This is a genomic window from Heyndrickxia sp. FSL W8-0423 (assembly GCF_038009395.1).
In the GTDB taxonomy this organism is placed as follows: Bacteria; Bacillota; Bacilli; order Bacillales; family Bacillaceae_C; genus Heyndrickxia; species Heyndrickxia sporothermodurans.
Genome location: NZ_JBBPBE010000001.1, coordinates 3,398,670 through 3,860,042, shown reverse-complemented (window position 1 = coordinate 3,860,042; position 461,373 = coordinate 3,398,670). Strand labels below are relative to the sequence as shown.

454 protein-coding genes, 23 tRNA genes, 3 rRNA genes, 1 other RNA gene, 4 pseudogenes, 3 riboswitches and 9 other annotated features (2 of these 497 running past the window's edge) are annotated in these 461,373 nt (G+C 35.5%); of the genes and pseudogenes, 393 read left to right on the top strand and 92 right to left on the bottom strand.

Translation table 11 applies throughout. The annotated features are described in order from the left end of the window. The 5 genes from MKY81_RS19840 to MKY81_RS19820 all read left to right on the top strand — a co-directional run. A protein-coding gene (locus tag MKY81_RS19840; RefSeq protein ID WP_066229312.1) for a carbohydrate ABC transporter permease crosses the window boundary here: on the top strand, positions 1 to 663 show its 3' portion. 198 nt of this gene lie to the left of the window's left edge; only the last 663 of its 861 coding nucleotides appear in the window; its start codon lies off the left edge, out of view; it ends in the stop codon at positions 661 to 663. After that, complete coding sequence (locus MKY81_RS19835; RefSeq protein ID WP_108069943.1) at positions 663 to 1,484, top strand: carbohydrate ABC transporter permease; 822 nt, start codon at positions 663 to 665, stop codon at positions 1,482 to 1,484. Before MKY81_RS19840 ends, MKY81_RS19835 begins: the two co-directional genes overlap by 1 nt. A 68-nt stretch (positions 1,485 to 1,552) precedes the next feature. Further along, positions 1,553 to 2,590, top strand: a complete 1,038-nt coding sequence (locus MKY81_RS19830; RefSeq protein ID WP_108069941.1) for a LacI family DNA-binding transcriptional regulator — start codon at positions 1,553 to 1,555, stop codon at positions 2,588 to 2,590. Between the two features lie 16 nt (positions 2,591 to 2,606). Beyond that, complete coding sequence (locus tag MKY81_RS19825; protein WP_327991729.1) at positions 2,607 to 4,292, top strand: glycoside hydrolase family 13 protein; 1,686 nt, start codon at positions 2,607 to 2,609, stop codon at positions 4,290 to 4,292. A gap of 52 nt (positions 4,293 to 4,344) precedes the next feature. After that, positions 4,345 to 6,006, top strand: a complete 1,662-nt coding sequence (locus MKY81_RS19820; protein ID WP_341118604.1) for a glycoside hydrolase family 13 protein — start codon at positions 4,345 to 4,347, stop codon at positions 6,004 to 6,006. Between the two features lie 38 nt (positions 6,007 to 6,044). Here MKY81_RS19820 and speD (MKY81_RS19815) read toward each other — a convergent pair whose 3' ends face one another. Then, complete coding sequence (gene speD / locus MKY81_RS19815) at positions 6,045 to 6,863, bottom strand: adenosylmethionine decarboxylase (RefSeq protein WP_108069936.1); 819 nt, start codon at positions 6,861 to 6,863, stop codon at positions 6,045 to 6,047. Positions 6,864 to 7,195: 332 nt separating this feature from the next. Here speD (MKY81_RS19815) and helD point away from each other — a divergent pair, with 332 nt between their 5' ends. Both helD and MKY81_RS19805 read left to right on the top strand, forming a co-directional pair. Then, a complete protein-coding gene (helD, locus tag MKY81_RS19810) occupies positions 7,196 to 9,499 on the top strand; it encodes an RNA polymerase recycling motor HelD (protein ID WP_341118603.1) in 2,304 nt (767 codons plus the stop codon). 598 nt (positions 9,500 to 10,097) lie between these two features. Next, complete coding sequence (locus tag MKY81_RS19805; RefSeq protein WP_066229291.1) at positions 10,098 to 11,045, top strand: magnesium transporter CorA family protein; 948 nt, start codon at positions 10,098 to 10,100, stop codon at positions 11,043 to 11,045. Between the two features lie 68 nt (positions 11,046 to 11,113). Here the strand turns inward: MKY81_RS19805 and MKY81_RS19800 are convergent, their stop codons facing one another. Further along, positions 11,114 to 11,260 (bottom strand): lmo0937 family membrane protein, encoded by a 147-nt coding sequence (locus MKY81_RS19800; protein WP_107920058.1) that lies wholly within the window; start codon positions 11,258 to 11,260, stop codon positions 11,114 to 11,116. A 145-nt stretch (positions 11,261 to 11,405) separates the two neighbouring features. Between MKY81_RS19800 and MKY81_RS19795 the strand changes: the two genes are divergently transcribed. From MKY81_RS19795 to MKY81_RS19785, 3 genes are all read left to right on the top strand, one after another. Continuing rightward, positions 11,406 to 12,833: a phospholipase D family protein gene (locus tag MKY81_RS19795; protein ID WP_108069933.1), complete on the top strand. Its 1,428-nt coding sequence runs from the start codon at positions 11,406 to 11,408 to the stop codon at positions 12,831 to 12,833. 85 nt (positions 12,834 to 12,918) lie between these two features. Continuing rightward, positions 12,919 to 13,404 carry a spore coat protein gene (locus MKY81_RS19790; RefSeq protein WP_373454624.1) on the top strand — a complete coding sequence of 162 codons (486 nt, stop codon included), beginning with the start codon at positions 12,919 to 12,921 and terminating at the stop codon, positions 13,402 to 13,404. A gap of 185 nt (positions 13,405 to 13,589) precedes the next feature. Continuing rightward, the gene (locus MKY81_RS19785; protein ID WP_235598286.1) at positions 13,590 to 13,727 is read left to right on the top strand and encodes a YjcZ family sporulation protein; all 138 of its coding nucleotides are present in this window, start codon (positions 13,590 to 13,592) and stop codon (positions 13,725 to 13,727) included. 65 nt (positions 13,728 to 13,792) lie between these two features. Here the strand turns inward: MKY81_RS19785 and MKY81_RS19780 are convergent, their stop codons facing one another. Next, the gene (locus tag MKY81_RS19780) at positions 13,793 to 14,113 is read right to left on the bottom strand and encodes a thioredoxin family protein (protein ID WP_108069931.1); all 321 of its coding nucleotides are present in this window, start codon (positions 14,111 to 14,113) and stop codon (positions 13,793 to 13,795) included. A gap of 224 nt (positions 14,114 to 14,337) precedes the next feature. On the opposite strand from MKY81_RS19780, the gene MKY81_RS19775 reads away from it, so the two are divergent. Then, the gene (locus tag MKY81_RS19775; protein ID WP_108069929.1) at positions 14,338 to 15,510 is read left to right on the top strand and encodes an FtsW/RodA/SpoVE family cell cycle protein; all 1,173 of its coding nucleotides are present in this window, start codon (positions 14,338 to 14,340) and stop codon (positions 15,508 to 15,510) included. Between the two features lie 47 nt (positions 15,511 to 15,557). Here the strand turns inward: MKY81_RS19775 and MKY81_RS19770 are convergent, their stop codons facing one another. The 4 genes from MKY81_RS19770 to MKY81_RS19755 form a co-directional block, all read right to left on the bottom strand. Then, positions 15,558 to 16,646, bottom strand: coding sequence for a Ger(x)C family spore germination protein (locus tag MKY81_RS19770; RefSeq protein WP_108069927.1), 1,089 nt, complete (start codon positions 16,644 to 16,646; stop codon positions 15,558 to 15,560). Continuing rightward, a complete protein-coding gene (locus tag MKY81_RS19765; protein WP_341118600.1) occupies positions 16,613 to 17,701 on the bottom strand; it encodes a GerAB/ArcD/ProY family transporter in 1,089 nt (362 codons plus the stop codon). Before MKY81_RS19765 ends, MKY81_RS19770 begins: the two co-directional genes overlap by 34 nt. A 68-nt stretch (positions 17,702 to 17,769) precedes the next feature. After that, a complete protein-coding gene (locus MKY81_RS19760; protein ID WP_341118599.1) occupies positions 17,770 to 19,290 on the bottom strand; it encodes a spore germination protein in 1,521 nt (506 codons plus the stop codon). Positions 19,291 to 19,423: 133 nt separating this feature from the next. Next, positions 19,424 to 20,110 carry a hypothetical protein gene (locus tag MKY81_RS19755; protein WP_328007333.1) on the bottom strand — a complete coding sequence of 229 codons (687 nt, stop codon included), beginning with the start codon at positions 20,108 to 20,110 and terminating at the stop codon, positions 19,424 to 19,426. Positions 20,111 to 20,298: 188 nt separating this feature from the next. Here MKY81_RS19755 and MKY81_RS19750 point away from each other — a divergent pair, with 188 nt between their 5' ends. Genes MKY81_RS19750 through tatC form a run of 4 tightly spaced genes read left to right on the top strand, consistent with a single transcriptional unit; the run spans position 20,299 to position 23,780 of the window. Further along, positions 20,299 to 21,054, top strand: a complete 756-nt coding sequence (locus MKY81_RS19750; RefSeq protein WP_107921286.1) for a gluconate 2-dehydrogenase subunit 3 family protein — start codon at positions 20,299 to 20,301, stop codon at positions 21,052 to 21,054. 16 nt (positions 21,055 to 21,070) lie between these two features. Next, entirely contained in the window at positions 21,071 to 22,786 is a 1,716-nt protein-coding gene (locus MKY81_RS19745; protein ID WP_325947509.1) for a GMC family oxidoreductase, read from the top strand. 16 nt (positions 22,787 to 22,802) lie between these two features. Next, positions 22,803 to 23,000: a twin-arginine translocase TatA/TatE family subunit gene (gene tatA / locus MKY81_RS19740; protein ID WP_325947507.1), complete on the top strand. Its 198-nt coding sequence runs from the start codon at positions 22,803 to 22,805 to the stop codon at positions 22,998 to 23,000. 36 nt (positions 23,001 to 23,036) lie between these two features. Next, positions 23,037 to 23,780 (top strand): twin-arginine translocase subunit TatC, encoded by a 744-nt coding sequence (tatC, locus tag MKY81_RS19735; protein ID WP_235993089.1) that lies wholly within the window; start codon positions 23,037 to 23,039, stop codon positions 23,778 to 23,780. A gap of 37 nt (positions 23,781 to 23,817) precedes the next feature. On the opposite strand, the gene MKY81_RS19730 is transcribed toward tatC, so the two are convergent. Next, on the bottom strand, positions 23,818 to 24,789 hold the full coding sequence (locus tag MKY81_RS19730; RefSeq protein WP_108069910.1) for an ABC transporter substrate-binding protein: 972 nt from the start codon (positions 24,787 to 24,789) through the stop codon (positions 23,818 to 23,820). A 173-nt stretch (positions 24,790 to 24,962) separates the two neighbouring features. Here MKY81_RS19730 and MKY81_RS19725 point away from each other — a divergent pair, with 173 nt between their 5' ends. The 5 genes from MKY81_RS19725 to MKY81_RS19705 are packed head-to-tail and all read left to right on the top strand — an operon-like array spanning position 24,963 to position 28,868. Beyond that, the gene (locus MKY81_RS19725) at positions 24,963 to 25,967 is read left to right on the top strand and encodes a FecCD family ABC transporter permease (protein ID WP_108069908.1); all 1,005 of its coding nucleotides are present in this window, start codon (positions 24,963 to 24,965) and stop codon (positions 25,965 to 25,967) included. Next, the gene (locus MKY81_RS19720) at positions 25,964 to 27,019 is read left to right on the top strand and encodes a FecCD family ABC transporter permease (RefSeq protein WP_107921228.1); all 1,056 of its coding nucleotides are present in this window, start codon (positions 25,964 to 25,966) and stop codon (positions 27,017 to 27,019) included. The genes MKY81_RS19725 and MKY81_RS19720 overlap by 4 nt, the downstream gene beginning before the upstream one ends. 11 nt (positions 27,020 to 27,030) lie before the next feature. Further along, a complete protein-coding gene (locus tag MKY81_RS19715; RefSeq protein ID WP_373454653.1) occupies positions 27,031 to 27,855 on the top strand; it encodes an ABC transporter ATP-binding protein in 825 nt (274 codons plus the stop codon). After that, positions 27,845 to 28,600 (top strand): IucA/IucC family C-terminal-domain containing protein, encoded by a 756-nt coding sequence (locus MKY81_RS19710; RefSeq protein ID WP_107921230.1) that lies wholly within the window; start codon positions 27,845 to 27,847, stop codon positions 28,598 to 28,600. The genes MKY81_RS19715 and MKY81_RS19710 overlap by 11 nt, the downstream gene beginning before the upstream one ends. Before the next feature lie 19 nt (positions 28,601 to 28,619). Beyond that, a complete protein-coding gene (locus MKY81_RS19705) occupies positions 28,620 to 28,868 on the top strand; it encodes a DUF2573 family protein (RefSeq protein WP_108069906.1) in 249 nt (82 codons plus the stop codon). A 21-nt stretch (positions 28,869 to 28,889) separates the two neighbouring features. Here MKY81_RS19705 and MKY81_RS19700 read toward each other — a convergent pair whose 3' ends face one another. The 6 genes from MKY81_RS19700 to MKY81_RS19675 all read right to left on the bottom strand — a co-directional run bounded on the left by MKY81_RS19700 (position 28,890) and on the right by MKY81_RS19675 (position 34,103). Continuing rightward, a complete protein-coding gene (locus MKY81_RS19700; protein WP_108069904.1) occupies positions 28,890 to 30,215 on the bottom strand; it encodes a (Fe-S)-binding protein in 1,326 nt (441 codons plus the stop codon). Further along, a complete protein-coding gene (gene glcD, locus MKY81_RS19695; RefSeq protein WP_341118596.1) occupies positions 30,212 to 31,624 on the bottom strand; it encodes a glycolate oxidase subunit GlcD in 1,413 nt (470 codons plus the stop codon). The genes MKY81_RS19700 and glcD overlap by 4 nt, the downstream gene beginning before the upstream one ends. 99 nt (positions 31,625 to 31,723) lie before the next feature. Then, a complete protein-coding gene (locus MKY81_RS19690) occupies positions 31,724 to 32,833 on the bottom strand; it encodes a CdaR family transcriptional regulator (RefSeq protein WP_341118818.1) in 1,110 nt (369 codons plus the stop codon). A gap of 476 nt (positions 32,834 to 33,309) precedes the next feature. Beyond that, positions 33,310 to 33,645: a spore coat protein gene (locus MKY81_RS19685; protein ID WP_108069898.1), complete on the bottom strand. Its 336-nt coding sequence runs from the start codon at positions 33,643 to 33,645 to the stop codon at positions 33,310 to 33,312. Positions 33,646 to 33,659: 14 nt separating this feature from the next. Next, complete coding sequence (locus tag MKY81_RS19680) at positions 33,660 to 33,947, bottom strand: hypothetical protein (protein ID WP_066229248.1); 288 nt, start codon at positions 33,945 to 33,947, stop codon at positions 33,660 to 33,662. 24 nt (positions 33,948 to 33,971) lie between these two features. Continuing rightward, positions 33,972 to 34,103, bottom strand: coding sequence for a YuzL family protein (locus MKY81_RS19675; protein ID WP_084347510.1), 132 nt, complete (start codon positions 34,101 to 34,103; stop codon positions 33,972 to 33,974). Positions 34,104 to 34,337: 234 nt separating this feature from the next. On the opposite strand from MKY81_RS19675, the gene MKY81_RS19670 reads away from it, so the two are divergent. The 18 genes from MKY81_RS19670 (at position 34,338) to yunB (ending at position 52,611) form a co-directional block, all read left to right on the top strand. Further along, on the top strand, positions 34,338 to 36,722 hold the full coding sequence (locus MKY81_RS19670; RefSeq protein WP_108069896.1) for a 3-hydroxyacyl-CoA dehydrogenase/enoyl-CoA hydratase family protein: 2,385 nt from the start codon (positions 34,338 to 34,340) through the stop codon (positions 36,720 to 36,722). Between the two features lie 52 nt (positions 36,723 to 36,774). Then, complete coding sequence (locus MKY81_RS19665; RefSeq protein ID WP_108069894.1) at positions 36,775 to 37,950, top strand: acetyl-CoA C-acetyltransferase; 1,176 nt, start codon at positions 36,775 to 36,777, stop codon at positions 37,948 to 37,950. A gap of 30 nt (positions 37,951 to 37,980) precedes the next feature. After that, positions 37,981 to 39,756: an acyl-CoA dehydrogenase family protein gene (locus tag MKY81_RS19660; protein ID WP_107921123.1), complete on the top strand. Its 1,776-nt coding sequence runs from the start codon at positions 37,981 to 37,983 to the stop codon at positions 39,754 to 39,756. A gap of 111 nt (positions 39,757 to 39,867) precedes the next feature. Beyond that, a complete protein-coding gene (locus tag MKY81_RS19655) occupies positions 39,868 to 41,208 on the top strand; it encodes a glycosyltransferase family 2 protein (protein ID WP_341118595.1) in 1,341 nt (446 codons plus the stop codon). Positions 41,209 to 41,308: 100 nt separating this feature from the next. Further along, a complete protein-coding gene (locus tag MKY81_RS19650) occupies positions 41,309 to 41,665 on the top strand; it encodes an arsenate reductase family protein (protein ID WP_066229346.1) in 357 nt (118 codons plus the stop codon). A 78-nt stretch (positions 41,666 to 41,743) separates the two neighbouring features. Beyond that, entirely contained in the window at positions 41,744 to 42,127 is a 384-nt protein-coding gene (gene gcvH, locus MKY81_RS19645; protein ID WP_341118594.1) for a glycine cleavage system protein GcvH, read from the top strand. Between the two features lie 72 nt (positions 42,128 to 42,199). Next, on the top strand, positions 42,200 to 42,505 hold the full coding sequence (locus MKY81_RS19640) for a thioredoxin family protein (protein WP_108069888.1): 306 nt from the start codon (positions 42,200 to 42,202) through the stop codon (positions 42,503 to 42,505). Between the two features lie 163 nt (positions 42,506 to 42,668). After that, positions 42,669 to 43,007, top strand: coding sequence for an SCP2 sterol-binding domain-containing protein (locus MKY81_RS19635; RefSeq protein ID WP_341118593.1), 339 nt, complete (start codon positions 42,669 to 42,671; stop codon positions 43,005 to 43,007). A gap of 336 nt (positions 43,008 to 43,343) precedes the next feature. Then, a complete protein-coding gene (locus tag MKY81_RS19630; RefSeq protein ID WP_181294575.1) occupies positions 43,344 to 43,502 on the top strand; it encodes a hypothetical protein in 159 nt (52 codons plus the stop codon). Positions 43,503 to 43,763: 261 nt separating this feature from the next. Beyond that, a complete protein-coding gene (gene sufC / locus MKY81_RS19625) occupies positions 43,764 to 44,549 on the top strand; it encodes a Fe-S cluster assembly ATPase SufC (protein WP_107921121.1) in 786 nt (261 codons plus the stop codon). A gap of 17 nt (positions 44,550 to 44,566) precedes the next feature. Further along, on the top strand, positions 44,567 to 45,877 hold the full coding sequence (gene sufD, locus MKY81_RS19620; RefSeq protein WP_341118592.1) for a Fe-S cluster assembly protein SufD: 1,311 nt from the start codon (positions 44,567 to 44,569) through the stop codon (positions 45,875 to 45,877). Then, on the top strand, positions 45,877 to 47,106 hold the full coding sequence (locus MKY81_RS19615) for a cysteine desulfurase (RefSeq protein WP_341118590.1): 1,230 nt from the start codon (positions 45,877 to 45,879) through the stop codon (positions 47,104 to 47,106). The genes sufD and MKY81_RS19615 overlap by 1 nt, the downstream gene beginning before the upstream one ends. Further along, the gene (sufU, locus tag MKY81_RS19610; protein WP_066229213.1) at positions 47,096 to 47,527 is read left to right on the top strand and encodes a Fe-S cluster assembly sulfur transfer protein SufU; all 432 of its coding nucleotides are present in this window, start codon (positions 47,096 to 47,098) and stop codon (positions 47,525 to 47,527) included. Before MKY81_RS19615 ends, sufU begins: the two co-directional genes overlap by 11 nt. A gap of 86 nt (positions 47,528 to 47,613) precedes the next feature. After that, on the top strand, positions 47,614 to 49,011 hold the full coding sequence (gene sufB, locus MKY81_RS19605) for a Fe-S cluster assembly protein SufB (RefSeq protein WP_066229210.1): 1,398 nt from the start codon (positions 47,614 to 47,616) through the stop codon (positions 49,009 to 49,011). 123 nt (positions 49,012 to 49,134) lie between these two features. Further along, positions 49,135 to 49,992: a DUF72 domain-containing protein gene (locus MKY81_RS19600; RefSeq protein ID WP_341118817.1), complete on the top strand. Its 858-nt coding sequence runs from the start codon at positions 49,135 to 49,137 to the stop codon at positions 49,990 to 49,992. A gap of 20 nt (positions 49,993 to 50,012) precedes the next feature. Then, the gene (locus tag MKY81_RS19595; protein WP_341118589.1) at positions 50,013 to 51,389 is read left to right on the top strand and encodes a bifunctional metallophosphatase/5'-nucleotidase; all 1,377 of its coding nucleotides are present in this window, start codon (positions 50,013 to 50,015) and stop codon (positions 51,387 to 51,389) included. A 74-nt stretch (positions 51,390 to 51,463) separates the two neighbouring features. Next, on the top strand, positions 51,464 to 51,766 hold the full coding sequence (locus MKY81_RS19590; protein WP_341118588.1) for a YunC family protein: 303 nt from the start codon (positions 51,464 to 51,466) through the stop codon (positions 51,764 to 51,766). Between the two features lie 71 nt (positions 51,767 to 51,837). Beyond that, positions 51,838 to 52,611: a sporulation protein YunB gene (gene yunB, locus MKY81_RS19585; protein WP_341118587.1), complete on the top strand. Its 774-nt coding sequence runs from the start codon at positions 51,838 to 51,840 to the stop codon at positions 52,609 to 52,611. Between the two features lie 5 nt (positions 52,612 to 52,616). On the opposite strand, the gene MKY81_RS19580 is transcribed toward yunB, so the two are convergent. Both MKY81_RS19580 and MKY81_RS19575 read right to left on the bottom strand, forming a co-directional pair. Beyond that, entirely contained in the window at positions 52,617 to 53,609 is a 993-nt protein-coding gene (locus tag MKY81_RS19580; RefSeq protein ID WP_341118586.1) for a M23 family metallopeptidase, read from the bottom strand. 116 nt (positions 53,610 to 53,725) lie between these two features. Next, positions 53,726 to 54,424 (bottom strand): YhcN/YlaJ family sporulation lipoprotein, encoded by a 699-nt coding sequence (locus MKY81_RS19575; protein WP_341118585.1) that lies wholly within the window; start codon positions 54,422 to 54,424, stop codon positions 53,726 to 53,728. A 111-nt stretch (positions 54,425 to 54,535) separates the two neighbouring features. On the opposite strand from MKY81_RS19575, the gene MKY81_RS19570 reads away from it, so the two are divergent. Beyond that, on the top strand, positions 54,536 to 54,811 hold the full coding sequence (locus MKY81_RS19570) for a YutD family protein (protein ID WP_066235789.1): 276 nt from the start codon (positions 54,536 to 54,538) through the stop codon (positions 54,809 to 54,811). A 13-nt stretch (positions 54,812 to 54,824) separates the two neighbouring features. On the opposite strand, the gene MKY81_RS19565 is transcribed toward MKY81_RS19570, so the two are convergent. After that, on the bottom strand, positions 54,825 to 55,133 hold the full coding sequence (locus tag MKY81_RS19565) for a cytosolic protein (RefSeq protein WP_066235788.1): 309 nt from the start codon (positions 55,131 to 55,133) through the stop codon (positions 54,825 to 54,827). Positions 55,134 to 55,273: 140 nt separating this feature from the next. Between MKY81_RS19565 and MKY81_RS19560 the strand changes: the two genes are divergently transcribed. Together MKY81_RS19560 and MKY81_RS19555 are read left to right on the top strand one after the other, a co-directional pair. After that, positions 55,274 to 55,711 carry a DUF86 domain-containing protein gene (locus tag MKY81_RS19560; protein ID WP_108071744.1) on the top strand — a complete coding sequence of 146 codons (438 nt, stop codon included), beginning with the start codon at positions 55,274 to 55,276 and terminating at the stop codon, positions 55,709 to 55,711. Positions 55,712 to 55,761: 50 nt separating this feature from the next. Further along, positions 55,762 to 56,526: a TIGR01457 family HAD-type hydrolase gene (locus MKY81_RS19555; protein ID WP_325949567.1), complete on the top strand. Its 765-nt coding sequence runs from the start codon at positions 55,762 to 55,764 to the stop codon at positions 56,524 to 56,526. A 272-nt stretch (positions 56,527 to 56,798) separates the two neighbouring features. Here MKY81_RS19555 and MKY81_RS19550 read toward each other — a convergent pair whose 3' ends face one another. Beyond that, positions 56,799 to 57,299: a phosphatidylglycerophosphatase A family protein gene (locus MKY81_RS19550; protein WP_108071739.1), complete on the bottom strand. Its 501-nt coding sequence runs from the start codon at positions 57,297 to 57,299 to the stop codon at positions 56,799 to 56,801. Positions 57,300 to 57,407: 108 nt separating this feature from the next. Here MKY81_RS19550 and yutH point away from each other — a divergent pair, with 108 nt between their 5' ends. Beyond that, positions 57,408 to 58,412, top strand: coding sequence for a spore coat putative kinase YutH (gene yutH, locus MKY81_RS19545; protein WP_108071737.1), 1,005 nt, complete (start codon positions 57,408 to 57,410; stop codon positions 58,410 to 58,412). Positions 58,413 to 58,464: 52 nt separating this feature from the next. Here the strand turns inward: yutH and MKY81_RS19540 are convergent, their stop codons facing one another. Continuing rightward, the gene (locus tag MKY81_RS19540) at positions 58,465 to 58,758 is read right to left on the bottom strand and encodes a NifU family protein (RefSeq protein WP_181294645.1); all 294 of its coding nucleotides are present in this window, start codon (positions 58,756 to 58,758) and stop codon (positions 58,465 to 58,467) included. Positions 58,759 to 58,836: 78 nt separating this feature from the next. Here MKY81_RS19540 and MKY81_RS19535 point away from each other — a divergent pair, with 78 nt between their 5' ends. The 3 genes from MKY81_RS19535 to MKY81_RS19525 all read left to right on the top strand — a co-directional run bounded on the left by MKY81_RS19535 (position 58,837) and on the right by MKY81_RS19525 (position 59,993). Then, on the top strand, positions 58,837 to 59,172 hold the full coding sequence (locus MKY81_RS19535) for a YuzD family protein (RefSeq protein ID WP_341118582.1): 336 nt from the start codon (positions 58,837 to 58,839) through the stop codon (positions 59,170 to 59,172). Between the two features lie 58 nt (positions 59,173 to 59,230). Beyond that, positions 59,231 to 59,467: a YuzB family protein gene (locus MKY81_RS19530; protein WP_107921109.1), complete on the top strand. Its 237-nt coding sequence runs from the start codon at positions 59,231 to 59,233 to the stop codon at positions 59,465 to 59,467. 163 nt (positions 59,468 to 59,630) lie between these two features. Continuing rightward, on the top strand, positions 59,631 to 59,993 hold the full coding sequence (locus MKY81_RS19525) for a HesB/IscA family protein (protein ID WP_066231027.1): 363 nt from the start codon (positions 59,631 to 59,633) through the stop codon (positions 59,991 to 59,993). 33 nt (positions 59,994 to 60,026) lie between these two features. Here MKY81_RS19525 and MKY81_RS19520 read toward each other — a convergent pair whose 3' ends face one another. Beyond that, the gene (locus MKY81_RS19520) at positions 60,027 to 61,025 is read right to left on the bottom strand and encodes an NAD(P)/FAD-dependent oxidoreductase (protein WP_107921112.1); all 999 of its coding nucleotides are present in this window, start codon (positions 61,023 to 61,025) and stop codon (positions 60,027 to 60,029) included. A gap of 344 nt (positions 61,026 to 61,369) precedes the next feature. On the opposite strand from MKY81_RS19520, the gene MKY81_RS19515 reads away from it, so the two are divergent. From MKY81_RS19515 to MKY81_RS19490, 6 genes are all read left to right on the top strand, one after another. Continuing rightward, positions 61,370 to 62,587 (top strand): NAD(P)/FAD-dependent oxidoreductase, encoded by a 1,218-nt coding sequence (locus MKY81_RS19515; protein ID WP_107921110.1) that lies wholly within the window; start codon positions 61,370 to 61,372, stop codon positions 62,585 to 62,587. Between the two features lie 204 nt (positions 62,588 to 62,791). After that, complete coding sequence (locus tag MKY81_RS19510; RefSeq protein WP_165797671.1) at positions 62,792 to 62,914, top strand: YuiA family protein; 123 nt, start codon at positions 62,792 to 62,794, stop codon at positions 62,912 to 62,914. 180 nt (positions 62,915 to 63,094) lie between these two features. Continuing rightward, positions 63,095 to 63,418 (top strand): YuiB family protein, encoded by a 324-nt coding sequence (locus MKY81_RS19505; RefSeq protein ID WP_066231020.1) that lies wholly within the window; start codon positions 63,095 to 63,097, stop codon positions 63,416 to 63,418. 149 nt (positions 63,419 to 63,567) lie between these two features. Next, positions 63,568 to 64,278, top strand: a complete 711-nt coding sequence (locus MKY81_RS19500; protein WP_107921113.1) for a 3D domain-containing protein — start codon at positions 63,568 to 63,570, stop codon at positions 64,276 to 64,278. A 132-nt stretch (positions 64,279 to 64,410) separates the two neighbouring features. After that, a complete protein-coding gene (locus MKY81_RS19495) occupies positions 64,411 to 65,913 on the top strand; it encodes a leucyl aminopeptidase (protein ID WP_107921111.1) in 1,503 nt (500 codons plus the stop codon). A gap of 164 nt (positions 65,914 to 66,077) precedes the next feature. Beyond that, a complete protein-coding gene (locus MKY81_RS19490) occupies positions 66,078 to 66,320 on the top strand; it encodes a hypothetical protein (RefSeq protein WP_066231013.1) in 243 nt (80 codons plus the stop codon). A gap of 52 nt (positions 66,321 to 66,372) precedes the next feature. Here MKY81_RS19490 and MKY81_RS19485 read toward each other — a convergent pair whose 3' ends face one another. Next, positions 66,373 to 66,747, bottom strand: a complete 375-nt coding sequence (locus MKY81_RS19485; protein WP_084347602.1) for a hypothetical protein — start codon at positions 66,745 to 66,747, stop codon at positions 66,373 to 66,375. Between the two features lie 170 nt (positions 66,748 to 66,917). On the opposite strand from MKY81_RS19485, the gene MKY81_RS19480 reads away from it, so the two are divergent. Continuing rightward, positions 66,918 to 67,301, top strand: coding sequence for a hotdog fold thioesterase (locus MKY81_RS19480; protein ID WP_066231008.1), 384 nt, complete (start codon positions 66,918 to 66,920; stop codon positions 67,299 to 67,301). Between the two features lie 30 nt (positions 67,302 to 67,331). Here the strand turns inward: MKY81_RS19480 and MKY81_RS19475 are convergent, their stop codons facing one another. Both MKY81_RS19475 and MKY81_RS19470 read right to left on the bottom strand, forming a co-directional pair. Next, complete coding sequence (locus MKY81_RS19475) at positions 67,332 to 68,543, bottom strand: MFS transporter (protein WP_066231066.1); 1,212 nt, start codon at positions 68,541 to 68,543, stop codon at positions 67,332 to 67,334. A 412-nt stretch (positions 68,544 to 68,955) separates the two neighbouring features. After that, positions 68,956 to 69,351, bottom strand: coding sequence for a kinase-associated lipoprotein B (locus tag MKY81_RS19470; RefSeq protein ID WP_066231001.1), 396 nt, complete (start codon positions 69,349 to 69,351; stop codon positions 68,956 to 68,958). 159 nt (positions 69,352 to 69,510) lie between these two features. Between MKY81_RS19470 and MKY81_RS19465 the strand changes: the two genes are divergently transcribed. The 6 genes from MKY81_RS19465 to MKY81_RS19440 all read left to right on the top strand — a co-directional run bounded on the left by MKY81_RS19465 (position 69,511) and on the right by MKY81_RS19440 (position 74,056). Continuing rightward, the gene (locus MKY81_RS19465; protein ID WP_066230998.1) at positions 69,511 to 70,104 is read left to right on the top strand and encodes a peptidylprolyl isomerase; all 594 of its coding nucleotides are present in this window, start codon (positions 69,511 to 69,513) and stop codon (positions 70,102 to 70,104) included. Between the two features lie 433 nt (positions 70,105 to 70,537). Then, entirely contained in the window at positions 70,538 to 71,050 is a 513-nt protein-coding gene (locus tag MKY81_RS19460) for a superoxide dismutase family protein (protein ID WP_066230992.1), read from the top strand. A 421-nt stretch (positions 71,051 to 71,471) separates the two neighbouring features. Continuing rightward, positions 71,472 to 71,978 (top strand): hypothetical protein, encoded by a 507-nt coding sequence (locus tag MKY81_RS19455; RefSeq protein WP_066235396.1) that lies wholly within the window; start codon positions 71,472 to 71,474, stop codon positions 71,976 to 71,978. 202 nt (positions 71,979 to 72,180) lie between these two features. Beyond that, entirely contained in the window at positions 72,181 to 72,606 is a 426-nt protein-coding gene (locus tag MKY81_RS19450) for a hypothetical protein (RefSeq protein ID WP_066235398.1), read from the top strand. A 157-nt stretch (positions 72,607 to 72,763) separates the two neighbouring features. Continuing rightward, entirely contained in the window at positions 72,764 to 72,925 is a 162-nt protein-coding gene (locus tag MKY81_RS19445; protein ID WP_160331487.1) for a hypothetical protein, read from the top strand. Positions 72,926 to 73,024: 99 nt separating this feature from the next. After that, positions 73,025 to 74,056 carry a hypothetical protein gene (locus MKY81_RS19440; protein WP_107920221.1) on the top strand — a complete coding sequence of 344 codons (1,032 nt, stop codon included), beginning with the start codon at positions 73,025 to 73,027 and terminating at the stop codon, positions 74,054 to 74,056. Positions 74,057 to 74,223: 167 nt separating this feature from the next. Here MKY81_RS19440 and MKY81_RS19435 read toward each other — a convergent pair whose 3' ends face one another. Beyond that, entirely contained in the window at positions 74,224 to 75,048 is an 825-nt protein-coding gene (locus tag MKY81_RS19435; protein ID WP_107920222.1) for an alpha/beta fold hydrolase, read from the bottom strand. A 194-nt stretch (positions 75,049 to 75,242) separates the two neighbouring features. Continuing rightward, positions 75,243 to 75,428: pseudogene (locus MKY81_RS19430) on the bottom strand (helix-turn-helix domain-containing protein); the annotation flags it as partial. A 192-nt stretch (positions 75,429 to 75,620) separates the two neighbouring features. On the opposite strand from MKY81_RS19430, the gene yugI reads away from it, so the two are divergent. Further along, positions 75,621 to 75,998 (top strand): S1 domain-containing post-transcriptional regulator GSP13, encoded by a 378-nt coding sequence (gene yugI, locus MKY81_RS19425; protein WP_066234269.1) that lies wholly within the window; start codon positions 75,621 to 75,623, stop codon positions 75,996 to 75,998. Positions 75,999 to 76,037: 39 nt separating this feature from the next. Here yugI and MKY81_RS19420 read toward each other — a convergent pair whose 3' ends face one another. Then, a complete protein-coding gene (locus MKY81_RS19420) occupies positions 76,038 to 77,336 on the bottom strand; it encodes a sigma 54-interacting transcriptional regulator (protein WP_325949601.1) in 1,299 nt (432 codons plus the stop codon). Between the two features lie 190 nt (positions 77,337 to 77,526). Here MKY81_RS19420 and pruA point away from each other — a divergent pair, with 190 nt between their 5' ends. From pruA to MKY81_RS19400, 4 genes are all read left to right on the top strand, one after another. Next, positions 77,527 to 79,071, top strand: a complete 1,545-nt coding sequence (gene pruA, locus MKY81_RS19415; protein WP_066234266.1) for an L-glutamate gamma-semialdehyde dehydrogenase — start codon at positions 77,527 to 77,529, stop codon at positions 79,069 to 79,071. Between the two features lie 77 nt (positions 79,072 to 79,148). Continuing rightward, on the top strand, positions 79,149 to 80,342 hold the full coding sequence (locus MKY81_RS19410; protein WP_066234263.1) for an ornithine--oxo-acid transaminase: 1,194 nt from the start codon (positions 79,149 to 79,151) through the stop codon (positions 80,340 to 80,342). A gap of 55 nt (positions 80,343 to 80,397) precedes the next feature. Further along, positions 80,398 to 81,639, top strand: a complete 1,242-nt coding sequence (locus MKY81_RS19405) for a Glu/Leu/Phe/Val family dehydrogenase (protein ID WP_066234260.1) — start codon at positions 80,398 to 80,400, stop codon at positions 81,637 to 81,639. Positions 81,640 to 81,815: 176 nt separating this feature from the next. Beyond that, the gene (locus tag MKY81_RS19400; protein ID WP_341116784.1) at positions 81,816 to 83,390 is read left to right on the top strand and encodes an IS1182 family transposase; all 1,575 of its coding nucleotides are present in this window, start codon (positions 81,816 to 81,818) and stop codon (positions 83,388 to 83,390) included. 99 nt (positions 83,391 to 83,489) lie between these two features. Here the strand turns inward: MKY81_RS19400 and MKY81_RS19395 are convergent, their stop codons facing one another. Then, a complete protein-coding gene (locus MKY81_RS19395; protein ID WP_108071723.1) occupies positions 83,490 to 83,720 on the bottom strand; it encodes a DUF378 domain-containing protein in 231 nt (76 codons plus the stop codon). Between the two features lie 156 nt (positions 83,721 to 83,876). Here MKY81_RS19395 and MKY81_RS19390 point away from each other — a divergent pair, with 156 nt between their 5' ends. Further along, complete coding sequence (locus MKY81_RS19390) at positions 83,877 to 85,226, top strand: glucose-6-phosphate isomerase (protein ID WP_108071721.1); 1,350 nt, start codon at positions 83,877 to 83,879, stop codon at positions 85,224 to 85,226. A gap of 85 nt (positions 85,227 to 85,311) precedes the next feature. Then, positions 85,312 to 85,716 carry a YugN-like family protein gene (locus MKY81_RS19385; RefSeq protein ID WP_066234251.1) on the top strand — a complete coding sequence of 135 codons (405 nt, stop codon included), beginning with the start codon at positions 85,312 to 85,314 and terminating at the stop codon, positions 85,714 to 85,716. 6 nt (positions 85,717 to 85,722) lie between these two features. Here the strand turns inward: MKY81_RS19385 and MKY81_RS19380 are convergent, their stop codons facing one another. Next, positions 85,723 to 86,715, bottom strand: a complete 993-nt coding sequence (locus MKY81_RS19380; protein ID WP_108071719.1) for a potassium channel family protein — start codon at positions 86,713 to 86,715, stop codon at positions 85,723 to 85,725. Positions 86,716 to 86,834: 119 nt separating this feature from the next. On the opposite strand from MKY81_RS19380, the gene MKY81_RS19375 reads away from it, so the two are divergent. Both MKY81_RS19375 and MKY81_RS19370 read left to right on the top strand, forming a co-directional pair. Then, a tRNA-Ala gene (locus tag MKY81_RS19375) sits at positions 86,835 to 86,907 on the top strand. 156 nt (positions 86,908 to 87,063) lie between these two features. Continuing rightward, entirely contained in the window at positions 87,064 to 88,239 is a 1,176-nt protein-coding gene (locus MKY81_RS19370; RefSeq protein WP_445663940.1) for an MFS transporter, read from the top strand. Between the two features lie 65 nt (positions 88,240 to 88,304). Here MKY81_RS19370 and MKY81_RS19365 read toward each other — a convergent pair whose 3' ends face one another. After that, positions 88,305 to 88,994 (bottom strand): MgtC/SapB family protein, encoded by a 690-nt coding sequence (locus MKY81_RS19365; protein ID WP_108071717.1) that lies wholly within the window; start codon positions 88,992 to 88,994, stop codon positions 88,305 to 88,307. 115 nt (positions 88,995 to 89,109) lie between these two features. On the opposite strand from MKY81_RS19365, the gene MKY81_RS19360 reads away from it, so the two are divergent. The 31 genes from MKY81_RS19360 (at position 89,110) to menC (ending at position 105,669) form a co-directional block, all read left to right on the top strand. Next, the gene (locus MKY81_RS19360; protein ID WP_341118580.1) at positions 89,110 to 90,024 is read left to right on the top strand and encodes a DMT family transporter; all 915 of its coding nucleotides are present in this window, start codon (positions 89,110 to 89,112) and stop codon (positions 90,022 to 90,024) included. 504 nt (positions 90,025 to 90,528) lie between these two features. Further along, a 16S ribosomal RNA gene (locus MKY81_RS19355) occupies positions 90,529 to 92,082 on the top strand. 188 nt (positions 92,083 to 92,270) lie between these two features. Continuing rightward, positions 92,271 to 95,226 (top strand): 23S ribosomal RNA (locus tag MKY81_RS19350). A 73-nt stretch (positions 95,227 to 95,299) separates the two neighbouring features. Continuing rightward, positions 95,300 to 95,416, top strand: a 5S ribosomal RNA gene (gene rrf, locus MKY81_RS19345). The 16S, 23S and 5S rRNA genes sit together here with 21 tRNA genes alongside, the layout of an rRNA operon. 131 nt (positions 95,417 to 95,547) lie before the next feature. Beyond that, a tRNA-Val gene (locus MKY81_RS19340) sits at positions 95,548 to 95,623 on the top strand. A gap of 177 nt (positions 95,624 to 95,800) precedes the next feature. Then, positions 95,801 to 95,876: transfer RNA gene (locus MKY81_RS19335), tRNA-Thr, on the top strand. A gap of 15 nt (positions 95,877 to 95,891) precedes the next feature. Further along, positions 95,892 to 95,967, top strand: a tRNA-Lys gene (locus tag MKY81_RS19330). Positions 95,968 to 95,979: 12 nt separating this feature from the next. Then, positions 95,980 to 96,061: transfer RNA gene (locus MKY81_RS19325), tRNA-Leu, on the top strand. 17 nt (positions 96,062 to 96,078) lie between these two features. After that, positions 96,079 to 96,153 (top strand) — tRNA-Gly (locus tag MKY81_RS19320). A 10-nt stretch (positions 96,154 to 96,163) separates the two neighbouring features. Next, positions 96,164 to 96,252 (top strand) — tRNA-Leu (locus MKY81_RS19315). Between the two features lie 36 nt (positions 96,253 to 96,288). After that, a tRNA-Arg gene (locus MKY81_RS19310) sits at positions 96,289 to 96,365 on the top strand. Positions 96,366 to 96,472: 107 nt separating this feature from the next. Next, a tRNA-Pro gene (locus MKY81_RS19305) sits at positions 96,473 to 96,549 on the top strand. Positions 96,550 to 96,573: 24 nt separating this feature from the next. Continuing rightward, positions 96,574 to 96,649 (top strand) — tRNA-Ala (locus tag MKY81_RS19300). Positions 96,650 to 96,672: 23 nt separating this feature from the next. Then, positions 96,673 to 96,749, top strand: a tRNA-Met gene (locus MKY81_RS19295). 4 nt (positions 96,750 to 96,753) lie between these two features. After that, positions 96,754 to 96,830, top strand: a tRNA-Ile gene (locus tag MKY81_RS19290). Between the two features lie 9 nt (positions 96,831 to 96,839). Further along, positions 96,840 to 96,932: transfer RNA gene (locus MKY81_RS19285), tRNA-Ser, on the top strand. Between the two features lie 19 nt (positions 96,933 to 96,951). Continuing rightward, positions 96,952 to 97,025: transfer RNA gene (locus MKY81_RS19280), tRNA-Met, on the top strand. 35 nt (positions 97,026 to 97,060) lie between these two features. Then, positions 97,061 to 97,137: transfer RNA gene (locus MKY81_RS19275), tRNA-Asp, on the top strand. A gap of 168 nt (positions 97,138 to 97,305) precedes the next feature. After that, positions 97,306 to 97,381: transfer RNA gene (locus MKY81_RS19270), tRNA-Phe, on the top strand. Positions 97,382 to 97,416: 35 nt separating this feature from the next. Then, positions 97,417 to 97,492: transfer RNA gene (locus MKY81_RS19265), tRNA-His, on the top strand. A 6-nt stretch (positions 97,493 to 97,498) separates the two neighbouring features. Next, positions 97,499 to 97,572, top strand: a tRNA-Gly gene (locus tag MKY81_RS19260). Between the two features lie 12 nt (positions 97,573 to 97,584). Continuing rightward, positions 97,585 to 97,658: transfer RNA gene (locus tag MKY81_RS19255), tRNA-Ile, on the top strand. Positions 97,659 to 97,664: 6 nt separating this feature from the next. Next, positions 97,665 to 97,739: transfer RNA gene (locus MKY81_RS19250), tRNA-Asn, on the top strand. Between the two features lie 22 nt (positions 97,740 to 97,761). Next, positions 97,762 to 97,852 (top strand) — tRNA-Ser (locus tag MKY81_RS19245). Between the two features lie 3 nt (positions 97,853 to 97,855). Beyond that, positions 97,856 to 97,927, top strand: a tRNA-Glu gene (locus tag MKY81_RS19240). Between the two features lie 247 nt (positions 97,928 to 98,174). Next, positions 98,175 to 99,581 carry an isochorismate synthase gene (locus MKY81_RS19235; RefSeq protein ID WP_244913432.1) on the top strand — a complete coding sequence of 469 codons (1,407 nt, stop codon included), beginning with the start codon at positions 98,175 to 98,177 and terminating at the stop codon, positions 99,579 to 99,581. Beyond that, the gene (menD, locus tag MKY81_RS19230; protein ID WP_108070245.1) at positions 99,578 to 101,329 is read left to right on the top strand and encodes a 2-succinyl-5-enolpyruvyl-6-hydroxy-3-cyclohexene-1-carboxylic-acid synthase; all 1,752 of its coding nucleotides are present in this window, start codon (positions 99,578 to 99,580) and stop codon (positions 101,327 to 101,329) included. Before MKY81_RS19235 ends, menD begins: the two co-directional genes overlap by 4 nt. Then, a complete protein-coding gene (gene menH, locus MKY81_RS19225; protein ID WP_181294590.1) occupies positions 101,326 to 102,135 on the top strand; it encodes a 2-succinyl-6-hydroxy-2,4-cyclohexadiene-1-carboxylate synthase in 810 nt (269 codons plus the stop codon). Before menD ends, menH begins: the two co-directional genes overlap by 4 nt. 41 nt (positions 102,136 to 102,176) lie before the next feature. After that, a complete protein-coding gene (menB, locus tag MKY81_RS19220) occupies positions 102,177 to 102,995 on the top strand; it encodes a 1,4-dihydroxy-2-naphthoyl-CoA synthase (RefSeq protein WP_066235855.1) in 819 nt (272 codons plus the stop codon). An 81-nt stretch (positions 102,996 to 103,076) separates the two neighbouring features. Further along, on the top strand, positions 103,077 to 104,552 hold the full coding sequence (locus tag MKY81_RS19215; protein WP_108070247.1) for an o-succinylbenzoate--CoA ligase: 1,476 nt from the start codon (positions 103,077 to 103,079) through the stop codon (positions 104,550 to 104,552). Positions 104,553 to 104,556: 4 nt separating this feature from the next. Further along, positions 104,557 to 105,669 (top strand): o-succinylbenzoate synthase, encoded by a 1,113-nt coding sequence (gene menC / locus MKY81_RS19210; RefSeq protein WP_108070249.1) that lies wholly within the window; start codon positions 104,557 to 104,559, stop codon positions 105,667 to 105,669. Positions 105,670 to 105,690: 21 nt separating this feature from the next. On the opposite strand, the gene MKY81_RS19205 is transcribed toward menC, so the two are convergent. The 3 genes from MKY81_RS19205 to ytzI form a co-directional block, all read right to left on the bottom strand. Then, positions 105,691 to 105,852: a DUF1540 domain-containing protein gene (locus MKY81_RS19205; RefSeq protein ID WP_066235858.1), complete on the bottom strand. Its 162-nt coding sequence runs from the start codon at positions 105,850 to 105,852 to the stop codon at positions 105,691 to 105,693. A gap of 91 nt (positions 105,853 to 105,943) precedes the next feature. Further along, positions 105,944 to 106,183, bottom strand: a complete 240-nt coding sequence (yidD, locus tag MKY81_RS19200) for a membrane protein insertion efficiency factor YidD (RefSeq protein WP_066235859.1) — start codon at positions 106,181 to 106,183, stop codon at positions 105,944 to 105,946. 51 nt (positions 106,184 to 106,234) lie between these two features. Beyond that, positions 106,235 to 106,405: a YtzI protein gene (ytzI, locus tag MKY81_RS19195; RefSeq protein WP_084347963.1), complete on the bottom strand. Its 171-nt coding sequence runs from the start codon at positions 106,403 to 106,405 to the stop codon at positions 106,235 to 106,237. Between the two features lie 127 nt (positions 106,406 to 106,532). On the opposite strand from ytzI, the gene MKY81_RS19190 reads away from it, so the two are divergent. After that, positions 106,533 to 106,979, top strand: a complete 447-nt coding sequence (locus MKY81_RS19190) for a Dps family protein (protein ID WP_066235860.1) — start codon at positions 106,533 to 106,535, stop codon at positions 106,977 to 106,979. A gap of 38 nt (positions 106,980 to 107,017) precedes the next feature. On the opposite strand, the gene MKY81_RS19185 is transcribed toward MKY81_RS19190, so the two are convergent. Next, the gene (locus MKY81_RS19185) at positions 107,018 to 107,278 is read right to left on the bottom strand and encodes a DUF6154 family protein (protein WP_213087565.1); all 261 of its coding nucleotides are present in this window, start codon (positions 107,276 to 107,278) and stop codon (positions 107,018 to 107,020) included. An 89-nt stretch (positions 107,279 to 107,367) separates the two neighbouring features. Between MKY81_RS19185 and MKY81_RS19180 the strand changes: the two genes are divergently transcribed. After that, positions 107,368 to 107,697 carry a hydrolase gene (locus tag MKY81_RS19180; protein ID WP_107920720.1) on the top strand — a complete coding sequence of 110 codons (330 nt, stop codon included), beginning with the start codon at positions 107,368 to 107,370 and terminating at the stop codon, positions 107,695 to 107,697. A gap of 39 nt (positions 107,698 to 107,736) precedes the next feature. Here the strand turns inward: MKY81_RS19180 and MKY81_RS19175 are convergent, their stop codons facing one another. The 4 genes from MKY81_RS19175 to MKY81_RS19160 all read right to left on the bottom strand — a co-directional run bounded on the left by MKY81_RS19175 (position 107,737) and on the right by MKY81_RS19160 (position 111,282). Next, positions 107,737 to 108,594, bottom strand: a complete 858-nt coding sequence (locus tag MKY81_RS19175) for a DUF6612 family protein (RefSeq protein ID WP_341118579.1) — start codon at positions 108,592 to 108,594, stop codon at positions 107,737 to 107,739. A 99-nt stretch (positions 108,595 to 108,693) separates the two neighbouring features. Beyond that, the gene (locus MKY81_RS19170; protein ID WP_107920718.1) at positions 108,694 to 109,503 is read right to left on the bottom strand and encodes an ABC transporter permease; all 810 of its coding nucleotides are present in this window, start codon (positions 109,501 to 109,503) and stop codon (positions 108,694 to 108,696) included. Next, complete coding sequence (locus tag MKY81_RS19165; RefSeq protein ID WP_066235864.1) at positions 109,487 to 110,260, bottom strand: ABC transporter ATP-binding protein; 774 nt, start codon at positions 110,258 to 110,260, stop codon at positions 109,487 to 109,489. The genes MKY81_RS19170 and MKY81_RS19165 overlap by 17 nt, the downstream gene beginning before the upstream one ends. A 17-nt stretch (positions 110,261 to 110,277) precedes the next feature. Continuing rightward, positions 110,278 to 111,282: an ABC transporter substrate-binding protein gene (locus MKY81_RS19160; RefSeq protein ID WP_341118578.1), complete on the bottom strand. Its 1,005-nt coding sequence runs from the start codon at positions 111,280 to 111,282 to the stop codon at positions 110,278 to 110,280. Between the two features lie 117 nt (positions 111,283 to 111,399). On the opposite strand from MKY81_RS19160, the gene MKY81_RS19155 reads away from it, so the two are divergent. Then, positions 111,400 to 112,194: an alpha/beta hydrolase family protein gene (locus MKY81_RS19155; RefSeq protein ID WP_066235866.1), complete on the top strand. Its 795-nt coding sequence runs from the start codon at positions 111,400 to 111,402 to the stop codon at positions 112,192 to 112,194. Between the two features lie 49 nt (positions 112,195 to 112,243). After that, entirely contained in the window at positions 112,244 to 112,486 is a 243-nt protein-coding gene (locus MKY81_RS19150; RefSeq protein WP_066235867.1) for a DUF2584 domain-containing protein, read from the top strand. 72 nt (positions 112,487 to 112,558) lie between these two features. On the opposite strand, the gene pckA is transcribed toward MKY81_RS19150, so the two are convergent. Further along, complete coding sequence (gene pckA / locus MKY81_RS19145) at positions 112,559 to 114,148, bottom strand: phosphoenolpyruvate carboxykinase (ATP) (protein ID WP_066235868.1); 1,590 nt, start codon at positions 114,146 to 114,148, stop codon at positions 112,559 to 112,561. Between the two features lie 241 nt (positions 114,149 to 114,389). Then, a riboswitch (SAM riboswitch) is annotated at positions 114,390 to 114,573 on the top strand. Positions 114,574 to 114,777: 204 nt separating this feature from the next. Here pckA and metK point away from each other — a divergent pair. After that, entirely contained in the window at positions 114,778 to 115,980 is a 1,203-nt protein-coding gene (gene metK / locus MKY81_RS19140; RefSeq protein ID WP_107920714.1) for a methionine adenosyltransferase, read from the top strand. 250 nt (positions 115,981 to 116,230) lie between these two features. Continuing rightward, positions 116,231 to 118,129, top strand: coding sequence for an asparagine synthase (glutamine-hydrolyzing) (gene asnB, locus MKY81_RS19135; protein WP_328007221.1), 1,899 nt, complete (start codon positions 116,231 to 116,233; stop codon positions 118,127 to 118,129). 23 nt (positions 118,130 to 118,152) lie between these two features. Here the strand turns inward: asnB and MKY81_RS19130 are convergent, their stop codons facing one another. Then, complete coding sequence (locus MKY81_RS19130; RefSeq protein ID WP_066235871.1) at positions 118,153 to 118,911, bottom strand: C39 family peptidase; 759 nt, start codon at positions 118,909 to 118,911, stop codon at positions 118,153 to 118,155. Positions 118,912 to 119,119: 208 nt separating this feature from the next. Between MKY81_RS19130 and MKY81_RS19125 the strand changes: the two genes are divergently transcribed. Together MKY81_RS19125 and MKY81_RS19120 are read left to right on the top strand one after the other, a co-directional pair. Beyond that, on the top strand, positions 119,120 to 119,926 hold the full coding sequence (locus MKY81_RS19125; RefSeq protein ID WP_066235872.1) for an alpha/beta hydrolase: 807 nt from the start codon (positions 119,120 to 119,122) through the stop codon (positions 119,924 to 119,926). A 14-nt stretch (positions 119,927 to 119,940) separates the two neighbouring features. Beyond that, positions 119,941 to 121,062, top strand: coding sequence for a tetraprenyl-beta-curcumene synthase family protein (locus tag MKY81_RS19120; protein ID WP_108070258.1), 1,122 nt, complete (start codon positions 119,941 to 119,943; stop codon positions 121,060 to 121,062). Between the two features lie 60 nt (positions 121,063 to 121,122). Here MKY81_RS19120 and MKY81_RS19115 read toward each other — a convergent pair whose 3' ends face one another. After that, a complete protein-coding gene (locus MKY81_RS19115) occupies positions 121,123 to 121,695 on the bottom strand; it encodes a class I SAM-dependent methyltransferase (protein WP_066235874.1) in 573 nt (190 codons plus the stop codon). A gap of 151 nt (positions 121,696 to 121,846) precedes the next feature. On the opposite strand from MKY81_RS19115, the gene MKY81_RS19110 reads away from it, so the two are divergent. From MKY81_RS19110 to MKY81_RS19075, 8 genes are all read left to right on the top strand, one after another. Next, entirely contained in the window at positions 121,847 to 122,122 is a 276-nt protein-coding gene (locus MKY81_RS19110) for a YtzC family protein (RefSeq protein WP_066235875.1), read from the top strand. A gap of 22 nt (positions 122,123 to 122,144) precedes the next feature. Continuing rightward, positions 122,145 to 122,315 carry a glycogen biosynthesis protein GlgD gene (locus MKY81_RS19105; RefSeq protein WP_066235876.1) on the top strand — a complete coding sequence of 57 codons (171 nt, stop codon included), beginning with the start codon at positions 122,145 to 122,147 and terminating at the stop codon, positions 122,313 to 122,315. 211 nt (positions 122,316 to 122,526) lie between these two features. Continuing rightward, positions 122,527 to 123,714 carry an MDR family MFS transporter gene (locus tag MKY81_RS19100; protein ID WP_108070260.1) on the top strand — a complete coding sequence of 396 codons (1,188 nt, stop codon included), beginning with the start codon at positions 122,527 to 122,529 and terminating at the stop codon, positions 123,712 to 123,714. Positions 123,715 to 123,777: 63 nt separating this feature from the next. Beyond that, positions 123,778 to 124,008 (top strand) — a binding site (T-box leader). Between the two features lie 47 nt (positions 124,009 to 124,055). Continuing rightward, on the top strand, positions 124,056 to 126,470 hold the full coding sequence (gene leuS / locus MKY81_RS19095) for a leucine--tRNA ligase (RefSeq protein WP_066235881.1): 2,415 nt from the start codon (positions 124,056 to 124,058) through the stop codon (positions 126,468 to 126,470). Between the two features lie 222 nt (positions 126,471 to 126,692). After that, on the top strand, positions 126,693 to 127,832 hold the full coding sequence (locus MKY81_RS19090; RefSeq protein WP_066235883.1) for a processed acidic surface protein: 1,140 nt from the start codon (positions 126,693 to 126,695) through the stop codon (positions 127,830 to 127,832). Further along, entirely contained in the window at positions 127,829 to 128,407 is a 579-nt protein-coding gene (locus tag MKY81_RS19085; protein ID WP_066235885.1) for a class D sortase, read from the top strand. Before MKY81_RS19090 ends, MKY81_RS19085 begins: the two co-directional genes overlap by 4 nt. Before the next feature lie 83 nt (positions 128,408 to 128,490). Beyond that, positions 128,491 to 128,805 (top strand): rhodanese-like domain-containing protein, encoded by a 315-nt coding sequence (locus MKY81_RS19080; protein WP_066235886.1) that lies wholly within the window; start codon positions 128,491 to 128,493, stop codon positions 128,803 to 128,805. Between the two features lie 475 nt (positions 128,806 to 129,280). Continuing rightward, positions 129,281 to 129,463: a sporulation protein Cse60 gene (locus tag MKY81_RS19075; RefSeq protein ID WP_066235888.1), complete on the top strand. Its 183-nt coding sequence runs from the start codon at positions 129,281 to 129,283 to the stop codon at positions 129,461 to 129,463. A gap of 12 nt (positions 129,464 to 129,475) precedes the next feature. Here the strand turns inward: MKY81_RS19075 and MKY81_RS19070 are convergent, their stop codons facing one another. Further along, a complete protein-coding gene (locus MKY81_RS19070) occupies positions 129,476 to 130,747 on the bottom strand; it encodes a BaiN/RdsA family NAD(P)/FAD-dependent oxidoreductase (RefSeq protein ID WP_341118567.1) in 1,272 nt (423 codons plus the stop codon). Between the two features lie 128 nt (positions 130,748 to 130,875). On the opposite strand from MKY81_RS19070, the gene MKY81_RS19065 reads away from it, so the two are divergent. Both MKY81_RS19065 and MKY81_RS19060 read left to right on the top strand, forming a co-directional pair. Next, complete coding sequence (locus tag MKY81_RS19065; protein ID WP_341118565.1) at positions 130,876 to 132,495, top strand: putative polysaccharide biosynthesis protein; 1,620 nt, start codon at positions 130,876 to 130,878, stop codon at positions 132,493 to 132,495. Positions 132,496 to 132,549: 54 nt separating this feature from the next. Further along, positions 132,550 to 133,272, top strand: coding sequence for a pseudouridine synthase (locus tag MKY81_RS19060; protein ID WP_108070266.1), 723 nt, complete (start codon positions 132,550 to 132,552; stop codon positions 133,270 to 133,272). A gap of 57 nt (positions 133,273 to 133,329) precedes the next feature. On the opposite strand, the gene MKY81_RS19055 is transcribed toward MKY81_RS19060, so the two are convergent. After that, a complete protein-coding gene (locus MKY81_RS19055) occupies positions 133,330 to 133,551 on the bottom strand; it encodes a DeoR family transcriptional regulator (protein ID WP_066235897.1) in 222 nt (73 codons plus the stop codon). Between the two features lie 300 nt (positions 133,552 to 133,851). Here MKY81_RS19055 and MKY81_RS19050 point away from each other — a divergent pair, with 300 nt between their 5' ends. The 6 genes from MKY81_RS19050 to MKY81_RS19025 all read left to right on the top strand — a co-directional run bounded on the left by MKY81_RS19050 (position 133,852) and on the right by MKY81_RS19025 (position 139,119). Continuing rightward, on the top strand, positions 133,852 to 134,010 hold the full coding sequence (locus tag MKY81_RS19050; RefSeq protein WP_160331507.1) for a hypothetical protein: 159 nt from the start codon (positions 133,852 to 133,854) through the stop codon (positions 134,008 to 134,010). A gap of 71 nt (positions 134,011 to 134,081) precedes the next feature. Continuing rightward, entirely contained in the window at positions 134,082 to 135,494 is a 1,413-nt protein-coding gene (gene pepV / locus MKY81_RS19045; RefSeq protein WP_341118562.1) for a dipeptidase PepV, read from the top strand. 27 nt (positions 135,495 to 135,521) lie between these two features. After that, complete coding sequence (gene dat, locus MKY81_RS19040; protein ID WP_107919804.1) at positions 135,522 to 136,361, top strand: D-amino-acid transaminase; 840 nt, start codon at positions 135,522 to 135,524, stop codon at positions 136,359 to 136,361. 132 nt (positions 136,362 to 136,493) lie between these two features. Continuing rightward, the gene (thpR, locus tag MKY81_RS19035; protein ID WP_328018558.1) at positions 136,494 to 137,057 is read left to right on the top strand and encodes an RNA 2',3'-cyclic phosphodiesterase; all 564 of its coding nucleotides are present in this window, start codon (positions 136,494 to 136,496) and stop codon (positions 137,055 to 137,057) included. A gap of 17 nt (positions 137,058 to 137,074) precedes the next feature. Beyond that, positions 137,075 to 138,049 carry an NERD domain-containing protein gene (locus MKY81_RS19030; RefSeq protein ID WP_341118558.1) on the top strand — a complete coding sequence of 325 codons (975 nt, stop codon included), beginning with the start codon at positions 137,075 to 137,077 and terminating at the stop codon, positions 138,047 to 138,049. A gap of 296 nt (positions 138,050 to 138,345) precedes the next feature. Further along, entirely contained in the window at positions 138,346 to 139,119 is a 774-nt protein-coding gene (locus MKY81_RS19025; RefSeq protein WP_066227456.1) for a phosphotransferase family protein, read from the top strand. Here the strand turns inward: MKY81_RS19025 and MKY81_RS19020 are convergent. Further along, positions 139,116 to 139,394 carry a YtzH-like family protein gene (locus MKY81_RS19020; protein ID WP_066226801.1) on the bottom strand — a complete coding sequence of 93 codons (279 nt, stop codon included), beginning with the start codon at positions 139,392 to 139,394 and terminating at the stop codon, positions 139,116 to 139,118. The two genes, MKY81_RS19025 and MKY81_RS19020, sit on opposite strands and share 4 nt — an antisense overlap. 103 nt (positions 139,395 to 139,497) lie before the next feature. On the opposite strand from MKY81_RS19020, the gene trmB reads away from it, so the two are divergent. Continuing rightward, positions 139,498 to 140,157 carry a tRNA (guanosine(46)-N7)-methyltransferase TrmB gene (trmB, locus tag MKY81_RS19015; RefSeq protein WP_066226803.1) on the top strand — a complete coding sequence of 220 codons (660 nt, stop codon included), beginning with the start codon at positions 139,498 to 139,500 and terminating at the stop codon, positions 140,155 to 140,157. A gap of 258 nt (positions 140,158 to 140,415) precedes the next feature. Next, a complete protein-coding gene (locus MKY81_RS19010; RefSeq protein WP_341118554.1) occupies positions 140,416 to 141,255 on the top strand; it encodes a YtnP family quorum-quenching lactonase in 840 nt (279 codons plus the stop codon). Positions 141,256 to 141,303: 48 nt separating this feature from the next. Here the strand turns inward: MKY81_RS19010 and MKY81_RS19005 are convergent, their stop codons facing one another. Beyond that, complete coding sequence (locus MKY81_RS19005; RefSeq protein ID WP_341118552.1) at positions 141,304 to 141,618, bottom strand: PepSY domain-containing protein; 315 nt, start codon at positions 141,616 to 141,618, stop codon at positions 141,304 to 141,306. 116 nt (positions 141,619 to 141,734) lie between these two features. Here MKY81_RS19005 and MKY81_RS19000 point away from each other — a divergent pair, with 116 nt between their 5' ends. The 5 genes from MKY81_RS19000 (at position 141,735) to MKY81_RS18980 (ending at position 146,529) form a co-directional block, all read left to right on the top strand. After that, positions 141,735 to 143,618, top strand: a complete 1,884-nt coding sequence (locus tag MKY81_RS19000) for an LTA synthase family protein (protein WP_341118550.1) — start codon at positions 141,735 to 141,737, stop codon at positions 143,616 to 143,618. Between the two features lie 63 nt (positions 143,619 to 143,681). Further along, positions 143,682 to 144,752: a M42 family metallopeptidase gene (locus tag MKY81_RS18995; RefSeq protein WP_341118548.1), complete on the top strand. Its 1,071-nt coding sequence runs from the start codon at positions 143,682 to 143,684 to the stop codon at positions 144,750 to 144,752. 41 nt (positions 144,753 to 144,793) lie between these two features. Beyond that, the gene (locus MKY81_RS18990; protein ID WP_066226821.1) at positions 144,794 to 145,309 is read left to right on the top strand and encodes a DUF84 family protein; all 516 of its coding nucleotides are present in this window, start codon (positions 144,794 to 144,796) and stop codon (positions 145,307 to 145,309) included. A gap of 33 nt (positions 145,310 to 145,342) precedes the next feature. Beyond that, a complete protein-coding gene (locus tag MKY81_RS18985; RefSeq protein ID WP_066226824.1) occupies positions 145,343 to 145,654 on the top strand; it encodes a thioredoxin family protein in 312 nt (103 codons plus the stop codon). Between the two features lie 80 nt (positions 145,655 to 145,734). Continuing rightward, positions 145,735 to 146,529 carry a DUF1444 domain-containing protein gene (locus MKY81_RS18980; protein WP_066227459.1) on the top strand — a complete coding sequence of 265 codons (795 nt, stop codon included), beginning with the start codon at positions 145,735 to 145,737 and terminating at the stop codon, positions 146,527 to 146,529. 39 nt (positions 146,530 to 146,568) lie between these two features. Here MKY81_RS18980 and MKY81_RS18975 read toward each other — a convergent pair whose 3' ends face one another. Beyond that, complete coding sequence (locus MKY81_RS18975) at positions 146,569 to 147,126, bottom strand: YhcN/YlaJ family sporulation lipoprotein (RefSeq protein ID WP_108070280.1); 558 nt, start codon at positions 147,124 to 147,126, stop codon at positions 146,569 to 146,571. Positions 147,127 to 147,355: 229 nt separating this feature from the next. Between MKY81_RS18975 and MKY81_RS18970 the strand changes: the two genes are divergently transcribed. The 4 genes from MKY81_RS18970 (at position 147,356) to MKY81_RS18955 (ending at position 152,391) form a co-directional block, all read left to right on the top strand. Next, a complete protein-coding gene (locus MKY81_RS18970; RefSeq protein WP_445663934.1) occupies positions 147,356 to 149,695 on the top strand; it encodes a DNA translocase FtsK in 2,340 nt (779 codons plus the stop codon). 263 nt (positions 149,696 to 149,958) lie between these two features. Then, positions 149,959 to 151,263: a UDP-N-acetylmuramate--L-alanine ligase gene (gene murC, locus MKY81_RS18965; RefSeq protein WP_066226828.1), complete on the top strand. Its 1,305-nt coding sequence runs from the start codon at positions 149,959 to 149,961 to the stop codon at positions 151,261 to 151,263. 224 nt (positions 151,264 to 151,487) lie between these two features. Beyond that, entirely contained in the window at positions 151,488 to 151,979 is a 492-nt protein-coding gene (locus tag MKY81_RS18960; protein ID WP_066226831.1) for a DUF948 domain-containing protein, read from the top strand. Positions 151,980 to 152,001: 22 nt separating this feature from the next. After that, positions 152,002 to 152,391 (top strand): YtxH domain-containing protein, encoded by a 390-nt coding sequence (locus MKY81_RS18955; RefSeq protein ID WP_066226833.1) that lies wholly within the window; start codon positions 152,002 to 152,004, stop codon positions 152,389 to 152,391. 33 nt (positions 152,392 to 152,424) lie between these two features. On the opposite strand, the gene MKY81_RS18950 is transcribed toward MKY81_RS18955, so the two are convergent. Next, positions 152,425 to 154,581, bottom strand: coding sequence for a cell division protein FtsA (locus MKY81_RS18950; RefSeq protein WP_341118543.1), 2,157 nt, complete (start codon positions 154,579 to 154,581; stop codon positions 152,425 to 152,427). Positions 154,582 to 154,855: 274 nt separating this feature from the next. Here MKY81_RS18950 and MKY81_RS18945 point away from each other — a divergent pair, with 274 nt between their 5' ends. The 3 genes from MKY81_RS18945 (at position 154,856) to lepB (ending at position 157,900) form a co-directional block, all read left to right on the top strand. Continuing rightward, positions 154,856 to 155,938 carry a bifunctional 3-deoxy-7-phosphoheptulonate synthase/chorismate mutase gene (locus MKY81_RS18945; protein ID WP_108070286.1) on the top strand — a complete coding sequence of 361 codons (1,083 nt, stop codon included), beginning with the start codon at positions 154,856 to 154,858 and terminating at the stop codon, positions 155,936 to 155,938. A gap of 235 nt (positions 155,939 to 156,173) precedes the next feature. After that, a complete protein-coding gene (gene ccpA / locus MKY81_RS18940; protein WP_066226841.1) occupies positions 156,174 to 157,172 on the top strand; it encodes a catabolite control protein A in 999 nt (332 codons plus the stop codon). A gap of 179 nt (positions 157,173 to 157,351) precedes the next feature. Then, positions 157,352 to 157,900 (top strand): signal peptidase I, encoded by a 549-nt coding sequence (lepB, locus tag MKY81_RS18935; RefSeq protein WP_066226843.1) that lies wholly within the window; start codon positions 157,352 to 157,354, stop codon positions 157,898 to 157,900. A gap of 24 nt (positions 157,901 to 157,924) precedes the next feature. On the opposite strand, the gene MKY81_RS18930 is transcribed toward lepB, so the two are convergent. From MKY81_RS18930 to MKY81_RS18920, 3 genes are read right to left on the bottom strand one after another with little or no spacing between them, the layout of a single operon-like run. Further along, complete coding sequence (locus MKY81_RS18930; protein WP_341118539.1) at positions 157,925 to 159,103, bottom strand: acetoin utilization protein AcuC; 1,179 nt, start codon at positions 159,101 to 159,103, stop codon at positions 157,925 to 157,927. Then, on the bottom strand, positions 159,100 to 159,750 hold the full coding sequence (locus tag MKY81_RS18925; RefSeq protein WP_341118538.1) for an acetoin utilization AcuB family protein: 651 nt from the start codon (positions 159,748 to 159,750) through the stop codon (positions 159,100 to 159,102). The genes MKY81_RS18930 and MKY81_RS18925 overlap by 4 nt, the downstream gene beginning before the upstream one ends. 49 nt (positions 159,751 to 159,799) lie before the next feature. Continuing rightward, complete coding sequence (locus MKY81_RS18920; RefSeq protein ID WP_108070290.1) at positions 159,800 to 160,432, bottom strand: GNAT family N-acetyltransferase; 633 nt, start codon at positions 160,430 to 160,432, stop codon at positions 159,800 to 159,802. Between the two features lie 239 nt (positions 160,433 to 160,671). Here MKY81_RS18920 and acsA point away from each other — a divergent pair, with 239 nt between their 5' ends. Then, a complete protein-coding gene (gene acsA / locus MKY81_RS18915; protein ID WP_108070292.1) occupies positions 160,672 to 162,390 on the top strand; it encodes an acetate--CoA ligase in 1,719 nt (572 codons plus the stop codon). A gap of 100 nt (positions 162,391 to 162,490) precedes the next feature. Here the strand turns inward: acsA and MKY81_RS18910 are convergent, their stop codons facing one another. Further along, positions 162,491 to 165,331 (bottom strand): transglycosylase domain-containing protein, encoded by a 2,841-nt coding sequence (locus MKY81_RS18910; protein WP_202734918.1) that lies wholly within the window; start codon positions 165,329 to 165,331, stop codon positions 162,491 to 162,493. A gap of 140 nt (positions 165,332 to 165,471) precedes the next feature. After that, positions 165,472 to 165,688: a binding site (T-box leader), on the top strand. Between the two features lie 51 nt (positions 165,689 to 165,739). On the opposite strand from MKY81_RS18910, the gene tyrS reads away from it, so the two are divergent. Next, positions 165,740 to 166,999, top strand: coding sequence for a tyrosine--tRNA ligase (tyrS, locus tag MKY81_RS18905; RefSeq protein ID WP_107920606.1), 1,260 nt, complete (start codon positions 165,740 to 165,742; stop codon positions 166,997 to 166,999). Positions 167,000 to 167,086: 87 nt separating this feature from the next. On the opposite strand, the gene rpsD is transcribed toward tyrS, so the two are convergent. Then, positions 167,087 to 167,689: a 30S ribosomal protein S4 gene (gene rpsD / locus MKY81_RS18900; protein ID WP_066226862.1), complete on the bottom strand. Its 603-nt coding sequence runs from the start codon at positions 167,687 to 167,689 to the stop codon at positions 167,087 to 167,089. A 413-nt stretch (positions 167,690 to 168,102) separates the two neighbouring features. On the opposite strand from rpsD, the gene MKY81_RS18895 reads away from it, so the two are divergent. Beyond that, positions 168,103 to 169,968 (top strand): sensor domain-containing diguanylate cyclase, encoded by a 1,866-nt coding sequence (locus MKY81_RS18895; protein ID WP_107958379.1) that lies wholly within the window; start codon positions 168,103 to 168,105, stop codon positions 169,966 to 169,968. Between the two features lie 17 nt (positions 169,969 to 169,985). On the opposite strand, the gene MKY81_RS18890 is transcribed toward MKY81_RS18895, so the two are convergent. After that, complete coding sequence (locus MKY81_RS18890; protein WP_066226864.1) at positions 169,986 to 170,465, bottom strand: GAF domain-containing protein; 480 nt, start codon at positions 170,463 to 170,465, stop codon at positions 169,986 to 169,988. Between the two features lie 187 nt (positions 170,466 to 170,652). On the opposite strand from MKY81_RS18890, the gene refZ reads away from it, so the two are divergent. The 6 genes from refZ to mbcS all read left to right on the top strand — a co-directional run bounded on the left by refZ (position 170,653) and on the right by mbcS (position 177,669). Continuing rightward, positions 170,653 to 171,288 carry a forespore capture DNA-binding protein RefZ gene (gene refZ / locus MKY81_RS18885; RefSeq protein WP_066226866.1) on the top strand — a complete coding sequence of 212 codons (636 nt, stop codon included), beginning with the start codon at positions 170,653 to 170,655 and terminating at the stop codon, positions 171,286 to 171,288. A gap of 179 nt (positions 171,289 to 171,467) precedes the next feature. Beyond that, a complete protein-coding gene (gene ezrA / locus MKY81_RS18880) occupies positions 171,468 to 173,162 on the top strand; it encodes a septation ring formation regulator EzrA (RefSeq protein WP_066226869.1) in 1,695 nt (564 codons plus the stop codon). Between the two features lie 141 nt (positions 173,163 to 173,303). After that, positions 173,304 to 174,455: a cysteine desulfurase family protein gene (locus MKY81_RS18875; protein ID WP_066226872.1), complete on the top strand. Its 1,152-nt coding sequence runs from the start codon at positions 173,304 to 173,306 to the stop codon at positions 174,453 to 174,455. Continuing rightward, a complete protein-coding gene (gene thiI / locus MKY81_RS18870) occupies positions 174,452 to 175,660 on the top strand; it encodes a tRNA uracil 4-sulfurtransferase ThiI (RefSeq protein WP_066226873.1) in 1,209 nt (402 codons plus the stop codon). The genes MKY81_RS18875 and thiI overlap by 4 nt, the downstream gene beginning before the upstream one ends. A 103-nt stretch (positions 175,661 to 175,763) precedes the next feature. Further along, positions 175,764 to 175,961 (top strand): alpha/beta-type small acid-soluble spore protein, encoded by a 198-nt coding sequence (locus MKY81_RS18865; RefSeq protein ID WP_107920225.1) that lies wholly within the window; start codon positions 175,764 to 175,766, stop codon positions 175,959 to 175,961. A 127-nt stretch (positions 175,962 to 176,088) separates the two neighbouring features. Further along, positions 176,089 to 177,669 carry an acyl-CoA synthetase MbcS gene (gene mbcS / locus MKY81_RS18860; protein WP_107919895.1) on the top strand — a complete coding sequence of 527 codons (1,581 nt, stop codon included), beginning with the start codon at positions 176,089 to 176,091 and terminating at the stop codon, positions 177,667 to 177,669. 50 nt (positions 177,670 to 177,719) lie between these two features. Here mbcS and MKY81_RS18855 read toward each other — a convergent pair whose 3' ends face one another. Beyond that, positions 177,720 to 178,520: an NAD kinase gene (locus MKY81_RS18855; protein ID WP_066226884.1), complete on the bottom strand. Its 801-nt coding sequence runs from the start codon at positions 178,518 to 178,520 to the stop codon at positions 177,720 to 177,722. Between the two features lie 205 nt (positions 178,521 to 178,725). Between MKY81_RS18855 and sppA the strand changes: the two genes are divergently transcribed. The 10 genes from sppA (at position 178,726) to MKY81_RS18805 (ending at position 186,332) form a co-directional block, all read left to right on the top strand. After that, complete coding sequence (gene sppA, locus MKY81_RS18850; RefSeq protein ID WP_066226888.1) at positions 178,726 to 179,736, top strand: signal peptide peptidase SppA; 1,011 nt, start codon at positions 178,726 to 178,728, stop codon at positions 179,734 to 179,736. 14 nt (positions 179,737 to 179,750) lie between these two features. Further along, complete coding sequence (locus MKY81_RS18845; protein ID WP_108070298.1) at positions 179,751 to 180,269, top strand: RDD family protein; 519 nt, start codon at positions 179,751 to 179,753, stop codon at positions 180,267 to 180,269. Between the two features lie 49 nt (positions 180,270 to 180,318). Further along, positions 180,319 to 181,062 (top strand): DUF2953 domain-containing protein, encoded by a 744-nt coding sequence (locus tag MKY81_RS18840; RefSeq protein WP_084347394.1) that lies wholly within the window; start codon positions 180,319 to 180,321, stop codon positions 181,060 to 181,062. A 17-nt stretch (positions 181,063 to 181,079) separates the two neighbouring features. After that, positions 181,080 to 181,559 carry a GerW family sporulation protein gene (gene ytfJ / locus MKY81_RS18835; RefSeq protein WP_066226900.1) on the top strand — a complete coding sequence of 160 codons (480 nt, stop codon included), beginning with the start codon at positions 181,080 to 181,082 and terminating at the stop codon, positions 181,557 to 181,559. An 87-nt stretch (positions 181,560 to 181,646) separates the two neighbouring features. Next, positions 181,647 to 182,147, top strand: a complete 501-nt coding sequence (gene tpx, locus MKY81_RS18830) for a thiol peroxidase (RefSeq protein WP_066226902.1) — start codon at positions 181,647 to 181,649, stop codon at positions 182,145 to 182,147. 68 nt (positions 182,148 to 182,215) lie between these two features. Continuing rightward, complete coding sequence (locus tag MKY81_RS18825; protein WP_066226906.1) at positions 182,216 to 183,205, top strand: class I SAM-dependent methyltransferase; 990 nt, start codon at positions 182,216 to 182,218, stop codon at positions 183,203 to 183,205. A 245-nt stretch (positions 183,206 to 183,450) separates the two neighbouring features. After that, positions 183,451 to 184,641, top strand: coding sequence for an acetate kinase (locus MKY81_RS18820; RefSeq protein ID WP_066226909.1), 1,191 nt, complete (start codon positions 183,451 to 183,453; stop codon positions 184,639 to 184,641). 109 nt (positions 184,642 to 184,750) lie between these two features. Beyond that, the gene (locus tag MKY81_RS18815; protein WP_341118531.1) at positions 184,751 to 185,584 is read left to right on the top strand and encodes an EcsC family protein; all 834 of its coding nucleotides are present in this window, start codon (positions 184,751 to 184,753) and stop codon (positions 185,582 to 185,584) included. Further along, positions 185,581 to 186,096, top strand: coding sequence for a MogA/MoaB family molybdenum cofactor biosynthesis protein (locus MKY81_RS18810; RefSeq protein WP_108070302.1), 516 nt, complete (start codon positions 185,581 to 185,583; stop codon positions 186,094 to 186,096). Before MKY81_RS18815 ends, MKY81_RS18810 begins: the two co-directional genes overlap by 4 nt. Before the next feature lie 86 nt (positions 186,097 to 186,182). Further along, a complete protein-coding gene (locus tag MKY81_RS18805; RefSeq protein WP_160331406.1) occupies positions 186,183 to 186,332 on the top strand; it encodes a hypothetical protein in 150 nt (49 codons plus the stop codon). Between the two features lie 40 nt (positions 186,333 to 186,372). Here MKY81_RS18805 and MKY81_RS18800 read toward each other — a convergent pair whose 3' ends face one another. Then, positions 186,373 to 187,470: a M24 family metallopeptidase gene (locus tag MKY81_RS18800; protein ID WP_327990375.1), complete on the bottom strand. Its 1,098-nt coding sequence runs from the start codon at positions 187,468 to 187,470 to the stop codon at positions 186,373 to 186,375. Positions 187,471 to 187,666: 196 nt separating this feature from the next. On the opposite strand from MKY81_RS18800, the gene MKY81_RS18795 reads away from it, so the two are divergent. The 3 genes from MKY81_RS18795 (at position 187,667) to MKY81_RS18785 (ending at position 190,078) form a co-directional block, all read left to right on the top strand. Then, complete coding sequence (locus MKY81_RS18795; RefSeq protein WP_066226922.1) at positions 187,667 to 188,347, top strand: metal-dependent hydrolase; 681 nt, start codon at positions 187,667 to 187,669, stop codon at positions 188,345 to 188,347. Between the two features lie 98 nt (positions 188,348 to 188,445). After that, entirely contained in the window at positions 188,446 to 188,682 is a 237-nt protein-coding gene (locus MKY81_RS18790) for a hypothetical protein (RefSeq protein WP_066226925.1), read from the top strand. Positions 188,683 to 188,764: 82 nt separating this feature from the next. Then, positions 188,765 to 190,078 (top strand): CBS domain-containing protein, encoded by a 1,314-nt coding sequence (locus tag MKY81_RS18785; protein WP_108070306.1) that lies wholly within the window; start codon positions 188,765 to 188,767, stop codon positions 190,076 to 190,078. 29 nt (positions 190,079 to 190,107) lie between these two features. Here MKY81_RS18785 and MKY81_RS18780 read toward each other — a convergent pair whose 3' ends face one another. Further along, positions 190,108 to 190,413, bottom strand: coding sequence for a YtpI family protein (locus tag MKY81_RS18780; RefSeq protein ID WP_066226931.1), 306 nt, complete (start codon positions 190,411 to 190,413; stop codon positions 190,108 to 190,110). 103 nt (positions 190,414 to 190,516) lie between these two features. Between MKY81_RS18780 and MKY81_RS18775 the strand changes: the two genes are divergently transcribed. Next, complete coding sequence (locus MKY81_RS18775; protein WP_107919902.1) at positions 190,517 to 191,452, top strand: DHH family phosphoesterase; 936 nt, start codon at positions 190,517 to 190,519, stop codon at positions 191,450 to 191,452. A 17-nt stretch (positions 191,453 to 191,469) separates the two neighbouring features. Here MKY81_RS18775 and ytrI read toward each other — a convergent pair whose 3' ends face one another. Together ytrI and MKY81_RS18765 are read right to left on the bottom strand one after the other, a co-directional pair. Continuing rightward, on the bottom strand, positions 191,470 to 191,970 hold the full coding sequence (gene ytrI / locus MKY81_RS18770) for a sporulation membrane protein YtrI (RefSeq protein ID WP_066226936.1): 501 nt from the start codon (positions 191,968 to 191,970) through the stop codon (positions 191,470 to 191,472). Next, positions 191,967 to 192,302, bottom strand: a complete 336-nt coding sequence (locus MKY81_RS18765; RefSeq protein WP_066226942.1) for a YtrH family sporulation protein — start codon at positions 192,300 to 192,302, stop codon at positions 191,967 to 191,969. Before MKY81_RS18765 ends, ytrI begins: the two co-directional genes overlap by 4 nt. A gap of 170 nt (positions 192,303 to 192,472) precedes the next feature. On the opposite strand from MKY81_RS18765, the gene dnaE reads away from it, so the two are divergent. The 7 genes from dnaE (at position 192,473) to pyk (ending at position 202,812) form a co-directional block, all read left to right on the top strand. After that, positions 192,473 to 195,823 carry a DNA polymerase III subunit alpha gene (gene dnaE, locus MKY81_RS18760; protein ID WP_341118530.1) on the top strand — a complete coding sequence of 1,117 codons (3,351 nt, stop codon included), beginning with the start codon at positions 192,473 to 192,475 and terminating at the stop codon, positions 195,821 to 195,823. 148 nt (positions 195,824 to 195,971) lie between these two features. Beyond that, positions 195,972 to 197,210 (top strand): NAD(P)-dependent malic enzyme, encoded by a 1,239-nt coding sequence (locus tag MKY81_RS18755; RefSeq protein ID WP_066226948.1) that lies wholly within the window; start codon positions 195,972 to 195,974, stop codon positions 197,208 to 197,210. An 8-nt stretch (positions 197,211 to 197,218) separates the two neighbouring features. Next, positions 197,219 to 197,842 (top strand): FadR/GntR family transcriptional regulator, encoded by a 624-nt coding sequence (locus tag MKY81_RS18750; protein ID WP_066226950.1) that lies wholly within the window; start codon positions 197,219 to 197,221, stop codon positions 197,840 to 197,842. Between the two features lie 120 nt (positions 197,843 to 197,962). Continuing rightward, positions 197,963 to 198,832, top strand: a complete 870-nt coding sequence (gene accD / locus MKY81_RS18745; RefSeq protein ID WP_066226952.1) for an acetyl-CoA carboxylase, carboxyltransferase subunit beta — start codon at positions 197,963 to 197,965, stop codon at positions 198,830 to 198,832. Next, the gene (accA, locus tag MKY81_RS18740; protein WP_341118529.1) at positions 198,826 to 199,809 is read left to right on the top strand and encodes an acetyl-CoA carboxylase carboxyl transferase subunit alpha; all 984 of its coding nucleotides are present in this window, start codon (positions 198,826 to 198,828) and stop codon (positions 199,807 to 199,809) included. The genes accD and accA overlap by 7 nt, the downstream gene beginning before the upstream one ends. 213 nt (positions 199,810 to 200,022) lie before the next feature. Continuing rightward, positions 200,023 to 200,982 (top strand): 6-phosphofructokinase, encoded by a 960-nt coding sequence (gene pfkA / locus MKY81_RS18735; RefSeq protein WP_066226957.1) that lies wholly within the window; start codon positions 200,023 to 200,025, stop codon positions 200,980 to 200,982. A gap of 69 nt (positions 200,983 to 201,051) precedes the next feature. Then, entirely contained in the window at positions 201,052 to 202,812 is a 1,761-nt protein-coding gene (gene pyk / locus MKY81_RS18730; protein WP_108070313.1) for a pyruvate kinase, read from the top strand. A 49-nt stretch (positions 202,813 to 202,861) separates the two neighbouring features. Here the strand turns inward: pyk and ytvI are convergent, their stop codons facing one another. Next, entirely contained in the window at positions 202,862 to 203,989 is a 1,128-nt protein-coding gene (ytvI, locus tag MKY81_RS18725; protein ID WP_108070315.1) for a sporulation integral membrane protein YtvI, read from the bottom strand. Between the two features lie 110 nt (positions 203,990 to 204,099). On the opposite strand from ytvI, the gene MKY81_RS18720 reads away from it, so the two are divergent. The 20 genes from MKY81_RS18720 (at position 204,100) to MKY81_RS18625 (ending at position 224,407) form a co-directional block, all read left to right on the top strand. Next, positions 204,100 to 204,561, top strand: a complete 462-nt coding sequence (locus MKY81_RS18720) for a DUF441 domain-containing protein (RefSeq protein ID WP_066226967.1) — start codon at positions 204,100 to 204,102, stop codon at positions 204,559 to 204,561. A gap of 309 nt (positions 204,562 to 204,870) precedes the next feature. Next, on the top strand, positions 204,871 to 205,986 hold the full coding sequence (citZ, locus tag MKY81_RS18715) for a citrate synthase (RefSeq protein ID WP_066226970.1): 1,116 nt from the start codon (positions 204,871 to 204,873) through the stop codon (positions 205,984 to 205,986). A gap of 84 nt (positions 205,987 to 206,070) precedes the next feature. After that, positions 206,071 to 207,339 carry an NADP-dependent isocitrate dehydrogenase gene (gene icd / locus MKY81_RS18710; protein ID WP_066226973.1) on the top strand — a complete coding sequence of 423 codons (1,269 nt, stop codon included), beginning with the start codon at positions 206,071 to 206,073 and terminating at the stop codon, positions 207,337 to 207,339. A 124-nt stretch (positions 207,340 to 207,463) separates the two neighbouring features. Continuing rightward, positions 207,464 to 208,402: a malate dehydrogenase gene (mdh, locus tag MKY81_RS18705; protein ID WP_108070319.1), complete on the top strand. Its 939-nt coding sequence runs from the start codon at positions 207,464 to 207,466 to the stop codon at positions 208,400 to 208,402. Positions 208,403 to 208,524: 122 nt separating this feature from the next. Further along, positions 208,525 to 208,998, top strand: coding sequence for a MaoC/PaaZ C-terminal domain-containing protein (locus MKY81_RS18700; RefSeq protein ID WP_115943915.1), 474 nt, complete (start codon positions 208,525 to 208,527; stop codon positions 208,996 to 208,998). Between the two features lie 102 nt (positions 208,999 to 209,100). Then, positions 209,101 to 211,734 carry a DNA polymerase I gene (polA, locus tag MKY81_RS18695; protein WP_341118527.1) on the top strand — a complete coding sequence of 878 codons (2,634 nt, stop codon included), beginning with the start codon at positions 209,101 to 209,103 and terminating at the stop codon, positions 211,732 to 211,734. Positions 211,735 to 211,765: 31 nt separating this feature from the next. Further along, a complete protein-coding gene (mutM, locus tag MKY81_RS18690; RefSeq protein WP_066226987.1) occupies positions 211,766 to 212,599 on the top strand; it encodes a DNA-formamidopyrimidine glycosylase in 834 nt (277 codons plus the stop codon). A 71-nt stretch (positions 212,600 to 212,670) separates the two neighbouring features. Beyond that, entirely contained in the window at positions 212,671 to 213,303 is a 633-nt protein-coding gene (gene ytaF / locus MKY81_RS18685) for a sporulation membrane protein YtaF (RefSeq protein WP_066227465.1), read from the top strand. Positions 213,304 to 213,316: 13 nt separating this feature from the next. Continuing rightward, on the top strand, positions 213,317 to 213,919 hold the full coding sequence (gene coaE, locus MKY81_RS18680) for a dephospho-CoA kinase (protein ID WP_066226990.1): 603 nt from the start codon (positions 213,317 to 213,319) through the stop codon (positions 213,917 to 213,919). Between the two features lie 172 nt (positions 213,920 to 214,091). Continuing rightward, positions 214,092 to 215,123, top strand: coding sequence for a glyceraldehyde-3-phosphate dehydrogenase (locus MKY81_RS18675; protein WP_066226992.1), 1,032 nt, complete (start codon positions 214,092 to 214,094; stop codon positions 215,121 to 215,123). A gap of 257 nt (positions 215,124 to 215,380) precedes the next feature. Further along, positions 215,381 to 215,740 carry an adenosylmethionine decarboxylase gene (speD, locus tag MKY81_RS18670; protein ID WP_066226994.1) on the top strand — a complete coding sequence of 120 codons (360 nt, stop codon included), beginning with the start codon at positions 215,381 to 215,383 and terminating at the stop codon, positions 215,738 to 215,740. A 154-nt stretch (positions 215,741 to 215,894) separates the two neighbouring features. Beyond that, positions 215,895 to 216,350 (top strand): transcriptional regulator NrdR, encoded by a 456-nt coding sequence (nrdR, locus tag MKY81_RS18665; RefSeq protein WP_066227470.1) that lies wholly within the window; start codon positions 215,895 to 215,897, stop codon positions 216,348 to 216,350. A gap of 245 nt (positions 216,351 to 216,595) precedes the next feature. Beyond that, positions 216,596 to 217,978, top strand: a complete 1,383-nt coding sequence (locus MKY81_RS18660; RefSeq protein ID WP_066226997.1) for a replication initiation and membrane attachment family protein — start codon at positions 216,596 to 216,598, stop codon at positions 217,976 to 217,978. A gap of 12 nt (positions 217,979 to 217,990) precedes the next feature. Continuing rightward, entirely contained in the window at positions 217,991 to 218,932 is a 942-nt protein-coding gene (gene dnaI / locus MKY81_RS18655) for a primosomal protein DnaI (protein WP_066227001.1), read from the top strand. Between the two features lie 93 nt (positions 218,933 to 219,025). Beyond that, entirely contained in the window at positions 219,026 to 219,883 is an 858-nt protein-coding gene (locus MKY81_RS18650) for a putative sporulation protein YtxC (protein ID WP_066227007.1), read from the top strand. Positions 219,884 to 219,963: 80 nt separating this feature from the next. After that, positions 219,964 to 220,191, top strand: a binding site (T-box leader). Between the two features lie 53 nt (positions 220,192 to 220,244). After that, a complete protein-coding gene (thrS, locus tag MKY81_RS18645) occupies positions 220,245 to 222,170 on the top strand; it encodes a threonine--tRNA ligase (RefSeq protein ID WP_066227010.1) in 1,926 nt (641 codons plus the stop codon). Positions 222,171 to 222,309: 139 nt separating this feature from the next. Continuing rightward, positions 222,310 to 222,448 (top strand) — a sequence feature (ribosomal protein L20 leader region). 147 nt (positions 222,449 to 222,595) lie between these two features. Further along, on the top strand, positions 222,596 to 223,099 hold the full coding sequence (gene infC, locus MKY81_RS18640; RefSeq protein ID WP_084347396.1) for a translation initiation factor IF-3: 504 nt from the start codon (positions 222,596 to 222,598) through the stop codon (positions 223,097 to 223,099). A 22-nt stretch (positions 223,100 to 223,121) separates the two neighbouring features. Next, on the top strand, positions 223,122 to 223,322 hold the full coding sequence (rpmI, locus tag MKY81_RS18635; protein WP_066227015.1) for a 50S ribosomal protein L35: 201 nt from the start codon (positions 223,122 to 223,124) through the stop codon (positions 223,320 to 223,322). A gap of 28 nt (positions 223,323 to 223,350) precedes the next feature. Further along, positions 223,351 to 223,710, top strand: a complete 360-nt coding sequence (rplT, locus tag MKY81_RS18630) for a 50S ribosomal protein L20 (protein WP_066227020.1) — start codon at positions 223,351 to 223,353, stop codon at positions 223,708 to 223,710. A gap of 127 nt (positions 223,711 to 223,837) precedes the next feature. Next, positions 223,838 to 224,407: a TVP38/TMEM64 family protein gene (locus MKY81_RS18625; protein ID WP_066227023.1), complete on the top strand. Its 570-nt coding sequence runs from the start codon at positions 223,838 to 223,840 to the stop codon at positions 224,405 to 224,407. Positions 224,408 to 224,423: 16 nt separating this feature from the next. Here MKY81_RS18625 and MKY81_RS18620 read toward each other — a convergent pair whose 3' ends face one another. Then, entirely contained in the window at positions 224,424 to 224,819 is a 396-nt protein-coding gene (locus MKY81_RS18620; protein WP_341118525.1) for a sigma-w pathway protein ysdB, read from the bottom strand. A gap of 368 nt (positions 224,820 to 225,187) precedes the next feature. Here MKY81_RS18620 and MKY81_RS18615 point away from each other — a divergent pair, with 368 nt between their 5' ends. Then, a complete protein-coding gene (locus tag MKY81_RS18615) occupies positions 225,188 to 226,273 on the top strand; it encodes a M42 family metallopeptidase (protein WP_341118524.1) in 1,086 nt (361 codons plus the stop codon). 46 nt (positions 226,274 to 226,319) lie between these two features. Here MKY81_RS18615 and sspI read toward each other — a convergent pair whose 3' ends face one another. After that, a complete protein-coding gene (gene sspI, locus MKY81_RS18610) occupies positions 226,320 to 226,529 on the bottom strand; it encodes a small acid-soluble spore protein SspI (protein WP_066227033.1) in 210 nt (69 codons plus the stop codon). A 122-nt stretch (positions 226,530 to 226,651) separates the two neighbouring features. Between sspI and MKY81_RS18605 the strand changes: the two genes are divergently transcribed. The 3 genes from MKY81_RS18605 (at position 226,652) to pheT (ending at position 231,210) form a co-directional block, all read left to right on the top strand. Next, the gene (locus MKY81_RS18605) at positions 226,652 to 227,407 is read left to right on the top strand and encodes a TrmH family RNA methyltransferase (RefSeq protein ID WP_325946355.1); all 756 of its coding nucleotides are present in this window, start codon (positions 226,652 to 226,654) and stop codon (positions 227,405 to 227,407) included. A 51-nt stretch (positions 227,408 to 227,458) separates the two neighbouring features. After that, positions 227,459 to 227,692: a binding site (T-box leader), on the top strand. Between the two features lie 46 nt (positions 227,693 to 227,738). Then, positions 227,739 to 228,776, top strand: coding sequence for a phenylalanine--tRNA ligase subunit alpha (gene pheS / locus MKY81_RS18600; protein ID WP_108070331.1), 1,038 nt, complete (start codon positions 227,739 to 227,741; stop codon positions 228,774 to 228,776). Between the two features lie 19 nt (positions 228,777 to 228,795). Continuing rightward, positions 228,796 to 231,210 carry a phenylalanine--tRNA ligase subunit beta gene (pheT, locus tag MKY81_RS18595; protein ID WP_341118523.1) on the top strand — a complete coding sequence of 805 codons (2,415 nt, stop codon included), beginning with the start codon at positions 228,796 to 228,798 and terminating at the stop codon, positions 231,208 to 231,210. 28 nt (positions 231,211 to 231,238) lie between these two features. On the opposite strand, the gene rnhC is transcribed toward pheT, so the two are convergent. Continuing rightward, positions 231,239 to 232,159 (bottom strand): ribonuclease HIII, encoded by a 921-nt coding sequence (gene rnhC / locus MKY81_RS18590; protein ID WP_066227047.1) that lies wholly within the window; start codon positions 232,157 to 232,159, stop codon positions 231,239 to 231,241. A 143-nt stretch (positions 232,160 to 232,302) separates the two neighbouring features. On the opposite strand from rnhC, the gene zapA reads away from it, so the two are divergent. The 15 genes from zapA (at position 232,303) to MKY81_RS18515 (ending at position 250,536) form a co-directional block, all read left to right on the top strand. Then, positions 232,303 to 232,557, top strand: coding sequence for a cell division protein ZapA (zapA, locus tag MKY81_RS18585; RefSeq protein ID WP_066227050.1), 255 nt, complete (start codon positions 232,303 to 232,305; stop codon positions 232,555 to 232,557). A gap of 4 nt (positions 232,558 to 232,561) precedes the next feature. Further along, on the top strand, positions 232,562 to 233,101 hold the full coding sequence (locus tag MKY81_RS18580) for a CvpA family protein (RefSeq protein ID WP_066227053.1): 540 nt from the start codon (positions 232,562 to 232,564) through the stop codon (positions 233,099 to 233,101). Positions 233,102 to 233,222: 121 nt separating this feature from the next. Then, on the top strand, positions 233,223 to 234,932 hold the full coding sequence (gene polX / locus MKY81_RS18575) for a DNA polymerase/3'-5' exonuclease PolX (protein WP_066227056.1): 1,710 nt from the start codon (positions 233,223 to 233,225) through the stop codon (positions 234,930 to 234,932). A gap of 86 nt (positions 234,933 to 235,018) precedes the next feature. Continuing rightward, positions 235,019 to 237,373 (top strand): endonuclease MutS2, encoded by a 2,355-nt coding sequence (locus MKY81_RS18570; RefSeq protein ID WP_066227060.1) that lies wholly within the window; start codon positions 235,019 to 235,021, stop codon positions 237,371 to 237,373. Positions 237,374 to 237,427: 54 nt separating this feature from the next. Further along, positions 237,428 to 237,835, top strand: a complete 408-nt coding sequence (locus tag MKY81_RS18565; RefSeq protein WP_066227473.1) for a DUF350 domain-containing protein — start codon at positions 237,428 to 237,430, stop codon at positions 237,833 to 237,835. Positions 237,836 to 238,133: 298 nt separating this feature from the next. Beyond that, positions 238,134 to 239,831, top strand: a complete 1,698-nt coding sequence (locus MKY81_RS18560; protein ID WP_108070335.1) for an AMP-binding protein — start codon at positions 238,134 to 238,136, stop codon at positions 239,829 to 239,831. A 204-nt stretch (positions 239,832 to 240,035) separates the two neighbouring features. Beyond that, on the top strand, positions 240,036 to 240,617 hold the full coding sequence (locus tag MKY81_RS18555; RefSeq protein ID WP_066227065.1) for a TetR/AcrR family transcriptional regulator: 582 nt from the start codon (positions 240,036 to 240,038) through the stop codon (positions 240,615 to 240,617). Between the two features lie 70 nt (positions 240,618 to 240,687). After that, positions 240,688 to 241,461, top strand: coding sequence for an enoyl-CoA hydratase (locus MKY81_RS18550; protein WP_066227068.1), 774 nt, complete (start codon positions 240,688 to 240,690; stop codon positions 241,459 to 241,461). Positions 241,462 to 241,594: 133 nt separating this feature from the next. Next, complete coding sequence (locus tag MKY81_RS18545) at positions 241,595 to 242,368, top strand: electron transfer flavoprotein subunit beta/FixA family protein (RefSeq protein WP_341118517.1); 774 nt, start codon at positions 241,595 to 241,597, stop codon at positions 242,366 to 242,368. Positions 242,369 to 242,427: 59 nt separating this feature from the next. Further along, positions 242,428 to 243,408 (top strand): electron transfer flavoprotein subunit alpha/FixB family protein, encoded by a 981-nt coding sequence (locus MKY81_RS18540; protein ID WP_066227075.1) that lies wholly within the window; start codon positions 242,428 to 242,430, stop codon positions 243,406 to 243,408. A 138-nt stretch (positions 243,409 to 243,546) separates the two neighbouring features. Beyond that, on the top strand, positions 243,547 to 244,338 hold the full coding sequence (locus MKY81_RS18535) for a cytochrome c oxidase assembly protein (RefSeq protein ID WP_341118515.1): 792 nt from the start codon (positions 243,547 to 243,549) through the stop codon (positions 244,336 to 244,338). A 56-nt stretch (positions 244,339 to 244,394) separates the two neighbouring features. Continuing rightward, complete coding sequence (locus MKY81_RS18530) at positions 244,395 to 246,581, top strand: heavy metal translocating P-type ATPase (protein WP_341118514.1); 2,187 nt, start codon at positions 244,395 to 244,397, stop codon at positions 246,579 to 246,581. Positions 246,582 to 246,716: 135 nt separating this feature from the next. Beyond that, positions 246,717 to 247,031 (top strand): thioredoxin, encoded by a 315-nt coding sequence (gene trxA, locus MKY81_RS18525; protein ID WP_066227084.1) that lies wholly within the window; start codon positions 246,717 to 246,719, stop codon positions 247,029 to 247,031. A gap of 106 nt (positions 247,032 to 247,137) precedes the next feature. Beyond that, positions 247,138 to 248,913, top strand: coding sequence for an excinuclease ABC subunit UvrC (uvrC, locus tag MKY81_RS18520; RefSeq protein WP_066227086.1), 1,776 nt, complete (start codon positions 247,138 to 247,140; stop codon positions 248,911 to 248,913). An 84-nt stretch (positions 248,914 to 248,997) separates the two neighbouring features. Further along, a riboswitch (Lysine riboswitch) is annotated at positions 248,998 to 249,181 on the top strand. Positions 249,182 to 249,303: 122 nt separating this feature from the next. After that, positions 249,304 to 250,536, top strand: coding sequence for an aspartate kinase (locus MKY81_RS18515; RefSeq protein WP_066227091.1), 1,233 nt, complete (start codon positions 249,304 to 249,306; stop codon positions 250,534 to 250,536). Between the two features lie 34 nt (positions 250,537 to 250,570). Here MKY81_RS18515 and MKY81_RS18510 read toward each other — a convergent pair whose 3' ends face one another. Continuing rightward, the gene (locus tag MKY81_RS18510) at positions 250,571 to 251,023 is read right to left on the bottom strand and encodes a YslB family protein (RefSeq protein WP_066227094.1); all 453 of its coding nucleotides are present in this window, start codon (positions 251,021 to 251,023) and stop codon (positions 250,571 to 250,573) included. Between the two features lie 335 nt (positions 251,024 to 251,358). On the opposite strand from MKY81_RS18510, the gene MKY81_RS18505 reads away from it, so the two are divergent. The 18 genes from MKY81_RS18505 to yihA all read left to right on the top strand — a co-directional run bounded on the left by MKY81_RS18505 (position 251,359) and on the right by yihA (position 269,704). After that, the gene (locus MKY81_RS18505; protein ID WP_341118512.1) at positions 251,359 to 251,970 is read left to right on the top strand and encodes a succinate dehydrogenase cytochrome b558 subunit; all 612 of its coding nucleotides are present in this window, start codon (positions 251,359 to 251,361) and stop codon (positions 251,968 to 251,970) included. Positions 251,971 to 252,025: 55 nt separating this feature from the next. Next, a complete protein-coding gene (gene sdhA / locus MKY81_RS18500; RefSeq protein ID WP_108070345.1) occupies positions 252,026 to 253,777 on the top strand; it encodes a succinate dehydrogenase flavoprotein subunit in 1,752 nt (583 codons plus the stop codon). A 68-nt stretch (positions 253,778 to 253,845) separates the two neighbouring features. Further along, entirely contained in the window at positions 253,846 to 254,613 is a 768-nt protein-coding gene (sdhB, locus tag MKY81_RS18495) for a succinate dehydrogenase iron-sulfur subunit (RefSeq protein WP_066227103.1), read from the top strand. 129 nt (positions 254,614 to 254,742) lie between these two features. Continuing rightward, positions 254,743 to 255,195, top strand: a complete 453-nt coding sequence (locus tag MKY81_RS18490) for an acyl-CoA thioesterase (protein WP_066227106.1) — start codon at positions 254,743 to 254,745, stop codon at positions 255,193 to 255,195. 199 nt (positions 255,196 to 255,394) lie between these two features. Further along, positions 255,395 to 255,619, top strand: coding sequence for a helix-turn-helix domain-containing protein (locus tag MKY81_RS18485; RefSeq protein WP_055739090.1), 225 nt, complete (start codon positions 255,395 to 255,397; stop codon positions 255,617 to 255,619). 261 nt (positions 255,620 to 255,880) lie between these two features. Next, positions 255,881 to 256,339, top strand: a complete 459-nt coding sequence (locus MKY81_RS18480) for a MarR family winged helix-turn-helix transcriptional regulator (RefSeq protein ID WP_108070346.1) — start codon at positions 255,881 to 255,883, stop codon at positions 256,337 to 256,339. 10 nt (positions 256,340 to 256,349) lie between these two features. After that, a complete protein-coding gene (gene racE, locus MKY81_RS18475) occupies positions 256,350 to 257,153 on the top strand; it encodes a glutamate racemase (protein ID WP_108070348.1) in 804 nt (267 codons plus the stop codon). 100 nt (positions 257,154 to 257,253) lie between these two features. Further along, positions 257,254 to 258,318, top strand: coding sequence for a GerMN domain-containing protein (locus tag MKY81_RS18470; protein WP_066227122.1), 1,065 nt, complete (start codon positions 257,254 to 257,256; stop codon positions 258,316 to 258,318). Between the two features lie 99 nt (positions 258,319 to 258,417). Further along, complete coding sequence (rph, locus tag MKY81_RS18465; protein WP_341118508.1) at positions 258,418 to 259,173, top strand: ribonuclease PH; 756 nt, start codon at positions 258,418 to 258,420, stop codon at positions 259,171 to 259,173. A 4-nt stretch (positions 259,174 to 259,177) separates the two neighbouring features. Beyond that, positions 259,178 to 259,792, top strand: a complete 615-nt coding sequence (locus MKY81_RS18460) for an XTP/dITP diphosphatase (protein WP_108070352.1) — start codon at positions 259,178 to 259,180, stop codon at positions 259,790 to 259,792. Then, positions 259,789 to 260,298 (top strand): metallophosphoesterase, encoded by a 510-nt coding sequence (locus tag MKY81_RS18455; RefSeq protein ID WP_108070354.1) that lies wholly within the window; start codon positions 259,789 to 259,791, stop codon positions 260,296 to 260,298. Before MKY81_RS18460 ends, MKY81_RS18455 begins: the two co-directional genes overlap by 4 nt. 147 nt (positions 260,299 to 260,445) lie before the next feature. Next, a tRNA-Arg gene (locus MKY81_RS18450) sits at positions 260,446 to 260,519 on the top strand. A gap of 164 nt (positions 260,520 to 260,683) precedes the next feature. After that, positions 260,684 to 261,697 (top strand): tetratricopeptide repeat protein, encoded by a 1,014-nt coding sequence (locus MKY81_RS18445; protein ID WP_181294593.1) that lies wholly within the window; start codon positions 260,684 to 260,686, stop codon positions 261,695 to 261,697. Between the two features lie 146 nt (positions 261,698 to 261,843). Beyond that, on the top strand, positions 261,844 to 263,130 hold the full coding sequence (gene tig / locus MKY81_RS18440) for a trigger factor (RefSeq protein WP_341118506.1): 1,287 nt from the start codon (positions 261,844 to 261,846) through the stop codon (positions 263,128 to 263,130). A 419-nt stretch (positions 263,131 to 263,549) separates the two neighbouring features. Beyond that, positions 263,550 to 264,818, top strand: a complete 1,269-nt coding sequence (clpX, locus tag MKY81_RS18435; protein WP_066227138.1) for an ATP-dependent protease ATP-binding subunit ClpX — start codon at positions 263,550 to 263,552, stop codon at positions 264,816 to 264,818. A gap of 152 nt (positions 264,819 to 264,970) precedes the next feature. Next, entirely contained in the window at positions 264,971 to 266,638 is a 1,668-nt protein-coding gene (lonB, locus tag MKY81_RS18430) for an ATP-dependent protease LonB (protein ID WP_108070360.1), read from the top strand. 161 nt (positions 266,639 to 266,799) lie between these two features. Continuing rightward, the gene (lon, locus tag MKY81_RS18425; RefSeq protein ID WP_108070362.1) at positions 266,800 to 269,115 is read left to right on the top strand and encodes an endopeptidase La; all 2,316 of its coding nucleotides are present in this window, start codon (positions 266,800 to 266,802) and stop codon (positions 269,113 to 269,115) included. 7 nt (positions 269,116 to 269,122) lie between these two features. After that, positions 269,123 to 269,704, top strand: a complete 582-nt coding sequence (gene yihA / locus MKY81_RS18420; RefSeq protein ID WP_066227148.1) for a ribosome biogenesis GTP-binding protein YihA/YsxC — start codon at positions 269,123 to 269,125, stop codon at positions 269,702 to 269,704. A 43-nt stretch (positions 269,705 to 269,747) separates the two neighbouring features. Here the strand turns inward: yihA and MKY81_RS18415 are convergent, their stop codons facing one another. Beyond that, the gene (locus tag MKY81_RS18415) at positions 269,748 to 270,236 is read right to left on the bottom strand and encodes a LiaI-LiaF-like domain-containing protein (protein WP_066227151.1); all 489 of its coding nucleotides are present in this window, start codon (positions 270,234 to 270,236) and stop codon (positions 269,748 to 269,750) included. A gap of 223 nt (positions 270,237 to 270,459) precedes the next feature. Between MKY81_RS18415 and hemA the strand changes: the two genes are divergently transcribed. The 8 genes from hemA to ysxE all read left to right on the top strand — a co-directional run bounded on the left by hemA (position 270,460) and on the right by ysxE (position 279,369). Continuing rightward, complete coding sequence (gene hemA / locus MKY81_RS18410; protein WP_108070364.1) at positions 270,460 to 271,788, top strand: glutamyl-tRNA reductase; 1,329 nt, start codon at positions 270,460 to 270,462, stop codon at positions 271,786 to 271,788. Positions 271,789 to 271,880: 92 nt separating this feature from the next. Beyond that, a complete protein-coding gene (locus tag MKY81_RS18405) occupies positions 271,881 to 272,714 on the top strand; it encodes a cytochrome c biogenesis protein (RefSeq protein WP_108070366.1) in 834 nt (277 codons plus the stop codon). A 13-nt stretch (positions 272,715 to 272,727) separates the two neighbouring features. Next, positions 272,728 to 273,663, top strand: coding sequence for a hydroxymethylbilane synthase (gene hemC / locus MKY81_RS18400; protein WP_108070368.1), 936 nt, complete (start codon positions 272,728 to 272,730; stop codon positions 273,661 to 273,663). Then, a complete protein-coding gene (locus MKY81_RS18395) occupies positions 273,660 to 274,487 on the top strand; it encodes a uroporphyrinogen-III synthase (protein WP_108070370.1) in 828 nt (275 codons plus the stop codon). Before hemC ends, MKY81_RS18395 begins: the two co-directional genes overlap by 4 nt. Then, positions 274,484 to 275,461: a porphobilinogen synthase gene (gene hemB / locus MKY81_RS18390; protein ID WP_107920247.1), complete on the top strand. Its 978-nt coding sequence runs from the start codon at positions 274,484 to 274,486 to the stop codon at positions 275,459 to 275,461. Before MKY81_RS18395 ends, hemB begins: the two co-directional genes overlap by 4 nt. A 52-nt stretch (positions 275,462 to 275,513) precedes the next feature. Then, a complete protein-coding gene (hemL, locus tag MKY81_RS18385; RefSeq protein WP_066227168.1) occupies positions 275,514 to 276,803 on the top strand; it encodes a glutamate-1-semialdehyde 2,1-aminomutase in 1,290 nt (429 codons plus the stop codon). A gap of 250 nt (positions 276,804 to 277,053) precedes the next feature. Then, positions 277,054 to 278,244, top strand: a complete 1,191-nt coding sequence (gene spoVID / locus MKY81_RS18380; protein WP_181294594.1) for a stage VI sporulation protein D — start codon at positions 277,054 to 277,056, stop codon at positions 278,242 to 278,244. A gap of 93 nt (positions 278,245 to 278,337) precedes the next feature. Next, a complete protein-coding gene (gene ysxE / locus MKY81_RS18375; protein WP_108070374.1) occupies positions 278,338 to 279,369 on the top strand; it encodes a spore coat protein YsxE in 1,032 nt (343 codons plus the stop codon). Positions 279,370 to 279,397: 28 nt separating this feature from the next. On the opposite strand, the gene MKY81_RS18370 is transcribed toward ysxE, so the two are convergent. Continuing rightward, entirely contained in the window at positions 279,398 to 279,589 is a 192-nt protein-coding gene (locus MKY81_RS18370) for a hypothetical protein (RefSeq protein ID WP_066227182.1), read from the bottom strand. Positions 279,590 to 279,767: 178 nt separating this feature from the next. Then, positions 279,768 to 280,041 (top strand) — a binding site (T-box leader). A 66-nt stretch (positions 280,042 to 280,107) separates the two neighbouring features. Between MKY81_RS18370 and MKY81_RS18365 the strand changes: the two genes are divergently transcribed. From MKY81_RS18365 to pheA, 23 genes are all read left to right on the top strand, one after another. After that, a complete protein-coding gene (locus MKY81_RS18365) occupies positions 280,108 to 282,753 on the top strand; it encodes a valine--tRNA ligase (protein WP_341118811.1) in 2,646 nt (881 codons plus the stop codon). A gap of 64 nt (positions 282,754 to 282,817) precedes the next feature. After that, on the top strand, positions 282,818 to 284,104 hold the full coding sequence (locus MKY81_RS18360; protein WP_107958570.1) for a bifunctional folylpolyglutamate synthase/dihydrofolate synthase: 1,287 nt from the start codon (positions 282,818 to 282,820) through the stop codon (positions 284,102 to 284,104). Positions 284,105 to 284,218: 114 nt separating this feature from the next. Beyond that, positions 284,219 to 285,922 carry a sensor domain-containing diguanylate cyclase gene (locus tag MKY81_RS18355; RefSeq protein WP_108070376.1) on the top strand — a complete coding sequence of 568 codons (1,704 nt, stop codon included), beginning with the start codon at positions 284,219 to 284,221 and terminating at the stop codon, positions 285,920 to 285,922. Between the two features lie 474 nt (positions 285,923 to 286,396). Further along, a complete protein-coding gene (locus MKY81_RS18350; protein WP_341118809.1) occupies positions 286,397 to 287,149 on the top strand; it encodes a prepilin peptidase in 753 nt (250 codons plus the stop codon). Positions 287,150 to 287,162: 13 nt separating this feature from the next. Then, the gene (locus MKY81_RS18345; RefSeq protein WP_160331407.1) at positions 287,163 to 287,309 is read left to right on the top strand and encodes a hypothetical protein; all 147 of its coding nucleotides are present in this window, start codon (positions 287,163 to 287,165) and stop codon (positions 287,307 to 287,309) included. A gap of 346 nt (positions 287,310 to 287,655) precedes the next feature. Further along, entirely contained in the window at positions 287,656 to 288,645 is a 990-nt protein-coding gene (locus MKY81_RS18340) for a hypothetical protein (RefSeq protein ID WP_108070378.1), read from the top strand. A gap of 138 nt (positions 288,646 to 288,783) precedes the next feature. Next, complete coding sequence (locus MKY81_RS18335; RefSeq protein ID WP_341118497.1) at positions 288,784 to 289,350, top strand: Maf family protein; 567 nt, start codon at positions 288,784 to 288,786, stop codon at positions 289,348 to 289,350. 52 nt (positions 289,351 to 289,402) lie between these two features. Then, positions 289,403 to 290,086, top strand: coding sequence for a RadC family protein (gene radC / locus MKY81_RS18330; protein ID WP_066227194.1), 684 nt, complete (start codon positions 289,403 to 289,405; stop codon positions 290,084 to 290,086). 187 nt (positions 290,087 to 290,273) lie between these two features. Further along, positions 290,274 to 291,290: a rod shape-determining protein gene (locus tag MKY81_RS18325; protein WP_341118494.1), complete on the top strand. Its 1,017-nt coding sequence runs from the start codon at positions 290,274 to 290,276 to the stop codon at positions 291,288 to 291,290. Positions 291,291 to 291,415: 125 nt separating this feature from the next. Continuing rightward, positions 291,416 to 292,273 carry a rod shape-determining protein MreC gene (gene mreC / locus MKY81_RS18320; RefSeq protein ID WP_066227200.1) on the top strand — a complete coding sequence of 286 codons (858 nt, stop codon included), beginning with the start codon at positions 291,416 to 291,418 and terminating at the stop codon, positions 292,271 to 292,273. Beyond that, the gene (mreD, locus tag MKY81_RS18315; RefSeq protein WP_341118492.1) at positions 292,273 to 292,791 is read left to right on the top strand and encodes a rod shape-determining protein MreD; all 519 of its coding nucleotides are present in this window, start codon (positions 292,273 to 292,275) and stop codon (positions 292,789 to 292,791) included. Before mreC ends, mreD begins: the two co-directional genes overlap by 1 nt. Before the next feature lie 83 nt (positions 292,792 to 292,874). Next, complete coding sequence (minC, locus tag MKY81_RS18310) at positions 292,875 to 293,555, top strand: septum site-determining protein MinC (protein ID WP_341118490.1); 681 nt, start codon at positions 292,875 to 292,877, stop codon at positions 293,553 to 293,555. Between the two features lie 2 nt (positions 293,556 to 293,557). Continuing rightward, positions 293,558 to 294,364: a septum site-determining protein MinD gene (minD, locus tag MKY81_RS18305; RefSeq protein ID WP_066227208.1), complete on the top strand. Its 807-nt coding sequence runs from the start codon at positions 293,558 to 293,560 to the stop codon at positions 294,362 to 294,364. A gap of 125 nt (positions 294,365 to 294,489) precedes the next feature. Continuing rightward, on the top strand, positions 294,490 to 295,257 hold the full coding sequence (locus MKY81_RS18300) for a M23 family metallopeptidase (RefSeq protein WP_341118487.1): 768 nt from the start codon (positions 294,490 to 294,492) through the stop codon (positions 295,255 to 295,257). Then, the gene (locus tag MKY81_RS18295) at positions 295,250 to 296,116 is read left to right on the top strand and encodes a M50 family metallopeptidase (protein WP_341118485.1); all 867 of its coding nucleotides are present in this window, start codon (positions 295,250 to 295,252) and stop codon (positions 296,114 to 296,116) included. Before MKY81_RS18300 ends, MKY81_RS18295 begins: the two co-directional genes overlap by 8 nt. A gap of 100 nt (positions 296,117 to 296,216) precedes the next feature. Beyond that, positions 296,217 to 297,692 (top strand): ribonuclease E/G, encoded by a 1,476-nt coding sequence (locus tag MKY81_RS18290; protein ID WP_341118484.1) that lies wholly within the window; start codon positions 296,217 to 296,219, stop codon positions 297,690 to 297,692. 46 nt (positions 297,693 to 297,738) lie between these two features. Further along, positions 297,739 to 297,820: a sequence feature (ribosomal protein L21 leader region), on the top strand. Between the two features lie 13 nt (positions 297,821 to 297,833). Beyond that, entirely contained in the window at positions 297,834 to 298,142 is a 309-nt protein-coding gene (gene rplU, locus MKY81_RS18285) for a 50S ribosomal protein L21 (protein WP_066227221.1), read from the top strand. 12 nt (positions 298,143 to 298,154) lie between these two features. Continuing rightward, on the top strand, positions 298,155 to 298,484 hold the full coding sequence (locus tag MKY81_RS18280; RefSeq protein WP_325946432.1) for a ribosomal-processing cysteine protease Prp: 330 nt from the start codon (positions 298,155 to 298,157) through the stop codon (positions 298,482 to 298,484). A 12-nt stretch (positions 298,485 to 298,496) separates the two neighbouring features. Beyond that, positions 298,497 to 298,787: a 50S ribosomal protein L27 gene (rpmA, locus tag MKY81_RS18275; protein WP_058002044.1), complete on the top strand. Its 291-nt coding sequence runs from the start codon at positions 298,497 to 298,499 to the stop codon at positions 298,785 to 298,787. Positions 298,788 to 298,918: 131 nt separating this feature from the next. After that, the gene (locus MKY81_RS18270) at positions 298,919 to 299,452 is read left to right on the top strand and encodes a Spo0B C-terminal domain-containing protein (protein ID WP_066227226.1); all 534 of its coding nucleotides are present in this window, start codon (positions 298,919 to 298,921) and stop codon (positions 299,450 to 299,452) included. Positions 299,453 to 299,497: 45 nt separating this feature from the next. After that, entirely contained in the window at positions 299,498 to 300,790 is a 1,293-nt protein-coding gene (gene obgE / locus MKY81_RS18265) for a GTPase ObgE (protein ID WP_066227229.1), read from the top strand. 83 nt (positions 300,791 to 300,873) lie between these two features. After that, on the top strand, positions 300,874 to 301,329 hold the full coding sequence (locus MKY81_RS18260; RefSeq protein ID WP_341118479.1) for an ACT domain-containing protein: 456 nt from the start codon (positions 300,874 to 300,876) through the stop codon (positions 301,327 to 301,329). 28 nt (positions 301,330 to 301,357) lie between these two features. After that, positions 301,358 to 302,209, top strand: a complete 852-nt coding sequence (gene pheA, locus MKY81_RS18255) for a prephenate dehydratase (RefSeq protein WP_066227234.1) — start codon at positions 301,358 to 301,360, stop codon at positions 302,207 to 302,209. Positions 302,210 to 302,238: 29 nt separating this feature from the next. Here the strand turns inward: pheA and MKY81_RS18250 are convergent, their stop codons facing one another. After that, positions 302,239 to 302,784, bottom strand: coding sequence for a transcription repressor NadR (locus MKY81_RS18250; protein ID WP_066227237.1), 546 nt, complete (start codon positions 302,782 to 302,784; stop codon positions 302,239 to 302,241). Between the two features lie 259 nt (positions 302,785 to 303,043). Here MKY81_RS18250 and safA point away from each other — a divergent pair, with 259 nt between their 5' ends. The 9 genes from safA to yajC all read left to right on the top strand — a co-directional run bounded on the left by safA (position 303,044) and on the right by yajC (position 311,089). After that, positions 303,044 to 304,297: a SafA/ExsA family spore coat assembly protein gene (gene safA, locus MKY81_RS18245; RefSeq protein WP_341118477.1), complete on the top strand. Its 1,254-nt coding sequence runs from the start codon at positions 303,044 to 303,046 to the stop codon at positions 304,295 to 304,297. Next, positions 304,257 to 305,261: a phosphotransferase gene (locus tag MKY81_RS18240; RefSeq protein WP_341118474.1), complete on the top strand. Its 1,005-nt coding sequence runs from the start codon at positions 304,257 to 304,259 to the stop codon at positions 305,259 to 305,261. Before safA ends, MKY81_RS18240 begins: the two co-directional genes overlap by 41 nt. 110 nt (positions 305,262 to 305,371) lie before the next feature. Beyond that, entirely contained in the window at positions 305,372 to 306,085 is a 714-nt protein-coding gene (locus MKY81_RS18235) for a YhcN/YlaJ family sporulation lipoprotein (protein ID WP_341118473.1), read from the top strand. A gap of 153 nt (positions 306,086 to 306,238) precedes the next feature. Then, a complete protein-coding gene (locus MKY81_RS18230) occupies positions 306,239 to 306,805 on the top strand; it encodes a BofC C-terminal domain-containing protein (RefSeq protein WP_066227248.1) in 567 nt (188 codons plus the stop codon). 95 nt (positions 306,806 to 306,900) lie between these two features. After that, positions 306,901 to 307,509 (top strand): Holliday junction branch migration protein RuvA, encoded by a 609-nt coding sequence (gene ruvA / locus MKY81_RS18225; RefSeq protein WP_066227251.1) that lies wholly within the window; start codon positions 306,901 to 306,903, stop codon positions 307,507 to 307,509. A 42-nt stretch (positions 307,510 to 307,551) separates the two neighbouring features. Next, the gene (gene ruvB / locus MKY81_RS18220) at positions 307,552 to 308,565 is read left to right on the top strand and encodes a Holliday junction branch migration DNA helicase RuvB (protein ID WP_066227254.1); all 1,014 of its coding nucleotides are present in this window, start codon (positions 307,552 to 307,554) and stop codon (positions 308,563 to 308,565) included. A 16-nt stretch (positions 308,566 to 308,581) separates the two neighbouring features. Beyond that, positions 308,582 to 309,610, top strand: coding sequence for a tRNA preQ1(34) S-adenosylmethionine ribosyltransferase-isomerase QueA (gene queA / locus MKY81_RS18215; protein ID WP_066227257.1), 1,029 nt, complete (start codon positions 308,582 to 308,584; stop codon positions 309,608 to 309,610). A 37-nt stretch (positions 309,611 to 309,647) separates the two neighbouring features. Beyond that, entirely contained in the window at positions 309,648 to 310,787 is a 1,140-nt protein-coding gene (gene tgt / locus MKY81_RS18210) for a tRNA guanosine(34) transglycosylase Tgt (protein ID WP_108070395.1), read from the top strand. Positions 310,788 to 310,804: 17 nt separating this feature from the next. Then, positions 310,805 to 311,089 (top strand): preprotein translocase subunit YajC, encoded by a 285-nt coding sequence (gene yajC, locus MKY81_RS18205; RefSeq protein WP_107920079.1) that lies wholly within the window; start codon positions 310,805 to 310,807, stop codon positions 311,087 to 311,089. A 53-nt stretch (positions 311,090 to 311,142) separates the two neighbouring features. Here yajC and MKY81_RS18200 read toward each other — a convergent pair whose 3' ends face one another. Next, on the bottom strand, positions 311,143 to 311,505 hold the full coding sequence (locus MKY81_RS18200) for a TIGR04086 family membrane protein (RefSeq protein ID WP_308810739.1): 363 nt from the start codon (positions 311,503 to 311,505) through the stop codon (positions 311,143 to 311,145). Between the two features lie 212 nt (positions 311,506 to 311,717). On the opposite strand from MKY81_RS18200, the gene MKY81_RS18195 reads away from it, so the two are divergent. Then, positions 311,718 to 312,380 (top strand): DUF421 domain-containing protein, encoded by a 663-nt coding sequence (locus MKY81_RS18195; protein WP_425319816.1) that lies wholly within the window; start codon positions 311,718 to 311,720, stop codon positions 312,378 to 312,380. A gap of 42 nt (positions 312,381 to 312,422) precedes the next feature. On the opposite strand, the gene spoVB is transcribed toward MKY81_RS18195, so the two are convergent. Further along, positions 312,423 to 313,967, bottom strand: a complete 1,545-nt coding sequence (gene spoVB, locus MKY81_RS18190; RefSeq protein WP_341118465.1) for a stage V sporulation protein B — start codon at positions 313,965 to 313,967, stop codon at positions 312,423 to 312,425. 110 nt (positions 313,968 to 314,077) lie between these two features. Here spoVB and MKY81_RS18185 point away from each other — a divergent pair, with 110 nt between their 5' ends. From MKY81_RS18185 to dtd, 6 genes are all read left to right on the top strand, one after another. Further along, the gene (locus tag MKY81_RS18185) at positions 314,078 to 314,389 is read left to right on the top strand and encodes a post-transcriptional regulator (protein ID WP_066227482.1); all 312 of its coding nucleotides are present in this window, start codon (positions 314,078 to 314,080) and stop codon (positions 314,387 to 314,389) included. A 146-nt stretch (positions 314,390 to 314,535) separates the two neighbouring features. Further along, a complete protein-coding gene (gene secDF, locus MKY81_RS18180) occupies positions 314,536 to 316,797 on the top strand; it encodes a protein translocase subunit SecDF (protein ID WP_341118461.1) in 2,262 nt (753 codons plus the stop codon). 155 nt (positions 316,798 to 316,952) lie between these two features. Continuing rightward, the gene (gene recJ, locus MKY81_RS18175; RefSeq protein ID WP_108070405.1) at positions 316,953 to 319,322 is read left to right on the top strand and encodes a single-stranded-DNA-specific exonuclease RecJ; all 2,370 of its coding nucleotides are present in this window, start codon (positions 316,953 to 316,955) and stop codon (positions 319,320 to 319,322) included. Further along, positions 319,313 to 319,825 carry an adenine phosphoribosyltransferase gene (locus MKY81_RS18170; RefSeq protein WP_066227277.1) on the top strand — a complete coding sequence of 171 codons (513 nt, stop codon included), beginning with the start codon at positions 319,313 to 319,315 and terminating at the stop codon, positions 319,823 to 319,825. The genes recJ and MKY81_RS18170 overlap by 10 nt, the downstream gene beginning before the upstream one ends. Positions 319,826 to 320,063: 238 nt before the next feature. Further along, positions 320,064 to 322,253 (top strand): RelA/SpoT family protein, encoded by a 2,190-nt coding sequence (locus tag MKY81_RS18165; protein WP_066227280.1) that lies wholly within the window; start codon positions 320,064 to 320,066, stop codon positions 322,251 to 322,253. 16 nt (positions 322,254 to 322,269) lie between these two features. Next, positions 322,270 to 322,707, top strand: coding sequence for a D-aminoacyl-tRNA deacylase (gene dtd, locus MKY81_RS18160; RefSeq protein ID WP_066227286.1), 438 nt, complete (start codon positions 322,270 to 322,272; stop codon positions 322,705 to 322,707). 236 nt (positions 322,708 to 322,943) lie between these two features. Here dtd and MKY81_RS18155 read toward each other — a convergent pair whose 3' ends face one another. Then, complete coding sequence (locus tag MKY81_RS18155; protein ID WP_341118457.1) at positions 322,944 to 324,203, bottom strand: N-acetylmuramoyl-L-alanine amidase; 1,260 nt, start codon at positions 324,201 to 324,203, stop codon at positions 322,944 to 322,946. Positions 324,204 to 324,496: 293 nt separating this feature from the next. Here MKY81_RS18155 and MKY81_RS18150 point away from each other — a divergent pair, with 293 nt between their 5' ends. The 33 genes from MKY81_RS18150 to MKY81_RS17990 all read left to right on the top strand — a co-directional run bounded on the left by MKY81_RS18150 (position 324,497) and on the right by MKY81_RS17990 (position 356,797). Then, entirely contained in the window at positions 324,497 to 324,673 is a 177-nt protein-coding gene (locus MKY81_RS18150) for a hypothetical protein (protein WP_165797806.1), read from the top strand. A 73-nt stretch (positions 324,674 to 324,746) separates the two neighbouring features. After that, positions 324,747 to 324,975, top strand: a binding site (T-box leader). A 252-nt stretch (positions 324,976 to 325,227) separates the two neighbouring features. After that, a complete protein-coding gene (hisS, locus tag MKY81_RS18145) occupies positions 325,228 to 326,499 on the top strand; it encodes a histidine--tRNA ligase (protein ID WP_107920072.1) in 1,272 nt (423 codons plus the stop codon). A 14-nt stretch (positions 326,500 to 326,513) separates the two neighbouring features. Then, positions 326,514 to 328,286, top strand: coding sequence for an aspartate--tRNA ligase (gene aspS / locus MKY81_RS18140; RefSeq protein WP_107920071.1), 1,773 nt, complete (start codon positions 326,514 to 326,516; stop codon positions 328,284 to 328,286). 92 nt (positions 328,287 to 328,378) lie between these two features. Next, positions 328,379 to 328,564: non-coding RNA, 6S RNA (ssrS, locus tag MKY81_RS18135), on the top strand. Positions 328,565 to 328,699: 135 nt separating this feature from the next. Next, the gene (locus MKY81_RS18130) at positions 328,700 to 329,464 is read left to right on the top strand and encodes a tRNA threonylcarbamoyladenosine dehydratase (RefSeq protein ID WP_341118455.1); all 765 of its coding nucleotides are present in this window, start codon (positions 328,700 to 328,702) and stop codon (positions 329,462 to 329,464) included. Between the two features lie 232 nt (positions 329,465 to 329,696). Next, a complete protein-coding gene (locus tag MKY81_RS18125; RefSeq protein WP_066227299.1) occupies positions 329,697 to 330,605 on the top strand; it encodes an ABC transporter ATP-binding protein in 909 nt (302 codons plus the stop codon). Beyond that, on the top strand, positions 330,598 to 331,554 hold the full coding sequence (locus MKY81_RS18120) for an ABC transporter permease (protein WP_341118453.1): 957 nt from the start codon (positions 330,598 to 330,600) through the stop codon (positions 331,552 to 331,554). Before MKY81_RS18125 ends, MKY81_RS18120 begins: the two co-directional genes overlap by 8 nt. Before the next feature lie 126 nt (positions 331,555 to 331,680). Continuing rightward, positions 331,681 to 332,973 carry a replication-associated recombination protein A gene (locus tag MKY81_RS18115; RefSeq protein ID WP_341118452.1) on the top strand — a complete coding sequence of 431 codons (1,293 nt, stop codon included), beginning with the start codon at positions 331,681 to 331,683 and terminating at the stop codon, positions 332,971 to 332,973. 100 nt (positions 332,974 to 333,073) lie between these two features. After that, entirely contained in the window at positions 333,074 to 333,736 is a 663-nt protein-coding gene (locus MKY81_RS18110; RefSeq protein WP_213087490.1) for a YczE/YyaS/YitT family protein, read from the top strand. Beyond that, positions 333,733 to 334,152 (top strand): cysteine metabolism transcriptional regulator CymR, encoded by a 420-nt coding sequence (cymR, locus tag MKY81_RS18105; RefSeq protein ID WP_066227309.1) that lies wholly within the window; start codon positions 333,733 to 333,735, stop codon positions 334,150 to 334,152. The genes MKY81_RS18110 and cymR overlap by 4 nt, the downstream gene beginning before the upstream one ends. A 43-nt stretch (positions 334,153 to 334,195) precedes the next feature. After that, a complete protein-coding gene (locus MKY81_RS18100; RefSeq protein ID WP_108070413.1) occupies positions 334,196 to 335,353 on the top strand; it encodes a cysteine desulfurase family protein in 1,158 nt (385 codons plus the stop codon). Positions 335,354 to 335,361: 8 nt separating this feature from the next. Further along, entirely contained in the window at positions 335,362 to 336,477 is a 1,116-nt protein-coding gene (gene mnmA, locus MKY81_RS18095; RefSeq protein ID WP_066227314.1) for a tRNA 2-thiouridine(34) synthase MnmA, read from the top strand. Between the two features lie 116 nt (positions 336,478 to 336,593). Further along, the gene (locus MKY81_RS18090; RefSeq protein ID WP_066227318.1) at positions 336,594 to 337,262 is read left to right on the top strand and encodes a tetratricopeptide repeat protein; all 669 of its coding nucleotides are present in this window, start codon (positions 336,594 to 336,596) and stop codon (positions 337,260 to 337,262) included. A 24-nt stretch (positions 337,263 to 337,286) separates the two neighbouring features. Further along, positions 337,287 to 339,671, top strand: a complete 2,385-nt coding sequence (gene recD2 / locus MKY81_RS18085) for an SF1B family DNA helicase RecD2 (protein ID WP_066227321.1) — start codon at positions 337,287 to 337,289, stop codon at positions 339,669 to 339,671. Positions 339,672 to 339,713: 42 nt separating this feature from the next. After that, positions 339,714 to 340,232: a PRC-barrel domain-containing protein gene (locus MKY81_RS18080; protein ID WP_066227325.1), complete on the top strand. Its 519-nt coding sequence runs from the start codon at positions 339,714 to 339,716 to the stop codon at positions 340,230 to 340,232. Then, on the top strand, positions 340,204 to 340,392 hold the full coding sequence (locus tag MKY81_RS18075; protein ID WP_066227329.1) for a hypothetical protein: 189 nt from the start codon (positions 340,204 to 340,206) through the stop codon (positions 340,390 to 340,392). The genes MKY81_RS18080 and MKY81_RS18075 overlap by 29 nt, the downstream gene beginning before the upstream one ends. A gap of 19 nt (positions 340,393 to 340,411) precedes the next feature. Next, on the top strand, positions 340,412 to 340,546 hold the full coding sequence (locus MKY81_RS18070) for a YrzQ family protein (RefSeq protein ID WP_107920069.1): 135 nt from the start codon (positions 340,412 to 340,414) through the stop codon (positions 340,544 to 340,546). Positions 340,547 to 340,629: 83 nt separating this feature from the next. Beyond that, a complete protein-coding gene (locus MKY81_RS18065) occupies positions 340,630 to 341,706 on the top strand; it encodes an AI-2E family transporter (protein WP_341118802.1) in 1,077 nt (358 codons plus the stop codon). 559 nt (positions 341,707 to 342,265) lie between these two features. Further along, positions 342,266 to 344,899 carry an alanine--tRNA ligase gene (gene alaS, locus MKY81_RS18060; RefSeq protein ID WP_066227335.1) on the top strand — a complete coding sequence of 878 codons (2,634 nt, stop codon included), beginning with the start codon at positions 342,266 to 342,268 and terminating at the stop codon, positions 344,897 to 344,899. 266 nt (positions 344,900 to 345,165) lie between these two features. Beyond that, positions 345,166 to 345,435: an IreB family regulatory phosphoprotein gene (locus tag MKY81_RS18055; protein ID WP_066227338.1), complete on the top strand. Its 270-nt coding sequence runs from the start codon at positions 345,166 to 345,168 to the stop codon at positions 345,433 to 345,435. Position 345,436: 1 nt separating this feature from the next. Then, positions 345,437 to 345,853: a Holliday junction resolvase RuvX gene (gene ruvX, locus MKY81_RS18050; RefSeq protein ID WP_341118444.1), complete on the top strand. Its 417-nt coding sequence runs from the start codon at positions 345,437 to 345,439 to the stop codon at positions 345,851 to 345,853. A gap of 12 nt (positions 345,854 to 345,865) precedes the next feature. Then, complete coding sequence (locus MKY81_RS18045) at positions 345,866 to 346,153, top strand: DUF1292 domain-containing protein (protein WP_066227342.1); 288 nt, start codon at positions 345,866 to 345,868, stop codon at positions 346,151 to 346,153. A 177-nt stretch (positions 346,154 to 346,330) separates the two neighbouring features. Continuing rightward, positions 346,331 to 347,485, top strand: a complete 1,155-nt coding sequence (gene mltG, locus MKY81_RS18040) for an endolytic transglycosylase MltG (RefSeq protein ID WP_341118801.1) — start codon at positions 346,331 to 346,333, stop codon at positions 347,483 to 347,485. Between the two features lie 151 nt (positions 347,486 to 347,636). Further along, positions 347,637 to 348,275 (top strand): O-methyltransferase, encoded by a 639-nt coding sequence (locus MKY81_RS18035; protein ID WP_066227346.1) that lies wholly within the window; start codon positions 347,637 to 347,639, stop codon positions 348,273 to 348,275. 56 nt (positions 348,276 to 348,331) lie between these two features. Further along, a complete protein-coding gene (udk, locus tag MKY81_RS18030; protein WP_108070421.1) occupies positions 348,332 to 348,967 on the top strand; it encodes a uridine kinase in 636 nt (211 codons plus the stop codon). Between the two features lie 112 nt (positions 348,968 to 349,079). Continuing rightward, positions 349,080 to 349,556, top strand: a complete 477-nt coding sequence (greA, locus tag MKY81_RS18025; RefSeq protein WP_066227351.1) for a transcription elongation factor GreA — start codon at positions 349,080 to 349,082, stop codon at positions 349,554 to 349,556. Between the two features lie 125 nt (positions 349,557 to 349,681). Next, positions 349,682 to 351,445 (top strand): peptidoglycan D,D-transpeptidase FtsI family protein, encoded by a 1,764-nt coding sequence (locus tag MKY81_RS18020; protein ID WP_066227354.1) that lies wholly within the window; start codon positions 349,682 to 349,684, stop codon positions 351,443 to 351,445. A 138-nt stretch (positions 351,446 to 351,583) separates the two neighbouring features. Then, positions 351,584 to 352,261 (top strand): YrrS family protein, encoded by a 678-nt coding sequence (locus tag MKY81_RS18015; protein ID WP_066227357.1) that lies wholly within the window; start codon positions 351,584 to 351,586, stop codon positions 352,259 to 352,261. A gap of 113 nt (positions 352,262 to 352,374) precedes the next feature. Further along, complete coding sequence (gene mtnN, locus MKY81_RS18010) at positions 352,375 to 353,070, top strand: 5'-methylthioadenosine/S-adenosylhomocysteine nucleosidase (protein ID WP_108070423.1); 696 nt, start codon at positions 352,375 to 352,377, stop codon at positions 353,068 to 353,070. Between the two features lie 97 nt (positions 353,071 to 353,167). Then, on the top strand, positions 353,168 to 353,410 hold the full coding sequence (locus tag MKY81_RS18005) for a YrhC family protein (protein WP_066227366.1): 243 nt from the start codon (positions 353,168 to 353,170) through the stop codon (positions 353,408 to 353,410). A 324-nt stretch (positions 353,411 to 353,734) separates the two neighbouring features. Beyond that, a complete protein-coding gene (locus tag MKY81_RS18000) occupies positions 353,735 to 354,379 on the top strand; it encodes an efflux RND transporter periplasmic adaptor subunit (RefSeq protein ID WP_066227369.1) in 645 nt (214 codons plus the stop codon). An 8-nt stretch (positions 354,380 to 354,387) separates the two neighbouring features. Next, positions 354,388 to 356,286: a DHA2 family efflux MFS transporter permease subunit gene (locus tag MKY81_RS17995; RefSeq protein ID WP_341118441.1), complete on the top strand. Its 1,899-nt coding sequence runs from the start codon at positions 354,388 to 354,390 to the stop codon at positions 356,284 to 356,286. 367 nt (positions 356,287 to 356,653) lie between these two features. Continuing rightward, positions 356,654 to 356,797 (top strand): YrzI family small protein, encoded by a 144-nt coding sequence (locus tag MKY81_RS17990; protein ID WP_108070427.1) that lies wholly within the window; start codon positions 356,654 to 356,656, stop codon positions 356,795 to 356,797. A gap of 477 nt (positions 356,798 to 357,274) precedes the next feature. On the opposite strand, the gene gltX is transcribed toward MKY81_RS17990, so the two are convergent. Next, positions 357,275 to 358,933, bottom strand: coding sequence for a glutamate--tRNA ligase (gltX, locus tag MKY81_RS17985; protein ID WP_341118439.1), 1,659 nt, complete (start codon positions 358,931 to 358,933; stop codon positions 357,275 to 357,277). Positions 358,934 to 358,982: 49 nt separating this feature from the next. Then, positions 358,983 to 359,219 (bottom strand) — a binding site (T-box leader). Between the two features lie 531 nt (positions 359,220 to 359,750). On the opposite strand from gltX, the gene MKY81_RS17980 reads away from it, so the two are divergent. The 7 genes and pseudogenes from MKY81_RS17980 to MKY81_RS17950 form a co-directional block, all read left to right on the top strand. Further along, complete coding sequence (locus MKY81_RS17980) at positions 359,751 to 359,888, top strand: hypothetical protein (protein ID WP_341118438.1); 138 nt, start codon at positions 359,751 to 359,753, stop codon at positions 359,886 to 359,888. A 120-nt stretch (positions 359,889 to 360,008) separates the two neighbouring features. Next, positions 360,009 to 361,001: a SagB/ThcOx family dehydrogenase gene (locus MKY81_RS17975; RefSeq protein WP_341118436.1), complete on the top strand. Its 993-nt coding sequence runs from the start codon at positions 360,009 to 360,011 to the stop codon at positions 360,999 to 361,001. Further along, a complete protein-coding gene (locus MKY81_RS17970) occupies positions 361,002 to 361,988 on the top strand; it encodes a SagB/ThcOx family dehydrogenase (protein ID WP_341118435.1) in 987 nt (328 codons plus the stop codon). A 1-nt stretch (position 361,989) separates the two neighbouring features. Further along, on the top strand, positions 361,990 to 363,027 hold the full coding sequence (locus MKY81_RS17965; protein WP_341118433.1) for a HesA/MoeB/ThiF family protein: 1,038 nt from the start codon (positions 361,990 to 361,992) through the stop codon (positions 363,025 to 363,027). Between the two features lie 22 nt (positions 363,028 to 363,049). After that, complete coding sequence (locus MKY81_RS17960; protein ID WP_341118431.1) at positions 363,050 to 364,351, top strand: MATE family efflux transporter; 1,302 nt, start codon at positions 363,050 to 363,052, stop codon at positions 364,349 to 364,351. Beyond that, positions 364,338 to 365,660: a DUF885 family protein gene (locus MKY81_RS17955; protein WP_341118429.1), complete on the top strand. Its 1,323-nt coding sequence runs from the start codon at positions 364,338 to 364,340 to the stop codon at positions 365,658 to 365,660. The genes MKY81_RS17960 and MKY81_RS17955 overlap by 14 nt, the downstream gene beginning before the upstream one ends. 167 nt (positions 365,661 to 365,827) lie before the next feature. Continuing rightward, positions 365,828 to 366,098: pseudogene (locus tag MKY81_RS17950) on the top strand (glutamate--tRNA ligase family protein); the annotation flags it as partial. 55 nt (positions 366,099 to 366,153) lie between these two features. Here the strand turns inward: MKY81_RS17950 and MKY81_RS21160 are convergent. The 3 genes and pseudogenes from MKY81_RS21160 to MKY81_RS17940 all read right to left on the bottom strand — a co-directional run. Further along, positions 366,154 to 366,392 (bottom strand): annotated as a pseudogene (locus MKY81_RS21160) (ATP-binding protein); the annotation flags it as partial. A gap of 481 nt (positions 366,393 to 366,873) precedes the next feature. Further along, positions 366,874 to 367,596: an RNA polymerase sporulation sigma factor SigK gene (gene sigK, locus MKY81_RS17945; protein ID WP_341118428.1), complete on the bottom strand. Its 723-nt coding sequence runs from the start codon at positions 367,594 to 367,596 to the stop codon at positions 366,874 to 366,876. Positions 367,597 to 367,776: 180 nt separating this feature from the next. After that, entirely contained in the window at positions 367,777 to 367,932 is a 156-nt protein-coding gene (locus MKY81_RS17940) for a TetR/AcrR family transcriptional regulator (RefSeq protein ID WP_341118800.1), read from the bottom strand. Between the two features lie 329 nt (positions 367,933 to 368,261). Between MKY81_RS17940 and istA the strand changes: the two genes are divergently transcribed. The 3 genes and pseudogenes from istA to MKY81_RS17925 form a co-directional block, all read left to right on the top strand. Further along, positions 368,262 to 369,710 (top strand): IS21 family transposase, encoded by a 1,449-nt coding sequence (gene istA, locus MKY81_RS17935; protein ID WP_108073412.1) that lies wholly within the window; start codon positions 368,262 to 368,264, stop codon positions 369,708 to 369,710. Further along, entirely contained in the window at positions 369,707 to 370,432 is a 726-nt protein-coding gene (gene istB, locus MKY81_RS17930; protein WP_107958189.1) for an IS21-like element helper ATPase IstB, read from the top strand. Before istA ends, istB begins: the two co-directional genes overlap by 4 nt. 375 nt (positions 370,433 to 370,807) lie before the next feature. Further along, positions 370,808 to 372,430: pseudogene (locus MKY81_RS17925) on the top strand (M3 family oligoendopeptidase); the annotation flags it as partial. Positions 372,431 to 372,471: 41 nt separating this feature from the next. Here MKY81_RS17925 and pssA read toward each other — a convergent pair. After that, positions 372,472 to 373,011 carry a CDP-diacylglycerol--serine O-phosphatidyltransferase gene (gene pssA / locus MKY81_RS17920; RefSeq protein ID WP_066227381.1) on the bottom strand — a complete coding sequence of 180 codons (540 nt, stop codon included), beginning with the start codon at positions 373,009 to 373,011 and terminating at the stop codon, positions 372,472 to 372,474. 125 nt (positions 373,012 to 373,136) lie between these two features. On the opposite strand from pssA, the gene MKY81_RS17915 reads away from it, so the two are divergent. After that, the gene (locus MKY81_RS17915) at positions 373,137 to 373,919 is read left to right on the top strand and encodes a phosphatidylserine decarboxylase (RefSeq protein WP_341118426.1); all 783 of its coding nucleotides are present in this window, start codon (positions 373,137 to 373,139) and stop codon (positions 373,917 to 373,919) included. 55 nt (positions 373,920 to 373,974) lie between these two features. On the opposite strand, the gene MKY81_RS17910 is transcribed toward MKY81_RS17915, so the two are convergent. Then, on the bottom strand, positions 373,975 to 374,115 hold the full coding sequence (locus MKY81_RS17910; RefSeq protein ID WP_066227387.1) for a sporulation histidine kinase inhibitor Sda: 141 nt from the start codon (positions 374,113 to 374,115) through the stop codon (positions 373,975 to 373,977). A gap of 377 nt (positions 374,116 to 374,492) precedes the next feature. Here MKY81_RS17910 and MKY81_RS17905 point away from each other — a divergent pair, with 377 nt between their 5' ends. Genes MKY81_RS17905 through MKY81_RS17870 form a run of 8 tightly spaced genes read left to right on the top strand, consistent with a single transcriptional unit; the run spans position 374,493 to position 379,515 of the window. Then, the gene (locus MKY81_RS17905) at positions 374,493 to 375,011 is read left to right on the top strand and encodes a YqeG family HAD IIIA-type phosphatase (protein WP_066227390.1); all 519 of its coding nucleotides are present in this window, start codon (positions 374,493 to 374,495) and stop codon (positions 375,009 to 375,011) included. A gap of 2 nt (positions 375,012 to 375,013) precedes the next feature. Then, the gene (yqeH, locus tag MKY81_RS17900; RefSeq protein ID WP_341118424.1) at positions 375,014 to 376,114 is read left to right on the top strand and encodes a ribosome biogenesis GTPase YqeH; all 1,101 of its coding nucleotides are present in this window, start codon (positions 375,014 to 375,016) and stop codon (positions 376,112 to 376,114) included. Positions 376,115 to 376,145: 31 nt separating this feature from the next. After that, positions 376,146 to 376,997, top strand: a complete 852-nt coding sequence (gene aroE, locus MKY81_RS17895) for a shikimate dehydrogenase (RefSeq protein ID WP_341118423.1) — start codon at positions 376,146 to 376,148, stop codon at positions 376,995 to 376,997. Next, a complete protein-coding gene (gene yhbY, locus MKY81_RS17890; protein WP_325946516.1) occupies positions 376,984 to 377,274 on the top strand; it encodes a ribosome assembly RNA-binding protein YhbY in 291 nt (96 codons plus the stop codon). Before aroE ends, yhbY begins: the two co-directional genes overlap by 14 nt. Positions 377,275 to 377,282: 8 nt before the next feature. Continuing rightward, positions 377,283 to 377,858: a nicotinate-nucleotide adenylyltransferase gene (locus tag MKY81_RS17885; RefSeq protein WP_325946518.1), complete on the top strand. Its 576-nt coding sequence runs from the start codon at positions 377,283 to 377,285 to the stop codon at positions 377,856 to 377,858. After that, positions 377,845 to 378,429: a bis(5'-nucleosyl)-tetraphosphatase (symmetrical) YqeK gene (yqeK, locus tag MKY81_RS17880; protein WP_108070437.1), complete on the top strand. Its 585-nt coding sequence runs from the start codon at positions 377,845 to 377,847 to the stop codon at positions 378,427 to 378,429. The genes MKY81_RS17885 and yqeK overlap by 14 nt, the downstream gene beginning before the upstream one ends. Continuing rightward, positions 378,416 to 378,772, top strand: a complete 357-nt coding sequence (gene rsfS, locus MKY81_RS17875; RefSeq protein ID WP_108070439.1) for a ribosome silencing factor — start codon at positions 378,416 to 378,418, stop codon at positions 378,770 to 378,772. The genes yqeK and rsfS overlap by 14 nt, the downstream gene beginning before the upstream one ends. Before the next feature lie 35 nt (positions 378,773 to 378,807). Further along, positions 378,808 to 379,515 carry a class I SAM-dependent DNA methyltransferase gene (locus MKY81_RS17870; protein WP_341118421.1) on the top strand — a complete coding sequence of 236 codons (708 nt, stop codon included), beginning with the start codon at positions 378,808 to 378,810 and terminating at the stop codon, positions 379,513 to 379,515. 64 nt (positions 379,516 to 379,579) lie between these two features. Here MKY81_RS17870 and comER read toward each other — a convergent pair whose 3' ends face one another. Further along, positions 379,580 to 380,419 (bottom strand): late competence protein ComER, encoded by an 840-nt coding sequence (gene comER / locus MKY81_RS17865; protein WP_341118420.1) that lies wholly within the window; start codon positions 380,417 to 380,419, stop codon positions 379,580 to 379,582. 116 nt (positions 380,420 to 380,535) lie between these two features. Here comER and MKY81_RS17860 point away from each other — a divergent pair, with 116 nt between their 5' ends. From MKY81_RS17860 to MKY81_RS17850, 3 genes are all read left to right on the top strand, one after another. Continuing rightward, positions 380,536 to 381,153 carry a helix-hairpin-helix domain-containing protein gene (locus MKY81_RS17860; RefSeq protein ID WP_328018814.1) on the top strand — a complete coding sequence of 206 codons (618 nt, stop codon included), beginning with the start codon at positions 380,536 to 380,538 and terminating at the stop codon, positions 381,151 to 381,153. A gap of 103 nt (positions 381,154 to 381,256) precedes the next feature. After that, a complete protein-coding gene (locus MKY81_RS17855; RefSeq protein WP_341118419.1) occupies positions 381,257 to 381,715 on the top strand; it encodes a ComE operon protein 2 in 459 nt (152 codons plus the stop codon). A 29-nt stretch (positions 381,716 to 381,744) separates the two neighbouring features. Beyond that, the gene (locus MKY81_RS17850) at positions 381,745 to 384,033 is read left to right on the top strand and encodes a DNA internalization-related competence protein ComEC/Rec2 (RefSeq protein WP_341118418.1); all 2,289 of its coding nucleotides are present in this window, start codon (positions 381,745 to 381,747) and stop codon (positions 384,031 to 384,033) included. Between the two features lie 96 nt (positions 384,034 to 384,129). On the opposite strand, the gene MKY81_RS17845 is transcribed toward MKY81_RS17850, so the two are convergent. Next, entirely contained in the window at positions 384,130 to 384,264 is a 135-nt protein-coding gene (locus MKY81_RS17845) for a YqzM family protein (RefSeq protein WP_066227426.1), read from the bottom strand. Positions 384,265 to 384,699: 435 nt separating this feature from the next. On the opposite strand from MKY81_RS17845, the gene holA reads away from it, so the two are divergent. Continuing rightward, positions 384,700 to 385,719, top strand: coding sequence for a DNA polymerase III subunit delta (gene holA / locus MKY81_RS17840; RefSeq protein ID WP_325946527.1), 1,020 nt, complete (start codon positions 384,700 to 384,702; stop codon positions 385,717 to 385,719). 50 nt (positions 385,720 to 385,769) lie between these two features. Here holA and rpsT read toward each other — a convergent pair whose 3' ends face one another. Then, positions 385,770 to 386,033: a 30S ribosomal protein S20 gene (gene rpsT / locus MKY81_RS17835; RefSeq protein WP_066227432.1), complete on the bottom strand. Its 264-nt coding sequence runs from the start codon at positions 386,031 to 386,033 to the stop codon at positions 385,770 to 385,772. Positions 386,034 to 386,294: 261 nt separating this feature from the next. Between rpsT and gpr the strand changes: the two genes are divergently transcribed. The 13 genes from gpr to deoC all read left to right on the top strand — a co-directional run bounded on the left by gpr (position 386,295) and on the right by deoC (position 401,278). Next, complete coding sequence (gene gpr / locus MKY81_RS17830; protein WP_107920681.1) at positions 386,295 to 387,416, top strand: GPR endopeptidase; 1,122 nt, start codon at positions 386,295 to 386,297, stop codon at positions 387,414 to 387,416. A gap of 109 nt (positions 387,417 to 387,525) precedes the next feature. Next, entirely contained in the window at positions 387,526 to 388,725 is a 1,200-nt protein-coding gene (gene spoIIP / locus MKY81_RS17825; protein ID WP_107920680.1) for a stage II sporulation protein P, read from the top strand. 37 nt (positions 388,726 to 388,762) lie between these two features. Further along, positions 388,763 to 389,098 (top strand): YqxA family protein, encoded by a 336-nt coding sequence (locus MKY81_RS17820; protein WP_107920679.1) that lies wholly within the window; start codon positions 388,763 to 388,765, stop codon positions 389,096 to 389,098. Positions 389,099 to 389,238: 140 nt separating this feature from the next. Further along, positions 389,239 to 391,071 carry a translation elongation factor 4 gene (gene lepA / locus MKY81_RS17815; protein ID WP_108070449.1) on the top strand — a complete coding sequence of 611 codons (1,833 nt, stop codon included), beginning with the start codon at positions 389,239 to 389,241 and terminating at the stop codon, positions 391,069 to 391,071. An 86-nt stretch (positions 391,072 to 391,157) separates the two neighbouring features. Beyond that, positions 391,158 to 392,294 (top strand): radical SAM family heme chaperone HemW, encoded by a 1,137-nt coding sequence (gene hemW, locus MKY81_RS17810; protein ID WP_108070451.1) that lies wholly within the window; start codon positions 391,158 to 391,160, stop codon positions 392,292 to 392,294. A 177-nt stretch (positions 392,295 to 392,471) separates the two neighbouring features. Then, positions 392,472 to 393,500: a heat-inducible transcriptional repressor HrcA gene (hrcA, locus tag MKY81_RS17805; protein WP_107920676.1), complete on the top strand. Its 1,029-nt coding sequence runs from the start codon at positions 392,472 to 392,474 to the stop codon at positions 393,498 to 393,500. Positions 393,501 to 393,669: 169 nt separating this feature from the next. Next, entirely contained in the window at positions 393,670 to 394,236 is a 567-nt protein-coding gene (gene grpE / locus MKY81_RS17800; RefSeq protein WP_066226032.1) for a nucleotide exchange factor GrpE, read from the top strand. A gap of 70 nt (positions 394,237 to 394,306) precedes the next feature. Beyond that, positions 394,307 to 396,139 carry a molecular chaperone DnaK gene (gene dnaK / locus MKY81_RS17795; RefSeq protein ID WP_066226029.1) on the top strand — a complete coding sequence of 611 codons (1,833 nt, stop codon included), beginning with the start codon at positions 394,307 to 394,309 and terminating at the stop codon, positions 396,137 to 396,139. A gap of 158 nt (positions 396,140 to 396,297) precedes the next feature. Continuing rightward, positions 396,298 to 397,428, top strand: coding sequence for a molecular chaperone DnaJ (gene dnaJ / locus MKY81_RS17790; RefSeq protein WP_108070453.1), 1,131 nt, complete (start codon positions 396,298 to 396,300; stop codon positions 397,426 to 397,428). A gap of 22 nt (positions 397,429 to 397,450) precedes the next feature. Then, a complete protein-coding gene (gene prmA / locus MKY81_RS17785) occupies positions 397,451 to 398,389 on the top strand; it encodes a 50S ribosomal protein L11 methyltransferase (RefSeq protein ID WP_108070455.1) in 939 nt (312 codons plus the stop codon). Positions 398,390 to 398,395: 6 nt separating this feature from the next. Then, a complete protein-coding gene (locus MKY81_RS17780; protein WP_108070457.1) occupies positions 398,396 to 399,148 on the top strand; it encodes a 16S rRNA (uracil(1498)-N(3))-methyltransferase in 753 nt (250 codons plus the stop codon). A 5-nt stretch (positions 399,149 to 399,153) separates the two neighbouring features. After that, positions 399,154 to 400,506: a tRNA (N(6)-L-threonylcarbamoyladenosine(37)-C(2))-methylthiotransferase MtaB gene (gene mtaB, locus MKY81_RS17775; RefSeq protein WP_107920675.1), complete on the top strand. Its 1,353-nt coding sequence runs from the start codon at positions 399,154 to 399,156 to the stop codon at positions 400,504 to 400,506. A gap of 100 nt (positions 400,507 to 400,606) precedes the next feature. Further along, positions 400,607 to 401,278, top strand: coding sequence for a deoxyribose-phosphate aldolase (gene deoC / locus MKY81_RS17770; protein ID WP_107920674.1), 672 nt, complete (start codon positions 400,607 to 400,609; stop codon positions 401,276 to 401,278). A gap of 35 nt (positions 401,279 to 401,313) precedes the next feature. Here deoC and MKY81_RS17765 read toward each other — a convergent pair whose 3' ends face one another. After that, positions 401,314 to 402,243, bottom strand: coding sequence for a Na/Pi symporter (locus tag MKY81_RS17765; protein ID WP_107920673.1), 930 nt, complete (start codon positions 402,241 to 402,243; stop codon positions 401,314 to 401,316). A gap of 172 nt (positions 402,244 to 402,415) precedes the next feature. On the opposite strand from MKY81_RS17765, the gene rpsU reads away from it, so the two are divergent. From rpsU to MKY81_RS17640, 25 genes are all read left to right on the top strand, one after another. Beyond that, positions 402,416 to 402,589, top strand: a complete 174-nt coding sequence (gene rpsU, locus MKY81_RS17760; protein ID WP_039238310.1) for a 30S ribosomal protein S21 — start codon at positions 402,416 to 402,418, stop codon at positions 402,587 to 402,589. 14 nt (positions 402,590 to 402,603) lie between these two features. Next, positions 402,604 to 403,050, top strand: coding sequence for a GatB/YqeY domain-containing protein (locus tag MKY81_RS17755; protein ID WP_108070459.1), 447 nt, complete (start codon positions 402,604 to 402,606; stop codon positions 403,048 to 403,050). Positions 403,051 to 403,177: 127 nt separating this feature from the next. Continuing rightward, positions 403,178 to 404,488 carry an NfeD family protein gene (locus tag MKY81_RS17750; RefSeq protein ID WP_108070461.1) on the top strand — a complete coding sequence of 437 codons (1,311 nt, stop codon included), beginning with the start codon at positions 403,178 to 403,180 and terminating at the stop codon, positions 404,486 to 404,488. A 23-nt stretch (positions 404,489 to 404,511) separates the two neighbouring features. Continuing rightward, a complete protein-coding gene (gene floA / locus MKY81_RS17745; RefSeq protein WP_341118417.1) occupies positions 404,512 to 405,513 on the top strand; it encodes a flotillin-like protein FloA in 1,002 nt (333 codons plus the stop codon). A gap of 24 nt (positions 405,514 to 405,537) precedes the next feature. Beyond that, entirely contained in the window at positions 405,538 to 405,936 is a 399-nt protein-coding gene (locus MKY81_RS17740; protein ID WP_066225998.1) for a hypothetical protein, read from the top strand. Between the two features lie 108 nt (positions 405,937 to 406,044). Then, positions 406,045 to 406,335, top strand: a complete 291-nt coding sequence (gene yqfC / locus MKY81_RS17735; RefSeq protein WP_341118416.1) for a sporulation protein YqfC — start codon at positions 406,045 to 406,047, stop codon at positions 406,333 to 406,335. A 6-nt stretch (positions 406,336 to 406,341) separates the two neighbouring features. Next, positions 406,342 to 407,535 (top strand): sporulation protein YqfD, encoded by a 1,194-nt coding sequence (yqfD, locus tag MKY81_RS17730; protein WP_066225992.1) that lies wholly within the window; start codon positions 406,342 to 406,344, stop codon positions 407,533 to 407,535. Further along, entirely contained in the window at positions 407,532 to 408,494 is a 963-nt protein-coding gene (locus tag MKY81_RS17725) for a PhoH family protein (RefSeq protein ID WP_341118415.1), read from the top strand. The genes yqfD and MKY81_RS17725 overlap by 4 nt, the downstream gene beginning before the upstream one ends. 128 nt (positions 408,495 to 408,622) lie before the next feature. Next, positions 408,623 to 410,764: an HD family phosphohydrolase gene (locus tag MKY81_RS17720; protein WP_341118414.1), complete on the top strand. Its 2,142-nt coding sequence runs from the start codon at positions 408,623 to 408,625 to the stop codon at positions 410,762 to 410,764. 20 nt (positions 410,765 to 410,784) lie between these two features. Further along, entirely contained in the window at positions 410,785 to 411,252 is a 468-nt protein-coding gene (gene ybeY, locus MKY81_RS17715; protein WP_107920670.1) for an rRNA maturation RNase YbeY, read from the top strand. Then, positions 411,230 to 411,622 carry a diacylglycerol kinase family protein gene (locus tag MKY81_RS17710; RefSeq protein ID WP_066225981.1) on the top strand — a complete coding sequence of 131 codons (393 nt, stop codon included), beginning with the start codon at positions 411,230 to 411,232 and terminating at the stop codon, positions 411,620 to 411,622. The genes ybeY and MKY81_RS17710 overlap by 23 nt, the downstream gene beginning before the upstream one ends. Before the next feature lie 185 nt (positions 411,623 to 411,807). Continuing rightward, positions 411,808 to 412,206: a cytidine deaminase gene (locus MKY81_RS17705; protein ID WP_066225978.1), complete on the top strand. Its 399-nt coding sequence runs from the start codon at positions 411,808 to 411,810 to the stop codon at positions 412,204 to 412,206. Further along, positions 412,199 to 413,119: a GTPase Era gene (gene era / locus MKY81_RS17700; protein ID WP_066225975.1), complete on the top strand. Its 921-nt coding sequence runs from the start codon at positions 412,199 to 412,201 to the stop codon at positions 413,117 to 413,119. The genes MKY81_RS17705 and era overlap by 8 nt, the downstream gene beginning before the upstream one ends. A 148-nt stretch (positions 413,120 to 413,267) precedes the next feature. Next, positions 413,268 to 413,411 (top strand): YqzL family protein, encoded by a 144-nt coding sequence (locus MKY81_RS17695; protein ID WP_066225973.1) that lies wholly within the window; start codon positions 413,268 to 413,270, stop codon positions 413,409 to 413,411. A 51-nt stretch (positions 413,412 to 413,462) separates the two neighbouring features. Beyond that, complete coding sequence (gene recO / locus MKY81_RS17690; protein ID WP_066225970.1) at positions 413,463 to 414,215, top strand: DNA repair protein RecO; 753 nt, start codon at positions 413,463 to 413,465, stop codon at positions 414,213 to 414,215. Between the two features lie 134 nt (positions 414,216 to 414,349). Next, complete coding sequence (locus tag MKY81_RS17685) at positions 414,350 to 414,991, top strand: helix-turn-helix transcriptional regulator (RefSeq protein ID WP_066225966.1); 642 nt, start codon at positions 414,350 to 414,352, stop codon at positions 414,989 to 414,991. 20 nt (positions 414,992 to 415,011) lie between these two features. Then, the gene (locus tag MKY81_RS17680; protein ID WP_066225963.1) at positions 415,012 to 415,812 is read left to right on the top strand and encodes a pyruvate, water dikinase regulatory protein; all 801 of its coding nucleotides are present in this window, start codon (positions 415,012 to 415,014) and stop codon (positions 415,810 to 415,812) included. A gap of 315 nt (positions 415,813 to 416,127) precedes the next feature. Further along, positions 416,128 to 416,598, top strand: a complete 471-nt coding sequence (locus tag MKY81_RS17675; RefSeq protein WP_181294232.1) for a YaiI/YqxD family protein — start codon at positions 416,128 to 416,130, stop codon at positions 416,596 to 416,598. Between the two features lie 29 nt (positions 416,599 to 416,627). Further along, entirely contained in the window at positions 416,628 to 418,442 is a 1,815-nt protein-coding gene (gene dnaG / locus MKY81_RS17670) for a DNA primase (RefSeq protein WP_341118413.1), read from the top strand. 40 nt (positions 418,443 to 418,482) lie between these two features. Beyond that, positions 418,483 to 419,616, top strand: a complete 1,134-nt coding sequence (gene rpoD, locus MKY81_RS17665) for an RNA polymerase sigma factor RpoD (RefSeq protein ID WP_066225953.1) — start codon at positions 418,483 to 418,485, stop codon at positions 419,614 to 419,616. Between the two features lie 108 nt (positions 419,617 to 419,724). Next, positions 419,725 to 420,267: a hypothetical protein gene (locus MKY81_RS17660; RefSeq protein WP_341118412.1), complete on the top strand. Its 543-nt coding sequence runs from the start codon at positions 419,725 to 419,727 to the stop codon at positions 420,265 to 420,267. A gap of 91 nt (positions 420,268 to 420,358) precedes the next feature. Beyond that, the gene (locus MKY81_RS17655) at positions 420,359 to 421,501 is read left to right on the top strand and encodes an acyl-CoA dehydrogenase family protein (protein ID WP_341118411.1); all 1,143 of its coding nucleotides are present in this window, start codon (positions 420,359 to 420,361) and stop codon (positions 421,499 to 421,501) included. 232 nt (positions 421,502 to 421,733) lie between these two features. Further along, positions 421,734 to 422,099 carry a cytochrome c550 gene (gene cccA, locus MKY81_RS17650; protein WP_066225944.1) on the top strand — a complete coding sequence of 122 codons (366 nt, stop codon included), beginning with the start codon at positions 421,734 to 421,736 and terminating at the stop codon, positions 422,097 to 422,099. A 116-nt stretch (positions 422,100 to 422,215) separates the two neighbouring features. Continuing rightward, on the top strand, positions 422,216 to 422,920 hold the full coding sequence (locus MKY81_RS17645) for a tRNA (adenine(22)-N(1))-methyltransferase (protein WP_066225941.1): 705 nt from the start codon (positions 422,216 to 422,218) through the stop codon (positions 422,918 to 422,920). Then, on the top strand, positions 422,917 to 424,035 hold the full coding sequence (locus tag MKY81_RS17640; RefSeq protein ID WP_108070480.1) for a Nif3-like dinuclear metal center hexameric protein: 1,119 nt from the start codon (positions 422,917 to 422,919) through the stop codon (positions 424,033 to 424,035). The genes MKY81_RS17645 and MKY81_RS17640 overlap by 4 nt, the downstream gene beginning before the upstream one ends. 25 nt (positions 424,036 to 424,060) lie before the next feature. Here the strand turns inward: MKY81_RS17640 and MKY81_RS17635 are convergent, their stop codons facing one another. Beyond that, positions 424,061 to 425,011, bottom strand: coding sequence for a 4-hydroxy-3-methylbut-2-enyl diphosphate reductase (locus MKY81_RS17635; protein ID WP_066225936.1), 951 nt, complete (start codon positions 425,009 to 425,011; stop codon positions 424,061 to 424,063). A gap of 166 nt (positions 425,012 to 425,177) precedes the next feature. After that, positions 425,178 to 425,870, bottom strand: a complete 693-nt coding sequence (vrrA, locus tag MKY81_RS17630) for a VrrA/YqfQ family protein (RefSeq protein ID WP_066225934.1) — start codon at positions 425,868 to 425,870, stop codon at positions 425,178 to 425,180. 162 nt (positions 425,871 to 426,032) lie between these two features. Between vrrA and MKY81_RS17625 the strand changes: the two genes are divergently transcribed. Both MKY81_RS17625 and MKY81_RS17620 read left to right on the top strand, forming a co-directional pair. After that, positions 426,033 to 427,343: a DEAD/DEAH box helicase gene (locus tag MKY81_RS17625; protein WP_341118410.1), complete on the top strand. Its 1,311-nt coding sequence runs from the start codon at positions 426,033 to 426,035 to the stop codon at positions 427,341 to 427,343. 23 nt (positions 427,344 to 427,366) lie between these two features. Next, complete coding sequence (locus MKY81_RS17620; RefSeq protein WP_341118409.1) at positions 427,367 to 428,260, top strand: deoxyribonuclease IV; 894 nt, start codon at positions 427,367 to 427,369, stop codon at positions 428,258 to 428,260. Positions 428,261 to 428,311: 51 nt separating this feature from the next. Here MKY81_RS17620 and MKY81_RS17615 read toward each other — a convergent pair whose 3' ends face one another. Next, complete coding sequence (locus MKY81_RS17615; RefSeq protein WP_066225927.1) at positions 428,312 to 428,566, bottom strand: DUF2624 domain-containing protein; 255 nt, start codon at positions 428,564 to 428,566, stop codon at positions 428,312 to 428,314. Positions 428,567 to 428,944: 378 nt separating this feature from the next. Between MKY81_RS17615 and MKY81_RS17610 the strand changes: the two genes are divergently transcribed. After that, the gene (locus tag MKY81_RS17610; RefSeq protein ID WP_107920086.1) at positions 428,945 to 429,358 is read left to right on the top strand and encodes a Fur family transcriptional regulator; all 414 of its coding nucleotides are present in this window, start codon (positions 428,945 to 428,947) and stop codon (positions 429,356 to 429,358) included. 39 nt (positions 429,359 to 429,397) lie between these two features. Here MKY81_RS17610 and MKY81_RS17605 read toward each other — a convergent pair whose 3' ends face one another. Further along, positions 429,398 to 429,982: a hypothetical protein gene (locus MKY81_RS17605; RefSeq protein WP_066225919.1), complete on the bottom strand. Its 585-nt coding sequence runs from the start codon at positions 429,980 to 429,982 to the stop codon at positions 429,398 to 429,400. Between the two features lie 181 nt (positions 429,983 to 430,163). Between MKY81_RS17605 and MKY81_RS17600 the strand changes: the two genes are divergently transcribed. After that, positions 430,164 to 430,535, top strand: a complete 372-nt coding sequence (locus tag MKY81_RS17600) for a DUF4190 domain-containing protein (RefSeq protein ID WP_066225914.1) — start codon at positions 430,164 to 430,166, stop codon at positions 430,533 to 430,535. 76 nt (positions 430,536 to 430,611) lie between these two features. Here MKY81_RS17600 and ispG read toward each other — a convergent pair whose 3' ends face one another. From ispG to MKY81_RS17585, 3 genes are all read right to left on the bottom strand, one after another. Beyond that, positions 430,612 to 431,706: a flavodoxin-dependent (E)-4-hydroxy-3-methylbut-2-enyl-diphosphate synthase gene (gene ispG / locus MKY81_RS17595; RefSeq protein WP_181294207.1), complete on the bottom strand. Its 1,095-nt coding sequence runs from the start codon at positions 431,704 to 431,706 to the stop codon at positions 430,612 to 430,614. A gap of 117 nt (positions 431,707 to 431,823) precedes the next feature. Next, positions 431,824 to 432,144 (bottom strand): hypothetical protein, encoded by a 321-nt coding sequence (locus MKY81_RS17590; RefSeq protein WP_066225908.1) that lies wholly within the window; start codon positions 432,142 to 432,144, stop codon positions 431,824 to 431,826. Positions 432,145 to 432,237: 93 nt separating this feature from the next. After that, complete coding sequence (locus tag MKY81_RS17585) at positions 432,238 to 433,011, bottom strand: DUF1189 domain-containing protein (protein ID WP_181294598.1); 774 nt, start codon at positions 433,009 to 433,011, stop codon at positions 432,238 to 432,240. 142 nt (positions 433,012 to 433,153) lie between these two features. Here MKY81_RS17585 and MKY81_RS17580 point away from each other — a divergent pair, with 142 nt between their 5' ends. From MKY81_RS17580 to MKY81_RS17560, 5 genes are all read left to right on the top strand, one after another. Then, complete coding sequence (locus MKY81_RS17580; protein WP_325946616.1) at positions 433,154 to 433,639, top strand: DUF456 domain-containing protein; 486 nt, start codon at positions 433,154 to 433,156, stop codon at positions 433,637 to 433,639. 118 nt (positions 433,640 to 433,757) lie between these two features. Continuing rightward, entirely contained in the window at positions 433,758 to 434,366 is a 609-nt protein-coding gene (sodA, locus tag MKY81_RS17575; RefSeq protein ID WP_107920087.1) for a superoxide dismutase SodA, read from the top strand. Between the two features lie 120 nt (positions 434,367 to 434,486). Beyond that, a complete protein-coding gene (locus tag MKY81_RS17570) occupies positions 434,487 to 435,692 on the top strand; it encodes an MFS transporter (protein ID WP_341118408.1) in 1,206 nt (401 codons plus the stop codon). Between the two features lie 126 nt (positions 435,693 to 435,818). After that, entirely contained in the window at positions 435,819 to 438,005 is a 2,187-nt protein-coding gene (locus tag MKY81_RS17565) for a peptidoglycan D,D-transpeptidase FtsI family protein (RefSeq protein WP_341118407.1), read from the top strand. Between the two features lie 169 nt (positions 438,006 to 438,174). Continuing rightward, positions 438,175 to 440,361, top strand: coding sequence for a peptidoglycan D,D-transpeptidase FtsI family protein (locus MKY81_RS17560; RefSeq protein ID WP_341118406.1), 2,187 nt, complete (start codon positions 438,175 to 438,177; stop codon positions 440,359 to 440,361). A gap of 52 nt (positions 440,362 to 440,413) precedes the next feature. Here MKY81_RS17560 and MKY81_RS17555 read toward each other — a convergent pair whose 3' ends face one another. After that, positions 440,414 to 440,899, bottom strand: a complete 486-nt coding sequence (locus tag MKY81_RS17555; protein WP_341118405.1) for a hypothetical protein — start codon at positions 440,897 to 440,899, stop codon at positions 440,414 to 440,416. A 19-nt stretch (positions 440,900 to 440,918) separates the two neighbouring features. Further along, a complete protein-coding gene (locus MKY81_RS17550; protein WP_202780140.1) occupies positions 440,919 to 441,278 on the bottom strand; it encodes a hypothetical protein in 360 nt (119 codons plus the stop codon). Positions 441,279 to 441,507: 229 nt separating this feature from the next. On the opposite strand from MKY81_RS17550, the gene rpmG reads away from it, so the two are divergent. The 4 genes from rpmG to MKY81_RS17530 all read left to right on the top strand — a co-directional run bounded on the left by rpmG (position 441,508) and on the right by MKY81_RS17530 (position 444,166). Continuing rightward, the gene (rpmG, locus tag MKY81_RS17545; protein WP_341118404.1) at positions 441,508 to 441,657 is read left to right on the top strand and encodes a 50S ribosomal protein L33; all 150 of its coding nucleotides are present in this window, start codon (positions 441,508 to 441,510) and stop codon (positions 441,655 to 441,657) included. A 54-nt stretch (positions 441,658 to 441,711) separates the two neighbouring features. After that, positions 441,712 to 442,278, top strand: a complete 567-nt coding sequence (locus MKY81_RS17540) for a 5-formyltetrahydrofolate cyclo-ligase (RefSeq protein WP_341118403.1) — start codon at positions 441,712 to 441,714, stop codon at positions 442,276 to 442,278. Positions 442,279 to 442,356: 78 nt separating this feature from the next. Beyond that, on the top strand, positions 442,357 to 442,533 hold the full coding sequence (locus tag MKY81_RS17535; protein ID WP_213087486.1) for a hypothetical protein: 177 nt from the start codon (positions 442,357 to 442,359) through the stop codon (positions 442,531 to 442,533). Between the two features lie 118 nt (positions 442,534 to 442,651). Next, positions 442,652 to 444,166, top strand: a complete 1,515-nt coding sequence (locus MKY81_RS17530; RefSeq protein ID WP_107920863.1) for a rhomboid family protein — start codon at positions 442,652 to 442,654, stop codon at positions 444,164 to 444,166. Here the strand turns inward: MKY81_RS17530 and MKY81_RS17525 are convergent. Further along, positions 444,159 to 445,034 (bottom strand): hypothetical protein, encoded by an 876-nt coding sequence (locus tag MKY81_RS17525; protein WP_341118402.1) that lies wholly within the window; start codon positions 445,032 to 445,034, stop codon positions 444,159 to 444,161. The genes MKY81_RS17530 and MKY81_RS17525 overlap by 8 nt on opposite strands. A 161-nt stretch (positions 445,035 to 445,195) precedes the next feature. Between MKY81_RS17525 and MKY81_RS17520 the strand changes: the two genes are divergently transcribed. The 4 genes from MKY81_RS17520 (at position 445,196) to MKY81_RS17505 (ending at position 449,606) form a co-directional block, all read left to right on the top strand. Further along, positions 445,196 to 445,393, top strand: a complete 198-nt coding sequence (locus MKY81_RS17520; protein WP_341118401.1) for a YqgQ family protein — start codon at positions 445,196 to 445,198, stop codon at positions 445,391 to 445,393. 13 nt (positions 445,394 to 445,406) lie between these two features. Continuing rightward, a complete protein-coding gene (locus tag MKY81_RS17515) occupies positions 445,407 to 446,378 on the top strand; it encodes an ROK family glucokinase (RefSeq protein ID WP_341118400.1) in 972 nt (323 codons plus the stop codon). A 150-nt stretch (positions 446,379 to 446,528) separates the two neighbouring features. Continuing rightward, positions 446,529 to 448,403 carry an LTA synthase family protein gene (locus MKY81_RS17510; protein ID WP_341118399.1) on the top strand — a complete coding sequence of 625 codons (1,875 nt, stop codon included), beginning with the start codon at positions 446,529 to 446,531 and terminating at the stop codon, positions 448,401 to 448,403. Positions 448,404 to 448,448: 45 nt separating this feature from the next. After that, positions 448,449 to 449,606 (top strand): YqgU-like beta propeller domain-containing protein, encoded by a 1,158-nt coding sequence (locus MKY81_RS17505; protein WP_341118398.1) that lies wholly within the window; start codon positions 448,449 to 448,451, stop codon positions 449,604 to 449,606. Positions 449,607 to 449,634: 28 nt separating this feature from the next. Here MKY81_RS17505 and MKY81_RS17500 read toward each other — a convergent pair whose 3' ends face one another. Further along, positions 449,635 to 449,808, bottom strand: a complete 174-nt coding sequence (locus MKY81_RS17500) for a DUF2759 domain-containing protein (protein WP_066234376.1) — start codon at positions 449,806 to 449,808, stop codon at positions 449,635 to 449,637. 241 nt (positions 449,809 to 450,049) lie between these two features. On the opposite strand from MKY81_RS17500, the gene MKY81_RS17495 reads away from it, so the two are divergent. After that, on the top strand, positions 450,050 to 450,676 hold the full coding sequence (locus MKY81_RS17495; RefSeq protein ID WP_107920867.1) for an MBL fold metallo-hydrolase: 627 nt from the start codon (positions 450,050 to 450,052) through the stop codon (positions 450,674 to 450,676). A 52-nt stretch (positions 450,677 to 450,728) separates the two neighbouring features. Here the strand turns inward: MKY81_RS17495 and MKY81_RS17490 are convergent, their stop codons facing one another. Beyond that, the gene (locus MKY81_RS17490) at positions 450,729 to 450,971 is read right to left on the bottom strand and encodes a DUF2626 domain-containing protein (protein ID WP_066234381.1); all 243 of its coding nucleotides are present in this window, start codon (positions 450,969 to 450,971) and stop codon (positions 450,729 to 450,731) included. A 220-nt stretch (positions 450,972 to 451,191) separates the two neighbouring features. Here MKY81_RS17490 and comGA point away from each other — a divergent pair, with 220 nt between their 5' ends. From comGA to MKY81_RS17450, 8 genes are all read left to right on the top strand, one after another. Further along, a complete protein-coding gene (gene comGA / locus MKY81_RS17485; RefSeq protein ID WP_341118397.1) occupies positions 451,192 to 452,298 on the top strand; it encodes a competence type IV pilus ATPase ComGA in 1,107 nt (368 codons plus the stop codon). Further along, positions 452,291 to 453,277 (top strand): competence type IV pilus assembly protein ComGB, encoded by a 987-nt coding sequence (gene comGB / locus MKY81_RS17480; RefSeq protein WP_202299673.1) that lies wholly within the window; start codon positions 452,291 to 452,293, stop codon positions 453,275 to 453,277. Before comGA ends, comGB begins: the two co-directional genes overlap by 8 nt. A gap of 15 nt (positions 453,278 to 453,292) precedes the next feature. Next, a complete protein-coding gene (gene comGC / locus MKY81_RS17475; protein WP_066234385.1) occupies positions 453,293 to 453,607 on the top strand; it encodes a competence type IV pilus major pilin ComGC in 315 nt (104 codons plus the stop codon). Next, positions 453,607 to 454,044 carry a competence type IV pilus minor pilin ComGD gene (comGD, locus tag MKY81_RS17470; protein ID WP_341118396.1) on the top strand — a complete coding sequence of 146 codons (438 nt, stop codon included), beginning with the start codon at positions 453,607 to 453,609 and terminating at the stop codon, positions 454,042 to 454,044. Before comGC ends, comGD begins: the two co-directional genes overlap by 1 nt. Further along, complete coding sequence (locus MKY81_RS17465) at positions 454,034 to 454,372, top strand: hypothetical protein (protein WP_066234394.1); 339 nt, start codon at positions 454,034 to 454,036, stop codon at positions 454,370 to 454,372. Before comGD ends, MKY81_RS17465 begins: the two co-directional genes overlap by 11 nt. Then, the gene (gene comGF, locus MKY81_RS17460) at positions 454,344 to 454,772 is read left to right on the top strand and encodes a competence type IV pilus minor pilin ComGF (protein ID WP_066234397.1); all 429 of its coding nucleotides are present in this window, start codon (positions 454,344 to 454,346) and stop codon (positions 454,770 to 454,772) included. Before MKY81_RS17465 ends, comGF begins: the two co-directional genes overlap by 29 nt. A 3-nt stretch (positions 454,773 to 454,775) precedes the next feature. Beyond that, positions 454,776 to 455,156 carry a competence type IV pilus minor pilin ComGG gene (gene comGG / locus MKY81_RS17455; RefSeq protein ID WP_341118395.1) on the top strand — a complete coding sequence of 127 codons (381 nt, stop codon included), beginning with the start codon at positions 454,776 to 454,778 and terminating at the stop codon, positions 455,154 to 455,156. A gap of 71 nt (positions 455,157 to 455,227) precedes the next feature. Beyond that, the gene (locus tag MKY81_RS17450; RefSeq protein WP_066234403.1) at positions 455,228 to 455,404 is read left to right on the top strand and encodes a YqzE family protein; all 177 of its coding nucleotides are present in this window, start codon (positions 455,228 to 455,230) and stop codon (positions 455,402 to 455,404) included. Between the two features lie 31 nt (positions 455,405 to 455,435). Here MKY81_RS17450 and MKY81_RS17445 read toward each other — a convergent pair whose 3' ends face one another. Continuing rightward, a complete protein-coding gene (locus MKY81_RS17445) occupies positions 455,436 to 456,230 on the bottom strand; it encodes a YqhG family protein (RefSeq protein WP_341118394.1) in 795 nt (264 codons plus the stop codon). Then, entirely contained in the window at positions 456,199 to 457,905 is a 1,707-nt protein-coding gene (locus MKY81_RS17440) for a DEAD/DEAH box helicase (protein ID WP_341118393.1), read from the bottom strand. Before MKY81_RS17440 ends, MKY81_RS17445 begins: the two co-directional genes overlap by 32 nt. Before the next feature lie 282 nt (positions 457,906 to 458,187). Then, positions 458,188 to 458,282, top strand: a riboswitch (glycine riboswitch). Positions 458,283 to 458,469: 187 nt separating this feature from the next. On the opposite strand from MKY81_RS17440, the gene gcvT reads away from it, so the two are divergent. The 3 genes in view from gcvT to gcvPB are tightly spaced (at most 16 nt apart) and all read left to right on the top strand, a layout consistent with a single transcriptional unit that may run on beyond the window. Next, positions 458,470 to 459,573, top strand: a complete 1,104-nt coding sequence (gcvT, locus tag MKY81_RS17435; protein WP_107920869.1) for a glycine cleavage system aminomethyltransferase GcvT — start codon at positions 458,470 to 458,472, stop codon at positions 459,571 to 459,573. A gap of 16 nt (positions 459,574 to 459,589) precedes the next feature. Then, positions 459,590 to 460,939 (top strand): aminomethyl-transferring glycine dehydrogenase subunit GcvPA, encoded by a 1,350-nt coding sequence (gene gcvPA, locus MKY81_RS17430; protein ID WP_066234418.1) that lies wholly within the window; start codon positions 459,590 to 459,592, stop codon positions 460,937 to 460,939. Next, on the top strand, positions 460,932 to 461,373 hold the beginning of the coding sequence (gene gcvPB, locus MKY81_RS17425) for an aminomethyl-transferring glycine dehydrogenase subunit GcvPB (RefSeq protein ID WP_066234420.1). Its footprint extends 1,022 nt past the window's final position; only the first 442 of its 1,464 coding nucleotides appear in the window; its start codon is at positions 460,932 to 460,934; its stop codon lies off the right edge, out of view. Before gcvPA ends, gcvPB begins: the two co-directional genes overlap by 8 nt.

Sequence of the window (461,373 nt, the reverse complement as noted above, 5' to 3'; positions counted from 1 at the left end):
TTTACTGTGAAATTTACAGTTGTCTCTGTATTCTTGATTAACTTTTTTGGGCTTGCTCTAGCACTTATTGTTACGCAAAAAATGAAAACAAGTAATCTACTAAGAACTATTTTCTTTATGCCGAATCTTATTGGCGGACTAATCCTAGGTTTCATTTGGCAATTCATATTTCTTAAAGTTTTTTCTAGTATAGGTGATTTATTAGGGATTGAATCTTTGCAAGGCTGGCTTTCAACTTCAACAACCGGTTTTTGGGCATTGGCTATTCTAATGAGCTGGCAAATGGCCGGATATATTATGGTTATCTACATTTCCTACCTTGAAAGTGTTCCGCAAGAATTACTAGAGGCGGCAGAAATCGATGGTGCAAATAGTTTTCAACGCTTTATGCATATTACATTCCCGCTTGTTGCACCGGCATTTACAGTAAGTTTATTTTTAACGTTATCAAACTCATTTAAATTATATGATCAAAACCTATCATTAACTGGAGGAGGACCATTTCACTCCACGCAAATGGTGGCGATGGAAATTTACAAAACAGCATTTACAGAAAATGCGATGGCATATGCACAATCCAAGGCAGTTATTTTCTTTATTATCGTTGCCGCAATTTCACTAACACAAGTGTATGTCAATAAGAAACGGGAGGTCGAAATGTAGTGAGCAGGAAAAAGAAAAAGTCATTTATCATTGGTACGATAGGAATCATTTTAGCTCTCCTATGGCTTTCACCGTTTTACTTAATGATCGTAAACTCTTTTAAAACAAAACGGGAAATTTTCACTGATACATTGAAACTTCCTGAAAAATTTACCTTTGATAATTATATTGAGGCATTTAACCAGTTAGATTTTTTAAAAACCTTATTTAATTCGATTTTAATAAGCGTTGTTGCTGTCGTAATTATTGTTATTTTTTCATCAATGGCAGCGTATGCACTATCACGTAGAAAAAGCAAAATAAGCGGTTTAATCTTTTTACTTTTTGTTGCTGCGATGCTCATTCCGTTTCAATCCGTTATGATTCCGCTTGTTTCTATATTTGGAAAAATGGAAATGCTCAATCGAATTGGAATTATCATTATGTATTTAGGTTTTGGATCGAGTCTTTCAATCTTTTTATATCACGGTACATTATCGGGAATTTCAAAATCTCTTGATGAGGCAGCTACAATTGATGGTGCGAATCGCTTTCAAGTATTTTGGTATATTATCTTTCCGATGTTAAAACCAATTACGGTTACTGTTGCGATTTTAAATATTATTTGGATTTGGAATGACTATTTATTGCCATCACTCGTTATTAATAAAGAAGGGATGGAAACGATTCCTTTAAAAATGTTCTTCTTCTTTGGAGAATATACGAAACAATGGCATTTAGCATTGGCTGGTTTAACAATTGCAATTATTCCAGTTATTATTGTTTATTTCTTCTTGCAAAAGCAAATAATTAAAGGAATTTCAGAAGGTTCGGTAAAATAATCGTAATTATTAAACGCTTACCGTTTACAATAGAAGTACTTATATTTGATTAACGGGGGATATAAACAATGGCAGTAACAATAAAAGATGTAGCAAGAGTTGCTCAAGTGTCACCTTCTACGGTGTCAAGAGTCATTGCCGATAATCCGCGGATAAGTGAAGAAACAAAAAGGCGGGTACGTGAAGCAATGGACGAATTAGGATACCATCCGAATTTCCAAGCGAGAAGTTTAGTCGTGAAAAGTACGAAAACAATTGGAATCATTATGCCGAATTCAGCTACGCAAGTGTTAGAAAACCCTTTCTTCCCGGAAGTACTGAGGGGAATCAGTTTAATAGCACGTGAAAATCGCTTTGGAATCTATTTGTCCACAGGTGCTACTCAAGAAGAAATTTTTGAAGAAGTTATTCAAATGGTTCAAGGGCGTCGAGTTGATGGAATTATCCTTCTCTATTCGAAAACGGATGATAAAATCATGAAATATTTACTTGATGAAGATTTTCCGTTCACTGTTATTGGAAGACCGTTTCATAATGCAGAGCGGATTACGTATGTTGATAATGACAATATATATGCCACTAAGCAAGTGACAAAATACCTTATTGATAAAGGGCATAAAAAGATTGCATTTATTGGTGTAAATACAGAAGATGTTTTTACAATTGATCGGATGGAAGGGTATAAACAAGCGATGGAGGAAGCCGGAATCCCCATCAAGGAGGACTATGTCATCCATGAGAAATGGTTGAAGGAAAATGAAAAGGAAGCGATTATTGAATATTTTTTCAGCAAAGAACTTCCGACGGCCATTGTGTTAACGGATGATTTCCTTGCGATTAAATTAATGAGTATTGCAGAAGATTTATCGATACGTGTACCAGAAGATATTTCGCTTGTAAGCTTTAACAATATTATGCTTTGTCAGTATATGAGACCGCCATTATCATCCGTAGATATCAATATTTTTCAATTAGGATTAGAAGCCGCAAATTGTTTATTGGATAAAATAAATCATCCAGAAACTTTACCTAAGCGAATCACAATTCCGGCTAAAATGATTGAAAGAAAAACTTGTGCGAAAATTATAAAGGAACAAAACGAGTAAAGGTTGTGGGTAGCAAATGGAAAAAAGCTGGTGGAAAGAAAGTGTCGTTTATCAAATTTATCCGCGAAGCTTTAATGACTCGAATGGCGATGGAATCGGTGATCTAAAAGGGATAACAAATAAACTGGATTATTTAAAAGAATTAGGAATCGATGTCATCTGGCTTTCTCCTGTATATCAATCCCCTAACGATGACAATGGATATGATATTAGTGATTATCGAGCAATTATGGATGAATTTGGAACAATGGCTGATTTTGATGAATTACTGAGTGAAATGCATCAACGTGGAATGAAATTAATGATGGATTTAGTTGTTAATCATACGTCCGATGAACATGAATGGTTTAAACAAGCAAGAAGTTCTAAAGACAATCCATATCGAGATTATTATTATTGGAGACCGGGAAAAAACGGTCAAGAACCGAATAACTGGGAATCTGTCTTTAGTGGATCAGCGTGGGAGTATGACGAAAAAACAGAAGAATATTACCTTCATCTTTTTAGTAAAAAACAACCTGATTTAAATTGGGAAAACCGTAAAGTTCGTGAAGAAGTATATGAAACTATGAAATTTTGGCTAGCTAAAGGCATTGATGGATTTAGAATGGACGTTATCAACTTTATTTCAAAAGTACCCGGATTACCGAATGGTGAAAAAATACTAGGGAAGAAATATGTCTCAGGTGCTAATTTTTATATGAATGGACCGAAAATTCATGAATATTTACAGGAAATGAATCAGGAAGTCCTTGCAAAATATGACATAATGACAGTCGGTGAAATGCCTGGTGTAGATGTTGAGATGGCAAAACAATACACGGGGGAAAACCGTAATGAGTTAAATATGGTGTTTCAATTTGAACATGTCGACTTAGATTCGGGACCTAAAGGAAAATGGGATTTAAAAGATCTGAATTTCCACGATTTTAAAGCCTCATTTACTAAATGGCAAAAAGGTTTAGAAGGTGTTGGCTGGAATAGTCTTTATTTAAACAATCATGATCAACCAAGAATGGTATCAAGATTTGGTGATGATAAAGAGTATTGGAAAGAATCGGCAAAAATGCTTGCAACTTTTCTTCATTTTCTACAAGGGACGCCATATATTTATCAAGGTGAAGAGCTTGGAATGACGAATGTTCGCTTTGACTCCATTGATGACTATAAAGATATCGAGATTTTGAATATGTATAAAGAAAAAATAGGTGAAAGCGATAGTGATCATCAGCAGATTATGGAATCCATCTATGTGAAGGGGAGAGATAATGCAAGAACTCCTATGCAATGGAATGACGAGAATCATGGAGGGTTCACATCTGGAACACCATGGATAAAAGTAAATCCAAACTATAAGGAAATTAATGCAAAGCAGCAGCTAACGGATGAGGATTCGATTTTTCACTATTACAAAAAGCTTATTCAACTAAGAAAACAACATGACATCATCGTGTACGGTACATATGATTTAATCTTACCGGATCATAATGAAATCTTTGCCTATACCCGTACATTAGGTGAAGAAAAGTTGTTGATTATATTAAACTTTTCTAAAGAAAATAGTTTTTTTGAACTTCCTAAGGAAATTCAGTTTAGTAATAAAGAGCTACTAATCTCGAATTATGAAGTGAATCCTGCTGACTCAATAGAAAAAATTACATTATTACCTTTTGAAGCAAGAGTATATAAATTATTCATTTAAAAATGCTTCGGTTTACACCTTATGATGAAAAAAGAAAAGCGAGGAAATGGTTATGAAGCAAACATGGTGGAAAGAAGCAATTGCCTACCAGATATATCCAAGGAGTTTCAAAGACTCAAATGGCGATGGAATCGGTGACTTAAACGGGATTATTTCAAAATTAGATTATTTGAAGGAATTAGGAATTGATGTCATATGGATCTGTCCAATGTATAAATCACCGAATGATGATAATGGCTATGATATTAGTGATTATCAGGACATCATGGACGAGTTTGGGACCATGGCGGATTTTGACTTATTGTTAGAGGAAGTCCACAAACGTGACATGAAATTAATCATCGATTTAGTTATTAATCATACAAGCGACGAACATCCTTGGTTTATCGAATCAAGATCTTCACGAAATAACCCGAAGCGTGATTGGTATATTTGGCGTGATGGGAAGAACGGGAAAGAACCGAACAATTGGGAAAGTATTTTCGGAGGTTCTGCTTGGAAGTATGATGAGAAGACAGACCAATATTTTCTCCATATTTTTTCTACAAAACAGCCCGACTTAAATTGGGAAAATAAAGACGTGAGAAATGCACTTTATGAGATGATTAATTGGTGGTTAGATAAGGGAATTGACGGATTTCGGGTGGATGCGATTAGTCATATTAAAAAAGAAGAAGGTATTCAAGATATGCCTAATCCAAAAGGACTACAGTATGTTCCATCCTTTGATAAACATATGAATGTTAAGGGGATTCAACCGTTATTAGAAGAATTAAAAAGAGAAACCTTTTCCAAATATGATATTATGACCGTCGGAGAAGCGAATGGTGTTGGGATAGATGAAGCCGATGGATGGGTAGGGGAAGACAATGGGAAATTTAATATGGTCTTCCAATTTGAACACCTTGGTTTATGGGATGCTGAAAGTAAAACAGATATTGATATTGTAGAGTTAAAAAAGGTTTTAAGCAGATGGCAAAAGGGGCTTGAAAACAATGGCTGGAATGCATTGTTTATTGAAAACCATGATAAGGCACGTGTCGTCTCAACATGGGGGAACGACGGAAAGTATTGGTATGAAAGTGCGACAGCTTTAGGTGCCATGTACTTTCTAATGCAAGGCACACCATTTATTTATCAAGGACAGGAAATTGGTATGACAAATGTAAACTATGCAACGATTGATGAATATGATGATGTCGCCACGAAGAATTTGTATAAAATTCGATCCGAAGCGGGTATCCCCCATGAGAAAATCATGGAAGTCATTTGGGCATCTAGTCGAGATAATTCCAGGACGCCGATGCAATGGTCGGATGATATCCATGCCGGGTTTACAACAGGTACACCATGGATGGGAGTAAATCCAAATTATCGTGAAATAAATGTAGAAAAACAACAAAAGGATCCGCATTCTGTCTATCATTTTTATAAAAAAATGATTGCTTTAAAGAAAGAAAATAAAATTTTTACGTATGGTACTTATGATTTAATATTAGACAACGATCCGCAGATTTTTGCTTATACAAGGACATTAAGTAATAAAAGAGTGCTCGTATTGACTAATTTATCAGATCAGTCTGTAAAATATGTTCACGATAATATCTCATTAAAATATGACAATTTGATTTTAAATAACTATGAAGTAGAGAAACATGAAATAACAAATCAATGTTTATTAAAACCATATGAAGCAAGGGTTTATTGGATCTAACAAAACAATGGACTTTCCATAATTGGAAAGTCCATTGTTTACTTTTCACTTTCCGAAATATTCCTGCCATAAAATATTTCATCCATTTCCTTTTTCAATCTTTCGGTTATTTTCTCTTCTTCTCCTTCAGCAAGTTCATCCTTTGTATACCCGAATAGATAATTATTTAAATCGAATTTTTTGATCTTACATTTTGTGTGAAAAATATGCTCCGGATAAACGTTCACATCTATCATATCGTAATTTTTTTTGATGCTGTCTGGAATGTAATTTTGGATAGAGCTTATGTCATGATCAATAAATAATTTCTGTCCTTTTTTGTTTCTAGTAAATCCTCTTACGCGGTAATCTATAGTCATTATATCTGTATCAAAGGAATGTATAAGGTGATTGAGAGCTTTAAGCGGAGAAATTTCTCCACAGGTGGATACATCAATATCCGCACGAAACGTACTAATTCCTTCATCTGGGTGATATTCTGGGTACGTATGTACAGTAATATGGCTTTTATCTAATTGTAATACAACTGATCCTGGAAGTGGCCCGGGAGACTCACTATATGATTCAGTAGGAACTTCGACAACAGGTCCTTCAGAAACTAGTAAGGTTACACTTGCTCCTTGGGGGATAAAATCTTGTTTTGCTGTGTTTAATACATGGGCACCGATGATATCTGATACATCATTTAAAATCGTCGTTAATCTGTCCGCGTTATATTGTTCATCGATATACTCAATATATGTTTCTCGTTCTTCCTTCGTTTTTGTAAAGCAAATATCATACATGTTAAAGCTTAAGGATTTCGTAAGATTATTGAAACCATGTAGTTCAATCCGCTGTTCAGGTGTAAGTTTCATATAGAATTCGCCCCCTTCTTCCATTTGTTTACCCTATTTTTATTATTCCACGCAATTTTTAGATGATACTTATAAAGTAGGATAAATAAATGAAATAATAAAAGGATTTCGGTTAACAAGGGGTAAGGATAACAGTTATATAAAGATGAGGTGGGCATAAAGACTGGAGTATTTCGAATAAAAGGAGAAAGTGGTGGCTACCAAGCATAGAAAGTGCTATAATGAAAATTGATCGATTTGTATTTGTAGAATAAGTATAATTATCTATATTAACATTAACACAAATAAAGAGCGATGTCAACTATTTTAGATTTTTTTTCAGGAGGTTTCTTATGACAATTCAAGACAACGAATGGTTACAAGAACAACAAAGGGTAGATGACACAGTTAGAAAGGTGAAAGATAAGAAGAAATCTTTAGTATCCCAAGTGAAAACTGTGAAAGAGGAAGCGGATGAGATTAAGCAGAACTTTTGGGAAGATGTCACAGTTAACCTTGACGAACCGGATGATGTTATTGAAACCTTTACAAGTATAAAGCAACAGGCAGAACTACTATCAGAACGTGAACGAAGTTATCAACATGTAGAAGAAAATATTTCTATTCTTAATAAGCTTGAATACTCACCTTATTTTGCACGTGTGGATTTCAAAGAACAAGGTGAAGAAAAAGAAAATATTTATATTGGCATAGCATCTTTTCTTGATGGTGATGATTATCTCGTATATGATTGGCGGGCACCGATATCAAGTATTTATTATGATGGTAGCCCAGGACCTGTTACTTATGAAACTCCTGAAGGTACTCGTCAAGGTGAAATGTTATTAAAGAGACAATTTATCATAAAAGATGGACAGATCGAGTCATTATTTGATACCGGGGTAACGATTGGCGATGAAATGCTTCAAGAAGTGCTCGGAAATAGAGCGGATACGCATATGAAAAACATCGTTGCGACCATTCAAAAAGAGCAAAATAAAATAATCCGTGATATTAAAAGCCGCTTATTATTTGTCCAAGGTGCAGCAGGAAGTGGAAAAACGTCCGCGGCATTGCAAAGAATCGCCTATCTCCTATATCGTTTTCGTGATTCGCTTCATTCAGATCAAATTATCCTTTTTTCACCTAACCGTTTGTTTAATCAATATATTTCAAAGGTACTTCCAGAGCTTGGCGAAAATAATATGGAACAAACAACGTTTTTAGAATTTGCACAATCGAGAATTCCAGACCTAACAGTTGAAAGCTTATTCGAACAATTTGAAACAAGTTTAAACGTGGCAGATAATCACTATAGAACTAAGGCGATTCGATTAAAGAATGATTTGTCCTTTGTTCATGCGATCACTGATTATGTGGACAATTTAGCTACTTCTGGTTTGTTTTTTAAAGACATCAGCTTCCGTGGGAAGATACTCATATCAAAGGAGGAAATTTCCAATCTCTTTTATTCTTATGATCGTTCCTATTCCCTACCAAACCGTTTCCCGCTTATTCAGAAGGAATTATTAACAAGATTGAAAGAAATCGCTAGGGAGGAAGAAAAGAAACAGTGGGTAGAAGAGGAAATGGAGTTATTAGATAGGGAAGATTATTTAAAGGCATTTCAGCATTCTCAAAAAGGAAAAGATGACTTCAATTCTTTCGATCAAGAGAAGGAGTTTTTAGCTAAACAAATTGTAAATAATTATTTCAAAAAAATACGGGCGGGAATAAAAAGGAATCGTTTTTTTCACCGCAAAGCTCAGTATGTAGATTTTTTAAAAAAGGTTCCGGAATTACTTACTCTTAAAAATTATGATATCCATGCAAATGATTGGGCGGAAATTCAAAGAAGTACGATCAAATCACTAAATGAAAAAAATATTCAAATGGAAGATACTGTTCCTTACATGTATTTATACGATTTAATTGTCGGAAGAAAAAGTGAAACTTCAATGAAATATGTATTTATCGACGAGATTCAAGATTACACACCTGCACAACTTGCCTATATGAAATTTATGTTTCCGTATAGTAAATTCACGATGCTTGGTGACATCAATCAATCGATTTTCAATAACGGAAGTGATTCACCGATACAAACTTCGATGAAAATATTTGGTGAGGAAAAAGCTGAAATTATTCGTTTGACGAAAAGCTATCGATCAACAGCTGCGATTACTGCCTTCACTAAAGCGATTTTACCGGATGGGGAGGCAATTGAGCTATTTGAGAGGGAAGGTGAACTCCCAACTATTGTAATTGAGGGTACATTTGAAGACCTTATGGATCAAATTGCTAGGCAAGTTGAAAGATTAGCGTTGCAATCAAGCTCTATTGCCATTATCGGTAAGACGATGCAAGATTGTGAGCAAGCATATCATCAGTTAAAGGACAAAATAGACATCTCATTAATCGGCTTGAAAAATCAAGAATTAGCAGAAGGCCCGATCATTCTTCCATCCTACTTAGCAAAAGGATTGGAATTCGACAGTGTGATCGTCTTAAATGCATCAGACGATAAATACAACGACGAATCAGAACGTACCTTGCTCTACACAATTTGCACAAGAGCCATGCACCACCTCATCATCACCAGCCTATACCAACCATCACACCTTTTCGATAGGGTTCCTAAAAAATTATATAAATAAGAATATCAACTCAAGCATACACACGCGTATGCTTGAGTTTTTTACTTTTTAATCCATGTTAAAGTACAATCTTAGTCCTTACACAAAGTAGATTGGAGCGGAAGGGTGCGAGACTCCTGCGGGAAAAACGGTAAACGGGAGACCCCACAGCGAGGTACGAGCGAGGAGGCTCCCGAACCGCCCGCGGAAAGCGAGCACCCTGCAGCGGAAATCTACGTCCATGTCTAGCACAAAGTAACTAATTTTAGCATTATATATGAAAAGAATTCAGAAAAATAAAATGTTTCACGAATGGATTGTTCTTTCAGCCATTTGAGTTTAAGATTAGAAGGTACAAAAATTACTTTTTCGTCTAGCTACAGCGCCTAGCCCCTCGAGGTCAAATAACCTTCAGCAATAAAAGTCAAAGTGCGGACTTTTATTGCTGAAGAACATTTGCTTGTCGGGGCTGATCAAGGCGCTTACGCTTTTGATAAAGGGAGTTGATATATTTGGATAACCCAAATGGTCCTGAGCCAATAGAATATGAGGAAGTCAATATATCAACATTCTTGTTGAAGGTAAGATGACTTCCTCGTCACCAAGAGGAGGTTAGATGATGTTAGAAATCTACAAAACAAATGAAATGAACAAGCTAGAAGCAGTATCTGAAATCACAAAAGGATGCTGGATTAACTTAGTTTCACCAAATGAAGAAGAAATTCAATACGTGGCAAATCATGCTTATGTACCAGTCGATTTCATTAGGGATGCACTAGATGATGAAGAACGATCTCGGATTGAAAAAGAAGAAGGAGATGTCTTTATTATCATTGATTACCCGTATATTTTGAAAGACGAATCAGGATATTCCGTCTATGAAACTTTGCCACTTGGAATTATTTTAACAAACGAGTGTATCATCACGATTTCACTTAAAGATGCCCAAGTACTGATGGATTTTAAAAATAATAAAATTAAAGGCTTTTATACGTATAAAAAAACACGATTTGCCTTACAAATCCTATTTGTTATTTCATCCTATTATTTACGCTATTTAAAGCAAATCAACAAAAAAACCGACGATGTTGAACGGGAATTACATCAAACATCGATGAAAAACAAGGAATTGTATTCCTTACTTGCATTAGAAAAAAGTTTAGTTTATTTTACAACATCATTGAAATCAAATAAAATGGTGCTCGATAAAATTCTCCGTATTAATTATATAAAAATGTATGAAGAAGATAAGGACTTATTAGAAGATGTAATTATCGAGAATACACAGGCGATTGAAATGGCGGCAACGTACAGTTCAATTTTAAGCAGTATGATGAATGCTTTCGCTTCCATCATTTCAAATAATTTGAACGTAGTCATGAAATTTTTAACCTCGATTACAATTATTCTATCTTTTCCAACAATGGTTGCTAGTTTTTTAGGTATGAATGTCCATTTACCATTTCATTTAGAAGAATATCCACATGCGTTTTTAACAGCAATTATTTTTGCCATCTTTTTAGCAAGTTTAACTGCATTCATTTTTTGGAAAAAGAAATATTTTTGAAATAAAACAAGGCTGATCATGATGATCAGCCTTGTTTTTCTGTTCTTCAATTACCTTCTTTTTCTTTATTATGATTTTCCGGAGCGCGTAACTAGCTTGATGATTAAAATAATAACAGCTATAACTAGAAGTATATGAATGAGCCCACCGGCAACATGTCCGATTAATCCTAAAATCCATAGCACGATAAGAATTCCAATTATTGTCCAAAGCATATGTAGCTCACCTTTCATGTTTTTTTATTACTGTTAGAATACCCATCTTGTTTAATAGTAAACCAATAACCCTACTAGGGGACATGTTATAACCGTTTCATTTTCGGGAAAACTAAGGTAATGACCGAGGTGAGGAGGGCTACCGGTGACAAAGAAGAAAGTTCTTTTTTTTCTTTTATTCCTATTTTTTCTTGTTTACGTTAGCACCATTCTTTATCACGTATATAAACCTCTTCCGAAAGGAATTTCCTATGAAGGGCAAATACATCATGTTTCAGAAGATGATATTTCCTTTTTAACTGATTTAACCTACCAAAAAGAGGGGCATCTGCAAATAGAGCAAGAAATCTTCCCTCGAATCTTTGAAGTCATTGAGCAAGCTCAGCAATTTATTGTTTGCGATTTTTTCCTTTTTAATAGCTACTATGATCATGATTTGAATTTCCCACCTTTAAGCGAAAGCATGGCGCAAAGACTCATTCGTAAGAAAAGAGAAAAACCAAATATGCGAATCATCGTAATTACCGATGATATCAATACATACTATGGATCACATAAATCAAAGGAACTAGAAGAAATGAAACGAAATGGGATAGAGGTAGTGATGACGAATTTAGATCCTTTACGAGACTCAACTCCTCTATACTCCGCTGTTTGGAGAATGTTCATTCGCCCATTTGGTCAATCAGGGAAGGGGTGGATACCTAATGCGATGGCAGATACCGCACCGCATATGACCATCCGATCGTACTTGGAATTATTAAATATTAAGGCCAATCATCGAAAAACATTTGCGACAGAAAAATCCGCATTTATTTTATCAGGCAATCCCCATGATGCTAGTGCATATTTTTCTAATCATGCAATTGAAATCAAAGGACCGATAATTCAAGATTTACTACTATCCGAACAAGCAGCAGTCGAACTTTCAAACGGACCAAAGCTACCGACCTATTCATCAAAGGATGGAAAAAAAGGAGAATATGAAGTCCAACTATTAACAGAGGGAAAAGTATTTGAGCATATTTTAAAAGCTATCAATCAAACAAACCCAGGGGATGAATTATGGATGGGAATGTTCTATATTGCGGATCGAAAAATAATCCATTCCTTGCTCAAAGCCGCTGATAGAGGAGTAAATATTAAATTAATTTTGGATCCAAATGAAAATGCCTTTGGAAATAAAAAATCGGGCCTTCCGAATCGACCTGTTGCCAGGGAACTAAACAAGAAATCTAAAGGAAAGATTCATATTCGATGGTATAACACGGGTAAAGAACAGTATCATGCAAAGCTAATATATATAAAGAAACGAAAGCACGCCCAAATCTTTAGTGGCTCCACCAATCTCACTTTACGAAACTTGGCCGATTATAATCTTGAGACAGATGTGAAGATAACAGCACCGATTGAAGCAAAATTAGTTGGTAAAGTTGACCGCTATTTTCAGCGAATTTGGACAAATCGGGATGCCAAATATACATTGGAGTTATCTAAGTTTCAAGGCAAACTTATTTTTTTACAAAATGGTGTGTATCGTTTGCAAAAATTATTGCATTTGACAACGTATTGACTAGCGTTAAGCCCATTTTCCCAAGGATAACCTTCCACTTTCGCCTATTATGAATAAACTATAAGCGATTTGAAATAGGAGGGGAATACTGATGGCAAGACAATTAGCTTGGCATGAAACACTTGAATTGCATGAATTAATGGCCTTACAGGCAAACTGTTTAATGCATTTAAAAAAGTCAGTGAAAAAAGTGACAGATCCGGAACTTAATGATTTGTACGTATCATCCATTCGTTCGATTGAAAAAAACTTAAAAGAACTTGTTCCATTTGTGAAAAAAGCTCCTTCACCTAGAATGGACCTAATACGTCAAGATGAAACCGGATTCTTTGCCGGGAATTTATTAGGTGCTGCGAAAACATCAGTTAAAACATATGCCGCAGCAATTACAGAAACAGCTACACCTGAATTAAAAGCAATTTTTACTAAACATTTAAATAATAGTATTAAGTGGCATACGAGGGTATTTGAATATATGCATAGAAAAGGATTGTATCCTGCATACGATCTACACACATTATTGGAACATGATACAAATAATGTCCAAAAAGCGTTATCCATGAAATATTAATTAATCCGGGCCCATCTAATTCGATGGGTTTTTTGAAATATTTCTCCGAATAAAGTGGTATTTTAAATACTTCCAATCTCTCTTAGACTTATGCCTTTCCAACAAAAGTGTATGTACATATGATGGTAGTGACGTTGTTAGGAAAAAAATTTCTATTCAACGAAAATGGAAAGGAGGAGATAAAGATGGGTTTTGGTTTTGGAGGAGCTCCGTGGTGTCGACATCATGTGGTCCAGCCTGTTGCACGACCACCATTTAATTTTGCGTTAATCGTAGTCCTATTTATCCTGCTTATTATTGTAGGTGCAGCTGTTTGTATGTAATGAAATGATGGAGTAAAAAAGGGGGTTGTCTGATGCTTTGCTTTTCAGACAACCCCTTTTGCTCTTTAGTAGCCGGCACTATCTAGAAATTCTCTCACCTGCTCAGGGCTTTTCGCATTAGCACTATGAAGATGATGAGTTTTTTCTCCGTTTTGATAAATTAATAAACTTGGGATTCCCATAACATTATATTTTTCAGCTAGCTCAGGGAAGTTATCTCGATTAATTTCATACCATTTATATTGTCCATAATCATTGATAATGTCGTCAATGAACATATTTAGTCGTGTACAATCTGGACACCATCCAGCATAAAACTTAACGATGACTGGATTAGAGCCTGATATAGCTGCTTCAAAATCTTCAAGAGTCTTAATCTCTTCCATAAATATTACCTCCATATGACCATGTTTTTTGTACTATTAGTATTGTATAGATAGTTGCGATTTCATACAATGATTTAGCTTATGTTAGTTGGCTGGAAGCAGATTATAATATACAATAGTATTCTTGGAACAAATTGTTTCTTTGTCCCATTGACATGATTCAGTATAATGGTAGTATGTGTTTTTAATGACTTTTTTAGATTTACTTAGGAGACGAGGATAGTATGACTTCGCAAAAAGGAAAAACTTCAAAAATAGATTATGGCCTTGTGTTGACACTTATGCTAATGTGCTTAGTTAGTTTAATCTCTATCTACGGTGCACAAAAAGCTGGACAATTAAATGAAAATTACTTAGTAAAACAGGTCATCTGGTATGTAGTTGGCGTTTGTATTATTGCTGTGTCCATCCATTTTGATTCTGATCAACTAAAAAAGTTATCATGGTATCTTTACGCATTCGGAATTGTTTTGTTAGGATTTTTAATTATTGCTCCTGAAAGTATTGCCCATGTAACAAAGGGGCAAAAAAGTTGGTTTACCGTGCCGTTTATGGGAACCTTTCAGCCTTCGGAAGTCGTGAAAGTTTTCGTTATAATCGCATTAGCACGAACGATTGTTGATCATCATGATAAATTTCTTATTAAGACAGTCAAGACGGATTTTTGGTTGTTAATTAAACTAGGCTTAGTTGCCGGACTGCCACTGGCCTTAATTATGCAACAGCCTGATTTAGGAACAGCTTTAGTAGTTGTTTCGATTTTATTAGGAATCATCTTTGTATCAGGGATTACTTGGAAATTACTGCTACCGATTTTTGGTGGTGGTGGTTTAGTAGCCGGTATAATCCTTTATTTCGTTATTTGGATGCCCCAAGTTTTAGAAAAATATTTACATGTTAAACCTTATCAATTTAATCGTATTTATTCATGGCTTGACCCGTATAAATATAAAAGTGATTCAGGATATCAATTAATCAATTCGCTACTTGCCATAGGTTCTGGACAAACACTCGGCAAAGGATTTAACATTAGTGAAGTAGATATACCTGAGAGACAGACCGATTTTATATTTAGTATGATTGGTGAAAATTTTGGATTTATCGGTGCAAGTGTTGTTGTCAGCTTATTTTTTATGTTGATTTACCATATTACTAAAGCTAGTTTAGAAACTAAAAATAACTTTTATTCCTATATTTGTGCTGGGGTGATCGCAATGATTACTTTCCATGTGTTTGAAAATATCGGAATGACGATTGGACTACTGCCAATAACGGGTATTCCTTTACCATTTATTAGTTATGGGGGAAGTTCGTTAATGGGAAATATGCTTGCTATTGGTCTCATCTTTTCCATACGCTATCATTATAAAAAATATATGTTTGGTACAGAAAAGTAAAAAAGCTTCCGGAGAAAACTATTGTTTCTCCGGAAGCTTTTTTTAGACTATTGTACGGTTCCGCTTTCCAAAATGGTAACCTTTGGCTTGATCTTTATTTTCATTGTTTTATATTCATCTTCCCATTTATTGAAATTAAAGTTTCTTGTATTATTTTTAACACGAATTCCGAATCCAACAGGATCAATGCCATGTCTTTGGAAATCTTTTAACATATGGAGACATTCCTTTTTAATATCCTCTTCCATTTGCTTTTCTAACGTTTTTACAACTTTAGTTGTCACTTTTTTGCCGGAGTATTCTCGTACGATCGCATTTACTTTTATATATACAATCGCTTCAAGTGGGTTTTTCTTTATCTTTATTTTATTTTTAGAATGAATACTGCGTACGACAGCATTATATTTCCCAATTTTTACTGTTTTTGTTCCTTCACTATGCTTATCAACTAATAATTTAAAATGAAATAGATTTTTCTCATCTACTTTTTTTACTATTCTATTTCTTTTAAAAATCGCCATTCCGGATATATTTAAATCTGTATCATTCACTTTTTCGAGAACAGGTAAATAAGCATCCCGTCCCTTTTCGGCGTAAAAAGAGGCAAATAAATGGAGATTTACCTTTGGAATATCGCGATTTTTCATATTATGTGTAAGTAAATCGTGAATATACTCACTATTCCCTTCAAAACCATAATTCCCATTCAACATATCCTCTGCTTTTCCCTCTGCAATCGCTACAAATAGTCGTGAACCAATATTAGGATCACGTTGTAATGAATCAACAAGTTTGACAAATCCATGTTTAGCTAATTCCTCGCCGAATAAAACGACCCCGACCCCGCCGGTTACAAGCGGATCACTTGATCGTCTTTCTAAATTAGTAAGCACATCTTGACTCGTTTTTGCGGTGGCCGATAATGTTCGATTTTGCACCGTTTTGTCTGGCAAATATTTCACAAAAAGAAGAGTTCCTCTTAAGTGATTATTTTCCGCTAAATCATAGCCTTGTGCGGTTTCGATGTTCAACTTGTCAATTACTTGGTGCTCAACACAGCTGGTTAGTAGTGGAAAAACCAATAGAATGAATAAATATTTTTTCATATTTTCTTCTTCACCTTCTTCACCATCCATATAAGGATTAGCAATAATGGGAGGTAAATAAAATTAACAATGAATCCAAAATTACCTAATAGAGAATTTAATAAATCTATTTCTTGGCGTGTATCAAAAATTGGAATAATGCATACAGCAATAGCTCCCACAAGATAAACACCAATTCTTTGGGGGAGCCGGTACGTTTGTTTAAGCAATCGAGTGGCACACCATAAAGCGAGACAAGCATTTGGTAAAATGATTAAACACCAATTGGCAATTCCAACATATTCGAAGCGTTCTACAACGGGAAGATAAACAATTTTCCACGTTGTTAATGTTGCCCAAACGTCTTTTTGAAGTTGTCCCTCACTATAATACCCAAAAGAAATGAGAGTCGTATAAAGATAGAGGGCAGTTGTTCCTAACAATGCAGCATGTGCCCATTTTTTTGACTTTTGCTTGTCTTTGATAAAGGGATAATAAATAAGGAACGATTCATATCCCATATATGTAAGTGACATTTGTTTTGAGGCGATAATTAAGTCTTTTAATGAATGATCGAATATTGGCAAAAAGTGGTGAAAATCAGCATATGGAATCGTAAACCCAAATAAAATAATTAAATACGAAGGGAGTACAACACCAAAAAAAGCAATACCAACTACAGTTCGAAAGCCCCCTTTAACAACATAGATACAAAGCACGAGAAAAAATAATGCAAACATAAAGACATTCAGATCAGCAAACATCCAAACTTGAACAATTTCGATATAAGTACGAAGGACGATAATAATGAAAGAAGTAAAATACAAAATGAAAAACGTATTAAATATTCCCCCTATCCATTTTCCGAACACATATCGATGATTTTCCCCTAGGTCCTCTTTTCCTAGTTCTACGATCTTATACATAATCCACATAATCATATTTGTCGCTAGACCTGCGATTATGACGGAAATCCAAGCGTCATATCCGGCTGTTTTTGCAATAATTCTTTGAAAACCTAACGCACCTACACCTATTTGTACGGAGGAAATAGCGAAAAAGACGAGAGAGGGAGAAATTTTTCGGTTTTCAGGTACAGGCTGCATAGTTAAACCTCCGAAAGTAGTCTTTTTGGTGGTGTGCTTGTTGGGAAAAATAAATAAGTAATAATTATTTATTCATCGATATCTAATTTTCGTTTCGCGTCCTTTGGTGGAAAACGAACAGTGTCTTGTGTTCGTAAAAATTGAGGACGTTTCGCATTTTTATTAAAGCCTAAACGAATAATCGTATCTTTAATATCCTTTATCCTTGGTGGATAAAGCGGTTCGAAATAGGGCCTTCCTAAAGAAGTTAATCGAATTAAGTGTGTTAATAATATGCAAAAACAAAAGACGATTCCGAGTAATCCCCACATCTGTGCAAAAATTAAAAATGGAAAACGAATGAAACGAATCGTATTACCAATTTTATAAACAGGCGTCGTAAAGGAAGCCAGTGCAGCTAATGCAACAAAGATTAATAAAACATTACTTGTAAGACCAGCTTCAACGGAGGCAGTTCCAATAACGATCCCGCCCACGATACCGATTGTTTGGCCAATTTTCGTAGGTAGTCTTGCAGCTGCTTCCCGTAAAAGCTCGATTGTAATTTCCAGAACTAACGCTTCTAGTATTGGCGGCAACGGAACCCCTTGTCTGGAACTAATAAGGGTTGCCATTACAGCCCTTGGCACCATTTGATAATGATAGGTCAACGCTGCCACATATAAGGGGGTTACTAAAATCGAAAAGGTTACTGAAAAAACACGTAGTAATCTGAAAAAAGTGGCGATAATCCAGTTTAAATAATAATCCTCAAAGGATACAAAAAATTCCACAAACGTCGTTGGACCAATTAATGCATGGGGAGACCCGTCGACGATTAACACAACTTTACCTTGACCTAATACGCTTGCAGCACGGTCGGGTCGTTCTGTATCCAAAAATTGCGGAAAGGGTGATGAATGATTATCCGCTAAAAGCTGTTCTATGAATGAGCTATCGCTGATCATATCAAAATCTAGTACATCAATTCTCTGTTTAATTGTTTGAACATTTGTCATGTCAACAATTTGGTCAATATAAAGAATGGCAACTTTTGTTTTTGATAATTTTCCTACTGTTAGTTCCTCAATAATTAATTCCGGTATTGGAAGACGCTTTCTAATTAAGTTTAAATTTTGATCAATCGCTTCAACAAATGCCTCTTTCGGACCAATTACACTAAATTCGATTTCAGGCGCACTTAAAGCTCTTGTAATTTCTTTTTGCGCAGAAATAAACGCATATTTACCTTCGTCTGTTTCGATTTGTAATAAAACATAGCCGTTATATATTTTTTGATTTACTTTTGACATGTCTGTTGTTATTTCTACATCGGCAACAGGAAGGAGTTTTGAAATGTCTCCGATCGTTGCAAAATCGCCTTCTAGTAAATCTGGCAATATATCCTTTTGAATGATTTCTTCATCTATTACTGTCGAGACAAAAGTTAAGGAAAACTCCATTCCGGTTCGACTATTTATATATTTTGCTTCTTTTACATCTTGTGATTTAGGTTTTGGCGCTTCTTTTTGCTGAGCTTCTTTTTTTTGTCGCTCTTTTTCTTTTTTCCTTTGCTGTCTTAACGCATTCCTTTTTTTAAAGAAATCCATAATAATCCCCCGATTTGTAGGAAATTGATTTGATGGGATGTACCTACGTGACGTATTGTTACCAAATATCGGGTGAATATGTAAATTGGTGCAATAAATATATTAATAAAAGAAAAAAGCTGATAGTCATTAATCAGCTTTTTTCCTTCGTCATTTTAATAAGTGTATTTATATCAGTTGTTAATTGATTATATGATGGTGATTTTCCTTTTAAATTTGACTTTATTCTTTCAATTAATTTAGGGGCATTCGCATTTGTAACAGTTAATATTTGAACATGACCATCAAATGCATCGTTCATGATTCTTTTGGCATGTTCTAAATTATCATCTACATTATTGTCTATCTCTTTCCCGTTATTATTTTCAATTTTTCCGGATGACCCTTTTGTTCCACTTAATACTCGATTTTGCATATCATCATAGTGAATAGATGTATTTTCCTGTTTCGCTCTTGCTAAGATAACAGTGTCATCAAGAACAAAAACTTTAATACCTGGAATTCCTTCACCAGCTAAACGAGATTCTAAATGAGAAGAAATACCTCCGTCATGTAAACTCGAACTTCCTATTAAGCTATAGACATTGGATCCGGGACCACTTGTAATCTCTCCATGTTGATTGGTTGTTAACTTTTTTGAACGATCCGTACTTGGAATGACATTCATATCCCGGTCGTTATGCGTCGATACATTCATAGGGTGTTGAGTATTCCTTTTTCCTTGTTGTCTATCGTTAGCACCTTGTTGACTAGTACAAGCTGCTAAGACAAGAAGTACTCCGACAAAAGGAACCAACCATTTGCTTCGCGTTTTTTTCACTCTGTTTCCCTCCTAAATAGAAATTATTTCAAAAATAAGGTTCCCAAATTTTAATTATTTATGAGTAGTAGTTTTGTGTATATTTAAATATTTTTGGAACATATTAAAAAAAACCATGATAGTCATTAAAAATCTTTTTCGACTATTAAATAAATTTTTATCATGGATGAATTCAGGAGGTGGACCAGATGGTTGATGAAACAAAAAAGGAGATTCCAGAATCACAATCCCGACGTAAGTTTATTCGAAACACTGGTTATGTTGTTGGAGGTGTTGTAGTAGGAGGAGCAGTAGGAAGCCTATTACCATTTGGTAACAAAACGAAAGAAATCAATAATAATAAAATTTCTCCAACAAAGGCAGAAAATTTTAACCAAGCCCTAATGTACTTTACTCAAGAGCAATTTAATATTGTTCAAGCAGCGACGGAAAGGATATTTCCTGAGGATGAGAATGGACCGGGAGCAAAAGCTTTAGGAGTTGCCTTTTTTATCGATCACCAGCTCGCAGGCGATTGGGGATTTAATTCAAGAGATTATATGCAAGGCCCGTTTTATAAAGGTGAAAAAGTCCAGGGGTATCAAGGTAGATTAAAACGTAGAGAAATATTTGATATCGCATTACAAGAAATGCAAAACCACAGTATGGCTAAATATAAGAAAAAATTTACTGATCTTTCTGGGGATGAACAAGATGCAATCCTTAAAGATTTTGAAGGAGATAAGGTGAATATAACAACGATTTCACCGAGTGGGTTTTTTAATATTCTAAGAAGTAGCACGTTAGAAGGGGTATATAGTGACCCATTATATGGTGGAAATATGAATATGGCCGGTTGGAAAATGAAGAATTATCCTGGCAACCAAATGGCTTATTCCGAGATCATCGAAAAAGGTTACAAAAAAATAGCACCACAAAGTCTGCGAGACCATTTGGCGCATTAAAAAAGAGGTGATTAGTATGGTGAAAAAATTGCCAAAAGTAGATGTTGTGATTATAGGTGTTGGTTGGTCAGGTGGGATTATTGCATCTGAGCTTACTAAAAAGGGATTAAATGTCGTTGGTTTGGAAAGAGGAAAAGAAAGAAAAACGGAAGATTACTATATGGTTCATGATGAATTAAGGTATGCCTTAAGATATGAGTTAATGCAAGATCTATCAAAAGAAACGATTACATTTAGAGGGAATGAAAGAACGAGAGCCCTTCCCATGAGACAATATGGATCCTTTTTACTAGGTGATGGCTTAGGAGGAGCTGGAGTACATTGGAATGGACAAACGTTTCGATTTCTACCATATGATTTTGAAATCCGTAGTAAAACAATTGAAAAGTATGGAAAAAACAAAATACCAAAAGGTATGACAATTCAGGATTGGGGCATTACATATGATGAACTTGAACCTTACTATGATCGTTTTGAAAAAATAGCAGGTATTTCTGGCGAAGAGAATCCTTTAGGTGGAAAACGTTCAGCTAAATACCCAACAGCACCAATGAAAAAATCTCCGCAAATGAAGGATTTTGAAAATGCGGCAAAGAAATTAAAGCTTCATCCTTACGTGGTTCCTTCGGCAAACTTGTCGGAATCATATACAAATCCTGACGGTATTTCAAGAGCGGCTTGCCAATATTGTGGATATTGTGAACGATTTGGTTGTGAGTATGGAGCCAAAGCAGATCCAGTTGTAACAGTTATTCCAGTGGCGAAAAAAACAGGGAAATTTGAAATAAGAACCCATTCCAATGTTAGAAGAATTTTGCATAGTGGAAATAAAGCGACAGGAGTCATGTATACTGATGTCACCACTGGAGAAGACATTGAACAACCAGCAGATATAGTAGTCTTGACAGGTTTTGTATTTAATAATGTAAGATTATTGTTAATGTCAAATGTTGGGAGACCATATAATCCGAGTAATGGAACAGGAGTAATTGGCAAAAACTATGCCTATCAGGTAGCAAAGGGTGGAGCAGTTGGATTTTTTGATGATAAAGAATTTAATACCTTTGCAGGAGCGGGTGCTTTAGGTGTAACTTTAGATGATTATAATGGAGACAATTTTGATCATTCAAATTTGGACTTTATTCACGGTGGAATGATCCAATATAATCAGTCTGGCATGCGTCCTATTCAAAACAATGCTGTTCCATCAGGCACACCAACATGGGGAAAGGATTTCAAAAAAACATCGATAAAATATGCGAATAGATATTTATCAGTAGGTTCACAAGGTTCTTCCATGCCTTTTCAACATCATTTTCTCGATCTAGACCCAACCTATAAGGACGTATATGGAGATCCGTTAATTCGAATCACTTTTGACTTTGAAGAGCAGGATCAAAATCTAGCCAAATTTTTAGCGGGAAAATGTGGGGATATATTAAAGGAAATGGGGGCTAACCATGTTGATGTATTAAAGGAGTTAGGTCCATATGAAATAACAACCTACCAATCTACACATAATACCGGAGGTGTCATTATGGGGGCTGACCCTAATACATCTGCAGTAAATAATTATTTACAAATGTGGGATATGGAAAATTTATTTGTTGTCGGTGCCTCTGCTTTCGCTCATAACTCCGGCTATAACCCAACTGGAACAGTTGGTGCATTATCTTACAGAGCGGCAGAAGGAATCTTAAAATACCACAAAAAAGGTGGATCATTAGTTTAAGAAGGGAAGTGTTGAGATGTTATCAAATATTGGTATTCCGGGTCTAATCATTATTTTGGTCATTACATTAATTATATTTGGACCAAAGAAGCTGCCAGAAATCGGATCAGCCTTTGGGAAAACATTATCAGAATTTAAACGGACAGCGAATTCAATTATGAGTGATGAGGTAACAGAGGAAAAAACAACAAAGGAAACTCATCCTAAAGGATGAGTTTCCTACTAAATTTAGAAGAAGGAGATGATTGTATTGTCAGAGGATCTCCCAATTGAAGTGGAAAAAGAGGAAACGGCTTTGGACCATTTTACGGAACTAAGAAGGATTTTGCTTTGGTCTGCTTTTTTCTTTGCTATTATGTTTGTGACCTTTCTTGTTTTTATGCCTAAAGTTCTTCCTTTATTAGCTAATGGCTACAAGATTGTACTGATGGGGCCATTAGATGTGATTCGCTTTTACACGGGTGTTTCAGGTGCATTAGCATTGGGCCTAACAACTCCATTCCTCGGATACCAAATTTGGAGATTTGTAAAGCCTGGCTTAACCCCGACAGAAAGTAAAGTGACACTCACTTATGTGCCAGCTATCACGGCCAGTTTTTTGACGGGTATTGCCTTCGGCTACTTTATCGTTTTCCCTGTATTATTTAAGTTTCTCATGAATCTTGGAGAAAAATCGTTTGATGTTCTAATTACTGCAAGAGAATACTTTCTTTTTTTACTAACATCAACATTGTCTTTAGGATTTCTTTTTGAATTGCCGATTGTGATGGTCTTTTTAACATCTGTTGGCATGTTAACTCCGGTAAAATTAAAACAAGTTCGAAAATATGCGTATATCTTGCTTGCAGTCATTTCAGCACTGATCACACCACCGGACTTTATAAGTCAAATATTAGTGCTGACTCCATTAATGGCTCTATATGAACTTGGGATACTATTATCCGTTGTTTCATTTAAAAAGAGGCAGAAACGAGTTGAACCTGCAATCACATGACAAAACCCGCATATTTGCGGGTTTTGTCATGTAATATTTATTTTCCAAGAAAGATTTTCTCAATATCATCTAACATGAGATTAGCAGCAAGAACGCCACCGGCCGTATTCCATATATCATCGTTTACTTTATGAACATTTCCAGCTTTAGCAACTTTTAAGTTTTTAAATAGCGGATCATTGATCCATTCTTTTTCAACAGCAGCAACTTCACCATCACCTGCGGGCTCATATGTGAAGTAGAAAAGTATATCCCCATCCATTGCCGGAATGCGTTCTTTCGTTAGGTTTCTTTCGGCAAAGTCATTTTTGTTTTGGTCGCCAGGACGGGCAAATCCTAACTCATCCAAAATAACACCGGAGAATGTATCCTTATGATAAATACGGACATCACCAGGCATAAAACGAACCATTGAAACTTTCATTTTTAATTTATCGCCTAATTTTTCTTTTAAGTCAGCAATTCGTTGATCATATTGCTGAATAACTTCTTTTCCTTTTTCTTCTTTATTTAATGCTTTTGCATAAAGTTCAAAGTTTTCTTTCCAATCGCCGCGCAACGTTTCGGCAAATACAGTTGGAGCGATTGCACTTAGTTGATTATAGATTTTTTCTTGGCGCATTTTATTTCCAATAATAAGATCTGGATGTAGTTTTGCAATTGCCTCTACATTTACTTCACTTTCTGTACCCACGAATTCAACATCTTTCATTTGATCGCTGATATGTTTATACCATGGATCACCTGTCCATGATTGAACCGCACCAACAGGCGTTACCCCCATCGCTAAAAGAGCTTCAGTTCCTTCGTTTGTTAAAATAACCACACGTTTTGGTGTTCCTTTTATCGGTGTTTTTCCCATTGCATGTTCCACTGTATAACTGGATCCGCTATTTTTTTCTGTATCCTTATTTGTTTCTTTGCTAGCTTCATTTTTATTGCCGCACGCAGCAAGGGCGAATAGGGCCATTATCGCTACTAGCGAAACAAAAAAACGCATTTTTTTCATCGTATGTACCTCCACAGTTTATATGAATGATAATCGTTATCAATTACATACTAATCTTATCAGATGTTAGAAAGTTGTCAATAACTAAATGAAAATGATTTTCAAAGTCATTGACTAACTGAGAATCTTTCTCTACACTAAATAGTAGATATTATTGAAGAGGAACAGTGAAAATGGTTCTAAAGAAAAATTGGCAAAAATTATTTGCAATGATCATCGCTACTATTATTTTGTTGCTGTTAATTGGGATGAGTATTGTTTTTGGATATACGGGGATTTCTATAAAAACAGCAATTCAATCCTTTATGGATTTCAATGGTTCAAATGAGCATGTCATAATTACTTCGGTTCGGTTGCCAAGGGCACTGATTGCAGCAGCAGTAGGTGCATGCTTAGCAATGTCCGGGGTGATTATGCAAACATTAACAAAAAATCCGCTTGCTGCTCCAGAAATTCTCGGATTAAACGCGGGAGCAAGTTTTGCAGTTGTATTAGCTGTTACCTTGTTTCACTTTTCGAGTCTGCAAGCATTTGCATGGGCATCATTTACTGGTGCAGCGATTGCGACAATTGGTGTATTTCTTATTGGATCGGTTGGCAATGAGGGACTGACTCCGATGAAATTAACACTAGCCGGTGCAGCCATAGCTGCGCTATTTGCTTCATTTACCCAAGGGCTATTGTCTATAAATGAGGCTGCATTAGAGCAAGTTCTTTTTTGGCTTGCTGGATCTGTTGCAAATAGAAAATTAGACATTTTAACATCTGTTTTCCCTTATATGCTTATTGGATGGATAATCGCATTGGTTTTTGCAAAAAAAATGAATGTATTATCGATGGGGGAGGACGTTGCGAAAGGATTAGGTCTAAAGACGGGCTTAGTGAAGATTGGTTCAGGGGTAGTCGTTATTTTGTTAGCAGGGAGTGCAGTTGCTGTTGCTGGACCAATTGGATTTGTTGGAATTGTTATTCCGCATATTGCCAGAAAAATAATTGGCATTGATCATCGTTGGTTGCTTCCATTATCCGGAATTTTAGGTGGCGTATTATTAGTAGCGGCAGACATTGCATCAAGATATGTGATTATGCCTCAAGAGGTGCCAGTTGGTGTGATGACGGCCATCATTGGGGTTCCATTTTTTATTTATATTGCTAGAAGGGGGTTTAATGGACGATGAGTCAATTCAAAAATCTTCGTCTTTTTAAAGGGAAAATCTCCTTTTTAGTTGATCTTCGTGCAACTTGGACTATCTTGATTTTGTTTATCGTGACTTTACTTGCACTCGTTATAAGTACAGGTTTAGGGGATATGAATATTAATCCGATAAATGTTGTTAAAACATTTTTCGGAGGTGGTTCAAGCATTGAGCAGTTAGTTGTATTAAAGTTTCGGTTACCAAGAATTCTTGTTGCAATGTTTGTAGGTATTGCATTAGCAATGGCAGGGGGAATTTTACAAGGAATTATCCGGAATCCATTAGCATCACCGGATATTATCGGAATAACTGGTGGGGCAGGTGCAGCCGTTGTTTCCTTTCTAGCCATTTTTAGTAATAAAGATAATAGTTTGACAGTGAGTATAGGCTGGATGCCAATTGCAGCTTTCCTTGGGGCAACAATCGTGGCATTTCTGGTATATTTTTTAGCTTGGAAAGATGGCGTTTCTCCCATAAGATTAGTATTAATAGGAATTGGAATTTCCGCTGTGATGAAAGCTATCACTACATTATTAATGTTAGTTGGACCTATTTATCGGGCAAGTGAGGCGAATATTTGGTTAACAGGTACCGTAAACGGATCCAGCTGGGGGAATGTTAAAGTTATTGTCCCATGGGTGCTAATACTGACGTTAATTTCCTTTTTATCCGCCCGAAAAATCAATGTACAAGAGTTTGGTGATGAACTCGCGACTGGTGTTGGAAGTCACGTTCAACGCCAACGATTTTTTCTTTTACTATTAAGTACGGCTTTAGTTGGTGCCGCTGTTGCATTTGGTGGGGGAATTGGCTTTGTTGGTTTAATGGCTCCACATATTGCGAGAAGACTTGTCGGTTCTTCCTTTGGTGTTTTATTGCCTGCATCAGCCTGTATCGGCGGAATTTTGGTCATGGTGGCGGATTTAATCGGACGTACCGTATTTACGCCGCTTGAAGTGCCGGCTGGAGTGTTTACTGCCGCGATTGGGGCACCGTATTTTATCTATTTATTATTTAAATCAAAGTCTGCATAAAAGGAGTGGGCATGATGAATGAAACAATTCAAGCAAAATCATTAACATTAGGTTATGGTGATTCGATTATTATAGATGAGTTAAATTTGAGTATTCCTAAAGGGGAAATTACCGTTTTCATTGGTGGGAATGGCTGTGGAAAATCGACTTTATTACGATCAATGGCACGTTTATTAAAACCGGAATCAGGTTCCGTTTTATTAGCTGGGAAAGAGATTGCTAAGCTCCCGACAAAAGAGGTAGCGAAAAATTTATCAATTCTCCCGCAAACACCAATAGCCCCGGAAGGATTAACAGTGCTGCAACTTGTAAAACAAGGACGATTTCCATACCAGTCATGGCTTAAACAATGGTCGAATGAAGACGAAGAAATTGTCATGCGCGCTCTAAAAGCTACTCGTATGGTTGAATTTAAAGATCGACCTGTCGATGAACTATCGGGAGGACAGCGACAAAGAGCATGGATTGCCATGACACTTGCTCAAGATACGGAGGTTATTCTACTAGATGAACCGACAACCTATCTTGATATGACTCATCAAATTGAAATTCTTGATTTATTATTTGAATTAAATGAACAAGAAAACAGAACGATTGTTATGGTGCTGCATGATTTAAATTTAGCGTGCAGATATGCACATAATATTGTTGCGATTCGTGATAAGAAAGTATATGCCCAAGGAACGCCGGAATCCGTGATTAGTTGCCAAATGGTTCGAGATGTTTTCGATATGGATTGTCAAGTATCAATGGATCCACTTTTTGGTACACCATTATGTATTCCACACGGTAAAGGCCGTTGCATATTAAAAGGCGGGGAGATTAATGCCATCTAGTTTATCATCGGAGCTTTCAAACTATCGATATATTGATGAAATAAAGAGTACGCATTCGTTTATAAACGGTAAAGATTTTTTCGATAGTGAAAAGCTCCCTGCTCATTTAGTGAAAATTGGAGCGCAAATGGGGTCCCCGACAAATAAAATAACGGCTTCCATGATTGTGAAGCGAATGGCATTTTATGGGGTCATTCATTTATATGCGATGAGTGTATGGAATAAAAGGTTAGTTGTGGATATAGATGAACTGAAAGTAGTTGAAAATCCGGGAGATCCACTATGGTTACCGGAATTTTACTTTGGAGAATATACCTTTATAGATGTGGAAAATGTACGGACATTGTGGAGAGAAGAGGTCATAGCGGAAGTTTTTTCAGGATTTTTCCACCCTTTATTGGAAACATTAAGGAATGTAACACGCTTTTCAAATCTTGTTATGTGGGAGAATATCGCTATTTATATTTTTTGGTTATATGAAAGTCTTCTTAATAATGAAGAATATAATGCCCTTCATAACAGGCTTAGGGATGATTTCCATTTTATCGTCCATGAAGCGAGTCCCGCTTTATTTGGTCCTTATAAAAATAATCCACTTTCTCGCTTTGACAGTGAAAAAGTGATCCGTGAAAAGAATATCGAACCCATTCGCGTACGAAAAACATGTTGTTTTTCCAATCTTTTAGAAAAAAAGAAAAAAAGATGTTCAACCTGTCCAAATGGATGTAACATGCCTCCTATATAAAAAGAAAAGAGTGATCGTCATGGATCAGACATTTCGAGATCAGTTCGATGCATTATTAGAAAAATATACGGAGCTTTTACTTGGTGAATCGAATGATGAATTAATTGAAAAGATTAAAATGTGGGCACTTTATACATACATTGCAAAATCTATGCCTGACTTAGCAAAGCACTGGAATGCATTATATCCAAATGGAAAAGAGGAAATGAAAAAATTAATTTTTGAAATCAAGCATATGAATGATTTACATCGTGAAGCAAAAAAATAACCACTGGTATCAAACCAGTGGTTAATTCGTTACGGCTTCCATTAACAGGTCGACAATATGAACCGCTCGAACTTGTTCCGTCAACCCTTCCCGTTCTATTCCAAGTTTCATCTGCAATAAGCAGCCAGGATTTGCGGTCACAATGGTAGTTGCCTTCGTTGCCTTCGCATTCTTCATTTTTGAATCCAATATTTTCATAGACATTTCTGATTCAACGATATTATAAATTCCCGCCGATCCACAACAACGATCGGAGTCTTTCATTTCACGATAATCTGGACCAATAATTGATTGCAGTAATACTCTTGGTGCCTCAGATGTTTTCATAACATTCCTCAAATGACAAGAATCCTGATAGGTAATGATTTGTTCAGCTAATTTGAGTGAGTTATTTTTATGAAAATTCAACTCTACCAATATTTGAGTAATATCTTTTAATTTCTCCTTAAACGCCTTAGCACGTGGATACCATTCAGGATCGTTTTTTAATAAATGATCATAGTCAATAAGAAATGCGCCGCAACCACCTGCGTTTGTAATGATATAATCGGCATTCGTATGTTCAAATGCTTCAATATTGCGTTTAGCCAATTCTATTGATTTTTCCTTTTCACCGCTATGTCCATGTAACGCACCACAACAACCTTGCGTTTTCGGAATGATGATTTCACAACCTGCCTTTTGCAATAATTTAAGGGTTGCATTATTCGTTTCTAAAAACATCGTATCCATGAGACACCCAGTAAAGAAGGCAACCCTTTTTGCCTGAGTTTGCTCCGCAGGAAGGTACTCTGGACGATTCTTCATTTCTTTCATTGTCGGTACCTTTGGCAAAACTTTTTCCATTGTTGCTAAACTTTCGGGAAACAGCTTCATAAACCCAATTTTTCTCGTAACTTTTTGTAAACCGGATCGTTGATAAAAACCTAATAGGCCGGTTATCGATTGCATCCTGTTTTGATGAGGAAAAAGACCCTCAAATACCGTATTTCTAACGGCACGCACAATCGGTTTCTGCTTTTTATTTTGCTGGATAATATCTCTTGCCTCCTCTAGGAGATGGCCGTACTTTACACCAGATGGACAAACCGGCTCACATGCTCGGCAACCAAGGCAAAGACTTAAAGAACGTTCTACATCTTCATCGGGTTCAATCATCCCATCTTTTACTGCTTTCATTAGCGCAATTCGACCTCTTGGAGAGTGTATTTCCTGGAATCCTGATTCAATATAGGTTGGACAAGAAGGAAGACAAAAACCGCATCTCATACAATTTAATAATTCATCTTCATCCATTCTTTCCATGAAAACTTCTTGAATTTTCCGTTGTTCTTCTATAGTCGTCATCTCGTTACCACCACGCGTTTCCTGCTATCCTTGGCAAATACCTTTCCGGGATTCATAATATTTAATGGATCAAAACTAGCTTTAATCGCCTTCATCGCTGCAATTCCTTCTTTTCCTAGTTTCCATTCGAGATACGGTGCTTTCATCACTCCAACACCATGCTCACCTGTAATCGTTCCGCCAAGTTCGATTGCCTTTTCAAAAATCTCGGCAAATGCTTGTTCGACACGTTCAATTTCTTCTTTATTTCGTACATCAGTTAAACATGTAGGGTGTAAGTTACCATCCCCTGCATGCCCAAAGGTGCTAATATTTACACGATATTTTTCGGCAATTTCATTAATCGCACGCACCATTTTGGCAATTTCGGAACGTGGGACTGTCGCATCTTCTAAAATGGTTGTTGGTTTTAAACGCGCCAAAGCTGAAAGTGCAACCCTTCTTGCTGTTCTTAACGCATCTGCCTCTTCCTCCGAATTAGCAACTTGAACAGCCTCTGCATCTTCTTCCAAGCAAATCGCAGCCATTTTGTCCATATCCCGATTCACAACTTCAGGACTACCATCTTGCTCGATTAATAGGACTGCTTTCACATTTGTAGGTAAACCGATTTTTGCAAAATCCTCTACAGCGATTAATGTTGGCTGATCAAGAAATTCAAGTGTAGTCGGAATAATTTTGTTCGCGATAATTTTCGAGACGGAACGTGCAGCAGCTTCTAAATCTTGAAATAATGCTAGCATCGTTTTTTTCGTTTCTGGCATTGGGATTAATTTTAAGGTAGCTTCAGTAATAATTCCGAGTGTTCCTTCGGATCCAACGAAAAGCCTCGTTAAATCATATCCAGCGACATCCTTGGCTAATTTTCCACCAGTCCGGATAATATCTCCATTCGGGAGCACGATTTCTAAGGCAAGTACATAATCTCTCGTGACCCCATATTTTAACCCGCGCAACCCCCCGGAATTTTCATTTATATTTCCGCCGATCGAAGAAATTTTCATTGAACTTGGATCTGGTGGGTAGAAGAGCCCTTTTTCCTCAACGGCATGAATCATATCCAGCGTAATAATGCCAGGTTGAACGGTAATCGTTAAGTTTTCTTCATCAATTTCGATAATTTGGTTCATATGTTTAAATAATAATACAAGTCCACCTTCAGTCGGGCATGTACCAGCACAAAGGTTTGTTCCAGAACCTCTAGGAACAATGGGAACTTTACATTCACTACAAAGCTTAACAATATCGGCGACTTCCTTCGTGTTTCTAGGGGAAGCAATGATATCTGGCATTGATTGAAACTGTGGTGTAGCATCATAGGAATATACTAATCTCCCAGCCTTTGAATCATCCACATTTTCCTTGCCAACGATTTGATGAAGTCGTTCTTTGAAGGTTTGTGATAACATAATGATCCTCCTTGTGAAAAAACATCTTTATAATAGTATAAAAAAAGCGAGATGACCTCGCTATGTATTTTCAAACAAAGAAAACGTTTTAAATGTTTATTAATTTGTATATTGATCTAAAATTTGAATACTTAAATAGAGGATCGTTTGATCTTTTAACATTTTAGGATTCAACTTAGTAAGTTCCTCAATTTTTTTAATTCGATAATGCAATGTATTAATATGTATATGTAATTGTTCAGCCGTTTCTTTTAATGATTGATTATATTCGAATAATGTCCTTAACGTATGAAGTAATTCTGAATCATGGAGAAGTGGCGCAATCGTCCGTTGAATAAATTCTTTTTTCGTTTCTCTTCGAACATCTTCAATGATCATCTCGAGCGTGAGTTCATCATCAAAGGCAACCCACTGATCTCCGGTAATTGAATGAAGAGCACGTTCGGCTTTTAAAAATGACTTTTTCAATTCCTCCGGTTGAACAATTTGACCGATTCCGAAGGTTAATAAACAATTGGTGTTTTGTTCTAATTTAATTTTCCAATCATATAAGTTTTTTTTCAGTTTGTTTTTGTCCATATTGGCTGTAGCATCAAGAAGCAATAGCAAACGGTCATTTCCCCAATGAATGAATAAATCATTTTTCTTTTCGATAGTTAGCCATTTCGGAGTAAAGTTAATCATATTTGTTTGCGTTTTAACTTTTACCATAATCACTTGTCTAGGGACAGTTAAATTAATACCTAAAAGATCGGCACGATTGTGAAAGGATGAATCCCATTCCCTTAATTCTAACCAATCAAAAATAAACGCTTCTATAGCACGATTTTGGCGATTCATTTCTTCTTTATAGAAATTTTCTTGAATAAGGAGTTCAGTCATTTTTCGTAACAACTCCGCATATGGAAAAACTTTTTCGGGATTGCCCGTTATGCCAATGACACCGACTACATTTTGACCAAAGAAAATCGGTAAATTAATCCCAGCCTTTACACCTTTTAATTGGGTTTCATCTTCCTTTGTTATAATTAATCGATCTTTTTTATGAACGGTAAGAAAAGCTCCTTCATGAAAAAAGCCGATTCTCTTTTTATTGGTACTGGCAATAATGTAGCCATTCGTGTCCATAATCACAATTTCTTCATTAATTAATTTTCTTACTTCTTGAATAATTTTTTTTGCAAGATTGGCTTGTAACAAAGACACCACCCCCAAGTTCCTTCCTCTTTTTAGAATAAAGGAATTGATGTGGGAATTAAAGTAGTAACTGATACGTAGGGAAGGAATGAAGCCCAAGATGCGTTGAGAAAGTGAATCTTGGTCGTCAAAGCGAAGGAATGAAGCCGAAGATGCATGAAAAAAGTAAATCTTGGTCGCCGAAGAAAAGGAATGAAACCCAAGATGCACGAAGAAAGTGAATCTTGGTCGCCAAAGAGGAGGAATAAATCCCAAGATGCATGAAGAAAGTAAATCTTGGTCGTCAAAGAGAAGGAATGAAGCCGAAGATGCATGAAGAAAGTAAATCTTGGTCGCCAAAGAGGAGGAATGAAGCCCAAGATGCATAAAAAAAGTGAATCTTGGTCGTCAAAGAGAAGGAATGAAACCCAAGATAGATAAAGAAAAAAATTTTTGTCCCAAAAAACTCAAAACGAAGGGCACGAAAAAATCGTGCCCACATTCGATGTTTATTGCATTTGGTTTCCATAAGGAAATTGGTTTGAATACCCTTGGTGCTGTTGGAAGGATTGTTGAACTTTTTGTTGCTCAGCTGCTTCAAGTTTGTACCATCCGTTTTGAAACATTAAATTAAATAACTCACGTTGCTCGTTTTGTGTTTCGGTAAAGACGGATAGTAAATCTTGATATAATGCTTCATGACTTGCCTCATTCATCGCATTATTATAGGAAGCAGTCAAATATTTTTCCATTGATAATAGATCATTCACAAGATCGCGATCACTCATTCTTGGTGATTCCGGTACAGGTGTTTGCGGATTTTGGATTTTTTGCTGATTTGGCATCGTTAGTCCTCCTATTACATAAATTGCTGGTTTTGTTGACTTCCCGGCTGTGTTTGTAGATGAGCTTGTAAATGATTAAGTATTTTATTGTAATGATTTTGATGCATTTGGCCACATTTTTCGAGAGCATTTTTTACTGAAGCATCTTGGCAATGCATCGCTGCAAAGTGCGCCTTTTTCATCGCAAGTAAATTCCAGGAAAGCATATCATCGATATAAGACAGATCTTTTGTTGACAAAATATCAGGCGGCTGTGGCATTGACACCTGTTGATTTTGCTGATTATAAGGTTGCTGTTGCATACTTACATCATCCTCCAAACGGAATTATTTTTTATATTGATTATTTTGGCTATTCACTTTCCCGCCGCCATCTGCTTCCACCGTCGGCCCTGCATTTCCTTTTACACTAGCAGCACTCACACCAGCTTTCGAAGGATTTTTCTTACGTCGTGCCATTTTACTCACCTCCATAATAAGTATAGATTTTCCTATCTAAGACATATTATCCATTGTCATAAAAGAGGTGGAAACGTAATTGTTTTTAGAAAATTTATCATTTTTAGAGATTAGTAATTGATAGTTTTGAAAAAATCATTTATATTATAGATAGTAAACTCATTCATGAGATATTTTTTTAAAAGAAAAATGAATGAGTATTCATTCAAGAAGGCATTGAAGGAGGAAATAGCATTGAGTAAAAGCATTAAAAAAGCGGCCGTCTTAGGTTCCGGAGTTATGGGATCTGGAATTGCTGCACATTTAGCGAATATTGGGATTCCAACCTTGCTATTGGATATCGTGCCCAAAGAATTATCAGACGAGGAAAAAGCAAAAGGGCTAACATTAGAAGATAAAGTTGTTCGTAATCGTTTTAGTGATGTTGCATTAAAAAAATTACTTAAGCAAAAGCCAGCACCCTTAACAACAAAAGATAATCTTGCACTCATACAAGCTGGTAATTTAGAAGATGATCTAACGAAATTATCTGATGTTGATTGGATTATAGAAGTTGTTGTAGAGAAATTAGCAATAAAAAAGAATGTTTTTGAAAAAGTTGATCAACATCGTAAACAAGGAAGCATTGTCAGTTCAAACACATCCGGAATTTCTGTAGAAGCAATGGTAGAGGGACGTTCAGAGGATTTCAAAAAGCATTTCCTTGGCACCCATTTTTTCAATCCCCCAAGATATTTAAAGCTTCTTGAAATTATACCGACAAAACATACGGATCCGGAAGTTTTACAATTCATGAAAGTATTTGGTGAAGATGTTCTTGGAAAAGGCGTCGTTGTTGCAAAGGATACACCTAATTTCATCGGAAACCGTATCGGCACATACGGACTTTTAGTAACTGTTCAAGAAATGCTCAAAGGCGGGTATAGCGTTGGTGAGGTAGATTCTGTAACAGGCCCGCTAATCGGTCGTCCAAAAAGTGCTACCTTTAGAACGCTAGATGTCGTCGGATTAGATACATTCATTCATGTGGCCAACAATGTATATGAACAAGTAGAAGGAAAAGAAAAAGAAGTATTTGATGTACCTGAATTTATGAAGAAAATGTTCGAAAATGGTTGGTTAGGAAGTAAAAGCGGCCAAGGCTTTTATTTGAAAAAAGGAAAAGAGATTTTAGAACTTGATCCACACACACTTGAATACGGAGAACGAAAAAAATTAAAAGCACCTTCATTAGAAATGGTGAAGCAAATTAAAGGTTCAGCAAATAAAATGAAAGCGCTTGTTTATGCAGAGGATAAAGTAGGCTCACTACTTTGGAATATCTTCGCGCCTGTGCTCATTTACTCGGCCGAGTTAGTAAATGTGATTGCGGATGATATTGTCTCCATTGATAATGCGATGAAATGGGGATTTGGTTGGAAACAAGGTCCTTTTGAAGTTTGGGATACAATCGGGGTTGAAAAATCAGTAGCAAAAATGAAGCAAGAAGGAATTGAAATCCCAGCTTGGGTGGAGGAGATGTTAAATAAAGGGACTACAGCCTTCTATAAGGAAGAAAATGATGGAACCTACTTTTACCACGCTGGAGAATATAAAAAGATTGAACAAAATCCTAAAGTAATTAATTTAAAGCAATTAAAAAATCAAGGGAAACTTATTAAGAAAAATACAGGTGCAAGCTTAATTGATTTAGGAGATGGCGTCGCGCTATTAGAATTCCATTCACCAAATAATGCCATCGGTTTAGATATTATTCAAATGATTAATTTTTCCGTTGATGAAGTGGCGAAAAACTATAAAGGCTTAGTGATTGGGAACCAAGGGAAGAATTTCTGTGTCGGAGCAAACCTAGCATTGATGCTAATGGAAGCACAGGATGATAACTTCTTTGAACTGGATATGGTAATTAGGCAATTCCAAAATGCAATGATGAAAATCAAATATAGCCCTAAACCTGTTGTGACCGCACCTTTTGCAATGACATTAGGTGGAGGGGCTGAAGTATGTTTACCTTCCGCACACATCCAAGCAACAATGGAAACGTATATGGGACTAGTTGAGTGTGGTGTAGGATTGCTGCCGGGTGGCGGGGGAAATAAAGAACTTTATATTAAACACTTGAAAAACATTCCAAATGGTGTTGATTTTGACTTGCAAAAAGTGGCGAATAAAGTATTTGAAACGATTGCGATGGCGAAAGTATCTACATCAGGGGAAGAAGCAAGACTTAATAATTTCCTAAGTAATGCTGATGGCATAAGTGTGAATCCAGATCATCAATTATATGATGCAAAACAGGCAGTGCTTGCATTGGATGCAAAAGGGTATAAACCACCTGTCCGACAAAAAGTGCCAGTCGTAGGTGAAACCGGCTATGCGACATTATTATTAGGTGCAGAAGGAATGTATTTATCAGGTTATATTTCTGAGCATGATTTAAAAATTGCAAAGAAAATTGCCTATGTCATTGCCGGCGGAAAAGTGCCATACGGTTCAAAAGTAGATGAACAATACTTACTTGACTTAGAAAGAGAAGCTTTCCTAAGTTTAATTGCTGAACCGAAAACACAACAACGTATGCAACACATGCTTGTAAAAGGAAAACCATTAAGAAACTAAGCCTATCAATTAACGATTAGATACGAATTGCTAAATGAAAGAGGGGAATCAAATGCGTGAGGCAGTAATCGTAGCAGGTGCTAGAACACCGGTTGGTAAAGCTAGCAAAGGGACACTCGCAAATGTTAGACCAGACGATTTAGGTGCACTAGTTGTCAAAGAAACTTTGAAACGTGCGGGGAATTATGAAGGGAATATAGATGATTTAATTATTGGCTGTGCGATGCCGGAAGCAGAACAAGGATTAAATATGGCGCGTAATATTGGTGCATTGGCAGGCCTTCCAAATACGGTACCTGCGGTAACGGTTAACCGTTACTGTTCATCAGGTCTTCAATCAATCGCCTACGGTGCAGAAAGAATCATGCTTGGATCATCAGATACAGTACTAGCAGGTGGAGCGGAATCTATGAGTCTAGTACCAATGATGGGCCATGTTGTCCGCCCGAATGCTACTCTAGCAGAAACGGCACCCGAATATTATATGGGAATGGGGCATACAGCTGAACAAGTTGCGCAGAAGTTCGGCGTTTCACGTGAAGATCAAGATGCATTTGCAGTGAGAAGCCATCAAAAGGCCGCAAAAGCCATTGCTGAAGGGAAATTCGCCGATGAAATCGTACCGGTAGATGTCACACTTCGTTCTGTCGGTGCAGATAATAAATTGGTAGAGAAACATGTAGTATTCAGCGAGGATGAAGGGGTTCGTCCTGAGTCGAGTGTAGAAGTACTTGGAAAATTAAGACCGGCATTTAATCTTAAAGGATCCGTGACGGCAGGAAACTCTTCTCAAACGAGTGACGGGGCAGCCGCTGTGTTATTAATGGATCGTGAAAAAGCTGTGTCACATGGACTTACGCCAATGGCTAAATTCCGTTCATTTGCAGTAGCCGGTGTACCACCCGAAATTATGGGAATTGGGCCAGTTGAGGCGATTCCAAGAGCATTAAAAATTGCAGGACTAGAACTAGCTGATATTGGTTTATTCGAATTGAATGAGGCTTTTGCTTCTCAATCAATTCAAGTTATTCGCCAGTTAGGTTTGAATGAGGAAATTGTCAATGTAAACGGTGGCGCGATTGCCCTCGGACATCCACTAGGATGCACAGGGACAAAATTAACATTATCGTTGATTCATGAAATGAAAAGACGCAATGTGCAATTCGGTGTTGTGACTATGTGTATTGGCGGCGGCATGGGTGCTGCAGGTGTTTTTGAACTAATTTAGAAAAATAACATCGTTTAGGAGGAAGTAAAAATGGCTAATCAAACAGATAAATTAATTAAAGGTGGAAGCTTTTTAATTGAGGATATTTCTTATGAGCAAATGTTTACTCCAGAGGATTATTCCGACGAACAAAAAATGATCGCAAAAACAACTGAGGATTATGTAAATAATGAGGTTGTCCCACAAGTAGAATATTTGGAAAAGCATGAATTTGACCGCTCTGTTAAACTATTAAAATCTGCAGGTGATTTAGGGTTGTTAGGTGCAGATGTACCTGAAGAATATGGCGGTTTAGAATTAGATAAAGTAAGCTCAGCATTAATTTCTGAAAAAATGGCCAAAGTCGGCGGTTTCTCCATTTCCCATGGTGCACATGTAGGGATTGGATCCTTACCGATCGTGTTATTCGGTAATGAAGAACAAAAGAAAAAATATTTGCCACTGCTTGCAACAGGTGAAAAACTAGCTGCCTATGCATTAACAGAACCAAGCTCAGGCTCAGACGCGTTAGGTGCAAAAACAACTGCTAAATTAAATGAAGCAGGGACACATTATATTTTGAATGGTGAAAAACAATGGATTACCAATGCTGGATTTGCGGATGTATTTGTTGTATACGCAAAAATCGATGGGGATAAATTTTCAGCCTTTATCGTAGAACGCGAATACCCAGGAGTATCAACAGGTGCAGAAGAAAAGAAAATGGGAATTAAGAGCTCTTCGACACGTACATTAATTTTAGAAGATGCAGAAGTTCCTGTTGAAAATTTACTTGGTGAGGTTGGTAAAGGGCATAAAATCGCATTTAACATCTTAAATATTGGCCGCTACAAATTGGGAGTAGGTACAGTTGGCGGTTCAAAAAGCGCATTTGAAATTACTGTGAAATATGCAAATCAACGTAAACAATTTAAAACACCGATTTCAGCATTCAATTTAACAAAAGAAAAATTAGCAACAATGGCTTCGAAAATTTATGCTGCTGAAAGTTCTGTATACCGTACAGTAGGTCTTTTTGACGAAAGAATGAGCCATGTCGATGTAAAAGATGGTCAAGAGATTGCTAATTCTATTGCTGAATATGCAATTGAATGTTCATTAAACAAAGTATTTGGCTCAGAAGTTCTTGATTATGTAGTAGATGAAGGTGTCCAAATCCATGGTGGTTATGGATTTATGGATGAATATGAAATTTCACGAGCTTACCGCGATTCTCGTATTAACCGTATTTTTGAAGGAACAAATGAAATCAACCGCTTAATCGTACCTGGAACATTAATGAAAAAGGCAATGAAGGGCGAGTTACCACTACTTCAAAAAGTGCAAAGCTTACAGGAAGAACTTATGATGATGATGCCGGAAGAAATTGGAGATGGCGCATTAGATCAAGAAAAATATTTAACACGCAGTGCGAAAAAAGTGGCGCTTATGGTTGCTGGACTTGGCGCACAAAAATTCGGAACGAAACTTGAACAAGAGCAAGAAGTTCTTGTTAATGTGGCGGATATTATTTCTTTAGCCTATGCAATGGAATCTGTCGTTCTTCGTACAGAAAAAGCAATTGCTAAAGAAGGTGTTGAAAAGAGCCAGCAAAAAATTCTTTATACACAAATCTTCTGTCAGGAATCAATCAATGAAATTGAACAATTGGCAAAAGAATCAGTTGTTGCCATTGAAGATGGTGATACATTACGAATGATGCTATCTGCACTTCGAAAATTGACTCGCCATACACCAATTAATGTCATTGCTAAAAAACGTGAGGCATCTGTGAAGCTTATTGAAGCTGAACGTTTTGTCCTTTAATAAAATTCATGAAAATCCCTGATATCGCATCAGGGATTTTTTAAAATTAAATGTCACATGATAAAATTAATGACTGTATAAAGTTGTTGTTTACAATTTGGAGGCATTTAAATGCACAACTCGTGGAATCTTCTCAATAAACTCCAGCAAAAAATTTATATAACCGTCAAGTTTAAATTTTGGGTAAGCCATTTCATCGCTTTACTTTGGATGGCTTTTTCTGTAATTATTTCTTTTCCTTGGATTCATGATTTAGCAAAAATTGTTACTTATCCTATAGCAATAGCAATTATTTCCGGAATCTCTTATATTCCAGGATATTTAAATGCATTTCTAATTATCAGTTTATTGTTCGATAAACAACCCAAATTTAAAAATGAAAATCCAACAGAACCAGTTACTATTTTAATTGCAGCATTTAACGAAGAAAAAAGAATTTACAATACGTTAAAATACATTAAGAACCAAGATTATCATGGAAAGATTACTATCCTTGTAATCGATAATGCATCAAATGATCAAACAGTGGCTGAAGTAAATAGAGCGATAGATGAATTACAATTGAATATTAAATTGTTACATGAGAAAAGGCGCGGAAAATTTTATGCATTAAATTATGGATTACAGTGGGTAAAAAGCAACTATGTCATTACATTGGATGCGGACACCATCCTCCATTCATCTGCGGTAAGAAACCTTATCGCAAGAATAGAAAGTAGTCCAAATGATGTTGCCGCTGTTGCAGGTTCAGTACTCGTCCGAAACAGTCGTGATAATCTATGGACGAAAATTCAGGAATGGGATTATTTCTTAGGCATAGCTTCAATTAAAAGACTGCAAGGCTTATACCAAGGAACATTAGTAGCACAAGGTGCGTTTAGCATATATCGCATAAAGGATTTGAAAGAAATAGGTGGGTGGCCAAATGCCATTGGCGAAGACATTGTGGTCACTTGGAGATTACTCGAAAAAAAGAGAAAAGTTTATTTTGAACCCCTTGCAGTAGCTTTCACCGATGTTCCCACTTCTTTGCTGCAATTTATTCGCCAACGTTCAAGATGGGCAAGAGGAATGATTGAAGGATTACAAGCAATTAAACCTTGGGAGCAACCGCAACTATATACCAAATATTTAACGGGTGTAAATTTGATCATGCCTTTTATAGATATCACTTACACGCTTTTTTGGATACCTGGATTAATTCTAGCATTGTTTGGACATTATTGGATTGTCGGACCAATGACATTACTCGTTTTACCGTTAACTTTAATAAGCTTTGGAGTACTTTACCTATATCAAAAGCGCTTTGTGTTTCGTCCATTAAACTTAAAAATAAGAAACAATACAATTGGTTTTATTTGTTTTATTCTTTTCTACCAAATCATAATGTCCCCAGTTTCGACGTATGGGTATATACAAGAGTTTTTTAAAATGGAGAGGAAATGGAAATGATGAGGTACGGTTAAAATAATACCTTTGAATTTCAATAAATAAGAAGGTAAAATAAAATTAGTGTCGAATCATATATTTGATTAGTAGGTGGTGAATCATGATGGCATTAACATTTTATTGGTACCCAAAATGCGGGACATGTCGAAAAGCAAAAAAGTGGTTAGAAGAACATAATATTTCCTTTGAAGCCATACATATTTCTGAAAATCCACCGACTCAAAAAGAATTAGAAGAACTTTATAAAAAAAGTGGCCTGGAGTTGAAGAAGTTTTTTAACACATCAGGGCAAAAATATCGTGAACTTGGAATGAAGGATCGTATAAAAACGGCATCCGAAGATGAGCTGTTAGCCCTTCTTGCTTCAGATGGAATGCTCATTAAACGCCCCATTCTAACAGATCATGATAAAGTGACAGTCGGTTTTAATGAAGAGATGTATGAAAAGACATGGCTATAGTTTAGCACCAGTTAGCCTACTTGCGTTTGGAGTTATGTAACTATTTTTTTCAAAATAATCATTGGAGGTATTTCTACTATGAGTTTACCAAGTGAATTACGTTATTCTGAAGAACATGAATGGGTGAAAGAAGAAGGGCAAAGTTTGCGAATCGGAATTACTGATTTTGCTCAAGCTGAGCTTGGCGACATCGTTTTCGTTGAACTACCGGAAGTAGGGGACGAAGTGAAAGCTAACGAACCATTCGGCAGCGTCGAATCTGTAAAAACAGTTTCTGAATTATATGCACCGGTTAGCGGGAAAGTTGTTGCCGTAAATGAGGAATTAAGTGACAGCCCGGAATTTGTCAATGAATCACCATATGAAAAAGCATGGATGATTGTTGTTGAACCAAGTAATACGGCTGAATTAGACGAGTTAATGTCAGCTGAGCAATATGGAGAAATGATTAAAGAAGATTAATAAATATTAATAAATGAAAACACCTTGGGGTTAGATCCAAGGTGTTTGTTATATAAAGGATGAAATATTTTTATGAAAGAATGGACAAAGAAAGAAGTTATTCAAAATACAGAGAATGCCGATAATCTTGCGCTTTATTTTTACACTCCACTTTGCGGAACATGCCAGGTAGCAGGAAAAATGCTAGAGATAGTAGAAAAAATCGTTCCTGAATTTGAATATAGCAAAGCAGATTTAAATTATATGCCCGAAATTGCCGAACAGTATTCCATAGAAAGTGTTCCTTGCTTATTGATATTCCAAAATGGAGAATGTAAGGAAAAAATATATGCATTTCAATCGGTTACGAATTTATATGATGTGTTAAAGAAATTTTAATTGTTTCTCGACAAATTTCTTGGGAAATAACTAGATAGTGCCTTGTTTTGACAAGATAAGCTATCTATTTTTTTATTTTTAAAAACATTGTTGAACGATTGCTAAAGGATATATCGTTTGTTTCGTGAATTAATAATGTAAAAAGCATAGGGTGGGGATCTGTGTGGACACATTATTCAAACGGGTATTAGTTGAAATAAATAGAAGAAGTCATTTACAAACACTCCTTCCAAGTCATCAAATTTCAATATCGTTCAAATGTGAAGATAGAATATGGGCTATGAATCTTTCAAAGGTACAAAGCAATTATACATCAAATATAGATGAAAAAGTTGACTTAGAAATACATGTTTCTAAACAAGCATTACCATTACTTTTAAATGGAGATATTCGTCTATATCAATTGGTTAAATATGGTGAAGTTCAAGTGAAAGGATCATATCGGTATTCGTTGCTAGTAGAATCTTTATTATGGTTATGCAGAGAATACAAAATCGCATAAAAACTTTTTATTTGACGTTAAGGGGGCTATCCAATGCTCCTCCACTTTTGTTCTTGACGCATTTACCCTGTTTTAAATAAATAATCATTAAAAGAAGGCTTCGGTTTATCATACCGGAGCATTCTTTACTATAATGAAGGATTCGTAATGATTTTTAAGTATACGTAAAATAATTTTGCCATCAAGCTCTTAAAACGTTTGATGAAGTAAATAAACCTTTCATATGCCTTTTGTTTGTTTTATTGATGTTTGTTACGATTGTATTCGTAAGTTTTAAAGCAAATATGGAAGGGATGATTCGTTATTAACTCTCTTGAGTTACAGTACACAAATGACATGGAAAAGGCATTACAAGGTGCACATGGAGTTGGCTATGAGGTGTACAAAAGAAGGCATAAAGTGAGGATGCTCGTTGAAAGAAGAAGAGATAATGAGTATATTAAATCCCAAAGAATGGTAGCGGACCTTGGACGAAAGATGTTAAGTAATTTATAATATAAAAGTAGGAGAAACCAGTGTTGACTACACTGGTTTTTTCCTTCTATACAATGACCAAATACATAATCTTTTTAACGAATTAACAACTTGAATGAATTGCTATATAAAGGTAAAACTAAAGTGATTAAATACGGACTTTCAAAGAAAATCGAAGGGCGGACTTTCCTTATTGCTTATAGTTTTAATTTGTTATAAGATTATAATGAGAATAAATTGAGAATGAGTTTTGAAATTTTTATATACAACGGAGGTATAATCATGGCAGGTTCTACACTTATCATTAAAGATCTACATGTTGAGATCGAAGGTAAAGAGATTTTAAAAGGTGTTAACTTAGAGATTAAGGGCGGCGAATTTCACGCAATCATGGGTCCAAATGGTACTGGTAAGTCAACATTATCATCTGCTATTATGGGCCATCCTAAATATATCGTAACAAAAGGCAGCATCACACTTGATGGTAAAGATGTTTTAGAAATGGAAGTTGATGAAAGAGCACGCGCAGGTCTCTTTTTAGCGATGCAATATCCTAGTGAAATCAGCGGTGTAACAAATGCTGAATTTTTACGTTCTTCAATCAATTCACGTCGTGAAGAAGGCAATGAAATTTCCTTAATGAAATTCATCCGTGAGATGGATAAAAAAATGGAATTGCTTGAAATGGATCCAAATATGGCACAACGTTATCTTAATGAAGGCTTCTCCGGCGGAGAGAAAAAGCGTAATGAAATTCTTCAATTAATGATGATTGAACCAAAAATTGCAATTCTTGACGAAATCGATTCAGGTCTAGATATCGATGCACTTAAAGTTGTTTCAAAAGGAATCAATGAAATGCGTAGCAATGATTTTGGTTGCTTAATCATTACTCACTATCAACGTTTATTAAACTATATTACTCCTGACTATGTTCACGTAATGATGCAAGGTCGTGTTGTTAAATCCGGCGGTCCAGAATTGGCAGCTCGCTTGGAGTCTGAAGGATATGACTGGATTAAGCATGAACTTGGAATTGAAGACGAAACAGTAGGGCAAGAAGCATAAAGTTGGGAGGACTTAACATGACTGTAGAAACAAATCTTTCAGTGGATCAGGCTTATGTTCGCTCCTTCTCAGAAGGAAAGGGTGAACCTGAGTGGTTTACGGAGCTTCGTATTCAAGCATTAGCTAAATCGGAAGAGCTTCCAATGCCTAAGCCTGACAAAACTAGAATTACTAGATGGAATTTTACTCAATTTACACAGCATACGATCGAAAGTGATAAATATCAAACCTTAGATTCACTACCTGAAGCGGTAAAATCATTAATTGATTTAGAAAATGCGAATAAAAACTTATATATTCAACATAATCAAACCGCTGCATTTTTAACCTTATCAGATGAGCTAAAAGATAAAGGCGTTATTTTTACTGATATTTTAACTGCTGTAAAACAACACGCTGATCTTGTTCAAAAATATTTTATGAAAGATGCAGTAAAAGTTGATGAACATAAATTAACAGCATTACATGCGGCACTTATGAACGGTGGAGTATTCCTATACGTTCCTAAAAATGTAGAAGTTACTGAGCCAATCCAAACAATTTATGTACATGATCATACCGAGGCACCACTATTTAACCACGTACTTGTTGTTGCCGATGATAATAGTTCAGTAACATATGTTGAAAACTATATTTCAACAAATGAACAAGCTAAAGGTATTGCGAATATCATTACTGAAATCATTGCAAACGGCAATGCTAAAATTGAGTATGGTTCCGTTGATAATTTAGCGGAAGGTGTAACTACCTATGTAAACCGTCGCGGAGTTGCTTATCGTGATGCCAATATTGAATGGGCATTGGGGATGATGAACGATGGTGATACGATTTCTAATAATACGACGAATTTAATGGGAGACGGTTCTTCTTCCCACTCAAAAACTGTCGTTGTTGGCCGTGGTAGTCAAACACAAAACTTTACAACACAAATTACTCACTTTGGTAAAAACACCGAAGGCTTCATTTTAAAACATGGTGTTATGAAAGATGCCGCTTCATCTATTTTTAACGGAATCGGAAAAATCGAACATGGTGCTTCTAAATCAGATGCTGAACAAGAATCACGCGTTTTAATGTTAAGTGAAAAAGCACGTGGTGATGCCAACCCAATGCTTTTAATCGATGAAGATGATGTAATGGCTGGACATGCTGCATCTGTTGGCCGTGTTGATCCAGTACAGCTTTATTATTTAATGAGCCGTGGAATTTCGAAAAAAGAAGCAGAACGATTAATCATTCATGGATTCCTTGCTCCTGTAGTAAATCAATTGCCTATCGAAGGTGTTAAACGTGCACTTATAGAGGTAATTGAAAGGAAAGTTAAGTAATGAATGCGAAAGAGATTCGTAAATTATTTCCGATTCTTGACCAAGAAGTCAATGGACATCCACTTGTATACCTAGATAGTGCTGCGACATCTCAAAAGCCTTATTCTGTCATTGAAGCGATTGATAGTTATTATAAAGAAGATAATTCTAATGTTCACCGCGGTGTTCATACATTAGGTACAAGAGCCACGGATAAATATGAAGGTGCCCGAGAGAAGGTTCGCCGATTCATTAATGCTTCTTCGACAAGTGAAGTGATCTTTACACGCGGAACAACAACGTCAATAAATACCATTGCAAATAGCTTTGGCCGTGATAATGTTAAAGAGGGAGATGAAATAGTCATCTCCTATATGGAACATCATAGTAATTTAATCCCATGGCAACAACTTGCCAAACGCAAAGGGGCTACATTGAAATATATCCCGATGCAGGAAGATGGAACAATTACGCTTGAGGATGTACGTAAAACAGTAACCGCCCAAACAAAAATTGTTGCCATAATGTATGTGTCTAATGTTCTTGGTACAATTAATCCAATTAAAGAAATTACGAAAATTGCCCATGAAAATGGAGCATATATCGTTGTAGACGGTGCTCAAAGTACGCCACATATGAAGGTGGATGTTCAAGACCTTGATTGTGATTTCTATGCATTTTCAGGTCATAAGATGTGTGCACCTACTGGAATTGGCGTATTATATGGCAAACGTGAACTTCTTGAAAACATGGAGCCAGTTGAATTTGGTGGAGAAATGATTGACTTTGTCGACCTTTATGATTCTACTTGGAAAGAGCTTCCATGGAAGTTTGAAGGTGGTACACCGATTATTGCAGGTGCGATTGGGTTAGGTGCGGCAATCGATTTCCTTGAAGAAATTGGAATGGATAATATTTTAAATCATGAACACGCCTTAGCGGAATATGCTTTAAATAAGCTTTCTACTGTTGATGGCGTAACCATTTATGGACCGAAAGATGCAACGAAACGTGCAGGTGTGGTCACTTTTAATTTAGATGATGTCCACCCGCATGATGTCGCTACTGTACTTGATGCAGAAGGAATTGCCGTGAGGGCAGGACATCATTGTGCACAGCCACTAATGAAATGGTTAAAAGTTTCAGCTACTGCAAGAGCAAGCTTCTATCTGTACAATACAGAAGAAGATATTGACCGTTTTGTTGCTGGACTTTTAAAAACAAAGGAGTATTTCAGCGATGTCTTTTAACAATCTAGATACTCTCTATCGCCAAGTAATTATGGATCATTATAAAAACCCTCGAAATAAGGGGCATATTGATGAAAACAGTGTCATCATTGATATGAATAACCCAACTTGTGGAGATCGTATTCATTTAACGATGAAAGTAGAGGATGGAAAAGTTGTCGACGCGAAGTTTGATGGAGAAGGATGTTCGATCTCAATGGCCTCTGCGTCGATGATGACTCAGGCGATTATCGGAAAAGATGCAGAAACCGCAGTTAAACTTTCACATATTTTTTCCGATATGATCCAAGGCAAGGAATATGACGAAGACGAAGATTTAGGTGATATTGAAGCATTACAAGGAGTATCGAAATTCCCAGCTCGCATTAAATGTGCAACATTGGCATGGAAAGCGATGGAAAAGGGATTAGATTCCAAGTAATTCCTAAACACTAATAAATAGAATATCCTCTAGTCAATAACTGGATTTCATAAATGTAAAACGAATAGGATGGAGGAATGATTGATATGGCAAAAAAAATGCCTGAAATCGGAGATTATAAATATGGCTTCCATGATAAGGACGTCTCCGTTTTCCGTTCAAAAAGAGGTTTAACTCGAGAAATCGTCGAAGAAATCTCACGAATGAAAAATGAACCACAATGGATGTTAGATTTTCGACTTAAATCACTTGAGCATTTTTATAATAAGCCAATGCCTCAATGGGGCGGCGATTTGAATGGTTTAGATTTCGATGAAATCACTTATTATGTTAAACCTTCAGAAGCTCAAGGACGTTCTTGGGATGAGGTTCCAGAAGAAATCAAAAATACATTTGATAAACTTGGAATTCCTGAAGCAGAACAAAAATATTTAGCAGGGGTATCTGCACAGTATGAATCAGAAGTCGTTTATCACAATATGAAAGAAGATCTTGAAAAGTTAGGAATTGTATTTAAAGATACGGATTCCGCTTTAAGAGAAAATGAAGATATCTTCCGTGAACATTGGGCAACCGTTATCCCGCCAACAGATAATAAATTTGCTGCATTAAACTCAGCAGTTTGGTCAGGTGGATCATTCATTTATGTCCCACCGGGTGTAAAAGTAGATACACCACTTCAAGCATATTTCCGTATTAATTCGGAAAATATGGGACAATTTGAACGTACACTAATTATTGTTGACGAAGGTGCACATGTTCATTACGTTGAAGGATGTACAGCTCCTGTCTACACAACAAACTCACTTCATAGTGCGGTTGTAGAAATTATTATTAAAAAGAATGCTTATTGCCGTTATACAACAATTCAAAACTGGGCAAATAACGTATACAACTTAGTAACAAAACGTGCGGTATGTGAAGAAAATGCAACGATGGAATGGATTGATGGAAACATCGGGTCAAAATTGACAATGAAATACCCAGCTGTCTTTCTTAAAGGTGAAGGTGCCCGTGGTATGACATTATCCATTGCGATTGCCGGAAAAGGCCAACACCAAGATGCAGGTGCGAAAATGATGCATTTAGCACCGAACACTTCTTCCACAATCGTATCTAAGTCAATTTCAAAACACGGTGGGAAAGTAACATACCGTGGAATCGTTCACTTCGGCCGCAAAGCTGAAGGCGCACGTTCAAATATCGAATGTGACACATTAATTATGGATAATCAATCAACTTCTGATACAATTCCATATAATGAAATTTTAAACGACAATATTTCATTAGAACATGAAGCGAAAGTTTCGAAAGTATCTGAAGAACAATTATTCTATTTAATGAGCCGTGGTATTTCAGAAGAAGAAGCGACTGAAATGATCGTAATGGGCTTCATTGAACCATTTACGAAAGAATTACCAATGGAATACGCTGTAGAAATGAACCGCCTGATCAAGTTCGAAATGGAAGGTTCTATCGGTTAATAAACTTTACGAAAAAATCACTTGGAGCTGATCCAAGTGATTTTTTTCGAATAAAAGGGCTTACCTTTACATCTTCTTTATGAAATTATGATACGATATCATGAAGGAAAGTAGGTGAATCGATTGATATACATAGGTTTAGCTGGATGGGGAGATCATGATGCAATTTACCCGAATGGGTCTTCACAAAAAGATAAGCTCAAGGAGTATGCAGCACATTTTCCAATTGTAGAAGTAGATTCGACTTTTTATGCTGTACCACCTGAGAACAGTGTTCAAAAATGGATTAATGACACACCTGACACTTTTCAATTTGTTGTCAAAGCATACCAAGGAATGACAGGACATGGGCGTGGGAAAATCCCTTTTTCTTCTAGAGAAGAAATGTTCGATGCTTTCAAAAAATCGATTCATCTTTTCAAAGAAGCTGGTAAGTTGAGTATGGTATTATTTCAGTTTCCACCATGGTTTGATTGTACAAAAAGCCATGTGGACTATTTACGATATTGCAAAACAAAAATGAAAGACTTTCCGATCGCGCTGGAATTCAGACATCAATCATGGTATTACCCGCAATTTATTAAAAGCACTTTAGATTTTATGAAAAGTGAAGGCTGGATTCATAGTATTTGTGACGAACCACAGGCAGGGGTAGGCTCTATACCAATTATATTAGAAGCAACGAACACGTATAAATCACTTATTCGGTTCCATGGAAGAAATATTCATGGTTGGCGAAAACCAAATCAAGGCGATTGGAGAGAAGTTCGCTATTTGTATCGATACAACCAACAAGAACTTTTGGAGTGGAAAAAGTATATTATCGAGCTAAATAAGCAATCTAAGGACCTTTATGTAATATTTAATAATAACTCCGGCGGAGATGCTGCAGATAATGCGAAACAATTCATTGAGATGTTATCCATAGAATATCAAGGATTAGCACCAAGACAATTAGATTTATTTAGTGAAAACAGTTAGAACATTTAGGAGTGCAATATATGATTGAAACTATTCATATTTACCATACAAATGATATACATAGTCATTTTGAAAATTGGCCAAGGATAAGAGATTTTCTTTTACATCAAAAGAAAATTCACCAAGAAAATGGTGAAGAAGTCTTTTTATTTGATATAGGTGATCATGTTGACCGATGGCATCCTTTGACAGAGGCAACAGTTGGAAAGGAAAATATTCGATTACTAAATGAAGTGGGCTATAAAGCTGTAACTATTGGTAATAATGAGGGCATTACCCTTTCGTATAATGATTTGGACACTCTTTACACAGAAGCTGAGTTTGATGTCATTTTAGCTAATTTATATAATCAACAAAATGAACGACCATCTTGGACAATCCCTTATCAAATCTATCAGACAGAAAAGGGAATAAAAGTGGGAATCACAGGTGTAACCGCCAATTTTAAAAAATTGTATTCTATTCTCGGATGGGATTTAAAAGATCCGATTGAAGAAATACAGCGGCAAGTTGAACGATTGAAAAAAGAGTCGGATATCATCATATTGTTATCTCATTTAGGAATTCATGATGACGAGAAAATAGCGAAACTTTATCCTGAAATAGATATTATACTAGGTGGACATACCCATCATATTCTTGAAAACGGGAGATTAATAACAAATGCTCTCGGAACAACTTTATTGGGTGCTGCGGGGAAACATGGGAAGTTTGTTGGCCATGTACAGTTGAAAATAGATGTTGAAAAAAAGGAAATAAAAAATAAGAAAGCCCAATTATATAAGATAGAGAATTTACCCGCACCAATAAATGAAACGATTGAAATTGAAAAGTTTTATGAAGACGGCAGGAAATTGCTTTTTCAAGAAGTAGTCACAATACCCGAACCCCTTTCAGTGGAGTGGTTTCAAGATTCAATTCTTCCACATATTCTTTGTGAGGCGATTCAAGAATGGTGTAGTGCAGACTGTGCGATGATAAATGCCGGACTCTTACTCGATCATTTGGAGAAAGGGATTGTAACAAAATATGAAATCCATAAAATTCTTCCACATCCGATTAATCCATGTATGATAAAGCTAAGCGGGGCAGAGTTGAAAAGTGTTCTACAGCAATCATTTGATCCTAAATGGCCGCCATTAGAGTTAAAAGGATTAGGATTTCGGGGAACAATATTAGGAAATTTTATTTACAATAATATTTCTATTCGGGAAAATGACCTATATATTAATGGAATGATACTTGAGGAAGATAAAATGTATACATTAGGAACGGTTGATATGTATACATTTGGACACTTCTTTCCGGAATTTAATTCAGCAGAGAAGCAGTATTTTATGCCTGAATTTATCCGTGATGTGATGGAATGGAAGTTGAAAAAGTTATACAGTAATTAATCCGATATTGTAACCACTTTACGCCTATTCCATACACATAATAGTAGTTGGGATAAATGAAAGGAGCGAGGCGTTTGGTTACAATTGAACCAGTCGTAATTAATGGATATACATTTATTGCCACCACCGTAAATCTTCCAAAAACTACACTACTTACTGTGTCGAACGATAACGGGTATATTATGTGCGGTGCACTGGATGTTAGTTTGTTAAATGATAAATTAAAAGATCGAAAAATCATTGCAGGTAGAGCCGTTGGAGTCAAAACCATTGAACAATTACTTGAAGCTCCATTAGAATCAATTACCATTCAAGCGGAACAGATTGGCATTGAAAAAGGGATGATGGGTAAAGATGCGTTGTTAAAAATGATATAAAAACATTTGTAAATGTAATCCTAGATCCCCTCTTACAAGCATACATATAGCTTGTAAGGGGGGATTTTAACTTGGTAAAATTTCGTCCACATAAATCCCGGCGCGGACCGTTGCCGGTTCGTTATGTTCTTCTGTTAACGTTTGTTTTTTTTACATTCTCGACAGTTATTGGTATATTACTCGTTAATAAAGGGATTAAACCAACATTAATCAAGTATGCAGAGAGTCAAAACCAAAAAATTGCTGCGAATGCTGTAAGCTATGCGATTGATAAATTAAAAAATGATCAAGAAACTCTAAATAAAATTATTAGTACTAAGGAAAATAATAAAGGAAATATCTCATCTATATCCATATATCCGGGGATAGGGAATAAAATAGCTGCACAAATTCAACAAGATATACAATCTTATTTAGACGGAGCAGAAGAAGGAAATATCCAAGGATTTACTGATTTGAAAAAGGACTCTAATTCAGGGGAACTTGTTTATTCTGTTCCAATTGGAAGAGCAACTGATAATATCCTACTTGGAAATCTGGGTCCTAATATTCCGATTAGATTACATGTGATTGGTGATGCTGCTGTAGATTTAAAACATGAAATGGGTGAAACAGGAATAAATGGAACTGAAATTAAATTAAATATTGATGTGAAGGTTAATGTCCAAACAATTATTCCATTTGCAACAGATGTTAAGGAATATTCTCAAACTGTTTCACTACTTACAGGTGCTTATCATATGGATGTTCCACAGTATTATAATGGAAACGGAGAATCATCCCCACCATCAATTCAATTAGATGGTGAAGAAAAAAAAGAAAAAGAATCAACAAAGAAAAAATAAGAGCCTCATTTTTTTGAGGCTCTTATTCTGTCTAAGCGTTCCCATTGTTTTAAATATGGATATGGATCAAATGACCATTCTGTGCGCCCGTTGTCTTTATACATACCGTAGTGTAAATGCGGAGGGAATTTTCCAGATGTTCCTGGAGGGCCGTAACCCGTACTTCCTACACTTCCAATCAATGTTCCCGGTTTCACAATTTGTCCAATCTTTAATCCTTTCGCGAATCCATTTAAATGAGCAAAATAGTGATACGTATTATTAATATCGCGTATGCCTACTCGCCAGCCCCCAAATTTATTCCATCCTTTCATTTCAACAATACCGTAACTTGTGGATCGAACGGGGACGCCATATCCTGCGAAAATATCTGTACCCTCGTGTATTCTCCTGCCTCCCCAGCCCCTAGAATCTCCCCAAGTATTGTGATACGTATAATTATATCCTCTCGGTAAAGGAAATGTTTTATGATTTAAATCTAATCTGCCAAAATGTTTATAGAGCCTTGCTTTCTCCATGATGATACCAACGGTTTTATCCCTTTTATAATACTCCCATAAAGCAATTTTAAATTGATCTTCATCTATTCCGTAATTTAAAATATGATTGGCAAATGAAAATAGAATATCGACGTCATCATTTATGTTTGCCTTTCCATCGCCATTTCCATCGACACCTATTCCGTTAAAAAACTGAATAGATAACGGATGAACATCTTTCCTGTCAGGATTTAAAAGACCGCTCCATTGTTCGGGTTTAAAATAAATGCCTGTTATCCCTTTTGCTTTTGGCAAATCATTTCTAACTGAACGGATACTTCTTTCATAATGATCAACTGCAGCCATATAATACCAAGGAATATTTGTAACTGTTTCTACCCTTTTATATAATTCCATTCTTTTTTGAAAAATTTCTTCATCTGATAAAGTTTTGCTTGAAGCAAAACAAGTTGGCGAAATAAATGCAAGCAATAGAAGTGAAGATAGTAGGATACGCACATTCTTTGCCTCCTTGTAACTTAATGATTGCTATCAATTATTATTTGAACGAACGAATATTTCATAAGTATAAAATAATGGTAAAAAAACTGCGTCTATTACGACGCAGTTAATCACTATAAGTTCCCATTATCCATTCGTTCGCGGTATTCATCTTGATCTTCCGCTTTGTTTTTATGTTTATTAATAACTTCACCGTTTGGGTTTTCTCCATCATTTACTTTACGCCCTTGAGGTGAACGGCTTAACATTCTTTTAACGAGACCTTTAATGGTTTCTTCTTTATTTTGTGAATTTGAATCCATGTAGGCAATATTTTTAACATCTTGCCTTAATGATGTATCATCTGTAACATAAACATGAAACCATCTTGGAACCACTGACATGGCTGTTTTCTTCACTTGATCAGCTACTTCAAAGCGGTCTTTTTTGTCTTTAGCATCTGTTCGATAAGCAACCAATACCTCTTCGTCAGTAACAAGTACCGAAGCATCATGGACATTCGGAATGGTTACAAGCATATTGCTGATTGATTTAGCAACTTTTTCCCTGTTCATCGCGTTATTTTGATTGAAATTGACGTTTTTATTTGGTACTGGACTTTTTACTTGGCGAACAAAACCAAATTCTTTTTCTTTTTCAGATTGTGTATTCACTTTTTCCGGGTTGTACAAATCTTCGTCATTTTGTTTATTTATCGTATTTCCCGAGTGCTTATAAATTCCGGGACTTTCGGCAACATTTTTATTATTGGTACCACATGCAGTAAGAAGGGCTGTACCTAAAAGAGCAGCTGCAATTAATCGTTTTTGCAAAATAAAACACCTCCTATTTGTTATATTGCACTTGAATCAGTTTTTTTTTCTTAGTAATTGATGGGGATTAAGTTATAATTTTAATTAAGGGAAAATAAAAGAGGTGGTTAGATGATTAGTATTAATAATCAATCTTACGAGATTATTAAAGAATTTCGCAATGGTTTTAATGAAGAAGCATTCCGAAATCGGTTTAGTGACATATTATCAAGATATGATTATATAGTTGGTGATTGGGGTTATGGTCAATTAAGATTAAGGGGCTTCTTTGAAGATGAAAATCCTAAAGCAACGTTTGATACAAAAATTGGTACGTTGACCGAATACTTGTATGAATATTGTAATTTTGGCTGTGCCTATTTTGTAGCAAAAAAAATGCAAAACTAGCCCCGTTTAAGGGCTAGTTGCTTTCATCATATGGAGGTTCTTGATTAACCTCACCGTCATCATGTGTAGGATGAGCACCGGGGTATTCTCTTGGTAAATCTTGATGAAAGGACTTAAACTCATAATTAAATGCACTATATGGTCGTTGACCTTTTTTCCATGGAGTGGATTTTCCTTGGACAGGTTCATTCTCACCTCGAGGTGCTCCATACGAACCTTCGGGTAAATCCTCGGGTATGATAAAATTTTTTCTAGTCTCAACGGTTGATACATCTGTATAAGGAATATCTTCTTTATCTATATGTTCATATTTTTCATCCATATTGATACACTTCCTTTTTAGGAGTTAATCTTATTATGTGTTATTTACGTTTAAACAATCCTCAAGAAGGAGAAATCGTTTAATGGGTATGATAAAATAAATATTGTAGGAAACAAGGAAAATGGAAGGGTGCGAAAGCAGTGTACTTTGTAGATCGGGAAAAAATCGAAACAACTTTACATTATATGGAGAACCGGCTCCAGCTTTTAAATACAACTGAAAAATGGGAAACAGAACTTGAAAAATGCGCATTAGAAAGAATTGCCCATACAATAATTGAATCAATCCTCGATGTCGGCAACTCCATGATCGACGGTTTTATTATGAGAGATCCAGGCAGTTATGAGGATATAATTGACATCTTACTTGATGAGAAAGTAATTAACGAAGAAATGGCAAAAGGATTAATGGAAATCATCATGTACCGAAAAATCCTTGTACAGCAATATACATCTATCGATCATGAAGAAATGTGCAAAATATTTGTAAAGAATAAAGAACCACTTTCTAAATTTGCTCCAAGTGTAAGAAGCTATTTAGAAAATGAACTAGGACCAGTTTCCGCATTCAAAAATTAAAACGCTATCCATCTGGAAGCGTTTTTTTAAAATAGAAAGGAAAAAATAAAATGAAACAATATAAAGGATATTTAATTGATTTAGATGGAACGATGTATCGTGGCAGTGAAAAAATTGATGCTGCCGGCGATTTTATTCATCGACTAAAGGCAAAAGGAATTCCATATCTTTTTGTAACGAATAACTCATCAAGAACACCTGAACAGGTAGCAAAAAAATTATGTGATTTTGATATACCTGCACAAGCTAATCAAGTCTTTACAACTTCAATGGCTACTGCCGAATACATATATAAGCAAAAAAAAGACGGTACCGTTTATGCAATTGGAGAAGAAGGCTTAAAAACGGCATTAAAAAATAAAGGACTACAATTTAACGATACTAATCCCGATTTTGTCGTCGTTGGAATCGACCGTGAAATTAATTATGAAAAATTAGCATTAGCTTGTTTAGCAGTTCGAAATGGCGCTACATTTATTTCAACGAATGCAGATATCGCATTACCGACGGAACGAGGCTTCTTACCGGGGAATGGTTCAATAACATCAGTAATTACAGTATCTACCCAAACAGAACCAATCTTTATTGGAAAACCTGAATCCATTATCATGGACCAAGCATTAGCCTATTTAGGCACAAATAAAGAAGAGACAATCATGGTTGGTGATTTTTACGATACAGATATTCTAGCTGGAATGAGAGCGGGAATGGATACTCTCCTCGTTCATACAGGGGTTACAACGAAGGAAGCTCTATTGGAAAAAGACAAACAACCGACATATGCAGTTAATTCCCTAGATGAATGGGAATTGTAAGAATAAACCAATGAATAGTTCCTTTCCGCTACAGGCACCAGCTTTTTCGCAGTATCCTTTCGATTCAGATATCGTCCTTCCTCTATCCCATAAGAGTTAGGAGTTTGATGCCTTTTTGCTCCAATGGAAGAACAGTATTCAGGAAGATGAAGATGCAAAAGTCTGAATGAAGTTCCCGAAAGAACAGGATTCGGGAAGATAACGATGAGAAAAATAAATGAAATGCCAAAAAAAATGAGCGTACATTTATCCAAAAATGTACGCTTCTACTTTCAATCGTCATCAACTGCTCTATGTGCCAATCTACTTGACGCAGCAGCAGCTATGGCCCCTACAATATCATCCAGGAATGTATGACAATCTCCTGAGGAATGATCATTTAATTTTTGCAGAATACCTGGTTTTTGCTTATCGATGTATCCGTAATTAGTAAAACCAATCGATCCATACACATTCACGATGGAAAAGGCTAAAATTTCGTCCACTCCGTAAAGACTTTCATCTACTTCAATGATGGATTGTAATGGTTCATCAAGCAACTTTTTTTCCGCCAAAATATCCAATTGAATACCTGTTAATATGGCATTTTGTACTTCCCGCTTTGATAAAACACGATTAATATTTTCGATACAATCCTCTAGTTGTAAGTCAGGATGATATTTTTTCTGCAAAAACATAACCAATTCAGCAATATCTTCAATAGTAACTCCACGTTTATTTAGCCATTCTCTAGCCGTTTTTTCTGATAAGGTCATTTTTGGATTATTTGTCATAGCAATTCACCTTTTCTTTTTTATTTGATAAAAACAAAACAATGAGTTTAAATCCCTTATTTCATCATATATATTATTACTGGCAACTTTGATGAAAGGGGGAAGATCATGTCAGTTGATATTCTTAAAAAGTTTTTCAACGTCCAAGTCGAAAATTCATTCCTAGATGGGAAGTTCATTCGGTATATGGCAAATGATTCAATTTATACTCTCGTTCCTGTCACTAATGTTAAAGAGGACGTACTTGTCGAATTATACGAAATGTCTGAGCATATAGCAGGTATGGGTGACAAGTATACTTCAAGATTTGTTCTCTCAACCGAAAATAAATACCTTATTACTTCAAATGAAGAGGATTATGTGTTGCTTCAAAATAAATCATCATCATTGCCGCGTCATATAAATTATGGAAGAAAACTTGCCAAGTTTCACTTCCGAGGAAGATCAATTCAAACCAATTTTGAACATGTGAGTCGCGTAGGTCAGTGGAAATCATTTTGGGAAACCCGTCTAGATCAAATGGAAAAAGCATGGTATCGATTAGTACAAGAACATCCTGATCAGGAATTTGAGCATTTATTCGTTGATTCATTTCCTTATTATATGGGTGTATGTGAAAATGCAATTCAATATCTCGTCGATACTGAAATAGATGATTCACCAGTTCAAATTGATACCGGAACGGTTTGTCATGAACGTTTCAATAAAAATTCATGGGGAAAGAACCAATGGATTCGTAATCCATTTGACTGGGTTTTTGATCATCCTAGCAGAGATATTGCCGAATGGATTCGTGATCAATATTTTCGCAACAAACGAACATTTTTACCAGATGTTCAAGATTTTTTAAGAAGCTATCAATCCGTTACACCACTTTCACCCTTTTCCTGGAGGCTTTTATATGCTCGCTTATTATTTCCACTTCATTATTTTGAATGCATAGAAGAATATTTTATTACTAATTCTGAACAGCATCAAAAACATTTGGAGGAAAGATTAAGAAAGTATATGAGGGATTCAGTCGAATATGAAAAATTTTTAAGTGACTTTTTTCAGATAGCAGAAGTTTCGGGAAGGTTAAATGTTCCTGTAGTTGATTGGTTAATAAGTTAGAAGGTTTTTTTTACAAAAATAAAAAGCGATTCAACTTGAATCGCTCTTAATATTAAAAAACTTGTTCTACTTCTACTACACCAGGAACCTCTTCGAATAATGCACGTTCAATACCGGCTTTAAGTGTAATAGTTGAACTTGGGCAAGTACCGCATGCACCTAAAAGGCGAAGCTTAACAATCCCATCTTCAACATCAACTAACTCACAGTCGCCGCCATCACGTAATAAGAACGGGCGTAATTTATCTAATACTTCTTGAACTTTTTCAATGATAGTTGGTTCTGACATCGAATATCGACTCCTTTCCATACTCCTATTATAATCAGTAATTAAAAAAAAATCTATCTATCTAACTTCATTCGTTACCCCCTTTTCATTTTCCAAATGTTGTGTACAATAAAAGAAAGGGGAGAATTAAATAAGATGAAAAAACAAGTGGAACTTATTATATACGGTGCAGAAATCATTTGTGCAAGCTGTGTGAATTTACCGTCTTCAAAGGACACATTTGAATGGTTAGAAGCGGCCATTTCTCGAAAATATCCAAATCAACCAGTTACGATGCGTTTAATTGACATTTATAATCCACCTGAAGAAGAAAGTGTTAAGCGCTTTGCTGAGAAAGTAATTGAAGAGGATATGTTCTATCCTGTTGTTACATTGGAAGGTAAGATTGTTGGAGAAGGAAACCCACGATTAAAAACTATTTATGCCGAATTGGAAAAATACGGCTATTCGCCTGTGAACGAAGGTCTATAATAATTGACTGTTAGGATGAAAAAGGGTAGGATAAACCTTGGTAGTGAGGTGACTATCTTTGAATCCTATAATAGAGTTTTGTGCGAGCAATCTTGCAAGTGGAGCATTTAAGGCTCTTGAAATTCTAGAAGAAGATCCAAATCTGGATATTGTAGAATATAGCTGCTTAGACTATTGCGATCTTTGTGGAATGGCACCTTTTGCGCTTGTAAATGGAGAATATGTAAAAGGTGAAACTTCAGAAGAGCTCGTCGAAAATATATATAAATATTTAGAAGAAAATCCGATGTTTTAAAAGCGAAAAGGGGGCTATTTATAGCCTCTTTTTCGTTTAACATTTATCATCAGACTATCAAAAGCGTAAAGGTTGAGTACAGTGTTTATAGGGTATATAATATAAAATAAATATTCAAATAAGCATAGAATGGATAGATAACATTTATTATGGAGGTGGAAAAATGACAAATGTTGTAGTGATTACTGAAGCAGCAGCTCTTCAAATAAAAGATATGATGAAGCAAAACGAAGAAGAAGGGTCATTCCTACGCGTATCAGTCAATGGTGGCGGATGTACAGGACTATCTTACGGAATGGGCTTTGATCAAGAGAAAAAAGCGGAAGATATGGAAGATAGCCAACATGGAATAGCTATTCTTGTCGATAAAGAAAGTGCACCAATACTTCAAGGAACAAAAATTGATTATAAGCAATCTCTTATGGGCGGCGGCTTTACCATCGATAATCCGAATGCGATCGCATCTTGCGGTTGTGGATCATCGTTTAGAACAGCGAAGGTAGCTGGAACACCGGAGAATTGTTAAAAAGGAAACCTAGGAAAAAATCCTAGGTTTTTCTTATGACGGAAATAATGACGTACTGTGCATTGGCTGCAAGCGGGCTTTTGGATCTATGTAAGCTTTGGCGTTACTTACAGCGGTAGGGGCTTCACCAAAACCAGTTGCTATTAATTTTATTTTTCCTTCAAATGTACAAATATCTCCAGCTGCATAGATTCCTGGAATGTTCGTTTCCATTTTCGAGTTAACAACGATTGAATTTTTCTCAATTTCAATGCCCCAATCTTTAATTGGACCAAGAGAAGAAACGAATCCGTAATTGACGATTAGTGAGTCAAAATCAACTGTTTCTTTTTTGTCACCACGAACTTCTTCTAGGACTAGCTGTTTTGCTTGATTTTCATCGCCAACTAATTCTACTGGAACAAATGGAGTGACAATCTCAACTTTAGAATTACGCAATGTTTCAACACTGTGCTCATGAGCACGGAACTTATCGCGACGGTGAATTAAGGAAACTTTTTCAGCAATTGGTTCTAACATTAATGCCCAGTCAACAGCGGAGTCTCCACCACCTAATATCGCTACTTTTTGACCTGCAAAGCTTTGAAGATCCTCAACAAAATAGTGTAAATTCTTTCCTTCATATTGAGCAGCATTTTCCAATTCTAAACGACGTGGTTGGAATGCACCAACACCAGCAGTTATGATGATTGTTTTGGAGTAATGGATTTCTTTATCTGTCGTCAGTTTAAATACTTCATCCTCTTGTTTTTCAACATTTTCAACAGCTTGTTCAAGACATATAGTAGGTGAGAACATGGCAATTTGTTCTTTTAAATTATTAACTAAATCATGTGCTTTAATTTTTGGGAATCCGGCAACATCATAAATATATTTTTCCGGATATAATGCGGCAAGCTGTCCACCTAATTGAGGCAGACTTTCAATGATCTTCACACTTGCTTGACGCATACCTCCGTAAAATGCGGTGAACAATCCAGTAGGTCCTCCGCCAATAATCGTTATATCATAAATTTTTTGATCTTCCTTCAAAAAAATTCCCTCCACATCATATAATTTCAATTCCATAATATCACATCCAAAATCATATAATCTAATGTTAGCATTTTGGGTACCGTTTTTGGAATTTTTCTAAGTTTCATTTTTCCTAAATAGATATTGAAAAAGACCTGCAAAAGGAATATTATTAGGTGTGGATAATATTAATTTTTTATGACAATTTTTATATGGGGCTTAGTTAATAATGTAGTTAGTTTAACAAAGCCTTATTTTACTATGTATTCATTAGTGAAATATATCACAAATGTTTTTTTGCATATTTATGGTGGTAAGCTATAAATACCATCACTAAAAAATTAAAAGGTGGAATTGATACTGTGAGAAAGCCAAGAGTTGTTATTTTGGGTGCAGGTTATGGCGGATTAATGACTGTAACTCGTTTACAAAAATTATTAGGGACGAATGATGCTGAGATAATTTTAATCAATAAAAATAAATATCATTATGAAACGACATGGCTTCATGAGGCGTCAGCAGGTACTCTCCATCATGATCGAGTACGTTATGATATTAAAAATGTCATAAATCCGGCAAAAGTTGAATTTATTCAAGCTACAATTGAAAAAGTAAATCCGGAAGAAAAGAAAGTAATTCTTGCAAATGGTGAAGTGGAATATGATTATTTAGTCATTTCTCTTGGTTCTGATTCAGAAACATTTGGCATTAAAGGTTTAGACAAATATGCATTTGCAATCACAAATGTAAATGCAGCAAGACAAATTCGTGAACACATCGAATACCAATTCGCAACATACAACACGGAAGTAGAAAAAGATGAAAAACGATTATCAATTGTTGTCGGTGGGGCAGGATTTACAGGTATTGAATTTTTAGGTGAATTAACAAATCGTATCCCTGAACTATGTGAAGAATACGATATTGATGCTAAAAAAGTAAGAATAACTTGTATTGAAGCTTCCCCTATGGTATTGCCACAATTTGATCGTGATCTAGTCAACTATGCGATCGCATTACTTGAAAGTAAAGGTGTAGAATTCCATATCGGTAATTCAGTACAAGAAGTCACTTCTGAAGGTGTGTTCTTCGGTAAAAAAGGTGAAGAACCACAGGAGATAAAAGCTGGAACCGTTATTTGGTCAGCAGGGGTTCGCGGTAATTCCGTTATTGATAAATCGGGATTTGAAACGATGCGTGGCAGAGTTAAAGTTAACGATGACCTTCGTATTCCGGGTTATGAAGATATTTTTGTCATTGGTGATTGCTCGCTAATTATTAACGAAGAAATTAATCGTCCATATCCACCTACTGCCCAAATTGCTATGCAGCATGGGGAAGTTTGTGCGCGAAATGTGGCGAAGCTTGTCCAAGGTAAAAACGATCTCGAAAACTTTGTTTTTGATGACAAAGGTACTGTTTGTTCACTCGGTGAAGACGATGCAATCGGAGTGGTTTTTGGAAAGAAAATCAAAGGTACGAAGGCTTCGGTCATGAAAAAAGTGATTGATAACCGTGCATTATTTATGGTTGGTGGTCCTTCATTAGTGATGAAAAAGGGCAAATTTAAATTATTATAATATGCAATGAAAAGATGGATGTAACTTATCCATCTTTTTCGTATTTTTAAAAAATTCAGTATTCAGGAGATATAGAAAGAAAAATAAGAAAAGCCGTCGTTGTATGCGCTTTCTTCCCTCGATTCGCTTGTTTACCATTTTATGAAAAGGTGATATATTATCAGAAAATTAAGAAACAAAATTTTAGACGAGGAGTTGAGTAAAATGAAGATAGCTACAGCGGAGAATAAAAAATGCACATATTGTTCTGGAAAAGGTTACTTTCAACTCATTCTAGGCGGTTCTGAAACATGTCCGTGTTGTGACGGTACAGGTAAGAAAAAATAGAAAATTGTTAAATAGATGAAGGGCTTCCTGAATGGGGCCTTTTTATTTTTGAGTGAACCCTTTACACAAAATGTTCATTTCTTTACCTTTCACTTTTATTGACGGGTGCCAAAACATTAAGTACACTTGAATTTAGTGTATTTTTATGAGAGAAATGAATATTTGGAGGTACGTGTTCGAATGCATATGGCATTACCGGTTTTAATTATTTCGATGTTATTATTTTTTGTTCTTTTCTTTGGCATTGGTTTCATTTTAAATATGCTATTAAGAATGACATGGTTAATGGCAATTGTTTATCCAATTGTTGCTATTTTGATTATTGATAATGTTCGTTTCCTTGAATACTTCACGAATTCAAGTCATGCTTTTCATGAATTAGGAAAAAAGATAACGGCCTTATTAGCACCTGACATTATGATATTATTAAGTGGTTTCATAGGTGCAATCGTAGCAGGAGTGGTTATGAAAATTTTACGTAAAAAAGGTTATCGCATGTTTTAATATAGTTTCTTTAAGCCTCTTAAAGGCTTTTTTTTTATTGAAAATTTTATTCAAAATTGGTTGAATTTTAAGTTTTCTCTCCTCGCCATGAATATTTCAAATCGTTTTAGGAAAGGAATAGATTTGGGAGGAGTGGAAAAACTATGTATATGAAAAAAATATTAAGGCGTTTCCTTATGACAATTTTATTTATAGGTGCTGTTTTAACAACATTTCAATCAATTTCTGGAGTTAAGGCTGAAACATTCGATTCAGATATGGTCTATGGATCGGGTAGCAAAATATCAAATAGTAATCAAAAATTAGAACGCGATTTTAGTAGTAAATCAATTGGATTATCATTAAAATCATTGAAAAAATCAGTGGCGACAACTACAAAAATTTCATCAAGTGAATCTGTAAAAGGGACAATACCAAAATTAGAAGAAGCGATTAATTGGTCAAAATATCCTACTAAAAAAGTTTTGGCGACTGGCTATACAGCAGGTGTGGAATCAACTGGTAAAAATCCAAATGATCCACAATATGGTATTACATATTCAGGTGTTAAAGTAAAAAGGGATTTATATTCAACGATTGCAGCAGACACAAACGTATTTCCGATAGGTTCTATTCTTTTTATTCCAGGTTATGGATATGGAGTCGTGGCCGATACTGGATCTGCTATTAAAGGAAATAGGTTGGACCTATATTATGAAACAGTTAACGATGTTTATGAGCAATGGGGAAAGAAGAGTGTAGAAGTTTATATTGTCGAAGTAGGTAAAGGAAAATTAACCGAGAAAGAATTAACAAAACTAAATGAAGATAAGACAATGCAAGTGTTTAGGCAACAATATATAAAAACAAAATTAGAATAGAATGTAGTGGGCTGATTATGTCAGCCCACTTTATATTTTTCGGGACTTTTCAAAATTGAGTTAATTTTTGATATGTGAACAATGTTATTGTAAAAGTTTTTCGCTATAATAAACAATGGAGGTGTTTTTAGAATGTTTAATATTAGTAGTTCAAATCCTTTTAATGACAGTCAGGAATGTTTACTAATCGGTTTAAAGGATACTCCTGAAAAGTTTTCTGGAATTTTAACAGAGTTGGATGCAAAATTTGAAAACGGCTTGACTGAGCTTGTTAAATCAGGAGATTTATCAGCTAAATTAAAGGAAATATCAAAAGTACATACATTGGGAAAAATTGCTTCTAAACGTTTAGTATTTATCGGTTTAGGAAAAGAGAAAGACTTAAAATTTGACGAAATAAAAGAGGCGTTTGGAAAGGCATTTAAATTTGTCAATAAGAATCGATTACAATCAGCCGCTGTCGCCCTTGATACGTTTGTAACGGAATCGCTTTCCCATGATGATGTGGCAAATGCATTAAGTGAAGCTTTTGCATTAGCCACATACGAATTTGCCGGATATAAACAAAAATCGAATGAACCGGAGAAGAAAATAGAACAATTAAGTATTTTCACGGAAGCAGACAAAGATGAGATTGAGGCGGCATTGACAGTTGGATATGCATTCGGGAAAGCAACAAACTCCGCACGTACGCTAGTCAATCTTCCCGGTAATATGCTAACAGCTACAGAGCTAGCTCATTATGCTGAAGAAGTAGCAAAAAAATATGAATTTGAAGTAGAAATCCTTGAAAAAGAAGAAATGGAAAAATTGGGAATGGGTGCTTTTTTAGCTGTAAACCAAGGATCCACAGAGCCTCCAAAAATGATTGTGCTAAAATATCAAGGGAAAGAAGAATGGAAAGATGTTATCGGTCTCGTCGGCAAAGGAGTTACCTTTGATACTGGGGGATATTCATTAAAAACAAAAGCCGGTATCGTTGGGATGAAAACCGATATGGGCGGTGCCGCTGCTGTTCTAGGGGCAATGGAGATCATTGGCGAGCTAAGACCTGAGCAAAACGTTGTAGCGGTTATTCCTTCTACAGATAATATGATTAGTGGTTCAGCATTTAAGCCGGACGATGTCATTACATCTATGAGTGGAAAAACGATCGAAGTATTGAATACTGATGCAGAAGGTAGATTAGCATTAGCAGATGCTATTACTTATGCGAAACATCATGGGGCAAACTATTTAGTTGATGTCGCTACATTAACAGGTGGTGTTATTACTGCGCTTGGCCTTGATAAAACAGGTGCTTTAACTAATCATGAAGGATTTTTTGAACAAGTATTAGAAGCATCAAGTGAATCCGGCGAATTTATTTGGCGCCTGCCACTAACTGAAAATGATAAAAAACGGGTTCGCGGAAGCAAAATTGCGGACTTAAATAATTCCCCAGGCAGTGAGGGTCATGCAATTATGGGAGGTGCTTTTGTCGGAGAATTTGCAGAAGATACCCCATGGGTCCATTTAGATATTGCCGGAACAGCCGTTACTAGTAAAGAGTACGATTTGGGGCCTTCCGGTGCAACCGGAGTTATGGTTCGTACATTGGCCTTACTTGTGGAAAGATTTGAACCAATCAAATAATTCGAGTCAAAAAAAACCGTATGATTACGGTTTTTTTTAATATCCGTGACCTTTCACGTATATTTGGGCAGTTAAAAGCCTATCCAAAATCGCGTTTGCCCATGCCATTCGCCCTTAACTCGCATAAAAATATAAAGAGTGTCTCTAAAAAGGAGGTATACCTAATGTATTATTATCGACAGGCACCCATCCCTCAAAATTCGAGAATGTTTCCTTTTCTTTTTGGCGCCCCACTAGTAGGGGGATTTATTGGCGGGCTTATTGGTGGTGGATTAGGAAGTGCGATATTTAGACCACGTCCTTATCCACTACCATACCCGCAGCCGTATCCGTATCCACAACCATATCCATACCCGCAATATGGGGGTTACGGTGCGAATGCATTCCCATATGTACCATATAGATAATATTGCGGCTTAAAGCTCTTCAATTTCGAAGAGCTTTATTCGATTACTATTTTTACTGCCCCCAGCGAATTTTTAATTGAAGCAGACAACAATTTGGTTCGCTTTTGCTATTTGAAAAGTTCAAAACAAGACCGCTTGGGGTAAAGCGGATGATCGGTATTGTTTTTACTCCAATACTAGAGATCATTTTTTTTACCTCATTTAATTTTGACTGTTGAGCAAAAGTCATTAGCCTTTTTGAAAAATCCTCCGATTTAGATATTTTTTCAACTATTTTTTCAGCGTCTTTTAAAATAACTAACGTTTTGTTAGCGGATTGAATAAATAATGATGGGTTCACTGGCTGATACTGGCGAGAGTAAGAAAAAGGGTATGGCTGATAGGGATTGGGGGGATACATCGGATAATTTGGGTAATTGTGGTTCAAAGTAATCGTCCCCTCCTTAATAATCATGAAACGAGAGTAAATACCTTCCTTTTCACAATATGCTGAAAGAACTGTAGTATGTGTAGCTAAATTTATATTATGATAAAAAATACGGAAGAAGGAGTTTCGGGAATCCTTCTTGAATAATAAGTTTAAGGAGGAAAGATAAAATGGATTATAAAAACACATTAATCGGGGCGTTAGGAATTGAATTTGTAGAGATTGGCAAAGGAAAAGTAGTAGCTACGATGCCTGTGAATGAAAGAACGAAGCAACCATTCGGTTATTTGCACGGAGGGGCATCGGTTGCTCTTGCGGAAACAGTGGCTAGTGTTGGAGCCGCAGCCATCATTGATCAAGAAAATGAAATATGTTTTGGTTTAGAAATAAACGCAAATCATATTCGATCAAAACGGGATGGTGTAGTAACTGCTTTTGCCGATGCAGTTCATGTTGGAAAAAGTACTCATGTATGGGAAATCAAAATTAAAGATGAAGAAGACCGGCTTATCTGTACGTCACGATGTACAATGGCCGTTGTACCAAAAAAATAACCTACAAGTGATGACACTTGTAGGTTATTTTTAGTATCTCTCTTTTAGCTGATGCCGATCGTGCTTAATACTATAAAGCAGTATTCCGAACGCAATTAAAAATAGTGCACTAGTCACATAAAATACGGATGAGATCCCGCTAAATCCCGAAATTAGTCCACCTAATACAGGTCCGATTACATTACCTAGAAATCGAAAACTTTGATTATAACCAAGTACTTCCCCTTGCATTTCAAGCGGTGCTTCTCTGCGAATAAAGGCAGTGATACTCGGAAGCATTCCACCGATGGCCATTCCAAAGAGAAAACGGAAAATGACTAGTTCCCAAAGCTGGTTGGCAAGTGCTTGGGGAATGATAAAAATCGAAGCAAGTATGAGTAAACACATTAATACTTTTTCATGGCCGATTTTATCCCCGAGCTTACCCCATTGACGTGTCATTAATAGATTACCGAAACCAGTAGCTGAAAACGCCATACCAGCTAACAAAGCGACACTTCCTGCACTGCTTAATTGACTCACATAAAGGGCGAGTAGTGGTTGGATACTAAAGTTTGCTACTTGAATAAGTAGCGCTATGATCATTACAGTAATTAAAATACGATGATTAAAAATTCTTTTTAAAACATCTTTACGGCTGAATTCTTTTTGACCTAGTTTGGCGATTCTTTCTTTTCTGTTCTCGACAATACCAAATAGTACGCCGGTTGTAGCAATGATAATGGAAATAGAGGTAATAATAAATGTGTACTTAAAGCCGAATGAGTCTGCCATTGCACCGCCAATTAACGGTCCGAATAATGTTCCTGAAACGGTTCCCATTTGCAATGTGCCTAAAACTTTCCCCGCACTTTCTTTAGGGGTTTGGGATGAAATGAGGGCAATGGATGTCGGGATAAATCCTGTTACAATCCCCATCATAAATCTTAAGATGAATAGACCGATTACATGGTGCATCATTCCCATGAAAAAGATACTGACGGCAATCCCATATCCCGTAATTAATAGAATTGGTTTAAATCCATATCGATCGCCAAATCTTCCCCAAATCGGAGAAATGAAAAAAGCCACCAAAAAGGTCACTCCAAAAACAAATCCCGCCCATCTTTGTACATATTCATCACTATAGTTTCCGAATGATTCAATGTATAAAGAAAGGAAAGGCATGATCATTGTTGTGCTTGCACCGACTAAGAAGTTGCAAATCCACATAATCAATAAATTACGCTTTTCGTTACTAATCAAAAACACCTTCTTTTTTGGTTATTTTCGTAAAGGTTGTTGTTGTAGGAAATAATGAAATGAACCGTTCCTTTCCGCTATAGGCACTTGCTTTCCGCGGGGCTGGCGATGAGCCTCCTCGTCGCTTCGCTCCTGCGGGGTCTCATCTGTCCAGCTGATCCCGCAGGAGTCAAGTGCCTTCCGCTCCAATCCACTCTGTGCTTATAACAGCAACAATCTTTTAGAAAAGAGCCTTTTATTTTTAATAACTTTCGTTTTTCTAATATTTAGTTTACCTAAGTATTATATTGATATTTTCTAAAATTTCAACTATGAAAGAGCCCATTTCGTTTTGTGAAACCGCTTCAATTATTGTGCTAACAAGGGAAGTACAAGAATAAAAAAAGAGATGATTCGTCATCATCTCCATGCATTAATTATCCCATTTAATATTGTACATTAATTCATATTCCCGTTGGATGCTTTTTAAACTTTCTATACTTTTTATGTTAAATTCAGATTTCTTAGCTGTGAGATCATTTAGCATTTTCTCAACAGATTGTTTGAGGGAATCATTATAATTTGGGACATCTCCTTCATAAGGTTTGACCATTTTTAACGGTATATTTGATTGTTCTCTGTAAGCTAATGCTTTTCTTTCGTGAAAAAAGGCAACGTCGGTTTCTTTCGGATGATGCAAATCGCCTTGCATCGGGTGTTTTAAAACAGCCAGTGTTCTGACAACATAATGATCGGGATAAATGCCTGTAATTTCACCTATGTATTTTCCTGTTTTATTAAAAAAAGTCACTATTTGTTCGAGTTCCATAATAATCTACCTCCTTATGACTATTATGATGGACTACAAGCAAAATGAAAAGAAAAGAAGATGAAAGTTGCATCATGGGATATGAATTTAGTAAAGTAAGTGAAGGAAGATATGTATTATCATAATAAATTTTAAATTATACATAAAGGAGTATATCAAATGACATATCCACAGCTTACAAATGAAGTGTTAGAAAACGAAAAGGTCATTGAAATGCAAACAAATATGGGAAATATTAAAATTAAATTATTTCCGGAACTTGCACCTAAAACAGTTGAAAATTTTGTAAAGCATAGTCAAGATGGGTACTATGAGGGAGTAACTTTCCACCGTATCATTAACGGATTTATGATTCAAGGTGGAGACCCGCAAGGAAACGGTACAGGTGGAGAAAGTATTTATGGAGCTCCATTTGAAGACGAATTTTCTCAACAATTATTTAACTTCCGCGGAGCATTATCAATGGCAAATGCAGGTCCTAACACTAATGGCAGTCAATTCTTTATCGTCCAAAGTGTTGCCGTTGATCCAAGAATGAAAGGCCAAATGGAAAGAGCGGGTTACCCAGAAGAAGTAATTAATGCATATATGGAAAACGGGGGAACTCCACATTTAGATTTCCGCCACACAGTATTTGGTCATGTGATTGAAGGTATGGATGTTGTTGATAAAATCGCTGAAGTGAAAACAGATATGCAAGACCGTCCAGTTCAATTCGATGTTGTTATTGAAAAAATAAATGTATTGAAATAAGGGGAAGCTGTCCAATCGGGCAGCTTTTTGTAATAAATTTGTCAAATCAAGCAATTGGTTTTACAAGGTGATAATTGGTATACTAGTTAAGAAAAGTTTTATAAGAAAGGGAGTTTCTCATGTTAAACTCTTTAAATATTTTCATACTAAATTTGTTTCTTTATTTTCCGGAAGATAAGAGAGAATATATTCCCGCATTTATTTCGTTTTCGATCTTTTTAATTCTATGCATCTTAACGTTTATGTTTATTCTTAGAGTAAATAAAAAACAATTAAAAAAAGCAAAGGAATTTGAAGAAAAAATTAAACATCTAAAATAATAGATGAGCCAATTCAACTAATGGATTGGCTTTTTGTTTTTTAAACGAATAGACAGGCTTTGTTCTGGCTAGAATTGTGAATAGATAACTAACAAATTTTGGAGGAATACATAATGAAATGGGCTGCAATTCTCTTAACGACGATACTATTGAGCGGGTGTACTCAAGGGAATCCGAAAGATACGGATGTTGATATAAAAAACGCTACAGGTGATAGTCTCGGAAAGATAAATTTGAAAGAGCAAGCGAAGGGTGTCATGTTAAAGATTAATCTAACTGGACTTCCGCCGGGTGAGCATGCGATTCATTTTCACGAAAAGGGAAGTTGTAAAGCTCCCACTTTCACTTCCGCCGGTAACCATTTTAATCCCGAAAAGAAAGAACACGGACTATTAAATCCAAAAGGCTCTCATGCAGGAGATCTTCCTAACTTAATTGTAAAAGATGATGGAAAAGCAAAATTAGACATTCTCGCCCCACAAGTTACAATGGACAGTGGTAAAAATTCGTTATTTACAAAGGACGGTACCTCCATTGTCATCCATGAATCCAAAGATGACGGGATGACTCAACCTTCAGGTGATGCTGGAAACCGTATTGCATGTGGAGTAATAAAAAATAAATAACTAAAAGGACCGTTAAGAAGTTCTTTTTTTATTAAGAATGACTATTTCTCTCCAAATAAGGATTGCAAACCTATAAACCGGTCATAGCCGAGTATGAATTGGAAGTATCAAAAGAACTTTGAGACTTTTTATTAACTTATTAATAGTAAGGAATTTTTAAGGTAAGGGGTAGGTAGCCTCCACATTGCTTAAAAATAGATTAAAAGATTTTAAAGAAAAAATTCTCGACCTCCACCAATGATAAGAATTTGACAAATACAATACGGGGACATTTTTAGTTCTCATTGCCTTTCCCCTTTATCAACTATGAATAACCTTTTATAAATAACAAATACTAAAGCCTAGTAAAATCAATTAAAAAGTTTAATACATGTAAATGCAAATTGAATCCAATTGTAATTATATTTAAAGGAGTGTTTATATGAGATTTATTTCAGTATTTTTTATTGGGTTTATACTTCTATTCAATATTCAAGGTAATCAAGTAAATGCAAAAACTAATGATCCTATCCGCTCGTTTAAAATTACCTTAAAAAATGATGGCTATGTTTCATTAAACAAAGCAATATCTACTTACGAGAATAAAGAGAAAGTAAATGTACTAATACCGGATATTCCAATAAATTACAATTATAAGGTGGGAAAAGCATATAAAAATGAACTCAAATTAATATGGTATGATTTAAATTCAATTACTTCTAATAATTTCATTTTAAATATTAAACCAGCTAAGAAAAAAGAAGTAACATTTTTGCCATTAGATAAATCAGAAAAGGTAATTCTTAAGAACGGGATTGAAGGATATTTTTTTAAAGATAACTTTTATATGTTTGCCTTCATTAAGGACCAAGTGGAATATTGCTATACTTTAAAAAAATCAACTCTAACAAAAGAAGGATTCATTGAAATTGCCAATACATTTAATTGAAATTAATCTAAATGGATTTTTATCATTTTTTCAATTCTTCTTTAGGCAGTTACTCGTTAGTGTTTAAATAGTTAAGCCAATTAAACTATTTTTTTATTCCTTGGAAAAAAAGCGTAAAAACTTTAAAAAAATAAAGGATTATTTCTAAATAAAATAGAAATATACCATTAGTAAATATACGAAGAAAGGTTTGTGTTATCTAATGGTAAAAAAAATGATGATTGTTGCGGCTACATTTTTGGTTATTATGGGTACATCAATGTTCGGTACGACTAACACAGCTGGGGCGGCTATTATTTCTTGTTCCGGAAATTCAAGATGTGTTGATATTTCTATGAAGTATGGTGTAGCTCAATATTGGTCTACACCAAAAATATATTTTTCTAAAGGTGAAGAGTTTAAGTATGATTTTGGAACAACAAATAAAAGTCTTTTTCATGTGGCTTTTGCGGTTTTTCGATTAAGTGACGGAAAGCAAATAACACCTTGGAGTTATGCAGCAGGTAAAGGTGGAATTGACTATAGCTATGGTGATATTCCAAGCACAGGTTATTATTATATGATGGCCGCTTGTAAGGGTGGAGATGATACACGATGTGAAGGCGGAGGAACGCTTAAGAAGTGGTAATTACCAAAAGATAATCATTAAAAATACCCCTAAAAAGTTTTAGAACTTATTCTAAGGGGTATTTCTTTTTTAGAAAAACCTTGTTTTAGGGTGGAAGGCGCAGGATAGGGTTAATCGGCGATAGCAAAATGGAACTAGTCCCTTCTGTTAAAGTTAGATGCGGGGTGATTTCTCAGCCGACAGTAAAATTAGAACTACTGAATTCACCCATGGTGGAACATATTGGTCAAAACTCAGAACGTCTGTCTCTAGTAAAGGAATTGCTAGAGCAGTATATGAAGCAGACAACCAGTCAACCAATGCCGTTATGGTTTGGTAGTATTCTCTAGGTCGTGAGAGAACCTCACGACCTTTTATCTTTATTCACTCAAAAATTCGAGGATGACATAAGGTATTTTTTTAAGAAGGAGGAGTTGAAATGAAACGAAGAAAATTGTATTTATTAATAATTTTATTAGTACTAATAGTCATAGCTTTTTATGGAATTCGATTATTCCAATCAAAAAGTTCATCAGCAACAAACTCTAAATCGCTGCAAAAAACACAGATTTATGATAAAGATCTTAATGTGAATATTAATTTACCGTATAAAGAAATATCCTCTTATGACTCTTATGGAGACAATGTTTATTTGAGTGCTGCTGATAAAAGTCCTTCTGGAATGGCTAATAAAATCATTCAATATAACAGGAAAACAAAGAAAACTGTGCAGCTATTTACAACTAAATTTGATAGTTCTTCTGTACAAGGAGTAAAAGCTAATGGTCGATGGCTTACTTGGGTAGATAGTGATGATTTTGGGGATCAGAAAAATATATATATCATGAATACAAAAACAAAGGAAATTAAACCTGTTACAAAAGAAAATGATAAGTCAATCAAAAATGAATTCCCTGTTTTAGCTGATAATCATATAGCATGGATTTATTATGATCAAAAGAAAAATCAATCTTATGTAATGTTACGGGATCTTAATTCACATAGTAATAAAATAATTTTTAATTTAAAAACACATACACTTGAAAATGCGTTTTTATCTATACAAAAAGGAAAACTTCTCTTTACTGATATAAGAGGGGGAAAAGGCTACTGTTATATATACGATATTTCAAAACAAAAATTGGAAAGGTTTAAGAGTCCACATAAGAAAATTGGTTGGGGGGAATTATTAAATGATCACCAAATTGTTTACTTAGCTTTCTTTTCTAACTCTTTTGCGGATAACAAACTAGTTCTTTATGATACTCGAACGATGAAGGCTAAAGAATTTTCGAGTAAGTATATGGAGGTTAACAGACTTAGGGTAGATGCTAGTAATCATGTATTTGTTGGTATGGGTGGAGACAGGTATTTCCACAAGTTTCAAATTGATAATAATCTAATTAAGAAACAGGGAAAAATTAATGATAAAGATATTTTTGATATGACAGCTAATAATGGAGTTATTTAATGAAAGTTGAGGATAAGAATAAAGAAGAGAAACTGATAATTACAACTAAGTTACCTTAATAATTAATCGCTGTCATACTTCTAATGTGTATTACACAAAACCGGGAGATTAATTTCCCGGTTTTGTATTTAATGTCCAGCTCCAGGGACTGGTCAAGGCGCTTCCGCTTATTTTATAAACTCACAAATGTTTTGGTAAACTTCTTTAGCTTTTTCCTCCGGGATTAAATGCCCCGCTTCCTTTAAAACGACGAGTTTTGCATTCGGTATTTCCGTTGCTAATCGTTTTCCGATGTGAAGGGGAACGACTCGATCAAATTCCCCCCAAATTAATAGACAGGGAGTTGTGATAGTCTTTAATCTATCGGATGTTAAATCTCCTTCCCGATCTCTTACCATTCTTGACAAACCACGAAATATTTCATTATTTAAAAACGGCTGCTCGTAGCCTTTTAACATGTCATCGTCAATAATCATTTTATTATGTACGACATTTTCTACATTTTTCTGCACACCAGATTTTTCTAAGTATCGCTTTACAAAATAATGAAAAAACGGCAAGTAACTTAGTAGTTTTAATGATTGCTTAGAAGCTTCTAAATAGCCGGAACTGCAAAGAAGAATTCCTTTTTTTACTAAACTAGGATTTTGGAGCATTATATTCAAAGCGATTTGTCCGCCCATCGAATGGCCGATAAGATACACGCCCCGGTATCCAAGCTGATTGATTAAAGAAATAACGGTCGCAGCCAAATTATGATAAGAATATTGATAGTGTGCATGTTTTCCGCTTTGGCCAAATGGGGGTAAGTCAATGGTAATCACGTTGAATTTTTGCGTTAAATAAGGAATGAGTTTTCTAAAACTAAAAGATGATGAGAGAAAGCCGTGTAATAATACGAAGGTTTCTTTAGCGTTTTTATTGCGATGTATTTCAAAATATAAATCGATTCCTTTTATATTTTTTTTGTGTGTTGAAACAGAAATTGACATGATTTTCACTCCCGTAAGAGAAAATGGCAAAAAAAAGGACGAGCATTATATCTCGTCAAAAAAATAAAAAGGGGGAATACTAGTGTATAGTATGCTATAAAACTTAACAGTACTATACAGAAAGCCTTGTAATTATAGAATATCCACATTTGTACATTTTTAATCAAATTTATAAAAAATTATTTCGATGGAGTTAATTCGGAGGCCGGCACATCTAAAACCGTTGATAATTTTAAAATCGTTTGTGTATTAGGAACTTGCTCACCAGATTCGTATTTTTCAATCGTTTTCGTTCCCAATCTAGCTTTTAATGCTAATTCTTCTTGTGTTAGATTATGTTGTTCACGATGAAATTTTAGATTTTGTGCAAATGAAGTCATCAAAATCCCTCCAATAATCAGAATTCTTTTCTTTTATTGTATCATATAATCGTTTTTAGTCTTAAATATGCTTCTTGAATTTTTTGTGAGCGTTTTATATTATACGTATTTTTTGATTATCAATCTTGACTGTGGTATAATTTTTTATTGCGTATATATAGGAGAAAAATTTAGATAAATAGGAGTGTTTCGATGACGACAAAATACGAAATTGGAAGTGTGTTAACAGGTAAGGTAGCTGGTATTCAACCATATGGAGCTTTTATCGCACTTGATGAGGAAACTCAAGGATTAGTTCATATTTCAGAAATTAAACACGGTTATGTTAAAGATATTAATGATCATTTAAAAATTGGTGACGAAGTGAAAGTTAAAGTGCTTTCAGTTGACGAAGAAAATGGCAAGATCAGCTTGTCTATCCGTGCCACTGAAGAAGCGCCAAAACAAGAGAAAAAACAACCTCGTCGTCGTCAAGCAAGTGTTATTTCTGAAGAGCCAACAGAAGGATTTAATACTTTAAAAGACAAATTACAAGAATGGATTGATCAATCCGATTTAATCAAAAAATAATAATAAAAAATCCGCTCTAGGTTGGAGCGGATTTTTTATTTATGGTTTTTCAATTCCATATTTCCGAATGCGATATTGCAGATTTTGACGACTCATTTGAAGTGCCTGAGCCGTTTTTGTAATGTTATATTGATGGTATTGCAGTCCTTTTTGGATATAATATTTTTCCGCTTCTTGGATGTATTCATCAAACGGTTTAATTGGATTCTTTTGAATTAGCAATTGATGATCGTGTGAAATTCGGTGCCTAAAATTAGTTGGCAAATGATGAAACTGCAGCAATTCCTCATTATCAAGTATCTTCATTGAATTTTTAATGACATGTTCTAATTCCTTTATATTACCCGGCCAATCATAATCAGAAAAGCTTTCGAGACAATCGTTCGATATTTTTTTTACATTCAGATGATAACGTTCATTATATTTTTTTAAAAAGAATTTAATAATCGAAGGAAGTGTATTTATTCGTTCTCTTAATGGTGGAATAAATATTGTGAGTTCACTCAAATGATAATATAATGTTTTATTTAATTTTCCACTTCCTATTAAATCTATAGGATCCTTCCCTAGTGTACAAATAATTTTATACGTTCGTTCAGTAGAAATCATGTTAAGAAAATGCAACTGGCTAGCTGGTGGAAGATAATAAATATCCTCAATTACTAATGTGCCCCCTTTTTCATTTTCTAAAAGATTCATTGAATCGATTAGTACTTGCTCAATCATTGAGACAGGCAATGAGGCACAATTTTGAATGATTAAACGTTTTTCTGCCTGGTAATTCTCATGATGAATACATTCTGAAAGGATATGTTTGCCTGTACCTGATTCGCCAATGATTAATACTGTAGAGGAATTCTTTGCTGCTTGTTTTCCGGTATCGATCACCTTTTTCGGGAAAAAGGATCGGTCGGATATATTATCAAAGGTATGTGTAGAAAGTGTTTCTCTTTGCGTATTTTTTTTCATCATTCTTTCCAATTTGGTTACGTCGCGGACGATTTCCACTGCGCCAACTACCTTATTTTGATCAAAAATCGGATAAGTATTGTTCACTGTTTTTATTTCTTGCCCTTTATTATTAAAGTACATTTGTTGAACGTTAAGAATAGGCTCTTTCGTATGCAAAACCTTTAATAAAGTACTATCTTCCCCTTGATAAAACCGAAATACATCTAAAATATTTTTATCTAATACATCTTCAATATCTGTTCCTTCAATTTCAATCATTTTTTTATTGTACAAAATCGTTCTTCCATTCTCATCAATGACATGGACCCCTACATCGATGAGGTCAAGAACTGTTTTATAAATAGTCATTTCATTTTTAAGTTGCATAATATGCCAACCCCTCAAAAAATTCAAAAGAATAAATAAAAAATACTTGAAAAATGCAATATCTTTTTGCATTATTATATATGTAAGGGTTTTCTAGTGCAAATAATTTTTGCACTATTAGTGTCAGAAATGAAAGTTATGATACTGTAAAAAATTATACTAAAAGCTTTTGGAGGAGGAAGAAAGATTAATGATTCCTTATAAACATGAACCATTCACAGATTTCAGTAAACCGGAAAATCAACAAGCTTTTCAAGAAGGCTTGAAATTAGTAGAAAGCTATTTAGGACAAGATTACCCACTTGTAATTGGTGGCGAAAGAATAACTACTGAAGATAAAATTGTCTCTATTAACCCTGCAGATAAAAGTGAAGTAATTGGACGCGTGTCCAAAGCAAATAAAGAATTAGCTGAAAAAGCAATGACAACAGCATATGAAACATTTCAAACGTGGAAAAAAGTAAAACCGGAAGTACGCGCGGATATTTTATTTAAAGCAGCTGCAATCGTACGTCGTCGTAAGCATGAATTTTCCGCTTTATTAGTAAAAGAAGCGGGTAAACCATGGAATGAAGCAGATGCTGATACTGCTGAAGGTATTGACTTCATGGAATATTATGGTCGCCAAATGTTGAAATTAAAGGATGGCCTTCCTGTTGAAAGCCGTCCCGGTGAGTTTAATCGTTTTGGCTATATTCCTCTAGGAGTAGGTGTTGTTATTTCTCCATGGAACTTTGCCTTTGCAATTATGGCTGGTACAACAGTTGCGGCACTTGTAACTGGTAATACTGTACTATTAAAACCTGCATCTGCAACACCTATTATTGCAGCAAAATTTGTTGAAGTTCTTGAAGAAGCGGGACTACCTAAAGGGGTATTAAACTATGTACCAGGTAGCGGCTCCGAAGTGGGAGATTATTTAGTTGATCATCCAAAAACTCGTTTCATCAGCTTTACTGGATCACGTGATGTAGGTCTACGCATTTATGAACGTGCATCTAAATTAAACGAGGGTCAAATTTGGTTGAAACGTGTGATCGCTGAAATGGGCGGAAAAGATACGATTGTTGTTGATGCAGAGGCAGATCTTGAATTAGCAGCGCAATCGATCGTTGCATCTTCATTTGGCTTCTCAGGACAAAAATGTTCAGCATGCTCTCGTGCAGTTATTGTTGAGGATGTATATGATAAAGTTCTAAATCGCGCAGTAGAGTTAACAAAAGAATTAACTGTTGGAAATCCGGTTGATCGCGGTAATTATATGGGACCCGTTGTCGACCAAGCTGCATATGATAAAATTATGAGCTATATTGAAATCGGTAAATCAGAAGGTAAATTGATGACTGGTGGAGAAGGCGATGCTTCGAAAGGTTATTTTGTACAACCAACCATTTTTGCCGATGTTGATGAAAATGCACGTTTAATGAAAGAGGAAATTTTTGGACCTGTTGTTGCATTTTGTAAAGCGAAAGATTTTTCACACGCTATAGACATTGCAAATAACACAGAGTATGGCTTAACAGGTGCTGTTATCACAACGAATAGAGAACATATGGAACAAGCACGTGAAGATTTTCATGTAGGTAACCTATACTTCAATCGTGGCTGCACAGGTGCCATCGTTGGCTACCAACCATTTGGTGGATTTAATATGTCAGGAACTGACTCAAAAGCTGGTGGTCCTGATTACTTGGCACTTCATATGCAAGGAAAAACAACTTCTGAAATGTTGTAAGTGAAGTTTTGAATTTCATTTTTATAAGGGCCTTCTTTTTTGAGAAGGCTCTATTTTAAGATAGGGGGAAATTTTTTATGGTAACAAAGTCGGAGGCAATTATCGAGCAAACGGAAAACTATGGAGCTCATAACTATCATCCACTGCCAGTTGTTATATCTGAAGCTGAAGGCGTTTGGGTAAAGGATCCAGAGGGTAATAAATACATGGATATGTTAAGTGCTTACTCTGCTGTGAATCAAGGCCATCGTCATCCGAAAATAATTGAAGCGCTTAAACAACAAGCAGATCGTGTGACTTTAACTTCACGTGCTTTTCATAATGACCAACTTGGTCCATGGTTTGAAAAAGTATGTAAGTTAACGAATAAGGAAATGGCATTACCGATGAACACAGGTGCTGAGGCAGTTGAAACCGCCATTAAAGCGGCAAGACGATGGGCATATGATGTAAAAGGTGTAGCAGAGAACCAAGCTGAAATTATCGGATGTGAAGGTAATTTTCACGGGAGAACAATGACCGCCGTATCCCTATCTTCCGAGGAAGAGTATAAACGGGGATTTGGTCCAATGCTACCAGGTATTAAACTTGTCCCATATGGTGACTTAGAAGCTTTAAAAGCGGCCATAACACCAAATACAGCAGCGTTTATTATTGAGCCAATTCAAGGAGAGGCGGGAATTGTTATTCCACCGGAAGGTTTCTTAAAAGCTGCTTACCAATTATGTAAAGAAAATAATGTATTATTTATTGCAGATGAAATTCAATCAGGCTTAGCGCGTTCCGGAAAAATGTTTGCATGTGATTGGGAAGATGTCGACCCTGATGTTTATATTCTCGGAAAGGCTCTTGGCGGTGGTGTTTTCCCAATTTCCTGTGTCGTTGCTAATAAAGATATTTTAGGCGTTTTTAACCCAGGTTCTCACGGTTCTACCTTCGGAGGAAATCCGATGGCCTGTGCTGTTTCCATTGCAGCTCTAAATGTGCTTGTTGAAGAAAAATTAAGTGAAAAGTCTCTAGAGCTTGGAGAATATTTTATGGGGCAATTAAAAGAAATTCAGAACCCAATTATTAAAGAAGTGCGCGGTAAAGGATTATTTATTGGTGTTGTTTTAGGAGAGCCTGCAAGAAAATATTGTGAGGCATTAAAATTAGAGGGACTCCTATGTAAAGAAACACATGAGAATGTCATTCGTTTTGCGCCGCCACTTGTCATTACAAAAGAAGAACTTGATTGGGCCATTGGACGTATAAAAAAAGTTCTCTCTTAATATTTCTTGGAAGTTACAGTCTTTCACACGATCATATAGTAAAGAGGAGAATTCGATGGAAAATCTAAATTTATTTACATCTACTCAGGATGTTATTCAGGAAGCCCTTTCGAAATTGGGATTTAATAATGAGATGTATGAACTGTTAAAAGAACCATTACGAATTTTGACTGTCCGAATGCCAATTAGAATGGATGACGGAACGATTAAAGTCTTTACAGGGTATCGTTCTCAACATAATGATGCTGTTGGACCTACAAAAGGGGGAGTTCGCTTTCACCCTGAAGTAAATGAGGATGAAGTAAAGGCATTATCGATGTGGATGACAATTAAATGTGGAATTGTTGATCTTCCGTATGGCGGAGGAAAAGGCGGAATTGTTTGCGATCCACGAACAATGTCAATGGGAGAAATTGAACGATTAAGCCGTGGATATGTTCGTGCGATCAGTCAAATCGTCGGCCCGACAAAAGATATTCCTGCTCCGGATGTGTATACGAACTCACAAATTATGGCATGGATGATGGATGAGTATAGTAGTTTGCGTGAAAATGATTCTCCAGGTTTTATTACAGGGAAACCGATTGTACTTGGCGGGTCTGAAGGCCGGGATAAAGCAACAGCACAAGGTGTGACCATCTGCATTGAAGAGGCAGCTAAGAAAAAAGGATTTGATTTAAAGGGCGCGCGTGTTGTCATTCAAGGCTTCGGAAATGCAGGTAGCTTTCTAGCGAAGTTTCTCCATGATGAAGGTGCAAAGGTCATCGGAATTTCCGATGCATACGGTGCCCTGCACGATCCTAATGGTTTAGATATCGATTATTTACTTGATCGTCGTGATAGTTTTGGGACGGTAACGACATTATTTGAAAATACGATAACGAATAAAGAACTTTTAGAACTTGATTGTGATATTTTAGTTCCGGCTGCAATTTCAAATCAAATTACTTCGGAAAATGCTAGTAATATTAGAGCATCCATCGTTGTTGAGGCAGCCAATGGACCTACAACAGCAGAAGCTACAAAAATCCTAACAGAAAGAGGAATTCTACTAGTGCCGGATGTTCTTGCGAGCTCTGGTGGTGTAACGGTTTCTTACTTTGAATGGGTACAAAATAACCAAGGGTATTACTGGACAGAAGATGAAGTAAATGAAAAGTTACGAAAAAAACTTGTAGATGCCTTTAATAATGTATATACAACTGCAGAGACACGTAAACTTAATATGCGTTTAGCAGCGTATATGGTTGGATTAAGAAACGCTGCTGAAGCGTCCAAGTTTAGAGGTTGGATATAATCGATAATTGAATGAAAAAAGGGGCTGGGACATAACCCACCTCTGAGATGAAAAAGCCGGTGGAAATTTACGACAAGTAAATTTTCACCGGCTTTTGGTTTTTTTACAATAAAATAAGGACCACTTCTGATAAAATTAAGTTACCACACCAAATAAAATCAGAAAGAAGGATCCTTATGTTTAAAAATTATACCATGAATCAATTAGTTTTGCCTTTAGATTTAGAAGTAAAGTTACAAAAAAATGATATTGCCTTCCATGTTCATCATTTAGTTGAAAGTATCCCTCATGAAGCGTTCGAACCATTTCAGAGAAATGATGGCTGTCCTGCCTACCATCCACGCATGATGCTTAAAATTATCTTATGTGCCTACACGCAATCTGTTTTTTCAGGGCGAAAAATTGAAGCCCTATTAAAAGACAGTATCCGTATGATGTGGCTAGCTCAAGGGCATGAACCAAGCTACCGAACAATCAACCGATTCCGTGTTCAACCAGAAGTGAAAAATTTAATTCGCCAATGTTTCGTCCAATTCCGTTGCCAATTAATTGAAGAAAAACTGATCGATCAAGAAGCAATTTTTATCGATGGTACAAAGATTGAAGCGAATGCAAATAAATTTACGTTTGTCTGGAAGAAGTCGATTGAGAAGTATCATCAAAGTTTAATTGAAAAGTCAAACCAGCTATATGATGAGCTTCTTGAGAATGAAATCATACCTGAAATCGAACGTGAAAGCGATGAACAGTTATCATTGGAAGAGCTCGCTCAATTGGTTCAAAAAGTGGATGATGTCGTAAACGAGTATGATAAACAAATTGAAGCATCATCGGATGTTCCAGAACGAAAAGCTTTAAGAAATGAACGCAAATATCCGAAAAAAGTGCGTAAACAGTTGATTGATTTTATCGTACGAAAACAGAAATACCAACGAGACCTTGAAATCTTTGGTACACGTAATAGCTATTCTAAAACAGATCCAGATGCGACATTTATGCGAATGAAAGATGATTATATGAAAAATGGACAATTGAAGGCTGGTTATAATACACAAATCGCAACGGAAGGTCAATATGCGCTTGCCTATGGATTATTCTCAAACCCAACAGACACACGTACGTTAATTCCCTTTCTAGATGAGATTGAGCAGGATTATTTCGAGTTACCGGAACACATCGTCACAGATGCAAGTTATGGTAGTGAAGAAAATTATAATGATATCCTTTTGAACAGAAAACGTGAAGCACTTATTCCTTATACGCTGTATATGAAGGAAAAAAAGAAAACCTACAAACAAAACCTATTCAATCCAGACAACTGGCCGTACGATGAAGAAACAGATACCTATACATGTCCAAACCAGAAACATCTTACATTTCACGATTATTCTGTCCGTACTGATCGTACAGGATTCCAACGGAAGTTTAAAATCTATGAGTGCGAAGACTGTTTGGGCTGCCCGTTCCGCCCCTCCTGTACCAAAGCAAAAGAAGGCAACAATCGAAAACGAATGGTGAATGAAAAATGGGAACAACAAAAAGAATATGTAAGAGCGAAGCTTTCAGAAGAGAAAACGAGTGCCATCTATCGAAAACGCAAAATCGATGTGGAACCAGTTTTTGGATTCTTGAAGGCTAATTTGCGTTTCACACGATTTTCCGTACGAGGAAAATCAAAGGTAGAAAATGAAATGGGCTTTGCATTAATGGCAGTGAATTTAAGAAAATACACTGCCCAACAACTAAGATAATAGAAGAATTACACGCAAAAAAAGAAAAAGGTGAATTTGAGTACACTCAAATTCACCTTTTTCACTAATTGAAGCTAGTTATGTCCCAGCCTCTTTTTATTACCTATTAGTTCTCGCTTCCGGAGAGCGTTCAAACTCTTCATTCGGTTTAAATAATATACCTAAATTAATCAACCCGGCAATTCCTACTAGCCCATAAATAATACGAGTTAATATCGTTGTATTACCAAAAATAGAAGCAACTAAATTAAAATGAAAAAATCCGATGAGACCCCAATTGATCGCTCCGATAATTGTCAATACTAATGCAATTCGTTGAATGGCACCCATCTAATTCCTCCTTTCGAGCTTAGTTTGAATCATATACATAAAATTTATTCATTTGGTCATCATTAACCTTGAGTATAAGCTTAGTTTCTTGAAAAAATGAAGGGCATTCGATAAAGTGAATAAAGTAGTTGAAAATCTTTTATTGGAGGAATCTCTATGACACATATTCAATTTGATTATTCAAAAGCGTTATCCTTTTTTGGTGAGCATGAACTAACAAATTTAGAACCGGCGGTAAAGGCTGCCCACCAATCTTTACATAATAAAACTGGTGCAGGAAATGACTTTTTAGGTTGGATAGATCTTCCTGTAGAATATGATAAAGAAGAATTTCAACGGATATTAAATGCTTCGGAAAAAATTAAAAATGATTCGGATGTCCTATTAGTTATAGGAATTGGCGGTTCATATTTAGGGGCACGTGCGGCCATTGAAATGTTAAATCATAGTTTTTATAATACGCAATCAAAAGACAAACGAAAAACTCCGCAAATACTATTTGTAGGAAACAATATTAGTTCATCATATATGACTGATGTAATTGATCTTTTAGAAGGAAAAGATTTTTCAATTAATGTCATATCAAAATCAGGTACAACTACAGAACCTGCAATTGCATTCCGTATTTTTAGTAAGCTATTGAAGAAGAAATACGGTGAGGAAGGTGCGAAACATCGGATCTTTGCAACGACAGATAAAGCAAAAGGTGCATTAAAAACATTGGCTAATGAGGAAGGTTATGAAACATTTGTTATTCCTGATGATGTCGGTGGACGGTACTCCGTATTAACCGCTGTTGGCTTGCTTCCAATTGCCGTTAGTGGTGTGAATATTCAAGAGATGATGGATGGGGCAGCACAAGCAAGAAGTGATTTCAATAATGAAAATATAAAAGAAAATATTGCTTATCAATATGCGGCTGTTCGTAATGTTCTTTATAATAAAGGGAAAACGATTGAAATGTTGATTAATTATGAACCAGGATTACAATATTTTTCCGAATGGTGGAAGCAATTATTTGGAGAAAGTGAAGGGAAGGACCAAAAAGGAATTTTTCCTTCCTCTGCTAATTTTTCTACCGATTTGCATTCATTAGGTCAATACATTCAAGAAGGCCGTCGTGACTTATTTGAAACAGTCATTAAAGTGGCTAAAGCTAGACATGAGTTAGTGATTGAAGAAGAAGAACATGATTTAGACGGCCTTAATTATCTTGCAGGAAAAACCGTTGATTTCGTCAATAATAAAGCATTTGAAGGAACTCTTTTAGCACATACAGACGGAAATGTCCCTAATTTAGTCGTAGAAATTCCAGAAATGAATGCCTACACATTCGGATATTTAGTCTATTTCTTTGAAAAAGCTTGTGCAATAAGCGGATATCTTCTCGGTGTAAATCCATTCGATCAACCTGGGGTTGAGGCGTATAAAGTAAATATGTTTGCGCTTCTAGGAAAACCAGGATACGAAGCTAAAAAGGCTGAATTAGAAAATAGATTAAAATAAAAAATCCCCAATTGGGGATTTTTTTATTAAAGAATATGATTGTACTCTATGAGAGAAACTAAGAAAAAAAGGAGTGCGATCATCCATGTATAAAATTCCCTCAAAAATTGAAGGAAAGCAATTTCAGCTGTATAAGCTTGAGCAACTATTAAAACCAAAAGGTTATTCAATTGGTGGTGGTTGGGACTATGATCAAGGCTATTTTGATATGAAAATGGCGAATGATGATGGCTATCAATTTTTAAGAGTTCCATTCACTCCAGTCGATGGTCAGCTTGATACTAGAGGTGTAGTCGTTCAACTCGGGATCCCATTTATTTTGAATCATGTTTATCAAAATGACGTTGACGACGATGCGGGTGTAGGTTACGCCGCGGCAGCCTTTGATCAATTTGCTGAGCCGAAAGATGAAGATGGGAATATCCCTAAAAAATATATCGACTATGGAAAAGAATTAGTCCGTGAATTAGAACATATTCTATTTTCTTAGGTTCGATTATTTAGAAATAACAAGGAGCTCATCATCGTTCGTAATTTTACGGTTGAGGGGAGGATTAATCATCGTATCCTCTCCTGTTTTTAATCCAATGAGTAATTTTCGATCCTCTTGTAAAAGATTACTTAATGCTTGAAATGTTAAACCAACCCATTCTGGTTTGATAGGAATAAATGTTAAATGATTGTCATTTAAATGATCCATCATTGAGAGAATAGTTTCTGACATTCCGTGAGAGAGGATACTATTCATCATTACGTATGATGTCTGCATATTCGTTTGAACAACTTCATTTGCGCCTCCTCGTTTCGCGTTCATGAAGTTTTCGATCGTTAAAATTTCAACTGTACAATACACATCTGGATTAATACCTTTAACAGCAAGTAATGTCAAAATTGTCCCCATATCAGCATGTATTTCTGTTTTATGTTGATCAGAAGTAATTAGCACAAATTCCGCGTAGGCAATATTTGCTTTTTTCAAAACTTCATCAATATATGGTTTTCCTCTGATAAAGTGAACTTGGCGGTTTAGATATGGATTTTGGTCAAGTGTATCATCGATTAAAACGATAGGATGTTGATTATGCGTTTGTAATAATTGTTGAATTACACTTTTAGATCGCCCATTCCATCCGATGATAATGATATGATTTTTTCCGTTAAACATCGTTTTTCCTTTTATATGAGAATTTTGTAATCTGATTGTTGATGCAGCAAGTGATGCGAAATATGCGGATACTAAGCCCGCCCCGACAAACACAAGAAGGATTCCTAGAAGTCTTCCTTTAATCGTTACAGGATAGACATCTCCATACCCAACTGTTGCCGTTGTAATCACTGCCCACCAAATACCAACGAAAATGGAGGGAAACGATTTCGGTTCGATAAAATGGATAGCCGCTCCGAAAAAGATAATAACTGAGATAGCTAATAATAATACCCTCAAAATAACCGGCCAACGAAGAAATCGGTAATAGAATTGCTGAAACATTCTATCAGCTCCTTTAAACACTCATCCATTATCTCCATATGGTTACAAAACTATAACTCATTAGGATAAAATTCTCTTGCAGTTTTTATAAAATTGAATATAATAAAAGAATAGAAAAGGGGGCATTAGCTCAGCTGGGAGAGCGTTTGGCTGGCAGCCAAAAGGTCAGGGGTTCGAGCCCCCTATGCTCCATATTAAAAACACTATCCGGAATGGTTAGTGTTTTTTTATGTTCATCATTTTAAAAAATTAATTAGCAAACCGAAATGTTTTTTTGTACAATTAATGATGAGATTAAAAATGAAGGGGGATATTAAACTGAATTCGAATACAGAAGGCCTTCAGTTAATGAAAAGTACTGAAAAAATTTGGACAAGGGACTTTATATTAATTTGCTTAGCCAATTTTTTTATTTTTCTTGGTTTCCAAATGACATTACCGACAATCCCGTTGTTTGTCGAACATTTAGGTGGAAATGATCAACTAATTGGTTTAGTAGTGGGGATATTTACCTTTTCAGCACTACTTCTTCGACCATTTGCAGGCCATGCACTAGAATCAAAAGGCAGACGTTTTGTCTACTTATTTGGTTTGACAATTTTTGTACTATCAGTCGGCTCATTTGGATTCGCTATGAGTATTATGTTTTTATTTGCTCTACGAATTATTCAAGGGGTTGGATGGGGATTTTCAACGACTGCATCAGGAACGATAGCAACAGATTTAATTCCAGCTACAAGACGTGGAGAAGGTATGGGATACTACGGTTTATCGGGTAACCTAGCATTGGCCTTTGGACCATCACTTGGCCTCGCATTAGCAGGAGTACTTACCTTTAAGCAATTGTTTTTTATTTGTGCGGGATTAGGAATTGCGGCATTATTATTATCTTCTAAAATTCGATACAAAAAGGTAGAGAAATCTGAGTCGGCTTCGGTAACAGTTAAATGGGACTTTTATGAAAAAACAGCCCTCTCCCCATCCTTACTATTATTTTTTATCACCGTTACGTTTGGGGGAATTGCGTCCTTCTTACCGTTGTATACCGAACAAAAGGGGATTGCGGGTATTCAATGGTATTTCCTTATTTATGCATTGGCATTGATGTTGACAAGAACTTTTGCAGGGAAATTATATGATAAAAGAGGACATCAAGCAGTATTCATCCCAGGAGCCTTGTTAATCATTGTGGCGATGGTTTTATTAGCGTGGTTACCAAATAGCTCAATTCTATTTGTTGCAGCTTTTCTTTATGGATTTGGTTTTGGATCGGTTCAACCGGCATTGCAGGCGTGGTCCATTGAGAAGGCACCTAAAAATAGGAAGGGAATGGCGAACGCAACTTTCTTTTCATTTTTTGACTTAGGTGTTGGTGTGGGCGCAATGGCGTTCGGACAAATTGGACATTTATTTGGATACGGAAGTATTTACAAAACAGCTGCTATTTCTGTAATCATTTCAATCATTTTATATATAGTCATCCTGCGCAAAGAAAAAAGTTCAAGCTCTAGGATAAATGCATAGAAGGGGAACTGACATCGTTCAGCCCCTTTTTTAAAAAGCTAAGCAAGACGCTTCCGCTTTAGTAACTAACTTTCAATTTCAGTTCCTACAACTTCATTCAAGTTCGATACGAGGTGGAAGATTTCAGTTGTTGGTCTTCTATAACTTGTGACTGCTTTTAATACGACTAAAAAGCTATCGTTTTGAAGGTCTTTAATACGAACACCCTCAATTGTTATTTTGTTATCCTCAATTTGGGCGATTACTTTATCTATACTCATTTTATCCTTAACTGTAATTCGTAATTGGATATCTTTTTTTCTAAGTTGTTTAGGTCCGATTTTTGATAAGATAGATGGAATAATTTCAACACTAATCATAAGTAAAATAACACCGGCAGCTGCTTCAAAGTAAAAGCCGGCACCTACTGCGATCCCAATACCTCCAGCTCCCCATATCATAGCCGCGGTTGTTAAACCTGTAATATTATCATTTCCTTTTTTTAAAATAACACCAGCTCCAAGAAAACCAATGCCTGAAACAATTTGTGCTGCTAGTCTTAAAGGGTCCATTTGTATAGGAACTCCATTTGAGTGTGGAAAAAGGTATGCTGATTGAATGGATACGATTGTTAATAGGCAGCTAATTATAGAGATAACGAGACTCGTTTTCAATCCTAATGGTTTTCGTTTTAACTCTCTTTCTAATCCGATTATTAATCCTAGTACCGCTGATATACATAGTTTAAATAATATATTAACGTCTAATAACTCCATTGTAATCCCCTTTCGACGCTTAACTGTTGAAACGATGATAGAAAATAGGGTGAAAAGATTATAGAATAAGTGTATATATTTTATCATAATTTTCATACGGCATAAGGAGAGTTATATGAATAATCCAAAAGTTAATCCATACTTCGCCCTTGTTGTAGGGGTACTTACCGTTTCAACTTCAGCTATACTAGTGAAACTTTGTACATCAGGTGCAGGAGCAATTGCATTCTATCGTCTATTTTTCTCAGTTATTATTATGTTCCCGTTTTTTTTATCGAAGAATGTTAATGAATTAATGAAAATATCGAAAAAGGACTGGCTTTTTTCGGGCATATCTGGCGCCTGTTTAGCATTTCATTTTATCCTCTGGTTCGAATCTTTAAATTATACTTCCGTTGCTAGTTCTACTGTTTTGGTCACACTACAACCTTTATTTGCTTTTGCTGGAACCTTTTTATTTTTTAAAGAGTCCTTTACGCTAAAAGCAATAATCTGTGGTGTTTTTGCGATTATAGGGAGCGTTGTTATTAGTTGGGGAGATTTCTCGATTAGTGGAATGGCATTGTTTGGAGATTTATTAGCTTTTTTAGCATGCATGTTAGTTACTGCCTACTTATTGTTTGGCCAAAATGTTAGAAAACGCATGTCCCTAATGTCATACACATTTATCGTTTATACTATTAGTTCACTAATTCTTTTAATCTATATATTAGTAAGAGGTGAAGCATTGATCCCCACGGATAATATGGACTGGATTTACTTTTTACTTTTAGCTATTCTTCCAACATTATTAGGGCACACACTTTTCAATTGGACGATTAAATGGTTAAGCACATCGGTTATTTCAATGGCAATTTTATTCGAACCAATTGGTGCTTCAATTTTGGCTTATTTTATTTTAAAGGAAAATATTATCTGGACACAAATTATCGGTGGATTGATTATCCTTCTTAGTATAACCCTTTTCATTATTGATGAGAAAAAAGCTAAGTCCAAATCAATTGATACAAATACATATCAAGTACAATAAAAATCTTTCAGGATTTAAATAAATAGATAGGTCAATCCTGAAAAGACAAACGCCATAATTAAGGTGAAAATTAAAGTAGTATAATGTTGAAAGCTTATATTTTCAATCTTTATTTCAAAAATAAGTGTGTAAATAAATAAGTAAACTGCCATCGAAAATGATAGTACTAATGCGATAATAATTACTCATTACTCCTTCCCAAATAATATTAACTTTGATAATATATATTTAATGATTGTCCTAAGTATGATAATAGGGTTTAAAAGATTTTAAAAAAAAGTATTGCAACGCGAAAATATCCATGATATATTATTAAACGTCCGATACAGAAATTGTTATATTAATAACACTTAAATAAACATTTTGTTTAAAAAAGTGTTGACTGGCAATCGGAAAGGTGATAACATTAAAAAGTCGCCTCAAAAAGCGAAAAATTGATCTTTGAAAACTGAACAAAACGAAACGTCAATTAATTTATTTTTAACTAGAGCTATTTCAAACATCTTTTTGGAGAGTTTGATCCTGGCTCAGGACGAACGCTGGCGGCGTGCCTAATACATGCAAGTCGAGCGAATCTGATAGGAGCTTGCTCCTTCTCAGATTAGCGGCGGACGGGTGAGTAACACGTGGGTAACCTGCCTGTAAGACTGGGATAACTCCGGGAAACCGGGGCTAATACCGGATAACTTTTTCCTTCGCATGAAGGAGAATTGAAAGGTGGCACTAGCTACCACTTACAGATGGACCCGCGGCGCATTAGCTAGTTGGTGAGGTAACGGCTCACCAAGGCGACGATGCGTAGCCGACTTGAGAGGGTGATCGGCCACACTGGGACTGAGACACGGCCCAGACTCCTACGGGAGGCAGCAGTAGGGAATCTTCCGCAATGGACGAAAGTCTGACGGAGCAACGCCGCGTGAGTGATGAAGGTTTTCGGATCGTAAAACTCTGTTGTTAGGGAAGAACAAGTATCGTTCGAATAGGGCGGTACCTTGACGGTACCTAACCAGAAAGCCACGGCTAACTACGTGCCAGCAGCCGCGGTAATACGTAGGTGGCAAGCGTTGTCCGGAATTATTGGGCGTAAAGCGCGCGCAGGCGGTTTCTTAAGTCTGATGTGAAAGCCCACGGCTCAACCGTGGAGGGTCATTGGAAACTGGGAGACTTGAGTGCAGAAGAGAAGAGCGGAATTCCACGTGTAGCGGTGAAATGCGTAGAGATGTGGAGGAACACCAGTGGCGAAGGCGGCTCTTTGGTCTGTAACTGACGCTGAGGCGCGAAAGCGTGGGGAGCGAACAGGATTAGATACCCTGGTAGTCCACGCCGTAAACGATGAGTGCTAAGTGTTAGAGGGTTTCCGCCCTTTAGTGCTGCAGCTAACGCATTAAGCACTCCGCCTGGGGAGTACGGCCGCAAGGCTGAAACTCAAAGGAATTGACGGGGGCCCGCACAAGCGGTGGAGCATGTGGTTTAATTCGAAGCAACGCGAAGAACCTTACCAGGTCTTGACATCCTCTTGCCCTCCCTAGAGATAGGGATTTCCCTTCGGGGACAAGAGTGACAGGTGGTGCATGGTTGTCGTCAGCTCGTGTCGTGAGATGTTGGGTTAAGTCCCGCAACGAGCGCAACCCTTGACCTTAGTTGCCAGCATTCAGTTGGGCACTCTAAGGTGACTGCCGGTGACAAACCGGAGGAAGGTGGGGATGACGTCAAATCATCATGCCCCTTATGACCTGGGCTACACACGTGCTACAATGGATGGTACAAAGGGTTGCTAGACCGCGAGGTTACGCCAATCCCATAAAACCATTCTCAGTTCGGATTGTAGGCTGCAACTCGCCTACATGAAGCCGGAATCGCTAGTAATCGCGGATCAGCATGCCGCGGTGAATACGTTCCCGGGCCTTGTACACACCGCCCGTCACACCACGAGAGTTTGTAACACCCGAAGTCGGTGAGGTAACCTTTTGGAGCCAGCCGCCGAAGGTGGGACAGATGATTGGGGTGAAGTCGTAACAAGGTAGCCGTATCGGAAGGTGCGGCTGGATCACCTCCTTTCTAAGGATATAAGGAAAACCACTATCGTGGTTACAACGAAGACGTTCTCGTTTTGTTCAGTTTTGAGAGGTTAATTCCTTTCAAACTTGTTCTTTGAAAACTAGATAATATGAGAAATAACCAAGTAATAACCGAGAATCGCCACTTTATGGATGAATCCATTAAGTAAGTAATAAACAACCTTTTTAGGTTAAGTTAGTAAGGGCGCACGGTGAATGCCTTGGCACTAGGAGCCGATGAAGGACGGGACTAACACCGATATGCTTCGGGGAGCTGTAAGCAAGCTTTGATCCGGAGATTTCCGAATGGGGGAACCCACTGCCCGTAATGGGGTAGTATCCTTACTTGAATACATAGAGTAAGGAAGGCAGACCCGGGGAACTGAAACATCTAAGTACCCGGAGGAAGAGAAAGCAAACGCGATTTCCTGAGTAGCGGCGAGCGAAACGGAAGAAGCCCAAACCAAGAGGCTTGCCTCTTGGGGTTGTAGGACACTCTATACGGAGTTACAAAGGAACGGAGTAAATGAAGAGGTCTGGAAAGGCCCGTCAAAGAAGGTAACAACCCTGTAGTTGAAACTTCGTTCCCTCCAGAGTGGATCCTGAGTACGGCGGGACACGTGAAATCCCGTCGGAAGCAGGGAGGACCATCTCCCAAGGCTAAATACTCCCTAGTGACCGATAGTGAACCAGTACCGTGAGGGAAAGGTGAAAAGCACCCCGGGAGGGGAGTGAAAGAGAACCTGAAACCGTGTGCCTACAAGTAGTTAGAGCTCTGTGCGTATTTCCTTCGGAAAGACGCCGAGTGATAGCGTGCCTTTTGTAGAATGAACCGGCGAGTTACGATTTCAAGCAAGGTTAAGCTGAAGAGGCGGAGCCGCAGCGAAAGCGAGTCTTAATAGGGCGAATGAGTTTGAGGTCGTAGACCCGAAACCAGGTGATCTACCCATGTCCAGGGTGAAGGTAAGGTAACACTTACTGGAGGCCCGAACCCACGCACGTTGAAAAGTGCGGGGATGAGGTGTGGGTAGCGGAGAAATTCCAATCGAACTTGGAGATAGCTGGTTCTCTCCGAAATAGCTTTAGGGCTAGCCTTAAGGTAAGAGTCTTGGAGGTAGAGCACTGTTTGGACTAGGGGCCCTCATCGGGTTACCGAATTCAGACAAACTCCGAATGCCAATGACTTATCCTTAGGAGTCAGACTGCGAGTGATAAGATCCGTAGTCAAAAGGGAAACAGCCCAGACCACCAGCTAAGGTCCCAAAGTATACGTTAAGTGGAAAAGGATGTGGAGTTGCTTAGACAACCAGGATGTTGGCTTAGAAGCAGCCACCATTTAAAGAGTGCGTAATAGCTCACTGGTCGAGTGACTCTGCGCCGAAAATGTACCGGGGCTAAACGTATCACCGAAGCTGTGGATGGACACCGTTGGTGTCCGTGGTAGGAGAGCGTTCTAAGGGCTGAGAAGCTAGACCGTAAGGACTGGTGGAGCGCTTAGAAGTGAGAATGCCGGTATGAGTAGCGAAAGAAGGGTGAGAATCCCTTCCACCGAATGCCTAAGGTTTCCTGAGGAAGGCTCGTCCGCTCAGGGTTAGTCGGGACCTAAGCCGAGGCCGAAAGGCGTAGGCGATGGACAACAGGTTGATATTCCTGTACCACCTCTTCACCGTTTGAACGATGGGGGGACGCAGGAGGATAGGGTAAGCGCGCTGCTGGAATAGCGCGTCCAAGCAGTTAGAGGGGTGACGAGGCAAATCCCGTCACCATGTACCTTGAGCTGTGATGGCGAGGGAAATATAGTACCGAAGTTCCTGATTCCACACTGCCTAGAAAATCCTCTAGTGAGGTGAAAGGTGCCCGTACCGCAAACCGACACAGGTAGGCGAGGAGAGAATCCTAAGGTGAGCGAGAGAACTCTCGTTAAGGAACTCGGCAAAATGACCCCGTAACTTCGGGAGAAGGGGTGCTCTGTTAGGGTGCAAGCCCGAGAGAGCCGCAGTGAATAGGCCCAGGCGACTGTTTAGCAAAAACACAGGTCTCTGCGAAGCCGTAAGGCGAAGTATAGGGGCTGACGCCTGCCCGGTGCTGGAAGGTTAAGAGGAGAGGTTAGTGGCATCACGAAGCTTTGAATTGAAGCCCCAGTAAACGGCGGCCGTAACTATAACGGTCCTAAGGTAGCGAAATTCCTTGTCAGGTAAGTTCTGACCCGCACGAAAGGCGCAACGATCTGGGCACTGTCTCAACGAGAGACTCGGTGAAATTATAGTACCTGTGAAGATGCAGGTTACCCGCGACAGGACGGAAAGACCCCGTGGAGCTTTACTGCAGCCTGATATTGAATTTTGGTACAGCTTGTACAGGATAGGTAGGAGCCTTTGAAGCCGGAGCGCCAGCTTCGGTGGAGGCGTCGGTGGGATACTACCCTGGCTGTATTGAAATTCTAACCCGCACCCCTGAATCGGGGTGGGAGACAGTGTCAGGCAGGCAGTTTGACTGGGGCGGTCGCCTCCTAAAAGGTAACGGAGGCGCCCAAAGGTTCCCTCAGAATGGTTGGAAATCATTCGCAGAGTGTAAAGGCACAAGGGAGCTTGACTGCGAGACCTACAAGTCGAGCAGGGACGAAAGTCGGGCTTAGTGATCCGGTGGTTCCGCATGGAAGGGCCATCGCTCAACGGATAAAAGCTACCCCGGGGATAACAGGCTTATCTCCCCCAAGAGTCCACATCGACGGGGAGGTTTGGCACCTCGATGTCGGCTCATCGCATCCTGGGGCTGTAGTCGGTCCCAAGGGTTGGGCTGTTCGCCCATTAAAGCGGTACGCGAGCTGGGTTCAGAACGTCGTGAGACAGTTCGGTCCCTATCCGTCGTGGGCGTAGGAAATTTGAGAGGAGCTGTCCTTAGTACGAGAGGACCGGGATGGACGCACCGCTGGTGTACCAGTTGTCTTGCCAAAGGCATCGCTGGGTAGCTATGTGCGGAAGGGATAAGTGCTGAAAGCATCTAAGCATGAAGCCCCCCTCAAGATGAGATTTCCCTTAGTTTATCTAAATAAGACCCCTGAAAGATGATCAGGTTGATAGGTTCGAGGTGGAAGTGTGGCGACACATGGAGCTGACGAATACTAATCGGTCGAAGACTTAACCAACAATAGATTCAAGGTTATTATGAAGTGTTTCTCATCTATCTAGTTTTGAGGGAACAAACCCTTAAATAAATAGTCTGGTAACTATGGCGAGAAGGTCACACCCGTTCCCATCCCGAACACGGAAGTTAAGCTTCTCAGCGCCGATGGTAGTTGGGGGCTCTCCCCCTGCAAGAGTAGGACGTTGCCAGGCAAATAGAAAAGCGGAAGACGCTTGCTCATCGGCGAAACTCGCTGGAGGGCTGACGAGGAAGATTGTTTTTCAAAACTTCCACAGCAGCCTGAAGCGATGCAAGCCGATAGCGTCTGAAGCTAGACAATAATGGAGGATTAGCTCAGCTGGGAGAGCACCTGCCTTACAAGCAGGGGGTCGGCGGTTCGATCCCGTCATCCTCCACCATATTTATTTAATTTAAAAGATAATCGTATGCCGGCCTAGTTCAATTGGTAGAGCACGACCGAATAAGCTTCATTGAAATGCTTCAGCGTACAGCTTGAGCTGCTACTTGAATCAGCATTCTGAAAGCTGGACGACAGTTCAAATTTAAATTAAATTAAAGGAATACGATCATAATAAGCCGGCCTAGCTCAATTGGTAGAGCAACTGACTTGTAATCAGTAGGTTGGGGGTTCAAGTCCTCTGGCCGGCACCATCTTTCGAAGATATCGAGCCATTAGCTCAGTCGGTAGAGCATCTGACTTTTAATCAGAGGGTCGAAGGTTCGAGTCCTTCATGGCTCACCATTTAAATTATACGCGGGTGTGGCGGAATTGGCAGACGCACCAGACTTAGGATCTGGCGCCGCAAGGCGTGGGGGTTCGACTCCCTTCACCCGCATTATAAGTAATTAAGTCGCGGAAGTAGTTCAGTGGTAGAACACCACCTTGCCAAGGTGGGGGTCGCGGGTTCGAATCCCGTCTTCCGCTCCAGACAACCCTTGCCGGGGTGGCGGAACTGGCAGACGCACAGGACTTAAAATCCTGCGGTAGGTGACTACCGTACCGGTTCGATTCCGGTCCTCGGCACCATAATTTTTTTGCAAAGCAAAATAATTTTCTTAATATGCGCCCGTAGCTCAATTGGATAGAGCGTTTGACTACGGATCAAAAGGTTAGGGGTTCGACTCCTCTCGGGCGCGCCATTACTAGAAGTGAGAAGTTGGAAATTAGAAGTTAGAATGTAAGTTTTATCTTCGAAGCAACACTAGAGATACTCTAACCTCGATCATCCAATCTCTAACATCTAAATCGGGAAGTAGCTCAGCTTGGTAGAGCACATGGTTTGGGACCATGGGGTCGCAGGTTCGAATCCTGTCTTCCCGACCATTCAAAATATACAAATAGTATTATGGGGCCTTAGCTCAGCTGGGAGAGCGCCTGCTTTGCACGCAGGAGGTCAGCGGTTCGATCCCGCTAGGCTCCACCAAAAAATATTAAATATAACTATATGGCGGCGTAGCTCAGCTGGCTAGAGCGTACGGTTCATACCCGTGAGGTCGTGGGTTCGATCCCCTCCGCCGCTACCATATAGGACCTTTAGCTCAGCTGGTTAGAGCAGACGGCTCATAACCGTCCGGTCGTAGGTTCGAGTCCTACAAGGTCCACCATAGAATTTCGGAGGAATACCCAAGTCTGGCTGAAGGGATCGGTCTTGAAAACCGACAGGCGGGTTACACCGCGCGGGGGTTCGAATCCCTCTTCCTCCGCCATATAAACGTATAATATTGCCGCGGGGTGGAGCAGTCTGGTAGCTCGTCGGGCTCATAACCCGAAGGTCGCAGGTTCAAATCCTGCCTCCGCAATCATTTAAGTAAAATTTATACTTGATTAAAAAAATGGTCCGGTAGTTCAGCTGGTTAGAATGCCTGCCTGTCACGCAGGAGGTCGCGGGTTCGAGTCCCGTCCGGACCGCCATTTTACAACATACATTACATAATTGGCTCGGTAGCTCAGTCGGTAGAGCACGATCGAATAAGCTACAAAGCGACGCTTCAGCGTACCAATCGAGCTGCATCTTGTATAACTTCCCGAGATTGGGACGATGGCGAACTTCATGCTAGATAAGGAAAATAAATTAAAAATGGCTCGGTAGCTCAGTCGGTAGAGCAATGGACTGAAAATCCATGTGTCGGCGGTTCGATTCCGTCCCGAGCCACCATTTAAAGTAACTAAGAAACGTATTTAACAAATATGGCGGCTATGGCGAAGTGGTTAACGCATCGGATTGTGGTTCCGACATGCGTGGGTTCGATTCCCACTAGCCGCCCCATATATTGCGGGTGTAGTTTAGTGGTAAAACTACAGCCTTCCAAGCTGTTGTCGTGGGTTCGATTCCCATCACCCGCTCCATATTTTTTTTATGGGCCTATAGCTCAGCTGGTTAGAGCGCACGCCTGATAAGCGTGAGGTCGATGGTTCGAGTCCATTTAGGCCCATTTTATTCCGCAGTAGCTCAGTGGTAGAGCTATCGGCTGTTAACCGATCGGTCGTAGGTTCGAATCCTACCTGCGGAGCCATTTTATTTTTAAAAGAAATATTGGAGAAGTACTCAAGTGGCTGAAGAGGCGCCCCTGCTAAGGGTGTAGGTCGGGTAACCGGCGCGAGGGTTCAAATCCCTCCTTCTCCGCCAGTAGGCCCGTTGGTCAAGCGGTTAAGACACCGCCCTTTCACGGCGGTAACACGGGTTCGAATCCCGTACGGGTCATAATATATTCGATTTTATAAGTTAGGAGTTTAAAAGATATTTCTTTTAAACTCCTTTTTCTTTTTAAAAAATTTCCTAATCAAAAGATATAGGTCACCAATTCTATATTTAATATTTAACGTATAAAATGGGGAAGATAAGATGTGTTCATTGACTCTATTCTATTAGAGGTGTATCTTAAAGATTGGACATAAAAATTAAAAAAGATTCGTCATTTGCACGGTTGTTTTTAGGGGAGATAATTTTGATGAAAATGGAACAGATGGACATAGTAGATGAATACAAGATTGCTTTAACAAAAGCTAAAAACAAGAACAAAACACTATTATTTAGTTATACTGAACAATTAAATAATATTGACCCCCTATCATTTTATTCATCTGCAAAAGCGATATTTCAAGTAGAACGATTTTTCTGGAAGGTTCCAAATGATGAGATGATTATAGTCGGTTTAGGCAGTGCACATACCTTTCAAACGGAAGTGGGAGAAGGTCGATTTGAGTATATTGAACGAGAATGGAATCAATTCATACATGATGCTCATGTATATAATCCTTTTGATGTTCAAGGAACCGGTCCAGTTATATTTGGCGGTTTCTCATTCGATCCATTAAGTATGAAAGAGTCGGAGTGGACTCCGTTTTACAATGCATTATTTCATTTGCCAAAACTAATGCTTATTATAAATAAACAAGAGGTTTTTCTTACGACTAATATATTATGCCATTCAAATGATAATTTAGATAAACTAAATCATCATCTAAAACTAAAAAGGGAAATTTTTGAAGGCAAAGTTTCTAAGAGTATAGAAAATATCAATATAAAACAAGAACATGAATTGAATCAACAAGCTTGGATAGACTCGGTCGCAGAAGTGGTTGATCTTCTTAAAAAAGAAAAAAAATTAAATAAAGTCGTTATGGCGAGAAAAATGAATATTGAATTTAATGATAAAGTAGCCGCTGAAAAGGTACTAGAGAATTTATGGGAAGAGCAACATGAAAGCTATATTTTTGCGTTAGAGACCGAGAATAGCTGTTTTACAGGTGCATCGCCTGAAAGATTGGTTAAGAAGAATGGGAACACTATTGTATCCGCATGCCTTGCCGGATCAATAAAGCGAGGGAACTCGATAAGTGAGGATGAGGCGTTAGCTGAGGCACTATTTAATGATGAAAAAAATCGCCATGAACATCAGCTCGTCGTGTCAATGATCGCAGAGGTCATTCGTAAATATTGCTTAAATGTTGACATTCCAGAACTACCTTCAGTCATGAAAATGAGAGATATCCAGCATTTGTTTACACCAGTTAACGGAATAATTAAGGATGATCACATTTCTATTTTCCCATTAGTAAAAGATCTTCATCCAACACCTGCTATGGGGGGAGTTCCAACTATTGAAGCTTTACAAATCATTCGCGAAAAGGAAAAAATGGATCGTGGATTCTATGCATCTCCGATTGGTTGGGTCGATTACCGGGGAAATGGAGAGTTCGCTGTAGCTATTCGATCCGGATTAATTAAAGAGAATGAAGCATTTTTGTATGCTGGGTGTGGTGTAGTATCAGACTCAAACCCAGAGGATGAATATTTTGAAACAAAAATTAAATTTCGTCCGATGCTTCGTGCATTAGGAGGAAAAAAATTATGAATCATCAAGAAACACTAACAACATATTTAGCTAGTTTTATTCAGGAATTATCAAATTCAGGTGTTCGGGATGTTGTCATAAGTCCCGGCTCACGCTCAACACCTTTAGCTTTGTTAATTGCTGAGCATCCTACACTAAAATATCATATAAATATTGATGAGCGTTCAGCTGCTTTTTTTGCATTGGGGATTGCCAAACAAACGAGGAAGCCAGTTGCACTGTTATGTACTTCCGGAACTGCAGCTGCTAACTATTATCCTGCAATCGTAGAGGCAAAGCTTTCAAGAATTCCATTAATCGTATTAACAGCTGATCGCCCACATGAATTACGAGATATTGGGGCACCACAAGCAATCGATCAAATTCATTTATATGGAAAGCATGTAAAATGGTTTGTTGAAATGGCACTTCCTGAAATAGGAGAAGAGATGACATATTATGCGAGAACAACAGCTACAAGAGCAATTAGTACGTCTTTACAACAACCGGCAGGACCGGTACATTTAAATTTCCCCATTCGAGAGCCATTACTACCAAGATTGGACCCTTCTCCCTTTGAAGAATTGGAGAATCGACCGGCAATTACAGTAAAGCAAGGTGATACTCTTCTTGAATCGGGGGAAATGAAAAAGATTTCCGAACGACTGCAAAGGATCGAAAAGGGCGTTATTGTATGTGGGGTCATTGATTACCCACAATTTTCAACAGCGGTTTTAGCATTAGCTGATGCATTAGGCTATCCAATTATTGCAGATCCACTTTCACAGCTTCGAAGTGGGTCATTCTCAGAGGAATATATCATTGATAGTTATGATGCAATATTAAAAGAAATTGTTTCGGATGAAATGTTATATCCCGATGTTATTATACGATTTGGCGGCATGCCAGTATCCAAGCCTTTAACGAAATTTATGAAACGTCTAGCTGGAACGGAACAATATATAATTGAAGCAGGAAATAGCTGGCGTGATCCGATCAATGCTGCTACTCAAATGATCTATTGCGATGAAACATTATTTTGTGAGGGATTATTAAAACAATTAGATGAAAAAAGGCATTCAAATTGGTTGGAAATGTGGCAAAATTTGAATCGGATTGCTCGAAATACAATTATTAACGAAATAAGTGATATTACTGAATTAGATGAAGGAAAGCTTGTCTTAGAACTAGTAAAACGATTGCCGCAAAACAGCCATTTATTTGTAGGTAATAGTATGCCAATTCGTGATGTGGATACATTTTTCCATTTTAACCAACAAAATATACGGGTATTAGCGAATCGCGGTGCGAATGGTATTGACGGTGTCGTTTCAAGTGCATTAGGAGCAAGTTTATATGGAGAACCGTTATTTTTATTAATCGGCGATTTATCTTTTTTCCATGATTTAAATGGGTTATTAGCGGCAAAAATGCATCAATTAAATATCACGATTATCGTCATTAATAATAATGGGGGAGGAATTTTTTCTTTCTTGCCACAATCGAATGAACCAAAGCATTTCGAAGCACTTTTTGGTACGCCTACAGATATTGATTTTGAATATGCTGTAAAAATGTATAATGGCAGATACAGCAAAGTGCGTAATTGGGATGAATTTCATCATTCAATGAATGAAGCGATTACATTGAAAGGTTTAAATGTGATAGAAGTTCCTACTAATCGTAATGCGAATGTAGACATTCATCGTAAAATGTGGAAACGAGTTTCTGCGGAAATTGACCAATATGTTCATGGTGAAATGGAATGATGATTGAAGTAAATGATGTAAATTATCATGTGAATATTGTTGGAAAAGGTGAACCAATCGTCATGTTCCATGGTTTTACCGGTGATATGTCTAGTTGGGATGCGATTAATCCATATTTAGAGGAAGAATATCAATTAATACTGATTGATATTCTTGGGCATGGTAAGACAGAGATTCCACTAAATTATGAGCGATATCATATTGAAAAAGTTGCTAAAGATATTAGGGAAATACTCATTCATTTAAAAATAAAAAAGACGAATCTTTTAGGTTATTCAATGGGTGGAAGACTCGCTCTAACATTTACTATTTTATATCCTAACATGGTCAATAAGCTTATTTTAGAAAGTGCCTCTCCGGGTATAGAAACTGAAGAGGGAAGAAAATTACGGCGTGAAAATGATGAAAAATTGGCTAATAAAATCGTGAATGAAGGGGTAGAATCATTTGTTCAATATTGGACAAATATTCCCCTGTTTAAATCCCAAAAAAGACTTGATTATTCAATGCAAGAAAAAGTTAGACAGCAAAGATTACGAAATGATCCAATTGGACTTGCTAATAGTTTAAAAGGGATGGGAACAGGGAGCATGCCTTCATTATGGGGTAGGCTTCATGAACTGGAAATACCAGTGCTTATTTTGTCCGGTAGTTTAGATGAAAAGTATTGTGAGATCGGAAAAAAGATGGAAAATAACCTTTCACAGGCAATGCATTATATTATTGAAGACATCGGACATGCAATTCATGTGGAAGATTCTCAAAAGTTTGGTACAATAATAAAGGAGTTTTTGTCGAATAAATGATTGACTCGACATGAATTTAATTTTTAAAGGGAGGATATTACATGGCTGTAGAATGGCAAACAGAAAGAGAATATGATGAAATTCTTTATGAATCTTATAATGGAATTGCCAAAATAACAATTAATCGTCCACATGTACATAATGCATTTACCCCAAAAACAGTTAACGAAATGATTGATGCATTTTCTCGTGCACGTGATGATTCAAAGATAGGTGTTATTATCTTAACTGGTATGGGTGAGAAAGCTTTTTGCTCTGGAGGAGATCAAAAGGTTCGCGGTCACGGTGGATATGTAGGTGAAGACAATATTCCACGACTAAATGTTCTCGATTTACAAAGATTAATTCGTTTTACCCCAAAACCGGTCATTGCTATGGTAGCAGGTTATGCAATTGGTGGTGGTCATGTATTACATATTGTTTGTGATCTTACAATTGCTGCTGACAACGCTATTTTTGGACAAACTGGCCCTAAAGTAGGCAGCTTTGATGCCGGATATGGCGCAGGCTATTTAGCTCGTATCGTTGGACATAAGAAAGCAAGAGAAATTTGGTACCTATGCCGTCAATACAATGCACAGGAAGCATTAGACATGGGGCTTGTTAATACAGTTGTACCTCTTGAAAAACTTGAGGAAGAAACGATTAAATGGTGTGAAGAAATTCTTGAGAAGAGTTCAACTGCGCTTCGTTTCTTAAAAGCTTCGTTTAATGCTGATACAGATGGTTTAGCTGGCCTTCAGCAATTTGGTGGGGATGCTACATTATTGTATTATACAACCGACGAAGCAAAAGAAGGACGCGATGCATTTAAGGAAAAACGTAAGCCTGATTTCGGAAAATTTCCTCGTTTCCCTTGATTTAAATTGTAAAGTTTAAAAAAGCTTGATGGTATACTCCATCAAGCTTTTTTATAGAAATTCTACAAAAAGGTGATATGTATGAACAATATAATACCAAACTTTTTAAAGCAAAGAGCGTTTTTAACACCGAAACGAAAGGCCCTTCTATTTGACAATAAAGAGTGGAGCTTTTCAGAACTGTATAAAGAAGTTGAAGTATATGCAAAGAAAATTGCATCACTAGGTGTGAAAAGAAAAGATTCAGTTGCGCTTCTTTTGGCGAATCGTCCGCATACAGTAATAATTATTCATGCATTACAGCAATTAGGTATTACCACCGTATTCTTGAATCATCGACTAACCGCAAGTGAAATGGTTTTTCAATTAAAAGATAGTCAAACAGCTTTAGTAATTGGTGAAAAAGATTTAGAAAATAAACTAGCAGAAATCCATGACATATATCCAACTCTAGTAATAAAGACAGTTGAAGAAGTTAAAGAACAAAAGGAAGAAAACTATCCAATTGTTAATGAATATTTAATGGATGATGTATGTTCAATCATGTACACCTCAGGAACGACTGGCAACCCTAAAGGAGTACTTCAAACATACGGGAATCATTGGTGGAGTGCGATAGGCTCAGCCTTAAATCTTGGATTAGGGGAAGATGACGGTTGGCTATGTGCGGTCCCTTTGTTTCATATAAGCGGATTATCCATTTTAATGAGAAGTGTTATTTATGGAATGCCGGTTTATTTATATGAACAATTTAATGAGAAAATCATTAATGAGAGGTTGCAATCAGGCAGTGTAACGATTATGTCAGTAGTAAGTACAATGCTTCATCGATTGCTTGAAGATTTGAAAGAAAATCGTTACCATGAACGTTTCCGCTGCATGCTTTTAGGAGGCGGCCCTGCACCTAAATCATTGCTTGAGGCATGTTTAGAGAAAAATATTCCTGTCTTTCAATCGTACGGTATGACTGAAACTTCCTCTCAAATTGTCACTTTATCTCCCGAAGATAGTTTATTAAAGATTGGTTCAGCGGGTAAACCGTTATTCCCTTCACAGCTAAAAATAATGTTAGATGGAAAACAATTAGCTGCTCATCAACCGGGCGAAATCGTTGTGAAAGGCCCCAATATTACGATTGGATATTTAAATCGAATGGAAGCCAATCGTGAACATTTTAAAAACGGCTGGTTTTTCACGGGTGATATAGGTTATGTAGATGAAGAGGGGTATTTATTTGTTCTTGATCGACGTTCAGATTTAATTATTTCTGGCGGGGAGAATATTTATCCTGCTGAAATTGAAGATGTATTGTTATCACATCCAAACGTTGTGGAAGCGGGTATAACAGGTATCGACCATTCACTATGGGGCCAGGTTCCAATTGGGTTTGTTGTTTGTAAACAATTCATTGAGGAAGCTGAATTAATTACGTATTGTCAAAAAAGACTTGCTAAATATAAAATTCCGAGCAAAATTTATTTTGTCAATGAACTGCCTAGAAATGCATCGAATAAACTACTCCGTCGAAAATTAATAGAGTTAATTCCAAAAGGATGATCATATGCGAATTCACGAAGTAAATATTTTCATTATTAAAATGCCTTTAAAACAGCCGTTTACTACAGCATTAGAAACGGTCAACGAACGAGAAGGAATCATTTTGGAAGTAATTGATGAACAAGGGGAAAAAGGCTATGGAGAAGTTGTCGCATTTTCCACGCCATGGTACACAGAAGAAACGGTTAAAACTTGTTATCACATGTTAAAGGATCTTTTAATCCCATTAGTTTTGGATAAACAAATAAATCATCCAAATGATCTCCAAATGATTTTTAACCATATTAGAGGAAACCATATGGCAAAGGCGGGGCTTGAAACAGCTATATGGGACTTATATTCAAAACTTGTATCAAAACCGCTTTGGACAGTGGTTAATGGTGTTCGAGATGAAGTGCTTGCTGGAGTAGTTGTTGGAACAGCTAATATAAATGATGCGATTGAACAAATACACGTTTATTTAGAAGATGGATATGAACGAGTTAAAGTAAAAATTAAACCTGGGAAAGATTATCAGCTTATTAAAGAAATTCGCACATATTTCCCTGATCTCGCTTTAATGGCAGATGCTAATTCTTCTTACACATTAAATGATATAGATGTATTAAAATCGCTTGACGAGTTTAATTTGTTAATGATTGAGCAGCCATTAGCCGTTGATGATATTGTTGAACATTCGATTTTACAAAAAGAATTGAAAACTCCAATTTGCCTTGATGAAAGTATCATTACTTATCATGATGCCGAAAGTGCAATTCGGCTTAATAGTTGCGGTGTCATTAATATTAAAATTGGCCGTGTTGGCGGTTTACACAATGCAATTGCTATACATGATTTATGTCAAAAAAACAATATTCAAGTCTGGTGCGGAGGAATGATTGAGTTTGGAGTGTCCAGAGCACATAATATAGCTCTTTCTACAAAAGAGGGTTTTACCATTCCAGGAGATCTTTCTGCATCCAATCGCTTTTGGGAAGAGGATATCATATATCCTCAAGTAGAAGTAGCTAATGGAAAAGTAAAAGTTCCGAATCAGCCAGGAATTGGTTTTGATATAAATTTTAATCGGCTTCATCAAGTGACTACCTATCACGAAAATATAAACTGCAAGCACTAAAGTAGTACTTGCAGTTTTATATTACCAGTTACCTTCAGGTTTAAATGTTTTGCAATCAGTTTCTTCTGTATTTTTTGCTTGATCCCCTTTATGGCTAACTACGTATATTTCATCTGCAGAACAGCGATTTCCCTTTGCCCAATAATGACAATTATTCACTTCACATAATACATCTTTTGCCATTGTACCTCACCCCTTAAAAGGTTTTTATGATACAAAATTAGTTTCTGTATTAGTGGGAAGATCTATGATTGGAAAGTAACGCCATTGATTACTAATCATTTCGGGGATGTTTCTTTTTTTCAGGAACAGGATCAAAACCGCCCGGATGTAAGGGGTGGCATTTAAGTATTCTTTTAATGGTTAAAAAACCCCCATGAAATGCACCAAATCGTTTTACCGCCTCGAGTCCATATTGAGAACATGTCGGGTAAAAGCGACATGTTGGCGGCTTAAGTGGGGATATAACAATTTGATAAAATCGAATTATTTTAATAAAAATAAATTTTATCATAAGAAGTAGGACATCCTTGTAAAAAAATTATTTGTACAATTGAGGAAATAATTAAGAATCGCTCTTTTTGTTTATTTCATCATTATTTGTTTTGATATTAGGATTATTTTCAATAGGATCTATTGTATGCTTGTACGAATACGCTTTTGAAGTTGTTAGAGCGGATGCGAGAATAATCACGATAATAATTAAAATCGATACAATCATAATGAATGTGTACAATGGATTAAACCTCCTAATTAAATATCTAACCTATATTTTAGCATGTAAATTCATTTTTTGTGAAAGATATAACTATATGTTTAAACAAATTTGTGAAAGGGTATATACATTTTAGGAGGAGATACATATGGAAAAACAATTACAAGAAGTCCAAGAGGTATTAAATAAACAAGTAGCAAACTGGACAGTACTTTATACAAAGCTCCATCATTTTCATTGGTATGTAAAAGGTCATCATTTCTTTTCACTTCATGAAAAATTAGAGGAGTTATACAATAAAGCAGACTCCGTTATTGATGAATTCGCTGAAAGGTTACTTGCTATTAATGGCAAACCAGTATCCACGTTGAAAGGTTCATTGGAATTATCGAGTATAAAAGAAGCCGAAACCATTCCGGCAGCTGATGAAATGGTGAAAGAAGTTGTAAATGATTTTACCATCCTTATTGGTGAATTGAAGGAAGGAATTGCTTTAGCTAATGATGCAAAAGATGAAGTGACAGGAGATATGTTTATTTCGCTTCAAGGCGAATTAGAAAAACATGTTTGGATGTTAAAAGCATATTTAGGATAAAAAATAGAGGAAACTGTTATGGTGAACAGTTTCCTTCTTTAATGCAAAAATTTCGATTTCGTATGGTGGGTTACATCGGTAGTATGACCGGCAAATTTGTTTTTAAGGCTTTCAATTAAATAGAGACTAATAAAGTATTGGAATTCCTCGTCATTCATGTCTTCAACTATTTTCATTAAATCATTTCGATCCGATTCTTCAAGTACTGCATATGCAATGATATCAATATCCTCGTCGTCTCCAGTCAAACGATTTTGATAAAATTCAAATAGCTCATCGACAAGTCTCACACTAATCATCCTTTTTTCATGACTTAAGAATATTTTTGCTTAATTTGTGGGAAACGATACATATAGAATAAATTTATCTTTACGTGAGGAGTGCAGGAATGGATCAGCAAAAAAACACCTATTATATTAATGTCGGCAGTGGAGAAATATCGAGGAGCTCAACTGATTCTCCATGGAATTTTAAAATAGAAGCAACTGATGAGGAGATTACTCGTTTAAGGCAAATTTTTGATGCTAATTATGATGAGGAAATAGACGGATTTTGGCGGGCACATATTCCTTTTAGGGAGTATCATCATGATCGCTCGAATGATGAATATGATAAACACATGCTTAAAGTGTATCAAATGATTTATGAATTAGGGGATCAAGAGGCAAAGCAGCATATTGACAATATTGGTATTTTAAAGGATTTTACGTCGGAATAACGAAAATCCAGCAACTTTAGCAAGTTGCTGGATGATAAATTAATTAATTTTTTTGGCAGTATCTTTTACTTCTTTAGGAACTTTAATTTCATTTACTTTATTGTAATTTGAGTACGTTCCTTTCATTTCTTGCTTTAAATTTATTTTTTGGCCTTCCATAGCCATTTCCATTTCTTGCGTCATGTTTAATGAATTAACATTAAATGTCTTTTTATCAATAAATATTTCATAGTTAACATTTTTAAAGGTAATGTTATTAAGTGCATCGGCATTTTCTTTAAGACCATCTGGCATCATTTGTTTGGCATTTTCCTTTAAAAACTGATCAAACTTCTCTCCGGATGCTTTCAAATTCAAAATATATTGGTTATCATCTTGTTTGAATGAGAAATCATCAGTAAATTGTTGTAATTGTTTAAGTTGTTCAGCAGGGTTTGCTTGTTGTTCAGGCATTTGTAATATTTGCTTTGATAGCTCTTCAGGCATTTGCATCCATTGTTTTGATGCTGGATCATATAAAAAGAAACCTTCCTTCGTCAAATATGACTCCATATCCATATCTTGGTTTTGAGTGGCGTCATCCCCGCCTTCAACATTCATTTTCATTTTTTGGTACATCGCTAACGGATTCAACACCATATCAATAGACATATTTGAATTAATATTCATTGGTGTTGGTTGACTTGGTGCCGTCATTTCTTGCTTAAGATCCATATCCATATGCACACTTTTTAAATTTTTAGATGCGTCTGTCGTTTTTTCAAATACTTCCTTAAGAGTTAGACTATCCTTCTTCTGAGGTTTGACTTTTGAATCGACTGGATCGGCTGTCTCGCTACAAGCAGCTAAGCTGAATATAAACATAACTGAAACGAGACTAATTAATAATTTTTTCATAAAACGAATATCACTCCTTTTTGTTATCACTTATATGTACGATATCATCCGAAAAAGGTTTCATAAAAAATTCGCCGATTATAAAATATCGACGAATTTTCATGAATCTTTTTTCACTAATTTTTTTTCTAATATAGCAACTAATTGGTACATAATTGTAGCAATGACAGCAACAATCATTAATGAAAGCATAACTAAGGTGAAATTAAATACTTGGAAGCCGTAGATGATTAAATAACCAAGACCTTTTGATGCAACTAAATACTCACCGACAATAACACCAACCCAAGATAATCCAACATTTACTTTTAAGGTTGAGATAATAGTTGGAAAAGTTGCAGGAAGAATGGCCTCTTTAAACTTTTGTCCCCTCGAAGCACCAAATGTTTGTAATACTTTTATATAGTTTGGGTCGACATCACGAAATGCTGTATAGATAACGATGGTTGTTACGATAACTGAAATAATGATGCCCATCGCAATACTGGAATTTAAACCTGTTCCGAAAATAACAATTAACATTGGACCAAATGCAACTTTTGGCATCGCATTAAAAACAACGAGATAAGGGTCGAGAATTTTTGAGAGTTTTGGAGACCACCAAAGAATACCAGCTAATATAGCACCTAAAAGAGTTCCAAGTATGAATCCCAGCATCGTTTCATATACAGTCACCCCGGTATGCAAATACAAACTGCCATCTTGAAGTTTACTAATGAATAATTTCCATATTTTTGACGGTGAACTAAAGATAAGCGGGTTAATCCAATGGTAACGACTGGCTACTTCCCATAAAGCGAAAAATGCAAATAAGATGATAATTTGATATAGACGAACCAATCTTTTTTCTTTTCTCAAGTGATGAAGATATTGTTGATGAAGGAGTTCGGTATTATCCGTCATTTTCAAGTGACTCCAACTCCTTCCAAATTTCTTGAAATAATATTGAATACGCTTCTTTACTTCTTACATCAAATGGACGGAGATTGCGCAATTCCTCTGGAACGGAGAATACTTTGTGTAATCTTCCCGGCTTAGCATTAAATAATAATATTCGGTCACTCATCGAAATGGCTTCTCCAATGTCATGGGTGACAAGGACTGCTGTTTTTCGATAGGCTTTAAGCGTATCAAAGACTAAATCCTCTAATTTTAATTTTGTTTGGTAATCTAATGCAGAGAAAGGCTCATCTAAAAATAATATTTTCGGATTGATCGCAAGTGTTCGCACTAATGCGACCCTTTGTCTCATTCCACCTGAAAGCTGTTTAGGATATTGCATTTCAATTCCACTTAAACCGATTTCTTTAAGGAGTCCGAGCGTTTTCTCCTTTTTTTCCGCGGTTAGTTGATTTTGAAGTTTTAACCCTAGTAAAATATTTTCTTCGATTGTTTTCCACGGAAATAAATAATCTTGTTGGAGCATATATCCAATTGAAGTCGTTTGCGAATTAGGTAACCTGCCATCAATCAATACTTTTCCTTCCGTTGGTGAAATTAAACCAGACAGTATGGATAGCATTGTTGTTTTTCCGCAGCCACTAGGTCCTACTAAGGAAATAAACTCCCCTTCCTCTATGTCAAAACTTATATTTTGTAAGGCGTTTGTCACTGATTTCGGTGTGAAGTAACTATGGTGGACATTTTGGACGGTTAGGAAGCTCATAGTATAAGAAAACCTCCTTATTTATTTTGTAAAGCTTTTTCAGCGATGGAAGTATTGACTAGTGTTTTATAGTCGACTCTTTTTGGTAATTCACCAGCTTCTTCCAGGATATCTTGTAGGTGATTCCAGCCTTCTTCATTTAATATTAAATCTGTTCCAAATGAACCTTGCTTTTGATATCGTTCAATGGAAGAGGCTAAGATTTCAACATCAACATCTTCAAAGAATGGTTGAACGACTTCGGCCACTTCTTTAGGATCATTTTCTTCTACCCATTTAGCTGCCTTATAAATAGCACGAACAAATTTTTCAAGTGTATCTTTATTTTTTTTAAGAAAACTTTCTTTCGCCATGTAATCGGTGTAGGGCACACTACCGGATTCCTTACCGAAAGAGGCAACAATATGACCTTTCCCTTCTTTTTCAAAAACGGATGCCGTCGGCTCGAATAATTGAACATAGTCCCCGGTTCCGGAAGCAAAAGCGTTTGCGACATTAGCAAAATCAATGTTTTGAATTAATTTCAAATCTTTATGAGGTTCGATTCCCTTATCTTTTAGTACAAATTCGCCAACCATTTGCGGCATACCGCCTTTACGCTGACCGAGGAAAGTGGACCCTTTTAACTGATCCCATGAGAAGTCTTCCTTTTTTTCGCGAGAAACTAAGAAGGTTCCATCTGTTCTCGTTAGTTGGGCAAAATTAATGACCGGATCTTCAGCCCCTTGTGCATAAACGTAAATGGACGTTTCAGAACCAACTAATGCTACATCTGCTCCATCAGATAATAATGTAGTCATCGTTTTATCTCCACCAGCGGTTGTTTTTAAATCAATGTCCAGTCCTTCATCTTTAAAAAAACCTTTTTCAATTGCGACATATTGTGGTGTATAGAAAACCGAACGTGTAACTTCTGCCACTCGAACTTTCTTTAAGGATTCTGTTTTGGAACAGGCACCTAGGGAAAAAATAAGAATGGCGGTCATTAATAGTGAGAAGCTAATTTTAAGCCCTTTTTTCATGACCCATTATCCTCCTTTTTGTTACTAATTCTGATAAAGTATCGTATGATAAACATAAAAATGTGTGAATGCCTATTTTTTAGAGGTTAGAAGTAAAAGGTTGGAGGTTAAAATGTAATGCAAATTAGTATCAGTTCATACGTAATTGAGAAGCAGCCTTTTCCTTCTCCGAATCCAAACGTTCGAATGTGTATGATAACCTATATATCAGATGGGTTGAAGGTTAAGGGGTTATTAGCTGAACCACGAGATGATAAAGAATATGATGGTTTTCTCTATTTAAGAGGGGGAATTAAAAACGTCGGTATGGTAAGACCTGCTCGTATTGGGCAATTTGCAGCGGAGGGATTTATTGTATTTGCCCCTTTTTATCGAGGAAATCGCGGTGGGGAAGGGAATGAAGATTTTGGGGGAGAAGATCGAAAAGATGCATATACTGCTTTTGATCTTTTGAAGCAGTACCGAAGAGTAAAAAGTAATCGAATACATATTTTTGGATTTTCAAGAGGAGGGATAATGGCTCTTCATACTGCGATCAATCGAAATGATGCTAAATCGGTAGTGACATGGGGAGGTGTATCCGATATGTTCCTTACTTATTATGAAAGAAAAGATTTACGTAAAATGTTGAAACGAGTAATTGGAGGGACACCAAAAAAATATCCTGAACTTTATCAAGAGCGAACCCCTTTATATTCGATCGACAGACTTAATCAACCAGTATTAATTATTCACGGAGTAAAAGACAGGAATGTTTCAATTGAACATGCAATAAGATTGGAAGAAAGGTTAAAAGTTTATAAAAAAGAAGTTGAGACATGGTATTTTCCAAATTATACTCATTATTTTCCACCTGCAATAAACCGTCAAATTGTTACTGATTTATGCTCCTGGATGAAAAACAGGTCATAAACATGGTAAAATAAAAGGAATATTATGTTCGAAAGGGGAGGCTGTAACGATGGGGATGCCATTAGAATTAAATACAATGATCATAACTAAAGGAAATGAAAAAAGATTAGAAGAAAACTTATTCATATTGGAAAAGGAAGGATACCGTTTGTATCCAATTGATATTCCAATGGATATACGTAAAACGAAAGAAAGTGAAACAAGAGGAACTGCGGTAATTAGAAAGCTTGAGTGGGAAAGTGAAAAAACGAAAATCACATACCAACTAATTTCATTGAATTCAAGTAATTAATGATAATCGATATAAAGGAAAGGGACTGGAAGGAAAATGTTAGTCATTTTCTTCCAGTCCCTTTCCTTTATATTATTTTATAATTGGACCGCCATGCATTTCAATTTCTTGTGAAAGATGACCGAATTTCTTAAAGTTTTCTTTGAACTTTGTGGCAAGCTCTTGTGCTTTTTCATCATATGCCTGTTGGTTTTCCCATGTTTTATTAGGAATCAACACTTCATCAGGCACTCCGGGTACATGTAATGGAATGTGCAATCCGAAAATATCATCCTGTTTTGTTTCGACCGATTGAAGTTCTCCTTCTAATGCAGCCTGAACCATTGCTCTTGTATAACTTAATTTCATCCGGCTTCCTACCCCATATTCTCCGCCAGTCCAACCTGTATTGACTAAGAAGACTTGAACCCCATGCTCATCAATCTTTTTCCCTAGCATTTCAGCGTATACTGTAGCTGGCAAAGGTAAAAATGGTGAACCAAAACAAGTTGAGAAAGTGGCTTCTGGAGAAGTAACTCCACGTTCTGTTCCCGCTAGTTTGGAAGTATACCCACTTAGGAAATGATACATTGCTTGCTCTTTTGTTAATTTGCTGATTGGAGGTAATACCCCGAAAGCATCTGCTGTTAAAAAGACAATTGTTTGTGGGTGTCCAGCAATACTTGGTTCAACGATATTGTCAATTGCTTGGATTTGGTATGCAGCACGTGTATTTTCAGTTAATGTCGCATCATCATATAATGGTTCACGAGTCAATTCGTCGACCATTACATTTTCTAAAACTGCACCGAATCGAATTGCATCATAGATCTGTGGCTCTTTTTCGCGAGTAAGACCGATGCATTTTGCATAGCATCCACCTTCTATATTAAATACACCATTCGATGACCATCCATGTTCATCATCACCAATTAAGCGGCGATTTGGATCCGCAGATAACGTCGTTTTGCCCGTTCCGGATAATCCGAAGAATAAAGCGACATCTCCTTCAGCACCTACATTTGCGGAACAATGCATCGGTAGAATATCATTTTGAGGTAAAAGATAATTCATGATTGAAAAAATACTTTTCTTCATTTCACCGGCATACTCAGTACCGCCTATAAGAATAATCCGACGTTCAAACGAAACAACGACAAACGTTTCCGAATTAGTCCCATCTGTTAATGGATCCGCTTTCACATTGGGAGCAGATAAAATAGTAAATTGTGCTTCATGGGTTTTTAGTTCCTCTTCGGTTGGTCGAATAAATAATTGTTGCGCAAATAGATTATGCCAAGCATATTCATTTACCACTTGGATCGGTAATTGATTTCTTTTGTCAGCACCCGCAAATCCTTTAAAAACAAATACTTCTTCTTGCTCTTGTAAGTAATTAATCACCTTTGTATATAATTTATTAAATGATTCCTCGGAGATTGGTTGATTTACAGAACCCCAATCGATTGCATCTTTTGAAGAAGCTTCTTCAACAATATATTTATCTTTAGGGGAACGGCCAGTATATTTTCCAGTTTCAGCACGGACCGCACCTGTTGATGTTAAGATTCCTTCACCCCGTTCTAATACCTTTTCCACTAATTGAGGTACAGCTAATTGAGTAAGGACGTTTTTTCCGGCTAAAACATTTGTTAATGTATTTGAAAAAGTAGCTGATTTCATTTATACTAACCTTCCTTTATAAAAAATTTAAGTATCCTTTTATTCGTTAATTAGTATAACACAATTATATATATAGTCTATACTATATGTGCGCATTTTTTTAAAATATATGAAATTGTTAAATTAAAAGTTTTTTCAATTCCACAATATAATAAGGAAGTCAATTGTACAAGTTTAAAATAGAAAAATTATTTATTGACACCATCCAACAAATTGCGTAATATTTTACCTTGAACGGATACTCTTATCCCGAGCTGGTGGAGGGACAGGCCCAATGAAACCCGGCAACCGACATTCTATAGTTAGTGATTTGGAAGTTAGAAAGAGAAGCAGGTTTTGCTCCTCAAAATTCTAACATCTTACTTCTAACAGCTAGGACGCACGGTGCTAACCTGAGGCAAGGTAAAATCCTTGAACGATAAGAGTGAAAGGCATGGGTAATGAACCTTTCCTCACATAGTACATATGATGGGGAAGGGTTTTATTCATTTTTGATATTACCCACTTTCGAAACCTATGAACCCGGATTTTTATGTTTAGGATAAAATCTGTGGTTTATTTCATACTATTAGGGAATGAGTACCGTGAGGCGTAAAAATAGATAGTAATTGTATGAGGGAGGAATAAAAATGTCAAATAAGCGTCGTTTATTCACGTCTGAATCCGTGACTGAGGGACATCCAGATAAAATCTGTGACCAAATTTCAGATGCCATTTTAGATGCAATCTTAGAAAAAGATCCGAATGCCCGTGTAGCTTGTGAAACTTCAGTTACGACAGGTCTTGTGTTAGTAGCTGGAGAAATTACAACTAATACATATGTCGACATTCCAAAAATTGTTCGTGGAACAATTAAAGATATCGGATATACACGTGCAAAATATGGCTTTGATTCAGAAACATGTGCAGTCCTAACATCAATCGATGAACAATCAGCGGATATTGCTATGGGTGTCGATAAAGCATTGGAAGCACGCGAAGGTCAAATGTCTGATGATGAAATTGAAGCAATCGGTGCAGGTGACCAAGGCTTAATGTTTGGTTTTGCTTGCAATGAAACGAAAGAACTTATGCCGTTACCGATTTCTCTAGCACATAAATTAGCTCGTCGGATTGCAGAGGTGCGTAAGGAAGAAATATTGCCATATTTACGACCTGATGCAAAAACACAAGTAACAGTAGAATATGATGAAAATGATCGACCAATTCGTATTGATACAATCGTCGTTTCTACCCAACACCATCCTGAAATTAGCTTGGAACAAATTCAACGCAATATTAAAGAACACGTAATTAATCCAGTTGTTCCTAGTGAGTTAATTGACGAGGAAACGAAATACTTTATTAATCCTACAGGCCGTTTCGTTATTGGCGGACCTCAAGGTGATGCTGGGCTAACTGGCCGAAAAATCATTGTTGATACGTATGGCGGTTATGCGCGTCATGGCGGAGGAGCATTCTCCGGAAAAGATCCAACAAAAGTTGACCGCTCTGCTGCTTATGCGGCACGATATGTAGCTAAAAACATTGTTGCAGCGGGATTAGCTGATAAATGTGAAGTCCAACTTGCCTATGCAATTGGGGTTGCTCAACCGGTATCTATTTCCATTGATACATTTGGTACCGGAAAAGCATCTGAAGATGTATTAATTGATGCAGTACGTAAACATTTTGATTTACGCCCGGCAGGAATTATTAAAATGTTAGATTTACGTCGCCCAATTTATAAACAAACAGCTGCTTACGGTCATTTCGGACGTCATGATCTTGACCTTCCATGGGAAAGAACAGATAAAGCCGAAAACTTACGTAAAGAAACTTTAAATAAATAATACTTTTGCAAGTGGAGTTACAGTATTTGTAACTCCACTTACTTTTGTAAAAATAAGTATTCGCAGTTCTTACCAATAAATTATATATATTGTCTACTGCAAAAAGGAAAAAAAAATGATAGTATAGTATGGTGTGAAAAATGTTGAATACTTGCCCATTATGGCAGGTCATTGGAATCACGTATTCAATAAAATATAAAATAGTAATAAATAAGTATGTTAATTTGGAATGGAGTAGGTGACATACATAATGTGTGGATTTGTTGGTTGTATACATGACAACGAGGTTGGATTAAGAGAAACAGACAGACAACTATTTAAAAACATGAATGATATTATTACTCATCGTGGTCCTGATGATGAAGGATTTTTTGAAGATGAGCATATTCAATTTGGTTTCCGCAGATTGAGTATTATTGATATAGAAAGCGGACACCAGCCGCTAACATATGAAAATGAACGATATTGGATTATTTTTAATGGTGAAATTTATAACTATGTGGAATTACGAAATGAATTGATTGAAGCGGGGCTAACTTTTGAAACGGCTTCTGATACGGAAGTTATCATTGCACTGTACAGCTACTATAAAGAAGACGCAGTTTCTAAGCTTCGCGGCATGTTTGCTTTTACTATTTGGGATAAACAGGAGCAAACATTGATTGGTGCTCGCGATCCATTTGGTATTAAGCCATTCTTTTATAAAGAAGAAAAAGGACGTACATTCTTTGCTTCTGAAAAGAAAAGTATTCTGCTCGCAATGGAGCATGAAGAATTAAATTATGAAGCTGCTCAACATTATATGACATTTCAATTTGTGCCGGAACCGGAAACCATGACAGCAGGAATCAAAAAACTAGAACCAGGCCATTATTTTATTAAAAAATTAGGAAAACCAATGGAGATCAAACGCTATTGGAAAGCGTCCTTCCAGCCTGTACAAAAATCTGAAGATGAATTTATTAAGGAAATTAGAGACGTCTTATTTGATTCTGTCAACGTTCATATGAGAAGTGACGTACCAGTAGGTTCATTCTTATCTGGTGGGATTGATTCTTCGATTATTGCGTCCATTGCGAAGCAATATCATCCAAACATCAAAACATTCTCAGTCGGATTTGAACACAATGGCTTCAGTGAAATTGATGTAGCAAAAGAAACAGCGGATAAACTTGGTGTCGAAAATATTAGTTATATAATTACCCCGGATGAATATATGAAGGAATTGCCAAAAATTATTTGGCATTTAGATGATCCGTTAGCGGACCCTGCATGCGTTCCTTTGTATTTCGTGGCACGTGAAGCAAGAAAGCATGTAACAGTTGTTTTATCTGGTGAAGGTGCGGATGAATTATTTGGCGGTTATAATATTTATAGAGAACCGCAATCACTAGAAGTATTTAATAAAATTCCTGCCGTTGGTAAGTCTTTATTAAAAGCATTAGCGAAAATTTTACCTGAAGGTGTGAAAGGGAAAAGCTTTATTGAGCGTGGAGTAACACCGATGGAACAAAGATATATTGGAAATGCAAAGATGTACAGTGAATCCGAGAAAAAGGATCTGCTAGCACAATATCGGTCAGGATTAGAATATACAGACATTACAAAACAACTGTATGCTGAAACGAAAAATTACGATCCGGTTGATCGAATGCAGTACATTGATATTCATACATGGATGCGCGGTGATATTTTATTAAAAGCGGATAAAATGACGATGGCACATTCATTAGAATTAAGGGTTCCATTTTTAGATAAAGAAGTCTTTAAAATTGCTTCCAAAATACCGACAAGTTTAAAAACAGCAAATAATACAACGAAATACATCTTAAGAAAAGCGGCTGAAGGCGTCGTTCCGGATCATGTGTTAACTCGAAAGAAACTTGGCTTCCCGGTACCAATCCGTCATTGGCTAAAAGATGAAATGCATGATTGGGCAAAACAAATTATTCATGAAAGTGGCACCGATCACATCATTAATAAGCATTATGTTTTAAATCTTTTAGAGGAACATTGCCAAGGGAAAATGGATCATAGTCGTAAAATATGGACTGTCCTCATCTTTATGATATGGCATGCAGTATACTTAGAAGAAAAATATGATTTCCAAAAACAATATAAGCTCCAAACTGAAGGGGTTAATATTTAAAATAGCAGCCGCGGTTTACATACCTATTCGTGGTATGTAATCGCTTGGCTGCCCATCTGCACCCAGGCTTCTTTAAAGTCGTTAATGGGTGCTTTTTTATTTTTCTTACCAGTCAGTGGATCGTTGAAATAAATAAAGTTTTTATCGTAACCTGTAATTAATACTGAATGTTCTTTACTAGTAATGCGGATGGCACCTTTTTTTGTATGCCATGTTGTAAAATAGGAATCAGGGAGCTTTTTGTATTGTGTATTAATAATTACCCAGATTGGTTGCCCGTTTGATAAAGGTATTTTTAATTCATCAAATGAGCTTTTCGTTAGGTTAACTATTTTACCAGGCAAATATTTATTCGCTAATTCAATTATTGGTTGAACATAAACACCAAGTCCCGGTTTACTATACGTATATATATCGCCGACAAATCCGTCGTTTGGGTGCCCATAATAAATGTTGTTGTTAATTATTTTGCGTGGTGTCGGATCTTTTTTAATTTGTTTCGCAAGGGTCATTTTATCACTTTTGATTCCTGCTGAATTTAGTAACATAGACAAGCTAGTTACTTCGCATCCACGAGCTAATTCTGGAAATTGTGAAGTGACGGGAATATCTAAAAGAACCTTGTCCTTTATTTTCACAATCGAATATTGTTTTGAATTTTGGTTGTTTAAATCAATTGTTCGGTCCGCCATTTCACTGGCATGTTCAAAATTTTGATAGCCATAAATAAAAATAATAATAAAAAATAGAAATGCTGTAAAACCTGCTATAATAGATTTCATAAAATCACCTTTACATTATCCTTACTATATACATCGGCATTTTTCGTCAATATTAAAGTTTTTATTATAAAGTAAATAAAAAAGAGCGATCCATTTTATTTTTTCATTTATATAAATGGGTACAATATAAAAGGCTCTTTTCCTATTTTGCTTTTTTCTTTTATAATTAGGAAGAGATTACTATGCTTGAATTAAGGAGGTATCAGATATGTGGAAATGGGAAGCGGATCAAGGTCCAAAAGCTATTATCGTAATGGTCCATGGTGCGATGGAGCATCATGGGAGATATAGTTGGCTCATTGAAATGTGGCGTTCATCAGGCTACCATGTAATAATGGGAGATTTGCCAGGACAAGGAATGACAACAAGATCCCAAAGAGGTCATATCGATTCCTTTGATGAATATATTTTCGAAATAAAAGATTGGGTACAAACGGCCTATCAATTTGATGTACCAGTATTTCTATTTGGACATAGTATGGGAGGTTTGGCGGTCATTCGGACCCTTCAAGAAGAAAGATTAAATCTTGCGGGCGTAATTTTATCCGCGCCATGTTTAGATTTAGTTACCTATCCTTCAAAATTTTTAAGTTTTCTATCAGTATTAATGAATAAAGTTGCTCCGAAAGTGAAATTTTCCAGTGGCTTAACGATAGAGGATGTAACAAGAAATGAGGAAGCACGAGAGCTCGCTTTAAATGATTCTTTATATGTAACAAAAATTTCTGTCAGATGGTACAGAGAATTAGTACAGGCAATGAAACTGGCCTTCACAAATATGTCGAAAATACCAGATATTCCTTTTTTGGTTTTACAAGGTGGAAATGATAAAATTGTAAATAAACAAGCTGTAAACGATTGGTTTAATAAAGTAACACTTTCCGAGAAACAATATAAAGTTTGGCCAAATAGCTTTCATGAAATATTTAATGAACCGGAACGGGAAGAAGCTTTCCAATATGCAAAGAATTTTGTCGAAACAAGACTTCGCGCTTTAGGCTATATAATTAATTGAGGTGATTTTTAAAGATGTCCGTCCCTTCGAATCCATTTTCATTGATGAATCAGGTGTACAGGAAAGTATTTCCGACTGTTCATCGTGAATTAATGTACTGGAAAGAAAAAGCTGCATCAATCCCCAACCAAGAACTTAGAAACCAAGCATTAGCTAGTATTGAGCATAAAACTTTTCATTGTGAAGGTGGTTCCATTCTTGCATTATTAGCTCTTGATCGTAGGGATGAGGCAATAAAGTTTATTGTAGCGTATCAAACAATTAGTGATTACTTGGATAATCTTTGTGACAGAAGCACCTCTTTAGATCCCGCTGATTTTGAAGCGTTACACGAGTCGATGAGAGATTCGTTATCGATTCATGCAAAAACGAAAAATTATTATCGACTTCGGGATGATCAAGATGATGGCGGCTATTTAGAGGAATTGGTCTTAACATGCCAAAAAGTATTATCTTCGTTAACAAAATATGATCTAATAAGAGATTCTTTATTAGAATTATGCCAGTATTACTGTGATTTACAAGTACATAAGCATGTAAAAGTTGAGGAAAGAGAGCCTCGTTTACAATCATGGTTCAAAACATATCAATCATCCTTACCGCAAATGGGATGGCATGAATTTTCCGCATGCTCCGGTTCCACATTGGGAATATTTTGTCTCGTATCTTATTGTTTCCGAAAAGATTTTATTGAGGACCACGCAAAAAGCATTCGTGAAGGGTATTTTCCTTATATTCAAGGTTTGCACATCCTTCTTGATTATTTTATCGATCAGGATGAAGATCGAGAAGGTGGAGATTTAAACTTCTGTTTCTATTATGATAATAATGAAGAAATGTTTGAACGATTAACACACTTTTTAACAGAGGCAGATATACATACGGAAAAATTGCCTGATCAGAAATTCCATAAATTTATTAATCGAGGGCTTTTAGCTGTTTATTTATCTGATGATAAAGTGAGTAAACAAAAAGATGTTCAAAAAATAGCGAGAGAATTAATTAAACATGGGGGATCAATTAGCTACTTTTTTTATTGGAATGGACGAGCATACCGAAAAATAAAAAGTTTAATCCCAACAGGAGTTTTAAAAGCTTTGTTAAAAACGAAAAAAAGAAGTGCAGAGCTACACTAAGAAAAGCGGAAAGCTAGGCTACTTGCGCTGGACAGCAAAAAAAACGATAACCGATATTGGTTATCGTTTTTCAATAGCGATGATAAATGGCGGGTTATTTATTTGATTAATGAACTCGTATTTTAAAACATGGGCCTTTTTTTGATCGATACTTTTTACAAAATTCATCACTTCATCTTTTTCAATTGCACCTTCCGGATGACCGTGATAAATGACAACAACAATCATTGCTTCGGGACTCATTATTTCTAAAAGCTGTTCGACTGCTGCAATAGTTGTTGAGGAATGTGTAACAATTTGTTTATCCCCGCCAGGCAAGTACCCTAAATTAAAAATAGCGGCGGAAATTTTTCCAAAATGGTGTGAAGGAATGGTATCTTTAATCGTTTCGTGCCCTTTGTTAAAAAGAGTAATATTAGTTAACAGGTTTTCCTTGTCCAAATAGTCTCGCGCATGCATCAATGCCTCTTCCTGAATATCAAAGCCATATACATGCCCATTTTGTCCAACCAATTTTGCTAAAAACTCGGTATCATGCCCGTTGCCTACCGTAGCATCCACGACAATGTCATTGGGGGAAATTGCTTTTTTTAGTAACGTATGGGAAAAGTCTAAAATTTTTTGAAGTTTCACAATTACACCTCTAAATATTTGAATTTCTTTAATGATACAAGTCTAATTTATTTCCTCGAAATTGCCAACATAGTCCGTAAACAAATGAACAAAATAATGTTGAGGCATGCTATGCCTTAAAACTCCGTCATATAAAAGGAGGAGTCATAAATTGGCAACAAGACAATCTGTTAGCGAACATATTCAACGATGTGAAGAAGCGATTAGCTATGCAAAAGAACAGTTTATCGAAGGAAGCAGGCAGGAGCATTATTACGATAATGAATATCAATATGCAATGCAGCAGCTTGAAGGTTCATACAATGAATTAGCCCAGCTTGCAAATAGTGCTAATTCCCAACAAAGAGAACAATTACATCGAATGAGATTACAGATTCAACAGCTGCAAAATCAAATGACTCTATTAAATCATGACCGACCACAATAATTCTTTATTTACGGAGGATATTATGAAAAAACGATCAAAACAAAATAACCCGGAACAAAAAACAAAAAACGGTATAAATAATCAAGATATGGAAGTTGGGCAAGATTACGATCCAGTTAAAGAATTGAAGAAACAAAATTCCAAAAAGAGTCAGCCAATACGCTCTAAACAACATATCGAAAATCCTGATTAAACAAGTGAAAATAATAAAGGAGTGAGCGACAAGCTCGCTCTTTTTTACATTTTTGTCCTGCTCCAACTGCCTAGAAAGGCGCTCTCATCTTTTTAATGATTAACAGAATATTATGTGTATGCTTTTTTGAGATTTGCCACTTGAAGCAAGTTATAAAAAGAAATAAAATGATGTAGGAATGTAAATATTGGGGAGGAAGGGAGCGATTTTCATGCCTAGATCCTTATGGCTTTTAGTGATCGGTATGATGGTGAATGTTACTGGCTCTTCTTTTTTATGGCCGTTAAATGCTATTTATATTCATGATCACTTGGGGAAATCATTATCGGTTGCAGGAATTGTTTTAATGTTAAATTCGGCTGCAAGCGTAATAGGAAATTTAATTGGTGGAAACTTATACGATAAAATCGGCGGTTTTCGTTCGATTTTACTTGGAATAATGATTACAATCTTATCTTTAATCGGAATGACTTTTTGGCATGGATGGCCGCTATATCCAATCTTTTTAACAATTATTGGGCTTGGAGCGGGTATCATTGTACCGGCGATGTTTGCGATGGCAGGTGCAGTCTGGAAAGAAGGGGGAAGAAAAGCTTTTAATGCCGTTTATATTGCGCAAAATTTTGGTGTTGCAGTTGGTTCGGCACTTGGTGGTTTTGTTGCTTCTTTTTCTTTTGATTATATCTTTCTTGCTAACTTAATTATGTTTATTGTCTTTTTCTTGATTGCCTTTTTCGGTTATCGAAAAATTAACATTGATCGAGGAAACTATACTTCAGTCATTCAAGAGAAAAAAGTCGTGAAAAGCGGAACAAAATTAATCGCTCTGTTGATTTTGTGCAGCGGCTACTTATTATGTTGGGTCGGATATGTGCAATGGCAGTCTACGATTTCCACATACACGCAAGAAATAAATATTTCACTTGGACAATATAGTATGCTGTGGACGATTAATGGCGCATTAATTGTTTTGGGGCAGCCATTATTAAATCCAATCGTAAAACGTTTTGGAACCAATTTAAAAGCACCCATCATTACGGGAATTATTATTTTTATGATTTCGTTTGGTATTGCCGGTTATGCATCAAATTTCAAAGGATTTTTAGCTGCAATGATCATTTTAACCATTGGTGAGATGTTTGTATGGCCGACCGTTCCTACTATTGCCGATAGTTTAGCGCCAAAAGGAAAAGAAGGCTTCTTTCAAGGGATTGTTAATAGTACAGCGACTGGCGGACGAATGATTGGTCCATTATTGGGCGGTATTTTAGTCGATTTATATTCGATGTCCATATTATTTAAAGTATTGCTAATTCTATTGGTTATATCCATTGTTCTATCTTTAATCTATGACCGTCCTTTAAAATCAAAAGAGGAAAAACAGTCCATTTCGATGTGAGTGTTAAAAAGGGCTTGAAAGATTGAATAAAATTGGATAGAATGGTAAATACAATTATCAGATAGTTTAACGTTGATAAGGAATAGTAATGATGTCCCCTTGATTAAGAGAGTTGGCGGCCGGTGTAAGCCAACCAAGACCATCATGAACTCACCTTTGAGTTGCAAATGTGAACATCCATCTTTAGGATTAAGTAGTATTTGCCGTTTTCCGCGTTAAGGATGAATGAAGTGAGTGGTGTTTACACTAATTTGGGTGGTACCGCGGGAGAAAATTTTACCTCTCGTCCCTTTATTGGGATGAGGGGTTTTTTGTATGAAAAAATTAGGAGGTCGTGATTCATGAGCTTTAATCATCATGAAATTGAAGAAAAATGGCAAAAGTATTGGGAACAAAACAATACATTTCGAACAACTGAGGATGAGAATAAGAAAAATTTCTATGCACTAGACATGTTTCCTTATCCATCCGGGGCAGGCCTACATGTAGGACACCCTGAAGGCTATACAGCAACAGATATCGTTTCAAGAATGAAACGTATGCAAGGATATAATGTTCTTCATCCAATGGGATGGGATGCATTTGGTTTACCTGCTGAGCAATATGCGATTGATACAGGGAATGATCCTGCGGAATTCACAAAACACAATATTGAAACGTTTCGACGTCAAATAAAAGCACTTGGGTTCTCATATGATTGGGAACGTGAAGTGAATACGACCGATACCGATTATTATAAATGGACGCAATGGATTTTCCTAAAGCTGTATGAAAAAGGTCTTGCCTATATTGATGAAGTAGCAGTGAATTGGTGTCCTGCTCTTGGTACAGTACTGGCAAATGAGGAAGTTATTGATGGGAAAAGTGAACGCGGCGGCCATCCGGTAGAACGCCGTCCGATGAAACAATGGATGCTTAAAATTACTGCCTATGCTGATCGTTTACTAGATGATTTGGATGAGCTAGATTGGCCGGAAAACTTAAAAGAAATGCAAAGAAATTGGATTGGCCGTTCTGAAGGAGCAGAGGTTACTTTCAAAATTGAAAATACAGAAGAAACATTTACAGTATTTACAACGCGCCCGGATACTTTGTTTGGTGCAACATATGCTGTTCTTGCTCCAGAACATCCACTAGTTGAGGTAATTTCTACAGAAGCACAAAAATCAGCAATTGCTACATATTTGGAGCAAATTAAATCAAAAAGCGATCTTGAACGAACAGATTTAGCGAAAAATAAAACAGGTGTGTTTACTGGTGCATACGCAATTAATCCTGTGAATAATGAAAAAATGCCAATCTGGATCGCAGATTATGTGCTTATGAGCTATGGAACAGGAGCGATTATGGCGGTTCCTGCACATGATGAAAGGGATTATGAATTTGCAAAAAAATTCGGGCTTGAAATAAAAGCCGTTCTTTCCGGTGGTGACATCGAGAAGGAAGCATACACAGGTGATGGTGAACATATTAATTCAGAATTCCTCGATGGTCTTAACAAACAAGAAGCAATTGAAAAAATGATTGCGTGGCTTGAAGAAAAAAATGTGGGAACGAAGAAAGTAACCTATCGCCTTCGTGACTGGTTATTTAGCCGTCAACGTTATTGGGGGGAACCAATTCCTATTATTCATTGGGAAGATGGGACAATGACACCAGTGCCTGAAGATGAACTTCCGTTAACTCTTCCGGTAACAAAGGAAATTAAGCCATCTGGTACAGGGGAATCACCTTTAGCAAATATTGCCGACTGGGTAAATGTTGAAGATCCCGCTACCGGTAAGAAAGGTAGACGTGAAACGAATACGATGCCGCAATGGGCTGGAAGCAGCTGGTATTTCTTGCGCTATATTGATCCTAAAAATGATAAAGCAATTGCAGATTTTGATAAATTAAAAAAATGGTTGCCAGTAGATATTTATATAGGTGGTCAGGAACATGCAGTACTCCACCTATTGTATGCAAGATTTTGGCATAAATTTTTGTACGATATCGGTGTAGTCCCTACGAAAGAACCATTCCAAAAGCTATTTAACCAAGGAATGATTCTAGGCGAAAATAATGAAAAAATGAGTAAATCAAAAGGAAATGTCGTCAACCCTGATAAAATCATAGATAGTCATGGCGCAGATACGCTACGCCTTTATGAAATGTTTATGGGTCCATTAGATGCATCGATTGCCTGGTCGACAAATGGATTAGACGGTGCAAGAAGATTCCTTGACCGTATCTGGAGATTGTTAGTCGATGAAGATGGCCAAATCTCTAATAAAGTTCAAACCGGTAATAGTGAAGTTCTTGAAAAAGTATACCATCAAACCGTTAAGAAAGTTACAGAAGACTACGAAAACTTAGGTTTTAATACTGCTATTTCGCAAATGATGGTATTTATCAATGATGCATACAAAGTGGATGTTTTACCAAAAGCGTATATTGAAGGATTTGTTAAATTACTTTCACCGATCTGTCCACATATTTCAGAAGAACTTTGGAGTAAACTAGGTCATAGTGAAACAATTTCATACGAACCATGGCCAACATATGACGAATCAAAACTAGTTGATTCAGAGGTTGAAATCGTTATTCAGCTAAATGGAAAAGTTCGTTCAAAAATGATGGTTTCTCGTGAAATCACTCGTGAACAGCTAGAATCAGAAGTAATGAATGATGCTAAAGTAAAAGAATTAATTGAAGGGAAAACGGTCCGAAAAGTGATAGCCGTTCCCGGAAAGCTCGTAAATATTGTTGCGAACTAACTAAAATAGCGGATAAAGCGGTATATTTATCCAAATAAAAATTTTTATTCTTTGAAATTCTACATGCAGACCCTTATAAATGAAGGGTTCTGCATGTTTTTTTGTTTGCAAAAAATTCTGTATTATAATACAAAATTTTCTGTATGTCAATTCTATCTAAAAAATTATTTATCGGTTATTGTAAAAAAAGGTTCATAATTGACATTTAGGGGGAGCAAGAATTTGAAAAGAATTTTATTATTCATTGCAGCAATTTTTCTTTGTTTTACGGTTTTACCGAAAGTAAGTTTTGCAGCACCAAATAAAGCGGAGCTTCAAACATATTTAGAAAGTATCGGGATGACTGAAAAAGAGCTAAATGAGCATTTGGAGTATTTTTACAATACATCGATTAAATCTTTTTCAACTATAAACGATATTAAAAAACTAGTAGGTGAGCCGCTTACAGAAAATAATTTGCAAAAATTGATTAAGAAATATGAGTTTAAAGATGAAACGGATGTTAAGAACTTTTTAGTTAAAAATGGGGAAATGGGTAAAACCGACAATATTTATGATGTTTATCATTTTACCAATGCCCTTGATGATGCTGTTTCTTTCTATATTGGAACACCAATAACAGATAAAAACCTAAAAGAATTATTGAAAGAGTATGATATGACATACGATGAAATGGTCAATTTATTGAAGAGTAATGGTGATTCAATTGATAACTATGAATTCATTGAGGATCTTGAAGATGCACTTATCTCTTATTCAGATGATTCGATATCAGATATCTTTTCCGATATTTTTGATAAAGTTGGCCTTACTGATGAGGAAGTAGGGAATTTACTTAATCATTTTATGTCCCTTAAGTTGGATGAAAATGTAGAAAATAAGCTAAATAAATTATCGGAACGTATGATGGCCATTGGAGACTTTGAAAGTAAATCGGATTTATCGGAAAAGGAAATAAACGAAATCGTAAATGTTTATCAAGAAATGCTTAACATATTTAAATTAAATACTAAATTTTATTTAGTGAAAGGTTCCGATAAAAAGCCGATTTCATTGAATGAACTAGCTCAATTAACTTCAACAAATGGATATAATTTATTAATCGAAATTTATGATAATAATGGCAAATTATTAGCTGACTTAATTTTAACTCCTGATATGTTTGGTTCGGAACTAATTAAAGATACAGCTGAAAAGGTCAAAAAGGTTGAAAAAGCTATTACAACACCTATGAAAAAAACAGTTAGAGGCGGTAAGTTACCAAATACTGCTGGACATTATGGAGATTATTTATTAGGTGGACTATTATTATTGGCAATGGGCATATTTTTGTTCCGTAGGTGGCGATCAATAAATATATGAAAGTAACAAAAAAACGAGTATACTTCGCTTGTTGTATCGGAGTAATAGTCGCGGGATTATTGATGATAAGTATAAATGGCTATAAATTATTAAAACCCGAAGCTTCGGAGAAGAAATTTGTTGCGCAGAAAAAGCCCTTTCACTTGAAAACAGCTGAACCACTATACAAAAGGGCGCCTGTTAAAGGGGAAATAATCGGTCAATTAATCATTCCGAAAATCAATGCGGATTTACAAATATATGAAGGTGCAGACGAAGACGAACTGGAAAAAGGTGTTGGACATTTTTCTCAAAGTGTCTTGCCAGGTGAAAAAGATAATTCAGTACTATCAGGTCATCGGGATACCGTGTTTCGAAAGCTTGGGCAAATGGAAAAAAATGACCTATTAATTGTAAAAACAAACGCGGGACAATTTAAGTATAAAATTAAAAAAACGAGAATTGTTGATGCAGATGATCGCACTGTCATCGTACCAAAACCGAGGGCGACATTAACCGTGACCACCTGCTACCCATTTAACTTTATTGGCGATGCACCACAACGGTTTATTATAGAGGCTGTTTTAATACACTAAGTAAGCATCAAAAATATGTATTTCCTTTCTGTGATGATATAATGGGTGAAAGTATATTAACAGAAAAGAAAGGAAGGCAATCAATGAGTGATTTTCGTACAATTACACCGGATGAGTTAAAGGACAAGCTAAATAAAGGTGAAAAATTAAATCTAATTGATGTTCGTGAACATGAAGAGGTTGCTGAAGGAATGATTGAACAAGCTAAACATATCCCGATGGGCGAAATTCCTGATTCACTTGATCAATTAGACAAAAATAAAGAATATATAATGATATGCCGATCTGGTGGCCGAAGCGGCCGTGTATGCGAATATCTTCATCAAAATGGCTATAAAGTCATTAATATGGAAGGCGGCATGCTGAACTGGACAGGAGAAACAAAGCCGAAGCTATAAATTTAATGAGCCGACTAAACACATGTTTAGTTGGCTTTTTTTTTAAGGCCGAAGCGGTTTTGTGAATTTATTGTGTCCGATGTTCGGAAAGAAGAGAAGCGGTTCGATGTGGAAGGCAAATGTAAGTCTATGGGTCCGGAAAGAGGAGAAGCGGTCCGATGAGGAAGTGAAGCGTAAGTCTATGGGTCTGGAAAGAAGAGAAGCGGTCCGATGAGGAAGTCAAGTGTGAATCTATGGGTCCGGAAAGAAGAAAAGCGGTCCGATGAGGAAGTCAAGCGTAAGTCTATGGGTCCGAAAAGAAGAGAAGCCGTCCGATGGCTCCATAATCATTGCATCTAATCGTTATTTTTTGTATGTCACTATAAATTCAACACAGTTAGAACATGTAATTCCTATTTTTAATTTGTGCAGAATGTTTTGAAAATTAATCTTTCTGTCTAGAATAGTAGTAACTAGATGGAGAGGAAGATAAAAAATGATCCAAGTAAAATTGTTTGATTATGAGCATGAAAAAGATTTAGAAGCGGATGTTAATCTATTTCTAAAAGATATTGAGGAAAATAAATTATTAGATATTAAGTATCATGTCGCAGTTACTTCAGAGGATGAAGATGAACAAATTTATTGTTTCAGTGCGATGGTTTTATACAGAAAATAAAAGAACGGGGTCCTAATTGGACTCCGTTTCAATTCTTGCTGCGTTCATTCCTGCTAATCTTCCTGTTACTAATGCTGAGGTTATATTATATCCTCCCGTGTATCCGTAAATATCCAATACTTCCCCGCAGAAATAAAGACCTTGAACAAATTTTGAAGCCATTGTTTTTGGCTCGATTTCCTTGACCGAAACTCCTCCACCGGTGACAAACGCCTTTTCTAATGGAAGTGTTCCATTTACTTTAAATTGAAATTGTTTGCATGCCTCTGCAAAGTTTCTTAATTGATCCGTAGAAATAGTAGAGCCTTGTGAATCGGGAGAGATACCGTTTTGTTCCAATAAAAACAGTAAATATCGCTCAGGTACAATTCCTTTTAATGAATTTTTTATTGCCTTTTTTGGTTCGTCTTTTACTAACTTCACTACCTTTTGAAATAGTTCCTCTCCATTCATTGAAGGGATGGCATCAATATTCATAGTTACATGTTTCAAGTTCCATTTTTTCATTGCTTTCACAACAAACTGGCTGCATCTTAAAACAGCCGGACCGGAAATTCCAAAATGGGTAAAGATCATGTCCATTTGATGTGTAATTAATGGTTTCCCTTTAGGATTTAATACACTAACTGCAACATCTCTTAATGACAATCCTTGTAATGTCTTTGCTTTGATAAAGGGCTCTTCCGATGTTACGGGTACCTCTGTTGGAAAAAGCTCGGAAATGGTATGACCAGCCTTTTCGGCCCATGGAAAGCCGTCACCGGTCGAACCTGTATGGGGAACGGACTTACCTCCAACAGCAATGACAACTGAATGCGTCGTAAGCATACTCCCATCCATTAACTCAACACTTTCAACTGCTCCATTAGAAAAATGTAGATCTTTAACAGTCGTATTCGTCCGAATTTCTACATCTAATTCTGCTAAGCGTCTAAGTAATGCATCAACGACAGACTGTGCCTTATTAGATACCGGAAACATTCGTCCATGATCTTCTTCCTTTAGTTCAATGCCTAATTTTTCAAAAAAACGGATAATGTCTTCATTATTAAAAATGGAGAACGCACTATATAAAAATCTTCCGTTGCCAGGAATATGCTTAACGATTTCATCGATAGGCAGCCGATTCGTTACGTTGCATCTTCCACCGCCAGATATCGCAAGCTTGCGCCCTAGCTTATTTCCTTTATCAATTAATAAAACTTTTGCCTTTTTTTCACCTGCTGCAATGGAAGCCATTAATCCAGATGGCCCTCCACCGATAATAATTACATCGTACGTCATTACGAAACACCTTTTTCTGTCAAATTTCTGTATTAAAAAAAGAATTAACGAATAAATTGTCAATTTTTTAAGTAAGAGGTAAACTACATATTAGTGTGTAAATTAAATTTTATTGATTGAGGGATTATATGTCTTCAAAACTAATACGCGGTACGTTTATATTAACATTAGGAACGATTATATCAAAGATAATTGGATTGTTTTACGTTATTCCATTTCATGCTATTGTAGGAGGTTCCGAGCCGGAAGCACTATATCAATTTGGATATGTACCTTATACGTTGTTTATCAGTATTGCCACAGCGGGTGTCCCACTTGCTGTATCAAAATATATCGCTAAATATAATGCTTTAGAGGAGTATGCAATAGGACGAAAATTATTTAAATCAGGTATTTTATTAATGCTAATAACTGGGATTGTCAGTTTTTTAGTAATGTATGTATTTGCCCCTACATTCGCTGAGCTTAGCATGACGGGAGTAGAATCAAAAAAATTCTCAATCGAAGATGTAACAACGGTCATCCGTGCTGTAAGCTTTGCGTTAATTATTATTCCTGTAATGAGCTTAATAAGGGGATATTTTCAAGGTCATCAATCAATGGGCCCATCAGCAGTTTCACAGGTTATTGAACAATTAGTTCGAATCGTATTTCTATTATTAGGGGCATTTTTTGTCTTGCATGTTTTCCATGGAAAAATGGTTACTGCTATTAGTGTTGCAACATTTGCAGCATTTATTGGAGGCATTGCGAGTTTATTCGTGTTGTTTTGGTATTGGAGAAAAAGAAAATCTCATTTTGATGAATTATTAAACTATGATAAAGGTACGATGCATGTTTCTTTAAGGGAAATGTATAAAGAAATTTTTATCTATGCCCTGCCGTTTGTTTTTGTCGGTATTGCGAATTCACTTTATCAATATATTGATCAATTAACATTTAATCGAGGAATGGCTGCTATCGGAAAAGGAAAAGAGGCACTTGAAGCGATTGGAATTCTCAACTTCGATTCACATAAACTTGTCATCATCCCGGTATCACTTGCTACGTCATTTTCCTTAACACTTGTACCACTCATTACTGAATCATTTGCTAAAGGAAGACGTTCTGAATTGGTACGTCAAGTTGATCAAACCTTTCAAGTTTTGTTATTTTTAACGGTTCCTGCAGCAATCGGTTTATCGTTGCTTGCACATCCGATTTTTACTGTATTTTATGAACCAAATAAATTAGGTACAGACGTATTAGGGCATTATGCGCCGGTTGCCATTCTATTTGCTTTGTATTCTGTCACAGCGGCTATTTTACAAGGGATTAATGAACAAAGGTTTACTATATTAAGTCTATTAGTTGGTTTGTTGCTTAAATTAACTTTTAATATTCCATTAATCAAGCTTTTTGAAACTAACGGAGCGGTTTATGCAACAGTGCTAGGTTATTCAGCATCTATAATCATCAATCTTTTCGTCATAAAAGTGTTTGCACAGTATCCATTTAAAACGATTTTTAGAAGAGCTATTTTAATTTTATTGATGAATGCGATTATGGCTGGAATTGTCATTATTGTTTATAAACTTATCACGCTAGTATTAGTTCCTGATGCAAAGCTGCAAGCATTAATTATTACCATCATTTGTGGCGCAGTCGGTGCAATTGTTTATGGATATTTAGGATTAAGGTCGAAATTAGCTGAAAAATTATTTGGTTCTAGGATCAGTAGGATTAAATCAAGATTGCATATAGGATAGAAAAAGGAGGTCATGAGTGGCCTCCTTTAAAAATAGGGATAAAGAGGTGTTAAAATGAGAATGGATAAATTTCTAGCAAATGCGGGATTAGGTAGTAGAAAAGAAGTGAAACAGATTTTAAAGAAAAACATCGTTAAAGTAAATGGTGTAATTGTAAAGGATAGTAAAGCCCATATTGATCCTCAGCAAGACGAGGTGACCGTTAGAGGAGAGAAAGTCGACTATAAGGAATACATTTACTTAATGATGAATAAACCTGCTGGTGTAATTTCAGCAACAGAGGATAAACATGATGAAACAGTTATCGACCTTTTAGAAGTGAATGATACGATATTAAATCCCTTTCCAGTTGGACGCTTAGATAAAGATACGGAAGGACTATTATTGCTAACGAATGATGGACAGCTTTCACATCAGCTGCTTTCACCAAAGAAACATGTACCAAAAACCTATTTTGCAGTAATTAAAGGTGAAGTAACTGATCGAGATATTTCTGCGTTTCGTAAAGGCGTAATACTGGATGATGGCTACCATACGAAACCTGGAGAACTAGTTATTTTAAAATCCGGGATCCATTCTGATATTGAATTAACAATTATGGAAGGTAAATTTCATCAAGTGAAGCGGATGTTTGAAGCAGTTGGAAAAAAGGTCATCTATTTAAAAAGAATTTCGATGGGACCATTAGCTTTAGATGAAACACTTGAGTTAGGTGAGTATCGTGAGCTTACTGAAGAGGAAGTTTTATTATTAAAGGAATACGAACCAAAAGCATAGAAAGGAGCTGACAACTGAATGCAGCTCCTTTCTTGTATATTTTATTTAATTTTTTGCTTATGAAGACATCTTAACTCTCTTTTCTGTTGTTGTCCATTTCCCACGGTGTGGGCTTATGATTAAGTCATTGTATGCTAACACATTCAAATCTCTTTGAATGGTGCGAGGTGTGATGCCGAACTCTTCTACAATGTCCTGCGTTGTAACAGTCCCATTTTCTTTAATAAACATGTAGATAGATTTAATTCGGGTTAGCATGCGATTTGTTGAAGGTTTCAAAAAACCACTCCCTCATCTTTATTCCAAAGACCAAGTTACGGACGGCTTATTTAGTTGGATATTGGCCACAATACTTGTATGATTCATACAAATAGTGATAATGAAACTCCAATATCGCTAGAAAAGATGTAATATTATCCGGACAGACAGCTCCTTTTTTCTGAAGGCTGATTTCATTTCGAAAAAAGCCTTATTGATTTTTATCATCTAAGATGTCAGACAATTACATTGTACACCTTCCTTTTTAATTTATCTAGGGATAGGATTCAAAAATTTGTTTCATTCCCTTTAATAATATATATGAAAGAGTTGTTGAAATATTATAATCTTCAGATAACTGCTGTTGGAAATATTGTTGCTTTTAACAATATTAAACGCGCAGAGTGGATTGGAGCGGAAAGGAACGGTTTATTGTTTATTTCCAAAACAACAAGCTTTACAAAAACTACCTTTATTTAATGTTGGAAAAGGAGTAATATAAACTAAGGTATATTTCAGAATACATAAATTCCTTTTAAGGAGTGACAACAATGGAAAATATAAATTGGACAGAGGAAGTTCTAAAAAGAAAAGATCATTTAATTGACGATTTACAACAGTTGTTAAAAATAAGAAGTGTTTTAGATGAAGAAAATGCGACCGAAGATGAACCGCTAGGTAAAGGGGTTAAAGAGGCATTACAATATTTATTAGATTTAGGAGAAAAAGATGGCTTCACTGCTAAAAATGTCGGTAATTTGGCAGGCCATTTAGAAATGGGAAAAGGAAATGAATTAGTCGGTATCCTATGTCATGTCGATGTAGTTCCCGAAGGAGATGGCTGGAGTGTTGATCCATATGGCGGTGAGGTCATAGATGGCAAAATATATGCTAGAGGTGCAAGTGATGATAAAGGCCCAACAATGGCTGCCTATTATGCAATGAAAATTGTTAAAGACTTGGGACTTCCTATAGAAAAACGTGTACGAATGATCATTGGAACAGATGAAGAAAGCAATTGGCGTTGTGTGGAACATTATTTCCAACATGAAGAAATGCCGACAATGGGTTTTGCACCGGATGCAGATTTCCCTATCATTAATGCTGAAAAAGGACTCTCTGATTACGATATCGTTTTGCCGGCAAAAACGGATGATCAACAAATGAAAAATACTCTTATATCATTTAATTCGGGACGAAGATATAATATGGTACCCGATTTTGCAGAAGCTGTTATCACCTTTGATGGTGAACAAACGGATTTATTTCAAAAGTTTACAAGCTTTTTAGAAGAAAATGAGTTAAAAGGAAAGTACTTTGTTAAAAATGGGGATTTGCACTTCGAAGTGGAAGGTGTATCTGCTCATGGAATGGAACCGCGAAATGGGAAAAATGCGGGATTGTTTTTAACAAAGTTTTTATCTACATTAGAGCTAAATCAACATGCTAAGAAATTTGTAGATTTTGCTGTAAACGTATTGCTTGATCAGTCGCGTGGGGAAGGCTTAGGTGTTCAATTCAGCGATGATATTACAGGTGACTTGACAATTAATGTAGGAAAAATGAATTATGACCAAGAAAAAGGCGGAAGTTTCGGGATTAATATGCGCTATCCCGTAACGTTTAACATGGATAAAGGAAAAGAAACAATTACTGCAAAAGCATCAGAACACGGATTTTCAATTGAAAACTTTTCTGACTCCAAACCACATCATGTAGATGCAAACGATGAGCTAATCAAAACATTACAAAAGGTTTATGAAGAGCAAACAGGAGAAAAAGCTGAACTTCTATCCATTGGAGGAGGAACTTATGCACGTTCGTTAAAATCGGGTGTAGCATTTGGTGCACTTTTCCCCGGACGACCGGATGTTATGCATCAAAAGGATGAATACATGCCAGTCGATGATTTATTAAAAGCAACAGCAATTTATGCTCAAGCCATTTATGAATTAGCCAGATAATAATCAGAATTCAAAGGGGAGTTTCGTATGGAGAACATTATATTTAATGGGGAAATTATTGAACGTTCAAAGGTAAATATTGATATTGAGGACCGTGGATATCAGTTTGGTGACGGAGTCTATGAAGTCATTCGAGTGTATAATGGAAAACTTTTTACGAAGGAAGAACATATTAATCGTTTATATGAAAGTGCGGAGAAAATTTCGATTCAAATTCCTTATGAAAAATTGGAACTCATTCAAACATTAGAGGAATTAGTTCAAGTAAATCAGCTCGACACTGGAATTATATATTTACAACTAACTCGTGGAAGTTTTCCAAGACAACATGGGTTCCCTAAATCAGACGTACCGCCAGTTTATGTTGCATATACACGTGAAATGCCAATTCCGAAAGTTTCTATGGATGAAGGGGTCAAAGGATTATTAATAGAGGATATTCGTTGGTTAAGATGCGATATTAAAAGTTTAAACTTATTAGGCAATATTTTAGCTAAACAAAAAGCTGCGGAGTCCGGTTGCTTTGAGGCGATTCAACACAGAGGAGAAGAAGTTACAGAAGGTTCTTCATCAAATGTGTTTATTGTGAAAGATAATTGTTTAATTACACGACCAGTCTCAAATTTAATCTTAAATGGAATTACAAGACAAGTGATTATTAAATTATGCCAGGAAAATGGTATTTCTTTTAAGGAAGAAATATTTACAATTGATGATTTACTAGAAGCAGATGAAGTATTTATCTCAAGTACAACTTCAGAAGTTATGCCAATCATTCAAGTAAATGAAAAAGTGATATCAACAGGAAAACCCGGAAAAATAACAAGAAAACTTCAACAACTGTTTCAACAAAAAATTGGCATGTAATCGTCGTTATGTTTTCGGAAAAAATAAACCAGCATTGCTGGTTTATTTTATTTTTTTCATTTAGATTAATAATTTGTAGTATTACTGAAGAATTTTGATAAACTAAGAATATCAAAAAAAAGGGTGATGAAATTGTCGAATAAACATTATTTTTTTGCTGTTCCATTACCTCCTGATATTAAGGAATCCCTTTTCCAACTATGCGAAAATATAAAGATAGACCATCCATTTAAGCGTTGGGTACACAAAGAAGATTACCATATTACATTAGCTTTTTTAGGAGATGCGGATCATACTCAATTAATGGAAGCAATACATGTAATAAAAGAAAGTCTAGCTAGTTCTTCTTCGTTTAATATAAAAATAAACCATCTCGGCATTTTTGGAAGAGAAAAGGCTCCGCGGATTTTTTGGGCAGGATTACTTGAGTCTCCTGAGTTAAATATGCTTAGAGGAAAGGTTTATGAAAGTTGTTTAAAGGCGGGATTTCAATTAGATAAGAAACCTTTTAACCCACATATCACTTTAGCGAGAAAATGGGATGAAACGAAGCAAAATTTTACTTTAGAGAAACTTAAAGAGATCAATTTAAATGCACCGAGCTTTCCGGTAAATCAGGTTGTATTATATGAAACAAATATTGAAGCTACTCCAAAGTATCAAAAAAAGGCTGTCATGCATTTGGGTGACGACTAGTAAAGGAAGAAAAATATATGGGTCAGTTAATAAAACTTCAGGATTATATATCCCGTTATGAGATGGATCCGTTTCGGTATCCAGCACAGTATGTAAGATTAAAAAAACAACAATGGCAAAAATTAAAACTCGATTGGGAGAATCAATCAACTAGTACAAATGAAATACATGAAGTGGAAGAAGAAAATAATCCAAGGCCTTTAAACGTAATTAAAAGATTATTTCAGAAATCAACTAGTGAAAAAGATGAATGGATTCAAGAGAATACACAACCAACTGAACCGATGTTTCAATTTGCCCCAAAGTTAGCATATTATCCGGATTCGATAGATGAGTTAAAGCAAATGTTTCTTGATCAGTTATTTTCGTTTCAAATGAAATGGGCAAGCTCAACCATTATTGAAAAGTCTTTTATAGATAAAAGCTATTTTAGAAATGAAAAGCTAAAATATTTATTACAACGTTTTCCTGATACTTTTTTATTTTTATACGAACCGATTTTTTTATTGAAGAAGGCTCCGGTTGAAATGGAGGTTCTTTTAATCACGCCTACAGAAGTTTGGTGTATCGTTTTTCTAGAAGAAGAGAATGAAGCGGTATATTTAGGATCTAAGGAACGGTTTTGGATCAAAAGAGCAAATCGGAATGAAAGCAAGATTTTAAATCCGATGATTTCATTAAATCGGATGGCGAAAATTATTATGCAACTATTAAACTACCATCAAATAGACATACCAATGAAAAAGGCCATTATTAGTCGCAATGGGTATATTGATTACCCTAATGCACCTATTGACGTTGCTTTATTGGAAAAGAGAAAGTATCCAGAATGGTTTAAGCAACAAAGGAACCATCTTTCTCCTTTAAAACATATTCAATTAAAAACGGCAAAAGTTCTTTTAGATTATTGCCAAACGACAAGTGCGAAAAGACCTGAATGGAATAATAGGGGTGGAATAGAAGAAAATCCTTTTGATATTTTAAAGGATTAAACATTCGTTTCTAATAATTAGCTTGACGAAAAATGTCATAAAGAATAAAATTTATTAAAGATACTTTTCTATACTTATTAAAATAATATACTTTTGTTGAAATATTTTTTCAAATAATAGTAAACTTAATTTTGTCATTGAAAATTTAACATAATCGCAACAATTTTTTTGAAATCAGTTTATTAAAGTTGGCTATTGTTGTCTGCTAAATTTCAATAGCTATCTTTTTTTTTTGACTATGTAATGATATTTTGAGCGCCATAGTTGATGGGCGAATTAATTGAAGGTGAATGATGTTGGAACACATACTTGGTCAAGGTTGGGAAGTGATCCCGGCCGGAGGGGCAACTGGAGAAGCATTCTTTGCCAAACATCAAGATCAAAAATTATTTTTAAAAAGAAACTCATCTCCTTTTTTAGCTGTTTTGTCGGCAGAGGGTATTGTCCCGAAGCTTGTTTGGACCAAACGAACAGAAAATGGTGATGTCATAACAGCACAACAATGGCTGAGCGGGAGAGAATTAAAGCCAGATGAAATGAGCCAAGATCGTGTTGCCAAGCTTTTAAAAAAAATTCACGATTCAGCCCCTCTACTTTCTATGCTCTTAAGATTGGGGAAAACACCATTTGAACCAGAGATGATGCTTACTCAAATTGAAACGGAATTGGATGAGGAACTTTTGAACTTACCAATTATTGATTCATCTCTACGTTTTATCCAACAAGAAGTCGAAAATATAAAAACGGATAATTATGTTGTTTGTCATAATGATATAAATCATAACAACTGGCTGCTAACAGATGACAACCAGCTGTATTTAATTGATTGGGATGGCCAAATGATCGCTGATCCTGCACTAGATATCGGGATGCTTCTTTATTTATATATCGATTCTAAAAAATGGAATGAATGGTTCATACAATATGGAATACATGCGGATGAACAGCTTCTATTAAGAATGAAATGGTACTTTGTTGCTCAATCACTATTGTTTGTACAATGGCATAGAACTAAGGATCGATTAATGGAAATGGAACAGTGGATTAATAGGCTTCAAGCGATTATTTAAAAGTTTATATTTATCTGATCTACCCACTGGGATAAATTGTCTTGATTGGCTTCAATATGTGAATTCAAGTGTTGTGTATATTGGCCATGTTGACTATAATTGTAAACCTCTTGAAGAACTGGTTTCACGGAAGCATCTATATTTGGATCCACCAGTAGAGATTTGACAAGACGTTCCAATTGTTCACATTCTGAAACAGAACCACAGCAATCAACTTGGTGATTGTTTAATATATCTTTTAATAAAGTAATTTGGTCTAGATGGGATAGTGGCATACGAAACATCCTTTCAATTTTTGTAATATAAAAAAGGAATCCACAGTTATTTTGTGAATTCCTTTTATCTTTATTCATTAAAATCAAACTGAGGTGTAAATACATGCGTTTAAGACACAAACCGTGGGCGGCCGATAAATTAATGCAATACCCGCAATATGTGATACAAAACCCTGAACAGCATAAAGGTCAATGGAGTAAAGTTTTTGGAAATGATCATCCACTTCACATTGAAGTAGGGACAGGAAAAGGGCAATTTATTGTTGGAATGGCAAAGGCAAATCCGGAGATAAATTATATAGGAATTGAACTGCAAAATAGTGTAATTGTATCTGCTTTAGATCGAATCATTGAAGAAGAATTGCCAAATGTAAAGTTATTAAACGTAGATGGAGAGAAATTGCGAGAGTTTTTTGAAAAAGGGGATGTTAGCCGAGTTTATTTGAATTTTTCCGATCCTTGGCCAAAGAATCGCCATGAAAAGAGACGATTAACGTACAAAACGTTTTTAAAATTATATGAAGATGTATTGGTGGATGGCGGGGAAATCCATTTTAAAACAGATAACCAAGGTCTGTTTGAATATTCATTAACAAGCTTTTCAGAATATGGATTACTACTTAAATATGTAAGTTTAGATTTACACAATAGTGATTATCCGGATAATATTATGACGGAATATGAAGAGAAATTTTCTGCAAGAGGTCAACGGATTTATCGCTGTGAGGTAAAATATCCTACAAATAATCGAGAAGCTGAATAAAAGGGAAATATAAAACTTTTTGAGATTAATGTTCCTGAAAAAGTATCTGCTTTGTCTAGCTCCAGCGCCTATCGACTAGAAAACTTCAGGACTTTTCCCTACGATAAGTCAACATCGATTCGCCTTGCAGGCTCATCGTGTTTCCTTTATCTCACTCAAAGTCCTTCCAGTTTTTACGTCGATGAGCGAGGCGCTTCCGCTTTTCTTACTTCTAACGAATTATTCAAAATGTTACAATTAAAACGAGGAGGGATAAGCATGGAGAAATTAACGGTTGGGGATTTAACAATTTGGTGGTTAAACGGAGGAGTAACGTTTATGGATGGCGGGGCTATGTTTGGCGTCGTACCAAAACCATTGTGGTCAAAAAAATATCCGGTCAATGACAAAAACCAAATTGAATTACGGACAGATCCAATGTTTCTTCAATTGAATGGAAAAAATATATTAATCGAAGCCGGCATTGGAAAAGGAAAGCTTACGGAAAAACAAAAAAGAAATTATGGCGTTGTTGAGGAAACAGCTATTGAGGAATCATTACGGGAACTTGGTTTAACAACTGCCGATATCGATATTATTTGTATGACACATTTACATTTTGATCATGCGTGTGGATTAACTATATGGGAAAATGATCAATTAATTCCGGTGTTTCCGAATGCAACGATCTATACTTCGCAAGTGGAATGGGATGAAATGAGAAATCCGAATATTCGATCACGAAATACATATTGGCCGGAAAACTGGGAGCCTATTCAGCATCAGGTCAAAACATTTGAAAACATGATAATGATTGAAGATCGTATAAAAATGATTCATACAGGTGGTCATAGTGATGGACATTCGATCATTCAAATCGAAAGTAATGGGGAAAAACTGATTCATATGGCGGATTTAATGCCAACCCATGCACATAAAAATCCATTGTGGGTATTAGCATATGATGATTATCCAATGACATCTATTTTTGCAAAGGACAAATTCATTTCTGAAGCAATAAATGAAAACTCATGGTTTACTTTTTACCATGATGCCATTTACCGTGCAATAAAATGGGATAAAGAAGGAAATATTATTGCAGAACTAAAAAAACAATAAAATAGGAAAAAGGGTTCCTTTCGAAGGAGCCTTTTTCCAGCTGATAGACTATGATAATGGATAAACATCTACAACCGTCCCAGTATAAGCATCAGCAATGAATTCGTATTGCTTTCTTTCGTTCCCAATCCGGCAAGTAACGCCGCCACGATAAATTTTCGTTTTAATAGGAAATTTCTCATAATCTTCCTTCATAATTTGAATCCAAGATCCTTCAACGGTCGTCTCTTCTTTAAAAGCCTTTTTCACTTTCGATAAAACCGCATCACTTGAAATATAGGTTTTACTCTTTACTGCCTCATTAACTAAATATCCACTTACTGCACCAACAGCAATTCCCGTAACAAATGATTTCCACTTCATAAGCAATACCCTCCCATTTTTATTTAGTTTACCATATTCATTAGTGAAAAAAATTTATTTATCTTGTAAAAAGCTACCTTTTTTTCTTACAATGGAGAAAGGAAAGGATGGATTGAATGAAAAAATTAAATGGTTTTTCCTTATACTTATTAGCTGTACTATTATTATGGATTAAAACCCTCATTATTTACTTTTTTGAATTTGATTTAAGAACGGGCACAGTTTTAGATACATTGATATTATTGATAAATCCTATCGGTTCAATTGCGCTATTTCTTAGTATCGGTCTGTTTTTTGCAAAGAAAATGAGGAAAACAGCAATTTTTGTAATATATATACTCTTAACCGGTGTTTTATATGGAAATATTTTGTATTATCGTTTTTACATAGATTTTATCACTGTTCCTGTATTATTCCAATTTCAAAATGTAGGAGGTTTGAGCCAAAGTACATTAGAACTAATCAATTGGACAGATCCCCTTCTTTTTGTAGATGTTGTCATATTAATTTGGTTATTAGTGAAAAGAACGGATATCGGTTTACCTTTATTAAAAAGAAGAAAACTACAAATTGTCGGTACAAGCTTCGTTTTAATAACTGTAGTCATTGTTAGCGGGATTATTGAAAACCCCCGTATTTTGAAAAAGTCATATGATCGAGAAGCATTAGTAAAAACGCTTGGAAGCTATAATTACCATATATATGATATCATCTTTAATTCAAAAATGTTTGTTCAGCGAGCGCTTGCAGATAGTGCTGATATAAAAGAAGTAAAGAACTATTTAAAGAGTCGGAATAATCATGAAAATAGTCACTCTCCATTAAGCGGCAGTGGTAAAGGGAAAAATATTATTGTCATTTCATTGGAATCTACTCAGCAATTTGTAATTAATCGGAAAATAAATGGTGAAGAGATTACACCGTTTTTAAATTCGTTAATTAAAGATAGCTTATATTTTCCGAATGTCTATCATCAAACTGCGCAAGGAAAAACGTCTGATGCTGAGTTTATGATTGATAACGGTTTATATCCTTTATCGGGGGGATCTGTGTTTGTAAGACGACCGCGCAATGAGTTTTATTCATTACCACAGATTTTGAAAGAGAAGGGCTATTATAGTGCCGTTTTTCATAGTAATGATGAAACATTTTGGAACCGTGAAAATATGTATCACTCACTTGGATATAATAAGTTCTTTTCTAAAACTTCATATCATGTAAATGAGGAGAACAGCGTTAACTATGGTCTAAAAGATATCCCATTTTTTAAACAGTCCATTCCATTATTAGAAAAGTTGCCTCAGCCTTTTTATGCAAAGTTTTTGACGTTAACAAATCATTTTCCATTTTTGTTAAACGAAGAAGATCAATATTTGAATGACGAGGAAGAAAACCCTGATTTAGTTCATCGCTATTTTCGGACAGTTAGGTATGAAGATGAAGCGATCAAAACTTTTATAAATGGGCTTAAAAAAAGTGGTCTTTATGATCAATCGGTTATTGTCTTATACGGAGATCACTACGGGATTTCGAAGAGTTATCACAAACAATTAGAACCTGTTCTTGGAAAAGAAATTACACCCAATGAGCAAGTAGAGCTTCAAAAAGTTCCATTGATTATTCATATTCCAGGACAAAAAGCACAAGAAATTAAGTCGATTGGCGGTCAAACAGATATTAGACAAACGATTTTAGATATATTAGGTGTCAGGCCGCAGAAAAATGTCATTGATTTCGGTCAAAGCTTAATTTCTAACAAGGAAAAGGATTTTGTAATCTTTCGTGATGGAACGTTTGTAACGAATAAATACACATATACTGAAAATACATGCTTTAACAAAAGATCAGGCAAAAAAGTAAAAATGAACAAATGCACACCTTATTTTGACCGTGTTCAAAATGAACTAAACCTATCGGACAATGTCATCTTCGGAGACTTATTGCGTTTTAAAGATGAAGATAGAAAGTATAATAAAAAAGACGAACAATCAGAAAACTAGAAAGGCGTATGAAAGTTCTGTAAAATAAAAGCGTGAAAAAAATAATTTTTAAGGGGAATGCAGATGGAACGCGAAACACTAGAATTATTTAGAACATTGACCGAATTACCTGGTGCACCGGGAAACGAGCATGCAGTCAGAAACTTTATGAGATCCGAATTAGAAAAATATGCTGATGAAGTAGTCCAAGATCGTCTTGGAGGCATCTTTGGTGTTAAACGCGGAAAAACGGATGGTCCGACTATTATGGTAGCTGGACATATGGATGAAGTAGGATTCATGGTAACATCGGTAACAGAAAATGGAATGATTCGCTTTCAAACATTAGGCGGATGGTGGAGTCAAGTTCTTTTGGCACAAAGAGTTGAAATTATCACAGATAATGGACCTGTTATTGGTGTAATTGGATCCATTCCACCGCATTTATTAAGTGATAATCAACGAAATAAACCAATGGATATAAAAAATATGTTAATTGATATTGGTGCTGATAATCGTGAAGATGTAAAGCGTATTGGCGTTAAACCCGGCCAGCAAATTGTTCCTATTTGTCCATTTACACCAATGGCTAACGATAAGAAAATTTTGGCTAAAGCTTGGGATAATCGCTATGGCTGTGGACTTTCAATTGAATTGTTAAAAGAACTGCAGGGTGAAGATATTCCAAGCATCCTCTATTCAGGCGCCAATGTACAAGAAGAAGTTGGTTTGCGCGGTGCACAAGCATCTGCGAATATGATTAAACCTGATTTATTCTTTGCTTTAGATGCAAGCCCGGCAAATGACATGTCAGGGGACAAAAATGAGTTTGGCCAACTAGGAAAAGGGGCATTGCTGCGCATTATGGATAAATCAATGATCACACATAAAGGAATGCGTGAATTGATTTTAGATACAGCAGAAAGCAATAATATCCCTTATCAATATTTCGTTTCCCAAGGCGGAACGGATGCAGGACGAGTACATACATCCAATGAAGGCATCCCTAGTGCAGTAGTTGGTATTTGTTCGAGATACATTCATACCCATGCTTCAATCATTCATGTTGATGATTATGCAGCAGCGAAGGCATTATTAGTAAAATTAATTAAAACATGTGACCAATCGACAGTTAATACTATTCTTGCAAAATAGGGGGGCGATGGCCTCCCTTTCGTTAAAAAGGGGATTGAAACATGAAAATTGCAGTAGGATCTACTAACCCTGCGAAGATAAAAGCAGTAGAAACAGGATTTAAGCTAAGAGAAATAAACGTATCAGTTATCCCACTTAAAGTACCATCAGATGTTAGTGAACAGCCTTTCTCAGATGAAGAAACAATTAAAGGTGCTATAAACAGAGCGGAGAATTGTTTAAAAGGATTAGATGTACAAATTGGCATTGGACTTGAGGGTGGAGTGACTGAAACTCCATTTGGCTTATGTGTTTGTAATTGGGGAGCTCTTATAGAAAAAGGCCAGCCACCGATTATTGGTGGAGGTGCACGGTTTCTATTGCCTGAAGAGATTGCGGTAAGGCTGCGAAACGGAGAAGAGTTAGGGCCGGTCATGGATGACTTTTCACAAAAGAAAAATGTTCGAAAAAAAGAAGGAGCTATTGGCATTTTTACAAACGGAAATGTTACAAGAGATGAAATGTTTTTGCACGTTATGAAAATATTAATTGGTCAATATGAATACGGAAAGATTTAAGTTAAGTTATTGTCAGTGGAAAGGATGATACATGTGAATAAATTAACCTCGATTGAAGAATTTCAACAATTAAAAAGCAATGGGAAACATATTTTTATGTTTTCGGCAGATTGGTGTCCTGATTGTCGTGTGATTGAACCAGTTTTACCGGAAATAGAGGATAAGTTTAAGGAATTTACCTTTATTTATGTTGACCGAGACCAATTTATTGATTTATGTGCCGATCTTGGGATTTTTGGCATACCAAGCTTTGTTGCCTTCGCAGATGGGAAGGAACTTGGGAGGTTTGTAAGTAAGGATCGAAAAACAAAAGAAGAAATTGAAAACTTTATAAAAGGGCTATAATCCTTCATCTTTGTGATGGAGGTTTTTTTCATGTAATATAGTTACAGGCAATCCAACAAAAGGCGGGGAACCAAATGAAAATGGATACAATGAAAATGAAACGGGAACTGGAAAATAGACTCCGATCCGAAAAAAGAAGCTTGAAATATGATCGTGATAAAGAAACACTTAGAATAGAAAATGTGGAAACAGGTAAGGGAATAAATGTCTCATTACCTAATATCGTCTCTAAATGGCACGAAAAGAAAGAATCAGCAATCGATGAGGTAGTTTATTATGTTGAAGAAGCACTGGATGTTATGGGTGTACAACAATCAATGAGTGGCAAGGAAAATCTAATATTCCCAGTGATCCGATCCACTTCTTTTCCAATCGAATCTTCAGATGGAATTCCATTTTTTACAGAGAATCATACGGCGGAAACACGCATTTTCTATGCACTCGATTTAGGGAGTACATATCGTTTAATTGATGAAGTGATGCTGGAAAAGGAACAATGGGATAAAGAAGAAATTAAGCAAATGGCTCGATTCAATCTTCGCTCTCTTTCAACGGAAACAAAAGAAGATACTGTTGCGGGAAATAAATTTTATTTTTTAAATACGAATGATGGATATGATGCAAGTAGAATATTAAATGATAAATTTTTAAAGGAGATGTCTCTAAGAATAACGGGCGATATGACAGTCTCTGTTCCACATCAAGATGTACTTATCATCGGAGATATTCAAAATGAAACAGGCTACGATGTCCTGGCACAAATGACAATGAGCTTTTTTACTAATGGTCATGTTCCGATAACAGCCCTTTCATTCATCTATGAGGATGGTCAATTTGAACCGATTTTTATTATGGGGAAAAATAGAAAACAATAAAAGGTCAGCTTCCATGAAAGCTGACCTTTTAATAATTATTTATCTAGCATTAGGGAATATTCTTTGAACTGTTTGGTTGAATTGATCGAACAGTCCACTAATAGGATGGCCATTACGGAGTTCATTTCCGTAGTCAGTCATTCTATCGTAGAAATCCGGGTTAACCGAAACATAGACATTATCGATATCTTTGTCGGCTTTTCGAACTTCTTTAGCAATTTTATTTTCGACTGTTTTTGATAATTCATTACGTGAGCGATCGGTTAACATAACTGCTACATATGCATTATTATCAGTTACGATAACATTTGCACGATCCACTTCTTTTAATTTTGCAACCCTGTCAGCAGCTTCATCGGCAACTCTCATTTTATTGTTGACATTATCGTTGTCGTTTACGATATCATTCGTATTGTTATTATCAGTTAAATCATTGTTATAGTTAACATTACGAGGGTTAACGTTACGATCGTCATTGTTATAGCGGACAGGGCTCACATTGTTTCGTTTCGTTCCATTGTTATCATTATTTGTACCACATCCCATTAATAACCCTGAAACAACACCTACACAAATTATCGTTTTTGCTATTTTCAAGTTTGACTCCTCCTTTTTTTTAAAGTCATTACTAATTTTCCATGCGCGAGAAATTTTATGCTGACTAAATTAAGGATATTTGTCCAATTCGTAATGTAAATATCATCTAAAAATCCTCGAAAAAAAATATTTTACTTGTATAATGAAAGAAGCAGTTCTTTTAAATACGCTTTGTAATTAGAGAATTGCACCCTAATTTATTTTTTATTAATGAAAGAGTGATTTAATAGTGAGCTGGATAAAAAAATTAGTAAATCTTTTTACTGTAGAAGTAGAAGATGATGAAGACGTGAATATCGTTCAAAAAAAAGTAAATTCTAATCGAAATGATACATATAGAAATATTGAAACGCGGATGAAATATGAATATCCAAAAGGAAAATTTCGTTTTCCGGCTATTCCTGATGAGGTACGGGTTAATTCAAAGAAGGTCCAGGAGCGTTCCCAAAAGCAACATTCGATCATTCAGCCTAAAAACACAGAACGACCATTGAAAAAAACAGTGATTGAAAAACCAGTTCAACCGGTTAAACCAGTTATTACAAAGAAAATAGAACCAACCAATAAACGGCCATTTAAACCGACAGAAATCCCTTCTCCTGTATATGGATTTAAACGACCGCCTAAAAAAGAAGAGAAAGGGAATGATTTTGAATTTGAATTAACAAGTCTAACAAGTAACAATTCCTTAAATGAAGGTGATTTAGGGGGAAATATTCCTTCCGAAAAAAATACGGTAATCATCCAGGAAAAAAGATCAGAACCATTAATTCCAAAAGAGAAAGAAGAAGTTGGAATCCAAGAAATCAAAGAGGAATTTTTTGTTAATAACTTCATAATTGAAGAGTGTCAAAATGAGCTTGTTCAAGATGACGATCACGAATTTTTAAATGAAGAAGAAACAATTGAAATAGAAGATCAAGAAAAACTCGAAATAGAGGATGAAAGTGCGGTTGATGAAGAAGTTGAACAACCGGAGACGAAAATAAATGAAGAAACGGAAACAACTTCTAGATCACATATTCCTTTCAACGTCTTAATGTTAAAACAGGACCGACAAAAATGGGAGGAAAAAAATCGAAAAGAGGTTGATTCGAAAAAGGAAATAAAACAGGAAACAATCGATAATCATGAAATAAACGAATCATTTGTTTTTCCTTCCTATCAATTATTACTGCCGCCTGTAAAATCCGATATAGATGGTGAGTGGGTTAACAAACAGAGCGATATTTTAAATGAAACATTATTAAATTTTAATGTAAGAGCAAAAGTGGTAAATGTTAGTCAAGGTCCTTCGGTTACAAGATTTGAGATCCAACCTGAAAAGGGTGTTAAAGTAAATAAAATAACGAATTTGAGTGATGATCTAAAACTAAGCCTTGCTGCCAAAGATATAAGGATTGAAGCACCGATACCGGGAAAACATACGGTCGGAATTGAAATTCCTAATATGAATAGCAGACCTGTTATGATTAGTGAAATCATTCTAAATTCCGTTTTTAAAGAAAGTAAATCTCCGTTAACTGCGGCACTAGGGCTTGATATTTCCGGTAACCCAATCATTACTGATTTAAGAAAAATGCCGCATGGTTTAATTGCCGGGGCTACAGGTTCAGGAAAAAGTGTTTGCATTAACTCGATACTTGTTAGTTTATTATATAAAGCAACACCGAATGAGTTAAAACTATTACTAATTGACCCAAAAATGGTGGAGCTTGCACCATATAATCATATTCCTCATTTAGTTAGTCCTGTTATAACTAACGTTAAAGCGGCAACAGCAGCATTGAAATGGGCCGTTGAGGAAATGGAACGACGGTATGAGTTATTTGCCCATACAGGGGTTAGAGATATTCAACGCTTTAATGAATTAGCTGAAGCTCATCGACAATTCAATGATAAACTTCCTTATATAGTTATCGTCATTGATGAGTTGGCAGATTTAATGATGATGTCTCCGGCAGACGTCGAAGAAGCAATTTGCCGTATTGCTCAAAAAGCACGCGCATGTGGAATTCATTTAATTATCGCTACGCAAAGACCATCTGTAGACGTTATAACCGGCTTGATAAAAGCAAATGTGCCAACGAGAATTGCTTTCTCCGTATCTTCACAAGTTGATTCACGAACGATTATTGATATTAGTGGGGCTGAAAAACTTCTTGGAAGAGGGGATATGCTGTTTTTGGAAAATGGTTCTTCAAAACCAGTAAGACTTCAAGGGACATTTGTGTCGGATGAAGAGATCGATCGGGTTGTTCATCATGTACGACAAGAGGAAAAACCGAATTATCTATTTGAACAAGAAGAATTGCTGAAAAAGGCACAAATAGAGGATGAGGAAGATGAAATATTTTTCGAAGCTTGTGAATTTGTCGTTGATCAAGGCGGTGCTTCCACTTCATTACTGCAAAGAAATTTTCGAATCGGATATAATCGAGCGGCTCGATTAATTGAAATGATGGAACAACAAGGGATTATTTCAGAAGCGAAAGGAAGCAAACCGAGGGATGTCTTAATTTCTAGAACAGACTTAGAAGCGCTACATGAAGCACCTTCTAGTTATTAACAGTTTTAAAGGGCGGAGCTATTGCTCTGCTTTTTAGATTTATTTTATCTTTTATGAAAAAGTGATACTGTAATAAAGATGTTATACATATCATAGGCATGAAATATAAAAAGTGATATAATATTGGAATATGAACAATTTATTTAAAAAAATGTTCACATAAACTATTTTCGGCTAGGAATACACTATTTAGTTTTTCTTAGCAAATGATATACATATATCATATACTGTTTTTACATATAGACATTGTTGGAGGTTCTATTATGAATGTGTACCATTTCGTAGGTATTAAAGGATCCGGTATGAGTGCATTGGCGCAAATACTACACGATATGGGTTATGAAGTGCAAGGATCAGACGTTGAAAAGTATTTTTTTACTCAAAAAGGTTTGGAAGAATCGGGAATTAAAATATTGCCGTTTAGCCGTGAAAACATTAATCAGGGACTAACTGTTATTGCAGGAAATGCCTTTAGTGATACTCATGAAGAAATTGATGAAGCAATGAAAATGGGAATTCCAGTCATTAGATACCATAAATTTTTAGGGGAATTTATGCAAAAGTTCACAAGTATTGCTATTGCAGGTGCCCATGGAAAAACATCTACTACTGGGTTGCTTTCCCATGTAATTTCAGGATCTAAACCGACATCGTATTTAATCGGGGACGGTACAGGACATGGTGAAAAGGACGCACAATATTTTGTCTTCGAAGCATGTGAGTACAGGCGCCACTTTTTATCGTACTATCCTGACTATGCGATAATGACAAATATTGATTTTGATCATCCGGACTATTTTGCAAATATTGATGATGTCTTTTCTGCTTTTCAAGAGATGGCCATGCATGTAAAAAAAGGCATTTTTGCATATGGGGATGATGAGCAACTACAAAAGATTCAAGCAAAAGTACCAGTACTTTTCTACGGGTTCCAAGAGGAAAATGACTTTCAAGCAACAAATATCGAAAAGACGACATTCGGTACGAAATTTGATGTTTTTGTCCGTAATAATTTCTATGCAAGTTTTGAAATACCAACCTTTGGAAACCATAATGTGTTAAATGCATTATCCGTAATTGCACTATGTCATTATGAAGAAATTAATACTGAAACAACGAAAGAATACTTAAAAACATTCCAAGGTGTAAAACGTAGATTTACTGAAAAACAAGTGGGGTCGCAAATTATAATTGATGATTACGCACATCATCCAACTGAAATTAAAGCGACGATTGATTCTGCAAGACAAAAGTATCCGGATAAAGAAATCATTGCTGTGTTCCAGCCGCATACATTTACAAGAACACAGACATTTTTAATGGAATTTGCTCAAAGTCTTAGTGAAGCTGATCGTGTTTTTCTATGTGAAATATTTGGTTCAGCTAGAGAAATCCATGGACAGTTGACAGTCAATGATTTAAAAGACAAAATTAGCGGAGCACAAATTCTTCAAGAGGAAGATATGTCACCACTTCTTCAACTTAAAGATAGTGTTATTATCTTTATGGGTGCCGGCGATATCCAAAAATATCAACGGGCATATGAAGTACTTCTAGAAACCAACTAAAAAAACAGGCTTCGTAACGGAGCCTGTTTTTTTTATTAGGCTCCTCCCTGCGGAAAGCAAGCTCCTGCAGCGGAAAGGAACGGGCTATAGTTTAATCACATAAAAACATTTGGCGAAAATGATGGAATATGAGAAAATAAAGTAGAAAAATGATGTAAGCGTACATAATTTGGTTTGTATTTTTTTCATTTGGGTATTGTTTAAAAAAGGAGGGGTATTGTTTAATGATTATTATTCTGTATTTAAGCGTTGCATTAATTGCTATTGCCTTTCTAGTCCTAGTAATTAGTGTTTCGAAAACTTTAAATTCAGTAAAGGAAACATTAAATCAAGTATCAAAAACGATGGAAGGCATTGAAGGCCAAATGCAAGGAATCACCGGTGAAACAACGATGTTGTTGCATAAAACAAATGCACTGGCTGAAGACATTCAACAAAAATCCGAAAAGCTCAACACAGTTGTCTACGCTGTCCAAGATGTTGGTACGACGATTAAATCGCTTAATGAATCCATCAGAAGAGTAACTAATAATGTGACACATCAAGTAGAAAAGAACCAAGATAAAATTACACAAGTAATCCAGTGGAGCAATGTATTTAAAGAAATTAAGGACAAGTGGTCTGAGAAAAGAGAAAAGAAGCTAATCAAGCAATCAATTACTAATAACAATGAAAATGAACCCCAATTACGTGAAGTCAGAAGAGCGAGAGGCTAAAATTTCTGAGGAGGAATGTAACATGGCGAATAATGAAGTGAAACAATTAGAAGAACAATACGAAGGGAAATCAAAAGATTTTATAATCGGTGCAATCATTGGCGGAGCCGTTGGTGCTTTAACTGCTTTACTTTTAGCTCCTAAATCAGGTAAGGAATTACGCAATGATCTAGCAGATCAGGTCGAAACGATAAAAGGAAAGACAGACCATTTACGCATTGCTGTAACCCAAAAAGGAAATGACTTAGCAGCAGCAACAAAAGAAAAAACGATTCAACTAAAAGATTTAGCTGTTGATAAAGGAAGTCAACTCGTAGGAACAGTAAAGGATAAAGCTGAAAAGCTGCAAAATAAAGTTGAAAACGAAGAAAAGGAAGAAAAAGACGAAAGTTATGATGAAGAATTCATTTAAAAACTCGGAGGTTCATAACCTCCGGGTTTTTATTTAATAATATACAGAAGGCCAAATAATTTCCAACTGATCACCTTCAGAAATGGTATCATAAAAAGTGACAGATTCTTTATTATTTAAAAGTTCAAATTTTCCGTTGCTATTGTGAGGCATACTTATATCAACATATCGAAAAATATCTTGAAAAATAAATGGTTCTATTTTATAAAACTTTAACTCAATTTCATCCCCATAAAGAATATATTCATCCGATGACAATGGTTGACCCGATCTAATAATTTCGGTTAACGGCTTACTTATTTTTACTTTCTCACCATTAAAATAAACATGAATATAGTTTTCTAATTGCAAATTTTTAAGTTTGGCAAAATCTTTTACCGTTAGAGGATGTCTTCTTTCGATAGTGATACGATCCATATGATGAAATAGACTGGATAACTTAGCATCCTCAGAATTAATGGTGATTTTAGCTGATTGGAACGGAAAAAATGTTTCTTTGCCATTAACTTTCAGGCGGAATGGTTTTAATTCATGTAGTATATCAATCATGTTTAATGTATGAAGTAATTCTTCTATATTAGTCGGAAAGAATAATTCAATTGAATCCCCATCAGCAAGGATTTCCTCAAATGAAACGATGTCTCCATTTTTTTTAATCACTGTAGAAATGGTTACAGGCTTTTCGTTAATATATACTTGTTTACTTGGAATCTCATCAAGGAGATCTTTAATTTTTACATGCGGAGGCAGTCCATCTTTCCCTTTGATAATGTTAATTTGATCCCCATTATTTATGAATGTATCTAGTGTGGATAGTTCCCCATTTTTCATAATAATAGGTGGTTCCCCATGGTCACCCGGAATCGTAATCTGCCGCCCATTAAGTGTAACGACAATTCCCATACCAGGCTTTCCGTGGATTGAGTTAAGTTTAATTCCTGAACCTAATATACAATCCCCAATTGTTAATTCTCTTACCTCAAATAATCTAACTGGTTGTTCGTTTACATATGCAGTTACGTAGTGGACGGGTGAGGCTTGAGCCGCAATTGCAATGCCGATTGGAGTAATAAATTCCGGACCTTTCGGAATATCCGTTGCGATTGTCAGACTTTGAATGGCATCTGTCCCTCTGATGGCGACCCTATTCATAGGTAATTGCAAATGGTTTGAAATTCTACTACAAATTTCCGGAGTTTGACTTCCACCTCCGACGAGCATAACTGCTTTTGGTGCTTTCCCGTTATTGAGTAATAAAATTTCATCGGATATCGCCTTTGCTAGTTTGTCAATTGCAGGTGATATTTGCTCAATCATCTTTTCTTTCGTTATTTCTGATTCGAATCCTAGAATATCATTTATTCGAATCAAATCATTGTCGATTAATTGCCGTTTGGTTTTTTCTGCATCAGGGAAGTCTAGCAAAAATTGATCACTAATCGCCTCCGTAATTTCATCCCCGGCAATCGGCACCATTCCATAGGCAATAACTGTGCCAAAATCTGTTATTGCAATATCAGATGTTCCTGCACCAATATCTACAAGTGCAACATTCAGCCTTCTCATGGATGTAGGAACTAAAACATTAATCGCCGCAATTGGTTCGAGTGTTAATGCATCCATTTCTAAGTCGGCTCTTTGTAACGCTGCAATCAATGATTCTACTACGACTCTCGGGAGGAATGTAGCAATAATTTCAACCGCCGCTTCGTCCCCTTGCTGATCGATAAGGTTCCCAATCTCCTCTCCGTCTAAACGATATTGAAAAACCGAATAACCAACACAATAGTAAAATTGACTTTGTTGGGAAGAATACTTTTCTGCTGCTTGTGACTGTGCTTTTTGAACAGCACTTAGTTCTAGATGCAAAATATCTTGTTTTGTCATCATCGGCTTTCCTTTTATAGAAATGGAAACCTCCGCCTTTTCAGTTTTAAGCGCACGCCCTGCAGCTGCGACGCATACTTTGCTTAATGGCCCATGATGTTCTTCTAAATTTTCTTTTACTTCTTTAATAATATTTGAAACAGAAACAACATCATGAATTTGTCCATCAAGCATTGCTCTTTCTGAATGTTCCTTCACTAATACATCAGCAACATAATAGTGTTGATCTGCTTCTTCTAGAATAATTCCAACGACAGATCGTGTACCAATGTCCAATGCAAATATCTTCTTTTTATCTTGCAAATGATACACCTTCTTTAATATATTTCATAAAATACTTTATTACTTAAAAGCGTTTAATTATTAAAGTTATTATAGTGACATTTTGAATGCAATGAATTATAATTATGCCTAATAAATATTTTAAACTCTTTGGTGATATGACATAATCCTTTTTAAAATGTATCATAAAGGTGAATAAAATTAAACTTACTTTGTCATTTCATTAGTATGTTAACAACTTGAGCTTGAAAGTGTTCAGTAAGAGATGCTATTTATATGAGAGAGGATGAAAGGAATGGGAAATCAGGAGCTAGATCAATTACGTAAACAGATTGAGGATTTGAATTTACAGCTTTTAGAGTTAATTAACCAAAGAGCTGAATTAGTGCAGAAAATTGGACGAGTAAAAGAAACTGGAGGCGTAAATCGCTTTGATCCAGTTCGTGAAAGATCGATGCTCAACTTGATTAAGGAAAATAATCATGGACCATTCGAAAACTCTACGGTAGAACATATTTTTAAAGAAATTTTTAAAGCGAGTCTCGACCTTCAACAAGATGACCATCAAAAAGCACTTCTTGTTTCTCGGAAAAAGAAACCTGAAGATACGATCATAAATATTAAGGGTGCAACGATTGGTGATGGAAATCCTCATTTTGTATTTGGACCATGTGCAGTCGAGTCATATGAACAAGTTGCACAGGTAGCACAGTCTGTAAAAGAAAAGGGACTAACGCTATTAAGAGGTGGAGCATTTAAGCCGCGTACTTCACCATATGATTTTCAAGGATTAGGTTTTGAGGGGTTAAAAATTCTTAAACAGATTGCTGATGAATTTGGCCTAGCAGTGATTAGTGAAATCGTCTCACCGGAAGACATCGAAAAAGCGGTCGATTATTTAGATGTTATTCAAATTGGCGCTCGTAATATGCAGAACTTCGAATTACTAAAAGCGGCGGGTGCGGTAAAGAAACCGATATTATTAAAGCGGGGCATCGCTGCGACCATTGATGAATTTATCAATGCAGCTGAATATATTATGTCGCAGGGAAACGGTCAAATTATTCTTTGTGAACGTGGAATTCGAACATATGAAAGAGCCACTCGAAATACATTAGATATTACGGCAGTACCGATTTTAAAACAAGAAACACATTTACCGATATTTGTTGATGTGACACATTCAACAGGAAGAAGAGATTTATTATTACCAGCTGCTAAAGCTGCTTTAGCAATTGGTGCTGATGGGGTTATGGCTGAAGTCCATCCAGATCCAGCTGTAGCACTTTCCGACGCTGCACAACAAATGGACCTAAATCAATTTGACCAATTTTATAAACAATTACAAGCATCACGCGGTGCGGCAAAAGTCTTCTAATTTTTTAGAAGGCTTTTTTCATAGCTGTCCGGCTCAAGAGGCTAAACAAGAATCCTATCTAATACTTTTGAATATATTTAAAAATTGTCAAATTGGTGTTATTCATTGCATGATATATCAGTCTATCGTATGATTATAATAGATTTTTTCAATTCGTTTAAAATAAATGATTAGAATTATGATTACTGTTAAAAACTATCAATGTATAGTGTAAATATTGGAGCGTGAATATGGCATGAATATAACAATTTATGATGTAGCTCGGGAAGCTAATGTTTCTATGGCCACCGTGTCTAGGGTGGTAAATGGAAATCCAAATGTTAAACCTGCTACTAGAAAAAAAGTTGTAGAAGTAATAGAAAGACTAGGATACCGTCCAAATGCAGTTGCACGAGGTCTAGCTAGTAAGAAGACCACAACAGTTGGAGTAATTATTCCCGATATTTCAAATATTTTCTTTGCTGAGTTAGCTAGAGGAATTGAAGATATTGCAACGATGTATAAATACAATATTATTTTGAGCAACTCTGATCAAAATAAGGAAAAAGAATTACATTTATTAAATACGATGCTGGGAAAACAAGTGGATGGAATTGTGTTTATGAGTGGAAATATTTCAGAAGAGCATGTGACTGAATTTGAACGATCACCTGTTCCAATTGTTTTAGCGGGCTCAATCGAGCCATTCAATAAAATCCCTTCCGTTAATATCAATTATAAAGAGGCAGCTTTTGATGCGACAACTGAATTTATTGAAAAAGGACATAAGCATATAGCATTTGTTGTAGGTCCATTGCATAACCCTATTAATAAAGAACAAAAATTAGAAGGATATAAGGAAGCGCTTAGTAAAGCTGGAATTCCTTTTAATGAGGAATATGTGATTGAAGGCGACTACACATATGACTCTGGAATTGAAGCTTGGCAGAAATTAAATACGTTACCGGAAAGACCAACTGCAATATATGTTGGAAATGATGAAATGGCTTTGGGAGTTATCCACGGGGCACAAGATTCGGGTCTTATCATTCCTGAACAAGTGGAAATCATAACTTCAGATAATACAAAATTAGCACAAATGGTTCGTCCACAGCTGACTTCTGTTGTTCAGCCGCTTTACGACATAGGTGCAGTAGCCATGCGTCTGTTAACTAAATATATGAACAAAGAGAAGGTTTCTGAGAATATTGTGATTCTTCCACATCGAATCGAACATAGGGATTCTACTAAATAAATTTGAATATCAAAAAAATAACTGCTAATGGTTTATCAATTTGCAGTTATTTTTTTATTAGAATATGATTAAAAAAATCCAAATTGCCACCTTGATCTATTTCTGATAATCTTAATATAAAAAAGTGCAGTGAAATAGACAATCTCTTTTGTTTGATTTCAAGAAGGAAGTGACTAATTTTGGGGAATAAGGCGAAGAAAGAACTTTATTCATGGATTAAATCGATTTTACTTGCCGCAGTTATTGTGTTTATTGTCCGGTATTTTGTTTTTACACCATCTATTGTTGTAGGTCAATCGATGATGCCGAATTTACAAGATGGCAATCGAATTATCGTAAGTAAGCTTAGTGATATTAAAAGATTCGATGAAATTGTTTTTCAGGCGCCTGATGCAGATGAACATTATGTAAAAAGAGTCATCGGTCTACCAGGTGACCATATAGAAATGAAAAATGATGTTTTATATATTAATGGAAAAGCATATAAGGAACCGTATTTGAAAGCAAACAAAGAAGACTTACCAGCATCGCAAAAATTAACAGAGGACTTTACTTTAGAAGATCAGATTGGAAAAAAGGAAGTGCCTAAAGGCTATTTATATGTACTAGGTGATAATCGATTAGTTAGTAAAGATAGTCGGATATTTGGCGTCATCCCAATGGACTCTGTCGTAGGGAAAGTGAAGATGCGTTTTTGGCCGTTTAATGAAATAAAGTTTTTTAAATAATACGCAAAAAAATAGTCCTCCTTTTTATATTAGGGGACTATTTTTTTGCGTATTTTGTTGTTGTAAAAAATGAAGGACCCTTTCTGCTGTTTTGAAATTTTTTTCAGTTATTTCTTGTTTTCTTGGGATTGGCTTATAAAGATCTTGTGGATCTTCCCAAGTAGTGGCAATAGGAATAGGAGCCTTCGTTTTCCATTTGTTTATCCATGAATCGGGCAGTTTCCCTGAAAGTGGGGGATGATTAATCATTTCTAGCCAAATCATCGACCATGCTCGCGGGACGACCCGCCAAATATCATACCCGCCGCCTCCAACAGCTATCCATTTCCCGTCACAATATTGATGTGCAAGTTCATGAGCAATTTTTGGTATTTCACGATAAATATTAATTGAAGCAGATAAATGCGTCAATGGATCATAATAATGAGCATCCGCACCATTTTGCGTTAATATAACATCGGGTTTAAAATAAGCCGCTACTTCTTTAATTGTCGTTGTAAAGCATTGAAGCCATGACTCATCTTCTGTAAATGCATCAATGGGAATGTTAAATGAATACCCATAGCCTATTCCATTTCCCCACTCATTGACATTGCCTGTCCCAGGAAATAAATACCGACCTGTTTCATGAATGGAGAAAGTGCATACGTTATTATCATCATAAAATGACCATTGCACTCCATCACCGTGATGGGCATCTGTATCTATATAAAGAACTCTAGCATGATATTTTTCTTGTAAATATTTTATCGCAACGGAGCTATCATTATACACACAGAAGCCGGAAGCTTTGCCTCTAAATCCATGATGCAGCCCTCCGCCTAAATGTAATGAATGTGACGCCTGCCCCGTCATTACATAATCCACTGCGGTAAGTGTACCTCCAACTAACAGCGCACTTGCTTCATGCATCCCGGGGAACATCGGTGTATCTTCTGTTCCTAATCCATAATTTTCAGCTATATCTTCCGCCAAATGCCCTTCGCCCGCACTTTTTACAGCGGCAATATAGGCTGGATCGTGAATCAATTGAAGTTCCTCATCGGTTGCCATTCTAGGTTTAACAATATCATCATTATGAATAACGTTTAATTCTTTTAAAAGATCAAGTGTTAATGTAAGGCGAAATTGGTTAAATGGATGTTCTTTTGAAAAACGATAAGAAAGTAGTTCATCCGAATAAATAAAAACCGCATCTTTCATACTGACATCCCCGGCATATTCGGCCATAATACAATATGTCCTTTTTCTTTAAGATGCTGAATAACTCGAATAGGATTCATTGTTTGAATCCGAAATACTAATATTTTTGATTGTGGGTCTTTCTTATCCGGATAAACAAGAACACTATGAACATTTACATGCATTTCACTGAAAATGGCTGTTATTTCATGGAGAATTCCCGTGCGATTGGGAACTTTAATTTCAATTTGTGAACCGGGTTGGTTCACACCTGTCAATTCCACCATTGTTCGGAGCAAGTCAGTACTTGTTATAATCCCGACGATTTTTTTATTTTGAACGATTGGTAGACAACCAATTCTATGTTCATAAAAAATGCCTGCCACTTCTTCAACAAAATCTAATGGATGCCCCGTTATCACATCGGTTTTCATTATATCGCCGATGGGGAAATTCAGTTCTTTTTCGAGTTGATCTTTTTTGAATAAAGGTGATGGTGTCGCATCCTTGATGTCCCTTTCGGTAATTAGGCCGACTAATTGTTCATGTTCATCAACGATCGGAATATGGCGGATTTTCTGTTTTCTCATCAATAATAGAGCTGAATGAATAGTATCTTCAGCATGTAACGTGATAACATCTGTCTTCATTGCTTCTTCAATAATCACAGAACTCAACTCCTAATAAGTAACTAATCCCGACTGCGTAACTTTGAATCTAGTACATAAATCGATTCATGAATCGTAATTGGTCGAATTTTTGAATAGATTCATTATCCACTCTATTTCCTATTTTGACCATTAAACAGTTGGCTGGATGTGAACTGATTTCCGGATCATCTGTTGCAAACCATTTTAATCCTCCAGCTCCCATCATTTTTTCCATTACCTTTCGATATTCCCAAACATTTAAGCCTGTTCCTTTTAAATCCCAATGCCAATAATATTCAGTTGTTATTATAATATAATCCTCCATCGCATCATCCATCATCGATACTTTTAATAAACTTTTCCCAACTGAACAACCCCTAAATTTCGGAATAACTTCAATAGCACCAAGTTCAATTAAATTTTCCATTTTTCCTTGTGACCAGCGCTCCAAAGGATCCGGGTAGAGGAAAGTAACATATCCGACGATTGTATTGAATTCTCTTGCGATAATAATTCGTCCCTCTGGTAAGTCGGCAATTTCAATTAATGCTTTATGTTGTTGTGCGGGTGGACGAAAGGCAACTAAATCCTCATGGAATTCAAGACTTGCCAGCTGCTCAGAAGGTATAGGTCCTTCAATTATTAAGTTCCCTTTCGTTGTCTTTAACTCCATGGCATTATAAATTTTTTTATGCTCCATTTTGCCACTCCTATTACTTTTTTCTAAAGTAATTATACATAACTTTTCAAAAAGGGTGTTTGTGATGGATTTAAAAAGTTAGTTTTATATAGTCAAGCGCTTACAATCATTATACACGACAAAAACTAGTTTCTCTCTATTAATCAATAGGAATATATATAAAAATAAAAAATTTTTGTGAATTTTTTTATTTTGTACTATAATAATAGTGTGAATTTTTTTAATAAGGGGGACTTGTAATGGAATTGAGAACGCTGTCATCTGTGAATGGAAATTATAATCTACAAAGCTATGAGGATACATATAATAACTTCGATTGGAAGGAAGCAGAAAAGGCTTTTTCTTGGTATGAAACAGGAAAAGTGAATATGGCTTATGAAGCAATTGATAGACATGCAAATACTTTTCGAAAAAATAAAATAGCCCTCTACTTTCGAAATGAAACAAGAAATGAAAAATATACATTTAAAGAGTTAAAAGAGCTTTCAGATAAAGCAGGTAATGTATTTAAAGCAACTGGAAATGTTGAAAAGGGTGATAGAGTATTTATTTTTATGCCGCGTTCACCCGAGCTCTATATCGCTGCATTAGGAGCCATTAAAGTAGGAGCAATCGTTGGCCCTTTATTTGAAGCATTTATGGAAGGAGCAGTAAAAGATCGATTAGAAGATAGTGAAGCAAAAGTATTAGTAACAACTCCTGAACTTGTTGGACGTGTTCCTGTCGATCAGCTTCCTGCTTTAAAAACAATCTTTCTCGTAGGTACGGACGTAGAGGAAGATGACAAATATAAAGATTTTCTAAAACATTTAAGAACAGCTTCAAAGGACTTAGAGATCGAATGGATGGATCGCACAGATGGACTAATTCTTCATTACACCTCTGGCTCAACTGGCAAACCTAAAGGGGTATTACATGTTCATAATGCAATGATCCAACAATACCAAACATCTAAATGGGTCCTTGATTTAAAGGAGGAAGATGTATATTGGTGTACGGCTGATCCGGGCTGGGTTACTGGTACTTCTTATGGTATGTTTGGTCCTTGGTTAACAGGAACATCGAATGTTGTTGTAGGAGGCCGTTTTAAACCTGAAGATTGGTATAAAACAATTGAGGATTTTGGTGTAACTGTTTGGTATAGTGCACCAACCGCATTCCGTATGCTAATGGGTGCGGGTGATGAGATTATTAAGAAATTCAATTTAGATACTTTGCGTCACGTATTAAGTGTAGGAGAACCACTTAATCCCGAGGTTATTCGCTGGGGAATGAAAGTTTTTAATAAACGCATTCATGATACGTGGTGGATGACGGAAACGGGTGCACATTTAATTTGCAACTATCCAAGTATGGAAATCAAGCCTGGTTCAATGGGGAAACCAATTCCGGGAGTGGAAGCGGCTATCGTTGATGACCAAGGGAATGTATTACCTCCAAATCGCATGGGAAATTTAGCGATTAAAAAAGGTTGGCCGTCAATGATGTATGCGATTTGGAATAACCAGGCAAAATATGATTCCTATTTCTTACCTAATGACTGGTATGTGTCAGGTGATTCAGCTTACATGGATGAGGATGGTTATTTTTGGTTCCAAGGTCGTGTCGATGATGTCATTATGACTTCAGGAGAACGTGTCGGCCCATTCGAAGTGGAAAGTAAACTATTAGAACACCCGGCAATTGCTGAGGCAGGGGTAATTGGTAAACCTGACCCAGTTCGTGGGGAAATTATTAAAGCATTTGTTGCATTATTAGATGGGGTAGAAGAAACGGAGGAGTTGAAGGAAGATATTCGTCAGTTTGTGAAAAGAGGATTAGCTGCACATGCGGCACCGAGAGAAATTGAGTTCCGTGATAAACTTCCAAAAACGAGAAGTGGAAAAATTATGCGTAGAGTCTTAAAAGCATGGGAATTAGACTTACCGGCAGGCGATTTGTCAACAATGGAAGATTAAAACTAAGAAAAGAGAAAAGTACCTTATAATAAGCAAGATAAAGCCCGCATCGTGAATGCGGGCTTTTGTATTGCTTATTATATAGAAAATTTAAGGTTGATCAAGATTTCTTTTTGTTATTCTTGTCTTTCGTTCGATTTTTATCTTTTTCTTTTGCTTCTTTTGTATTTTCGTTTTTACTTTTATTTTTCTTCTCAACCTTGGATGTGTTGGCGCCAATTTTGACTTCGTTTGATGGACCTGATTGTTTACCGGCAATGTCCACTGCGACAACATAATAATTTCCATTTCCTACAGAGTAGGACAAATTGTTATCAGCTGGAATAGAGCCTACTTTTTTACCGCCACTATAAATCCGATAACCAATTACATCTGGGCTTTTTGATCCTTGCCAAACAAGCTTGTTACCCGAAGCATTCAGTTTTATAGATGCCGGTGCTTTACCGTCATCACTTATTTTATCTTGTGGTGCAAGAATCTTTTTCCATAGCGGATCATTTGGTGGTATCAATTGCCCGGGATCAATATTACCATTAGATAACTTTTTGACAAAATCAGGGTTTAAAATTAATCCTGATTGAGCAAACTCTGCTGGTGTAGAATTAAGTGCTAAATATTTTTTTCCATGTATGATAACATATTTTCCTTGAATTAAACTGTTATCCGTTTGTGTAGGCACATATTTACTATTAAATAAATCTGTTTTTACAAGCCCGGCATTGGCACATCCTTTTGATGGAAGCATTCCAGATATTGCGCAAAAGGATCGTTGAACAATCCCACTTGGCATTTTGAATCTATCGTCCGGATCAATTAGTTTCGGATTTACATCATAGGCAGTATTGATTAATTTACTCCAAATTCGATAGTTTCTAATATTATAATCTCCATAACCAACAGCTTCTAAGCTGCTTGGTGTATCATAACCAATCCAAGTTCCGAATGTGACCTTTGGATTCGATGCCACGATCCACGAATCCTTATAATCGTTACTTGTTCCTGTTTTTCCCGCCCAATCAGCAGAAAATTTAAGCATACTAGGAACACTTGCAGCGGTACCATATCTGAAAACATCGCGCATCATATCAAGCATAAGATAAGTAGTTTGACTGCTAAATACGTTCACAGGCTTTGTTTTATGCTTGTATATTACTTTGCCATTCTTGTCTGTAATTTTATCAATTAAATAAGCATCGACAAATTTTCCATCATTTGCAAAGGTTGTAAAAGCATTAACGTTTTCTTCAACAGTGACGCCATTAGTAAGCCCACCTAATGCGGTCGCCAAGTTTTCATAATCACCGGGAACTAAATCCGAAAAGCCCATTTTCTTAAGATATTTTGCCGGTTTTTGATTAATCGTTCTCTGATATACTTTGACAGCAGTGACGTTATGTGATTTCGCTAAAGCCTCCCGAGTCGTTACTAACCCGTAATATCTTCCCGAATAATTGGTCGGCCATGCTCTGCCACCGGACCTAATTCCTGTATCTGAATCAGCAATCACGGTTCCAGGTGCAGTTACACCCATTTCCATCGCAGGTGCGTAAACGAGAAGCGGCTTCATCGTTGAACCATTTGGCCTTCTTGCTTGCGTAGCGTGGTTTAATTGTTCTTTTTTAAAATCTCTGCCGCCGACAAAGCTTAATATTTTCCCCGTTTTATTTTCAATTAATATTCCGCCGATTTGGACGGGTTCTGTTACTGATTTTTCTTCCCCGGTTTTTGGATCTACTTTTGTTACTGTTTTATTTGGTCCATAACCATCAAATTCATCTTTTGCTTTTTGCATTTTATCATAGATTTTTTTATCGATTGTTGTGTGAATATTATAGCCATTTTGTCGAATGTTACGATCGGCAAGTGTTGTGTATTTATCATATAATTTTTTATTTTTATTTAACTCTTTTTCTTTATATCCATCTTTTTGAGCCAGCATAATGGCTACGATATTTCGAGCGCGGTCTTCGATTTCATACGTTAACCATGGGTATTTTTCCCGTGGACTTTTTTGTGGTTTGATAAAATCTTTAACGATATTGTAATTCATCGCATCTTTATATTGCTTTTCTGAAATATAACCATTGTCCAGCATTCGATTTAGGACTAGTTTCATCCGATTGATACCCGGCTCTAATCCGTCTTTACTTTTAAGCTTGCCTCCATTTGTAAATGGGGTGTACATAAACGGGCTTTGTGGCAATCCTGCTATAAAAGCGGCTTGAGCAAGATTTAACTTTTTTGCCGACACTCCAAATATCCCTTTTGCAGCTGATTCAACACCTGCAATATTTTGGCCGGATGAATTTCTGCCAAACGTGGAGACGTTTAAATAAGCTTCAAGTATTTCATCTTTTTTAAAAAACTTTTCTAAGCGGAGAGCTAATAATACTTCTTTAGCCTTTCGATCAAACGATACTTCATTTGTTAATACTTGATTTTTGATAATTTGTTGTGTGAGCGTGCTACCGCCAGTTTGCGTTGAGGAATTGGTTACCTCTTGAAAAACAGCACGAAATAGCGCTTTTGGGACAACACCGTTATGCTCATAAAAATATTTATCTTCGGTAGCAATTAATGCATCTTTTAAAAATTGCGAAACATCTTTGATTTTCACTTCTTCGCGATCTAAATCCGACTTTACTTTTCCTAAATAGACCTTATTAGCGAAATAGAGTTGTGATGTCTCTTCATAATTGTATATGTCCTTCTTCATTTCATTATAAGGACGAACGGGTTCGTCTTTAACTAAAGCTGCAAAATATCCTGCAGCAACACCGCCAGCAAAGAAACCACCTACGACAATCACAATGAATAATATTAATAATAGATTCCAAATAACCCCAATTGTAATTCTAGAGTTTTTTTGTACCTTTTTGTTTTGAAAAATCGCTAGTGATTCCTTTAAACGTTCTAATAATCTAGTCATTTTTTCACCCATCATATTCCCCCTCAAAATCACATACATTATAGCATAAATTTATTATAGAAATGTTAAAATCATTATTTTTCTGAAAGCAATTGACTTTCTTTAGGAGGTATGTTTAAAATAGATTAACTTTTATAAGTACAAATTCATATGAAGAAGCGTTGAAAGGATAAAGTAGTCTAACTATCCATGTTTTAGAGAGTCGACGGTTGCTGAAAGTCGATACAAATAGTTATGATGAATTACATCCTGGAGCATTTACTGTGAAATGATCTAGTAGCAGTAAACGGTAGATACCGTTATATTTTTGAGTGGAGAACAAATCTGTTTCTCAAGTTGGGTGGTACCGCGAGCATTATCGTCCCTTCGTTTTATAAACGAAGGGGCTTTTTTATTTTACACAGAATGGAGTGATGTGAAATGGGTTTATTAGAAGATTTGCAATGGAGAGGGATTATTTATCAACAAACAGATGAAGAAGGAATTAAAGAGGTTCTAGATAAGGAAAAAATTTCGTTATACTGTGGGGTTGACCCGACAGCTGACAGTATGCATATCGGTCATTTGCTTCCATATCTTACATTAAGAAGATTCCAACAGGAAGGACATCGTCCAATTGTACTTGTTGGTGGTGCAACGGGCTTAATTGGAGATCCTAGTGGAAAAAAAGAAGAAAGAAAGCTGCAAACTTTAGAAGCGGTTGACCATAATGTTCGTGGGATTAAAAAGCAGCTTGAGCACATTTTCGACTTTGAAGGAGAAAATGGTGCAATCATGGTGAACAACTATGATTGGAACGGTACGATGGACTTAGTTACGTTCTTACGTGATTATGGAAAATTCATTGGTGTCAATTACATGTTAGCGAAGGATACCATTGCTTCACGCTTAGAAACAGGTATTTCATTTACTGAATTCACGTATACAATTTTACAAGCCATAGACTTTTTCCATTTATACAAAAATCATAACTGTAGAATGCAAATTGGTGGTAGTGATCAATGGGGAAATATCACAACAGGCTTAGAGCTTATTCGTAAAATGAGTCCAGATACTGAAAAGGCGTTCGGCTTAACGATTCCATTAGTGACAAAAGCCGATGGAACAAAATTCGGAAAAACAGAAGGCGGGTCCATCTGGCTTGATCCGGAAAAGACATCACCATATGAATTCTATCAATTTTGGATTAACACTGCTGATGCTGATGTTATTAAATACCTCAAATACTTTACGTTCTTATCACGGGAAGAAATTGAAGAATTAGAAAAAGCGGTTGAAGAGGAACCACATTTACGAAAAGCGCAAAAAACATTAGCGGAAGAAATGACTCGCTTAATTCATGGCGAAGATGCTTTAGAGCAAGCAATGAAGATTACACAAGCCCTTTTCAGCGGCGAGGTAAAGAACTTAACTGCGGATGAAATTAAGCAAGGATTTAAAGACGTTCCATCATTTGATTTCAAAGGAAATGAAGAAATCGCTCTAGTTGACTTATTAGTAGAAGCGAAAATTTCACCATCTAAACGCCAAGCCCGCGAAGATATTCAAAATGGAGCGATATATATAAATGGAGAACGAAATACAGACGTCCAATATATATTATCAATGAACGATCGAATTGAAGAACAATTTACGATTATAAGAAGAGGGAAGAAGAAGTATTTCTTAATTCGCTATTAAAAAATAAAAGACGAACCAAATTGGTTCGTCTTTTATTTTTAATTCAAAAGAAAACCACTTGTATAAATACAAGTGGTTTTAGAAAAATTAACGAGAATAGAACTCAACGATGAATGATTCGTTAATTTCAGCTGGTAATTCAGAACGTTCTGGTAAACGAGTGAATGTACCTTCAAGTTTATCTGCATCAAAAGTAAGGTATTCAGGTACGAAGTTGTTTACTTCGATTGATTCTTTGATAGTAGATAAGTTAGTAGATTTTTCACGAACACCAATTGTTTGACCAGGTGATACGCGGTAAGATGGAATATCAACACGTTTTCCATCTACAAGAATATGTCCGTGGTTTACAAGTTGACGTGCTTGACGACGAGTACGAGCTAAACCAAGACGATATACAAGGTTATCTAAACGAGATTCAAGAAGAATCATGAAGTTTTCACCGTGTTTACCTTGCATTTTTCCAGCTTTTAGGTAAGTGTTATGGAATTGGCGTTCATTCACTCCATACATATGGCGAAGCTTTTGCTTCTCTTGTAATTGAAGACCATATTCAGAAAGTTTTTTACGTTGGTTAGGACCATGTTGTCCAGGTGCATAAGGACGTTTTTCTAATTCCTTACCAGTTCCGCTTAATGAAATGCCAAGACGACGAGATAATTTCCAACTTGGACCAGTATAACGAGCCATTTAAGACTCCTCCTTTATTGTTTTTATTTTGAGTAAAATAAAAACCAGGTGTGAATAATCATTAAGTGTATGATGTTTTCATGTACCATCGCCCTAGCAGCAGAGGGTTACGCGATACACCACATTTTTAGAAGGAATTCTAAAAATGGGAACAACATACGATCATAAAGCTGTTCACAAAGGCTGCAATTATTTTACACAAAGAACATTATATGTTCTCTTATAAATAAAGTCAAGGCAATACTTCATATTAATGTGATTCGCAACACCTTAATGGTAGATTTTTCTATACAAAAAAAGAATCATATAGTATAATAGTACTATGCTATTAGAACCATTTAAGCGTTTGTTCATAATTAATATGAGAAAAAATCCATGAATACTATGCTCTTATAATGACAGGTGATTATACTATGGAAATTTGTGCTCAAAGTTTTATCCTATATTATAAATCTCGATTATTTGATCTTATGGAAGATAAACTAGAAAAACGTATTGCTAATTGGATAACTATTATCGCTGATTGTTTAGATGTAACACATGCTGTTTATTATAAACCGCAACAGGATAATAATAATCGGAATTGTTTTGAACATTCATTTTCTAAACAACCATTCGACTTCCCGAAATGCATCTCTACGAACACGTTACAGGCAATCTTTATCGAAAGTGATTATGTGGGGCACGATATATTAAGTATGCACCCACAATTGAGCATATTTAATTCAGCGTTTCATCTAAAGTATAACGAGATAGAAAAGGGCTATTTATTTTTACATGCTAATGAAGATAAATTAAGTGAATTCGTTTCTCCGAATGTAAACTCTTTTATATATGAAAGTGGAAAAACGATACAAATAATTGAAAAGCAATCAGATATTCTTAATGAAGAAGGTAGATATAAGGAGCTTTTTCGAGTTACAGAAAAATTCCACTCCTCAATGGATGTAGATATTGTTTTAAATGAAATTATTAAAGCGTTAAAAAAAGTTTTTCCCTACTTTACGTATAATTTATTACTTTCGAATGATTCAAAGCACGACAAAACGTTGCCCATTAAAGAACTTCAATTGGATCATATTGATGGCGCTGTTATGGATTCTTACGTTAGTGGCGAAATAAGAATTGAAAAAATTTGTACTGAAAATCATACGATATTATATGCCCCACTCTGTGGAAAACAGGGAGTTTATGGTGTATTGGAAGTTGCTACTTCTGCTTCGTTTGTTTTTCAAAATAGTGAAGTTGAGTTCATTCGCTTACTTGCCAATACTGGCGGCAGTGCGTTTGAAAATGCTAAATTATATGAACAATCACAAACGTTAATTAGAGATTTACAATTAATCAATGATACCTCTCATCGTTTAAATTCTTCAACTAGTTTGGATGAAACCGTTCAATTTTTAAAATCACAAATAAAAAAATCATTTAATACAGACGATATCGGATTTGTTCTATTAAAGGATACAGAGTTTACTATTCTCAATGGGAGCAACAGTGTTTTTCTTTCAGAGGTAGGGAAGAAATGCGTTGAGTTTATAGCAGAGAATATTCGGGTGAAGAAGGAGGCCCTTTTGTATAGCAATATACAGAATCAGTTAGCAGATGAAACTATACCTTTTTCCTCATTAATGGTTGTTCCAATGATTGAGAGTGATAGTTTAAAAGGTTTTTGTATAGTTTCACACAGTATTCCCTATTATTTCACATTCGATATGTTTAAATTATTTCAATCATTGATTCATCATTCGACTTTGGCAATTACAAACTCGATGCTAAGAGAAGAGCTAGAACGGATGGTGATCACAGATCAGTTAACACAACTATTTGCTAAAGGTTTTCTAAATGATGAAATTAAACAATCAATGGAAAAAGACGAGGAAGGTACATTTATTTTATTAGATATTGATAATTTTAAAAAAGTAAATGATACATTTGGACATCAAACAGGGGATGAAATACTCGTTCAAGTCGCTAACATTATTCAACAAAATATACGTTCTTCAGACATAGGTGCACGTTGGGGTGGAGAGGAATTGGCCATCTATCTTCCCGGTGCTTCGTTAAAAACAGGATCACAAGTTGCTCATCGGTTAGTGGAAGCGGTATATAAAAACACCAAGCCAAAGATTACCGTTTCCTGCGGCGTTTCCTACTGGAATAAGAAAAGAAAAGATCAAGTGGAAAGCCTTTTTAATCGTGCAGATGTCGGTCTTTATCATGCGAAAGAACGCGGGAAAAATCAAGTAGTCATTAAAGAAGATAAGAGCCCCTTTTAAGGGCTCTATTGTTTTAATTATAGATATGTCTCCAAAATTTCAACAAATTCTTTTAAATGAATTTCATCTGTCTCATCAAAACGATTTTTTTCAGGACTATCAATATCTAAAACACCGATGACTGAATCATTTTTAATGATAGGAATAACGATTTCCGATTGGGATGCAGAGTCACATGCAATATGTCCCGGGAACGTATTTACATCAGCTACTCTTAATGTTTTTCTTTTTTGAACAGCTGTCCCGCACACACCTCTACCGATTGGAATTCGGACACATGCCGGTAAACCTTGAAAAGGGCCTAATACAAGTTCGTTTCCATCCATTAAATAAAAGCCAACCCAATTTATACGGTCGAGAAATTGGTTTAATAGTGCAGAGGCATTACTTAAATTGGCAATTTGATTTGGTTCGTCTTCAATTAATGCCTTTAGTTGTTTTTTTACTAAATCATATTTCTCTGACTGTGTCCCTTCATACTTAGCTGAATGAAACATATAATTCACCTTATTTCTACAAATTATTTTCGTAATTGCTGATTTTTGCTGATAATGTCGATATTTCCTTAAAGGAAAAGCCTGATATGAACAAGAAATAATATAAATGAATAGATCATTACTTGAATTACTTGTAGCATAAATATTTCTATTATTCAAGCAAAAAAGATTGAAATGAGGTGTATCTATGGTAAATAGGAAAAGTTCGACGAAGGATACAATCGTAGACGCGGCGATTCTTTTATTTAATATAAAAGGTTTTGACGGAACATCTATTCGAGATATTGCGAAAAAGGCAAAAGTAAATCCCGCCAATATATCGTATTATTTTGAAGGTAAGCAAGGCTTGCTCGAAAAATGCTTCATTCAATTTTTTGAAGCGTACATTGAATTTATAGAAGAAGAGGTAAATCTATTAAAAAATGACCGCCCTGACTATTGTATGAAACGGGCAGTGTATAAAATTTTAGCTTTTCAAAGTAAGAACCATCATCTATCACGCTTCGTTTGGCGGGAAGTATCAATCGATTCGCAGATTGTTCGTGAAATCACTTCATCCTATTTAATGAAGGAAAGGTATTTATACAAAAAATTAATCGAGGCAATTGTCCCTGATCACTATTTAGAATCCAATATAGGTTATTTAATCATCCAATTAAGAAGTCTCATGACGATGCCCTTTTTGAATAGTCAATATTTAAGGGAAGTATGGAACCTATTTCCGCAAGAAAATTATTTCGTAGAAAAATATTATGAGAAAATCGACGAATGGATCGAAACGAACATCATAAACCAGCCAAGAAAAATTAATATTCCAATTTAGCAACTCTGAAAATTTCCCCGGAGTTGTTTTTTTTCTATAAATATACTAAGAAAAATGTTGAATTTAATAGTCAAAAATTGTCGTTACATGGTATCATAAATACTACATACTAAAATAAGTAAAATCAAATCGATTAATTAAAAATATAGATCAGTTTTGGACGGAACAGGGGGCTTACGATGGTTTATGTCATCGGTGCAATCGTAATTGTACTCATATTCTTAGTAATTGGATTTATTACGAGAAAGAAATATTATAAAGAGATTGATAAATTAGAAGCATGGAAAATTGATATAATGAATCGCCCGGTCGTGGACGAGCTGGGAAAAGTAAAGCAGCTAAATATGACAGGCGAAACGGAAGAATTATTTGAAAGTTGGAGAAAAGCCTGGGATGATATTGTTGCTGTAGAACTTCCGGATATTGAGGACTTTCTGTTCGACTCAGAAGAATTCACAGATAAGTTCCGTTTTAAAAAGGCAAAAGAATCAAATCTGAAAATCGAAACCATTTTAACGAATGTGGAAAGTAAAATCGAAACGATTTTGGCGGAATTAAGAGATTTAATTAGCAGTGAAGAAGAAAGCCGCATTGAAATGGAAGAATTGAGTAATAAGTATAAAATGATAAAAAAGACGCTTTTAATTGAGCGGCATATATATGGCAAGTCCATTCAAAATTTAGAAATGAAATTGGATGCTATTTCAACTAAATTCCATCATTTTACCGAGCTGACAGAGAACGGAGATTACCTCAAAGGAAGGGAAGTAATCAATGTTTTAAAGGACGAAGTGCAAACGTTAATTGAAAAGGTCGAAAAAATTCCGGAATTAATTACAGAAGTAACGACAATACTCCCTTCACAATTGAATGAAATTGAAGAAGGGCATAAAGAAATGAAGGAACAAGGATTTATTTTAGATCATCTACAAATAGATAAGGAAATAGCTGACTTAAGGAAATCCTTGCAAACTTACGAGGAATTATTGGAAAAAACGGATGTTGATGAAGTAGATTCCGGAATCGCAGATCTTAAGGAAAAAATAGATATTTTGTATGTACTTTTAGAAAAAGAAGTGGATGCAAAACATTTTATTCATAAACATCATGACGAGACAAAAAATGATTTGACGCTTGTTAAGGAAACTAATGAAAAAATGAAAGAGGAAACGAATTTTGTGAAACAGAGTTATCAACTATTAGAAGGGGAATTGGAAATCCCTAATAGTCTTGATAAACAACTAGGAAAATTAATCAAGAGATTTGAAACACTCGAATTAAAAATAGCAGACGATAGTTCAGCATACACCACTTTAAGTGATGAATTAACTGATATTCGTGAAGCAATTGAGAAAGTAAAAGAAGACCAAAAAGAATTTACACTTCATTTACAAAATTTGCGAAAAGACGAACTTGAAGCACGTGAAAAATTAACTGAATTAAAAAAGAAAACGAGTGATGCATTAAAAATCATTTCAAAAAGCAATATTCCTGGCCTTCCGAATGATTTTGAACTATTTATGGAACAAGTCCATGAAAACATTCAAGATGTTTTTAAAAGCTTAAATGAAAAGCCATTAAATATTAAAGCAATTCAAACCTATTTACAGGAAGCGATAAATGCTGTTGATGCATTATATGATAAAACGATAGAACTTGTAGAGACTGTGGTGCTAGTGGAAAAAGTTATTCAGTATGGAAATCGCTATCGTGCGCGTAACCCAAAAGTAGCTGAAGGATTACGACAGGCTGAAGAATATTTTAGAAACTATGACTATCATTTAGCATTAGAGGAAGCCGCAACTGCCGTAGAGGAAGTAGAGCCGGGAGCACTGAAAAATATTGAAGAAATGATTAATCAAGAAGTAATATAAAACGAATGCGTTTTTCGCATTCGTTTTTGTCTTTCAGTAAATGAAGAGTAGCGATTCCTTCCATTTTCAATTTTCTTAACCTATGTTATGATTTATCATTGGAATGAACTAATTAGATGACATATTTGAAGGTGTTTATAAATGATTTATTTTGATAATAGTGCAACAACGAAGCCATATGATGAGGTGATTGATGCATTTGCGAAAGTGTCAAAGGAATACTACGCAAATCCTTCGTCCCTTCATAATTTTGGCGGGAAAGTAGAAACATTAGTAAACCAAGCAAGAAAACAAATTTCCAATCTGTTACATGTAAAAGAAAATGAAATATATTTTACATCTGGCGGAACAGAAGGTAATAATTTAGCCATTAAAGGAACAGCTCTTGCGTATCGTTCTCGCGGGAATCATATTATAACAACGAGGGTAGAACATCCTTCCGTATACGAAGCATGCGAACAGTTAAGTAAATTAGGTTTTGAAATTACGTATTTACCAGTAGATGAATATGGTCAAGTTGACATAAATGATCTTAGCTCTTCCATTAGGGACAATACAATACTCGTTTCAATTATGCATGTGAATAATGAAATGGGGGCAGTTCAGCCTATTGAAGAAATTGGGGAACTTTTGACGAATTACCCAAAAATATTATTCCATGTTGATCATGTTCAAGGAATTGGAAAGATCCCTTTACTTCTTCATCAAGCCAAAGTTGACTTATGCTCAATTTCCGCTCATAAATTCCATGGTCTAAAAGGAATTGGTGTTCTCTATATACGTGACGGAATACGTATTTCACCATTATTTTCAGGTGGAAACCAGGAAAATAAAGTTCGAAGTGGTACGGAGAATGTCAGTGGAATCGTAACGATGGCTAAAGCACTCCGTCTAACAGAAGAAAAACGTAAGCAAAAACGAACAGATATGTTGGCGATAAGGGATTATTTAATCTTAAACTTAAAAAAAATGCCTTCCATTAAGGTGAACACGAATCCAACGACATCTGCTCCCCATATTATTAATTTTTCCGCAATTGGTTTAAAGGGAGAAGTCATTGTTCACGCACTAGAAGCGGAAAATATTTATGTATCTACGACAAGTGCTTGTTCATCTAAACAAAAATCGATAAGCAGAACATTACAAGCGATGGGAGTTACTGATGAAGAAGCGATTGGAGCAGTTCGAATCAGTTTATCTTATGATAATACAATGGATGAAGCAAAAATATTTATAACAAAATTAGAAAGAATATTAACCAAACTGTATGAAGTAGTGGGGGACACAAAATGAAATATGATCGTATATTAATTAGATATGGAGAACTGTCTACAAAAGGGAAAAATAGAAATCATTTTATCACCCATTTGAAAAGAAATATTCGCGGTGTCCTTAAAGAATTTAAAAATATTACTATTCAAGGCGGACATGATCGGATGTTTATATTGTTAAATGGTGAAGATAGTGAACCGATTATGGAAGAATTGTCAAAAGTGTTCGGTATTCAATCATTCAGTTTAGCTGTAAAAGCGGAAAAACAAATTAATGAAATGAAGGAAGTTGGCTTAACACTTGTTAAGCAACTTTACCAAGAGGGTGCAACATTTAAAGTTTCTACAAGACGTGGTGATAAATCATTTGAATTGGATACAAACGATATAAACCATGCGATTGGATCCTATATTCTTACCAATCTCGAAGGTATCAAAGTAAATGTGAAAAATCCCGATATAAATCTTATCGTTGATGTCAGAAGAGATGGCGTCTACATGTCGAGTGAAATTATCCGTGGTGCAGGTGGGTTGCCAGTAGGTTCCTCAGGGAAGGCAATGCTTATGCTCTCAGGAGGAATTGATAGTCCTGTCGCCGGGTATTTAACGATGAAAAGAGGAGTGAAAGTGGAAGCTGTTCATTTTCACAGCCCTCCATTTACGAGTGAACGAGCGAAGCAAAAAGCGATCGATCTTGCACAAAAAATGGCTGCATATAATGGTTTTGTAAAAATGCATATTGTGCCATTTACAAAAATTCAAGAAATCATTCATAAGCAAATTCCTGAAGGCTATTCGATGACAGCAACGCGAAGAATGATGCTGCGAATTACCGATGAAATTAGACGAATGAATAGCGGTTTAGCGATTGTTACGGGGGAAAGCCTCGGTCAAGTAGCGAGTCAAACATTAGAAAGTATGATTGCGATTAACGATGTGACTGCGACACCAATTCTTCGTCCTTTAATTTCGATGGATAAGTTGGAAATTATCGATATTGCTAAACAAATCGATACATTTGAAATATCCAATTTACCATATGAGGATTGTTGTACGATCTTTACTCCTCCAGCTCCGAAAACGCGTCCAAAATTAGATAAAATGCAGTATTTTGAGACTAAAGTGGATTTTGAATCGCTTATTCAAGAGGCAGTCCAAAATGTAGAAACAATCATTGTTTCTACTGAAAGTAAGAGCCGTGAAGAGACTTTTTCTGATTTACTATAATATATTGGATAATTCTATAATTACAAGGAACAATTACCAATCAATAATTTGAATGAAGGCATGTGTTTTCGCACAATCTATACTCACAAGGAGGTGAAAACACATGCCGAACAATAATCAATTAGTAGCACCTGGTGCAGAACAAGCTCTTGATCAAATGAAATATGAAATTGCTCAAGAATTTGGTGTAAATCTTGGAGCTGATACAACTTCACGCGCTAACGGTTCTGTTGGTGGTGAAATTACAAAACGCCTAGTTTCAATGGCTGAACAACAACTTGGCGGTTTTCATCAACATTAATTAAATAATATGGCTATGGGAAGCAGGATACCTGCTTCCCTTCTTTATTTGCCTCTTTGTTATTACTATTTAAAATCTTTAAATTATTTAGTATAATAGAACTAACTTTTTCGAGGAGGTATGATAAATGAACCGTGAAGACTTATTAGCACCTAAAGTGTACAATATTGTAGAAGAAGTAGAAAAATATGCATCTAATCCAAATAAAATTGCAATAAAATGGGAAAATGATTTAGGAGAAACGAAGGAAATTACATATAAAGATTTAATTAAGAGAGTCAATCAAATTGGGAATGTTTTCATAGAGAATGGACTACAAAAAGGGGATACGATCCTTATTATCGTTCCAAGATTAATCGAAGCCTATCAAGTATACCTAGCCGCACTAAAAACAGGTATTGTTGTCATACCAAGTTCTGAAATGTTAAAAACAAAAGATTTACAATACAGAATACAGCATGGTGATGTAAAAGGGATTGTTTCTTACTATCCATACGTCAATCAATTTGAAGAAGTAATTGAATCGCATCAATTAAAACGATTTGTAATAGGAAAAGAGATCAGTAATTGGCTATATTTAAATGAATTAGCAGATAAAGCAAGTGATTCCCTTGAAATCACTCGTACATCTAAAGATGATATGGCATTTTTATCCTACACTTCTGGGACGACAGGTAATCCAAAAGGTGTTGTCCATACCCATGGCTGGGGCTATGCCCATTTACGTACTGCAGCACCACACTGGTTATGCATAGAGGAAAATGATACAGTTTGGGCCACTGCAGGTCCGGGATGGCAAAAGTGGATTTGGAGTCCTTTCTTATCTGTTCTTGGCTCTGGGGCTACTGGATTTGTTTATAATGGAAAATTTGATCCGAAGACATACTTAAGTTTACTTGATAAACATGAAGTGAATGTTTTATGCTGCACGCCAACAGAATATAGGTTAATGGCGAAAGTTGATAATTTATCTGATTACCAGTTGAAACATATTCATAGTGCAGTATCTGCTGGGGAACCATTAAATCGAGAGGTCATTGAGACATTCCAAAAATATTTCAATATTACTGTTCGAGATGGATATGGTCAAACTGAAAATACATTATTAGTAGGAATTACTAAAGATATGGAATTGAAACCCGGTTCAATGGGGAAGCCAACTCCAGGGAATAGGGTAGAAGTAATAAATGAACATGGACAGCCTTGCAAAGTAGGGGAAGTTGGGGATATTGCCGTTCACATCGAGACACCGGCTTTATTCAAAAATTATTATAAAGATCCGGAAAGAACTGCAATGCAATTTCGTGGAGATTATTATGTAACTGGCGATAAAGCAAAAAAGGATGAAGAAGGTTATTTGTGGTTTGAAGGACGCGGGGATGATATTATTATTAGTTCCGGATACACCATTGGACCTTTTGAAGTGGAAGATGCACTTGTTAAACATCCGGATGTTAAGGAATGTGCCGTTGTCGCAAGTCCGGATGAAGTGCGAGGGAATATTGTAAAAGCTTTTGTCGTTTTGCAAGATGGAGTAGACCCTGAAAAGCCCGACTTAATCAAGTCTTTGCAAAATCATGTAAAAGATCTAACGGCTCCATACAAATATCCTCGTGAGATCGAATTTATTCAAGAACTTCCGAAAACAACATCAGGAAAAATTCGCCGAATTGAACTTCGGCAGCAAGAATTAGAAAAAGCAAAATAAATAATTTCATGAAGACAGATAGCTATATAAAAGCTATCTGTTCTCTTATTTTATAAAAATATCCGTTTCACTTTCTCCCAAAATGAATTATCTTTTAATTTTACCGTTTTGATGATTCTGTCACTTAGTTGGATATCGATTTTTTCGACATGGCGAATACTTAGTGCTTCATTATCCATTCCCATTGTAGGGTAATCATTCCCGGTTTGGACGACTTTCAATGACAATTTTCGGTGACCACTAAGAATAAAAGAGGAACCTAATGTCCGGTATTGATTATTGTTTAATGACGCAAGTTCACTGACTTGAAGACATGGCAGCAATGGATCAACAATCGCTCCATTTACCGATTTATTGTAAGCTGTGCTTCCTGTTGGAGTAGCAATCAGCATCCCGTCTCCTCTAAACGTTTCAAATGAGATGTCATCTATGTAAACATCCATAACAAATGTTTTAATGATCCCGGAGCGAATGCTAAATTCATTTAAACAATAAAATGATCCTTGTTGATTTATATTTACTTGAATGACAGGATATTTTCTCACTTCTATTTTGTCTAATTTCATTGCTTCGATCATCTCAGTCACATCATCTATGTGAAAGTCACAATACATTCCGAGACGGTCCTTTGTGGAAACACCTACATAAAGACAATCTTGCCTAAATCCCGACTTGCGAACGGCTTGCAAAAAGGTGCCATCACTTCCAACACTTATAATGATGTTTGCATCCATCACATGATCGACAACGGTGAAATCATATTTTTTTGCAGTATTTATTAAATGCGTAAGCTTATGTTCTAGCTCTTCTCGATTATTGTAATAAAGGTAAATGTTCTTTCTTTCTGACATTCATAATCACCTTTCTCTCTTGTAATTAGTGAATTTTGAAAACGATTTTTTCATTATTGTTTAAGACAAGTTTACCATTATTACGAAACTTTTTAAAAAGGAAGTCGTACAATATAGGAGTGTAAAAACACTGGCCATGAAATTTATATACATACACTATTATGTCCATAATAACAAATTAGTGGAAAGAAGGAGGATGTGAATAATGAATAAAAAAAGGTGGGGAGCTTTGGCGATTGCTGTACTGCTTTTTGGAGTATCAATTATTGTGAATTTTGCAAGTCTTGCATTTACAACAGACTTTACTAAATTTTTTGAAGAGACATTCACTACATCGGATGAAAACTTTTCAGAAGAAGTGATGGAGGATGGTGATGAATTTAAAAAAATCGCGATCCTAGAGGTAGATGGAGTCATTCAAGATACAGGTAGCAGTACTTCCTTACTGAAAGATGGTTCGTATAATCATCGAGATTTTATGAAGCAATTAAACTATGTGAAAGATAATAATGATGTAAAGGCGGTTATTTTACGGGTAAATTCACCAGGTGGTGGAGTAGTAGAATCTGCAGAAATTCATGATAAAATAGTCGAAATACAAAAAGAGGCGAAAAAGCCTGTGTATGTATCAATGGGAGCAACTGCTGCGTCAGGCGGTTATTACATATCAACCTCTGCAGATAAAATCTTTGCAAGTAAAGAGACAATGACAGGTTCTCTCGGGGTTATCATGCAAGGTGTTAACTATTCGGAATTAGCAAAGGATTTCGGGGTAGACTTTGTGACGATTAAAAGTGGTCCGTATAAAGATATTATGAGTCCTTCAAGGAAAATGACAAATGATGAGAAAAAGATCATTCAAAATATGGTGAATAATTCATATGATGGATTTGTTCAAGTTATCTCACAAGGAAGACATATGCCTGAGAATATAGTTCGAAAATTAGCGGATGGACGCGTTTATGATGGCAGACAAGCGAAAGAATTAAAATTAATCGATGATTTTGGATACTTGGAAGATGTAATTGATCATGTTCGTAAGGATTTTCATTTAAAAAATGCACAAGTTGTTCGCTATAAAAGTGATGCGGGCTTAGGTTCCCTATTTTCGATGGCAGCTCAAAAAATGATGGGGAAAGAAGCGGACGTAACAGGTTTAATGAAAATGTTGTCACAACCTAATGCCCCACGGCCCATGTACATCTATTCGGAGTAAGGAGGTAGCATATAATGACAGAAGAACAAGATATAGCTACTAATAAAAACGATATAGCGGCAAATGACAAAACCTTAACTGTCGTTCAGACATTCTCTTTTGCAGGATTTTGGATGAGATTTTGGGCGTATCTCCTCGATATTGTTGTAGTCGCTAGTATTAGTCGATTAATTATAAGGCCTGTTTTTCGAATCGTGGATATTCCTTTAACTGATTCAGGACTGTTTACACCCTATTCAATTGTAACGACCCTATTATTTTATCTGTACTTCATATTGATGACGAAATTTTTAAGTGCCACGATAGGAAAAATGGTGTTTGGATTAAAAGTGATTTCATTAAAAGAAAAGAAACTTTCATGGAGTACAATCATTTTCCGTGAAGGGATTGGACGATATATTTCTGTTTTTACAAAAATATTATACGTTGTTGTTGCTTTTACTCCGAATAAACAAGGCATTCATGACATATTTGCCGATACAACTGTCGTACATGAAAGAGCGGTAAAACAATTTCAATCAAAACCTGCATGACTCAAAGCTATTATTGAATAACAATCCTCAAATAAACCCGTATTACATTATGAGTAATGCGGGTTTATTTTTTTTCTATTTTGGCGAGAATGTAAGGCTGAAAGGTTGTGGAGAAATGATCGTTGCCACTGTTATAATAGGTATTTTTCTTCTATTCTTACTTGTTATTTGGTTTACAACTATCACTATCTTTATTGATTATTCACATAGAATCGACGATGATCATTTACGAGTTCAATTCATTATGTGGAAGTTTATTCGCTATAAATTGAAAATACCAACAATTAAAGTTGAAAAAGATGAGCCGACTATTACATATGAAAAGAAAACGAATACTGGAACACATGAACATGCAGAAATTACTACTAAAGAAATAACTGAGCGAATATCAGATTTTAAGGAATTACTAGAACATATTTTTGGGTTGAAAATTATCATACTAAAATTCTTAAAAAAGGTCAGAATCACTCAATTGGAATGGCATTCTACAATCGGGTTAAAAGATGCAGCATTAACGGGAAAATTATCTGGTGCAGCAATGGCTTTAAAATCAATCATAATCGCTTTCATAAGCAATAAAATGAAGTTGATGAAATTCCCTAGTTATTCTGTTACACCATCCTTTCAAATTCCCATTTCAGAAACTTCACTAAAATGTATGATTAAAATAAGAATCGGGAATGCTATTCTAGCAGGATTAAAAATAGTAAAGTTTTGGAGAGGCGGTAAAGGTTCTTTCAAAACAAAGCCATTAACAATGATTTCTAAAGAAGATTCTAATGAATCTTTGTAAGAGATAGGAGGATTACTATGGGTGAACATCCAATTGAAGGATTAATGTCAGCAGCAATGGAAAACTTAAAGGAAATGATTGATGTAAATACAATCATTGGTGATCCCGTTGAAACACCAGATGGTAGTGTAATCTTAACTGTATCAAAAGTAGGATTCGGGTTTGCCGCAGGTGGAAGTCAATTTAATGGACCTGATAAGTCTAGTTCAGGAGGACAAGGACAAAGCGGTCAAGGTGGTAAAACTGATCTTCCTTTTGGTGGCGGTAGTGGTGGAGGAGTTTCGATTACCCCTATTGCTTTTTTAATCGTTAACTCCCAAGGGGTAAAAATGCTTCATCTTGATGAAAGTACACATTTACTCGAAAAAATATTGGACGTAGCCCCGAGTGTTGTGGATAAAATTCAAAGTATGATAAAGAAAAATAATCAAAATACTAATTCAAATGGATGGAAAAACCATCAGCCAACAAATCAAAAACAAGATTTTGATTTTTAAAACTCGCCATTGGCGAGTTTTTAATTGGTAAAATAGTTGAAAATTAAGTATGATTATTATAAATACATAAAAGGAGGAATTAAAACGATGACAAATGTAACGTTTAAAGGAAATCCGGTAACAATACTTGGAAATGAAGTTAAAGTTGGAGATACTGCTCCTAATTTTACTGTATTGGCAAATGATTTATCAGAGGTCACACTTGATGACACGAAAGGGAAAGTTCGATTAATTAGTGTTGTACCATCTATTGATACTGGTGTATGTGATGCACAGACACGTCGTTTTAATGAGGAAGCATCAAAATTAAACAATGTGGAAGTCTTAACAATTTCCTGTGATCTGCCATTTGCTCAAAGCAGATGGTGTGCTGCAAGTGGTTTGGAAAATGTTAAAACTTTATCTGATCATCGTGATCTTTCATTTGGGGAAGCATACGGAGTAATTATGAAAGAATTACGACTACTTGCCCGTTCCGTGTTTGTCGTTGATAGTAATGATAAAGTAGTTTATGTTGAGTACGTAAGCGAAGGCACCAATCACCCAGACTACGAAAAGGCAATCGAAGCAGCGAAACAAGCGAAGTAAATTTTAAAAAATATAGAATCATTGTCCCCGATACGAATCGGGGATTTTATGTTGGGAGGAAAAGACTAATGAATATTACTCCAATGGAAGCGATTTTCAATGTCTTAAATGAAACAGCACTTATTCTACAAGAAGAACTTTCATGCACTTATTTAGAGGCACTTGCTGAGACAGGAGAAAACTTATTTCATGGGGAGATCGTGCAAGAGGAGATAAGCGAATTAAATAAAAAAAGACTAAAGAAAAAATACGAGGAAATTAATCTTTCTTCATTTACCGAAGAACAAATTCGAAAAGCGTACCAATTAGCCATCCTAAAAGGAATGAAAGACAATGTTCAGGCAAATCATCAAATGACCCCTGATACAATTGGATTAGTGATGAGCTATTTAATTAAACGATTTACAGAACAAATAAAAACCTTTTCTATACTTGATCCGGCAGTTGGGACAGGTAATCTGCTAATGACAATCATGAATCAATTAGAGGATAACGTAATTTCCGCTTATGGAATAGAAATCGATGATATTTTAATTAAACTAGCATACATCGGAGCAAATCTGCAAAGTCAACCGGTTCAGCTGTATAACCAAGATTCATTAGAACATTTGTTTATCGATCCTGTAGATGTAGTTGTAAGTGATTTACCAGTCGGGTACTATCCGAATGATAGTGGCGCTTCAAACTACCAGCTGAAGTCTGATAAAGGCCATTCCTATGCTCATCATCTATTCATCGAGCAAAGCATAAATTATACGAAGCCAGGTGGATATTTATTTTTTCTAATTCCCAATGGACTATTTGAATCAGAAGAAGCACCGAAATTACATAAATTTTTAGCGGAACAGGTACATATCCAAGGTGTGATTCAACTTCCGCTTTCCATCTTTAAAAATCCAAATGCGGCGAAAAGCATCTTGATTCTTCAAAAGAAGGATGATTCTGTAAAAGCTCCAAAACAAGTACTTATTGCAAATCTGCCGACATTATCCAATCAACATGCAATGGAGACAATGCTTGCAAAACTTGATAAATGGTTTCGGGAGAATAAAGAGTGATAAAAAATATCCGGTGTATACCGGTTATTTTTTTATGCATTATTTGTTCAAAATCATTCGAATAAACTTTCTTCTCTGTGTAAACGATTACTCTCTCCTTTATGCTTGAAAATATCTGTTTTGACAATTAAAATGAGAAGTCGTTAATAGTTATAGTTTGAAATGCAAAACCTAAAATAATGATAAAATTCATTAATCAGTAATGCAAAATAGATTACTTTCTTATATAGAAAGGAAAGGTAGTTATGTCAAAAATTATCGCAATTAATGCAGGTAGTTCCTCGCTTAAATTTCAATTATTTGAAATGCCTGAGGAACGTGTAATATCGAAAGGCCTTATTGAACGAATTGGATTGGCAAATTCAATTTTTACTATATCAGTAAACGATGAAAAATATAAAGAAGTCATGGATATTCCAAATCATGAGGTAGCAGTCAAACTTCTTTTGGACAAATTAACCGAATTAAATATCATTCAATCATTAAATGAAATAGAAGGAATTGGTCACCGTGTTGTACATGGGGGCGAAATTTTTAATGATTCCGTCCTTATTACAGAGGAAGTAGTGGAGCAACTAATTAAACTTTCAGATTTAGCTCCACTCCATAATCCGGCAAATATTATTGGAATACAGGCTTGTCATGCAGCATTGCCTAATGTTCCAGCAGTTGCTGTTTTTGATACTGCTTTTCATCAAACAATGCCTGAAAGCTCATTTTTATATAGCTTGCCATATGATTATTATGAAAAATACGGTATTCGCAAATATGGTTTTCATGGAACCTCTCACAAATATGTTTCTCGCCGTGCGGCTGAAATGCTTGGGCGTCCAATTGAACAACTTCGATTAATCTCTTGCCATTTAGGAAATGGAGCAAGTATAGCAGCAATTGAAGGTGGAAAATCAATTGATACGTCCATGGGATTCACACCATTGGCAGGTGTAGCGATGGGAACGAGATCGGGAAATATAGACCCCGCCTTAATTCCGTTTATCATGGACAAAACAGGTAAAACGGCTGATGAAGTATTGGATGTACTTAATAAAAAATCGGGTATGCTCGGTGTTTCCGGATTTTCCAGTGATCTTCGGGACATTGAACAAGAAGCAGCGAAAGGAAATAATCGAGCGGAATTAGCTTTAGAAGTTTTTGCGAACCGAATTCATAAATATATTGGTTCCTATTCTGCAAGAATGTCCGGAGTAGATGCGATTATTTTTACAGCCGGAATTGGCGAAAATAGTGATCTTGTTCGTGCGAAAGTTCTTCACGGTCTAGAATTTATGGGAATATATTGGGATCCAGCGTTAAATAAAATTCGAGGCAAAGAAGCATTTATTAATTATCCACATTCACCGGTTAAGGTACTAGTCATTCCAACGAATGAAGAAGTAATGATAGCAAGGGATGTTGTAAGTTTAATAACAAAATAGTTATGAAAAGGCAAGCCATTTCGGTATTGCCTTTTTTTATTCGTGGCTCTTTCATCTAGGCTGTATGGTATACTTAAGGATAATTATTCCTTATGAAGAGGTGAATTAGATGCAATGGACACAAAGAGATCAGGCTGTTTGGGATCAAGTTCAGATATGGATTGATACGTTGAACGAAGAGAAATCAAATGATTTCACAAATACATATGAAAAATGGATGGATCATGGATTTTCAATGATACCTGATCATATTAAAGAACCTTTTTTTGAAAAACTGGATACATGGCTGTTTCATCTTCACTCTCTTATTCAAAGTATGCAATTTCAAGAAGATGCAAGAAATCGAATATTAAGTACTGCAAGAGTTTTTGATGAGGAGGTAAATACAATTCCAGAAATAAAAAACTTAACGATTGATCAAGTGTCTTATATTGCAGATCAGCATTCTGCGCGTTATCGATTGTATGCCTTCATTCAAGGTGGGATTACAGGGACTGGGAAAACAATCCTTCTTGGTTCAGACTTTCTTGTAATGATTATATTAAATCTTCGAGCTGTTCAAATTATTGCTATGTCTTATGGCTACGATATAAAAACACCTTATGAAATGATGACCTCATTAAAAGTTTTTCATGCAGCAACACTGCCTAAACGATTAAAGGGAAATGCATGGGATCTTTTAGTGCGTGAGTTAGGGGAACAACAATATTTTTATGATGGTACTGATCAAATAACAAGCTATCAGTCGTTAGAAGGGCCATTCAAACAATTAGTTAAAGTATATTTTATTTCCTTATTTCAAAAGGAAAAAGATTCTAAATGGACATTTATACCATTGCTAGTTGGTGCAGGTGCAAACTATCTATTTTCCAGAAAAGTTACTGATTTCGCTGATAAATATTATAAATTCCGTTATTTACAGGATAAAGGATGGGAGAAATGAGTATTTTCGCACATAAACAAGCTTCGCCAACTAGTATTTATTGTGGAATCATTACTGTAAGTGACACGAGAACAGCAGAAACAGATAGAAGTGGTCACCTGATGATGGATTTATTAAAGTGTCATGGTCATTCAATCAATTTCTATCAAATAGTAAAGGATGATCAACATTTAATAAAAGACGCGATTAAGAAAATAGCGGATATTGACGGGATCAAAGCGATTTTAATAAATGGGGGAACGGGAATCGCAGCAAAGGATGTAACTATTGAAACAGTTTCGTCCCTTTTTGAAAAAAAGGTAACGGGATTTGGTGAACTTTTTCGGTATTTAAGCTATACGGAAGATATCGGACCTGCTGCGATGTTATCCCGTGCTACAGCAGGGACGTACAAAAATAAAATTATTTTCGTTACACCTGGTTCAACAGGTGCTGTACGGTTAGCTATGGAGAAACTCATCTTGCCGGAATTAGGTCACATCGTATATGAAATTGAGAAAGACAGAAAGTAAGAAAACCCTTCTTATGTTCCAATTTATGGTTTGTATATCTAAAAACAGATTTCGAACAATAGTAAATATAGGAAGGGGGCACTATTTTGAAAAAACAAGATCGTGAAAAAGAAATTATTTATAATGAGCAAGGCATCAATCAAACAACTAATCAAATTATGGGAGCATATGCGAGCGGTGTAGTTGACCAACCAGATGGACAATTTCACATTTATGATCAGGATGAGGAAGCATAGAAGGTAAAAAAGAGGAATCAGCAATTGCTGATTCCTTTAATTATTTCACAATTTGCAATGATTTTGGATAGGCGGTTAAAATTTCAACACCGTCTTTAGTCACGAATACATCATCTTCGATACGAACCCCTGCTACATTTGGTACATAGATTCCAGGTTCAATAGTAAACACCATTCCTTCTTGAATGAGTAGTTCATTTGTATTTGTTATTGAAGGATATTCATGCACACCAATTCCTAACCCATGGCCAAGTCGGTGTGGAAAATAATCTCCATACCCAGCATCAGAAATAATATTTCTCGCAATCATATCTAATTGCTTTGCTGTTATTCCAGGCTTAACGGCTTTAATTGCTTCCTCTTCCGCTTGTAAAACGATATTGTAAATTTTTTCTTGGTCGTCATTTGTATGATCATAGGCTACTGTACGGGTAATATCAGAGCAGTATCCTTCATAAACGACACCTAAATCAAATAGGACTAAATCGCCTTTTTTAATTTTAGTTAATCCGGGATTCCCATGGGGAGAAGCGGCATTTGTACCAGTTAGCACCATTGTTGAAAAGGACATCTCAGAAATTCCTTTTTTCTTTAATTCGTACTCAATAGCTGCAATAATATCTAGTTCGGTTTTTCCTTCTTTTATTTCGTTAACACCAACTTGCACAGCAAAATCCGCGAATTCAGCTGCTTTTTTCAGGATTTCCTTTTCCTTCTCATCTTTAATTAAACGCAATTGACGAAGCTTTGCTTCTGCTGCAACGAATTTCGCACCATTAAAATGTTGAAGTAATAACTCATATCTTTCAATATTCATATGCTCTTTTTCTACCGCGATTGTTTGAATCTCATTTGTCCGTTTTTTAACTTGCTTTTCAAGTACTTCCCAAGGATTATCAGTATCTGAGCATCCAATGATTTCGTATTCCCAACCCGACGCTTTCGCATCAGTTACATCAAGTGCCGGGCAGATCATAAATGGTTCCTGATTTGGGAAAACAGCAATGCCAAGTAATCGCTCATGAGGATCACTTAGAAAACCACTGAAATAAAAAACATTTTCAGGGGCGGTGACAAATGCAAAATCAATCGTTTCTTGTTGTAGCCAACTAGTTAATTCTTGTAGTCTTTTGTTCATTTTTTTTCATCTCCTAATTGGGTATATATAAAGAATATCAGAATATACCTATCGTTTCTAATTTCTAGTATGGAAAACAAATAAAAATTACTTTTAAACAGATACCAAAAGGGGTATTTTGTATTGGAAAGAGGAGTTTTGGATTTTATATTGAATATGGTTGATAAACTATTTTTTTTTAAGGAGAGATATAAAAATGAAAGTATCTTATCATGGACATTCTATAGTAAAAGTAGAAACAAACGGAAAAACAATTCTGTTTGATCCGTTTATTAATGGTAATTCTCAAACTGATTTAAAAGTCGAGGAAGAGAAGCCTGATTATATTATTTTAACCCACGGTCATAACGATCATGTAGGTGATACTGTGCAAATTGCAAAACAAAGCGGAGCAGTAGTTATTGCTAATAATGAAATTGCAGATTATTTAAGCTGGCAAGGTTTAAACACCCATCCGATGCATATTGGAGGATCTTTTGAATTTGAATTCGGTAAGGTGAAGTTAACCCCTGCATTTCATGGCTCAGCATTAGTCACAGAAAATCAAGAGATTATTTATTTAGGAATGCCAACAGGTGTGTTGCTAATGGTTGAAGGGAAAACGATTTACCATGCAGGTGATACAGGATTGTTTTCCGATATGAAATTAATCGGTGAGCTTCACCCCATTGATCTAGCGTTTTTACCAATTGGTGATAACTTTACGATGGGACCGGAAGATGCTGCAATCGCTGCAAAATTTTTAAATGCCAAAACCGTTGTACCGATTCATTACAATACCTTTCCATTAATTAAGAAAGACCCACATCAATTCATTGATTTACTCGAAAAGAAAAATGGCAAGGTAATGAGTGCGGGTGAATTTATTGAATTATAACGAAAATGATACATCTGTTTAAAAGCAGATGTATTTTTGTGTTGGAATTCAATATAAGAGCATACAATAATACAAGCTTAAATACTGGAGGGAGTCCAATGAAAAATAGATATTTACTATGTATCTTATTAACCGCATTAATGCTCTATTATGCTTTACCTCATTTAGCTTTTTCTGTTCAACATGAGGCCGGTATTTTTTCCATTGCTTGGCTTGGTTTAGCTTTGCTTGTTTTTGCCGGCAATCTTACAGCGTGGCTTTATGCACCGAAAAAACAGCGAGCAAATAAAAATGTAGATAAACCGTTACCAAAACGTGTAAAGTCACATAATTAAGGAAGAGTCGTTAATAATTGAATTGTCAGGCTCCTCACCTTATAATAAATCTAACGAAAAAGTCGCGAAAAGGGTGAAGAGCTTGGCAACTAAACATGAACAAATACTTGAATACATCGATCACCTCCCCATTGGAGAGAAAATTTCCGTAAGACAAATTGCCAAGGCTTTAAATGTGAGTGAAGGAACGGCATATAGAGCAATTAAAGATGCTGAAAATAAAGGCTATGTTAGTACAATTGAACGAGTAGGTACGATTAGGATTGAAAGTAAGAAAAAGAATAATATTGAAAAACTGACATTTGCGGAGATTGTAAATATTATCGATGGACAGGTGCTTGGAGGGAAAAAAGGGTTACATAAAACATTAACTAAATTTGTTATCGGTGCAATGAAGCTGGAAGCGATGATGAAATACACGGGTGCAGGGAATCTATTAATCGTTGGAAATCGGACGAAAGCTCATGAACTGGCGCTTAGAGCTGGAGCAGCTGTGTTGATCACCGGTGGCTTTGATACTGAGGACGAGGTGAAAAAGCTGGCGGATGAATTAGAATTGCCGATTTTGACTACCAGCTATGATACGTTTACAGTTGCAACGATGATTAATCGCGCGATTTATGATCAATTAATTAAAAAGGAAATTATTTTAGTAGAAGATATTTTTACCCCAATAGACAAAACAGCTTATTTAATGATTCATGATCAAATAAGCACATGGTATGAAAAAAATAGAATCACTTCCCACAGCCGCTTTCCAGTTGTTGATCAAGGAATGAAAGTCGTTGGAATGGTCACTTCAAAAGATATAATAGAATTTGATCAGCACTTAACGATTGAAAAAGTAATGACAAAAAATCCGATATCCGTAGGTTTAAAGACAAGCGTGACTTCCGCTGCACATATGATGATCTGGGAGGGAATAGAGGTACTTCCGGTTGTTGATGACTATCATCGGTTATTTGGGATTATAAGCAGGCAAGATGTATTGAAGGCGCTGCAAATGACGCAACGACAGCCTCAAGTTGGCGAAACGATTGATGATATCATTACTACACAAATAGAGACAGCAGCTGAAACTGCTGAAAAAGAAAGTTATTTTTTTGAGGTTACTCCACAAATGACGAATCCGCTTGGAACAATTTCATATGGCGTTTTTACTACGCTTGTTTATGAAGCGGCAACCCGAAAATTGAAGAAACAAAAAAAGGGTGATATCGTTATTGAAAATATGACGATTTATTTTATCAAACCTGTTCAAATTGAAAGCACAATCGAAGTTGTTCCTACGATTCTCGAAGCGGGTAGAAAGTTTGGGAAAATTGATGTAGAAGTATTTAATCAAGGCCAGCTCGTTGGAAAAGCATTGTTAATGTGTCAATTAATAGATAAATAAAAAAAGCCATTCATTGGCTTTTTTATTAATTAATGTTGTTTCATTTCTTCTAATTCTTTAATAACGTATGGTCGGTAAAATCGCAGTGATTTTATTCCGGCCCAAACGCTAAAGAAGCCTAGGATAATAAAAATTGCACCGATAATATAGGTAATGGTTGATGGATGAAGAAACAATTGATTAATACCGAATAAACCAACGAAAAGTCCTAATGAAATCCCTGATTTTCCTGATAAATATTTTCGCTCCATTGGCAATGGGCTTCTTACAAATTTTATTTTATAGAATACATAGAATGACAATGATAATATAATGAAAAACACTACTATAGGCAAAATGTTCCCTCCAAATATAATATTCAACATTGTTTACATTGTAACGAGTTTTATATGAAAAAGCTACAAAGTTAATATGACAAATTAAAGAAGGTGTGAACTTATGAAGGATAAAATACTAGAAACAATAAAACAATATGAGACAATTATTGTTCATCGCCATGTTCGCCCAGACCCGGATGCTTACGGGTCACAAGGGGGATTAGTAGAAATTTTGCGTACTTCCTTTCCAAATAAACAAGTGTATGCTGTTGGTAAGCCCGATCCTTCACTTGAGTTTTTAAAAAAACTCGATGTAATCTCGGATGAAACCTTTCATGGAGCACTCGTTATTGTTTGCGATACGGCAAATGAAGAAAGAATATGTGATCGTCGCTATTCTTTAGGTGATAAGCTAATTAAAATTGATCATCACCCGAACGAAGATGCTTATGGTGATCTACTTTGGGTAGATACGACGGCATCATCTGTGAGTGAGATGATTTACGATTTCTATTTATTTGGTGCTGATAAAGGGCTAAAAATGAATGATGAAGCAGCACGATTGATTTATGGTGGTATCGTTGGGGATACAGGAAGATTTTTATACCCAAGCACGACGCAAAAAACATTTGATTACGCAGGGGAGTTAATCAAATATTCGTTCGATCGAAATGAATTATATGACAAATTGTATGAGCTAGATCCAAAAGTGATTAAATTACAAGGATATGTTTTGCAAAACTTTAAAATGTTTGAAGATGGTGCGGCAGTTGTGAAACTAAGTGCGGACATTCTTAAACAATTTGAAGTCATTCCTTCAGAAGCCTCATTACTTGTAAGTTCATTAGGGAATGTCCGAGGAATGAAAGCGTGGTGCTTCTTTATTGAAGAAGAGGACCAAATTAGGGTTCGATTACGCTCAAAAGGACCAGTTATCAACCAAATTGCAAAAAAATATAATGGCGGGGGCCATCCATTGGCTGCAGGTGCCTCTATTTATTCTTGGGATGAAGCCGAACATGTAATAAACGATTTAAAGGCTGTTTGCAAAGACTAGAGTTTATGCTCTAGTCTTTAATTCAGCCTTAATTCGAGTTCGATACTAATCGTTGTGTAAAAAATCATTGATTTTATGACATATCTATATGGACGATTATTAAATTTTACTGTCTTATTTTCAATTGCTTTTATTATTAACTCTTTATTTTTAACTGTATTGTTTAAGTCATTTGCAATTAATGATTTCAAGTCTTCCTTCACCTTATTCTCCGCTTCAATTTTACTTTGTAAATCGATATTATACTTTTCAAAGTCTGTTATTTTCACTTGTACATTTTGAATAATTAAGAGCTCCGCATTTTTTCGATTTAACTCTTTATACTCATCTTGCCAAATTTTTATGTCTTGTTTTAAATTATCGATTGTTTCTTGTTGGAATTTTATTTTCTTTGCATGTTTTTCCTGCATAACACCATACATAAATAAAAAGACAAGCCAACTAATACAGCCGCCGATAACGATGCCGGCAATGAATCTTTGCCATGAAGGACGATGATACAATGGTGGAATTCTCATTGGATTTCCTCCTGTGTTAACCATAGTATGATAAGCGCTGCAGTATTCGCCCCTCCCATTGCCGATAAGATTAATAGAAATTGTTTAAATAAATCTTTGATTTCTCCATTCAAAAAGCCTTTTTCAAAGCTATATACTGTATCAAATGTCCCGCCGATGGCTGCAATAATGGCCCAAATCCGCAAATTTTTTGAAATCTTCGTAATCCCCGTTAAAACTTGTTCTCCAGTGATAAATGTTGCCAAGCCGGCCCCAATTAAAGACCCGCCTATCATTACACCGAAGGCGATAAAAAAACTATTAAAAAAGGCAGGGAAGAATGCTTCGTCCATTGAAATCACTCCAAACTGTATAACCATTCACTATTAATATATATGGGACAACTAACGCTGATATGTAATGGAATCCGAAAAAATAAAAGTTAATATGGGAACGTATTTTCTTTTTTCTAATGGAGGTCTTATAATATGTATAAAGATTTCAATTGAAAGGTGGGAAGAGAATGTCATTTGTCCATTTACAAATAACAACTGCATATAGCTTATTATCTAGCACTATCTCAATTAAAAAACTAGTTGAAAAAGCTAAAGAGCTTCAATATCATACATTGGCTATTACCGATCGAAATGTACTTTACGGTGTCATTCCGTTTTATAAAGAATGTATAAAAAATCAGATTAAGCCAATTATCGGATTAACAATAGATGTTATCAGTGAAATGGATAAAGAAACATCTTATCCACTCGTTCTATTAGCTAAAAATACAACGGGATATAATAACTTATTAAAACTTTCAAGTACAGTCCAAACAAAATCACCAAATGGTATTCCGATAAAATGGTTAAAAGGGTACCATAAAGGGTTATTTGGCTTTACACCCGGAATAAATGGCGAAATTGAACAGTATTTATTGCGCGGAGAAGAAGAAAAAGCTGAAAAAATCGCAACTATTTTTAAAAATATTTTTGAAGAGGATTCTTTCTATTTTTCTATACAGAATCATCAGCTTCCTGAAGAAAAGATAATAGAAGAAAAGCTCGTTCACCTTTCAAAAAAATGCAAGATAAAACTTATCGTTACGAATGATGTGCAATATTTGGAAAAGAGTGACAGCTTTAGTCATGAATGCTTACTTGCTATCAATGAAAATAAGAAACTTAGTGATGATGATCGAAAAAAACTTCCTTCAGAAGAATATGATTTGAAAGATAAACAAAGTATGGTTGAAGCGTTCTCCGAACATATAAACGCATTAGAAAATACAGTACTTGTAGCAAATTCGTGTCAATTACAAATTGAAATGGGGAGAAAACTTCTTCCAAAATTCCCATTACCACCGGGAGAAACCTCTGACCAAGCATTAAAGGAATACTGTGAACAGGGATTGCGAGAAAGATTTGATCACCCAGAACCGATTTATTGGGAACGTTTATCTTATGAATTAACGATAATTAATCAAATGAAATTTAGTGATTATTTCCTTATTGTTTCGGATTTTATGAAATTTGCCCGTAATAACGGAATATTAACTGGTCCCGGACGAGGTTCAGCAGCTGGCTCTCTTGTCGCCTATGTATTAAAAATTACGAATGTCGACCCAATTGAACACGACTTACTTTTTGAACGCTTTTTAAATCCTGAGCGAATTACAATGCCCGATATTGATATTGATTTTCCTGATCATCGCAGGGATGAGGTCATACAATATGTAACTGAAAAGTATGGGCAATTACATGTAGCACAAATTATTACGTTTGGAACATTTGCTGCTAAAGCTGCGGCAAGAGATGTCGCTAGGGTATTTGGCTTTAATACAAAGGAATTAGAGCAATTGTCAAGGATGATTCCAAGTAAACTCGGTATAACATTAAAGCAAGCGTTTAAGGAATCAAAGAAACTTCAGGAATTTGTTGGAGAATCTGAATTACATCAAAAACTTTTTCAAACAGCATTAAAAATTGAAGGAATTCCACGTCATGTTTCAACACACGCAGCAGGTGTCGTCATCAGTGAAGAACCACTAGTTAACCTTATCCCCATCCAAGATGGACATACAGGTAGTTATTTAACACAATATCCAATGGACATCTTAGAAGAGATTGGCTTATTAAAGATGGATTTTCTAGGTCTACGGAATTTATCGCTAATTGAACGGATCATAACAAGTATTCAAAAAGGTACTGGCAGTAAAATAAATATCGATCAAATTCCTTTAGATGATGAAAAGACCTATCAATTATTAAGTGAAGGAAACACAACAGGTGTTTTCCAGTTAGAATCGGAAGGGATGCGAAGTGTTTTAAAAAGGTTAAAACCAACTGATTTTGAGGATATTGTCGCAGTTAATGCGCTTTATCGTCCCGGTCCAATGGAAAATATCCCTTTATACATCGATCGAAAACATGGAAAAGAAATGATACAGTATCCACATCAAGATTTAGAACCAATTCTAAAGAAAACGTATGGCGTTATCATATACCAGGAGCAAATTATGCAAATTGCCTCAAGAATGGCTGGTTTTTCGTTAGGAGAAGCGGATTTACTTCGAAGGGCTGTAAGTAAAAAGAAGAAAGATGTGCTAGATCATGAAAGGATTCATTTTGTAAAAGGGGCTATTAATAATGGTTATAACGAGAAAACAGCCAATGAAATATACGATTTAATTGTCCGATTTGCTAACTATGGATTTAACCGAAGCCATGCGGTTGCCTATAGCTTTATCGCATACCAACTCGCATATTTAAAAGCTCATTTCCCGCTATATTTTATGGCTTCATTATTAACATCAGCTATTGGAAATGCAGATAAAATTGCACAATATATACGAGAAGCGAAACAGATGAATATTCAAGTGCTTCCACCATCTATTAACAAAAGTCATTACTTTTTTAAAGTGGAAAAGGGTGCCATCCTCTTTAGTTTAGCGGCGATAAAAGGGCTAGGTGGTGTAGCACTAAAGGATATTTTACATGCAAGAGCATCGAAGCCTTTTAGTGATTTATTCGACTTTTGCATTCGAACGACACATCTTTCTATTAATCGGAAAACGATTGAAAATCTAGTGTTTTCCGGAGCGTTTGATGAGTTTCAGGTTGATCGTGCAACACTTTTGGCAAGTATTGATGTAGCCTTGCAGCATGCTGAACTCGTCAATCCAAGTGACAATATGGAAGACTTATTTTCTGATGATGAATTTTTTCAAATTAAACCAAAGTATGTGGAAATGGAACCAATTAGTATTATCGATAAACTTTCTTTCGAAAAACAAGTACTTGGACTGTATCTATCAGACCACCCTATTCGTCCATTTCAAGATTTAATTAACAATTATACGAATGACACGATAATTTCTATTTCTAATCATCAAAAACACGTGAAACTAGGAGTTTACTTAAATGAAGTAAAAACCATCCGTACAAAAAAAGGGGAACAAATGTGTTTCGTTAAAATTAGTGATTCCAGTGGTGAAATGGAAGGGGTATTATTTCCGAAAAGTTATCGACAATACAGTAGGTTATGTAAACAAGGGCAAGTAGCACTACTTGAAGGAACGGTTGAAGTAAGAAATGATTCAACACAATTAATTATACAAAAAATGATCGATATGAAAGATTTAGAAGACGCCAATAAGAAACTTTTTCTTCGTATTCCATATTTGTTTCAGTCCCATGAAAGTTTAAGGCGTATTAAGGAAATCATTCAATCACATCATGGTAGTGTTCCTGTTATTTTATTTTATGAACATACGCAAACAACGATTCAGCTTCCTAGACTGGATTGGGTCAATCCTTCTAATCAATGTTTAGAGGAGCTAATCCGTTTATTAGGTGAGCCAAATGTGATTTTGCAATAGGATTCTATTCTTTAATAATATCTTAAATTCTGAAAAACAACTTTAATATTTTTTTCACTAAAAAGGGAAATATGTTATATTATTTAATAGACCAATGTGGTCAGACCACCTAATTGTTTATCGTTTGTAGTAAAAAGGAGTGGAAACTTTGACTTTGCGAGAAGAAGCGCTACATATGCATCGTATAAATAAAGGAAAACTAGAATCTAAATCAAAAGTTACCGTAAGAAATGCAAAAGATTTAAGTTTAGCATACTCACCGGGAGTAGCAGAACCATGTAAAATGATCTATGACAAACCTGAAACTGTATATGAATATACGATGAAAGGCAATATGGTTGCTGTTGTAACCGATGGAACGGCTGTTTTAGGATTAGGGAATATTGGACCGGAGGCAGCGTTACCTGTTATGGAAGGAAAAGCAGTATTATTCAAAAGTTTTGCCGGTGTTGATGCGTTTCCTATCTGTTTGAATTCAACGGATGTAGATAAAATTGTTGAAACGGTTAAACTGTTGGAGCCTACTTTTGGTGGTGTAAACTTAGAAGATATTGCTGCACCAAATTGTTTTGAGGTCGAAGAAAGACTGAAAAAAGAAGCGAATATTCCTGTTTTTCACGATGATCAGCATGGAACGGCGATCGTAACTGTTGCAGGTCTTGTTAATGCATTAAAACTCGTCGGTAAGAAAATGTCTGAAATAAAAGTAGTTGCCAGTGGTGCCGGAGCAGCCGGAATTGCCATTATTCGTCTCCTTTACCATTACGGTGTACGCGATATCATTATGTGTGATTCAAAAGGGGCTATTTTTGAAGGTAGAACTTTCGGAATGAATGATATCAAATCCGAAGTGGCGAAATACACAAATCGTGAGCGTAAAGAAGGAGCCCTTGCAGATGTCATTGAAGGCGCCGATGTATTTATTGGTGTTTCAGTAGCAGGTGCATTAACAAAAGAAATGGTAGAATCGATGAAAACAGATGCCATTATTTTTGCTATGGCAAATCCGGATCCGGAAATTATGCCGGACGATGCAAAACAAGCAGGTGCGAAAGTGATTGGGACAGGTCGTTCCGACTTTCCTAATCAAGTAAATAATGTTCTTGCTTTTCCTGGAATTTTCAGGGGAGCATTAGATGTTCGAGCAACACATATTAATGAGGAAATGAAAATAGCGGCTGTTGAAGCAATTGCTGAATTAATAAGTGAAACTGAATTAAACGCTGATTATGTTATCCCACGTCCTTTCGATCCACGTGTTGCACCTGCAGTAGCAGCGGCTGTTGCAAAAGCAGCAATGGAAACAGGTGTTGCGAGGATAAAAGTCGACCCCGAAGAAATTAGAGAAAGAACAAAGAGACTTGCTATTATTGGAAAAGGTGAGTGATTTGTTCGGTGAACAAAAATATAAGCAAAACGAAGGTATATCTTGAAATTGTCGACCAAATTCGTCAAATGATTTATGAAGATGGATTAGTTTCAGGTGATAAACTTCCTTCTGAGCGTGAACTCTCGGAGCGTCTCAAAGTTGGACGCTCCTCTGTAAGAGAAGGTCTGAGGGCTTTAGAGTTACTAGGCTTGATCGAAACTCGCCGAGGAGAAGGTACATTTCTCCGGGATTTCACAGACCATCATTTAGTTGATTTATTAAGTACGTTTATATTACAAGATGATAAAGTGAAAAATGATGTGAAAATAACGAAAGAACTAGTTGAAAAGGATGCAATAAGATTAGTAATTAATAATTTGGATCGTCCATCTATTGAATTGATAAAATATAAATTAGAACAAGGCGACCTTACATTAGAAGATGATTTTTTTCTTGAAATTGTACAACTTTCAAATATCCATCTTCTTTTTAAAATTTGGTTATTATTAAAAGAATATGCATCACAATTAAATGGTTCTCGCGAAATTAAGGATATAAAACCATATTTACAATTACTACATACAATAGTAGAAGAAAATTTGCCTTTATCATTGCAATTTTATGATGACTTAAAAAATATGTCGAAGTAAATACGACAAACTTTAGCAATATTTTCGTTCATCTTCAATTATATTGGACAAGAAGAATCTATTTATAAAAAATATTCTAAGCTATTTTGTGGTATCAGCCTTTTAAAGGAGGATTTACTTTTGCTGAAAGATTTTTTTACTAAACCAAAGAAAAGAAAGTATGCTACAATACCATCGGAAGCTGCTAAGCATGATGTGCCTGAAGGCATTATGTCAAAATGTCCAAACTGTCGTAAAATCCTATATACGAAAGAGCTTCAAAAAAATTTAAAAGTGTGTAATCATTGCGGTTATCATCATCAAATGAATGCATTTGAACGAGTAGAAAGCTTTATAGATGAAGGAACTTTTCAAGAATTTGATCGTCAGCTACTATCGGAGAACCCTCTAAATTTCCCTGATTATCTTGAGAAATTACAAAAAGATCAACAAAAAACAAATATGAATGAAGCTGTTTTAACTGGTAGTGGAAAAGTGAATGATCATCAAGTTGTTATTGCTATCATGGATTCAACTTTCCGTATGGGAAGTATGGGATCAGTTGTAGGTGAAAAAATTACAAGAGCAATTGAGGAAGCAGATAAACTGAGTGTGCCGTTTATTATTTTCACAGCTTCCGGTGGAGCAAGAATGCAAGAAGCCGTTCTGTCTTTAATGCAAATGGCGAAGACAAGCGCGGCATTAAAACGTTTTAGCGATAATGGGGGTCTCATTATTTCTATTATGACTCACCCAACTACCGGTGGTGTGTCAGCAAGCTTTGCTTCCTTAGGTGATTATAATTTTGCCGAGCCGGGAGCATTAATAGGCTTTGCTGGAAGAAGAATTATAGAGCAAACTGTTCGTGAAGAGCTTCCCGAAGATTTTCAGACTGCTGAATTTTTGTTAAAGCACGGACAACTGGACGCCGTAATTAACCGATTAGACTTAAAGGGAACAATTACGACAGTACTAGAAATTCATGAGCAAGTAGGTGAGTTGCCATGGTAAATGAGTTGGAATTTGAAAAACCATTAAGCGAGCTTCAGAAAAAAATCGCTGAGCTAAAAGAGTTTACAAAAAACTCAGATGTTGATTTATCAGATGAGATTGAGAAACTAGAGACTAGATTAAAAAAATTAGAAGTTGATATTTACGAAAATATGCAACCATGGGACCGAGTACAAATAGCTAGACATCCAAATAGACCTACAACATTGGACTATATCCCTTATCTATTTTCTGATTTTATTGAGTTGCATGGTGATCGTTTTTTTGGCGATGATGAAGCGATTGTTGGCGGTATCGCAAAATATAAAGGTCTTCCAGTAACGATTATCGGACAGCAACGGGGAAAAGATACGAAGGAAAACATCCGTCGTAATTTTGGGATGCCCCATCCTGAAGGCTATCGAAAAGCACTTCGTTTAATGAAGCAGGCGGATAAATTTAATCGCCCAATTATCAGTTTTATCGATACGAAAGGCGCTTTTCCAGGGAAAGCTGCTGAAGAAAGAGGAATTTCAGAATCAATTGCCAAAAACTTATTTGAAATGGCTGGTCTCAAAGTACCTGTAATCTGTATCGTTATCGGTGAAGGGGCTAGTGGAGGAGCACTTGGTATCGGTGTAGGAAATCATATACACGTCTTAGAAAATTCTTGGTTCTCAGTCATTGCTCCGGAGTCAGCTGCAACGATTTTGTGGAAAGATTCATCCCAAGCAAAACGGGCAGCAGATATTATGAAAATTACTGCTCCTGATTTGAAAAAATTAGGTGTTATAGAAGAAGTAATTCCGGAAGTAAAAGGTGGCGCTCATAAAGATGTTGCTACCCAAGCCGAGTCTATTGACCATGTGTTGGAAAAATCACTAAAAGAATTAGTTGGTTTATCTGCTGAGGAACTTATTGAGCAGCGCTATAATAAATATCGAGTTATAGGAGAGTTTACTGAGTTAAAGGATATCGCAGAAATTTCAAAATCCTGATATCGATAATTGAGTATTAAACGAGCAATCGGACGAATCCGATTGCTTAGTTGTTTTTCCTTTTCCTTTAAAACAGTTATTGTTTGTGGACTTACTTATAAAATGATATTTTAGAAATATTAACTAGTACTCTTGTCGATAATATTGTTATAATTATAATTTTTGATTTAAGTGAGTACGATTTTACATATTAGAAATTTTGAGGTGACTATAATGAAACGTATTGGTGTTTTAACTAGCGGTGGAGATGCGCCGGGAATGAATGCGGCTATTCGTGCGATTGTTCGTAAAGGTATTTATCATGGATTAGAAGTGTTTGGTGTTTATAACGGCTATAGCGGCCTAATTAATGGGAAAATAGAAAAACTTGAGGTAGGATCTGTTGGTGATATTATTCATCGTGGAGGAACAATGCTCCATTCGGCTCGATGTCTAGAATTTAAGACACAGGAAGGGCAGCAAAAAGGTATCGAGCAAATGAAAAAATTCGGGATTGAAGGTTTAGTCGTTATAGGTGGAGACGGTTCTTATCAAGGCGCAAAGGCTTTAACAGAACACGGCTTTCCATGTGTTGGGGTTCCGGGAACAATTGATAATGATATCCCGGGAACTGATTTTACGATTGGTTTTGATACAGCGATAAATACAGTGTTAGATGCGATTGATAAAATTCGTGATACTGCTTCATCACATGAAAGAACGTTTATAATTGAGGTAATGGGCAGGGATGCAGGGGATATCGCTCTTTGGTCCGGATTAGCAGGTGGTGCTGAAACAATTCTAATCCCTGAAGACAATTATGACATGAATGAAATTGCGGAACGTTTACGAAAAGGGAATGACCGTGGAAAGAAGCATAGTATTATAGTTGTTGCTGAAGGTGTGAAAAGCGGTAATGAATTTGCGAAAGAATTAGAGGAAGCAACTAATTTTGATACGAGGGTTTCCGTTTTAGGACATATTCAACGCGGCGGATCTCCTACTGCTAGCGATAGAGTTCTAGCAAGCAGACTTGGGGCAAGAGCTGTTGAATTATTATTGGAGGGTAAAGGTGGAAGAGCTGTTGGAATCGAAAATAATCAGCTCGTCGACTATGATATCCTTGAAATTTTAGGAACACCGCATAAAGTCGCTTTTGATATGTATCGTCTATCAAAGGAATTATCAATTTAAGCTTAAAGATTTGTTAAACGCACTGTTGCTTGTATTCAACAGCGAAGTTAAAAAAAGGGAGTAATTAACATGAAAAAAACAAAAATCGTTTGTACCATTGGTCCTGCAAGTGAAAGTATAGAAATGTTGGAAAAATTAATGAAAGCCGGAATGGATGTAGCTCGATTGAATTTTTCCCACGGTAGTCATGAGGAACACGAAGCAAGAATTAAAAACATCCGCACAGCAGCGGAAAACACAAATAAAACGGTAGCTATTTTACTAGATACAAAAGGTCCGGAAATCCGCACAAATGATATGGAAAATGGAGCAATTGAGCTTTGTGAAGGAAAAAACGTTACGATTTCAATGGAGGAAGTTTTAGGAACAAGCGAAAAGTTTTCTATCACATATGAAGGCCTTATTAACGATGTTGATAAAGGATCGAAAATCCTTCTAGATGATGGTCTAATTGAATTGGAAGTTACTTCTATTGACAAGGACAAAAAAGAAATTAACACGAAAATAATGAATAGTGGTGTATTAAAAAATAAAAAAGGTGTTAATGTACCAGGAGTATCCGTTAATTTACCTGGGATTACAGAAAAAGATGCGAGCGATATTTTATTCGGAATTAAACAAGGCGTTAATTTCATTGCTGCTTCTTTCGTTCGTCGTCCTTCAGATGTGTTGGAAATTAGACAATTATTAGAAGAAAATAATGCTTTACATATCCACATTATTCCTAAGATCGAAAACCAAGAAGGTGTTGATAATATTGATGAAATCTTGGCAGTTTCTGATGGTCTAATGGTTGCCCGCGGTGATTTAGGGGTTGAGATTCCAACAGAAGCAGTTCCTCTTGTTCAAAAGGAATTGATAAAAAAATGTAATGAACTAGGTAAACCAGTAATTACCGCAACCCAAATGCTTGATTCAATGCAAAGAAATCCACGACCAACAAGAGCAGAAGCAAGTGATGTAGCAAATGCCATTTTTGATGGTACAGATGCCATTATGCTTTCAGGAGAAACTGCTGCAGGGTCCTATCCTTCAGAAGCTGTTCAAACGATGTATAATATTGCTATTCATGCTGAAAAAGCGTTAAATCACAGTGCGATTTTAGGGGAACGTAGTAAAAATAGTGATCACAAAATGACTGATGCTATTTGTCAATCCGTCGCACATACGGCGATAAATTTAGATGTAAATTCCATTATTACACCGACGGAAAGTGGTCATACTGCACGGATGATTTCAAAATACCGTCCTAAAGCACCGATTATTGCTGTAACATCGAATGAATCGGTATGTTTAAGTCTTGCATTAGTATGGGGAGTGTATCCTAGAATTGGACAAAAAGTAGAAACAACCGATGAAATGTTAGAGCTAGCTGTTCAAGAGGGCTTAAATACAGAAATTGTGAAGCACGGGGATTTAGTTATTATCACAGCGGGAGTACCGGTAGGTGAGGCAGGAACAACCAATTTAATGAAAGTTCATGTAGTTGGAGATATTGTTGCTAAAGGTCAAGGTGTTGGCAGAAAATCTGCATACGGTAAAGTAGTGACTGCCAAAAATGCTAATGATGCAAAAGCGCAAATTGTGCCCGGGTCAGTCCTCGTTACTTATGGTGTAGATAAAGACATGGTTCCGTTATTGAAAAAATGTACAGCACTCATTACTGAAGAAGGTGGTTTAACTAGTGATGCTGCTGTAGTTGGTATAAATTTAGGCATTCCGGTAATTGTTGGTGTGAAAAATGCTACGAATTTATTTACAAATGGACAAGAAATTACAGTAGATCCTGTACGTGGGGTTATCTACAATGGACATGCTAGCGTGTTATAATTTTACATTCTAAAAAGAAAAACGGTGTGAACTCACACCGTTTTTCTTTTTAGTCAATACGTTTTTCCGGTTTTCCAACGATAAATTCCCATATGTCTCGAAATACATTGGCTTTATGTAATGTAGTAATGATGACAAGGGAGACCGGTCCAAGAATTAATCCGAGAAAGCCGACAAGTTTAAAGCCAACAAACAATGCGACTAAAGTAGCAAGTGGATTAAGTCCAATATTTGAGGACAAAATTTTTGGTTCCATCATTTGTCTTTGTACAACTACAACTGTATAAAGTACCCCTAAACCAATTGCAAGTGGAATATCCCCCGAAATCGCTTCGTAAATAATCCAAGGAATGAACACAACTCCGGTTCCTAAGTATGGAAGGATATCAACAATACCACTCACCAAAGCAATCGTAATGGCATAATCTACCCTTAAAATCAAAAGCCCAATTAATACGATAACTAAAGTAATGGAGATTAAAGTTAGTTGTGCTTTAATAAAACCGAACAATGCTTTTTTTAGATCATGTAGAACTGTTCTTCCACTTTTCATCGCACGATCAGGGAGAAACTTACTGCTCATTCTGGAAAGTCGATACCAATCTTTGCTAATAAAGAACGTAGCAAGTAATGAGAATACAAGAACTGTAGCGGCATTTGGAATCCATGAAACGAGAGCTGGAAGCTTTAAGAAAAAGTTTTGCAGGAAACTTCCGGCACTTGTAGCTATTTTTTGCCCTGCCGTTTGGATATTATTTATAATGGTATCCTGCTGTCCAACATCAAGACTTTTAAATAAACTGGCAGCTTGATTGTAGAGAGGAATTACCTGTCCGGCAATAAAGTTTTCCACAAACTCAACTAATGTATTAACATGCTTAGGAACAACATCTGCTAAATAATTTGTTCCGGAGACAATCTCGGCAATTAATAAAGTTATTAATCCTATAAATACACCAATTATTAAAATTATGGATATAATAACGGCGAGTGTGCGAGGAAGTTTTGCCTTATGAGATAAAAAATTTACTAAAGGATTAATCAGAAAGGCAATAGCAATGGCAATTAAAAAAGGGTAAGTAACTTTTGATACGAAATACAAAAGAATCGCGCCAACTATTACAATGCCTATAACTATTAAAAATCGAATGGTACGATATATATACTCAGGATTCAAACTTTCCCCTCCCATCTTTTAGTTTAATTTTACATGGAGTCGCTAGGAAAAAAAAGCTAAATGATAAACTTTTTCCAACAATACACATTGAAAGAAAGGATGTATTAAAAATGGTTCAGTCTTACCTTTTTCTAATATTATTACTGATTATTGGTTTGATTGCTAAAAATCAATCGTTAATGATTGCGATTGCTGTATTACTCATCTTAAAAATAATTGGAATCGATCAAAAAATGTTTAGTTTTATCCAATCGAAGGGTATAAATTGGGGAGTAACTGTTATTACTATCGCTGTGCTTGCACCAATAGCCAGCGGGCAAATTGGGTTTAAAGATTTGCTTGAATCATTGAAATCGCCATATGCTTGGATTGCTCTTGCCGCGGGTATGGCTGTAGCACTTATCGCTAAAAACGGTATTACTCTGTTAACGCAAGATCCACATATTACAGCAGCACTTGTACTAGGAACAATTCTAGCAGTAGCGGTTTTTAAAGGTGTGGCAGTTGGCCCATTGATAGGCGCCGGCATTGCTTATATGGGAATGAAGGTAGTTGAATTATTTACACAATAAATATTCAATTTACAGCGAAAAATTATTTGAGAATAAAAAACAAAACAATAAAATATTTGCAAAAAAATGTAGAATTTTATTATACATACTTACTAGATTTGATTATAATAAAGGATGAAAGCGAATAAATATTAGTCCTTTAAATGGACAAGTTTTTAAATTATATTATAATAGGATATGTGTGACCGTTTGCATTTGTTTTTACATAATGAGCAAATGCTTTAAATCGAATAGGCTTCGGTTTAAAAACTAATCTTTTTATATCATACCGCTGCTCAAATAAAAGAAATTGTTAAAGGAGAGATGATCATGACAGCAACAAAAGGTCTTGAAGGTATTGTAGCAACTACGTCATCAATAAGTTCAATCATCGACGATACCCTTACATATGTAGGATACAATATTGATGATTTAGCGGAAAATGCTAGCTTCGAGGAAGTAATCTACTTACTATGGCATCTTAAATTACCAAACAAAAAGGAATTAGATGAATTAAAACAACAATTAGCAGACAATATGGAATTACCTAAAGAAGTGTTGGAAAGCTTTAAAACGTATCCTATTAATCAAGTTCATCCAATGGGTGCATTACGGACAGCTGTATCAGCACTTGGTTTATACGACGAAGAAGCAGATGTGATGGAAGAAGCAGCAAATTATCGTAAAGCAATCCGTTTACAAGCAAAAATGCCTGCTATTGTAGCTGCATTTTCACGTGTACGTAAAGGACTAGAACCAGTTGCACCACGAAAAGACTTAGGTTTTGCTGCTAACTTCCTTTATATGTTAACCGGCGAAGAACCTGAAGCTATTGCTGTTGAAGCGTTTAACAAAGCACTAGTATTGCATGCGGATCATGAGCTTAATGCATCTACATTCACTGCACGTGTTTGTGTTGCAACCCTTTCGGATGTTTATTCCGGTGTAACAGCAGCAATCGGAGCTTTAAAAGGACCTTTACACGGTGGAGCAAATGAACAAGTTATGAAAATGTTAACTGAAATTGGTTCAGTTGATAATGTTGATGCTTATATTCATGAAAAACTTGCTAATAAAGAGAAAATTATGGGATTCGGTCATCGCGTATATCGTAAAGGGGATCCTCGTGCGAAACACTTAAAAGAAATGTCTGAAAAATTAACAAAACTTACCGGTGAACCACAATACTATGAAATGTCTACAAAGATTGAAGATATTGTAACATCGGAAAAAGCACTGCCACCAAATGTTGATTTTTACTCTGCATCTGTATACCATAGTTTAGGTATTGATCATGATCTATTTACACCAATATTCGCAGTAAGTCGTGTTTCCGGATGGTTGGCACATATACTTGAACAATATTCAAACAATCGCTTAATCCGTCCTCGTGCTGAATACACTGGCCCAGGAATGCAAACTTACGTGCCAATTGAAAAACGTTAATTAAAGATATTTACAAATCCGAAAATAATTGTTCTAATAAATGATGTAGTTTGTGCGCTTTTAATTCGAACTGGAGGGAAAGAAATGTCACAAGGTGAAAAAATTACAGTAGAAAATGGCGTTTTAAAAACACCAAACAATCCAATTATTCCATTTATCGAAGGGGATGGAACAGGTCCTGATATTTGGGCAGCTTCTCAAAGAGTTCTTGATGCAGCTGTTGAGAAAGCGTATAAAGGTGAACGTAAAATTGAATGGAAAGAAGTATATGCTGGAGAAAAAGCATTTAACAAAACTGGCGAATGGCTTCCATCTGAAACTTTAGATGTTATCCGTGAATATTTAATTGCCATTAAAGGACCTCTAACAACACCAGTTGGCGGCGGAATTCGTTCTTTAAATGTTGCTTTACGCCAAGAACTTGATCTTTTTGTATGCTTACGTCCTGTACGTTATTTCGACGGTGTACCATCTCCGGTAAAACGTCCTGAAGATACAGATATGGTAATCTTCCGTGAAAATACTGAAGATATTTATGCAGGTATTGAGTACAAAGAAGGTTCAGATGAAGTTAAGAAAGTTATTGACTTCCTTAAAAACGAAATGGGTGTTAATAAAATTCGCTTCCCTGAAACATCAGGTATCGGTATTAAACCAGTTTCAAAAGAAGGAACCGAGCGCCTTGTACGTGCTGCATTAAATTATGCAATTAAAGAAGGTCGTAAATCTTTAACACTTGTACATAAAGGCAATATCATGAAATTCACTGAAGGTGCCTTTAAAAACTGGGGTTATGAATTAGCTGAAAAAGAATTCGGTGATAAAGTATTCACTTGGGCACAATACGATAAAATTAAAGAAGAACAAGGCACAGAAGCTGCAAATAAAGCACAATCAGATGCTGAAGCTGCTGGTAAAATCATCGTAAAAGATTCGATTGCTGATATTTTCTTACAACAAATTTTAACACGTCCACGTGAATTTGATGTAGTTGCTACAATGAACCTAAACGGTGATTATATTTCTGATGCGTTAGCTGCACAAGTTGGTGGTATCGGTATTGCACCAGGAGCAAACATTAACTATGAAACAGGACATGCTATTTTCGAAGCAACACATGGTACAGCTCCTAAATATGCTGGTCTTGATAAAGTAAATCCTTCTTCTGTTATTCTTTCCGGCGTTCTTTTACTTGAGCACTTAGGTTGGAACGAAGCGGCTAACTTAATTACAAAGTCAATGGAAAAAACAATTGCATCTAAAGTTGTAACATATGACTTTGCTCGTTTAATGGACGGTGCTACAGAAGTGAAATGTTCTGAATTTGGAACTGAATTAATTAAAAATATGTAAAGCTAATAACACAGCCTGACAACAGGCAGATGAAATTGCCGGCTGATAGATTGTATTCTTTCACCGGCAATTTTTTTTAGGTGCTAAAGTCTTCATTATATAATATCTAGAGGGGGACATAACAATGGCAATGAACAGAAAAAAGATCTCAGTAATCGGCGGTGGTTTCACAGGAGCTACTACAGCATTTTTGTTAGCACAAAAAGAACTTGGTGATGTAGTACTTGTTGATATCCCACAAGCAGAAAATCCAACAAAAGGGAAAGCACTTGATATGCTTGAGGCAGGTCCGGTTCAAGGATTTGATGCAAATGTTATTGGTACTTCTAATTATGAGGATACAAAAGATTCTGATGTTGTTGTTATAACCGCTGGTATTGCCCGGAAGCCAGGGATGAGCCGCGATGATTTAGTTCAAACAAACCAAAAGGTAATGAAAAGCGTTACACAAGAAATAGTAAAATATTCTCCTAACTGCTATATCATTGTTTTAACTAATCCGGTTGATGCCATGACATATACAGTATTTAAAGAATCTGGTTTTCCTAAAAACCGTGTAATTGGTCAATCAGGTGTTCTTGATACTGCCCGTTTCCGTACCTTTGTAGCCCAAGAACTTAACATTTCAGTTAAAGATGTAACCGGTTTCGTTTTAGGTGGACATGGAGATGATATGGTTCCTCTAGTACGTTACTCATATGCGGGAGGAATTCCTTTAGAAACTTTGATTCCAAAAGATAGTCTTGATGCAATTGTTGAACGGACACGTAAAGGTGGAGGAGAAATTGTAAATTTATTAGGTAACGGGAGCGCTTATTATGCCCCTGCTGCTTCATTAGTTGAAATGGTTGAAGCCCTAGTGAAAGATCAACGCCGTGTTCTCCCTTCTATTGCTTATTTAGAAGGTGAATATGGATACGAAGGAATTTACCTTGGTGTGCCTACAGTACTAGGTGGAAATGGAATTGAAAAAATTATTGAATTGGAATTAACTGCAGAAGAAAAAGCTGCATTAGACAAGTCTGTTGAATCCGTACAAAATGTAATGAAAGTTTTAGCATAATTGCTATTAGGTCAAACCACACTTTTGGTTTTGACCTAATTTTTTTGTGCAACAAAATAAAGCGTGCTATGATAGGAGTATGTCTTGCAACTGGTTACGAAAAAAGGGGAGTGCTGTGGATGCTGTTAGGGAAAAAGCGAAAACTTGGGAGAAAAATCGAGCAAATATCTGTAGGGGAAAAACTAATATTAACCGAAAATATTGAAGATAAAGATTTACTTTTATATTTAGGATTAACGAACGATGCCAATCCACTTTACATTCAACACGACTATGCCACACAAACACCATATGAAAAACCGATCGTACCTACAATTATGTTAACAGGTATTATCACATCCGCTATTTCTAAATATTTACCCGGACCGGGATCACATATAATAAAACAACAGCTGAATTTCCAAAAACCAGTCTATCACTATACATCAATTCAATTTCTATTCGAAGTCATTGCGGTAAATCATGAGCAGCATACGATAGATGTTTTTGTTGAAGCAAAAAATGAATCCAATGAAACAGTTATTAGTGGAAATATCACAGTTTGTCCGCCACATCGAATGGAAATGTTAAATGAAAAAGTATTAGATAATTTTTAAAATGGTCAGCCATGCTGGCCATTTTCCTTTTATGAAGTGTACATGCTAAAATGATAAAAGGCAGATATACGAAAAATGCGTATGATTTGGGAGGGAAGATGATTGAGTAACAAATTAATTTTAATTGATGGAAACAGCATTGCTTATCGTGCCTTTTTTGCTTTACCGCTATTGAATAATGAAAAAGGCATACATACGAATGCAATTTACGGATTTACAACAATGCTTATGAAAATTTTAAATGAAGAAAAACCGACTCATATTTTAGTAGCTTTTGATGCTGGAAAAACGACATTTCGCCATAAAACATTTAAAGAATACAAAGGCACTAGACAAAAAACACCACCGGAGCTTTCTGAGCAATTCCCTTTTATTCGTGAACTATTAGATGCCTATGGTATTCAACGCTATGAGCTTGCTAATTATGAGGCCGACGATATTATTGGTACACTATCTCTTAAAGCTGAAAAAGAAGGCTTTGAAGTAAAGGTGATTTCGGGAGACAAAGACTTAACACAACTTAGTTCAAAGGAAACAACGGTCTGTATTACAAAAAAAGGCATAACAGATATCGAAGAATATACACCCGAACATATCAATGAAAAATACGGATTAACTCCGGAACAAATTATCGATATGAAAGGTTTAATGGGAGATGCTTCAGACAATATTCCCGGAGTACCGGGAATTGGTGAAAAAACAGCGATAAAGCTATTAAAAGAATTTAACACACTCGAGAATCTATTAGAATCGATCGAACATGTAAGTGGAAAAAAATTAAAAGAAAAGCTTGAGGAATATAAAGAACAAGCGATAATGAGTAAACAACTTGCAACAATTACGCGTGAAGCACCAATTACGATTGAACTTAATGAAACTAAATATAAAAATGAAAATGATGAAAAGCTCATTTCCCTATTTAAGGAGCTAGGATTTAATTCTCTTATTGATAAGCTCGATGTAAAGACCTCCCCTGAGCGAGAAGAAAAAATGAAAGATCTTCCTTACGAAATCGTTGAGCATATAACTGAAGAACTTTTCACTTCAGAATCATCACTCTATGTAGAAATTTTAGAAGATAACTATCATACGGGCGAAATTATTGGATTTGGGATGAGTAATCAAAATGGAACCTACTTTTTCCCTGCAGATGAAGCACTGAAATCACCCCTTTTTAAAAACTGGGCTGAGGATGAATCAAAGAAAAAATTTGTATATGATGGAAAAGCTGCGATTGTTTCTTTAAGGCGGTTCGGAATTGATTTAAAAGGGATCGATTTTGATTTATTAATTGCTTCATACTTATTAAACCCTTCAGAAAATGTGGATGATTTTGCATCTGTAGCGAAACGGCATGGATTTACAGATATTCAAAGTGATGAACAGGTATATGGAAAAGGGGTCAAACAAAAAGTACCGGAGAAAAAGGTTCTTGCTGAACATGTGGCAAGAAAGGCAATAGGAATATCATCCGTTGTTGACCAATGCTTAAAAGATTTAGAAGAAAACAATCAATTACAACTCTTCGAAGAACTAGAATTACCACTTTCATTTATTTTAGCAACAATGGAATCTACGGGAATAAAAGTAGATGTTCAACGGCTTAAAGAAATGGGTGAAGAAATACTCGGAAGACTACAAACGATTGAGGCAAAAATCTTTGATTTAGCGGGTGAAATGTTCAATATTAATTCACCAAAACAATTAGGCATTATTTTGTTTGAAAAACTTGAGCTACCTGTGATCAAAAAAACAAAAACTGGCTACTCAACTTCAGCGGATGTATTAGAAAAGCTTGAATCGAAACATGAAATCGTTCGAGAAATTCTTCATTATAGACAATTAGGCAAACTACAGTCGACTTATATTGAAGGATTACTTAAAGTAGTTCATTCAGATAATAGTAGAATCCACACAAGATTCAATCAAGTGCTTGCGCAAACAGGACGATTAAGTTCTGTAGATCCTAACTTGCAGAATATACCTATTCGGTTAGAGGAAGGGCGTAAATTACGACAAGCATTCATTCCTACTGAAAAAGATTGGTTGATTTTTTCAGCTGATTATTCGCAAGTTGAATTACGAGTCCTTGCCCATATTGCAGGTGATGAAAAATTAATTGCTGCGTTTAATGAAAATATGGACATTCACACGAAAACAGCGATGGACGTTTTCCATGTAGATAAAGATGATGTAACAGATAATATGCGCAGACAAGCAAAAGCGGTAAATTTCGGGATTGTTTATGGAATAAGTGATTACGGGTTATCGCAAAATTTAGGAATAACAAGAAAAGAAGCGGCTAGCTTTATTGAGCGGTATTTTGCAAGCTATCCGGGTGTCAAAGAATATATGAATGATATTGTTCAAGATGCGAAAGAAAAGGGATATGTTTCAACAATCCTAAAGAGGAGACGTTATATTCCTGAAATAACAAGTCGGAATTTTAATATTCGCAGCTTTGCTGAAAGAACAGCTATGAACACACCGATCCAAGGAAGTGCTGCAGATATCATTAAGAAAGCAATGATTGATATGGCAGCCCGATTAAAAGAGGAAAAACTGCAAACAAGATTGTTATTACAAGTGCATGATGAATTAATATTCGAAGCACCAAGCGACGAAATTGAAATATTGAAGAAAATCGTTCCCGAAGTAATGGAAAATGCAGTGGATTTAGTTGTTCCTCTTAAGGTTGACTATGCATTTGGTCCAACTTGGTTTGATGCGAAATAACAGATTGAAAGTAATAAAGAGGTGTTAATTAGTGCCTGAATTACCAGAGGTTGAAACGATTCGTAGAACATTACAAGAGCTTGTTGTTGGAAAAACAATTAAAAACGTATCCGTATTTTGGCCGAAAATAATAAAAAAGCCAGTTGAAATTGAACAATTTACGGATGCTTTACAAGGGGAAACAATTACAGATATAAATAGAAGAGGGAAGTTCTTAATTATTAACACAAACACATATGCTCTTGTCTCACATCTTCGGATGGAAGGAAAGTATGGACTATTTAGCAAAGAGGAAACGATCGATAAACATACACATGTCATCTTTCATTTTACGGATGGGACAGAACTGCGCTATCGGGATGTTCGTAAATTTGGGACGATGCATTTATTTCTTAAAGGCGAGGAAAATAATCAACTTCCACTGTTACAATTAGGACCTGAACCATTTTCATCTGATTTTACAAAAAAGTATTTGCAAGACAAGCTGCGAAAAACAGAACGAAAAATAAAACCTGCACTTTTGGATCAAACGGTTGTAACTGGTTTAGGAAATATTTACGTTGATGAGGCATTATTTCGTGCCCAAATTCATCCTGACAGAAAAGCTAATACATTAACTGGTAGAGAAATAACACTTCTCCACCGGGAAATCATTGAAACACTGTCTGAAGCAGTAGAAAAAGGTGGAAGTACGATTCGTTCATATGTAAATTCACAAGGTCAAATTGGTATGTTTCAATTAGAATTACTTGCATATGGGCGAAAAGGTGAACCTTGTAAACGATGTGGAACACCAATTGAAAAAACCGTGACAGGGGGCAGAGGAACACATTTTTGCCCAAAATGTCAAAAAATAAAGCAATAAACATTTTAACATTTGATAAGCTCCTTCCATATATTATAGGTAGTGATGTGAGAACAGGAAGGAGCTTTCTTATGGGCTTTCAGTTATCACTCTTAATGTTAGCTTTTGCAGTTAGTCTAGATAATTTTAGTGCTGGTTTTACTTATGGATTAAGGAAAATGAAAATTCCAATAAAGTCGGTAATTATTATTGGGATATGTTCAGGCTTTTCCCTTTTTATTGCCTGTTTGTTTGGGAATATTCTACAATCCTTTTTGGAACCAACTTTTGCCAATCGATTCGGTGGAGTAATCCTTATTTTGATTGGTATTTGGGTGTTATACCAATTTTTTCGACAGGAAAAAGAAGAAAACGATACAAGCGAAAAAGTTGTATTAAACCTTGAAATTCGTTCCTTAGGGGTTGTCATTAATATCTTAAAAAAGCCCACATCGGCTGACTTTGATAACTCTGGAACAATCAATGGAATTGAAGCATTTATGCTTGGTGTTGCCCTTTCATTGGACGCTTTTGGAGCGGGAATAGGTGCGTCAATGCTTGGATATGCACCAATCCATTTAAGTATTTCTGTAGCAGTTATGAGTATTTTATTTGTTGCTGTTGGATTAAAATTAGGAAAAATGTTCTCTCATCTCAATTGGATGCAAAAAATTTCATTCTTACCCGGGATTTTACTTATATTAATCGGACTTTTTAAATTTTAGTGAGGTAAAAGATATGGCAATGATTATAGGATTAACCGGTGGAATAGCGAGTGGAAAAAGCACAGTTTCAGCGATGCTTAAAGCTAAAGGATATACAATAGTTGACGCGGATATAGCTGCTAGGGAAGTTGTCAATATTGGTGAAGATGCTTACTACGGTATTATTGAAGCATTTGGGAAGGAAATTCTTCTTGAAGATGGCAATATTGATCGAAAAAAATTAGGATCTATCGTCTTTCATAATACAGAAAAGAGATTGCTTCTTAACAGTATCGTTCATCCTGCGGTAAGGAACTACATGCAAAAGAAAAAAGCGGAGGCAATCGAAGCTGGAAAACAAACAATAATAATGGATATTCCTCTTCTGTTTGAAAGTAAACTTACTTATATGGTCGATAAAACGATTCTCGTTTTTGTCGATCCAAATATACAAAAAGAAAGGCTAATGAAACGAAATCATTTATCTGAAGAAGATGCAATAGCGAGAATTCGTTCACAAATGCCATTGAAGGAGAAAATTCAATTATCGGATGCGGTAATTGATAATAATGAAACGTTGGAGGAAACGAAAAAACAATTAAATAAAATTATTAATGAATGGGATATGCATCCTTAATAGGATGTCATAAACAAGACACAAAAACACCGCTTTTTAATCAAAGTGGTGTTTTTTAGTGTATTTTTTTTAATATCATCATATTTATACTTACATAATTCAATTAATGTGTTATACTAATTTCAGAAAATGTTGTAATTGAGTATAACGTTAATATTGGAGGCTAGCATTGATGAGAACAAAAATAGCAATTAATGGATTTGGACGAATTGGTCGAATGGTATTTCGAAAAGCGATAGTAGAAAAAGATTTAGAGATAGTGGCTATTAATGCAAGTTATCCTGCTGAAACATTAGCGCATTTGATTAAATATGACACTACGCATGGAAAATTCGATGTAGATATTCTTTCAACCGATAATGAATTAATTGTTAATGGACATCGTATCCAATTACTTAACCAACGAAATCCAGTAGAACTTCCGTGGGAAAAACTTAATATAGATATCGTCATTGAAGCAACCGGAAAATTTAATGCAAGAGATAAAGCAGCTCAACATTTGCAAGCAGGTGCAAAAAAGGTCATTTTAACAGCCCCGGGCAAAAACGAGGATGTTACGATTGTGATGGGAGTAAATGAAAGCGCATTAAATATTGAAGAACACGATATTATTTCAAATGCGTCATGTACAACCAATTGTTTAGCGCCAGTTGTTAAAGTATTACATGAGCAATTCGGAATTGAAAATGGATTAATGACAACTGTTCATGCCTATACAAATGACCAAAAGAATATTGATAATCCACATAAAGACTTACGCCGCGCCCGCGCATGTGCGCAATCAATTATACCTACTACGACTGGTGCAGCGAAAGCTTTAGCATTGGTGTTACCTGAGCTAAAAGGAAAATTACACGGAATGGCATTAAGAGTACCTACACCAAATGTATCTCTTGTTGATTTAGTCGTAGATTTAAAGAAAGAAGTAACAGTAGAAGAAGTAAATAATGCTTTTATTACTGCTTCAACAGGATCGTTACAAGGGGTATTAGATTTCACGACAGAACCGCTTGTTTCTGTTGACTTTAATACAAATCCACACTCCGCAATCATTGACGGTTTATCAACGATCGTTATGGAAGGGAAAAAAGTAAAAGTCCTTGCATGGTATGATAACGAATGGGGCTACTCCTGCCGTGTCGTTGATTTAACAAAATATGTAGCTAAAGAATTAAATAATAAGTCAAAAGTGAAAATAAGTTAAATAAAAAAACTTGCTGAATTTACAGCAAGTTTTTTTACATATATGATTCTCAAATTAATTGAGAAATTTAAAATGATTATTGCAAAAAGAATTTAAACAAAGTATACTATTTTTCGTGATGTTGAAAATTTAATATTTGTGGCTACTTAAAGGGTTAGGACCTCTTTGGACTAACTTTCCCCCGTGGTAGTTACATAGTGAAACAGATCATATGTTTATTAACCACAAAAAATATTAAGTTTAAGGGGGAAACGATCATGGAAACAATGGGTCGTCATGTAATATCCGAATTATGGGGTTGCGATTTTGAAAAATTAAATAATATGGATTTTATTGAAAAGACGTTTGTAGAGGCAGCTTTAAAATCAGGTGCTGAAATTCGAGAAGTGGCATTTCATAAATTTGCCCCACAAGGTGTTAGTGGTGTAGTCATAATTTCTGAATCCCATTTAACAATCCACAGCTTTCCTGAACATGGATATGCTAGTATTGATGTGTACACATGCGGTAATTTAGATCCAAATATTGCCGCTAACTATATAGCTGAAAGCCTAAATGCCCAAAAACGAGAAACAATGGAACTTCCTCGTGGCATGGGTAAGGTGCAAGTAAAATAAGTAAAAGTAAACGCATGAATAGTAAAATAAAATAGTACAAAATAGCAAAGTAAACGAGGTGTATGTCCGTTCATCATACACCTCGTTTTTTCTTGTGATTTTCATCAATTTTCTATATCATGAAAGTAATAAAGCTATGAACGGAGCTGATGAAATGAAATGTCCATCATGTTCACATAACGGGACTCGTGTAGTTGATTCACGTCCAATTGACGAAGGACGTTCGATTCGCAGAAGGCGTGAATGTGAATTATGTACCTTTCGTTTTACTACTTTTGAAAAAGTAGAAGAGACCCCACTAATTGTTGTTAAGAAAGAAGGGGTAAGGGAAGAATTCAGCAGGGAAAAAATATTGCGCGGTCTTATTAGAGCTTGTGAAAAAAGACCAGTAACCCTTGCGGAATTAGAAAAAATAACTTTAGATATTGAAAAGCATTTAAGAAATTTGGGGCATTCTGAAATTAATTCAGATTTGATTGGTGAATTAGTTATGGACAAGCTAGCTAAAGTGGATGAAGTGGCATATGTCAGATTTGCATCTGTCTATCGACAATTTAAAGATATAAATGTTTTTTTAGAAGAATTAAAGGAATTAATTAAAAAAGAATAAAGGCAAGGCGAACTTTCCTTGCCAAAAAAAAGGCAAGGCGAACTTTCCTTGCCAAAAAAAAGGCAAGGCGAACTTTCCTTGCCAAAAAGAGGCAAGGCGAACTTTCCTTGCCAAAAAAAAGGCAAGGCGAACTTTCCTTGCCAAAAAGAGGCAAGGCGAACTTTCCTTGCCAAATAAAATCCTTGCCTAACAAGGCTAGAGCACTTGGCTAGTCTTTTGCTTTTTCTTATAAGGAAGTGTAAACCATGCATCAAATGTGGAGTGAGGTTCAACCTGTAGATCGGTATCAAGTGTCATTAAACGGTATTTTGCACGAATATGATCGGAAAGTAATATCGTTATTATATCAGCCGCTTATTGGAACAAACTGTTACAGTCTGTACACAACACTTTGGAATGAAGTGGAAGATAATCGATTATTATCTGATGAGTGGACCCATTATCATTTAATGAATTTTTTATCGTTAAATTTAAGAGAAATTTATGAAGCTCGTTTAAAACTAGAAGGAATTGGTTTATTAAAAACGTACGTTAAACAAGTTGGAGAGGATCGAAAGTTTATCTATGAACTGCAACCACCGTTATCTCCTGAACAATTTTTCACGGATGGGATGCTGAATGTTTTTTTATACCGCCAATTAGGTCGTACACATTTTTTAAGATTAAAAAATTTATTTGCTGATCAAATGGTTGATAAACAGGAATATAAAGAAATTACTCGGACATTTCAAGAAGTGTATACAACTAGTGGAGATAATTTATTCCAAGATTCAGATGCTAACGATGCAAGTAAAATAGGAATGGACGAACAATTTATTTCTAGGTCTTCCACTAGTAAGATAAATATAGAAAACACCGACTTTGATTTTGAATTATTAATGGCGGGACTGAATGAGCTTATCATTCCAAAGAGTGCGATCACGAAACAGGTGAAAGCTGCTATCACTAACCTATCGTTTTTGTACAATATAAATGCTTTGGAAATGAAAAATTTATTGTTAAGTGCACTTAACGCAGAACAAGAGATTGATATTGAACAACTTCGAAAAGGGGCAAGAGATTGGTACCAATTAGAACATTCCCAACAATTACCTAAGCTTGTTGACCGATTACAACCCGTCCTCTACCGATCCAATATTGAGGAGACGAATACTCAGGAAGAAAAGTTGATTGTTTACTTAGAAACGATTTCACCAAGACAGCTTTTAATCGATATTTCTGATGGCAGTGAACCATCGAAATCCGATTTACAAGCGATAGAAGAGATCATGTTTCAACAACAACTTCCGCCGGGCGTCATAAATGTGCTCATTCAATATGTAATGCTTAAAACAGACATGAAACTTACTAAAAATTATTTAGAGAAGATTGCTTCCCACTGGTCAAGGAAAAAAGTGAAAACGGTCAAAGAAGCAATGGAATTGGCTAAAAATGAGCATAAACAATACCAGCAGTGGGCTGATAATAAAAATGACCGAAAAGAAAAACGGAAAAAACCGATACGTACGGAAAAAATTCCTGATTGGTTTAATGAAAAGGAGGATAAACCGGTAAATCAAGAGAATTCAGAGGATTTTAACGAAAAACTAAAACGGCTTGAAATGATAAAGCAACAATATAAAAAATAGGAGGTGAATCGAATGGAAAAAATCAATGATACATTAAAAAAATTGTCTATGCGAACAAATTTTAAACAGAGATATGAAGAAGAAAGAAATGAGATTTTAAAAAATGAAGATGTTCGCAAATTTCTATTGGAAAATGAAGGGCGAATTACAAGTTCAATGATTAATAATAGTTTAATGAAATTGTATGAATTTATTTCTCAATCGAAAAATTGTCAAAAATGCCAAAGCTTAGATCAATGTATAAATATGATGCAAGGTTATGAACCTGAACTTATTTTAACCGGAAACTCCATTGATATAACGTACCGGCCTTGTCATCGGAAAGTTTATCATGATGAAAGAAAGAAAACCGAAAAATTAATTCAAAGCATCTATGTTCCTAAAGATATTTTAAAAGCTCGAATCGCTGACTTTGATTTTAATGCTAACACCCCGGGTAGAGCGATCGCGTTTGAATATGCAGAAAAGTTCGCTAGGGAATATGAACCGGGAAATAATATGAAGGGTTTATATTTATTTGGCAGCTTTGGGGTTGGGAAATCGTATTTATTAGCTGCTATTGCTAACCATTTAGCGGAAACGAAACAAATTTCTTCACTCATAGTCTATGTGCCGGAGTTTTTCAGAGAAATGAAACAATCGCTTGGGGATCATACTGTAAATGAAAAAATGGAAATGGTAAAAAAATCACCTATCCTTATGCTTGATGATATTGGGGCGGAAGTTATGTCAAGCTGGACTCGAGATGAAATATTAGGGTCTATTTTACAATTTCGTATGCAAGAAAATTTACCAACATTCTTTTCATCGAATTTTGATTTTGATGCTTTACTGCACCATCTTACTTATTCACAGCGCGGAGAAGAGGAGAAAATGAAAGCGGCACGAATTATGGAGCGGATTAAATATCTTTCTACGCCTGTACGTATCGATGGACCGAATCGGCGACACTAGAAAACAACCCTTTTTATTCATACCATACTTCTAAATTGTCCAAGCAATCCATATATATATAACATGGATAATTCCATGTCAGGGGGGATATGCTTGGATTTTATTTTTAAAGATTTGGAAGATGCAATTTGGCTTCATGAATATTTTATTAAAAGAAATAAGGCGGTTTGGTTTCACGAAACGACTTTTCAAAATCAAAAACAATATTTTATAACAATTGACGTCAAATTAATTTCGATTACTGATATACAAGAGGGAATTATACAATTTATTGTATTGAAAAAACGATTAGATTGGGTTCGTGATATTCTAGATGAGTATTTTTATTATAAAGAGGAGTCAGAGCAGAATAATATCCTTGATATCGTTATTGAAATGTTCAATGGTGAACGTAAGGAATTAACTAATATCACAGGTGTTATTAATGATGAAGAAATGATACAGAAGGCTATTTTTCCTTTGTTGGAACAACATGAATCGGTTTCATTCGATTCGCTGCTTAAATTTAGATTAAAAGCCTACTTCGAACGATTGATCCAATACGTTGAGATGGCAATTGATGAATATAAAATGGAACAAGAATATCAAGTATTTGTTCAAACGTTAAGGGATTATTTAGAGAAACGAGAACCGAAAATAAAAATTGTAAGAATTTATTTTGAAGGTTACGGGAAATTTTTTGATGAGCATTTTAAAGAAATTACGAAGAAAGAAATAGCCGAATTAATGGATCGAAGATTGTTAACTAACCATCCTATTTATATTGATTCTGTTACCATCGCACCGTTATTATCCATTGCGCCAACGAAGATTTATGTATATATTGATTCGGAGGAAAATGGCTTAATTCGTACAATCCAAAATATATTCGAAGAAAGAGTAATCCTTTTAAAAAAGGAGCATTTTGCGAAAGATAAGCAGCTTGTAATGAAAAATATGATTAATCGGTAATATCACTCTTGATTTTCTCTTGTGAACCGTCTATAATAACGTACATATTAGTAAAGTACGAATTGGTACTAGTAAATAGTTTAAATGTAATGATGAGGACAACAGTATTCCTTTACGGTTCCCAGAGAGGAAAGATTTGGTGAAACTTTCCAACACGAAATGAGTACTTACCACCTCTAAACTTCAACTGCGAAAGAGCATTCTATTAGTAGTTGACGGAACCATTCCGTTAAAAATGATCCGAAGTCATATCATATTTCTGATATGTAAACTAGGGTGGAACCACGTGTATATAGCTCGTCCCTTTCCAGGGACGAGTTTTTTATTTGTATAATTTTTTAACAAAAGGAGTGTAAAAAACATGTCTGACATGATTAAGATGACTTTTCCAGATGGTGCTGTTAAGGAGTTTCCATCCGGAACAACAACTGAAGATATTGCAGCATCCATTAGTCCAGGGTTAAAGAAAAAAGCAATTGCCGGGAAAGTAAATGAAAAATTAATTGATTTTCGTACTCCAATTACCGTTGATGGATCAATTGAAATAGTCACACCAGACCATAAAGATGCTCTAGAGGTGCTTCGCCACAGTACTGCCCATTTAATGGCACAAGCTGTAAGAAGAATATTCGGACATGTTAAATTAGGTGTTGGACCTGTTATTGAAGATGGTTTCTTCTATGATATGGACCTTGAAGTGTCTATTACCCCAGAAGATCTACAAAAAATAGAAAAAGAAATGAAGAAAATTATTAGTGAAAATCTCGAAATCGTTCGTAAAGAAGTTACTCGCGATGAAGCGAAAGAACTGTTTGCGGGTGACGAATATAAGCAGGAATTAATCGACGCGATACCTGCAGATGAGAAAGTAACAATCTATGAGCAAGGTGAATTCTTTGATCTTTGTCGTGGGGTTCACGTTCCATCGACAGGAAAAATTAAGGAATTTAAACTGCTAAGCATTGCTGGTGCTTACTGGCGCGGAAATAGCGATAATAAGATGCTCCAACGTGTATATGGAACAGCCTTCTTTAAGAAAGAAGATTTAGAACAACATTTAAAATTTTTAGAAGAAGCAAAAGAAAGAGATCACCGTAAAATCGGAAAAGAATTAAATTTATTTACGACTTCCCAAAAGGTTGGACAAGGTCTTCCACTATGGATGCCAAAAGGTGCAACCATTCGTCGGACTGTTGAACGTTATATCGTCGACAAGGAAGAGCGTCTAGGTTATGATCATGTATACACACCAATTATGGGCAGTGTCGATTTATATAAAACAAGCGGTCACTGGGATCATTACCAAGAGGACATGTTCCCGGTTATGGAAATGGACAATGAACAATTAGTGCTTCGTCCAATGAACTGCCCTCATCATATGATGATATATAAAAACGGCATTCATAGTTATCGCGAATTGCCAATTCGTATTGCGGAGCTAGGTACGATGCACCGTTATGAAATGTCAGGAGCACTTTCAGGATTACAGCGTGTTCGTGGAATGACATTGAATGATGCACATATTTTTGTTCGTCCTGATCAAATCAAAGAGGAATTCCAACGGGTAGTTGAATTAATTATTGCCGTATATAAAGACTTTGATATTACAGATTATTCATTCCGCCTATCGTATCGTGATCCTGAAGATAAAGAAAAATACTTCGATGATGATGAAATGTGGAACAAAGCCCAAAGTATGCTTAAAGAGGCTATGGATGGTTTAGGACTAGAATATTTTGAAGCAGATGGAGAAGCAGCTTTTTACGGACCTAAATTGGATGTACAAGTGCGGACAGCATTAGGTAAAGATGAAACACTTTCAACTGTTCAGCTTGATTTCTTATTGCCGGAGCGCTTTGACTTAACATATGTTGGTGAAGATGGAAAGCCGCACCGCCCGGTTGTTATTCACCGTGGAGTTGTATCAACAATGGAACGTTTTGTAGCCTACTTAATTGAGGAGTACAAAGGTGCGTTTCCAACTTGGTTAGCTCCGATACAAGCGGTTGTTATTCCTGTTTCACCGGATGTTCACTTTGATTATGCGAAACAAGTGGAAGAAAAGCTTCGTTCTGAAGGATTTAGAGTTGAGTTAGACTCGCGAAATGAAAAAATTGGTTACAAAATTCGTGAGCATCAAATGCAAAAAATTCCTTATATGCTTGTTGTGGGAGATAATGAAGTAAGTGAAAACGCAGTCAACGTACGTAGATACGGTGAACAGAAATCAGAAACAATTCCTTTCGAACAATTTATTGCTCATTTGAAAAATGAAGTAGTGAAATAAATTTCAAAAAAATGTTGCGGAAGAAATAAGATTTTGATAATATAAATGATGTTGCAAAAAGAAATCGTAATAATTATAAGCCATTGACATCAAATTGCGATGTATGATATATTATCTAAGGTAAATTGAATATTAGTTTGAGGAAAAGAAGAAGCACCCGCTTCTCGCCTGATTGACGCAAGATTGCAGTTGGCAGGTTTCGAAATTCATCACATTCTTAACTATTCATGCGAATGTAAAGTGCGGGTTCTTTTTAAGGCCCGTACTTTTTTAATGCTTGTGAAACCGATGTTAACTAAAAATTGTGTTCAAAACGGTATGTCGGCTTAATTCTTCACCCAAATGATGTATTCTATTAATAGCGATCGGCTTAAAGCCGGGTCTGTGCAAAAAAAACTTGGAGGTGGCTAATTATTAGCAAAGATATGATGGTTAACGATGGCATTCGTGCTCGAGAAGTTCGTCTTATTGGTCAAAATGGCGAGCAGCTAGGTGTTAAATCTCGAAATGAAGCAATTGAGATCGCATCACGAGTGAATCTTGATCTTGTACTTGTTGCTCCAAATGCAAAACCACCAGTAGCCAAAATTATGGACTATGGGAAATATCGATTTGAACAACAAAAGAAAGATAAAGAAGCACGTAAAAATCAAAAAGTTATCAACTTAAAAGAGGTTCGATTGAGCCCAACGATTGATGAACATGACTTTAATACAAAGCTTCGCAATGCCCGTAAGTTTCTCGAAAAGGGCGATAAAGTAAAAGCTTCTATTCGTTTTAAAGGTCGTGCAATTACACATAAAGAAATCGGTCAAAAAGTTCTTGATCGTTTCGCAAAGGAATGTGAAGACCTAGGTACGATTGAATCGAAACCAAAAATGGACGGTCGAAGTATGTTCTTAGTATTAGCACCAAAAACTGAAAAGTAATGTCTGAAGGAGGAAATATCCTATGCCAAAAATGAAAACTCACCGCGGCTCAGCAAAGCGTTTCAAAAGAACAGGTTCAGGTAAATTAAAACGTTCTCATGCTTACAGAAGCCATATGTTTGCTAATAAAACAGTTAAACAAAAACGTAAGCTTCGTAAAGCAACACTTGTTTCTAAAGGTGATTTTAAACGTATTCGTCATATGCTTGACAATCTTAAGTAATGAGCGATTTATATAGGAGGGAAATAATATGCCACGTGTAAAAGGCGGAATAGTTAGCCGCAGACGTCGTAAAAAAGTATTAAAATTAGCAAAAGGTTATTTCGGTTCAAAACATACATTATATAAAACAGCTAATGAGCAAGTAATGAAATCTTATATGTATGCTTATCGTGACCGTCGTCAGAAAAAACGCGACTTCCGTAAGCTTTGGATTACTCGTATCAATGCAGCTGCACGTATAAATGGCCTTTCTTACAGCCGTTTAATGCACGGACTAAAGCTTGCTGGTATTGAAGTAAACCGCAAAATGCTTGCTGATTTAGCTATTCATGATGAAAAAGCATTCACTGAACTTGCTAACCAAGCAAAAGCTCAATTTACAAAATAATGCTATTTTGAAAGTCATCCTCTTTGTGAAGGATGGCTTTTTTTGTTTGTCATAACATAACAATTTATTAAATATCTTTTAGTAAAGTGTCTACATCAAGAATGACAAGAAGAGAGTGGTGAGAAAAATGAATGAGCAATTATTAATGTTATTTTCATTTGTAGAAGGTAGTGCAGTATTGGCTCCTTTTATGTTTATTCTTTTTCATGTGCTTAGGCAATTTTTATTTATTCCAGTGGCCGTAGTTTGTATGGCAGGGGGAATATTATTCGGAAGTTTACTTGGTATTATTTATTCATTAGCCGGATTAATGCTGCTTTCAGTCCTTTTCTATGGATGTATTAAGAAAATGCCGAAAACCTATGAAAAGCTATTAAAAATTAAATTAAAATGTTTTGGGCAGTATGCGAAGCTTACGATCGGGCAAATAGCTATCCTTCGTTTAATTCCTTTTTTTCATTATCATTTGCTAAATATTTGCTTGCTTGAAAGGAATCCTACATTTAAAAGTTATTTAAAAGGATCTTTTGTTACAAATATTCCACTCGTCGTGTTCTATACTGTTTTTGGACAGTTCATCTCCCGATTCACACCTTCACTGATTATAATTATCCTCATTGCATTGTCCATTCTGTTTTTTATATTAAGAGAAAAAGTGATTGTTATGAAATGGAAAGAATTTTTCCCTGGTACATAAAAAACTGCTGTAATATTCAGCAGTTTTCTTTATGTTTTCTAATAATTTCTTTGATAGGATTTTTCCAATCAATCACTGCATTCGGATATTTTAATTTAATTTCATTTTCCAAAAATAATAAGTCTTGATCGTCTAGTGCATTTAGTAATTGTAAATCATGCGGCCAAACAAAAATGGATAATACATTAGAGGATGTTTCTTTAGGTCCTAAATATTTTTCTCCTTCGAGTAAAACTCCTTTATATGTAATCAGAAAGTTTTTCCGAATATTTTCAGAGTCATCATAAAAAAAATAGCGCTTTCCATTATGTGCATGCTGTAATTTTCGCTTTGGATTACGTAGGTGCGTAATAATTTTTGCAATAAAGTAAATCACTAAGGCAAGTATGGCAATTCTTATTAACCAAAGCATAATCTAAACCTCCAATGAATAATTACTACCTTTTGCATACGTGTATTACTTAAAAAGGATTCATTTTTTTTGATGCTTTCGTAAATTTTGTGAGAATAAACAATTGAACCGTTCCTTTCCGCTCCAGGCACTTGCTTTCCGCGGGGCTGGCGCTGAGCCTCCTCATCGCTTCGCTCTTGCGGGGTCTCATCTGTCCAGCTGATCCCGCAGGAGTCAAGTGCCTTCCGCTCCAATCCACTCTGTGCGTTTAAAATATTTAAAGTAACAATCTATTTTATGAAAAATATAGAGGTGAATTTTTGTATTTTTTTGATTTTATCTATTATAATAATTAGGGTACATACATATTAATATTGGAGGTCAATAAGATGGCAAAGCTTGATGAAACATTGACGATGCTCAAGGACTTAACGGATGCAAAGGGCATCGCGGGTAATGAAAAAGAAGCACGCGACGTAATGAAAAAATATATTGAACCGTTTTCAGATGAAATTACTGCAGATGGTTTAGGAAGTTTAATTGCTAAAAAAGTAGGAGATGAAAACGGTCCCAAAATTATGGTTGCTGGTCATTTAGACGAAGTTGGATTTATGGTAACCAAAATTGATGACAAAGGATTTCTTCGATTCCAAACGGTCGGTGGCTGGTGGTCTCAAGTAATGCTTGCACAAAGAGTAACGATCGTTACAAGAAAAGGAGATCTCACTGGTGTCATCGGATCAAAACCACCACATGTCTTGTCTCCTGAAGCTAGGAAAAAACCGTATGAAATTAAAGATATGTTTATTGATATCGGTGCTTCAAGCAAAGAAGAGGCTTTGGAATGGGGCGTACTTCCGGGGGATATGGTCGTTCCTTATTTTGAATTTACGGTAATGAATAATGAAAAAATGCTTCTAGCAAAAGCGTGGGATAATCGTATTGGCTGTGCAATTGCAATTGATGTATTGAAAAATCTAAAGAACGAAAAACATCCGAATATTGTTTACGGTGTCGGAAATGTTCAAGAAGAAGTTGGACTTCGCGGTGCAAAAACAGCCGCTATGAAAATTAAGCCTGATATTGGCTTTGGTGTCGATGTTGGAATTGCTGGCGATACACCTGGGATTACAGAAAAAGAAGCTTTAAGTAAAATGGGAGAAGGACCACAAATCATTTTATATGATGCATCAATGGTCTCTCATAAAGGTTTACGCGATCTAGTTGTAGGGGTAGCAGAAGAATTAAGTATTCCATATCAATTCGATGCCATCCCTGGTGGAGGAACGGATGCGGGATCGATTCATTTAACAGCAAATGGAGTACCATCACTTGCCATTACTATTGCAACACGTTATATTCACTCACATGCAGCCATGTTGCATCGTGATGATTATGAAAATACGGTGAAATTAATTACAGAAGTCATTAAACGTCTTGATCGTGAAACTGTGGATAAAATTACCTTTGAGTAATGATATAATAAAGGGCATAACCAAACGGATATGCCCTTTCCTATGTTTATTGCTTTAAGCCTTCTTCTAATGTCTCAAGCATCATATTCTTTTCTTGTTCATCCGCATGATTCCAAATTACTTCAAACAAAACACCTAAGCCGGGCAGCATTTTTTCTTCTCCTCTTTGAATCGCATCAACAATTGTATCCTTTAATTGTGCTTGGTCATTTCCGGATACATTATGAATAATGGCATTACGGAGATTTAAGTTCATTTTGTAGCACTCCTTTTATTATATTTCTTTAACATTTGCTATTAGCATGTCACGAATTAGAATGTTATATGTATATAAATTACGATATAATGAGATATTGATAAGTGAAGAGGAGAATACAAGTGAAATATATCGAGTCATTGAAAAATCCGCAAGTGAAACAGTGGAAAAAATTATTGACTAAAAAAGAACGTCAAAAAACGAATTCCTATTTAGTTGAAGGTTTCCATCTTGTTGAAGAAGCACTAAAATTTAAAGAGGACATCATTGAATTAATGTATAGTGAGGAAATCGAAATTCCTCAAGAATGGGATATTCATGGACTTCAAGTAACAAAAATTACTTCAGAAATTAGCAAAGCGATTTCGGATACCGAAACAGACCAAGGCATTTTTGCAGTTTGCCAAATGAAAACCCCTTCTGAAAATGACTTAAATGGAAAATCATTTTTGCTATTAGATGCAGTCCAAGACCCAGGGAACATCGGTACAATGATCCGTACTGCAGATGCCGCTGGATTGGATGCCGTTGTTTTAGGAGAAGGAACGGTTGATGCATATAATCCTAAAGTCATTCGTTCCGCACAAGGCAGTCATTTTCATATTAATATACTAACGGGACAATTAGATGAATGGATTAATAAGCTTCAACAAGAACAAATTCCTGTCTATGGAACGGCATTGGAAAACGGAATCCCTTTTAAACAAGTTCAGCCACAAGATTCTTTCGCGCTTATAGTTGGAAATGAAGGGAATGGGGTATCCAAACATTTATTAGAGTTAACAAAGCAAAATTTATATATCCCAATACACGGACAAGCAGAATCATTGAACGTTGCAGTAGCCGCTGGAATATTAATGTATTATTTAAAGAAATAAATTTGAATTTCATTTCACAAAATACTATAATATATACAATTGCATAAATGATAAAAGACAATGATAGGGAAAAGTAGTTTAATGGATCCATTTAGGGAGAAAATGCCAAAGACTGGGAGCATTTTTATGGAATATTAAGTGAAATTCACCCCTGGAGTCAGCATCGGGACCGTTTCTATTGAAATGTAAAGATGCCTCGGTGAAAAGCCGTTATTTAATGAAGTTGAGCATAATATTTTTTGATGCTAATTAGGGTGGTACCGCGATGATAACCTCGTCCCTTCTAAGGACGGGGTTTTTTTATGCTTATTTATTAAAGGAGGTAGAAAAGATGGAGCAAAAATTAAAAGATTTACAAGGAGAAGCCTTAGCAAAAATTGAGCAAGCGGAAGACTTAAAGTCTTTAAACGATGTTCGCGTTGCATATTTAGGAAAAAAAGGGCCGATAACAGAAGTTTTAAGAGGAATGGGGCAGCTTTCAGCTGAAGAACGTCCGAAAATGGGTGCCCTTGCCAATGAAGTAAGGGAAGTAATCAGCAAGCAAATCGAGTTAAAAAGTGAAGCATTAGAAAAAGCCGCAGTTGAAAAACAATTAGCGGAGGAAACGATCGATGTTACCCTTCCCGGTCGCCCAGTTAAAGTAGGTAATCACCATCCATTAACAAGAGTAGTAGAAGAAATTGAAGATTTCTTTATCGGTATGGGATATACGATAGCTGAAGGACCGGAAGTAGAAAAGGATTACTACAATTTTGAAGCTTTAAACCTTCCAAAAGGACACCCAGCTCGTGATATGCAAGATTCCTTCTATATTACTGAAGATATTTTATTAAGAACACATACTTCCCCAGTTCAAGCGAGAACGATGGAAAAACATGAAGGAAAAGGACCAGTTAAAATTATTTGTCCTGGGAAAGTGTATCGTCGGGATAATGATGATGCAACCCATTCCCACCAATTTATGCAAATTGAAGGTCTTGTTGTAGATGAAAACATTACAATGGGGGATTTGAAGGGCACGTTAGAAGTATTTGCGAAAAAAATGTTCGGTGCTGAGCGCCAAATCCGCTTACGTCCAAGCTTTTTCCCATTTACAGAGCCATCTGTTGAAGTGGATGTATCTTGTTTCTCCTGTGGAGGAGAAGGCTGTAATGTATGTAAAAAAACAGGCTGGATTGAAATGCTAGGTGCCGGAATGGTTCACCCAAATGTTTTGCAAATGGCTGGATTTGATTCAACTAAGTATACAGGATTTGCATTTGGAATCGGTGCAGAACGAATTGCGATGTTGAAATACGGAATCGATGACATCCGCCATCTATACACGAATGATACTCGTTTCTTAAAACAATTTTCTGTACATGAGTAAAAGCTAGGGAGGAAAAGATATGTTAGTTTCATATAAATGGCTAAATGAATATGTAGACTTAAATGGTCTATCCGCAGAAGAATTAGCAGAAAAAATAACGAGAAGTGGAATTGAAGTAGAAAGTGTTGAACATAAAGCCGCCTCTATTAAAGGCGTCGTTGTCGGTCATGTATTAGAATGCGAAAAGCATCCAAATGCTGACAAATTAAATAAATGCTTAGTTGACCTTGGCGACGAAGCACCAGTACAAATTATTTGTGGGGCTAAAAATGTTGCCAAAGGACAAAAAGTAGCCGTTGCTACTGTTGGGGCTGTTTTACCGGGAAACTTCAAAATTAAAAAATCAAAATTACGTGGTGAAGAATCAAATGGGATGATTTGTTCCCTGCAAGAACTTGGGATTGAAGGAAAGCTAATTCCGAAGGATTTTGCCGAAGGAATATTTGTATTTCCAAACGATGTAGAAGTGGGTTCTGATGCATTAGCATTGTTAAATTTAGATGATAAAATTCTTGAATTAGGTTTAACACCGAACCGTTCAGACTGTTTAAGCATGTTGGGTGTAGCCTATGAAGTAGCAGCTATTCTTGGTACGGAAGTTAAACTACCTGCTATCGAGAAAGCAACTGATTCTGAAGCTGCAAGCGATTATATTTCAATTAAAGTCGATGCACCGGAAGAAAATCCACTATATGTGGCGAAAATCATTAAAAATGTAAAAATCGGCCCTTCGCCATTGTGGATGCAAACAAGATTAATGTCAGCAGGAATCCGTCCACATAATAATGTAGTGGATATAACAAATTACATTTTACTTGAATATGGTCAACCGTTACATGCCTTTGACTATAATACATTAGGTTCAAAAGAAATTGTTGTTCGCTTAGCCCATGAAGGGGAAAAAATCACTACACTTGATGACACCGAAAGAACGTTAAAAGCTTCTCATTTAGTTATTACAAATGGAAAAGACCCAATTGCGATGGCGGGTGTTATGGGTGGTGCTAATTCTGAAGTTAGCGATTCTACGACAACCGTATTACTTGAATCGGCTTATTTTAACGGTCAAACCGTTCGTAATGCGTCTAAAGACCACGGATTACGCAGTGAAGCCAGTGCCCGTTTTGAAAAGGGTGTCGATCCGAACCGTATCCATGATGCAGCGGAGCGCGCTGCCGAATTAATGGAAAAATACGCATCCGGTGACGTTTTGTCTGGTGTAGTAGAAGTAAATACATTACGAGTTGAGCCTGCTGTTATTGAAATTACGTTAAGCAAAATAAATCAAACATTAGGAACAACCATTACTTCAAATGAAGTACTTGAAATTTTTAACCGTCTACAATTTGACGTGAAATCAGACGGTGAAATTTTTACGATTACAGTACCAACCCGCCGCGGAGATATTACGATTCAAGAAGATCTTATTGAGGAAGTAGCACGTCTATACGGATATGATAATCTTCCAACTACATTACCTTCCGGTGAAACAACACCAGGCGGATTAACTGAAAATCAAAGAAAACGTCGTGCTGCAAAAAGATTTTTAGAAGGTGCAGGTTTAAATCAAGCAATCACTTATTCATTAACAAGCGAAGAAAAATCTAAGAATTATGCAATTGAAAAAAGAGATCCGATACGTTTAGCGATGCCGATGAGTGAAGAAAGAAGCCACTTACGCTTAAGCATTTTACCTGGATTATTAGACGTTGTTTCCTATAATCTTGCCAGAAAAAATGATTCCGTATCTATATATGAAATAGGTTCAGTATTTTTGAAAACTACGGATCATGATCAGCCTGATGAATATGAACATTTAGCAGGAGCAATTACTGGATTATGGCATTCTCAACTATGGCAGGGTGAGAAAAAAGCAGTTGACTTTTATGTAGCAAAAGGTGTTGTTGAAGGATTATTCGAAAAACTTGGTGTAAGTCAACATATCTCTTATCAAACTGCACAAATTGACGGCATGCATCCAGGAAGAACGGCTGAAATCGTTTTAGATAATGAAGTAATCGGTTTTATCGGTCAAATTCATCCACAAGTTCAAAAGGAATTGGATTTGAAAGAAACATATGTATTTGAACTAATGACGAAACCAGTATTTGAGTTCAATGTTAAGCCATTACAATATATGTCGATTCCACGATTCCCATCTATAACGAGGGATATTGCATTAGTGGTTGATAGCACGGTGAACGCCGGCACATTGAAAGATATTATTGAAACAGCGGGCGGATCATTATTAAAAGAGGTTTCGATTTTTGACCTTTATGAAGGTGAACATATGGAACAAGGGAAAAAATCCATTGCTTTTTCATTAAAATATTTTGATCCGGATCGTACATTAACAGATGAAGAAGTCGTAAAAGCACATGAAAAAGTGCTTAAGGAAGTGAAAGAACAAACAGGTGCTGAATTAAGAGGGTAGAAAAAAACGCGGAACTTCCGCGTTTTTTTTATATTAGCTTTAATGCTTTTTCAGTATTTGCAAAATGAATTTTAGCAAAATCTTTTAAAGCAGGACGGCCTTTCTTTTTAATTAATCGTGCAGCAGCCTTATCGACCTGGTGTCCTGCCCCTTTTGGTAAGGTGAATCCTGCTTTTTCACTTAATTTATCAAATTCTTTTATAAATGCATATCTTGCTAAGATAGAGGCTGCTGCTACTGCTAGATGGACACTTTCTCCTTTCGTACTAAAGTAAACATTTTCGGTGCAAATTTCCTTTTGTCCCTTTAAATGACGATAATACGTATCTGCTTCAACGAATTGATCAATCAAAATTGCTTCGGGTTTTTCGGGTATTTTTTTCAAAAGATTATTCAATGCTTTGTTATGTAATAATGCTTTCATTTTACCTTGTGTCATTCCACTTGCTTGCAATTGATTGTATTTTTCATTATGTAATATTAATAGACTGTAAGGAATGGCGTGAAGCAAATCCTTGGCGATCGTTACAATTTGGGGGTCGGAAAGATCTTTAGAATCCTTTACGCCCAACTCCTTCAGCAAAGGGATTTGTTCCTTTTTAACATAGGCACTAACAACTGTGATAGGTCCAAAATAATCACCTGTTCCTACTTCATCAGAGCCAATCAGTGACATTGTTGAAATGTCGGGCGGTAACGGTTTTCCAGATGTTTTATTTACCTTTGTCTTTTTTGGGATTGTTGAAGCTTCTCCCCATTTACTAGCTTCATCGGAATGGAAATTTCCTTGGAACATAACCTTTCCTGATCGGTAAGCTGTAATCGTGCAGCCATTTTGTTTAGCAGTAAAAATTGCTCCAGGTGGATTTTTTTCAAGGAGTGACTGTGAATAATAATCCTTCATTTTATTTATCATTTCATGGGAAACTTTTATGACAGTGTTTGACATATGAACAACCTCCATTAAGTAATTATATAATATGTTGTATACGAAATTAGATACTTTCGACATTAATGGACAAAATCTTTCCAACTTATTCATTCCATGTTATTATAAACAATAGGATTTTTAAACCGAGGGGGCAAAAAAGATTGACTGAAAAAAATCGCATAACGGTCGGAATATATGGACAGCAATATACTATTGTCGGTACGGATTCGGCAAATCATATACGCCATGTTGCCTCATTAGTTGATGAGAAAATGCGTGATATTAGGTCCCAAAACCCCTCATTAGATACTAGTAAACTTGCTGTTTTAACAGCTGTAAACGCCGTACATGATTATTTAAAATTGCAGGAAAAAATAGAGATTCTCGAAAAACAACTTCAACAATTAAAGGACTGAAGTCATGGTTAATTTAGTTATTCTATTAATCTTAATCATTGGATTTTTTGTTGGTCTGAAGAGAGGATTTATTCTTCAACTCATTCATATTACCGGTTTTATTATTGCATTTGCTGTAGCGTATATGTATTTTAAAGATTTAGCACCACATCTTAAACTATGGATACCGTATCCGGCATTGGATGAAAACAAATCGATATCCATGTTATTAAGTGGATTAAATCTAGAAGATGCCTATTATCGGGCAATTGCTTTTGCTATTATTTTCTTTGCAACAAAAATTATTTTACACATTATTGGATCGGCACTAGATTTTGTTGCACGTATTCCGATCTTAAAACAATTAAATGTTTGGGCTGGGGGCATATTAGGCTTTCTCGAAGTTTATTTAATTATCTTCATCATCTTATATATTGGAGCCCTGCTTCCGATCGAATCGATTCAACATGCACTTGATCAATCATTTATTGCCAAAGGAATAATTAAAAATACGCCAATACTTTCAAATCAAATTGAAAACTGGTGGATTAGCAATATTTCGTAGAAACTTCTCTTCATGGGGAAGTTTTTTCTTTTTACATGCCTTTTCAAATCATTTTTGCTAGTATATATGTAAATATACAAGCATAAGAGCTTTCTTCGACAGAAAGGAGATTGAATTTGTTATGGATAAAAAGTCGATTATTCGATTATTAGAACATATAGCTATTTATTTAGAAATAAAAGGAGAAAATTCCTTTAAGGTTTCGGCTTATCGCAAAGCGGCTAAGAGCTTGGAGGCTGATCGTAGAAGTTTAAGTGAAATAGAAGACTTTACAATTATTGAGGGAATTGGAAAAGGTACCGCAGAAGTAATAAAGGAATTTATCGAAACGGGAAAGTCCACACTACTTAAAAGTTTGCAGGACGAGCTGCCAACCGGATTGATCCCGCTCCTCCAACTTCCGGGATTAGGAGGGAAAAAAATTGCTGCTTTGTATCATGAATTAGGAATTACAGACGTTAATTCACTAAAAGATGCATGTGAAGAGGGCTTAGTCCAAAAATTAAAAGGATTCGGACCAAAAACGGAAGATAAAATTTTGAAATCAATTGAGGAATTTGGTTTAAAACCTAGTCGCTTTTCGATTCCATATATGTTGAAATATATTGAACTATTTGATGAGGTATTATCTACCATGGATAATGTCATTCAATTTTCTCGAGCAGGAAGTTTAAGAAGAGTACAAGAAACGATGAAGGATTTAGATTATGTAATTGCAACGGTAGAACCAAAACTAGTTAAAGAACAGTTATTTCGATTATTTGAAGTATCTGAGGCAATTGCTGATGGAGATACGAAAGTTACCCTCTGTGTTGCAGATACAGTTAATATAGATATTCGTCTCGTCCATCCTATAGAATTTGCTACCACATTGCATCATTTTACAGGTTCAAAAGAACATAATGTACGAATGCGTCAACTCGCCAAAAAACGTGGGGAGAAAATTAGTGAATATGGTGTTGAAAACCTAAAAACAGGTGAAGTACTTACGTTTGCCAATGAAACGGAATTTTTTCACCATTTCGGATTGCCATATATTCCACCGGAAATTCGAGAAGATGGCAATGAAGTGGATGATTTTACTTCCGATATACAATTAATCTCATTAAATGATATTATCGGTGATCTACATATGCATACGACTTGGTCTGACGGAGCAAATTCCTTGGAAGAAATGGTAAATGCTTGTAGGCAAAAGGGTTATAAATATATGGCTATTACAGACCACTCGAAATATTTAAAAGTAGCGAATGGATTAACAGTGGAAAGAATAAGAGAACAAAATGCAGAAATTAGAAAATTAAATGAGAAATATGATGATATCCTCATATTATCCGGGATTGAGATGGATATTCTCCCGGATGGTACACTTGATTTTGAAGATGAAGTATTAGCGGAATTGGATATCGTTATCGCTTCCATTCATTCTAATTTTAACCAGCCAAAATCAAAAATTATGGAAAGATTAAAGACTGCTTTGAATAATCCTCATGTTGATATTATAGCTCATCCAACCGGGCGCTTAATTGAGAGAAGGCAAGGCTACAGCGTTGATATAGATTTACTAATTGAATTAGCAAAGGAAACGAATACGGTTCTTGAATTAAATGCGAATCCTAATCGACTCGATTTAGCAGCGGAAAATGTTCGAAAAGCGCAAGCAAATGGCGTGAAAATAGTCATAAACACAGATGCACATAATATAAAAAACCTAGATTATATGGAATATGGTGTAGGTACGGCAAGAAAGGGTTGGATTGAAAAAGATACAGTAATTAATGCGATGGAACCAGAGGAACTATTGAAATTTTTGGGGAATAAACATCGTTAAAATGGTAATGGTTATAGGTTGAGATCGGAAACATCTTTTCATCCTTTCACCTCTAACCTCGAGAAATAGGAGGCTTGCAACTTGTTATGCAAGAAAAAATACTTAAAACATTAGAATTTAACAAAATTAAAGAATTGCTTTTGGAGCATGCATCCTCGTCACTTGGACAAGCTAAAATACGTGAATTAGTTCCATCTTCCTCATACGATGAGGTATTGGAAATACAGGCAGAAACAGATGAGGCCAGCCATGTACTTCGGCTAAAAGGTCATGCACCGTTAACAGGGATTTACGATATTCGACCACATATAAAAAGGGCTCAAATTGGCGGGATATTAAATGCTATGGAATTAGTTCAAACCGCCAGCACTATTTATGCAGCGCGAACAATGAAAAGATTTATCGAAGGTTTGCTTGAAAATGCAGTTGAGATTCCGATTCTTGAAGAAAAGGCGGAACAAATCACGATTCTTACACCACTTGAACACAAAATTAAAAACGCGATTGATGAAAATGGAGAAGTTCTTGATGGAGCGAGTGAAACGTTGCGACAAATCCGTCAAAAATTACGTTCAAATGAAAGTAGAATTCGTGAAAAACTTGAAAGCTTGATTCGTTCTCGAAATGCTGCCAAAATGCTTTCTGATGCAATCATAACAATAAGAAATGATCGTTACGTGATTCCTGTAAAACAAGAATATCGATCTAATTATGGTGGAATCGTTCATGATCAATCAGCATCTGGACAAACCCTTTTTATTGAGCCGCAATCTGTCGTAGAACTGAATAATCAGTTAAGAGAACTTCATATGAAGGAACAACAAGAAATTGAACGGATATTAAGCGAATTATCAGCAGAAGTTGCTGATTCGGGTGATGAGTTAGCTACCATGGTCGAAATCATGGGAGAATTTGATTTTATCTTTGCAAAAGCACGCTTCGGAAAAACAATTAAAGCGACAAAGCCAATCATAAACAATCAAGGGATTATCCAATTAAATAAAGCAAGACATCCGTTATTGCCTATCGATGAAGCAGTTGCAAATGATATCACCTTAGGGAAAGACTATACTTCTATTGTTATAACGGGGCCAAATACAGGTGGAAAAACCATTACACTTAAAACAATAGGGATTTGTACATTAATGGCACAAGCCGGATTACAAATTCCTGCTTTGGATGGTTCTGAAGTCTCTGTATTTAAAGAAGTATTCGCTGATATTGGTGATGAACAATCGATCGAGCAAAGCTTAAGTACCTTCTCCTCCCATATGGTAAATATTGTAGATATTTTGAAGCATGTTGATCATGAAAGCCTTGTCCTCTTCGATGAATTAGGTGCTGGAACCGATCCACAGGAAGGTGCAGCGCTGGCAATTTCAATTTTGGACGAAGTGTACGGACGAGGGGCAAAAGTGGTTGCTACTACTCATTATCCTGAGCTAAAGGCATATGGGTATAATCGAGAAGGAGTGATTAATGCAAGTGTTGAATTTAACGTGGAAACGTTAAGTCCAACTTATCGACTATTGATTGGTGTACCCGGAAGAAGTAATGCGTTTGAAATTTCGAAACGATTAGGGTTATCTGAACATGTCATTCAACATGCCAAATCATATATTGGTGCGGATACGAATCAAGTGGAAAATATGATTGCTTCTTTAGAAAAAAGCAAACGCGAAGCCGAAAGAGAACACCAAGAAGCACTCGACTATTTAAAAGATGCCGAAAAGCTCCATAAAGATTTACAAAAACAAATGATCGAATTTTACGAACAACGAGACAAAATGTTTGAAAAGGCGGAATTAAAGGCGGCGAAGGTCATTGAGGAAGCAAAAGAAGAAGCGGAAGAAATTATCCGTTCTTTACGTAAGATGCGACTCAATAACCAAGCAGTGATAAAGGAACACGAGTTAATTGAAGCACGAAAACGTTTGGCAGATGCTGTACCTACACTTGAAAAGAAATCAGTTAAAAAATCAGTAAATAAAAAGCATCAATTTGTTCCCGGAGATGAAGTGAAAGTCATTAGTTTTAATCAAAAAGGCCACTTACTGGAAAAAGTTAATGATGAAGAATGGCAAGTACAAATGGGAATTATGAAAATGAAAGTAAAGGAATCCGACATGGAATTTATCCAATCACAGCAAAAAGTTGAAACAAAGCCTCTTGCAACTGTGAAGGGTAAAGATTATCATGTCGGATTAGAGCTTGACCTACGTGGTGAAAGATACGAGAACGCCCTACTTAAGGTAGAAAAGTATATTGATGATGCATTATTAGCAGGCTACCCGCGTGTATCAATTATTCACGGAAAAGGAACAGGGGCACTTCGTCAAGGAGTTCAAGAATATTTGAAACATCATCGCTCGGTAAAACGTATAAGATTAGGTGATGCAGGTGAAGGCGGAAGCGGAATTACTGTCGTTGAATTTAAGTAAAGACATACCTTTACCGAAAACCTATTCGAGATATTAAGGAGTCAATGAGTGATGATGAACCATTTTTGGGAAAATCCCTTTGTTTTAACAGCAGGATATTATAGTGTCGTAGTTTTATGTATGGTTGTGTTTTTAGTCATATTTGAAATCGTTACAAAGTATCGAAATTGGGAAGAGATTAAAAAGGGTAATGTTGCGGTAGCAATGGCAACTGGAGGAAAGATTTTCGGGATTGCCAATATTTTCAGATATTCAATACAACATCATGATTCTCTTTTTGTCATGATAGGATGGGGATTTTACGGATTCCTATTGCTACTAATAGGATATTTTATCTATGAATTTTTGACCCCAAAGTTTAAAATAGATGTTGAAATTGAAAAGGATAATCGAGCAGTTGGCTTAATTTCGATGATAATTTCAATTGGATTATCATTTGTTGTTGGAGAAAGCATTTCATAAGGTAACTTGGAAGGAAATAGGTGAGATAAGCAAATGGAAACATTAGCAAAAGTTTTACTCGCTGTATGTGCATGTTTCTTAGTAGTGGGTATAATCTATGTCATAATGACATAAATAATAATGAAAGACTGACATTTGTGTGCTCAGTCTTTTTTTATAGTCAAGGACCTGTAGCGGAAATGAATAAAAAATGAACAATGATTCATTTTCTATTCATTTCAAATTGTAACCATTTACGTAATAGTCTATAATAGAGTAATAAGTGAAAATTTTCTAACACCATTTGAGGAGGGGACATATGGAACAAAAGCCTTGGCTGTCACAGTATCCAAAGGAAATACCGGCAACGTTATCATATGAAGAAAAACCGGTCCATTCTTATTTAACGGAAGCAGCGAAGAATTACTCAAATAAAATAGCCGTTCATTTTATGGGAAAAAATATTACGTATCAGGAAATTTATGAATCCGCACTAAAATTTGCAAATTATTTAAGAAAACTAGGAATAAAAAAAGGCGACAGAGTTGCTATAATGCTGCCAAATGGTCCACAATCAGTTATCGGTTATTTTGGAGTATTATATGCAGGAGGAGTTGTAGTACAGACAAATCCTCTTTATACAGAAAGAGAATTGGAATATCAAATGGAAGATTCAGGAGCAGAAGTTATTTTAACATTGGATATTTTATTCCCCCGAGTGAGTAAAGTGATGGGAAAAACATCAATCAAACATATAATTGTAACCGCTGTCAAAGATTATTTGCCTTTCCCGAAAAACTTAATATATCCCTTTATTCAAAAGAAACAAACAGGGATAGCCGTGAATATTAATCATGAAGGTAACCATCATCTATTAAAGAGAATACTAACTGATATGCAGGCCATTCCGTTAGAAAATGAATTTGATTTTGAAAACGATCTCGCGTTGTTACAATATACAGGTGGGACGACGGGTTTTCCAAAAGGTGTTATGTTAACTCATAAAAACTTAATTGCAAATGCATCTATGTGTGATGCTTGGATTTATAAGGCAAAAAAGGGAGAAGAAACGGTTCTGGGCCTATTACCATTCTTCCATGTTTATGGAATGACAGCTGTCTTACTGCTTTCAGTCATGCAAGGATATAAAATGGTATTACTCCCTAAATTTGATGCAGAAACTACATTAAAAACGATTCAAAAACAGCGACCAACAATATTTCCTGGTGCTCCAACAATTTATATTGGTTTATTAAATCATCCAAATATTGAAAAATACGATTTATCATCCATTAATTCATGTGTAAGCGGCTCAGCAGCCTTACCAATTGAAGTACAGCAAAAATTTGAAAAGGTTACTGGTGGAAAATTAGTTGAAGGATATGGTTTATCCGAATCCTCACCAATTACTCATGCCAATTTTTTATGGTCAGGAGAAAGGGTGAAAGGAAGTATTGGCGTTCCGTGGCCAGATACGGATGCTGCAATTTTTTCATTGGAGGATGGAAAGCCTTTACCGGCGGGTGAAATAGGAGAACTCGCAGTTAAAGGCCCACAAGTGATGAAAGGCTATTGGAATCGACCGGAAGAGACTGAGCAAGTATTAAAAGATGGCTGGTTATTTACTGGCGATGTGGGTTACATGGATGAACAAGGATATTTCTATATCGTGGATCGGAAAAAAGATATTATCATTGCGGGTGGTTATAATATATATCCTCGTGAAATTGAGGAAGTTTTATATGAGCATCCTGATATCCAAGAGGCTGTCGTAGCTGGTATACCTGATCCGTATAGAGGAGAGACTGTAAAAGCCTATGTTGTATTAAAAGAAAACGCAAAAGTAACTGAAGAAGAATTAAATAAATTTTCTCGAAAATATTTAGCCGCATATAAGGTGCCTAGATTGTATGAATTTAGGAATGAATTGCCAAAAACAGCAGTCGGAAAAATTTTAAGACGCTCATTAATAGATGAAGAACGCAAAAAGCTCGAAAAAGACGACAAATTAGGGTAAGCTAATTTTCTAGAGCCGTGCGTGGCTCTTCACTTTTTTAAGAAGTTGCTTGACAGAGAATGTGTTTCACATTATTATAAAACTATGAATGAATGGTCATTCATTTTTTAAAAGAAAATGAGAGTGTGTGGAATTAATTATTGTGGGAAAGCATTTTGACCTTCACCTCTCGCTTTAAATTGAAAGGTGTGGTGTAGGTTATATATGAAAACAAATAAACCGAAATACAGACAAATCATTGATGCAGCAGTTATAGTGATTGCCGAAAATGGTTATCATCAAGCACAAGTTTCCAAGATTGCGAAGCAAGCAGGTGTTGCAGATGGGACAATCTATTTATATTTTAAGAATAAAGAAGATATCCTCATTTCATTGTTTCAAGAGAAAATGGGAATGTTTATCGAAAAAATTGATGAAGAAATAGCAGGAAAACGGACAGCTGCGGAGAAGTTATTAGTAATGGTTGAAAGTCATTTCAAAATTTTGTCAGACGACCATCAATTGGCCATCGTTACCCAGCTAGAGCTCCGTCAATCGAATAAAGAACTTCGTTTGAAAATAAATGAAGTGTTAAAAGGGTACTTAAAATTAGTCGATAAGATCATTTATCACGGGATAGAAACCGGTGAATTCAAAAAGGATATTGAGGTACGCTTAGTTCGCCAAATGATTTTTGGTACGATTGATGAAACCGTGACAACATGGGTAATGAATGAGGAAAAATATGATTTAGTTGCACTTGCTCCGGCAGTTCAACAATTGCTTATCAATGGTTTTGGAGCATAAAAAATGTCATATCGGTGGGAAGCAACAATCTCACCGATTCACGCATAACAAAACGGCAAGGGGGATGGAAATGGAGTACATACAAATAAAGAAAGAAAATCAGGTAGCGTTCATTTCGATTAATCGGCCGCCGGCAAATGCTTTAGGTTCGGCACTAATAGAAGAATTATCACAACTTCTTGACCAAATAGAGGATGACTTTGACACTAGAGTTTTAGTTCTTCACGGGGAAGGACGCTTCTTTTCTGCAGGTGCTGATATTAAAGAATTTACGACCATTCAATCGAGCGATGATTTCGGAAGTTTGGGTGAAAAAGGTCAAACCCTTTTCGAAAGAATGGAAAGGTTCCCTAAACCAATTATTGCAGCAATACATGGTGCCGCATTAGGCGGTGGCTTGGAATTAGCTATGGCATGTCATATTCGTTTAGTAACGCAAAATGCCAAGCTAGGTTTACCTGAACTTCAATTAGGTTTAGTTCCCGGATTTGCCGGAACTCAAAGATTACCGAGATATGTTGGGATGGCAAAAGCGGCTGAAATGCTTTTTACGAGTGAACCGATAACAGGTGACGAAGCTGTCAAATGGGGACTTGCCAACCATGCTTATTCTGATGAAGAATTATTAAATAAAGCGAAAGAATTAGCAGAGAAAATCGCTAAGAAAAGTCCTGTATCCATTAAGGCTGCAATTGAACTATTAAACTATGGAAAAACGAATCAGTTTTACGATGGTGTAAAACGTGAATCTGAATTATTTGGCGAAGTTTTCAGTTCAAAAGATGGCCAGGAAGGGATCAGAGCATTTATTGAAAAAAGAGAGCCGCATTTTAAAGGTGAGTAAAGGGCATTGCCCTTTCAAATAAATTTAAATTGTTGAAGGAAATATTTGCAGTTTACATTAGTCTTTCAACTAAGGTTAAAATTCAAAATCTTTAAAACAAATGAAATGTTTTTAAATTCTAGGAGGGACTCACATGAATATCTTCGTACTTTTGAAAAGAACATTTGACACAGAGGAAAAAATTACGATCTCGAATGGATCGATTAATGAAGATGGTGCCGAATTCATTATCAATCCTTATGATGAATATGCCGTTGAAGAAGCGATACAAGTTCGTGATGAACATGGTGGTGAAGTAACTGTTGTATCTGTTGGGAGTGAGGAAGCGGAGAAACAGTTACGTACAGCACTTGCTATGGGGGCAGATAAAGCAGTTCTAATCAATACTGAAGACGATTTGGAACATGCTGATCAATTTTCAACGGCAAAAATTCTTGCTGAATACTTAAAAGATAAAGAAGCCGACTTAATTATTGGTGGAAATGTTGCCATTGATGTAGGTTCAGGACAAGTTGGCCCACGTGTTGCGGATCTTCTAGGTATACCGTATGTGACAACGATTACAAAATTAGAGATAAATGGCGAAAATGTCACAGTTGTTCGTGATGTGGAAGGTGACTCGGAAGTAATTGAAACAAAATTACCTTTATTAGTGACTGCGCAACAAGGTTTAAATGAACCAAGATACCCTTCCTTGCCGGGAATAATGAAAGCGAAGAAAAAACCGTTAGAAGAATTAGAATTAGATGATCTAGATCTTGATGAAGATGATGTAGAAGCAAAAACGAAAACGATTGAAGTATTTTTGCCGCCTAAAAAAGAAGAGGGTCGTATTCTTGAAGGTGAATTAACAGATCAAGTTAGCGAACTTGTTAATCTTCTTCATAAAGAAGCAAAAGTCGTTTAATTTTCAATTTAGTTTCAAACAATTGACCAATCTATGTTCACTTACAGGAGGTAATTCAAATGGCTAGAAAAGTGTTAGTACTGGGAGAAGTTCGTGACGGATCATTACGTAATGTTTCTTTTGAAGCTATCGCAGCAGGAAAAACGGTTGCTGAAGGTGGAGAAGTAGTTGCTGTTTTATTAGGTGATAATGTAAACGCTTTAGGACAAGAACTAATCCAATACGGTGCCGATCGTGTCGTTGTTGTTGAAGATGAAAAATTAAGTCAATACTCTTCAGACGGTTTTTCTCAAGCTTTTATGGCTGTAGTTGATTCCGAAAAACCTGACGGAATCGTATTTGGCCATACAGCGCTTGGAAAAGATTTATCACCAAAAATCGCAAGTAAATTAGAAACAGGATTAATTTCAGATGCTACTGATGTGGAGGTTGCTGGTGGAAATTTAGTTTTTACTAGACCAATTTATTCCGGAAAGGCATTTGAAAAGAAAATTGTTACTGACGGAGTGATCTTTGCAACCGTTCGTCCGAATAACATTGCACCTTTAGAAAAGGATGAGTCCAGGACTGGTGATGTTAGCAAAGTCACAGCCGAAATTAAAGATCTTCGTACAATTATTAAAGAAGTTGTACGTAAAGCGAGTGAAGGTGTTGACTTATCAGAAGCAAAGGTTGTCATTGCTGGGGGACGTGGAGTTAAGAGTGCAGATGGTTTCGAACCATTAAAAGAATTAGCGAATGTACTTGGTGGTGCAATTGGTGCTTCACGTGGTGCATGTGACGCAGATTATTGCGATTATTCCTTACAAATCGGCCAAACAGGTAAAGTAGTTACTCCAGATCTGTATATTGCATGTGGTATTTCAGGAGCTATTCAACATTTAGCTGGAATGTCTAACTCGAAAGTGATTGTTGCCATTAATAAAGATCCTGAAGCGAATATCTTCAAAGTAGCCGATTATGGGATTGTAGGAGATTTGTTCGAGGTTGTACCAATGCTAACAGAGGAATTCAAAAAATTAAAAGTAGCATCTTCATAATAAATAACACTTGGCAGAGAAAGAATTTTTCTTTCTCTGTTTTTTATTTTTTCGTAATCTAGGACAATACTTGTTCAATAAAATAGAAAGGAAGGTGTTTTGTTAAGGGAGGGATTAGCAAGATTGACCTATCAAATGATGATTTCCCAACAATTAAAATGGAATATTCCTTTTCTTATTATTTGTGTTTTAATTATTGGACTTTCCTATTTTTTTACAGGAAAAAGGCAGCTAAATCAGTTCATCCTTTTTAGTGGTGGAATGATTCTATTGTATTTATTACAAGGTTCTCCTCTTCGTACAATTAGTCATTTGACTTTCACAACCCATATGCTACAAATTAGTCTATTATATTTTATTGTTCCTCAGTTCCTTTTACTAGGAATGACAACAACATTTTATCAAAAGGTAAGCCATTCATTACTAAAGCATATAAAAATAGATTCTTATTTTTTTATCATTCTCTTTTCCTTTTTCCTATATATTTACCATCTTCCCGTTGTTTTTACCTTTATCACTTCTCACAAAATTTATCACGATCTATCCATATGGATTTTATTCATCCTTGCCTTGCTAAAGTGGGCACCATATATATTCTCAAAAAAACAGCAAAATATTTGTTTTGAAGCTTCTTATAAAAAGATTAATGTGTGGCTTATTACACCAGCTTGCCTTTTGTTAATCATGCTTCCTGTTCAAGAGACTAACCCCTTACTGAACCAAATGATCAATTTATGTATTCCACCAAGTATAAATGTTGAATTTTTTAAACCAATGATAGACATCCAACTTGATCAACAAATTGCCGGAATTCTTATGTTTTTTATTCATAAATCTAGTTTTCTATGCGCAAGAAGTTTGGCAAAGTTAGAAATGAATAAGCAGGAAACGATATGTATCATCGATTTCTTTTTTAAACGACGGTTCTAGTCCATATTTATAAAAATAAACTAGTAATAAATATGGGCTAAAGTTGGGTGAAATGTATGGTTGAATCAATGCAAATAGATATTAAAGGGATGCATTGTAGTGCATGCGCAACGAGAATCGAAAAAGTAGTTACGAAAATGGACGGCGTACTAAAAGTTAATGTTAATTTAGCAACCGAAAAAGGAAGAGTGATGTTTGACCCTAATCAAACAAGTAAACTTCAAATCTTAAATAAAATAAAAAAAATTGGATTTGAACCGATTATTTCCAGAAATACAAGTCATTCTACCGAATCAAAAAGAAAGGAAATGGTTCGGTTAACGTGGAAATTTATCATCTCCGCGATTCTTTCAATCCCACTAATTTGGACAATGTTGTCACATATGAATCTTTCATTTATACCAATTCCGGAGATTTTTCTAAATCCTTTGTTTCAACTAACACTCGCCACACCTGTCCAATTTATTATTGCTTATCCTTTTTATGAAGGAGCATGGAGTGCAATTAAAAATCGACAGGCAAATATGGATGTATTGGTAGTCTTAAGTACCACTGCCGCTTATTTTTATAGTCACTTCTTAACATTTACACCATCAAATAATAATGGGCTCCATTATGAAACGAGTGTTTTAATCATTACGTTTGTTTTATTAGGAAAATTAATGGAAGCTAAAACGAAGAGAAAGACAATGGATGCAATAAAAAAGCTGAATCAATTACAAGTAAAGTCAGCAATAAAGTACGAGAACGGGGAAGAATCGGAAACGTTTATCCATCAAATTGTTCCAGGTGATGTACTACTCGTTAAACCGGGTGAAAAAATTCCAATTGATGGACAGGTTGTTGAAGGGACATCAACAGTTAATGAAGCAATGTTAACAGGGGAAAGCATTCCGGTTGAAAAAAGTATTGGTAATAATGTTTATTCTGGAACGATCAATGAAAATGGCGTATTGAAAATAAAAGCAACGAAAAAAGAATCAGAAACAATTCTATCAAAAATTATTGGAATTGTAGAAGAAGCTCAAATTTCCAAGCCACCCATCCAACATATTGCGGATAAATTTACCGGAATTTTTGTTCCTATCGTTATCATCATTGCGATTGCAACCTTTTTATTATGGTACGTAAATTTAAATCCTGGACAGATGGGAGATGCAATTGAGAAAGCGATAGCTGTATTAATTATTTCTTGTCCTTGTGCATTAGGATTGGCAACCCCAACATCAATAATGGTTGGAAGCGGAAGAGCTGCCCAATTAGGTATCCTTTTTAAAGAGGGGAAAATGATTGAACTCCTTTCAAAAAACAACATGGTTGTCCTTGATAAGACAGGAACAATTACAAAAGGTGAACCAGCAGTTACAGATATAATGGTGCGAAATTTAGAAGAAAAACTATTTCTCCAATTAATTGGAGCAATAGAAAAAAACACGAACCACCCAATTGCAAAAGCGATTGTTAAAGATGTCGAAAAACGGGTGGATTTAATCCCGAATATTGGGAGCGCAACAACAATTCCGGGTCATGGAGTTAAAGCAACTGTAGATGGAAAACAAATTGTCATTGCGAACCCCTCGTATTTTAAAAAACAAGGAAATAGTACATTCAAGGATATTGAAAAAGATGTTAAGGGACTGGAGGACGAAGGGAAAACCGTTGTCCTTGTTTCAATGGAGGAGCAGCTTCAAGGAATGATTGCAGTCGCAGATGAAATGAAGGATACTTCTGAAAAGGCAATAGCAAGACTAAAAAAGTTGGGGCTTTCCGTATCGATGCTATCTGGTGATAATAAAAACACAGCAAAATTAGTAGCGAAAAAAGCTGGAATTGAGCATTTTCAAGCTGAAGTTACTCCGCAAATGAAAGCGGAGTTAATCAAAAATTATCAAAATAAAGGACAAGGTGTAATCATGGTGGGTGATGGAATTAATGATGCACCCGCACTAACAGTTGCAAATATAGGGATGGCAATGGGGAATGGATCAGATATTGCCGTTGATTCCGGTGACATAACATTGTTAAACAATGATTTAAATCGAATAGCCGATGCGATTATTATTAGCAAAAAAACAATGTTGAATGTTAAGCAAAATTTCGTGTGGGCGTTTATTTATAATATTATTAGTATCCCACTTGCTATAACGGGTGTATTGCCCCCATGGTTTGCAAGTGCAACGATGGCTTTTAGCTCTGTTTCCGTTGTTTTAAATTCACTAAGGTTAAAAAATATAAGAATATAATCCATTTAGGAATATGCATAACAAAAAAAGTTGTGGGAAGTTTAAAATAGAAACAAATCATTAGCATATGAAAAAGAACGATGTTATACTTGCGTTAGAATTTGTAATACAGTTTTCATAGGAGGTTGTAATTCAATGGCAATTACACATGCAACTGATCAAAATTTTTCTTCAGAAACTTCTGAAGGATTAGTACTAACAGATTTTTGGGCTACATGGTGTGGACCATGTAAAATGATTGCACCAGTACTTGAAGAATTAGATAGTGAAATGGGAGATAAAGTCAAAATCGTTAAACTTGATGTTGATGAAAACCAAGAAACTGCAAGTAAATATGGTGTAATGAGTATCCCGACACTCATCTTAATGAAAGATGGCCAAGAAGTAGATAAAGTAATCGGCTACCAACCAAAAGAAGCATTAGTTGAATTAGTGAACAAGCATCTTTAATAAATATAATCCGAGTCTACACTGACTCGGATTTTTTAAACAATTTCTCCCCACCAATTCCACATTCCAAAAATAACCCATCGATATTGAAAAAGGGGTAAAAAGTATGAATGAAAGAATTAAAAATAAATTGGCAATCCTTCCAGATCAGCCAGGCTGTTATTTAATGAAAGACAGACAAGGGACAATCATCTATGTTGGGAAGGCAAAAATATTAAAAAATCGTGTTAGATCTTATTTTACTGGCTCACATGATGGGAAAACACAAAGGCTTGTTAGTGAAATTGAAGACTTTGAATATATAATTACCTCATCTAATATTGAAGCACTCATCTTAGAAATTAATTTAATTAAAAAGCACGACCCAAAATACAATGTCATGTTAAAAGATGATAAAACTTATCCTTATATTAAACTGACACATGAACGACATCCTAAATTGATAACGACAAGAAAAGTAAAACGTGATAGGGGCAAATACTTTGGACCTTACCCGAATGTTCAAGCAGCAAATGAAACAAAGAAATTATTAGATCGAATTTACCCTCTCAGAAAATGCTCAACATTGCCTGATCGCGTTTGTTTGTATTATCACTTAGGACAATGCCTTGCACCGTGTGTGAATGAAGTAAAGGAAGAAACATATAAAGAAATAGTGGATGACATTAGCCGATTTTTAAATGGTGGTTATAAAGAAATAAAACAAGAGCTTACGAAAAAGATGGAAGATGCTGCCGAAAACTTAGAATTTGAACGAGCAAAAGAATATAGAGACCAAATCATCAATATTGAAACTACAATGGAAAAACAAAAAATCACCATGAATGATTTCACAGATAGAGATGTATTTGGTTTTGCTGTTGATAAAGGGTGGATGTGTGTTCAAGTCTTTTTTATCCGTCAAGGAAAGCTAATTGAACGGGATGTTTCACTGTTTCCTTTTTATGATGAACCGGAAGAGGAATTTTTATCCTTCCTCGGACAATTTTATTTAATGCCGAATCACTTTAAACCTAAAGAAGTTTTACTACCGGAAAAAGTAGATTCAGATCTAGCAAATCAATTATTAGAAACAAAAGTGATTCAACCAAAAAGGGGACAAAAAAGAGAATTAATAAAGCTGGCCGAAAAAAATGCAGCCGTCGCTTTAAAAGAAAAATTTGCCTTAATCGAACGTGATGAAGAACGGACAATTAAAGCGGTCGAAAATCTTGGCGAAGCAATGGGTATTTATACGCCACATCGCATTGAGGCTTTTGATAATTCGAATATTCAAGGAACAAATCCAGTTTCTGCAATGGTTGTATTTGTTGATGGAAAGCCGGAAAAGAAAGAGTATCGAAAGTATAAAATAAAAACAGTTCAAGGTCCGGATGACTATGAATCGATGAGAGAAGTCGTTAGAAGAAGATATGGCAGGGCATTGCGTGAGGAGCTGCCGCTTCCCGATTTGATCATTATTGATGGTGGTAAAGGTCAAATAGAAGCGGCACGGGATATTTTAGAAAATGAACTTGGGTTAACGATCCCGCTAGCCGGATTGGCAAAGGATGAAAAACATAAAACCTCGCAACTATTGTCTGGGAATCCATTGGAGATTGTACCACTTGCAAGAAACAGTCAAGAATTCTACCTTTTACAAAGAATTCAAGATGAGGTTCATCGATTTGCAATTACATTCCACCGTCAGCTTAGAGGCAAAAATGCGTTTCAATCGATGTTAGATGACATTGCAGGAATAGGTCCGAAAAGAAAGAAACAGTTACTTCGCCATTTTGGATCAATGAAAAAAATGAAAGAGGCACCAATCGAAGAGTTTTTAGAACTTGGCATCCCACAAGCATCAGCGAAAGCATTGAAAGAAAAGCTAGATGCACAATAATTTGAAAACTGTGGAAAGTAAGGATAGTCAAGTAAATTTTAATGTGTTATAATGACTTAAAATTAAATCTAACTTTTATTTTAAAATAAGGGTAGAGGTGCGAAACTAAAGAGTAGAGGCTTGGAGAAGTATGAGATTCGATGAAAAGCTTTGAAAGGGAGTTTTGCCGAAGCAAAAACAAGGCTCATTCCTGTTTTTGCTGGTCTAAGCATTTAAGAAATGCTGGACTGTCAAGATGTGTGGTACATCTTGGAGAGCTATCTCGCATAAGGCTATTCGTAATCTGTATATTACGTCTCCTAAAGCAATGAGATAGGTATCTCATTGCTTTTTTTATGCGAAATAGGCGAGTAGCAGTAAAAACATAATTTTGAAAGAAGGCGAAAATTGTTGGCGCGAATCGTACTTAAATTTGGTGGAACCTCAGTTGGGGATGTAAATAGAATAAAAAATACAGCTAACCGAATTATTGATGAAAAAAAGAAAGGCAATCAAGTAGTTGTTGTCGTTTCGGCAATGGGAAAAACAACGGATCAACTCGTGAAGCTTTCAAAAGAAATTTCGTCCTATCCAAGTAAAAGAGAAATGGATATGCTGCTTTCAACAGGTGAACAAATTACTATTTCCCTATTATCGATGGCACTCGCTGAACTAGGTCATACGTCTATATCCTTCACAGGTTGGCAGGCGAATATCTTAACAGAAGATGTACATAGCAATGCTCGAATCATTGATATTAATCCACAAAAAATTATGAATCAATTACAAAATGATCAAATCGTTATTGTAGCGGGGTTTCAAGGTGTCACGACTGATGGCGAAATTACCACATTAGGAAGAGGAGGATCCGACACAACAGCAGTCGCATTAGCCGCAGCGCTGAAAGCTGAGAAATGTATAATTTATACGGATGTGACTGGTGTTTATACTTCTGATCCGCGATATATTCCTCATGCTCGAAAATTAGGCGCAATTTCCTATGATGAAATGTTAGAACTTGCAAATCTTGGAGCGGGGGTTTTACATGCCAGAGCTGTCGAATTCGCTAAAAATTACCAAATACCGTTAGAAGTTTGTTCGAGCTTAGTAAGAGAACCTGGAACAAACATTGAGGAGGAAGTAACAATGGAAAAAAGTTTAATTGTTCGTGGTGTAGCTTTTGAGGACAAAATTACGAGAATCACTATTTTTGGGTTAAAAAATGGATTTAAATACTTATCAACGATATTCACAAAATTAGCTAAACAAAATATTAATGTTGACATTATTATCCAAAATCAAACGGAAGGGGAAGATGCCTATCTCTCATTTTCAATAAAAAATGATGATTTACGTGATACGATTGAGATACTGGAGCAAAATCAAGAATCTTTAGGATTCGATAATTTTGAATATGAATCGGGTCTTGCAAAAGTCTCAATCATTGGTTCAGGGATGATTTCAAATCCGGGAGTTGCCGCTAAAATGTTTGACATTCTATCCATTAATAATATTGAAATAAAAATGGTTAGTACATCAGAAATTAAAGTATCTACGGTAATAGAAGAAAAATATATGATAGAAGCAACACAAGCTCTACATACCGCATTTGAGCTTGAGAAGGTTGAACTAGAGGTAAAATAAAAGAAAGAAAAGCCTAGGAAATCCTAGGCTTTTCTTAAACATCCGTATCTTTTAGATCCCATTGCACAATAATTTTAACTTTTTTATGACGTTTAACGATTTCTTCATATGCTTCTGTTCTTACTTTTTTCTGTGATTGAATTTGTTCGGCTAAAAAACCGGCTTCAAGTTTAAAACTTGATTCTGTTTTCAATTCAATTTGCCGACTAATTAATGGACTTGTTAGTTCCAATTCCATTCCTTTTTTTTCGTCTTTTGTAATTCGAAGGTTTCCCCAACCTGCTTCATCAAAAAAAGATATGATTTCATTTATCGACATAAGTGGGAATTTTCGAGCTAGTAGCTTACCTGACCAATAAAGAATATCCGGAGTTTCTTTCCCTAATATTTCGGGTAATAATATATCGCGAATTAATTCATAACCGAACGCCGGAATGGAAAGTTCATTATTTTCCGTATTTATTTCTAATTCTGCAGAAGATTTCACGTAATTCCCCTCTTTCTCTATAGTTATATTATATACAAAATTTTATTTCAGTTTAATATAAATTTTGGTAAGTTATTTGATTTAAATTTTTTCGGAAAATTTGAGACAAACTATATATTGGAGAAATTTAATGTATTATCAATGATTTACATGTTTGAAACAGCAAAAAAGCATCCCTTTTTTTGTCGAATTCGTGTATCCGTTTCCTTGACGCTTACCTAGTGCGGGAGTAAAATGGATATGTCACATAATTGTTATGAAATTGCATGGTATTCAAAATCTAATTTTGAATAATTTTGCTATGCACACGCTTTTATTATTAAGGGGGGTAAAATGTGGCCGGAAATCGTGAGTTTTTAAATCGCAGATTGCATTCATTACTAGGTGTTGTGCCAATTGGTATCTTTTTAATTGTCCACTTAGTTGTGAACCATTTTGCTACAGGCGGAGAGGAATCATTTAACAATGCCGTAGGCTTTATGGAAAGTCTTCCATTCCTCATTTTCGTTGAAATCATTGTAATTTATTTACCTTTGCTGTTTCACGCAATTTATGGACTATATATTGCATTCACAGCAAAAAACAATACGAGTAGATTAGGCTATTTTCGAAATTGGATGTTTTTATTCCAACGAATTTCTGGTGTAATTGTTTTGATTTTCCTTGCGTGGCACGTTTATGAAACTAGAATTCAAGCGGCTTTAGGAAATGCAACTCTTGATTTTAGTTTAATGGAGAATGTTTTCTCTAATCCTTGGATGATCGCATTTTACATAATTGGCCTAATTGCGACAACATTCCATTTCTCTAATGGATTATGGTCTTTCTGTGTTAGCTGGGGAATTACTCAATCACCACGTTCACAACAAATTACATCTTATGTTGTATTAGTTATATTTGTTGTATTATCAATTATCGGTATTCGTGCTATCTTCGCTTTTGTATAAGACAAAGCGAAACAATCATGTTCGTAAACATGTTTAAAGAAGGAGTGAGTCTTGAGTGAGTAAAGGAAAAATCATCGTAGTCGGTGGAGGCTTAGCCGGCTTGATGTCAACAATAAAAGTAGCAGAAGCAGGAAAACAAGTGGACTTATTTTCATTAGTACCAGTAAAACGTTCTCACTCTGTATGTGCACAAGGTGGAATTAATGGTGCGGTGAATACGAAAGGTGAAGGAGATTCACCATGGATTCATTTTGATGATACAGTTTATGGCGGAGATTTCTTAGCAAATCAACCGCCAGTTAAAGCAATGTGTGATGCTGCTCCTGGAATTATTCATTTATTTGATCGTATGGGTGTAATGTTTAACCGTACACCAGAAGGTTTACTTGATTTCCGTCGTTTCGGTGGAACGCAACATCACCGTACAGCATTTGCAGGTGCAACGACAGGACAACAATTATTATATGCACTTGATGAACAGGTTCGTCGTCATGAAGTAGCTGGACTTGTGAATAAGTTCGAAGGATGGGAATTCCTAGGTATTGTTAAGGATGATGAAGGAGTTTGCCGAGGAATTGTTGCCCAAAATCTTACTTCAATGGAAATTCAATCTTTTGAAGCGGATGCGGTTATCGTCGCTTCAGGTGGTCCTGGAATTATCTTTGGTAAATCTACTAACTCAATTATTAATACTGGTTCAGCTGCATCTATTGTTTACCAACAAGGTGCAACCTATGCTAATGGTGAATTTATTCAAATCCATCCTACAGCAATTCCTGGTGATGACAAACTGCGCTTAATGAGTGAGTCTGCACGTGGTGAAGGTGGACGGGTTTGGACATATAAAGACGGTAAACCTTGGTATTTCTTAGAGGAGAGATATCCTGCTTACGGAAACCTAGTACCTCGAGATATCGCTACACGTGAAATATTTAACGTATGTGTAGATATGAAGCTTGGAATCAATGGAGAAAACATGGTTTATCTTGATCTTTCACATAAAGATCCGCATGAGCTTGATGTAAAACTTGGTGGAATCATTGAAATTTACGAAAAGTTCGTAGGTGAAGATCCACATAAAGTACCTATGAAAATCTTCCCTGCAGTTCACTACTCAATGGGCGGTTTATGGGTTGACTATAAACAACATACGAAAATTCAAGGATTATTTGCAGCAGGTGAGTGTGATTATTCACAACATGGTGCTAACCGTTTAGGTGCAAACTCATTATTATCTGCTATTTATGGCGGTATGGTTGCAGGTCCTGAAGCAGTTAATTATATTGATGGATTAGAAAAAAGCACAGATAGCTTATCCTCTTCTATCTTTGATAAAGCTGTTAAAAAAGAAGAAGATAAATGGAATAATATCTTATCCTTAAATGGTACGGAAAATGCATATCTTCTTCATAAAGAACTTGGGGAATGGATGACTGATAATGTAACTGTTGTTCGTTACAATGATCGTCTTCAAAAAACGGATGATAAAATTCTTGAATTAATGGAACGTTACAATAATATTAACGTGAATGATACGGCAAAATGGAGTAACCAAGCGGCAACATTTACACGCCAATTAAAAAATATGCTGCATCTAGCTCGTGTAATTACGATTGGTGCATTAAATCGTAATGAAAGTCGCGGTGCTCATTACAAACCTGATTTTGCTAAACGTAATGATGAAGAATGGTTAAAAACTACTATGGCTGATTTCGATGCTTCTACTAATACTCCGAAATTTAGCTATGAGGATGTAGATGTATCCCTTATTAAGCCTCGTGAACGTGACTATACTAAGAAACATTAATACGTATTAATGTTAAAGCGATAAGCCTGTAAACGTGACTATACTATAATGAAAGAGGAGAAATAAGGATGAGTGAACAAAAAACGGTACGCTTTATTATAACTCGTCAAGATAATCCAAATTCTACTCCATATCAAGAAGAATTTGAATTACCGTATCGTCCAAATATGAACGTAATTTCATCATTGATGGAAATTCGCCGTAATCCAGTTAACGCAAAAGGCGAAAAAACGACTGCAGTCACTTGGGATATGAACTGTTTAGAAGAAGTTTGTGGCGCATGTTCTATGGTTATTAATGGGAAGCCAAGACAGTCATGTTCTGCACTAGTCGATAAATTAGAACAGCCGATTCGTCTTGAACCGATGCGTACATTCCCGGTTATCCGTGATCTCCAAGTAGATCGAAGCCGTATGTTTGACTCTTTGAAAAAGGTTAAAGCATGGATTCCGATTGATGGAACATATGATCTTGGTGAAGGACCACGTATGCCTGAGAAAAAACGTCAATGGGCATATGAACTTTCTAAATGCATGACATGTGGGGTTTGTTTAGAAGCTTGTCCGAATGTTAACAGTAAATCTAACTTCATTGGACCTGCACCACTTTCACAAGTACGTTTATTCAACAGCCATCCTACGGGTGCGATGAATAAAGATGAGCGTTTAGAAGCAATTATGGGAGATGGTGGACTTGCTAACTGTGGTAACTCACAAAACTGCGTGCAGTCTTGCCCGAAAGGTATTCCTTTAACAACGTCTATTGCTTCCCTAAATAGAGCGACGACATTCCAAATGTTTAAGAACTTCTTCGGAAGCGATCATATGGTAGACTAAATATATAAGAAAGGCCTTCAAGCTAAATGTTTGAAGGCTTTTCTTTTTAATTTTCTTTCAACTATTTTATATTCTCGGTATAATAAAAAGAGAATGAATACTCATTCATTTCAAAAGGGGGAGAATTATATGAAGAAGATTTCTTATATTGAAGATGTTCATGAATGGCAAAAGGGTTTTACTTTTTATCATCCTGTTAAAGTTCGCTTTTCCGAAACAGATATGTATGGCCATTTAAATAATACCGTTCCATTTACATATTTTGAAGAAGCACGAATCGAATTTTTAAAGCAAATAGAATTTATGCAAGACTGGTTAAAAGAAGAAAGTGAAACAATTCCGGTAGTTGCTGATTTACAATGTGATTATATTCGTCAAGTGTTTTTTGATGAAAAACTAAAAGTTTTTGTCAAAGCAAATAAAATCGGTACATCTTCTGTTGATCTTCATTATATGGCAATTAATGAGCAAAATGATGTTTGTTTTGTTGGACGGGGAGTAATGGTGCAAATTTCTAAAAAGACAGGCAAGGGGGTTGCGTGGTCAGAAGAGGAAAAAGAAAAATTAATCTCAAATGGATAAGCTGCTGAAAGTTGAAATTTGAATTAAATATAGGTAACAACCTTAAATTATATAAATAATTTGCACATTTTTGCTGTTTTCTTCACTTCCTTGCCAATACGATGTCACTCTACTTATTTCTCTCACATATGATAATTTGACAATCAAAATACCCATCCCCGCGGTTTAAAGCTGGCGAAGGCAAGGAGGGTTACAATAGTTGAAGGACAACGAATTCACACACAAACCGCTGCTTACAAAAAGAGAAAGAGAAGTGTTCGAGCTGTTAGTTCAAGATAAAACGACGAAAGAAATTGCAAGCGAATTGTTTATTAGCGAAAAAACAGTTCGAAATCATATTTCCAATGCCATGCAAAAGCTTGGAGTCAAGGGGCGTTCTCAAGCTGTGGTTGAACTTCTTCGCATGGGAGAGTTAAAGCTTTAACCGAAAAACCGGCTGCTAATTAGCAGTCGGTTTTGTCATATTATTAAAGATTGTTACTGCTATAAAACAAATCATGCTTGAATTTTTAATAAAAAAAGGTGACAATATTTTTAGTGGATTTTAAATAAAAACCATCGTATAAATTTAAGATGCCAATGAAGTTAGGTTTTTCTTATAGAAATATGAGCAATTGGATTACGCCATTTTCTTCAAATCTAACCTCTAACCTTTGACTTCTAACTGATAGGGGGTTCTTCATTAATGAATAATGAAGGAAATGTACAAATACACGCAGCAGTGGATGTGGCGGCTATAGAAAAAGATTTACGGTATATAGCAGCGATCATCAAACAAAAGGGAAGAGAATTACTTAGTGAATATACAATTACACCTCCCCAATTCGTCGCTCTGCAATGGTTATTTGAAGACGGAGATATGACCATTGGTGAGTTGTCTAATAAAATGTATTTGGCTTTTAGCACGACGACCGATTTAATTGACCGTATGGAAAAAAACGAACTGGTTGTTCGAGTAAAAGACCCACACGATCGCAGAGTGGTACGAATTCACCTATTGGCGAAGGGCGAAAAGATGATTGAAGAAGTCATCCAAAAACGACAAGGATATTTGCAAGACATATTAGTAAATTTTTCAGTTGATGAGGTTATTCATTTAAAGAAAAGCCTTATTAAATTACATCAAGAAATGAAAGCAGAATGAGGCGAGATTGTTGAACCAACCAATAGGTATTATTGATTCAGGTGTTGGAGGACTAACGGTTGTAAAAGAAGTGCTGAAACAATTGCCGAATGAAAGCATTATATACGTCGGTGATACTGCCCGTTGTCCATATGGTCCAAGACCTGTTGATGAAGTAAAGGCATATACATGGCAAATGACAAGATTTTTATTAAAAAGAAATATAAAAATGTTAGTCATTGCATGTAACACTGCGACTGCTGTTGTTTTGGATGAAATTCGTACAGAGTTGAAAATACCTGTATTAGGTGTTATTTATCCGGGGGCAAGAGCAGCATTAAAAAATACAAAAGGATTTAATATCGGTGTGTTAGGGACGATTGGTACAATTAAAAGCGGTGCGTATGAAAAAGCGTTAAAATCTATAAATAGGAAGGTAAGTATTACATCACTTGCCTGTCCGAAATTTGTGCCCCTTGTTGAGAGTGGAGAGTACAAAAGCTCCATTGCAAAAAAAATTGTTGCTGAATCATTAGCTCCAATCCAAAAAAGCGGCATTGATACATTGATTCTAGGCTGCACACATTATCCTTTATTAGAAGGTTTAATAAAAAATGTAATGGGTAGTGAAGTGAAAGTCATTAGTTCCGGAGATGAAACAGCGCGTGAAATAAGTACAATCTTATATTTTCGGCATTTAATGAATACAGAGAATGCATGTCCAAAACATCAATTTTTTACTACAGGTTCCAGCAGTATGTTTTCTCAAATTGCTACTGCCTGGTTAGAACAAGAGATTGCGAATGTGGAAACCATTTATTTAGGAGACGAATAACTCCTGAATAAATGGTTTTTTTATGCAAAGAAAAAACGGTCTATTTTTTAATGAAGGCTCGTATAGATAGTAGTACAAACTGTCTTAGGAGGGTACAAAAATGTCTAAAAAAACAAAGGTGACAGTAGCAGTAACTATGCTTGCATCAAGTATGTATTTGTCAGGTTGTGGTTTATTTGGAGGTGACAAAACGGAAAAAATTGATCCACCGAAAACGGTAAGCTCATTAAAGAAAGGGGAATCATTAACAGGGGATAAAGATAAACAAACAAACGCAGTAGATGAAAAGAATACGATCATGACTGAATTGTATTTAATTGATAAAAATGGCTATGTCGTTTCACAAGCATTACCACTGCCAAATGAAAAAGGTATAGCGACAAAAGCATTAGAATACCTAGTCGTTGATGGACCAGGTCAAAATATTATTCCGAATGGATTTAGAGCCGTACTGCCTGCAGATACGAAAATAAGCGTGGATGTGAAAAAAGATGGGACAGCAGCGGTTGATTTTTCAAAGGAATTTAATGGTTATGATAAAAAAGACGAAGAGAAAATTATGCAATCAATCACATGGACATTAACACAATTTGATTCAATCGAACGAGTGACGTTAAGTGTAAATGGGCACCCATTAAAAGAAATGCCTGTTAATAAAACACCGATTAACCAAGAAGGATTAACAAGGGCAAATGGAATAAATACAGATCTTACCGGTGTAATTGATATTACAAATACTCATTCATTAACAGTCTATTACTTAGATGAAAATGATGGCAAGTCATACTATGTTCCTGTGACGAAACGAATAAGCAATACGGAAACAAATGATGTAAAGGCTGTAGTAAATGAGTTAGTAAAGGGACCAAATCCGAACTCTTCACTTGTCAGTGCCTTTCAATCAGAAGTGGCCTTATTAGATGAACCAGTTGTTAAGGATGGGAAAGTAACATTGAATTTTAACGAAAATATTCTAGGTAGTTTTGAAGAAAACAAGATTTCGGAAAATGTTTTAAAACCTCTCGTCTATTCTTTAACGGAGCAAAAAGGTATTAAGAGTGTTGCTATTGAAGTAAACGGGAGCACGAAATTGTTAAATGAAGAAGGAAAACCACTATCAGAACCAGTGACTCGACCAGAAAAGGTAAACACAGGTAGTTTTTAATATGAAAAATTTGTTATACTATAAATAATAAAATTAAGAGGTAGGCTCGCATATCGTGAGCCACCTCTTCTTTCTTGGTTTAAAAAAGGAGGTCTACTGGTGAGAGTTGACGGTAGAGAAGCGTTACAATTAAGACCGATACATATAGAAACAAACTACTTAAAGCATCCAGAAGGATCTGTCCTCATTACTGTAGGAGATACGAAGGTAATATGTACAGCTAGTATTGAAGATAGAGTGCCTCCGTTTATGCGAGGCAGTGGGAAAGGTTGGATAACAGCAGAGTATTCTATGCTTCCGCGTGCAACAGAGCAACGCAATATACGTGAATCCTCTAAAGGGAAAGTGACTGGAAGAACGATGGAAATCCAGCGATTAATCGGACGTGCCTTACGCGCGGTTGTACAATTAGATCAGATTGGAGAAAGAACTGTGTGGATAGACTGTGATGTCATCCAAGCGGATGGAGGAACTAGAACAGCTTCTATTACAGGTGCATTCGTTGCAATGGCTCAAGCGCTCTCAAAATTATATGAAAATAAAGGAATGAAAAATTTCCCAATTACAGATTATTTAGCTGCAACTAGTGTTGGTATCATCAAAGATGCAGGTACAGTGCTCGATTTAAACTATGCCGAAGATAGCCAAGCATTAGTAGATATGAATGTTGTTATGACTGGTGAGGGGAAATTTGTTGAATTACAAGGAACGGGGGAAGAAGCAACGTTTTCTTCAGAAGAGCTGCAACAATTAATTGAAGCTGCAAAGCATGGACTGAATGAGTTGTTTAGTATCCAAAAACAAGCACTAGGTGAAATTTCAGCGAAAATAGAAAATAATCGTGATGAGGAATAGAAAAATGGAAAAACAAGTGATTATTGCAACCAAAAATAAAGGCAAGGCAAAAGAATTTGAAAAAATGTTTTCAACCTTTAATATTAAAGTAAAGACTTTATTGGATTTTCCCGATGCAATTGACGTGGAAGAGACAGGCAGTACGTTTGAGGAAAATGCAATCTTAAAAGCAGAAACGATATCACAACAATATAATATAATGACGATTGCAGATGATAGCGGTTTGGTCATTGATGCCTTAGATGGCAGACCTGGTATTTACTCTGCAAGATATGCAGGAGAAGATAAAAATGATGAGGCAAATATTGATAAGGTTTTAGAAGAAATGATCGATATACCGAATGATGATCGAAGTGCCAAATTTTACTGTGCGTTGGCCATCGCTATTCCCGGTGAAGAAACGATTACTGTTTCCGGGACGTGTGAAGGTGAAATACTTCGCGAACGTAAAGGGGATAATGGTTTTGGGTATGATCCGATTTTTTTTATTAAAGATAAAGGACTTACAATGGCAGAATTATCATCAGAGGAAAAAAACCGAATTAGTCATCGAGCGAAAGCAGTAAACAAGCTTCCTGCAATTTTGCAAAATTTATTTGATTTAGGTGATCAAAAATGAAATTATTAATTGTTAGTGATAGCCATGGTTTACGCGAGGAATTAAAACAATTAAAAGAAAAATATGAAAATAAGGTCGATGCGATGATTCATTGCGGTGATTCGGAACTAATGGCAAATGACGAAGAAATAAGCGGCTATTTAGTCGTTCGAGGTAATTGTGATTATGACCGCCAATTTCCCCTTGATATAAAAGAAAATATTGATGGGAATAAAATATTTATTACGCATGGTCATCATTATAATGTGAAAATGACGCTTTTGAATCTTTCGTATAAAGCAAAAGAAGTAGGTGCGGATTTTGTCTTTTTTGGCCATTCACATATGCTCGGTGCAGAGATGATTAATGGGACTTTATATTTAAATCCCGGTAGCTTACTAATGCCTCGAGGTCGTAAAGAAAAAACATATGCAATCGTTGAAAAAAATGATCATTCAATCACAACGAAATTCTTTTCCGATCTTCATGAAGAATTGGTCGACCTTCGGCAAACATTTACATTATAGGTATTTTAAATTGCAGTCTGAAAGTCAGACTGCAATTTAAAATGAAAAAACGAAAAAACTGTTGACAGAACACAACAACCCATATATAATTAAAAATGTCCTCGATGAACGCAATGATTTTTTACAGTCGAGAATACATAATTATCTGTCCCAGTAGCTCAGCTGGATAGAGCAACAGCCTTCTAAGCTGTGGGTCGGGGGTTCGAATCCCTCCTGGGACGTCATATGAAAACAAAAAAACTTACATTCGTGTAAGTTTTTTTGTTTTTTCACTAGTTTATGAACGATCACTAGGGTTTTTGTTTTGTAAATAAAAACATGCTAAACTTAAACTTGTCATTACTTGATGTTGGCTAAGAAACACATCGGAAAAGGCGGACTTATAATGGAAAAAAACAAAAATGAGAAAAGTGATCAAAAAATTGTACTTTTTCCAGGGTTAAAGGATCGTCTCTTGGAAATGGGGATAGCTCATTTAGATAATCATCAATTTACTGAAGCAGTAGATTTTTTAGGTCAAGCGAATGAAATAGATCCCGAAAATCCCGAAATTGGAACAGCCTATTTAATTGCATTGTATGAAAGTGGCAATTATGAAAAGGCGAAAGAAGTATGTCATTATTTATTGCATCAAGGTATAGGAAACTATTTTGAAATTATTGATGTTTACTTAATGATTTTGATACAACTTAGCAATCATGAGGAAATCATACATACAATTAGTACTTTGCTAGATGAAAATGAAGTTCCTTTAGAAAAAATTGAGCATTATAAAAAACTGTTGCAATTTAGTCAAAATCGATCCGAGTCGAATAACCTACAGTTTAATCAACAAGCGAATATTCCGGAGAATCCATTTTTTTTATCAGATAATATAAAAGAAAACATATACAAAGTTGCACAACTTTCTAACCAAAATATTCATCCATACATAGATGAATTAACACAATACGTGAGGAAAAAGTCAGCTCATCCTTTTTTAAAAACTATGATATTGAATGTCTTAAAAGAGCATGGTGTAGAAAAAGAAATTCAAGTAGAAAAATTTAATAATGAGGGAACGTTTATACCAGTACAGTTACCGCAAATTTTTGAAACACCCTTTTATATCGTATTACTGGAAAAATTAAAAGTCGGGTTAGAAAACAATAATCCGACATTATATCAACAAATGAAAGACATCGTGGATCGACATTTTTTCTTACTCTATCCCTTTGAACTTGTGCCGGAAGATCCTATATTATGGTGTTTAACCTATCGATGTTTTGGACAAGAATTATACGGTGAAACACTGGATTTAGAAAAAATAGCTGAAGAGAATCAAGTAAATGCTGCAAGTCTAGTAAAAGCAATTACCTTTCTAAAAAAACTTGAAGAAATTTCTTTACCGATTATATAGCTCCTTCTTGAAACAGAAAAAACGTATGTTATAATGAAAGGGTTGTAATGTGTTTTCATTTATATTAGTAATGGCAATCATTAAAAGTGTTATCTATTACATCTGTTCATTACACTATCAAAATATAGATCGTTGGAGGGAAAGGTATGTCAGCAAAATGGGAAAAGCTTGAAGGAAACCAAGGAGTACTGACAGTAGAAGTTGATGCTGAAACTGTAAAAACAGCTTTGGACGGTGCCTTCAAAAAAGTTGTAAAACAAGTTAATGTTCCGGGATTCCGTAAAGGGAAAATGCCTCGTGGAATGTTCGAACAACGTTTTGGTGTAGAATCTTTATACCAAGATGCGTTAGATATTCTTCTTCCGGATGCATATTCACAAGCGATTGAAGAAACTGGAATTGAACCAGTAGATCGCCCTGAAATCGATATCGAGCAAATGGAAAAAGGAAAAGAACTTATTTTCAAAGCGACAATCACTGTTAAGCCTGAGGTTAAACTTGGCGAGTATAAAGGATTGGAAGTTGAAAAATTTGATACAGAAGTAACAGATGAAGATGTTGAAAATGAACTAAAAACATTACAAGAACGTCATGCTGAATTAGTCCTTAAAGAAGAAGGACCGGCTGAAAATGGTGACACTGTAGTCATCGACTTTGAAGGTTTTGTTAATGGCGAAGCATTCGAAGGCGGTAAAGCAGATAACTACTCACTAGTTCTTGGATCTAATAGCTTCATTCCTGGTTTTGAAGAACAATTAGTTGGAGCAAAAGCAGGCGAAGAAAAAGATGTGGAAGTAACATTCCCGGAAGAATACCATGCTGCTGAATTAGCAGGTCAACCAGCTACGTTTAAAGTAACTGTACATGAAATTAAAACAAAAGAACTACCTGAATTAGATGATGAGTTTGCAAAAGATGTTGATAGTGAAGTAGAAACACTTGCAGAACTTAAAGAAAAAACAAAAGCTAACTTAAAACATTCTAAAGAGCATGAAGCAGAACATGCGATTCAAGATGCTGTTGTAGAAAAAGCTTCTGAAAATGCTGAAGTTGATATTCCTGAAGCGATGATCAATACCGAAGTGGATCGCATGATGCAGGAATTCGAACAACGTTTACAAATGCAAGGTATGAACCTTGAGTTGTACTTCCAATTCTCAGGTCAAGACGAACAAGCACTTCGTGATCAAATGAAGGAAGATGCTGCGAAACGGGTTCGAATGAATCTTACTTTAGAAGCTATCGCTGAAACTGAAAAAATTGAAGTATCAGACGAAGAAGCTGAAGAAGAAATTAATAAAATGACTACTATGTACAATATGTCTGCGGACGATATTAAAAAAGCACTTGGCGGATTAGACACTGTAAAAAGAGACGTAAAAATTCGCAAAGCAGTTGAATTTCTTGTACAAAACAGCAAGACTGTAGAATAATATAAAATAATAGATATTAATATAAAACAAGGCACGACATATTCGTGTCTTGTTTTATAAAATACATAAATTTTTTACGACCAAGTAAAAAAATATATACATACGAAGAATATAAAACTTATTTTCGGGAAAGTCTTGATTAAGTAGGAAAATAAACAATTAATGGCGAAATAAAATAAGTAAGCTTTAAAATTTCCTGTCCAACAAAGAAATATGTTACAATCCAATACATAACTATTTTTAAAGTGTTCCAACAAAGCCAGTTTCTTGAAAAGTATTAAGTAAATGGTTTTATCTTTCGATGAAGTGTAACAATTAATAAACGGATTGGTACTTTACAAAAGATAGTACACATTTAATTAATCTTTTTTGAAATATCGGTCAATTATTCGAAAGTTTTTAATAAGGGGTGAATCTCATTGTTTAAATTCAACGATGAAAAGCAACAATTAAAATGTTCGTTTTGTGGTAAAACACAAGATCAGGTTCGAAAATTAGTAGCAGGACCAGGTGTATATATATGTGATGAATGTATTGAACTTTGTACAGAAATTGTAGAAGAAGAGCTCGGTACAGAAGAAGAGGTTGAATTTAAGGATATTCCAAAACCATTGGAAATAAGGGAAATTTTAAAAGAATATGTAATTGGACAGGATCAAGCCAAAAAGTCATTAGCAGTAGCGGTTTATAACCACTATAAACGCATCAATTCCAACAGTAAAATTGATGATGTTGAACTTGCGAAAAGTAATATTTGTTTAATTGGACCTACAGGAAGCGGAAAAACATTACTTGCACAAACATTAGCACGAATTTTAAATGTACCATTTGCAATTGCTGATGCAACGTCATTAACAGAAGCAGGGTATGTAGGTGAAGATGTTGAAAACATCCTTTTAAAATTAATACAAGCTGCAGATTATGATGTAGAGAAAGCTGAAAAGGGAATCATCTATATTGATGAGATTGATAAAGTAGCCCGTAAATCTGAAAATCCATCAATTACTAGAGATGTTTCTGGAGAAGGTGTCCAACAGGCACTATTAAAAATTCTAGAGGGTACAGTTGCCAGTGTTCCTCCACAAGGTGGACGAAAGCACCCGCATCAAGAATTTATTCAAATTGATACAACAAATATTTTATTTATTTGTGGTGGCGCATTTGATGGCGTTGAACAAATTATTAAACGTCGCCTCGGGCAAAAAGTAATTGGTTTTAGCGGAGAGAATAAAGGCGCCGATATTGATGATAAAAAACTACTATCAAAAATATTGCCAGAAGATTTACTTAAATTTGGTTTAATTCCGGAGTTTATTGGCCGCCTTCCGGTTATTGCAAGTCTTGAACCACTAGATGAGGAAGCACTCATAGAAATTTTAACGAAACCAAAAAATGCTCTTGTTAAACAATATCGAAAAATGCTTGAGCTTGATGAGGTAGAATTAGAATTTGAAGAAGATGCCTTAAAAGAAATTGCCAAACGTGCGATTGAAAGAAAAACAGGTGCCCGCGGCTTACGATCAATTATTGAAAGTATCATGTTAGACGTAATGTTTGAATTACCGTCAAGAGATGATATTAAAAAATGCATTGTTACGAAAGAAGCTGTTGTTAACAACGAGCCTCCTAGATTGGTATTAGAAGATGGAACGATCGTCGAGGGAGACGAGCAATCAAAAACTGCTTGACCATAAAGCCTGGTAGACATGCATTGTCTGCTAGGCTTTTAAAATTTTCAATATCTAGCAAGGTTCCAGCCTTCCGCAAAAAAATGGTTTATTCCCTTTAACTCCAGGAGATACTAAATTTATAATGAATCAAGCATCTTGGAGGGAATTCGATGAGTTGGACTGGGATAGCATTATTAATTCAATTATTTTTCGGAGTGATTATCGGTTTATATTTTTGGAATCTGCTTAAAGGACAGAAAACACAAAAAGTATCGATAGATCGAGAATCACGCAAAGAAATGGAACAATTAAGGAAAATGCGTTCCATTAAATTAACAGAACCCCTAGCAGAACGTGTACGTCCATCGAACTTTCAAGATATTGTTGGGCAAGAAGATGGTATTAAGTCATTGAAAGCGGCCCTTTGTGGACCTAATCCACAACATGTTATTGTTTATGGACCTCCGGGAGTAGGGAAGACTGCTGCAGCAAGATTAGTATTAGAAGAGGCAAAAAAGAATAGTAAATCGCCTTTTAAACAAAGCTCTGTCTTCATTGAGCTTGATGCGACGACGGCGAGATTTGACGAACGTGGGATTGCTGATCCACTTATTGGTTCTGTACATGACCCAATTTATCAAGGGGCGGGAGCAATGGGCCAAGCAGGTATTCCACAACCAAAACAAGGTGCTGTTACAAATGCACATGGTGGTGTTCTGTTTATTGATGAGATTGGTGAACTTCATCCAATACAAATGAACAAGCTATTAAAAGTGTTGGAGGATCGTAAAGTATTTTTAGATAGCGCCTATTATAGTGCTGAAAATTCTCAAATTCCATCGCATATTCATGATATTTTTCAAAACGGATTACCCGCGGATTTTCGCTTAATTGGGGCGACAACTAGAACACCTAATGAAATTCCACCTGCCATTCGATCAAGATGTATGGAAGTATTTTTCCGTGATCTTGAACAAGAGGAAATTGCTAAAGTTGCCAAAAAGGCTGCTGAAAAAGTAAATTTATCTCTTTCAGAATCAGGCATGCATATTTTAGCTTCATATGCGAGAAATGGACGTGAAGCAGTAAATATGGTTCAAATTGCTGCAGGACTTGCGATTCAAGAAGATAGAACTTTTATTAGTGATGCAGATATTGAATGGATTATTCAATCAAGTCAACTAACACCGAGACTTGAAAAGAAAATTGGTGAGAAAGCTACTGTAGGGTTGGTAAATGGTCTGGCCGTGACAGGTCCCAATAGTGGAATATTGTTAGAAATTGAAGTAACCGTTATTCCCGCTAAAGAAAAAGGGTCTATCAATATTACAGGAATTGTTGAAGAGGAAAGTATTGGAGGGCAGGGGAAATCGATTCGCAGAAAAAGCATGGCAAAAGGATCTATTGAAAATGTAATAACTGTATTAAGAACAATGGGTGTCCCGGCTGATCAATATGATATACATGTGAATTTTCCGGGTGGAATCCCTATAGATGGACCATCTGCAGGGATTGCCATGGCAACAGGGATATACTCAGCAATCTACAAAATTCCTGTTGACCATTCCGTCGCTATGACAGGGGAAATAAGCATTCATGGAAATGTAAAGCCTGTCGGTGGCGTGTTTGCTAAAGTGAAGGCGGCTAAGCAAGCTGGTGTGAAAACGGTCATAATACCGGCTGAAAATATGCAATCAATATTAAATGATATAGATGGAATAACGATTATACCAATTCATCAATTTGAAAAGGCAATTGAAATCGCATTAATGAACCATTTCGAAGGGGAATCACCTTTTGCCCCTCCAATAGAAGAAATGGATAAGAAAAGTGTATAAAATTTTGAATCTGAATCGATTTGGTTCATACCAAATCGATTTCTTAAATACGTTTGATAGTATAAAATGTGATTAACGTATTCTACAAAATGGACACGATTATTTAAATACGTTAGAATTGAAAAAAGATTCAACGTGTCATTTTTTGGAGGTGCACGATATTGACAAAGAAAATAGAAAACACCGTTCCTCTGTTACCACTCAGGGGATTGCTTGTGTACCCTACGATGGTCTTACATCTTGATGTAGGACGTGAACATTCTGTTCAAGCATTAGAACAAGCGATGATGAACGACCACCTCATCTTTTTAACAACACAAAAGGATGAAAGTATAAATGAACCAAATGAAGATGACCTTTTCCGTATGGGAACTCTTACCCGGGTAAAACAAATGCTTAAATTGCCGAACGGAACGATCCGAGTATTAGTTGAAGGGTTACATCGGGCAGAAATAGAAAACTTTTATGATAAAGAAACCTACTATGCAGTTTCTTTAAAGTCGTATGAAGACAATGAACAAACTGATGTAGAAACCGAAGCATTAATGAGAACCATGCTTGAATATTTCGAACAATACATAAAACTTTCTAAGAAAATTTCTGCGGAAAACTTTGAAACGGTGGCAGATATTGAAGAACCTGGAAGAATGGCCGACATAATTGCTTCGCATTTACCATTGAAATTACCACATAAACAAGAAGTCTTAGAGACAGTTGACATTAAACAACGTTTAAATAAAGTAATTGAAATCATTCATAATGAAAAAGAAGTTCTTAATTTAGAAAAGAAAATCGGTCAACGTGTGAAAAAATCAATGGAACGAACACAAAAGGAATACTATTTACGTGAACAAATGAGGGCGATTCAGAAAGAACTAGGCGATAAAGAAGGGAAAACAGGGGAAGTAGCTGAGTTCTCTGAAAAGATAGAAAACGCTGGAATGCCGGAACATGTAAAGAATACAGCGTTAAAAGAATTAGATCGATATGAAAAGGTGCCAACTACTTCTGCGGAAAGTTCGGTCATACGCAACTATTTAGATTGGCTTATCTCTCTTCCATGGACAAATGCAACAGAAGATGATTTAGATATTATAAAAGCAGAAAAAATTTTAAATCGAGAACATTATGGATTGGAAAAGGTCAAGGAACGAGTACTTGAATATTTAGCAGTGCAAAAATTGACTCAAGCTTTACGAGGACCAATTCTTTGTCTAGCTGGACCTCCTGGAGTCGGAAAAACAAGCTTAGCTCGATCAATCGCTGAATCGCTGGGGAGAAAGTTTGTAAGAATTTCACTAGGTGGTGTTCGGGATGAGTCCGAAATACGTGGGCACCGCAGGACATATGTCGGTGCAATGCCTGGTAGAATTATTCAAGGAATGAAAAAAGCTGGGACGATCAATCCCGTATTTTTACTCGATGAAATCGATAAAATGTCTAATGATTTTCGAGGCGATCCTTCTGCAGCTATGTTAGAAGTGTTAGATCCGGAGCAAAATAATAATTTTAGTGATCATTATATTGAAGAAACTTATGATCTTTCCAAAGTCATGTTTATAACAACGGCAAACGATCTTTCATCCATTCCTGGACCTTTACGGGATCGAATGGAGATTATTTCTATACCGGGCTATACCGAACTGGAAAAAATTCATATAGCGAAAGATCATTTACTGCAAAAAGAAATGCAAGAACATGGTCTATCAAAAGGACAATTACAAGTAAGAGATGAGGCATTCCAAGCCATCGTCCGATATTACACACGCGAAGCCGGAGTTAGAAGCTTAGAACGAGAAATTGCCTCGATTTGCAGAAAAACAGCAAAAATAATCGTTTCTTCTGAAAGAAAACGTCTAATTGTTACGGAAAAAAATCTAGAAGAATTTCTCGGTAAGAAACGATTCCGTTACGGTCTAGCAGAAGTAGAAGATCAAATTGGTGTCGCTACTGGATTAGCTTATACAACAGTTGGCGGCGATACATTACAAATTGAAGTTTCCCTGTCTCCGGGTAAAGGCAAGCTTGTTTTAACAGGAAAATTAGGGGACGTAATGAAGGAGTCTGCTCAAACAGCGTTTAGTTTTGTACGTTCTAAAGCTACAGAATTAAAATTAGAAGAAAATTTTCACGAAAAATATGATATACACATTCACGTTCCCGAAGGTGCTGTTCCTAAAGATGGACCTTCTGCAGGTATTACGATTGCCACTGCCTTAACTTCAGCGTTAACCGGTATCCCTATTCGGAAAGAAGTTGGTATGACAGGCGAAATTACACTAAGAGGCAGGGTGCTGCCAATCGGTGGTTTAAAAGAAAAAACATTAAGTGCTCATAGAGCAGGGTTAACAACAATTATTTTACCTAAAGACAATGAAAAGGATATTGATGACATTCCCGAAAGTGTGAGAAATGATCTGAAGTTAATACCTGTTTCACAAATGGACGAAGTCTTAAAGGTAGCATTAAGCAGGTGAAATCGAAATGAAAGTAAATAATGCAGAACTAGTAATAAGTGCAGTAAGGCAAGAGCAATACCCTGATGAACGGTTACCGGAATTTGCTTTAGCAGGACGTTCAAACGTAGGGAAATCTTCCTTTATTAATAAAATGATTAATCGTAAAGCATTAGCAAGAACCTCTTCAAAACCAGGAAAAACGCAAACGTTAAATTTTTATAAAATTGAAGAGTCATTATTCTTTGTCGATGTTCCTGGATATGGTTTTGCGAAAGTATCAAAATCTGAGCGTGAAGCGTGGGGAAAGATGATTGAAACGTATATTACAACAAGAGAACAGCTTTGCGCTGTTCTCCAAATTGTTGATTTACGTCATCCCCCTACGAAAGATGATATACTAATGTATGATTTTCTAAAACATTATCAAATTCCTTGTGTCATCATCGCAACGAAAGCAGATAAAATTCCTAAAGGAAAATGGCAAAAGCATTTAAAAATTACAAAGGAAACACTTAATTTTGATCCTCAAGACGATATTGTCGTATTCTCATCGGAAACAGGTGAAGGAAAAGACAAAGTATGGGGAATATTAAAAAAGTGGATGTGAATATTAAGACCCATTATGAATTTGTTCATTAATGGGTCTTTTTTTATTTTCGTTTTATAAACAATAAATATAAACCAATTGCAATCAATAGAAAAGGCCAAAAATTTATTATTGAAGCAGCTTTATTTTCCAATAATCCCATCCATTTTAATACCTCATCATAGAATAAGAGAACAATAGAAATGAATAAAAAGAGGATTCCGTGAAATAAGCCATTTCCTGTTTTTTGATAGCGTAATAGAAAACCTAATGAAATGATTAAAATAAAAACACCGATATGATCCGGCCAAATGGCAAGTTTACCTGCAATATGGAAATGAAGACCAAAACCAACGAGAATTACACCAGGTAAAATGGATTCAGCATCTTTTCCTCCGTAGCCCTGCCCTAAAAATGCGATTCCTACAATAATTAATAAAGTAGGCCATGTTAAATATTCTTTCAACATTGTGACATGATTGTTCTGTGTAAGAAAAAAATACAAACCAAAACCAAGTAAAATAATTCCCGGAAAAATTTTTTGATTTTTCATAAACAACCTACTTTCAAACTGTAAACTTGATTCCCAGTTCTTTTTTTGTTACTGTACTAATGGACTGTGAATTTAATATCTAATTTATAATTAATATAACATAAGTTTCATTATCTTTTCACATTTATTAAGAGTAGATGAAATTGGACATGATATAATAAGAATAGGGAAAGAAATTCGTGATTGAATTCTTTTTTATAAACTTTGGGGGTGCCATCTTAAAATGTACATCATAGCTGTTGGTTTAAATTATAAAACAGCCCCTGTTGAGATACGTGAAAGGCTGTCTTTTAATGAAGCGGATTTATCTGATGCTATGGCAGCGTTAAAAAATAAAAAAAGCATTTTAGAAAATGTAATTGTTTCTACATGTAATCGCACAGAGGTATATGCAGTTGTTGATCAATTGCATACGGGACGTTACTATATTAAAGATTTTCTATCAGAGTGGTTTCAAATTGATAAAGAGGAGTTTACATCTTACTTGTCAATTTACGAGCAGGACGGAGCAATTGAACACTTATTTAAGGTTGTTTGTGGATTGAATTCCATGGTCCTTGGAGAAACGCAAATTTTAGGACAGGTGAAGCATAGTTTCTTTATTGGCCAAGAAGTTGGTTCAACCGGAACAATCTTCAACCAGTTATTTAAACAAGCAATTACAACTGCGAAAAAGGCTCACTCAGAAACGGAAATCGGATCTAATGCTGTTTCAGTCAGTTATGCAGCAGTAGAACTGGCAAAAAAAGTGTTAGGGAACTTGAAAAATAAACATGTCCTCGTTGTGGGCGCCGGAAAAATGGGAAAACTAGCAATTGAAAACTTATATGGATCTGGAGCAACAAAAGTCTCTGTAATCAATCGTACATTTGAAAAAGCTCAAGATTTGGCGAAAGAATTTAACGGCCAAGCGAAAACTTTACAAGAACTTCAATGTGCGATCGTTGAAGCGGATATTTTAATTAGTTCTACAGGTGCGAAAGACTATGTTGTTACGAAAGAAATGATGGTTAATGTCGAGGCAATGAGAAAGAAACGACCATTATTTATGGTTGATATTGCGGTTCCGCGTGACTTAGATCCTAAAATCGCTGAGTTGGAAAGCGTCTTTCTATATGATATTGATGACTTAGAAGGCATTGTTGAAGCCAATTTGGCAGAACGTAAAAAAGCTGCCGAAAAAATTATGATTAATATTGAAATGGAAATAGTTCAATTCAATGAATGGCTAAATATGTTAGGTGTTATTCCTGTCATTACAGCGTTACGTGAAAAAGCGTTGTCGATTCAGGAAGAAACGATGAAAAGCATCGAACGGAAAATGCCGAATCTTACAGACCGGGAACGAAAGATTTTAAGTAAACATACAAAAAGTATCGTCAATCAATTATTAAAGGATCCGATTTCACAGGTGAAAGAAATTGCGGCACAGCCGAATGCTGCTGAACAAATTGACTTATTTAAGAAAATTTTTAATGTAGAAACTGAGATAGAACAGAAATTAAAACCAAACAAAAAAACTTCTGTTCAATTGAATGTTCAGCCTATATAAATATAGAAATCATTTTTAATCGTAAGAAATGGTGGGAAAGTTTATTTGTTCCCACCCTAATCCTTACCTTTTTAGAGAGGTTGAATGTTCATATGTTCGATATTGTCATGTCTAGGCTGCATGAGGTAATGATTGTCTTATACGCTATCAGTATTCTATTATATTTTATCGATTTCTTACATCAAAATAAGAAAGCAAATCAATTCGCTTTTTGGTTACTTGCAATTGTTTGGGTTCTTCAAACAATTTTTTTGTTTATGTATGTCTTTCAAACAGGCAGATTTCCAGTTCTTACATTATTTGAAGGTCTTTATTTTTATGCATGGGTATTAATTACACTATCACTCGCCATTAATAAAATATTGAGAGTCGATTTCACCGTTTTTTTTACAAATATCATTGGCTTTATTTTTATGGCGATTCATACGTTCGCTCCAGTGCAAATATCGGATGTGGCGATGTCGGAAAGATTAATATCTGAGTTGCTATTTATACATATTACGATGGCAATCTTATCCTATGCGGCCTTTTCACTATCATTCGTTTTTTCATTAATGTATTTATTGCAATATACATTACTTAAGAAAAAAAGGTGGGGCCATCGTCTCTGGAGGTTGAATGATTTATCTAAACTTGAAAAGATGTCTTATGTATTAAATGCGATTGGTGTACCTATGCTGTTGTTAAGTTTAATCTTAGGGTTGCAATGGGCATTTATTAAACTACCTACCTTTCATTGGTATGATTCGAAAATAATCAGTTCATTTATCCTTTTAATTGTTTATAGTCTAATTCTTTACCTTCGAAACAAGAAAAGTATGTTCGGAAAATCATTAGCATTATGGAATATTGGTGCATTTCTAGTTGTTTTAATTAATTTCTTTTTATTTAGTCGTCTATCGGCATTTCATTTTTGGTATTCGTAGGAGGGTAAATTTAGTGAGAAAAATCATTATCGGTTCAAGAAGAAGTAAACTAGCATTAACTCAAACAAATTGGGTGGCAGATCAATTAAAAAAATTAGGCGTACCTTTCGAATTTGAAGTGAAAGAGATTGTGACAAAAGGTGACAAAATCTTAGATGTCACTTTATCAAAGGTTGGCGGAAAAGGTCTTTTTGTAAAAGAAATCGAGCAGGCCCTATTAAATAAAGAAATTGATATGGCTGTACATAGTATGAAAGATATGCCTGCGATCCTCCCACAAGGACTTACAATTGGTTGTATCCCGCCTCGTGAAGATTATAGAGACGTCATTATTTCAAAAGGGCATATGACATTAAGAGATCTTCCTAAAGGTGCCAAGGTTGGAACAAGCAGTTTACGCCGAAGTGCCCAAATTCTTGCTGAATGCCCTGATTTAGATATTAAATGGATTCGTGGCAATATTGATACTCGTTTGAAAAAGCTGGAAAATGAAGATTATGATGCCATCGTATTGGCTGCAGCAGGTTTGTCCCGCATGGGGTGGAGCAGTGATGTTGTGACAGAATATTTGGATCCGGAAATTTGTCTCCCTGCTGTTGGTCAAGGGGCATTAGCGATTGAATGTCGGGAAGATGATAAAGAATTACTTGAACAACTAGCTAAATTAACTTGTGAAGAAACAAAAGAAACAGTTACTGCGGAAAGAGCATTCCTTCATAAAATGGAAGGTGGTTGCCAAGTGCCAATAGCAGGCTTCGCTAAATTAACTGATGATAAACAAATCGCATTAACAGCACTTGTTGCAGATCCGAATGGCAAACAGATTTTTAAAGAAACAGTTACTGGAAAAGATCCAATGATAGTTGGTGAACAAGCAGCTGAATTACTAACACAACAAGGAGCAAAAGATCTAATCGATCGTGTCAAGCGGGAGTTAGATGAATCATGATTGAACATTTGCCATTAGATGGCAAACAAAAGCGTTTGCCATTACTAGGCAAACATGTGTTAGTTACACGTGGTGGTGAAAAAGGAAAAAAACTTGCCGGGGAAATTATTAATTTAGGTGGGGTATCATATGTTACTCCTTTAATCGATTTCCAAGAAAATGATGATTCGAAGGCACAAACCTATGTGGAAAAATTGCATGAATATGAATGGATCATCTTTACAAGTCAAAATGGCGTTGATTATTTTTTCAACGAGTTAAAAAAACTTAAAGCTATATGTAAATTTGATAGCCTGACAAATCGTATAGCTGCTGTTGGAAGCAAAACGAAAGAGGCAATTGAAAAATACAATATAGAGGTAGAGTTTTTTCCAAAACAATTTAGTGCTACTGATTTTATTGCAGAATTTATAAAAGAAAAGGAAGTAGCTGGTCCTGTTTTGCTTCCGAAAGGAAATCTAGCAAGCAAAACGATTGCAAAGGGTTTGGAAGAAAAACGAATCCATGTAGATGAATGGATCGTTTATCAAACCTTTTTGCCGCCGGAAAGCATTGAAAAACTAGTCACAATCGTGAACGAAAATGAATTGGATTACGCAATGTTTACTAGTCCGTCATCTTTTCATCATTTTATGAACATCGTCAAAGACTATTCTTTGCAAAATAAAATACAAAAAATAGAGTTTGTTACAATTGGTGATGTAACGAAGAAAGCAGTAGAGGAATATGGATATAAGGTTGTAGCCAGTCCTGCAATCTATACGATTGACTGTATGCTTGAAAGTTTGTGCAAGTTACAGATCGCGAAGGAGGAACGAAAATGAAAGAGTTACAATTTAAACGTCATAGAAGATTACGTAGTTCTGCGAACATGAGAGCTTTAGTTCGTGAAACACATTTACATGTAGAAGATTTTATTTATCCGATCTTTGTTGCGGAAGGTGAAAATATTAAAAATCCTATCGCATCAATGCCTGGAATCTATCAATTATCCCTCGATCAATTAAAAGTGGAAATGGATGAAGTAGTTGAATTAGGGATTAAATCCGTTCTCTTATTTGGAATCCCTTTACATAAAGATGCGGAAGGTTCAGGTGCATTCCATAATCACGGGATCGTCCAAGAAGCTACCCGCTTTATTAAAAAAAATTATCCCGAAATTATTATAATTGCGGATACTTGTCTTTGTGAATATACCGATCATGGACATTGTGGCGTAATAGAAGATGGGAAAATTTTAAATGATCCAAGTCTTGATTTATTAGCAAAAACAGCGGTAAGTCAGGCGGAAGCAGGTGCTGATATTATTGCACCTTCCAATATGATGGACGGTTTTGTCGCAGCCATTCGTAAAGGATTGGATGAAGCGGGATTTGCCGACATTCCAATTATGTCTTATGCGGTGAAATATTCTTCAGCATTTTATGGCCCGTTTCGTGATGCGGCAGGAAGTGCGCCACAATTTGGGGATCGTAAAACGTATCAAATGGATCCGGCCAATCGTCTTGAAGCATTTAGGGAAGCGCAGTCAGACGTTGATGAGGGAGCGGATTTCTTAATCGTTAAGCCAACTTTATCTTATCTTGATATTGTCCGTGATGTGAAAAATGAATTCAATTTACCAGTTGTTGCTTACAATGTCAGCGGTGAGTATTCAATGGTGAAGGCAGCAGCGCAAAATGGATGGATTGATGAAAAATCTATTGTTCTAGAAATGTTAACGAGCATGAAAAGAGCAGGTTCTGATTTAATTATTACTTATTTTGCTAAAGATGCTGCAAAATGGATCGCCAAATAAAAATATTATCTAATTTATCATTATAGAATATGACCTTATGGAGGTTGTTAAAATGCGTTCATACGAAAAATCTAAACAGGCATTTCAAGAAGCGCTAAGCTTGATGCCAGGTGGCGTTAATAGCCCAGTACGTGCCTTTAAATCAGTAAATATGGATCCAATTTTTATGGAAAGAGGCAAAGGCTCAAAAATTTATGACATCGATGGAAATGAATATATCGACTATGTTCTATCTTGGGGACCTCTTATTTTAGGTCATACCAATGAACAAGTTGTAAATGCCTTAAAAAAAGTGGCTGAATATGGAACAAGTTTTGGCGCTCCAACACTTGCAGAAAACAAATTAGCCAAGCTTGTTCAAGAGAGAGTACCATCGATTGAAATTATTCGTATGGTTTCATCAGGTACTGAAGCGACAATGAGTGCTTTACGCTTAGCTCGTGGATATACGGGTCGTAGTAAAATTTTGAAATTTGAAGGCTGTTACCATGGTCATGGCGATTCACTCTTAATTAAAGCTGGTTCCGGAGTTGCTACACTTGGTTTGCCAGATAGTCCGGGAGTACCTGCGGGTATTGCTAGTAATACAATTGCTGTTCCTTATAATGATTTGGAAAGCGTGAAGCTTGCTTTTGAACAATATGGGGATGATATCGCTTGTATCATTGTTGAACCTGTAGCTGGTAACATGGGAGTTGTCCCTCCACTACCTGGCTTTTTAGAAGGCTTACGTGAAATAACAAGTAAATATGGTTCATTATTAATTTTTGATGAAGTAATGACTGGTTTCCGTGTTGATTATCATTGTGCCCAAGGTTACTTTGGCGTAACTCCTGATTTGACTTGTCTCGGTAAAGTTATTGGAGGAGGTCTTCCAGTAGGTGCTTTCGGTGGGAAAGCAGAAATCATGGAAAAAATTGCACCGAGTGGTCCTATATATCAAGCTGGCACATTATCCGGTAATCCATTAGCTATGACTGCCGGTTATGAAACTTTAGTACAATTAACTCCGGATACGTATAAGGAATTTATTAAAAAAGCAGATAAGCTAGAAAAAGGATTGCACGAGGCGGCTGTTAAATATAACATCCCTCATACAATAAATCGTGCCGGTTCGATGATTGGTATTTTCTTAACGAATGAAAAGGTCATTAACTATGAAACAGCAAAAACATCTGACTTAGAACTCTTTGCTGCCTACTACCGTGAAATGGCAAACAACGGAGTATTTCTACCACCATCCCAATTTGAAGGATTATTCCTATCAACTACGCTTACAGATGAGGACATTGACCATACAATCGAAGCCGTCGAAAAAACATTCAAAACAATTCGCGGATAAACATACTCAACCACACCTGATTAATTTAGGTGTGGTTTTTTGAATAGCCCGTTCCTTTCCGCTGCAGGAGCTTGCTTTCCGCAGGGAGGAAGTCGAGCCTCCTCATCGCTTCGCTCTTGCGGGTTCGATTAATTATTAATTACATCTATTAGAATTGTACCTTTGCGCAAAGAAAACTAACATAATTTCCTTCCTTTGTTCATAAAGTGTAAATGACATAGTCAGTTTGATTGAAAGGGAGGAATCCACCTTGTCTCAAAGTCAATCGTCCTTACGATTTTCATTAGAAGAGTCCATCTGGTTTAAAAAAGGACAGGAAGTAGATGAACTTCTATCCATTTCATTGGATCCGGAAATTACTATACAAGAACAAGAACAATACATCCAAATAATCGGAAACTTACAACTGTCTGGAGAATACAAAGGAAATGAAGAAGAAGAACAGGAACAAGAATTAGATTTGCATGGTAAATTTGCTCACCATGTCGAATACCGTACAACAGACGAAATTTATTATTTTGAACATCGCTTCCCTGTCGATGTCACGATTCCGAAAAGCAGAGTTGATCAAATCGCGGATATCGATGTAAATATTGACTCCTTTGATTACTTACTGCCCGAAAAAGGAAATTTAAAACTTAATGCGGATCTTTCCATTTTAGGAATACGAAACGAAGAAACAGTTCCAGAGGAAGAAAAAGAAGAAATCCCTATATCCGTACCACAAAGAAATTCATTACAAGAAGAAACCTCTGATGAATCAATCCAACATGTTGATGACGAGGAATCCGTTAATTTGTCAGATGAATTAAGCGATTGGCATTTAGAAAGCGACGAAGTGCAGGAATCAGATGAGCAAGAATCGAGAAATGTATCTACAACCAATGAGTCGAATGAACAAGAGTCATTTGCGCAAGAGGAATTTTTTCAACCATTTACAGTAGAAGCACGTAAAATTCAACAAGAAGAGGAAATTTCAATCAATATAGAAAATAAAAATGATGAGCCGACGATAAATCTTCATTCCTTCGATGAAGAGAAAATAAAAGAAGAACTTCTACAGTTCTCTCGGCAAGAGACTGAATCATCAGAAGAAATTGATGAAGATGAAGTTGAAGTCGAATCCCCGGCTGATATGGAAGAAGAGCATGAGGAACAAGAAGAAGAAGAAACGAATAATAAGAAAAAGAAAAAATTTGGAAAGTATGAATCGATCTCCTTAGCTGACTTTTTTGCAAGAAAGACAGATGAAAAAGCAGCAAAATTAAAAGTTTGCATTGTCCAACAAGGGGAAACACTGGATGTTTTAGCGGAAAAATATGATATTAGTGTTCAACAAATTTTAAGAATGAATCATTTAGAAATAAATCAGGATGTATATGAAGGGCAAGTATTATATATTCCATCATATGCAACTACACTTAATAGTAAAATTGATTAATAGATGATTGGTTTTCTATCTTTCGCGCCCGTTCTTTTGTAGTGAAGAGGTTTAAATTTGGAGGCAGTTTAGGGCACCTAAGCAGGTGATAGGATGGATAAGAGTACACAATCCGAAATAAAAATGATTTTAAAACAATACGGTCTAAAAGTTAATTTTATCGAAAAGTACGGCAAGACCTATAAAATAGTTACGAGAGATGGAAACTTTGCCCTAAAACGAATTTCTCCTCAATTAGGAACAGATTTTGTTCGCAACGTACAAATGCTCTATCATCGAGGTTATAATCGGATTGTACCAATCTATCCGACGCTTGATGGAAGGTATGCCGTGCTTAATGAACACTATTTATATTATTTAATGCCATGGTTACCGAATGAAGAAAAAGAGGATCGCAATGAAAAGCATCAAAAGATGTTTAGGGAATTGGCTCGATTGCATACATTATCTGTTAAGGACATTCCGATAGCAAGTGAAGAAAGAAAGGAACACTTTGAGCTAACGAGTACACAGTTGGAAAGAGAATCCGAATTTTTCGAGGAATTCCTTGAACGTAGTGAAAAGAAAGTGTATATGTCCCCTTTTGAATTATTATATTGTACATTTTATCAAGACATCATCCAGGCGCTTGATTTTTCAAAGCAGGAGATAAAGCGATGGTATGACGTTTCTAAAGAACTTGAAAAAGGAAGAACTGTAGTTGTTCACGGCAAAATTTCTACAGAGCATTTTCTATATGATGAACGAGGATATGGGTATTTTACGAATTTTGAAGATTCTAAAGTCTCCTCCCCAATTCATGATTTGCTCCCTTTTTTGGCAAGAACATTAACTACCTATCCGAAGAGATGGGATGATTGTGTAGAATGGGTCTATACTTATCTATCACATTTTCCTTTTAGAGAAGATGAAAAGCATCTTTTTCTCAGTTATTTAGCACATCCCGGTCACATGCATCGAATTGTTAAAGAATATTTCTTAAAGAAAACGAAGAAACCGGAAATAAGATTTGTGAAGCAATTGCAAAAACAATATTGGCTATTAAAAAATACCGAATATGTTGTAATGCGGATACGTGAAATGGAAATTCAGTCTAAAGGAACAGAAAACAGTGGCCCTTCCTAAAAATTTATAAGGAAGGGCCTATTATTTTTCAAATCCACTCATTCTGGAATGCAAAAGCAATTAAAATAAAGATGGCTAGTAATAAAACGTCGAAGGCAGTAGGCAATAAAATCGTTCGAATCGCTTGAAAAATGGTAAATGGAATAATTAGCTGCTTTCCGACACCTTTGAATGTTTTAAACCAAGATTGTATCGTATATTGATTAAACTTTTTTTTCATTCCTTTCACCTACCTATTCTCGGGTTCCTTATATAATAATGTATGGGATATGGGTGAATAGGTGTCAATCCCGCAAAAGCCGAATATTTTTTTTAATAATCGGCAATAATGATTGACGAAATGCAGTTGATTTAGATACTATAATAAGTAAATTAAATTAAATTAAATTAAATGAAATTTAAATGCAGTGATTGGGAATAGTACAATGGGATACTGCTTAAATAAGCTTGATAGTTAAGCTTACATTCAGAGAGGGAAATCAATAGCTGAGAGATTTCCTAAGAGTGAACATTGGAAGGTCGCCCATGAGTAGCTTCTGTGAAACATAAATTGGAGTAATTGAAGCCGGTGAAAAGCCGTTATCATAGTTAAGTGCCAGGCTTTAGTGTATGTAATAGCTATTGTCTGTGAAAAAAGGTGGTACCGCGAAAATCGCTCCCTTCGTCCTTTTGACGAGGGGAGTTTTTTATTTGTATAGGTATCAAGAGTATCAGGATAACGAAAGCGAGGAAAATAGAATGGAAAATCAAGAAATTCAAATGTCTACTAAATATGATCCGAATACGATTGAAAAAGATCGCTATGATTGGTGGGTAAAAGGGAAATTTTTCGAAGCGAAAGATGATCCGAATAAAGAACCATATACAATCGTTATACCACCTCCAAATGTAACTGGAAAACTGCATTTAGGTCATGCTTGGGATACGACTTTACAAGATATTTTAACAAGAATGAAGCGTATGCAAGGCTATGATGTTTTATGGTTACCCGGAATGGACCATGCAGGAATTGCCACACAAGCAAAAGTAGAAGCAAAATTACGTGAAGAGGGCGTATCAAAATACGATTTAGGCAGGGATAAATTTGTCGAGGAAACATGGAAATGGAAAGAAGAATATGCTGCATTCATTCGTAAACAATGGTCGAAAATCGGCTTAGGATTAGATTATTCCCGTGAACGTTTTACCTTGGATGAAGGATTATCAGATGCAGTACGTAAAGTGTTTGTTACCCTCTATAAAAAAGGATTAATCTACCGCGGGGAATATATTATTAACTGGGACCCAGCTACAAAAACTGCTTTATCCGATATTGAAGTAATTTACAAGGATGTTCAAGGTGCATTCTATCATATGAAATATCCGTTAGCTGACGGAACAGGGTCAATTGAAATTGCAACCACTCGCCCTGAAACAATGCTTGGAGACACGGCTGTTGCTGTTCACCCCGAAGACGAAAGATATAAACATTTAATCGGAAAAACAGTGATTTTACCTATTACTGGTCGTGAAATTCCGATTGTCGGTGATGATTATGTCGATATGGAATTTGGATCTGGGGCGGTTAAAATTACGCCGGCACATGACCCTAATGATTTTGAAATTGGCAATCGTCATAATTTAGAACGAATATTAGTGATGAATGAAGACGGAACAATGAATGATAAGAGCGGCAAATATGAAGGCATGGATCGCTTCGAATGCCGTAAGCAAATTGTTAAGGATCTTCAAGAGCAAGGAGTTCTATTTAAAATAGAAGAACATATGCATTCGGTTGGTCACTCAGAAAGAAGTGGAGCGGTCGTTGAACCGTATTTATCTACTCAATGGTTTGTAAAAATGGCTCCATTAGCTGAAGCTGCCGTTTCTATGCAAGGTACAGATGCAGGTGTTCAATTTGTTCCTGAACGATTCGAGAAAACGTACTTACGCTGGATGGAAAATATTCGCGACTGGTGTATTTCCCGTCAGCTTTGGTGGGGACATCGTATTCCGGCATGGTATCATAAAGAAACAGGAGAGATTCATGTAGATATCGACCCGCCTAAAGATATTGAGAATTGGGAACAGGATAATGATGTATTAGATACTTGGTTCAGTTCTGCATTATGGCCATTTTCAACAATGGGCTGGCCCGATACGGACGCAGATGATTACAAACGTTATTATCCAACGAATGCATTAGTTACCGGATATGACATTATCTTCTTTTGGGTTGCACGGATGATTTTCCAAGCGAAAGAATTTACGGGGCAAATTCCTTTTAAAGATGTGTTAATTCACGGTCTTGTACGTGATGAACAAGGAAGAAAGATGAGTAAGTCCCTTGGTAATGGTGTTGATCCAATGGATGTCATCGATAAATACGGTGCAGATTCTTTGCGCTATTTCTTATCTACTGGCAGCTCACCAGGGCAAGACTTACGATTCAGTATGGAAAAAGTAGAGTCCATTTGGAACTTTGCGAATAAAATTTGGAATGCTTCCCGATTTGCACTGATGAATATGAATGGCTTAACATACGAAGAAATCGATTTAAGCGGAGAAAAATCAGTCGCTGACAAGTGGATTTTAACCCGGTTAAATGAAACGATTGAAACAGTAACAAAGCTTGCCGACAAGTATGAGTTTGGTGAGGTTGGTAGAGTTCTCTATAACTTCATTTGGGATGATTTCTGTGATTGGTATATTGAAATGGCGAAGTTACCGCTATATGGTGAGGATGAAGCGGAAAAACTTACCACTCGTTCCATTTTAGCTTATGTTTTAGACAATACGATGCGATTATTACATCCATTTATGCCGTTTATAACCGAAGAAATTTGGCAAAACCTACCGCATAAAGGGGAATCTATTACTATAGCGTCTTGGCCTGTAGCAAATGATGAGTTGCATGATGAAGCAGCAGCAGGCGAAATGAAATTATTAGTCGAAATTATTCGTTCAGTACGAAATATACGTTCTGAGGTAAATACACCACTAAGCAAAAAAATTAAGCTTATGTTAAAAGCAAAAGATAACCAAGTGCTGGAATCACTTAAAAAGAATCAATCATATATTGAGCGTTTCTGTAATCCGGATGAACTTACCATTGCTACTGAATTAGCTGCACCAGACAAAGCCATGACGGCAGTCGTAACAGGTGTAGAGTTATTCCTTCCATTAGAAGGGTTAATTAATATTGATGAGGAAATAGTACGACTTGAGAAAGAACTAGAAAAATGGACAAAAGAAGTTGACCGTGTTCAGAAAAAATTAGGTAATGAGAAATTTATCAGCAAAGCTCCACAGGCTGTAGTCGATGAAGAACGGGCGAAGGAAAAAGATTATCTAGAAAAGCAAGCTACAGTTAAAGCAAGAATTGAAGAATTAAAACATCATTAATTAAAAACAACGGAAGGCGAATTCGAACAATGAATTCGTCTTCCTACATAAAGAGGTCATGAAAATGCAAACGTATGAAGAAGCAATCGATTGGATTAATTCCAGATTAAAGTTTGGAATCAAACCGGGATTGGAACGAATGGAATGGATGATGAAAAAATTAGGATCACCCGAAAAAAAGTTAAAAGTTATTCATATTGGAGGAACCAATGGAAAAGGTTCTACTGTTACTTATTTACGATCAATACTTAATGAAGCCGGTTATCGAGTCGGAACATTTACTTCACCATATATTGAGACATTTAATGAACGAATAAGTGTGAATGGTCAACCGATAACGGATGAAGAAATTATTCAATTAGTTAACAGCATTCAGCCCTTTGTTGAGGAAATAGAAACTACCAATTTAGGATCTTTGACTGAATTCGAAGTGATTACGGTTATGGCCATTTATTATTTTGCTTATATGAACCCGATGGACATGACGATATTTGAAGTTGGTTTAGGAGGAAGATTGGATTCGACAAATATTTTACAGCCTATTTTAAGTATTATCACAAACATTGGAATGGATCATGTAAATATTCTAGGCCACACCGTTGCAGAAATAGCCTTTGAAAAGGCAGGAATTATTAAAAATGAAATTCCGGTTATTACTGGAGCAAAACAAAAAGAAGCATTAGAGGTAATTAAAAACAAATCAAAAGATATGAACGCGAAGCTTTTCATTAGTAAGGACGATTTCAAAGTTGAAAATATCCGAACACTTCATCGCGGAGAACAATTTACTTTTTCCTATTCAAATGGTCAATACCAAAATTTGGTGATAAATATGCTAGGGAAGCACCAAATTGAAAATGCTATATTAGCAATTGGGGCGGCAATCTTTTTACATATTGATGAACCGATGATACGGGAAGGGTTAAAAAAAGCGTTTTGGCCAGGAAGGATGGAAGTATTGAGCGAACATCCATTCGTTATTGTGGATGGGGCACATAATCCGGAAGGTATCAACTCTTTAATCAATACATTACAAGAACATTTTCCGTACAAAAAGAAGAAAATGATTTTTGCAGCCTTGAGTGATAAAGAATTAACGAATATGATCCAACCTCTTGCGAAATTAGATGCAGAAGTATATTTTACTGAATTTGATTTTCCGAGGGCAGCATCCGCGGAGCAACTATTTTCACTTCATTTACTTCCACAAGCGAAAGTGAATAAAAATTGGAAAAAGCTACTGGAAGAAATGTTTAATGCGTTAGAGGAAAATGAAATGCTCATTATTTCGGGTTCTTTATATTTTATTAGTAATGTAAAATTGTTTTTTAAGGAATTTACCCAAATCTAAAAAAAATAGTGATTTTGTAAATTAAATAGGAAAAAAGTAATGACAATAGTATTGCAATTTGATAAAATATTTTAGAAGATTATGACTTATTAACTATAAATCAGGGGGATTAAAATGGAACATCACGCTACTAAATTGAAGCTTCTTTTCATATGTTGGTTACTGCTTGTTCCGACAGGAATTATAGTAGCTTATCAGTTTTTCCCTTCTGAGCCAATGGAACTTTATTTAGTAGCAGCTTTTCTAGTTTTTGCGGGAATTGTCTCATATTTTCCGATTATTATTAATGAAACTCCTATTTTCCTGACTCAATGGATTACATTAGTTGCCTTTTTGTTACATGGATTATTTTATGAAATTCTTTTTTTACAATTTTCCATCATCATGTTAATGTTTTCGTTAAAAATAAAAAAAGATGAACTATATCGCTATTTTTTAAATTCAGTTATGTTTTTATTCGTCTCCTTAATAAGTGGGATTACTTTCTATGCAGTTGGAGGGGAGATTGGAAACCATACTTTTTCTGATTTGATTGGACCACTCATAATTTATCAACTCGTGAATTTTATCGCGAATCAAATACTATACCACTGGTCCGGGATATTTTTAGGCAAAAAAGAGCGCTTCTTTGCGAAAAATATGTTGTGGGATTTCTTTACATTAACAATGGTTTTCCCACTCGGAGTCGGTCTATATTTCTTATTTAACGATATTGGATATGTTGCCTTTTTAGTCATTGGTATTCCATTTATTAGTTTCGCCTATGTATTAAGAATGTACAATTCTTCAGAAAGAGTAAATGAATATTTACAAAGAGCTGCTGAAATAGGGCACCAATTAACGGAACGACTACAAGTAAATGAAGTACTTGATTTATTTATCAAGAAAATATCCCAAGTCCTCCCGGTTGATTACGGCTATATTCTCGATGTAATTGGTGATGAACTCGTTCTATTAAGAGGGGTTGAAAAAGGGGAGCAAAACATAGATATTATGCCGGCAATTAAGATAAATCAAGGAATAAGTGGTGTTGTCTGGGGGACGGGAAAAGCAGTGCTCTATAATGAAAAAGCTGAGTGGGAAAATAAATCCTATGGATACATGCCGGAAGGTGCCGAAAGTGTTTTGTGTATTCCTATTTTTAGACGGAAAAAAGTAGAAGGGGTTTTATTTTTAGTATCAACTAAAAAAAAGCAATATGAGAAATATCAGATTCCAATGATTGATATTTTATGTTCGTACTTCATTGTAGCTATTCAAAATGCAAAGCATTATGAAAAAACGAAAAGGATGAGCGAGCATTGTCAACTAACGAAATTATATAATTACCGCTATTTCGAGGAACTTCTTTCAAATGAATTTGAATTATTATCGAAAGGACAAAGAAATGAACTTTCTTTAATTATGCTTGATATCGATTATTTTAAAAGCGTAAATGATACATATGGACATCAAAGTGGGAATGAAATTCTCGTCCAAATGGCTAAAAGGATTAAAAGCTTAATAGGAAATCGGGGCACTGTTGCTCGCTACGGGGGAGAGGAATTCGTTATACTCCTACCGGATACAAACAAACAAGCAGCTCTCCGTTTAGCAGAAATCGTCCGTTTAACAATTGCCAATCGGCCATTTGCAACACAGAATTTTTTAGATATAGGTGTGAAAAATGAAAGTATATCTATTACCGTCAGTATAGGTGTCGCAACTGCACCACAAGATGCTGATGATTCACTTGCGCTAATCAGGCATGCAGATCGCGCACTATATATAGGAGCAAAACAAGCCGGGAAAAATAGAGTAGCAGAATATATGAAATAAGAAAAGCGCAAGCGCATTGGTCAGCCCCTACAAACAAATGTTCTTCGGCAAAAAAAGTCCGCAGTTTGACTATTATTGCCGAAGGTTATTTGACATCGAGGAGCTAGGTTATAGATATAGTATTAAAGAACTAGTAAATTACTATTCTGCTAATTAAAATAGTCAAAAGAAGAGCACATTATACAAAAAAATCAATTGCTATTTTTCTTAGTAGTTATTTCCTTCTGTGCCTCAAATATAGATCCTACATCAATGAATGCAGCAACAACAAGTCCTTCAGTAGATTTTTTTGTTCGTCCATCCGCTAATGAATACTATTGGTTAAAATCACCAAAAGCGGTTCTAAATATACTTATCATGGTACCTTGTTAAACGCAACTCGAAAAATAGATGCTAATGAAGATGATTTAAAACGCAGTTCCGTAGTTGATGTAAAAAAGTAAACTCAGTAAAAATAAGGAGATAGATTAATTGATAATAATCTTAATTTTCCTCTACGCCCTCCTCCTCGGCTCCTTCTTCAACGTCGTAGGACTGAGGGTACCGGTAAATCAATCAATCGTAAAACCTAGGTCAGCATGTTCACATTGTCATCGGACATTATCAGCAATGGAATTGATACCTGTTTTTTCATACTTAATCCAAGGGGGGAAATGTCGTCACTGTAAAGGGCGGCTTTCTCCGCTCTATCCATTAGGTGAGCTAATAACAGCCATACTTTTCGTATTTTCCTATGAACAGATTGGCTGGAATTTCGAAGTCATTATTGCTTGGACGTTGATATCATTAATTATTATTATTTTCATCTCAGATATAGCTTATATGATTATTCCTGACAAAATACTTTTAGTGTTTACAGGTATTTTTTTTATCGAAAGATTCCTTTCCCCGCTTGATCCATGGTGGGACTCACTGCTCGGTGGGGCAATTGGTTTTCTCCTACTTTTAGCGATCGCTTTTGTCAGCAAAGGCGGTATGGGTGGGGGAGATATAAAGCTATTTGGTGTCCTCGGTTTCGTGCTAGGGTTAAAATCTGTGCTTCTCTCATTTTTTCTTGCGACATTATTTGGTGCTGTAGTTGGGATAATTGGTATGAAGTTAGGAAGCTTTAAAAAAGGGAAACCAATCCCGTTCGGTCCGTTTATTGGTCTTGGGGCACTAGTTACTTATTTTTATGGCCAGATCATCATAGATTGGTATCTTTCACTATTAACTTTGTTATATTAAAGGAGTTTTTTCAATGGGGCTGCGTTTTTTCCAACGCGATCAAATACCATTGAATTTCAATTTTAACGATCGTGCAATCCGATATATAGAGCTGAAGCGGTGTTCACCACTTATTGTTCAACAATATGGGGAGCGTCTTCTTGATCGTGGGATTATTTAAGATGGCTGCATTATCGATAAACAGCATTTAACCCATATTTTACAAAATATCGTTGACGAATTAGGAGTGAAAAAACAAGTTTAAAGAGTACAACTGTAACTATCGCTGCCAAAATTAGAGGTGCCATCAGCAAGCGACAAACTCAATCCTTTTGTTCAATTCCCCGATATCCAGTGGAATAATGACGAAACTCCATAGCCTTTGGAAAGGCACGCATTTGCTATGTACAAAATAATAAGTAGAAATTTGACGAAATCCTTTACAGGCAAGACGACAAAAGTCTTGTTCTTTTTTTTTATCCTTATGTTAGCATATAACAAATATCGCGAACGGAAAGGGGACAAAAATGGACAAGCATCCGCAAAACCAGAAAATCAAGATCAAAATAAATGGAAAAGAACGTCCAGTCAATGAGGATATAGCTATTCATGATTGGAAGTCGGCAAAAGAAGAAACCGCTGTTGGAGCGGAGACAAAAGATGAACAATTCGAATGGATATTGCCCGACATTGAAGAAAATCAGGTTCAAGAATTTAAAAAAATCAATTATACGAAGAAAAGTACGGCATCTTATTCAAATAAACTAAAAAAAAATCAAAATAAACATGTAACAAAGTTATTTCTCTCAATCGTAACTGCGGTTACTATTGGGGTATTAATTGGTTTATTTATGTTAAAAGTTGTTATTTATCAAAGCAATTCTGCGCAAAAAACACATTCAGCCAACGTCCAAAATGAAAATTCCGCACAAAAAAATAGCCCGGGTAATTCAACTGCTATCCAGGTTCCAGCATTTACAACGGCACTTATACAAGGTGGGATTTACAAAAATCCCGAACCAATCGTGCAAGCAATTAAAGAAAAAGGATTGCCTGCGGTCGTTTTGCCGATGTCTAATCAGCAATATATTTATATCGGTGTGGCAGGAGATCTCCAAGCGGCCAAAAATTTAGCAAAACAGTATGAAAAAAAAGGGGTGGCTGTGTTTGCTAAGGAATTAACATTTGAGGGGAAAAGCATTCCTATTCAAACGAAAGATGAAGGAAAATTCATTTCTGCTTCGATACCGCTCTTTCAATCCCTTAGCAAAGAAATTGCTAATGCCTATCTTTCAGGGGATACAGACAAAGATGCGATTGCAGCACTGAAAACAAAACTAACCGATATTACAAATTTGAAGGATATAAAAAATAAACAGTTGGAAACAATGAAAATTAATCAAATGAAAAGCTTTCAAGCTTTAACTACTTATCAAAACAATCTAAATCAACAGGAATTAATAAAAGCACAAGATTCCTTACTTTCCTATCTTAAAGAAATTAACAAGCTAGAATAAAATTTTGGCTGATACGAACTCGTGTCAGCCAATTCGCAATTATTTCGCCAATTTTCGCATAATTTCGTTGTGTATGTACATTTTTTTTGCTACGATTAACATGTATCTCCTATTTATTCTGAAAGGTTAAGGTGGATTATGCCAGATTTAATTTTAGCTTCAGGTTCTCCTCGCAGAAAAGAACTTCTTGCCAAACTTCAAATCCCTTTTACTAGTGTAACAAGCAATGAAAACGAAGATTTCCAACATAATTTATTACCCCATGAAGTAGTTGTTGAATTAGCTTTAAGAAAAGCTAAATCAGTTTCAAAAGATTATCCGGAGGCAGTGATTATCGGTGCAGATACTATTGTCGTCCTTGAACAAGATGTACTTGGAAAACCAGTGACTCGGGAACACGCAAAACAAATGTTGGAACGATTATCTGGAAAAACACATTCCGTCTTCACAGGTGTAGCTATCGTTTTTAAGGAAAAAATTCATTGTTTTTATGAAAAAACCGATGTGACATTTTGGGAGCTTACACTTAAGGAAATTGAACATTATTTAAATAGCGGAGAATCGTTTGACAAAGCCGGGGGGTATGGCATTCAAGGGCTTGGTTCGCTATTCGTTCGATCTATTCAAGGTGACTACTTTTCAGTCGTTGGTCTTCCTATTTCTCGGCTTAACAGAGAACTGCATAAAATGATGCTATTTAAGTAATGATTCGCTACACACCTCCTAAATGCACATCTAATAGGAGGTATGTCCAGAAATGGAAAAGTTAATGATACGTGATTATCCAGCCGATGAACGCCCTCGCGAACGGCTTGTAAAAAATGGAGCAAAAAGTCTATCAAATCAAGAACTGCTCGCAATTTTACTTAGAACGGGTACGAGAGAAGAATCGGTTATTCAAATGGCCAACAAGCTTTTGAAAAACTTCGAAGGTTTACGGTTACTAAAAGATGCATCTTTAGAAGAAATAATGGCTGTTAAAGGAATCGGATATGCAAAAGCAGTCCAAATTCTTGCAGCAGTTGAAATAGGCCGGAGAATTGGCAATCTCACCTATCAAGATCGTTATGTCATCCGCAGTCCTGAAGATGGCGCAAATTATGTTATGAATGATATGCGCTTTTTATCACAGGAACATTTCGTATGTTTGTACCTTAACACGAAAAATCAAGTTCTCCACCAACAAACCATCTTTATCGGAAGCCTAAATGCCTCGATAGTACATCCACGCGAGGTGTTCAAAGAAGCTTTTCGACGTTCTGCTGCCTCCATCATTTGTCTTCATAACCATCCTTCCGGAGATCCCGCGCCATCGAGGGAAGATATAGAGGTAACAAAAAGGTTAGTTGAATGCGGAAAATTGATGGGAATTGATATTCTTGATCATATTATTATCGGTGATAAAAAATTTGTCAGTTTGAAGGAAAAAGGGTATTTATAACACTATGATTTTTGCTCATCTTACGATATAATAATGTTTATGATTTTTGCAGTGACTAGGGGTTTGTTAAATAAAAAAATATAATTTCACTTCAAAATACACATGCTAAAAAAATAAATGATGTTATTGAATGCTAGAAAAGGACATGTCTTCTGAAGCATTTCAGAGTAGAAAGGGAGATACATGAATGTTTGGTAGTAGAGATCTTGGGATCGATCTAGGTACAGCAAATACACTCGTTTTTATTAAAGGAAAAGGAATTGTTGTTCGTGAGCCTTCTGTTGTGGCAATACATACGGATACAAAGCAAATCGTTGCAGTGGGTAACGATGCGAAAAACATGATTGGTCGGACACCCGGAAATATTGTTGCCACAAGGCCAATGAAAGATGGCGTTATTGCCGATTATGAAACGACAGCAACAATGATGAAATACTATATTAAACAAGCAACAAAAAATAAAGGCGGAAGTTTTTCGCGAAAACCGTATGTGATGGTATGTGTGCCATCCGGTATTACTTCTGTTGAAGAAAGAGCAGTCATTGATGCGACTAGACAAGCGGGAGCACGTGATGCATTTCCTATCGAAGAACCATTTGCCGCTGCGATTGGTGCTAACCTTCCTGTATGGGAACCAACTGGGAGCATGGTTGTAGATATCGGTGGCGGTACGACAGAAGTTGCGATCATTTCTCTTGGGGGAATTGTTACAAGTCAGTCTATCCGGGTTGCCGGTGATGAGATTGATGATTCTATTATTAGTTATATACGTAAAACGTATAATTTATTGATAGGTGATCGAACAGCTGAAGCAATCAAAATGGAGATTGGATCTGCCGGAGAACCTGAAGGAATTGAACCGATGGAAATTCGTGGTCGAGACCTCTTAACTGGATTACCAAAAACAATTGAAATCACAGCAGAAGAAATTTCGATGGCACTTCATGACACAGTGCATGCCATTGTTGATGCGGTAAAAGGAACGTTAGAACAAACACCACCTGAACTTGCTGCAGACATTATGGACCGTGGGATTGTTTTAACAGGTGGGGGAGCATTGCTTAGAAATCTTGATAAGGTCATTAGCAAGGAAACGAATATGCCAGTTTTAATTGCTGAAAATCCACTCGATTGTGTAGCAATTGGTACAGGGAATGCGTTAGAGCATATCGACTTATTCAAAAATAAAGTAAAAGAAAAATAAGTGGGGCGGGGCAATTTGCCCCTATCCCTATTTTTTTGAAACTAAAGATGACCAAGTATCGTCATAATATAGTACGGAAAAATAATCAAAATACGTAATTGGATTTTGTTAATGGGGTGGACAACATGCCACAATTCTTTTTAAATAAACGGTTAATTATTTTGCTCATCAGTATCATCTTGCTCGTGGCATTGATTGGATATTCCTTACGTGATCGTGAAAATGTTTCAAAGCCAGAACAGTTTGTAAGAGATGTCGTCGGATTTGGTCAATCGATCGTCGCTATTCCGACTCATGGTATTTCAAATTTTATTGAGAGCGTCAAGGATATTCAGAATACATATACTGAAAACAAAAAATTAAAAGCGCGATTAGATGAGCTGCCAAAAATCACTGGTGAAATAGCTGATTTAAAAAGTGAAAACGAAGAATTGAAAAAAATATTAAAAAAACAAGATGATCTAAGAAATTTTTCATCCATTCAAGCGACAATTATTTCCCGAAATCCTGATCATTGGTATGAACAAATTTCGATTAATAAAGGTGGATCAAGCGGGGTTAAAAAGAACATGGCCATTATGACTTCAAAAGGTCTATTAGGAAAAGTAATCAACACATCTCCTTCTTTTTCTACCGTCGAATTGTTAAGCTCATCTAATCCGAAAAATCGAATTTCTGCTGAAGTTCTTAGTAAAAAGAGAGAATACGGTTTAATCCAAGGATACGATGAAGAACATAAGGTATTATTATTGAAAACGATTGACTACGATGTAAGTATTAAAAAAGGCGATATCGTAAATACCTCCGGATTAGGTGGGATATTTCCAAAAGGTTTGCCAATAGGAACCGTTGAAAAATTAGTGCCTGATGAAAATGGGCTAACACAAACAGCTTGGGTGAAGCCATATGCGGACTTCTATGATATCGAAAATGTGCAGATTATCGAACGTTCCACTGTAAAACCAGATGAGGAGGGAGAATAATGAAGCGCATTGTTCTTCCTCTTATTTTAAGTCTATGTTTTATATTCGAAAGTATCTTTGTTCAGTATTTTCCTCATAATGCGTTTGGAGGACGATATACAATCGTTCCTCATTTTCTTTTAGTTGTTTTGTTATTAATGGGTATCTATTATATTCGAAATCGAGCGATATTATATGCTTTTATATTCGGTTTATTATTTGATATAAATTATACAGGCATTTTAGGTGTCTATATGTTTTTATTTCCATTTACGATTTATTTAACTTCAAAAATGATGAAAATTCTTCAAGCGAATATTTTTGTTGCTGCCCTTATTGTATTAGTTAATATAATCATAGTTGAATTTCTTGTTTATGAGTTGAATATTTTAATTAATCATGTCACGATGTCTATGGTGGATTTTTTATACGTTAGACTGATCCCAACTTTAGTCGTAAATCTAATCTTTTTTATCATTTTTTCCTATCCAATGAAAAAATGGCTTGAGAAAAGGAAAAAAGAAGTGTTGGATGAATAAAAAATTTATCGTTTCTCACTTTGAAAAGAGGAAAATCGTTGACTATTGTCGAATATTATAGCCACTGAGGTGAGCAATTTGCGATGAAAAAAAGACAAAATGTCATGATAAAGGGTACAAAGGATGGGCTAGTTCTTAGCTTAAATGATCAGTGCTCTTATCCTGAGTTATTAGACGAACTAGAGGAAAAACTTTTAATTCATCATGTGGAAAGTGAGGATAGCCCGTTGATTTCAGTAAGAATTCAACTGGGAAATCGATATATATCACCAGAACAAGAAGAAGAATTAAAGGAATTAGTGAGAAATAAAAGAAATTTAGTCGTTGAAGAAGTCCAAAGTAACGTAATTACAAAAAAAAGAGCGAAACAAATTCAAGATGAAGAACAAATTTATTCGGTTGCTTCAATTATACGATCTGGACAAGTTCTTGAAGTTCCGGGTGATCTGTTATTAGTTGGTGATGTAAATCCCGGTGGTACCGTTATTGCAGGGGGAAATATTTATATCATGGGGGCATTAAAAGGAATTGCACATGCCGGTTACGGCGGCAAACAAAAATCTATCGTTGCTGCATCTTTAATGCTGCCGGCACAAATTAGAATTGCCGATTGTATTACTAGAGCTCCCGATCAGTATGGTAAACAAGAGCATCATGAAATGGAATGTGCTTACATAGATGATACCAATCAAATTGTTATTGATCGTATACAAGCATTAAAACATCTTAGACCAAATATTACTAGTTTTAAAGGGGGATACTAATCATGGGTGAGGCAATCGTTATAACTTCCGGTAAAGGTGGAGTCGGAAAAACGACCACATCTGCTAATTTAGGCACTGCACTTGCCCTCCAAGGAAAGAAGGTGTGTCTTGTTGACACAGATATCGGTCTTCGAAACTTGGATGTCGTGTTAGGCTTAGAAAATCGAATTATTTACGATTTAGTAGATGTTGTGAATGGCCGTTGTAAACCCCATCAAGCATTAGTAAAGGATAAAAGATTTGAAGATAAGTTATTTCTTCTCCCTGCCGCTCAAACAAGTGATAAATCAGCGGTAAATCCCGAGCAAATGAAAAAACTAATTGGTGAGTTAAAACAAGAATATGATTATATTATAATTGATTGCCCGGCCGGCATTGAACAAGGTTATAAAAATGCTGTTGCAGGAGCAGATCGAGCGATCGTAGTTACAACACCGGAAGTATCTGCCGTACGTGATGCCGATCGAATTATCGGTTTACTAGAAAAAGAGGAACAAATCGAACCACCCAAATTAGTCATTAATCGAATTCGAAACCATATGATGTCAAGTGGAGAAATGTTGGATATTGATGAAATTACTAGCCATCTTTCGATAGATTTAATTGGAATCGTTTTAGATGATGAGGAAGTAATTAAATGTTCAAATCAAGGCGAGCCAATTGCATTAAATCCTAATAGTAAAGCATCAATCGCTTATCGAAATATTGCTCGAAGAATTCTTGGTGAATCTATTCCATTGCAACAACTGGAAGAGAATAAACCGGGGGTATTTGCGAAAATTAAGAGGCTTTTCGGTGTAAAGGCATAAATTATTTAGACCTTCCAATAATGGAAGGTCTTTTTGCATATTAAAAGAAAAATAGATAGCTTGTCATATCGTGCAAAACGTCATCATAGAATAGTACAAACTGTTTAAGGGAGAATGGTGATCGGATGGGAAATCGTGCGGATGAAATACGGCGACAAATGGCTAAAAAAAGGAAAACAAAATCATATCCACGAAAAAAAGAGAGTCAGCAAATTTCTTCTCCTCCCTATAGGGAGGAGTTTGATGATTATCCAATTTTTGAGGCAGATCCACCTAGTAAAATACATCCTTTATGGAATAAAGAACTATTCCTATTTAAAATATTAGTTTCGGCAGTTTTAGTTCTCTTTGTAGCGATTGTATTTAAAAGTTCAACTCCGAAGCTTGATCAAGTAAAAAGCTTTGTGAATAATACGATGACCTCAGAGTTTCAATTTGCAGCAGTTTCAAACTGGTATGAAAAACAATTTGGAAAACCTTTAGCCTTATTTCCGATTAAAAACGATGGGAAAGACAATAACTCAATCGCTAAGGAGGATTATGTGATGCCTGCATCTGGAAAGGTTCTTACGAATTTTTCCGCTGACGGACGCGGTGTAATGATTGAAACAAAATCTGATGAATCAGTTGATGCAATGGATGGAGGGAAAGTAATTTTTGCCGGTAAAAAAGAAGACCTTGGTAAGACTGTCATCATACAGCATCCGGATATGACTGAATCATGGTATGGAAATTTAGAAACAATTCAAGTGAGAGAATATGAAGAAGTGCATACGGGCAAAAAAGTCGGGACTGTTTCAAATGCAGAAGATGGTCTAACAGGAGAATTCTATTTTGCAATCAAGCAAGGAAAGAAATTTATCGATCCGATACAGGTGATAAAATTTGAATAATTTCATAGGGCTGTTACGAAAAATTCATATTCATCCATTATTTTGGATTATCGTAGGGATTGCTGTCATAACTGCCCGGTTTCATGAATTATTAATATTATTTAGTATTCTTTTTATCCATGAAATGGGACATAGTATCATGGCCCATTTTTTTTCTTGGAGAATAAAAAAAATCTCTATACTGCCATTCGGCGGTGTAGCGGAAATGGATGAACACGGTAATAGACCGCTAAAAGAAGAACTGCTTGTCATCCTTGCGGGACCGATTCAACATGTGTGGCTTGCAATAGTAATGTTTGTTTTATTCAAAATGCATATTATTTCGATTAGTTTCTTTCAGACATTTATGGACTATAATTTAATGATATTACTATTCAATTTACTACCTATTTGGCCATTAGATGGAGGTAAACTTTTGCATCTTTTATTTTCGGTCAATAAGCCATTTTTGCAGGCAATACGGATAACTATATTTATTTCCTTGCTTTTTTTACTAATTTTCCATGTAATTAGTATAATTATTACTCCGTTTAATTTAAATATTTGGATTGTCGTCATTTATTTGTACATTTCCTTATGGGCTGAATGGAAACAAATGAATTTTGTTTTTATGCGCTTTTTATTGGAACGATACTATGGGAAGAAAATGGATTTTAAACGATTGCGCCCTCTTAATATAAATGGTGAAGAATTCCTCTATGAAGTATTGGAAAAATTTCAACGTGGAAAAAAGCATCCGCTTTTAATTATGAAGGATGGGAAAGAAATCGGTCATCTCGATGAGAATGAAGTATTGCATGCTTATTTTGCAGAAAAGCAAATAGACGCCAAAGTGAAAGACCTTATGTATAGCTATTAACGGGTGTTCCTTGACGAATCATTTAAACCTATTTAAAGTTATAACTAGCCTGCCTATATATGAGCGGGCTTTATTGCTTATTAAGGGTAGGTGCAAGATGATGAATGAAATAGTTATTAATTATAAAACATCAGAAAAAAGATTTGCGACGGTAGAAAACGATAAAGTTACCAAAATATTTATTGAACAGCCACAAGATGAGACAAAAGTTGGTAATATATATGTTGGAAAAGTTATCGATGTTAAAAACGGAATGAATGCCTGTTTTGTAGATATCGGGACGGATAAACATGGGTATGTTCATCGCGATCAGCTCCCATCATACATACAAAATGAAGATCCTAATAAACAATATCTTTCTATTTCGAAATTTGTTCAAAAAGGCGAAAAGCTTATTGTCCAAGTAAAAAAAGATGAAACAACGATAAAAGGGCCATTGTTAACAGCCGTTATTGAACTTTCAGGAAAGAGAATGGTATACATTCCTGAAGGAGGTTATATAGCGGTATCTAAAAAGGGTGATGAAGAGAGCCGAAGAAAATGGCGAACTTTAGTACAAAAACATCAACTGAAACATGAAGGCTTTATTATACGAACGAATGCATTCCATTCGAGTGAAGAAGAATGGCTTTCCGAATTAAACATGCTTCGACAAAAATATGAGTACATCATTAAAGAATCGCATAATCTAAAACCACCTGCACTACTAGAAAAATCTTCAATGTTTGAAAATGAACTAATGAATGAGCTAACCCACTTGACGAATGGGAAAGTCATTTCAGATGATCAACAATTATTGCAACGTTTAAAACAAAATCATCATTCATCTGAATGGGAATTCTCCTTTCATTATAGTGATGAAAACATCTTTGCGACATATAAAATTGAATCGGAAATTGAGAAATCATTAAGGCGGGTAATATGGCTTGAAAATGGTTCCTATCTAGTTATTGATGAAACAGAAGCGCTTGTTAGCATTGATGTGAATACGGGGAAATTTTCCGGTACAAAGGACTTTCAAGATACAGTTTTGCAGACGAATATTTTAGCTGCTAAGGAAATAGTCAGGCAATTAATAATTAGAGATTACGGCGGCATAATATTAGTTGATTTTATAGATATGAAAAATGAAAAACATCGCCAGCTCGTTCAAAAAACGATTCAAGAGGAAGTAAAGAAGGATTCTAAATATACAAGACTAGTTGGGTTTACAACACTAGGGATCTTCCAACTGACTCGCAAAAAAACAAAGAAATCACTAGCTGAAACCCTATTAACACAATGTCCGGTTTGTGCAGGAAGAGGCAAGGTGGAAAGTCCTGAAACAATGGCTTTTCGCTTAGAAAGAGAACTTTGGGAAAAGCCTTTTAAAGAACATGAAGCTGTTTTAATTGAATTGACGGATGAGGTAAAAACAATATTTTGCGGGGAAAATAATGTTCATTTAAAAAGAATTGAACAGTCATTACATGTACAGTTCTTCTTTTCAATTATACCATCCTGCCGCCCAATCTATTACATTCGTCATTTTGGATCGAGAAAAGAAATATCCGCAAAGATGAATAACGGATATTGACATAAGAGTCTCATTTTGATAAGCTTTTAATGTTATGTTTGTAGCACCCGTGCTACAACCGCACAATTCAGGTTTTAAGTGTTTGCTAATTGGCAAAGCGCCTGCTTTTGGCGAGTCTGAGTTTATTAAGGAGGTGCAAGTATGTACGCGATTATTGAAACTGGTGGAAAACAAATCAAAGTTGAAGAAGGCCAAGCTATCACAATCGAAAAATTGAATGTTGCTGAAGGTGAAACTGTTACTTTCGACAAAGTTCTTTTCGTAGGTGGCGACTCTGTAAAAGTTGGAAGTCCTCTTGTTGCTGGAGCAACTGTAACTGCGAAAGTTCAAAAACAAGGACGTTCTAAGAAATTGGTTGTTTTCAAATATAAGCCAAAGAAAAACTATCACAAAAAACAAGGTCACCGTCAACCATTTACACAAGTTGTAATTGAAAAAATCAATGCATAAGGGTGACTGTGCATGATACATGTTCAAATCCGGCAAACATCTGATCGGAAAATTTCATCCTTTACGATGAAAGGTCATGCAGATTTTGCTACGAAAGGCCAAGATATCGTTTGTGCAGGTGCTTCAGCCGTTTCATTCGGTGCGATTAATGCGATTATGGAATTGACTAAGATTGAACCTTTGATTAAACAATCAAATGGCGGATATCTTGAATGTACTATTCCTGAACAGTTACCTTCGGATGAGGAAGCGAAAGTACAATTACTGTTACAAGGTATGGTCGTTTCATTACAAACGATTGAACGCGATTATGGTAAATATATTAAAATAACCTTCAGGTAGGAGGTGGAACAAATGTTAAGATTAGATCTTCAATTTTTCGCATCTAAAAAGGGAGTAGGTTCTACTAAGAACGGTCGTGACTCTATCGCTAAGCGTTTAGGCGCTAAGCGTGCGGACGGTCAATTGGTAACTGGTGGATCCATCCTTTACCGTCAACGCGGAACTAAAATCTATCCAGGTGAAAACGTTGGCCGTGGCGGAGATGATACACTTTATGCAAAAGTTGATGGTATCGTACGTTTCGAACGTATGGGCCGCGACAAGAAAAAAGTGAGCGTATATCCTGTTGCACAAGAAGCTTAATATGACGATTAAAAAACTCTAATCGATCTTATCGGTTAGAGTTTTTTTTATACTAGAAATGCAATAAATATTTACTTTTGATATACTATCAAAAGAACGATAAGAATGTATGTATTAGGAGAGTCAATTAAATGGAAAAGTGGACGATTGTTGAAGTTCTTCGACATGCACGCCATGATTGGATGAATCAGCTTCAGCTTATTAAAGGAAATATTGCATTGAATAAACTAGACAATGTGAATCGAATAATGGACAAAATGATAGTAGAAGCACAACAAGAATCAAGACTATCGAATTTAAAACTCCCTCACTTTGCAGAAATCCTACTTACATTTAACTGGGAACCCCATCCATTTCAAATTGATTATGAAATATTAAGTGAAAATGGGGAGTTAACTGTTGATGACCAAATGTTATCAAATTGGATTCAATCATTTTTCCTCACTTTAGAAAAAGTCGTAGTTCCTTTACAAGAAAATAATTTATCCATTGCATTTGAACAATATCAGGGCCAAATACGTTTTGATTTCGAATTTAATGGAACAATAAAAGAAAATGGGCAGGAATTATTAAAAAAATGGTTAAATAATCAAGAAAAAATGATTAAGAGTGTAAACATAAATAAAATAAATTCAACCTATTTTTCTGTTGAAATAATCATGTAATTCACATTGATATAACAGTATTATAATTATAAGGGTGGTACTTCTATGTTTGTAGATCAGGTGAAAATATTTGTTAAGGGTGGCGATGGCGGAAACGGTATGGTCGCCTTCCGAAGGGAAAAATATGTTCCTAAAGGTGGTCCCGCTGGTGGTGATGGCGGAAGAGGTGCGGACGTAATATTCGTCGTTGAAGAAGGACTAAGAACATTAATGGATTTCCGTTATCAACGACATTTTAAAGCTGATCGCGGGGAACATGGCATGTCAAAAGGACAGCACGGCCGCGGTGCAGAAGATATGGTTGTGAAAGTTCCTCCAGGTACGGTAGTTATTGATGATGACACAAAAGAAATCATCGCTGATTTAACCAAACATGGAGAGCGTGCTGTTGTAGCAAAAGGTGGTCGTGGTGGCCGAGGAAATATTCGCTTTGCGACACCGGCGAACCCGGCACCGGAAATATCGGAAAATGGTGAACCGGGACAAGAACGATATATCGTTCTTGAATTAAAGGTGTTGGCAGATGTCGGCTTAGTAGGGTTCCCAAGTGTCGGTAAATCAACCCTATTATCAATCGTTTCGGCGGCGAAACCGAAAATAGCTGAATACCATTTTACGACAATTGTTCCTAATTTAGGCGTAGTCGAAACAGAAGATGGACGCAGCTTTGTGATGGCCGATTTACCGGGCTTAATTGAAGGTGCCCATGAAGGGGTTGGACTTGGTCATCAATTTCTTCGACATATTGAGAGAACGAGAGTAATCGTCCATGTTATAGATATGTCAGGACTTGAAGGAAGGGATCCATATCAAGATTATGTCACGATTAACCAAGAATTAAAAGAATACAACTTACGATTGATGGAAAGACCGCAAATAATCGTTGCAAATAAGATGGACATGCCAGATGCGGAAGAAAATCTCGCTAAATTTAAAGAGCAACTGAAGGAAGACTATCCAATCTATCCAATTTCTGCGATTACAAGACAAGGCTTACGAGATTTACTATTTGCAATTGCGGATTTACTTGAAACAACACCGGAATTTCCATTACATGAACTTGAAAAAGAAAAAGAGGAAGAACAGCGGGTTGTATATAAGTATGAAAAACAAGAACAAGAGTTTGATATTACGAGGGATCCTGATGGAAGCTTTGTTGTGACAGGAGATAAATTAGAAAAATTATTTAAAATGACTAATTTTTCACGAGATGAATCGGTTAGAAGATTTGCTCGACAATTACGTTCAATGGGCATCGATGATGCATTAAGACAACGTGGTGCGTCTAATGGAGATATTGTGAAGATTATGGATTATGAATTCGAATTTGTTGAATAATCTTTCAATAAAAAAGTAGTAATACGCCAAAAGTATTGCAATGGGATGTTTTGTATTTTGTATTTTGTATTGGGGGAGTGACATTGGGGAAAAAAGAGATAGACTATAAATTCATTCTCGTCCGTGAAGATGTGTTGCCTGAGGCAATGAAAAAAACGTTGGAAGTAAAAGAACTTATAGAACGCGGAAAAGCTGAGTCTGTAGCAGATGCAGCACAAAGCGTTGATTTAAGTCGCAGTGCCTTTTATAAATACCGGGACACAGTATTTCCTTTTCATTCGATCGTTAAAGAACGAATGATTACTTTGTTTTTCCACTTAGAAGATCGGTCAGGGACACTGTTTGAATTACTTGGCGTCATCGCTAATCATTCGTGTAATGTCCTAACTATCCATCAAACAATTCCGATACAGGGACGTGCGAATGTGACGATTACATTAGAAGTAACAGATATAACGATTGACCTTGATGAGTTATTATCGAAATTACGTCGTTTGGATTTTATTGATAAGGTGGAAATTTTAGGTTCCGGAGCATGATAGTGGGGGATGAGAGGGGGAATTTTAGATGAGAGCAGGATATTTAGGTCCAAAAGCCACTTTTACAGATATAGCAGTCCAAAATGCGTTTCCTGATGTTGAACGAATAGCTTATACAACGATTCCCGATTGCTTCAAGGCCGTTAAAAATAAAGAAGTCGATATGGCTATTGTCCCTTTTGAAAATGCATTAGAAGGGTCAGTACACTTAACGACAGATTATTTATTTCATGAAACAAACCCTCCGATTAGAGCAGAAATTATTGTTCCTATTCAACAACATTTAATGGTGCATCCGATGCAATACAATAAGTGGAATGAGGTTGAACGTATTTTATCCCATCCCCATGCACTTGCCCAATGTCATAAATTTTTACATCAACAATTTCGTGGGGTAACCTTGGAACAAATGACATCAACGGCAGCTGCCGCTAAATATGTAAGTGAACATCCGGAATCGAACATGGCCGCTATTGCAAATGAATTAGCGGCTGAAAAATATAACTTGCAAATCGTGAAAGAAAACATCCATGATTACGATTTTAATCATACTCGTTTTATCGTTTTAGCACATAATGATACAGAAATATTACCTTCGCTTACGTCTACATATGAAAAAACGACAATAATGGTTACTCTTCCTTCAGATCGGGCCGGCTCTTTACATCAAGTGCTTTCTGCTTTCGCCTGGAGAAAAATAAATTTAAGTAAAATTGAATCGCGGCCATTGAAAACGGGTTTAGGTCATTATTTCTTTATGATTGATATTAATCAAACATATGAAGATCAGTTAGTGAAAAATGCAATCGAGGAAATTGAATCACTCGGTTGTCAGGTGAAAATTTTAGGAAGTTATTTTTCCTATCATACACAAAAATAAATCCAACAGCTGTCTGTTGGATTTAATTTTTATTCATTAGTATTAATTAAAAACCCGGCATTATTTAATGCGTTTTCGACATCTATAAGTTGTTGCTCACTTTTTGCAACAATTGTATGGATATGAATACCATGGGTTAAATTTGATAAGTAGACAGCTTTCGTCGCTTTAACTTTTTCAATAAACTGTTTGACTTGTCTACGATTAGATACCATGATTGATGCTGTTAGGTCACCATATACAGGATGTTCAATTTTTACATCTTTTACTGTAACGCCATGATCAACAATGAGATTTAGCTCATTTTCAGCCTGTTCTGGTGTGTGATTACATGCAATCGTTTTTTCATATTGATCCGAAACCTTTTGTTGTCGGAGATATAAATAGCCTTGACTTGTCGCTATTATTGGTTCACTTTTAGCTTTTAATAAGGTTATATCATTAACAATTACTTGACGACTGACATTAGCTATTTTCGCTAATTCTCCCCCAATAATTGGTTCATTACTTTCTTTTAGCAACTGTAAAAGAAAATCGCGCCTATTTTCACCAAGTAATTTTTTCTCTTCTAACACTCAGATAGACTCCCTTCAGCTTTTTATTCCTATTTGGATTCTAACATAATGTTTTGTACAGAACCAACTAATTGATATATGCCAAATTTTCTTTTGTTTATTTCATCTATTAACTATATTTACAAATAACCTAGCCTTCTTCCGGTAGTGAGAAGGTATATTTTTATCGTAAGAAACATAAATTTTTTTAGAAGAACATTAGCATTTTGCCCATTTTGACATAGACTATATGGACTTATGCCTGAGGAGGGGAACTTTAGTGAAGATCCATATTGTTCAAAAAGGCGATACTCTTTGGAATATTGCTAAAAAATATGGCGTTGATTTTGAAGAACTAAAGAAAATGAATGCCCAATTATCTAATCCGGAAATGATTATGCCTGGTATGAAAATAAAAGTACCTACAACCGGAGGAACAATTAAGAAAGAAGTGGCAATTCCTAAGAAGGAAACGCCAAAGGCTGTACATCCATATAAAGAACAGCCAGTGCCAACATTGCCCGTGCAAAAAGAAATCATTAAGGAGGTTCCAAAAAAGGAAACGATCTATACTCCTATTATGCCGCAGCCTGTCATCCCGGAAATTGATATAAATAACTATTATTCGATGCACATGTCACAAATGCAAGCGCAAATGCAAGCGCCGCCTCCAGTGAAAGAAGAAAAAGTAGAAAGCATTGAATCACCAGTTGAAATGCCAATGATGCCAGTTCAAGAGGAGTGTTTTGAAGTGTATCCAACCGTACCTTGTATGCCAATAGCTGATTGTGGATGTGGACCTACTCCGTACCCATACGGGTATCAAGCACCGATGGGACATTACCCAATGCAACAAGGATTTCCAATGGGTTATAACACACCAGTTATGCCGGAAGTCCAAGGAGCTATGTCTTATGCACCTGAAAACTATTATTATGGCCAAGGAGCTTATCCAACACAGGTTCCTGAGCATGGAGGCTGGATGCATGAAGAAGAAGAATCATCATCTATGCCGATGATGGCAAGCCATTCAATGCCGCAACAAGGAGTATTTATTCAATCTCAAGACGCTCAGTTTCACGGTATGCATTCCATGCCAAATGTCCAACAAGGTGCGTACTTACCTGCCCCGGATGGCCAATACTCTGGGATGCCATATAACCAATATGGTCAATTTGGAAATATGCCGCAGCAAGGTGTTAACATGAATTTTCCAGAAAGACCTGATAATCCACACTATGGAAGTCATGAATATTATGGAAGCCAACATGACTACCATCATCATCCGGATTACCATCAAGGACAGGGATATGGTCAAGGACATGAATATGGGCATGCTCATCATCATCATCATGGACATCACCCATACGGACATTATGGATATCATCCGTATAGTCATTTTTATGGTGTTCAACAAGGTTGGCATCCAGGATACGGAAACCCTTATATGGGATATGGTCAAGGCTATCCGGGTTACCCGGGGGGGTATCCCGGTGGTTACCCAAGACAGGAAGAAGATTGTGATGACTGCTAATAGAAGAAGTGACGGAGACGAATTCGAATATCGTCTCCTTCTTTATTTAACCTCGTTAACCGGAGAAACGTTTTTATATGTAAAAAAAATTAAAAATGGTATTTGGATTTGTAAAACAGCTAAAAACACTTGGGTTTTAAAGGAATTTCCAACTAAAGAAAAAATCGAAAATCAAATATATTTAACAAAACTTTTATTTACAAATGGTTTCCATTGGACTTATCGATTTCACCCCATCCATGCGAAAAAAATTTGTTTTTTTGAGGATAGAATATTTGGATTAATTGAATTTATAAAAAAAGGATCTTCATTTTCATATCAAACAAAAAATAACCGGATTCAAGCAATAAAGTTATTATCGAAATTCCATGAAACAACCCAATTATTTGCTAATGAATTTTCGACTAGATTATCGTTTTTTAATCAGATTGAAAAATGGGAGACGAGATTAAAGGATTTTATTTCTAACATTCCACAGTTAAAAAAGTTTATTCCACAATATTATATGGAGGTCTATGTTGAATGGGCAAAATGGTCATTACATATGTTGAAACAAAATAAAAATTATTTTAAGCAACAAACAAGATGTGTTATTCATGGTGATGTTGCCCATCATAACTTTATATATAATTTTGATGAACAACTTTTTTTGATTGATTTTGATCTAATACATTTGGGAAGCCCTGTCATTGATTATTTACAATTCACCAATCGAATTTTGCCTTATATTGAATGGTCGAATCATGAATTGCAACAAATGGAAACAATTAAAGATTTATTAAATCATAAAGCTTTTGTCATTGCCCTTATCTATCCAACAGATGTTCTAAGGGAATGGAATCGATTTATCAGATCAAAAAACAAAAAGAATAAGGATCAATCGTTAGCTTACTTAAAGGAAATTACTTTTAATCAATATGTTCAAAGGAAAACCTTTGTAAATGAAATGATAAAAAGAATATAAGGGACTTTTAGGTGAAATAACCAGTAACAATCGGAATAGAATGGACTTCTCCTCACAAAATATGAATGAGCAAAAAATGCTCTAGGAGTAAAGTTAGGGGGAGTACTGTTTTGAGAAAAATACTTTTAGCAGCACCTATCTCACTCTTGATGGTATCGGGCTTGGCAGCGTGTGGAAATAATCAAAATGCAAATAATGATCGAACAACGAACAGTTTCCAGCAAGTCGGGTATCATACAAATGATGTAAATATGGTTGACCATGATGGCCCAATTACGGAACTGATGGATTATTCGCTTGGCAATGTGGATAACGTGAAAAAAAACAATAATCTTCTGCCATCGGGATATGTTGATGATTATGATCATCCAATCAAATCGCCTTTTACAGAATATAATACAAATAATCGTGGAGTAAACAACAACAGGATTCTCCGAGACATTAATTATCATGGTCATTTAAATCATCATAATGCGAAAGGAAAATCTTCCTACTATACCGCTTATGAAGGTGCTCTTGCCCAAAAGTTATCCGATGAGGCAATTAAAGTACCGAATGTTTCAGATGCGCGTGCGTTGATTAGCGATAATACAGTGTTACTGTCAATTGTTCTTAAAAATGACAAAGACAGTACTAAGACTAAAGCAAATGTTGAGCAGGCGATACGTCCATTTTTAAATGGACGACATTATTTGATTACTACAGATGCGGGAACGTATTATCGAGCAAGAGATATAGACAATGATTTAAAAGACGGCGGTCCCCGCGACACGATCAAAATGGATTTGAAAAATATGATCAAGTTACAGAAAAAACAACAATAATTTTTGATTGATGGAGAATAGAAAATCTGTTCTCCATTTTTCTTTCGATATATGGAAAAGCATTACCTTTTCATAAAAATAGGTTGGATATTTTTGTGAAATATCGGTCACACTAAGCATACGTACTAAAAAACGTATAGGGGTGACACAGCTATGAGATTTTTTGTTCGAATCGTCTTCATTGGCATATTCGCATTAGGAGCTTTCTATATTAGCTTTTTACAAGATGATAGCGAACATGTAAAAGACTCGAAGACAACTCGTGAGCCTAAATCCATTGAAGTATCATCAACACCAAGTAAGAAAACAGTCATTCTTGAAAGAGTTTATGTAGATGGCGAAGTAAGTGAAGAGATTCTGTATGAAAATGTTCATAACATTCACTCAGTAAAAAATAAATATCGTGATTGGCAAATCGTACAAATGGATGAAGAGCAAATTGTACTGCAAAAGAAAATCAATGACATATCTCCCCTTCTTAAGGCGAATGGATATTTTGGTATAACTGATGATGGAACGATTTCTATTTTTAACGGAAAACCAATTAATGCGGATATCATCCAGTCATTTTTTCAAATTGATATAAAGAAGTTGGAAGGAAAAAAACATGAAGAATTGAAAAAAGGTATACCTATCAAGTCGAAAGAAGAATTTGATAAAGTATTAGAAACACTTAAACCATACTCTATACAAAAACAGCAAAAATTAACCGGTTCATAAGACCGGTTTTTTGTATTAGGATTTACCCAATTGATTTAAGAATATGGTAAAATGGAATTTATGAATGTTGTTATACATATAGGGAGAGAACTGATTTGTACGAGTATATAAAAGGGACCATCGAAATGGTGACTCCGGAATATATTGTTGTTGACAACAATGGTATTGGATATCAAATATTTACTCCGAATCCATTTGTTTTTAAAGTTAATCAAAGTATTTCGGAGAAAATTTTCATCTACCAGCATGTCCGAGAAGATGCACTTTCGCTTTTTGGATTTCATACACTTTCGGAAAAAACGTTATTTAAAAAATTACTTAATGTTTCAGGAATCGGGCCTAAAGGTGCTTTAGCAATTCTTGCGTTTGGTGAACCAAGTCAAGTAATTGAGGCAATTGAAAACGAAAATGAAACCTTTTTGACCAAATTTCCCGGGGTAGGAAAAAAGACCGCAAGACAAATGATTCTTGATTTAAAAGGGAAACTTCAAGATATTGTTCCAGATTACTTTCCGAATTTATTTAATACGGATACAGTTGAACAAGCTGCACAGACTTCCGCACAGTTTGATGAAGCTATTTTGGCCTTAAAAGCGCTAGGCTATTCTGATAAAGAAATAAAGAAAATATCATCAGACTTACAAAAAGAAAAATTAACAACCGATCAATATATTAAAATGGCCCTTAAAAAGTTGGTAAAATAAAATGATTCGTGTAACTAGATCTTCGACAAAGGAGGGAGTTTAATGGAGGAGAAAGAGAGGATGGTTTCTGGGGAAGCCACTGAACTAGAGGAAACGTTTGAATTAAGTTTACGTCCACAAACTTTGCTGCAATATATTGGCCAAGATAAGGTAAAGAACAATTTAGAAATCTTTATTGAAGCAGCAAAACAAAGACGTGAAACGTTAGATCACGTCTTATTATACGGACCTCCCGGGCTAGGAAAAACGACGCTAGCAACCGTTATTGCTAATGAAATGGGAGTGAATATTCGAACGACTTCCGGTCCTGCTATTGAGCGACCGGGAGATCTAGCTGCTATTCTCACCGCACTGGAGCCTGGTGATGTACTATTTATCGATGAAATTCATCGTTTACCACGCTCCATTGAAGAAATTCTCTACCCTGCAATGGAGGATTTTTGCTTGGATATTGTCATTGGAAAAGGACCAAGTGCCAGATCCGTTCGTTTGGATTTACCACCGTTTACCCTAGTCGGCGCTACGACTAGAGCGGGTGCCATTTCTGCTCCTTTAAGGGATCGATTTGGGGTGTTAGCCCGATTAGAATATTACACTGAACAACAGCTTACAGATATTGTTATAAGAACGGCAGAAATATTAAATACTAAAATTGAAACGATTGGAGCGATCGAGATCGCTAGACGTTCACGGGGAACCCCGAGGATTGCCAATCGATTATTACGCCGTGTCCGAGATTTTGCTCAGGTACGAGGGAATGGCGTAATTACTAAGTCTTTAGCTGATCATGCGCTAGAATTGTTGCAGGTTGACCGTTTAGGACTTGATCATATTGACCATAAATTATTAAAAGGAATTATTGAAAAATTCCGCGGTGGTCCCGTTGGGCTTGAGACGATTGCCGCAAGTATCGGTGAAGAGGCTGAAACGATTGAAGATGTGTATGAACCATATTTACTTCAAATTGGATTTTTACAACGTACACCGAGAGGAAGAATCGTTACAAACCTTGTGTACCATCATTTTCAAATGGAAGTTCCGACCAATATATCATAATATGAAGGTGACATCAGTGAAAGTTGATTTATTTGATTTTAATTTACCAGAATCTTTAATTGCACAAACACCGTTAAAAAACCGTTCAGATAGTCGTTTAATGGTATTAAATAAGGAAACAGGAGATATTAAGCATACCGTTTTCAAAAATATTACCGAGTATTTACAACCAGGTGATTGTTTAGTATTAAATGATACGAAAGTATTACCTGCAAGACTTTTTGGTATAAAAGAGGATACAGGAGCAAAGATAGAGGTTTTGTTATTAAAACAAACCGAAGATGATCGATGGGAAACACTTGTTAAGCCGGCGAAGCGAATTAAAATTGGTTCGGAAATCATCTTTGGAGATGGGAAGTTAAAAGCAACCTGTATCGAAGAAAAGGAACACGGTGGAAGAATCCTCGAATTTCAATATGAAGGTATTTTTTACGAAGTATTGGACGCACTTGGTGAAATGCCATTACCACCATATATTAAGGAGCAATTAGATGATCGCGATCGTTACCAAACGGTCTATGCGAAAGAGAGCGGTTCTGCTGCAGCTCCTACCGCCGGGTTACATTTTACAGAAGAGTTGCTTGAAGAAATTAAAAATATGGGTGTCCATATCGCATTTATTACTCTACATGTTGGTCTTGGTACTTTTCGACCGGTTAGTGTAGAAGATGTTGATAAGCATTCGATGCATGCTGAATTTTATCAAGTAAACGAAGAAACAGCTGAACTTATTAACAATGTGAAAAAGCAAGGTGGAAGAATTATTTCAGTTGGGACTACATCAACGAGAACATTGGAAACAATAGCCAGTGCAAATAATGGGCAAATTGTTTCAACTAGCGGCTGGACAGATATTTTTATATTCCCTGGCTACGAGTTTAAAGGGATTGATGGGATGATCACAAATTTTCATCTACCTAAATCAACGTTAATCATGCTTGTTAGTGCATTAGCAGGGCGAGAACATGTACTACATGCCTATGAAGAAGCAGTAAATCAAAAATACCGTTTTTTCAGTTTTGGAGATGCAATGTTAATTATTTAAGAGTTTTTGTTTTTTTAACTTGGAAGGAGAATTATCTTTGACGGCAATTAAATATGAATTAATTAAGACTTGTAAACAAACTGGTGCACGTCTTGGGAAAATCCATACTCCTCATGGCTCCTATGATACGCCGATGTTTATGCCTGTAGGGACATTAGCAACTGTTAAAACCATGTCACCTGAGGAGTTAAAGGAAATAGGTTCAGGAATTATTTTAAGCAATACGTACCACCTCTGGCTAAGACCTGGACACGAAATTGTCAAAGAAGCCGGCGGACTACATAAATTTATGAATTGGGATCAAGCAATTTTAACCGATTCCGGTGGATTTCAAGTATTTAGTTTAAGTCATTTTCGCAAAATTGAAGAAGAAGGTGTATTTTTCCGCAATCATTTAAATGGCGATAAGTTATTCCTTTCACCAGAAAAATCGATGGAAATTCAAAATGCACTTGGTTCGGACATTATGATGGCTTTCGATGAATGCCCACCATTTCCGGCAACACATGACTATATGAAAAAATCGGTAGAAAGAACATCCCGCTGGGCGGAACGTTGCCTATCCGCGCATTCTCGAATAGAGGATCAAGGTTTATTCGGTATTGTTCAAGGCGGAGAATATGAGGATTTAAGAAAACTAAGTGCCAAGGACTTAACTTCACTTGATTTTCCCGGCTATGCAGTTGGTGGCTTGTCAGTAGGGGAACCTAAAGATGTTATGAACAGGGTGCTTGAATTTACAACACCATTACTGCCAACGAATAAACCAAGATATTTAATGGGCGTTGGCTCACCGGATTCCCTTATCGATGGGGCGATTCGAGGCATTGATATGTTTGATTGCGTTTTACCGACAAGAATTGGTCGCAATGGAACATGTATGACGAGTACCGGCAGATTGGTCGTGAAAAATGCGAAGTATGCAAGAGATTTTAGACCACTCGATGAAAATTGTAATTGTCATACATGTCAAAATTATTCACGTGCCTATATCCGCCATTTAATAAAATGTGACGAAACTTTCGGAATTAGACTTACAACTTACCATAATCTCCATTTTCTGATACAATTAATGCAACAAGTCAGACAAGCTATTAAAGAAGACAGACTTGGTGATTTCAGGGAAGAGTTTTTTGAGCAATATGGATTTAACCGTCCGGATGCGAAAAACTTCTAAAGGAAGGAGGGGGATTAATGCAAAGTTTAGGTGGATTACTACCCATTTTGTTAATGTTTGTGCTATTTTACTTTTTGCTCATTAGACCAAATCAAAAAAGACAAAAGAATGTTCAAATGATGCAAAACAATTTATCAAAAGGGGATAAAATAGTTACAATTGGTGGTTTACACGGCATTGTTGATGCGATTGACGAAAGACAAATTGTCATCAAATGCGGCGATGGCAGTCGTCTAACGTATGACCGCTCAGCTATCAGAGAGGTAGTGGAATCAGCTGCTACTGCTCAAACTGCTGAATAATAAAAGATAAGGAGAAGTACTTGACGTACTTCTCTTTTATCTTATCAAAGTGATTATGCTTTCCTCGTATGATCACTCATAATATTAACTCCTAATACCCCGCCCATCATCGCTGTTACAATATAACAAATATGATAAATCAGTTGTTCTCCTGAAAAAATATTTCCATACCCAAGAAATTGAAAAAGAAAGATTATTAATGTATAAGTAATTCCAGTGAGGCTTCCTGAAATCCACCCTTTTTGTTGTCCTTTGCCGCCGCAAACAAATCCTCCAATAAATAATGCAATAAACGAAATTATTGTCACTAATAATTTAACGGAATTCTCTTGAACTTCAGAATATCGCAAAATAGTTGACAAGATTAAGCTTGATATCGTGATTAAAACAAATATAGTTAATATTCCGTATAAAATACTAGATCCTAATTTTTTTGTTCCGATTGTTCGTCTCTCCCTTCATAAAATAGTTCTGTCCCTTAGTACAAGCATATTCACAAGTTTTAAAATTAGAATAAATTATTTAAAGAATGTCTTATCAGCGCTAACAAGCTTTTCCAAAATGTTAAAAAGAAAAATGGTCATACTAATGGCGAGTGAATGTGTATAGGAGGATATTGGATATGGATATGGATCTTTATCACTATTTTACAATTGGTTGGAAAACCGTTGTTTTATATCTTGTCATATTGATTATTTTTAGATTTATGGGCAAGCGGGAAATTGGGGAATTAAGTGTACTCGATCTCGTTATTTTCATTATGATCGGTGAATTAGCAGCTGTAGCAATTGAAAATCATAAAGAACCGATTGCACATACGATCGAACCAATGGTTATATTACTTGGAATTCAGGTCGGATTTGCACTTATTTCATTAAAGGTTCCTAAATTTCGTCAATTAATCGATGGGACACCATCAATTATTATTCGGAAGGGAAAAATTGATGAAAAGGCAATGAAAAAGCAACGTTATAATTTTGATGATTTATTAATGCAATTACGACAAAAGGATATTAATAACATTGCTGATGTGGAGTATGCAATTTTAGAAACATCAGGTGAACTATCTGTTATTAAAAAGGATAATAAAAAGAAACAAAAGAAAACTTTTACATTACCACTAATTATAGATGGGGAAATATCCCAAGAGAATTTAGCAAATCAAAATGTTTCAGAAATATGGTTACGTCGTGAGTTAAGAAAAAGAGGGTATAAGGATCTTCAGCAAATTTCATTTTGCAGCTTTCAAGATGGTGAGTTTTTTATCGATTTAAAAGATGAAAAGGAGTGAAAAATATTTTCACTATGTAGAAGGGAAAAATGTTTTTCCCTTCTACAAAAACCTTTTTATGATCGGAATATAAGCTAAGTCAGCCCTTTTTATAAGCTTTGTACAAAGCATGAATACTAGATAAATAATAGTAGTTAAAATGATCCCGATAATCAATTTAACAAATATACTTCCGTGTAATAAAAAGTGTTCCTTCCACCAAAAAACAATTAATCCTGTTGAGACTGTACCAACGATAAATTTAAAATACTCACGCACATAAATGGTGAATTGAATTTTTTTAATAACTGTAGCAAAATGCAGTAAAGTGACTAATAAAGTACTGGTCATTATTCCTAAAGCTGCCCCGGTAATTCCAAAGTCAGGTTTTGAGGCAAGGACAAAAATTAATCCAAGTTTTACAACAGCCCCGAGAAGACTATTAATCATCGCTGCTCTTGCAAGATCTAAAGCTTGCAAAGTCGCTTGTAATGGGCCTTGATAATATTGAAAAATGAAAAATGGTGCCATCAATTTAACTAAATTTGTCCCATTTGTAGATCCATACATCATTTGCATGATTGGCTCTGCAAAAAGATATAAAATAACGACTGATATTCCCCCAGCAAGAAGTGCAAACCGAAGTGCTTGTTGAAGGCGATGCTCAACTAAATAAAAATTTCGTTGAGATGTCGCTTCACTTATAGCAGGAACCAGTGCGGTAGAAAGTGAATGCGTAACAAAGGATGGCAGCATAAGTAACGGCAATGCAAAACCAGTTAAAACGCCATATTCTTTTGTAGCAAGGGCCGCGGTTAATCCAGCGATAGCAAGAGCATGTGATACAACAATTGGCTCGAGAAACCATGAAATATTTCCGATAAAACGACTACCAGTTGTCGGTAATGCAACTCTCATTAGTTCATAAAAGGTTTCCTTTCCAGCGCTAACTGCTTGAAAAAACTTCTTTCGCACTTTAAATTTCTTCCGTAATTTGAACATCGTAAACATATAGGCAAGTGATGCGAGTTCACCAACAATGGAAGCAATCATAGCTCCTGCGGCCGCATATTCTATTCCGTATTGTAAAAATGCTGTTGTTAGGACGGCGATTAAAATAATTCGTACAGATTGTTCAAGTACTTGTGATATAGCATACGGTTTCATATTTTGCATTCCTTGAAAATATCCTCTTAAAACGGCTGAAACCGCTACGATTGGTATGATCGGAGAGATTGCCACTAATGGATAATAAATTCTTGAGTCTGTAAATAAAGTTTTCGTTAAATAGGGCGCCGATAATATAAGTCCAGGTGTAAAAATTAATGATAAGGAAACGGTAATCGTTAAAGAAACGGCAAGAATTTTTTTTATTTTTTGTCTGTCCCCAATAGCTGCTGCTTCTGCAATACATTTCGAAATAGCTACAGGAAGACCTAGCTGTGTTATTGTAATAACTAACATTAAGGTAGGAAAAGCCATCATATAAAGGCCTACACCTTCTCCTCCGATAAAGCGTGCGATGACCATTCGATTTATGAATCCTAAGACCCTTGTAAAAAGTCCGGCAATTAATAAAATCATTGTTCCTTTTAAAAACTTTGACATCCATGTTTACCTACCTTCTCAAATACAGGATTTTCATATACAATAAAATGTATATGCAACATAGTGGACAAAGCATGACAAGTTCATTTTTTTTGAAGGGGCGAAAGGGGATGCGGGAAGTCGATCAATTATACGATAAATATTTTAATTTGTTAGAACCAGCATTAAAAAGCAAATTAGATGAGTTTGATTTAATGGGATATGAACATGTAACAATGGAAGAATTGTGGAAGTACTTAACGAAGAAAAAATGGAAAAAAAGAAAAAGCGAGATTCATATTCACGAGCTTGTATCAGATATTCTCGCGTTAAAAGCAGGAGATTTTATGAATTTTGCGGCAATTGAGGCTTACCGATCACCAAACTGGTTTGCCGAATTAAATGAGGATGAACTTCAGGAATTATTGAAACCAAATGATTAGTTTGCGAAATATCTACAAATAAAAAGAAAAATTGACACATTTTTTTTTCTACTTCATAATGTTAATAACTGTTTATTTTTATAATTGTTAGCCAAGCTACATATAAGTTGTGGTGCTTTTCTAATTTGCTAGGGAGGATTTACATAATGGTAAAAAGAAGTCGTATCGTCGCCTTTTTCTTAATTGTCCTACTATTTGCGGGATTAATGGGCGGAACAACTAATAAGATTTTGAAACATATTAACCTCGGATTGGATTTACAAGGCGGCTTTGAAGTTCTTTATAAAGTTGAGCCTGCCAAAAAAGGCCAAAAAATTACTAGTGATGTGTTGAAAAACACCGTCGAAGCATTGGACAGACGTGTTAACGCACTAGGCGTAAATGAACCGAGTATCCAAATTGAAGGGAAAGACCAGATTCGTGTTCAGCTTGCTGGGGTAAAAGACCAAAAAGAAGCTCGCGATATATTAGCTACAACTGCTAATATTTCTTTCCGTGATGTAAATGATAAAAAATTGATGGATGGAACGGATTTAGTAGAAGGGAAAGCGAAACAATCCTATACTGAAACAGGGAAACCGAATGTAGTTTTACAAGTAAAGGATCGTAAAACATTCCATGATGTGACGAAGAAAGTATTGGATATGGCCCCAAATAACCAATTAATTATTTGGCTTGATTTTGAAGAAGGGAAAGATTCTTATAAAAAAGAAGTAACGAAGAAAAATCCTAAATTCCTTTCAAATCCAAATGTAAATCAAGTATTTAATACGGATACGGTCACAATCGAAGGGAACTTTACGGTAGAAGAAGCTCAAAACCTTGCTTCATTACTAAAAGCTGGTGCCCTTCCTGTGAAACTAGTAGAAACATATTCAAATTCAGTTGGTGCGCAATTTGGTGAGCATGCGCTAAATCAAACGGTTGATGCAGGAATTATTGGGGTTGCTATTGTATTCTTATTCATGTTAATTTATTATCGCTTCCCAGGCTTTATTGCCGTCGTTACACTTGCAATATATATTTATTTAACATTGCTCGTATTTCAATTAATACATGGAGTTTTAACCTTGCCGGGAATTGCCGCCTTGATCCTTGGGGTCGGTATGGCCGTCGATGCGAATATTATCACCTATGAACGGGTGAAAGAGGAATTAAAAGTTGGCCGATCGGTTAAGGCTGCCTTTGCAGCAGGAAATAAATCCTCATTTATGACGATTTTTGATGCGAATATTACAACGATTTTAGCTGCTGTTATATTATTCGTTTATGGGTCAAGCTCTGTAAAAGGTTTTGCAACCCTTTTAATTATAAGTATTTTGCTAAGCTTTGTTACAGCCGTTTACGGTACTAGACTATTATTAGGTTTATGGGTAAATAGTAATATCTTTAAGAAAAGACCGGGCTGGTTTGGTGTAAATAAAAAGGATATTCATGATATATCGGAAAATATGGATGCACATAAGCTTTCAACACATTTTGACCGCTTTGATTTTGTTAAACATCATAATAAATTTTTTGTGTTTTCCATTGTGCTGACTATTATAGGAATCATCGCATTATCGGTTTTCCGCTTGAATTTAAGTATTGATTATACAAAAGGTACCCGTGTAAATGTTCTCGCAAAACAATCTTTAACAGAATCACAGTTACAATCTGATTTGGAAAAATTAAAATTGACTCCAGAAGATATTGTTTTGTCAGGGAATAAAAATGAGATTGGTGCTATGAGATTTAAAGACACTTTTAACAAATCAGAAGTAGCGCATATTACTGATTATTTCACAAAAAAATATGGTCCAACGAATGTAAGTACTGTTTCTCCGACTGTTGGGAAGGCACTTGCGAAAAATGCGTTTATTGCACTTATTCTTGCGGCAATCGGAATCATCATTTATGTAGCTTTACGGTTTGAATGGAGGATGGGTGTTGCAGCGGTTATCGCGTTATTACATGATGCATTTTTGATGGTAACATTCTTTAGTATTACAAGACTTGAAGTTGATTTAACATTTATTGCAGCGATCTTGACCATTATTGGTTACTCGATCAATGATACGATTGTTACGTTTGACCGTATTCGGGATCATTCAAGATTTAAAGGACGTTTCAAAACGGATGAAGATATCGCACAAGTTGTAAATGTTGGATTACGCCAAACGATGACACGTTCAATTAACACTGTATTAACAGTTGTTATTACGGCTGCTGCATTATTTATTTTCGGTAGTGAGTCAATTCGAAACTTCTCGATTGCCTTACTTGTTGGTTTGATTATGGGTTGTTATTCTTCGATTTTCATTGCTGCACAGCTTTGGTACGTATTTAAAAAGCGTGAACTAAAGAAAAAAGGACCTCTTAAAACAGTAAAAGAAAAACGTAAATGGTCTGATGAGCCTCAAGTATAATAATAAAAAAGCTATCTGATGAATCAAAGTCAGATAGCTTTTTTTATTATTTTACGAAAGGTTGATGGAAGTTACTTCTAATGTTAACCGCTTCAATCATTAGTGACAGCAAGTTTTGTAAATTGTATAATAGGAAAGGTTAAAGGGGTGTAAATATGTTAAAGTCAAAAACCCGTTGGATTGTACGGAATACAGAAGAAAATGCTAAAGAACATCTCGTAAAAGAATTAAACATCACTCCGCTCGTAGCCACATTATTGGTTAATCGTGGAATTACTGAACTAGAAGAAGCTCGTCTCTTTTTATTTAGTGAAGGGGAGGCTTTTCATGACCCATTTCTCATTCATAGTATGGAAAAAGCAGTTAAGAGAATTCGTCTAGCAATTGATGAAGGCGAACAAATTTTAGTATATGGCGATTATGACGCCGACGGTGTGACAAGTACATCTGTGATGATGACTGTGTTACGAGATTTAGGTGCGGATGTTGAATTTTATATCCCAAACCGATTTACGGAAGGATACGGCCCAAATGAAGAGGCATTTCGCTGGGCTTCATCGATTGGAATCAAGCTAATTATTACGGTTGATACCGGAATTGCAGCTATACATGAGGCCAGCGTCGCAAAAGAATTAGGTATGGACTTAATTATTACGGATCATCATGAACCAGGTCCAATTTTGCCAGATGCCTTGGCGATCGTTCATCCGAATCATCCTGAAAGCATTTATCCTTTTAAAGAACTTGCTGGTGTTGGCGTAGCATTTAAAGTTGCACACGCATTATATGGACATGTTCCGGAACATTTGTTAGATTTAGCATCAATTGGGACAATCGCTGATTTAGTTCCTTTGCGAGGAGAAAACCGATTGATCGTTAAACAGGGGTTGAAAAAAATATCCCAAACAGAGCGGCCGGGCTTACATGCATTATTTGAAATTACCAATACAAAACAATCAGATATAAATGAGGAAACGATAGGATTTGTCATCGGTCCACGCTTAAATGCGGCTGGTAGATTGGATAGTGCCGATCCTGCAGTCGAATTACTTTTGAGTAATGAGCGTCAGGCAGCTTTAAATATTGCAAAAGAAATTGATGAAATGAATAAAGAACGCCAAGCTATCGTCAATGAAATAACGAATGAAGCAATGGAAATGGTTGAAAATAACTCTGATTTAAAAGATAGCTATGTATTAGTTATAGGTAAAGAAGGTTGGAACGCAGGAGTTATCGGGATTGTCGCGTCCCGATTAGTTGATAAATATTATCGCCCAACAATCGTCTTAAGTTATGACCGAACGACAAATTTAGCGAAGGGTTCTGCTCGCAGTATTGCAGGATTTGATTTATTTAAAAATTTATCTACCTGCCGGGATATTCTACCCCATTTTGGTGGACATACGATGGCAGCGGGTATGACGTTGAATATAAATGATGTTGCAGATTTACGTGTACGTTTAAATGAGTTAGCACGAGATATTTTAACGAAAGAGGACTTTGTTCCTTTAACGGAAATCGATGCCACTATTCCGTTAGAAGATATTCATCTTGAATCGATCCAACAACTTCGCTTACTTGAACCATATGGAATGGCAAACCCTAAGCCGAAAGTATTAGTGAAGGATGTGTCAATTCAGCAAATTCGGCAAATTGGTGCAGATCATAACCATTTAAAAGTAGTACTTGAAAAATCGGGTATCGAATTGGATGGAGTAGGATTTGGGTTAGGCAATTATGCACGCGATATTTCTCCGTTAGCTACCGTTTCCGTAATAGGTGAATTGGCGATCAATGAATGGAATAATAATCGGAAACCGCAAATCTTTTTAAAGGATTTATGTATAGATGAGTGGCAACTTTTCGATGTACGAGGCAACAAACCATTGAAAAAATGGATACAAGATATTCCAGAAACAAATAGCTTCTTTATTGTTTTTAATGAAGAAACACTTAATAAAATTCCTAAAGGTGAAATAAATGGTGAAATTATTCACTTGAAGGATTTAAACGAAATAAAGAACGATGATATAAATGGCGGAAACATCGTCTTGCTTGATTTCCCACCAAATAAAGAAATATTAGAAACATTTATAAAAAAATGTAAACCAGCGCGCATTTATACGTATTTTTACCAAAAACAAAACCACTTTTTTAGTACGATTCCGACTCGGGAGCATTTTAAATGGTTTTATGCCTTTTTAAGAAAGCGAGGATCATTTAATTTACAAAAGTTTGGGGAAGAATTAGCTGCGCATCGTGGTTGGTCGGTAGAAACAATTGATTTTATGTCAAAGGTGTTTTTTGAATTAAATTTTGTTACAATAGAGAATGGGCTTATTTCACTCAATCATGTTCCTTCAAAAAGGGATTTATTGGAGTCGATAACCTACCAAGAAAAATTAGAAAAAATTAAGTTAGAAAATGAATTGTTATTTTCATCCTATCAAGACCTAAAATCATGGTTTGATGAAAGAATGACTTGTTCTGAGAAGCTTGAGGAGGAAATAAAGCAATGGACTTAAAACAATACGTTACTATTGTTCCAGATTGGCCTAAAGAAGGCATAGTATTTAAAGATATAACGACTTTAATGGATAATGGACAAGCATACAAATACGCAACAGACCAAATTGTAAAATATGCAAAAGAAAGAGAGATAGACCTTGTTGTAGGACCCGAAGCGAGAGGTTTTATAATTGGCTGTCCAGTTGCATATGCACTTGAAGTAGGATTTGCCCCTGTAAGAAAGCCGGGAAAACTTCCTCGTGAAACGATTAAAGTGGAGTATGGTTTAGAGTATGGGAAAGATGCTTTAACAATACATAAGGATGCCATTAAACCTGGTCAACGTGTATTGATTACAGACGATTTACTTGCAACTGGCGGAACCATTGAGGCAACGATTAAATTAGTTGAGGAACTCGGAGGTATTGTTGCGGGTATTGCCTTTCTTATTGAACTTTCATATCTTGAAGGAAGAAAAAAACTTGAAGGTTATGATGTTTTAACATTAATGAAATACTAATTTTTTACAGTAAGAAAGCACTCTTTGCGAGTGCTTTTTATCGTATAGTTAAGAATAAAAGACAATAATTGCTAGTTAATCGACAATAATTCGTCATTTTCGAGAAAAATCTATCACAACCACTTTACTTTATTCAATTTTTTTTCGATAATAGTAATTATAATCATTTTAAAAATGGACTTATTATTTATTCCATTCATACTAATTTTACACTACTAATTTAAAGGTGATTTTATATATGGCGAAGGATCAAATATTATCCGCCGAGCAAGTGATTGAACGAACAACTGAATATTTAAATGAAGAACATGTTTCATTAGTCCGAAAAGCTTTTGAGTTTGCTGCAGAAGCACATAAAGAGCAGTTTCGGAAATCCGGTGAGCCGTATATCATTCATCCTGTGCAGGTAGCGGGTATTTTAGCCGATTTGGAAATGGATCCTTCTACTGTTGCTGCCGGTTTTTTACATGATGTTGTAGAAGATACGGAAGTGACACTAGACGAATTACGGGAAACATTTAATGAAGAAGTTGCCATGCTTGTCGATGGTGTAACAAAGCTTGGGAAAATTAAGTATAAATCACATGAGGAGCAGCAAGCGGAAAACCATCGCAAAATGTTTGTTGCTATGGCCCAAGACATTCGTGTCATTTTGATCAAGCTTGCCGACCGTCTTCATAATATGAGAACGCTAAAGCATTTACCGATTGAAAAACAACGCAGAATTGCAAACGAAACTCTCGAAATTTTTGCACCTTTAGCACATCGTCTTGGTATATCGAAAATCAAATGGGAATTAGAAGATACTGCATTACGCTATTTAAATCCGCAGCAATATTATCGAATCGTAAATTTGATGAAGAGAAAGCGTGCTGAACGTGAGCAATATTTGGAAGACGTAATCGAAGAAGTAAATGAACGACTTGAAGATGTATCAATTAAAGCAGAAATTTCTGGTCGTCCGAAACACATTTACTCCATTTATCGAAAAATGGTTCTTCAGCATAAACAATTTAATGAAATTTATGATTTATTAGCTGTTCGAATTATCGTAAATAGTATTAAGGATTGCTATGCTGTATTAGGTATTATTCATACATGTTGGAAGCCGATGCCAGGTAGATTTAAAGACTATATTGCGATGCCGAAGCCAAACATGTACCAATCTCTTCATACGACTGTTATCGGCCCTAAAGGAGATCCTTTAGAAGTACAGATTCGGACAATTGAGATGCATCGAATTTCGGAATACGGGGTTGCTGCCCATTGGGCTTATAAAGAAGGAAAAACTGTTAATAGTAAAACTTCTTTTGAAAAAAAGTTATCTTGGTTTAGAGAAATATTGGAATTCCAAAATGAATCTGAAAATGCTGAAGAATTTATGGAATCGTTAAAAATAGATTTGTTTTCGGATATGGTGTATGTCTTTACGCCTAAAGGTGATGTAATTGAGTTGGCATCAGGTTCCGTTCCAATCGATTTTGCTTATCGTGTCCATTCGGAAATTGGTAATAAAACAATTGGAGCCAAAGTAAACGGGAAAATGGTCACACTTGATTATAAATTAAAGACTGGAGACATTATTGAAATTTTAACTTCCAAACATTCTTACGGTCCAAGTCAAGACTGGATTAAAATGGCTCAAACCTCACAAGCAAAAAATAAAATTCGCCAATTTTTTAAACGTCAGCGAAAAGAAGAGAATATTATTAAAGGCAGAGAGCTAGTAGAAAAAGAAATTAAAAATATGGATTTTGATTTAAAAGAAATCCTTACAAATGAAAACATTAAACGTGTTGCTGAAAAATTTAATTTTATGAATGAAGAAGATATGTATGCTGCCGTTGGATATAACGGAATTACTGCATTACAAATTGCGAATCGCTTAACGGAAAAATTAAGACGAAAACGTGATCAAGAAGAAGCGGTGAATGAAATCGTTTCTGAGATGAAAACACCTACGAAGCAAAAGAAACGGGTTACAGGTGTAACAGTTAAAGGGATTGATAATTTACTTATCCGTTTATCCAGATGTTGTAATCCTGTGCCGGGTGACGATATCGTCGGCTTTATTACGAAGGGACGCGGCGTTAGTGTTCACCGCACGGATTGTCCGAATGTTACTTCCGAAGATTTACAAAATCGATTAATTGAAGTTGAATGGGAAACAGATGGAACGAACAGTAAAGAATATAATGTAGAAATTGAAATATCAGGTTATGATCGTCGAGGTTTATTAAACGAAGTTCTTCAAACTGTTAATGAAACAAAGACAAATATTACTGCTGTTAGTGGACGGTCAGATAGAAATAAAATGGCAACAATTCTTATGTCTATTTCTATACAAAATATTAGTCATCTTCATAAAGTTGTTGAACGGATAAAACAAATTCCTGATATTTATGCTGTCCGACGGATAATGAGTTAAAGGGGATTATGTAGTAATGAGAGTCGTTTTACAAAGAAGTAAACAAGCGAATGTTAAAGTGAACGGTGAGGTTGTCGGAGAAATTACAAATGGTTTTGTATTACTTGTAGGTATTACTCATAATGATACAGAGGCGGATGTTAAATATCTTGCTGATAAAATTGTCAATTTGCGCATCTTTGAAGACGAAAATGAAAAGATGAACTATTCGTTATTAGATGTAGGCGGACAAATTCTATCAGTTTCACAGTTCACGTTATATGGTGATTGTAGAAAAGGGAGACGTCCGAATTTTATGGATGCCGCGAAACCTGAAAAGGCGGAAATTTTATACAATCTTTTTAATCATATGTTAAGGGACAAAGGTGTTTTTGTTGCAACAGGGCAATTTGGCGCAATGATGGATGTGTCGCTTATAAATGACGGACCTGTAACATTAATTGTAGAAAGTTAAAAGAGAGAGCAATTGGTTTTATTTCCGAGTAGGGAATAATACCATAATTGCTCTCTTTTTTAAACTAGATTGTTGATTTCCGCTACAGGTACTCGCTTTCCGCGGGGCTGGCGATGAGCCTCCTCATCGCTTCGCTCTTGCGGGGTCTCATCTGTCCAGCTGATCCCGCAGGAGTCTCGTACCTTCTGCTCCAATCAACTTGGAGTCTATATCAACACTGCACTTTAACAAAGCCTTTATTTAAAATAATCAATTAATCCATTATAAATTCCTTTCGTAATCGATTCCTGGTAATCCTGGCTATTGATTGCTATTTCTTGTATAGGATTACTTAAATATCCAAGCTCTAAAAGTACGGCAGGTTGAGTATTTTCACGAATAACATGGAAGTTTCCAAATCGAGCGCCACGGTCATTTATATTCGTTTCATTGGAAATGCCGCGATTAATCTTTTGTGCAAGTATTTTTTGCATTGAATAATAATAATAACTCGTATGTCCGGTAATGCTTTGATCATTAATACTATCATAATGAAGACTAATAAAAGCGTCCGCATGATTGATTTTGGAGACACTTACCCTTGAAGGCAGGGAAACATATCGGTCATCTTCTCTAGTTAAAAATACATTAGCCCCAGCATTTCTTAGCTTATCTGCTAAAAGTTCAGCTGTTTTAAGTGTTACATTTTTTTCAAGTGTATTTGTGATTCCAATCGTCCCTGAATCTCTTCCACCATGTCCAGGATCAATGACAATCGTTTTTCCTTTTAAACCTTTTGTATTCACTTTATTAGATTTGGTTCGATTCATTTTTACGGTGGATGAAACGACCCAGGATGCTACATAAGCAGTCTTGCCTCCGTTAAGTTTAATTTTATACCAATCACTTTCTTTTTCAATGACAGAAAACGTTTCTCCACTATTTCCGATTTCAACAATACTAGACTGAATAGAAGGTTCGCTGCGCAAGTTTGTTCCATTGTTTAAAATAGTCACCATTTCTCCATTACTTGTAACCGAACTTTTTGAAGTCAATCGAATATAGTTACTACTCACCCAACCCGTAGAACCTTCTACGGTGATTTTAAACCACTCATTATTTGTTTCAAGAATTTGGACACGCTGACCAGTCTGCAGTTTTTGGATAATAGAGCTTGATAGTTCAGGAGAGGTACGCAAGTTTAAGTCATTAACAGTTACAATTCCGGATGTAGCTTTTGACTGACTGTTAACAGTTACCAACCAACTAGCAACCCAACCCTTTTTTTCATTAGACAATTGGACCTCGTACCAATCATCCTTCGTTTGCAACAATGTAAAGCGATCTCCTGCTTTTCCTTTTTGTATTATCGGATAGGAAAGCCCGGGACCGCTACGAATGTTTAAAATATTGGCATTCACCGTTACCTTTTGTGAATCTGCATATGCCTTTGGCTTAGAAGTTATTATTGTCCCGACTAATAAAAAAATAATGAATACGAAAACGCATTTCTTCAATTGTTTTAAACACCACCTTTTGAATCTCATTGTTGGTAAATAACTTGTCCTTTTCTTAATTCTCGAAAATACTTAAAACTCCTTTTTTTAAGAAAGAAAAAATCGTTGTTTGGATACACTAACAATATGACAACAAAAGATACTTCTAGTTAATTTTTGAGGAGTTTCTCACCTATTCGACGGATTGAATAAAAGCTAACTAAAGCTAGTTCGTGGTATTTTCACTCGAAATGTGAAGAAAAATTTATTGGAAATTACGTATTAACATAGCCAAAAAAGTAAGGAGAATGAACATGCGTGCTAATGAAAAAAACCAATTAGTATCAGATGGCAGTAATCAAATTTTTGGAACCAATTTACATGAGTTTATTCAAAAAGAAAATCAAGCTTCATCCATGGAGCTTGCATCCGAATTTGGACTATCATTAGGAGATGTAAAATTATTGAAAAAGAAATTAGAGCGGTCATGAAATTTTTTCTCAAAGCGTACCTTGACAACGTGGAACTAGCCTCGTATTATTATATAAATAAATATAAAATTATAAAAAACCAATGATAAAGCACAGTAATTAAGAAACACATGAAAAGAGAAGAAATGTCTTAGGCTGAAAGCATTTCTACATGATGACTTAATGAATGAACACTTTGTAGGTTTCATCCTGAACGGATTTATCTTAATAGGGATGAACGTAGAACAGGCGTTAACTGTTTCGAGTGGAAGCATTTTGCTTCAATTAGGGTGGCACCACGGGAAACAACTCTCGTCCCTTGTATTTAGTACAAGGGATTGAGGGTTGTTTTTTTATATTACATAGGCTTTGTTAAAGTTAATTGTCTAGTTTAATGCTATGTTGATTGGAGCAGAAGATGCGAGACTCCTGCGGGAAAAACGGTAAACGGGAGACCCCGCAGGTGCGTTTAGCACCGAGGAGGCTCCCGGACCGCCCGCGGAAAGCGAGCATCTGGAGCGGAAATCAACAGCCTATTTTAACAGAGTCATTACATAAAAAAGGAGGAGCCAATTATGTCAATTCAAATTCCTCGCGGTACCCAGGATATATTACCTGGCGAAGTTGAGAAATGGCAGTTTGTAGAAGATACGGCAAAAGAAATTTGTAGAACCTATCAATATAAAGAAATCCGTACACCGATTTTTGAACATACAGAGCTCTTTCAAAAAGGTGTAGGAGATACGACAGACATAGTTCAAAAAGAAATGTATACATTTGAAGATCGTGGCGGGAGAAGTTTAACATTACGGCCTGAAGGAACAGCATCTGTTGTTCGCTCATTTACTCAACATAAAATGTTCGGCCAACCGAATCAACCGGTGAAACTATTTTACAATGGTCCGATGTTTCGATATGAAAGACCGCAAGCAGGTAGATTCCGTCAATTTGTACAATTTGGAGTCGAAGCACTTGGCAGCGAAGATCCGGCAATAGATGCAGAAGTGATCTCTTTAGCGATGACCCTTTACAAAAAACTAGGGTTAAAGTCATTGAAACTTGTTATTAATAGTTTGGGTGATAAAGAAAGCCGAATTTCTCACCGAACAGCTTTAATCAATCATTTTCAACCTAGAATTGAAGAATTTTGTTCTGATTGTCAAAATCGACTTGAGAAAAATCCGCTTCGTATTTTGGATTGTAAAAAAGACCGCGACCATGAACTGATGAAGTCAGCACCCTCAATATTAGATTATTTAAATAATGAATCAAAAGCCTATTTTGATAAAGTTTTATTGTATTTAAAAGAATTAGGAATCGAGTATGAAGTCGATCCAACGCTTGTTAGAGGGTTAGATTATTATAATCACACTGCGTTTGAAATTATGAGTAGTGCAGAAGGCTTTGGTGCCATTACAACACTTTGTGGCGGTGGTCGCTATAATGGATTAGTTCAAGAAATGGGTGGACCTGAAACACCTGGAATCGGTTTTGCGTTAAGTATTGAACGTTTACTTGCCGCGTTAGAAGCAGAAAATATTCAACTGCCATATGAAAATCCAGTTGATTGCTTTATCGTTGCATTAGGTGAAGAGGCAAAACTTAAAGCGGCTGTATTATTACAACAATTAAGACAACATAGTTTTTCGGCTGATATGGATTATCTTGATCGAAAAATGAAAGCACAGTTTAAAGCTGCTGACCGTGTCCACGCGAAATATGTTGCTATTTTAGGCGAAGATGAGCTTCAAAAAAGGATCATTAATCTAAAAAACATGGAAACCGGTGAGCAAAAAGAAGTGGCTATAACTGATTTTGTAAATCAATTTATACAGCTAAGTAAATAGGGGGCATAAATAGAATGTTTGGACGAACATATTATTGTGGTGAAGTAACAGAACAGCATATTGGTGAAAGTATTACACTAAAAGGCTGGGTGCAGAAAAGAAGAGACCTTGGTGGATTAATTTTTATTGATTTACGCGACCGAACAGGAATCGTTCAAATTGTTTTTAACCCGGATATTTCTGCGGAAGCTCTTGCTATTGCGGAAAAAATTCGCTCCGAATATGTATTAGATGTTAAAGGTACAGTCGTAGCAAGAGATGCTTCAACAGTAAATGAAAACTTAAAGACCGGGAAAATTGAAATTAAAGTCGACCAGGTGACAATTATAAATGAAGCAAAGACACCGCCATTTATGATTGAAAATAAAACAGAAGTCGCTGAAGATGTTCGTTTAAAATACCGTTATCTTGATTTACGCAGGCCTGTTATGTATGAAACATTTAAAATGCGTCATGATGTGACAAAAACGATTCGTCGCTTTTTAGATGAAGAAGGATTTTTGGATGTTGAAACACCAATTTTAACAAAAAGTACTCCTGAAGGAGCACGTGATTATTTAGTACCTAGTCGCGTACATCCGGGTGAATTTTATGCGTTGCCACAGTCACCGCAAATTTTTAAACAATTATTAATGGTTTCCGGATTTGATAAATACTATCAAATTGCCCGTTGTTTCCGTGACGAGGACTTACGTGCAGATCGTCAACCAGAATTTACACAAATTGATATTGAAACAAGTTTTTATAGTCAAGAAGACATTATGGATATGACGGAAAAAATGATGGTCCGATTAATGAAAGATGTGAAAGGGATTGATATCAGTACACCGCTACCAAGATTGACATATGATGAAGCGATGAGTCGATATGGTTCAGATAAACCTGACACACGTTTTGAAATGGAACTAGTGGACTTATCTGAAATAGTTAAAGAATCGGGATTTAAAGTATTTTCAGCTGCAGTTACAAATGGTGGCCAAGTGAAGGCAATCAATGTGAAAGGCGGAGCTACTAAATATTCTCGAAAAGATATTGATGGTCTAACTGAATTTGTATCACGTTATGGTGCCAAAGGTTTGGCATGGCTAAAGGTGGAAGAAGATGGTTTGAAAGGACCGATTGCAAAATTCTTCTCCGAAGAGGAGCAACAACAGTTCAAATCAATATTAGAATCATCTACGGGTGACTTATTATTATTTGTTGCAGACAAAACCTCAGTTGTTGCAGATGCTTTAGGAGCGCTAAGGTTAAAACTTGGTAAAGAACTAGGGCTAATTGACGAATCCAAATTTAATTTCCTGTGGGTAACAGACTGGCCATTACTTGAGTATGACGAAGAAGAAGGACGTTACTATGCAGCTCATCACCCATTCACGATGCCTTTTAGAGAAGATATCGAAAAACTTGAAAGTGATCCGAAAAATGTAAAAGCTCAAGCATATGACTTAGTTCTAAATGGTTATGAGTTAGGTGGTGGATCATTACGTATTTTTGAAAGAGACATTCAAGAAAAAATGTTTAAAGTCCTTGGATTTACAGAGGAGCAAGCAAGGGAACAATTTGGTTTCCTCTTGGACGCTTTTGAATATGGAACACCTCCACACGGTGGAATTGCTTTAGGGTTGGATCGAATTGTTATGCTATTATCTGGACGTACAAATTTACGCGATACAATTGCCTTTCCAAAAACAGCGAGTGCAAGTTGCTTGTTAACTGAAGCACCAGGCGAGGTAAGTGAGCTACAATTACAAGACTTACATCTTTCTTTGAACCTTAAAGAAAAATAAATAATGAGATTTTTGTCAAATATCGTATGATTTTTCCAACTATAGTAATATTGAAAAAATAAAATTCCTATGATACTATTTAAATAATACGATAAGTCCTGATGTGTTCGTTTTTGTACCTATTCGTTTTGACCGAACATATTACCTACGGGAGTTTGGCGTTTTCATGCCGCATACATGCCTTTTTATAAAGGACGTATAAAGCTGAAACAGAACACCCACCTGCCAAGTGCGGGTTCAAAACACTAGGATTTTGCGACGGCATGATTGGGGCTTATCATTTTAATTGAAACTTAAACTCTCTTTTATAGAGGGTTTTTATTTTGCACTAAATTGGACAAATATTGATTTTAAGCGACAAATTGTTTATCCTTATCCAAGGAAGATAAAGTAGAATTTTGGAGATGATACATGTGCTTCACCAGTTTTCACGAAATGAATTAGCTTTGGGAAAAGAAGGATTAGAAAAATTAAAAAATAGTACGGTTGCCATACTTGGTATAGGTGGAGTTGGATCGTTTGCTGTTGAAGCGTTGGCACGATCCGGCGTCGGGAAATTAATTTTAGTTGATAAAGATTCAGTAGATATTACAAATATAAATCGACAATTGCCTGCATTGCTTTCTACAATTGGACAACCGAAAGCCGACATAATGAAGGAGCGGATCAAGGATATTAATCCAGAATGCGAAGTCATCTCTTTGAACATGTTTTATACAGAAGAAACATATGAGCAGTTTTTCGCAGAACAACCGGATTTTATCGTTGATGCATCCGACACGATTTCTTATAAAATTCATTTAATTAAAGAATGCTTAAAACGTAATATTCTAATTATTTCAAGTATGGGTGCGGCGAATAAAATGGATCCTACAAGACTGAAAATAGCTGATATTTTCAAAACACATACAGATCCAATTGCTAAAGTCATTCGTACGAGGCTTCGTAAGGAAGGAATTCGCAAAGGAATTCCTGTTGTATTTTCAGATGAAAGTCCAATCATTATTCGCGAAGATGTTAGAAAAGTAGTTGGGAATGATGAAGCAGAAATCCGTAAAGCAAAAATGCCGCCTTCATCGAATGCTTTTGTTCCATCAACAGCCGGATTATTCATGGCAAGCTATGTTGTTAAGGAAATAGTAAAAGATATTCCGCTAAAGCGTGTCAAAGATAAATAAAAGATTTTTACTGGGAAAAATTATAAAAAACCGCCAATGGCGGTTTTTTTATTTAGAGAAGGTGAAAAAATTTCCAAAAAAGGTATTGACGGTTATTTTTGCAGTAGTGTACTGTTTTGATAGTACATAATTTTATAGAAACGTTGAAGGCGAACTAAAGGAGGGAGTTATCTGTTTCTAAAATGTTTAAAAAGAAACTGGATAATATTAAGTTGAATGGAGGAAACAAATGATGAAATCAGCGGTTGAATTAAAAAATGTAACGAAAGTAATTAAAGGCAAAAAAATTATTGATAATTTATCGTTTACGATAAACGAAGGTGAAGTATTCGGTTTCTTAGGACCGAATGGTGCAGGTAAAACAACGACGATTCGTATGATTGTAGGACTAATGGGGATTACATCAGGTGATATCGTCATTTGTGGAAAGAATGTAAAAAATGAATATGAGGAAGCATTACGAAATGTCGGCGGGATTGTTGAAAATCCGGAAATGTATAAGTTTTTAACAGGGTATCAAAACTTAATGCAGTATGCGCGGATGATAAAAGGAATTACGAAAGAAAAAATAAATGAAGTTATTGAACTTGTCGGTTTAAAAGATCGTATTAACGACAAAGTCAAAACTTATTCATTAGGTATGAGACAACGATTAGGATTAGCACAAAGTCTACTGCATGATCCGAAAGTAATGATCCTTGATGAACCGACCAATGGCCTTGATCCTGCGGGAATCCGAGAAATTAGGGATCATTTACGGAAATTATCAAAAGAAAAAGGCATGGCGGTTATCGTTTCCAGTCACTTATTATCGGAAATGGAAATGATGTGTGATCGAATTGCGATTATTCAAAAAGGAAAATTAATCGACGTGCAAAACGTCCACGACTTTGTGTATGAAGATCAGAAGCAAAAGTATTTTATAGAAATAGATAGTGGTGCAACACTTGAGTCAATTAGCGGATATTCATTTACCCAAATTGACCATGGAATTGAAGTAGAATTAGAAAAAGAACAAGTTCCGGATTTTATTCAAACACTTGTTTCAACAGGAATACGAATCTATGAAGTAAAACTCATTTCTAAATCATTGGAAGACCGATTCTTAGAAATTACAAAGGAGGAAGTAGCACATGCTTAATCTTGTCTATAATGAATGGATTAAAATATTCAAGCGTGCCGGTTCCTATGTGATGATTGGCTTAATCATCTTAGGTGTCATCGGCAGTGGAGCATTAACAAAATATTATGAAGGAAAATTGGATAAAGGTACGCAAAGAGATTGGAAAGCGGAAGTAACTGCTGAGATTAAAGCAGATGAACAACAGCTTAAAGAAATGCCGGCAACAGCGGCAAGTGCAAAAAAATTTTATGAAAAAAATATTGAAATAAACAAATATCGTCTTGCACATAATATGGCACCATCTGATCAATCAAGCGGTTTTTCATTTATTAATGATAATACGATGTTTATTTCCTTCGTTGGTTTATTCACAATTATTATTGCAGCGGGAATCGTAGCAAGCGAATTTAGTTGGGGGACAATTAAACTATTATTAATCCGCCCGCTAAAACGATCAAAAATATTACTATCAAAATATTTAACTGTCATCGTATTTGGCATTTTCATGTTAGCAATCCTATTTGTCACTTCGGCCATTGTCGGATTTATCTTGTTTGGTTCCGGAAGTGGAGATAATGTTCACCTTGCCTATACTAATGGACATGTCGTTGAACAAAACATGCTATGGTATTTAATCAAAACGTATTTATTATCCTCCATTGATGTAATCATGTTAATTACGATGGCATTTATGATATCAGCCGTATTCCGTAACAGCTCTTTAGCAATTGGGATTTCCGTATTCCTTCTACTCATGGGCGGAAACATTACTCAGCTCCTTGCAGCAAAATTCGAATGGGCAAAATTCATTCTATTCGCCAACACAAATTTAATGCAATACTTTGATGGCATCCCACTTGTAGAAGGAATGACACTCGGTTTCTCCATTATCACGCTGCTCGTATACTTTATTATTTTTATTGTACTGGCATTTGGTGTATTTATGAAAAGGGATGTTGCAGCATAATAGTAAATAAAAAAGGGATGTTAATTACTCGACATCCCTTTTTTTGCTATTATTAGGCGTATAAATTTTCAACCTACAATTTTAAAGTTATAATTGATATTAAATATTTGTTTGGGGGCTGTAAATGTGTACGGAGAACCACTTGCTTTTCGAATGCGACCGACAACAATTGATGAAATTGTTGGGCAAAAGGAAATCATCGGCAAACAAACAAGCCTTTATAAAATGATAAAAAATGGACATGTTCCATCGGTGCTCTTGTATGGAGAACCGGGCATAGGGAAGACATCGATTGCACATGCGATTGCGGGAACGACTAAAATTCCTTTTATTGCATTGAACGCCACAACATCCGGGAAAAAAGATGTAGAGATGGTTGTTGATGAAACAAGATTAACGGGAAAAGTGATTTTATTTTTAGATGAAATTCACCGTTTTAATAAAGCGCAGCAAGATTATTTATTGCCACATGTTGAGAATGGTTCGATTATCTTAATTGGAGCGACGACCGAAAATCCGTTTCATGATGTCAATCCAGCGATTCGCAGCCGATGCGGACAAATTAAGCAATTAACACGATTAACTTCAGAGGATATTTATGAGTTATTACAGCGTGCTGTTCACGATGAAAATAAAGGATTGGGGAAAATGTCAATCCAAATAACCGAAGACCAATTAAGAAAAATCGCTTCTGGTTCAGGTGGAGATGCGAGGAAGTCATTAACCCTTCTTGAATCAATTGTGTATTCATCCAATAAAGAAAATGATACATATATTGTTCAAGACCAAACAATCGATGACTTAGTTGGAAACGTAGGTGTGTATGGAGATAAAAAAGGATCTCACTTTTATAATTTACTCTCCAGCTTGCAAAAAAGTATTAGAGGTAGTGATGTGGATGCGTCACTTTATTATTTGGCACATTTATTGGAAACTGGTGATTTAGTTGCAGTTAACCGCCGCTTACTTGTTATCGCATTTGAGGATATCGGCTTAGCTAATACGTCAGTCGGTACAAACGTATTAGCTGCAGTGACAGCAAGTGAGCGATTGGGGCTTCCGGAAGCACGTATTCCATTAGCTGTTGCGGTCGTGGAAATGTGTCTATCTTCAAAATCCAATTCAGCATATGCAGCATTAGATAAAGCAATAACAGATATTCGTAATGGAAAAGTTGGCGATATTCCAAAGCATTTGCGTGATGGACATTACGCCGGTTCAAAAGTTTTAGGTCATGTCGGTTACAAATATCCCCATGATACACCGATTGGAACTTTCGGTGGTTGGGTTCATCAAGAGTATCTGCCGAGTAATTTAAAAGGTACAAAATATTATGAGCCAGTCGAAGCAGGAGAAGAGAAACGTTTAGCTGCGATTTATCGTCGACTCGAGGAATTTAAAAAAGGAAATGAAAGTTAAATAAAAACCGAGTTAATGGGTATGCTTTCATTCATTTCGTCTTCCAAATATGCTATAATGTCAAGAGCCATTTATAAATAAGAAAGTGGAGGAACGTATATTGAATAATAATCATCAATTAGTATTTCGCTTTTTTATTTTTTGTCTAGGTTTGCTCATTATGGCATTTGGTTTGGATTTATTAATTATTGCAGATCTTGGAGTGACTCCTTGGGACGTATTACACATCGGTCTATATAAACAAATCGGACTGACAATTGGTTCTTGGTCAATCATTGTCGGATTTTTTGTTTTAGGCATTTCAGCAGCCATCATGCGTAAAATCCCAAAAATTGGAGCCTATTTAAATATGCTCTTGTTAGGCTCGTTTATGGATATATTTTTACATTTTTTATCAAATGTTGAGTTTACTTCACTACTTGAAAAAATTATTGTCCTTATATTAGGAATTATTATTAATGCAATTGGAATGGGAATTTATATTTCTGCTCAATTAGGTGCAGGTCCCCGAGACAGCTTTATGCTAGCTGTTACTTCGAAAACGGGCTGGAAAATTTCCCACGTACGTCGAGGAATGGAAGCAATCGTCCTAATTATTGGCTGGTTATGTGGGGGACCCGTATTTATCGGTACAATTATTTTTGTACTAACGATCGGAACACTTGTTGGGATTGCATTGCCGCTATGTCAAACGCTCACAGATAAATTCCTTAAAAAATTTGAAAAAAGAAAAGAAGAAATAAATCGAGGTGCAAGTCTATGAAAATTTCAACAAAGGGTCGTTACGGACTAACAATTATGATTGAACTAGGAAAAAGATTTGGGGAAGGACCAACATCTTTGAAAACCATTGCCCAAATGCATGATTTGTCGGAGCATTATTTAGAACAATTAATTGCTCCTTTAAGAAATGCAGGTCTCGTTAAAAGTGTCAGAGGAGCATATGGTGGCTATACACTTGCTTCAGAGCCAGCCAAAATTACAGCAGGTGATATCATTCGAGTTTTAGAAGGACCAATCAGTCCGGTTGAAGGAATTGAAGATGAAGAACCAGTTAAACGTTCACTTTGGATAAAAATTCGTGATGCTGTAAAGGATGTATTAGATAACACAACGATTGAAGACCTTGTAAATTACAAAGACGATGGAGAAACGGATTCTTACATGTTTTATATTTAGAAGAAATTTTTGTAAGAATTGACCATCTTTAGAGGTGAAAAAAATGGAACGAATTTATCTCGATCACTCGGCAACATCTCCCGTTCATCCGAAAGTGATCGATACAATGATTAATGTGCTAAACCAGTCATTTGGAAACCCATCAAGTATTCATTCTTATGGGCGAGAAGCAAGAGCTTTACTTGATGAAGCGAGAACGATTATTGCTGGGAGCATTGGCGCACATTTTAATGAAATCGTGTTTACTAGTGGTGGAACAGAAGCGGATAATTTTGCGATTTTAGGGATTGCTGAGGCAATGAAAGAAAAAGGAAAGCATATTATTACGTCAAATATTGAACATCATGCAGTGCTTCATACATGTGAGTATCTTGAAAAACATGGATATGACGTAACTTACCTAGATGTAAACGAAAATGGGCAAGTTTCTGTCGAAGATGTGAAAGCTGCTCTTCGTGAGGATACGATCCTAGTAACGATCATGTACGGAAACAATGAAGTAGGCACGATCCAGCCTATTCATGAAATCGGTCTTCTATTAAAAGATCATCAAGCTTATTTCCATACAGATGCTGTGCAAGCATACGGAGTAGTAAAGTTAAATGTTCATGAATTGAACGTTGATTTATTATCTGTATCCTCCCATAAAATTAATGGGCCAAAAGGAATTGGTTTTCTTTATATAAAAGCAGGCACAAGAATTGTCAATCGTTTTTACGGTGGGGAACAGGAACTGAAACGTCGTGCAGGTACAGAGAATATTAGCTCCATTGTAGGATTTGCAGAAGCTGTAAAAATAGCTCAAGAACAAATGGAAGAAAAACAGAAACGATATCAAGATTTTAAAATGAAATTTTTAAATATATTAACGGCACAACATGTTGATTTTCATATTAATGGGTTTACTGATCATCACTCACTTCCACATGTATTAAATTTAAGCTTTCCTGGTACTGATGTAGAAGCGATGCTCGTTAATTTAGATATAGCAGGCATAGCCGCTTCAAGCGGTTCTGCATGTACAGCAGGCTCAATTGAACCATCACATGTTCTTGTCGCAATGTTTGGAAAAGAGTCGAAGCGATTAAGAAATTCGATTCGATTTAGTTTTGGTTTAAATAATACGAGTCAAGAAATTGAAAAAGCTGCGAATGAAGTCGCAAAAATTGTTCAACGATTGAACAAGGCAAATAGAAAGTAGGGAAATATATGAAGAAAGCACCTCAAGATACGAGAGTCGTCGTTGGGATGTCGGGTGGTGTGGATTCATCTGTTGCTGCTCTTTTATTAAAAGAGCAAGGCTATGATGTCATCGGTATTTTTATGAAAAATTGGGATGATACAGATGAATTTGGTGTATGCACAGCTACCGAAGACTATAATGATGTCATTCGTGTTTGTAATCAAATTGGAATCCCATATTATGCAGTTAATTTCGAAAAACAATATTGGGATAAAGTATTTACTTATTTTCTTGATGAATATAAAGCAGGACGTACACCAAATCCTGATGTAATGTGTAATAAAGAAATTAAATTTAAAGCCTTTTTGGAGCATGCCATGAATCTTGGGGCAGATTATTTAGCAACAGGTCACTATGCTAGAGTTGCCTTTCAAGATGGAGAATACAAAATGTTGCGTGGGATTGATGAGAATAAGGATCAAACATATTTTTTAAATCAGCTGACCCATGAACAGTTGGAAAAAGTTATGTTCCCAATAGGAGATATAGATAAAAAGCGTGTTAGAGAAATAGCACTTGAAGCTGGACTTGCCACTGCAAAGAAAAAAGACAGTACAGGCATTTGCTTTATTGGCGAAAGAAATTTTAAAGAATTTCTCAGCAATTATTTGCCGGCTCAAAAAGGGATAATGAAAACATTATCAGGTAAAAAGATGGGTGAGCACGATGGCCTTATGTATTATACGATTGGTCAACGACATGGATTAGGGATTGGAGGATCCGGTGAACCTTGGTTTGTCGTTGGTAAAGATTTAAAAGAAAATGTCTTATTTGTTGAACAAGGATTTAATCACGACTCCCTTTACTCTAATTCCATCACTGCTGTGAATACGAGTTGGGTGTCCAATCACGAAATCAAAAGTGAATTTACATGTACGGCTAAATTTCGTTATCGCCAGCCGGATAACAAAGTAACTGTTAGAGTTTTGGACAATAACGAAGTAGAAGTTATTTTTGATGAGCCGATTCGTGCGGTCACACCTGGACAAGCAGTCGTCTTTTACGATGGAGAAGTTTGTTTAGGAGGAGCAACAATCGATAAAGTCTTCAAAAATAATGAGCAACTAATGTATGTTGGCTAAGTAAAGTGCCTCATCCCATATATTTAAGGGATGAGGTTTTTACTTTACAGCTAAAAAGGGAAGAACTTATGTTATAATTTCGATAGAAAATAATTGAGTTTTTGAGGTGTCATACTTTGGATAAAAACAAAAAGGGTATCGAATGTTTACAAGAAGGCAAGTTTGAAGAAGCCATTAAATATTTCTCAGAGGCGATTGAAGAAAATCCGACCGATCCTGTAGCTTATATAAATTTTGGGAATGTTTTAGTTGCAGTCAAGGAAATAGAACGTGCTGTGAAATTTTTTGAAAAAGCCATTGAATTGGATGAACAAGCATCCGCTGCTTATTATTGCTTAGGTAATTTATATTATGAACAAGAACAATATGAATTAGCAGTCAATTACTTCGAAAAGGCAAAGAACAAAGGATTAAATAATAATGATATTTATTTCATGATCGGAATGTGTTTTGTACAGCTGGGAAACCCGAAGTTGGCCTTACCGTACTTACAGAGAAGTGTTGAACTAAATGCAGACGATATCGAAGCGAGATTTCAATATGCACTAGTGCTAGCACAGTCAGAAGTGTATGATGAAGCCATTCATCAATTTACAATAGTGGTGAATCAAGATTCGCAGCATGCAGATGCATATTACAATTTAGGTGTAGCTTATTTAGGGTATAAAGAGGATCCAGTGAAGGCGGAAGAGTTTTTTAATAAAGCAATAAACATACAACCAGATCATGTATTATCAGGATATGGGATAAAAATGATTGAAAAAATGAGGGAAACGGACGAATAATATCCCGCTTTATAAGGGGGGCTCATGTTGGAGCAACAAAATACGCTTAATTTATTTGAAAATGACGAGAAATATGTAAAAGGACGGCATCTTGTTACGATTTTTCACAATGAACAAAATTTATATTCGGTTATACGAATAAGAATTGATGAAACCAATTTAGAAACAGATGAGAAAGAGGCAGTCATTACTGGACATTTCCCTAAAATACATGAGCAGGAAACCTATATTTTTTATGGGGATATGCAAGAACATCCTAAGTTCGGACCTCAATTTCAAGCAAAGCATTTTAAAAAAGAAATCCCGCAAACGAAGCAAGGCATTATCACATACTTATCGAGTGAAATGTTTAGCGGTATCGGAAAAAAAACGGCGGAACGGATTGTTGACGCCTTAGGAGAAAATGCAATAAGCAAAATTTTGGATCAGCCATCCTTGCTTGATACCATTCCTAAATTACCACCTGATAAGGCAAAAACATTATATGACAAATTAATTGAACATCAAGGGCTAGAACGGGTCATGATTGGTTTAAATCAATTGGGATTTGGACCACAAATTTCAATGAAAATTTATCAAGTATATCAGGAACAGGCATTAGATATCATTCAAAAAAATCCGTATCAATTAGTTGAATCAGTAGAAGGCATTGGTTTTGGCCGTGCCGATGAAATAGGGAAGCAATTAGGCATTGTTGGGAATCATCCAGATCGAATAAAAGCGGGTTGTATGTACACGCTAGAGGTAGAATGTTTACAAAATGGACATGTATATATGGAATCAAAAGAACTTTTGCCGAAAGTGAAATTATTGTTAGAGGAATCACAGCCAATTTCCATTGAATACTCGGATATTTCTAATGAGATTATAAAACTTGGTGAAGAAAGCAAAATTGTGGTTGAAAACAATAAAGTTTATATTCCTTCCTTATATTTTTCAGAAAAAGGGATTGTATCAAATATTCAACGTATTTTAGCTCAGGAGGATTATAAGGACCAATTTCCCGAATCGGAATTTTTACTTGCGTTAGGGGAGCTTGAAGATCGAATCGGTGTTCAATATGCCCCTTCTCAAAAAGAGGCGATTCAAACCGCATTAATGTCTCCAATGATGCTCTTAACTGGCGGACCGGGAACCGGGAAAACAACGGTAATCAAAGGAATTGTTGAATTGTATGCAGAGCTGAATGGTTGTTCTTTAGATCCGAAAGATTATAGTAAAGAAAATCCTTTTCCGATTATTTTAACCGCTCCTACGGGTAGGGCGGCGAAAAGAATGTCTGAGTCTACAGGGTTACCGGCAATGACAATCCACCGCCTCCTCGGTATGACTGGACAGGAAGATGTTGATGTCGATGAGGACAAGCAAATTAATGGAAAAATTGTTATCGTCGATGAAATGTCGATGGTCGATACATGGCTCGCTCATCAGTTACTAAAAGCAATGCCGGAACAAATCCAAGTCATCTTCGTTGGAGATGAAGATCAACTTCCATCTGTTGGACCTGGTCAAGTGTTAAAAGATTTATTACGGTCAAAAGTGATCCCAACGGTGCAATTAACAGATATTTATCGTCAGGAAGGCGGTTCATCGATCATCGAATTAGCGCATGACATTAAAAATGGACGTATCCCTCAAGACGTAACAAAACAACAAAAGGATCGGTCATTCATCCGATGCACCACCCAGCAAATTCCGGAAGTAATTGAAAAGATTGTTTCTAGTGCAAAAAGAAAAGGATATACACAGAAGGATGTTCAAGTACTGGCACCTATGTATAGAGGTGCTGCCGGTATCGATCGTTTGAATGTTTTATTGCAGGAAATATTCAACCCAAATAAGACGGGGGAGAGAAAGGAATTAAGTTTCGGCGATATAAAATATCGAATTGGAGATAAAGTATTACAGCTTGTAAATCAACCAGAACAACATGTTTTCAATGGTGATATTGGCGAAATCATATCAATTTTTTACGCGAAAGAAAATACTGAAAAACAAGACTTGATACTCATATCCTTTGACGGAATAGAAGTCACCTATACGAGACAGGATTTTCATCAATTTACCCATGCATATTGTTGTTCAATCCATAAGTCACAAGGAAGTGAATTTCCAATTGTTATTTTACCTGTTGTAAAAAGTTATTACCGAATGCTCCGAAGAAATTTACTATATACGGCGATCACAAGAAGTAAACAATCATTAATTATTTGTGGGGAGCAAGAAGCTTTTCGATTAGGGATAGAACGAGTAGATGACCAATTAAGAAAAACAAATCTCTATGATAAATTAAAAATTTTAGCAGAAGTGACTAATGCGGAAAAAATAGTCGAATTATCAAATGAAACAATCATGGAAATCGATCCAATGATCGGAATGGAAAACGTTACACCTTATGATTTCATGTAAATAACAGACACTATAAATGTTCGAAAAAGGTGGGGGTGCTTTTTGAGAACATTGTCTCTTTTAAAAGGAATACCTGTATATAGCACAGAGGGCCAAAAAAAGGGAGAGGTTTGCGATTTAGGTATTTCCGATAAAGGGAAAATAAACTGTCTGCTAATTAAGTCGAAAAGTTTATTTAACACGCTATATCGCTTGCCTATTTCTAAAGTAGATAATTTTGGGCAGCAAGGGATCATTTTACGAAAAGACACCAAGCTTGAAAAATACAAGGCAATAGATGAAGAATATACATTATGTCATTCAAAACCACTATTAAAAAAATTAGCGATCTCACGTAGTGGTGATCAGCTAGGGTTGCTTGAGGACGTATATTTTTCGGAAGAAATGGGCACTATCATAGGGTACGAACTAACAGATGGCTTCTTTACAGATATACTGGAAGGAAAGAAAGTTGTCCATACAGATGGGCCGCCTAAGGTTGGAAAAGATGCCATCATCGTTTCGATAAATCAAACGCAAGGTGGCGAAACCTATGATGAAATGCCCGAATTGCCAAAGTAAAGATCTTGGTAAAATTGGCATCAACCAATATTATTGCTGGAACTGCTTCATTGAACTTTCAATTGGAAAAGATATGATTTTTACCCATCAAGTAGAGGAAGATGGAACATTAAGTTCATTAGATGATTTATTTGATGAAGAGTCGCGAAGATTAAGTTAAATGGAAGGGGTGCATTGTTTTGAATAAAACATTCGTCTCCTTGCTAGGCTTCGGAGCAGGGATAGCAGCAACAGCAATCTCTCAACGACAAGGATATTTCGATAATAAACAAATGAAAAAAATGACGAAACGTATACGTAAAGCATTTCGTTAAATGAAAGCTATCCCATTGTGGGATAGCTTTTTTTTGGATAAAAACCATCATAACTCGAATACTAGAAAAAGGAGGGATGGATGTTGCGAAAACCCCGTTGGAATTGGATTTTTAATCTTGGCATTATACTATTATTAATGATCATTTTGTATTTTTGTCTTCTTTTAAAACCATTTTGGATGCCCATACTAAAAATTTTTTTATCTGCATTTATCCCTTTACTTATCGCCGCTTTCTTTACGTACTTATTACATCCTCTTGTAGAAAAACTGCATGAGCTTGGTATACATAGGGGATTGGCAACTTTTATTATATATATCGTTTTTTTTGGCGGCACTGGATATTTGATCTATTTAGGCATCCCTATTTTGATTGAACAAATTAAAGATTTATCAGACCATATTCCGGAATTTGCGAATCAATACCGTACGTGGATTGAAAATCTACATGATTCAACATCGAGATGGCCCGACGGAATTCAAGATCAGATTGAGCAGAGAATCGATAAATTTGAATCATGGTTAAGTAGTTTTCTTTCAAAAGCAATAAACGCGTTAATGAAAATTGTCAACTTCATATTTATATTGGCAATTATTCCATTCATCTCATTTTATTTACTGAAAGATATAGAGAAAGTTAAACAGACAGCATGGTATTTTACTCCAAAGAGATGGCGCAACCAGGCGAAACTAATGGTGAAAGATGTTGATGAATCAATCGGTGGATATATAAGGGGTCAACTTCTCGTTTGCTTATTAGTTGGAACCATTTCTACCATTGCATTTTGGTTAATCGGAGTAAAATATCCCATACTACTAGGTTTAATTGTTGGAATTACGGATATTATCCCTTACTTTGGCCCAATTATTGGTGCAGTTCCTGTAGCTATAATCGCAGCCACCATGTCAGTAAAATATTTAATTTATGTTCTTATCGTAATTGTAGTATTACAATTTCTTGAAGGAAATATATTATCCCCTTTGATCGTTGGCAAGTCCTTGCATATGCATCCGTTATTTATTATTCTTGCACTGACAATCGGAGGTGAAATAGGGGGAGTTATCGGACTAATTATTGCTGTCCCTTCCTTAGCCATACTAAAAGTTATTTTAATACAAGTAAAAAACTATATTTCAGTAAATATTCATTCACAAGATTGACAAAGCATAATAAAGTTTTTTATAATTCGACTATAAAGGATAAACAATGAAAATGTTGAAGGATCAAGTATGTTATAGTCCATCTGAGAGTTGAATTACTCAAAAGAGAGGAATTTCCGCGGCTGAAAGAAATTCTAGATGAAGGATAACAGAAAGCTAATCTGGAGTGCAGGTAAAAACTGCCGTCTTGCCCCGTTATAGGCACCCAAGAGAAAGATAACATACATTCGTTATCTTTAATCAGGGTGGTACCGCGAGTAAGTCTCTCGTCCCTGTCCAGGGATGGAGGCTTTTTTTATTTCTCAAGATTCATTTCTATAATATTGTAGCTTTTAACAATATTAAACGCACAGAGTGGATTGGAGCGGAAGGTACGAGACTCCTGCGGGTTCAGCTGGACAGATGAGACCCCGCAGGAAGCGAAGCGACGAGGAGGCTCATCGCCAGCCCCGCGGAAAGCGAGTACCTGTAGCGGAAAGGAACGGTTCATTGTAGATTCCCAAAAACAACAAACTTTACTAAAACTGCCTTTCTCAAAAATACATATGGAGGTTTTAATATGAAAAAATTAACAGGCGCACAAATTCGCCGAATGTTTTTAGACTTTTTCCAAGAAAAAGGACATAAAGTGGAACCTAGTGCTTCACTTGTACCACATGATGACCCATCACTACTATGGATCAATAGTGGGGTAGCAACATTAAAAAAATATTTTGATGGACGGGTCATTCCAGAAAATCCACGTATAACGAATGCTCAAAAGGCAATTCGCACAAATGATATCGAAAACGTAGGAAAAACAGCAAGACACCATACATTCTTTGAAATGCTCGGAAACTTTTCAATTGGAGATTATTTTAAAGAAGAAGCAATAGAATGGGCTTGGGAATTTCTTACTAGCCCAAAATGGATTGGCTTTGAACCGGAAAAGCTTTCCGTTACGATTCATCCCGAGGATGACGAAGCACATGAATTATGGAATAAAAAAATTGGACTGCCAGAAGAAAGAATTATTCGCTTAGAAGAAAACTTTTGGGATATCGGAGAAGGGCCAAGTGGACCAAATACAGAGATTTTCTATGACCGTGGACCAGAGTTTGGTGACGATGAAAATGACCCTGAATTATATCCCGGTGGCGAAAATGAAAGATATTTAGAAGTATGGAACCTTGTTTTCTCTCAGTTTAATCATAACCCTGACGGAACATATACTCCATTACCAAAGAAAAATATTGATACAGGTATGGGATTAGAACGAATGGCGTCTGTTATTCAAGAAGTGCCAACAAATTTTGATACAGATTTGTTTATGCCAATAATTCATGAAACAGAAAAGCTTTCAGGAGAAAAATACCGCGTTGATACTGAAAAGGACGTAGCCTTTAAAGTGATTGCAGACCATATCCGAACCGTTTCATTTGCTGTAAGCGATGGGGCATTGCCATCAAACGAAGGGCGTGGCTATGTTTTACGTAGACTACTGCGCAGGGCAGTAAGATATGCAAAAACGATCAATATTAACGAACCATTTATGTATAAATTAGTTCCTGTCGTAGCAGGAATTATGGTAGATTTTTACCCTCAAGTAAAAGAAAATACAGAATTCATTCAAAAAGTAGTGAAAAATGAAGAAGAACGTTTCCATGAAACATTGCACGAAGGTTTAGCTATTCTTTCATCGGTTATGGAGAAAGCAAAAGCAGAAGGAACAGGTAAAATCTCCGGTGAAGATGTTTTCCGTTTATATGATACGTATGGTTTCCCAGTAGAACTTACCGAAGAATATGCTGAGGACCAAGGTTTGAAAATTGATCTCGAAGGCTTTGAAAGAGAAATGGAAAACCAACGGGAGCGTGCACGTAATGCAAGACAAGATGTCGGATCAATGCAGGTTCAAGGCGGTATATTAGGAGATATTAAAGAAAAAAGTGAATTTGTTGGCTATGATACGTTAACAAAAACAACGAAAGTATCGGTTATCATTAAGGATGGCGCATTAATTGATCAAGCAGCTACGGGAGATGAAATTCAATTTATCCTTGAAGAAACCCCTTTCTACGCAGAAAGCGGCGGTCAAATAGCTGATGAAGGGAAATTGGAAGCTGATGGGCTTCTAGTAATTGTTTCCGATGTTCAAAAAGCACCGAATGGCCAACACTTACAACGAGGAATTATTAAAGAAGGTACTTTAACTACAGGTCAAGAAGTGGAAGCAATCGTTAATGCAGCAAGCCGAAATAAAACCATTAAAAATCACTCAGCTACGCATCTGCTTCATCAAGCATTAAAGGATGTATTAGGGACACATGTCAATCAGGCTGGTTCATTAGTTGAACCGAATAGACTTCGTTTCGACTTCTCACATTTCGGTCAAATTACTTCTGAGGAGCTAGAGAAGATCGAAGAAATTGTAAACGAAAAAATTTGGGCTAGTATTCCAGTAGTAATTCAAAATAAAAATTTAGAAGAAGCAAAAGCGATGGGTGCTATGGCGTTATTCGGTGAAAAATATGGTCAAGTCGTTCGTGTCGTTTCAATGGGCGATTATAGTTTAGAGCTATGTGGAGGTTGCCACGTTCAAAATACATCATCGATTGGAATTTTTAAAATCGTTTCAGAAAGTGGAATTGGCGCAGGTACTAGACGAATTGAAGCAGTGACTGGGGAAGCAGCATATCATTTAATGAATGAACAAATCCATCGTTTAAATGAGGCTGCAGCTAAACTAAAAGCAAATCCAAAGGATCTAGTAACTAGAATCGACAATTTATTACAGGAGCTTAAAGATTTACAAAGAGAAAACGAATCACTATCTGCTAAATTATCGAATATTGAAGCAGGGAGCTTAATCGATAACAAGTTTAGTGTGAATGGGGTAAACGTACTCGCAAGCAAAGTTCAAGGTGTAGATATGAATAATCTACGGAATATGGTCGATGATTTGAAACAAAAAATAGAATCAGGTATTGTTGTTCTAGGTTCTGTGCAAGATGATAAAGTAAATATTATCGCTGGTGTCACAAAAGATTTAATTGAAAAAGGATATCATGCGGGAAAACTAGTAAAAGAAGTCGCATCACGTTGCGGTGGCGGTGGTGGTGGCCGTCCGGATATGGCTCAAGCTGGTGGGAAAGATCCTGACAAACTAGATTCTGCGCTTGAATTTGTAGGTGATTGGGTAAAATCCATTTGATTCAAGCAAAAAGTGTTGTACAATAAAGATAGGAAATAGTGCCTTGAAGGAAAAAATGATAGAACTATCCTTTTTTCCTTCCTCCTATGATCGACAACATTTTATTTATACTGCCGATTTTTTCTTGTTTAAAGAAGATTTGCGTATAAATATTTATATGGAGGTTTTTTGAGCGAGAATGCTATTGGGTGAGCTTTTGAATAGGTACTAAGTAAAATAATGCTTGTTTTTATTTAGGACAAGCGGTTAAAGAGAGGTGCTGTATAATGAGCTCTTTTGACAAAACGATGCGATTTAATTTTTCGGAAGAACCTTTAGAGCATGATGTGAAAGAAGTATTGTTACAAGTATTTGAAGCATTACAAGAAAAAGGTTATAATCCGATTAATCAAATCGTCGGTTACCTTCTATCTGGTGATCCTGCATATATTCCTCGCCATCAGGATGCACGTAACATCATCCGAAAGTTAGAACGCGATGAAATCATTGAAGTGTTGGTGAAATCTTATTTGAAACAGCATCGTGGGGGATATTAATTTGCGAGTTATGGGTCTTGATGTTGGATCTAAAACAGTCGGAGTGGCCGTTAGTGATGAGCTTGGATGGACAGCACAAGGAATTGAAACCATTTCGATTGATGAGGAAAAAGAAAAATTTGGATTCGAACGTGTAGCGGAAATTGTTAAACTTTATGAAGTACAAAAAATCGTCGTCGGCTTTCCTAAAAATATGAATAATACTATTGGTCCGCGAGGAGAAGCTTCAAAAGCATATGCGGAGAAGTTAAAGGTACTTCTAAATCTGCCTGTTATTATGTGGGACGAGCGATTAAGTACAATGGCGGCCGAAAGGGTTCTATTAGAAGCTGATGTAAGCCGAAAAAAACGTAAAAAAGTTATTGATAAAATGGCTGCCAGTATGATCTTACAAGGTTATCTTGATAGTCAAAATTAATGAGGTGAAAAGATGGAACATGGTGAAAAACATATTACAGTAATTGATGAAGATGGAAATGAACAGCTTTTTGAAGTATTATTTACATTTGAATCAGAAGAATTTGGAAAATCTTATGTCCTATACTTCCCGGTAGGTGCAGAAGAAGATGAAAATGAAGAAATTGAAATTCACGCATCTTCATTTATCCAAAAAGAAGATGGAGAAGAAGGCGACCTTCAACCAATTGAAACGGATGAAGAATGGGACATGATTGAGGAAATGTTAAATACATTCCTTGACGAACAAGAAGAAGAATAAACTAGACTCCCTATACTATATATAATTACCTTTCCTGGTAACCGGGAAAGGTTTTTTTCTTACTCCAGCCATTCATCATTCGAAGAAAAATAAGTAATAATAGAGGAAATATAGTATAATGTACTGGATAAAAGGGACTACTCCATTATGTTATTGGATTGATTGTTTGAAAGGGTGATGGATCAATTGACTGATCAAAAAGATAAGAAGATAAATAAAGACGATATTTATAAAAAGCTGTTAGTTAAAAGTGATGAAGCAAAAACCATTCGTAAAATAGTTGGAATCATTTGTTTAACGATTATATTAATTATTACTGGAGGTATATTAGCCACATATATATACATTCAATCAGCATTAAAGCCAGTTGAACCAAAAAATACTAAAACGAAAAATGTAGAAATCCCTATAGGCTCTACTGTATCCACGATTGGAACAATTCTAGAAGAAGACGGAATGATTAAAAATAAATTAATCTTCAAATACTATGTAAAATTAAATAATGAAACTGGCTTTCAAGCGGGTACATACAAATTATCACCTTCCATGAATTTAAAACAAATCATAACACAATTGAAAACGGGAACGGTGTTAAAGAAAGCAACAGTAAAGTTTACGATACCAGAAGGTTTGCAACTGAGCCAAATTACAGCGATCATTGCAAAACATTCGGGTATTGATAAAAAAGAAATTGATAAAAAACTCGACGATCCTAAGTATATAAAAAAACTTATTAAAAAATACCCATTACTAATCTCAAAAAAAGTCCTTAAAAAAGATGTTCTACATCCATTAGAAGGGTATTTATTTCCGGCAACATATTCATTCTACGATAAAAAACCGTCTATAGATCAAATAGTAAACAAAATGTTAATAAAAACAAACTCAGTTATGGAAAAATATAAAGAACAAATTCAGAAGTCTAATCTTGATCAATATGAAATTTTAACAATGGCTTCTTTAATTGAAGAAGAGGCAACAGAAAAGGCAGACCGCCATAAAATCTCAAGTGTATTTTATAATCGTATGAAAGTAAATATGCCATTACAAACAGACCCGACCGTTCTTTACTCTTTAGGAAAACATAAAAAACAAGTAACATATGACGATCTTAAAGTAAATTCGCCATATAACACCTATAAAATTCAAGGACTGCCCCCGAGCCCAATAGCAAGTGCTGGGGAGATGTCTATCGAAGCGGCTATTAATCCGGCGAAAACAGATTATCTATATTTTCTTGCAGCTACGAAAACAGGAACAGTTTATTATTCCAAGACGTTAGCTGAACATAATCGCTTAAAAGAAAAATATATTACAAGTTCTCAAAAGTAATTAACACTAAAATTAGCGTTTCAAGAAAAATTATGTTAAAATAACAACGTGTTTTTACATTAACGAATCGATAACAACATAAAAAGTAGAAAGCTGTATGTGAAAAGCTTTCTACTTTTCATGTTAGCTCCTTTTCGCTAGGAGGAAAAAAATGAAAGATGAAATCCATTCTTATATTGAATCTTTAATAAAAGAAAGGGATCCGTTATTTAAAGAGATGGAGCAATTCGCTATTCAACATAATGTGCCGATCATGGAATTGGCAGGTATTGAAGTTTTGTTACAGCTCCTAAACATGCAACGTCCCGCGAGAATATTAGAAATCGGTACGGCTATTGGGTATTCGGCTATGAGGATGGCAGCTGCTCTTCCGGAGGCGGAAATTGTCACTATTGAAAGAGATAATGAAAGATATGAGCAAGCTGTTTTAAATATTTCCAAATCTGAATACCAACATCAAATAAATATTCTAAAAGGCGATGCACTTGAAATAGTGAATGAAGTAAAAGATTTTGGTTCATTTGATGCAATATTCATTGATGCAGCAAAGGGTCAATATATGAGGTTTTTCGAATTATATACTCCCTTCCTTTCAAAAAATGGTTATGTTTATACAGATAATGTCCTATTTAAAGGTTTGGTTGTTAATGATCATATTGAAAATAAAAGAATTCGAAATCTTGTTAAGAAAATCAAGAGTTACAATGAATGGCTAATGAATCATGAACAATATTCAACAACCATCATACCAGTCGGTGATGGTTTAGCCATCAGTAGAAAACAAAATTAATAATTAATCTTTTTTCTCATTTTTGTAAACAGATTCGAAAGGGGAACAGCTAGTCAATGAGAAGTAAGCCGGCAGTCATTGGTGTCGCAGGTGGATCAGGATCAGGAAAAACGAGTGTCACCAATGCAATATACGACCATTTTAAAGGGCATTCCATTCTTGTATTGGAACAAGATTATTACTATAAAGATCAAAGCAGTTTACCATTTGAAGAAAGATTAAAAACTAATTATGACCATCCGCTTGCGTTTGATAATGATTTATTAATTGAGCATATCGAGAAGCTTTTAAATTATCAATCAATTGAGAAACCTGTGTATGACTATACACTACATACACGTTCCAATAAAACCATTATTGTAGAACCGAAGGATGTAATCATTTTAGAAGGAATATTAGTATTAGAAGATGAAAGATTGCGCAATTTAATGGATATCAAACTTTATGTTGATACGGATGCCGATTTAAGAATTATGCGTAGGATGTTAAGGGACATTGAAGATCGTGGGAGAACAATGCATTCAGTGATTGAACAATATACTAATGTTGTAAGACCGATGCATAATCAATTCATCGAACCAACAAAACGCTACGCAGATGTAATTATTCCTGAAGGTGGCCAAAACCATGTGGCAATCGATTTAGTGGTTACTAAAATTCAAACAATTCTTGAACAAAAGTCATTTTTGTAATACGATAGTCTAGATAATAATATATTTATAAACGCGCGCCCTATTTATAGGACGCGCTATGATGTATTTTCTAACACCTTTTATACAAATAGAAAATTAGGAGTGAAGGGAATTGGCAGTAGAAAAAGTATTTCCTATGACGCAAGCAGGAAAAGAAAAATTAGAACAAGAACTTGAATATTTGAAAACGGTTAAACGTAAAGAAGTCGTTGAACGTATAAAAATTGCTCGTAGTTTCGGGGACTTATCCGAGAACTCTGAATATGACTCAGCGAAAGAGGAACAGGCTTTTGTTGAAGGACGTATAACTACAATAGAGAACATGATTCGAAATGCGAAAATCATTGAAGATGATGGTTCAAATTCCGATACTGTAACACTTGGTAAATCAGTAACATTTATTGAATTACCGGATGGAGACGAAGAGACTTATGCCATTGTTGGAAGTGCTGAAGCAGATCCGTTTGAAGGGAAAATTTCTAACGACTCTCCAATTGCCAAAAGCCTGTTAGGCAAGAAAATAAATGAAGAGGTAACTGTGCAAACTCCAGGTGGAGAAATGAAAGTGAGAATTATTTCAATTAAATAATAGATATCATCGAAAAAAGTCGAATTCTTAAAGAATTCGGCTTTTTTTGTTTCATAGTAGATGGTTATGAACTGAAAATTCTGTCAAGAATGAAAGGGTGTACGTGTTAGAATCGAGGTGAGTATATGCGTAGAAAAAGGTATTTTGTTTTAGCCAGTAGTATTCTTTTGATTTTTAGCTTGCTTTTAGCAAGACTTGTTCAACTTCAATTAGTAGATACAGAATCTTTTTCAAAACATCATATTAATCTTCTCGAAGAAAGTGTATCCCAAAGGACACAAGAAATTATTATTGATGACGGACGAGGGCAATTTACTGATCGGAATGGCAAACCGCTAACCTACAAGGAAAAATCGGTATTGGTGCTTTTTCCTTTTTTAAAAACAATACAATGGGATTCAGAAAAAGTAGCTAGCATATTAAATATTTCGGAAGATCAACTTTTCGCAGAATTAGAAACTGCGAAGGCTCCATTCATATTTCATGGAAAAACACCATATATATTATCGGACAAACAGTTAAACGAGATAAATATGTTGAAAATACCCGGCGTGTTTGCCGTGAGAAAAAAATATACCGAATCTGACATATCTGCCGCCCAATTAATTGGAATAATTGGAGAAGATGCTAATACCTTTTTAAAAAGATATCCCGATAAAAAAGGTATGCAAAATCAAAAAATTGGGATTACAGGTTTGCAAAAGCAATTTGATGAATTTTTATTACCTGAAGGAGAGTCGAAACTAGTTTTTCATGTAGATGCCATGGGGGGCCCTCTTTTTGGAATTAACGTTAAATATACAGGTTCCGGTAATTCTAACTATCCCGTTACTATACAAACAACCTTAAATAAAACGTTACAAGAACAAATTGACAAAAAAGTTGACGAGTATGAGATTCAAAAAGGCGGGGTCTTATTATTAGATATCGAAACTAATGAAATTTTAGCTAATGTGTCACGCCCGAAAATGGATGTAAAGGATCCATATAAAAATAATAGTGTGGAAAATGTTATGTTATCACAGCAGATACCAGGATCAATTTTCAAAACTGTTGTCGCAGCTGCATCTATTGAAACGTCTGCTGTGAATGAAACAGAAAAATTTCCGTGTAACGAAGATTTATACGGAAAGCCGGCTGAGAGACAGCTTGGTGATCTAACTTTTGACGAAAGCTTCGCCCAAAGTTGTAATCGAACATTTAGTGAACTAGCAAAAAGATTAAAAAAAGAAAACCCAAATTTGTTAGAAGAATATGCTAGTAAATTAGGCCTAATCGGAGAAATTGGTTGGCAAGGCGACGTCTTTCATTTTAAAAACTTTAAACAGCTAAAAGAGGATCAAGGGCAAATTTTTGCTAAATTAGAAAGTAGGAAAGATGATAATTTAGTGGCGCAAACGGGAATAGGTCAACAGGAAGTAAGACTTACCCCTTTAGCGATTGCAAATATGATGGCTACCATCGCAAGGGGCGGGGAATTACAATCGGTCCAAGCTGTTTCCGCAATTAAATATCATGATGATACGCCGATGATACATTTTTCAAGTCATGATTTGCCTTACAAACCAATTTCAAAAATTACTGCAATGAAACTTCAAAAAATGTTAAGACATGTCGTAACGAATGAAAATGGTACGGGAAGATGGTTTAAAGATCTACCTTATGAAGTAGCCGGAAAATCAGGAACGGCAGAAACAGGCATATATGAAAATAAGGTACAGTTACACAATAAATGGTTTGCCGGATATTTTCCATTTAAAAACCCTAAATATGCATTAGTTGTTGTGAACTTAGGAGTCCCGGAAGATAAAGGGGGGATCAATCAACTATTTAGTGATATCGTTCAATTAATTCACGAAAATGACACAAATCAAAATAGTAAAGACTAACAAATTATTTGCTTCATCTTTTCCTATGTATAAAGTCATGTTATGATAGAGTCAATGTCTAAAAAGAGAAATCATTAGCATGGACGAAAAGTTCGCACTAATGATTAAACCTTTTGTTTTAATAAGGGGGATTTGAACATGGCAAATAATTTTGACAATCAATATCGTTCCCGATCAGATCAAAGATCAAAACGCCGAAAAACAAACTTAATTTTAAATTCATTAATCGTCATCGTGGTTGTATTGATAATCGTTGTTGCTAGCACGATCTTTTATGGTGGTCGAAACGATGAGAAAAATGCTTCTGCAGCAAAAAACAAAGTATCTCAACATACAAAAAATAATGATAAATCGACAGTAACAAATAATGATAATCAAGATAACACAGTAACAGATGAATCGACAACTGATGATAATAAAGAAAGTAATGAAGAAGCTGATGATGAAAGTCAGCAAGGCCTTGAAAGTAAAGATATTGTTGCTGAAGATAGTAATGAACCTAATGTGAAAAAATCTTACACGAATCCTAATTGGAAAAGTGTTGGAACAGAACAAACAAACGGTCATCAATATTCTTCTGACTCAAACTCTATTGATTGGAAAGAAAAAGAAAAAGCCCTTTCCTATGCAACAGGTATTCCTGTAGATAATATGACTATTTGGTATTTAAGCCGAAATGGTTCTGATAATGAGGTAGTTGGTACGATTACTCCAAAAGACCAATCAAAAGTTTATCGTGTGTATTTAAGTTGGGTAGATGGTCAAGGATGGAAACCGACAAAAGTATTAGAACTAAAAGAAAATGATATGCGTTAAAGAAGTAGCTATCCGTTCATTGAACGGATAGCTTTATTTATGGTGTATATGATTTTTTTAGTACTTTGTTTTATAATAGGTTAGAACTTATTAATGAAAGAGGTATTGATTGAATGAAGATTGCTATCATCGGGGCTATGGAAGAAGAAGTAGCCATATTAAGAGAAAATATAATCGAAAGAAACGTCGAAACGATTGCTGGATATGAATTTACAACAGGGAAAATGAATGACAAAGATGTCGTACTACTTCGCTCGGGAATAGGTAAAGTGAATGCGGCAATGTCCACTTCCATACTCTTACACCATTTTAAACCGAGTGCAATTATTAATACCGGTTCTGCAGGTGGCTTTAATCCCGATTTGACGGTTGGTGATGTTGTTATTTCTTCCGAGGTTCGTCATCACGATGTAGATGCGACGATTTTTGGATATGAATACGGCCAAGTACCGCAAATGCCCCCTGCATTTATGGCAAATAAGGATTTAATTAACGTGGCGGAGGAATGTGCAAAAAATATTAAAGAGATTCAAGTGATAAAAGGTTTGATAGCAACAGGTGATTCATTTATGAATGACCCGGCAAGAGTCGAATCTGTTCGAGAGAAATTCCCGCAACTTCAAGCAGCAGAAATGGAAGCAGCGGCAATTGCACAAGTTGCTTATCAATTTAACATACCATTTGTAATTATTCGCTCTTTATCAGATATTGCCGGGAAAGAATCGAATATATCGTTTGATCAATTTTTAGAAACTGCGGCATTACATTCGGCATCACTCGTTATGGATATTGTTAAACATATCAATTGATTAACTCCCCTCCATATTTTCCTTTTATTACATGACGAAACATCTAAAAATCTATGATAAAGTATTTATATATTCATAGAGAAAGTTAGGTGTTAGCATGGATAAAGCGAAATCTCTTTTTGATAAAATGAATGATTATAAAAGATTTGGATTATCACTAATTGCATTATCTGCTTTCTTATATTTAGGTGTGGTCATGCCTATTGATGGAAAAACAGTTTTGAAAACATATATATTAATGGGTGGAACGATTAGCTTATTACTAATAGCTACTGTTTTCTTTTTAATATCCATACAATGTAAAAAGATTCTTCTCGAAATCGAGGAAAAGGAAGAATAATACATGTTTAAAAATAACGCAAAAAATGCGTTATTTTTTTGTTGACAAAATCATGTGTAAGTATGATATTATATTTTACGTTCATTTATTTCGTATACGAAATATTAAGTGCCGTAAATATTCCTTTAGTTAAAGATTGGATAAAAATTTGAAAGGGGAGGAAAATAATTGAGGAAAGTTTTATCAGTGCAGTGCTAAAATCATTTTCTCAAATCCACACTCCGTTTAAATGAGTAAAAAAAGGTTAAAGTATTTAAATAAAACGACATTTAAAAAGCTATAATTCACAAGTAAATTAACTAGTTAGGGAGGAACAAGTCATCTATGAATGCAAAACGAATGATTTTAGTTAACGTGATTTTACTAATAATTTTAGTTGGTGGGGGATTTACTGGTTATTATTTTTATAATCGTTCAGTTACTTATTTAAGTACAGATAACGCGCAAATTGCTGGACAACAAGTAAGTATTGCTTCACCAGCAAGTGGAAAATTAGTTGATTGGAATGCAAAAACTGGCGATACATTCTCAAAAAACGATAAAATTGGAACCGTACAAACAATGGGAGATAATGGTCCCGTTAATATGGACATTAAAGCTCCGGCTAACGGAACGATTGTACAAACAAGCGGAGTAAAAAATACAGTCGTTGCTGCAGGTTCACCGCTTGCCATTTCTTATGATTTAACAAAATTATGGGTAACAGCAAATATTGAGGAAACAAAAATTGATGATGTTGAAATTGGCCAAGATGTAGATATTTATGTTGATGCATTTCCAAATACGACAATAAAAGGTAAAGTTGAAGAAATCGGTTTAGCAACAGCAGGAACTTTCTCATTATTACCAAGTAATAATGCTTCAGGGAATTATACGAAGGAAGTACAAGTAATTCCTGTCAAAATATCAATTGATAGCAATCTTGATTTAGTTCCTGGTATGAATGTGACTGTGCGAATTCATAAGTAGGTGATGACATGTCAATATATATCGCAGGTTATATTCTGATTTCAGTGATTGTATTGTTTATAGCGAATTTCTTATTACGTAAGAATAAAGCAAGACCACAATTACAAAATCCACAAACCGTACAAACTGAAAAGGCGGAAAACCACCAACTACAAGAAGAAATTAAAAGTAATGAAATAACCGAAACTGATGAAATAATTAATGAAACCCTTCAAACATCTGCTAATACAGAACCGGCATTAGAATATGTAACAGATCCAGAAGGTTTAGTAAATGACGAAGAAAATAAAGCAATACCGGAAGAAAAAGCAGAAGAAAAAGCGGAAGAAAAACCAGTTGATAAGCCGGTACAGCGTCCTAGTCAAGGAAGCCCCGATGCAAATCAATTTGAAGGTACTAGAGGAAAAATCATTGTAGCAGTTATGCTAGGTGCATTTGTGGCCATTCTCAATCAAACCCTTTTAAATGTGGCTATTCCGCATATAATGAATGATTTGAATGTTTCTGCAAATACAGTTCAATGGCTATCAACCGGCTACATGCTAACTAACGGAATTTTTATTCCGATAACCGCTTTCTTAATTGCAAAATTAGGAACAAGGAAATTATTACTTTTTGCCATGTTGGCATTTACCATTGGATCGTTTGTTTGCTCGATCTCCACAAGTTTTTCATTACTAATGGTTGGTCGTGTAATACAAGCAGCCGGAGCAGGTGTCATTATGCCGTTATTAATGACCGTTATGTTAACCATTTTTCCACCGGAAAAGCGAGGAGCGGCAATGGGAATTATGGGGGTAGCGATGATTTTTGCACCTGCCATTGGACCGACACTTTCAGGTTGGTTAATTGGACACTACTCTTGGCGCGTGTTATTTGATATTGTTGTTCCATTTGGTATTTTGGATTTAATTATTGCAGCTGTATGGATGAAGGATGTTACGAAAGTAACGAATCCTAAATTTGATACAGCAGGTTTTATCTTTTCAGCAATTGGATTAGGTTTCCTTTTATATGGATTTAGTGAAGCAGGTAATAATGGGTGGAGCAGTGTTACTGTAATTGTGTCGTTGCTCATCGGTATCATTGGCCTAATCTTGTTTGTATGGAGCGAATTGACTACGGATAAACCAATGTTAGATATTCGGGTGTTCAAATATGATATTTTTGCTTTAACAACAGTAATTAGTATGGTCATCAATATGGCCATGTTCGCAGCAATGATTTTATTACCGATTTACTTACAAAACATTCGAGGTTTCACAGCGTTAGAATCTGGAATCCTCATGTTGCCCGGTGCAATCGTCATGGGAATCATGTCTCCAATATCCGGCATGCTGTTTGACCGTGTCGGCTCAAGACCATTGGCCATTATTGGTTTAATTATTACGGTGCTTACTACATGGCAATTTACCCAATTAACAATGCAAACTACGTATGGGCATATTATGTTACTTTACGTTTTACGATCTTTCGGGATGTCGTTCTTAATGACAACGGTTATGACAGAAGGGATGAATCAAATACCACTGCACTTAGCAAGTCACGGAACAGCTGCTTCCAACACTGCTAGAACGGTTGCAGGTAGTATTGGAACAGCCTTTTTAGTCACAGTAATGTCCACCCGTTCTTCTTATCATGAAGCTAATTTTGGAAATGTTATTACGAGTTCCAATGGATATTTAGCTAATAAGTTGAATGAGCTTGGTCAAGGCTTAGCAGGTATGACTGGGCTGCCTTCGCAAGTAGGTCACAGCTTAGCGACCAGCACCATTTACGGAAAGGTAATGCAGCAATCGACTATAAGTGGAATTAATGATGCGTTTGTTGTAGCAACAGGAATTGCTGCTGTTGCATTAATACTAGCATTCTTTATTAAACGATCGAAAACATCTACAAGTAAATAATTTGGAAAAACCAAAGAAGAACTTGCATCTTCTTTGGTTTTTTTATTTATTTTAAAAAATTTTTAAAATAATGTTTACAAAACCATTCATTTTGGATATACTTACCTACATAAGCAAAATATTCTTGAAAAGGGAGGTCGATTACTGTGAAAAAATTAGTTGCCTTATTTGTTAGCAAAAATTTAATACGTATTATCCATTCGACCTTGCCGAAATTAGTTGTGTATTAATTTAACTGATATTTTGTGCCGCAGGGAGAATGATTCCTGCGGCTTTTTGCTGCCATTTATTAGCTATTACCGCAGGGGAATCATGTTTTCCTGCGGTTTTTTATTTCATTAAAAATTCTTTAAAGGAGGTGAATATCATGACATTGAATCTTATATTTATTACCGTAACCATTAAAAAGAGAACGAAAACAATTGAAGAATGTATGAATGAAGAAAGAATTAATAAAATTATTGAACAATACAAAATGAAGCATAATGAAATTTTTACAAGAGTTCTGTAATTTTAATAAATAAAATAAGAAGGGAGAGTATGACGATGAACATTTTTCAAAATAAACGATTAAATTCTTTCTGGGTGGAGAAAGATTCCACCTAGTTATAATGAATAGGAGTGAATCAATTGTTTCTACAAATCATGCTATTAACGATATCATTTCATAAACGCAAAGAGAAAGTTGGTCCATAATACGGATCAACTTTTTTTCTTTTTTAAAGTTTAGTGTTGATTTTTACTTCTATCTTAATTGGAGCGGAAGGTATAAGACTCCTGCGAAAAAACGGAATACGGCGGGACCATACTTTAGAATGTGAAGAAAAGCTTCATAAATTAGTTTTGATGCTATTGAAAAGCATAAAGGATCAGAGAAGCAGTGCCCGTATTTTTTTTTGCGAGATGAGGTCCCAATTCGAATATTTGGCTATGCACCTCCTAAACGAAAAAATGACCGGCATTCGACCGGTCATTTTACATTCAACTCTTATGACAATATAAATTTCTGCATACGTTCAAAAACCCTTTTTTCACCCATTACTTTCATAATATCAAACAAATCAGGTGTAGTGGTTCTGTTAGTTAGAGCGACTCTGATGACCATTGCTACATCACCAACATGCCCTTTGTAATGGTCTGGATTGGCTTTATATTGCTTCATATCCTTTGCAAATCCGAGGTCCCCAGCCAATTCTTTAATTTCATTGAACCAATCGTCCTTTCCATTACTAAACTTATAAGTTTTGCTGAAACCTAGTACAATTTCTTTCGCAACATCAAAACTTACATTTGTAGGTAACTGATAGCCACTCAATACATCCTTTTCAAACAATTCGTCATAAAAGAAAGCAATCATTGGCAACACATCTGACCACTTGGCATAATCTTTTCTTGGTTTCTTCATTGTTCGGCCAATATTTAGAATGTTTATGGTGTATTCCTTATTCTTGTCCATTAAAAAATAAAGTTCAGAATCAAATTCCTTTGCCCAAGTGTATAAATGGTCGAATACTTGTTTACCCGTGAGTCTTGAGATAACATCCTTGCTGACGTCATTCAGTTTATTCATGTCTAATAAAGCACCGCTGGCATTCATTTTATCCGTATGGATAAAAAAGTCTCTAAATGATTGATGAGGGTTTGCCATCCTCCATTCTTCAAAGTCGGAATTGATGAGATTCATGAAGTATTCACTTAAAGCTATTCCTGGGTATCCTTGTTCTTTGTAATACTCAGCCGTACCATCAAGATCCTTACGTTTACTAAATTTCCGCTTAGATGCTCCGACTTGCTTCATGATCGGAGCAATATGTCCGTATTCCGGTATTCTAAAACCTAAGGTTTCAAACAACTGAATATGAATAGGCACGGAAGAAAGCCATTCATCGCCTCTAATGACATGGGTTGTACCCATCAGATAATCATCTATGGCGTGAGCAAAGTGATAGGTTGGTAAGCCATCCGTTTTCATAATAACAATATCTTGGTTATTTTCCGGGAATTCAAGCGGACCCTTCACCAAATCATGGTATGATATTCTCCTATCTGATGATCCCGTAGATTTAAGTCTAATAACAAACGGTTTACCATTTAAAAACTCTTCCTCGGCTTGTTGAAAAGTAATATCCCGATGTTTCGCCCATTTGCCATAATAGCCTGTTGTTACTTTTAACTTTTGCTGATTTATTCTTATCTTTTGTAAATCGTCCGTATCACAGAAGCAAGGATATGCTAATCCTTCGAGGACTAAATGCTTAATAAATACCTTATAAATTTGTATTCGTGAGCTTTGTTTATACGGTCCGTAAGCCCCTTTTTCATTACCTGAAAAGAGAGGTCCTTCATCGAAATCAACCCCAAAGTATAACAATGAATGGATGATGTTTTCGATGCTGTCTTTTATTTCACGTTTTTTATCTGTATCTTCAATACGCAGGAAAAAGACTCCGTTACTTTGATGGGCTAATCTTTCCGATATTAAAGTTGCGTAAAGTCCGCCAATATTCAATGAACCCGTTGGGCTCGGTGCAAATCGTGTTACCAAGGCCGATGAAGGCAACTTTCTTGGCGGATATAGTGAATAAATATCAGCTGGTAACTGATTTACATCCGGAAATAACAGTTCTGCCATGTGCTCATTTGACATAATAATATCCCCCTATACGTTGTTCAAAATAAAAAAGCCCTTCGTCCTATGAAAGGACGAAAGGCTTGCTTCCGCGTTACCACCTAAATTGGTTAAAAACCCGCTCTTAATGCAGTAATCCATTATCATACTGCACATTTCTTTAACGGGAAATTCCCGGTAGACTTACTTCATTTTTCGGTCACTGCTCCAAGGCTTCTTTCATTAAGCTCGAATACCCAATTTCACCAACATGGGTTCTCTAAGATTCGAGTGATTAATTACTCTTCCTCTTCATTGCATTTTACAATATTAGTATATACTTACTATCATAATAATTCATTATTAACAAATTGTCAATGGTGAAGACAGGTCAATCTTTAATAACGATAACATCCAATGACAAAGTAACGGACCACCCGTGGCAGGATGAATAATCCATACCTGGTGGGACCGACGCTTTGACAAGACATATGGTTATTGGAATAATAAATTATTGTGGTAACGGATATATGTAAGAGACTGTAGAAGGATTATTCAATTACGATTGTGGATCAATTTTAGATTAACAAATACAGCTATTTACAACATTAAAAACCATCATCATTGGAAAGTAACTCTTCAAAGTTTTCAGAAACTACTTGTAATCTTAAATCCATTTCTTTTAATTGTTATCCGACAATTCGTAATTATCCACAAATAAAATTTATAATGAATACTCGAAATCTATTGAATATTTTTTAAACATTATATATAATAGTGTTATCAAACTAATTTATAAAAAATTTAGTTTGATATAAGTTTTTATTTTAATTTCAAAAGAAAGGAGGAAATTATAATGGGGAAAAATAGTGGCGTTAACATTGAAGAGACAAAAAAACTTGACGAAACAAAATTCTCAGAGTTAATTTTTGAAGAAGTTGAAGACTTTGACATTGCATTAGAACAAGGTTGCCCAGATTGGGAAACTGGTTGATAAATTAAGAACATAAATAACTTAACGATTTTGAAGTATTTGAAAAAAGATGTGCATGAGTATTTATTGTGCATCTTTTTTCAAAAATAAAAAACAATTTACAAAGAATGGAGTGATTTTATGGTATTGAATGAATTTATTGAATTTGAACCTACTGAAAGTAATAAAGTATTCTTCATGTACGATTATTTTAAAAGAAGAAAGTATAAGATTTCTAATGAACTTTTTGAATTTATAATCGATTTAAACTTAGAGGAAATTTCAAAAATGGATGAAGAATTAATAAAAATATGCTATGAGTTAGGAATATTAATAGAACCCGATGAAAATTATAATGAGTATTTGCAATTAAAAGAGGATTGGGAAAAATACGGATGGAGAGAAGCTCTAAAATATCATGTGGCAACTTTAGATTATCCCTTTCGAGGAGAAAGAGATATGGGAATTGAAGTTATGCTTAGATATAGTAAAACCGAGAAAGATCAGTTAAGAAAAAAAAGTTATTCAAAGATTTACAAAGAATACGATCTTAATGAGTATGAGAAAGATGATCTTTCTTCTAATTCTCTTACAAAAGGAAAGTTATTTTTAATGTTGAAGTATACATTGGGTTATTCTAATGAAATAAATGTCCAATGGACTGAAACTAAGATTTTACAGCGAACAACACCAAGTGGAGGTTCAAGGCAACCTACAGAAGGTTACTTATATGTCCAGGATATTAAAAATCTTGAAAGCGGTTGGTATTACATAAATGGTTTGGATAACTGTCTTCAAAAAATAAATAATATACAGATTGACGAAAAAAAGATGAGAGAATTGTTTCCTTTAGTTTATAGTAATACATCTATGTCAATAAAAGCCTTTGTTGTGTTAACTTCTATATTTGAAAAAAACATGTATCGTTATAGAGAGCCAAGAACATTTAGAACTATACATATGGATGTTGGGCATATTTCTTCATTAATGGAGAAATTTGCCGAAAGATATAATTACTGCTCTTATGTGCATTACTCTAGCGACGAAAATTATATTAAAGATAATATAAATTTAAATTATCTAGAAGAAGGGTTTCAAGCTGCCATTATATTTGGAGAAGGAGATCGGATTTAAATGAAAACAGAAAAATGGTTACCAACTACTAAATTCAGCATTAAAAATCAGGACGTAATCGTAACGACTCCAATTATTGGTAAAAAATACAAATTCTCAAAGTCTGAATTTAAGAAGGCTATTTCTCAAAGGAACGAAGAAGATCTATATAAAAACAGTATGTGGACACAAACAAATTCAATTGATGAAAAAACTTTATTAGGTGTTAATCATTGGATTAATAGAGGCTGGACACCATCTTTAGACTATTATCTATCATCTAGGGGAATTAATTATCTTGATAAAGGCGATTCTTCTGGTGAATTAAGAAGAAAAATAATTAAAAAGCTTGGTGTTAAGCCTCCAAGACATTTACCTAATAAAATATTAGAAACAATTAAATTGGAAACACCACATCATAGTATTTCTGATGAAGAGTTTTTGAGTGGAATATGGAATAGAAGAAGTGTAAGACGCTTTAATATAGATGAAGTAGTAACATTAGAACAGTTGGCATTTATTTTAAATGAAGGTACTCGAAAAATTAAAAACACAAGAATCTTGGAAGAAAAACTTAATAATCCATTATTAAGTTATGGGTCTGCTTTTGAGTTTTATATTACAGTATTTTCAGTACAAGGCTTACAACACGGGATTTATAAATATGATTTGTTAAATGAGGAACTGTTATTGTTGGAAAAAGTACAATTAAATGAAAAGTTAAGTCCCATGATGTCTAATCAAGGCTTTACAAAGACTGCATGTTTTTCAGTATTCTTAATTGCAGATTTTGAACAATATCAATGGAGATATCGTCATGAAAGGGCATTGAGAAACTTATATATTGAAACAGGAAGGGTAATGCAAGATTTAATTATGTCGGCATTAGAGTTAAATGTTCATGGAATAATTACTCCCGCTTTAGAAGACCGTAAATTAAGAAGGCTATTAGGAATAGACACTTATAAACTTCTACCTATTACTTCTCTCACCATGGGGAGGAAATAATATGTGGAAAATACAACACGGTTTTAGAATAATTTTAAAAGAAGATACAATCTTATTATCTAATAGTTGGCTAGATAAGTATTATAGTATTCGTTCCAATCAAATAGAAAACTTATATTTAAAAATGAGGGAAATTCAAAAATTAAAATCCTTTACTGAAGAAGAAATAATCGATGTCTTTCAAACTATTATTTCTCATAAAGAGGTAATAAACTTAATTAATTTTTTCAAGCAAAATAATATAATGATTTCTTATAACATAATGAAAGATGTTTCAGACATTAAATATCATAGACAAGAGTTATTTTTCGATAACTTCGAGAGTTCTGATGAAAATGGGTATGAAATAAACAGGCGGCTACAAAATAAAACAATCTTAATTCCTGGTCTAGGTGGGTATGGAACTTACACAGCAATGTTATTTGCGAGAATGGGAGTAAAAAAAATTATTTTAGTAGATAATGATATTATTGAATTATCAAATCTTAACAGACAAGTTTTTTATGAAATTGGTGATATCGGAAGAAAAAAAGTTGAAGTATGCAAAGAGAAGATTCATTTAATTGATGAAAATATCTGTGTAGAAACTTATGATTTTTTGATAACTTGTCCTAATGATTTAGTTGAAATATTAGATGATGTTGATTTAGTAATGAATGCTTTTGGATATATACCAAAAGAGTTACAAATAGATAATGTTTCGCACTATATTATCGAAGCTTGTATATTAACAAAAACTCCTGTCTTAAATTATAATGGATCATTTATAGGTCCAATTGTTACCAAAGATTATCCCAATGCATACTATGAATTTGCCTCGAACAAGGACGTTTTTGATACGTTAAAAAATAACGTAAATGAAAATATAAACGCAACGCATATAGCTGCTTTTGTTCCTAGGATTTCAATTAGTTGCTCTGTAGCCGTTTGGGAAGCTGTTCGTTATTTATTAAAAGTTCCTACTCGCGTTTCGTTAGAGAAACAAGTCATTATATTAGATACTTTGTCATATGCAAAGCATAAGGTTATAAAAATATAGATATAGATTAAGGAAGGTATTTATGAACCAAATATCTAAAATTGCTATGCCTTTATTTATCATGACCCTTTTTAATTTTAGTATGTCTTTTGTAGATACTATGATGGTTGGGAGACTTAGTGTCGAATCAATTAGTGCAGTTTCTTCTGCAAATACACCAATTAGTATTATGGTGCAGATTATAGGTACTTTAATTATTGGTGTCCAAATTTTAGGCGCTAAAGCATCAGCAAATGATGATAGGGAAAAAGTGATAGAAGTTTACAGAATCAGTTTTTATTTAATGAGCATAGTAACTGTCCTAATAGTGGTTATTGGATTTATTTTTAGTAACCAAATCATCAATTTTTATTCAACAGAAAAAATAATGACTATTGCACATGAATATTATTTAATACGATTAATTGGGTTGATATTCATACCAATAACTATGATTATTAAAACATCGTACGATGTTCGAAAAAACACAAAAATTGGTTTGAAGTTAATTATTCTTTCTACTTTAACAAATATAATCTTTAATTATATTCTTATTTTTGGTTTTAATCTAGGAGTCATAGGATCAAGTATTGGTACTTTTATTTCATCTATAGTAGGAGTAATATATCTTTTATTCGAAAATAAAAGAAGTGGAACAATAAAAATAAGAGAATTACTTAACTTAAGTGTAAATGATAAAGAAACTTTTAAAGAGATAATACCTATTAATGCCACTGAAGTCTTAAATATGTTAATGGATTACCTTGGAAGCTCATTATTGGTTGCTATGCTTACTTATGTTAGCACAGTGAGTATGGCTTCTGGACGAATACTCACTTTGTATTTAAATGTTTCTTTCGCAATAGCAATGAATGTTGCGACTGCAGTTTTGATTCTGGCAAGTCGAGGAGAACAACCACTTAAAAATTTAGTTTCAAATTCCTTAAAATTTGCATTTCTTATTCTTTCGCCAATAATAATTACATTTATATTTGCACCTAAAATCGCTATACGATTATTTTCAAGCAACCATGAATTATTAGCAGATGCAACTTCTTCAATTACAGTTTTAGGTATTGTAATCTTTGTAATTCCTTTCGTAACAATTAGCTCATCAATTCTCCGCTCAAAGAAATTAAATAAATTGAATATGTATATAACAGTAGGCTCTATGTGGTTGGTAAGAATTCCTATTGCCTATATTCTAATTTTTAAAATGAATGCTGAAGTTATTTCAATCATAATCGCAGCATTAGGATATTTCTTAACAAGAACAATTGTTAATTTATTTGTAATTAGGAAGGTTGAGATGAATAGAAAGGTTGAGATGAATGAAGTTATCTGATGAAGTCTCTTCTATAAAGGACAGATATTTATTTGTTAAAAAGTCTTTTGAGAAAGGATTTTATAACGGAGCAAAATTGTATTGTCATAGAAATGATTATTATGATGAGTTAATAATTCTGATGAACAAAATAAATTCAATATTAAAAAATAGCTTAAGCAATATAGACTGTTATTTTCTTGAACATTTGAAAACATTTATTATAAATGAATGTCAGGCATTATCAAAAAACAAGGAGGATTATCTAATAAAGAAGTACTATTTCTTATTCTTTAAGGATTCAATAAAAAAGCCACTTATTAATGAAGAGTTACTAATTGGATTTTTTAAATTTATTTCGTTAAAAAAAATTAGAGAAGTTAGCCTCTCTAAAACCAGTTATAATATATTGAAGCGTTTAAATAATTGGTTTATAGAATCAAATAAAAATACTAATATTTTAGATGAATTACTGAATAAGAATAAAACTGATATTAAAAGCAATATAGAAAATTACGAAAAAAATATATTCTCCCAAGAAGATTTATATGTATATCTAGAAAAAATTGAAAGAGAGTTACTTACTGCATTAGAAAATATCAATTCTACAAATAATATTGGCAACACTAAAATTATATCAAAGGACAAAATACTTGATTATTTAAAAAATAACCTTTTTATGATCAGCAAATTGACGGGTGAAGAGATACAAATAAAAATTATCAATGAAAATTTTTCTGCAATTGTTCCAGATGCTGGATATTTATCTAAGCAATCTCTAAACACTAATTATCACGTACTTGTTCTTAATAGCTCTTTTTTAGATGCCGATAAAACTGAAAGACAGTTAAAATTACTAATTTCACATGAAATATATCCTGGCCATATGTATCATTCAACCATGTCCCTCAAATCAAAATTTTCCGATTTTGGTGAAATTGGAGATAATAAATTGGTCTCTGAAGGCTGGGCTATTTATTCTGAATATATGATAGGAGAAGAAGATCCGTCACTTCGGGAATTATTTTTAGTTCAGTATAGCAGACGTTGTGTAAATGCACTTTATAGTATTAATCTTTTATTAGGTAAATCAAAATTAGAATGTTCTTCCTATATTGATAATTTATTGTCAAGATTTAATATAAATCATGGATATTTAAGATTGATTAAATACGGTAAAAATTTTAATTTAAATAGTATTAATTATGTATATGGATTTATATCTATTAAAGAACTTATAGTTAGTTACGAGCTGACACCTAAAGTATTTATGAAATTTGGAGCTATCGATATTAATATTATTAAGAAAAACTTAGAATCAAAAACTTGAATAGTTCATAACCCTTTAAGATATATTGTTTTGATGTGATTTGATAAGAATAGAAAAATTACAATCCTACTTCTTTTATTGAGAAATATAATGATCTTCAAAGAAAAGAGCCCATTAAAAAACACTTAATTTGTAATAATTCGATTTTATTAAAAAAGAGAATTTAAATGGAAAAAGTACGAGTAGGTTATTCACCAAGTCCCACTGGTAATTTAAACAGAGGGAATGCTAGAGCTCCTTTGTCAAATACATATTCGCACGACATTATAAAGTAAAGTTTATTATTCGAATTGAAGATACAAATGTAAAAAGAAATTTCGATTTTAGTGAACAGGAACAATTATTATACTTGAAATGGCTAGGAATTGATTGGGATGAGGAACCAGATATTCTTGGTATTTTGGTCCATATCGTCATTCGGAGCGCAAAAAACCGTATTATTGTAACCGTCAAGTAGAATTAAACAATTTCCATAAATTAAGATTGTACAGTTTCACCAAATATGATTCACTTTCCTATATTTCATACGAATACTGTCCTGGTTTTCATCAAACATTAATATTTCACTTTGCTCTAGTTATTGTAGAATCACCAAGGAATTTACCCCTTCGTTTTGCACTTTATTAGAAGTAAGAATGAAAGCTGCTTTATCATACATTTTATAGATGAACTGTAAGAATAAATGAGGTCTCAGGGTTCATATGCCATGTACATGACATCATCAATTATGATTTAATCAGAATTCGGTCATAGCCTCATTAATTTTATTTAAAAAACTCCCAAATTCCACAGAATGACTTCCACTTTGAATGAAAACATCTAAATCCCAAGTTAATGTATAAGCGGCAGTAGTCAAAGTATTTCCTCCCTCGTATGTATATTCGTACCTTCCTATTATAAAGGAACTACCCGAATTTTTCTAATATTTGAAATGAAATAGAAACCGAAATGTAATATTCACAATTTTGCCACCGATTCGAAAAGATCTGTTCAATTTTGTCTCATCCAAAAATATGCGTGTATGATACATTTAAGGTAAAGAAGGATCACTTAAAAAGGAGTGAAAAACATGTTTGCTGTCGTTATCGGACTTGTTCTTTGTACTGCCGTTGCCTTAGTTATTAGTGCTGAAGTTACCGTTGAAATGGAGGGATAACGATTATCCCCATAGAATTTACAAGAGTGAAGCAAGGCTGCCCTAAGACAGCCTGCTTCACTCTTGTTGTTTCTTTTTCTTTTCTTTCTCCGCACGATAGAATTCATGAAACATTTTCATGAGTGCTCTTTTTTCGATTCTTGATACATAGCTTCTAGATATCCCTAATTCTTTCGCTATTTCACGTTGTGTTTTTTCTTTTTGTAAGTCGAGGCCAAATCTGCCGATAATTACTTCCTTTTCCCTTATATCAAGAACATCAATATATTCCCTTACCTTTTCTAATTCCATACTTAATTGAATCGTATCAAAAACATCTTCCGTATCTGATTTCAAGACATCAATTAATGAAATCTCATTTCCTTCTTTGTCCTGGCCTATTGGATCATGAAGGGACACATCTTTTTTTGTTTTCTTCAGGGCTCGTAAATGCATGAGTATTTCGTTTTCAATACATCTTGCGGCATATGTGGCTAGTTTGGTTCCTTTCCCTTCTGAATAGCTTTCAATCGCTTTAATAAGCCCAATCGTCCCAATTGATATTAAATCCTCGACATCCTCACCTGTATTTTCAAATTTCTTCACTATATGGGCGACAAGTCGAAGATTGTGCTCAATCAAAATGTTCCGGGCTTCTTCATCGCCACCAGCCATTTGTTTTAAATATTTCCGTTCATCGCTGGCTGAGAGCGGCTGAGGAAAAGCATTATTTTTCACATATGACACAAGAAATACGAGCTCTTTAAAAAGATAACCTATTGCTGTTAAGATTCCGGACATTTTTCTCACCTCCGTTAGGCTTCTGCCTATTACTAATGCTTATGTAAGTCATTAGTTGTTCGTGTCTGTCCTATTTAGAAAATTATTAGGAAATATATTCCTGTACTTCTGTTAAACGAAGATTAAATTTCCGCTGCAGGTGTTCGCTTTCCGCGGGCGGTTCGGGGGCCTCCTTTCGCGCTAAGCGCGCCTGCGGGTCTCCCTATAATTTGTTATTGCTGCACCAATATCAGTAATGTAGTTCAAGCATATATCATTCAAAATGGATTGTTTACTAGAGTAATAGTAATAAAAAGTCCCTTTGGTCACTCCGATTTTTTCAACCAAGTCCTGGATGCCAGTGTTTTCAGATATTATGGCATATTATATGATGGAGATATCGCTATCGACTGCCAGTACTATTCCGGTAACATAATCAGATGCTTTCGAGGCTAGAAAAATGGCACTGCCCATAGTTTGTTTTGTTGGATTTACTGAGAAAATTCTATGTCTCGATTGAAATATGAAGACCATAACCCTGTGTATGGCAAAATAAAAGTGCAGAGTTATGAAAAGTAAAAGTACATAACGTTGCACTTTATTTTTTATACAAAAAAAGACTTGCCAGCCATCCAATATTTCTCTACTGTAATTGTGTCGAAGCAATACAGTGGAGGTTGAAAGGAATGCTAGCAATGTCTGAAGTTAATTGTATCAAATTATTACGAAATCGAAAATCACTATCTATAAATGAAATTTCAAAAACGTTGGGGATTAATTGGAGAACTGCAAAGAAATATGCAGATGACGATCAAGTCCCCAAAGAAATGGTTAAAAAGAAAAGTGGAATGATGTATGAGGAAAATTGGGGGGAGATAGTTTCCGACTGGCTAGGAGAAGATGAAAAGTTAAAGAAAAAATTAAGAAGGACTAATAAAAAGATTTTTAATGATCTTGTAAAAATGGGGTTCACGGGGTCCTATCGAACCCTCTGTTATTTCATCGCTGACTGGCGTGAAGGTAAAGATCGCATAGAAGAAAGGGATAAGAATTCGGAACGTTTGGATCATCCGCCAGCTGAGGCACAAGTTGATTTTGGAATAACTGAGGCCGTGAAGGATGGGAAGTATATTGATGTTCATTGTCTTCTGATGACACTTCCTTATAGTAATGCAGCTTACTGTATACCATTGCCAGGCGAAAATCAAGAATGCTTTTTACATGGGCTCAAAGCGATGTTTAATCAACTTGGTGGAGTACCTAAGAAAGTTCGGATTGATAATTTAAAGGCAGCAGTTATTCAGCCGAGGGGAAGAAATCAAGAGGCAACGTTCACAGACGAATTCCTCCAATTTGCAAGTCACTACGGTTTTGAACCGCAGGTTTGTAATCCAAGAAGTGGGCATGAGAAAGGAAATGTGGAAAATAAAGTAGGTTATATTCGGTACAACTTTGTAACACCATCACCTGTAATAAATAACCTTGAGCATTTGTCTCAAATCCTAGAAGAACATTTAACCAAGGACCGTGAGCGTGTTCATTATGAAAAGCATGTCCCCATTCGAAAATTACTAGAGGAGGAACATCAATATCTTTTAGCCTTACCCGATGAAGATTATCCTGTATTTAAAGAGGAACTGATGCAAGCAAATAAGTATGGGGAAATAGTAATTGATAAAACTAAAGTACATATCCCCAAGGGATATAACTATGGTCAATTGCACGTTATAAAGTATTGGGACAAATTTAAAGTTATTTCACCTTATGGAGAAATCCTGCATGCAGAATATCGACCTTACATGAATAAAAGTCGCAAAATTCCTTGGTCGTCTATTCTTAAATCTTGGTTACATAAGCCGCGGGTTGTAACCTATTCACGTTATTCACCTTATCTACCAGGTCGAATCTATGAATATATTAATATCAGTAATTTGTCGATAAGAAAAAAAAGACTGAAATGGTTAATTAGCCTACTAGCTAATCATGAAATGGGAGAAATCAATGATCGATTTTACGAGTTATTGAATGATCAAACGGAAGAAATGTATGAACCCGATTCTCATCCCTATGATGTCAATTGGGCAATGTATGACGAACTTCAATCCCCTTCTCGCGAAGGGAGTGATAAGGTTTGAATTCTGAACTAAAAAGGATTTGTAAAACTCTTCGCCTCGCCTATGTAGCAGACATAGTTGATACTATCCCATTTGAGAACCCCGAGCAGTATCTAGAAAGTCTATTACATAGAGAGCTACAACTACGTGAGGAAGCAAAGGCTGAACGTTTAATTAAAAAAGCACGGTTTCTTAGCAAGAAAACTTTAGAGGCATTTCAATGGAGTGAACAGGTTCGTTTCCCTCCCCACATAGATGCGAAAGAGCTATGTGAACTACATTTTATAAATCAACATGAGAATGTCATTTTAACTGGTTCTCCTGGCACTGGGAAAACCTTATTAGCTACAGGGTTAGGGCGTAAGGCCTGTCAAAATGGCTACGAAGTTCGTTTCTATCGTGTGTCTGATTTAGTCGATACACTAGAAAGAGTATGGAAAGAAGGAAAGCTACAGCAATTTCGAAATAAGTTCAAAAAAGTAGATCTCATAATACTCGATGAAATGGGATATATCCCGTTCAGCAAAGATGGGGCTGAGTTATTATTTCAATTAATATCCGACTGGTATGAACAAAAAAGTTTAATCATCACATCGAACCTTGAATTTAGCCAATGGAATCGTATTTTTGTCGATTCCAGGCTAACGGCAGCATTAGTCGATCGAGTTATTCATCACGCACATATTTTAAGTTTTACAGGAGATAGTTACAGAGTTACACACGCACTTTCACGACAAAAATAATTACTAAAATTAGGCTGGCAAGCTTATGTATTTTTTATTGCACTTTTATGTACTTTTTACTTGCAAAACACACATAACCCCATGTATTTAAATGAAATTAGAATATTTGTTAATGTTAAAGGAGAAACATATCAATTTAAGGAAACGTTCCCCAATAGAGATAGTCTTTACATACGAAATGGTTATTTGCGTTTTAACGAAATATACTACTTTATTGCAGTTTAACCCATTGCGAATTACTTCTTCATGGTCAAAATAGCAAAAGATATGCTTTTTCGCGTAATACTGCCGGCTCTTATAATATTCGATTAGTTGATCGACTAAAATCAAAGTAAAAAATGAAATATTTCGAATATTACAAGAAAAAATGATTTTCTCCTGCTTTTACATTCATTACAAACAAATTCTCAAATGTTAAGGCAAGCAGGAGCTTTTGTTAGTTGTTTGCAAGCCCAAAATATGCACGATACGAAGGCGAACGAACTTCGAGGGAAAGTTTCAAATCATCTCGCTCGGCTAAACACAATATTAACGATTTTCGATGATAAATTAAAAACGATTAGTGAGAAAAATTGGCATCAGCTTCTTCAAATGGATGAATTAAAAGAATTATATTTTGTTTTAAATGAGCGAAGAGAAAAGGCTAAAGAAATGCTTCCAAAAGAACAGGAGGCGTTAATTAATGCTCTAAGTGTTGATGGGTACCACGGGTGGGGCGAAATGTACGATACATTAGTGAGCCAGGTAAAAATACCATATGAGGAAAATGGTGAAGTTGTTGAGTTATCCGTAGGTCAAGCACATAATAAATTTTCCCATCCAGATCGAAATGTTCGTGCAAAAATATTTGAAAACTGGGAGAAAGCATGGGATGAAAAGGCTGAACTTTTTGCTGCAACTTTGAATCATTTAGCTGGTTTCCGTCTTTCTATATACGAAAATAGAAATTGGAATGAAGTATTGAAAGAACCATTAAGCTATAACAGAATGCAGAAAGAAACGTTAGAAAGTATGTGGGAAGTCATTAGTGAATTTAAAAAGCCACTGACAGAGTATTTAAAAAGAAAGGCGGAGTTATTAGGTGTTGAAAAGCTCAGCTGGTACGATTTAGATGCTCCAATCGGAGAAGTAAATAGTCATTTTAGTTATCAAGAAGGAGCAGAGTTTATTATTCAGCATTTCAGTGAATTTGGAGACCAATTGGCTCGGTTTACGAAAAAAGCTTTTGAAGATAGCTGGATTGAAGCGGAAGATCGCCCAGGAAAACGTCCCGGAGGCTTTTGCACGTCGTTCCCTGTAAGCGGTCAATCAAGAATATTTATGACCTATTCCGGTACACCTTCAAATGTTTCAACCCTTGCACATGAGCTTGGACATGCGTTTCATTCGTATGCATTAAAGGATGTCCATCCGTTAAATAGAAATTATGCAATGAACGTCGCTGAAACAGCATCTACTTTTGCTGAAATGATCGTCGCGGACGCTTCCGTGAAAAACGCGAAAAACGATGAAGAAAGATTGGCACTTTTAGAAGATAAAATTCAGCGTACGGTTGCTTTACTTATGAATATTCATGCTCGTTTCCTATTCGAAACTAAATTTTACGAAGAACGGAAAAAAGGGATTGTTGGAAAAGATCGGCTAAACGAGCTAATGTTGGAAGCACAAAAAGAAGCATATGGTGACTGCCTTGAAGAGTATCATCCATTATTCTGGGCTTCAAAACTTCATTTCTTTATCACTGGTGTTCCTTTTTATAATTTCCCATATACGTTTGGTTATTTATTTTCATTAGGTATTTATGCGCAAGCACAAAAAGAAGGAAAGGGATATGAGGATAAGTATATGGCTTTGTTAAGAGATACAGGTTCGATGAAAGTTGAAGACCTCGCTAAAAAACATTTGAATGTTGACCTTTCTAAACGCGATTTTTGGGAAGAAGGCGTAAAGCTTTGTATAAAAGATATTGACGAATTTTTAGAAGCGACAAAGAACTAACAAAAAGCCGGCTTTCGAAGCCGGCTTTTCATTTGTCATTCTTAAAACTTTTTTAATCTGAATGAAGCAATCATAAAAAGTGCTAAAATAAGAATAATAAATAGATATAAATGCGATGGAAGGATTGGTAATGCAAGATAGCTTAATGTAGCAAGACAGCCTGCAGCGGTAATTGGTAGACCAGTAAAAAATCCATTGCTTTCTGTAATGTTAAAGCGAGCTAATCGGAATGCACCACAGCCAATATAAAAGACAGTGAAAAATAAACCAGGATAACCAAATGAATGCAATACTCCTTGATATAATAAAATTGCCGGTGCTACACCAAATGAAACAATATCACTCATGGAGTCTAATTGTTTACCCAAATCGGATTCTATATTTAGTTTTCTTGCGATTAAGCCGTCAAAACGATCGGCAAGTGCAGCAATAAATATTAAAATAACACTTAAATTTAATTGTCCATTTATTGCAACCAATGTAGCAAATCCGCCTAATCCTAAATTTAATAGAGTTAGTAAGTTTGCGGTTTGAGATCTTAGTTTTTTGATTGTTTGATCGATAACATTAGAATGAAACAACTGTTTTCACCTCCTGTAAAAATTAAAGGATTAACATTTTTCTATTTTATTATATAATAATATTTTATTATATAGTGAAAAAACCTTAAAGTTAAGAGGATATTTTAAAAAGTGGAGGAAAAGTCTTGAAAAAATGGATTTATCGTTTCTTGATTGAATTAACCAATCACCAATTTTTATCAAAGCTGCTAAAGAATTTTACACAATCGAAAATAAGTAAGCCGTTTATTAAATCATATGCTAAATTATATGAATTAAATCAAGATGAAATGATGAATGAATTACATACATATTCAACATTACATGATTTGTTTACTCGAAAGTTAAAATTACATGCACGTGAAATTACACAAGATCAGAATGCTGTTACGAGCCCGGTAGACGGAGTCATCGAGGATTATGGTACGATAACCGCCAGCAAAGAAATCATCGTTAAAGGCAAATCGTACTCCATACAAGAAATGATCGGTGACAAGACAAAGATTGATAAATATATTGGTGGTGATTTTATCATCCTATATTTAAGTCCTAAACATTATCATCGGATCCATAGTCCCGTCACAGGAAAGCTTATTAAGCAGTACGCTTTAGGGACGAAATCATATCCAGTAAATCGGCTTGGGTTAAAATATGGACGGTCACCACTAGCTAAAAATTATCGAGTGGTATCCGAGGTGGATCATAATAAGGGATCCTTGCTTATCGTAAAAGTTGGAGCTATGTTTATTAATTCTGTAGAATGCACCGCCTTGTCCGATACATGGGTAAAAGGAGAGGAAATTGCCTATTTTTCGTTTGGTTCAACAGTTGTCCTTTTATTCGAAAAGAACACTTTTTCATTAAATAAAGACATCCAGACACCGAAAGATGTAAAAATGGGTGAGCTGTTAGGATATTTAATTGATTAAGGAAGCATGACTGTCACACATAAAAATATCCCTACATATTAGTAGGGATACATATTTACGAAGACAGCTTCATGCGGTTTGATAAAGAGCGTCGATGAATTTCCGATTCTAAGAGGCGTATAAAATCCTGGCTTAACTTTAATTCTTTTGCTTTAAAGTAGGATTCAATTAATAATTCATCTGATAATTTTCTCATTATAAGCCATCACCTCCAAAAAAAGTGTTCTAAAGTTAATTCATTATAAATAAACTAGTATGTTAATCATGTTGTACCCTAACTCTATCAGAGATAAACGTAGAGAACAAGTGTTCTTTTTATCCACAAAGAGAAGTGGATAACTTGTGATTAATTTGTACATAAATCTTTTTAAGGTAGATAAGACAATGTGAATTTTGTGTATAAAGTTATCCACAGTGTTGGGATTTGATGGATTTTGTCGAAATTTTTTAGTGTTCAGTTTTAATATTGTATTTTTATTTTGAATAAGGAATTAAAATTGGTATGATAAAGTGTAATAAAAATTTCTTTTTGTAGGCCATATGTTCGTTGAATTTAGATTGGAGTGTCTATGATTGTTGTTGAAAAAATTTTTGCCAAATGAACATGTAAAAAATGTCTTCTTCATTAAACCAGAATCACTAAAAGAAAAAGGGATTAAAGCGATTATTACCGATTTAGATAATACATTAGTGGAATGGGATAGACCAAATGCAACACCTCAGCTCATTCAATGGTTTGAAGAAATGAAAAAACATAATATCCAAGTAACGATTGTATCGAATAATAATGAAAAAAGAGTAAAGGAATTTGCCGATCCTTTAGGTATTCCCTTTATTTTTTTGGCGAGGAAACCATTAACAAAGGCTTTTAATCGTGCAGTTAAATTGATGGGGGTTAGGAAGGAAGAAACCGTTGTAATTGGTGACCAATTACTTACGGACGTACTTGGTGGAAACCGTAGTGGTTTTTATACGATCCTTGTCATTCCTGTGGCACAATCTGATGGATTCATGACTCGTTTTAATCGGAAAATAGAAAGACGAATCATGTCATCGTTTAAGCGAAAAGGATTAATTAATTGGGAGGATTAACATTGACAGAATATACGTGTATTGGTTGTGGAGTAGCCGTACAAACAGAAAATCCGAATGAACTTGGTTACGCTCCACCGTCTAGTTTAAATAAGGAAACATTAATTTGCCAGCGTTGTTTCCGTTTAAAACATTATAATGAGGTACAGGATGTATCGCTTACTGACGACGATTTTTTAAAAATACTAAATGGTCTAGGAACCATGGATGGGTTAATTGTTAAAATCGTTGATATCTTCGATTTTAATGGAAGCTGGTTACCTGGTCTTCATCGTTTTGTCGGAAAGAATCCAATCCTTCTTATCGGTAATAAAGAAGATTTATTGCCTAAATCTGTTAAGCGTGCTAAGCTTACAAACTGGATGAAACAACAGGCGAAACAGTTAGGACTTCAGCCAGTGGATGTTCTGCTCGTCAGCGCGACAAAAGGTCATTCCATTGATGAAGCAATGGAGGCAATAGATCATTATCGGGAAGGTAAGGATGTCTATGTAGTTGGATGTACAAACGTCGGGAAATCTACGTTTATCAATCGAATTATAAAAAATGTTACTGGGGAAAATGATGTGATTACAACCTCTCACTTTCCGGGTACAACATTGGATATGATTGAAATTCCACTAAGTGACGGCAGTGCATTAATTGATACACCGGGAATTATTAATCACCATCAAATGGCCCATTTCGTTCATAAGAAAGACTTAAAGGTCATTACACCGAAAAAAGAAATTAAGCCAACCATTTTTCAATTAAATGAAGGACAAACATTATTTTTTGGTGGGCTGGCACGTTTAGACTACCTAACTGGTGGAAGAAGATCACTCGTTTGTTACGTATCTAATGAATTGAAAATTCATCGGACGAAAGTAGATAATGCTGATCAACTATATGAGAAACATGTTGGGGACATGCTGCAACCTCCAAGAAAAAATGATTTGGACGAATTTCCTCAGTTGATCCGTCATGAATTTATGATTAAAGAGGGGAAAACGGATATAGTCTTTTCCGGACTTGGGTGGGTAACCATCAATGAGCCGGGGGCAAAGATTGCTGCATACGTACCAAAAGGCGTTAACGTTATGATTAGGCCTTCACTTATATAGACAATAAATATCATAAAAAGGGGTAATGGATATGGGAAACTTATATGGGGTTATCGGAGATCCAATTGCACATTCTTTGTCACCGCTGATGCATAATGATGCATTTCGATCTTTACAGTTAGATCATGTTTATTTTCCTTTTCATGTTACTCCTAGTCAATTAACAGATGCAGTAAAAGGAATGAAGGCACTTGGAATAAATGGTTTTAATGTGACCATTCCCCATAAAGTTGCTATTCTTCCTTTACTAGACAAAATTGATCCATTAGCAAAAGCAATTGGTGCAGTGAATACCGTTGTCCGCGAAAAGAATGAATTAGTTGGCTATAATTCTGATGGATTAGGATTTATTCGTGCGTTAAAAGAAGAATGGAAAACGGATCTTGAAAATGAAAAGGTATTAATTATTGGAGCAGGCGGAGCAGCAAAGGCAATTTTCTATTCGCTAGTTTATGATGGCGTACGAACGATTGATATTTGTAACCGTACACCTGAACGTGCGACACAACTTGTTCAGTCCTGCCCTTATCCTTCGCGGACAAATGTATTGTTGATGGAGGAAGCAGAAGAAAAGTTAGGGGAATACACTTTACTAATCCAGACGACATCTATCGGGATGAGTCCGAATATAACTGTCTCACCGATTTCAATACATAATATAAAACCGGGTACACATGTAGTGGATATTATTTATAATCCTTTTGAAACGATGATTTTAAAAGAAGCAAAGCAGAAAGGTGCTACAACTAGTAATGGACTTGGAATGTTTATTTACCAAGGGGCGATCGCCTTTGAAAAATGGACCAGTCAAACCCCAAATATTAATCGAATGAAAAAAATAGTAACAAATCATTTAGGAGGAAATATTCATGTTAACAGGTAAACAAAAGCGATTTTTACGTTCAAAGGCCCATCATTTAAATCCTATTTTTCAAGTTGGAAAAGGCGGAGTGAATGATAATATGATTAAACAAATTTCAGAGGCATTAGAAGCTCGTGAATTAATCAAAGTAAGTATTTTGCAAAATTGTGATGAAGATCGCGATACTGTAGCAAAAAGTCTATCAGAAGGATCGAAAGCCGAGTTAGTTCAAATTATCGGAAACATGATTGTCCTTTATAAAGAATCAAAAGAAAATAAGCAAATCACGCTTCCGTAGGTAGTATTATGAAGAAACGAGTCGGAATTTTAGGTGGCACATTTGATCCGCCGCATCTTGGGCATTTAATTGTGGCAAATGAAGTATGGCAGGCTTTAAAGTTAGATGAAGTACGTTTTATGCCAAATCAAGAACCACCCCATAAAGAACGGAGAAGTAATGTGACAAATGAGGATCGAAAAAAAATGCTTTCAATGTCAATAGCGGATCACCCTCATTTTTCCATTGAACTCATTGAGTATGAAAGGGATGGACGTTCATATACATATGATACGATGAAGTTGTTAAAGTCGCGAGAACCAGATGTGGAATTTTTCTTTATTATTGGTGCGGATATGATTGAATATTTACCAAAATGGTACAATATTGAAAAGCTTAGCGAGCTAGTCCAATTTGTAGGAGTAAATAGGCCCGGCCATTCAGAACAAACCCAATATCCAATAATAAATATTAAAATTCCCGAAATTAATTTATCCTCGACGATTATTCGAAATAAGATTCAGATGAACCAATCCATCAAATATTTAGTAAAAGATGAAGTCGTGGAATATATAAAGGAGCACGAATTATATGGAAAGGAATAAAGCCTTACAATTAGTAGCCGAACAACTTACTGAAAAGCGCTATATCCATACATTAGGAGTGGCGGAAACGGCTGTTCACTTAGCTGAAAAATATCGAGTGGATGTAAAAAAGGCTGAATTGGCGGCAATTTTTCATGATTATGCAAAATTTCGTCCACTAGATGAAATGAAACAGATTATCGTACAGCAAAAGTTTGATGAACAACTACTCCGCTATAATCCTGAATTATGGCATGCACCTGTTGGAGCTTATTTAGTTCAACAAGAAGCTGGAATTCAAGATTTAGATATATTGGATGCCATTCGTTATCATACCTCCGGCAGAAAGAATATGACTGATCTGGAAAAGGTCATTTATATTGCCGATTATATTGAACCTGGCCGGAGTTTTCCCGGAGTGGAGGAAGCAAGAAAAATAGCTGATAAAGATTTGGATGAAGCATTATTGTTTTCAGTACGAAATACGATTCAATTTTTGATAAGTAAACATCAAGCTGTGTACCCGGATACTTTTGAATTATATAATGATATCGTCATGAAAAAGGAGAGATACATGCATGGAGAAAAATGAACTATTATTGACGGCAGTTAAAGCAGCAGATGATAAACGAGCAGAGGACATCGTCGTTTTAAATATGAAAGGAATCTCACTAATTGCTGATTATTTTTTAATTTGTCATGGGAACTCAGACAAGCAAGTACAAGCAATTGCTAATGAGCTAAAAGATAAGGCCGAGGAAACGGGCTATCATGTAAGAAGAATGGAAGGTTATGATGAAGGGAAATGGGTGTTAATCGATCTTGGAGATGTTGTCGCCCACGTATTCCATCGTGATGAACGTACATATTATAATTTAGAACGCCTTTGGGGTGATGCACCAACTATAGATGTTCAAAGTGAGCTAACACCATGAATTATGGGGACTTTGCTTATGTATATGATTTCCTTATGCAAGATGTCCCATATGACAAATGGTTAGAATTCTTCCAAAAAAAGGCGGACACATATAATGCTCCGGGAAAGAAAGTAATGGATTTGGCATGTGGCACCGGCGAATTGTCAATAAGATTAGCCAAATTAGGCTATCAAGTTACAGGTGTTGATTTGTCTGAAGATATGTTAATGGTTACCAGTCAAAAAGCAAGTAAGGAGTCTGTTCAACTAAGCTTATTTCAACAAAATATGTGTCAGTTAGAGGGACTTGGAGTATATGATGTTATTACTGTTTTTTGCGATTCTTTAAACTACTTGTCTTCTCCTCATGAAGTGCAAGAAACATTTAAGAGAATTCATGATCATTTACAGGTGAATGGTTTGCTTTTCTTCGACGTTCATTCGATTTATAAGATGGAGCATATTTTTTCCAATCAAACGTTTACGGAAATTGAGGACGAAGTTTCATACATATGGAATTGTTTTGAAGGGGAAAATCCGTATTCGGTTGAACATGAATTAACTTTTTTCGTATTGGATGAAAAAACAGATCAATATTCAAGATTTGATGAACTACATAAACAAAGAACATATACTGAAGATGATTACCATTTATGGTTGAATAAAGCGGGTTTTGACGTTCTTGAAGCCTCAGCTGATTTTGCAAATGAAAAACCAAAAGAGGATTCGGAAAGAATCTTTTTTGTATGTAGGAAAAAATAAACATGACTAAAAGTCGGTTTTCAAAAATATTTTTTGAAAACCGACTTTTTTTTGAAGGAATTTCTCAATGATTGTCGAAAGTATTATTAGTAAATTGCTTGTTCACTAACTCTAAATCCTCTTTGAATTTTTCGTGTGTCGCTTCAAAAAGTTTTTCAAATACATCGCCAAGCTCTGCCTCAAGAACCTTAATACCTTCTCCGGTAATTCCGCCTTTAACACATACTTTTTCTTGTAAGGTTGGCAATGAATAGTAGCCCTTTTTAAGTAATTCACCTAGACCCCCTAACATTTCACCGGTTAAGATTGTTGCCGTTCTTTGATCAATATCTGTTTTTGCCACTGCCCCATCAATAAATCGTTGCGAAATATAACTAAAAAAAGCAGGTCCACAACTGACGATATCTGAGGACACCCTTGTAATCTTTTGGTCAATTTCTATTGGTTTTGAAATGTAGGAAAATAATTGTTGTATTTTTCTTTTCCAATGATCATCGCAATTTTCACTAAAAGAAAGTAAGGAAACTCCCGACAATGCCCGATTTGTAATACTCGGTATTGCTCTTGCACAAGCTGTATCTAATACCGAATCTAATTGTTCGACGGATATTGGACTCGTAATTGAAACAACACATTTATCAGTAGTAAATAATGGTTGGTTTTGTTTTATTAATGGGTATATGTCATGTGGTTTAACACAAATAAAGATTAACTCTGAATGTTTAATGACATCAGCCGGATTTTCGCAAACATGTATCGTTGGAAATTTATCTTGAAGGATTTCCGCTTTCGTCCGAGTTCGGTTAGTTATATAGAAATCGGAAGGTGAAATTGCCTTACCATGTATAAATGATTCAACAAGTATACTCCCCATGTTTCCAGTTCCAATGATACCTACTTTCATATTCAACACTCCTTGAATTCTCTATCCTATATCCATCCAATTTAGTTATCTACTCATAAAACTTTATGTTCCCATATCTGTCTGTATTCATGAAATTAAAAATAGAGGTGATTAGTTTGAGAAAAATTGTTGAACAATATAAGTTTCCACTTATCGTAATTGGAATATTAGCTGTTGCATTTTATCTTTTTGTTAATAATTCTAATGATGAGATAAACGACAGCAATGAATTTTCAAATACTTTTGTTGAAAAAGAAACCGGAAAACCTCAAGAAGAAAAAGAAAGCAGCAATGAGTTGTCCAGAATCGTTGTTGATGTTAAAGGAGAGGTTGTGAACCCGGGTATATATGAAGCAAGTCCTGATGAACGGATTCAAGATCTTATAACGAGGGCAGGCGGATTTAGGAAAAAGGCAGATCAATCGAAAGTGAACTTAGCACAAAAAATAAAAGATGAGATGGTGATTTATGTTCCGAAAATCGGTGAAAAAACATCGGATATTTCCCTAAATAGTCCAACAGATTCTGTTAATAGTACAGAGAAGGTGAATATAAATAATGCGACGAGTGAACAACTTCAAACTATATCGGGGATTGGTCCATCTAAAGCTGCCGCTATTATCGAGTATAGGGAGAAGCAAGGTTTATTTAAAAGAATAGAGGACATTAAAAATGTAACCGGCATCGGGGATAAAACATTTGAAAAGTTAAAGGATGCTATTACAGTGGATTAGTCGATCCTAAGCCATAATTTATTGTTTGACGAATAAAGATAGTTGACGCTACACTATATGCAATAGGGGGAATTTGTCGAATATGCTTGAAAGGAAGAGAAATATGGAAAGAATTTCATGGCATCAATATTTTATGGCGCAAAGTCATCTGTTATCCTATCGAAGTACATGCACTAGATTGACGGTAGGTGCGACGATTGTACGTGATAAACGAATTATTGCTGGCGGTTATAATGGTTCAATTGCAGGTGGAGAGCATTGCATTGATGAGGGGTGCTACGTGATTGATAATCATTGTGTAAGAACGATTCATGCAGAAATAAATGCGATCTTGCAATGTGCAAAATTCGGTGTTCCTACTAAAGCTGCTGAACTTTATGTGACTCATTACCCATGCTTACAGTGTTGTAAATCGATTATTCAAGCTGGAATTAAATCAGTCTATTATGCAGAGGATTATAAAAATCATCCATATGCAAGTGAATTATATGAAAAAGCGGGTGTACATGTCGAACAGGTTCCATTTGATAAAACTATCTTCGCTAATATTGTGGAAAAATAAATCACTCCATCCTAAGTAAAGGAGGTACTATGAGAGGCTATTGGGTGTTCTTGGCGATTGTGGCTCTTTCTGGTTGTTCTATTTCATTGGACATCCATTGGGGGCTTGTTATCCTTTTTCATTTAATTTGGATACGAATTTTCTTCTTTAAAAAACGTTATTTAATTTATTCCTCGATTATTGTTTATGTTCTATTCATTTTGATCAGCTTTTGGATGAAAGAGCATCGATCCACAGTTCTAAATCCCTCCCAAACAACGTTTATTGTTTTTTTTAACGAATCTCCACAAATTGACGGAAACCAATTAAAATCGATCGTCAAAACTAAACAAAATGAAAAGGTTGTATTAAAATATAAAATTCAAACAGAAGAAGAAAAAGAAAGACTTAAAAAAACGATAAAAAATGGACAATATTGTACAATAACCGGCGAGTTAATCCAACCTGAGGCGAACAGAAATGAAAACTTATTTAATTATAAACAATATTTATTTATAAACAATATTCACTGGATATTAAATGGATCAACAATATTAGGATGTAAAGATACGAATAAAAATATAATCACGAAGATAAAGCAACTACGAGAACAAGGGTTGAAAAATATAGATCAATCATTCTCTAAAGAAACTGCCCCATATGCGAAAGCACTAATATTTGGTGATAGCAGCAGTTTTAATGATGAAATCTATTCTTTATATCAACGATTAGGGATTGTTCATTTATTAGCTATTTCCGGTCTTCACGTAGGTATAATCACCGCAGCGATTTTTTATCTTCTTATTCGAATTGGATTTTCAAGGGAGTTTTCAAGCTATGCGTTACTTGCTCTTCTCCCCATTTATACATTACTTACCGGGGCGAATCCTCCGGTAGTACGTGCAGCAAGCATGTCAATGTTAGTAATTATTTCAATGCAAAAGAAATCTCCGTTCTCCTCATTAGATGCACTCTCGATAAGTTTTATACTATTTCTCGTAAAGGATCCCTTTCTCCTTTTTAATATTGGCTTTCAGTTATCCTTTACCGTTTGTTTTTCAATTATTTTAGCTTCTAAATCTATCCTTCCAATGTATAAACATTATTTAACAAAATCAATGATGGTTTCTTTCGTTTCTCAAGTAGCGGCTATTCCGATTTTGGCTGTCCACTTTTTTGAATTTTCTATTATAAGTGTTATTAGCAATGTTATGTATGTTCCTTTTTATACATTTATCGTCTTGCCATTATTAATTATTACGTATATTTCTGCATTTATTTATTTTCCTATTTTCACTATTTTCGAGAAGGTTTCCGGCTGGATGATTTTCCTATCCGAGAAGATAGGTCAATTAATTGATGTAAAAGGGTCAGTTTTAATTATTGGAAAGCCGGGTATAATCGTATTATTATTACTGATCGTGACATCACAATGGATGTTTTTTATGTTAGAAAAAGGCTATTCGGTAGTAAAATCATTAGCCCCTCTTGTTTTTGTAATAGCGCTGATAAAAACATGCCAAATATACTCACCAATTGGAGAAGTAACATTTATTGATGTTGGTCAAGGCGATAGCATTTTAATTCGTCTTCCATTTCATCGAGGTACCTATTTAATTGACACGGGTGGACAAATGGATTTTCAACAAGATGAATGGAAGAATAGAACAAAGAAATTTGAAATTGGCAATGATATTATTATTCCTTTATTAAAAAGTAAAGGAATAACAACAATTGATAAAATGGTATTAACACATAGTGATGCAGATCATATTGGTGCTGCAAAAGAAATTATTGAGAATCTTTCAGTTAAGCAAATTTTTTTGTCGCCCAACTCATGGGAGAAACCATTAATGAACAATACACTGGATGCAGCGAAAAAACATAATATCCCGATAAAGGCCGTAAAAGCTGGAGCAAAATGGTCGAATGCGTCGGGAGTTTTTCAGTTTGTCTCTCCGTTTGATGATTCATACGAAGGAAATAATGATTCATTGGTGCTCTACGCACAAGTAGGGGGAAAACGATGGTTATTTACTGGAGATTTAGAAGAACAAGGGGAAATGGAACTTTTAAACAACTACAAATTTGAAATTGATGTACTAAAAGTTGGGCATCATGGAAGTATAAGTTCAACTTCGGAAGCGTTTATTAACGTATTAAAACCTAAATTTGCCATCATCTCCGCAGGCAAAAATAATCGATATGGTCATCCCCGGGAAGAAGTTCTTGCCTTGCTGGCTAATCACCATATCCAAATTTTTCGTACAGATCAGCAAGGGGCAATTCAATATAAATTTTATCAAAATAAAGGAACCTTTCATACTGTTCTTCCATAGAATAAAGTAGTTAAACTTATCGGATTAATGATACATGGAAGGATTCATTAAATGAAAGAGGGAGTTTGCAAAAGCAAACTCCCTCACAAATTCATCTTATTCGCCGACAAATTTGATGACAGTTGCGATGATGAACATAACAGCAAAAAGTGCAAATGAAACACCAAAGCCAACTCCCGAATCGATAGCATCGTTGCGCTTTGACTGTACATCTTTTTCGAATTGGTTCACAACTACCCCTCCTATTACCACTTTAGTATAGACTATTTGATTAAAAAAATCTATATATCAATCAAATGCCTACATTGACAAGAGTTTACACATATACTTTTTAGTAATTCGGTGAAAATACTAATAAATAATGGCTACCGTTGATAAAAAAGTTTCCTAGGCCTTTTTTATCAGCGTTAACTATAGATTTGGGGATTTGACTTCTTAAGGAGCAAGTCCCCTTTAATATGTCTGCTGTCCAGCTCCAGCGCCTAGCCCCTCGAGGTCAAATAACCTTAGGCAATAAAAGTCAAAGAGCGGACTTTTTTTGCCTAAGAACATTTGCTTGTCGGGGCTGACCAAGGCGCTTCCGCTTTTCTAGATATAATACTTGTCAAAATCCAATTCCTTTTTTACGATAGTATATATAATTCCTTTTAGAAAGAAGGATTCCAGATGATTGACCTATGGAAACAGATTGAGAAAAAGCAATTTTCACCGATATATCTATTATATGGAATAGAAAGCTATTTAATCAATGAGACAAAACAAAAATTAGTGAATAATGTGTTAACAGATGAGGAAATGGACTTTAATTTAGCTAATTATGACCTTGAGGAGACTTCTATTGAGGTAGCACTAGAAGATGCTGAAACGTTTCCATTTATGGGTGAAAAAAGATTAATTTTCTTACATAATGCTTTTTTTCTAACCGCTGAAAAGGGAAAACAACGCGTCGAACACAATATTCAAAAACTGGAAGAATATATACAAAATCCGCCTTCCTATACCGTTTTAGTTATAATTGCTCCTTATGAAAAACTTGATGAACGAAAAAAAATAACGAAACAATTAAAGAAACAAGCAGCCCTGTTAGAAGCTAAGAAATTAAATGAAATGGATCTAAAAAAATGGGTGTTCCAAAAAGTGGCGGAAAATGGAGTTCAAATAGATGATAATGCTGTAGATTTATTAATAACTTTAGCGGGTACAAATTTGATGATGCTTTCAGCTGAAATTGATAAGCTCTCACTATTTGTAGGTGTTTCAAATGCTATTAGTAGTGAAACAGTAGAAAATCTTACATCAAGATCATTAGAACAAAATATTTTTTCCTTAGTAGATAAAGTAGTCCATCGAAAAATAAATGAAGCGCTAAGAATTTACTATGATCTTTTAAAACAAAATGAAGAACCGATTAAAATATTATCAATACTAGCCAATCAATTTCGCCTGCTTTACCAAACGAAGGAACTGCAAAGAAGGGGATATGGACAGCAGCAAATGGCTTCTTATTTAAAAGTTCATCCTTTTCGAATAAAACTTGCTGCAGGACAAGCTAAATTATTTTCAGAAGAAGAGTTGAAAAGAATCATGTTATTATGTGCGGACAGTGATTACCAAATGAAGACAAGCGGCATGAACAAGGTAATGATTATCGAAATGCTTCTTTTTAAACTGAGTAAAAGTGCATAAAAAAACGATCCTCGTTTAGGATCGTTTTTTTTCAGTTACAGACCAATTTATTATGCATTTACAGTGTTTAATTTTTTCATTAAACGTGCTTTTTGTCTGTCCGCAGTGTTTTTATGGATAAGACCTTTTGATGCTGCTTTATCAAGTTGACTAACAGCGGTAATTAATAGGTCTTTTGCGTTTTCATCTTTATTTACAACAGCAGCTTCGAATTTCTTCACAGCAGTACGCATAGTTGATTTCATAGCAGAGTTGTGTGCATTGCTTTCAGTGCTAGTTTTTACACGTTTGATTGCAGATTTGATATTTGGCATTTCTTTCACCTCCTACGAGTAACAACATTATTACTCGACTTTCACAATCCTTAACAATAAGAACAAGTGATATTTTATCAAACGAACCTTGATAATGCAATACTTACAGCTGAAAAAACAAATTCTCTCATGAATTGTAGTGAGGTTTAATAGCGATTACATCCATAATAAATGAATGAATTTATATAAAATAGGAAAAGATAAACAGTATGTAGAAAATATTCCACCAATGTTTATGTTTACATAAGGAGGTTATTTCCGATGACAAAAGATAATCAACTTGATTTAAGCTTATATTCAGTACGAACCGATTTAGCTGTTGAAGCGAAAGATATGGCAGTAGAAGAGAAATCAAAGAAGAATGAAAAAGGGACGGATATAGAAGGAGTAATAGTTAAGGAAAGGGAAGAAGGAGGAATTAAAATCTCCAGTGTTGAGATTACACAGCAGGCGGAACAAACAATCGGCAAAAAGGCAGGGAATTATTTAACAATTGAAGTGCAAGGAATCCGCCAACAAGATGCCGACTTACAACAACAAGTGGAAGAGGTATTTGCAAAGGAATTTAGTCGATTTTTACAATCCTCCAATATTCCAAGTGATGCAAGCTGTTTAATCGTTGGTTTAGGAAATTGGAATGTTACACCCGACTCATTAGGTCCTCTTGTTTGTGAAAATGTCATCGTCACTCGTCATTTATTTTCGTTGCAGCCCGAGAATGTTGAAGAGGGCTATCGTTCAGTCAGTGCAATTGCACCCGGGGTGATGGGACTAACAGGGATTGAAACTAGCGATATTATTTTTGGGGTAGTTGAAAAATCAAAGCCCGATTTCATTATTGCTATTGATGCGCTTGCATCCCGTTCGATCGAAAGAGTAAACGCAACAATCCAAATCTCTGATACCGGAATTCACCCCGGGTCAGGTGTAGGAAATAAAAGAAAAGAGCTAAGTAAAGAAACATTGGGAGTACCTGTTATTGCTATTGGTGTTCCAACCGTTGTAGATGCTGTCTCTATTACAAGTGATACGATTGATTATTTGTTAAAACATTTTGGCAGAGAAATGAAAGAAGGCAACCGGCCGTCCAGTTCATTAGCACCATCGGGAATGACATTTGGAGAAAAGCGGGAATTGACGGAGGAAGATTTACCGGGAGAACAACACCGGAAAATGTTTATGGGGATTATTGGCACACTTGATGAGGATGAAAAACGAACATTAATTCATGAGGTGTTAGCCCCCCTCGGTCATAACCTAATGGTAACTCCGAAGGAAGTAGATGTTTTTATAGAAGATATGGCGAATCTATTAGCTACAGGATTAAATTCCAGCCTCCATCATGCAGTAAATCAAGAAAATGTTGGCTATAAAACGAGATAGGAGTATAGTACGATCTTATATTAATGAATGTAAATCGTTCTTCTAATTTGTTCTACTTTTTCTAGTAAAAACATACATTACTTATAAAATTACTAGAAAGGGTGGAACAATGAAATCCTTAAAAAATCGTAGCTATGTTCTTACTGTTAATATTTCTACTGTTATTAAAGCAGGGTTTATTTGTATATTAACTTTCATTATCATGTTTTCTCTATCTGGGATTATATCCTCGCTAAAACCGGGATTTCAAGTGAATTCAACGATTATTCACAAAGCAACAAAAAACATATCGAGTAAACTATTATTTCAGTTTTTGGCAGCGGATACTCAAATGATTAATGCGTCAATTTCTTCAAGAGAGAAGCTTCCAAGCATTTTTACTATTTTATTAAATTCGGCGACAAATATAAGCTTTAAAGATCCAAGAAGTTTTTTGGGTAGAGAACTTCCGGGCTTTACTTTTTTTGATAGTGAAATATTAGTTGCAGGTGAAGGGACTAATTTCACCAACCTGCCAATCGAATCGGTGCCTTCAGATAAAGTTTTTAAATCAAAAAAAGATCCAAAATTAAAAAACAATGTACATTTAGATGAAAAAGATAATAAAGAGGACAAAAAAGTATTATCTAAAAGTGATAAACCTTCTGTATTTATTTATTTTACACATACTCGTGAATCCTTCTTACCTTATTTAGATGGAGTAGACGATCCAAACGCTGCACAGCATTCCAAAGTAAACGTGACAAAGTTAGGAACAAAGTTAAAAGAACAATTAGAAGATAGAGGAATTGGAACGTTGGTGGACAGTACGGATGTTCAAACTGAATTGTTGGCAAAAGGATGGAAATATCCTCAATCGTATCAAGAATCACGTGAATTAGTACAAACAGCAATGGCTAGAAACAGAAATCTTCAATATTTTATCGATATACATCGGGATTCTCGAAGAAAAAAGGATACGACGATCTCAATTAATGGTAAATCATATGCGAAAATCGCATTCGTAATTGGTGGGAATAATCCAAACTATGAAAAAAATGCACGCTTAGCGAAACAATTAGACAATCGATTAAAGAAAAATTATAAAGGTTTGTCTAGAGGGGTTATTAAAAAAGAAGGAGCGCTAACGAATGGAAAGTTTAATCAGGATTTATCGGGCAATGCTTTCCTAATAGAGATTGGTGGGGTGGATAACACTTTTGATGAAATGTACCGTACTACTGCTGCACTTGCAGATGTATTTAGTGAATATTATTGGCAAGCTGAAAAAGTTAATGGAAATCAGTCTGATCCTCCTGCAGCGAAATAGCGAGGGAATGAATACGTATTAAAGGGGTGATTTGCGCGTGAAGCGTTTTATGCTGAAATGTGTGCTAATATGCGGAGCTTTATTCATCGGTGTGTTAATGGGGATGCAAAAAGCAAATGTAAGTATGGTAGAAATGAAAGGTTATCATGATGAGAGCTTCAAATCACCTCTAACGATTGAAGAAAGGGAGAACGGTGAAGTAGAAGCATCTGTATTAGGGAAAAACGTTTCTTCTCATGACCTAGAAAAGAAACATGAAAAATTAAAAGAAATACATGCTTTTAATTTTTTCTCATCTCTAGGAAAAACGATAGCAAATATTATTTCTAGTCTGACTGAAAAGGTGATTCAACTTATTTCTTCCTTCATATAGCTATTTAAGTGTATTCGAAAAAGGAGTACACTTTTTTATTTTCTTGATTCTCCAACATATAATTCAATTGAATCTTATATTTCCTACTGATATAATCAAAAATAGTTTACATGTGGCGTTTAACAGGAGTGAAGATAAAAATGAATAATGAAGATAGATTAAAAAGGCAAGAACGGATTCGCAATTTTTCTATTATAGCCCATATCGACCATGGGAAATCAACCTTGGCTGATCGTATATTAGAAAAAACGAATGCTCTTACTGCCCGCGAAATGAAGGCACAGTTATTAGATTCCATGGATTTAGAACGTGAACGCGGGATTACGATAAAATTAAATGCAGTGCAATTAAAATATAGAGCAAAAGATGGAAATGAATATATATTACACTTAATCGATACACCCGGACATGTCGATTTTACGTACGAAGTTTCTCGAAGCCTTGCTGCTTGTGAAGGGGCAATCCTAGTTGTTGACGCTGCGCAAGGAATTGAAGCACAAACATTAGCGAATGTTTATCTTGCATTAGACAATAATTTGGAAATATTACCAGTAATTAATAAAATCGATTTACCTGCTGCAGATCCTGAACGGGTACGTCAGGAGGTTGAGGATGTCATTGGTCTAGATGCCTCTGAAGCGGTCTTAGCATCGGCTAAGGCGGGAATCGGGATTGAAGAAATACTAGAACAAATAGTAGAAAAAGTCCCGGCTCCAACAGGTGATCCTGAAGCGCCATTAAAAGCATTAATATTTGATTCTTTGTACGATGCCTATCGGGGGGTAGTTGCTTATATACGTGTTGTAGAAGGCACGGTTAAAGTCGGAGATAAAATAAAAATGATGGCAACAGGTAAGGAATTTGAGGTAACGGAAGTTGGGGTACATGATCCGAAACAAGTTCAATGTGATGAACTAACTGTTGGTGATGTCGGATATTTAACAGCTTCAATTAAAAATGTTGGAGATACCCGTGTCGGTGATACGATAACAAGTGCGAAGAATCCGGCAACAGACGCATTACCGGGATATCGCAAACTTAATCCGATGGTATATTGTGGACTATATCCGATCGATTCAGCTAAATTTAATGATTTAAGAGATGCATTGGAAAAGCTGGAATTAAATGATTCGTCCTTACAATTTGAACCGGAAACATCACAAGCTTTAGGGTTTGGCTTCCGATGTGGTTTCCTTGGTCTCCTTCACATGGAAATTATCCAAGAACGAATTGAACGTGAATTTAAAATCGATTTAATCACAACAGCACCGAGTGTTATTTATAAAGTTTCATTAACCGACGGCGAAGAATTAAATGTAGATAATCCATCCAATATGCCTGATCCTCAAAAAATTGAGAAAGTGGAAGAACCATATGTACGAGCTTCAATTATGGTCCCTAATGATTATGTTGGTGCAGTGATGGAGTTATCACAAGCAAAGCGCGGTACCTTTATTGATATGAAATACTTAGATGATATTCGAGTTAATGTAATCTATGAGATACCGCTTTCGGAAATTGTGTATGACTTTTTTGATCAATTGAAGTCTAGTACGAAGGGATATGCATCCTTTGATTATGAACTTATCGGTTATAAACCTTCAAAATTGGTGAAAATGGATATTTTATTAAATGCTGAGAAGGTAGATGCTTTAAGCTTTATCGTTCACCGTGATTTTGCCTATGAACGTGGAAAGGTAATCGTTGAAAAATTAAAGGAAATTATTCCAAGACAACAATTTGAAGTTCCAGTACAAGCTGCTATCGGGCAAAAAATCGTTGCACGTTCTACGATAAAGGCGATGCGAAAAAATGTCCTTGCTAAATGTTATGGCGGAGATATTTCTCGAAAAAGAAAACTTCTTGAAAAACAAAAAGAAGGTAAAAAACGCATGAAGCAAGTTGGGTCTGTCGAAGTTCCACAAGAAGCATTCATGGCCGTTCTTAAAATGGATGATACAAACACGAAATAGAGATAATTCGAGGGAGTAAGCCTGATTAAGGTCATGCGTAGCTCCCTCTTTTTCTTTCATTCTTAATTAATCAGGAGATGATTTCAATGCAAGTAGAGTCTGCCTATATTCATATTCCTTTTTGCGATCATATTTGTTATTACTGCGACTTTAACAAAGTATTCTTAAAAGGACAGCCAGTCGATGATTACGTGGATAAGCTGGTGGAAGAAATGAAATATACGATTGCCAACAATCCAACGAATCAACTTAAGACTATTTTTGTAGGCGGTGGAACCCCTACTGTACTAAATGAAAATCAATTAAAAAAATTATGTGAAGGTATTCGTACAAATCTTCCATTTGAAGATGGTGAATTTACCTTTGAAGCAAATCCGGGTGATCTTTCTGAGGATAAGCTGCGAATCTTAAAAGAATACGGTGTGAATCGATTAAGTTTTGGTGTCCAGTCTTTTAATGATGAGTTATTGAAAAAAATCGGCAGAACCCATACATCTAAAGAGGTGTATCAAACTGTTCATAAAGCTCAAAGCGCTGGATTTACAAATATAAGCATCGATTTAATCTATAGTTTACCTGGTCAAACAGAAGAAGATTTTAAAGATACGTTAAGTAAAGCTTTTCAATTAGAGCTTCCGCATTATTCTAGTTATTCATTAATCGTTGAGCCAAAGACGATTTTTTATAACTTGATGAAAAAAGGTAAATTACATCTACCGTCTGAAGAGTCAGAAGCAAATATGTATAGTTTATTAATGGATGAAATGGGTAAACACGGATACGAGCAATATGAAATCAGTAATTTTTCAAAACCGGGCTATGAAAGCAGGCATAATCTTGTTTATTGGAATAATGAGGAATATTATGGCTTCGGTGCAGGAGCCCATGGTTATGTAGATGGAACGAGACAATCAAACATCGGTCCAATAAAAAAATATATTGAGAAAATCCAGGATAAACAATTACCTATATTTGAAACAAACGTTTTGACACCTGCTGAAATGATGGAAGAGCATATGTTTTTAGGACTAAGAAAAAATGAAGGAATAAGCATTAGTCAGTTCAATAATCGATTTGATAAGCCATTGTTAACGGTCTTTGAAAAACCAATAAAAGAAATGATTGAAAAAGGTTGGTTAGAAATTGTTGAAGGATATGTTCGCCTGACAAAAGCGGGACGATTTTTTGGAAATGAAGTTTTTCAGTCCTTTTTAGTATTGTGACTTTTATTCTATGTCGTAACTAAAAATAATTTTAGGATAATAGAAACTTGATATAGGGTAAAAATAATTGACACCGAAGTGTAGTTTTGATAATTTATTATTAGAATTAGCACTCAGGGTTGATGAGTGCTAACAATTAGCACTCGGGGGTATGAGTGCTAACAGAGGTGATAAAAGTTGCTATCGGATCGTCAGCTTCTTATTTTACAAGTTATAATCGATGACTTTATTCGATCTGCACAACCTGTCGGCTCAAGAACTCTTTCTAAAAAAGATGAGATTTCCTTAAGCTCAGCGACGATACGTAATGAAATGGCAGACTTAGAAGAAATGGGCTATATTGAAAAAACCCATACATCTTCAGGCAGAATTCCTTCTGAAAAAGGGTACAGATATTATGTTGACCATATTTTAGCTCCACAAAAGCTAAATTCAATCGAAATATCACGTATCCATTCCATTTTTGCAGAAAGAATTTATGAACTGGAGAAAGTTGTACAAAAGTCAGCAAAGATTCTTTCTGAGTTAACGAATTACACGTCCATTCTACTAGGACCGCGGGTAAAGGAAACAAAGCTTAAACGACTGCAAATTGTACCATTAAATAACGATACAGCCGTAGCAATAATGATAACCGATACAGGTCATGTTGAGAATCGAATATTTTCCATTCCATCGGGATTTAATCTTACTGATTTGGAAAAAATGGTGAATATTTTGAATGAAAGATTGACGAATGTTCCTATTTCGGATTTGAAAGGCAAGATATATAAGGAAGTTGCCGTGTTGTTAAAGCAGCATATTCAAAATTATGATGCCATGCTGCATACGCTGTTAGAAACAATCAGTGTAAATGATCATGAAAAATTATTTTTTGGTGGAAAAGCCAATATCTTAAATCAACCGGAATTCCGCGATATTCAAAAAATCCATTCTTTGATGGAAATGATTGAGCGTGAAAGTGGATTTTATGATTTAGTTAAACAAATCCCGCATGGAATTCATGTGAAAATCGGAAAAGAAAATGAAAGATCTGAAATGGAAGACTGCAGTTTAATTACTGCGACATACTCTATTGGTGATGAGCCTGTAGGAACTATTGCCATTTTAGGCCCAACGAGAATGGAATATTCCAGAGTCATTAGTTTATTGGATTTTTTAAGTACAGATATGTCAAAAGCATTGACCAATTTGTATCATAGTTAATGGAAGTGGATATATTGTTAATGGAGAACAACTGGAAATTAGCAATAAACTCTGCTGATTTCTAGTCTTTTTTCGTTGGCTATGTTAATATTCATTGTTGATTTTTTCTTTTTTCCACGCGGAACGGAAAAAATCAGCAAGCTCGTTTATTTTAAGGGAGGTGAAAGCAATGGCAGAAGAGATCAAACAGGAAAATCAACAGGAACAAATTTTTGCTGAAGAAGAAACAAATTCTGATGAGCAAGTTGATTCAGTTGAAACAGAAAAAAATGAAAAAAATCCTGAAGATGAAATAATAAAGGAACTCCAAGCAAAACTTGAGGAATCAGAAAATCGTTACTTACGTTTACGTGCTGATTTTGATAATTTCCGCAGAAGGGTTCAAATCGATAAAGAAGCAAATGAAAAATATAGAGCGCAAAATCTTGCGACCAATTTATTACCGGCCATTGATAATTTAGAACGCGCAATGCAAATAACACCTGAAAATGAACAAACAAAACAATTGCTACAAGGTGTTGAGATGGTATACCGTAATATTATCGATGCATTGAAGCAAGAAGGAATTGAAATGATTGAGGCGGTAGGAAAAGAATTTGATCCGAATTTCCATCAAGCTATTATGCAAGGTGAAGATGAGAGCTTCGGTTCTAATATTGTTATCGAAGAGTTCCAAAAAGGTTATATTTTGAAGGATCGTGTTATTCGTCCTTCAATGGTGAAAGTGAATCAATAATGATATTTTTACATTTTTTCCATGTGAAAAATAGAATGTAGTTACATATGATAGTAGGAGGTTAATAAGTATGAGTAAAATCATAGGTATCGATTTAGGGACAACAAACTCATGTGTCGCTGTCCTTGAAGGTGGGGAACCAAAAGTAATTCCAAATCCGGAAGGTAACCGAACAACACCTTCAGTAGTATCATTTAAAAATGGAGAAAGACAAGTTGGGGAAGTAGCAAAACGGCAAGCAATTACAAACCCTAATACAATCATTTCAATTAAACGCCATATGGGTACTAACCATAAAGAAACGATTGAAGGTAAGGAATATACTCCGCAAGAAGTATCAGCGATGATTCTGCAATACATTAAATCATATGCGGAAGAATATTTAGGTGAAACTGTTGATAAAGCGGTTATCACTGTGCCTGCATATTTTAACGATGCAGAACGTCAAGCAACAAAAGATGCTGGTAAAATTGCAGGATTAGAAGTTGAACGTATTATTAATGAGCCGACTGCAGCTGCGTTAGCATACGGGCTTGATAAAATGGATGAAGATCAAACAATTTTAGTATATGACCTTGGTGGCGGAACATTTGACGTGTCAATCCTTGAATTAGGTGACGGTGTGTTTGAAGTTCGTGCTACTGCTGGGGATAATAAACTTGGTGGGGACGACTTTGACCAAGTGATTATTGACTACTTAGTTGCTGAATTTAAAAAAGAAAATGGCATTGATTTATCTAAAGATAAAATGGCAATGCAACGTCTTAAAGATGCAGCTGAAAAAGCGAAGAAAGATCTTTCAGGTGTGACTTCAACACAAATTTCATTGCCATTCATCACAGCAGGTGAAGCTGGTCCATTACATTTAGAAGTAAACTTAACTCGTGCGAAATTTGAAGAAATTTCAGCAGACCTTGTTGAAAGAACAATGGGACCTACACGTCGCGCATTACAAGATGCTGGATTATCACCAAATGAAATCGATAAAGTAATTCTTGTTGGTGGTTCAACTCGTATCCCAGCTGTACAAGAAGCGATTCGCAAAGAAACAGGAAAAGACCCACATAAAGGGGTAAACCCGGATGAAGTTGTTGCAATGGGTGCTGCAATCCAAGGTGGAGTACTAACTGGTGACGTAAAAGATGTAGTATTATTAGACGTTACACCACTTTCATTAGGGATTGAAACAATGGGTGGCGTATTTACAAAACTTATCGAACGTAATACAACCATTCCAACTTCGAAGTCGCAAGTATTCTCTACTGCTGCAGATAACCAAACAGCTGTAGATATTCACGTACTTCAAGGGGAACGTCCAATGGCTGCAGATAACAAAACATTAGGTCGTTTCCAATTATCTGATATTCCGCCTGCACCACGTGGAATTCCACAAATTGAAGTAACCTTTGATATTGATAAAAACGGTATCGTAAATGTTAGTGCAAAAGACTTAGGAACTGGAAAACAACAAAATATCACAATTAAATCTTCTTCAGGATTATCTGATGATGAAATTGAACGTATGGTAAAAGAAGCAGAAGAAAATGCGGATGCAGATAAAAAACGTAAAGAAGAAGTTGAATTACGCAATGAAGCGGATCAGCTAGTTTTCACTACTGAAAAAACGTTAAAAGATCTCGAAGGTAAAGTTGACGAAACAGAAGTGAAAAAAGCGGAAGAAGCAAAAGAGGCATTAAAGGCAGCAATTGAGAAAAACGAATTATCTGAAATCCGTGAAAAGAAAGAAGCACTACAAGAAATCGTACAAAACCTTTCAATGAAACTTTATGAAGAAGCTGCAAAGCAAGCACAAGCAGGGCAGCAAAACGCTGAAGGTCAAGACGGCAAAAAAGACGATGATGTAGTAGATGCAGAATTCGAAGAAGTAAAAGACGATAAATAATATGATTTCAGTTAAGATTTAATTCGAAAAGTCAAAGTCAGGTACATTCTTGACTTTGGCTTTTTGTATTTAAACTTGTTTCATCGTCTTTTTATTGATTGTTCCTGATGTCAATGTTAAAATAACCTTTATGCGAAAGGATTCGGGAGTGTGGATGAATGAGTAAAAGGGACTATTATGAAGTATTAGGTCTAGATAAAAATGCTTCAAAAGAAGAGATTAAAAAAGCATATCGAAAACTATCTAAAAAATACCATCCGGACATTAATAAAGAAGCGGATGCAGCTGATAAATTTAAAGAAGTAAAAGAAGCCTACGAAGTACTATCAGACGACCAAAAACGTGATCAATATGATCGATTTGGCCACACTGATCCAAATCAAGGATTTGGTGGATTTGGTGGGGACGGAGATTTCGGTGGATTTGGCGGATTTGAAGATATCTTTAGTACATTCTTTGGTGGTGGATCATCAAGAAGACGTGATCCAAATGCTCCTCGGCAAGGTGCAGACCTTCAGTATACGATGACATTAACATTTAAAGAAGCGGTGTTTGGAAAAGAAACGGAAATTGAAATTCCAAGAGAAGAAACATGTGACACTTGTCATGGTTCAGGAGCGAAACCTGGTACACAGCCAGAAACATGTTCGCATTGTCATGGTTCTGGACAAATAAACACTGAACAAAATACGCCATTTGGTAAAATTGTTAATCGCCGTGTTTGTCATTATTGTAACGGTACAGGTAAGATGATCAAAAATAAGTGTAAAACATGTGGCGGTACTGGAAAAGTGAAAAAACGTCGTCGAATCAATGTGAAAATACCAGCTGGAGTAGATGATGGACAACAGTTACGTGTTTCCGGTCAAGGTGAGCCGGGGGTAAATGGTGGACCTGCTGGTGATCTTTACGTTGTTTTCCACGTAAGAGAGCATGAATTCTTTGAGCGTGATGGGGATGACATTTATTGTGAAATGCCAATTACATTCGCTCAAGCTGCATTAGGAGACGAAATCGAAGTACCAACTTTACATGGAAAAGTAAAATTAAAGGTGCCTGCTGGAACACAAACGGGAACCAAATTTAGACTTCGCGGTAAAGGTGTACCAAATGTTAGAGGGTATGGTACGGGAGACCAACATATTCATGTAAAAGTGATTACACCAACAAAGCTAACAGATAGGCAAAAACAATTATTAAGAGAATTTTCTGAGATGGAAGGATCAGCACCAGATGAGCATAACGAATCTTTCATCGACAAAATGAAGAAAGCTTTCAAAGGGGAATAATTTATAATGGAGTTGGTAGAAAATGAAATGGTCCGAAATTATGATCCACACGACAAATGAAGCAATCGAACCAATCTCAAATATATTGCATGAGGCAGGTGCTAGCGGGGTTGTAATAGAAGATCCGTTTGATTTAGTTAAAGAAAGAGAAGATCAATTCGGTGAAATCTACCAACTCAATCCAGATGACTACCCTGAAGAAGGGGTAATTATAAAAGCTTATTTATCCGTTAACAGCTTTTTAGGTGAAACAGTGGAAGAGATTAAGCAAGCTATTAATAATCTTGCATTATTCAACATAGATATCGGTCAAAATCAAGTGACAATAAGTGAAGTCAATGAGGAAGAATGGGCAACGGCATGGAAAAAGTATTATAATCCTGTGAAAATTTCGGAAAAGTTCACGATTGTTCCAACATGGGAAAAGTACGAAGCTGTTAGTAGCGATGAATTAATTATTGAATTAGATCCCGGGATGGCTTTCGGAACAGGGACCCACCCTACTACGGTAATGTGTATTCAAGCGTTGGAACGAACAGTGAAACAGAATGACACCGTAATAGATGTTGGTACTGGTTCCGGAGTGCTAAGTATTGCTGCAGCACTTTTAGGAGCGTCACAAGTTACTGCTTTAGACTTAGATGAAGTTGCAGTGCAATCGGCAAAACTTAATGTGAAATTAAATAAAGTTCAAGATAAAGTGACTGTATCAAAAAATGATCTATTAAATGGAATGAATGGCCAGGTTGATGTTGTCGTTTCTAATATTCTAGCCGAGGTCATTATGAGTTTCACCGATGATGTTGCTAAAGCTGTTAAACCGAATGGCTATTTTATCGCTTCAGGTATTATTCAACAGAAGAAAGACCAAGTAAAAGATGCGATTATTTCATCCGGATTTACTATTGTGGAAACAATCGTGATGGAAGACTGGATAGCTTTTATTGCAAAGCGTGGGTGATGAATAATGCAAAGATACTTCATTGGCAGTTCATATGAAGGAGAAGATGAAATTCATCTAACGGGGGACATATTTCATCATATTTCCCATGTTATGAGAATGAAACTAAATGATGAATTTTACGTTGTTTTTACAGATGAAAAGGCTGGAATTGCCAAAATAGCGGATATTACCAATGAAGAAATAATTGCTCATATTGTAAAATGGGAAGAAGCGAATAAAGAGTTACCGGTTAAAGTGGCGATTGCGAGCGGATTGCCTAAAGGGGATAAATTGGAATATATTATTCAAAAAGGTACAGAGCTTGGAGCATATCAATTTGTCCCTTTTATTGCGGATCGCTCGATTGTGAAATGGGATTCAAAGAAAGAAAAGAAGAAACTTGATCGATGGCAAAAAATTGCTTTAGAAGCAGCTGAACAATCCCATCGTCAGCATATGCCGATTATTCATGCTCCCCATACATTTAAAGCTTTATTAGAGTACAGTAAATCATTTAATCATAAAATCGTAGCATTTGAAGAAAGTGCTAAAAACGGAGAGACTTCCAATTTCGTGAGAACAATAAATCATTTTTCTCCGGGAGATTCTGTATTGATTGTATTTGGTCCAGAAGGTGGTCTTTCAAAAAATGAAGTTCAATATATGGAAGAAAGCGGATTTCAACTATGTGGATTAGGTCCTAGAATATTAAGAACAGAGACAGCCCCTTTATATGCTTTATCCGCGATATCTTACCAATTAGAATTAATGAGGTGATTGTAATGTCACAGGTGGCATTTCATACTTTAGGATGTAAAGTTAATCATTATGAAACGGAAGCAATCTGGCAGTTATTTAAAGGACAAGGGTATGAACGTGTCGATTTTGAATCAACAGCAGATGTGTACGTCATTAATACATGTACAGTTACGAATACAGGAGATAAAAAAAGCCGTCAAGTAATTAGACGAGCAGTTAGAAAAAATCCGGATGCAGTTATTTGTGTAACCGGATGCTATGCACAAACATCTCCTGCAGAAATTATGGCGATACCGGGAGTCGATATCGTAGTAGGAACACAAGACCGTGTAAAAATGCTTGAGTACATTGAACAATTTAAACAGGAACGTCAGCCGATTAATGGTGTTGGGAACATTATGAAGAACCGTGTATATGAAGAGTTAGACGTTCCTGCTTTTACTGACAGAACACGTGCTTCGTTAAAAATTCAAGAAGGCTGCAATAATTTTTGTACATTTTGTATCATTCCTTGGGCGCGTGGCTTAATGCGTTCCCGTGATCCTAAAGAGGTTATCCGCCAAGCGCAACAATTAGTCGATGCTGGCTATAAGGAAATTGTATTGACAGGGATTCACACAGGCGGTTATGGACAAGATATGAAGGATTATAATTTGGCGATGCTCCTTAGTGATATGGAAGCACAAGTTAAAGGATTAAAACGAATTCGTATTTCTTCTATTGAGGCTAGTCAATTGACCGATGAAGTGATCGAAGTCATAAACAAATCAAAATTAATCGTTCGCCATATGCACATCCCTCTTCAATCAGGTTCAGATACTGTTTTAAAGAGAATGAGACGGAAATACACGATGGCTGAATATGCTGAAAGACTTGTAAAATTGAAAAAAGCTTTACCAGGACTTGCAGTAACATCTGATGTAATCGTTGGCTTCCCAGGTGAAACTGAAGAAGAATTTATGGAAACCTATAATTTTATTAAAGATCATAAGTTTTCTGAACTTCATGTTTTCCCTTATTCAAAACGTACAGGAACACCAGCTGCACGAATGGAAGATCAAATTGATGAAAATGTAAAAAATGAGCGTGTTCACCGTTTGATCTCATTATCAGATCAATTAGCTAAAGAATATGCTTCACGTTTTGAAAACGAAGTATTAGAAGTGATTCCTGAAGAAAAATATAAAGAAGATCCATCCAGTGGTTTATATGAAGGGTATACGGATAATTATTTGAAAGTCGTTTTCCCTGCTACAGAGGATATGGTTGGTAAATTAGTGAAAGTAAAAATCACAAAACCAGGATATCCATATAATGAGGGACAATTTGTCCGAGTAATAGATGATATTGAAGAAGCGCAACAAGAAGCAATATAAAACTGCAGCTAACCCTGCAGTTTTTTTATTAATTGGAAATACTATATGACAATGGTATAGTAATAGAGGTACGTACAACATGCATAAAAGGAGAATTAAAATGACAAATAATATTGCAAAAATGATTGATCATACATTGCTTAAACCTGAAGCGACTGAACAACAAATTCAAACTTTATGTGAAGAAGCGAAGCAATATTCATTTGCTTCTGTTTGTGTTAATCCTACATGGGTTGCATTTGCAGCTGAAAAATTAAAGGGAACACATGTCAAAGTTTGTACCGTTATCGGTTTTCCTCTTGGGGCAACAACATCTGAAACAAAAGCGTTCGAAACAAAAAATGCCATTGAAAATGGCGCAACAGAAGTGGATATGGTTATTAATATTGGTGCACTTAAAAGCGGTAATTTTGACCTAGTAGAAAAGGATATACTTGCTGTTACTTCCGCAGCAAAAGGAAAAGCGCTCACAAAAGTTATTATTGAGACATGTCTTTTAACAGAAGAAGAAAAGGTTCGTGCTTGTGAGCTTTCTGTAAAAGCGGGTGCAGATTATGTGAAAACATCTACCGGCTTTTCTACAGGTGGTGCGACTGTCGAGGATATCGCCCTTATGAGGAAAACAGTTGGTCCAGATAAAGGTGTAAAGGCTTCAGGCGGTGTACGTAGTCCAGAAGATGCACAAAACATGATAGAAGCGGGCGCAACACGTATAGGAGCCAGTTCCGGAGTGAAAATTGTTCAAGGATTATCAAGTGATAGTGATTATTAAACTAATGCAGTAAGCCCAGGATACCCCTGGGCTTTTTATATGCTTTTCTTCCCATGAAGTCGAATGATAAAACGACCGAATTTCGTTGCGAATGGGAGAACAAGTATGGAGCACACAACATTAAATATAACACTTGCATGTGCCAGCTGAGTTTCAATATTTGCTGTTAAACTTTGGCTAAAATCAGCTAAATAAGGAATAAATGGAATAAAAGAAATAGCCCCTACTACATTAAGCCAAATATGGGCATATGCAGTTAATCTGGCTTCCTCTCCGGCACCAATACTTGCTAATAACCCTGTTATGCATGTCCCAATATTTGCCCCTAGCATAATGACTATCCCTGTTTCTAAAGGGAAAATACCTGCACTTAAAAAGCTCATTGCAATCCCAGTCATCACAGTACTGGATTGAATACAGGCAGTTAGAAAGATTGAAAATAAAAACCCGAAAAAAATATGGTCATTCATTAAATAGAGAACTTTTTGGACAAGATCTAACTGAGTTAACGGTGTAGCTAACCATTCAAATGCGCGCATTGCACTAATGATAATAGCAAATCCTGTTAAAATAAATCCTAAACTTTTTATTTTTTCATGTTTAAAAAGTAAAAAAAGTAAACCTGAAAGAAGAAACGGAATGATTATACTGGATAAATCATAAGATAAGAATTCTAAAGTAAAGGTTGTCCCGATATTGGTGCCTAAAATGATTCCAATCGTTTGCGGAAACGATAATACTCTTGCGGCGACCAACCCGACAGTAATGACCATTACAGCAGAACTACTCTGCAAAATTGCTGTCATTATTATACCAATGATCATCCCTTTAATCGGCGTACTAGTAACCTTTTTTAACCATTGTTCCATTGCTTTACCAGAAATATTAAACAACCCAACACGGAGCCAAGTCATTCCTAGAAGAAAACTGCCTACTAATCCTACAAATAATCCAATATAAAGCATGTCCCCACCTCTTAATTCATCATATGGGAAAAATGGCGTAAAAATGACGAGAATATGTAAAATAACGTAAAGTTTATTGACCTGTTCATAAGTATATATTATAATTGCAAAGTACAGGTTTTCATGTGTTGCCATGATACCGTAGTGTGTGTTCGGAGGGAGGGAAAGAGAGATGTCAAAAACAGTTGTTCGTAAAAACGAATCGCTTGAAGATGCTCTTCGCCGCTTCAAACGTACAGTTTCTAAAACAGGAACTTTACAAGAATATAGAAAGCGCGAATTTTATGAAAAACCAAGCGTAAAACGTAAGAAAAAATCTGAAGCTGCTAGAAAGCGTAAGTTCTAAGAGAGGGTGGAATAATGGGTCTTCTCGAGCGTTTAAATGAAGATATGAAACAAGCGATGAAAAACAAAGAAAAAGAAAAACTCTCTGTTATCCGTATGCTTAAAGCTTCTTTGCAAAATGAGGCGATTAGGCTTGGTAAGGATCAATTGTCAGAAGAAGAAGAACTGACAATCCTTTCTCGCGAAGTGAAGCAACGCAAAGACTCCCTCCAGGAATTTCAAAATGCAGGTCGTGAAGATCTCGTTGAAAAAATTCAGACGGAATTAACTTTTGTAGATATATATTTACCCGAACAGTTAACAGAAGAAGAACTAACAAAAATTGTTAAAGAAACAATTGATGAAGTTGGTGCAACTTCAAAAGCTGAAATGGGAAAAGTGATGAGTGCCATTATGCCGAAAGTAAAAGGAAAAGCAGATGGTTCAACTGTAAATAATATCGTTAAGCAGCAACTATCCTAATAAAAGCCGGGAAGTATATTACTTCCCGGCTTTTTTCATAGCGGGCAGTATTACATAAATAATGAAACTTTTGTGCTATTCAATCGTAAAATATTAAACAACATCTAAATAAGAAAGGGGTGAGAATTTGAAAAAAGGCCTGTTTTTTATTGGCTGTTTCATATTAGTAGTTTTTTTCTCTATCCTCCCTGTTACAGCAAGTAATAATGAAAATACGGTAATCATTATTCCTATTGAAGAAGATGTAGAAAAAGGATTACACGCTTTTTTAAAGAGAGCTGTCCATGCGGCTGAGGAAAAACACGCAGATGTTATCATTTTTGATATTAATACACCGGGTGGTGCAGTAGATGCGGCAAGTGAGATTGGAAAACTGCTAAATAGTACTAAAATAAAGAAAATAGCTTTCATAAATAATAGGGCTTTGTCTGCAGGTGCATATATTTCTCTGTTTGCTGACGAAATTTATATGGTGCCGGACGGGACAATGGGTGCAGCAGCAATTATCGATCAAAAGGGAAACACTGCAGGAAAAAAAGCAGAAAGCTATTGGCGGTCTGCCATGAATGCAGCAGCAAGCCAACATGGACGCAATCCAATATATGCAGAAGCGATGGCTGTTGAAAACATTAATCTACCGGATATAGAAGTTAAAAAGGGTGGCTTGCTTACACTTACTGCTGAACAAGCTGTTAAAGTTGGCTATTCCGAAGGAACTGTTAAAAATATGGATGAACTACTCGCGAAATTAGGTTATGAACATGCGAATATTGAACATATTAATAGCAGTTTTGCAGAAAAAATTGCGAGATTTTTAACAAATCCTATTGTTGTCCCGATCTTATTATCAATTGCAAGCCTTGGGTTAGTGATAGAATTGTATTCTCCGGGTTTTGGCATACCTGGTACAATGGGAATCACGGCACTTCTATTGTTTTTTTATGGACATTTAGTCGCAGGGCTAGCGGGATATGAATCTCTCATTTTGTTTATTATTGGTATTGCTCTTATTATTGCGGAATTCTTTTTACCAGGAGCAATTGCAGGAATTCTTGGTACTGCAGCGATAGTAGGCAGCTTACTAATAGCAGGTGGGAACATTTTTTATATGGGTATTTCCATCATCATTGCTATTTTAGTAGCAATAATTGGTATGATAATAATGGTAAAGGTGTTAGGAAAACGTATGAAACTATTTAAGAAGATTATCTTATCAGATTCTACTAGTACAGATAAAGGTTATGTTTCAAATGTTAATCGTTTGGAATTAGTAGGGAAAACAGGAGTTACAATGACACCGCTTCGACCTGCTGGTACAATAACAATTAATGATGAACGTTTAGACGTCGTCAGTGAAGGCGGGTACATCGATAAGGGAATAAAAGTGAAAATAATCAAGGTAGAAGGCTCACGTATTGTCGTTAGAGTAGATAATTAGTTTTATTAAAGGGGGAAATAAGTATGCCATTAGATCCAGGTACCATTCTCGTATTATTAGCGATTGTTGCTGGTATTATTGTTCTAGCAGTATTATTAACATTTGTTCCAGTTATGCTTTGGATATCTGCACTTGCAGCAGGAGTAAAAATTGGAATTTTAACATTAATTGGGATGAGGCTTCGTCGAGTTATTCCAAGCCGTATTATTAATCCGTTAATTAAAGCCCGTAAAGCGGGTATTGAGGTTGGGATTAATCAACTTGAAAGTCACTACTTAGCGGGTGGTAATGTTGACCGTGTAGTGAATGCATTAATTGCAGCGCATCGTGCGAATATTGAGCTAACATTTGAGCGCTGTGCAGCTATCGATTTAGCGGGCCGTAACGTGTTAGAAGCGGTTCAAATGAGTGTAAATCCAAAAGTAATTGAAACGCCGTTTATTGCCGGAGTTGCAATGAATGGAATTGAAGTTAAGGCAAAAGCAAGAATTACGGTTCGAGCGAATATCGAAAGATTAGTAGGTGGGGCCGGTGAAGAGACAATCATAGCTCGTGTAGGTGAAGGGATTGTTAGTACAATTGGTTCATCAGACCATCATAAAAAAGTATTAGAAAATCCTGATCTTATTTCTCAAACGGTATTAGCAAAAGGCTTGGACGCAGGTACAGCATTTGAAATTCTATCCATCGATATTGCTGATGTGGACATCGGCAAAAACATCGGTGCGGAGCTGCAAACAGAGCAAGCGGAAGCTGATAAGAAAATTGCCCAAGCAAAAGCGGAAGAACGCCGTGCGATGGCTGTTGCATCTGAACAAGAAATGAAAGCCCGTGTACAAGAAATGAGAGCGAAAGTTGTTGAAGCAGAAGCGGATGTACCATTAGCAATGGCTGAAGCACTTCGTACAGGTAATATTGGTGTGATGGACTATATGAATTTCAAAAACATCGAATCCGATACAGATATGCGAGGCTCCATCGGAAAAATGACAACAGATAAAAAAGATCAACAAAAGCCTGAATAAAACCAAAGGTAAGGAGGAATTCCTTTGGAACTCATTATAGCAATAATTGTAGGGATAATCGGCTATATCGTAAAAAGGAAGACAGAAACACAAGAAACTGACAAGAGACCGACTCCTAGACATGTTTATTCGCCTGCAAAGCCTTCGGATACAACGCAACAAAAGATAAAAAAAGTTGCTTCAACTATTGAGACCTCGTATAAAAATGAAAAAGCTTCATTACTTGAAAAAATAGAGGAAAATATAGAGCGTACCAATGAAGCACAAATCATAAAAGAATACGAAGAAGTGACATCTTTGCAAAAAGAGTATCAAGAAAAAACGAAAAAAATAGCTATTGATGAAACTGATCTTTTAAAAGGAATTATACTAGCGGAAGTTCTTGGGCCTCCTAGAGCAAAAAAACCATTTAAAAGTAAATAATTTGTTCCAAAACCGTATCATAAAAAAATGATACGGTTTTTCTTAATAAAAATTGTGCTGAATCCCCATTCTTGTTCATAAATATGAGATGAAAGGGGGTTCTTTTTTATGGCAAAAAATTGGAGCCGAATACTTCGAAGTTGGATGACGAATACAATGGAGCTGCCACAGGATGTCATGATGGATCTCCCTCGAATTACAATGATCGGACAAATCCATATTTATATAGAAAATCATCGTGGATTGTTAACCTTTTCAGACCGGGAGGTACGTCTATTACTTAAACAAGGACAGCTACTTATAAAAGGTCAATCCTTTGTAATTAAAACGATCTTACCAGAAGAGATATTACTTGAAGGAAAAATTGATGAAGTAATTTATTTAAATGATAAGGAGTGACTACTTTTGAAAAACCATTGGTTTACATTTTTTGGAGGAACGATTCTTGTGAAGGTTGAAGGAAAGGGGGTTGAGAGATTTATTAATCAGCTTACTCGCTCTAGTTTGATCGTATGGAATGTGAAACGACAAGGTACCTCAGCTATTACCTTTTATATTCGTCTTCAAGATGTGCATAAATTAAGACAACACGTTCGAAAATTTGATTGCAAAGTATCGTTTTTGAGTGGACAAGGTGCCCCATTTCTATGGAAAAGAACCTTGAAGAATGCTGGATTTTTCGCGGGCTTTTTCCTTTTCTTTGTTGTTATTACGCTGTTATCAAATATCGTATGGGGGATAAATATAAACGGTGCTAGCCCGCAAATGGAGCATCAAATTCGCAAGGAATTAGATCATCTTGGTGTTCATGTAGGGAAACTCCAATTTTTTATTGATGATGTTGAAACCATTCAACGAAAATTAGAAGACCGGATCCCGAATATTACGTGGGTAGGTGTTGATTTAAACGGGACAACCTACCACTTTCAAGTTGTTGAAAAAAACATTCCGGAACAACCGGAGAAACAATCACCACAGAATCTTGTAGCAAATAAAAAAGCAGTAATCGTTGACATGTTTGTAGAAAATGGACAACCGGTGGTGAAGGTCAATCAATATGTAAAAAAAGGGCAGCTTCTAGTTTCTGGTACAATTGGTAATGAACATAATGAAAAGAAAGTTGCGGCAGTAGGGAAAGTAATAGGGAAAACATGGTACAAAGTAGACGTTAATATGCCTTTTCAATCCGAATTTCAAGTTTATACAGGGAATGAAAAGCGAAAATATTCTTTGAAAATTGGTTCTGTTAGTATTCCATTATGGGGATTTGGAAAAATAGAATATAAGGACTATGATAAAGAAACTGAATCGCATAAAATCAAATTTCTAAAATGGTCTCTTCCAATAAAATATGAAAACACAACGATTAGGGAAAATGAAAAAGTGGAAAGAAATTATACAAAAAATGAAGCGATAAATGCTGCAAAAGAAATTGCACTAAGTGATTTAAAAGCAAAAATTCCATCAGATGCAAAGATTATTGATGAATATGTTTTGCATCAAAAAGTCGAGAATGGTAAAGTGGATTTATCAATATATTTCCAAGTAACCGAAAATATTGCGAAAGCAAAACCAATTATTCAAGGAGACGCTGAATGACAGAAGACTCAATTACATCAAACCTTCAATTACAAAATGCGAATGAGGCGATTGCTTTATTTGGGATATCAGATGCAAATTTGAAATTACTCGAACAAGAATATGAAGTAACAATTGTTACTCGAGGGGAAACGATCGATGTTTCCGGAAATGAAAGCAATGTGGAGAAAGTTTACCATGTTTTGTTTCAACTGTTAAAAGTAATTAGGAAAGCTATCAATATTAGTCAACGTGATGTTGTCTATGCAATCCAAATGGAGAAGAAAGGTACACTTGAGTATTTTACAGAAATATATGAAGAAGAAATAACTAAAAATGCAAAAGGCAAACCGATTCGAGTAAAGACTTTAGGACAAAGACAGTATATTGCTGCAATTAAAAAGAATGATTTAGTCTTTGGAATTGGTCCGGCGGGTACAGGGAAAACATATTTAGCCGTTGTCATGGCAGTAAGTGCATTAAAAAGCGGCCTTGTCAAACGGATCATACTAACAAGACCTGCTGTAGAAGCGGGAGAAAGTCTGGGCTTCTTACCGGGCGACTTGAAAGAAAAAGTGGATCCCTACCTACGACCTCTGTACGATGCATTAAATGATGTGTTAGGCAGTGAACATACAAACCGATTAATTGAACGAGAAACGATTGAAATCGCGCCCCTAGCCTATATGAGAGGGAGAACATTAGACGATGCCTTTGTCATTCTTGATGAGGCCCAAAATACAACACAAGCGCAAATGAAAATGTTTTTAACTCGCTTAGGCTTTAATTCAAAAATGGTAATAAACGGAGATCGAACACAGGTGGATTTACCAAAAGGGGTTCAATCAGGTCTCGTTGCCGCAGAAAAGATATTAGACAATGTTCATGACATTTCATTTATATATTTAGAACAAAGTGATGTTGTTAGGCACCCGCTTGTCGCTAAAATTATTGATGCCTATAATAATTATTCTCTTTAACCCGACCAATAAATCGGGTTATTTTTTATTAATTAATTAATAGGTGCAATTTGGTACAAAAACTGATATGATTTTACATAATTAGGGAAGGAAACACCGCAAAACATAAAATTGGTGGTGGGAGTTTAATGAATCTTCAAGATTATATTGGTAAGATCCGCACTTTTTTAAGTTACAAAGTGTTTACACTCATTTGTTTTTTATTATTAGCTATCGTCCTTTACGGAGTACTTTTTTATAATGTAAAGCCGCAAACGTATGATGTAGAACTGTTTTCCGTTTCAGATAAAACGATTCGTTCTCCAAAAACAATTGTTGATGAGGAGAGAACGAAAGAAGAACAGCAAAAAGCCGCTGATGCAGTAGAAAAGGTATATACATTTAAAAAGGAAAAACAGCAAAATCGCGTTTCTTTAATTGATTCTATTTTTGAATTTGTTCTGGATATTAATGAAGAAACCTCGACTGGTAAAGAAAAAACTGACGGAAAGCCCGAAAAAAAGCCAATTGAAGAAAAACTTGAATTGTTAAAATCAAACTTAACAGCAAATGTAAATGAGGATGTTACGAAATCCATTCCTGATGAAGTATTCCTAGCACTATTAAAATCAAATCTAAATGATTTAGAGCGAGCACGTACGATTGTAGTTGGCCAAGTCGAAACATTAATGAGTGAAAAAATCCGTGAAGAAAATGTTCCACATTATAAAAATATAATTTCTGATCGAATCGGACTTACGAGTTTGCACAGCAGTTTAAAGGATGCAAGTGTTGAATTAGGCAAATATGCAATCGTGGCAAACGAAATTTATGATCCTGAACAAACAGAAGAACGAAAAAAACAGGCGATTCAAAGTGTGGAACCGATAAAGATTTTACAAGGACAGGTTATTGCACAAGAAGGTCATCTTATCGATCATGAAACATATCATCAACTACAGCTTCTTGGTTTACTAAAAAGTAATCCAAGTGTTAAGCCATACATAGGTCTCGGTATTTTTGTATTTTTAATTATCGGTTCTTTATTTTTATACTTTACAACTTTTCGTGTGAAAGAAGAAAAAAAGCAAAATTATTTAATTCTTTTAAGCTTTATTTTTATTATTAGTTTAATTTTAATGAAAATTGTGGGAATTATTTCTGAGTTGGAATTAGATAATATAGGATATATCTTTCCTGCCGCAATGGCCCCGATGCTTATACGAATTTTGCTTAATGAAAGATTTGCCTTTATATTAACGATTATCCTAGCAGCATGTGGGAGTATCATTTTCCACGATGAAATTGCGGGATCAATTAATGTAGAAATTGCGATCTATATTTTATTTAGTGGTACAGCAGGTATTTTACTGTTAACCAATCGAAATCGAAGATCCAATATATTACAAACTGGTTTTTATGTATCGATTATTAATGTGTTTATTATATTCTTTTTGCTATTTCTCGGTAATGGACAATTAACTAAGATGGAATATGTCTATTATTTAACTTTTGCATTTGTTTCAGGGTTACTGTCTGCGATTTTAACAATCGGGTTACTGCCATTTTTTGAAGCGGGCTTTGGGATACTATCTACACTAAAACTAATCGAACTTTCAAACCCTAATCATCCGTTATTGAAAAAGATATTAATGGAAGCACCGGGAACGTATCATCATAGTGTCATGGTTGCCAATTTAGCGGAATCCGCTTGCGAGGCTGTTGGGGCAAATGGTCTTTTAGCACGTGTTGGATGTTATTATCATGATATTGGTAAAACGAGAAGGCCTCAGTTTTTTATTGAGAATCAAATGAATATCGAAAATCCTCACAACCATCTTTCGCCCGAATCAAGTAGAGATATCATTATTGCACATGCGAAAGATGGAGCTGAGATGCTCAAAAAGCACAAGCTTCCAAAGGAGATTGTCGATATAGCTGAACAACACCATGGGACCACTTTATTAAAATATTTTTATTATAAAGCTAAGGAAGAGAATGAAGGAATAAATGAAGCAGACTTTCGCTATCCTGGGCCGAAGCCGCAAACAAAAGAGGCAGCAATTATTAGTATAGCGGATAGTGTGGAAGCTGCGGTTCGTTCGATGTCACGTCCAACACTAGAGCAAATTAAAGAAGTCATTCAATCTATTGTTCAAGACCGATTGCAGGATGACCAATTGAATGAATGTGATATCACTCTTAAAGAGTTAGAAGTAATTAAAAAAACGTTCTGTGAAACACTTAACGGGATTTTTCATTCGCGAATTGAATACCCAAATTCTAAGTAAAGGAAAAAGGATGAATGTATATGTTGATAATTGATTTTAATGATGAGACGAATGAGATTACTAAGCAAAATCAAGAACTAGTTGAAGATTTATTGAACTTTGCCTCTAAAAAATTCGAAATTCAAGACGGAAGTGAAATTTCAGTTACTTTTGTAACAAATGAAAAAATTCAAGAAATAAATCGTGATTATCGTGGTAAAGATCAACCGACCGATGTTATCTCATTCGCGATGGAAGAATTGGGAGAGGATGAATTAGCCATTCAAGGAATAGAAATGCCTCGAGTACTTGGTGATATTATTATTTCTGTGCCAAAAACGAAGGAACAGGCTGCTGAGTTTGGCCATTCTTTTGAGAGGGAATTAGGCTTTTTGGCTGTTCATTCATTATTACATTTACTTGGGTATGATCATATGACAGAAGAAGAAGAAAAAGAAATGTTCGGATTACAAAGGGAAATTCTTGATGAATACGGACTTAAAAGGTAGAAACCGTTTTTGGAAATCGTTTATATTTGCCTTCAGTGGAATTTATCATGCATTCAAGACCGAAAAAAATTTACGTTTCCATTTTGCTGCATCTATTATAGTAACGATCTTTAGTATTGCATTCCATTTACAATTGGTTGAATGGCTATTTGTAATAATTTGTATCTTCGGGATGTTTTCTCTAGAGCTAATTAATACGGCAATAGAAAGAATTGTTGATCTAGCCTCTCCGGCCTATCATCCTTTAGCGAAACAAGCTAAAGACGTTGCAGCAGCGGCTGTCCTTTGTTTTGCTTTTATGACAATAATTATTGGCTGCATCATATTTATCCCTAAGATTGTCCATTTTATAAGGCTGTATTTTGGCTAGTAGTATTTTATACTGCTAGCTTTTTCGTATATTTGCAAAAGAGATATTCTTTACGGTAAAATATTTTCAAAGCTTATTTAGTTCAGAGTCTAATTTCGAACTTTTAAAATTTTCTAAACAAAATAAAAATATTCCATAACTTTATGGTGAATTTGTAGTAAAATATAATTAAAGGGGAAGACAAAATGAAAATAGAGGAATTAATTAAAGAAGCAGAAGCTGCAAGAAATAAAGCGTACGTTCCATACTCAAAGTTTCCGGTAGGTGCTGCTTTGTTAACTGAGGATGGGAAGGTATACCACGGTTGTAATATTGAGAACGCTGCTTACAGCGTAGGAAATTGTGCTGAACGTACAGCACTTTTTAAAGCGTATTCTGAAGGAGATACGAAGTTTGCCGCTTTAGTCGTAACGGCAAATACTGACCGACCTGTTTCCCCATGTGGTGCTTGTCGTCAAGTAATCTCAGAATTATGTCCGAAAGATATGAAAGTGATCTTAACTAATTTAAATGGAGACATCCAAGAAATTACAGTAGAAGAACTCTTACCCGGAGCCTTTTCACCGGAGGATTTACATGCATAATCAGACCTCTGAACAAAAGTATAAATCCGGGTTTGTCTCAATTATCGGCCGTCCGAATGTCGGTAAATCCACATATATTAATCAGGTAATCGGACAAAAAATTGCGATTATGAGTGACAAACCGCAAACAACTAGAAACAAAGTACAAGGAGTACTTACAACAAATGAAGCACAAATAATACTTATTGATACTCCGGGAATTCATAAGCCAAAACATAAATTAGGCGATTTTATGATGCGAGTAGCCACTAATACATTAAGAGAAGTTGATTTAATTTTATTTATGATAAATGCAGTAGAAGGATATGGAAGAGGGGACGAATTTATCATTGAAAAACTTAAAGGTGTCCAAACTCCAGTTTTCCTAGTTATAAATAAAATTGATCAGATTCATCCGGATCAATTATTGTCAATAATTGAACAATATAAAGGTTTATACAATTTTGCCGAAATTGTACCAATTTCCGCATTAGAAGGACAGAATACCGATCGGTTACTTCAACAAATTAAAGAATATTTACCGGAGGGACCTCAATATTACCCAGCTGATCAAGTAACAGACCATCCTGAACGATTTATTGTATCAGAGTTAATAAGAGAAAAGGTGTTACATTTGACAAGGGAGGAAGTTCCCCATTCAATTGCAGTTGTTATTGAGAAAATGCAAAAAAGGGAAGATAGCGAAAAAATCCATGTGATGGCAGCAATTATTGTTGAACGTTCCTCTCAAAAAGGAATAATCATTGGTAAGCAAGGTAGTATGTTAAAAGAAATTGGGAAAAGGGCTAGGTTAGACATTGAGAACCTACTTGGATCGAAAGTGTATTTAGAACTTTGGGTGAAGGTCCAAAAAGATTGGAGAAACAAAGTCACACAGCTTCGTGATTTTGGCTTTAGAGAAGATGAATATTAAGTTTTTTGGTCATGAAAGATGATTATACATCCTTTTTGATTAGCAATATTTACGTCACATGTTCCATGAAGTCCTGGTAAAGCTATTTAATAAAGGCTTTACAAAATTATTTCATGATTTTTTCAACATGAAAGGCGGGAATAATATTATGATTGAATTTACCTGGAAAGTCTTTGAGGAAACTGGAAGTATTGATACGTATTTGCTATTTAAAGAGTTAGAAAAAGATCGTCAAGATGAGCCGTTAAATACAGATCACGAATTTTCTGAATTGGATTTTCCCATTTCATAGACGTGGTTTGTTTTCACCCAAAGTATTAAGTGCTTTGGAAGGATGAAAACTATGCTACAAAAATGTGAAGGCATTGTCATTAGGTCAACAGATTATGGTGAAACAAATAAAATAGTAACAGTATATACGCGTGAATTCGGGAAAATAGGAGTAATGGCAAGGGGGGCGAAAAAGCCTAATAGTCGCCTCTCAGCCATTTCTCAAATTTTTACATACGGATATTTTTTAATTCAGACAAGTACTGGATTAGGTACGATGCAACAAGGTGAAATGATTTCTTCGATGCGTACAATTCGTGAAGACATTTTCAAAACTGGTTATGCAGCGTATATTGTCGATCTCTTAGATAAAGGTGTAGACGATAAAAATCCAAATCCTTTTCTTTTCGAACTTTTAATGCAGACATTAAATTATATAAATGATGATTATGATAACGAAATCATAACGAATATTTTTGAAATGAAAATGTTAAATGTTCTAGGTTTATATCCAGTAATGGATCAATGTGCAATTTGTGGTAATCAAGATGGAAAATTTGCATTTTCTATTCGTGAAAATGGATTAATTTGTCATAGATGTTTTGAACGAGATCCTTATCGAATTTCGCTTTCCCAAAGTACGCTTAAATTGTTACGATTATTTTATTATTTTGATCTATCACGACTTGGTCAAATTTCAGTAAAGGAAGAAACAAAAAAAGAATTACGAATGATTATTTCAATGTATTATGACGAATATTCGGGTTTACACTTAAAATCCAAAAAGTTTTTAGAGCAAATTGATAAATTTAAAGACATGCTATAATAATAAAACTCTCGCTTAAATATAATGTTGAGGGTTTTATTTTTTTGGATTTAGCAAAAATCTTTTCAATACTGTTAAATAGTATATAATAATTAAAGTATAAGTATAACTCTTTAACGATTTTTTTATGTTAGGTGGTGAAGAAAATAGAACTAAACAAAAGGCAGGAGACAATATTACAAATTGTTAAAGATAATGGTCCTATAACTGGTGAACATATTGCAGAAAAGTTAAATCTTACGAGGGCAACGTTAAGACCGGATTTAGCTATTTTAACGATGGCTGGATATTTGGATGCAAGGCCTAGAGTTGGTTATTTCTATACAGGAAAATCGAGTGCCCAGCTATTAACGGAAAGTTTAAAGAACATTTTTGTTAAAGACTATCAGTCGATGCCGGTTGTGGTTAATGAAAACATATCGGTATATGATGCAATTGTTACGGTTTTTTTGGAGGATGTTGGTACACTATTTGTCGTTGACGAAAATCTTTTATTAGTTGGTGTCCTTTCCCGGAAAGATTTGTTACGGGCAAGTATCGGAAAGCAAGAACTCTCTTCTTTACCAGTGAATATTATAATGACAAGAATGCCGAATATTACGATGTGTAAAAAAGATGATTTACTAATCGATGTTGCAAAAAAATTAATTGAAAAACAAATCGATTCAATTCCGGTTGTAAAAGAAACGACAACAAATGGTTATGAGGTAATTGGCAGAATAACGAAAACAAATATAACAAAAGCATTTGTAGCACTAGCAGATGAAGATTTATAGTAAAGGATGGTGACCTTTAAATGACAAGACCAATTATATATGTTGTTTCCGATTCAGTTGGCGAAACAGCTGAATTAGTAACAAAGGCTGCCATTAGTCAATTTAATGGAAAAGATGCAGAAATTAAACGTTTTCCATATGTAGAAGATTACCAGCATATTGATGAGGTAGTTTCATTGGCTAAGCTGAATCATGGAGTAATTATCCATACTTTAGTTAAGCCGCAAATGAGAGTATATTTAAAAAAACAGGCCTTAGATCAAAAAGTCAATGAAGTTGACATTATTGGTCCATTAATGGATAAATTCCAAGAATTGTATCATAAAGAACCGTTGTGTGAGCCAGGATTAGTTAGAAAATTGGATGATGATTATTTTAAAAAGGTTGAAGCGATTGAGTTTGCTGTAAAGTATGATGATGGCCGAGATCCGAGAGGGATTCTTCGGGCAGATATCATTTTAGTCGGTGTTTCAAGAACATCAAAAACCCCGTTATCACAGTACCTCGCGCATAAACGTTTTAAAGTGGCTAATGTACCTCTTGTTCCGGAAGTGGATCCACCCGAAGAACTTTTTAAAGTATCTCCTGAAAAATGCTTTGGACTCAAAATTAGCCCCGAAAAACTTAATTATATTCGAAAAGAACGACTACTAGCACTTGGCTTAAATGATGAAGCAAGTTATGCAAATATTAATCGTATTAAAACGGAGTTGAATTATTTCGATTCAATTGTTTCAAAAATCGGATGTAATGTCATTGATGTAACAAATAAAGCGGTAGAAGAAACAGCGAATATCATTATTAATATGAAGCGACTATAGAATTAAGAGGATGTCTGATAAGTATTTCATTATGCTATTGGACATCCTCGTAATTTTATAGCGGTCTGAAGTAGTAATTTTTTGTTAAAATGAAAATTAAAGATATAAGTAAAAATATATGGTCAAGAATGAGAAAATATACTATAATAAAAAATTGTGATAAAAATGTATTTAAAATAGGTTTAGAGTCATGGATTAAGGAATAAACTAACTATTGGGATATGTCAAGTTTCTAAACCTAGAAAAATTCGACAAAAATAAAAAAATACAATCAGAGTTTGGAAAAGAAAGAAGGATTCTGTGGAGTGATGTAGAATAGTTACTAATACAGAAAGAAAAGGAACAACTATTTTTGTTGATGCGGATGCATGTCCAGTAAAACAAGAAATCATATCAGTAGCAATAAAATATAGTTTGCCTTATTTATTTATCGCTTCATATGCGCATAAATCAAATAAACATGATGAACGATGGATATATGTTGATCCAGACAAGGAATCAGCAGATCTTTATATTATGAATCATGTTAAAAAAAATGACATAGTTATCACACAAGATATTGGGCTTGCAAGTCTCGTGCTACCTAAGCGGGTATTTGCTCTTTCTCCTAGAGGCAAGGAATATAAGGAAGAAGCAATCCAAACAGCACTTGACTTTCGGTATTTGGCTGCAAAAGCTAGACGTAGAGGGAAATATGAAAAAGGACCAAAACCCTTTACAGAACATGATAGGCAATCCTTTATTAATAAATTTGAGGAGATTTTGTCGAATATTGTAGTAAAGTAGAAATATTAAATTTAATTGGGGATGTTTTCGTGGTTGGAATTATTCCTGAGGATAAAATCAATGAAATACGTCAATCAATAGATATAGTAGATATTATCGGGGAATATGTACATCTAAAAAAACAGGGCAGAAATTATTTTGGCCTATGTCCCTTCCATGGTGAAAATACTCCATCCTTTTCAGTTTCAACTGATAAGCAAATATACCATTGCTTTGGCTGCGGTGCTGGTGGGAATGTTATTTCATTTTTAATGGATATTGATGGATTGAGTTTTCAAGAAGCTGTAATGAAGCTTGCAGAAAAAGGTAAGGTACATTTAGAACTTGAGAAAGGATTAAATGACCATACTTCAAAAACAAAAGACACTTCAGAAGAGAAACAAATGAAGGAAGCATATGAGCTTCTCCAAAAGTTTTACCATCATTTATTGGTAAATACTACTGAAGGTCAACATGCGTTAGAATATCTTCTTGGGCGTGGTTTTTCAAAAGACAGTATTGAAAAATTCCAAATTGGTTATTCCCTTCCAAGTTGGGATTTTACTGTGAAATGGTTAAACAAGCGTGGATTTCAATTACCTTTATTAGAAAAAGCTGGTATCATAATAAAAAGAGAAAGCGATGAATCATATTTTGATCGTTTTCGAAATAGAATTATGTTTCCAATCCAAAATTCGAAAGGGGAAACGATAGCCTTTGCCGGTAGAGCTATTGAAAAAGAAGACCAACCTAAATATTTAAATAGTCCAGAAACAATCCTTTTTAATAAAAGTAATATTTTATACAACTATTACCGTGCGAAAGGATTTATTAAAAAACAGCAGCAGGCCATTTTATTTGAAGGTTTCGCTGATGTTATATCTGCTGATACAGCTGAAATTTTTAATGGTATAGCTACGATGGGTACATCTTTAACAGAACAGCACGTTCAGTTAATTAGAAGAATGACAGATTCTGTTACGATTTGTTATGATTCGGATTTTGCAGGTATTGAAGCAGCTTATAGAGCCGGGAAAATGCTCTCTGAGCAAAACTGTAATATTCGTATAGCAAGGATGCCCGAAGGATTAGACCCTGATGACTACATAAAAAAATACGGAGCCGAAAAGTTTCGTCAAGATGTAATAGGGGCAAGTCTAACGTTTATGTCCTTCAAAATGGAATATTTCCGTTTAGGAAAAAATCTTCAAAATGAAGGAGAAAAGCTACAATATATAGAAAAGATTATAGAAGAAATTACAAATCTTGATAAAGCAGTAGAAAGAGATCATTACTTAAGGCAGTTGGCAGATGAATTTTCGATATCTTTAGATGCATTAAAACAACAACAGAAACAAATATTTTATGCAACTAAAAAAAATCGGCATCACCAAAAAGAGGTAAAGACGAAAAGATTTTATACTGAACAAAAAAATCGTTTATTTCCGGCTCATCATACTGCGGAAAGACGTTTACTTGCCCACATGCTGCAAGATGCTGATGTAGCATTTAAAATAAAAGAATTATTAAATGGAATTATTCTATACTATGATGAACATCAAGCGATTCTGACCTATTTACTTGGTTTTTATGAGGAAGGAAATGAGCCTGATACGAGTAAGTTTTTACTCATTCTTCCTGATGAAAAATTGCGAGGAATCGTAACTGAACTTGAAATGATGCCACTAAATAGCGAAGTTACTGATCGTGAAATTGAGGATTATGTATATCAAGTGTTGAAACATCAAAAGATGTTAAAAATAAAGGAAAAAGAAAACTTGCAAAAGAAAGCGGAGCAAGAAAATGATAGGGAAAAGGCGTTGAGCCTTGCAGTTGAAATCTTACAACTCCGGAAATCCTTATAAATTCTGTAGTTGGTTGAAATACTTGGAAGGAGGGGGACAAATGGCTGAAAAATCAGCTCGTTCCAAAGAAATTGAATCCGAATTAACTCTTGATCAAGCTAAAGAGCAATTAGTTGAGCGTGGTAAAAAAAGAGGTATATTAACATATGAAATAATCTCAAGTAAATTAGGTCATTTCGAATTAGATTCTGAGCAAATGGATGAATTTTATGAATATTTAGGTGACCAAGGGATTGAGATTACAGAAGAAAATGATGATGAAGATGAGGATGCTCCAAACATTCATGAACTAGAGAAAGATGATGAAGAATTTGATCTAAATGATTTAAGTGTTCCTCCAGGTGTAAAAATAAATGACCCGGTCCGAATGTATTTAAAGGAAATTGGCCGAGTAGACTTACTTTCTGCTGAAGAAGAGATCTCTCTTGCTAAGCGTATTGAACAAGGCGATGAAGAAGCGAAAAGACGACTTGCAGAAGCAAATTTACGTTTAGTAGTTAGTATTGCTAAAAGATACGTTGGGCGCGGTATGCTTTTCTTGGACCTAATTCAAGAAGGTAATATGGGACTAATTAAAGCAGTTGAAAAATTTGATTATGATAAAGGGTTTAAATTTAGTACGTATGCAACTTGGTGGATACGTCAAGCGATTACACGTGCGATTGCGGACCAAGCCCGTACGATTCGTATTCCAGTTCACATGGTTGAGACAATTAATAAATTAATTCGCGTTCAACGACAATTATTACAAGACTTAGGTCGTGAACCATCTCCTGAAGAAATAGCAGAAGAAATGGATTTAACTCCGGAAAAGGTAAGAGAAATCTTAAAGATTGCTCAAGAGCCAGTTTCATTGGAGACTCCAATAGGTGAAGAAGACGATTCCCATCTAGGTGATTTTATCGAAGATCAAGACGCAACTTCACCATCTGAACATGCTGCATATGAATTATTAAAAGAACAATTAGAAGATGTTTTAGACACGTTAACTGATCGTGAAGAAAATGTTCTCCGACTTCGTTTTGGACTTGATGACGGCCGTACAAGAACCCTTGAAGAAGTAGGCAAGGTATTCGGTGTTACTCGAGAAAGAATACGTCAAATTGAAGCCAAAGCCCTACGCAAACTTCGTCATCCAAGCAGAAGTAAACGATTAAAGGATTTCTTAGAATAATACTAAATTTGAAATAGTTTACTTCTTCGGAAGTAAGCTATTTTTTTGAAAAGAAAAAAGGATATTTCACGCTTTTTGTCGAAAGTTTTTAACAGGATGTGTTGCATATTGGATTCTTCACGAAAAGAAGTAATAATTAATGAAATCATTTATTGGAAAAACCATAAAATGCTACCGGACCATTATTGCGATTATTTACTTGCCTTGTATAGTGAAGGTGAGCTAAATAATGAAATAAGTGACGTTAACAAAAGAAAACATGGAGGAAAGTTTGGTATTTTACTTTTCATCCTTTGTTTAATTGTCAGCGTATCATTATTTGTCATTTATTTTACTGAATTAGCTTTTATTTTGCAAACGATGATTTTGACAAGTTTTGTCGTTTTTTTACTAATTTTAGGTTTTTATTATTCTAACAAAGAATTTTGGTATTCTATTTTTTATATTGGAGCTGCATTTTTATTTTTACTTTTATCTATCCATATTATTGAAAAGTTATTTAATAATAATTCATTAGCACTTTATATTACGCTTTTTTTTAATTGCTTTATTTGGTTACTAACGGGATGGCGGATGAAATTACTTTATTTTATTATCTCTGGTGTATTAGGTATTTTAGTATTAATTATTTATCTTAATATAACAGGATAATTTTTAAAGCTTTAAAAAGTTGAGAATATTCTTCTACTTACATTATAATGTTAAATGAAAGCGGCTTCAAGAAAAAAGGGGGATATGTGCAATGGATTTTAGTCTTACAGCAGAACAAGCAATGATCCGGCGAACAATTAAAGAGTTTGCCGCGGAAGAAGTTGAAAAAGGGGCATTGGAAAGAGATAGTAATAAAGAGTTCCCAAAGGAAATATTTAATAAATTATCGGATTTAGGGATGATGGGTCTGCCATTTCCTGAAGAATATGGTGGAGCAGGTGCAGATACAATAAGTTTTGCCATTGTAGTCGAAGAATTAAGTAAAGCTTGCGGCTCAACAGGTATCACTTACTCTGCCCATATATCTTTAGGCGGGGCACCCATTAATATGTTTGGAACGAAGGCTCAAAAGGAGAAATACTTAGTTCCAATCTGTACAGGCGAATCACTCGGTGCCTTTGGGTTGACTGAACCAACTGCTGGATCAGATGCCGGCGGAACACAAACAACAGCAGTCGAGGACGGAGATAACTTTGTAATTAATGGGAATAAGTGCTTTATTACGAATGCAAGCTATGCTAAATACTTAGCGTTAACTGCTATTACTGGTGTGGAAAACAATAAAAAAGAAATAAGCGCAATTATTGTTCCAACTGATTCTGAAGGATTTACAGTAATAAATAATTATGAAAAAATGGGACTTCATGCTTCAGACACAACGGAATTAGTTTTGGAAGAGGTAAGAGTGCCAAAAGAAAATCTGTTAGGTGAACGAGGACAAGGATTTAAACAATTTTTGGCTACTTTAGACGGTGGAAGAATAGGGATTGGTGCGATGGCAGTTGGTATCGCACAAGCCGCTTATGAAAAAGCATTACAATATGCAAAAGAAAGAAAGCAATTTGGTCGTTCTCTATCACAATTTCAAGTAACACAATTTAAAATTGCCGATATGGCAATGAAAATTGAACTTGCAAGAAATATGGTTTATAAGGCTGCCTGGCTGAAAGATCAAGGCAAACCATTCTCCAAAGAAGCAGCAATGTGCAAACTTTATGCTTCAGAAATATGTATGGAAATAACGAATCAAGCTGTACAAATACATGGCGGCAACGGGTATATGAAAGATTATCATGTAGAACGATTTATGAGGGATGCAAAACTTCTCGAAATTGGAGAGGGAACATCAGAAGTACAAAGAATGGTCATTTCACGTGAAGTTGGCTGCTATTAACAAAATTATTTAGGGCTTCAATGAAAAAATATCTTTGGAAATAATATTTTTGCACATACTAAAGAAGGAAAAAGACAAAACTTCATCAAAATTTGATGGAGTTTTTGTCTAATTTCCGAAAAAATACGGAATCTTTCTCGTTAGGGCTTTCCCTCCCAATGTTTTTCGAGTAAAATAAAGTTGTTTGTATAATGTATTTATTTATTAGGTTTCTTACATAAGGAGGTATATCATGAAACGTAATCCAGTAATACCTTATCTTTTGATTTGTGTATTGGGAATTGTGCTTGTTTTCTTTTTATCTGTTAAAGGATTAGGTGATGCGAAAGAAATCGCAAAAGAAAAAGAAAACGGGGGAAAAGAAAAGGTAACAGAAAAATTTGAACCAGAGGCTTTTGCAAAGCAAACATGTATTGGTTGCCATGGTAACAACTTAGAAGGTGGAGCAGGTCCGAATTTACACGGTCTTGGAGCGAAACTTGGTAAAGACAAGGTGAAAGATGTTTTAGCAAACGGAACTTCCGGCGGTATGCCTGGTGGACTAGTTAAACCTGAAAATATTGATGCAATGGCAGATTGGCTTGTAAAGCTTAAATAATTATGTCAATTGTTCAAGTTTGTTTATAAAAAGAGTTCTTTGCATTGTGCAAAGAGCTTTTTTTTGTATATTATATAAAGTAATTCAGTTAAATTAATGATTAAAGTGGTGAAATGATGAATATAGACAAGCTTTCAATAAGGCTGGAGACGGTAAGCAAATACATAATTAAGGATTCAATTTTTGCGGATATAGGATCTGACCATGCTTATTTACCTTGTTATGCAATTAATAAAGGATTGGCCAAGGCAGCGATTGCCGGTGAAATTGTTGATGGACCTTATCAAACTGCCCTCCAACAAGTAAAAGAAGCGAAACTTGAAAACAAAATTTCCGTACGCAAAGGTGACGGACTTGAAGTGATCGAAGCTAATGAAGTTGATTGTATCACTATTGCAGGGATGGGTGGTGGACTGATTACTTCTATTCTTGAAAAAGGGGCAGAACGTTTAGAAGGCGTACAACGATTAATTCTACAACCTAATATTGGTGCACATCATATCCGTAATTGGTGTGTACAAAATAATTGGGAGCTAATAAATGAGGAAATAATTGAAGAAGACGAAAAAATTTATGAAATATTAGTTGCTAGTAAAATTCAAACGAATGAGTCATACAAACTAACCGATGCAAGTTTATTGTTGGGACCGTTTCTTATGAAGGAAAAAAATGAGGCGTTTAAAAAGAAATGGACAGAGGAATTAAAGCAATGGAAGAATATTTTAGAAAAAATGAACGAAGCCGAAGATCCCGACAAAATCTCTGAAAGAAAAGAACAGTTAAAGAAAAACATCATGCTAGTGAAAGAGGTATTAAAATGAAAACAGTAAATGGTTATGAAATCATTCAATTGTTCGAAAGCTTTTCTCCGAAAAAATATGCCATGGAAGGGGATCCAATTGGATTACAAATTGGCAAATTGAATAAACCGATTAAAAATGTAATGATCGCCTTAGATATTTTGGATCAAGTAGTCGATGAAGCGATTGAAAAGAATGTCCAATTAATTATCGCCCATCATCCTCTTATTTTTCGTCCTTTAAAAAACCTATTGACAGAACAGGCACAAGGGAAAATAATTGAAAAATTGATTAAACATGATATTGCCGTCTATGCAGCCCATACAAACTTAGATGTTGCGATTGGAGGTGTAAATGATTTACTAGCAGAAGCCCTTCAATTGCAAAATACAGAAGTGTTAGATCCTACATACGAAGATAAATTAAAAAAATTAGTTGTATATGTTCCGGTTGATTATGAAGAAGAGGTACGAAATGCAATCGGTAAGGCAGGGGCGGGTGCGATTGGACAATATAGTCATTGTTCTTTTTCTTCAGAAGGGACGGGACGTTTTTTACCAAGTGAACATTCCTCACCATTTATTGGGGCAAAAGGAAAGTTAGAGTCCGTAAAGGAAAATAAAATTGAAACGATCATTCCCGCATCGATTGAAAAAAGAGTTATTACGGCGATGATAAAAGCACATCCATATGAAGAAGTGGCATACGATATATACCCACTAGAAAATAAAGGGCAAGTTTTAGGTTTAGGCAGAATCGGTATGTTAAATGAAGAAATGTCGCTGGAGCAATTTGCAGAACATGTGAAGAAAACGTTAGAAGTGAATACAGTAAGGGTTGTTGGGGATTTACATGCTCGAATTAATAAAGTAGCTGTTTTAGGCGGCGACGGCAATAAATACTTTTCGAAGGCGAAGTTTAAAGGTGCGGATGTCTTTGTTACGGGTGACTTTTATTATCATAATGCCCATGATGCGATGCAAATGGGACTCAATATTATCGATCCCGGGCATAATGTTGAAAAGGTAATGAAAAAAGGGGTTGCTGAGAGATTAAGCAAAATGTGTAAGGATAAAGGATACAGTGTTCAATTTATCCCCTCAACGATTCATACAGACCCATTTACATTTGTATAAAAAATAAAAATCCCAAATGGGATTTTTATTTTTGAGTTAATTTTTTTACCTTTGGCAGTATTTTATTTAATGGAACCTTTTTTTCACGATGCCAAGTTTCTTCATTGGCTGGATCAAATTGATCGATAAAGGCGATTACTTCACGGACAATTGGTGTAGGCGTAGATGCACCGGCAGTAACAGCAACTTTTTTAGCGTCTTTAATCCATTCAATTTGGATTTCAGATATATCGGCAATACGATATGCTTTCGTGTGGGCAATTTGTTCGGAAACTTGTGCTAGACGGTTTGAATTATTGCTTTTTGGATCACCAACAACAATGAGAACATCGGCTTCCCCAGCTTGTTCGGCAACTGCTTCTTGTCTTACTTGTGTAGCTAAACAGATCTCTTTATGCTGCTCAACATAAGGGTATTTCTCTTTGACTTTCTCCATGATGTCGAGAACATCCCATTGGCTCATTGTTGTCTGGTTTGTAACAATCAATTTTTTATTTTGAACTTCTAACTGCTCTACATCCTCAAGAGTTTCAACTAAATGGACAATTTCAGGCGCAACTCCGACAGCTCCTTCTGGTTCTGGGTGTCCTTTTTTGCCAATATAGATTACATCATAGCCTTCAGCCTTTTTTTGACGAATGAGGTCATGTGTTTTCGTTACATCGGGACAAGTTGCATCAATCGTAACGAGTCCTTTTTTCTTGGCTATTTCTCTTACTTCTGGTGAAACACCGTGCGCAGTAAATATAACTGTGCCTTTTTCTACTTTTTCGAGAATTTCTTTACGATTCTTTCCGTCTAGAGTAATAATTCCTTCTTCAGCGAAAGCATCTGTTACATGTTTATTATGAACAATCATACCCAATATATAGATTGGGCGTGGTAAAGTCTTATCTAAAGCAGCGTTTCGTGCAATAACCATTGCATCGACAACACCATAGCAATATCCACGGGGGGAAATTTTCATTACCTCCATGTTTCATCCTCCTGACTAAAGGTATGTCATTGTTGCGAATACTATTTATCTAGTACATCCTTTACATTATATTAAAATTCCAATGATAATACAAAAGAAAGATTAGAAATGAGCTGGAAATAGAAAAAACCGCTATGAAAAAACTTCATAACGGCTGTATAATAAATTATATATATAATTTAGGTACAGATTCACCTGTTACATTTTTTTTTGGTGTTGAAGTAGTCTTCGATTTAATTTTAACTGTTTGTGAACTAGTTTTTCTCTTCTTTCCTGTTTTACTTGATTTTGATTTTGTATCATTTACTACGTGGGTACTAGATTCTTCATTCGATTCATTTCCAATTGTACTTTCATTTGTTTCATCTTCAACGTCATCATTATCATCTTCTGTATCTGTACTTTTTAGACCTTTGTACATTTTCCACATGGCAGGTAAATTTTTAACTAGTGGTCCGTATTGTTGAACCATAGGACCGATTTGCTGAGCCGTTCTGAGCACATTTTGGGTATTATTTAAAAATGTACCGATTTTACCCGGATTAGCAATATTCCCTATATTACTAAGAAGACCTCCTCCACTGCCAGCGCGCTGAAAACCCGCGGCTGCATTGGCTATATTGCCTGCTTGGGATGTTGCTCCGCGTTGAAACAAGCGCGAAAGTAACCCACCACCACTTGCAGGATTGGGACTACCACCGGGAAATCCTCTCATACCAAATGGAGATGAACGACCTATTGCCTGCATGGGTCCTTGAAACATACCGCCCGAATTCATCGGTGGCCGCGGCATATTGCCTCCAAAAAATCTTGGCATCGGAGCATTATTCATCTGAGGAAATATATTTGGCGGCGGCAAAAGTTTTCCTCCTTTCTTATTAAATTTACTTCTATATTACAATATGCACGTTTTTATAAAACGTCTTTTACTTTTGTATGAGTGGAAGTTTTAGTTATTGTCGATTATAATAACAAAATGGACTTCGGTAATGGAAAATGTCCTTTATAAGGAGAGTGTAATATGAACGATAATAAATTTTCAATATTTCAGTTTAATTCCTATATAGATAAGGCGATAAGTGAGTTAGGCTTTTATGAACCAACAGAAATTCAAAAAAAGATGATCCCAACTATTTTACGAGGGGAAAGTGCGATCGGACAATCCCAAACGGGGACGGGGAAAACGCACGCATACCTATTGCCGATCATTCAATCGATTAATCCGGAAGTACAGGAAGTACAAGCAGTTATAACAGCTCCAACACGGGAGCTTGCTAATCAAATCTATCATGAAATTTTAAAGATAACGAAGTTTTATGAGGATCAATCGATTATTTCCCGTTGTTTTATAGGTGGGACGGATAAACAGCGTACGATTGAAAAGTTGAAAAACCAGCCACAAATTGTTGTAGGTACTCCGGGGAGAATTAATGACTTAATTCGAGAGCAGGCATTATTTGTCCATACGGCAAAAACATTAGTCGTAGATGAAGCAGATTTAATGTTAGATATGGGCTTCCTTTATGATGTCGATCAAATTGCGGGCCGTATGCCTAAAGAATTGCAAATCCTTGTTTTTTCAGCAACAATTCCGGAAAAATTAAAACCATTCCTTAAAAAGTATATGGAAAATCCAATATATGAGCATGTTCAGCCGAAGCATATATCAGCCGAAAATATTAAACATCTTTTAATCCCTTTACGAAGCAGGGAAAAAATCGATTTATTGACAGATATGTTAAAAACATTTAATCCATATTTGGCAATTGTATTTACGAATACGAAATCGATGGCAGATGAGGTGGCCGATAAATTGATCGAAAAGGGATTAAAAGTTGGTAGAATCCATGGAGATTTATCGCCGCGTGAACGGACAAAAATGATGAAACAAATTAGAAACCTTGATTATCAATATATCGTAGCAACAGATCTTGCAGCACGCGGAATCGATATCGAAGGCATAAGCCATGTAATTAATTATGAGCTTCCACAAGATCTTGATTTTTATGTACACCGTGCAGGTAGAACAGCAAGAGCGGGGCATTCAGGAATTTCAGCAACGATTTATACACCATCTGATGAAGATGCATTAAATCGCCTTGAAAAAATGGGCATTATTTTTGAGTATAAGGATTTACAAAAAGGTGAATGGGTAGCCATTACCGAAAGAAATAAAAGAAAGAATCGAAAAAAACAGTCCGATGAAATTGAAAATAAGGCAAGAAATTTAGTAAGGAAACCAAAGAAGGTAAAACCTGGATATAAAAAGAAAATTAATCAACAAGTCGAGCAAATTAAAAAGCGAGAAAGAAAGCTGCAAAAGCGTAAATAGATTATTTTTAGGGAGTGTGGAGAATGTTAAAACTTGGATCACATGTATCAATGAGTGGTAAGAAAATGTTGCTTGGAGCAAGTGAAGAGGCTGTTTCTTATGGTGCAAATACGTTTATGATATATACGGGAGCTCCACAAAATACGCGACGTAAAAAGATAGAAGATCTTAATATTGAAGCGGGTATTTCCCATATGAAAGAAAACGGTATTGATGAAATTATCGTACATGCACCATACATCATTAATATTGGAAATACAGTAAATCCTTCTACTTATGAACTAGGAGTAAATTTCTTACGTTCTGAAATCGAAAGAACAGAAGCGATTGGAGCTAGGCAAATTGTGCTTCACCCTGGGGCACATGTCGGTGAAGGAGCAGATAAGGGGATTGAACAAATAATTAAAGGCTTAAATGAAGTTCTTACTGCAGACCAAAATGTTCAAATCGCACTTGAAACAATGGCTGGTAAAGGTTCGGAATGTGGTAGATCTTTTGAGGAACTGGCAAAAATTATTGATGGTGTTCATTTAAATGATAAGTTATCTATTTGTTTTGACACATGTCACACACATGATGCTGGTTATGATATTGTAAATAATTTTGATGGTGTTCTTGAAGAGTTTGATCGTTTAATTGGGATTGATCGAATTAAAGTATTACACATAAATGACAGTAAAAATGTGACAGGGGCAAGGAAAGATAGACATGAAAATATTGGATTTGGCCATATTGGATTCAAAGCTTTAAATGATATTGTTCATCATCCACAACTAACAGATGTGCCAAAGATATTAGAAACTCCTTTTGTTGGAGAAGATAAGGCAAATAAAAAAGCCCCATATAAGTATGAAATAGCAATGTTAAAAAATAAGCAGTTTAATGAGAAGATGATTGAAGAAATTATTAATCAATAAGATTTAGCATTCACAATAAAGCATTGAGGGATTATTCCCCTCAATGCTTTATTACTTCGTAAATTGAACAAATATTCGGTTGATTTCTTTTGCTGTTTCTGGCCCGGTAATTTTCGCCACTTCTTTTATCAGTTTGGTTCGTTGTTTATCGTCAAATATGTTATAAGATTTTCCTCGTAAATATGCAGCAATCTTATTTGCGTCACTTTTAGATAGCCGAACATTAAATTGTTTTGCATATTTTAATAATTCTTCTCCTGTGATTATGTTAATTTTGTAATTAATCACATTTTGTAGTAATTTCATCTGCACATCACTCCTCTTTTGATACATATGAATAGGACAAACGAAATGTTCCAATTCATTTTGTTTTTTAGGAAGTCTCTGTGAAACTAGGATGTTGATTTCCGCTGCAGGTACTCGCTTTCCGCGGGGCGGGCGGTGAGCCTCCTCAACGCTTCGCGTCTGCGGGGTCTCACCTGTCCCGCTGATCCCGCAGGAGTCTCGTACCTTCCGCTCCAATCAACATAGTGTCAATTTTAAATATCGTACTTTTAACAAAGCCTTAAGTAAAAGCAACTAGAGTGAGTAAGTTTACATTAAGGAAAATCTCATGTATAATTTTTTTATGGAATAAATCGTAATCATTCTTAATAGCATTCATTAAAGTAGGTGTTATATAAAATGCATGTTACTAGTGCGATTCAAACATTGAAAGACAAAGGGTTTAAGCATACCGGAAAACGGGAACAAATGCTAGAATTATTTGCTGCTAATAACAAGTATTTAACAGCACGGGATGTTCTGGAATATATGAAAGATGATTATCCAGGATTGAGCTTCGATACTATATATAGAAATTTATCTTTATTTGTTGAATTAGGGATTCTTGAAGCAACGGAATTATCGGGGGAAAAGAATTTTCGTTTTAGCTGTTCAACAAATAATCACCATCATCATTTTATTTGTTTAGAATGTGGAAAAACGAAAGAAATTCAAACGTGTCCGATGAATATTTTGGATGAAGACTTAGTAGGATATAATGTTTCAGGTCATAAATTTGAAATTTATGGAAAATGTCCGGATTGCATAAAATAAAAAATCATAAGATCCTGTCTTATGATTTTTTATTTATACTTAGTTTGTTACTTTACTTTTCATCTTCAACCATTTTTCTACCCATATTTCAGCTTCATGCCAATTTTTTACCCGAACGACTCCTTCAGGAATAGGATCTTGATTATAAGGTGTATCGAATAAAATAACTGGTATTTGTAATTGTTCATGTATCATTACTGCATTGTCATGTTTATCCTCAAAAAAGAGATCAACCTGATATTTTTTTGCTACTTCTACTTTATTATGTGATCCGATTAATTCAATGTGGTGGTAAAATAAATCATTTGTATTAAACCAATTTTCTGTAACATCGATTAAATTCGAACTTCTCGCACTTATGAAATATAGCTCAAACTTTTCTTTCCATTTTGTTAAAACTTCTTTTGCCCCTTTAGCAAGCGGTGATTCACCATACATCCTCGGTTCTGTTTTAACAAACCATTCATAAAAAGCTTTTGGGTCAACGTCAATGACATTTGTGAGTTCGTATTCTGTAATATCATCTAAAGTTAATTGTAATTGAAACGCTTCATTTATATAGGGAAGTAAAGAATTTGGGTGGGTTACAGTTCCGTCAATGTCGATTCCAAATTTCATTTTCATCAAATAACTACTCCTTTATAAGCTCAATAAAAATTTACACCATAAAAAGTGTATCATACTATTATGAAACTGAAAAAAAATTACATCATTCATTGCTGGAAAAGATTGTTATGATGAAACAATAACATTCAGTACACAATAATAATGCTCCTGCTCTTACGATTCGAAAGTGAGGGATATTATGAATGATGAAACGCGTTATGACAAGCTAGAAGAAAATCATCATGATGAAAAAGATAATCATGAGTATCGTGAAGAAACGGCTGCTGAAATAGCTGCACCTGTCTCTTGGGATCGTAGTAACGATCGTGATCGTGATCGCGATGAAGATAAGGACCATGAACATGCTCATGTAAGTGGGAAAGTTATTGGCTGGTCTGCATTAGCTTTATCAGTTCTATCCCTATTTTTCTTACCAGTAGTATTAGGGGCCGTAGGGATCATTCTTGGTTTTGTTGCAAGAAGAAGGAACGCCAAAACATTAGGTGCATGGAGTATAGGGATAGGTGTTGTTTCTCTTATTATTGGGATATTCGTACTACCATTTTTTTAATGTTTATATCTTAATCACTACCATAAATGTGGGAGCTGTAATAAAAAAGAAAAGTGCGGATCCACTCCGCACTTTTCTATGCTTTTTGTTCACTTTCTTGTTTCTTATAATATTCTTCAGCAATTAAATCAATTTCTTTTTTCAATTCTTCTACCATTGTTTCTTCAGGGACTTTTCTTACGATTTTTCCTTTACGGAAAAGCAAACCTTCACCACGAGCCCCTGCGATTCCAATATCCGCTTCACGAGCTTCACCAGGACCGTTTACGGCACAGCCTAATACTGACACCTTAATTGGTGCTTTAATCGTTGAAATATACTCTTCAACCTCATTGGCAATACTAATTAAATCGATTTCGATTCTTCCACAAGTAGGGCATGAAATCAATGTTGCCGCATTTGAAGATAACCCGAACACTTTTAACAATTCTCTAGCTACTTTTACTTCTTCGACTGGGTCGGCACTTAAAGAAATACGTAGTGTATTACCGATACCTTTACTTAAGATAGCTCCTAAACCAGCAGCACTTTTTACAGTTCCGGAGAAAAGTGTTCCGGATTCAGTAATTCCTAAGTGTAAAGGATAGTCAAAAGCGCGAGCAGCCTTTTCATACGCCTCAATTGCAAGATTCACATCGGATGCTTTCATTGAGACAATAATATCGTGGAAATCTAGATCTTCTAAAATTTTTATATGGTGTAAAGCACTTTCAACCATACCATCTGCAGTTGGATAACCATATTTTTGTAAAAATTGTTTTTCAAGACTTCCCGCATTTACACCTATACGTATAGGTATACCTTTTGCTTTAGCCGCCTTAACAACTGCTTCTACTTTTTCGCGTTTCCCAATATTTCCGGGGTTAATACGTATTTTATCCGCACCGCCTTCAATTGCTTTTAAGGCGAGACGATAATCAAAATGAATATCAACAACTAATGGAATATTGATTCGCTTTTTTATTTCAGGAATTGCTTCAGCTGCACGTTCGTCTGGACATGCAACCCGAACAATTTGACAACCAGCTTCTTCCAAACGTTTAATTTGGGCAACTGTTGCTTCCACGTCATGTGTTTTTGTTGTTGTCATACTTTGAATAAAAAGTTCATTGCTTCCCCCGATAGTTAGATTACCAACCTTAACGGGGCGTGTTTTTGAACGATGTATAATTTCACCCAAGGGTAATTCGCTCCTTTATTAAGTACAAATCAGTTTGTATTTTAATTTATAACAAATGTATTGTATCAATATTTGACGGTAATTGACAAGGAAATGAAGTTCGTCATTTTATTTATATATTGGAAATTTGTAAACCTGACCAATTTGAATTTCCTCGGGTGCGATATTATGATTAAATTTTTTGAAGTCAATGATTACTTGTTTTATCGGAACGGTTAATGGAGATTTATTGATTTTTTCCACGATGGACAAAACGGTGTCACCGGGATTCACTTTCTTATTTATATATGGAGCAGGCTTTTCTATCGTTGCGTTCTTTTCTGATTTTACTGTTGTTTGCGAAACAACAGGGATGGTTCCGAAATTGATATCAATATAGACACTATAAATAATAATAATTACTGCGACGAATGCTAGGAATTTTTTCAAGATTAGCGCCTCCTTTTTGTCATATATATGCTTGTCCTTAACTGCTTATGACTAAAAAGGAAAAAAACTGACTTGAATGTCAGTTTTTCAATTCTACGCTTTAACTTTAGGTTTCGGAATCTCTCTAACGGTTAAATAAAGGAAGATTAAACAAATAATCCAGTTGATTAATAATCCACCCGGAACGACTGTTTTTAATGCATCCATTAATGCAAAAAATACGGTAGGTAAGGTAATACAGTGGGCAGTAATTCTCCAGCTATTTCGATATTGGAGGTTTCTGTCAAATGTCCTTGCAAATAAAATTCCAATGCCTGCGAAAATTGAAATTTTAATAAATCCTATAGCAGAGGTAAATAAGTACATAATAATAAATACGATGGGTAATACAATCCAAAGTACTCCGTTTATAGAAGACAAAAATTTATCAATATCTTTGTTTTGTAATTTCATCCCTTCAAGGGCTGAATAAGGAAAGTTTTGGGCATTTCGATCGTTTACAACAACGAATTCGTTTTTAAGTAATGCGACAACATTTCCTTCTTTTTCAATATCTTGCCTGGAGATTTTTCCAGTTGGATCGAGTATGATTTGAAAATCGGACTTTTGCAATGTAAAGGGTTCTTTAATATCTGATGTAAGATTTCCATTTTCAATTTGAAATGGAGGCAATTCTTCCATAAAGATTTGTTTACCTTCATTTAATGCAGTAATTGTCATTTTTGAAAAATGATATAATCCAGGTAAAGTGGATAAAAACATAAGTAAAAAAACGTACAAAATCGTTTTTCCGATTCCTAAAAAGCGATATTTTGCAATATCTTTAGGGGAATAAAGACTTTTAACAAAACGTTGAAAAATATTCAAAACAATCGTCACTTCCTTTTTGCATTTTCCTATAATATGTACAACTATTTATCATTGTAGGTTTTTTTTTAGTAAATGTCATTTGAAATACGTAAAAACATTGAGAAATAAAAGCATAATATTATAAGAAGAGGTGTTAGTTATGGACTGGCTATACTGGACGATCATAATTGTAATGATGCTTGTTGCCTTTATTGGTTTAATTTATCCAATCATTCCTAGTGTTCTTTTTCTTTTTGGTTCCTTTATATTATACGGCTTATTTTTTTCCTTTCATTCATTTAATTGGCTTTTTTGGACAATTCAAATCCTGTTTGTCATTTTACTTTTTGGCGCGGATTATTTAACAAATTTAATTGGTGTAAAAAAATTCGGTGGGTCAAAAGCCGGTGTTTGGGGGAGTACAATTGGGCTGTTGCTCGGACCTTTTGTTTTTCCGATTATTGGAATTTTAATTGGCCCATTTTTAGGTGCTGTCATTGGGGAGTTAATTGTAAACCGCACATCATTTATTAAAGCAATGAAAATCGGCTTAGGCTCATTAATCGGTTTCGTTAGCAGTGTGGCCGTAAAAGGGATAATACAAGTCATAATGGTTATTTATTTTTTTATTAGTATTAGGAGCTAAAATATTTTTAGAAAAACTAGGCAATTTATTTGCCTGCTACTTATAACTTTGGTAATCTTAAATTGAAATTACATGAATCACTTTGATTCAAAACATTTACATAGGGAGGAATTTTACCATGGCATTTGAATTACCACAATTACCTTATGCATATGACGCTCTTGAGCCTCATATTGACAAAGAAACAATGAATATCCATCACACAAAACACCATAACACATATGTAACGAACTTAAATGCAGCACTTGAAGGAAATGAAGAACTTCTTAGCAAATCCGTAGAAGAAGTAATTGCAAATCTTGATGCAGTTCCTGAAGCAAAGCGTACTGCAGTTCGTAATAATGGTGGCGGACATGCAAACCACTCATTATTCTGGAAACTTCTTTCTCCAAACGGAGGCGGAGAGCCAACTGGTGAATTAGCAGATGCAATTAATAAAAAATTTGGCAGCCTAGATAAATTTAAAGAAGAATTTGCTGCTGCTGGTGCTGGCCGCTTTGGATCAGGTTGGGCTTGGTTAGTCGTTAATAATGGTGAATTAGAAGTAACTAGCACTCCAAACCAAGATAATCCATTAATGGAAGGAAAAACTCCTATCCTTGGCTTAGACGTTTGGGAGCATGCATACTACTTAAATTATCAAAATCGCCGTCCTGACTACATTAAAGCATTCTGGAATGTAGTAAACTGGGATGAAGTTGCAAAATTATACGCTGCTGCAAAATAATAAATAAAAAAAGCATCGGAATCTTCCGGTGCTTTTTTTATTGCACAGATAACGAATAGAAAAATGTATAATGTCACTCCTTTTTCAAAAGCTATAAAGGATGAAAAAGGGGAGTTTGTCATGATATTTCGAAAATGGTTAGGTGATATAGAATTAACAAAAGACTTATCTTTGTTACTCTATATCGGTGGAATTTACTCATTAAGTGTGGCTTTATCTAATACGTTTGTAAATATTTATTTATGGAAACAATCAGGCGAGTTTATTGATTTAGCCATTTACAATCTATCAGTTGTTGTTTTTCAGCCTCTCACCTTCATTTTAGCTGGGAGATGGGCGAAGAAGGTAGATAGGGTCATTGTGCTGCGAATTGGTGTTATTTTTTTAGCATTGTTTTATTTATCTGTACTGTTTTTCGGTAGTCATGCATCACACTATTTAGTTGTATTAGGTGGTCTACTAGGGATTGGATATGGTTTTTATTGGCTTGCGTTTAATGTGCTTACCTTTGAAATAACTGAACCTGAAACGAGAGACTTTTTTAATGGATTTTTAGGAAGCCTTACTTCATGCGGCGGAATGATCGGTCCCATTTTAGCCGGATTTATTATTTCACGTTTTTCATCCAATATAGGCTATACAATCGTTTTTGGGTTTTCACTTACACTTTTCGCATTAGCTGTCGTTTTAAGCTTTTTTATTAAAAGGCGTCCTGCTCACGGAAGATATTTACTTACTCGAATATTAGGTGAGAGAAAAAATAATCGAAATTGGCGATTAATAACAAATGCACATTTTTTTCAAGGATTACGTGACGGTATATTTGCATTTATCATTTCTGTATTTGTTTTTGTCTCAACAGGCAGTGAATTTGCATTAGGCACGTTCGGGCTTATTAATTCAGGAATATCGTTTTTAGGGTATTCTTTAGTTACTCGACTTATTAAAAGAAAATATCGAAAAAGAGCGATTCTGTTAGGGGGATTCCTTTTATATGCGGGGATATTTATTATCGTATTTGACTTTAGTTACGCAAGATTATTGATATATGCAGCTGTAATTGCGATCGCATATCCGATTATTCTAGTGCCATATATTTCAATGACATATGACGTAATCGGCAGAGGGTGGCAGGCGGCTGAAGCTAGAATTGAATATATTGTCGTTCGCGAATTGTTTTTAAATACCGGTAGAATTGTATCAATTTTAGCCTTTATAGGAGCGATTACTTTTTTTAATGATAAACAAAGCATTCCCTACTTGCTCATGATTTTAGGTGCTGGATATATTTGTGTTTCATTTCTTTTAAAAAGAGTGTCTACATAAATATCTGTATCGTAAAAAAAGGCAATATTTCATGCCTTTTTTTATTTATTTAAAATTTTTATTCAATTAGTCGGACTTTTCCTTTACAATGAAATAAAGGTAAATAGAGGAAAAGGGGATTAATAAATGAAAAAGAAGAAAAAGAAGTTAGTCGTTCCTGTTAGAATGAATATTATCTTTTTTGTTGTCTTTCTTTTATTTTCGTCACTTATTTTTCGATTAGGGGTTGTCCAAATTGTCCACGGGGAAAAGTATAAAAATGAGATAAAGAAAACAAGTGACGTGACGATTCAAATACCAGTTCCACGGGGAAAAATATTAGATAGAAACGGAAATTTAATCGTTGGAAATAAACCGCTAAAGGCGATTACATATACAAGGCCAACATCTATTAAACCAGAAGAGATGCTTGAAATTGCTGAAAAATTGGCTGAATTCATTAAAAAAGATACAAAAGAAGACCTTAAGGCAATTACTGAAAGAGATCGTAAAGATTTTTGGATTTTACACCATCAAAATGAGGCAAAAAGTAAAATTACGAAACAAGATGAAAAAAGTTTAAAGCAAAAAAAATTAGCTGAAAAAGAGTATGATAAAGAAATTTATCGTCTCATGTTAGAAAGAATTACTGAAAAAGAGATAAATTCCTTTTCGAAGAAAGATCTTGAAGTACTGGCAATCTATCGAGAAATGTTAAGCGGATATCCGCTGACACCACAAATTATTAAAAATAAAAATGTGACAAAAGAAGAAATAGCGATAATTGCTGAAAACTTGGATGCATTACCAGGAGTTGATATAACAACGGATTGGGACCGCTATTATAGTTATAAAATTGATGGATTTGCCCCACTTGCAACAATTTTAGGGAAAATCACTACAACAAAAGAAGGTTTACCTAGTGAACAAGCGGAATATTACACAGCATTGGGGTATAGCCGTAATGATCGTGTTGGGAAAAGTTACTTAGAATATCAATATGAAGATGTTCTAAGAGGTAAAAAAGAAAAAATCGAAAACAAAATGGATAAATCCGGAAAAGTCATTGATTCGGTTGTTGTCAGAAAAGGCCAACGAGGAAATGATTTAGTGTTATCTGTTGATATGGAATTTCAGCAAAAGGTCGAAGAAATTATTACAAATAAATTATCCCATTTATCTCAACCTTATTTGGATCGAACATTTGTCACAGTGATGAATCCAAATACAGGAGAAATATTAGCGATGGCAGGAAAACTACGAGAAAAAAATGAAAAAACGGGTGTAAGAGAATATAATGATTTTGCATTAGGAAATATGATTACCTCTTATGCGATGGGCTCAGCTGTTAAAGGCGCAATGGTTTTAACAGGCTACCAAACCGGGGCCATTTCAATTCATAATAATATCATTAGAGATGAACCATTAGTATTTAGAGGTACACAATCAAAAAGCTCTTGGAGCACATCAGCCTTTGGAAACATTAATGACTTATATGCGTTAAAAAGATCATCCAATGTTTATATGTTTAAATTAGCGATGAGAATTGGCGGTCAACAATATTATGTTCCCAATGGACCACTTAGTATTGATAAAGTAAAAGCAATCGATACATTAAGGTATAATTTTGCGCAATTCGGATTAGGAGTCAAGACAGGTATCGATCTTCCTGGCGAGCAGGTCGGATTTGGCGGAAGGATTCCAGATTTCGCAGGTAATGTATTGGACTTCGGAATCGGACAATTCGATACGTATACACCGCTGCAATTAGTTCAATACATTTCTACGATTGCTAATGGCGGAAGCCGGATCAGGCCCCATTTGGTTAAAGAAATTCGCGAGCCAAGTGATGATATTCATAAACTTGGTCCAGTAGCACACGAGCTTGGATCGAATGTATTGAATAAAATAGGGGCGAATAAAGATGAAATTAAACGTGTAAAAGAAGGTTTACGATTAGTTGTATATGATCCGAACGGAACAGGATACGGCTCAATTAAAAATAAGCAATTAAAAATCGCGGGAAAAACAGGAACAGCAGAAGCGCTTTATGATGGTCCCGTTCCACATAGTCCCGGGTTGATGCTTTGGAACTTAACTTTTGCCGGCTATGCACCGTATGACAATCCAGAAATCGCCCTCTCTGTTGTTGTTCCTTGGTCAACGACAGATAAAATGCATCCGAATTTAGATATAGCGGATGACGTGTTTAAAGCATATTTTGATTTAAAAAAGAAACGTGAGAAAAAGGATATGAATTCTCCTAATAAAATAATAAATATAAAAAAGGCAGAAAAAGAACAAAATGAAATAGATGATTCTAGTTCAGAATAAACAAATCATTACTTTTTTAGAGCTTAGATATTCTAGGCTCTTTTTCTAATTTATATTATGAAGAATAAAATAAAGCTCTTTCCTTATATTTCTGCATTTAATTTATAGAAATTCTCTTCCATTTCCGTTAAAATGTAGAGTGATGTAAAAAGTGGGAGGGTTTTGTCAGTTGAAGAAAACGAAAAAGAAAAAAAGAGCGTTTGTCTCCTTACGAATGAATATATTATTTTTTGTAGTCTTTATACTTTTCTCTCTCCTTATTCTTCGACTTGGGATTGTCCAAATTGTTTACGGCGATGATTACAAGCGGGAAATTGATAGAAAAGAGAATGTAACGGTTAATACATCAGTCCCAAGAGGAAAAATTTTAGATAGAAATGGAAAAATTGTTGTTGGGAACAAACCGTTAAATGCAATAACCTATACGAGACCTAAAAATATTAAACAAGAAGATATATTAAAGGTCGCAGAAGATTTAGCAAAGCTAATCAAAAAAGACACAAAAGCAGATTTCAAAGCGATAACTGAAAGAGACAAAAAAGATTTTTGGATTTTGAAACATCCTGATGAAGCAGCGGTAAAAGTTTCAAAAGCAGAAATTAAAAAATTAAAAAATGATAATTCGAAAATTTATCAATTAACACTTGATCGAATTACCGAAAAAGAGTTCAATTCTTTTACAAAACAAGAATTGGAAGTGTTAGCGATTTATCGAGAAATGATTGGAGGTTATCCATTATCGCCTCAGGTAATCAAAAATAAAAATGTTACGCCAAAGGAATTTGCTGTTGTAAGTGAAAATCTTGATAAATTACCCGGTGTAGATACAACTACTGACTGGGATCGTTATAATGTTTACAAGGATAAAGAAGGCAATGAAACATTAGGTTCAGTTATTGGTAAAATATCTTCTTCAAAAGAAGGGTTACCAAAAGAGTTAGTTGATTATTATTTAGCAAGGGATTACAGCCGAAATGACCGAGTAGGTAAAAGTTACATCGAGTATCAATATGAAAATGTACTGCAGGGTCAAAAGGAAAAGGTGAAAAATGTAACCGATAAAACGGGGAAAGTGTTAGGCTCTGAAGTTGTTAGAAAAGGTAAAAGAGGGGATGACTTAGTTCTTTCTGTAGATATTGATTTTCAAAAAAAGGTAGAAAAAATCATTAAAGAAGAATTAGGAATCGCAAAACAACGAGGAGATAGCTACCTACTTGACCGTGCTTTTGTTACGGCCATGAACCCAAGAACAGGTGAAATATTGGCCCTGGGTGGAAAACAATATGTGACTGATCCAAAAACGGGTAAAACGGAACTAAATGATTTCGCTTTAGGAAATCTGATTACCTCCTATGCTCCCGGATCTGTTGTAAAAGGAGCAACGATATTAACCGGTTATCAAACAGGTGCGATTCAACCAGGTCAATATTTACATGATCAGCCATTAAATTTTGCCAGTACTAAGCCAATGAAATCATGGACACCTTATCCAATGGGAAGTATTAATGATTTAACTGCATTAAAAAGATCTTCAAACGTCTATATGTTCCTATTGGCCATGAGGCTAGGAGGCCAGCAGCAATATGTTCCAAAAGGTCCTTTACGTATTGATAAAATAAGTGCAATTAATGCGTTTAGAAAGAACTTTGCACAATTTGGATTAGGTGTAAAGACAGGTGTTGACCTACCAGGTGAACAGGTAGGATTTAGTCAAGCGATACCACCAGAAAACGGTAACGTTCTTCATTTTGCAATCGGACAATTTGATACGTATACACCATTACAATTGGCACAATATGTTTCAACAATTGCCAATGGTGGATATCGGATTCAGCCGCATATTGCGAAGGAAATTCGTGAACCAAATGATCAATCGGATGAACTAGGTCCAGTTATTCAAGAGATTGAACCGAAAATCTTGAATAAAGTTGATATGAAAACAGAGTGGATTAATCGTGTTAAAGAAGGATTTTGGAAAGTGGTGAATGAGACACAGGGAACGGGTTATGGATATTTTAAGGATTTAAAGGTTGCAGGAAAAACAGGTACTGCCGAAGGGCTTTATGATGGTCCAAAACGAAAAAATTATAGCTTTGAGAACTTACCGACTACATGGAACTCAACATTTGTCGGGTATGCGCCATACGATAATCCAGAAATTGCAATTTCGGTTGTATTGCCGTGGTCATATATCGGAAATAATCGAGATCCGCACACCAACTTAAAAATTGCGAAAAGAGTGTTCCAAGCGTATTTTGATTTGAAAAAAGAGCGAGATAAAAAAGGACTCAATAAATCAAGTTCAACAAAAAAAGTTGAAAATATTAAAAGTGCGAAAGAAAAGCAATCAGAATAATACACAAAAAAACCACTTAGGACTTACATCCTAAGTGGTTTTTTGTGTATGATTATCTTCCTTTCGTAAGGACTACTGCTAACTTTTTGAAATCCATTTTATTAGTAACATCAAACTTACCTAACTGGATTTTTTCATGATATTTATGTTTGATTAAATACTGTACAAATTTGTCATCGTCTTTAATGATTTTCGCTGATTTTAATTGCTCAGCAATTTTGTAAGGACTCATTCCAGACTTAATCGTGATGCGATACTTAACAGTTCCATCATTTTGTTTTCCATCTTTTTTAGATGATGCTTGATTTTTTTCTTCACTTGTTGCTTTATCATTATTTTTCGCTAATAGAGCATTGTATTTTTCTTCTAATTGCGCTTTTTCTTGTTGTATTTGTTTAAGATCTGTTTTCTTTATCTGCTCATAGCCTTCTTTAACGGTACTTTTTTTATGTACAGTATCAAACGGTTTGAATACGAGAATCAGTATAGCCGAAAGTAAAAGTCCGAGTGCGAAGGCTCTCGTTGTTTGTTTGCTCATTCATTCTCACCCACTTCCATTACTGATCTAAAAAGTCAGCAATGACATTTTTAACTTCTGACTGAGCTAATGCTGACTGTTTAGCTATTTGCTCCACAGTTAAACCTTGTTTAAATAATGCGATTACTTGGTTTTTTAATATTTCATTTACAACCGGTTTCGCTGATTTTGACAGCTCTTTTTTCATAAGTTGATCATCTACTAGCAATTCTTCTTCCAAAACCTTCATCCGTTTATTTATTTGATAGGTTTCTTGGTAGAGATTCATAGAGAGATCTTCTACTTCTTTTTTTAAGTTTGTGGAATGATCCTTTTGAAAAAAGGAAATAATAAACAACAAGATAGATAAAATGAGCAACAATATTATTAGTGTACTCATAACCTCACCCTTTCAATTTTGCTCTTTTCATTTATAGCATAAACAAGCCGTTACTTCCATAAATATGATGGATTATTATTATGGAAGGTTTCCCCATTAGCATATTTAGTGAATATTTTATGTCAATAAAAACGATAAAAAAATCATACTAGCAATTCAACTAGAAAAATGATATTATAGAAAAGTCGTATGAATAGTAATGAATGCAATGAAGTTTGGAGGGATAAACATGCGTGTAAATATAACATTAGCTTGCACAGATTGCGGTGAGCGTAACTATATTTCAACAAAAAATAAGCGTAATAATCCAGACCGTATTGAGCTTAAAAAATACTGTCCGAGAGAAAAACGTTCAACTGTACATCGCGAAACAAAGTAAGCAGCTGGGGATTCCCGCTGCTTTTTTTTATCATTTTTTTGTGGAGGGAAAAAAGTGAAGAAAAAAGAATTACGAGAACGTCTAAAAAAAGAGTTATCATCAATTGATCGTTGTACATATGAACAAAACTCCTATTTAATTGCTAAACAATTATTTGGACATCCAAAATTTAATGCTGCATCTACTGTTGCCATCACTTTATCTCGTTTCCCTGAAGTTGATACATGGCAAATTATTCGTAAAGGATGGGAAGTAGGAAAACGAATGGTCGTTCCAAAATGCATACCAAAAACAAAAGAAATGGTGTTTAAAGAAATTACTTCTTTTAAACAATTAGAAAGCGTGTATTTTGGCCTTTTTGAACCAATTGATGGTCAAACAACTGAAGTCAAGAAAGAAGAGTTGGATCTAATTATCGTTCCGGGGATCGCATTCACTCGTAATGGTTATCGACTTGGCTTTGGTGGCGGTTATTACGATCGCTTTTTGCATAACTATCAAGGGATGACAATCTCATTAGCCTTTTCATCACAAATACAATCAGAGCTCCCTATTGAAAAACATGATATTCCTGTCCAAAGAATAATAACTGAAAATGAAACAATTCTTTGTTCTGAATAAAGTATATTTTTAAAGACACACTATAAACATATTCATATTGAGTTTAGTGGTTTGGTATGAAATGGAGGGTATGTCATAGTGAATAGTATCTTTAAATGGTTATTATCAGGATTAATTGTTTATAGTGTTTTTAAGTATCGTTATAAATTGTTGAACTTCTTACTTGGAAGCTACTGGATTAGAAAAATGGGTATCAAAATTGCAATGAATATCCCGGGATTTAAAACGAGGATCCTACAAAGTACATTTAAATAAAAGAAGGATCTTATAAAAAACAGACGAACTGTCAAGTAATGAAATACTTTACAGTACGTCTGTTTTTTCGTTATAGTTAATACAATGTACTATTCAAAAGGGAAAGCGAGGAGTATTGTTGAGCAATAGAGAAGATTATTTATTTTGGAAATTAGCTCGAATATTTACAGATAAAGGCTATTCCTTAATGCATATGAGTGAGGATCATAATGAATTATGGCTTGAGGATACAACAAATAAACATGCCCAAGTAATAAGACTATTGCGAAGTGATTTGGATTGGGGAAAAAAACTACAGCGTGATGTCCATCATAGTGCAGTACAAGCAGAAAATATCCGAAAACATTTAATGAAGCGTCAACTAAATGTTTTAAACATATATATCAGTATGCATTTACCAGTAGATGAGTTTGAATCTTATATTCAACGTCCCATACAAGTCAATAAGAAAACGTTATTACATAGTGTGATAATCGACCAAGAAAACGTTGAAAATGGTATATCACATGTATCGAAAATACTTAATGATGACATCACTATTCAATTAAATGATGAGTATGAAGACCAAGATGTCATGGAATTAAAATCGCTAGTACTAAAGAATGTGGTTTCAAAGTCAAAGCAAGAACAACAGTTTTTTGAAAATGGCAAACCATTTTTCACCTATGTGTTTCTTGCGATTCAAATTGCCATGTTTATTTTGTTGGAAATGACAGGCGGAAGTAATAATCAAGAAAATTTGATTCGGTACGGCGCGAAATTTAATCCGTTAATATTAGAAGGGGAATGGTGGCGGTTTATTACGCCGATTTTTCTTCACATTGGATTTCTTCATATCCTAATGAATTCATTAGCCTTATATTATTTAGGACCGACAGTAGAGCAAATTTTCGGCCGGATTAGATTTGTTTGGATCTATCTTTTCTCAGGATTTGCCGGCGTACTAGCTAGTTTCTTATTCAGTAGTCATCTATCTGCCGGGGCAAGTGGTGCAATATTCGGCTGTTTTGGTGCCTTGCTGTATATTGGTGCGGCAAATCCGAAATTATTTTTCCGAACAATGGGTATGAATGTGATCATAGTTATCATCATTAATCTCGTGTTTGGATTTAGTGTGTCGGGAATTGATAATTATGGTCATCTCGGCGGACTTGTCGGGGGATTTCTTGCAGCGGCAATTGTTCATTTTCCAAAGCAACACAAATGGTTTACTCAAATTGGAGCACTTTTATTGGCTGCAATTGTTACTGGCGGATTATTATTTATGGGTTTCAACAATGAATCGCCGGAAGTTATTAACGGCCTCGCCCAACAAAAATTAAATGATGAAAACTACGAAGATGCTTATAAATTGCTTAATCAGTTAGTCGAAAAAGGTAAGGGCGATGCAGTAACTTATTTTCAGCTTTCATATTCTGAAATTCAACTTCAAAAATTGGAGAAAGCAAAAGAACATCTGCAAAAGACGATCGAACTAGATCCGAAATTTCATCAGGCATATTATAATCTAGCATTATTGTATGCGAACGAGGGCAATTTTACAAAAGCAAAAGAGCTCGTTCAAAAAGCATTAGAATTCTCTAAAGATAAGAAATATGAAGAACTGCTGAACAAAATGAATCAAGCTAGTTAATGATTTGTTTTAAAAGATAAGGTTCCTGAGATTTAGTGATAAATATAATTAATAATTCTTTGTTGTTTTTATTAAATAATAAAAGCGGGACTGTACTTCCAATTAATGATTCGGAAGTTCCGTCCTCTTTTTTTATCCCTAGTAAATAATTTTTATATAAACCTTCCCAAAGTTTCCCAATAATTTCCTGTGACTTATTTTTTGTAAATCCAGGCAGTGGCCGATCATTATAATTAGGTAGTGAGCTTAAAGGAATGGTCCGATATTGACTACGGTTAATTCCCAGCTTAGAAATAGCTTGTTTCCATAATTGATTTAATTGTTTTTCATTCATTTGATTAAATGTATCTTCCCACTGCTTTTCCTCCTTTGTTGCAGCTGAATGGAAAGATAGTAAGTTTGGTGTTAATTTTGAATCAATCACATAGAGCTTATCGAACGACATTCTTTGAACGCTGCTGATCATGCCCTTTTCTTGGATTTCACCGTAATGGAAAGAAATCGCTTCATAATACCCACTATCCTTTTCATTGACTGTATCATTTAAAGTTAATTTTGAAGAATGTTGCTGCCATTTTTTTATCCCAATTGGTTTGATTAATCTTCCGTTTTTAAATAACAATCCGATATCTTGCCTTAAGTAAGCTTTTCGATCTAATTTTGAATAAATCTCATATTCGATTTTGTATTTTGATTTGTTTTGTTTATTAGGTATAAGGGTAAGCATCGTTTCGGCATCAATAAATTGAGCGTTTTTATGAAGAGGAAAAAAGGTGATTGTCTCTTGTACAGGATGTTTAGCTGTTTTTATGATTAGGAAAAGAATAACGATAAGCATACTTATAACGAATACGTATTTCTTTTTCATGCTTTCTCATCCTTCGGTTGTCCATTTTTATTTCAATATACGTTAACGTTCTATATTTATGCTTACTAATTTTTAATAGTTTCGGAACTTGTTCATTATCTAAATATATTTTATACTGTTTAATAATTGCGGAGTTTATGTAAATACAAGGGTGTGGAGTTTTGAAAACGTTTTACGATGTACAGCAGTTGTTAAAAAAATATGGAATCATTATTTATGTTGGGGATCGTTTAGGAGATATAAAATTAATGGAAATAGAAATAAGAGAATTATATAAATTGCAATTAATCGACAGTGACGTATTTACGACAGCCATTTTAGTATTGCGTCAGGAAATGCAAAACTGCAAAAAATTGTAAGGGGGAAGAGGAAATGACAGAGAAATGGATTGCAGGAATTGATTTAGGTGGAACGACAACGAAATTAGCATTTATAAATGAAAATGGTGATATTGTTCACAAATGGGAAATTGATACGGATAATTCAGAAAAGGGGAAAAATATTTTAAAGAATATTTCTGATTCAATTGACCAAAAATTAGAAAGACTAAATAAAGAAAAGGAAATTCTTCTAGGAATTGGAATCGGTGTGCCGGGTGCAGTTGATTTGAAAAAAGGTATTATTTACGAAGCTGTAAATCTCGGTTGGGAAGATAATTTTCCAGTTGTTCAAGTTTTAGGTGAATTGACCGGTTTACCAGTTGCTATTGACAATGATGCAAACTGTGCAGCACTTGGTGAAATGTGGAAAGGTGCAGGACAAGGTGCTAAAGATCTACTATGTGTGACACTTGGTACGGGTGTCGGTGGTGGAGTAATTGTTAATAAACAGATTGTCCATGGGGTAAAAGGGGCAGCAGGTGAAATAGGACATATTACCGTTATCCCTGAGAATGGATCACCATGTAATTGTGGAAAAACCGGATGTTTGGAAACAGTCGCTTCTGCAACCGGTATTTCACGAATAGCAACAGAAAACTTACATACATATAAGAATGATTCCCGTATGAAAGACATATTTGCCAAACAGGGCCGTCTTAGTGCAAAAGATGTATTTGATTGTGCAAACGAGAATGATCAATTAGCGAAGAAAATTATTGATCAAGTTGCATTTTATTTAGGCTTGACACTTGCGAATATAGGAAATAGTTTAAATCCGGAAAAAATCGTTATCGGTGGTGGAGTTTCAAAAGCTGGAGATACATTGCTCACACCAATTTCCTCCTATTTTCGAAAATTTGCTTTCTCAACGGTTTCTCAATCAACTTCACTTCACTTAGCAACATTAGGCAATGATGCAGGAGTAATTGGCGCGGCTTGGTTAATAAAAGCAAATAATTCTTAGGAAATTTGGACAAACTTGCAACTTTTTCTTGGTTTTGGACGTCTATTATACGGGGTAAATAAATTTCGGAAATGGTTTTATTCATTAAATAACATTTTTCTTACTTGATTTCTTCTTTATTTCAAGTAAGAAGGAGGTTTTCATATTTACATGTTAAACTCAAAAAAAATAACGTTTTTATTCCCCATTGTCGCGGCCATTTTTCTATGGATGAAAACATATATTGTCTATAAGACCGGATTCCATATGAAAATTGAAAACTGGATGCAGGAGCTTATATTATTCATTAATCCGGCGAGTTTTTTATTTTTTATTTTTGGTTTATCACTGTTTTTTAAGTCGGAAAAAATTCGAAACATCTATATTTTTGTCATGAGCTTTCTTTTATCGTTTATTATCTATGCAAATGTTGTCTTTTATCGATTTTTCTCTGATTTTTTAACATTGCCAGTTTTGTTTCAAACGAATAATTTTTCCGATTTAGGTGATAGTGCGCTAGCTGAAATTAATTGGTGGGATTTTGTTTATTTCATCGACTTATTCCTTTTAATTGTTGTCATCAAACGGAAACCAAAATGGATCAACTTTCACTTACCTTCTCGTGTTAATCGAAGAGCTTACTTTCTTGTGACTGCAGCAACGCTTTTTTTAAACTTAGGCCTTTCAGAAGCAGAACGACCTCAGTTATTATCACGCACATTCGATCGAGAAATTTTAGTGAAAAACATTGGATCGTTTAATTATCATATATACGATATTTTCTTGCAATCGAAAACGTCAGCGCAAAAAGCATTAGCTGACGGAAGTAACTTAGTGGATGTTGAAAATTATGTAAGAGCCAATTATGTGAAACCGAATAAAGAATTATTTGGTATAGCTAAAGGTAGAAATATTATTCTCATCTCACTTGAATCAACCCAAAGTTTTGTTATCAATTCAAAGGTAAATGGTCAGGTTATTACACCGTATTTAAATAGGTTTATTAAAGATAGTTATTATTTTAATAATTTCTACCACCAAACAGGTCAAGGAAAAACATCCGATGCTGAGTTTTTAGTAGAGAATTCACTTTATCCCTTGAATAGAGGGGCAGTATTCTTTACTCATGCAGGAAATGAATATCATTCAATGGCCGAAAGATTAAGCGAGAATGGCTATTATACCGCTGGAATGCATGCCAATAATAAAAGTTTTTGGAATCGCGATCTAATGTATAAATCATTGGGCTATCAACAATTCTATTCATCCAGCTCATACGACATAACAGAGGATAATTCGGTTGGATGGGGGATGAAAGATATTCCGTTTTTCGAACAATCTGTAGATTTAATGAAAGATATGCCAAAACCATTTTACGTAAAGATGTTAACATTAACGAATCATCATCCTTTTACACTTGATGATACAGATAAACTAATCGATGAGTATACATCGAGTGACAAAACGGTTAATCGTTATTTCACTACTGTTCGTTACCAAGATGAAGCAATTAAAATATTCATTAATAAATTAAAGGAAGAAGGATTATATGATAATTCAATTATCATAATGTATGGTGATCATTATGGAATTTCAGATAATCATACGACTGCTATGAGTCAATATTTAGGGAAAGAAATCACTCCACTAGTTAATGTCGAGCTTCAAAAAGTCCCGTTTATTATTCATATTCCTGGCGTAACGGATAAAGGAAAAGGTGAGGTGATGACAGAAGTAGCGGGACAGATTGATATTAGACCGACCATTCTTCATTTATTAGGGATTGATACAAAAAAAGATTTGCAATTCGGTGAGGATCTATTTTCACCGGAACATCGAAACTTCGCTGTTTTTCGAGACGGTCAAATTGTAACAGATCAATATGTTTGGTCGAGTAACACATGCTATTCGAAAAAAACGGGGGAACAAGTAGATAAAAATGCTTGTCAAAAATTCGTGGAAAAAGCAACTAATGAGCTTGATTTTTCCGATCAAATCATTTACGGTGATTTGCTTAGGTTTTATGGAAAAAAATCAATTAATTAGTAAGAGTAAATAATAAAACTCGCGGTTGCGGGTTTTATTAATTTCATGACTAATACGAAAGAAGAGGTAAATGCAATGAAGAAAAAACAAAAACGGCATACTTCTTTTTTTATTTTATTTTTTTTGTTCCTAATTGCTTTCATCTTATGTGGGTGCCAACAACAAAAATCAAATCAGTCGCCGAAACAAAAGGAAACAAATATAAATCAAATCATTCCATTAACGGTAAATGAAAATCAATTTGAAAAAATAGTAGGATGGCTAAGTAATAATACCGTTGTGTACATAAAACATCAAAATAGAAAAAATTATGTTTATTCTTACCAACTTGAGACAGGAACGAGTGAATTACTTTTTAAAAGTAATGATCCTATTAAAAATGTGATTATTAGTCCAAATCATAAGAAAGTGTTAGTTCAAACCGCTCCTTCAACTTATTTGGCAAAATTATATATGGTGGATAGAAAAGGGAAACTTCTTTTTTCAAAGGAAGTAAAATCTTTTGATCTATCATATGATTGGAATGAAAATAATCCCAATATATTAGCGATTTCGGTCTTTTATGAGGATTGGACATTTAATGTATTAACTTTAGATATAAATAATGAATCTTTAACGAAACATAATTTTTCAGACCCTTTTATTAAATGGTTCGGCAAAAATGAAGTTCTCTTTCAAAAATGGGATAAACTAGCTAACGAAACGGACGCTCCGCTCATGTCCTATTCAATGAATAATCCAAAAGGAACAAAAACTTTGCTCAATAATATTTATCAATTTGATACATTTAACCATTTTTTAATGACGATTACGTTAGATCCCGAAAATAAGGAAAATGCAATGTATCATTTCTACAATGAATCGTTGATTGAGCAATACTCTTTCCCAGTTCCCCATTTCGGTCAATTTAGTGATGGGCTTGTCCCTTATCATGATTTTATAATAAAGGAGAACAAATTCATAACCTTTGTTCCTTATGAAAATAGATCAATAGATGATAATGAGGGGAACTTTAAGTTAATGGAGTACGATATACTAAAAAAATCTAAAAATGTTATGTTCGATCAATTACCCAATGAACCATTATCATGCTCTCCCAATGGAAAAGTTTGTTTATATGGCTTTCAGTTTGAAAAATTAGTAGACGTACAAAATAAAAAGATCATATCGTTAGTGAAATTAGAAAAGAAAAAAGAGCAGTAAGAATACTGCTCTTTCGTGAAAAACGAGGTTAAATTGTTGATGGGTATCCTGAGTGAATAACTGTCATAACAGTGAACCAGCCAAATACACCTAGCGTAATTAGTCCAAAAACGATTCCAAATGGATTTTTATTTTTGAATGCACTAATTGTTCCAAATAACGCAAGTAATGTTACTAAGGTAAAAATGATAACTGTACCCATTTGTAACAGACCCCTTCCTTAATTAAAAATGTCTTTTTTACGTATGTAAATTAATAATAGCACTCATACATATTCTACAATTATAAGCTGAATTTGTCGAGGTGAAAAAGTGAAAGTTATTTGACTTATATAAATCTTAATTAGTTTTAGTATACCCCAAACTAAAAACGATACATTCTATTTTTTTTACTATATTTTTGATACGATAGGATGTGAAGACTGGTGGTATTGGAGGAATAGTATGAAATGGCAACGAATTCCTTTAGGGATTTTGCAAACGAATTGTTATTTGTTATCAAATGAAAATAAAGAATGCATCGTAATTGATCCGGGTGAAGAAGGAGAAAAGCTGCAATCTATCATCAATGCACAAAAATTGAAACCAATTGCAATTTTATTAACTCATGCGCATTTTGATCATATCGGTGCAGTCGATATGATTAGGGATACATATCATATTCCTGTTTATGTCCATAAGAAAGAAGCAGCATGGCTTTCAGATCCGGCACTTAATGGTTCTGAAAGATTTATGATGGGAAAGGCTGTGCGGCAAGAGCCTGCTGACCATTTAATTGACCAAGAATTAAAGCTATCTATTGGATCATTTAGTTTCGATGTCTTTGAAACTCCGGGACATTCACCTGGTAGTATTTCCTTTTATGTAAAAGAATTAAATGTAGTTTTTTCAGGGGATGCTTTATTTCAAAATAGTGTAGGGCGAACAGATCTGCCTGGTGGCAACCATCAGCAGTTAATCAGCAGTATAAAAAACAAATTATTCGCATTACCTGATGTGACAATGGTGTTATCTGGTCATGGGCCGGAAACAATTATTGATCACGAAAAACGAAACAACCCATTTTTATGATCAATGTAAACAAAAAAACTCTTGAACATGTTCAAGAGTTTTTTTGTAAAGCTTAGTGTTCTACACCAGGCACTAGTATGAATGTAGTATAGTATGTAAAGCCTGCGAAGAAGATAGTAAGGTACGCTCCAAAAATATACATATACATACGTTCAGATAATTTTAAATAGCTTAGTAAAACAAAAAATGCAGTTTGTCCTAGGAATAATAATGCAAGAGCTTTTAAGTCACCAAGATAAAGCATAACTGTAAAGATACCAGTCCAAAATCCTAATACTCTGTACATACGATCCATATGTATCCCTCCTTTTATACCTTTACTCCATCAATTTATTATTATAAATGAAAAGTATAGCTAATGTAAATAACCTCATATTTTAGTTTGTGACATTTACGTGATAAATAATCAAATTAAATGATTAAAAATTTTATCAAAAAAATTCTTATTTTTTGCAGGAAAATAAGAGTATTTGTCGAAACAATATAAAAAAAGAAAAGGTGGTGGCTTATGGTATATGACAATAGAAAAAATAGCAGATTTATTGCTAGATCAAGCGTTGAAATTAAACGCAACGGATGTGCATATCATTCCGAGAAAAGATGATTATCATGTCCAACTTCGTTTCAACGGAAGACTAACTCCGTATCGGGAACTAACAGTTGAAATTGGTGAAAGGCTTATCTCCCATTTTAAATTTATGTCTTCCATGGATATCAGTGAAAAAAGAAAACCTCAAAGCGGCTCCTTCCATTTATTTGTTCACCAAAAGAAAACATCTTTACGAATTTCTACCTTACCTACTGCATTATTAAAAGAAAGTTTAGTTATTCGGATTTTACCTCAAAATCAATCGGTAACCATCGATGAAATTTCCTTATTTCCTACATTCACAAAAAGATTAAAAGCTTTATTAATGCACTCTCATGGGATGATTATTTTTACAGGACCAACCGGCAGCGGCAAATCCACTACGATGTACACCCTTGTTGAGCATTGTTCCAATCAACTGAAAAGAAATGTGATTACACTAGAAGATCCCGTGGAGCAGCAGAATAGCTCGTTTTTACAAGTGCAAGTGAATGAAAAGGCGGGGATTACGTATAGTACGGGATTAAAAGCTATTTTAAGACATGATCCCGATATTATTATGGTAGGAGAAATCCGTGATAGTGAAACGGCGAAAATCGCTATAAGGGCAGCATTAACGGGGCATTTAGTCCTTAGTACATTGCATACAAGAGATGCGAAAGGAGCTATTTATCGCTTGTTAGAATTTGGGGTGCAATGGCACGAAATTGAGCAAACATTAATTGCAGTAACCGCGCAAAGGCTAGTGAAATTGAAATGTCCGTTTTGTGGTAATGTATGTTCAACATATTGTAGAAATTATATTAAGAAAAACCGGACAGCCGTTTATGAAATGATTTCGGGAAAGACATTGAAAAATGTTTTAAGTGAAGCGAATGGAAATCGGATAAAGACTAAATATAAAACATTGAAAGAGATTATACGAAAGGGGATTGCACTTGGATATATTTCAACAAATGAATACTATCGGTGGGTTTTTGATGAAGAGGAAGAATCGAATCCCTATCAAAACTCAAGGAATGTTTTTGAGTAGAATTGGGGAAATGCTTGAAAACGGATTTACTTTAGCAGAAGCTATTGATTTTTTAGATCATCTTGATTCAACAGCTTCGTTGCACTCTCAAGAAATGCTCAAAGATTTACAAAACGGTATTCCATTTTATGAGGTTCTAAGTCAAAGAAATTTTGATAAAAAGGCCTGTACACAACTTTATTTTGCCGATAAGCACGGCAATCTATCGAATGTACTGGTAGAAGCTGGAGGGTATTTAATAAAAAAACACCAAGATCGTTTAACATTTTTGAAATTGCTTCAATATCCAGTGATTCTTATCTTCCTCTTGATATTTGTACTATTGCTGCTTAAAAATTTTTTACTTCCTCAATTCGAAATTTTATACTCTTCGATGAATTATCGTCCAACAAAAATTGTAAGTATTTTTATCTACTTGATGAATAACGCTCAATTTTTTATAGGCTGTATCCTCAGTTTATTCATCATCTTTAGCCTTCTCATCTATTTTGCACTGAGCAAAAAAACATCAATTCAAAAAGCAACTTTGATTTCCAAAATACCGATTGTTCGATTTTATTATAAATTGTTTACGTGTCAGTTTTTGGCCCGCGAATGGAGTTATTTACTCCAAGGTGGATTTTCGATTATTGAAATATTAGAAATGATGAGATCGCAAGGTTTCCGTCCGCTTATTAGAGAAATCGCTGAAAAAATACGAATTGATCTAACAACAGGGCTTTCTTTTTCCCATTCTCTCTCCGACATGGCGTTTCTCGATCAGCAATTTATTACCGTTACAATACATGGTGAAAAAAATGGTCGATTAGATCATGAGCTGCTATTTTATAGCAAATATTGTTTACTGCGTATGGAGGAAAACATCCAAAAAATATTTCGAATATTGCAGCCAATCATGTTTATTTTTATAGGCTGTATGATCATTGCTGTTTATTTGTCTATCTTATTACCAATGTTTGAGATGATTGATTCAATTTAAATGGGGTGAAATGTGATGAAAAATAATAAAGGATTTACATTAATAGAAATGTTAGTCGTACTGCTTATCATTACAATATTAATTTTCGTAGCGATACCAAATATTACGAAGCACAGTACATCAATAAACAATAAAGGCTGTGAAGCGTATATTTCGATGGTTCAAGGACAAGTGGAAGCTTATGAAATGGAATTCCACCAACTTCCTAAAGATACAGCAGAGTTAGTGTCGAAAGACTATCTTACTTCTGGAAAAACAAAATGTCCAAATGGAAACGAAATATCAATTGATTCAAATGGAAAAGTTTCGGAAGTGAAGAGTCAAAAGTAATGATGATAAAAAATAATAGGGGATTTACTTTAATGGAAGTCCTTATTGTATTACTTGTGCTTTCCATTTTTATCGGCCTTGGATTTACAAGCATGAAACCTATTTGGAGTTCGTTAGAAAAAGGAATGTTTATTTCTCAAATGGAAGCGGATCTTTACTATGTGCAATCATATGCTGTGAATCGACATGAATCTGTTGTTGTTCAGTTCTATCCATTTAATGACCGCTACATTGCCACTTCAGTAACTTCAAAAAGTAAAATTGTTGATCGAACATTGCCTGCTTCCGTTGATATGATGAATGGTTCCTTCACATCATTTATGATTACACCGGACGGAAATACTAATAAATTTGGCACGTTGAAATTTAAACACAGTGGAAAGGAAATGAAGCTGATTTTCAATATTGGGAGGGGAAGATTCCGTATTGAAGAATAATAAAGGTTTTATAGTTGCGGAAGGGCTTGTTTCATTGAGTGCGATACTTTTAATTGCAACAAGCCTGTTTCCTCTAATGTTTTTAATTATTCAAAAACAAGAGGAAGGTAAACGGGATTTAATTGCAGCTAGGTTAATGTACGAAAGAACCGAAGCGAATTTAATGACAGGTCAGTCGCAAGATCAATTATACATCGTTGATGGAAGACAATATACGATCACGTTTCAACAGGGCAATGAATTTGAATGGAAGGTTTGTGTTAATTATGATAAGAAGCAACAATGCATTGTCGAGGAGTATGAACGAGAAAGGGTTCTCACTGATTGAATGTATTTTTTCCTTACTAATTTTATCGACGATTCTTGCTTTTTTTCCACTTTTAATAAAAGCATATGAACGGATTGACCATGCATACTCAACCGAAAAAGATTTTGAATGGAATCTTTTTCTAATGGAATTAAGGAAAGAGTTAAGAACAAGTAATGGATGGGTAGTTACAGGAAACAGTTTATATTTAAATAGGGGCCAAGAAGTAGTCGTTTATGAAAAATATAATCAATCGATTCGAAGAAGGGTAGATGGGAAAGGACATGAGGTGGTTCTGCAAAAAGTAAAGCAAATTAATTTTAATAGTAATAAAAATGAAATTATTCTGCATGTACAATTTGTAAATAATCATTCTAGAGAAGCCCATTTATTTTTTTCTTTACGAGAAAATGAGGAATAAGAAATGAAAATGAATAATGAAAAAGGGTATATTTTTCCGTTAACTTTAGGGATTGTCGTTACGTGCCTATTTGTGTTAACAACGTCTATTGAGATCTTTTTATCAGAAAAAAGATATTTGAAAGAAATGGAAGAATATTATTTAGTTAATAGTATGAGTTCAATGGCGGTTAAAAAAATAGTAAATTCGATAAATAAAGAAGATTATCTGTCTGCAGGGAAACTTTCCTATAATAAAGGGATAGTGAACTTTACCATTCAAGAGAAGGAGAAGAATATGTATTCCATTATGTTGGGAATAAATTTAGATAATCATTTATCTATAAAAAGCGAAGTTATTTATAATCAACAAGAAAAACGTATATTAAGATGGGAAGAAAAGTAATTTTGCTTTAATTATGAATAAATAAATTCATTAGTGGGCAAACTAGATATAATGAGGGTGGTGTATAGTTTATGTCCACAAATGATTATATCAAATTCATTACACAAACCTTTGTAAAGCATTTTGATACGCCGAAATTGGATAGAAAACAGCATAGAATCCAAAGAAAAGAGGAAAAAGCACCTTTTCTTTATCGATGGTTCGGGATTCTACCGTATTCAATAATAATGGTTTTTAAACGGAAATAGGAGAGGAATATGCTCTCCTATTTTTCTTTTCTTAAATTTGATTACTTGCTAAATAGAAAAGACCGCCATTAATAATTTCAATTGTAATATTCGGTTCATACTGGTCTTGTAACGCCTGTTTTTCGATTAAATAAGCCTCTGGTTTTTCATCCAAATCTTCATAAAAGTGATTTAATAATGCTAAATCTTCTTCCCATCGCTTTTTTGCTTGTTCGGCCCATGTGTGATCCTCGTTCATAATTTCTTGATTTAAAAATGTTTCAATTCTTGTCAAACCACTTTTAGGCATAATGATGGGCGTTAGCGTAAAAAATAAGTCCGGAATTTTTGGGGATAATGCTCGTTTTTTTATTTTTTCATGAAAGTCTTCAACTAATGTTCCATTGATTAAATTTAATCCGAAAGAACGAAAAACATCTCTTTTGCGATCACATTGATAGGAAATTTTTATATTTACTCCTAGCCAAGGATATAATGGAGTTTGTTGGTTTGCTTTCGGTGTGATATTTTCATACAAGCGAATGTATTTCGCAAATTTTTTCGTTGACTGAAATATTTGATGCAATCGTGGTGCACCAAAATGAATGACTTCACCCTTAATATGATCAGGACATCGTTCTTGATCGGTAATAATCGTTAATTTAGATGGATTTGGTATTCCTCCTGTTTTCTCTAAATAATGCCAATAAAAGGGGCGGTTCATTAGTTCTTTATCAAGTTCAATCGTTAATTGGACAGTCAAATAACCTTCTCCGTTTTCTAGTAATTCACACTCATTCGCTTCAAAATATTGGTTAAGATATTGATGTATTTCCTGCTGCTGCATTGAAACTATCTCCTTCACTTTCTTTTATGTTCTCGGCGAATTGAATCATTTCTGTTAAGTTCTCCATTTTAATTTTCATCTCACCTTCTGTTCGAGAAAGCTGAAAGATATCGTGTAAATGGTCTTCTAATTTTCCAAATTCTAATCGTGTTAATATATCGTCTAATTCACCAATAACCCTTTCAAATAAATTAATCTTCTCATACAATAATTTTAAAATATGATCCTCTATCGTATTTTTTGTTGCGAAATTATAGATATGAACATCTTCTTGTTGACCAAGGCGATGCACCCTTCCAATTCGTTGTTCAAGTCTCATTGGATTCCACGGTAAGTCAAAATTAATCATATGATGGCAAAATTGAAGGTTGATTCCTTCCCCTCCGGCTTCAGTTGCAATTAATACTTGGGCATGCTTCTGGAACAATTCGCGCATCCAATCTTTTTTTCCTCTTTTAAATCCGCCGCGAAACGGTACCGAACTGATTCCGTGCTGTTTCAAAAACCATTGTAAATACAGCTGGGTAGCTCGATATTCGGTGAAAATAATCACTTTATCGTTGATTTGTTTGATTAATTTTACCGCTTCTTCTGCCTTGGAATTTTGCTTAACAGCTTCAATTTTTTTTATCATAAATTGAATCTTTTGCTCGAGTTCAGGGGACGGATTCTCAGCTTTTTTTAACATATTTTTTAATGTGTAGTATACGGATTCTCTGCTGCTACAAGCCTCCCGCTGTAATGTCATCATTGAAAAACCACTATTACCGAATGAGTGAGAACCATTTTTAAAGATTTGAATCGAATCATATAAATCTCTTTCTTCTTTAGAAAAATCAATTAAAATGGTTTTGACATGACGTTTCGTCCATTCAATCCCGGTATCTGTTCTGCGATTGCGAATCATTACTTTATTTACTAGTTCACGCAGGCGCTCATCGTCTTTCGCCGCTCGATTACTGCTTTTATATTTTTCAATAAATCCAGATTGACTGCCAAGATGCCCGGGCTTCAAAAGGGATACTAAATGAAAAATTTCATCTACACGATTTTGTATAGGTGTGGCAGTTAATAATAGGCAAAACTTTTTCTTTAAGTTTTGAACAAATTCATAGTTTTTAGTTTTATGATTCTTTAATTTATGGGCCTCATCAATAATAACTAAGTCATAATTTTGTTCGTAAATTTTTTCACGGTGAGGACTCCGTTTCGCCGTATCAATGGATGAGATCACACAGTCAAATTGATCCCACACATAGCTTTTTTTCTGTGCTACAGCAGGGATATGAAACTTCGTATTTAGTTCAAATGCCCATTGCGACACTAATGATGCAGGGACGAGGATTAATACCTTTTTCACGAGACGACGTATCATATATTCTTTTAAAATGAGCCCAGCCTCAATCGTTTTTCCAAGTCCAACTTCATCGGCCAAAATAGCTTTTCCATTCATGTTTTCCACTACTTGTTGGGCTACCTCAAGTTGATGAGGCAATGGTTTTAAGTTTGCTAAATGCTTCGGAGCTTGCAATCCCTCAAACTCTGGAATGATTTGATGTTTCTCCATTTCAATGGCTAATTGATACAATTGCCAATTTCCCCAAGGTCCATCTTTATAAAATCTTTCTGTTAACCCTTCTCCCCAAGAGTGATCAAAATGAATATTAATCGACATAATTCCACTCCTTATGAAATAGAATTGAAATGTGAGTATTATATTTTACGTATAATAAAAGGAAATCATAGAGTATTGTTCGTCTTTTATTATATTTGTTCGAATGAATCCCCTTACAACTATCAGATAAAATGCAAAAAGTGGTTATTTTATTCAAAATTGCTTGAAAAATGATTGATGAAAAAGCTGAATAATGTTAGGATGTAGTTAGCTTTACAAGGGTGTTAGCGCAAAATAAATCTTTTATGCTAGTATATCCATTTTTCAATTAAATATAGGCGAATGATTTCAGGGGGAGAGACTGCTTAAATGCAGAGCCGAAGGAGCAAGTAATGGATCATTATGAATCTCTCAGGCAAAAAGACTTCTGATTGACGCAACTCTGGAGAGTGCTTCGAATATTGAAGCCACCCAAGGGGACAGCCGTTTAGGTAAACTTTCAGGTGCCAGGACAGAGACAACCAGTATATTAAAATTGGTTTTTTCTGTCTTTTTTTTATGTGCATTGAGTTTTTTGCTGTGAAATTGAAAGAAGGAATTAGAATATTGATTGGAGGATCATCAATGTCAAATTTGAAAAGAACCCCACTTTTTGAGATTTATAAGGAATATGGTGGAAAGACGATTGATTTCGGTGGATGGGAGTTGCCTGTTCAATTTTCTAGTATAAAAGAAGAACATGAAGCAGTACGTACAAGAGCAGGCTTATTTGATGTTTCCCATATGGGAGAAATAACTGTAAAAGGAAAAGATAGCACCCTTTATTTACAGAAAATGATGACAAATGATATTTCAAAGGTTCAAATCGGCGGTGCACAGTACACGGCGATGTGCTATCCAAATGGTGGTACCGTTGATGATCTTTTAGTTTATAAAATTGCTGATGATAATTATTTACTCGTAGTAAATGCAGGAAATATTGAAAAAGATTTTTCGTGGCTTCAAAAACATATCGAGGGCAATGTAGAAGTAGAAAATATATCCGCAAGTATTGGACAGCTAGCTATTCAAGGTCCAATTGCGGAACAAATTCTTCAAAAGGTAACAGATAAAAATTTAGAAGAGATTAAGTTTTTTAAATTTGATGAAAATGTAAATGTAAAAGGTGTTAAAGCTTTCGTTTCAAGAACAGGATATACAGGTGAAGATGGATTTGAAATCTATTGTAAAGCTGAAGATACCGTATTTTTATGGAGGGAACTATTAGCGGCAGGAAAAGATGAAGGTCTTCTTCCATGTGGACTTGGTGCGAGAGATACCCTTCGTTTTGAAGCAACTCTTCCACTTTACGGGCAGGAACTTTCTGAAGATATTAGCCCTTTAGAGGCAGGGATTGGTTTTGCCGTTAAGGTTGCAAAAGATACTGATTTCATTGGGAAGAGCGCATTAAAAGAACAAAAAGAAAACGGTTTAGCGAGAAAAATTGTTGGGATAGAAATGATTGATCGCGGAATCCCTCGTCATGGATATAAAATTTTTTCCGGTGATGAAGAAATTGGTTCAATCACAACGGGCACACAGTCCCCGACATTAAAGAAAAATATCGGATTAGGGATTGTCGATATTCAGTTTACTGATATTGATCAAATGGTTGATGTCGAGATTCGCAACAAACGATTAAAAGCAAAAGTAATTTCAACGCCATTTTATAAACGACCTAAAAAGTAGGATGGGAGAGAGAATTATGACAAAGCATCGCTATTTACCGATGACAGATCAAGACCAGCAGGAAATGCTAGAAACAATTGGAGTACCTTCTGTCGATGACCTTTTCAGTGATATTCCTGAAAAAGTCCGTTTTAAAGGCTTATATAATATTAAAGAAGCAAAATCAGAAACAGCTTTGTTAAAAGAGTTAAGCCAAATGGCTGCTAAAAATGCGGATGTAAAACAGAATGTATCGTTTTTAGGCGCTGGTGTTTATGATCATTACATTCCAACGATTGTTGATCATGTTATTAGCCGATCTGAATTTTATACTGCATATACACCTTATCAACCTGAAATCTCCCAAGGGGAATTACAAGCGATATTTGAATTTCAAACGATGATTTGTGAGTTAACAGGAATGGATGTAGCGAATTCCTCGATGTATGATGGGGGTACAGCTTTAGCCGAAGCCGCTATGTTAAGCTGTGGACAAACACGTAGAAAAAAAATACTTATTTCTGAAACTGTTCATCCGGAATCGCGGGAAGTATTAAAAACATATGCAAAAGGTCAATTTATTGAAGTAGTTGAAATTCCTCATAAAAACGGTGTGACAGACTTACAAGCATTACAAGCTGAATTAAGCGAAGAGGTAGCTGCCGTTGTCGTTCAATATCCAAATTTCTTCGGTCAAATTGAGCCGTTAAAAGAAATTGAACCATTGGCACATCAGCATAAAGGATTATTTATCGTATCAAGTAATCCGCTGGCGCTAGGGGCGATCACACCTCCGGGGAAATTTGGTGCAGATATTGTTGTTGGTGATGCACAAGTATTCGGTATCCCTCAAAGTTTTGGTGGACCACATTGTGGTTATTTTGCAGTAACAACGAAATTAATGAGAAAAGTTCCTGGTCGCTTAGTTGGCGAAACGGTTGATGAAAATGGGAAAAGAGGCTATGTTTTAACCCTGCAAGCCCGTGAACAGCATATTCGACGCGATAAAGCGACATCTAATATTTGTTCCAATCAAGCCCTAAATGCATTAGCTGCATCAGTCGCTATGACTGCTCTAGGCAAAAAAGGTGTTAAGGAAATGGCTGTCCAAAATATTCAAAAAGCATATTATGCTAAAAAAGCATTTAAGCAAGAAGGTTTTAAAATCGAATTTGAAGGTCCAAGTTTTAATGAATTTGTTATTCGATTGAATAAACCTGTTAAAGAGCTTAATAAACATCTTTTGAGTAAAGGAATTATTGGTGGCTATGATTTAAGTAGAGATTATCCTCTACTGGAGAATTGCATGCTTGTAGCTGTTACTGAATTACGAACGAAAGATGAAATCGATCAATTGATTAAAGAATTGAGGGATAGCCATGAATAAGGAGAACCAACCATTAATTTTTGAAATCACGAAACCAGGCAGAATTGGTTATAGCCTTCCTGACCTTGACGTTCCTGAGATTGATATTAACGATTACCTTCCTTCCGACTATATTCGTGATGAAGAAGTGCATTTACCTGAGGTTTCCGAACTTGATATTATGCGTCATTATACCGCTTTATCAAGAAAGAACCATGGAGTGGATTCAGGGTTCTATCCACTTGGGTCATGTACAATGAAATATAATCCTAAAATAAATGAATCGGTGGCACGTTACCCTGGTTTTGCTCATATACATCCACTACAAGATGAAAGCTCTGTCCAAGGTGCTCTGGAATTAATGTACGATTTACAACAACATTTAATTGAGATCACCGGAATGGATGAAGTGACTCTCCAACCGGCAGCAGGAGCTCACGGTGAATGGACAGGTT

What these genes read in the sequence shown, in the direction of transcription:
- MKY81_RS17765 (WP_107920673.1), bottom strand. Translation starts at nt 402,243, where the DNA reads ATGCTTTATATTGGATTATTTGTAGGATTAGTAGGCAGTTTTCTTCTA.
- MKY81_RS18055 (WP_066227338.1), top strand. Translation starts at nt 345,166, where the DNA reads ATGAGCTCTTTTGACAAAACGATGCGATTTAATTTTTCGGAAGAACCT.
- MKY81_RS19080 (WP_066235886.1), top strand. Translation starts at nt 128,491, where the DNA reads ATGAGTGATTTTCGTACAATTACACCGGATGAGTTAAAGGACAAGCTA.
- pheT (WP_341118523.1), top strand. Translation starts at nt 228,796, where the DNA reads ATGTTAGTTTCATATAAATGGCTAAATGAATATGTAGACTTAAATGGT.
- MKY81_RS19455 (WP_066235396.1), top strand. Translation starts at nt 71,472, where the DNA reads ATGAGATTTATTTCAGTATTTTTTATTGGGTTTATACTTCTATTCAAT.
- metK (WP_107920714.1), top strand. Translation starts at nt 114,778, where the DNA reads ATGTCAAATAAGCGTCGTTTATTCACGTCTGAATCCGTGACTGAGGGA.
- dnaE (WP_341118530.1), top strand. Translation starts at nt 192,473, where the DNA reads ATGTCATTTGTCCATTTACAAATAACAACTGCATATAGCTTATTATCT.
- tatA (WP_325947507.1), top strand. Translation starts at nt 22,803, where the DNA reads ATGTTATCAAATATTGGTATTCCGGGTCTAATCATTATTTTGGTCATT.
- ytfJ (WP_066226900.1), top strand. Translation starts at nt 181,080, where the DNA reads ATGGGTGAACATCCAATTGAAGGATTAATGTCAGCAGCAATGGAAAAC.
- MKY81_RS18530 (WP_341118514.1), top strand. Translation starts at nt 244,395, where the DNA reads ATGGTTGAATCAATGCAAATAGATATTAAAGGGATGCATTGTAGTGCA.
- MKY81_RS17960 (WP_341118431.1), top strand. Translation starts at nt 363,050, where the DNA reads ATGAACCAAATATCTAAAATTGCTATGCCTTTATTTATCATGACCCTT.
- MKY81_RS19365 (WP_108071717.1), bottom strand. Translation starts at nt 88,994, where the DNA reads ATGGAGTTATTAGACGTTAATATATTATTTAAACTATGTATATCAGCG.
- MKY81_RS18125 (WP_066227299.1), top strand. Translation starts at nt 329,697, where the DNA reads ATGAAATCAGCGGTTGAATTAAAAAATGTAACGAAAGTAATTAAAGGC.
- helD (WP_341118603.1), top strand. Translation starts at nt 7,196, where the DNA reads ATGACAATTCAAGACAACGAATGGTTACAAGAACAACAAAGGGTAGAT.
- MKY81_RS19555 (WP_325949567.1), top strand. Translation starts at nt 55,762, where the DNA reads ATGAAACAATATAAAGGATATTTAATTGATTTAGATGGAACGATGTAT.
- grpE (WP_066226032.1), top strand. Translation starts at nt 393,670, where the DNA reads ATGGCAGAAGAGATCAAACAGGAAAATCAACAGGAACAAATTTTTGCT.
- yqeK (WP_108070437.1), top strand. Translation starts at nt 377,845, where the DNA reads ATGGAAAGGAATAAAGCCTTACAATTAGTAGCCGAACAACTTACTGAA.
- MKY81_RS19765 (WP_341118600.1), bottom strand. Translation starts at nt 17,701, where the DNA reads ATGCAGCCTGTACCTGAAAACCGAAAAATTTCTCCCTCTCTCGTCTTT.
- MKY81_RS17975 (WP_341118436.1), top strand. Translation starts at nt 360,009, where the DNA reads ATGGTATTGAATGAATTTATTGAATTTGAACCTACTGAAAGTAATAAA.
- MKY81_RS18365 (WP_341118811.1), top strand. Translation starts at nt 280,108, where the DNA reads ATGGAAAATCAAGAAATTCAAATGTCTACTAAATATGATCCGAATACG.
- comGG (WP_341118395.1), top strand. Translation starts at nt 454,776, where the DNA reads ATGAAAATGAATAATGAAAAAGGGTATATTTTTCCGTTAACTTTAGGG.
- MKY81_RS19535 (WP_341118582.1), top strand. Translation starts at nt 58,837, where the DNA reads ATGAAAAAACAAGTGGAACTTATTATATACGGTGCAGAAATCATTTGT.
- rpmI (WP_066227015.1), top strand. Translation starts at nt 223,122, where the DNA reads ATGCCAAAAATGAAAACTCACCGCGGCTCAGCAAAGCGTTTCAAAAGA.
- pruA (WP_066234266.1), top strand. Translation starts at nt 77,527, where the DNA reads ATGATTCCTTATAAACATGAACCATTCACAGATTTCAGTAAACCGGAA.
- acsA (WP_108070292.1), top strand. Translation starts at nt 160,672, where the DNA reads ATGGAATTGAGAACGCTGTCATCTGTGAATGGAAATTATAATCTACAA.
- MKY81_RS18445 (WP_181294593.1), top strand. Translation starts at nt 260,684, where the DNA reads ATGGAAAAAAACAAAAATGAGAAAAGTGATCAAAAAATTGTACTTTTT.
- MKY81_RS17515 (WP_341118400.1), top strand. Translation starts at nt 445,407, where the DNA reads ATGACAGAGAAATGGATTGCAGGAATTGATTTAGGTGGAACGACAACG.
- MKY81_RS18790 (WP_066226925.1), top strand. Translation starts at nt 188,446, where the DNA reads ATGAAAAATAGATATTTACTATGTATCTTATTAACCGCATTAATGCTC.
- MKY81_RS19760 (WP_341118599.1), bottom strand. Translation starts at nt 19,290, where the DNA reads ATGGATTTCTTTAAAAAAAGGAATGCGTTAAGACAGCAAAGGAAAAAA.
- MKY81_RS19085 (WP_066235885.1), top strand. Translation starts at nt 127,829, where the DNA reads ATGAAAGTAACAAAAAAACGAGTATACTTCGCTTGTTGTATCGGAGTA.
- rsfS (WP_108070439.1), top strand. Translation starts at nt 378,416, where the DNA reads ATGGAGAAAAATGAACTATTATTGACGGCAGTTAAAGCAGCAGATGAT.
- MKY81_RS17500 (WP_066234376.1), bottom strand. Translation starts at nt 449,808, where the DNA reads ATGGGTACAGTTATCATTTTTACCTTAGTAACATTACTTGCGTTATTT.
- MKY81_RS19730 (WP_108069910.1), bottom strand. Translation starts at nt 24,789, where the DNA reads ATGAAAAAAATGCGTTTTTTTGTTTCGCTAGTAGCGATAATGGCCCTA.
- MKY81_RS19405 (WP_066234260.1), top strand. Translation starts at nt 80,398, where the DNA reads ATGGAAAATCTAAATTTATTTACATCTACTCAGGATGTTATTCAGGAA.
- cymR (WP_066227309.1), top strand. Translation starts at nt 333,733, where the DNA reads ATGAAAATTTCAACAAAGGGTCGTTACGGACTAACAATTATGATTGAA.
- MKY81_RS17440 (WP_341118393.1), bottom strand. Translation starts at nt 457,905, where the DNA reads ATGTCGATTAATATTCATTTTGATCACTCTTGGGGAGAAGGGTTAACA.
- MKY81_RS17565 (WP_341118407.1), top strand. Translation starts at nt 435,819, where the DNA reads ATGAAAAAGAAGAAAAAGAAGTTAGTCGTTCCTGTTAGAATGAATATT.
- comGF (WP_066234397.1), top strand. Translation starts at nt 454,344, where the DNA reads ATGAACGAGAAAGGGTTCTCACTGATTGAATGTATTTTTTCCTTACTA.
- MKY81_RS17855 (WP_341118419.1), top strand. Translation starts at nt 381,257, where the DNA reads ATGGAAAGAATTTCATGGCATCAATATTTTATGGCGCAAAGTCATCTG.
- minD (WP_066227208.1), top strand. Translation starts at nt 293,558, where the DNA reads ATGGGTGAGGCAATCGTTATAACTTCCGGTAAAGGTGGAGTCGGAAAA.
- MKY81_RS17635 (WP_066225936.1), bottom strand. Translation starts at nt 425,011, where the DNA reads ATGGAGGTAATGAAAATTTCCCCCCGTGGATATTGCTATGGTGTTGTC.
- MKY81_RS19770 (WP_108069927.1), bottom strand. Translation starts at nt 16,646, where the DNA reads ATGGATGGTGAAGAAGGTGAAGAAGAAAATATGAAAAAATATTTATTC.
- MKY81_RS19030 (WP_341118558.1), top strand. Translation starts at nt 137,075, where the DNA reads ATGGGTCAGTTAATAAAACTTCAGGATTATATATCCCGTTATGAGATG.
- yhbY (WP_325946516.1), top strand. Translation starts at nt 376,984, where the DNA reads ATGTTAACAGGTAAACAAAAGCGATTTTTACGTTCAAAGGCCCATCAT.
- MKY81_RS17695 (WP_066225973.1), top strand. Translation starts at nt 413,268, where the DNA reads ATGATTGAATTTACCTGGAAAGTCTTTGAGGAAACTGGAAGTATTGAT.
- MKY81_RS18615 (WP_341118524.1), top strand. Translation starts at nt 225,188, where the DNA reads ATGGCAAAGCTTGATGAAACATTGACGATGCTCAAGGACTTAACGGAT.
- MKY81_RS18405 (WP_108070366.1), top strand. Translation starts at nt 271,881, where the DNA reads ATGTTCGATATTGTCATGTCTAGGCTGCATGAGGTAATGATTGTCTTA.
- yutH (WP_108071737.1), top strand. Translation starts at nt 57,408, where the DNA reads ATGTCAGTTGATATTCTTAAAAAGTTTTTCAACGTCCAAGTCGAAAAT.
- floA (WP_341118417.1), top strand. Translation starts at nt 404,512, where the DNA reads ATGCCATTAGATCCAGGTACCATTCTCGTATTATTAGCGATTGTTGCT.
- prmA (WP_108070455.1), top strand. Translation starts at nt 397,451, where the DNA reads ATGAAATGGTCCGAAATTATGATCCACACGACAAATGAAGCAATCGAA.
- MKY81_RS18470 (WP_066227122.1), top strand. Translation starts at nt 257,254, where the DNA reads ATGTCTAAAAAAACAAAGGTGACAGTAGCAGTAACTATGCTTGCATCA.
- MKY81_RS18355 (WP_108070376.1), top strand. Translation starts at nt 284,219, where the DNA reads ATGGAACATCACGCTACTAAATTGAAGCTTCTTTTCATATGTTGGTTA.
- MKY81_RS18335 (WP_341118497.1), top strand. Translation starts at nt 288,784, where the DNA reads ATGCCAGATTTAATTTTAGCTTCAGGTTCTCCTCGCAGAAAAGAACTT.
- MKY81_RS17620 (WP_341118409.1), top strand. Translation starts at nt 427,367, where the DNA reads ATGTTAAAACTTGGATCACATGTATCAATGAGTGGTAAGAAAATGTTG.
- era (WP_066225975.1), top strand. Translation starts at nt 412,199, where the DNA reads ATGCATAATCAGACCTCTGAACAAAAGTATAAATCCGGGTTTGTCTCA.
- MKY81_RS18675 (WP_066226992.1), top strand. Translation starts at nt 214,092, where the DNA reads ATGAGAACAAAAATAGCAATTAATGGATTTGGACGAATTGGTCGAATG.
- MKY81_RS17640 (WP_108070480.1), top strand. Translation starts at nt 422,917, where the DNA reads ATGAAAACAGTAAATGGTTATGAAATCATTCAATTGTTCGAAAGCTTT.
- aroE (WP_341118423.1), top strand. Translation starts at nt 376,146, where the DNA reads ATGGGAAACTTATATGGGGTTATCGGAGATCCAATTGCACATTCTTTG.
- MKY81_RS19005 (WP_341118552.1), bottom strand. Translation starts at nt 141,618, where the DNA reads ATGAAGTGGAAATCATTTGTTACGGGAATTGCTGTTGGTGCAGTAAGT.
- rpmG (WP_341118404.1), top strand. Translation starts at nt 441,508, where the DNA reads ATGCGTGTAAATATAACATTAGCTTGCACAGATTGCGGTGAGCGTAAC.
- MKY81_RS19680 (WP_066229248.1), bottom strand. Translation starts at nt 33,947, where the DNA reads ATGCAACAGCAACCTTATAATCAGCAAAATCAACAGGTGTCAATGCCA.
- mtaB (WP_107920675.1), top strand. Translation starts at nt 399,154, where the DNA reads ATGTCACAGGTGGCATTTCATACTTTAGGATGTAAAGTTAATCATTAT.
- uvrC (WP_066227086.1), top strand. Translation starts at nt 247,138, where the DNA reads ATGAATGAAAGAATTAAAAATAAATTGGCAATCCTTCCAGATCAGCCA.
- rplT (WP_066227020.1), top strand. Translation starts at nt 223,351, where the DNA reads ATGCCACGTGTAAAAGGCGGAATAGTTAGCCGCAGACGTCGTAAAAAA.
- MKY81_RS19480 (WP_066231008.1), top strand. Translation starts at nt 66,918, where the DNA reads ATGGATTATAAAAACACATTAATCGGGGCGTTAGGAATTGAATTTGTA.
- hemB (WP_107920247.1), top strand. Translation starts at nt 274,484, where the DNA reads ATGAAAGAGTTACAATTTAAACGTCATAGAAGATTACGTAGTTCTGCG.
- MKY81_RS19450 (WP_066235398.1), top strand. Translation starts at nt 72,181, where the DNA reads ATGGTAAAAAAAATGATGATTGTTGCGGCTACATTTTTGGTTATTATG.
- MKY81_RS18955 (WP_066226833.1), top strand. Translation starts at nt 152,002, where the DNA reads ATGGCGAATAATGAAGTGAAACAATTAGAAGAACAATACGAAGGGAAA.
- spoVB (WP_341118465.1), bottom strand. Translation starts at nt 313,967, where the DNA reads ATGTCAAAGTTTTTAAAAGGAACAATGATTTTATTAATTGCCGGACTT.
- MKY81_RS18815 (WP_341118531.1), top strand. Translation starts at nt 184,751, where the DNA reads ATGCAATGGACACAAAGAGATCAGGCTGTTTGGGATCAAGTTCAGATA.
- asnB (WP_328007221.1), top strand. Translation starts at nt 116,231, where the DNA reads ATGTGTGGATTTGTTGGTTGTATACATGACAACGAGGTTGGATTAAGA.
- hisS (WP_107920072.1), top strand. Translation starts at nt 325,228, where the DNA reads ATGTCAATTCAAATTCCTCGCGGTACCCAGGATATATTACCTGGCGAA.
- sufU (WP_066229213.1), top strand. Translation starts at nt 47,096, where the DNA reads ATGTCTTTTAACAATCTAGATACTCTCTATCGCCAAGTAATTATGGAT.
- sufD (WP_341118592.1), top strand. Translation starts at nt 44,567, where the DNA reads ATGACTGTAGAAACAAATCTTTCAGTGGATCAGGCTTATGTTCGCTCC.
- ruvB (WP_066227254.1), top strand. Translation starts at nt 307,552, where the DNA reads ATGGAGGAGAAAGAGAGGATGGTTTCTGGGGAAGCCACTGAACTAGAG.
- MKY81_RS18545 (WP_341118517.1), top strand. Translation starts at nt 241,595, where the DNA reads ATGAATATCTTCGTACTTTTGAAAAGAACATTTGACACAGAGGAAAAA.
- MKY81_RS19505 (WP_066231020.1), top strand. Translation starts at nt 63,095, where the DNA reads ATGCATATGGCATTACCGGTTTTAATTATTTCGATGTTATTATTTTTT.
- MKY81_RS17980 (WP_341118438.1), top strand. Translation starts at nt 359,751, where the DNA reads ATGGGGAAAAATAGTGGCGTTAACATTGAAGAGACAAAAAAACTTGAC.
- MKY81_RS17780 (WP_108070457.1), top strand. Translation starts at nt 398,396, where the DNA reads ATGCAAAGATACTTCATTGGCAGTTCATATGAAGGAGAAGATGAAATT.
- pckA (WP_066235868.1), bottom strand. Translation starts at nt 114,148, where the DNA reads ATGAAATCAGCTACTTTTTCAAATACATTAACAAATGTTTTAGCCGGA.
- nrdR (WP_066227470.1), top strand. Translation starts at nt 215,895, where the DNA reads ATGAAATGTCCATCATGTTCACATAACGGGACTCGTGTAGTTGATTCA.
- MKY81_RS19150 (WP_066235867.1), top strand. Translation starts at nt 112,244, where the DNA reads ATGGGGATGCCATTAGAATTAAATACAATGATCATAACTAAAGGAAAT.
- MKY81_RS19460 (WP_066230992.1), top strand. Translation starts at nt 70,538, where the DNA reads ATGAAATGGGCTGCAATTCTCTTAACGACGATACTATTGAGCGGGTGT.
- thrS (WP_066227010.1), top strand. Translation starts at nt 220,245, where the DNA reads ATGTCTGACATGATTAAGATGACTTTTCCAGATGGTGCTGTTAAGGAG.
- MKY81_RS19805 (WP_066229291.1), top strand. Translation starts at nt 10,098, where the DNA reads ATGTTAGAAATCTACAAAACAAATGAAATGAACAAGCTAGAAGCAGTA.
- tpx (WP_066226902.1), top strand. Translation starts at nt 181,647, where the DNA reads ATGACAAATGTAACGTTTAAAGGAAATCCGGTAACAATACTTGGAAAT.
- MKY81_RS18875 (WP_066226872.1), top strand. Translation starts at nt 173,304, where the DNA reads ATGATTTATTTTGATAATAGTGCAACAACGAAGCCATATGATGAGGTG.
- MKY81_RS19665 (WP_108069894.1), top strand. Translation starts at nt 36,775, where the DNA reads ATGCGTGAGGCAGTAATCGTAGCAGGTGCTAGAACACCGGTTGGTAAA.
- mreC (WP_066227200.1), top strand. Translation starts at nt 291,416, where the DNA reads ATGCCACAATTCTTTTTAAATAAACGGTTAATTATTTTGCTCATCAGT.
- comER (WP_341118420.1), bottom strand. Translation starts at nt 380,419, where the DNA reads ATGAAAGTAGGTATCATTGGAACTGGAAACATGGGGAGTATACTTGTT.
- MKY81_RS19780 (WP_108069931.1), bottom strand. Translation starts at nt 14,113, where the DNA reads ATGGAAGAGATTAAGACTCTTGAAGATTTTGAAGCAGCTATATCAGGC.
- MKY81_RS19100 (WP_108070260.1), top strand. Translation starts at nt 122,527, where the DNA reads ATGCCTAGATCCTTATGGCTTTTAGTGATCGGTATGATGGTGAATGTT.
- MKY81_RS18370 (WP_066227182.1), bottom strand. Translation starts at nt 279,589, where the DNA reads ATGAAAAAAAAGTTTAATCAATATACGATACAATCTTGGTTTAAAACA.
- MKY81_RS19525 (WP_066231027.1), top strand. Translation starts at nt 59,631, where the DNA reads ATGACAAATGTTGTAGTGATTACTGAAGCAGCAGCTCTTCAAATAAAA.
- hemA (WP_108070364.1), top strand. Translation starts at nt 270,460, where the DNA reads ATGTACATCATAGCTGTTGGTTTAAATTATAAAACAGCCCCTGTTGAG.
- sppA (WP_066226888.1), top strand. Translation starts at nt 178,726, where the DNA reads ATGAATAAAAAAAGGTGGGGAGCTTTGGCGATTGCTGTACTGCTTTTT.
- dtd (WP_066227286.1), top strand. Translation starts at nt 322,270, where the DNA reads ATGAGAGTCGTTTTACAAAGAAGTAAACAAGCGAATGTTAAAGTGAAC.
- MKY81_RS19775 (WP_108069929.1), top strand. Translation starts at nt 14,338, where the DNA reads ATGACTTCGCAAAAAGGAAAAACTTCAAAAATAGATTATGGCCTTGTG.
- yugI (WP_066234269.1), top strand. Translation starts at nt 75,621, where the DNA reads ATGACGACAAAATACGAAATTGGAAGTGTGTTAACAGGTAAGGTAGCT.
- sdhB (WP_066227103.1), top strand. Translation starts at nt 253,846, where the DNA reads ATGAGTGAACAAAAAACGGTACGCTTTATTATAACTCGTCAAGATAAT.
- MKY81_RS17885 (WP_325946518.1), top strand. Translation starts at nt 377,283, where the DNA reads ATGAAGAAACGAGTCGGAATTTTAGGTGGCACATTTGATCCGCCGCAT.
- MKY81_RS17990 (WP_108070427.1), top strand. Translation starts at nt 356,654, where the DNA reads ATGACATTGAATCTTATATTTATTACCGTAACCATTAAAAAGAGAACG.
- ccpA (WP_066226841.1), top strand. Translation starts at nt 156,174, where the DNA reads ATGAATATAACAATTTATGATGTAGCTCGGGAAGCTAATGTTTCTATG.
- MKY81_RS19830 (WP_108069941.1), top strand. Translation starts at nt 1,553, where the DNA reads ATGGCAGTAACAATAAAAGATGTAGCAAGAGTTGCTCAAGTGTCACCT.
- recJ (WP_108070405.1), top strand. Translation starts at nt 316,953, where the DNA reads ATGTTAAAGTCAAAAACCCGTTGGATTGTACGGAATACAGAAGAAAAT.
- MKY81_RS19820 (WP_341118604.1), top strand. Translation starts at nt 4,345, where the DNA reads ATGAAGCAAACATGGTGGAAAGAAGCAATTGCCTACCAGATATATCCA.
- MKY81_RS19495 (WP_107921111.1), top strand. Translation starts at nt 64,411, where the DNA reads ATGTTTAATATTAGTAGTTCAAATCCTTTTAATGACAGTCAGGAATGT.
- MKY81_RS18795 (WP_066226922.1), top strand. Translation starts at nt 187,667, where the DNA reads ATGAAAGTATCTTATCATGGACATTCTATAGTAAAAGTAGAAACAAAC.
- pepV (WP_341118562.1), top strand. Translation starts at nt 134,082, where the DNA reads ATGGAAAATATAAATTGGACAGAGGAAGTTCTAAAAAGAAAAGATCAT.
- accA (WP_341118529.1), top strand. Translation starts at nt 198,826, where the DNA reads ATGGTAAATGAGTTGGAATTTGAAAAACCATTAAGCGAGCTTCAGAAA.
- MKY81_RS18620 (WP_341118525.1), bottom strand. Translation starts at nt 224,819, where the DNA reads ATGCTTTGGTTAATAAGAATTGCCATACTTGCCTTAGTGATTTACTTT.
- MKY81_RS19215 (WP_108070247.1), top strand. Translation starts at nt 103,077, where the DNA reads ATGAACAATATAATACCAAACTTTTTAAAGCAAAGAGCGTTTTTAACA.
- MKY81_RS17995 (WP_341118441.1), top strand. Translation starts at nt 354,388, where the DNA reads ATGTCAATATATATCGCAGGTTATATTCTGATTTCAGTGATTGTATTG.
- coaE (WP_066226990.1), top strand. Translation starts at nt 213,317, where the DNA reads ATGGCAATGATTATAGGATTAACCGGTGGAATAGCGAGTGGAAAAAGC.
- mltG (WP_341118801.1), top strand. Translation starts at nt 346,331, where the DNA reads ATGGATCAATTGACTGATCAAAAAGATAAGAAGATAAATAAAGACGAT.
- ybeY (WP_107920670.1), top strand. Translation starts at nt 410,785, where the DNA reads ATGTTGATAATTGATTTTAATGATGAGACGAATGAGATTACTAAGCAA.
- MKY81_RS18550 (WP_066227068.1), top strand. Translation starts at nt 240,688, where the DNA reads ATGGAGTACATACAAATAAAGAAAGAAAATCAGGTAGCGTTCATTTCG.
- MKY81_RS17705 (WP_066225978.1), top strand. Translation starts at nt 411,808, where the DNA reads ATGAAAATAGAGGAATTAATTAAAGAAGCAGAAGCTGCAAGAAATAAA.
- MKY81_RS17615 (WP_066225927.1), bottom strand. Translation starts at nt 428,566, where the DNA reads ATGAAATTACTACAAAATGTGATTAATTACAAAATTAACATAATCACA.
- MKY81_RS17450 (WP_066234403.1), top strand. Translation starts at nt 455,228, where the DNA reads ATGTCCACAAATGATTATATCAAATTCATTACACAAACCTTTGTAAAG.
- gcvPA (WP_066234418.1), top strand. Translation starts at nt 459,590, where the DNA reads ATGACAAAGCATCGCTATTTACCGATGACAGATCAAGACCAGCAGGAA.
- MKY81_RS18045 (WP_066227342.1), top strand. Translation starts at nt 345,866, where the DNA reads ATGGAACATGGTGAAAAACATATTACAGTAATTGATGAAGATGGAAAT.
- spoIIP (WP_107920680.1), top strand. Translation starts at nt 387,526, where the DNA reads ATGAAATCCTTAAAAAATCGTAGCTATGTTCTTACTGTTAATATTTCT.
- MKY81_RS17970 (WP_341118435.1), top strand. Translation starts at nt 361,002, where the DNA reads ATGAAAACAGAAAAATGGTTACCAACTACTAAATTCAGCATTAAAAAT.
- dnaJ (WP_108070453.1), top strand. Translation starts at nt 396,298, where the DNA reads ATGAGTAAAAGGGACTATTATGAAGTATTAGGTCTAGATAAAAATGCT.
- MKY81_RS18995 (WP_341118548.1), top strand. Translation starts at nt 143,682, where the DNA reads ATGGAACGCGAAACACTAGAATTATTTAGAACATTGACCGAATTACCT.
- MKY81_RS18910 (WP_202734918.1), bottom strand. Translation starts at nt 165,331, where the DNA reads ATGGGTGAAAAAATGACTAGATTATTAGAACGTTTAAAGGAATCACTA.
- yajC (WP_107920079.1), top strand. Translation starts at nt 310,805, where the DNA reads ATGCAAAGTTTAGGTGGATTACTACCCATTTTGTTAATGTTTGTGCTA.
- MKY81_RS19825 (WP_327991729.1), top strand. Translation starts at nt 2,607, where the DNA reads ATGGAAAAAAGCTGGTGGAAAGAAAGTGTCGTTTATCAAATTTATCCG.
- MKY81_RS19435 (WP_107920222.1), bottom strand. Translation starts at nt 75,048, where the DNA reads ATGTCAATTTCTGTTTCAACACACAAAAAAAATATAAAAGGAATCGAT.
- obgE (WP_066227229.1), top strand. Translation starts at nt 299,498, where the DNA reads ATGTTTGTAGATCAGGTGAAAATATTTGTTAAGGGTGGCGATGGCGGA.
- MKY81_RS17870 (WP_341118421.1), top strand. Translation starts at nt 378,808, where the DNA reads ATGCAAGATGTCCCATATGACAAATGGTTAGAATTCTTCCAAAAAAAG.
- pyk (WP_108070313.1), top strand. Translation starts at nt 201,052, where the DNA reads ATGAAAAAAACAAAAATCGTTTGTACCATTGGTCCTGCAAGTGAAAGT.
- MKY81_RS18395 (WP_108070370.1), top strand. Translation starts at nt 273,660, where the DNA reads ATGATTGAACATTTGCCATTAGATGGCAAACAAAAGCGTTTGCCATTA.
- MKY81_RS17495 (WP_107920867.1), top strand. Translation starts at nt 450,050, where the DNA reads ATGAAATGGCAACGAATTCCTTTAGGGATTTTGCAAACGAATTGTTAT.
- MKY81_RS18990 (WP_066226821.1), top strand. Translation starts at nt 144,794, where the DNA reads ATGAAAATTGCAGTAGGATCTACTAACCCTGCGAAGATAAAAGCAGTA.
- ytaF (WP_066227465.1), top strand. Translation starts at nt 212,671, where the DNA reads ATGGGCTTTCAGTTATCACTCTTAATGTTAGCTTTTGCAGTTAGTCTA.
- MKY81_RS18555 (WP_066227065.1), top strand. Translation starts at nt 240,036, where the DNA reads ATGAAAACAAATAAACCGAAATACAGACAAATCATTGATGCAGCAGTT.
- MKY81_RS17600 (WP_066225914.1), top strand. Translation starts at nt 430,164, where the DNA reads ATGAATGATGAAACGCGTTATGACAAGCTAGAAGAAAATCATCATGAT.
- MKY81_RS19010 (WP_341118554.1), top strand. Translation starts at nt 140,416, where the DNA reads ATGGAGAAATTAACGGTTGGGGATTTAACAATTTGGTGGTTAAACGGA.
- pfkA (WP_066226957.1), top strand. Translation starts at nt 200,023, where the DNA reads ATGAAACGTATTGGTGTTTTAACTAGCGGTGGAGATGCGCCGGGAATG.
- mtnN (WP_108070423.1), top strand. Translation starts at nt 352,375, where the DNA reads ATGAAGATTGCTATCATCGGGGCTATGGAAGAAGAAGTAGCCATATTA.
- MKY81_RS18565 (WP_066227473.1), top strand. Translation starts at nt 237,428, where the DNA reads ATGAACCATTTTTGGGAAAATCCCTTTGTTTTAACAGCAGGATATTAT.
- MKY81_RS18765 (WP_066226942.1), bottom strand. Translation starts at nt 192,302, where the DNA reads ATGGACGAAGCATTCTTCCCTGCCTTTTTTAATAGTTTTTTTATCGCC.
- MKY81_RS18230 (WP_066227248.1), top strand. Translation starts at nt 306,239, where the DNA reads ATGAGATTTTTTGTTCGAATCGTCTTCATTGGCATATTCGCATTAGGA.
- MKY81_RS18015 (WP_066227357.1), top strand. Translation starts at nt 351,584, where the DNA reads ATGGCAAATAATTTTGACAATCAATATCGTTCCCGATCAGATCAAAGA.
- MKY81_RS19800 (WP_107920058.1), bottom strand. Translation starts at nt 11,260, where the DNA reads ATGCTTTGGACAATAATTGGAATTCTTATCGTGCTATGGATTTTAGGA.
- MKY81_RS19105 (WP_066235876.1), top strand. Translation starts at nt 122,145, where the DNA reads ATGAAAAAACGATCAAAACAAAATAACCCGGAACAAAAAACAAAAAAC.
- MKY81_RS19655 (WP_341118595.1), top strand. Translation starts at nt 39,868, where the DNA reads ATGCACAACTCGTGGAATCTTCTCAATAAACTCCAGCAAAAAATTTAT.
- MKY81_RS19710 (WP_107921230.1), top strand. Translation starts at nt 27,845, where the DNA reads ATGCCATCTAGTTTATCATCGGAGCTTTCAAACTATCGATATATTGAT.
- MKY81_RS18800 (WP_327990375.1), bottom strand. Translation starts at nt 187,470, where the DNA reads ATGAACAAAAGACTACAAGAATTAACTAGTTGGCTACAACAAGAAACG.
- MKY81_RS17490 (WP_066234381.1), bottom strand. Translation starts at nt 450,971, where the DNA reads ATGGATCGTATGTACAGAGTATTAGGATTTTGGACTGGTATCTTTACA.
- MKY81_RS18625 (WP_066227023.1), top strand. Translation starts at nt 223,838, where the DNA reads ATGAATGAGCAATTATTAATGTTATTTTCATTTGTAGAAGGTAGTGCA.
- MKY81_RS19675 (WP_084347510.1), bottom strand. Translation starts at nt 34,103, where the DNA reads ATGGCACGACGTAAGAAAAATCCTTCGAAAGCTGGTGTGAGTGCTGCT.
- MKY81_RS19390 (WP_108071721.1), top strand. Translation starts at nt 83,877, where the DNA reads ATGACACATATTCAATTTGATTATTCAAAAGCGTTATCCTTTTTTGGT.
- MKY81_RS18930 (WP_341118539.1), bottom strand. Translation starts at nt 159,103, where the DNA reads ATGAAAGATGCGGTTTTTATTTATTCGGATGAACTACTTTCTTATCGT.
- MKY81_RS19180 (WP_107920720.1), top strand. Translation starts at nt 107,368, where the DNA reads ATGGATCAGCAAAAAAACACCTATTATATTAATGTCGGCAGTGGAGAA.
- MKY81_RS19130 (WP_066235871.1), bottom strand. Translation starts at nt 118,911, where the DNA reads ATGAAATCTATTATAGCAGGTTTTACAGCATTTCTATTTTTTATTATT.
- MKY81_RS19120 (WP_108070258.1), top strand. Translation starts at nt 119,941, where the DNA reads ATGTCCGTCCCTTCGAATCCATTTTCATTGATGAATCAGGTGTACAGG.
- MKY81_RS17680 (WP_066225963.1), top strand. Translation starts at nt 415,012, where the DNA reads ATGACAAGACCAATTATATATGTTGTTTCCGATTCAGTTGGCGAAACA.
- infC (WP_084347396.1), top strand. Translation starts at nt 222,596, where the DNA reads ATGATGGTTAACGATGGCATTCGTGCTCGAGAAGTTCGTCTTATTGGT.
- mnmA (WP_066227314.1), top strand. Translation starts at nt 335,362, where the DNA reads ATGAAGAAAGCACCTCAAGATACGAGAGTCGTCGTTGGGATGTCGGGT.
- MKY81_RS18980 (WP_066227459.1), top strand. Translation starts at nt 145,735, where the DNA reads ATGGATACAATGAAAATGAAACGGGAACTGGAAAATAGACTCCGATCC.
- MKY81_RS18165 (WP_066227280.1), top strand. Translation starts at nt 320,064, where the DNA reads ATGGCGAAGGATCAAATATTATCCGCCGAGCAAGTGATTGAACGAACA.
- MKY81_RS18120 (WP_341118453.1), top strand. Translation starts at nt 330,598, where the DNA reads ATGCTTAATCTTGTCTATAATGAATGGATTAAAATATTCAAGCGTGCC.
- MKY81_RS18075 (WP_066227329.1), top strand. Translation starts at nt 340,204, where the DNA reads ATGATGAAATGCCCGAATTGCCAAAGTAAAGATCTTGGTAAAATTGGC.
- MKY81_RS19235 (WP_244913432.1), top strand. Translation starts at nt 98,175, where the DNA reads ATGAAAATGGAACAGATGGACATAGTAGATGAATACAAGATTGCTTTA.
- MKY81_RS18580 (WP_066227053.1), top strand. Translation starts at nt 232,562, where the DNA reads ATGGTTAATTTAGTTATTCTATTAATCTTAATCATTGGATTTTTTGTT.
- MKY81_RS18300 (WP_341118487.1), top strand. Translation starts at nt 294,490, where the DNA reads ATGGGAAATCGTGCGGATGAAATACGGCGACAAATGGCTAAAAAAAGG.
- dat (WP_107919804.1), top strand. Translation starts at nt 135,522, where the DNA reads ATGGAGAACATTATATTTAATGGGGAAATTATTGAACGTTCAAAGGTA.
- MKY81_RS19660 (WP_107921123.1), top strand. Translation starts at nt 37,981, where the DNA reads ATGGCTAATCAAACAGATAAATTAATTAAAGGTGGAAGCTTTTTAATT.
- MKY81_RS19570 (WP_066235789.1), top strand. Translation starts at nt 54,536, where the DNA reads ATGATTAGTATTAATAATCAATCTTACGAGATTATTAAAGAATTTCGC.
- refZ (WP_066226866.1), top strand. Translation starts at nt 170,653, where the DNA reads ATGGTAAATAGGAAAAGTTCGACGAAGGATACAATCGTAGACGCGGCG.
- radC (WP_066227194.1), top strand. Translation starts at nt 289,403, where the DNA reads ATGGAAAAGTTAATGATACGTGATTATCCAGCCGATGAACGCCCTCGC.
- MKY81_RS18020 (WP_066227354.1), top strand. Translation starts at nt 349,682, where the DNA reads ATGCGTAGAAAAAGGTATTTTGTTTTAGCCAGTAGTATTCTTTTGATT.
- MKY81_RS19020 (WP_066226801.1), bottom strand. Translation starts at nt 139,394, where the DNA reads ATGCCACTATCCCATCTAGACCAAATTACTTTATTAAAAGATATATTA.
- leuS (WP_066235881.1), top strand. Translation starts at nt 124,056, where the DNA reads ATGAGCTTTAATCATCATGAAATTGAAGAAAAATGGCAAAAGTATTGG.
- trmB (WP_066226803.1), top strand. Translation starts at nt 139,498, where the DNA reads ATGCGTTTAAGACACAAACCGTGGGCGGCCGATAAATTAATGCAATAC.
- citZ (WP_066226970.1), top strand. Translation starts at nt 204,871, where the DNA reads ATGACAGCAACAAAAGGTCTTGAAGGTATTGTAGCAACTACGTCATCA.
- MKY81_RS17625 (WP_341118410.1), top strand. Translation starts at nt 426,033, where the DNA reads ATGAACGATAATAAATTTTCAATATTTCAGTTTAATTCCTATATAGAT.
- polX (WP_066227056.1), top strand. Translation starts at nt 233,223, where the DNA reads ATGGATAAAAAGTCGATTATTCGATTATTAGAACATATAGCTATTTAT.
- MKY81_RS19745 (WP_325947509.1), top strand. Translation starts at nt 21,071, where the DNA reads ATGGTGAAAAAATTGCCAAAAGTAGATGTTGTGATTATAGGTGTTGGT.
- secDF (WP_341118461.1), top strand. Translation starts at nt 314,536, where the DNA reads ATGGTAAAAAGAAGTCGTATCGTCGCCTTTTTCTTAATTGTCCTACTA.
- MKY81_RS17550 (WP_202780140.1), bottom strand. Translation starts at nt 441,278, where the DNA reads ATGAGTACACTAATAATATTGTTGCTCATTTTATCTATCTTGTTGTTT.
- MKY81_RS19445 (WP_160331487.1), top strand. Translation starts at nt 72,764, where the DNA reads ATGCGGGGTGATTTCTCAGCCGACAGTAAAATTAGAACTACTGAATTC.
- MKY81_RS18855 (WP_066226884.1), bottom strand. Translation starts at nt 178,520, where the DNA reads ATGTCAGAAAGAAAGAACATTTACCTTTATTACAATAATCGAGAAGAG.
- MKY81_RS18845 (WP_108070298.1), top strand. Translation starts at nt 179,751, where the DNA reads ATGACAGAAGAACAAGATATAGCTACTAATAAAAACGATATAGCGGCA.
- MKY81_RS19360 (WP_341118580.1), top strand. Translation starts at nt 89,110, where the DNA reads ATGAATAATCCAAAAGTTAATCCATACTTCGCCCTTGTTGTAGGGGTA.
- MKY81_RS18945 (WP_108070286.1), top strand. Translation starts at nt 154,856, where the DNA reads ATGGGAAATCAGGAGCTAGATCAATTACGTAAACAGATTGAGGATTTG.
- MKY81_RS17555 (WP_341118405.1), bottom strand. Translation starts at nt 440,899, where the DNA reads ATGAGCAAACAAACAACGAGAGCCTTCGCACTCGGACTTTTACTTTCG.
- istA (WP_108073412.1), top strand. Translation starts at nt 368,262, where the DNA reads ATGCTAGCAATGTCTGAAGTTAATTGTATCAAATTATTACGAAATCGA.
- MKY81_RS19165 (WP_066235864.1), bottom strand. Translation starts at nt 110,260, where the DNA reads ATGAGCTTCCTAACCGTCCAAAATGTCCACCATAGTTACTTCACACCG.
- MKY81_RS17645 (WP_066225941.1), top strand. Translation starts at nt 422,216, where the DNA reads ATGAATATAGACAAGCTTTCAATAAGGCTGGAGACGGTAAGCAAATAC.
- MKY81_RS17655 (WP_341118411.1), top strand. Translation starts at nt 420,359, where the DNA reads ATGGATTTTAGTCTTACAGCAGAACAAGCAATGATCCGGCGAACAATT.
- MKY81_RS17605 (WP_066225919.1), bottom strand. Translation starts at nt 429,982, where the DNA reads ATGAAAATGAAATTTGGAATCGACATTGACGGAACTGTAACCCACCCA.
- gpr (WP_107920681.1), top strand. Translation starts at nt 386,295, where the DNA reads ATGACAAAAGATAATCAACTTGATTTAAGCTTATATTCAGTACGAACC.
- MKY81_RS18865 (WP_107920225.1), top strand. Translation starts at nt 175,764, where the DNA reads ATGCCGAACAATAATCAATTAGTAGCACCTGGTGCAGAACAAGCTCTT.
- MKY81_RS19715 (WP_373454653.1), top strand. Translation starts at nt 27,031, where the DNA reads ATGATGAATGAAACAATTCAAGCAAAATCATTAACATTAGGTTATGGT.
- MKY81_RS18570 (WP_066227060.1), top strand. Translation starts at nt 235,019, where the DNA reads ATGCAAGAAAAAATACTTAAAACATTAGAATTTAACAAAATTAAAGAA.
- MKY81_RS19185 (WP_213087565.1), bottom strand. Translation starts at nt 107,278, where the DNA reads ATGATTAGTGTGAGACTTGTCGATGAGCTATTTGAATTTTATCAAAAT.
- MKY81_RS18005 (WP_066227366.1), top strand. Translation starts at nt 353,168, where the DNA reads ATGGATAAAGCGAAATCTCTTTTTGATAAAATGAATGATTATAAAAGA.
- MKY81_RS19060 (WP_108070266.1), top strand. Translation starts at nt 132,550, where the DNA reads ATGAGAATGGATAAATTTCTAGCAAATGCGGGATTAGGTAGTAGAAAA.
- MKY81_RS19615 (WP_341118590.1), top strand. Translation starts at nt 45,877, where the DNA reads ATGAATGCGAAAGAGATTCGTAAATTATTTCCGATTCTTGACCAAGAA.
- MKY81_RS19685 (WP_108069898.1), bottom strand. Translation starts at nt 33,645, where the DNA reads ATGCCAAATCAGCAAAAAATCCAAAATCCGCAAACACCTGTACCGGAA.
- udk (WP_108070421.1), top strand. Translation starts at nt 348,332, where the DNA reads ATGAGAAGTAAGCCGGCAGTCATTGGTGTCGCAGGTGGATCAGGATCA.
- MKY81_RS18455 (WP_108070354.1), top strand. Translation starts at nt 259,789, where the DNA reads ATGAAATTATTAATTGTTAGTGATAGCCATGGTTTACGCGAGGAATTA.
- trxA (WP_066227084.1), top strand. Translation starts at nt 246,717, where the DNA reads ATGGCAATTACACATGCAACTGATCAAAATTTTTCTTCAGAAACTTCT.
- deoC (WP_107920674.1), top strand. Translation starts at nt 400,607, where the DNA reads ATGACAAATAATATTGCAAAAATGATTGATCATACATTGCTTAAACCT.
- MKY81_RS19160 (WP_341118578.1), bottom strand. Translation starts at nt 111,282, where the DNA reads ATGAAAAAAGGGCTTAAAATTAGCTTCTCACTATTAATGACCGCCATT.
- sigK (WP_341118428.1), bottom strand. Translation starts at nt 367,596, where the DNA reads ATGTCCGGAATCTTAACAGCAATAGGTTATCTTTTTAAAGAGCTCGTA.
- MKY81_RS17510 (WP_341118399.1), top strand. Translation starts at nt 446,529, where the DNA reads ATGTTAAACTCAAAAAAAATAACGTTTTTATTCCCCATTGTCGCGGCC.
- MKY81_RS18345 (WP_160331407.1), top strand. Translation starts at nt 287,163, where the DNA reads ATGGGGCTGCGTTTTTTCCAACGCGATCAAATACCATTGAATTTCAAT.
- menH (WP_181294590.1), top strand. Translation starts at nt 101,326, where the DNA reads ATGATGATTGAAGTAAATGATGTAAATTATCATGTGAATATTGTTGGA.
- sodA (WP_107920087.1), top strand. Translation starts at nt 433,758, where the DNA reads ATGGCATTTGAATTACCACAATTACCTTATGCATATGACGCTCTTGAG.
- rpsD (WP_066226862.1), bottom strand. Translation starts at nt 167,689, where the DNA reads ATGGCTCGTTATACTGGTCCAAGTTGGAAATTATCTCGTCGTCTTGGC.
- menB (WP_066235855.1), top strand. Translation starts at nt 102,177, where the DNA reads ATGGCTGTAGAATGGCAAACAGAAAGAGAATATGATGAAATTCTTTAT.
- rpmA (WP_058002044.1), top strand. Translation starts at nt 298,497, where the DNA reads ATGTTAAGATTAGATCTTCAATTTTTCGCATCTAAAAAGGGAGTAGGT.
- MKY81_RS17570 (WP_341118408.1), top strand. Translation starts at nt 434,487, where the DNA reads ATGATATTTCGAAAATGGTTAGGTGATATAGAATTAACAAAAGACTTA.
- MKY81_RS19465 (WP_066230998.1), top strand. Translation starts at nt 69,511, where the DNA reads ATGACATATCCACAGCTTACAAATGAAGTGTTAGAAAACGAAAAGGTC.
- MKY81_RS19490 (WP_066231013.1), top strand. Translation starts at nt 66,078, where the DNA reads ATGTATTATTATCGACAGGCACCCATCCCTCAAAATTCGAGAATGTTT.
- MKY81_RS19550 (WP_108071739.1), bottom strand. Translation starts at nt 57,299, where the DNA reads ATGACAAATAATCCAAAAATGACCTTATCAGAAAAAACGGCTAGAGAA.
- MKY81_RS18415 (WP_066227151.1), bottom strand. Translation starts at nt 270,236, where the DNA reads ATGAAAAATCAAAAAATTTTTCCGGGAATTATTTTACTTGGTTTTGGT.
- pheA (WP_066227234.1), top strand. Translation starts at nt 301,358, where the DNA reads ATGAGAGCAGGATATTTAGGTCCAAAAGCCACTTTTACAGATATAGCA.
- MKY81_RS18325 (WP_341118494.1), top strand. Translation starts at nt 290,274, where the DNA reads ATGTTTGGTAGTAGAGATCTTGGGATCGATCTAGGTACAGCAAATACA.
- yihA (WP_066227148.1), top strand. Translation starts at nt 269,123, where the DNA reads ATGAAAGTAAATAATGCAGAACTAGTAATAAGTGCAGTAAGGCAAGAG.
- MKY81_RS18480 (WP_108070346.1), top strand. Translation starts at nt 255,881, where the DNA reads ATGAATAATGAAGGAAATGTACAAATACACGCAGCAGTGGATGTGGCG.
- gcvT (WP_107920869.1), top strand. Translation starts at nt 458,470, where the DNA reads ATGTCAAATTTGAAAAGAACCCCACTTTTTGAGATTTATAAGGAATAT.
- MKY81_RS17755 (WP_108070459.1), top strand. Translation starts at nt 402,604, where the DNA reads ATGGGTCTTCTCGAGCGTTTAAATGAAGATATGAAACAAGCGATGAAA.
- rnhC (WP_066227047.1), bottom strand. Translation starts at nt 232,159, where the DNA reads ATGTCAAACACTGTCATAAAAGTTTCCCATGAAATGATAAATAAAATG.
- ytrI (WP_066226936.1), bottom strand. Translation starts at nt 191,970, where the DNA reads ATGAGAATTCCACCATTGTATCATCGTCCTTCATGGCAAAGATTCATT.
- tig (WP_341118506.1), top strand. Translation starts at nt 261,844, where the DNA reads ATGTCAGCAAAATGGGAAAAGCTTGAAGGAAACCAAGGAGTACTGACA.
- MKY81_RS19385 (WP_066234251.1), top strand. Translation starts at nt 85,312, where the DNA reads ATGTATAAAATTCCCTCAAAAATTGAAGGAAAGCAATTTCAGCTGTAT.
- minC (WP_341118490.1), top strand. Translation starts at nt 292,875, where the DNA reads ATGAAAAAAAGACAAAATGTCATGATAAAGGGTACAAAGGATGGGCTA.
- MKY81_RS19750 (WP_107921286.1), top strand. Translation starts at nt 20,299, where the DNA reads ATGGTTGATGAAACAAAAAAGGAGATTCCAGAATCACAATCCCGACGT.
- mreD (WP_341118492.1), top strand. Translation starts at nt 292,273, where the DNA reads ATGAAGCGCATTGTTCTTCCTCTTATTTTAAGTCTATGTTTTATATTC.
- MKY81_RS17850 (WP_341118418.1), top strand. Translation starts at nt 381,745, where the DNA reads ATGAGAGGCTATTGGGTGTTCTTGGCGATTGTGGCTCTTTCTGGTTGT.
- MKY81_RS19395 (WP_108071723.1), bottom strand. Translation starts at nt 83,720, where the DNA reads ATGGGTGCCATTCAACGAATTGCATTAGTATTGACAATTATCGGAGCG.
- holA (WP_325946527.1), top strand. Translation starts at nt 384,700, where the DNA reads ATGATTGACCTATGGAAACAGATTGAGAAAAAGCAATTTTCACCGATA.
- MKY81_RS18560 (WP_108070335.1), top strand. Translation starts at nt 238,134, where the DNA reads ATGGAACAAAAGCCTTGGCTGTCACAGTATCCAAAGGAAATACCGGCA.
- rpsT (WP_066227432.1), bottom strand. Translation starts at nt 386,033, where the DNA reads ATGCCAAATATCAAATCTGCAATCAAACGTGTAAAAACTAGCACTGAA.
- comGA (WP_341118397.1), top strand. Translation starts at nt 451,192, where the DNA reads ATGACAATAGAAAAAATAGCAGATTTATTGCTAGATCAAGCGTTGAAA.
- rpoD (WP_066225953.1), top strand. Translation starts at nt 418,483, where the DNA reads ATGGCTGAAAAATCAGCTCGTTCCAAAGAAATTGAATCCGAATTAACT.
- alaS (WP_066227335.1), top strand. Translation starts at nt 342,266, where the DNA reads ATGAAAAAATTAACAGGCGCACAAATTCGCCGAATGTTTTTAGACTTT.
- MKY81_RS18270 (WP_066227226.1), top strand. Translation starts at nt 298,919, where the DNA reads ATGGAAAAGTGGACGATTGTTGAAGTTCTTCGACATGCACGCCATGAT.
- MKY81_RS17505 (WP_341118398.1), top strand. Translation starts at nt 448,449, where the DNA reads ATGACTAATACGAAAGAAGAGGTAAATGCAATGAAGAAAAAACAAAAA.
- MKY81_RS19595 (WP_341118589.1), top strand. Translation starts at nt 50,013, where the DNA reads ATGATTGAAACTATTCATATTTACCATACAAATGATATACATAGTCAT.
- MKY81_RS19510 (WP_165797671.1), top strand. Translation starts at nt 62,792, where the DNA reads ATGAAGATAGCTACAGCGGAGAATAAAAAATGCACATATTGTTCTGGA.
- menC (WP_108070249.1), top strand. Translation starts at nt 104,557, where the DNA reads ATGCGAATTCACGAAGTAAATATTTTCATTATTAAAATGCCTTTAAAA.
- MKY81_RS17445 (WP_341118394.1), bottom strand. Translation starts at nt 456,230, where the DNA reads ATGCAGCAGCAGGAAATACATCAATATCTTAACCAATATTTTGAAGCG.
- MKY81_RS17610 (WP_107920086.1), top strand. Translation starts at nt 428,945, where the DNA reads ATGCATGTTACTAGTGCGATTCAAACATTGAAAGACAAAGGGTTTAAG.
- MKY81_RS17710 (WP_066225981.1), top strand. Translation starts at nt 411,230, where the DNA reads ATGAATACGGACTTAAAAGGTAGAAACCGTTTTTGGAAATCGTTTATA.
- MKY81_RS18660 (WP_066226997.1), top strand. Translation starts at nt 216,596, where the DNA reads ATGCATCAAATGTGGAGTGAGGTTCAACCTGTAGATCGGTATCAAGTG.
- MKY81_RS18490 (WP_066227106.1), top strand. Translation starts at nt 254,743, where the DNA reads ATGAAGAAGATTTCTTATATTGAAGATGTTCATGAATGGCAAAAGGGT.
- MKY81_RS19205 (WP_066235858.1), bottom strand. Translation starts at nt 105,852, where the DNA reads ATGGCAAAAGATGTATTATGTGAAGTGAATAATTGTCATTATTGGGCA.
- MKY81_RS19785 (WP_235598286.1), top strand. Translation starts at nt 13,590, where the DNA reads ATGGGTTTTGGTTTTGGAGGAGCTCCGTGGTGTCGACATCATGTGGTC.
- MKY81_RS18000 (WP_066227369.1), top strand. Translation starts at nt 353,735, where the DNA reads ATGAATGCAAAACGAATGATTTTAGTTAACGTGATTTTACTAATAATT.
- MKY81_RS17525 (WP_341118402.1), bottom strand. Translation starts at nt 445,034, where the DNA reads ATGAAAAAGAAATACGTATTCGTTATAAGTATGCTTATCGTTATTCTT.
- aspS (WP_107920071.1), top strand. Translation starts at nt 326,514, where the DNA reads ATGTTTGGACGAACATATTATTGTGGTGAAGTAACAGAACAGCATATT.
- dnaK (WP_066226029.1), top strand. Translation starts at nt 394,307, where the DNA reads ATGAGTAAAATCATAGGTATCGATTTAGGGACAACAAACTCATGTGTC.
- yqfC (WP_341118416.1), top strand. Translation starts at nt 406,045, where the DNA reads ATGGCAAAAAATTGGAGCCGAATACTTCGAAGTTGGATGACGAATACA.
- MKY81_RS18920 (WP_108070290.1), bottom strand. Translation starts at nt 160,432, where the DNA reads ATGGAGCATAAAAAAATTTATAATGCCATGGAGTTAAAGACAACGAAA.
- MKY81_RS18170 (WP_066227277.1), top strand. Translation starts at nt 319,313, where the DNA reads ATGGACTTAAAACAATACGTTACTATTGTTCCAGATTGGCCTAAAGAA.
- pheS (WP_108070331.1), top strand. Translation starts at nt 227,739, where the DNA reads ATGGAGCAAAAATTAAAAGATTTACAAGGAGAAGCCTTAGCAAAAATT.
- MKY81_RS19370 (WP_445663940.1), top strand. Translation starts at nt 87,064, where the DNA reads ATGAAAAGTACTGAAAAAATTTGGACAAGGGACTTTATATTAATTTGC.
- MKY81_RS19075 (WP_066235888.1), top strand. Translation starts at nt 129,281, where the DNA reads ATGATCCAAGTAAAATTGTTTGATTATGAGCATGAAAAAGATTTAGAA.
- MKY81_RS19000 (WP_341118550.1), top strand. Translation starts at nt 141,735, where the DNA reads ATGAAAAAATTAAATGGTTTTTCCTTATACTTATTAGCTGTACTATTA.
- MKY81_RS18290 (WP_341118484.1), top strand. Translation starts at nt 296,217, where the DNA reads ATGAATGAAATAGTTATTAATTATAAAACATCAGAAAAAAGATTTGCG.
- sufC (WP_107921121.1), top strand. Translation starts at nt 43,764, where the DNA reads ATGGCAGGTTCTACACTTATCATTAAAGATCTACATGTTGAGATCGAA.
- gcvH (WP_341118594.1), top strand. Translation starts at nt 41,744, where the DNA reads ATGAGTTTACCAAGTGAATTACGTTATTCTGAAGAACATGAATGGGTG.
- speD (WP_108069936.1), bottom strand. Translation starts at nt 6,863, where the DNA reads ATGAAACTTACACCTGAACAGCGGATTGAACTACATGGTTTCAATAAT.
- yidD (WP_066235859.1), bottom strand. Translation starts at nt 106,183, where the DNA reads ATGATAAAATTTATTTTTATTAAAATAATTCGATTTTATCAAATTGTT.
- MKY81_RS19410 (WP_066234263.1), top strand. Translation starts at nt 79,149, where the DNA reads ATGGTAACAAAGTCGGAGGCAATTATCGAGCAAACGGAAAACTATGGA.
- lonB (WP_108070360.1), top strand. Translation starts at nt 264,971, where the DNA reads ATGAGTTGGACTGGGATAGCATTATTAATTCAATTATTTTTCGGAGTG.
- MKY81_RS18035 (WP_066227346.1), top strand. Translation starts at nt 347,637, where the DNA reads ATGAAAGATGAAATCCATTCTTATATTGAATCTTTAATAAAAGAAAGG.
- MKY81_RS18895 (WP_107958379.1), top strand. Translation starts at nt 168,103, where the DNA reads ATGGAAATTTGTGCTCAAAGTTTTATCCTATATTATAAATCTCGATTA.
- MKY81_RS19500 (WP_107921113.1), top strand. Translation starts at nt 63,568, where the DNA reads ATGAAAAAAATATTAAGGCGTTTCCTTATGACAATTTTATTTATAGGT.
- murC (WP_066226828.1), top strand. Translation starts at nt 149,959, where the DNA reads ATGAATGTGTACCATTTCGTAGGTATTAAAGGATCCGGTATGAGTGCA.
- hemL (WP_066227168.1), top strand. Translation starts at nt 275,514, where the DNA reads ATGCGTTCATACGAAAAATCTAAACAGGCATTTCAAGAAGCGCTAAGC.
- hemW (WP_108070451.1), top strand. Translation starts at nt 391,158, where the DNA reads ATGCAAGTAGAGTCTGCCTATATTCATATTCCTTTTTGCGATCATATT.
- MKY81_RS18100 (WP_108070413.1), top strand. Translation starts at nt 334,196, where the DNA reads ATGGAACGAATTTATCTCGATCACTCGGCAACATCTCCCGTTCATCCG.
- MKY81_RS19400 (WP_341116784.1), top strand. Translation starts at nt 81,816, where the DNA reads ATGTTTAAAAATTATACCATGAATCAATTAGTTTTGCCTTTAGATTTA.
- MKY81_RS19420 (WP_325949601.1), bottom strand. Translation starts at nt 77,336, where the DNA reads ATGCAACTTAAAAATGAAATGACTATTTATAAAACAGTTCTTGACCTC.
- MKY81_RS18280 (WP_325946432.1), top strand. Translation starts at nt 298,155, where the DNA reads ATGATACATGTTCAAATCCGGCAAACATCTGATCGGAAAATTTCATCC.
- MKY81_RS18775 (WP_107919902.1), top strand. Translation starts at nt 190,517, where the DNA reads ATGAAGGATAAAATACTAGAAACAATAAAACAATATGAGACAATTATT.
- icd (WP_066226973.1), top strand. Translation starts at nt 206,071, where the DNA reads ATGTCACAAGGTGAAAAAATTACAGTAGAAAATGGCGTTTTAAAAACA.
- MKY81_RS19380 (WP_108071719.1), bottom strand. Translation starts at nt 86,715, where the DNA reads ATGTTTCAGCAATTCTATTACCGATTTCTTCGTTGGCCGGTTATTTTG.
- MKY81_RS19440 (WP_107920221.1), top strand. Translation starts at nt 73,025, where the DNA reads ATGAAACGAAGAAAATTGTATTTATTAATAATTTTATTAGTACTAATA.
- MKY81_RS19050 (WP_160331507.1), top strand. Translation starts at nt 133,852, where the DNA reads ATGAAAGAGTTGTTGAAATATTATAATCTTCAGATAACTGCTGTTGGA.
- MKY81_RS19700 (WP_108069904.1), bottom strand. Translation starts at nt 30,215, where the DNA reads ATGACGACTATAGAAGAACAACGGAAAATTCAAGAAGTTTTCATGGAA.
- MKY81_RS19725 (WP_108069908.1), top strand. Translation starts at nt 24,963, where the DNA reads ATGGTTCTAAAGAAAAATTGGCAAAAATTATTTGCAATGATCATCGCT.
- comGC (WP_066234385.1), top strand. Translation starts at nt 453,293, where the DNA reads ATGAAAAATAATAAAGGATTTACATTAATAGAAATGTTAGTCGTACTG.
- MKY81_RS19640 (WP_108069888.1), top strand. Translation starts at nt 42,200, where the DNA reads ATGAAAGAATGGACAAAGAAAGAAGTTATTCAAAATACAGAGAATGCC.
- mbcS (WP_107919895.1), top strand. Translation starts at nt 176,089, where the DNA reads ATGAACCGTGAAGACTTATTAGCACCTAAAGTGTACAATATTGTAGAA.
- MKY81_RS19630 (WP_181294575.1), top strand. Translation starts at nt 43,344, where the DNA reads ATGGAAAAGGCATTACAAGGTGCACATGGAGTTGGCTATGAGGTGTAC.
- MKY81_RS19720 (WP_107921228.1), top strand. Translation starts at nt 25,964, where the DNA reads ATGAGTCAATTCAAAAATCTTCGTCTTTTTAAAGGGAAAATCTCCTTT.
- MKY81_RS18150 (WP_165797806.1), top strand. Translation starts at nt 324,497, where the DNA reads ATGCGTGCTAATGAAAAAAACCAATTAGTATCAGATGGCAGTAATCAA.
- MKY81_RS17965 (WP_341118433.1), top strand. Translation starts at nt 361,990, where the DNA reads ATGTGGAAAATACAACACGGTTTTAGAATAATTTTAAAAGAAGATACA.
- MKY81_RS18840 (WP_084347394.1), top strand. Translation starts at nt 180,319, where the DNA reads ATGAGTAATGCGGGTTTATTTTTTTTCTATTTTGGCGAGAATGTAAGG.
- MKY81_RS19175 (WP_341118579.1), bottom strand. Translation starts at nt 108,594, where the DNA reads ATGAAAAAATTATTAATTAGTCTCGTTTCAGTTATGTTTATATTCAGC.
- MKY81_RS17725 (WP_341118415.1), top strand. Translation starts at nt 407,532, where the DNA reads ATGACAGAAGACTCAATTACATCAAACCTTCAATTACAAAATGCGAAT.
- MKY81_RS19190 (WP_066235860.1), top strand. Translation starts at nt 106,533, where the DNA reads ATGGAAAAACAATTACAAGAAGTCCAAGAGGTATTAAATAAACAAGTA.
- MKY81_RS17720 (WP_341118414.1), top strand. Translation starts at nt 408,623, where the DNA reads ATGAATCTTCAAGATTATATTGGTAAGATCCGCACTTTTTTAAGTTAC.
- menD (WP_108070245.1), top strand. Translation starts at nt 99,578, where the DNA reads ATGAATCATCAAGAAACACTAACAACATATTTAGCTAGTTTTATTCAG.
- MKY81_RS18340 (WP_108070378.1), top strand. Translation starts at nt 287,656, where the DNA reads ATGGACAAGCATCCGCAAAACCAGAAAATCAAGATCAAAATAAATGGA.
- MKY81_RS18540 (WP_066227075.1), top strand. Translation starts at nt 242,428, where the DNA reads ATGGCTAGAAAAGTGTTAGTACTGGGAGAAGTTCGTGACGGATCATTA.
- mdh (WP_108070319.1), top strand. Translation starts at nt 207,464, where the DNA reads ATGGCAATGAACAGAAAAAAGATCTCAGTAATCGGCGGTGGTTTCACA.
- MKY81_RS18195 (WP_425319816.1), top strand. Translation starts at nt 311,718, where the DNA reads ATGGATCTTTATCACTATTTTACAATTGGTTGGAAAACCGTTGTTTTA.
- thiI (WP_066226873.1), top strand. Translation starts at nt 174,452, where the DNA reads ATGAAATATGATCGTATATTAATTAGATATGGAGAACTGTCTACAAAA.
- MKY81_RS19650 (WP_066229346.1), top strand. Translation starts at nt 41,309, where the DNA reads ATGGCATTAACATTTTATTGGTACCCAAAATGCGGGACATGTCGAAAA.
- glcD (WP_341118596.1), bottom strand. Translation starts at nt 31,624, where the DNA reads ATGTTATCACAAACCTTCAAAGAACGACTTCATCAAATCGTTGGCAAG.
- MKY81_RS18460 (WP_108070352.1), top strand. Translation starts at nt 259,178, where the DNA reads ATGGAAAAACAAGTGATTATTGCAACCAAAAATAAAGGCAAGGCAAAA.
- MKY81_RS18890 (WP_066226864.1), bottom strand. Translation starts at nt 170,465, where the DNA reads ATGTTTCATTCAGCTAAGTATGAAGGGACACAGTCAGAGAAATATGAT.
- MKY81_RS17955 (WP_341118429.1), top strand. Translation starts at nt 364,338, where the DNA reads ATGAAGTTATCTGATGAAGTCTCTTCTATAAAGGACAGATATTTATTT.
- ezrA (WP_066226869.1), top strand. Translation starts at nt 171,468, where the DNA reads ATGGTTTATGTCATCGGTGCAATCGTAATTGTACTCATATTCTTAGTA.
- tyrS (WP_107920606.1), top strand. Translation starts at nt 165,740, where the DNA reads ATGGGTTTATTAGAAGATTTGCAATGGAGAGGGATTATTTATCAACAA.
- lepA (WP_108070449.1), top strand. Translation starts at nt 389,239, where the DNA reads ATGAATAATGAAGATAGATTAAAAAGGCAAGAACGGATTCGCAATTTT.
- recO (WP_066225970.1), top strand. Translation starts at nt 413,463, where the DNA reads ATGCTACAAAAATGTGAAGGCATTGTCATTAGGTCAACAGATTATGGT.
- MKY81_RS19125 (WP_066235872.1), top strand. Translation starts at nt 119,120, where the DNA reads ATGTGGAAATGGGAAGCGGATCAAGGTCCAAAAGCTATTATCGTAATG.
- MKY81_RS19705 (WP_108069906.1), top strand. Translation starts at nt 28,620, where the DNA reads ATGGATCAGACATTTCGAGATCAGTTCGATGCATTATTAGAAAAATAT.
- MKY81_RS18960 (WP_066226831.1), top strand. Translation starts at nt 151,488, where the DNA reads ATGATTATTATTCTGTATTTAAGCGTTGCATTAATTGCTATTGCCTTT.
- ysxE (WP_108070374.1), top strand. Translation starts at nt 278,338, where the DNA reads ATGGATAAGAGTACACAATCCGAAATAAAAATGATTTTAAAACAATAC.
- gltX (WP_341118439.1), bottom strand. Translation starts at nt 358,933, where the DNA reads ATGTCAAATGAGCACATGGCAGAACTGTTATTTCCGGATGTAAATCAG.
- MKY81_RS19070 (WP_341118567.1), bottom strand. Translation starts at nt 130,747, where the DNA reads ATGACGTACGATGTAATTATTATCGGTGGAGGGCCATCTGGATTAATG.
- dnaI (WP_066227001.1), top strand. Translation starts at nt 217,991, where the DNA reads ATGGAAAAAATCAATGATACATTAAAAAAATTGTCTATGCGAACAAAT.
- MKY81_RS19065 (WP_341118565.1), top strand. Translation starts at nt 130,876, where the DNA reads ATGTCTTCAAAACTAATACGCGGTACGTTTATATTAACATTAGGAACG.
- speD (WP_066226994.1), top strand. Translation starts at nt 215,381, where the DNA reads ATGGAAACAATGGGTCGTCATGTAATATCCGAATTATGGGGTTGCGAT.
- MKY81_RS17910 (WP_066227387.1), bottom strand. Translation starts at nt 374,115, where the DNA reads ATGAGAAAATTATCAGATGAATTATTAATTGAATCCTACTTTAAAGCA.
- MKY81_RS18825 (WP_066226906.1), top strand. Translation starts at nt 182,216, where the DNA reads ATGAATATTACTCCAATGGAAGCGATTTTCAATGTCTTAAATGAAACA.
- MKY81_RS18185 (WP_066227482.1), top strand. Translation starts at nt 314,078, where the DNA reads ATGCGGGAAGTCGATCAATTATACGATAAATATTTTAATTTGTTAGAA.
- comGD (WP_341118396.1), top strand. Translation starts at nt 453,607, where the DNA reads ATGATGATAAAAAATAATAGGGGATTTACTTTAATGGAAGTCCTTATT.
- cccA (WP_066225944.1), top strand. Translation starts at nt 421,734, where the DNA reads ATGAAACGTAATCCAGTAATACCTTATCTTTTGATTTGTGTATTGGGA.
- MKY81_RS18820 (WP_066226909.1), top strand. Translation starts at nt 183,451, where the DNA reads ATGTCAAAAATTATCGCAATTAATGCAGGTAGTTCCTCGCTTAAATTT.
- sspI (WP_066227033.1), bottom strand. Translation starts at nt 226,529, where the DNA reads ATGAACTTAAATCTCCGTAATGCCATTATTCATAATGTATCCGGAAAT.
- MKY81_RS19470 (WP_066231001.1), bottom strand. Translation starts at nt 69,351, where the DNA reads ATGGAACTCGAACAAATAGTGACTTTTTTTAATAAAACAGGAAAATAC.
- sufB (WP_066229210.1), top strand. Translation starts at nt 47,614, where the DNA reads ATGGCAAAAAAAATGCCTGAAATCGGAGATTATAAATATGGCTTCCAT.
- MKY81_RS18535 (WP_341118515.1), top strand. Translation starts at nt 243,547, where the DNA reads ATGATTTCCCAACAATTAAAATGGAATATTCCTTTTCTTATTATTTGT.
- rpsU (WP_039238310.1), top strand. Translation starts at nt 402,416, where the DNA reads ATGTCAAAAACAGTTGTTCGTAAAAACGAATCGCTTGAAGATGCTCTT.
- recD2 (WP_066227321.1), top strand. Translation starts at nt 337,287, where the DNA reads ATGTTGGAGCAACAAAATACGCTTAATTTATTTGAAAATGACGAGAAA.
- MKY81_RS18720 (WP_066226967.1), top strand. Translation starts at nt 204,100, where the DNA reads ATGGTTCAGTCTTACCTTTTTCTAATATTATTACTGATTATTGGTTTG.
- MKY81_RS19155 (WP_066235866.1), top strand. Translation starts at nt 111,400, where the DNA reads ATGCAAATTAGTATCAGTTCATACGTAATTGAGAAGCAGCCTTTTCCT.
- MKY81_RS18360 (WP_107958570.1), top strand. Translation starts at nt 282,818, where the DNA reads ATGCAAACGTATGAAGAAGCAATCGATTGGATTAATTCCAGATTAAAG.
- rplU (WP_066227221.1), top strand. Translation starts at nt 297,834, where the DNA reads ATGTACGCGATTATTGAAACTGGTGGAAAACAAATCAAAGTTGAAGAA.
- MKY81_RS18810 (WP_108070302.1), top strand. Translation starts at nt 185,581, where the DNA reads ATGAGTATTTTCGCACATAAACAAGCTTCGCCAACTAGTATTTATTGT.
- MKY81_RS17580 (WP_325946616.1), top strand. Translation starts at nt 433,154, where the DNA reads ATGGACTGGCTATACTGGACGATCATAATTGTAATGATGCTTGTTGCC.
- MKY81_RS19565 (WP_066235788.1), bottom strand. Translation starts at nt 55,133, where the DNA reads ATGGATGAAAAATATGAACATATAGATAAAGAAGATATTCCTTATACA.